The organism is Nitrospira sp. (assembly GCA_029194675.1).
Taxonomy (GTDB): Bacteria; Nitrospirota; Nitrospiria; order Nitrospirales; family Nitrospiraceae; genus Nitrospira_D.
Map to the genome: position 1 here is coordinate 115,344 of JARFXP010000003.1, position 461,373 is coordinate 576,716.

A 461,373-nucleotide genomic window follows, 5' to 3' on the forward strand; every position below is an offset into this window, starting at 1 on the left:
CAGCTCTGTCACGGGCCGTCGGCTCTCCCCCAGCGTCGCGAGCTGACCGCGCCGGGCTCGACACACCCAGTTCTCGAGCGTCTTGCCCGACATGGCCAGGCGTCTTGCTACCTCTGGAATCGTCAACTTCTGTTCCAGGACCAGCTGCACCGCTTGCTCACGGAACTCCTTCGTATACTGCTGTCGCGGAACTCGTTCCATCTCACACCTCCAGACCTCAGATCATAGGTTGAAGGCGTCCACTTTTTCGAGCCTAGCACACTGACGCATCGTCCCCCTATTCTCCGACTAAGTAGGGCGGAGCGCCAGGATGTTGCTACGTGCCAGGGCCAAGATGGCCTGCTGCGCAGCCGTCGTGAGACGTAAGAGTGTGCGCCGCGCATGCTGAATGACCTTCCCGACCGTGTTGACTGTCAGCGGTCATGCAATAATCCCCAGATGCGGTCAGTGAATTCTCCCCACCCTTATTAAGAAGGAGGAGGGAGATGGAGCTTGACGAGACCAACGAGACAACGATCATGCGGCCCCAGGTGGATCCCGCTGGGGAGGCATGCATGGTGGATGAGGCACGGTGGGCAGAGATCCGACGGTTGTTTGACGAAGCACGAGTCTCTATTTCGGAGATCGGGCGGCGCGTGGACTTGGATCGCAAGACGGTCCGCCGCAGTCTGCGGCAGCCGACATGGCAGCCCTACCAGCGGGCCGTGGTGGCAGCGATCTTGCTGACGGCTCATGCCGACTGTGTGCGGGCCCGGGCGCCGCAGGTCGGGTACTCGGCGCGGATTCTCTATCAGGCACTGCGGGCGCATCACGGCTCCCCTGGCAGTTATGAGACGGTGAAGCGGTTCGTCGCGCCGCTGCGCGAAGTCCAGCTGCAAGCGGACCGGGCGTTGCTCCGGTTTGAGACGCCGCCCGGCCAGCAGAGTCAGATTGATTGGGGCCAAGCCACCGTGCCCTTTCGTGCGGGCCCCGTCGTGATCCACGTGTTCGTGCTCACATTGGGCTTCAGCCGCCGTGGGGTCTATCACGCCTGTGCCGATGAGCGACTGGCGCAATTTCTGGAAGCCCATGAACGGGCCTTTGCGCATTTCGGCGGCCACACGCGGGAACATCTGTATGACCGGCCGCGGACCGTGTGCTACGCGGATGAGACGGGACGACGGATCTGGAACCCCACATTCAACGCCTTTGCCGACGACTGGGGCTTCGAACCCCGTGTGTGTCGGCCCTATCGGGCACAGACGAAGGGCCAGGTCGAATCGGGCGTGAAGTATCTGAAGCGGAATTTCCTACCGGGACGGACGTTCATCGATGTGGTGGACTTCCAGACCCAACTCGATGAATGGACCGCGACGAGCGCCGATCAGCGCCTGCATGGCACGACGCATGAGCAACCGATCGTGCGGTTCGAACGAGAACGCGAGCAGCTCGTCCCCCTGGCGGGTCAGCAGAGTTTTCAGCAGGAAGCCCGTGTCTCCCGGATCGTGGCCGACGACTATCTGGTGAGTCTGGACACGAACCGCTATTCCGTCCCGTTCCGCTTCATCGGGCAGCGGGTGGAGGTGCAGCGACGGGGCGAGCGGGTGCCTATCTTCTCTCGCGATCGCGAGGTGGCGACGCATCCCGTACTCTCAGGCCACCACCAATTTGGCATCCTGCCGGAGCATGGCCCCGGCGCCATCGCGCGGCTCCCGCGCCAGCGGCGCTCGACCATACACGAGCCGGGCCCACGTGCTGGGTCGCTGCCCGAGGTCGAGAGCCGGGATCTGGCCTGCTACGAGGCGCTGTGTGGGAGCGCCGCGGCGCACGAGGTGCAGCCATGAACGCCGCGCCACTGGACCGGCTCCGTGAACAGCTGACGCCGCTGCGGCTCTTGCAGAGCCGCGAACGGCTCGACGCCCTCTTACAGGAGGCGGCGACGAAGGAGCTCTCGTATGCCGACTTCCTGGATCAGGTCCTGGGCGAAGAAGTCGCCGCAAAAGCGGAGAAGAACATCACGATGCGGACCAGTCTCGCCCGCGTTCCGTTCGTGAAGAGCCTGGAGGCCTTCGATTTCGCCTATCAACCCTCGCTGGATAAGAAGCAGCTCCAGCAGGTGGCGACGTGTCACTGCATTGAGCACGGCGAGAATGTCGTGATCCTCGGGCCACCCGGCGTGGGCAAAAGCCATCTGGCGATTGGGGTCGGGCTCAAAGCCATTGCGCAGGGCTATCGCGTGTTATTTACGACGGCGGCCGCGATGATTGCCCTGCTGACTCGCGCGCAGCTAGAGAATCGGCTGGAGGACAAGCTGAAGTTCTACACCATTCCGCGCCTCCTGATCATCGATGCGATTGGCTATTGGCCGATGGACCGCACGGGGGCGAACGTGTTTTTCCAACTCATCTCACGCCGCTACGAGAAGGGGCCGATGATTCTGACCAGTCATCAGAATTTCGGCGCCTGGGGGGAGGTGTTTGGCGACCGCGTGCTCGCGACGGCGATCCTGGATCGGGTCCTGCACCACGCCATCACCATCAATATCCGCGGACATTCGTACCGACTCAAGGACAAACTCAAAGCCGGACTCGTGCGAATGGAGGAGGCTTCAACGACGACGTAACCCCAGTGTGGGGAATTTTCGATGACCATAACTGGGCACATTTGGGTGCCCCTTGACAGTTGAACACCAGAAACCGTAGCCGCTTGGGCCGAGCCTCCGACAAATCTCTGGGTAAGGCCAGACGCTTCAACGCACTGAGCAGGTTGTAGGTCAGGATGTTGAGCCGGAACCAGACGCCGAACTTCTAGCTGGGGAGCGCCGCGGCCGCCAACTCATTCTTCAGGACATGATGGGCGTGTTCGACGATGCCAGCTTTCTCCCGATGCCAGCGGATCAGCGTCAGGTCGTCTCCCTCTCGGTTCGTCACGATCGCGAAATGTTTCACCCTGCCGCTTGCGGACCCGCACGGCTAGATAACGACGGACACAAGGCCGATCCTTCCGATGGTCGCCGTCCTCGGGCACATACGGGACCTCGGCCCACTCGTGGATCGCGTCGGGCTCGTCACGCTCCGGCTGCCAGACGTGCTCCGGGAGCCGCCCGATCTCGGCTCGCAGTTGTGGACTCATATCGGCACTGATGGCATAGCAGATCCCCCGCGCCGGCTTCTCACACCAGGCGAGCACATCCTGCTCATACAACGCGCTGTCACCCCGGACGAAGGTCTGTGTGATCCCGGGCGGCAAGGCGGCGAGGGCCCGCTCCACGACACGCACGTTGCCACAGCCGGCTGGCATATTCCCATCCCGGGATTCATCGTGCACAATGACGTCCTGCTCAGCCCAGACCGCGATGACGGGTTGATAGCCTCGTGTGCTCTCGTACGTCATGGTCGCCGTGTGCTTGTGTGCTTCCAGGATCGTCGCATCCACGTCCAGTGTGGCGGTTCGTTGCGGGGCCGCCAGCTGCACAACGGCCAGGACGCGCCGGTTCGCGGTCCCGACACCCGCCAGGGCGCGGACTCCTCAGGGATGGCCGTCTTCTCGCCGATGCGCCACAACGGGGGCTCCTCCACATGAAAGGTCTCCAAGAGATCCCGTACCGTCGTGGCCGCGGGCAACTCGTAGCCCAGCAACGTCGTCAAGGCGACATCCACTCGCAGCGTCTTGAGGCCCTGGCAGCGGTCCCCGCCCGCCGTCCACAACGCGATCAGCGTCTCCACCAATTGCGTGGAGGTCAAGCCGCGCTGCCGCTGTTTGAGGCGGACCTGGGCATTGACGACCTGCGCGGCACCGACCTGGCGAAACAGCTCGATCACCAGCGGCACGCCCGTATGCGCGGTGACGAGGCGGGGATCAAACCGGTCATCAATCTCGAAGGGAAGTTGTTCAGATGGCAGCAGCTCAGGCATCGCGCTCCTCCTTGGCGTCAGTGTCACCCACAGGGTGACACTGACGCAATGCCGATGCCATGCGAGTCCCCGCTCTTCATGAGGTCGGAACCAATCTCGGTCTCTTCCACTCTCGCGTGTAGCCGGAGAAGAGGACCGTACCCTGTCAAGCCCAAATAGAAATGTCAGGTTTTATGTTTCGGCTGCTGCCGGGTGTGGTCCTCGTTCCGACCGCCATCGCTTGCGCCAGGGATGATCCGCCGCCGGTTCGATCGGGCGCCGCGACCGGGACAGCGTCATGCCCACTGCCGTCGCTGTCAGCGCCGATGGTATAAGTCGCCAAATCACCGAACTGAAAGTCCCCTGAAGACCGACGACAATGTCCCTTCACTGCTCACAACGACAGAGGAGGGACGCATGCTGCGAAAGGAGGACTTCACGGTGATTCAAGCATTGGCCCAACGGGGGCTCTATCTCTGTGACATCACCAACCAGGTCGGAGTGCACCTGCGGACGGTACGCCGGGCCTTGACCCGGGGTGGGGCGCCAGCCCTGCGACCGAGTCGGCGAGGCAGTCGGTTGGATCCATACCGAGCCGACATCGACCGACTCCTGGCCGAGGACGTCTGGAACCCGATGGTGATTTTCCGGGACCTGCAGGCCAAGGGGTAGACGGGCCGGCTCTCGATTCTGCGGGACGATATCCGGCCCAAACGAGCGGGCGCGTTCGGCGGGCGACGATGCGGTTCGAAACGGCCCCGGGCCGGCAGGTGCACAGCGAGTGGGGCGAGCACCGCACGCTGATTGCCGGCGTCGAGACCACCGTCCACTTCATCGTCAATACGCTGGGCTTCTCGCGGCGGTTCCACTTCTGGTGCACGGACAGCGAGGACGCGGAGCACACCTATGACGGGCTGATCCGAAGCTTCGAATGGTTCGGTGGCATCCCGGAGGAGATCCTGGTGGACAATCAGGCAGAAGGACTGGGTGTACTACCGGCGTTGTGCGTTCACCATATTGTCTTCAGCCGTGTAGCCGGATAGATATGCGAATCCGCTAGCCAGCATATAGATCGGACGATTGATCCCATAATCGAGCGCTTGGCCAATCGGATGTGAGGCGAATGTGAACCAACGAAGAGGGTGATCGTTGATGGGCGATCCAGCCGCCGGGTCTGAGTAGACCAGTGCGGTGCTGTCCAGAATGTTGTAAATGCTTGTTGGGGGAGTGTACTCCCTATCGTCGGCGCCTGCGCTCTGTTGGCGTGTCGTGCTACAACCTGTTGCGACCAGAGCCAACATCATGAATCCGACAACCTTCGCCGTTGCTCTCATAGATGACCTCTTTTGTTTCAACTCCTGTACAAGCTCCTCCAGCCAGATACGTCCCAATGACACTCAGAAGTGTAAACGAAATCCTTCGTTCTGTCCAGGTCACAGAATTGCCTTGTGTAGTTAGCACATGATCTGTCCGGGTTAGCCCACCTTCCGCAGTTCGTGAGGTCAGAGTCAGGGATTTCAACGGGTTTCGCCAAAAGTCGGCACTACACGGGGACTGCTGCCGCGACCGACGAGGTCATCCGCAAGCGGTGTAGCAAGTCCAGGCCCAACCGGTCGAGCAAGGCGGCCTGAGCCCGATCCGGCCGCACGACGCAGCGCAGCCGGACCTCCCGCTCATCGGTCGTTGGCAACACCACATCGGTGCTCTGAATGGTCCGCAATTCCTCCAAGATGGTCCGCGGGCTGTGGTCCAGGCTGGCCCGCTGCTGCCACTGTTCCAGAGTCTTCCACAGCACATAGGCCAAGAAGCAGACCAGGATGTGAGCCTGGACTCGGTCAGCGCGTTGATGCCAGATGGGGCGCAGGGCCGGGTCGCTTTTCTAAATCCGGAAGGCGGCTTCGGCGTCGGCGGGTTGGACATAGGTGCGCCACAAGTCCTCCGGACTCCAGTCCGGCATGGTGGTGCGCCGCACGTCGCAGCCTTCGCTGACGCGAGCCCAGTCGTCCCACTCCGGCTGGACGGTCCACGTCACCCGAAGGCCCGCCGCAGTGGTCGGGTCTGCCACCACGTCGATCACGTACCGTCCGGCGGTGCGGGCATTGTGCGCCAGGAGCCGGCCGATCTGCCGCTCGATAGGGCCTCGGTCCAGGGGATGGCGCGCCTGGCTGAGTCGTCGGGCCAAGCGTACTACCCCGCCCTCAATGCGCTGCCCGAAGCGCCTGTGCATCGCCTGCTCCGTCTCACGCCGTTCAACCGACCGGACCAACAGGAACGTCTCGGTTCCCATGGGGCCAAGGCAGGTGTTCGCGGTCATCCCCTCGCGCACCGTCGTCCAGTCTCGCTTGTCGCTCAGCGCACGTGTCCATTTGCGTGATTCGCTCTTCGGCGTGCCGAGCAGATACCGGCGGCCACTGGCCCGCAGCCATGCGAGATTCTCCTCACTGGTCATGCCCCGATCCATCACCAGATCCGCTGCGCGAGCCCATAGCGGGCTTCCATCGTCCCCACGATCTCTTCGACCGTCGTCACGTCGGGGCGGTTACCGGCGAAGACCTCATAGCCCAGGGGCACGCCTTCTCGCGTGACCACCAAGGCGAGGCACACCTGCTTGCAGTCCGGTCGGTGATCCCGGCTGTCACCTCGTTGCGCGAGGGGATTATTGGCCGCGTACCCTTCGAAATAGGTGCTCGTCACGTCAGAGAGCAGCAGGTCATAGTCCAGCGCGAACAGAGCTCCCGGAGTCGGGCAACCAGGTGAGACTCGAGCGCCCGCTTGTGGGGCAGCAGGCGATCCAAGGCTCGATAGAGCCGGTCGTCATTGACCACGTCCGCCGGCACGCCCAGCAGATCCTCCAGCGCAGTCTGCCGGTACCAGGTCTCCGCAATGTGCAACTCACCGGCCGGTTCACACAGGCGGGCCAGGACCAAGATGGCTGCCATGGTCGCCCAGGGGGCCGCCTCACGGCCTGCGGGCTGCAGCGTCGAGAATATCGTCTCGAGCCTCACGGCGCGCCACCGTGTCCAGCCCAACCACACGTCGCCGAAGCGGCGGCTCCACTCCCGCCGCACACGATCCAAATGGACCGGGATGCCTGTGTCCTAGGCGGCCGCCGGCGTGAACAGATTAGGTTGTCTGACACGCTCGATGAGCGCCTGAGCCAGCACCTTCGCACGCGCTCGGCCCTGCACGTCCCGTTCACCCAACTGCGCCCCCGTCTGCTGGACAACCCGGCAGTCCATCCGCACGGACCGCACCAGTTGCCACTACGTATGGACCTGGCCAGCTTTGCGGCGTGTCATGTGACGCAGGTACATCGCGAGCCCTTATGCGCCAGAGGCCAGGCCGGGGTCAATGGGGTTGGCCGCCACAACATCGTGGTTTCACGTAGGTGGCCATTGGGCTGTCACGGGGTTGCCCGAACGCAGCGGGCGAAAAAAGACTCCGCGGTGACCCAACTGCGGAAGTTGGGTTAGGGTGCGCCCTCAAGGAGATTCCATGAATAGGGCCCCCTTTCAATCGGTTGACAGTCGAGGCCTGATGGGCCAACTGTCCACGGTGAGCGATCACCACCAACGAACGGGGGCAGCGTATGGTGTACGTCGGATTGGATGTCAGTGGCAAGAGTCTGGTGGGTTATGCGGTCAATGAGCGGAAGCAGCGGGTGTGGATGGGGGAGCAGCCGGCCACGCGGGGCCTGTGGGCGCTGGTGCGGCTGCCGGTGAGTGCGCCGTTGCGGCTGATCCTTGAGACCTTCATGACCAGCATCGCAACGCTGGTGACCGCTGAGCAGCAACTCACCTAGCGGCTGCTGGCGATTGAGGATCGACGCTGTCCGTTGCTGGAGAGCATGCCGGCCATCGGGCCGCTGGCGTCCCGCGTCGTGCTGAGCGCGGTGGATGAGGCGCGACGCTTTGATGACCAGAAGACCGTAGCCAACTATGGGGCCTTGGCTCCCACCATTTATCCTAGAAACGGCAGTTGAAGCAGCGGCCTGCTCCGGGATAGCCTTGCTGGAAGCGGATTGGGGGCATCGTTCTTCGCGCAAAGGGAGTCACCGAATGGGTGAGGCAACACGCAAGGCATTGGCAGGACAGAACGGGGTGATCGCGCTTGATACCTTCGGAGGGCGAATCCACGTCGAATGGGATCCAGCGGCGGCCGTCACGCCGCTTGGCCAGTTGCCCTTCTTCATCGAATTTCTCAAGGTGAGCGGCGTATTTGAGGCGTGGGTGGCCGATTGCCCACTGGTCTACCAGAGCAACCATGCGTCGGATAAGCGCGCCGTGCTCGCGACGTTGCGGCTATCGATCCTCTGTGGCCACCACCGCTATGCGCATATCACAGCGATTCGTCATGACGGCATTCACCCTGAGCTCCTGGGCGTCGCGCAGCTGGTTTCGGAGGATGCGGTGCGACGCGCACTCGCCCGGATAGATGAGTCGTTGGGCGTGGTCTGGCTCAACCGACATCTGGCGAAGACGACGCAGCCGTTACTCACTACGCCGTGGATTCTGGACCTGGATACAACGGTGAAGTGCCTGTACGGCAAGCAGGACGGGGCGGTGGTCGGCTACAACCCGAAGAAACCAGGGCGCCCCTCGCACAGCTATCACAGCGCGGTGATGGCCACCACGCGGCTCGCGTGAGCGGTGGACGTGCGACCGGGGAATGAGACGGCCTGTGCTAGGCTCGAAAAAGTGGACGCCTTCAACCTATGATCTGAGGTCTGGAGGTGTGAGATGGAACGAGTTCCGCGACAGCAGTATACGAAGGAGTTTCGGGAGCAAGCGGTGCAGCTGGTCCTGGAACAGAAGTTGACGATTCCGGAGGCAGCCAGACGCCTCACCATGTCGGGCAAGACCCTCGAGCGCTGGGTGTGTCGAGCCCGGCAGGGTCAGCTCGCGACGCTGGGCGAGAGCCGACGGCCCGTGACGGAGCTGGAGGCCGAGGTGTCTCGGCTCAAACGCGATCTCGCTGAAGCACGCATGGAGCGTGACATCCTAAAAAAAGCCACCGCGTACTTTGCGAAGGCGCAGCTGCCCGGTACGCGCTCATGAGGACGCTGCGTCACCAGTATCCGTTGCGTCTGTTGTGCCGGGTCCTCGACGTGTCCCGAAGCGGGTACTATGCCTGGTGCACCCGCCGCCCCTCGACGCGCGCCCAGGAGAACGCGCGGCTGGAAGTGGCGATCCAGGCCGCGCATGTGCGCACGCGGCAAACCTACGGCCCAGAGCGGCTCCAAGCAGAATTGCGTGCCGACGGGTTCCCTGCTGGGGTCGGGCGTATCAAACGACTGCGCAAGAAACTGGGACTGCGTTGTCAACAAGTCCGCCGGTTCACAATAACCACGGATTCAACGCATGCGCTGCCGGTAGCGGAAAACGTGTTGGCTCAGACCTTTGCCACCAGGCGACCGAATGAGGCTTGGGTCACCGATATTACCTATGTGCCGACCGTGGAAGGATGGCTGTATCTGGCTGGCGTTAAGGATCTCTACACCTGTGAGGTGGTCGGCCATGCGATGGACGCCCGGATGACGACGGACTTGGTGCAGGATGCACTGATGAAGGCCATCGACACCAAACGTCCAGCCCCGGGGCTCATTCATCACTCCGATCGCGGGGCTCAATATTGTGCCCAGGGGTATCAAGCAACGCTGAGGCAGTTCGGCATGATCCCATCCATGAGTCGGAAGGGGAATTGCTATGACAACGCGCCGATGGAGAGTTTCTGGGGAACGCTGAAGAATGAGCTGGTGCATCATCGTCGCTACGAGACCCGTGAGCAGGCTCGGCGCGAGATCTCGGAGTACATCGAGCTCTTCTATAACCGTCAGCGGCGGCATTCTCGGCTCGGGAATCGCTCGCCCGCTGCGTTTGTCCAGCAATGGGTCCGTCAACAGCTGGCGGCGTGAGGCTGCAATTCATGGCGTCCACTATTGACAACCGGGGTCAGCCCTGCTGCACAACATGCCCGGGATCTGGGCGTGGCTGGATGCCTTGCCGAAGGCGGCGCGCCCCGCTGTGCTGCGAGGGGACGTGGCTTTTGGCAACGAGGGGGTGCTGCGTGAGGCCGAGACCCGCGACCAGCCGTATCTCACGAAGCTGCGTCTCACGAACAAGGTGAAGGCCCTCATCAAGACACTCTTCCGCTCCACCGCGTGGGAAGAGGCGGGACACAGCTGGGAAGGAGTCGAGGACACGCTGAGGCTGTCGGGGTGGAGTCGCGCACGACGCGTGGTGGTGTTGCGCCGACCCCTCACCGGCGAGCTGCTCATGACCGAGAAGGATGACGATCAGGAACGTCTTGCCTTCATTGAGAGTGACGTGCCGACCAAGCGGTACGAGTACGCCGTGCTGGTCACCTCAACCCGGTACGAGATCCTTGCCCTCGCCCAGCTCTATCGCGAGCGGGCCGATGCTGAAAATCACTTCGATGAGTTGAAGAATCAGTGGGGCTGGGGTGGTTTGACCACGCAGGACCTGGCGCGCTGCCGGCTCATGGCACGGATGGTGGCACGGATCTACACCTGGTGGACGCTGTTCGTGCGGCTCGCCCAGCCACACAAGCACTTCGAGGCGATCTCCAGCCGGCCGCTGTTACTGCATGGCGTCGCTACGCACACGCATCACGCGGGACAAACGCGCCTCACGATCACCAGCTTGCACGCCAAGCGCTCGGCCATCCAAGCTGTGCTGCCCAACGTGGCGGGCTTTCTGAGGACCCTCAAAGCCACTGCGGAGCAATGGACCGATGCCGACCGCCTGCGGGCGATTCTCACCCGCGCGTTCGCCACCTTCATGCTCTCAACCGCGGGCCCTCCGACCTTCTTGACCTCCAAAGCTGCACCGACATGACACGTTGACTGCCGTTTTTAGGTTTATCAGAGTGGCGCGGTGCGGCAGGTGGGACGGATCAATCGGGATGGGGGGTGAGGTCCGGCGGATGCTCTTGCAGTGTGCCCATACAGTGGTGCGCATGAAGAGTGCGGGGGTGAAGCCGCTCCAACAGTTCTATGCACGGATTGCGAAGCGGCGGGGGAAGAAGATTGCGATCGTGGCCTTGGCGCGCAAGCTGCTGACCACGGCGTACGGCGTGTTGAAATCCGAGCAGCCCTATGACCCGCGCCGGTTGCAGCCCGCATGAGGTGTCATGTGTACGAGACAGTCGGGCCAGGTTGGTACACCCTGATGGACAGGCACAGACCGTGAGCCCGCATATGCCTTGAGGTCTCCACCTCGTTCTGGAGATTGGGCGGCTGTCTTTGAACCGGAAGGTTGGGCGACCGAGCCCGCAGGGGAGGTGAACGGTCAATCTATTTCAACAGGGCTACGTGTGGACTGTTGACAGAGGCCCTATTCATGGGAGGGCCACCATGACACGGGCGACAGTCCTACAGGAGGTCAGACTGACCCCGGTTGTCAATAGTGGACGCCATGAATTGCCGCCTCACGCCGCCAGCTGTTGACGAGCCCACTGCTGGGCAAACACCGCGGGCGAGCAATTTCCCAGCCTGGAATGCCGACGCTGACGGTTATAGAAAACCGATGTACTCCGTGATCTCTCGCCGAGCCTGCTCCCGTGTTTCATACCGCCGGTGGTGCACCAGCTCATTCTTGAGCGTTCCCCAGAAACTCTCCATCGGCGCGTTATCATAGCAGTTGCCCTTCCGACTCATAGACGGGGTCAGGCCGAACTGCCGCAATTGCGCTTGATAGTCCTGGGCACAATATTGAGAGCCGCGATCAGAATGATGAATGAGCCCCGGGGCCGGGCGCTTGGTGTCGAGAGCGTTCCTGAGCGCCCCCTGCACCAAGTCCGTCGTCATCCGCGCCCCCTCGCATGCCCAACCACCTCACATGTATACAGATCTTTGATCCCCGCCAGATACAACCACCCTTCTGCGGTGGGGATATACGTGATGTCGGTGACCCAGGTCTCGTTCGGGCGCGTGGCGACAAACGTTTGGGCCAAGACATTCTCCGCCACCGGCAGCGAGTGCTTTGAATCCGTCGTGGTCGTGAACCAGCGCACCTGTTTGCAACGTAGTCTCAGTTTCTTGCGTAGCCGTTTGATGCGTCCGACCCCAGCGGGGAACCCATCCTCACGCAATTCCGCTTGGAGACGTTCCGGCCCATAGGTCTGCCGGGTGCGCACATGCGCGGCCTGGATCGCCACTTCTAGGCGCGCGTTCTCCTGAGCGCGCTTCGAGGGACGGCGCGTGCGCCAGGCATAGTACCCACTTCGGGACACCTCCAGCACCCGACACAACACACTCAGGGGATACTGGGGCCGCAGCGTCCTCATGAGCGCGTACCGGGCAGCTGCGCCTTGGCAAAGTACGCGGTGGCTTTTTTTAAGATGTCGCGCTCCATCCGCGCCTCGGCCAGGTCGCGCTTCAGCCGAGAGACCTCGGCCTCCAGCTCTGTCACGGGCCGTCGGCTCTCCCCCAGCGTCGCGAGCTGACCGCGCCGGGCTCGACACACCCAGTTCTCGAGCGTCTTGCCCGACATGGCCAGGCGTCTTGCTACCTCTGGAATCGTCAACTTCTGTTCCAGGACCAGCTGCACCGCTTGCTCACGGAACTCCTTCGTATACTGCTGTCGCGGAACTCGTTCCATCTCACACCTCCAGACCTCAGATCATAGGTTGAAGGCGTCCACTTTTTCGAGCCTAGCACAGACAATCTCCTGGCTCAAACGTTCACCGCAACGCGTCCGAATGAGACCTGGGTCACTGATATCACCTATATCCCCACGGGGGAAGGGTGGGTGTATGTAGCGGGGATCAAAGATCTGTACACGTGTGAGGTGGTCGGGCATGCGATGGGCGCTCGGATGACGACGGACTTGGTGAGCCATGCCTTGGACAAAGCCGTAGGGGCGAAGCGTCCGCGACCGGGACTCGTCCACCACTCCGATCGCGGCTCACAGTACTGTGCCCACAAGTAGCAAGGTCGATTGCGCCAGTTGGGCATGACTGCGTCCATGAGTCGGAAGGGTCACGGCTATGACAACGCACCGATGGAGAGTTTCTGGGGAACGCTGAAGAATGAGCTGGTGCACCACCGGCGCTACGACACGCGAGAGCAGGCCCAGCGTGAGATCACGGAGTACATCGAGATCTTCTCTAACCGGCACCGGCGCCACTCCCGGCTCGGGAATCGCTCCCCGGCGGCATTTGCCCAGCAGTGGGCCCGTCAGCTGCCGGCGGCGTGAGACTGCAACTCATGGCGTCCACTATTGACAACCGGGGTCAAACGGACGTTTCGCCGCTGGACTACCCGCTACGAAGCCGAAGGCGCGGCGGGGTGAGCGGATCGGCGCCTGAATCGGGCCTCCGCTCGAGCAGCTCCGGTGGATGAGGTCGTGCAGATGGTGACCTTGTATGAGACTCGCTACACGGGGTGGACGGTGAAGCATTTCCACGAGCGCTGGCACCAGGAACACGGCGGCACACGCTCCTATACGTGGACCAAGAGTTATAGAAGAGCTCGATGTACTCCGTGATCTCTCGCCGAGCCTGCTCCCGTGTTTCATACCGCCGGTGGTGCACCAGCTCATTCTTGAGCGTTCCCAGAAACTCTCCATCGGCGCGTTATCATAGCAGTTGCCCTTCCGACTCATAGACGGGGTCAGGCCGAACTGCCGCAATTGCGCTTGATAGTCCTGGGCACAATATTGAGAGCCGCGATCAGAATGATGAATGAGCCCCGGGGCCGGGCGCTTGGTGTCGAGAGCGTTCCTGAGCGCCCCCTGCACCAAGTCCGTCGTCATCCGCGCCCCCATCGCATGCCCAACCACCTCACATGTATACAGATCTTTGATCCCCGCCAGATACAACCACCCTTCTGCGGTGGGGATATACGTGATGTCGGTGACCCAGGTCTCGTTCGGGCGCGTGGCGACAAACGTTTGGGCCAAGACATTCTCCGCCACCGGCAGCGAGTGCTTTGAATCCGTCGTGGTCGTGAACCAGCGCACCTGTTTGCAACGTAGTCTCAGTTTCTTGCGTAGCCGTTTGATGCGTCCGACCCCAGCGGGGAACCCATCCTCACGCAATTCCGCTTGGAGACGTTCCGGCCCATAGGTCTGCCGGGTGCGCACATGCGCGGCCTGGATCGCCACTTCTAGGCGCGCGTTCTCCTGAGCGCGCTTCGAGGGACGGCGCGTGCGCCAGGCATAGTACCCACTTCGGGACACCTCCAGCACCCGACACAACACACTCAGGGGATACTGGGGCCGCAGCGTCCTCATGAGCGCGTACCGGGCAGCTGCGCCTTGGCAAAGTACGCGGTGGCTTTTTTTAAGATGTCGCGCTCCATCCGCGCCTCGGCCAGGTCGCGCTTCAGCCGAGAGACCTCGGCCTCCAGCTCTGTCACGGGCCGTCGGCTCTCCCCCAGCGTCGCGAGCTGACCGCGCCGGGCTCGACACACCCAGTTCTCGAGCGTCTTGCCCGACATGGCCAGGCGTCTTGCTACCTCTGGAATCGTCAACTTCTGTTCCAGGACCAGCTGCACCGCTTGCTCACGGAACTCCTTCGTATACTGCTGTCGCGGAACTCGTTCCATCTCACACCTCCAGACCTCAGATCATAGGTTGAAGGCGTCCACTTTTTCGAGCCTAGCACACTGACGCATCGTCCCCCTATTCTCCGACTAAGTAGGGCGGAGCGCCAGGATGTTGCTACGTGCCAGGGCCAAGATGGCCTGCTGCGCAGCCGTCGTGAGACGTAAGAGTGTGCGCCGCGCATGCTGAATGACCTTCCCGACCGTGTTGACTGTCAGCGGTCATGCAATAATCCCCAGATGCGGTCAGTGAATTCTCCCCACCCTTATTAAGAAGGAGGAGGGAGATGGAGCTTGACGAGACCAACGAGACAACGATCATGCGGCCCCAGGTGGATCCCGCTGGGGAGGCATGCATGGTGGATGAGGCACGGTGGGCAGAGATCCGACGGTTGTTTGACGAAGCACGAGTCTCTATTTCGGAGATCGGGCGGCGCGTGGACTTGGATCGCAAGACGGTCCGCCGCAGTCTGCGGCAGCCGACATGGCAGCCCTACCAGCGGGCCGTGGTGGCAGCGATCTTGCTGACGGCTCATGCCGACTGTGTGCGGGCCCGGGCGCCGCAGGTCGGGTACTCGGCGCGGATTCTCTATCAGGCACTGCGGGCGCATCACGGCTCCCCTGGCAGTTATGAGACGGTGAAGCGGTTCGTCGCGCCGCTGCGCGAAGTCCAGCTGCAAGCGGACCGGGCGTTGCTCCGGTTTGAGACGCCGCCCGGCCAGCAGAGTCAGATTGATTGGGGCCAAGCCACCGTGCCCTTTCGTGCGGGCCCCGTCGTGATCCACGTGTTCGTGCTCACATTGGGCTTCAGCCGCCGTGGGGTCTATCACGCCTGTGCCGATGAGCGACTGGCGCAATTTCTGGAAGCCCATGAACGGGCCTTTGCGCATTTCGGCGGCCACACGCGGGAACATCTGTATGACCGGCCGCGGACCGTGTGCTACGCGGATGAGACGGGACGACGGATCTGGAACCCCACATTCAACGCCTTTGCCGACGACTGGGGCTTCGAACCCCGTGTGTGTCGGCCCTATCGGGCACAGACGAAGGGCCAGGTCGAATCGGGCGTGAAGTATCTGAAGCGGAATTTCCTACCGGGACGGACGTTCATCGATGTGGTGGACTTCCAGACCCAACTCGATGAATGGACCGCGACGAGCGCCGATCAGCGCCTGCATGGCACGACGCATGAGCAACCGATCGTGCGGTTCGAACGAGAACGCGAGCAGCTCGTCCCCCTGGCGGGTCAGCAGAGTTTTCAGCAGGAAGCCCGTGTCTCCCGGATCGTGGCCGACGACTATCTGGTGAGTCTGGACACGAACCGCTATTCCGTCCCGTTCCGCTTCATCGGGCAGCGGGTGGAGGTGCAGCGACGGGGCGAGCGGGTGCCTATCTTCTCTCGCGATCGCGAGGTGGCGACGCATCCCGTACTCTCAGGCCACCACCAATTTGGCATCCTGCCGGAGCATGGCCCCGGCGCCATCGCGCGGCTCCCGCGCCAGCGGCGCTCGACCATACACGAGCCGGGCCCACGTGCTGGGTCGCTGCCCGAGGTCGAGAGCCGGGATCTGGCCTGCTACGAGGCGCTGTGTGGGAGCGCCGCGGCGCACGAGGTGCAGCCATGAACGCCGCGCCACTGGACCGGCTCCGTGAACAGCTGACGCCGCTGCGGCTCTTGCAGAGCCGCGAACGGCTCGACGCCCTCTTACAGGAGGCGGCGACGAAGGAGCTCTCGTATGCCGACTTCCTGGATCAGGTCCTGGGCGAAGAAGTCGCCGCAAAAGCGGAGAAGAACATCACGATGCGGACCAGTCTCGCCCGCGTTCCGTTCGTGAAGAGCCTGGAGGCCTTCGATTTCGCCTATCAACCCTCGCTGGATAAGAAGCAGCTCCAGCAGGTGGCGACGTGTCACTGCATTGAGCACGGCGAGAATGTCGTGATCCTCGGGCCACCCGGCGTGGGCAAAAGCCATCTGGCGATTGGGGTCGGGCTCAAAGCCATTGCGCAGGGCTATCGCGTGTTATTTACGACGGCGGCCGCGATGATTGCCCTGCTGACTCGCGCGCAGCTAGAGAATCGGCTGGAGGACAAGCTGAAGTTCTACACCATTCCGCGCCTCCTGATCATCGATGCGATTGGCTATTGGCCGATGGACCGCACGGGGGCGAACGTGTTTTTCCAACTCATCTCACGCCGCTACGAGAAGGGGCCGATGATTCTGACCAGTCATCAGAATTTCGGCGCCTGGGGGGAGGTGTTTGGCGACCGCGTGCTCGCGACGGCGATCCTGGATCGGGTCCTGCACCACGCCATCACCATCAATATCCGCGGACATTCGTACCGACTCAAGGACAAACTCAAAGCCGGACTCGTGCGAATGGAGGAGGCTTCAACGACGACGTAACCCCAGTGTGGGGAATTTTCGATGACCATAACTGGGCACATTTGGGTGCCCCTTGACAGTTGAACACCAGAAACCGTAGCCGCTTGGGCCGAGCCTCCGACAAATCTCTGGGTAAGGCCAGACGCTTCAACGCACTGAGCAGGTTGTAGGTCAGGATGTTGAGCCGGAACCAGACGCCGAACTTCTAGCTGGGGAGCGCCGCGGCCGCCAACTCATTCTTCAGGACATGATGGGCGTGTTCGACGATGCCAGCTTTCTCCCGATGCCAGCGGATCAGCGTCAGGTCGTCTCCCTCTCGGTTCGTCACGATCGCGAAATGTTTCACCCTGCCGCTTGCGGACCCGCACGGCTAGATAACGACGGACACAAGGCCGATCCTTCCGATGGTCGCCGTCCTCGGGCACATACGGGACCTCGGCCCACTCGTGGATCGCGTCGGGCTCGTCACGCTCCGGCTGCCAGACGTGCTCCGGGAGCCGCCCGATCTCGGCTCGCAGTTGTGGACTCATATCGGCACTGATGGCATAGCAGATCCCCCGCGCCGGCTTCTCACACCAGGCGAGCACATCCTGCTCATACAACGCGCTGTCACCCCGGACGAAGGTCTGTGTGATCCCGGGCGGCAAGGCGGCGAGGGCCCGCTCCACGACACGCACGTTGCCACAGCCGGCTGGCATATTCCCATCCCGGGATTCATCGTGCACAATGACGTCCTGCTCAGCCCAGACCGCGATGACGGGTTGATAGCCTCGTGTGCTCTCGTACGTCATGGTCGCCGTGTGCTTGTGTGCTTCCAGGATCGTCGCATCCACGTCCAGTGTGGCGGTTCGTTGCGGGGCCGCCAGCTGCACAACGGCCAGGACGCGCCGGTTCGCGGTCCCGACACCCGCCAGGGCGCGGACTCCTCAGGGATGGCCGTCTTCTCGCCGATGCGCCACAACGGGGGCTCCTCCACATGAAAGGTCTCCAAGAGATCCCGTACCGTCGTGGCCGCGGGCAACTCGTAGCCCAGCAACGTCGTCAAGGCGACATCCACTCGCAGCGTCTTGAGGCCCTGGCAGCGGTCCCCGCCCGCCGTCCACAACGCGATCAGCGTCTCCACCAATTGCGTGGAGGTCAAGCCGCGCTGCCGCTGTTTGAGGCGGACCTGGGCATTGACGACCTGCGCGGCACCGACCTGGCGAAACAGCTCGATCACCAGCGGCACGCCCGTATGCGCGGTGACGAGGCGGGGATCAAACCGGTCATCAATCTCGAAGGGAAGTTGTTCAGATGGCAGCAGCTCAGGCATCGCGCTCCTCCTTGGCGTCAGTGTCACCCACAGGGTGACACTGACGCAATGCCGATGCCATGCGAGTCCCCGCTCTTCATGAGGTCGGAACCAATCTCGGTCTCTTCCACTCTCGCGTGTAGCCGGAGAAGAGGACCGTACCCTGTCAAGCCCAAATAGAAATGTCAGGTTTTATGTTTCGGCTGCTGCCGGGTGTGGTCCTCGTTCCGACCGCCATCGCTTGCGCCAGGGATGATCCGCCGCCGGTTCGATCGGGCGCCGCGACCGGGACAGCGTCATGCCCACTGCCGTCGCTGTCAGCGCCGATGGTATAAGTCGCCAAATCACCGAACTGAAAGTCCCCTGAAGACCGACGACAATGTCCCTTCACTGCTCACAACGACAGAGGAGGGACGCATGCTGCGAAAGGAGGACTTCACGGTGATTCAAGCATTGGCCCAACGGGGGCTCTATCTCTGTGACATCACCAACCAGGTCGGAGTGCACCTGCGGACGGTACGCCGGGCCTTGACCCGGGGTGGGGCGCCAGCCCTGCGACCGAGTCGGCGAGGCAGTCGGTTGGATCCATACCGAGCCGACATCGACCGACTCCTGGCCGAGGACGTCTGGAACCCGATGGTGATTTTCCGGGACCTGCAGGCCAAGGGGTAGACGGGCCGGCTCTCGATTCTGCGGGACGATATCCGGCCCAAACGAGCGGGCGCGTTCGGCGGGCGACGATGCGGTTCGAAACGGCCCCGGGCCGGCAGGTGCACAGCGAGTGGGGCGAGCACCGCACGCTGATTGCCGGCGTCGAGACCACCGTCCACTTCATCGTCAATACGCTGGGCTTCTCGCGGCGGTTCCACTTCTGGTGCACGGACAGCGAGGACGCGGAGCACACCTATGACGGGCTGATCCGAAGCTTCGAATGGTTCGGTGGCATCCCGGAGGAGATCCTGGTGGACAATCAGGCAGAAGGACTGGGTGTACTACCGGCGTTGTGCGTTCACCATATTGTCTTCAGCCGTGTAGCCGGATAGATATGCGAATCCGCTAGCCAGCATATAGATCGGACGATTGATCCCATAATCGAGCGCTTGGCCAATCGGATGTGAGGCGAATGTGAACCAACGAAGAGGGTGATCGTTGATGGGCGATCCAGCCGCCGGGTCTGAGTAGACCAGTGCGGTGCTGTCCAGAATGTTGTAAATGCTTGTTGGGGGAGTGTACTCCCTATCGTCGGCGCCTGCGCTCTGTTGGCGTGTCGTGCTACAACCTGTTGCGACCAGAGCCAACATCATGAATCCGACAACCTTCGCCGTTGCTCTCATAGATGACCTCTTTTGTTTCAACTCCTGTACAAGCTCCTCCAGCCAGATACGTCCCAATGACACTCAGAAGTGTAAACGAAATCCTTCGTTCTGTCCAGGTCACAGAATTGCCTTGTGTAGTTAGCACATGATCTGTCCGGGTTAGCCCACCTTCCGCAGTTCGTGAGGTCAGAGTCAGGGATTTCAACGGGTTTCGCCAAAAGTCGGCACTACACGGGGACTGCTGCCGCGACCGACGAGGTCATCCGCAAGCGGTGTAGCAAGTCCAGGCCCAACCGGTCGAGCAAGGCGGCCTGAGCCCGATCCGGCCGCACGACGCAGCGCAGCCGGACCTCCCGCTCATCGGTCGTTGGCAACACCACATCGGTGCTCTGAATGGTCCGCAATTCCTCCAAGATGGTCCGCGGGCTGTGGTCCAGGCTGGCCCGCTGCTGCCACTGTTCCAGAGTCTTCCACAGCACATAGGCCAAGAAGCAGACCAGGATGTGAGCCTGGACTCGGTCAGCGCGTTGATGCCAGATGGGGCGCAGGGCCGGGTCGCTTTTCTAAATCCGGAAGGCGGCTTCGGCGTCGGCGGGTTGGACATAGGTGCGCCACAAGTCCTCCGGACTCCAGTCCGGCATGGTGGTGCGCCGCACGTCGCAGCCTTCGCTGACGCGAGCCCAGTCGTCCCACTCCGGCTGGACGGTCCACGTCACCCGAAGGCCCGCCGCAGTGGTCGGGTCTGCCACCACGTCGATCACGTACCGTCCGGCGGTGCGGGCATTGTGCGCCAGGAGCCGGCCGATCTGCCGCTCGATAGGGCCTCGGTCCAGGGGATGGCGCGCCTGGCTGAGTCGTCGGGCCAAGCGTACTACCCCGCCCTCAATGCGCTGCCCGAAGCGCCTGTGCATCGCCTGCTCCGTCTCACGCCGTTCAACCGACCGGACCAACAGGAACGTCTCGGTTCCCATGGGGCCAAGGCAGGTGTTCGCGGTCATCCCCTCGCGCACCGTCGTCCAGTCTCGCTTGTCGCTCAGCGCACGTGTCCATTTGCGTGATTCGCTCTTCGGCGTGCCGAGCAGATACCGGCGGCCACTGGCCCGCAGCCATGCGAGATTCTCCTCACTGGTCATGCCCCGATCCATCACCAGATCCGCTGCGCGAGCCCATAGCGGGCTTCCATCGTCCCCACGATCTCTTCGACCGTCGTCACGTCGGGGCGGTTACCGGCGAAGACCTCATAGCCCAGGGGCACGCCTTCTCGCGTGACCACCAAGGCGAGGCACACCTGCTTGCAGTCCGGTCGGTGATCCCGGCTGTCACCTCGTTGCGCGAGGGGATTATTGGCCGCGTACCCTTCGAAATAGGTGCTCGTCACGTCAGAGAGCAGCAGGTCATAGTCCAGCGCGAACAGAGCTCCCGGAGTCGGGCAACCAGGTGAGACTCGAGCGCCCGCTTGTGGGGCAGCAGGCGATCCAAGGCTCGATAGAGCCGGTCGTCATTGACCACGTCCGCCGGCACGCCCAGCAGATCCTCCAGCGCAGTCTGCCGGTACCAGGTCTCCGCAATGTGCAACTCACCGGCCGGTTCACACAGGCGGGCCAGGACCAAGATGGCTGCCATGGTCGCCCAGGGGGCCGCCTCACGGCCTGCGGGCTGCAGCGTCGAGAATATCGTCTCGAGCCTCACGGCGCGCCACCGTGTCCAGCCCAACCACACGTCGCCGAAGCGGCGGCTCCACTCCCGCCGCACACGATCCAAATGGACCGGGATGCCTGTGTCCTAGGCGGCCGCCGGCGTGAACAGATTAGGTTGTCTGACACGCTCGATGAGCGCCTGAGCCAGCACCTTCGCACGCGCTCGGCCCTGCACGTCCCGTTCACCCAACTGCGCCCCCGTCTGCTGGACAACCCGGCAGTCCATCCGCACGGACCGCACCAGTTGCCACTACGTATGGACCTGGCCAGCTTTGCGGCGTGTCATGTGACGCAGGTACATCGCGAGCCCTTATGCGCCAGAGGCCAGGCCGGGGTCAATGGGGTTGGCCGCCACAACATCGTGGTTTCACGTAGGTGGCCATTGGGCTGTCACGGGGTTGCCCGAACGCAGCGGGCGAAAAAAGACTCCGCGGTGACCCAACTGCGGAAGTTGGGTTAGGGTGCGCCCTCAAGGAGATTCCATGAATAGGGCCCCCTTTCAATCGGTTGACAGTCGAGGCCTGATGGGCCAACTGTCCACGGTGAGCGATCACCACCAACGAACGGGGGCAGCGTATGGTGTACGTCGGATTGGATGTCAGTGGCAAGAGTCTGGTGGGTTATGCGGTCAATGAGCGGAAGCAGCGGGTGTGGATGGGGGAGCAGCCGGCCACGCGGGGCCTGTGGGCGCTGGTGCGGCTGCCGGTGAGTGCGCCGTTGCGGCTGATCCTTGAGACCTTCATGACCAGCATCGCAACGCTGGTGACCGCTGAGCAGCAACTCACCTAGCGGCTGCTGGCGATTGAGGATCGACGCTGTCCGTTGCTGGAGAGCATGCCGGCCATCGGGCCGCTGGCGTCCCGCGTCGTGCTGAGCGCGGTGGATGAGGCGCGACGCTTTGATGACCAGAAGACCGTAGCCAACTATGGGGCCTTGGCTCCCACCATTTATCCTAGAAACGGCAGTTGAAGCAGCGGCCTGCTCCGGGATAGCCTTGCTGGAAGCGGATTGGGGGCATCGTTCTTCGCGCAAAGGGAGTCACCGAATGGGTGAGGCAACACGCAAGGCATTGGCAGGACAGAACGGGGTGATCGCGCTTGATACCTTCGGAGGGCGAATCCACGTCGAATGGGATCCAGCGGCGGCCGTCACGCCGCTTGGCCAGTTGCCCTTCTTCATCGAATTTCTCAAGGTGAGCGGCGTATTTGAGGCGTGGGTGGCCGATTGCCCACTGGTCTACCAGAGCAACCATGCGTCGGATAAGCGCGCCGTGCTCGCGACGTTGCGGCTATCGATCCTCTGTGGCCACCACCGCTATGCGCATATCACAGCGATTCGTCATGACGGCATTCACCCTGAGCTCCTGGGCGTCGCGCAGCTGGTTTCGGAGGATGCGGTGCGACGCGCACTCGCCCGGATAGATGAGTCGTTGGGCGTGGTCTGGCTCAACCGACATCTGGCGAAGACGACGCAGCCGTTACTCACTACGCCGTGGATTCTGGACCTGGATACAACGGTGAAGTGCCTGTACGGCAAGCAGGACGGGGCGGTGGTCGGCTACAACCCGAAGAAACCAGGGCGCCCCTCGCACAGCTATCACAGCGCGGTGATGGCCACCACGCGGCTCGCGTGAGCGGTGGACGTGCGACCGGGGAATGAGACGGCCTGTGCTAGGCTCGAAAAAGTGGACGCCTTCAACCTATGATCTGAGGTCTGGAGGTGTGAGATGGAACGAGTTCCGCGACAGCAGTATACGAAGGAGTTTCGGGAGCAAGCGGTGCAGCTGGTCCTGGAACAGAAGTTGACGATTCCGGAGGCAGCCAGACGCCTCACCATGTCGGGCAAGACCCTCGAGCGCTGGGTGTGTCGAGCCCGGCAGGGTCAGCTCGCGACGCTGGGCGAGAGCCGACGGCCCGTGACGGAGCTGGAGGCCGAGGTGTCTCGGCTCAAACGCGATCTCGCTGAAGCACGCATGGAGCGTGACATCCTAAAAAAAGCCACCGCGTACTTTGCGAAGGCGCAGCTGCCCGGTACGCGCTCATGAGGACGCTGCGTCACCAGTATCCGTTGCGTCTGTTGTGCCGGGTCCTCGACGTGTCCCGAAGCGGGTACTATGCCTGGTGCACCCGCCGCCCCTCGACGCGCGCCCAGGAGAACGCGCGGCTGGAAGTGGCGATCCAGGCCGCGCATGTGCGCACGCGGCAAACCTACGGCCCAGAGCGGCTCCAAGCAGAATTGCGTGCCGACGGGTTCCCTGCTGGGGTCGGGCGTATCAAACGACTGCGCAAGAAACTGGGACTGCGTTGTCAACAAGTCCGCCGGTTCACAATAACCACGGATTCAACGCATGCGCTGCCGGTAGCGGAAAACGTGTTGGCTCAGACCTTTGCCACCAGGCGACCGAATGAGGCTTGGGTCACCGATATTACCTATGTGCCGACCGTGGAAGGATGGCTGTATCTGGCTGGCGTTAAGGATCTCTACACCTGTGAGGTGGTCGGCCATGCGATGGACGCCCGGATGACGACGGACTTGGTGCAGGATGCACTGATGAAGGCCATCGACACCAAACGTCCAGCCCCGGGGCTCATTCATCACTCCGATCGCGGGGCTCAATATTGTGCCCAGGGGTATCAAGCAACGCTGAGGCAGTTCGGCATGATCCCATCCATGAGTCGGAAGGGGAATTGCTATGACAACGCGCCGATGGAGAGTTTCTGGGGAACGCTGAAGAATGAGCTGGTGCATCATCGTCGCTACGAGACCCGTGAGCAGGCTCGGCGCGAGATCTCGGAGTACATCGAGCTCTTCTATAACCGTCAGCGGCGGCATTCTCGGCTCGGGAATCGCTCGCCCGCTGCGTTTGTCCAGCAATGGGTCCGTCAACAGCTGGCGGCGTGAGGCTGCAATTCATGGCGTCCACTATTGACAACCGGGGTCAGCCCTGCTGCACAACATGCCCGGGATCTGGGCGTGGCTGGATGCCTTGCCGAAGGCGGCGCGCCCCGCTGTGCTGCGAGGGGACGTGGCTTTTGGCAACGAGGGGGTGCTGCGTGAGGCCGAGACCCGCGACCAGCCGTATCTCACGAAGCTGCGTCTCACGAACAAGGTGAAGGCCCTCATCAAGACACTCTTCCGCTCCACCGCGTGGGAAGAGGCGGGACACAGCTGGGAAGGAGTCGAGGACACGCTGAGGCTGTCGGGGTGGAGTCGCGCACGACGCGTGGTGGTGTTGCGCCGACCCCTCACCGGCGAGCTGCTCATGACCGAGAAGGATGACGATCAGGAACGTCTTGCCTTCATTGAGAGTGACGTGCCGACCAAGCGGTACGAGTACGCCGTGCTGGTCACCTCAACCCGGTACGAGATCCTTGCCCTCGCCCAGCTCTATCGCGAGCGGGCCGATGCTGAAAATCACTTCGATGAGTTGAAGAATCAGTGGGGCTGGGGTGGTTTGACCACGCAGGACCTGGCGCGCTGCCGGCTCATGGCACGGATGGTGGCACGGATCTACACCTGGTGGACGCTGTTCGTGCGGCTCGCCCAGCCACACAAGCACTTCGAGGCGATCTCCAGCCGGCCGCTGTTACTGCATGGCGTCGCTACGCACACGCATCACGCGGGACAAACGCGCCTCACGATCACCAGCTTGCACGCCAAGCGCTCGGCCATCCAAGCTGTGCTGCCCAACGTGGCGGGCTTTCTGAGGACCCTCAAAGCCACTGCGGAGCAATGGACCGATGCCGACCGCCTGCGGGCGATTCTCACCCGCGCGTTCGCCACCTTCATGCTCTCAACCGCGGGCCCTCCGACCTTCTTGACCTCCAAAGCTGCACCGACATGACACGTTGACTGCCGTTTTTAGGTTTATCAGAGTGGCGCGGTGCGGCAGGTGGGACGGATCAATCGGGATGGGGGGTGAGGTCCGGCGGATGCTCTTGCAGTGTGCCCATACAGTGGTGCGCATGAAGAGTGCGGGGGTGAAGCCGCTCCAACAGTTCTATGCACGGATTGCGAAGCGGCGGGGGAAGAAGATTGCGATCGTGGCCTTGGCGCGCAAGCTGCTGACCACGGCGTACGGCGTGTTGAAATCCGAGCAGCCCTATGACCCGCGCCGGTTGCAGCCCGCATGAGGTGTCATGTGTACGAGACAGTCGGGCCAGGTTGGTACACCCTGATGGACAGGCACAGACCGTGAGCCCGCATATGCCTTGAGGTCTCCACCTCGTTCTGGAGATTGGGCGGCTGTCTTTGAACCGGAAGGTTGGGCGACCGAGCCCGCAGGGGAGGTGAACGGTCAATCTATTTCAACAGGGCTACGTGTGGACTGTTGACAGAGGCCCTATTCATGGGAGGGCCACCATGACACGGGCGACAGTCCTACAGGAGGTCAGACTGACCCCGGTTGTCAATAGTGGACGCCATGAATTGCCGCCTCACGCCGCCAGCTGTTGACGAGCCCACTGCTGGGCAAACACCGCGGGCGAGCAATTTCCCAGCCTGGAATGCCGACGCTGACGGTTATAGAAGAAGAAACCGATGTACTCCGTGATCTCTCGCCGAGCCTGCTCCCGTGTTTCATACCGCCGGTGGTGCACCAGCTCATTCTTGAGCGTTCCCCAGAAACTCTCCATCGGCGCGTTATCATAGCAGCAGTTGCCCTTCCGACTCATAGACGGGGTCAGGCCGAACTGCCGCAATTGCGCTTGATAGTCCTGGGCACAATATTGAGAGCCGCGATCAGAATGATGAATGAGCCCCGGGGCCGGGCGCTTGGTGTCGAGAGCGTTCCTGAGCGCCCCCTGCACCAAGTCCGTCGTCATCCGCGCCCCCTCGCATGCCCAACCACCTCACATGTATACAGATCTTTGATCCCCGCCAGATACAACCACCCTTCTGCGGTGGGGATATACGTGATGTCGGTGACCCAGGTCTCGTTCGGGCGCGTGGCGACAAACGTTTGGGCCAAGACATTCTCCGCCACCGGCAGCGAGTGCTTTGAATCCGTCGTGGTCGTGAACCAGCGCACCTGTTTGCAACGTAGTCTCAGTTTCTTGCGTAGCCGTTTGATGCGTCCGACCCCAGCGGGGAACCCATCCTCACGCAATTCCGCTTGGAGACGTTCCGGCCCATAGGTCTGCCGGGTGCGCACATGCGCGGCCTGGATCGCCACTTCTAGGCGCGCGTTCTCCTGAGCGCGCTTCGAGGGACGGCGCGTGCGCCAGGCATAGTACCCACTTCGGGACACCTCCAGCACCCGACACAACACACTCAGGGGATACTGGGGCCGCAGCGTCCTCATGAGCGCGTACCGGGCAGCTGCGCCTTGGCAAAGTACGCGGTGGCTTTTTTTAAGATGTCGCGCTCCATCCGCGCCTCGGCCAGGTCGCGCTTCAGCCGAGAGACCTCGGCCTCCAGCTCTGTCACGGGCCGTCGGCTCTCCCCCAGCGTCGCGAGCTGACCGCGCCGGGCTCGACACACCCAGTTCTCGAGCGTCTTGCCCGACATGGCCAGGCGTCTTGCTACCTCTGGAATCGTCAACTTCTGTTCCAGGACCAGCTGCACCGCTTGCTCACGGAACTCCTTCGTATACTGCTGTCGCGGAACTCGTTCCATCTCACACCTCCAGACCTCAGATCATAGGTTGAAGGCGTCCACTTTTTCGAGCCTAGCACAGACAATCTCCTGGCTCAAACGTTCACCGCAACGCGTCCGAATGAGACCTGGGTCACTGATATCACCTATATCCCCACGGGGGAAGGGTGGGTGTATGTAGCGGGGATCAAAGATCTGTACACGTGTGAGGTGGTCGGGCATGCGATGGGCGCTCGGATGACGACGGACTTGGTGAGCCATGCCTTGGACAAAGCCGTAGGGGCGAAGCGTCCGCGACCGGGACTCGTCCACCACTCCGATCGCGGCTCACAGTACTGTGCCCACAAGTAGCAAGGTCGATTGCGCCAGTTGGGCATGACTGCGTCCATGAGTCGGAAGGGTCACGGCTATGACAACGCACCGATGGAGAGTTTCTGGGGAACGCTGAAGAATGAGCTGGTGCACCACCGGCGCTACGACACGCGAGAGCAGGCCCAGCGTGAGATCACGGAGTACATCGAGATCTTCTCTAACCGGCACCGGCGCCACTCCCGGCTCGGGAATCGCTCCCCGGCGGCATTTGCCCAGCAGTGGGCCCGTCAGCTGCCGGCGGCGTGAGACTGCAACTCATGGCGTCCACTATTGACAACCGGGGTCAAACGGACGTTTCGCCGCTGGACTACCCGCTACGAAGCCGAAGGCGCGGCGGGGTGAGCGGATCGGCGCCTGAATCGGGCCTCCGCTCGAGCAGCTCCGGTGGATGAGGTCGTGCAGATGGTGACCTTGTATGAGACTCGCTACACGGGGTGGACGGTGAAGCATTTCCACGAGCGCTGGCACCAGGAACACGGCGGCACACGCTCCTATACGTGGACCAAGAACCGGTTACAAGCGGCTGGCCACGTCACCCGTGCTCGTCGACGCGGGGCCCATCGCAAAAAGCGACCGCGCAACCCCTTGCCGGGGATGATGCTGCACCAGGACGGCTCCCGGCATGAGTGGGTGCCCGGCTGTCAGTGGGATCTCATTGCGACCCTGGATGATGCGACCACCGAGCTCTACTCCGCCTTCTTTGTCGAGGAAGAAGGGACGATGAGCAGCTTCCAGGGGCTGCGGGAGGTCATTGAGGCGAAGGGCCTGTTCAGTTCCCTCTATACGGATCGTGGGACGCATTACTGGCACACGGAAGAGACCGGAGGCAAGGTCGATAAGACGCGGCTCACGCAGGTGCATCGTGCCTTGCGGCAATTGGGGATCACTCTGATCCCGGCCTATTCGCCGGAAGCGCGGGGCCGCTCGGAACGCGTCTTCCGCCCCCTGCAAGATCGGCTGCCCAAAGAGTTGGCCCTGGTCGGGATCACCACGATGGCCGCGGCCAACCGGTATCTCGCCGAGCAGTTTCTTCCGGCCTACACCCGGCGGTTTGCGGGGTCGGCCATTGAAGCGGGGACGGCCTTCGTCCCATGGATTGGCCCGAACCTGGGCGATATGCTCTGTGTCCAAGAAGAACGGGTGGTGGCCAACGACAACACCGTGCGCTATCCGGGCCTGAGCGTGCAGATTCCCCCCGACCGGCATCGGTTCCATGATGTGAAGGTCACGGTTCGGGTCCATGCATATCCGGATGGCACGTTGGCGGTGTTCCATGGCCCCCGATGCTTGGCGCGGTATCAGTCGGATGGGCAGGTGATCGAGCTGGACGGGACTCCCGCAGGTCGTCGCAGCCCGACCCGTGGATCGGACAACCGACCGATCGTTGATCCTAGGCCAATTGTGCGCGAAAAAGTTTCGGCGCGCGGCTGTAATTCTTCGAGAAGAAAGACCGGACAGATCATGTGCTACAGAAACCGGACAACTTAACTTGCATCTACAGGGGACGATGCGTCAGCTTGCCGGTCATGAACACGCATGCTAAGATATCACCCCTTTTTACTTCTCGATGCGGAGAGGTGCGAGAGTGGACGAATCGACATGCTTGGAAAGCATGCGTCCCGGCGACGGGACCGTGGGTTCGAATCCCACCCTCTCCGCCAAACCGCGCTTCGTATGTATCGCTCACTTTTTACCGGTGTATCGTAATTTCTGCGGGCAGATAGATACCTGAAGGGTTGACGGTGTTGGATGGTCTAGCAGGTTGCAGAAAACCCCTCCGTTCGCCCTAAGGCTCTCGAAGGATGAATGGAGCGGTCCTTGAATATCCTGAGGTTTTCCGTTCGTGCTCAGCCTGTCGAAGCACACAAATCGAGTTGTTCAGCAGGCTGATAGATCGAACATAGGGGCTGGGCCCTGTGCAATAGAACCCTGTGAACCCCGCCAGGTCCGGAAGGAAGCAACGGTAAGCAGCCAGTTCTGTGTGCCGCAGGATCACCTGGCCCCACTTTCTTGGAGAAGAAGAGCGGAGCATCGAGCTATGAGTTTTGCGTTGTTCGACCAGGAATGTTTAACCCAGCATCGACTGCGCATAACTGCGTAGGGTAGGCATAGCGAGAAATGGACTATCAAGTCTCCGCGCGTAAATATCGACCCAGTACGTTTGACGATGTGATCGGTCAGCCGCATGTGGTCCAAACGTTAATGAACGCGGTCTCGACCAAACGGATTGCGCATGCGTATCTCTTTTCAGGCACGCGAGGCGTGGGGAAAACGACCGTCGCACGAATTCTCGCGAAAGCACTCAACTGTGAACGAGGACCGACCAGCCATCCTTGCGACAGCTGTGAGAATTGCAGTGAGATTACGCAAGGGAACTCGGTTGATGTCATCGAAATCGATGGTGCGTCCAATACCAGCGTGGACGATGTGCGAGAGATTCGTGAGAACGTCAAGTTCACGCCGTTTCGTGGTCAGTTTCGTGTCTATATCATCGATGAAGTCCACATGCTCTCAAACTCAGCGTTTAATGCCCTGTTGAAAACGCTCGAGGAACCACCGGCCCATGTGGCTTTCATCTTTGCGACCACGGAGATTCACAAAATCCCCGCAACGATTCTTTCGCGATGCCAGCATTACAATTTTCGCCGTATTGCCAGAACCGAAATCATTGAACGACTTCGGCACGTGGCACTGCAAGATCGGTTGACGCTTGAAGAACGGAGTTTTGTGGCACTGGCTCGCGCCAGTGAAGGGAGTATGCGCGATGCCCTGAGCTTGCTTGATCAGGCCGTTGCATATGGTGGCAAGGCCATCTGCCACGCAGATCTTGAACTTCTGTTGGGAGCAGTCCCGCAAGAACTGGTGCAGGAGATCATTAAGGCGATTATCACCCAAGACAGCCATGCGGCCCTTGTCAGCCTGGCCAGGCTAATGGACCGAGGGCATGACTTGCGGGCGTTCTGCGCGGAGGTGGTGGAATGCATACGCAATCTGCTCGTGGCGGCAGTCGTTCCCGGTAGGGCCGAACTGCGTAGCTTGATTGAGACCTCGGAGGACGATCTGAACCAACTGTCGATGAATGCCAAGGAACTGACTCCTGAGCAGCTTCAGGAGTTGCTCGCAATCTTCGTTCAAGCGGAAGATTCCTTACGATTCAGCAGTCACCCTCGTTTTGTGATGGAGACCGCGGCTGTTCAAGCCACACGGCTGTTGTGTCGACGGCAGGGTACAGAGGCGCGTCCAGTACAGACATCGCCGTCTTCCAACCAGAAACCTCCGGCTGGGTCGGAAGGACGCAAGAGTGGGCCGCCACCTCCGCCGCCTTTGCGTCAGGACGTACCGGCTACGCCAAGGTCCAGCCCTAAAGCAGCTCAGACGTCCATGGCGGAAACAGATGAAGGGCGATCGACTTCATCTGTACTATTTCACATTCCACCGATCAATGAGGGAACAGCCACCCACACCACCATACCTCCCATAGCCGTCTGTCCACAACCGATGTTGCAGTGGGAGTTAGTCCAAGAAGAGGTTGCGGCTTCATTTCCCAATATCGCACCCTTTCTCGAATCCGGCAGGTTTGTTGGGATGGAGGGTGGCTTTGTCATTATCGGATTCGGCAAGCAAGCAACCGTAGCGAAAGCTAGATTGGAGAAAGCAGAAAATCTTTTGGTGTTGTCAAGGTTGTGCGAGCGCCAGTTGGGATATCCCATACCTGTCCGGATTATCGAGCTGACGGAGACACATCCACCGGGGCCAACCATGGCCCAAGTACGAGCGGCCAAGGAGCAAGAACAACGGCTGGTGTTGTTCGAACGTGCGAAGTCGAACCCGACGGTGAAGCAGGCCCTCGAGATATTCGGCGTCGAATTGGCCGACGTTCATATTATAGCCCAGCAGGAGGCAAGCGAATGAAAAATCCTTTCGGCAACATGAGCAACATACTGAAGCAAGCGCAGGCCATGCAGGAACAGATGGCCAAGATCCAGGAGCAAGCGACCTCAAAAACCACCAGCGGGACGGCCGGCGGCGGGATCGTCACCGTCACGGCGAACGGCGCGATGCAGGTCGTTGGCGTGGCGATCGATCCCGAGGTCGTCAAGAGCGGCGATGTCGATATGCTCCAGGATCTTGTGGTGGCTGCGACGAACGAGGCGCTCCGCAAGGCCAAGGAATTGATGGAAGGTGAAATGAAAGCCCTGACGGGTGGAATGAAAATTCCGGGTCTGTTTTAGCGATGCCCGTCGATCAACAAAGCTTGTTGGCGAGATTGATCAAGGAACTGGTCCGTCTCCCGGGAATCGGTCACAAGAGCGCCCAGCGGTTGGCCTTTCACCTCATGAAGGCCGAGCGAGAGGATGCCTTGCGACTGGCGGATGCCATTCGTGCGGTGAAGGATGGGTTGTCGTTTTGTAGACAATGTCGGAATATCGCCGAAGCAGACTTGTGCGAGTTTTGTCTCGACCCGAAACGCGATCGGACTAAAATCTTCGTCGTTGAAGAACCGAGCACGCTGTATGCCGTCGAACGGGCTGGCGCCTATCGAGGACTCTATCACGTCCTGTTGGGAGCGCTCTCTCCACTCGACGGTGTAGGTCCGGGAGACATCAAGGCTGAGGAACTTATTGAGCGCGTGAAACTCGGCGGGGTTGAAGAAATCATTCTCGCGACGAACCCCACTATTGAGGGAGAAGCCACAGCGATCTATCTGACCCGATTGCTCAAGCCTTTCGGCGTGCGCGTTTCTCGAATTGCTTATGGAATTCCCGTGGGTATGGACATTGAGTATGCGGACGAAGTGACGTTGCTGAAATCGATCGAGGGTCGGCGCGATGTATAGCCTGTACAGCAGGTTCCAACCCTCGTTGACCCCCTCTCATCTAGATTGGTATAGTTCACTGTTTCCCTTACACGCAGAACCCTAATCATGAAGATACGCCGTTCCGGTACACGCACTCCATCGACAAAATCGCAGGGCTCGGTGGGAGCCAGGCGTTCCGTGAACAAGCCGAAATCAGGCGCCCAGAACGCCAAGTATCCCGACATCCGCCGTGACCTCGAACGCCAACGCGCAGCCATCCTGAATGATGTCGGGGAAGTCCTGACACATCGAGGCGACCTCGCGACATTTCCGGACGTCAGCGACCAAGCATCCGCTGAGGTCGACCAGAATTTTTCCATGCGAATTCGCGATCGTGAGCGAAAGTTGCTGAAGAAGATCAATGAAGCATTGGATCAGATGAACGCCGGGACCTATGGGATCTGCGAACGCTGCAGCGGCGACATTCCCTACAAGCGGCTCAAAGCCCGCCCGGTAACCACCCTCTGTATCGAGTGCAAAACCCTTCAAGAACAGGAAGAGCAAGCTCGAGGCTGAATCGTTTTCTTCACGAGAATAGAAAATAATCCCGGTAGGGCGCGACACTACTGCTTCAAAACCTTGACGCGTTCTTTGGCGTGCGCAATCCGCGCTTCCTCTTCCGGAATCCCTTCTGAGAGTGCAAGGTAGGTTTCGTACTCAGAGATAGCGCGCTTAGGGTTCGTGTCTTCAATGGCTTCGGCTAAGTTGTACCTAGCCAAGGCATAATTGGGGCGAAGAATCACCGCTTTTTCAAACAAGCTTAGGCTAGCAGCTTTGTTTCCGAGTTTGACCTCGACCGTGCCAAGATTGTTCAGCACTTCCGGGATATTTGGCCTGAGAGCGAGCGACTGCAGCATCTCTGTTTTTGCCTTGTCGAGCTGACCTTTGGCTTCCTGGGCGAGGCCCAATTTATGATGGGCTTCGGCAAGCCACACCGTATTTGTGAATCCACTGGCGATCGCCTTTTGATACGCATCGGCCGCGATATCATAGTTCTTCTCACCGCAGTATGCGAGCTGGGCAGCTTGGCCCCGAGCAAATTGCTGCAAGGACGAAAACGGTTCTTTATCTTCGATTCCCTGCCGTTCCATTTTTTGCCCTCCATTTCCCCCTGCCGGATTGCGAAGACGATCAAGGAACTCCCGCCGGTATGGAGAGAAGAGTCGCACATAGGGATCAATGCTAAATGAGGCTTGGAGCAGGATCGGGCGTTCTCGCAGACCCGTGACGAGGTATTGCATCGTGGTTTTCTCATCACCTGTTTCGAAGAGAGCACTGCTTTCCATGTTCCCTCGCGCCTCAAGTTGAGCCACGTTCAGGTAGAATTCCACTGAGGGCTTCAGCCGTGAGAGCGTGTCTCGGAGTACCGAGTAGGGCTCAAGATCAAGACCTTTGGGAAATGTAAAGAGAGCTCCAACCAGTACACCATCTTCGTCAAAAAAATAGGCCTCTTCTGCGTGTAAGATGCCTTTCTCCTCAGGAATCATGAGCTCCTGGCCGCTCCCCCACGGCTTGACGATATGCGTGCTTGGTGGATGGTCTTTGAGGAACTCCGCCTTGCCCTCACAGAGTGCCGTTGATGAGAGCAAGACGAGATCGGTCTCTGAGGGAGGCAGAGGGGGGCGGCTGGGAGACGTTGAGCCACATCCCATTATCATGCTAAAAGCGATAAGGGCACCGGCTGAACAGAGGCACCTGAATAGGGTCATCACGCGATTCATTCGCAGACAGTACATGATTTGGTGGGAGCTTCGCGATGAGAAAATTAGTCCTGAATCGGGCGTAAGACAGAGAGGTCTGATCATTCTGCCCCGCCAGGGCCCCCCAGCATGCCCGTTCAGGTGCGTTGGACGGAATACGACGCAGTGGTAGGATTCCGTCCGCTGCTCAGCTGATCGGGAACTCTCTGAGTGATGTTTGGTGCCCAGCCGTTGACCCATTCCGGTGGCATCTCCCTCATCCATCGATTCCCGACGCGTATCGGACGGAAGCTTGCGGTTGCCCACGACAGCCGTTGAGCATTCAGAATTTGCTGACCCGCAACACAGGCCGTTCGCTCAGCGCCAACCAGGTCAAAGGACTCAATGGCCAACAGGTCGATGAGCTGTTGCCCAATAGGGATGTCGCTCTGGCGATCAAGGCCGACCTGCCGGTGATGTCGAGCGCCGATGAACAGACCGCGATCTTAGAGCGAACCATCCTGGAACGCGTCACGCGTCGTCCGCCGTTCAGTTTTCTGAAGTCCGTGGGAGCGATCGGTGAGATTCTCGCGCTCACCATCATGCTGGAGACCGGCGACATCGGGAGGTTGTGTCGCGTGGGTAACTTTAGCGTCGTATGGCCGCTGTGTCGTCCCTCACATACCACTCGCACGGGTTGTGATCGGTTGGGTCGCCCACGCCGCGAGCCACAACGAGGTTGGACCTGAAAGGGAGCCAGCGGATCTGTGAATCTGCTCCCGTTGGAGGGGGCGTGGTACCGACAGTGTTCTGGGGCACGTAAGGTTGCCAGGGGCGGAAAGAACTCTCGAGGAAGATTTCTCCCCATGCCGTGATCCTGATGGGTGACTGGTGCGAACCAACGGTCCGACATCGTATAAAACGAAAACAGGGGTGCGTGGCCGAACGATCACCGCCGCGGCGAGAAGATTGACAAGGGGAAAGAAGAAGATTCGTTTCACGGGAACGTCTGTGCCGACTTGACCTGCCGGCTAATGGGCAACCTCGTTCGCCCAGAAAAGATGGTCAAACAGTTGCGGAAATTAGGTTGGGTGAACTGCCCGGGCCATTGCCATGAAGTTTGGCGGGAGGTAATTCCCGTTTCAGGAAGGTCGTCCTGAGGTGTACCAGGACGAGCGTATGGCTAAAGTTTTCGATGAGCGATGGGAGATGGCCGAGATCAGTAAACAGGCTGGTAGACCATTCATACCTACATCCTAGAATAGGCCACCCCCGGTCGTATGGGTTGACATTACAGGTGCCCAACGGTACAACGCTATACGACATCTCGTGTTTTTGCAGTGTGAGCCATCTACTATTTTGCTGGATCTAGGTAGAGTGACAGCTCCGCGACATCCTCAACCATGCGAGAGTGGCGGAACTGGCAGACGCGCGAGACTTAGGATCTCGTGGGCAACCGTGGGGGTTCAAGTCCCCCCTCTCGCACCATACGTACGATCTCCTTTGCAGGGCGCCCAATCACGACGATGAAAATGGAAGTGACCGAGTTAGGACCGATGAAACGCGCCTTGAAAATCGAGGTGCCAGCCGATGAGGTGACACAACAATTTTCACGAGCGTATTCGGAACTCAACCGTCAGGTTCAGATTCCAGGGTTTCGACCAGGAAAAGCCCCTTTGACCATTCTAGAAAAACGCTATGCTAAGGCAGTGGAAGAAGATGTCATTCGCAAGCTCGTGCCGGATTTCTATGGTCGAGCCATCAAACAGGCTGGGATCAGTCCAGTAGTGGTGGATATTCCCCCTTTGGATCGGGTCAAAATCAAAAAAGACTCTCCGTTTACTTTCACGGCGACAGTCGAAATCAAACCCACGATCGACCTTCGTGACTATAAGCCCCCCAATCCTATTTCGCTCCAGGCTGACAAGCGCACGGTTGCGGAGGAACAGGTAGATCGTGCCATGGAGGTATTGCGCGAACAACAGGCCCGCCTGGATGCGGCCACACATGGCACGGTTTTAGCCGAAGGGAACTATGCCATTGTCGATCTCGAAGGATTCCTGGACGGAGCTCCTCTTGAAGGGACAAAGAAGGGGGGGCAGCTACATAGGGTGGGTTCGAGGGCCGCGTTGCTGGGGATTGAAATAGATGCTCACCTTATCGGAAGACAGGAAGGGGATGTCGTCGAGATTCCTCAGACCTATCCGGTAAGCCATCCGGACCAACGAGTTGCGGGAAAAACTGTCAGTTTTCGCCTAGTCATACAGGGAGTCAAGCAGAAGAAACTGCCCGCGCTTGACGATGAATTTGCCAAGGACTGCGGACCGTACGCATCGCTTCACGAGTTAAGGGAAAAGCTACGCGGTGAAATGGAAAATGCGCTCAAGAAGGATATCGAGGTGTCCTATAAGGACGCTCTTCTCAAACGCCTCATCGACACCCATCATTTCGATCTTCCTGACACACTCGTAGAACGGGAGCTCAGCACGATTGTGCGGCAGAAATTACAAGCACGGCAGCGTGGCAAAGTCACCGATTCTCTCCCTGCGCCAGAGATGGAAGAACTGAAGCGGATTCGCGACGAACACCGTGAGGAGGCAAATCGTCGTGTGAAAGCCAGCTTGATTCTTGAGGCCATCGCTGAAAAAGAAGGCTTGTCGGTGAGCCAGGATGATCTGAACAATGAAGTGGTTCGACTAGCCACGGAGCTCAGGGTGCCGATGAACGATCTCGTGAAAATGATCCAGGCTGGCGGTCAGGACTCCATTGAGGAATTACGCGCGAGGATCTTGGCCGACAAGGCACTGGATGTTGTCTATCGTCAAGCGGTCATTCAAGGATAGGCGCGGTGATCGTTTCACGCGGATTCTGGCGGCCGGAAGTTGTCCAGGAAAGGAATTAAGCAATATGTTGGTTCCGATCGTAGTCGAGCAAACTAATCGAGGCGAACGAGCCTACGATATCTACTCACGCCTTCTCAAAGATCGCATCATTTTCCTTGGAGCCCCAATCGACGATGTTTTTGCCAACTTGGTGATTGCGCAGCTTCTCTTTCTTGAAGCGGAGGATCCGGAGAAAGATATCAATCTCTACGTCAATTCGCCGGGAGGTAGTGTGACAGCCGGATTGGGCATCTACGATACCATGCAATATGTGAAGCCCCCTATCAATACCATCTGCCTCGGTCAGGCCGCCAGTATGGGAGCCCTCTTATTGACCGCCGGGACAAAAGGCAAGCGGTTTGCCCTGCCCAACGCCCGGGTGATGATCCACCAACCGTTGGGTGGATTCCAAGGACAGGCGACGGAAATCGACATCCATGCTCGAGAAATTCTCAAAATTCGCGAACGTCTCAATGAAATCATGGCTAGACACACTGGGCAGCCGATTGAGAAGATCGCGCATGACACGGAACGGGACTATTTCATGTCCGGCGAAGAAGCGAAGCGGTACGGTCTCATTGACGAGGTGATCACACGACCACCCAAATTTATGAAAGTCGTAGAATCCGGCGACGGGGCAAGAGACGGGATCAAAGGCAAGTAACACGGGAGGGTACATGGCCAAGCAAGAAAAAATGGATCGACACTTGCGATGTTCTTTCTGTGGGAAAAGCCGTGATGAGGTGCGAAAACTGATCGCTGGACCGACGGTGTATATCTGTGATGAATGCGTCAATCTTTGTAATGACATCATTGCGGAGGACTGGGAGGAAGCAAAAGAAGAAATTTCGTCCAAACTCAAGAAGCCGACTGAAATCAAACATCACCTCGATCAGTACGTCATCGGGCAAGAGCGGGCTAAACGAATTCTGTCTGTGGCCGTGCATAATCATTACAAGCGTATCTCGTCAAGGGAAAAGGGGGTCGATGATATCGAACTCCAGAAGGGCAATATTCTAATGGTGGGCCCAACCGGCACGGGGAAGACCCTCTTGGCCCAGACCTTGGCCAAGTATCTTGACGTCCCTTTTACCCTCGCTGATGCCACGACGCTGACAGAAGCTGGTTACGTTGGTGAAGATGTTGAGAATATCATTCTGAAGCTTTTGCAAGCTGCGGACTACGATGTAGAAAGGGCTGAGCGCGGGATCGTGTATATCGATGAAATCGATAAGATCAGTCGAAAAAGCGACAGCCCGTCTATTACACGGGATGTCTCCGGCGAAGGTGTTCAACAAGCCTTGCTGAAGCTGATCGAGGGCACAGTGGCAAATGTCCCGCCACAAGGAGGGAGAAAACATCCGCATCAAGAATTTATTCAGGTCAACACCAGCAATATTTTATTCATCTGTGGTGGAGCATTTGTCGGTTTAGAACAAATCATCGAACAGCGTCTGAATCGAAAAGCCATGGGATTCGGAGCTGAAATCCGGGGAAGAAGCGACGTTCGTTTGGGTGACCTTTTGGCTAAGGTTCAGCCCGAGGATTTTTTGAAGTACGGCCTGATACCCGAATTCGTGGGACGGTTACCGGTCGTGGCCACGTTAGAGGAGTTGGATGAACGAGCTTTGATCCGTATCCTGACCGAACCACGCAATGCCTTGACCAAGCAGTACGAAAAGTTGCTGTCGTTCGAAAAGGTCAAGCTCCGATTCACGGAAGGGGCGCTGGGGGCGGTAGCACGAAAAGCCTATGCGCAGAAAACCGGTGCCAGAGGCCTTCGGGCAATCCTTGAAGAAGTGATGCTTGACGTCATGTACGATGCCCCCTCTCAGAAAGAGATTGTCGAGGTAGTGATCACGGAAGATGCGATCTTGGGGAAGAACCAGCCGATCCGCATATTCGAACAGGAAAAGGACGCTAAGACGGCGTAAAAGCTGAAGGTTCCATACACGCTCGGCCTTCACCTATAGCTCGTTAGGAGGTCGAATCGATCGTTTCTCCCCCGCCAGACTGCTGTTCTCTCTCTTGTCTAAACACCGTGATCTTCCTCGACAATCAGAAACCCCGAGCTATACTTTCCTCGTGCGTGTGTCGGATGGAGGGCTTGTGAAGTACCCTGTTTCATCGAGCCTTAGGCACAAAGGCAAAGTCATCGAACTTGACGGGGCACGTGAAATGGTCGTCTTGTTGGGAGTCAACGGGGATGTCATCGGCAGCCTGTCCTGGGACTTTGTCATTGATCAAATTCTTGCCTATCGTAAGATATCAGTTCAAAGGGAAGACCGGTCAGAGCCTCGCATTTCGCTCACGTTCCGGGTGCGCTACAACAGTCCAGAGGGACCGAGATTCGAAAGTCGAGCAGGTGGTATTGGTGGAGGAGGCTTGTTCATCGAAAGCCAGACCCCACTTCCTGTAGGGACTAGATTGGCTATGGAGTTTTCGCTTCCGGAGAAATCCGAGGAATGGATGCCGGCGACCGGAACCGTCGCCTGGGTTTGTCCGAAAGCCGACCAATATACGTTCAGTCCTGGAATGGGAGTACGGTTCACTGAGATAGCGGCGGATGTCCGCGATCGAATCCACGAGTTAGTGAAATCACTCCAGAACATGGGTCACGCAGCCTAATTCCAGTCCTGACTTAGACTACCCAGAAAAGGGAAAAGGAATGGACCTATGACGTTTCCTGTCGTTTCCACTGCCGGACATCAGGGGAAATCACTCGTTGTGGATTCTGGGCGAGAGACGATCAACATACACGATACCTCGGGCCAGCTTTTGGGCAGCATGTCATGGGGAGCAATTATCGAGCGCGTACTGGTCAGCGGTGAGGATGACCGGTTTGCCCATTGTCGTACCCAGCCTCGCGCGCCTCTTGCCCTGAAGGTCCGGTATACGACGCCAGAAGGGAAGCAGTTCGACAGTCTAACCGGGGGAATCGGCGGCGGTGGGCTCTTTATCGAAAGCGGCGCCCCTCTCAGTCCGGGCACCGAGCTGACGGTCGAATTTGCGCTCCCGGATCGGCCGTGGGACAGGCTGAAAGCGAAGGCGAAGGTCGCCTGGGTCCGCAATAAGCCGGAGCGATATCTTTTGTTTCCAGGCATGGGCATTCAGTTCGTGGAATTGGAGAGGAAGGTACAGGAGCAACTGGTCGGACTGGTTGAGGCCTTGAATCGAAGCCGAAACCCCTCGTGAGACAAGCCAGCCTATTCTGATAGCATGTCACGTTCAGACGGTCGCTCTATCGGGCAATGCCGATCATTTGGCCGACGTCAATCCGTCCCCCAAGAACCGAAGCCAGTAAACTGCTTTCGCCGGGACGGATGAGATGAAAATCACGCAGATTTTTGGGGATCCTCTTGCACCTGCGGTAGTTCTTTAGCCGCTTCGATGGATTGCTGGATTTCGTTCTTGGCTGCGGCCATTTCGGCCTGAATCGTAGATATCTGAGGATCGACGCTATTTCGAACTTCGGTCACGGCTTGTCGGTACGTTCGCACGACCTCTCCGAGACCTTCACCGAGATGCTGCAGATCATCGGGCGATACTCCAGCCACTGATTGTGCCTGTTTAGCTTTGAGTGCAGCTTGTTGTGCTTGCACGCGGGCGACAGCATTCTTATTGATGATCGCTGAAGGACGTTTGGGGGTCACTTTTGCTTGAGAACCAGCCGGCAAAGGTGGGTATGAAGCGTGAGTCCTCGGAGGTGGAGCGGCAGCCCGTTCCTCCATCGATAGCACCTGGTTTGAGGCAGAGGCCGACGCTTGATTTGGGGGAAGAGCGGATATTTGCGGAGGCTGAGGGTTTGTATTGTACAACAACGAGGCAGTGGTGCCGGGTGTCTGTTCCGGACCAAGGGCACGGGGAGTATTTGGCCTAGCCATTGCCGGCAATGATCCTACGGTCTGAGGCCGTGTCGCTGCAATGTTTGCCGGAGTCTGAAGTGCTTGTGGCGGCTCGGTTTCTTGTGGGGCCTGACTTGAGGAGGCCTGGGGCACTTCAGTGACTTCTCTTCTAAACCCTTTCAATGCCTTGCCGACGCCCTCGCCGATTTGCGGCAGACGGCCCGCTCCGAAGATGATCAGCACGATGACCAGAATGATAATGAGTTCCGAGAAACCCATGGTGCCGAACATGTACGGCCTCGCATGTGATTAGGGAAGGTATCCCTGCCCGATGAGTGAATCTAGCCGCCTCTTAGACATAGTGTCAAGAAAGGGTCAGAGCAGAACGGTGAGATATGAAAAGTCAGAGAAGAGCCATGATTTCGGTTTGAAGCGGTAAGCCATGCACGACGGCTTCTCGATCCGATATGTAGACATCAAGCTCACTCCTAATCCCAAACTCTCCCGGCAGGTAGATTCCGGGTTCGATAGAAAAGCAAGTTCTCGGCAGGAGCCGACGATCGTCCTGAGTTTCCAGGTTGTCGATATTGGCTCCATTACCATGGACTTCCTCACCGATCGAGTGGCCGGTTCGATGAATGAAGAAGTCACCGTAGCCGGCCGCTCGAATCGTATTGCGGCAGATATCATCGACTTCCCATCCGCAAGGAAATCGGCCTGTAGCCACCTGATCTTGGACAAACGACAGGGCCGCATCGCGTCCGCGCCGGACATGTTCAAAGATCATGCGCTGCTTTGCCGGGACGTCCCTACCGGTATAGCCTGTCCAAGTGATATCTCCATAGACCGAGCCCGGTGCCGTTCGTTTTGCCCATAAATCGATCAGAACCAAATTGTCGCGCGTGATGAGTGAAGAGCCTGACTCAGTCGGTCCATAATGTGGATCGGCACTATGGCCATCAACAGCTGCAATCGGAGCACTGGACGTCATCATGCCCGCATCGCGAATACGTGTGAGCATAAACTGTTGGAGGTCATATTCAGATAACGGACGTTCGTTGGTGAGACAAGACGCCACATGGGCGAAGGCCTCGTCGACGATGTTCCTGAGCGTCGTCACGGCGTACCGATGCGATTCCAGTTGTTCATCCGTCCAGACTGCCTCGAATCGTTGGACGAGATCAGCCGATGAGACCACATCCAACCCAAAACTTCGAATCAGCTCGACGGTGCCTGCATCAACTCTGGACAGATATGGAACAGCGTTGAACGGTGAGTACTGCATGGCGATTCGCTGTCGACCTTGCAACAGGGAGGCCAATAACAGACGTTGCTGTTGCCATGAGACGTACTGCTGGACCTGACCCGGTAACTCATCCAGCACATGTGGTTCGATCCTGTGCAGGAGTTTGACCGGTTCCCCCGACGTAGGGATCCAATAGTACCAGCGCCGAGTGACATGCCGGGTCGGATCAAGGAGCAGGACCCGATAAGCGAGCGGGTCACTGCCGCGAAAGTCGTAGAAAAGCCATCCATCTATCGTGTCCATGTCCCGGAGTGCTTCTTGGATCGCAGCGATCCGCGTTTGGTGGGCCACGTCGCTCATGGGTTTCTATCTTACAGGGGCGTCCATCAAGCCCTCAAGTTTCCGTGTGATTCATGGTACAATAGCGCCCCATGATTCCAGAATCAGCTCGAGATGTCCCATCTTATCGAGTCACGTTCTTCTTCGGGCCTGAGTCGGTTGAGGGACAACCCGACATGCTGGCCTGTGTGTTCAACGTGAAAAAACGGAGTTGGAAAGCGGGTATTCAGGTCTCTGTCGAGATGAGGACCGACCAACTGTCGGTTCTTCGACGGAAAATGTGCCTTGCTGATCGACTCGCGAAAAGTTTGACGGCACTCGACCCCCGTGAGCATCCTCACTATCAAGAACGCATAACAGAGTGCTTTGCACAAGCGGTTTGTTGGTGCAAACTTGATCTCAGGCTGCAAGCGGGTCTGGCCCAAGAAAATCAGCGAATCCAAGCCGATGAGTTGATAATCGAGCTGGATCAGGAAGCCAGCAATCGCGTAGACTATGTTCTCGCCTACATCTTGGGAGAGTTGGATCTGGTCCCTGAACGTTCGGTATCATCATCCTGTTAATGTCGAGGTTCATCGGGGTTGCATTCAGCACCGAATTTGTTATAACGCATGCCGTGGCTAGTGTATGATCGTTCATGCATCCCATCGTTGTCCCTTTGAAAAGGAAGGAGGCGCTTCACGTGAGACTCCCAATGGTGATTCTCTTCGTTGTCATTACCTACTGTTCGATGCTTGTCGCACCGGCTTGGAGTCAGTCGTCGTCCGCTGACACACAACAAGGGACGGCTAACGGGGCCGGCATGGGAGCTGCCGCAGCTGTCTCTACAATCCTGTATTTCCCGTTTAAAGCGGCATTTGCCATCGGAGGTGGACTAGTCGGTGGGCTCGCTTATCTTTTTTCGGGATTTAGTGAACCAACGGCGAAGAGTGTTTGGATCCCCAGTATGTATGGCACCTATGTCATTACTCCGGAGCATCTCAACGGCGATGTTCCGGTACGGTTCCTGGGCGTTGCGGCCGAAAGTGAGGCGATGCCAACTCAGCCTGCAGCGCCTGCGGCGACAAACTAGTCTGCTCATCGAGCATGAAACCTGTCATTGGCGTGACCTCAGATTTTAATGCCGGTGACAGGAAGGACATGGGCGGGCATGAGCCGACCTACTTCTTGCGGGCTCGGTACATCCGAGCCGTTGAAGAACTCGGCGGTATTCCTCTGATCCTTCCGTTAGTAGCGGAACCGTCTGCCCGACGACGGCTTCTTGACCGTGTCGATGGGCTGCTCATCACTGGCAGCGGACCGGACCTTCCACCGCATCTCTACGGAGAGCAGCAGCGCTACAAATTTCCGCTCGTGAGTGAGCGCCGCGCCGACTTTGAGTTGGAATTAGTCCATCAAGCAAGGAAACGGGATCTCCCGCTCCTGGGAATCTGTGGAGGGATGCAGACCGTGAATGTCGCCTGTGGAGGGAGTCTGTATCAGGACATTCCCGCACAAGTCCCCGGCGCGTTGGATCATCGCCAAAAAGCGAAGGCGGTCCATGTCGCTCACCCTGTGACTGTGGCGCCCAAGAGCCTCTTGAACAAGGTGGTCGCAAAGAGCAAGCTCATGGTGAATAGTTCCCATCACCAATCGGTCAAGATAGTCGCGCCGTCGCTGAAAGCGAGTGCCGTGGCACCCGATGGGATTATAGAAGCGATCGAATCCGTCCCGCATCGATTTCTACTCGCGATCCAATGGCACCCGGAATTCTTGTTCGAACGGCATGCGGTCCATCGTCGGTTGTTTGAAGCCCTGTTACGGGCGGCTCGCCGGACGCGTGCATGATCGCTCTGGACCGTTCCAACAATCACAACCACCTTGTTCCTATGGTTCCCTGCTACACTTTGACCTCAGATGGAGCCGCAGCCCATTGACCCCGTCACGGCGAATCCTGACAGGGTGGGATCGAGCGAAACCGTGAGCAGCCGACTTTTCAGGACGAAGCCAATAGATCAAATCCTGGCCGATGCCGACCATCCGGAGCATCGGCTCAAGAAAACATTGACGGCGTGGGATCTCACGGCGCTTGGGATCGGCGCGATTATTGGAACCGGTATTTTCGTCCTGATCGGTACCGCCATAGTCGGTGATGCGCATAGACCGGGAGCCGGACCGGGAATCATCCTCTCCTTCATTCTCTCCGGCGTCACCTGTGCGTTAGCGGCGCTGTGTTATGCCGAATTTGCAGCGATGATCCCGGTCGCGGGGTCAGCATACACTTTTTCTTACGCCACCCTGGGTGAGTTTCTTGCCTGGCTCACGGGATGGAATCTGATTCTGGAATACGGTGTGGCGTGCGTAGCGGTTGCCATCGGCTGGTCCGGGTATTTTAATAAGTTACTGAAGCTTGCGGGCCTGGAACTGCCCTATTGGGCAATCAATCCACCGCATTGGGCGGGGGGCCCGGAGGGAAGTATTGCCAATTTTCCGGCTGCGATCATCGTCTTGTTGATCACGGCCCTCCTCGTGATAGGGATCAAAGAAAGTGCGCGTGTGGCCGGTCTGATCGTGCTCCTCAAACTGGGGGTGATTCTGTTCTTCATCGCGGTTGGGGCTCCCGCTGTCAACGTCGATAATTGGATGCCTTTCATGCCCAACGGCTTCGAGGGGGTGCGGGCCGCCGCCGCCATCATCTTTTTTGCCTATATCGGGTTTGATGCGGTCTCGACTGCTGCAGAAGAGGCCTGTAACCCTCAACGAGATGTTCCGATCGGTATCATTAGCTCGCTGGCTATTTGTATGGTGCTCTATATTTCCGTGGCAGCCGTGATTACCGGCCTGGTCCCCGTATCCCAAATCGACATTTATGCCCCGGTGGCCGAAGCGCTGAACCTCGTGGGATTCAAATGGGGCGCCACCATTGTCGCCATCGGGGCTGTGGCGGGTATTACGAGCGTATTGGTCGTGATGATGCTGGGACAAATTCGTGTTTTCTTTGCCATGTCGCGCGATCAACTCCTAAGCCCCGGACTGTCCAAAGTCCATCCGACGTTTGGGACCCCGCATCGCGCGACCATTCTAACCGGAGTCGCCGTCGCAATTCTTTCAGCATTCTTTCAGATAGGGGAAGCAGCCGATATGACCAACATTGGGACCTTCTTTGCCTTTGTGTTGGTGTGCCTGGGCGTGATGCTGCTCCGGTACACGAAGCCGGACCGCCCTCGTCCTTTTCGTCTTCCCTTGATGCCTCTCGTGCCTATTTTGAGCATAACGGCATGTCTTTACCTGATGGCTGGTTTGCCTTGGGCGACTTGGATCCGTTTTGTGGTATGGACTATCATCGGCATTCTCGTGTATGCCGCTTATGGGATAAAACATAGCAAGCTTGCCACACAGGCCGTCAACAGTGGCTCGCTGTCACGATGAATTAGAAGGCAATACTCGACGGAGGTTAATCCGACTTCCCAGATGGCTGGGTTGCGGAAGCAGGTGCAGTGGTAGAAGTCGCTTCAACGGGAACCGTGGCAGTTCGAGCTGTGTTGGTGACGGGAGCAGTCGGGGCAGGCGATCCAGGGGCGGTACCTACTGGAGCGACCGTAGGCTTCGAGGGAGGAGCCGGTTTGGGCGGTGCTGGCCTTTCCGGCTTAATACCCCCTTCCCAGGCCGGGCCTGAATACATGTTCGCTGTTAAGCCTTTTGTCTTCCATTTCTCCTCGAAATCAGCAGCGGCTTTATTCGGTGTTTCCCCGACACCCATGACATCGTTCCAAGGATAGACTTTCGGTCCGATCTGGCAGCCCGATTCCGTCCTCCGCAAATACAAAGCGATCGGATTACCCCGGTAGGGCCCAAGAAAAATATGGACGGATCCAACGTACTCTAGCAATGAGGCCATCAGGCCCTCCAAGGGAGGGCTATGATGCCACAACAGATGAGAAGAGGGCAAGATATTCGGCGGGGAGCGCGGAGGTTTCGCTTCCTCATTTCATGAAGTGAGGTTGTTCATCGTGGTGGAAATCGGGCAGTTCTCTCCGGAGACAATGCTCAAAGTCGTCCCCCTTGGTATTCTGAAAAGAAAGAAGGCAAGATCATACGTCGGCTTTCGCGAATCGTTGCCGAGTCTGGTCGATGGTGCGCAAGAGAGCCTTGTGGCTTCGGCAGCCCACCACAAGTTTCGCATCAGAAATCATCACGGGTCGATAGGGAAGAAGGAAACGTTCTTTTAAGCGGCGGATACGTGCGAGAGACTGGGCCAACCGTCCGGCAGAGATATCCCCGTCCGCAACGGCCTTGTCAGCGGCATTCAGCGCGGCTACGACTCGGTTGCGGTCTTTACAGATCAACGGCATATCGCAACCGGCTTGGATGGCCTGTATGGTCGCGTCGCCGATGCCATAATGATCAATGATGGCATGCATCTCAAGATCATCCGTCAACACGACGCCGTCGTAATGCAACTCTTCACGAAGAAATCTCCCAATGATCGTCGGGGACAGGGTTGCAGGCCGGTTCTCATCCAAAGCGCGATACACAACGTGGGCCGTCATCATCGTTGCCACGCCGTTCGCAATCGCGTGCCGGAATGGAGGAAACTCAATACGCTCGAGTCGTTCGCGTGTCGCCGACACGACGGGTAACTCCTTGTGCGAGTCCGAGTTGGTATCCCCATGGCCGGGAAAGTGTTTCCCACAAGCCACGATACGATTGTCCTGGAGACCTCCTACGGTGGCCAACCCCAATTCAGACACGACATCAGGACTCGTGCCGAATGCTCGATCGCCAATCACCGGATTGGTGGGGTTGCTGTTCACATCCAGCACCGGGGACATATTCATGTTGATGCCGACGGCCTTGAGCTCCTTCGCGGTCGTTGCTGCTGCAGCGTAGGCCAATTCGGAAGAACGGCATCGCCCGAGGACTTCGCAGGGTGGAAAAATCGTAAAATCTTTCGGCAACCGGGAGACACGTCCGCCTTCTTGATCGATAGAGATGAGGAGTGGGGAGTGCGGGCTGCAGCGCTGAAGAGCGCTTGTCAATTCGATGATCTGGGCGATCGATTCGAGATTTCGCGCGAACAGGATGACGCCGCCGGGCTTATATTCCCTGATGAAGGAGGCGAGTTCGACCGAAACGGTGGTGCCATCGAACCCTATCATGAAGAGTTGGCCGATCTGGTCGTAAGACATCTTCGAATCGCCTTGCTCTCGCCCTACAGTGAGCGATCGATGAGGAACTGGATCAACAATCTGGTACCGATGCCCGTTGGACCTTTGGGAATGTATGCCCGCTCCCGCTCGCTCCAATCGGTACTGGCGATATCGAGATGCACCCAAGGGGCCTCGCCGACGAACTTGCTCAAGAAGAGTGCAGCCGTGATCATGCCACCCCCCCGTCCCCCGATGTTCCGCATGTCGGCCACATCGCTGCGCAGTTGCTCAAAATATTCTTCCCACAACGGCATTTCCCATACCCGCTCGCCCGCTCGAAGGCCGGCCTTGCGGATCGCTTCTTTCAATGTTGCATCAGTGCCGAACATTCCGATTGCGAACTGGCCCAGGGCGACGACGCAAGCTCCCGTCAGGGTCGCGATGTCGATGAGTGCGGCCGGCTTGAATCGAGTTGCGTAGGCAAGACCGTCGGACAGGATCAGGCGGCCCTCGGCGTCCGTGTTCTGCACCTCCACGGTTTTCCCCGATAGTGTCTTGACCACGTCGCCAGGTCGCATCGCCCGGCCTCCCGGCATATTCTCCGCCGCCGGGAGGATGCTGATGAGATTAAGCGGTAACTTCAGACGAGCCGCAGCCCGTATCGCCGCTAGCACCTCTGCTCCACCGGTCATGTCGGCCTTCATCTGCTCCATATTCTCCGCCGGTTTGAGCGAGATCCCACCCGTGTCGAAGGTGATCGTCTTACCGACGAGCACCACCGGGCGGTCGTCTTTTTTCTTGGCTCCTTGGTACTGGAGAATAATGAACTTCGGCGGTTGGTGGCTGCCTTTCGCAACCCCCAGCAAGGCACCCATACCAAGTTTTTCCATGTCCTTTTGTTCAAGGATTTTCAGATTAACACCAGCGTCCTTCGCCACGGTCTTCGCTTCACTGGCGATCCTGGTCGGTGTCATCACATTGGACGGATGGTTGCAGAGATCTCGAACAAAGACTGTCGCTTCAGCAGTCGCGACACCGCGACGAATCCCTTCCGACAACTGACGCAGTTGATCTTTCTGCGGAGCCAGGATGGTCATCGCCGTCACTTCCCTACCTGTCGGAGCGTCGCTACGATAGATTGTGAATTGATAGCTCCCTAAGATCGCTCCTTCCGTCATGGTCTGGCCAACATCCATCGGCGAGGCCCCATGTGGCACGACACTCGGCAACGCAACCGTAAAGACCCCGCATTTGGTATGGCGAACGCGTTTGGCGGCATGCCCCATCGCCTGTCGGATCTGATCCAAACCCAGCTCATGTTTCTTTCCGAGGCCGACAAGAATCAACCGTTTCGCCTGAATTTTTCGGTGTGTATGAAGGACGACCACCTCACCGGCTTTTCCGTCAAACTCCTTGGACTGCAGAAGTTCGCGAAGTGCCCCTCCGAGTGCTCGATCGAGAATGCCCCCCTCTTCCTTCGGCAGTCCCTCCCCTTCACAAAATAGGAGGACGAGCGCATCTGTGGTCTCTGTGTCGACTCGTCCTTGTTTCGCTTCAACTCGCATACTATTCATTCGATTCTCCTTGTGATGCGCCAATTAGCGAACACCATCAGCCGATCGTTGGTGGTCATCAGGGCTTCTCCATCCCGGTCGACGGTGAAACTCTTCACACTCCCCGCATATCGGGTGCCCAGATGTGCTTGTGAAGTTGCAACTGAAGGCGAATAGGTAGTCGGTCTGCCAGGAGCCATTCGGCCAACTGTCGTGGATCCAGCGCATCAAATACCGGACTAAAGAGGACCGGACAGCGATCGGTCAAGTGGAAGTGAGCCAGAATGTCCTTGGCCCATTCGTAATCACCCCGGTCCCGGATGACAAATTTGGCCTCGTCTTGCGGTTTTAGACGTTCGACATTGGGCCAGTGCATCCGTTCCGACATGCCGCTTCCCGGGCACTTCACGTCCAAGATAATACGGACCGACGGGGGGACGATGGTGGTATCGATCGCTCCGCTTGTTTCAAGGAGGACCGTGAAGCCTTCTTCGCACAACCGGTGCAGCAGCGTAGCCGTACCCGCTTGTGCTAACGGTTCACCTCCCGTCACCTCAACCAACCGACAACCATAGGATCGGACCGTGTCGAGAATCTCATCGATGGACCGGTCCGTTCCGCCGAAGAAAGCATAGTCCGTGTCACACCAGGTGCATCGCAGCGGGCAACCGGTCAGACGCACGAACACGCAGGGCAGCCCGGCAAAGGTCGACTCACCTTGAACGCTATGAAAAACTTCGGTGACGCGCATGGGCAGTGTGTGGGCTTACTGAGTAGTTGATTGAATGATTGGCCACAGAGACGGTTGATCTGATCACAGGCAGCAGCTCATCGCCATTTAACGATCGGCCAGTTTTTGCGTCGGGCGATGGAGGCCATGCCGCGAATCGGATTCACCACTGTCGGATGACCTACGGCCCGGAGCAGGTCTAGATCGCCAGGACTGTCCCCGTACGCATAGCATTGGGACAGATCCAGCGTCAGTTCATGGATCAATCGATCGATGAGCCGGCGTTTCCCTTCCCCATAAGGAAGAGGGGGGGCGAGGAAACCGGTATAGAGGCCGTTCTGTTGCTCCAACCGACTCGCAAAGCATCGATCAGCTCGAAGCGCGTCGGCGACGGGGGCGATCAGGAAATCGATGGATCCTGTCACGAAAATGATGGCATGGCCCGCACGGCGATGCTCGTCGAGCATCCGCATGGCGGCGGGAGAGACACGAGGACAGAGTTCCTCGCGACAGAACTCCTCGCCCAACGGTTGGATCACTTGCGCAGGTTTGCCGGCCAGATACAGCTTCCGCTCGCGGAGCGGGTGCAGCGACAACGTCGGGAAATGTCGCAGGAGCCAAGACACACTCTCTCGAGCTTCAGGCCAACCGACGATACCGCGCTGCCACAGCCAGCGAAAAAATCGCACTTCGCTCGCTTCGCCTGGCAAAATGGTATTATCGACATCAAAAAATGCCGCAATGGAAGAGGAGAGACCTCGTTGGTCTGTTTGTATCATACGACGAGCGGCCGAGGACAATGAGATGCTGATTCTACCGGACGACCGGTTGATTGACAAGAATTTTACCCTCCTCCTATAATGCCACTCCTTTCCCCTCATAGCTGACAGGAGGCCTTGATGCAGGATGGTCAAACAAGCCTGCGATAAGGCCGCAACGAGCGAAAGCCTGAGGCGTACTTCCGAGTACTGGGTTCGAGCGATGCGAAACGTGTGGCAGGCTTCGTTTCAGCATCCTGCTGAGTGCCGAAGTGGTGGAATGGCAGACACGCACGTTTGAGGGGCGTGTGGCGAAAGCCGTGCGGGTTCAAGTCCCGCCTTCGGCACCATCGATCTGACTGATCCTACCCGATGCCGTCCAGCGAAAGACCTTGGGCCATTTGGATCTAGACTTTTCCCCATTTCTCATAGCACACTGCTGTCCGCATGGACTTCATTAGGAACCAATAACTTTCGGGTCAAATAACTTTTGGTCCAGGCAGAAGAGTGTTCGTGAGGAAAGCGGCACACTCGACCATCGTACTGTGAGCCGGTTACTTCCATGAGCCGAACCGGCTCTTGATGCATCGTCGATGTCGCCCAGCAAGGAGCCTTATCATGAGTGCTACGAGCGACCTTCTTGAATTGGATCTCCTGCGCAGACAGGTAGCCGATCTCGCACGTGAAGTGGGCGAACGAGACCGAGTACTGCAGGAACGGACTCGCCATCTCCATGTCGCACAAGCTCTTGCTCACCTGGGAAGTTGGAGTTGGGACATCACAAACGGCGAGGTAGAATGGTCGGATGAACTCTACCGGATCTTCGGCTATGCGCCTCAATCACGTGAGATGAGATTCAACAGTTTTGTGTCGGCGGTAGTGCCGGACGATCGTGACCGGATTCTGGCGTTGATCGACGGCGCGTTGGTAGGGGCCGCACCACACGATATGGAATGCCGAATCGTTCGCCCCAATGGCGAAGTACGGACGATTCGTTGCTGCGCAGAGTTCTTGCGTGATAGTAGCGGTCAGCCAGTGCGTATGTCCGGGACAGCTTTGGACGTGACCGATCGCAAACGAGCAGAGTCGGCACTACAGCAACGCGAAGCGCACTTCCGTACGCTGATCGAGCATTCCTCGGACATCATTACGGTTCTCGATTCGGACGGGAGAATCCAGTTCGAAAGCCCCTCATTCGAACGACTGCTCGGGTATGCACAACGCGAGCTCGATGGATGTATCGCCTTCGAGTTCGTTCATCAAGAGGATCTTCCTGCTGTGATCGAGAGGTTCCAGTTGCTCATCCAGCGGCCCGGAACGCCTCAAACGGCCGAATTCCGTTTTCGCCACAAAGACGGTTCGTGGCGCAGTTTGGAAGGAATCGGCAGGGCGACTTGGGATCCACATGGTCGATGCATTGTGGTCGTGAATTCACGCGACATTACCGAGCGGAAGCGCACCGAGGAGATGCTACGGACTTCCCAAGAAAAGCTCCAACAAGCCCTCCGTGCCTCAGGGACCGGACTATGGGACTGGAACACGGAAACGGACGAAGTAGTCCTTTCCCAGGAATGGAAACGTCAGTTGGGATATGAGCCGGCAGAGATTTCAGATGCTTTTGAGTCCTGGACGGTGCTTCTGCACCCGGAGGATCGGGAAGTGGCGATGGCCTATGTGCGAGACTACGTGTCTCGTCGCGAGGGAGACTATCGACAGGAATTTCGGCTGAAGCACAGGGATGGGGGGTATCGATGGATCGAAGCGCGGGCTTCGTTTGTGCCCGAACGGGATGGTCGAAGGATTCGTCTCCTCGGTTCGCACACCGACATTACGAACCATAAACGGATGGAGGAGGCGCTGCGCGAGAGCGAGGAGCGGTACCGGATGTTGATCGAGCTGGCCCCATGCGGTGCCTTCGTCTTGTGTGAAGGGCGGACAGCCTACATCAACCGAACGGGCGTCCTCATCATGGGAGCGAAGGATCCCCAGGAAATTCTCGACCGGCCGACATTTGAGTTCATCCATCCGGACTATCATCAAGAAGTGGGTGAGAACGTGAAACGCCTGCTGAGCGGCGGCGCGTCCATCAATAGTGCGGAACGAGTTTATCTGAAGATGGATGGAACGGCGATTCCGGTTCAGGTCGAGGTAGCTCGGATTACGTGGAACGGTACGCCGGCCATCCTCGTTCTGTTCTCCGATATCACCGAGCGCAAGCAGGCGGAGCAGGCCCTCTGGAAGAGCCAGCAGGCAATCCGCGCGCTCCACGATATCTCGTCGGCGCAGGGCCAATCGTTCAAGGAACGGGTCGAAGCACTGCTTCAGCTCGGGTGCCGCTTCTTCGATCTGCCGATCGGGATGCAGACCTTTGTCAGGGGTGACGAGTTGGAGGTGGGGCAAGTGACCGCGCCCGGCACGGGGTTCCATCAGGGCATGCGCGTGTCTCTGTCTAAGGCATACTGCAGCGAAACCATTCGCCAGAGCAGACCCCTGAGTTTCGAGCATGCCGGTGTGTCTCCGGATTGGCAGAGGCATCCAGCTTACGCTGCACTGAAGTTGGAATCGTACATCGGGACTGCGATCAACGGACTGGAGGGCACCTACGGGACCCTGTGTTTTGCGAGCGTCGAACCCCGCCAGAAACCGTTTACCTTGTCCGAAAGGGATTTCATTCAACTTATGGCGCAATGGCTCGGCGGTGAAATGGACCGCCAATCGGCGCTGGACGCTCTGCGGCAGAGCGAGGAGCGATATCGGACTCTCTATGACGCAACTCCCTCTATGTATTTCACCGTGGATCGAACAGGAATCATCAGGTCCGTCAACCAGTACGGTGCGCAGTACTTGGGCTATCGCGTCGAGGATCTTGTCGGGAAGCCGGTGGCGGCGATCTTCTTCGAAGAAGACCGAGTGCGCGTATGTGCCGAGATAGAAGGGTTCTTTCATCATCCGGAGGGAGTCGCGCAATGGGAATTTCGCAAGGTGCGAAGCGATGGCGCGCTGCTGTGGGTACGGGAGCTCGTGCGTGTGCTGCAGAGCCAAGATGGAGAATCATTTGCGCTCATCGTGTGCGAGGACATCACCGAGTACAAACGCATGGAAAAAGCGCTGCGGCTCACCCAGTTCTCGGTGGATCAGGCGGTTGAAGCGATCTTGTGGGTGGATTCGAGCGCTCGCATATTCAACGTGAACGAGACGGCCTGCCGAATGTTGGGGTACGCGCGTCAAGACCTGACGACCATGACGGTGCATGACATCGATCCTAATTTTCCTGTGGAACGATGGGCAGAGCATTGGAATCACTTAAAGAAGCAGGGGGCGTTGGCGTTCGAAGCGACCTACTGGGCATGCGACGGCTCTGTCTTGGAGACGGAGGTGACCTTCAATTATCTGCGGTATGATGAAAAGGAGTATGGCTGTGCGATCCTGAGGGATATTGGAGAACGCAAGCGAGCGGAAGCCGAGCTTCACCGTTCCCATACGTTCTTGCGGCAGGTCATCGACGCAGACCCCCATCTTATTTTTGCCAAGGATCGTGAAGGACGGTTCACCATGGCCAACAAAGCTGTGGCCAATTGGTATGGCACGGCTGTGGAAGACTTAGTCGGGAAATCGGATGCGGACTTCAATGCTAATCCCGAAGAAGCGGAATTCTTTCGGCAGAGCGATCTTGATGTCATGAATTCCGCGCAGGATCGGTTCATCCCGGAGGAGAGGATCACCGACGCAGGGGGGAGGACGCGCTGGTTACAGATGGTCAAGAGACCGATCTTCGATGACCGGGGCCAGGTCCGCATGGTGCTCGGAGCCGCGACCGATATCACCGAGCGTAAACGAATGGAAGAGACCCTCCTGCAGCGCGAGCGAGACTTAAGCGCGGCACTTCAGGAACGGGAACGGATCAGTCAAGACCTCCATGACGGTATTCTCCAATCCTTGTACGCCGTCGGGCTCGGGTTGGAAGCGGGTAAGGCAGTGATCAAGAATCAACAAGATCATGTGACGGAGCAATTTGGGGTGACAGTGGATCAAGCCATTGGGCAGCTCAAACATGTCATGACGGAGGTCCGGAATTTCATTGCGGGACTCGAGTCCCAGGTGATGCAGGGCGGTGACTTCTCGACCGCTCTGCGGACCATGGTCGATACGATGTCCCTCTCCTCTTCCGCCAGATGTCGCGTGAGGATCGACGACGCAGCAGCACGCCGGCTATCCACAGAACAAGCGATCCATATCATCAACCTCGTACGCGAGGGGTTGAGTAATGCGCTGCGCCACAGCCGTGCCAAACGGATCACAGTCTCGCTCCGGGATCTCCTCCGCTCAGATCGTCTCGCCGTGACGGATGACGGCATTGGGTTTGATACAAGCTCGGTTCAGGGGGTTGGTCATGGGTTAGTCAACATGGCGGCACGGGCACAAAAAGTCCGCGGCTTGTTCGCCATCCAGTCGAAATCTGACAAGGGGACGCGGATCTCAGTCGACCTACCAAAGGATACTCATTATGGTCACCACTAAAAATCACGCCGTTCGAGTACTGCTCGTCGACGATCACGAGGTCATTCGCGTGGGACTGCGGACGGTGCTCGCTCAAATCCAGGGTGTCATTGTAGCGGGGGAAGCGGGTACCATGGCGGACGCGATCCAGCAAGCGCTAAGGTTGAAGCCCGACGTGATCTTGATGGACGTCCGACTACCGGACGGTTCCGGTGTGGATGCCTGTCGGGAGATCCTAGGGACGCTGCCGGGGACACGGATCATCTTCTTGACGTCCTACGCCGACGACGACTCCGTTCTCGCCGCAGTGCTTGCCGGCGCTCATGGCTACGTCCTCAAAGAAATTGACTCACCCGCATTGGTTGAAGCCATCCGCTCGGTTGCCAACGGTCAATCGATTTTGGACTCCAGTGTGACCGAACGGGCTCTGGGGTGGTTGAGGGGGCTTCACGACTGTCCTGCGACGCCTGGTACGGATCCACTGTCCTCTCAGGAGGAACGAGTGGTCGCACTGGTTGCCGAGGGAAAGACCAACAAGGAAATCGCCGTCGCGCTCGGACTCAGCGACAAGACCGTCAAGAACTACTTGGCAAACGTATTTCAAAAGCTTCGCATCACCCGGCGAGCGCAGGCGGCCGCCTTTTTTGCGAAACGGCGGGGATAAGCGAGATTCATTCAGCTCTACTCCTCTTAGGTGCAAAAAGCTAGTTTTGCAGCCACCCTTCATATCTGGGCACTTCCCTTGCCCTTCATGTAGATTGTCCTCAAGAGATTCGGATTCATAACTACTCCGTGTGCACAGACCGGGAGGTTATCCCACATGACTACTGGTCTATTCCTAGGGTTGCTCCTGTCCCTCATGTTGTTTCTCGGGATACTGATGCGACAGCGCCAAGTGGACATCCTGAATTCAACCATCATCGCGGCCACCAATTGTAGCGTGCTGGTGACGGATGCGACGTTGTCCCGGCATCCGATCGTCTACGTCAATCCGGCCTTCCTGCTGCTGACCGGCTACGCTGAGGAAGAGGTGCTCGGGCAAACGACGTCGGTCTTGACCGGCCCGGATACAGATCGGGCCTCGCTCGAAAAGCTTGCGATGGCCCTCCAAGATGGATGGGCCTGTCGTGTGGGGTTGTGCCATTACCGCAAGAATGGCACCTCATTTTGGAATGACGTATCGCTGTCACCGGTGAAAGACCGCCAGGGCCGGGTGACGTTGGTCGTTTGGACCATGAGTAACGTATCTCAACTTGGGCAGGGCACGGAAACACCTGATAGAACCCAGTACGAAGATCTCTACACTCGTCGGCAGGTCGAACAGGCGCTCAGGGATCGCGAGACACGACTTGATCTTGTCGCGGAGATAGGAAGGGTCGGGTTCTTTGAACAGGACCATCGGACAGATTCGCTCTCTTGGTCACCGATCCTGCGGGACATCTATGGCGTGGGTACCGATGAGCCGGCTTCATGGCAGCGCCATCTCGAGCTCGTTCATCCCGATGATCGGGACGGGGTGATGTCCACCGTCCAAACAGCCCGTGCCGTGATAGGCAATGGCCTGTCTGAGGTCGAGTACCGTTTCGTCAGACCAGACGGCGTCATGCGGCATATCAGGCTTCGTTCTCTGGCTGCGTTTGACGGCGACGGTTCGTCGAGACAACCGACCCGCACACTCGGGACGGTCGTCGATGTGACCGATCGTAAGAACGTCGAAGTCAGGGGCCGAGAGGCAGCGAGGAGGGAAGCGATCGGCACCTTTGCCGGCGGTATCGCGCATGAGTTGAACAACGGTCTCACGGCTGTACTCGGCTTCAGCGAGTTGGCGCTTCCGGTGATTCCGGCTGAGAACAAGGCGCATCGCCATATCAGGCAGGTCATAGAGGGGGCGAAAAAATCCCGAGAACTGATCCAGCAGTTGTTGGTCTTCAGTGGGCAGAACGATCACGGTCGGTGCCCTGTGTTCCTCCATTCCTTGGCGAAAGAGTCCCTTAGGCTCCTTCGTCCGACGATTCCCTTGTGGATTGAACTCAGAGCGCAGATTGCACATGCGACCAACCCTATTTCAGCCAATGCCGTGCAGCTGCAAGAGATGATGCTCAACCTGGTCGATAACGCCCTCCGTGCGATGCAGAAGACGGGAGGAATCCTTGACGTTCAGCTTCGGAACCGGGAGTTTGTAACGGATCAGATCTTGCCTTCCGGTCGACTCCCCGCTGGACGGTACGTCTGTCTGAGCGTTCGTGATACAGGCGAGGGCATGGACCCTGAGAGAGTGAGTCGATTGTTCTCTTCGTTCTTGGCGCCCGAGGCGGACAGCGATGGGCCGGGTGTGGGACTAGCGGTGGTCTACGGCGTTGTCACGGCGCATAGCGGTACCCTGGTGATTGAAAGCCAAATTGGCGCCGGAACGGTCGTATCGGCCTACCTTCCCGCTCTGCCGGCTTGGGGGCCATCGACGACTCAGAAGGACGATCCGGTTCCCCATGGACACGAAAGTATCCTATTTGTCGATGACGAAGACTCCGTTGTTCGATTAGGAAGAGAGCTGTTGGAATCCCTCGGCTACCATCCGGTGGTGTGTAGAACGGCTGCCGAAGCATGGGGAGTCTTTCAAGCCGAACCCAAGCGGTTCGACTTGCTGATTACCGATCGGACGATGCCCGGCATGAGTTGGGATCGCCTGGCTCGAGAATGTCGACGACTTCGACCGGATCTCCCTGTCATCCTCTGCACCGGGTCACATAGTGTGCCTGGTCTGGACGATGCCTGGTCACAGGGCGTGACGGAATGCCTTCAAAAACCGCTCACGTTGCATGAGCTGGCGTATGCCATCCGCAAGGCATTGGATCAGGCTACCGATTACCCGGAACCTACGGGTGCGGCGGCCAACCGCGTTCCAGAACCATCGCGGATATCGATTGAGGTGTCGGATGCCGTCGGTCCTCGTGGTTGATGATCAGGACCAAGTTCGTCAGCTCATCCGGGAAATATTGGAACAGGCCGGCTACGAGGTCGAAGAGGCCCGCGACGGGAAAGAGGGACTTGACCGGTATCGGACGAGATCGACGGATCTTGTCATCATGGATATTCTCATGCCGGACCAAGACGGACTAGAGACTATCATGACGCTCCGCCGGGAGTTTCCCGATGCTCGTGTTATTGCGATGACCGGGGGAAGTGATACGATCGGCGTCCTCAATTTCTTGGACATCGCAAAAATGCTGGGAGCCAGACGGACGCTTCAAAAGCCGTTCGACCTGAACGTCCTGCTCGATACGGTTGCTGCCGAACTGGCCGTCTAAACAACTCGCCGCACACACTCAACGTTCTTCGCATTGACATCACGACACGGTCCCGTCAGACTCCGGCATTCCATGCCCGGATCATGCCCTTCATGATATTTCTGAATCTGTTTTTAGGGACCTTCGTTGCCGCAGTCGGATTCTGGCTCTTATGGGGAGGAAGCGTCTCTCCGGTCGTCGTGGTCGGATGGGCTCTGACCGTGGGGCTGTTCTTATGGTTCATGACAGAGTCGATCACGGAACTATGGGCATGGTCTACCTTGTTGCTCGGCCTGGAAAGCTTTGCCTGGCCGTTGGTGCTGATGATTCAACTCAGAGGCCAGGCAGAATCACTTCCCGAATCTGAGATGGGAACGATCCTTTCGGCCGTCGTGCTGGGTCTCTTCTCATCTGTGTTCTGGATTTCGTTTTCTTACGGCCTGTTTAAACGAGCACGTAAGCTGGCTACGGTTGTACATGCGGAGCAGACTGCCACAGAGCCGATTTCTCGGGCGAAGCCAAAGAGGAAGGGCGTCTAACTTCATCCAGTCTCGATCGGGTCAATGTCGACGATGAATTTGATCCGTCCTTTGCGGTACTCTCGCTCCATTTTCTGGACGGAATCATGGATTCGTCGGCTGAGGGCGGTGACAGCAGTTCCTTTTACCAAGATGCGATACTGCTGACGGCCTTTTGGACGCCGGTGTGTTGCCGGCACCGGACCTAAAACCATCACAGGCTCCTGGTCACGGGCATTCTGTTCGATGTCCGCAGCCCAGCGCTTGGCAGCCTCTTCGACAATGCTAAGGTCTTTGCCGATTACAGAAAGCTCAGCCAGGTGGCAGACGGGCGGATACCGTAGAAGCCGACGTGCGTCGAATTCTTCAGTGTAGAATTTATTGGGATCTCCTGAGACCAAGGCTTGGACAACATAATGTGTTGGAAGGCGCGTCTGTACGATGACACGACCTCCGGTGGACGCCGGATATGCCAGGTTGGCGGCATCCACCAGCAAGTGATAGGTGCGCTCCGCGGCACGAAATTCAGAGATGTGCAGCCCCGAATCTGCTTGAAGGATCCCCACCAAGCCGTAGCGGGGGAGTGGTTCCCGGCGAAACAGCGCCTGGGTACCAATCAGAACATCCCACGCGCCGGATCTGGCACCTTTCCACAGAGCATGCGCCGACGCCGAACGCCGGAGTGTGTCGCCATCAAGCCGGGCGATTTTGACCTGTGGGAATAGGCGACGAACGTCGGCTTCAACACGCTCGGTGCCGTCACCAACAGGATTTATATGGGGAGTCCGGCACAAAGGGCAGAGCTCCGGCAATCGATCTGCCCTACCACAGTAACGGCAAGTGAGCTTGCCGGCCTCACGATAATAGGTCAGCGGCACGATACAGGAATCGCAACGAGAGACCCAGCCACAGTCTCTACAAGCCAAGGTCCCGGCATAACCTTTCCTATTGAGGAAGAGCAGGATCTTGGCATGGTCCTGTAGCGCTTCGTGCATCGCTCGGATGAGTTTGTGGCTGAGGAGAGTGCCTGCAGCCTCGTTGCGAAGGTCAACAAGCTCAATCGTAGGTTGAACGGCAACTTCTTGTGGCACATGGTGGATCTCAGCCTCGGGATCGAACCTCGATTCAAGGGATGGGTGAGCCGAGGCCAGGACAACAAGCGCCCGTTCGGTCTCGGCTCTCAAATAGGCGACCTCCCTGGCATGATAGCGAGGCTCCTGAGGTTCTTTCAGGGCCGGATCCTCTTCTCCTTCCACCCAGATCAGACCGATCGAACTAAGGGGCGAAAAGATGGCTGAACGGGTTCCGACGACTACCGAGTGAACCTGTTCCTGACCCTGTTGCCACCGACTCGATTCCGAAGGTGGGCGTGCGAAGGTTACTTGGAGGTTCGTGAGTCTAGAGAGCACCTGTGTTAACCAGGATGCTCTCACGACCTCGCCGGTCAGAACCAGAGTGGATTTCTTCATTGAGTGCGCTTGCTGAATAGCGTCCACAAGCCGGCTGAGTCGGTGTTCCCACGGGGCATGGAGGACGAGTTTACTCATGTGGTTGCTGTGAAGGCAGTGTGAGACACGCGTTTTCCATGAGGAATCGACCTCCGGGAGCGTTTCAGTGGGCAGAAGCCCATCCACCGGCGTTCGGCGATCATGCTCGTCCAAAGTGAGCCTCCTATGCGGCGCTTGGAGTCGGACGGTGGCATTGTTGGAAGGCACGAGCTCGATCCACGACTTGTTGATGAGGGCATCGATGCTCCGCAGGACTTTTCGCTGCCGAGTGGGTTGAAGTGTCGAAGATAGGATTCCTGGAGTTCGTCGGGCGATTCGGTCGAGAATTGGCCTCAGATCGCCTGGACAGAGACCGGATTTCAAGGCAGCGTGGCCCTGCGCAGTGGCCAGGTATCGGGTGGGAGGCGGTTTTCGCGTTGCCATCGCGGGCAATATGAGCCGAAGACATTGGCCCCAGGGTGCAACGTAATATTCCGCGACCTTGCGAGATAGCTCGAACAGCGACGTAGGCAAGCTGAAGTCGCGATCTAGAGAGCGGATCTCTCTAATGGAAGCGGACTTTATCTCGGTTGCAAGGTGGTCACTCAGCGAGATGACGACCCCTTCCAGCAGCGTACGCCCAAACGGGACAAGGACGCGACGCCCTATGGCGATGGTCTGAGCTAAGGAGGGGGGAACGAGATAGGTGAAGGCCTTCGCGATATGACGGGGCAGGATAACCTCTGCATAGAGTGCCTCCGTTCGACGAGGGAGAGCCGAGGTCTCATCGGAAGCCATGCCGCATTCTAGCAGTCCGGAAATGCGAAGGACACCGGTCACACCGGTGTTCTTGGCCAGGACAGTACCGGTTGGACAAAGTCGTTGTCTGGGGAATCCAAATGCTCGGTGCATCGCCCGTCTAACGGGCTGCGGAATCAGGTTTATTCGACACATTTCAGACTCAGGACCTAGAGTCTCGAAGCTGTCAAATTCCCAGATCTTCAGATAGCCGCACTTCGGATTCGTCGAGGATTTCTTCCAGACAGGTAAAACAGGGAAAGGGGAAGCGGTTGATGGGGATGGCGCAGACTTCGCCTATCGACGACTCCTCAAGGGCAGGGCCACCGCATTTTTTGTGAATCAAGACCAACATCAGGCTTCCCTCAGCACGAATCGGCGAACCAGCTCAAGGTGTTCTGGCCCACTGAGTCGACAGTCGCCAGGAATGAGCGCTCAGGTGAGCGCGACGGACCGCATGCTTATCCTTTGAGTGCTTGCATGATGAATGTGCTCAGTCGCCGTAGTACCGACTCAGGGATCTCATGCCCGCCGCGGAAGCTGTGCCACTCCACGGCGAGGCCCGATCGAGTCAGCGCGTCGCGAAGACGCTCCGCCCCGACATGTGGGAGGATATCGTCCTGCGTGCCGTGACTTTGGAACACCGGCAGTCCGTTCCGTTTCTGCATGAGAGAGCCCCAGACCGCTTGAGCCAGGAGATTTCCGGAGAGCTGCACCAATCCGGCAAACGGATAGTCGGTATGGAGCACGGCGTCGCAGGTGAGCATCGCGCCCTGTGAAAACCCGCCGATGATTGTCTTCTTGTAATCGATCGAGAGCTGTCGTGGTAACTCTTTGAGAAAAACGAGCAACCGCTCACGTGCCAGGGCCAAGCCCTGCGGAATCTCCACGGATAGATCACGAATGCGACCGGCGACGCGATCTTCCTGGATGCGCGCGAAGTCGATGATCCACCAGGCACGCGAATCGCCGTACCCCATATTGAGGGAGAGTGGGGCTTCCGGAAAAAGCCAGCGGGTTGTTGCCGGAGCATCAATCACCTCAGCAAGCGGCACCAGATCGTCTCCCGGCGCGCCAAAGCCATGGAGGAGCATGACGAGAGGACCTTCACCGCCTCCATGACCGTCTGACCCGCCGACGAGTCGGACCTTCAAGCCACCCAATAAGGTTTCTCGCATGTGAGTTCTCACTAACTCAGATAGAGATACTGCAGGAACGCCACGAGGCCATAGAATGAGGATTCGACCACGGGCTGCTGCCATAAGGGCACAAAGGCACCCTGGCCCACCGCCTCGATGTCCTCAATGACCTGACGGGTCAGCTTCACATCGCCATCGTTTGCCGGGCCGCGATCCAGCCCCTTCAGGACAGCGTGTTTGAGTCTCCCCAGACTGGCATGGCGCGCTTGCTCCGCCGCCCGGTACAGGAGCAGCGCCGCAGCCATCGCCAGCAACACGTTGACCACCCATCCCACCATCATCGTCAGGGGAAAATGCCAGTCGTCAAAATAACTATTGCGCGCCACCATCACGACGAGCAGGACGATGAAGGGATACCGCACGAGCCGATTGACGACGTCGGTCCGCTGCGAAATCAGTTCGATCTTCATCAACTCCTGGGCTTTGACCACATTCTCCGGCTCCTGCCATTCGAGATCGTCCGTCAAGGCCGAAGGCCAGCCCTCCGTCACCTGATCCAGCGCGCCGATCCAGCGCCGGCAGAGGAGGACGGCATCGAATACGAACAGGTTGAGCCCCGCTAGACAGCCGTAGCTGGCCAGCGCCAGCACCAGATCCAGACGACAGCTGAACAGCCCGCGACAGGGGCCGGAAAAGTCTTCGGTCCCCAGGACTTTCCAGAGCAGCACGAAGAGCATGGCATAGACCGTCATGAGGATCAGCAGCCGCATAAGGCGGTTCAGCCCCGACCCGGCGTCACGGTAGAGGCGCCACAGAGGGCCGGCCTGCATGTCGCTCCGCCCGCCGCGCGGGGACAAGACCCATTGCACCGTCGTCAGATACCGCCGCCATCGTTCCGGATGCGCCTTGTCCGCCTCGAGGGCAAACCCGTATCGTTCCGTCATGCTCGCCAGATTCGACCGGAGATTCCACCAGCCTTTGACCAGCAGGGCCAGCGCCAGCAACGTGGCTAGGCCCCTCAGTATTTCTGTCGGCCATACACTGACCCCTTCGAACCAGTAAAACGGCTCACCCTGGTCGTGGTTCCGCAGCACCAGATCGAGCACAACCTCGTCGGCGACAAAGGCCAGCGCAAAGGCGCCCAGGGCGCCGAGTGTCAGAGCTCCCGTGTGCCGTGCCATCCACTGATGGGAAGCCTGTCTCGTCCAGAGGATGACGAAGCCGATCAAGTAGGCCAGACCTGCGGTCCCATAGAGCGCCCCGGAGGGAGGACGGCGGCCGTTCGTTTGGGGATCGTCATTGGAGAGATCCACCCGGGGTGGATGCAGGGTGTACCCCTTTTCAATCGCGCCAACCGAGAGATCGACCGCGCCATGACGGCCGACTTCGAAGAGCCGGGGCGGTTCCTCCCCACTGAACCACACGCGATCCGCCGTCAGATTGGCCTTGTAGCCGCAGGGCGACAAGGGCCTGTCGGCCACCGGCTGGCTCGCGGCCTCCGGAGGACAGGTGCGCAGCGGCCACACATGTCCCACCGCTTGAAGGATCGCGAAATAAGCGGAGGTTTGATAGCTGCTGCGGAAGGGCGGCACGTCGCGCTGCAACATGCCATACAATTCCAGCCCGTAATGGGATGCCAGCACGAGGTTCCTCGTCCAGCGGTAGTCCTCCGCATAGACCAGCCGGCTGTCGAGATCAGTCGCAAAGAATACGGCGCCGGGAAACCGCTCGCGCATGGCTTGTAGCATCAGCAACGCGTCGTAGGCGTCGCTGCCGAGGATACCGATGGCCGCGACCGGTTTGCGGCCTTCGTCCTGGTCTTCCCCTTTGCCCATGGCCTTCAAATATTTCCCGAGGTTGACCTCTTCGGTCATATCCCGTTCGATGCGGGCGGCCAGCCGTTGCGCATAATCGAACTGGCTCGTGCCGACCGGCCGTTCAAGTATCTCACTCTCGAACAAGGCGCTCTTGGCTTGCCTCGTTCCAGTCCCCTTCGCCCCCTCGCCCTTGTCTCCGCCGGGAATCTCTCCATCGAGCCCGCGAAGATAGCTGTAGCGCCGGATGTTCAGGCCGAACCCCCGTGTCCTTGACGGGTTCCTGACTTGGAGGTCGACCGCTTGATCATAGGTCGCACAACCGGCTTGAATTCTTGCCAGGCGATCCGCCTCGATGGCACGGTTGTCCTCTCCGGGCCGATGGGCAATGCGATGGCAGACCGCCGCGGTGAATTCGACCGGCAGCACCCGGCCGTAGAACGAATCCCACTCCCCGATCAGGACGATGGCATCGCGCTCGAACTTGACCCGTCGACGCTCAAGCTCCTGTATCATGGCCTCAAACAGATGATCGTCGGATCCGATGCTGTGTTTGAGCTCGATCCCGACCCGCAGCAGTATCCAGCAGAGCTCCGCCCGGCTCGCGTCGGGCGAGGCGCATTCGGTGGATTCCGGCGGCTTGGGCCTGACGCTGACCCCTTGCGTCAGAAGCTTAGGCATGGCCGTGGCCCAGGGTGAATAGAGTTCGACGCGGCCGCCGGAGTTGGCCCAAATCGCGTGTGCCTCCCGCCCTTGGACCGAGGCCGCTGCTTCTTCCAGGAGATTGCGGAAGGCTGAGGAGCTGCGCGGGCCGACGATTTTGAATCGCACATGCTGCTCCCGCCGGAGATCCAGGAGCACCGTCCCGTCTTCAGCCTTGCGGCAGACATGGCGTCCGATGGCGCTCTCGGTACAGAGAATGGACTGTGTGAGCCGCTGCAGTGCGGCGATAGGACGATCCCCAACGATCTCGCTGCTGATCCACAGAACGAGGACCGCCTGGGCCCAGTTTGGCTTGAGCGAACAGGTGCGCAGCCCCTCTTCATACCACTCGTATGGCAAAACCCTGCTCGCGCCGATCTGGTCTCGCCAGACGATATACGACAGCCGATCTTCCTGCCGCGGAGCATAACAGGCCACGCCGAGGGCCGAGCCGATGGCGTAGCGATCTCGGATGCGGCTTTCCCGGCTCTCCCCTGATGAGCCGCCATCCGTCGTCACCAGCAGGACGGTGATGGGCCGTCCTTCAACCTGGGCGATCCTGTCATCCACTTCCTGGCGGAGAGCTCTGACCCGCTCCACATCGTCTTTCACCTCCCCACCCGCCGGTGTGGGGTCGCCCTCGCCTTTTGCCACGCGCCGCACGGCCTCCAGCGGGTCCTCCCACAGTCGGGCCTGCACCACGCCTTCCGCCAGATGCGGCGCACGCTGGCCCCCCAACGAGGGCGGCCTTGTGCTCTTCAGCGGCTCCTGGACAAGCAGCACTCCGGCGATCGCCAACCCCAGGGTAATCGTTCCCGCCAGGGCTAGTTTGGAATCGCTTTGCTTCTTTGCCATAGAGCTTCTAAGAGGTGAGGAGTGTCAAACAGAGCTCCCCGCAAGCGCCGACACTCTACAACAGACAGGTCGCAGAGGAAAGACGGAGATGAGGATTACGGTGCGGGGACATCACGCAGCGTCGTCTTCCGCTCATCCTACGATGAACAACTTACAGCCAGATGCTTGCCCCAGTTCGGTGGAGGAAGCGCATAGGGATCCATGCTCGGCTGCTCAGTGAAAGGATCTTGGAGTAAAGTGAAGAGCCGGTCGATTTCGGAGAAGTCTTTGTTCTGGGCCTTCTCAATGGCCGTCTGCGCAAGATAGTTACGCAGCACATACTTGGGGTTCACACGATTCATACGGTCACGCCGCTCACCGTCGCAGCTGCGTTCATTCCGCAATCGATCCTGATAGCGCACCGCCCATTCGTCGAAACGGTCACGGTTGAGGAACTGTTCACGCAACGTGTCGTTGGTTGCGCCGTCAGCCGTGGAGAATGTACTCAGCTCCCTACACACAATCGCATAATCCGCATGGCTGCCTTGGAGGAGACCCAGAAAGTCGCGAATGAGTTCGTCGTCTTCTGTTCGCTCAACGACCAATCCGAATTTCGCCCGCATGAGCCTCAAGTACTCCCGCTCGAATAGAGGTTGATAGGTCTCGAGGCCTGCCTTCAATGCATCCTTGTCCGCCAACGGCAACAAGGCTTGCGCCAAGCAGCTCAGATTCCAGAGCCCGATGTAGGGCTGCTGATTGAAGGCATAGCGGCCGTTGTGATCCGAGTGGTTACAGATGAACCCCGCATCGTAATCGTCCATGAAGCCGTATGGACCATAGTCCAGCGTCAGGCCCAAAATCGACATGTTGTCGGTGTTCATGACTCCGTGCGCCCAGCCGACAGCCTGCCATTGGGCGATCAGCTTCGCGGTACGCTCGACGACTTCACCAAAGAAACGCACGTATCTGTCGTCGGCATCGCGGAGATGGGGAAAATGCTGGGCGATCACATAGTCGGCCAGAGTTCTGAGGTGATCATGCTGTTTCCGGTAATAGAAGATTTCAAACGTACCGAAGCGGACATGGGAAGGCGCCATGCGGACCAGCATCGCGCCGGTTTCGATCTGTTCCCGGTACACCTTGTCGTCGCTGCCGACGAGGCAGAGTGCCTGTGTGGTTGGAATACCGAGACCTTGCATCGCGGTACAGCAGAGATACTCACGGATCGTGGAGCGCAGTACCGCCCGGCCGTCTCCATCGCGCGAAAACGGGGTCATCCCCGCGCCCTTGAGATGCAGATCCCACCGTTCCCCTTGGTCGTTCTTCACCTCGCCGAGGAGAATGGCTCGTCCATCGCCGAGCTGCCGCACATAGACGCCGAATTGATGGCCGGAGTACAGCATTGCGAGGGGCTCCATCCCCGGCGCCAAGGCACTCCCGCCGAAAAGCGCCGTGAACTCCGGTCGCGTAAGTTGCGCCGGGTCAAGATCGATCAGTTCAGCTGCGGCTCGATTGGCATGAACCAGATAGGGAGGGGCGCTGAACGGAGTCGGATTCAATCGCGCATGAAAGGCTTGAGGAAGGCGGGCATAGGTATTGTCGAAGGAGAGCGTTTCCAACGTGCGCCGAGTCATGGAAGACCATATATTCTTACCGACATCTTACCGGCCGCCGTTCTGGATATCGCGATCCATCGTAAAGACAAAGATTCGTTCTCCGAGCTGCACATCTATATCTGTGAAGAGACCCAAGATTTTGGCACCGGTGATCTCGCTGACTTGTTCGCAGAGCTTATCCCGACCCAGCGCGATCAACGTTTGCCGTAGCCGCTTCACCATTTCAACACCTTCCGCAGTTTTCGCCAGCTGCCGCTCGGCCGGTGTGAGTACCCCCTTCAGGCGGACCACGACCAGGTCTCGCACAATGAAGGCACGGACTTCATCAGGGCCTCGCCCCAAGAATTCCTGCTCGAATTTGATGACGGCATTGCGGACTGCGTTTTCCATGAATCCTTCCCGCACAATTATAGGGTCGCGGGAGGAGGCGTACAAGTGTGGGCTAGTACTTTCGCCTTCATCACGGTCCGAATCGCTGGGTCTTTCGGCCGAGGATTCCTATGGATGGAGGACCTGATCCCCATTTCGTGCTTGACGCTATGCTTTGCACCATATTATTCATGAAGTCGTATTCACGACAGGGCCATGTTGTTCATCCAACGATTATGAGTGGGATGGGCAAGAGCGCCTGATTTTTGGATGATGGGCCGTAGGGCGGCCGGCAGTTCGCATGAGTGGCCGGTCGCAGTACAAGCCAACCGACCATGCCTCGATCGAGAATCGAGCGTGCGGTTGGCTTTTGTGTTTTAGGCAGCTGGCTAGAATAGCTTCAGGATGCTCAAAAAGGCTGTCCAGCAAGGCCGCAGCGAGTGAAGGGGCGAGGCGTACGCTTCGGTACGTTGAGCATCTGAGCGATGCGAGAACGCCGCAGGCGGACTTTTTCAGCATCCTGTTAGAGGTGATGATGTCGGCTGTGTTGCTTGTGCCCCTGCTTCCATTGGTCACCGCTCTTATCGTGGGCGTTGGTAGCGAGGCCACGCTCCACGCCCGTGCGAAAATCGCCGTCTGGCCGATCGGCGCGGCTTTTTGCTGCGCCATCGCCACGCTGTATGTGGTGGCCACGGAAGGCCCGATTGCGCTTCGACTGTACGACCCGGTCGCCTCCACGGTGTTGGCCGTCCCGATCGGCCTCTATGTCGACCGGTTAAGCGCGATCATGATGGTGTTGATCTCCGGCATCGGCACGATCATTTACACCTACTCCGTCGAGTACATGTACCAAGATTTGCACGAGCGACGGTATCTCGCCTTGATCGGGGTGACCCTGTTCGTCCTCCTCTGCATGGTGTCCAGCGCGAATCTATTGATGTTGTTCATCCTCTGGCAGTTGTTGAGTTACCTCCTCTATCTCCTCGTCCACAATCATAGCCACCAGGAGACGCTGAAAAGCGCGTTCCGCACCTTCACGCTCTTGCGGGTCGGTGATGTCGCCTTCTTGGGTGGGACCGTGCTGGCATACTCGCTGTACGGCACATTGGAATTTCCTGATCTGTTTGCCGTTGCCGCGCAATCGGCGACAACCGTGTCCCTGTTCCCTGGTGTCGAATTCAACGGCGCGACGGCGGTCACCTTGCTGCTCCTGGTCGGCGGAATGAGTAAGTCCGCCCAGTTTCCATTTTACGGCTGGCTTCCCCGGTATCTCTATGCCCCGACGTCCGTGACGGCCTTATTGCACGCGGGCATCATCAATGCCGCAGGCTTTCTCATCAACCGCCTCGCCCCGCTCTTCGGGATGAGCTCGACCACTCTGCACATCGCCCTCGTCATCGGGACGCTGACGGCCATCCTCGGCGCCACCATGATGCTGGTACAAAACGACATCAAGAATATGCTCGGCTTTTCGACGATCGGCCAGATGGGCTACATGGTCATGGAATGCGGTTTGGGCGCCTTTTCGCTCGCGGTCTTTCACTTGATCGCCCACGGTCTGTTCAAAGCGACGGTGTTCTTGTACAGCGGGAACGTCATTCACAAGGCGAGACAGGAGCCGGTACTCCCCCATCCAAGGCACGAGACTGAGGAAGTCAGCTATTCACACCTGACCTGGACGACGGGATTTCTCACGACCCTGCTGATCCCCCTGCTGATCCTGCTGGCGACTCACGGCGTGTTACACATCCCGTTGTTGGAATCCCAGGGTACCGTCATCTTTCTTTTTTTCATCTGGATCACGTCTTCGCAAGCGATCCTGACGATGACGCGATTGCGGACTGCCGCTTCCTGGAAGGTGTCTGCGGCGATGTTGCTGACACTTTTGTTCGTCGTGTTCGTCTACCTGTTTGCCGTCGAATCGTTCACGGCGTTCCTGTACCCGAATCCGGAAGAGGTTGCCTCGTACTTCAAGGCCGGCGACCTTCCTGACTGGCTCTTTGACCTCCTGCTCGTGGCGTCGACGACGGTGACGATTGGGGGCTGGATCTATCTCTACATGCGAGCCCATGGCAGGACCGTGTGGACGCCGTCGTGGATCGACAGTGTCCGGTTCCGCCTCTATGTGTTGTTTCTGAATCGCCTCTATGTGGACGCCGTCTTATATCGAGTGGCTCACACCCTGACATCTGCCATTCAGCGCTTGGACAAACGCGCCCAAGAACGTTCGCTTTGATCGACACCGGTATGGGGACATGGAGTTGAGATGGCAGCATCTCGCAAGACAGAGAGGCGACGCGGACAACGGCGCATGAGGAGGGACCGGCGTTGAGTCTCTGCTTGACGAAGATAGAGAGCCCGTATTAATGGTTACCCTCTCGCCGTTGCGGGAGATATACCGATCGCCTGACCGACGAAACGAACTTTCTTTTTTGAAAGGGTCAGCAGACTGTTCAAAAAGGACGTCCGGCAAGGCCGCAGCAAGCGAATCGGCGAGGCGTACACTTCGGTACGTTGAGCCGTTGAGCACCGCGAGAACGACGCTGGCGGACTTTTTCAACAGTTTGCTGAGGAAATGACGTGCTCCTGCCGTTGGTACTAATCGTCCCGCTCCTCTTGCTCATCGCCGCCGGCGTCGTGATGACGGGTGGTGACACAACGCGTTCCATCCGCACGAAGGCTGCCGCCTATCTCGTCGGTCTGGCCTTCTTAGGCGCCATCGGCACGCTGACCCTCGTCTCATCGCAGGGACCCATCACCGTTCGGTTCTACGATCCTGCTTCCGTCGCATCCTTCATTATTCCCATCGGGTTCTATGTCGACCGGCTGAGCGCGGTCATGATGACGTTGATCACCGGCGTCAGCACCATCATTTACTGCTACTCGACCGGCTACATGTACCAGGATCGTCATGCGCGCCGGTATCTCACCTTGATTTGTCTGACCGATTTCGTGTTGATCTGCATGGTCTCGAGCGGGAACCTCATGATGCTGTTTCTCTTTTGGCAGCTCCTCAGCTACCTGCTCTACTTGCTCGCGCACAACCATGTCCATGTCGCGACGTTGGCGGGCGCGTTCAAGACGTTTACGCTGTTGCGTATTGCCGATACGGCGTTTCTTGCCGGCATTGTCCTCGCCTATCAACTCTACGGCACTCTCGAATTCCAAGAGCTGTTTGCAAGAGCGGCCGCCACACCCATGACCCTCTCGATTCTGCCTGAGGTGGAGATCAGCGCCACAACGGCGGTGACCTTGCTCTTTTTCATCGGCGCGATGGGCAAATCAGCGCAGTTTCCTCTGCATCTGTGGCTGCCGGGATCGCTCTTCGCTCCCACCCCGGTCCACGCATTGTTGCACGCCGGCATCATCAACGCGGGAGGCTTTCTTATCAACCGACTCGCCCCGCTCTTCGGAATGAGTTCAACTACGCTGCATATCGCCTTCGTCATCGGGACCCTGACGGCCGCCCTGGGCGCGACAATGATGCTGGCGCAAAACGACATCAAGAAGACGCTCGGCTTCTCGACGATCGGCCAAATGGGTTACATGATCATGGAATGCGGCTTGGGAGCCTTTTCGCTGGCCGTGTTCCACTTGATTGCCCACGGATTATTCAAGGCAACCGTCTTCTTGAACTGCGGCAACGTGATCCATAAGGCGCGACAGGAGCCACATTTCCCCCATATGGACCATGAGGGCGAGGAGGTGGGATTCTCTCGCCTAACCTGGTCGACCGGCTTTGTGACGACACTCTTTATTCCGCTGCTTATTCTATTGGTCACGCACGGAGTCCTGCACATTCCATTGTTGGAATCCCAGGGAACCGTCATTATCCTGTTTTTCATCTGGATCACTTCATCGCAAGCCATCTTGACGCTCACACGACTTCGCGCTGTGGCCTCATGGAAGGTCTCATCCGCCATGTTGCTGACGCTCCTCTTCATCGTGTTCGTCTATCTGTTTGCCGTCGGGTCGTTCACTTCATTTCTCTACCCGAATCCGGAAGAGGTCGCGTCGTACTTCAAGGCCGCCGATCTCCCGGATTGGCTCTTCGACCTCATTGTCGTGATGGCCGCGCTCATGACGATCTTGGGCTGGACCTACCTGTACATGCGTGCCCACGGCCGGACGGTCTGGATGCCGGCCTGGATCGACGACATAAGAGCTCACCTCTATACGGTGTTCCTGAATCGTGTGTATGCCGATGAACTCTATCAGCTGGTCGGTTCGATGACCGCGCAGCTGATTCATCGGATCGATAAGCTGGAACGCGGGTGGTCTCGATGACGGATCTGCTCATACCATGGCTGTTGGTCGGAGTTCCGTTTGCTGGTGCGCTCGTGTGTCTGACCTGTTGGTCCGACCCCTACCGGGTGAAGAGGTCCACGATCGTCTGGTCCGTCATCAGCCTTGCGTCGATCGCCGGAGTTGCGGAACGGCTTCCGACTCCACCCGATGGTCTCTTACCGCTCTATTTGCTGCCGCTCGCAGCCGTGGTGTCCGCATTAGGCCAGCCGGTTCACGAAACCCATCGGCTCTCCTGGATCATGACCTTGGTCTTTCTCGGTTTGGGAATGGGCCTGCTCACCGCCGGGAATTCGGTCGGTCTGTTGTGCCTGATCTTGGTCATGCTGACCATCATGCTCCTCCTCTACCGTCACCACACCACGCTTTGGCCCATCTCCTGGTGGGGCATCGGCTGCTTCGGTATCGGAATCGGTGGCGCGGTTTTTTCTCTCGTGGCAGAACCGCCGATGTCATCGGTGGCGTCCTTAGCGACCTGTGCCGTTCTGTTGCCGCTCATGCCGTTTCATGATGGATACCTCACGGCGCTGACCAGATTGCCTGGTAGTTTGCCGTCATTTATTGTGTTGCTGTTGCCGGTGCTAGGCCTTCACCGATTGGCGACAGTCATGCCGACGATGCCGAATGAATTCGTTGCGGTCGTCAGTCTGATGGCCCTGATGAGCGCCCTGTACGGTGCGATCAAAGCCTTGGCCCAGTCGCGTGTCCGTCTCTTGGTCGGCTATGGCAGCGTCTCGTTTTTTTCGATCCTCTGGTGGTTTGTGGCTGGAGCCCACAGGGCGACCGCGCGCGGGGCCGTGCTGGCCGGAGCAGTCGGTCTCGCGACTAGCGGATTGTTGGTGGCCTGGCAAGTGATCCGCACGAGATACGGCGACGATGTGGACCCGCAGGCCATCAGGGGCCTGGCCGCTGCGATGCCGAAATATGCGGTCTTGTTATCTCTGTTGGGCCTTGCGGCCATGGGAATTCCTCCCTTCGGGGTCTTTGCGGGGTTCATGGGGTTGCTGCTGACCGCTCCGCCCTTTTCAACGATCGGCCTGTTCATCGCGCTCGCGGCCTGGCTTGCCGCCTCGTGGTATATCATGCAGATGATGCAACAGTTGCTCTTCGGCGCCCGCCGATCGGATCTACGCTATGCGGATCTCCGTCATCCCGAATTTACGTCCCTGTTGATCGTGGTGCTGGCCTTGCTGGCGCTCGGCCTGGCCCCGACCAGCTTGTATGCGCCGGATCAGACTCCGAATCAGACCGCCGCCATGGAGCAACCTCTCTCATGGAACCGCTAGAGACCGTTCCTGACATTGAATCCAGGCGAATGGAATTGCGCGGCGTCGTCCGCCTTGCGGGGGAAGTCATCGCGCAGTACTGGCCGATGCGGACCTTCGTCCACCACAATCCATTGCACAGCATCGAATATTTGCCGTTCGAAGAAGCCGTCAAGCGAGGGAAGCAGTTTATGAGCGGCAACGGCTATCTTCCCAGCCTTCTATATCGTGAGTACCTCAAGACTGGTCGAATCCGCGCGACTCATCTCGATGACGCGCTCAAGACGCGAGTCATCGATAAGCCTGTGACCATCGGATCGCACCACGTCACGCACGGCTCGGTTTTGCGCGCCTGTCTGGCCGAAGGACTTTGTGCTCCGGTCATGGAACCGCTTGACGATCAACTGGAGGATCCCGACAGGCCGATGATCGATGCCCTCGTCCGTAAGCTCGAGCTCGTCATCCTTCCGTTCTCACTGGATGATCGAGTCCGCAAGGTCGTGGATGAGAATCGAGCCGCGCTTTGCCGATGGCTCACGCTTTCGCATTGGTGCGACGACACGCTCGGCACACAAATCGTCCAACAGATCAATGAACAAATGATCAAGTGGTGCGGCGCCTTCCTGGACGAAGGTCATGCCACATGGGCCATGCCGGGGCGTGAAAAGGGTCTGTATGAAGCCTGGAAGGCCATGGCCTCCCACGAATGGTCTCCCTGTGGAATCAAGGATAGTCGCAGGAAGATCGCTCGGCTACCGGACCATCCCGAAGACGCGCTCCTCGAAAGCCTGGATGCACTGGGGATTCCCTCTGATCTATTACAAGATTACTTATCGTTACAATTGACCGCGCTGCCAGGCTGGGCCGGCTTTATTAAATGGCGTGGTGAAGAACGTGATTATCCATGGCAACAAGCATACCCGGTGGGTCTGGTGAAATTTCTGGCGATTCGCCTCTGGTACGCGTGTGAACTGGTCTCCCAGGCTTGCCAGGACCATCTTGGTATCGACGGGCGATACGAGGCCGTCATGGCCTATATGCGCGATTATCCAGAAGAATATTATCTCCGACGGCAGCGCGTGGCCGGCCGGTTGCCCGCTCTCTACGCCGAGGAAGTCGACCGGCTCTCGCATCGAAAGGGGCAAAGCTGGAACAATGTCCTCACGAGATACCGTGCCGAAGTCATTCCCCGCCTGCAAACGGCCGTTCGTCGCGCGGCTGCGCGCCGGCTTCTTGCCCTGGCCCGGTCATTGAACATTGATGCAACCGCTCTCGTCGGAAGCGTCCCCGCGGACCTCAAGCAAGTCGTCGACTGGATGGAAGCGTTCCCTGAATCGGACCATGGACCGGTGTGGCTCAAGGCCCTGGAAGCCAGCTACCAGGAACAGCTGTTAGGACTATTGCGCGCGCGTACCGAGAAGACCGTTCCCGCTGAGACGGTGCGCCCGTCCTCGCAGTCGGTCTACTGCATCGATGTGCGTTCCGAACCGTTCCGTCGCCATCTCGAATCGATCGGCCCACACGAGACCTATGGTTTCGCCGGCTTCTTTGCCGCCTTCATCCGCTATCGGGCTTGGGGAAAGGAGCATGATACAGAACAATTCCCGGTGATCATGCGGGCGAAAAACGAGGTGCGCGAGATTCCGCGCAGCTATCTCGATCATAAAGTATCGCTGCACGCGGCGCGGGCCAAGTGGGTGCATGCGGGTCATACGCTCTTGCACGACCTGAAAGAAAATGTCGTGACCCCCTATGTCATGGTGGAATCGCTGGGCTGGTTTTACGGCCTGCCGATTTTCGGCAAGACATTGGTCCCGGCGCTCTACCAGCGCTGGACCGCCTGGTTGCGACGCCTGTTCGTTCCCTCTCTGCCCACCACGTTGACGATAGACAAGCTGGCGCCCGGTGAAACTGCGGAAATGCTCGAAGCGGAACAACAAGCCGTGATCAGGGAGGCCTTGCGCGAGCAACTGGGGCTCCGCAGCTTCCGTATCACGCCCGCCCTCGTCGAAGGCTTGCGCCAGCGCGCGCTGACCGTGGAAGGGGACCCGGAACCGCCGATCGCTGCCGAAGAAATCAAGCAGGCCGGGCTCACCCCGGAGACGATCAACGCGTTTGTCGAAACCCTGCGGCGGCAATACGATCTGACGGCGCGATCGGCGTCGCGACACAGGGAGCGGCTCACCAGGACCGGTTTCACCTTGGAAGAGCAGATCCTGACCGTCGACACTGCGCTCCGTATGATGGGACTGACCAAGAACTTCGCGCGGCTCGTCCTCTTCTGCGCCCACGGGAGCACGTCGGACAACAATCCCTATGAATCCGCCCTCGATTGCGGGGCCTGCGGCGGCAATGAGGGCAAGCCCAACGCTCGTGCCCTCGCGATGATGGCGAACAATCTCAAGGTCCGCGAGCGAATCGCCAAACATGGGATTAACATCCCATCCGACACGCATTTTCTCGCCGGCCAGATGGATACGACGACCGATACCATACAGCTTTTCGACCTCGAAGACGCTCCGTCTACCCATCGCGCGGACATTGCCCGCCTCCAAGAAGACCTCAAAGAAGCCTCCGCGCTCACCAGTCAAGAGCGCTGTGCGCGCTTTCCCGACATCCAACAAGGTGTCACGGAGACGGAAGCCGAGGCGCATGTCCGTAGGCGGAGCGTGGACTGGAGCCAAGTCAGACCGGAGTGGGGCCTGTCAAACAATACGTCGTTCCTGATCGGGCGGCGCGAACTGACGAAAGGCCTAGACCTGAGGGGCCGTGTCTTCCTGCAATCGTACGATTATCGAGAAGATCCGAGCGCCCGACTGCTTGAAGTGTTGCTCACGGCCCCTCAGGTCGTGGCACAGTGGATCAACATGGAACATTATTTCTCCGCCGTCGATAACGAAGTGTACGGCAGCGGGAGCAAGATCTACCATAATGTGGTCGGCCGGCTCGGCATCATGTCCGGACCATGGAGCGATCTTCGGCTTGGATTGGCCAGACAGACCGTCATGAGCGGCGAAGGCGCCTACCACGAGCCGATGCGGCTGCTGACGATCATTGAAGCGCCTCGCCCACGCATTGAGAAATTGATTGCAAGACATGAAATTTTGCAGCACTTTTATCACAACGAGTGGGTCCATTTAGTTGCGCTCGACCCCGAGGACCGGGTTTGGTATCGCTACCGTTCCGATGGGACGTGGCACCCGATCGTGATAGCCTTAGAAGCGGCGTCGGTTCAAGAAGGGATCGAAACCAGGCCGTGAAAGGAGCGTATTGATGGGATTAACCTTGCATCAGATGAAGGAAATCCGCGTGATTGTCGCGGGAGAACACCGAGCGTTCGTCACCGATCTGTTGGATCGAGTGAAAGCGAGCGGCTACACGATTATCGGCAACGTGTCCGGAAAGGGTCACCACGGGGTGCGGGAGGCGCACTTCATGTCGAGCGAACAGGAGAGCCTCGAAATCATCTTGACCGTCGTGCCCGAAGACAAAGTCGAACCGATTCTCGCGGGGCTTCGTCCCCTCTTCGATCGGCATGCCGGCCTTATGCTCGTCGCCGACGTGGCCGTGGGCAGGCAAGAATACTTCGGAAAGAAAGGCACTAAACCCTGATGGCAAAGCCTCTGTTTGAGAAGAGCCGGCCGATTCCTCTATCAACCGGCAAACCGCGATTCAGGCTCAGTCCATTGATCCAACGGTCCGGAGGGTTAGAGATTGCATGACTGTTAGCGAGAAAGGGGACAGCTGCTCATCCATGACGCTACACATGCTCTTCGCAAGGGAACGAGAAGACCTTGAGCGGGATCGGGGTGTCATGGGACGAGGCTTTGCGGGTGGCATGCAGGGTTTGCAGCGCCGTGACCGCCTGGTCGGCATGGTCGGAGGGGAGGACCGCAAAAATGATCGTATTGGTGTCGGGATTGAGGAAGGTCCCATACACGCGCCCCGAGACCCCCTTCCCCATGACGTTGCTCAGGACCGTGTAGGCCTTGACCCCGTTTCGCTCCAGGAGCTCCTCTAAGTCCCCTAACATCGAGTCCCGGGCCACAATGATGAGGGTTTTCATCTGCATACCAGCCATCTATTCTCACTCCTCTCGTCCAGAGAACCACCTCAGGAGGCCGACCGCCTCCAGAGCGACTCCCTAATCTCAGGGACGGTTCACGGCTCAGTTCCTGGACCAACGGCTCGCCATGCGTGCTCGAGGCCCCGCCATCATAACGGATTAGGGGCCCCGGTCGTGGGCATTCCGCTGGTCAGCCGCGTCGTTCGGGAGATAGTTGCCGGAGGGAGGGGGGGCCCGAACTGATGCTCGCCGCTGAGCCCGCCCGCCTTCTTCGACATCGGCTGCTCAGATCGAGCACCGGAGACCCGCTCCTCCCTGGATGGCTGGGCGTCGGACCAACTCTCGGCCCCGGACATCCAGAAGTCGTCGCTCGTGGGCTCGGCCTAGCCAGCCTCGCCTTCCTGATTCATCGAGCGCATTCGGCTGGCATGCTCACCCCGTTGTGAGCCGTCCTCCCCATCGCCCACGCACCCGGTCCCCTGGGGGCCAGCCCATCGATGCCGCTCCTATTCTACGTCCGTAGAGGCCGCAGAGGCAAACCCTCATTGCCGCACCGAGGGCTTGGTCAGATCGTTGTACAAATGGTTATTGTCGGCGTGCCCAGCGATCCCGCTGGCGGGAGGCGCTTTGTCTAGGTTGACATATTGGAACGTCCCAAACGGTTGAATCTGATCGTCCGAGGGCAATTGCTGACGGTTCCACCCTCCGCCCAGGGCGCGGATGAGGGCGACGGAGGAGCGCAGCAGTTCGGCCTTGATTTGCACTGCGTCGATGCGCGCCAGCAGCGTCTGGAGCTCGGCGTAAATGACTTCCAGGCTGGACGCCAGGCCGCCCTGGTACAGTTCTATGGTGAGATTCTGCGTTTTGAAGTACGCGCCCACGGCGGCGTCTTGCCGATCGGCCGCGAGGGTCAGGCGGTTCGTCAGGGTCAAATTGCTCTCGACCTCGCGAAACGCGTTGAGCACGGTCGATCGGTACAGGTCCTCCATTTCGCGATAGGCCGCCCACGCCTGGTTCAATTGGGCGCGGCGATAGCCCCCTTGGAACACCGGGAGCGACACGGCTGCGCCATAGGCCCAGAAACTATTGGCTAGCTTGACCAGATTGAAGCCGTCTTCAAAGCCGCCATCCGCACGAAACGCGAGGTTGGGAAAAAACGCGGCTCGGGCGATCCCGACGGTGCGGCTGGCCTGGGCCATCCGGCGCTCACTGCCCGCGATATCGGGCCGGCGCTCCAGCAAGGTGGCGGGCAGGACACGCGGCACCGTAAAGTTGGCGACCCGCAGTTCATTGACCGGGTCAATCGTAAAACTGGTCGGCGTCACATTGAGGAGGATGGCGATCGCCTGTTCCGTCACTTGGCGTTGGGCTTGCACCTGCGCAAGTTTCGTCTGGGTACTGTAGTACAGCGATTCTACCCGGGCGACATCGAGGGCGGACGCGATCGCGCCGGCAAACTGGGAGTTGACGAGGTCGAGCGTGCTTTTGTAGAGGTCGATCGATTGCACGTAGATGGCCGTCTGGGCGTCGAAGCCCCGGAGGAGGAAATAGTCGGCCCCTACCTCCGCTTGGAGGCTCAGGCGGGCGAGGCCCCAGTCGGCGGCCCGTTCTTGGGCTCGGTAGGTCTCCACCTGGGCGGTATTGCGGAGCGCCGACCATAAATCGTACTCCCAGGAGGCCAGGCCGCCCAGTTCCATCGTGGCTTGTTGCAGCGGACTCTCAGGGGCCCGAAAGAGTCGCTCAAACGACTGGCGTTGGTGGGACCCGCCGAATTCGATCCCGATCTGCGGCAGGTATTGCGCCCGGGCCTTCATCATGACATTGCGGGCCTGCACGAACCGCTCGGCGGCGGCCTGGAGGTCCGGATTGGCCTCCATGGCCTGTTCGACGAGCTTGTCCAGCACCGGATCGTTATACGCTTTCCACCAATCCGGGCGCAGTTCCGCATCCGACGGATTGGCCTCCACGAAGGGACTGGAGCCATGCCACGACGCCGGTACGACGTATTCCGGCGGCTCATAGGTCGGCGCCAGATTGGCGCGCGGTAACCAATCACTGCACGCCGGAAAGGTGAGCGCCACCAACACCATGAGACCGGCGTGCCAACCTGCGGCGTGATTGGTACGCGACACCTGCGCACTCGATTGTAAAGGTTCGCCCGTCATTTGGACGCAACCTCCTTGTCCGCAACCTTCTTGTCCACAACCTCCTTGACCGATGAAGGTTTTTGTGGATGCTCATCTGTCAGCTCATATCCCGGTGCTGGCGTGACCAGGACAACCTTGTCGCCTTCGAGCAACGCGGCACTGGGGTTGTTGATGATGCGGTCGCTTTCGGTAATCCCTTCTGTGATCTCCATGACATTGTCGAGGACTCTGCTCATGGTGATTGGTTTGAAATGCACGCGATCATCCTCGGTCACCAGTGCTATTTGCGCGCCATGCTCCTGGAACACCAACGCAGTTGTGGGAATGGTGAGAACGTTCTTTTCGACCGGTGCTGTGAGACGAACAGTGGCGTAGGAGCCGGGCCAGAGCGCCCTGTCCTCGTTGTCAATCTCGAAGACCGTAATGGCCGTACGCGTACTGACGTCGAATCCGCGAGCGACGGTCAGAAACTTGCCGGTGAAATGGCGATTGGGTAGTTGCGGCACGGTGATGTCGGCCGTCAAACCCGGCTGGAGAAAGGGCCCGAATGTCTCCGGCACGCTGACGAAGAGGCGTAGTTTGTTGACGTCGGCCACGGTAAAGAGGTCCCTGATTGCGCTAGAGCCGCCTTCTCCAGGCGTAGCTTCCTTATTGACATAGTTGCCGACGTTGATGTTGCGCGCGGTCACCACACCGTCAAAGGGCGCCACGATCGTCTTGAACCGGATCAGTGCCTCGAAGTTCCTGACGTTCTGCTCCGAAGCTCTGACTCTCGCCGCCTGGGCTTTTGCCTCTTGAACCTGCACCGAGATCGACTGCTCGGAGACCGCCTGATTTGGTCGCAACGCCACATAGCGATTCGCGGTCAGTTCAGCCAGTACATACTTAGCTCGCTCGGTTTCCAAATCCGCTTTGGCTTGGGCATATTGGGCGTCGAGCGCCGGCGCGTTGATTTCCGCGAGCGCGTCGCCTTTCTTAACTATTGCCCCGTAGTCCTTGTGCCACATCTTCACATAGCCGGAGACCTGCGCGTAGATCTGTGCCTCATACCAAGCCTGAATATTGCCGGGGAGTGTGATCGTCTCGCTTGGCGGCAGCATCTTTGGAGTGATCACGGACACCTTCTGAATCGAATGGTCAAGAGTGGTCTCGCGCAAAACTGCAGCATTGGTCTCGGCGGAATAGTAACGATAACTGAAATACATGGCGCACAGCACAATTCCCAGAGTTGCAAGGGCTTTAGCACGCATAATGTTCATATTAGACAAGCTCCTTTTGGCTAACGGTTCGCCGATTGTAGATCATTGCGTACATGCAAGGCACAAAAAACAGGGTAAACAGGGTGGCGACTAGTAACCCGCCCATGACAGCGCGGCCCAGTGGCGCATTCTGAGAATTCGCCGTCGCCATTGGGAGCATGCCGATGATCATGGCTGCGGCGGTCATGAGCACCGGGCGGATACGGGCTGTTCCGGCCTCCACCGCGGCCCGCAATGCATCGCCATGGGCGGCGAGCCGTTCGCGGGCATAGGACACAAGCAGGATGGAATTGGCTGTCGCCGTGCCCATCGTCATAATCGCGCCCATGAACGCCGGGACGGAAATATTCGTATGGGTCATGAACAAGGACAACGCGATGCCCGCCAGCGCGCCGGGCAAGGCGGTGATGATGATGAAGGGATCGAGCCAAGATTGGAAATTGACGACGATCAGAAGATAGACGAGCACAACCGCTGCAATGAGGCCGAAGAGCATTTCACGAAGCGCGGCGCGCATCACTTCAGCTTGGCCTTTTATTTCGATGATTGAGCCTCGAGGCAGCTCTGATTTCATATCGTCAATGACCCGCTCGACCTCCACCAAGACGGAGTTGAGGTCGCGTCCCTCAGCCGCCACATAGACGTCGATAAGCGGCATGATATTGCCGTGTGTGACCGCACCAGGCGTGCCGATTGCTGAAATATTCGCCAAATTGCCGAGGAGCTGCACGTTTTTCTCCCCTTCCGAGGACTCGTGTTCCCGACTAACTGGAACGGTCATAAGGTCTTTGACGCTCGTGAGCTGCGACTGTGGCGTATAGACGTTGATCCGGTAGGACATGCCGGATTGGCGGTCCAGCCAATACTTCTGGTCCACCTGCTGACTGCCGGCGGTCGTCACAAGCATGTTGTTGCCGAAGTCCGTCTGGTCCAGGTTCATACCGAGCGCGAACTGACGGTTGGATTCTGCGAGGAGGGTCGGCATGCCCATCGGCTGCTGGACTACTACGTCGCTTGAGCCGGGGATCTGTCGAAATTTACCAGCCAATTTGCGGGCGAACTCATGGTTGGCATAGAGATCCGGGCCGTTGATCTGCACATCGATCGCCGCGAGTGAGCCGAAATTGAGAATCTTTGCGGTCAGGTCGGCCGGCTGGAACGTAAATTCGCTTCCTGGATAGCGTTCCGATAGACCTTTACGAAGAATGTCGCGAAACTCCCACACCGGTGCCTTCTCATTCGTCAGTGAGATCGTCAAATCGCAATCCTGGGTACCGACCGTCGGTGTCGGAATGAACGCCAGGTTATGCGCCCCGACCGGTATGCCGCAATTGCTCACGATGTCTTGAACCTGTCCAGGTAACAGGCGTTCGACGTCCTTTGCGACCAAAGACGTGATACGCGCGGCAGCTTCGATGCGCGTGCCGAGCGGCGCCCGCATGTGCATCTGTAATATGTTTGACCGGATCTCGGGAAAGAACTCGCGCCCATTGAAGTAAAAGAGGACGAGGCAGCCTGCCGCTACGACAGACGAGACGACGACAAAACGGCCACGATGAGCAACGGCCCGTTCAAGCTGCCCGGTATAGCGTTGACGGAACCGTTCAAAACCGTCCTGGAACCCCTGCTGAAAGCGGGTGAAGATGTTCCGCGACTGTTCCGCGTGGGATTGTCCACCATGCCCATGCGCGTTGTGAGCCTTCAGGATGTATTTCGCCATGGTGGGCACCAGGGTGTACGTCAAGATGAAGGAGGCGATCATCGCGAAGATGACCGCTTGCGCCATCGGCGGAAATACCCAGCCGGAGATCCCGCTCAGATGGAACATTGGGACCCAGACGATTGTGATGGCCAACGTGGCGACGAAGGTTGGAAGGATGATCTGACCGGCGGCGTCGAGGATCGCGGTCTCCACCGGTTTACCCTCAGCGAGATGGGTATCGATATTCTCGATCATGACCGCGGCATTGTCGACGAGAATGCCGACTGCCAAGGCCAATCCTCCCAGAGTCATGATATTGATCGACTGTTCGAGCGCATGCAGGGCGATGATCGAGACAAGGATGGACAGCGGGATCGACGCCAAGACGATGACCGTCGGTCGCCAGGAACCGAGCAATACCAGCACGATCAAGCCGACCAACCCGGCGGCAATGATCATTTCGTGCAACACGTCTGCGATTGCCTGCTTCACGAAACCCGAAGCGTCGATGAGGAGCTTCACCTTCACGCCTTGAGGCACGACATCCTGGATGCGTGGGAGGATCTCCTTGATCCCGTCCACCACTTCCAGGGTCGACGCCTCGCTGCTCTTCATGACGACGAGGATGACGGCCTGCTGCCCCTCCACTATGACGGCATTGGTTTGCACCCGTCCGGCGAGACGCGTCACGCTGACGTCGCGCAGATGGATCCATGCGTTCCCCTCCTTCTTGATCGGGATGTCGTCGAAGTCTTCGATCTTCAGCGGTTGCGCGTTGGTCAGAACAATCCAGTCGGTCGACTTGATCTTGATATCACCTCCGGGCAACACAAGATTCTGTCTGTCGAGGGCTTGGTGGATCTCCGCCGGAGTAAGATGACGAGCGAGCAATTTCTGTTGATCGAGATTGATCATCACCTGCATGTCCTGGCCTCCATAGGGATGCGGCAGGATCGCGCCCGGTATCGTGACCAAGAGGGGCCGAATGCGCATGATGCTGAGGTTATAGAGTTCCGCCGGTGTGTGTGAGTCTGAGGTGACTTGTAATGTGGCCACAGGGACTTGGGACGGGAACAGGCGCATGACCATGGGGGCATTGATATCCGGAGGCAGCGCTTTGACGGTGGTTTGCGCAATAGCCGCGATATCGGCTTCACTCCCGCCCAGGTCGACTCCGTCCTGAAGATAGATATTAATAATGGCATTGCCGAATAACGAGTTGCTCCATATGTATTTGATGCCTTCGACCGTCTGCGTCAGGAAGCGCTCGAAGACATATGTGATGCGTCCCTCGACATCCTGCGGCATCAGGTTGTCGTAGATCCAGACGACGGAGCTGACTGGAATTTGAATGACCGGGAAAACGTCGGTCGGCATCTCGGACACTGCCAATGCTCCGAACACCACGATAACGATGGCCAGCACAACGAAGGTGTATGGTCTGCGCAAGGCGATGTGGACAAGCTGTTTCATATGAGGGGGCTCTCCATAATATCGAAGTTGTTTTTTGTCAGAAGTGTGAGTCCGCTTTGCGGTCTCCGAACTCACACTGTCCCACCCTGATTTCCCTGTCTTTAACCCTAGAGAACCTATTCCGAGATAAAAGCATCGTTGAGAAGAAATTCATAAACCATGGTTCATGACCGAACTACTTAGCAAGGTGTCTGCCTGGCATGCCATGACACAAAATCGTGACAATTCGTTACAGACGGATCGTGTCACAATTGCACACTGTGCCAAAGGTATCCGGTCAACAGAATATGAAGCTCAACGAATGGACGACTTACTCAATATCTTAGCGGTTGTGTTGGCATTTTCTCGAAATCGATGTTCGCCTTATGTCTTTGAACTACGATCAGAAACAGAAACGATGATCAGCCCATCTATACTTGGTTTTTGGCCTCCACTGACGCAGAGAGAAGCATCGGTACTCGTGAACGGTTAGTCGAAATATGTGCGGGTTAGAAAAGTGTGGTACGTGCGCGATCGCTCGTTTATCGTAATGTAAACGTAATTTAGAGGTGATGAACGATACGTTGACCGTGAAGTTATCGTTTAATCAGTCAATGACAAACGATACTGTGTCAGGATCATGTTTTGCAGTATGTGTCATTGTGACATTGGCTGACTGTGGGGGAATACCGAGGTCAAAGTCGTAGGTTTCACTATTTTTCATATGGCAGAGTCACTTCCTAGCTATACAACCGAAATAATGTCCCGCTACTTCAGCTAAGAAAGTGCCTGGAGATACCCCGGATGTCATCGAACCTATTGCGTATGTATAAGTATAGGGAGGAACCGTTTGACGAAGGCGAGATGTTCAAAAAGTGGTTCAAGTTCGACGGCATCATGGCCTGGTTCATCGTCACCGGAGCCATGCTTGTCGGACTGTCGATCGGCCTCATGACACTCCTTGAAAGGGACATCGTCAATCGGGCAGGAGCGGAAAATCGCCACGTCGCGTTTCTCCGCATTTCCGAGTTTGTGGGCAATATGATCGGCAGGACAGGAGGAATCGAGGATGTGGCAGTTCTCCAAGAACTGATCCAGGATGTGCGCGAGATCCGCCCTCGAATCCTGCGTCTCTCTGTGTTTGAAATCACGCCCTCGTCCAGTTTCCTCATTGTGAGCACCGATCCGAAAGTACCACCTCAAACGTTAGACCCACAGGAGCGAGCTGAGATTGAAGCGGGACGCCCGATCATGCAACTCGATGAATCATCGGCAGAGCGGGCTTGGCGCATTACGGCTCCGATTGCGATCGACGGCAAAGTCGTCGGCGCGTTGCGCGGGCTGTTTTCGGTGCAAGAGTATGATGATCTCATCAAGCAGGAAATTGAGTTGGCCAAAGCGATCGGCATCGGCGTCGTCCTCGTCGCATCGTTGACCTTTTTGCTGTTGATCCATGTCAAGATCCATCGGCCGGTTCACCGGCTCTTGCATGCCATGCGGAACGTGGAGGCTGGAGATCTATCCAGCCATGCAGCGACCACAGGCCCGGTTGAAATTCGAGAGGTGACGGGTCAGTTCAATCGCATGCTTGATCGCGTGCGGGAAGCCGGATTAGAAAAGGATCGTCTCCTGGATGAGATTCAACATTTCAACCAGACGCTGCAGAAGCGGGTCGCAGAGGCCACTGAGGAACTGCAGCGAGCCAACAGTGACCTGGTCGAGGCGAGGCTCGCGGTGGAAGAAAGTCAGCGTTTGGCCGCTCTGGGAGAGTTGTCCGCCACAATGGCCCATGAATTGGGCAACCCATTAAACGCGCTCTCCGGCCATTTGCAAATGCTCACCCATGGCGGCGAATCCTCGAACCGGCAGCGACATCTTGGCGTCATTCGATCCGAGGTCGATCGCATGGTCGCAATCATCAGGCAGGTGTTGGATCAGACCCGTGTGCGTCTCCGGTCGGCTCCCATCAGCCTCAACTGCACCATCCAAGAAGTGTTGTCCCTGCTTTCACCAGATCTGCAAAAGCAGCACGTGACCCTGAAGACGGACTTACAAGCCGATCTCCCGCCGGTTGCCGGTGACCCCCGTGCCTTGCATGGATTGCTGTTCAACTTGGCCGTTAACGCCGTCCAGGCGATGCCGTCCGGTGGGAAATTGACGATCCGGACGCACACTGTCTGCGGGACGGAGCTTCCAGGAACCGTTATAGTGAGTGAAGGTGCGGTCGTCAACGGCAGGGCGGTTCGCTTGACCATCGCCGACACGGGCAATGGGATTCCTCCTGAACACTTATCACGAATATTCGAGCCGTTTTTCACGACGCGACACGAGCAAGGCGGAACAGGACTTGGGTTGGCGATCTGCCAGCGCGTGGTGACGGACAGCGGCGGCAGCCTCGCCGTGAAGAGTGCGGTGGGACAGGGTACGGAGTTCACGGTGGATCTGCCCATGTGGACGGAGCGGGAGATCTGGAGACGCCAATGAGTGGCTTGCCTGCAATCCTGGTCGTGGATGACGACCAACAGAATCGGGAGATGCTGGCCGAAGCCTTGAGCCAAGTCGGCTTCGAGGTGGATATCGCCTGTGATGGTGCAGAAGCCCTGAGCAAGGCCAATGAGGTGATATATGATGCCGTCTTGAGCGACATCCGCATGGCCCCCTTGTCCGGGTTGGATCTGTTGAATTCGTTTCGCAAGACCATGCCGGAGATGCCGATTGTCCTGTTAACCGCGTTCGGTTCCGTCGACACGGCGATCCAAGCCATGAAGCTGGGGGCCTACAATTACATCACCAAACCGGTGAATCTCGAAGAGCTCGTGCTCACCATGACGCGCGCCGTCGAGTACCGGCGCCTGATCGAGGACAATCGTACGCTTCCACGTGCGTTCAGTGAACGGCCGCGGACCGCCTCGTTGATCGGGCAAAGCAAGAAACTGGTCGAGGTGTTCAAACTCGTCGGACGAGTCTCTCGCAGCCGGACCGCCGTGTTGATTCAGGGGGAGAGCGGCACCGGCAAGGAACTCATCGCCCGCGCCATCCACGACAACAGCCCCCGGGCCACGCACCGGTTCGTCGCCGTGAACTGCAGTGCGATTCCCGACTCCTTGCTCGAAAGCGAACTCTTCGGTCACATCAAGGGGTCGTTTACCGGGGCCCATATCTTACGGCGGGGCTTGCTGGAGGAGGCGAGCGGCGGCACCTTCTTCTTGGACGAAGTCGGCGATCTCTCGTCGGCCGGCCAGGCCAAACTGCTGCGCGTCCTCCAAGAAGGAGAAGTCCGACGGATCGGGAGCAACGAGTCGGTCCGAGTGGATGTGCGGATCATCGCCGCGTCGCGCCGGAATCTTGCCGACTTGATCGAGGCCGGTCGGTTTCGGGAGGATCTGCTCTATCGGCTGAATACGGTGAACATTTTCATCCCGCCGCTCCGGGAGCGGCCCGAAGACATTCCCTTACTGGCTGAGTTCTTTCTGGCACGCTACGGAGATGAAAAAGAAGTGCCGGTCACGTCCTTTTCCCCCGCCGCGATGCGGGCGCTGACGGGCTATGCATGGCCGGGCAATGTGCGTGAGTTAGAGCACGTCGTGGAACGAGCGGTGGCGCTGGCCTCACATGCAATCCTCTCCATCGACGACCTGCCGCCCGAAGTCCTGCAGACTAACGGCAGTCATGCGGACCGCATCGAGATCTTACCCGGCACGCTCAAGGCGCTGCAGCGAGATCAGGTGCTTAAGATGCTGGAGTCCGCCCAGGGCAACAAGGAGCGGACGGCGCGTTTGCTCGGCATCAGCAGGCGAACGCTGTATCGGCTCCTCGACCGATACGGACTCGGCAAAACTCGGCTTCCGACCGAGGCCGATGTCCCGGATCCCACCGGCTCCTGATCCTGACGGGTGCGCTACACATGCTCTTCGCAAGGGAACGAGAAGACCTTGAGCGGGATCGGGGTGTCATGGGACGAGGCTTTGCGGGTGGCATGCAGGGTTTGCAGCGCCGTGACCGCCTGGTCGGCATGGTCGGAGGGGAGGACCGCAAAAATGATCGTATTGGTGTCGGGATTGAGGAAGGTCCCATACACGCGCCCCGAGACCCCCTTCCCCATGACGTTGCTCAGGACCGTGTAGGCCTTGACCCCGTTTCGCTCCAGGAGCTCCTCTAAGTCCCCTAACATCGAGTCCCGGGCCACAATGATGAGGGTTTTCATCTGCATACCAGCCATCTATTCTCACTCCTCTCGTCCAGAGAACCACCTCAGGAGGCCGACCGCCTCCAGAGCGACTCCCTAATCTCAGGGACGGTTCACGGCTCAGTTCCTGGACCAACGGCTCGCCATGCGTGCTCGAGGCCCCGCCATCATAACGGATTAGGGGCCCCGGTCGTGGGCATTCCGCTGGTCAGCCGCGTCGTTCGGGAGATAGTTGCCGGAGGGAGGGGGGGCCCGAACTGATGCTCGCCGCTGAGCCCGCCCGCCTTCTTCGACATCGGCTGCTCAGATCGAGCACCGGAGACCCGCTCCTCCCTGGATGGCTGGGCGTCGGACCAACTCTCGGCCCCGGACATCCAGAAGTCGTCGCTCGTGGGCTCGGCCTAGCCAGCCTCGCCTTCCTGATTCATCGAGCGCATTCGGCTGGCATGCTCACCCCGTTGTGAGCCGTCCTCCCCATCGCCCACGCACCCGGTCCCCTGGGGGCCAGCCCATCGATGCCGCTCCTATTCTACGTCCGTAGAGGCCGCAGAGGCAAACCCTCATTGCCGCACCGAGGGCTTGGTCAGATCGTTGTACAAATGGTTATTGTCGGCGTGCCCAGCGATCCCGCTGGCGGGAGGCGCTTTGTCTAGGTTGACATATTGGAACGTCCCAAACGGTTGAATCTGATCGTCCGAGGGCAATTGCTGACGGTTCCACCCTCCGCCCAGGGCGCGGATGAGGGCGACGGAGGAGCGCAGCAGTTCGGCCTTGATTTGCACTGCGTCGATGCGCGCCAGCAGCGTCTGGAGCTCGGCGTAAATGACTTCCAGGCTGGACGCCAGGCCGCCCTGGTACAGTTCTATGGTGAGATTCTGCGTTTTGAAGTACGCGCCCACGGCGGCGTCTTGCCGATCGGCCGCGAGGGTCAGGCGGTTCGTCAGGGTCAAATTGCTCTCGACCTCGCGAAACGCGTTGAGCACGGTCGATCGGTACAGGTCCTCCATTTCGCGATAGGCCGCCCACGCCTGGTTCAATTGGGCGCGGCGATAGCCCCCTTGGAACACCGGGAGCGACACGGCTGCGCCATAGGCCCAGAAACTATTGGCTAGCTTGACCAGATTGAAGCCGTCTTCAAAGCCGCCATCCGCACGAAACGCGAGGTTGGGAAAAAACGCGGCTCGGGCGATCCCGACGGTGCGGCTGGCCTGGGCCATCCGGCGCTCACTGCCCGCGATATCGGGCCGGCGCTCCAGCAAGGTGGCGGGCAGGACACGCGGCACCGTAAAGTTGGCGACCCGCAGTTCATTGACCGGGTCAATCGTAAAACTGGTCGGCGTCACATTGAGGAGGATGGCGATCGCCTGTTCCGTCACTTGGCGTTGGGCTTGCACCTGCGCAAGTTTCGTCTGGGTACTGTAGTACAGCGATTCTACCCGGGCGACATCGAGGGCGGACGCGATCGCGCCGGCAAACTGGGAGTTGACGAGGTCGAGCGTGCTTTTGTAGAGGTCGATCGATTGCACGTAGATGGCCGTCTGGGCGTCGAAGCCCCGGAGGAGGAAATAGTCGGCCCCTACCTCCGCTTGGAGGCTCAGGCGGGCGAGGCCCCAGTCGGCGGCCCGTTCTTGGGCTCGGTAGGTCTCCACCTGGGCGGTATTGCGGAGCGCCGACCATAAATCGTACTCCCAGGAGGCCAGGCCGCCCAGTTCCATCGTGGCTTGTTGCAGCGGACTCTCAGGGGCCCGAAAGAGTCGCTCAAACGACTGGCGTTGGTGGGACCCGCCGAATTCGATCCCGATCTGCGGCAGGTATTGCGCCCGGGCCTTCATCATGACATTGCGGGCCTGCACGAACCGCTCGGCGGCGGCCTGGAGGTCCGGATTGGCCTCCATGGCCTGTTCGACGAGCTTGTCCAGCACCGGATCGTTATACGCTTTCCACCAATCCGGGCGCAGTTCCGCATCCGACGGATTGGCCTCCACGAAGGGACTGGAGCCATGCCACGACGCCGGTACGACGTATTCCGGCGGCTCATAGGTCGGCGCCAGATTGGCGCGCGGTAACCAATCACTGCACGCCGGAAAGGTGAGCGCCACCAGCACCAAGCTGCAGCGCCATGCCGAGTTGAGCCAGGGGGTGGACATTGCTGGTGTCGTTCGCCCGCGCGCACTTATATCGATCGGCTGTAATGTTGTCATAGGGTCGACGATGATCCTTCCTTTGGTGCCGCGGCTTCTGGTGCCGGCTTCTCTCCCGTGACAAGATCATAGCCGGCCGTGGGTGTGACGATGCGTACCTTGTTGCCTTCGAGCAACGCGGCGCTGGGGTTGTTCACGATGCGGTCGCTGGGTGAAAGTCCCTCTTCAATCTCGACAATTTGGTCCATGAGTTTACTGACCTTGACGGATTTCAAATGGATACGGTCGTCCTCCGTTACCACGGCCACTTGTGTGCCTCGCTCCTGGAACACCAACGCAGTGGAGGGCATCGTGAAGGCTTGTCGATCGATCGGCGCCGTCAGGTGGACCTGGGCGTAGGAGCCGGGCCAGAGCGCTCGGTCCTCGTTCTCGATCGTGAACACAGTGGTTGCAGTGCGCGTGCCCACCTCGAATCCCTTGGCAACGGTCAGAAACTGGAAGTTGAAATGCCGATGAGGCAATTGCGGCACAGTCACGTCGGCCGTCAAGCCTGGATTGAGAAAAGGCCCGAACGCCTCCGGCACACTGACAAAGAGACGCAACTTATCGACGACGGCGACTGTAAACAGGTTGGTTTTCGCATTGGGGGTGCTGAGGTTGCCCTCCTTACTGACCAAGTCGCCGACGTTGATGTTGCGTTGGATGACGACACCGTCAAACGGCGCGACGATCTTTTTGAACCCGATGAACGCCTCGATGTTCTTGACCTTTTGCTCCGCTGCCTTGACCATCGCGCCTTGGGCTCTCATGTTTTGTTCCTGCACCGTGATCGACTGCTCGGACACCGCATGATTGGGGCGCAGCGCGATCCAGCGATTCGCGGTCACCTCGGCGAGCCGATACTTGGCGCGCTCGGATTCCAAATCCGCATGAGCTTGCCGAAATTCGGCGTCGAGATCCGGAGTGCTGATTTCGGCGAGGAGGTCGCCTGCCTTCACGGTGTCACCGTAGTCCTTGTGCCACATCTTCACATAGCCCGTGACCCGCGCGTAGATCGGCGCCTCGTACCAACCCACGATATTGCCGGGAAGCACAATCGTCTCGGACCCTGGAAGCGGCTTGGGAGAAACGACCGCGACCGTGGGCACGGCCTCTTCGAGCGTCTTGTTGTGCAGCAAGGCGGCGTCGCTTTTGGCCTCTTGCATCCGATAGCCGAGGTAGGCTCCGCACACAATGACGGTTGCAATGATGATACGTGATTTAATGGATGTCATTATCATGAGATCTCCTTCTGTTGTGTAGCCATACGCCGGCTGTAAACGATGGCATACACGCAGGGTACGAAAAACAGGGTGAAGAGCGTGGCCATGAGCAAGCCGCCGATGACGGCGCGACCCAGCGGCGCGTTCTGCGAATAGCCCGTCGCCATGGGGACCATCCCTATAATCATGGCCGCGGCAGTCATGAGCACCGGGCGGAACCGGGTCGTTCCGGCTTCAATCGCGGCCCGTAATGCGTCGCCGTGCTCTTGAAGCATCTCGCGCGCATAGGACACCACGAGGATCGAATTGGCGGTCCCTGTTCCCATGCACATGATGGCGCCCGTCAGCGCTGGTTCGGACAGACGCGTATGGGTGAGGAACAAGGCCCAGGCGATACCCGCCAGCGCGCCGGGCAAGGCCGTGATGATGATGAAGGGATCGAGCCAGGATTGGAAATTGACGACGATCAACAGATAGATCAGCACGATCGCGGCGAGCAGTCCGAAGATCAGCTCGAAATAGGCGTCCCGCATCAGCTCGGCTTGGCCGTGGATTTCAATTTCAGCCGTGCGAGGCTTCTCGTGCTCCAGACTCTTGGTAACCTTTTCAACGTCCGCCAGCACCGAACCGAGGTCGCGGTCCTCGGCCGAGACATAGATGTCGAAGAGCGGCATGATGTTGCCGTGCGTGACCACGCCCGGCGTTCCCTCCACCGACAGATCGGTTAAATTACCTAGGAGTTGCACTTCGTTAGTGGTGGTATCATTTGCTGAGTCGACCGGGACGGTCTTGAGACTATTGACGCTATTGATGAAGGGTTGCGGTGTATAGACGTTGATCAGATACGACATACCGGTTGAGGGATCGAGCCAGTAAACCTGATCCACTTGTTGGCTCCCGGCAGTCGTCATGAGCAGGTTGTCGGCCATGTCCGACAGAGTTCTATTGACTCCGAGTCCGAATGTGCGGTCGCCTTCGACCATCATGGTCGGCGTGCGCATTGTTTGCTGGATGACCACATCTGTGGCGCCGGGGATCTCGCGATATTTGTCCATCAATTTCCGGGCAAACTCATAGCTGGCGTAGATATCCGGGCCGTTGACCTGCACGTCGATCGGCGCGGGCGCGCCGAAGTTGAGAATCTTGGCGGTCAGATCGGACGGCTGAAACGTGAATTCGGTCCCCGGAAACCGTTCTTTCAAGCCCTTGCGGACGATCTGCCGGTACTCCCACACGGGAGACTTTTCGTCCTTCAAGAGGATCGTCAAATCGCAATCCTGAGAGCCGACCGTCGGCGTCGGAATGAACGCGAGATTGTGCGGCCCGACCGGCAGACCGCAATTGCTGACGATGTTTTCGACTTGATCGGGCAACAGCTCTTCGATGCTGGAGGACACCAACGTGGACAGACGCCCGCTCACCTCGATGCGCGTTCCGAGCGGCGCCCGCATATGCATTTGCAAAACCCCCGACCGGATCTCCGGGAAATAGTCGCGACCGAGGAAGAAAAACAGGCCCATCGAGGCTACCGCGACGGCGAGCGAAACGGTGACGAAGGCGCGACGACGAGCGATCGCCCATTCCAACAACGTGCCGTAGCGCTCTCGGAACTTGTTGAAGCGACGCTCGAACCCCTTCTGAAAGCGGACGAAGATATTCGATGATTGTTCCGCGCCTGGTTGTCCGTGCTGGTGGTCTTCATGCGGTTGCGACATGGTGACTCCTCATCATATATTTGGCCATGGTCGGCACTAGTGTGAACGAAAGGATGAACGAGGCGAGCATCGCGATCATGACGGCCTCCGCCATGGGCTTAAAGAGATAGCCGGAACTGCCGGTGAGCCCGAAGAGCGGCAGCCAAGCGATTGCGATGCACAGCGTGGCGACGAGCGTCGGGACGACGATCTGATTGGCGGCGTCGATGATGGCCTGTTCCAAGGGCTTGCCCATCTCGAGATGGCGATCGATGTTTTCGATCATCACAATCGCATTATCCACGAGGATCCCGACCGCCAGGGCCAGACCGCCCAAGGTCATGACGTTGATCGACTCCCCGAGCCAATGCAGGCCGATGATGGCGGTCAAGATGGACAGCGGGATCGACGTCCAGACGATGACGGTGGCCCGCCAGGAGCCGAGCAACAGCAGCACAATGAAGCCGACCAGCGCGCCGGCGATCAACATTTCATGCAGGACGTCCGAGATTGCATCCTTGACGAAGGTCGAAGCGTCGTCCAGAAGCCTGATCTTCACCCCCTCCGGGACGACGTGCTCGGCCCGAGGAATCATCTTCTTGATCCCATCCACCACCGCCAGAGTCGAGGCCTCGGTGCTCTTCATGACGACGATGATGACGGTCTGCTTGCCCTTCACCAGCACCGCATTCTGCTGGACTCGGCCCATGAGGCGCACCGAGGCCACGTCGCGCAGATAGACGAACGCGTTGCCTTCCCGCTTGACCGGGATATTGGCGAACTCTTCGATCTGCAGCGGTGACGCATTCGTCTGGACGATCCAGTCCGTTGTGTTGATCTTGATATCGCCGGTGGGCAGCACGCGATATTGCTTCATGAGGACATTGTGAATGTCGGACGGCGTGAGGCTGCGCGCGAGCATTTTCTGCGGATCGAGGTTGACCATGACCTGCATATCCTGGCCTCCATAGGGATGCGGCAGGATGGCGCCGTTGACGGTTACGAGCAGCGGTCGGATCCGCATGTAGGCGAGGTTATAGAGCTCCGCCGGGGTCATGTTGTCGGAGCTCACCTCCAGCATCGCCACGGGGATCGACGAGGGGGCGAGTCGCATGATCATGGGCGGAGAAATGTCCGGCGGCAACGCTTTCACGACCGTCTGGGCAATGGCCATGATATCCGCTTCGGCTCGACCGACATCCACTCCGTCTTGGAGATAGATATTGGTGATACTGCTCCCGTAGTACGAGTGACTGTGCATGTACTTGATGCCTTCCACGGTGGCGGTCACGAACCGTTCGAACAGATATGTGATGCGGCCTTCCACCTGTTGCGGCAACAGGCCGGAGTAGATCCAGACGACAGAGGTGACGGGGATCAAGATATTCGGTAAGACATCGGTCGGCATGTGCTGGATCGTCAGCCCCCCGAACAGCACGATGAGGATCGACATCACCACGAAGGTGTATGGCCTGCGCAAGGCTATTGCGACGATCTGCTTCATGCTTCGCCCTCGATGCTCATGACCAGCCTCCGCAACGATTCCGCGTCGGGTTGTCCGTGCTGGTGGTCTTCATGCGGTTGCGACATGGTGACTCCTCATCATATATTTGGCCATGGTCGGCACCAGTGTGCGCGAAAGGATGAACGAGGCGATCATCGCGATCATGACGGCCTCCGCCATGGGCTTAAAGAGATAGCCTGAGGCACCGGTGAGCCCGAAGAGCGGGAGCCAGGCGATTGCGATGCACAGCGTGGCGACGAGCGTCGGGACGACGATCTGATTGGCGGCGTCGATGATGGCCTGTTCCAGCGGCTTGCCCATCTCGAGATGGCGATCGATGTTTTCGATCATCACGGTTGCGTCATCTACGAGGATCCCGACCGCCAGGGCCAGACCGCCCAAGGTCATGACGTTGATCGTCTCCCCGAGCCAATGCAAGCCGATGATGGCGGTCAAGATGGACAGCGGGATCGACGTCCAGACGATGACGGTGGCCCGCCAGGAGCCGAGCAACAGCAACACGATGAGGCCGACCAGCGCGCCGGCGGTCAGCATTTCGTGGACCACGTCGGAGATCGCATCCTTGACGAAGGTCGAAGCGTCGTCCAGAAGCCTGATCTTCACCCCCTCCGGGACGACGTGCTCGGCCCGAGGAATCATCTTCTTGATCCCATCCACCACCGCCAGAGTCGAGGCCTCGGTGCTCTTCATGACGACGATGATGACGGTCTGCTTGCCCTTCACCAGCACCGCATTCTGCTGGACTCGGCCCATGAGGCGCACCGAGGCCACGTCGCGCAGATAGACGAACGCGTTGCCTTCCCGCTTGACCGGGATATTGGCGAACTCTTCGATCTGCAGCGGTGACGCATTCGTCTGGACGATCCAGTCCGTTGTGTTGATCTTGATATCGCCGGTGGGCAGCACGCGATATTGCTTCATGAGGACATTGTGAATGTCGGACGGCGTGAGGCTGCGCGCGAGCATTTTCTGCGGATCGAGGTTGACCATGACCTGCATATCCTGGCCTCCATAGGGATGCGGCAGGATGGCGCCGTTGACGGTTACGAGCAGCGGTCGGATCCGCATGTAGGCGAGGTTATAGAGCTCCGCCGGGGTCATGTTGTCGGAGCTCACCTCCAGCATCGCCACGGGGATCGACGAGGGGGCGAGTCGCATGATCATGGGCGGAGAAATGTCCGGCGGCAACGCTTTCACGACCGTCTGGGCAATGGCCATGATATCCGCTTCGGCTCGACCGACATCCACTCCGTCTTGGAGATAGATATTGGTGATACTGCTCCCGTAGTACGAGTGACTGTGCATGTACTTGATGCCTTCCACGGTGGCGGTCACGAACCGTTCGAACAGATACGTGATGCGGCCTTCCACCTGTTGCGGCAACAGGCCGGAGTAGATCCAGACGACGGAGGTGACCGGAATCGTGATATTCGGGAAGACATCGGTCGGCATGTGCTGGATCGTCAGCCCCCCGAACAGCACGATGAGGATCGACATCACCACGAAGGTGTACGGTCTGCGCAGAGCAATGAGAACGATCTTATTCATGCAAGATCCTCTTATTCTTATTCATGGAAGAAGACTGTTAACAACAACCATACGAGGGTGCTTCTCAGGAACGTCATCGCTCAGCTTCATAAAGTTTCTCAGCGATCGAGCTTGAAGTAACCGATGCAGCATGCCAGCCGCCGATTCTTTCATCGGACTGTCCTGATCGACCATCGACCCAATTGCGAGATCGTCATCTTGAATGCGGATCATGAGACCGATACTGTGCAAGGTGTTTGCCTAACTTAGTGATGTACCCATGTCGTACGAATCATGACAATTAGGCTTGTTTTCCCCGGATAAAATGAATTTCGCGCAAAACACAACTGTGTCAGTAATACATAGGTGTGCCAAGATGACCTATTCAGAAGCGATCTATCGGCGATGGATTCGGAGCGATTCGTCAAAAGCGATTCTTTGAGAAAGGTTGGTGCTGCAGCGCGAGCAGACTGAGAAACCAATCGTCGAATTACTCAGCAAAACATGTGTTTGTCTTTGAGCTCTGTGTTGTAGGTTGCTTTTCGGAGTACTGCGTTTCAATCCTGAAAGAGACGCTAGACAATATTGAGGACAACCCCTCCGTCAGTCGGAAACCGCACGTCTGTAGCGCCTAGAGAGTCTCAGTCAAAGAGTTTCGCTGCTTTCGAGGCGAGGCAAAACGACAGTCATGTGCGACTACGCCCTCTCTCGTCCATCAAGAAACCGGCGAGGTCTATCAAAAGACATCATAACAAATTCAATTGCATGCTCAGCGAAACCAACTTGTCCGGCTGCTCAATGTCGTAGGATTCCATCGCGGAGTATCGCTTGCGAGAAAGATGGACAAGAGTAACGCAGGGCATACACAGGCTCTTGGCATGGCACGTGCTTAGAGACAGTAACGGAGGAAATGGTTCTCTGATTGAATTTGTTATATGGATCAGTGGCAGCCTCGCCGTGAAGAGTGCGGTGGGACAGGGTACGGAGTTCACGGTGGATCTGCCGCTGTGGACGGAACGGGAGATCCGGAGACGCCGATGAGTGGCTTGCCTGCAATCCTGGTCGTGGATGACGACCAACAGAATCGGGAGATGCTGGCCGAAGCCTTGAGCCAAGTCGGCTTCGAGGTGGATATCGCCTGCGATGGTGCAGAAGCCCTGAGCAAGGCCAATGAGGTGATGTACGATGCCGTCTTGAGCGACATCCGCATGGCCCCCTTGTCCGGGTTGGATCTGTTGGATTTTCTTCGCAAGACCATGCCGGAGATGCCGATTGTCCTGTTAACCGCGTTCGGTTCCGTCGACACGGCGATCCAAGCCATGAAGCTGGGGGCCTACAATTACATCACCAAACCGGTGAATCTCGAAGAGCTCGTGCTCACCATGACGCGCGCCGTCGAGTACCGGCGCCTGATCGAGGACAATCGTACGCTTCCACGTGCGTTCAGTGAACGGCCGCGGACCGCCTCGTTGATCGGGCAAAGCAAGAAACTGGTCGAGGTGTTCAAACTCGTCGGACGAGTCTCTCGCAGCCGGACCGCCGTGTTGATTCAGGGGGAGAGCGGCACCGGCAAGGAACTCATCGCCCGCGCCATCCACGACAACAGCCCCCGGGCCACGCACCGGTTCGTCGCCGTGAACTGCAGTGCGATTCCCGACTCCTTGCTCGAAAGCGAACTCTTCGGTCACATCAAGGGGTCGTTTACCGGGGCCCATATCTTACGGCGGGGCTTGCTGGAGGAGGCGAGCGGCGGCACCTTCTTCTTGGACGAAGTCGGCGATCTCTCGTCGGCCGGCCAGGCCAAACTGCTGCGCGTCCTCCAAGAAGGAGAAGTCCGACGGATCGGGAGCAACGAGTCGGTCCGAGTGGATGTGCGGATCATCGCCGCGTCGCGCCGGAATCTTGCCGACTTGATCGAGGCCGGTCGGTTTCGGGAGGATCTGCTCTATCGGCTGAATACGGTGAACATTTTCATCCCGCCGCTCCGGGAGCGGCCCGAAGACATTCCCTTACTGGCTGAGTTCTTTCTGGCACGCTACGGAGATGAAAAAGAAGTGCCGGTCACGTCCTTTTCCCCCGCCGCGATGCGGGCGCTGACGGGCTATGCATGGCCGGGCAATGTGCGTGAGTTAGAGCACGTCGTGGAACGAGCGGTGGCGCTGACCTCGCACGCGATCCTCGCGCTCGATGACCTTCCTTCTGAAATCCTTCGTAAAGACGGAAGCATCTCGAACCACACTCACCTCTTGCCCGGCACGCTCAAGGCGCTGCAGCGAGATCAGGTGCTTAAGATGCTGGAGTCCGCCCAGGGCAACAAGGAGCGGACAGCGCGTTTGCTCGGCATCAGCAGGCGAACGCTGTATCGGCTCCTCGACCGATACGACGTCGGTAAAACTCAGACTTCGCCCGAGGCCGACACGTCGGATCCTAACGGATCTTGATAGGTCGTTCTATGGGTGTTCTCAGCAGAGGCATTCCATACCCTCGGGTGTTATTCAGAAACGGTCTGGCAGGGCTCCTCAAAACTGTGAAAGGGCATCGACCTCGGCGATACCGATCGTCCGTGGGTCATCACGGCGTCGAATGAAGTTGTTGGGTCATATCGGATGGGATCTCCCGCGCGGCCTTCTTGGCTTGCGTGTCCGCATAGTCGGCCGCTTCTTCCAACTGGTGAGCGAAGAGCCGCATCTGCTTCACGAACTCGGTCGTCGCCGGCCCAGGCTTTGTCCTCAAGAGCAATTCCGTTTCGCGTTCTCTGTGCCTCGCCATGGCATGGAGCTCTCGCCCTTCCTCTCGCCAGTAAAACATTCGGTCCGACGCACGCATCTGTGATGCGGACTGCGTCGCGGCCGGCGCCGTGGAGGTGGCTGTCGATTGCGCCGATCCATTTACCGTACAGGCAGTGAGTATCCCGAGTACCCCACAGAGCGTGATCGAATGCATTTCCACTGCGTTCATGTGGCCTCCTTTGACAAGTGGGACGCCGTCATGGCGAGTTTGTTGTGCGCATCCAACGCGGCCACCTTGTAACATTCGGCCAACGTCGGATAGTTGAAGATCGTGCGCAAGAAATACTCCAAGCCGCCACCGAGGTCGAGGACTGCCTGACCAATATGCGTTAATTCCGTCGCCCCCGTTCCGATGGCATGGACGGCGAGCAGCCTTCGATTCGCACGATGAAACAGTAATTTGACAAGCCCGCTGTCGTCGCCAAGGATCTGTCCCCGGGCGATCTCGCGATACCGCGCGACCCCTGTTTCGTAGGGTACGTGCTGGTCGGTCAGAACCTGCTCCGGTGGCCCGGTCATAGAAATCTCGGGGATTGCGTAAATGCCTACAGGTGGGTGATCGGGGAGTGGGTCAATCTCCACTCCAAACGCGTGACAAGCCACGTGCCGCCCTTGGGAGGCAGAAGTGGAGGCGAGGCTGGGATAACCGATAATATCGCCCGCTGCAAAGATGTGGGGGATTCCGGTGCGAAACTGAGCATCGACCGTCAGGCGACCTCGCTTGTCCGCACTTAAACCTGCTGCGGCCAGGTTGAGTCTCTCGACGGCGCCCATCCTTCCGACCGAGTAGAGAACGGATTCGGCCATTATCCGCTTCCCGGACTCCAACGTGAGGATGGCTCGACGGGGCTTTTCATCGGTCAGATCGAGCTTTTCGACCGCCTCGCCCAGTCGAAAGGTAACGTTGCGATTGCGCATCTGATGCATCAATTCCTCGACGATCTCGGAGTCCAGAAACTCCAACAGGCCCGTTCGCTTGTCGACCAGTGTGACGTTGATTTTCAGGGCGGCCAGCATGGAGGCATATTCAACGCCGATGATGCCGCCGCCGACGACGACCATCTTTCGCGGGAGCTTCTTGATGTTCGTGATGTCGTCACTGGTCAGAATCACCTCTCCATCAACCGGCACGCCTTCGGGTTGAGCGGGAATGGTTCCGGTTGCGATCAAGATGTTCGCCGCGGTGAGGAGCCTGGACTCTTGTTCGCCGGCCACAGCCATGGTATGGGCGTCTTTGAACGACGCCTCCCCTTGGATCAACACGACGTCGTTCCGGCGAAGTTGATCGGCGACGACTTCGACCTCCCGCTTGGTGACGTCCGCGACCCGTGCCAAGAGTTGTGCCGCCGTCGGTCGGCTGTCGAAGTGATTCCCTAAATGTTGTTCGACGTGATGAGCGGCGCACAGAAAGGACAGCACCGCTTCACGAAAGGTTTTGCTGGGGATCGTGCCGGTTTCTACGCAGACGCCGCCCAGAAGGCGCCTGCGTTCAACGACGGCGACGCGTTTGCCGAGTTTTGCGGCTTGGATCGACGCCCGCTGGCCGGCCGGGCCGCTTCCGATACAGAGCAAATCAAAATCGTACGTCTCACGAGCCATAACTAGTCAACGGCCAAGGTGATCATTGAACAGAGAGAGTACGGGAATAGATAGACGGGTTGCTGAAATGAACGCCTCTTTTCCCCATGATGGTTGAAGCAATGTCTACTCAAGTCATCCATTGATCGAACCACACTCCTCAAAACGACCAACATATGGGTGACGAGTACCCGTCGCATCTCCATCTCCTCATCACGAAGACAGGAAGATCGATGTCGACGATCGTGATCGATGTTCGCGCGTCAATCGGACGGCGTTCGTCATGAGCTCCAGCAGCTCACTGAAAGGATAGGGTTTACGAAGGATGCCGTACGCTCTTCCGAGGTCGGCCGTTTCTGACAAATTCGTATCGCCATCCAGCACAAGAATCGTGGGCATACCCGGCCAAACAAGCCGTACTAGCAAGATGAGACGAAATCCATTGATCTGGGGTATGTGATGAGCGCTAATCACCACATCGAACCGGCGTCGTTTCATCTCTTCCAGCGCTAGGGATTCCTCCGGCACCTGCTGGACATTGTATCCTTCACGCTCCAGCATTAGACTCAGTACGTTCCGCTGGTCGTCGTCGTGCTCGACGATCAGCACTCTTCTGCCACACCCAGTCATGGCGACCTCCTTGATAATCCCCCATAGCGATGCATGACGCACACTCCTGCGCACCTCGGTGAACCGGGCTCCATGGTCCTGCGGCAGTGAGTGGTCCTCAGCGATGTCGATGCACTTATGCGCAAGTTGTCCCTAGCTTTATTCCATGTGATGGAACTCCGACTTCGATGTTGCGACGTGCTGCTCCACGTGGCGAGTGATTCTTCAGCCGATTGGTATAAATTGCCGCATCCTCGATGTTTCCACAGTTGACACATCGCGATCCTTGCAGCTCGCTCGGAACAGCCTGTCCCGTGACGTCAGAGATTGGCTCAATGACCATGAACCCACTGCAGCGTCCACATGTCAAGGTCTCACCTCCATTTCCGTTGCCGCTCGGAAGGAACCAATTCCATGATTCGATAAGCGACGTCCTGCTACCGGCCAAAACGCATGTCTGAGCCCGTGTGGAATTCCTCACGAGCCTGCCCCGTTGAGTGATCAGTCCCGGGGTTGATCAAAATCGGCACATTCAGTTTGTCCGGTAGCAGCACAAACTTAGAGTTCGAGCTGTCATAGAGCTTGAACCGGAGATATTCCGGGGTCAGCGTCTTGGTAATGGTTTCCTGCGCTTTCGCCTGACCAACCGACCGAATTCTTAGACCTTCCGCCTCGCCTTCGGCTCGAATACGGATAGAATCTCCCTCACCTTTGGCACGACGGCGAGCAATCTCTGCATCCTTTTCGGCGATAATGAGCTCGAATTCTTTTTGTTCCTTCTCCTGTTCTTTTGCTTGCTTGCGTTCCACAGCCTCCAGGACGACCCTGGCCAGATCGATATCGGCCAGAGCAACGCTGGCCACTTCGAGATGACGGCCTTTAAGTTTATCGACCACAACCGCCTGTACTTTGCTGGCAATTTCCGAGCTTTTCTCGGGTACACTGACCATGGGATAGTTGGAGACAACACTTCTGACCGCCGCCAATAGCTCCGGTCTGACGACGCGAGGATAGTAATCTGGTCCGATCTCCTGGGCGAGGAAATATATCTCCTCGGGAATCGGCCTCAGAATAATGGCTGCTTTGAGGACGACAAGCAGGTCGTCCAAGCTCAGTGCGTCGACCTCTTCGGTGTAACTGCGCACCTGCACGTCGTACAGGTAGATGTCGTTCCAAGGTGCCCGCCAATAGAACCCGCTCTTGAGTGTTTCGGTGGTCAGGCCTTCGGTCAAAGGATACCAGCGCAATCCTCGCTGACCTGGCGCGACGGTGGTCCCGCAAGCTTGCAGTGAACCCAATATCATGACAAGAAGCATGACCTTCGCAACATAACGCATGGTCCCTCCTTTTCTGCCGAACGAGGGCTGCGGTCGGCCTATGGAAATCCTGACCGCGGGACAGAAGGTGGCCTCGACTCGCCAAGCTTTTCCCACTTCCCTGCACGGTCGACCATCAACACCAAGAAAACCAGTAATATAAGAAAACCTACGACCTCAATGCTCCGATGGTTGTCTCGTCTTTCTATGTCTTATAAGGAAGACGCCGCTACTGCCGAATCTCTCGGTGTTGCCTCTCCCATACCTCTTGCAGCAGGATGATCTTACTGAAGGAGAGATCTGCCACAAACTCGCGCAGCTGCTTAGTTTCTTCCTCGATTTGCCGTTTTTGTCTCGCAGCTACGACCCGCCTCTTGGAATATCTAGCATCTGCCATTGGCTTCCCTCCTCATTAGTGTTATGGAATTCGAAAATGCGCCGCTGTCAGTACCGGCAGAGTGGAGCAGGGTTGATGAGTTGGTTGAACGGGTCAGACCGAGACGCAGGTGACGGAGCTTCAGCTGCAGTTGTTCGAACGACTTGCCATAGACCTGATAGTCAGGATGGGCTTTCGGATAACCACGCCAAATCTCTTGATCTGGAAGAAACGTGTAGTCCATCAATTCCATGCTGGATCAACAGGCTAAAAGAGAGTTTTCATTTGTGCGTTATCTCATCAGACCACTACTGCGGCTCTGACGCGTGCGATCCGCTGCGTTCTGATTGATTGCCGCTCCCGTCTGCTATTAGTCGTCGACCACCTGCCTTGATAAAGAGCAAACGCAATGCCAGTAATGAAAGTGAATTGCCGGCCTATCCGTGGAGAGAGTTTTCAGTTTTTCGTCTTTGGTTGGTTGTAACACCGGAGGACATCGGGCATACCTGCATGACAGCCTGACATGATGTGCCACAAAGACACAGAGACGAGATGATGGTGTGATGATAAATATATAAGAATGAAGCTCAGAAACAGAGCTATCCTGCCTTGCTCTAAAGCAGTCTAACTTTTACCCCTACCGAGAGTTATTTGCTAAATTGCAAAGTGAAGACTGGGATTGTCGTTGAAGCGGGCATCGGGCGGCTGCCCGCTGCGAAGGAGATTAGTTAGGGAGAAAATGATGAGGAGTATCCCACGCCTTTACATTGGCTTGACTTGTTGAAACGGTTGAAACGACGCTCAGGAGTCGGATTGCTTTTCAAAAGCACACTGTGTACATTGTGCGAGGTCGCTCGTGTAAATACGTATTCTGCAGCATCAGACTCAACGGGTTCTGCTCATCTTCGTTATGCTCGATGATCAGGACTCGCTGCCCATACCCGGTGATGTCGACCTCCGTCGTCACTTCCGGACCGACTCGTCGCCTCTTCTTCACGAGCCTGTGGAGTCCGTTGTCTGGTTATCCTGACCACCACCGGTTGACAAGGTCTCCCCTTTGCCCTCTTCCTGACAGAAGGTTCGGTTCTCCAGGGGGTAATGTTGTCCCATGGAGCCTTCATAATAATTGTTGGTATCGAACCCTTCTGTCTTCCAGATGTGAAGACATTGCGCAACAAGATGCGGCACAACCCTCGGCATCTTGCCAATCATCTCTGGGCTTGAACCCTCCGTCGCTCCGACGACGGCAAGCTGATTGCCGACCTGTAGTATGTCGGCGTCCGGAAAGCCGTGAAAAACGATCGCGAATTCGAAGGCGCCTTCCCGTCTGAGGCTCGTAGGCCCATACCCTAGATACTTGTCGATTGGCTGCTCCTGGGCGAGAATCACGACACCATCCGGCTTCCGAAGAACCTGGGTGATCTGTCCCCCCAATTCCACCTTGTGGGAAATGAAGCTGGCGCCGGACGGGTAGGATGTCTGGGCTTTCCACGCCTTGACGGCAACCGTGTCAGTTTCGATATCTTTCGTGATCTCTGGAGGAAACGCGGGTGGGGTTGTGCAGGCGGCTAATAATACGCACATCATGAATAAGCCTATTGGACGCATGTGAGGCTCCTTTCTGAGGTCAACCGGAGGGGAGAAGAAGTTCTCGCCTCGCATTCTTGAACGAATTCGATCCCTTCAGCCAGGAGGAGCTCGAATTGTTTCGGTTCCTTCTCCTGTTCCTTGGCCTGCTTACGCTCGACGTCATCCAGGACGACCTTGGCCAGTTCGATATCGGCCATGGCGATGCTTGCCACTTGGAGATGACGGCCTTTGAGTTTTTCTGCCACTACCGCCTCCACCCTGCTTACGATTTCTGAACCGTGCTCCAGCACAGTAACCATGGGATAGTGGGAGACGGCGCTCCGGATGGCGGCCAGCAACTCTGGTTTGGCGACGCGAGGATAGAATTCTGATCCTATGTCCTGGGCCAGGAAGTACACCTCGTCGGGAATCGGTCTCATGACAATGACGGTCTTGAGGATGACCGGCAGGTGGTCTGAACTTAAGGCCTCGATCGTTTCGGTGTAACTGCGCCATTGCACGTTGTACAGATAGATTTGGCTCCATGGCACCCGCCAATAGAATCCGCTCTTGAGTGTTTGGGTGGTTAAACCACCGGTCAAGGGATTCCAATGTACCCCCCGCTGACCAGGGTGGACAGTGGTCCCACAGGCTTGCAGTGAGAGCAGGACCAGGACAAGAAATGGGGCCTTCGTAAGATAGCGCATCATTCTTCCATCTCGCTCAAGCGTGGACTTCTGATTGCCCCCGTCAGATTCCGACCATTCGATGAACGGAATCTACGACTCGTGTCATCTTGCTCTGGCAACGCGATGTTACTGAGATGAGGAGCAAGACCCGCACCCTAAACGGCAGAATCGCGCGATATTCAAGTGCCTGGTTTTATTGGGTGAATTTCCATGACGAGGTTGAAGGAAATATTCGAGCGGAGGATTGATTTTAGAAATCGCACTGTGTACAGTGTGCGATAGCGCGCGTTTTCATGCGTGAGTGCGTGGAAGAAAAGCTCACAGCCAAAAGAAGTTGGATGAGCGTAGGAGCCTGGGCCTTACAGTCATTAAAGACGCTTCTGTCCCGTCTCCGTTACCGTTTCATGATTTGTTGGTGATTAGGAGAGACTGCGACAGATGATCAACTTATAGGGGAGGGATGGGTCATGGATACATTCTCATGGCTGAGTCCAGCAGTCGCAGATACCCTGTTGCCCAACAGGGACTTGGCAAGGATTGTGATTCGGATCATAGCGATAACGCTCGCGTTGTCGCTGCCGGCGTGCCTGCACGCGGGAGAGACGGGGCATAGCACATGGGGTTATGACGGGGATCATGGACCGCTTCATTGGGGCAAGCTCGGGCCGGAATCTTCCCTCTGTGAAAAAGGCATGAACCAATCACCGATCGATCTGTTGCGCACCCGCAAGACGACACTTGACGATATTCAGTTTTCTTATAGAGACGCGCCCTTCCATGTGGTCAACAACGGGCATACGTTGCAGGAAGTCGAACCGCTTTCAGAAACAGCCAAGTCCCGTTACCCCAAGCACGGCCAGACGGTGCTCCATTTTGACAAGGACAGCGCTATCGTGTTCGACGAAGACCTCTACTTGCTCGAACAATTTCATTTCCATACTCCGAGCGAGCACACGGTGGATCATAGACATTACCCGATGGAACTGCATCTGGTGCATCACAATGAGCGGCATGAAGCGGCGGTGGTTGCCGTCTTCATGGAAGAGGGGAAACACAATCCGTTTTTCGAGACATTTTTGGAGCATGCTCCTACCAAGGTCGGGGAAGTCATGGATGACCATAACCATACCGTCAATCCGATAACTCTCTTACCTGAACGGCGTTCCTACTACCTATACTCCGGTTCCTTCACCACTCCACCCTGTTCAGAAGGCGTCATCTGGATGGTCATGCACGATACCATCGAAGTCTCCGCTGAACAGATCCAGAAGTTCCGCACGCTCGTGGGACACGATAATGTGCGGCCGACTCAACCTTTGCATAAACGCTTCGTGCTGGAGACGAATTTCGCAAATGCAGCGACCGCGACGAAGAAGTGACTTTGATAGGCTTTGGTTGCGAATCTCTCGGAGGTCTCAGAACGTACGCAATGGTTCCAAGGGACGGAACATTGATGCCTAGAGGCTCTACACACTCTCATTCGTCGGTACCGTTGCCAACGTGAGAGTGTGTACACCTTCACTCACGAGTGAGATGAAGAACGGTGCTTGACCAGCAACGGCTGCTCATTGATTACCCGAACGAACCGCGTGATCACTAGCTCACCCTAAGTTCCATACATCCAAGCTGTATAGTTGGCGGGTTCACGTAGACGGGCAAAGCGACCGTAGGTCCTTCTGCCGTGCTTTCTTTCCGTCATATGTGAAGAAGCCGACGCTCTCCCGTGTGGTGTTACCGCTGGGCAAACGAAGCGGCTCTTCTTCCATCACGGACCGGCTCGTCACGCAAGGACCTACAGGTTGATGAAAAAATTTAATAAGATGATGTGGTTCATCTGGTTCGCAAGATCAGGAATCGACTTGCTGTTGAGGAGCTGATTTTGGTAACCGAAGTCCATATTGAAATTTTTTGAAAACGTCCGGTTGATGCCGATAAAAAAACGATTTTGATCGAATCCGGCTTCTGGTCCTCTGCGACCTTGGACCGTGTTGAGGTTGATAAACACCTCGTCGTAGGTGGCAAAGGCCCACTGCGGAGCCTTGGGCAAGGGATACAGTCCCCGCCACAGCAGACGGAGCCGCACCGCAGTACCGGCTGCATCTTCGATCCAGCGTTCTTCCAGGCGAACGCGGCTCAGAGTGTTCCAAGATTGGAACTTGTGCACATAGTTGGCCTGTTGATAGATCCGGTTTTCTTCGAAGAAGGACGACTGAGATGGTGTATGCGGCACATTAAAGTTGCCGACCCAGGCATAGCCTTGCCAGATGGAGAGCTTCTCCGTCAGCTGATAGCCAACCGCCGGACGGAGTAAGAGCTGACCGATATCGCCGGCATCGTCGAGATCGAAGAAGCGTGGGTTGACTTCCATGTAGGCGTAAAACGACTTGGGCAGCTTCACCGTCATGAAAACAGGTGCCCAGAGGCCAAAGTCCTGTTTGAATGTCGAGGGGGACTGGGCGAAGGTTATCGCGTTCAGAAGGAGACTCCACACGAAGACCCAGATGCTGATGACGCCCGTGAACTTACGTGTTCGCTGATTTGCCGCTTGCTGCATAACCACCTCCTAAACCGGATGCATGCTCGGTGCTTTCGAGGTCTTCCGTCGCCGACTCTCGTGGCAAGCGATCTCCCTTCTTGGATTACTTAGGTCACGATGACTCTTTGTCGAGCAGGGACCCAACGTGAGAACGTTATCTCGGGCACAATGTTGTACCGCTTCCAGTAAGAAATCGCTAGCCAAAAATTTGAACAGAGATCATCAGCTGCCATGGATTGAGCGCAGGAAACGACAGGGTCGTCTGAAGGCGCTTAGGCGGATGGCCTTCGTCTACGTCGAGATGGGCTAGGAGCGATGCTCCATGGCTTTTTCCGAGTTATGAGGAGGGGATGGAACTGGAGAAGAAGGGATCAGCATGAAGTGAGGAGTCGAACGAGTGAGAGTGTCCTTCGGGAAATCTCTGTGCCCTCCTTCACATGGGAGAGAGCTTCGAGCTACAATCTGCGTTCGCTTTGTGAAGCAGGTGTGCTTTCCGGTGATTCGACATGAACTGGCTCGTCTTCGGTCTGCCTATGGCGTCGCATTTCCATTCGTAGTTCTTGTGTCATTTCTTCCGTTCTCCTCCAAGCCCACTGCCAGGTTTGTGCAAAGCCGACCAGTGCGAAACTGACGGTCAAGTAAACGGCGATCCCGGCTTGATCCTCCAGATCTGTAAAGCTAAGGGAATAACGGGGATGAATGAAAACCCAATTGGCAATCAGGCCACCTAAGACAACGGCCACCAACGACGGTCCTATCCCGCCATACCAGGTGGTAACTGCTATTGCGACGAGGAATGCGGCATAGGCTAGGCGGTCGTCGAGGTAAGAATCAAGAGACAAACGCAGGACAAACGCAAGGAACGTTGCACCGATGGCCATACCATACTCTTTACCCGACTGCGGGCTGAGCGGGGTCCATCCCCTTTCTGGCCGCTGCGGCGGGTGTTTCGAATCTTTGCCCATGATGTCTGCCGTTGCGTCAGCTCGCAACGCCGTCTGCGAGAAGGCTCCGTTCGTCAGTTCTCTACGTCGTTCTCGATATGTGAAAGTAACGCATCCATTGCAAGGATCCCATCAATGAACCGTAGGGTATAACATCATAAGGAACGCGCACTGGAGCATACGCCAACGGCACAGCCAATGGAAGCAGGGAACTGAGTCCTCTAAAATCTTACCGATCCGGCGCGTACTGCGATATCCGGTTTTGCGTCCTCGTTCGGCATCTTAATGGACCGTGCTCCCTTGCTGCGATCAGGCGTGAGGGCAGAACTTCATCGCTCGGTCAGGTTTTCAACGACAGGCCAGCCATTCTAGCTCGGCGAAATCGAGGAGAGCTTTATCTTGGTGAATCCGTGAGCTTTTTCAAGCGCCGATCCAGCGAGAATCGGGTGAGGCCAAGTTGCTTGGCCGCCAAACTTTTGTTGTAGTCCGCCAGCCGAAGGACTTCTTCGATGATGGATTCTTCGATTCGCTCCAGCGTGTGCTTTCCCACTTGCATCTCAATGCGGATCACACGCTCAGCTCCTTGGGAAACAGACATGGTGGTGTGACCGACCTGTTCATGTAGTTCTCGCGGTAGATAGTTCGCCGTCAAGGTTTGTCCCGAACAGAAAATCATGGCTCGTTCCAGAGTGTTTTCCAGTTCTCGAATATTCCCGGGGTATGCATATCGCTCCAACATTGCGCGAGCCTCTGAATCCAATTCGGGGACAGGTTTTCCGAATTCCTGCGCAAAGCGCACGATCGTCTTTCGGCAGAGGGGTATGATATCCTCGAACCTCTTACGAAGCGGAGGGATCTCAAATGCCACGACATTGAGACGAAAATAGAGATCTTCTCGAAAGGTTCCTCGTTCCACCTCCTTCTTGATTTCTCGGTTCGTCGCAGTGATGAGACGGAAATCCGCCCCGAGATCGTCAGTTCCCCCGAGCCGCCTGAAGGATCGTTCTTGAATCACTCGCAGCAGCTTTGCCTGCATCGTCAGATCGAGATCTCCGATCTCGTCAAGAAACAACGTGCCGCCTTCTGCCTTTTCGAGTAAACCGAGCTTGCGCTGATTGGCACCGGTAAAGGCTCCACGCTCATATCCGAACAGTTCACTCTCAAAGAGGTCCTTGGGAATCGCAGTACAGTTGACCCCCACGAATGGAGCCGATGCCCTCGGCCCATTGTGATGGATCACCCGTGCCATGAACTCTTTCCCTGTTCCTGTCTCGCCCAGCAACATCACGGTAGGTTTTGGATTCTCCGCCACTTCGCGTACTTGTTCGAGCAATTGTTTCATCGCACGGCTGTGAGCCTCGACGTTACTCAGATGGTACCGGTTGAGCTGTCCATCGATTTCCAATTCCAGGCGACGGCGTAATTTCAGAATTTCGATCGCACGGGTGACGACCGCCTCCACTCCTTCAAGATCGACCGTTTTGATCAAGAAATCGTACGCTCCCAATTTCATGGCTTCCACCGCATCCTGCACCGTCCCATACGCGGTCAGCATGATGACGATGGCGGAGGGAGCAAGTTGACGCACGTGTTTGAGGGCATCAAGGCCGCTGATGCCGGGCATCTTCAGATCGAGCAGCACAAGCTCAGGGAGCTTGTGCTCAAGCTCTTGCAACAACACCTCGCCGGATTCGTAACCGGTAGCGAAATGTCCTTGTCTGTTCAGCCGCTTGACGATGGCCGTGCGAATGACTTGTTCGTCGTCGACCACAAAAACGACTGTATGCATGGGTCAAACCCTTTCCAATGCGGTTTTTTGCTCCAACGGTAACCAGATGCCGACAATCGTACCCTTTCCGACTTCGCTGGTGACATACATGTTCCCCTCATGGCTTTCGACGATATTCTGACAGATCGACAAGCCCAATCCTGTCCCATGTTTTTTCCCGGAGGTCACGAATGGTTGAAACACATTCGGGAGGAGTTCCGGCGCAATGCCCACACCTTGGTCTTTGACTTGAATCACCAAACCGGGCCTTTCCTCCCGGAATAATTCATGCCCAGTGATCTCGATGGGAGGGCCACCCTTCGGGGTGGCATCAATTGCGTTGTCCACGATATTCAAGAGTACCTGTCTCAGGAGGTCTCGATCGGCGATGAATTCGCTGATCATGGGTGAAATCGTGACCTTGATCGTGAGCTGCTTCTCCTCCAACCGGAGTTTCAACATTTTGGACACCTCACCGGCGAGCCGGTTGAGATCGATGCCTGTCGGCGCAGGTCGGCGCGGCCGTGCATAGTCCACGATCTGATTGACGATTCGATCCAATCGCCGAGTCTCCGACAAGATCACTTCGATGTCCTTTCGCTTCGGATCGCCGGATTCGAAGTCATCCAACAATACCTTGGCTGTCGAACCGATGCCCACCAGTGGATTCCTAAGCTCATGGGCGATGCCGGCCGCAACTTGTCCCAACGTCGCCAACTTTTCCGCTCGCCTTAATTGCAATTGCAGATTGTCGAGGGTCGTAATGTCGATATTAAAGCCTACGTATACGACATCGGGACTCTCAAAATCCATGATCGGCACACGTTGACTCAACACCGTTCGGATACTACCGTCATCTTGAAGTAAGCGGAAAATGATTTCACAGGGTCTCCCCGCGGCTACGGCTTCTGAAAATGTCGTGAAAACACGGTCGTGATCTTCAGGATGCATCCGTTGGCGGAATGTCTCGGGATCAACATTGGATTCAGGGTCCAGCCCCGCCAACTGCTGATTGTAACGATTGCTGAACGTGACTCTGACTCCTTTTGTCATAAAGATGCCGAGCGGTGCGTGATCCACGAGACCTCGATACTTCGCCTCGGAAGCGGACAAGTGCGCATTCAGTTTCTTGAGGGTGGCTGCTGACTGCTGGACTTCATCGAGATCCTTGCGGATCTGCAAACTCATCTTTTTCATCACGGTGGTGAGTTCCCCGATTTCGTCTTTCCGGTCAAAGACAGGAATGGAGGGAATCGTCTGGCTAGCCGTCGAACCTACGACCTTTGATAAGGCTGTTAATGGAGTTGCGATGGAATGGGCAATGAGCGCCAGCGCGAGGATGACGAGGCAGAGGGTCACCAGCCCGCCTCCGAGAATGAGAAAGCGTGTCCACGTCCGATCGTAGCTCAACCGAGACAGCTCCTGCTGCTGCATGCCGTGTTGCTCTTGATCAAACCACGCCATCCATTTCCGAACCTCAAGCATGACCTCTCGACTTCGTCCCTCGCGAACATACTGAATGGCATCGGTCCGATTTCCCTGCTGCATGCGTTGCAACAGTACTTCTTTTTCCAAAAACGACTTCTTCACCAGAGTGCGAATGGCTTCGAATCGTGCATGCTGGGCTGGAAGTTGGATTTCCAGCTCGTGGTCCATTTCCATGACGCTTCTCCGCCCCTCCTGAAAGCGCGTCAGGTATCGATCGTTCTCAGAGATGACATAGCCCAGAAATGCCGTTTCCAAATCAGCTATGGAGCGCATGTATTGGGCTGCCGTCTTTTGAAGCTGGTAGAGGTGTGTCAGACGTTCTTCATCCTGTATAAAATTCTGAACATCCAGATAGGTCATCATGCTGAATAACATCAGAAAGACAAAGGGAATGGCCGGAATGAGAAGAAGCTTGGGAAGGATGGGGAGATCGTCTAAGAACTTCTGAGGAAAACCTCGTGGCATAAAAACTCCCATGACACCTGAGCACTGCCGACCATGTACCGCCCGCCCGCGTCAACTGGCAAAGGCCGCAAGGCTTCAATGCGCTCCTGGGAGGTCACTGCTGGTCAACGTCTTGCCCATGCACAGCATCATCGCCCGTTCTATAATGTTCTGAAGCTCTCGCACATTGCCAGGAAATAAGTACCGTTGAAGCGTTGCCGCGGCTTTCGGATCAATATCGGTCACCTCTTTCCCGAGTTCCAGTCCATACTTCATCATGAAGAGCTTGGCGAGGGGTACGATATCCTCGGTACGGTCCCTGATCGGCGGTACGACGAATGGCATCGCATTGAGCCGAAAAAAGAGATCCTCTCGAAAACGTCCTTCCGACACTTCCTCCTTAAGATTCCGGTAGGAAGACGCGATCACGCGGAAGTCTCCGGAAATATCTTCGACTCCACCCAGACGACGAAACATTCGATCCTGCACGATCCCTACCAGCTTCCCCTGCATCACGAGGTCGAGATCACCGATCTCGTCGAGAAACAGAGTGCCGGTTTCCGCTTGATCCAGCAGACCGAGCTTTCTCCGTTCCGCCCCGGCGAAGGCGCCTCGTTCATACCCAAAAAGGTCGCGCTCGAATCGCATGGATGAAAGGGAGGTGCAACTGATCTTCACGAACGGCCCCTTCGCGCGCGCGCTGTTATGGTGAAGGACACGGGCTAAGAATTCTTTCCCAGCTCCGGTTTCCCCCATCACGAGTACGGGCACATTCGGGTTCTGAGCCACTTCCCGCACCTGAATCAGCAAGGCTCTCATCGTCAGGCTATGGGCGATCAGGTTGGTCAATTGATATTGATTGGCTTCGTGTTCGATGTTGTAGGACACGCGCCGCTTCAGCAGAATATGTTCAAGAGCCCGGTTGACGACCGGCTCCAGCGTTTCAAGATCGACCGTTTTGATAAGGAAATCAAATGCACCGAGCTTCATGGCCTCAACCGCATCCTCTACCGTTCCATATGCGGTCAGCAGGACGACGAGGGCATCGCAGCCTTTGGGACGAAGCGCTTGCAGAACCTCAATTCCGGTCATGCCGGGCATCTTCAGGTCGAGCAAGATCAAGTCGGGCACATCCTCTTCTACCGCGGCGAGTAGTTCTTCGCCGGATTGAAACGACCGAATCCGGTGCTGCATACGAGAAAGCAGTTTTTCGAGCGCGTTGCGATATGCAGCTTGGTCGTCGACTACGAAAATACTCGCTTGCATCATGGGCGATCCTCCCATGGCATGCTACTGTATGCGAGGTTGCGCGGCAAGATGTTTGACGAGGACTACCTCATTAGATCGAGGATTCATGACAGCGGCTGGACAGACATCTTTGGAATCAGGCTGGGAAACTTCGGCTGAAAACTTAGAGAGGACTCCAAAGCCTCAGTTGCGAGCCTTCACCCATAGGCCATGGCATCATCCGATTGGCTCACTCGGTAAGCGAATCGGTGGTCTGAATGAGAAAGGAAATGCTGAGTTCCAAGGATCACGCAGTTATGACCCTCCTTCAGTTGTTGCTCTCGATACCGATGCAAATACTCCATCGCAGTGTGGTCCACCACATGCCCAGCCAAGATGATCATGAAGTTGTCTCTTTGATTAGGGAGGGCCTTGAGTTTCTCATCGAGTTTCAACAGATTCATGCAGCTGAGCGATGAGAGGTAGATCTTGTAGGGATGCTTCATATTTTTGGCCGCGACACTCATGACGGGGAGAGATCCTTTTCTATGGGTGCGCCCATCTCCAATTCGGATTATCGGATCGCGGAACAACTCTCTAAATGCAGCCCAGAGGCGGGTAGAGAAAGATGCTGTGTGACCGGCATGGGATTCCTGCTCAATCGTCAGCGCCTTTACCACATCAAAGCAAAGCACGAGCATCTTCGTCACGGTTCCGGCGATTACTCCGGACAAGATGTCTGATGTGGAGAGTGTGACCGCGACACAGACGGTCGCGACCAGGAGTTGCTCGACCCCGATCGAAAAAACCTTCAAAAAGATTCTCGGCGCACACAGTTTCCATCCGATAAAGACGAGCAACGCAGCCAGGACGGTGAGAGGGATTCTGTTGATTAGGTCGGTGCCGACCCATACAAAGAGCGCCAGGAAGAGGGCGTGGTAGAAATTCGCCCATAGAGTACGTCCTCCTGCGATGACGTTTGCCGTACTCTTGATTCCCCCTGGAATAATCGTCAATCCGCCGACTAACCCAGAGAGGATGTTGGATACACCCATGGCCCGAAGGGTGACATTAGGGTCCGATTTTCTGCCGAATGGGTCGATTTTATCGATGGCGGCAATGGTGGCCAAGGTCTCCATACCATCGATCAAAGTCAGAGTGACAACCGTGGTCAGTAACGTAAACCATAGTTCTGGGCGCTGCCATATCTCCGAGAAATGGGGGAAATGGAATCCTTGGATAAGAGGATCTTTAGGGACATGAATCAAATAGGCTTCGGGGAGGTGTAGCATCCACCCGGCTACCCCGCCCAAGGCAACGGCCAAGAGTGGTGCAGGAAGATTCCTCGCCCAGCTTTGGTTCTTGACCATGTTGCTGTCGAGCGCGAAGAGGAGGGCCAACGTAATGCCTCCGACGGCGAAGATCTCAAGGTTCATCCCCATGATCTGTGCGGGGATGAGGCTGATGGCTTCAGGAATGGATTTTGGTGAAGTCGTCAGGTGACCGAAGAGTGAGGGAATCTGTTTGATGATAATCAGCATTCCGATGGCGGCCAACATGCCATGGAGCACCGACATCGGGAAGTACATGACGAACCGGCCGACCTTATAGATACTCAGCAATATCTGGACTGCTCCTGTAAAGCAGATGGCCACGAGTACCAGAGGGTACCCTGCCTCGAGATCGCCTTGACCGAGAGTGAGAATACTGGCCAGTAGGGCGGGTGCGAGGCCTGCCGCTGGTCCGCTGATGGTGATATAGGATCCGCCGAGAAGAGGAAAGACGAGTCCTGCAATGATGCCTGAGATCACTCCTGTAATCGGAGGTGCCCCTGAGGCGAGCGCGATCCCCAGAGAAAGTGGAAGTGCCACCAGCGCAACTTGCAACCCTGCTACTAGGTCATAGCGCCAATGTTTTAACCCAGGTATCCCGTTTTGTGGTGTTTCGCTCTGAGGCCCAGCCAGGTGTTCAAAAGGCGACATCGCACCCCCATCTGTTCAGGGACACTTGCATTCGTCACTCACGAGATCGAATGTGCTAGCCGATTGCCAACACGGCAGCACGATGCTCACTGATTCACAAAGCACATCCGGTGCCTACGTTATGAAAGGACTTGGTTCACTCTGGAGGGACGCACAGTGCAAATACATGCAAGAATTACAATTAGTTGGACCATGTCGCGAGCAGAAGTGCCTAGCGCATTGCCATCGTTTTAATATTTAAGTGAGCGTATTGACTGTGATCATGTGGTGCGCATTCGCTCTTTTTAAAGGAGCGCCCCTATCTTTGTGTGGTTGAAGTTGGAGAGGTTGGTCGCGCGAAAATCTGGCCCACGGGAAACTGGCTGAGATCCGTTGTGAGGCCACTCATTGCGCCTGCATATGGACTGTGCTAGCTATTCATCATGCTGCACATTTCATCGGCTATCGGCATTCCGGATCGCGAGATAGAGATACACGCCATACGATCGCAAGGTACAGGGGGGCAGAACGTCAACAAAGTCTCGACCGCCATCCATCTGCGATTTGATATCCATATGTCATCTTTGCCGCAACTCTATAAAGATGCCCTGTTGATGCTGCGGGATCACCGCATCTCAGCCGATGGAGTGATCACGATTAAGGCTCAGCAATACCGCACGCAAGAGCGCAACCGTGAGGATGCGCTGAATCGCTTACGGACGCTCATTCAACGTGCGGCGATTCCTCGCAAGAAGCGAAAAGCCACCGCACCGACACGGAGTTCTCAGAATCGACGGATTGAGGGCAAGAAGCGACAGGGGCGCTTGAAGGTGCTTAGGCGAACGGTTGAGTGACGAGGGAGGGTGACCTTCGTCGATGTCGAGATGGGCTAGGAACGGTGTTGCTCGGTTTTTACCTCGCGTTGGCTTGTGCCTGCTGCAGTACGGCTTCTGCCTCCGGGACGAACTCAATCTGTTTGTAGTCCTTCGCTATAGCCAAAGCATCGGCCGCCAACGTCACGGCTTCCTGGTGGTGGCCGTGCTTGCACCGAACCTTGGCGAGTGCCAACCGGGCATTGACTGCTTCGGGTGCCTGCTTGATGACGTGTTGCAAAAGTCGCTCACCTTGCTCTGAGTCACCTCCAAGGACGCTGGGAAGCCTCACCAGCAAGGTTCCCTTGGCCGAGAGCGCACCGAGGTGAGTCGGATCAATTTCGAGGGTCCGGTTGATTTCCTTCATCATGCGTCGAAGCCCGAAGAGTGAGGTGAGGGATTCTCCATCGATGCGGAGCAGCTCCCCCAGATTGCAAAACAGCGCAAAGTGGGCATCGGCGCTTCGTTCATCCGCCGCCACCGCACGCTCGCCCAAGCTCTGCCCCTGTTGGAAATGGGCCAGGCGCGTCGCACGATCCATGGCGAGTCTCCCGCGATTACATTCCTCGAGAGCCTGTTTGGCAAGTTGCTCGCCTGACTCCTGTGCGGAGGACGGCGTCGGCAAGAAGGACAGGCCGCCTGCCAGGACAGTCACTAGCACGAGAGTGTTCATCCGCATCATTGACGCATCCAACCGGGGAAACTGCGTACTTTCCACGGCCCCTTCATCCGGCGAGCACCGAGGGGCAAGCCACGGCCAACATCTGACCTGAAAGGTACAATGTCCTTTCATCAAGTTGGCTGGATTCGATAGTGGTCCTCGATCGCCGATAGATCATGCGATCCCCTGTTCACGGGAAGCCATCATGCCTAGAATATTGAATCCTCCGTCCACGTAGATCACTTCGCCGGTAATACCCCGTCCCAACTGACTTACCAAAAACAACGCTGTATCCCCGACTTCGCCCTGCTCGGTTGGGCGACGGAGGGGCGCAAATTCCTTATGGAGGTCAACCATCTTGGTGATGCCTGAAACCCCGCGCGCGGCCAGCGTCTTGATCGGTCCAGCGGAGATCGCATTCACGCGAATGTTGAGCGGGCCGAGATCGTAAGCCAAGTAGCGAACAGTCGCTTCGAGTGCAGCTTTCGCGACCCCCATCACATTGTAATGAGGTACGACGCGCTCACTCCCGAGGTAGGTGAGGGTGACGATGGAGCCTCCGGCGGCCATCAACGGCAAGGCGGCCCTTGTGACGGCCACGAGAGAATAGGCGCTGATGTCGAGCGCCGTCGCAAACCCTTGTCGAGTGGTATTCACGAATTCTCCGCTCAGCTCTTCCCGGGGAGCGAACGCCAGGGAGTGGACCAGGAAGTCGATGTGTCCGGCTTCCTTCTGAACGTGCTGCATGAGCGATGTGATGTCACCGTCGTTGCTCACGTCGCAGGGAAACGCTTTCGCGCCCGGCAAGGTGGCGGCGAGCTCTTCCACATTTTGTTTCAGTCGTTCATTCTGATAATTGAAGAGGAGTTGAGCTCCCTGGCCGGCCGTCGATTCCGCGATGGCCCAAGCGATGCTGTGCTTATTGGCCACACCGATGATGAGTCCTTTTTTCTCCTTGAGCAACATGAGCACTCTTCTCCTTCTTGAAGCTCAACGACATAAGCGTTGATGAAGATTCACGTTTCGCACAAGACTGCTCCCGACGGACTCCAGTGGTGCCCCCACCTCGTCCTGATCAGCCACACTCGCTATTTCGGATAAAGACCGCCTGTAGGCCGACGATCGTTTTCCCATCTCGGATTGTACCGTCTCGAATTCGTGCAATCGCCTGATGCAGCGGCATTTCGATGATCTCCAGCACTTCATCTCGATCCAAGTGCTGACGTCCTTTCGTGAGACCGGTGGCCTTGTATACATGAATCACTTCGTCCGCAAAGCCCGGAGCCGTAAAGATACTGGAGAGCAACTCAAACGAGGATGCCCGATAGCCGACCTCTTCTTCCAGTTCTCGTGCGGCACAATGTAAAGGATTTTCCCCGGGAGCAAGTTTTCCCGCTGGAATTTCGTAAATGAATCCGCCGGCAGCATGCCGGAACTGCCTGATTAAGACCACGGTCCCATCGTCTTTGACGGGCACCACCGCTGCCGCCCCCGGATGGCGGATTGTTTCGAGGTCAACCGTCACCCCGTTCGGTAACTGGACGGTGTCGATGTTGAGCGTGATAACCTTCCCTGAATAGATGTTGCGAACCATTGGATGTTCCATTCCGCTCATGGTGTTCAGCCGTTGGGCAGGCCGCAAACGCGAGATCGCGCTCCGGCTATTTGGAGTCGCGCTTGTAGAACGGCGGCTTGACGACTTTTGCTGGAACCGCTTTTCCTCGAATGTCGATGATGAGATCCGTCCCGAGTTCAGCATACTCGGAAGATACATACCCTAAGCCGATCCCTTTCTGGAGCAGAGGCGAAAGATTGCCGCTGGTGACTTCTCCGATGGGAGACCCGGGTGACGATGCAGAGAGAATCTTGAAGCCATGACGGGGGACCCCTTTTTCCGACAATTCAAAGCCGACGAATCGGCGAGACGGGCCGGCTTGTTTTTGAATCAACAAGCTAGGCTGTCCTACAAATTCCCCCTTCTCGAAACGCACGACCCATTCTGCTCCAGCCTCGATCGGCGTCGTGTGTTCATCGATATCGTTACCATAGAGCAGATAGCCCATCTCGAGACGCAGGAGATCCCGTGCACCGAGTCCCGCCGGTTTCAAACCGTACGCCTTGCCTGTAGCAAACAGCTTGTCCCAGACGGTCGAGGCTTGTCCGTACACATAGAACTCGTAGCCGAATTCTCCGGTATAGCCCGTTCGCGCCGCCAGGCATTCGACATCCGCGACTCGCACCGTTGTTGATTCTCTGAGCTTCAGCTGTTCCAGCTGTGATAATCCGAGCGATGCGACGATCGCTCGCGCAGCCGGGCCCTGCAAGGCGATCTGAGCGATCTCTGCCGAACGGTCGGTGACCTGACAGCCAGGAACTCCCCGACTGTGCTCCGTGAGCCAAGATAGGATCTTGGCTCGATTGGACGCGTTGACGCATAAAAGAAATTCTCCGGCCTTGGCCATCCGATAGACGAAGACATCGTCCATGATGCCGCCCTGCTGGTTGCAGACCATCGAGTACTGCGCCTGCCTGGGCCGAAGTGCAGCGAGATCGTTCGTCGTCATGCGCTGGAGGAACGACTCCGCATCGGAACCGGTGACGACGATCCGCCCCATATGGCTGACATCGAACAGACCGGCCTTGCTGCGGACGGTGTGATACTCATCCACAACGCCGGTGTAGTGAATGGGCATTTCCCACCCCGCGAAGTCGACCAGTTTCGCCCCGACGGCGCGATGTTGTGCGATGAGGGGAGTGTGCACTGGACGGTTACCGCACGCCGAGCAATTCGACGTCGAAAATCAGCGTGGCGTTCGGTGGGATCACGCCGCCCGCGCCCCTCGGTCCGTACCCCAAAGCGGATGGGACGGTGAGTTTGCGTTTCCCTCCCACCTTCATCCCTTGCACCCCTTCGTCCCAACCCTTAATGACTCGTCCTGCACCGAGGGAAAATGAGAAGGGCTGCCCACGATCGAGGGAACTATCGAACTTCTTGCCGTTCTCCAGCCAACCCGTATAGTGGACGCTCGCCGTCTTTCCGACGACTGCCTCATCTCCGGTGCCGAGCACCTGATCCACGTATTTGAGCCCGGACGATGTGGTGACCTCCTGAGTGTTCGATTGCTGCCCGCTTGTGGTCATAACGCTTCCCCCTCCCAGGATCGATGTGAAAACCAATAGTGTCATGATCAATGTCATACGAGAACGTTTCATAGGCCTCTCCTTCGCTCATTGTATGGCATGGGCAAGATGGCGCGGTCAACTACGGAATGGCTAAGAGTCCCGTTCGGCAAAGAGCGCCAGACTAGCCGTGTACCCGTGCAAGAAATTACGGTTTCCAATGGGCCCTATCTCACCTTGCGCAAAGAATCCCGCGATGGGAATCGGTCCCAGACGTTCCATAGTCGTGGCCGCATCATGGTTCGGCCGCCCAAAAAGCCCTCGACCACGGCCGCAACAGCTGAAGAGAAGCCCGCCGAGCGGAGGATGCCGATGGCGGGCTCGGTCGGTCGCCAACAGAAGGTTCAAATCTTCCGCGGCTGATGCCCTGTCGCGCAGATGAAACTGCACGGTCTGGCCTTCTTGCACCACATCGCCGATTGCGATGGCGCCCGTGATACGGTCGGCTCCGAGTAGATTCCGAATGAGAAAATCTCCCCGCTCGAACCGATTCCGATGTTCGTCGATCACGATACCGAGATGGAGCGCCCGATGAGCGCGCTGCCGGTCTTCCTCCGTCAGCGATTCGAAGACGGCCTGCAATCGCTCCAAAGCCGGCACGCCCCCAAGTTCGTGAATCACATTGCGTTCGGCCTTCGTCACGATGAAGCGGTCACCGATCAGGCGACACCCTTGGGAGATGATCGGCCGAATATCCACGGCCCCCGAGAGGCGGACACCCACTAACCCGCCATCGAGGACTTGGTTGTTGAGGACCAATCGATTCATGCCGGCCTCTTGCCCACCTCCGGCTAATCCTCCGACCGCCTTCGTTCCAGGATAGCGCTCCTCCAAAAGCCCAAGGATATCCTGAACCGGCACGGTGAATGGATCGGCGAGTAAGAGGAACGACGCCTCCGGAACGCGCGGCTCGGGCCATCCCGAGAGGTGAAATTGATCGTGCGTCGGTGAAAACGAGGATCGCAACGGGTGAAGGTTGACGCCGGGAAGGACGGCGGCCCAGACGGTGATCGCCGGGACGGTTTCCAATTCCTCCGCTCCGGCAATCACGCCCTCTCCACTGCAGCCGATCAGGAGGCTCGGGCGAAGGGTCCTTATCAACACATGAGTCAAGAGGTCGACCTCGGCGGCGTGATGAGCTGAAAAGAAGACGCAAGCAAGGTCGATCGGGGCGGCATTCAGCTGCGCCCGAATGTCCTCGACCACGGCTCGAGCCGCAGATTCCGTCTCTCTTGTTTTCGAGAGGGCCACGGCAAATTGCATGGTCTCGTCTCGTGATGTGGAAGGGTGGTGGATGAGTCCGGCACGAGCGAGGGGCGCGCGGGCTCGCAACGCGATCGAGTCAGACTCCTGGATCCATTCGCTGAGCTCTGGTCTGCGCTAATTTCTTATAATATCGCCACAGGTAGGAATGGTAGTCGTCCACCTGCGCAAGGAGGTAGTGGAGTTCTGTCGGATCCTCGGTTTCCAGGGCATGGATCATCCTGGTTTTTAGGAACTCACCGAAGGCTTCGGTCTTCTGCACCGCGGTCAGCAGTTGCAACCCGCCCCCGATCTGGTACTCACTCATACCACCCTCCTGGTTAACGTTCAGAAGGATAGCGAGGGAATCGCCACATTTGCAAGCTTGGCTCACTTTACAGCAGGCGCTAAAAATTCAGGTGATCGGTTTCGATGTGAACCGGCCAGCAGTGTTCTGAGGCGGACGAGGTCAATGGCTTCAATGCGGTGATTGTCGCGACCGGTGACCGTGGTGGCCATGATGAGGGCATTGAGGATCGCTTCTTCCGTGGCCTCGACCGTCGCTGCGAAGAGCGGATTGAGATGAGTGTCGGCGAGATGCGTCAGGTGAGATCTTCATTGACCACACCCGCAGTGCGGATACTTAGTTAGCTTGGACGCGGAAGCAGAGAATCGAAACGATGCGAAGTTCGCCAGGCGCGAGCGGTTCGATGAGGTGTGGGACTAGGCCGCCGAACACTCACGGCTCCTGCGTCGGGCGTGGCGCGAATGCGGGAGAGCGGCTCATGCTGGCGCTCTGGGTAAAAGCGCGTGAAGCTGCCGTTACTTCCATCGCGGTGGCGATCGAGGAGGCAGGTAACAACAGAGATATCGCACGTTTCGATGTCGCGATGGAGTGCGAGGTGGTTACCGGGGCGAGCGCAGTAAGTGTAGATGCCACTTTCGCCGCTTGGGCGCACGGGGGCATTGCAGATTTCGGCGAGGAAATGCGCGGTCTCAGGGTTACGATAAAATGCCGCCTGCTCACGGCCGCCGCCTGTGCTGATGAAACGGCGTGCTGGGTTTCCGCCTCGCACCTCCTCGTCATCGACGGTAGCAATGGCGCTGGCGACAGCACTGTGGAGGCAAAGGCGCGATTCCACCAGGAGGCGTGAGCACGCATTGGCATCAGGAAAGTAATCAAATATCGCACGGCCTCCGTTTTTCATCAGCCCGGAATCGCGTATGTCGCAGGGCAGGCGCTGCGGATTGCCGGTGATGGTGTGTGTACCGTACACGGAGAGAGTTACATAAAGCTCGAAGCGGTGCCCGGCCCGAAGTCGGGTGGTGGTGTGAACGTAACTGCAGCGATTTGCGACCGGAGGGCGGACGGAATTTTTTCTGCCGCGAGCTCATAGCCCTCGCCCTCGAACTGCACCTCGCCGCCAGCCTCCTGAAGTTTTATATGGAAGCACGACTCGAAAAGCCGTACGGGGCCGGTGATCGACATGCTATTACCGACGCATCCGCCGACGTCGAAGCCCATGCTGCGCAACTCACCGGAGACCCGAACGATAGTCTCGGCGGACGGCGCCCACTCGCGGATGTTCTCCGATGTGATGCGCGTTTGCGGCCCGGGGCTTGCACCGCTGGCAGCAACAAGGACAACTTGGGCAGAGACGATTTGTTTGAGGTCCATCGGTATTGAAACGGGTTTCATCACACACGGTCCGCTTGCCACGTTTTGACCCATGGGCTGGTTTGCATGAAATCCAGCTCATTGGCGTGGGGCGTTTCGCGGACGCGCACGGCGAGGCTCAGCCAGTTACGCCCTTCAGTAAGCATGAGCCTGTTTGCTACGAGCGAGTCGAGAAAGGCGCGAACGCCCTTATCCGTGATTTCCAGGCCGGGCGACTGTTCGCGCAGGTGTCGCATGATTGCCACGAACGGACGGAACGCATCGCAAAACTCGTACGCCGCCGCCTCGCTGCCGGACAGATTGATCTCACGCATCGTCGCGCCAGGCCTGGTGTCGCGCAGTACCAGTGAGCCGTCAGGCCGTTGCACCGAGCAAAGCAGTCCCCGCTTTTCCTTTTGCCGCCACGCCTCGGCAAAATGAATCACATCGTCCGCGTACCCGGCGGGTGCCTCGCCGGAGCGGTAGTCGAAATCGAAATGATATGCAATGTGCATCAGACTCTCGTGTGGGAATGGATACAAAAACATGTAAGGTTTCATTGGCCGGACGTTGATCAGCCCAAACTCCTCGGACTTCGTAAAGTACGGGCTGAAGCGATCCATCCGAATCGGCCCACAAGCCACGGGCGGGTCGAGAAACTCGATGGCGGGAAGCATTGCCAGCATTTCCTCGTAATCTTCACGCGTCTCGCCGGGGAAGCCGTAGAGGATATTCCAATCCACGCCAATCCCATACTCCCGGCACCACTTGAGCAATTGCACGTTGCGAAGTCCGCAAGTCCCCTTCCCTATCAGTTTGAGCACATGATCGCTCAAACTCTCAATGCCTGGCTGGATGCGTGTCACGCCGGGGGCCCGCAGCGCCGAGACTTGCGCCCGCGTCAGATTCGCCTTAACCACATAGAAAATCTCCCACGGCCTTCCGTCCGCCGCCAAGGCCGGCAGGAGATCCAAAAAATAGCGCATGTCTAGAATATTATCAACCACCTCAATACGATCCGTCTGCCATTGGTCCGACAGTTGTTGCATCTCCTCAAACGCGCGCGCACCGCTCTTGCTGCGGTACGCCATCGTCGCTCCGTTCAGCCCGCAAAACGTGCAGTGCGACTTGTCGCCCCACCAACAGCCGCGTGAAGTCTCGATCAGCACCGTCGGCATCGTCGCAAGCGCGGCGCTCTGCGCTGTGCCCGCAAGGAGTAGCGCGGCAAGCGCGGGGAAACTTTCATCCGCTTCACCGGGGCACACGTAGTCCACAGAGCCGAACTGCTGATGCAGTTCCTCGCCCATCTCGCTTCCCAGTTCGCCCCGCCGAATACGGTGGCGATGTAAGCACTATCTGTCGCAGAGCGTGGACCGTAGAGTGCCTCGGCAAAACACCAATCACCGGCAAATGCCACGTAGGGCAATGTGGAAGAAATCCATTGGTATTCTTCCACCCCGATGAAATCCACGAAGGTGAACGATGGATAGCGCACAACGCACGCAATGCCGTCGCGCGTGAGCCGCGCCTTGAGCAAGCTCAACCCGAGAGCCGGACGCTCCATCGTCCCGAAGGGCATACTGAGAAGAAGGATTTTTTTCATTCTTTCGTGTCCAATCTCCACCTTCGCTACAGACTGCCGCTAAGGGGGGACGGCGGCCAGCATCGAGTTACTTGTCCAGCTCGAAATCAGACGTAGCGATCAAGTCCTGCAACGAGGCGACATCTTCCTCCGACAAGGTCGTCTGGCCCTGTTCAGGCGTGGATTCCTCGGCGGTTTTCACTGTCGCGACTGGCGGGAGGAGAACAACGGGCGCAATAGGCTTAATCGGTTGGATCGGTGTAATGGGCTGTATGGGTTTGATCGGCTGCACCGGTTTTATGAGGCCAACCGGCGTGATGGGTTGCACAGTGATGGGCTTGATTGGGACGATTGGCCCGAGGCATTGGATCTTCGCGGAAAGGACCGCTTTGTGTGCATCGACGAGGCCGTTACCGGTCGAGGCATCCGGACCGACGACGGAAGCGACACCCCCAGGGGTCAGTGCTGTGGTATTGCAATCGCCGGCCGTGACATCTCGCGCGGTTTTCATCATGATCGTCTTGATTTGCTGCGGCGTGAGTTTCTTACAGGCCTGTTTGATAAGCGCGGCCACGCCAGCAAGCTGCGGTGCGGCGGCGGACGTGCCGCTGAACGCTGCCCACCCGTCGTTGTTCGTCGTCTCGTCTCCATTCGGGAAGACGCCGCCGGCCTTCTGTACGTCAATCTGGTCTCCGGGTTCGAGCGGGAGCATGATGTAGTTCGCACCAGGCTTCATCCCCACAAGGCCCGACAGATCCGGCACACGGCGGTTTGGGTAGATGACGCTGTTGAACCCACTCGCATAGTTCGACGCCCGAAGGCTTTGATCGATATCCATAAAGACACCGCCGGCGGAGATCACATCCGGATGCTGGCCGGGGAAGCCCACATGGCCGTTGCCGGCGGAGAAGATGACGGTGATCCCCGCCGCGACCGCTGCCGCGATGGCTGCCGCGAGTGCCTGGTTTGCGGCGCTGAGCGTGGTACTGGTACCGGTGTCACTACCCCAGCTACAGGTGATGATGTGGGGATTCAATCCCACCGCCGCGTTGAACGCACCTAGCGAATTGACGAAATTTATCTTTACCGGTAGCAACTCGACATCCGGCGCACAGGCGAAAATGTTCGCCGATTCGCCGGTGCCGTGCCCGCTCTCATCTGCAAGCGAGTTTGCGGCACCCGGCCCAAGCACCACAGGCGCTGCGCGGTAGCCCCGATTGACAAAAAACGGATGCTTGAACCACCCACTGTCCACCATTGCGACCTTGATTCCCTTACCGGTGATGCCCGACCGATGCGCCTTGTCCGCGTTGCAGCCAAGCGAGACCCCCGCCGGCACGTCGAGGTGCCAATAGGCCTTGTGCGGTGCGAACATCGACGTCGCCATCGGGTACACCGGTTCCTCGATGGCCACGCCCTCGATCAGATCGCCCATGGTGCTTCCTGTCGTCGCGATGAGACCTGACATCTCCGTTTCAGGACAGTCGATAAACGTCCCTGTGTCACGCACTCCACCAGGCTTAATGACGGGCCGTTCCTCGGCCACGAGCCTGGTGTTGAAGGCTCGTTCATATGTTGCTTGCGAGCCGGCGATGTTGATTGTCATGGGTGATATCTGGAGCACCTGGAATCCCGCATCCCTCAGCCGGTTGACCGCACGGACTACGACTTCTTGCTCTGACAAGAAGTTGGCCACAGTTTCGACGCTGATCTGATTCCCCACCTCAAACATTGACACGCCACCCACTGAGAATGGAGAGGCATTGGCATAAATGACCTTCGGGATAGCAGGTTGAGTTTTCTTTTTGACGTGAATAGTTGGCCCTTTCGCTTTCTTGGTGCGCATAAATCCCTCCTTGAGTTGTGTTGGATTTGTTCGCCCACATGGAGACCGAAGCACGGATTCATCACCGGCGATATCCAGATTTTCATATTGTCTCTTCTAGATAGCGAGGCAATTGCTGTGCCGACCGTTTTGGATTAGGAGATTTCCCCGATTATGAATATCAGCTACATTTCGAGCCTATTCTGCGAAGGGCTATTACCCTTTCCTTGCATTGCGAGTCCGCTGGAGAATCTAAAATGATTCTACGGTGAATCGGTTTTGATACAGGCGCCTTGCAGCATTTGGGGAGAGAGAATGTTGCGCGGGAAACATCTACAGACAGTTACGACTTGAGAGATTGATTCTCACGCTTTATAGCGTGGAAATCTTCATCATTCAAAGCGGTCCTTTCTTGACCTTGAAGTCACGTGACTCAATGACGGGCATCGAGCAGGAGTTTCTTCAAGCGATCAAGATCGATCGCTTCAATGCGGTGATTGTCGCGGCCGGTAACCGTGGTGGCCATGGTGAGTGCATTGAGAATGGCCTCTTCGGTGGCCTCGACCGTCGCTGCGAAGAGCGGATTCAGATGGGGGTCGGCGAGATGTGTCAAATTGTAGGTGGGAGCTGTCGGATAGTGTGGAATCACGTTGGCGGTGGAGAAAGCCAGTATGAAATCCCCGCTTCCGTGGCGCACAGTCGAGCCGGTGCGGGCCAGACCGAGCGCCGCATGTTTGGCCAGCCTGGTGAGCTGCCGCCCATCAAGCGGAGCATCGGTAGCGATCACGATGATGATGGAGCCTTCGCTCTGGCCAGGCACGACCGCTTCGGAGACCTGTTGCGGCGGATCATAGAGCTTTCCGACAGGGACCCCAGCAACCACCAGTTCCGGTTTTCGTCCGTGGTTCGCGTTGACCAGTACTCCCACCGTATAGCCACCTTCCTTCTCGGACAATGTTCTCGATGACGTGCCGATGCCGCCTTTGAACCCATAAGACACCATTCCCGTGCCGGCGCCGACCGTGCCTTCGCCAACCGGCCCGCCGCCTGCGCCATCGAGCGCGGTCATCACGTCTTGCTCCGACACGTGACGCCCCTGAATGTCGTTCAACCTTCCATCGTCGCATTCAGCTACAACCGGTGTAAGCGTATCGTCCTCGATCCCGATCGCCGGATATTGCTTGATCATCCAACTCATCACGCCGTTGGCCACGCGTGGAACGTTGAGCGTATTCGTGAGCGCGATGGGATATTCAAGAAATCCTGACTCGGCCACCCAGGCGAGGCCGGTCATCTCACCGGTACCATTGAGAACGAACGAGCCTGCCGGAACCTTCTTGTGCCAGACGTCGTCGCGTGGAATGATGACCGTCACCCCTGTGCGAATGGGGCCCTGCCCTGGCTTTAAAGGCCCCTCGCCGGAGATCAACGTGGTATGGCCGACCTTTACGCCTGCAATGTCGGTAATCGCGTTGAGGGGGCCAGGCGGATACTGTCCGACGGCGATCCCCAAGTCACGCAGACGGTGGCGTTCTTGTTTCGGTTCTGCTGCGGCGGTGGAGAGACAACCAGCAAGCAGTGCAGCCGCGCAGGACAGCACCAGCAGCCTAGCCGCCTGCCGACCACCCACTCCGACGAAATGTAGAGACCTAGATGTCATGCGTACTGCCTTGATGGGGAATCCGTACATCGATGGTCGGGTGTTCCGCGTGGATTGCTGCACCGAGGGAGAGAGCCTGTTTCTCTTCGCCGTGTACGATGAAAATGGTGCTGGGTCGTGGGGTGATGGCTCGCACGTAGGCCAGGAGATCATTCCGATCGGCATGGGCCGACAGACCATTGAACCTGACGATCTGAGCCCGTCTTGGCGTTGGCACGCCGAAGATCGGGACGACGTCCCAGCCTTCGACGAGCTTGCGGCCGAGCGTATGTTCCGCTTGAAAGCCGACAAACACGATGATATTCGCCTCATCTTGAATCGCATGTTTGAGATGATGAATGATACGACCGCCCTCGCACATGCCCGAAGAGGAGATGATGACACAGGGTCCGCGCATGGCGTTAAGTCGCTTGCTGTCCTCAGAGGAAGACACAAAATGGATGTAGCGGGATGAGAAGACATCTTCACCGGATGAGAAGGTCTTGATGGTTTCGTCGTCATAGCATTCAGGGTGTCGCTTGAACACTTCCGTGGCTCTGTCGGCCAAGGGCGAGTCGATGTAGATCGGGACCGGGTCCACGCGGCCTTCACCGACGAGTTCCTTGATCCGCATGACCAATTCCTGTGTCCGCCCCACGGCAAAGGCGGGCACGAGGATCTTGCTTTTGTGCGTCCGCGCATGGTCGAGCAGATCCTGCGCTTTCTTCTTCATCTCCTCGCCGACCTGTTCATGCATTCGGTCGCCATACGTAGACTCGAGAATCAAAACGTCGCAGGGAGGCGGCGGTTCAGGATCGCGCAAGATAGGCATATGAGATCGACCCAGATCTCCGCTGAACAAGACCGTGGTGGTATTGCCGCGCGCCGTATATTTCACTCTGGCGGCAGCCGACCCCAAGATATGGCCGGCGTCGTGAAACGATGCGGTGATCCGAGGCGCGATCTTAAGCTGATCGCCGTACCATTCTCCCTCGAATCTCTTAACGATCCTCCGCACGTCCTCCCTGTCGTAAAATGGTCGAATGCAGGTTTGCCCACGTCTGCGCTCCTGTTTGTTGACATACCGGCAGTCGTTTGCTTGCACACGAGCTGAGTCCTCGAGCATGATGCCCGTGAGATCGGCCGATGCTCTGGTGAGGTAGACTTTCCCAGAATAGCCCTGCCGCGGCAAAACCGGGAGGGCACCCGAATGGTCGACATGGGCGTGCGAGAGCAAGACGGCGCCAAGAGATTTCGGCTCAAACCCCAAGTCGCGGTTTCGCCGGACCGCTTCTTCTCGCCGGCCCTGAAACATTCCACAATCGAACAGCAGCCGGAAGCCCGGCACCTCCAGCATATGCCGACTCCCTGTGACCGATCGAGCGGCACCATAGAATGAGAGTTTCATGTCGTGGGCACTCCATTGTGGCGTGCGATCAGGTCCCAAGCCTCCTGAGCCGTCTCAGCGTGGTGAAATAGGGTGAGGTCGGTCTGCGTGATGAGACCATACTCAACGAGCAGTTGCCAGTTAATCACGCGCTCCCAAAAGTCCCGTCCCACCAGGACAACGATCAGGCTTTTGGTTTTACCGGTCTGGAGCAGAGTCAGTGTTTCAAACAATTCATCGAGCGTGCCGAAACCGCCTGGAAAGGCGACAAGTGCTTTCGCACGAAGCAGGAAGTGCATCTTCCTGATGGCAAAATAACGAAACTGAAAACTGAGCTTGGGTGTGATGTAGGGGTTTGGTTGCTGTTCGTGCGGCAGCTCAATGTTGAGCCCGATCGATTTGGCATTCACGTCACGCGCCCCGCGGTTGGCCGCCTCCATAATGCCTGGTCCGCCACCTGTCACGATGACGTAGTGACAATGACCGCCGATTTGACAGGTCGACGACACCAACCGGCCGAATTCTCTGGCGACGTCATAATACTTCGCCAGTTCGAGCCGCCGTTTGGCGATACCGACTTGTTGTTGGCGAAAGCGATCGTTCGGAGCTTGAGCTGCTGCTTCTTCTGCGATGAGAAGCGCCTGTTTCGCGACAGCCGGTTCTTGCAGTCTGGCGCTCCCAAATACAACGATGGTGGATTTAATATGTTCTTCTTTTTGGATCAGTTCGGGCTTCAGCAGCTCAAGCCCGATTCGGACGGAGCGAAGCTCGTCTCGCTGAAGAAACTCGGTGTCCTTATCGGCCGGGATATATGAAGAAGAGCGGCCACCGTCATAGAGGTGGGGCAAATGGCCGGATGCTTCCTCATCCATGGTTGGCCATTATAACGAGGCCACTGAATGGTCGCAATTCGTGGGGAGAGGACAGCCGCAATGGTTGGAAGGGATAGGGATGAAAGGGAGGCCTGATGAGGTGCCGCTGAAATCCTTGTTGCAACACAACCCACGTCGGATCACACAGCACTTCAAAGGTGTCCACGCCGAGTCCCGTGCGTGAAAAGATCAAATCAGGGTCCACTGGTGTCCAGGGTTTCGCCAGCCAACCCAAATTGACCCGTGAGTATTTCAGGTCAAGGAACCGATAGGTAGCCACAACTCCCGTACCGGAATCGGTAATCGAGTCAGGCGCTCCCAGCTTGGCCACAACGTCAGCTAGGGTCGTGTGTCCCGGAACAATGAAGGCGATATCCGCTGGAGTAATGGGCGTGTTGAGGGTGATTCGGACGACATTACAGCCAAGTGGGGACAAGCCGAGGATCGCTGCCAGAAAAAAGGCGCAGATGTCTTTCCAGTCGTTGGTCACATCAATCCCCAAACGGCCAGAATCGGAACTTGAGGTCCTTCGTCCGGTTCGATGAAATCACATCTTCGACAATCCCATCCCGGTCGAGGATGACGAATAGATCGTCGCTCTTAATGGAGAGGCGCGTGAAATTGAGGGCGATCAGCAAAAGACTGCCTGCCTTTGCATCGTAGCGATAATACTGAAAGACGTCTCGGCCATTGAGGGCTAGTAGCCGATCCGGGGCTCCTAGGAGGTGAAGCACCTCTTCCTTTGTTGTAGTACCTTTCTGAATAGTGCCGACACGGTCGGATTGGACTTCGTCGCCTAGCGTCCCTCGACTGAAGGCGCAGCCTTGAAGCAACGAGACGAGCACTAAAAGAGGAACCAAGGAGTGACCGAGTTTCATGGCAACTCCTTGTCTATTTCTGAATGGATCTCCTGCCCCAGGACGAAATCTTGCTCGAATACCGTATATACTGACGGGGTGAGTCCCAGACGCCGGTACACTGTTTGAGCCCTGCGATTCTCCCGTTCCACGTACAATCTGAGCCCGCAAACTCGTGGATCCGTCTTGGCTCTGACGAGGATATGGTCGTGCATGGCTCGAAACACCCCCAGGCCACGGCGATGCGGCTCGACATAGACGCTTTGGATCCACCAAAAGGCGCCGTTCCGCCAGTCGCTCCATTCGTAGGTGATCATGAGCTGGCCGACCGGCTTGCAGCTTTTGTCTTCTGGAAGTTCGGCAACGATATAGAATCCATACCCGGGGCTTTCTAAGAGTGCTTGGGTCCCTTGTCGCAATGTTGGAAGATCGAGCTGACGATGCTCTGTTTCGAGTGCCATGGCGGCATTGAACATGACAATGGTTTCTAAATCGTCCTGACATGCCGGTCTGATGCGGATGCGCTCGGTCATGCTGGATCACGAGTGGAGCGATTGGGATGCGTCAAGCCATCCGCGCTGGGGTCTATAGAATCCGGCTGAAAATTCCATTTTCATCGCATCTTCAACAGGAAGATTGATCGGGCGGAGCACATGCTCCGGGATAAAGGCAAGAAATCCTGTAAGAGGGTGGATGGCGGTGGGGACGAAGACCATGAAGAGGGTGCGGGATGGTTCGACCTGAAGGGATGGGGGCGCCATCCCCATGACGAATCCCAATGCCCAGCATCCATCACGAGGGAATGGAAAGGCCACCACTTTACTGCGACCAAAGCGAGACCGGAAGTTTAGAACATCGGTCATGCCTTTCAATGTGAGGTAGATGCTCTGCACGAGTGGGATCTGTTCAATACGGTGTTCCAGCCTTACTAACAAGCCTTGCCCGATGACATGATCGCCGATGAGGCCGACAACAACGAGAAGCATGACCAATAGCAGTAGGCCCAGGCCGGGGACTGGATCCGACATGTATCGGCCGACTACCCCGTCAAGGGTGGTGAACAGAGTCGAGAGAATCAAGAATGTGACCCAGGCCGGGACCAAGACGATGAGACCTGTCATGCACGTCTTCCAAATGAATTTGATCATGACGAGACATCCTTCTAGAAAGCAAGTCGAGTGTATCAGAAATGGCGGAGCATGAGGAGTTCCTTATGAGAGAGCTTGCGCGAGATATCTCTTTCGATTATTCTACCGGCGTCACACACGGGAGGGCGATGACCGTGAGCATTGATAAAGAGCTTTTGGCAATCCTCTGTTGCCCGGATACCAAACAGGCGGTAAGTCTGGCGGAGGAGTCCCTCATTCAGAAGGTCAATGCCGCTGTGGCACGAGGCGGAGTGAAGAATTTGGGGAAGCACCCCGTGGCTGAAGAGCTCGACGGCGGCCTGATTCGCTCCGACCAGAAGATCCTCTACCCCATCCGTGACAACATTCCGGTGATGCTGATCGAGGAAGGCATTCCGCTCGAACAAATTCGTTGACCCAGCTGGCGACGTACTTCGTCCTTCTCTGCAGCAGTGGCATTGGGTCAAGAGTCACGCGACTGTGCTCGTAGAGCGCTGCTCCATCCCTTCTAGAATTTCTAGAGTGTCCCAGTCATGTCGGTCTACGGTCCTTACCGTCTCTTGCGATGCGGGACATAGGCGGTCGGGCCTTATACGGGCGACTGGTTTGGTGTCGATGTTTGATCAGTGGAGAAGGTGAGCAGGTTAGATATCGCCCTGTCGGATGCTCCGACCGGTGATGGATTGATACTTGATGAGGCTAAGGAGCGACAATTTGAACAGTCTTGTCGCTATTGTCAGTCTTTGAGCCCGTCGAGGTTCCACAATGGATACAAAGATACTCATAAAGATTTCCACTGGGTAGAACGAGCAGAAGTCGTTCTCTCGTCGGGGTGGCTATGCGGCAGCGGGGGCAGAACAGGAGGGAGGCGTTGAGAGAGCCGAATTGACCTTGTGAGGTTTCTGACGAAGCGCGAGGTTGGCTGCTGGGAACCCGGTGAGTCGCGGGGAGCCATGGAGGACCTGATCTGGGTGTACGCATGAGTTTATATTAGTGAGAATTGTAAGTCCTGGTCAAGGGTTAATCAATTTCAACCGATGGGAGAATGACAGTCGGTCTGTCAATCAATGTTTGCCACAACAATGGGTGGTTCGGACGTCGCTTTGGGAGTTGTGATGCCACCCGAGATATCCCGAGATATAGGGAGAAGTGATAGGATCGATCGATCCAGATGAGAGGGGTGAGCTAGTGGAGCATGGCGTACCCTTCGACCGCCAATTGATCTGGTGTCACACGGCCGATTCACATTGCTCCACGGTTGACTGGGAAGGCAAGGCTCATGCGACGACAGGAGAGATAGGCACCGCGCTGTGATAAAGGACCAGGTTATACCGTGGCCTTGGCGGACTCGATCTCAGTTGCTGTGATGAGGCCGGAGAGGTAATCGGCAACGAAATTGAGGGCTTCCTCCCGTCCGTCGGCTCGGCGTCCTTTCTCTCTTCGCTGTACGGATAGTTCATGATCCAAATCTGATTTGACTTCCCCCAGGATTCGCTGGAGGGAGGATGGCGTAAGGTTGGTATCCATGTCCTCCAGCTCCTGACAGCGATCGAGAACCCAGTTGAGGCCTTCAATACGCCCGGCGTAATGCTCCTGCTCGGCGGTGTCGATCCTTGCCATCGCAGTGGCGAAAGTCTGTGCTTCGTAAATCAAATTGTAGAAACTGGTGACGCCTCTTTGTAACGATGGATTCATAATACTCCTTATACTCCTTCTCGTTTGGATGAGACGCAATTATACATCAGATTCGAGTGCGGACAAGGAGTATTTTTAGTTGTCATTCTATGTGAACAGGAGGGAATGGAACTCGTTCATGAACCCGTAGTAGAGGGGTGCAAAATCTTTCAAACAGCCCGGGCTCGTTTCCTTCAAACGCTTGAAGAAGAAGACCTGTGTGCGTGGATCGAGTTGCTCCAGGAGTTGGCTCAGCTGAGCCATGGAATAACTGCCGGCGGGCACGCTGAGGACATAGTGCACAAGGCGCTCGACGAATTGCTGAGCGACATAATCACTATGCAGATAGCCATCTGGGAGTTTACCGGAAGCGAGAAACTCATCAAATGGGATGGCCTGTGCAGCAAAGGGAACTGATTGCTGCTGATGTGATGTCACGCCGGGAGTGCTCCCCAGTTGAATAGCAAAGACGCCATAAGTAAAAACTGTACTGGACGCTATCCATCTCGTCAAGTGCGCAGAAGATGCAGTGGTGATGAGCCAAAAGATAGATGTTTCGGCTAGATCGGCTCTAGGACTTTCTGCAATACGCACGTAGGTTGTAGGCAGTCACATGGGTGCTTGCTGAACAAAGCGGAGGCTGGCTGTCCTGAAACAAGCAGGGGGCGGCGTCCTTCGACGGACACCGCCCCCTCTGAGCCTTGCGCCCGAGATCGAGCTACAGCCAGGTCACCCGTTCGGCGGGCCGGATGTAGATGGGCTCTTCGACCTGAATGCGGGCCACTTCTTTCCCCGACTTATTGAAGCCCAACACCGTATCGTTGTACATCTCGAACCGCTTCCCGTGAATCTGGGTTTCGAAGACTTTTGGCCCCGGAATGACGTCGTAGCGGAAGATGATCTGCTGACTGGCACGCCAGAGCTGGAGCACGGCCAACAGTTCCCGACTGGGCACCAAATACTTTTCAATGGCATTGTCCACGCCGGGTCCGAACATCTGCCGGGCATAGCCGCGCGGGCTGTGCCGGGGCGGGATGTAGTACCCATTGGGCTCCGTTCCCCACTGGGGATACAGCGGCAAGGCCACTTGCTCGACCCGAATCGCATAGTAGAGCGGATGCCACCGGTCTTCGGCCCACAGCCCATCCTCGCCGATCCGCACCAGGCTCTGCATGCGGATCTTCCCGACGCAAGCCGCCATGCAGCGCGTTTCCATCGGTTCGCCGCCGGTGAGCGGGTCCTTCCCTTCGATCCGAGGATAACAGGCAATACACTTCTCGCTGACCCGCGTCGTCCCCCGGTACATCGGCTTCTTATACGGACATTGCTCGACACATTTCTTATACCCCCGGCAGCGGTTCTGATCGATCAGGACGATCCCGTCTTCCGGGCGCTTGTAGATGGCCTTGCGCGGGCAGGCCGCCAAGCAGCCGGGATAGGTGCAGTGATTGCAGATCCGTTGGAGATAGAAGTAGAAGGTCTCATGTTCCGGGAGGCTGCTGCCGGTCATTTTCCAGGGTTCATCCCGAGAGAAGCCGGTCTTGTCGATGCCCTCGACCAGGGCACGCATCGAAGTGGCCGTGTCTTCATAGATATTGACGAACCGCCATTCCTGGTCCGTCGGAATATAGCCGATCGCGGCCTGACCCACCTTGGCCCCGGCATCAAAAATCGTCATCCCTTCGAACACCCCGTAGGGGGCATGGTGTTTTCGCCCGACGCGGACGTTCCAGACCTGCCCACCCGGATTGACCTGTTCGATCAACTGCGTGATTTTCACGTCGTAGAACTGCGGATACCCGCCATAGGGTTTGGTTTCCACGTTGTTCCACCACATGTATTCCTGGCCTTTGGAGAAGAGCCAGGTCGACTTATCGGCCATGCTACAGGTTTGACAGGCCAAACAGCGATTGATGTTGAACACAAAGGCAAACTGCCACTTCGGATGCCGTTCCTCGTAGGGATACAACATCTTGCGTCCCAGCTGCCAATTATAGACTTCAGGCATTGCGGTGCTCCTTTCAGTGCTGCGGTCGGTGTTCTGAGTGCTGCGTGTGGTCCCGAGCTTGGGCTCCGGACTCAGCACTCAGCACCCAGCACTGATGTTTAGACTTTGATCTTAATATGTTCGCCTTTGAGCCACTTGATCATAAACTCGTTCTCTTGCCCGGGCGTAAAGCCGGTCCGTACCGGTTCCCACGGCCCCCGGCCTCCGATGCCGCCGTCTTCCGCCTTGGTGATGCGGATGAGACATTCCTTCGGCACGGTATTGACCGCATGGTGGTCGATTTCAAACCCCCATTTCATCCGGAGCCCGCCCGCATATTTGCCGGGCAGCGAGTCGGTTTGATGCATCGGCATGAGCCAACTGCGCGTAAAGGACTGTTGCGCGCCATACCGGAAGTTGGACTGGTAGCCGGTATCGATCGCAATGGCGCGGCCGTCCGGCCTCGTTTCATGGCCCTTGACCGACTTGGGCGTCGAGACGAAGGGTGCATGCTTGGCCATCGTGACATGGTATGGATAGGACGGGTTGTACTTCGCGCGAATCATGAGACGCGCCACTTTGTAGTAGGGATCGCTCGGCTTCCAGCCGCGGTAGGGGCGGTCGACGGGATTCCCATCGATGTACACATAGTCGCCGTCGTTGATACCACGGTCCTTGGCCGCTTGCGGATTGATATGCACTTGATGCTCGCCGACACCCGGTGTCCGTTTGTCCATGCGGTAGGGATCGCCGAAGTTCGACTCGTAAATCTGCACCCAGTCGTTCACCGACCACTGACTGTGGACCCGGTGCCGGGTCTTGGGCGTCACGCAGTAGAACTGATAGCCCTTCTCCCACAAGGGGTTGCTATGACGCTTGATCTCCGCCCAGGACAGCTTGATGTTCCGAATTGTCTTGTCGTCGTGGTGCTGAGCCGTGATGGGAATGCCATAGTCGTCCGGCCGCACATAGGGGTTCGTCGTGAAGATGGCGTTCGGCAAGTAGGGGGTCGCCTCCGGCCCTTCGCGATGCACCACGAAGTTTTCGCCGTACTCGATGGCTTCCGGTTCGATGCGATAGCTCTCGATGCGCCCGGATCTGGTCCACTGCGGTTTCGACTCGTTGGTCTCTTCCCAGAGGGGATGTCGAGGATAGGTGCGGACCATCACCATCCAGCCCTTTTCAGACTTCAACAGCACGTCGGCACTGTACCCGTACAGGGTGCTGGATGCATCCAGGAGCCGCTGCGCATACACGTCCACTCGATTCTGATAGACAAAATGGAAGACGTCTCGCATGCGGCTGTCCCCCGTCATCTCGGCCAGCTTCGCCGCTACCCCCGCAAACGTATCCGCATCGTTCCGCGTGTCGTACAACGGACGGATCCCTCCTTTCCAGATCTGGATCCATGGATTGGAGACTGTGGCCGTCATCTCCGGGTAGGTGAACTCCATCCAGGAGTTGACGGCGAAGGCGATATCGTTGTGGTTGACGTCGGACGTCATTTCGATGTCCTGCGTCATCAGACATTCGATGTTCGGATCCACGTTCCGCACCATGTCGTAATGGTGCTTGGCGTTGTTTAAGATGTTGACGTTCACGACCCACCGGATCTTACTGGGGGTCGGCATATGGGTCTTGCCGGTAAACACCTTGCGGCCATACTTCGGGGTATTGACGATCAAGGCGGTGTCGCCATGGTTCCAGTACCCGGGCTCCTCGCCGTAATAGTAGTTGCGGTATTTGATTTCTTTCCCATGGGCATTGGCATCCAGATTGAGCCGCCAGGGATCTTCCGAGAGATGCACACCGGAGCCGACACCGGACCAGGGCGTGGCATTCCAAATCCCCACTTTGTAATTGCCGGACCAGGTATGGCACCCGGTCCCGAATTTGCCGATATTGCCGGTCAAGGTCGTGACGAGGGCGGCAGCTCGTCCGGTTTCCGTCATGTGGAAATAGTGGCAGACCCCCTCGCCATTGTGAATCGCGGCAGGCTTGATGGTGCCGGAGTCGCGCGCCCAGCGGACAATCAGGTCTTTGGGCGAGCGGGTGATCTGATGCACGGTATCCAGGTCGTAGTCTTGGAGGTGGATCAGGTACATCTGGTAGATCGGCAGGGCGTCGATTTCGCGTCCGTTCAACAACTTGACCCGATAGGTGCCGGTCAGGGCCGGGTCAATCCCGCTTTTTTCGAAATGCCAGCCGACCTGCTCACGATGGAGCGGCACCGCCTGTTTCTTGGCCAGGTCCCACACCATGAACCCTCCTAAACGTTCAACCTGATCCGATTTCAACGATTGGACCCGACCCGAGTAGCTGTGTGAAAAGTCGGGAAACTTATAGTCCGGCACGACATCCCGAGGGTCCAAATACTGGAGGGTATCGGTGCGCACGAGCAGCGGCATATCGGTAAACTGCTTGATGTAGTCGATGTCCTGCATGTTCTCATCGAGAATGATCTTGCAGGCCCCGAGGAACAATGCACCGTCCGATTGCGGGCGCAGGGGAATCCAGTAGTCGGCTCGAGTAGCCGTCGGGTTGTACTCCGGGGTGATGACCACGATGCGGCAGCCGCGCTCGATCGATTCGAGCTTCCAGTGGGCTTCCGGCATCTTATTTTCCACGAAGTTCTTGCCCCAGCTCGTGTTCATCTTGGAGAACCGCATATCACTCAAATCGACATCGCAGTTTTGTGTGCCGTTCCACCAGGGCTGCGAGGGATCCTGGTCGCCGTGCCAGGTGTAATTGTTCCAGTAGCGTCCCCCTTGCGCCTGATCCGGACCGACCTTGCGAATCCAACTGTCCAGTATCGGCAGGACGCTGTTATTGAAACGGGTATTGGAGTGTTTGCCGATGAATCCGAGAATAGGCATACCGGCGCGGTGCTTGAAGCAGCGCACCCCCGCCCCCTTCATCATCTCGATCATCTCCGGCGCATAGCCCTGTTCCCGAAGCCGCCGGGCGCCGGCTTCGCCGCTGTACCGCGTGCCGATGACGATCATCGCCTTCGCCGCATAGGTAAAGGCGGTGTCCCAGGAGACCCGCAGCATGTCGTCCAAGAAGCGGCTGTCGAATTTGTACTTGCGCTTGGATTCCGGGGTCAGCTCCGGCGAACCGTCATCCATCCACTGTTTCCACCCCTTCCGCATTAAGGGCCCCTTCAAGCGATAGGGCCCATAGACGCGGCGATGAAAGGTAAAGCCTTTCAGGCACATCCGGGGGTTATGGGCGAAGGTCCCGCGATTGCCGTACAGGTCTTCATACGTTTGGTGGTCATAGTTCTGTTCCACCCGCATGACGACGCCGTTCCGCACAAAGGCTCGGATGCGGCAGGCATGGGTGTCGTTGGGAGAGCAGACCCACGTAAAGGATGAATCGTACCGATATTGGTCATGATAGACCCGCTCCCACGAGCGGTCCGGATAATCCCCCAAGGGATTGCCGACTTCGATCACGGGCTGGAGCGCCGTCAGCGCCAGAACTTTGTCCGCCACCGCCGCAGCCGCGACGGTGCCGGCAGAGACCTTCAAAAATTGTCGACGTGACAAGAACATTGTGGATACCTCCTCAACGTTTATGAACTTGAACGGGCTCGGTTTCCCTGTTTGATTTTCATATTTGCCGGAGAGATACCGGCAATAATCTGCTTTCGCTTAGTCTGAATCATGGGCGACTGAAACTGATACCTCTGGCTCCTCACCGACCCACCACTTAAAAAACGTGTCTCACACCTGACTTCACACCCAGTGATTCATTTGGAAACTTCCGCAATATCCAAGCCATGTTGGTCGTACGTAGCTTTTTCGCTCATTGACCTCTTAAGTTAATGAAAAGAAATCGATCTTGCTGGATTTGGTTCTAGGAGTTTGAAGACAGATCACGGTAAGACATGAGTAGTAGAGGTTACATGGTTTTGTAGTTGAGACTACGACATACGCTGTCTTGTAGTTATTATGCTTTAATATCGCATAGTTTTCTGAACACGTGCTGTCAGTAGTAATGGCAGTTACGGATAGGTAACGCTTTGAACTTGGTAACTTCCATTTTTGCTTTACTCACAGCAGCACCCTGGCTTGACAGTGCTCAACGAGGTCAGTACACTCCGCACCTCAAACCTCGTGAGCGGGAATAGCTCAGTGGTAGAGCATCGCCTTGCCAAGGCGAGGGTCGAGGGTTCAAATCCCTTTTCCCGCTCCAAATCTCTATAAGCCGCGTCGGGTCGAACGCGTGACCTGTTGAGGGTACTCGATCTTCACGGCTGACTCTTCGCATATTCCTTCCGAACGAGATATTCCTACGGTGTAGCGCTCGGAGAGCGCTCGTACGTGATCCGGAACACGGTATCCGTTAGCCAGCGCTTGAAGGACTCGTTGTCCATGAATTGTTTGAATAGTTCCGTGTCGTCCTTGAGGACAGCAGTCATCACGCGCGCGAGCGCCTTGTCGTGCTCGATACGGGCGTTTTGCTTGTCCGAATTCTGCTTCGCATTCTGATATGCATCGTCGGCAGCAATACGATTTGGAATGTCCTCAGTGATGAGCTTATGCACACGGTCGGCATCGGTCCAGGGAATGCTGCCGAATTGATCATTGAACGTCTTGAGAATGTTTGACAGCCGGTCAAGTTCCGGTTCGGCTTTATGGCCTCCACCGGTCATCGGCACCGGCTCAATTTCCGCGTTCTCGTCGGGCAATTGAATCTTCATCGCTGCCTGCTTCTCAACCCGATAACTGTCCATGTCGATGACTTCCAAGATCCCCTTGGACAGATCCTCTTCCTTCGGCGCAGGCAGCTTCGGCACGAGGAATGTCAGGAAGATCGACAGCTTCTCCCACTCCGCGTTGGTATAAGGCAGGATTGAAGAGAGGAAACCATAGGCGCGGAGAAACCCCTTGGCCTTGCCCTTGAAATCCACCTGCCCGTCTTCATCGAGCTGCTGCTTGTACACGGCGACAGAGGCATCCAGGATCGGATCCAGTTTGTCACGGTCGGCTCCGCCAAGATACAGGACCACGAGCTGATCGATCTGCTCCGGAGCATACACTTGATGACCGTCGAGCGCGGACTTCAGGTCGTGCAGTTTGTTGGGATCGGTCTCTTCGGCAAGGATCGTCGTGCGGTAGTAGTCGGCGAAGGCCCCTTGGATGGTGTCACTGTCGTTCATGAAATCGAGCACGAAGACATCATGCTTCTGCGGATGGGCACGATTCAGCCGTGAGAGGGTCTGCACGGCCTTGATCCCGGAGAGAATCTTGTCCACGTACATCGTGTGAAGCAGCGGTTCGTCGTACCCAGTTTGGAACTTGTCAGCACAGATTAAAAACCGATATGGGTCCTCCTGAATTTTGTCTGCGATCTGGCTCGATGGGAAGCCGTTCAGCGATGCCTCCGTCACCTTAGCATCGCCGTACTCGTATTCACCTGAAAAGGCCACAATCGGCTTGTACGGACTCTTCCTTTCCGTCAGATAACTGCGGAAAGCGTGAAAATACTGGATGGCTCGCTCAATGCCGCTGGTGACGACCATTGCCCGCGCCTGCCCGCCGATCTTATTCAGCGCCAACACCTGCCCATAAAAATGGTCCACCATAATCTCCGCCTTAAGACGGATGGCGTGATCGTGACTTTCCACATACCGACGAAGCTTTTTCTTGGCCCGCTTGGTATCGAACTCCGGATCGCCCTCGATCTTCTTCACGAGCTTGTAGTAGCTCTCAACCGGCGTATAATGCATGAGCACGTCGAGAATGAAGCCTTCCTGGATCGCCTGCTTCATCGTGTAGCTGTGGAATGGACGGTGGCGGACCTTCCCTTCGGCATCGGGCAGGAGCGCCTCGCCGAAGATTTCCAACGTCTTGTTCTTGGGGGTGGCGGTTTAGGCGAAGTAGCCGGCGTTGGGCAAGAGCTTCTTAGCCTCCATGATCCGGTTGATCTTGTCCTCAGTGGTTTCGTCCTCCTCCTCGGCACCAGCGGCAGAAAGCGCCATGCTGACCGCTGCCGACGTGCGACCGCCCTGACTCGAATGCGCTTCATCGATGATGATCGCGAATGTCTTCCCGCGTTGCTCGCTCCCGATCTCGTCCAGGATGAAAGGAAACTTCTGCACCGTGGAGATGATGATCTTCTTCCCCTCGGCGATGAACTTCCGAAGGTCTCCAGAATGCTCGGCATGCCCGATGGTCGCTCCCACCTGAGCAAACTGTTTGATCGTGTCGCGAATCTGTTTATCGAGGATGCGCCGATCCGTCACCACAATGATCGAGTCGAATGCCAACGCGTCATCTTTGCGCAGGCCGATGAGTTGATGGGCAAGCCAGGCGATGGAATTGGATTTGCCGCTGCCGGCTGAATGTTGGACCAGATACCGTCGCCCTACACCATGCTGCCCTGCATCGGAAAGAAGCTTGCGTACTACGTCGAGCTGGTGGAAGCGCGGCCAAATCTGCACCGCCTTCTTCTTACCGGTCTTCTCATGCTTCTCCTCGACGATCTGCGCATAGTTCTCAAGAATATCGGTTAGCCCGTCACGGGTGAGGATCTTCCGCCATAGATAATCCGTCTTAATGCCGTAGGGATTTGGTTGATTGCCCGCCTCATCGTTCCAACCTTGATCGAACGGAAGAAACCACGAGCCTTTCCCTTTCAGATGCGTGCAAAACCGCACCGCGTGATCGTCCACGGCGAAGTGAACGATGCAACGTCCAAACTCGAAGAGTTTCTCGCGTGGATCGCGATCGCGTTTGTATTACTCGACGGCGTCCTCAACCGTCTGCTTGGTGAGGCTGTTTTTTAGTTCAAACGTGGCGATCGGAAGACCATTGATGAACAGGGCAAGGTCGAGCGCCCGCTGTGTTTCATCACGACTGTAACGGAGTTGACGTGTGACAGAGAAACGGTTGGCGGCGTATAGCGCCTCGGCCTTCTCATTGCCTGACGAGGGTGTACCGAAGAACAGCTCGATATGATGGGGGCCGTCCTTCACGCCATGTCGCAGTACGTCGATCACACCTCGCTTTGAAATCTCGCCCTGCAGTCGAGCCAGAAACCGACGCCTCGTCGGGCTGTCGTTATCGAGATCCAGTGCTTCAACAAGTTTGGGCTGGGTAGTCTGGAGAAAGGCGCGGAGCTGTGAAAGATCGACGCAGAACTCGCGGTCGTAGTCTTCGGCTTGGCCGAGAAGCCATCCCGTGCCGCCATATCGTTCCCGAATGAGGCTAATGCCCTCGCCAGGGGGCGGCGCTTCACCGGCTGCTTGGCCAGCCATTGCCGTGACGATGAGGCTTTCAAGACCCTTCTCGCTGGTATCGGTCTTCACGCGTGATGCGTGGCAGATTGAGCGGAGAGCCACCCCTTGTCCTGAAGCACATGCCAGGCGAGAGTAAGCTGTTGGGGTGAGAAACGTCGCTTTCGCTCGCTCCATCTAAATGTCGCTGTCATAGCCTCATCCGGTGTCAGAGCGCCTTCCTGTGTTGAAACCCAATGAACGGTGGAGAGCAACTCAAGGCCGAATGGCGTCTCGAACCCTTTGACGAGGTCGGCCACCCGCTGGAAGCGACGTTGCGTATCCGGATGTCCTTCCAGAAACCGTTCTGCATCGGCAATAGCTCCCGGCACGAGTTCGAGGGGCTTCTCGGGGGCGTCCACTCCGTTGGTATACCCGGAGGTGAGCTGTCCTTCCACGCTCAAGAGAAGGTGACGCAGGTTCTCCGCATATGGTCCATACGGAGCTTTCACATATCGAAGTCTAAGAGATACCTCTCCCGCCACCTGCATGAAGTACAGAAGTTTGTGCACTTCCAGAAGACTGACGAAGGGATCCATGAGTCCCGCGAGGTACCGTTGCATCAGTACAACTAATGCCGCTCGTGCGGCGGTCATCTTCGGGACAGGCTGGGATGAGGTCGAAGCCACAGAGGCGGGCGTACCAGCAGGGCTGAAGAGCAACACCCGCACGTCCGGCACGGCCGACAATGCCTGCTCGATTCGTGGCCGCACGTCGGCCCAATCAAGTCCGCCCTGTCCGCACCCGAGCGGGGGAATCGCGATTGACCGAATTCCTAGCCTACGGATCTCCACCACAAGCGCAGCGAGTCCGGATTCAATATCGGATAGTCGGCTCTTCCCCTTCCAATGACGCTTGGTGGGGAAATTGATGATGTATCGTGGGTTCGCGAGGCTGCCGGTATCGAAGATAAACATGCGCCCAGGATGCAACTCACCACGCTTGCACACCGCTTCATAGGCCTTGAAGTTGTCAGGAAAGGCTTTGCGGAACTGGAGGGCGACTCCTCTACCCATGATCCCGACACAGTTAACCGTGTTGACCAATGCTTCAGCATCGGCAACCAAAATATCGCCAGTGGTAGGTTCAATCATGAAGGAGGCTCCTCTTCAATAATACCAATGGCTAAGAATAGCAACAGGTGGCCTGTGAGTCGCACCTTCTAGCGCCGCCTCTGCCCGAGTCTTTATACCCGCTGAATAAACCCCAATCCGGCAAACCAATTGCCATGGGAATGACTCATGAATAAGAAGTTCTGCTTGCTTACCTTCTTTCACCTCAGAGGAACGGAAATCGGTCTCAGCGACAGCTGCCCAGTTCACTCGATGGAGTTGATCAAGCCCTTCACAAATCTCGACATAGTAAGAACCAGCGTTGGAAAGGCTAAAAGCCCACCGGCGACCTTTGTTCTCAGCCCACTCCACAACTTCGTGCAGATCCGCCTCTAAATGAACAATCGGTTCTTGCCCACCACGATACGTCAGATCTGGATGATTGGCACGATGAATCAGGTACAGCATCACAGACCGTGGGCAGAAATAAAATGGAACGTAGTCGCCGACTTTGGTCCCAGGGTGACAGAGCACATGGATTTCTTCGACTCGCCGCTTCTTAATGGCAGACATCCCGATCGCGACGTTTGGCCCGCCTCGTTCAAGCATGGTGGCGTCAGAGACAAGCTTACGATCGTTCACGATGGCAGCCAGGTTATCCACATGCGTGATGTGGTAAATCTTCGGCTCCGCCGGAACCGCACTCACGCCTCAGCCTCTTCAGGAACGTCATCGAGAGTGGAAGCCTCCGTCTCTTCGTCATCTTCCATAGGAGTTTCTGCTTCATCGAGCGATTCAACCTCTTCAGTCTCATCCGGCAACTTGGCCGCCGCCTCGCGCACATCGAGCTTGCCGGTGACCACATCGGCGATCAAGCGGGTGCGGTATTCATGGAGGAGGGCGATTTCACGGCGGGTCCACTCAACGGCAGTCGCAAGCTGGGCTGTTGCCTCGTCAATATGAGCCGCAAGTCCGTCCTGCTCAGGCCGGCGCGGCACTGGCACCCAGAGATTGAGTACCCTCTCAACGGCGAGACCCGGTTGCGCGGCTGCGATCGAGTACTGGTTCAGGTTCATTGCGCGAAGAAGCGCCGCGAGCCAATCCAGGCAGTGATTGTCCCGCAGTGTCGTCACGACGGCGTGTTCCGAGGCCCAAAATGGGCCACGTGCCACATGCACATTGCCGCACAGTGCTCCTTGGCGTCCGATAAGTACGAAGTCACCATCATGGGTGTAGCGTGACGTGAAGCCGCGGACGCCGTTGCCCCCATAGACGGGGTAATTGCCGGCAGGCTCGATAGAGATGGCTGTTATTCCATCACCGCTCTTCATCGTGCAGACTGTCTTCAGTCGTCGCACCTCCCAATGCTCCGGTACGTCACCAAGCCATTCGACGCCGGATGGCTTGAGTCGAACGTTGGGGTCGAGGCCGCGAGTGACGGCGCGGTAGATCATGACCTGCTTCTGCTCTTCCAACAGCTTGATCAGTTTCTGCTTGGCGTGGATATAGCGCTTGATCTGCAGGTCCGCATGGTCGAGAAAACGAACAATCGCGGCTTGTTCATTTGACGGTGGAACCGGTGAAGGCATCCGCTTGAACTCTTCCCAGTAGAGCCGGTTCCTATCCTTGACGATCCCGTGTGAGAACTTGTCGACCTCGCCCATGTAGTCGTCGGTTCGGAACAGATTCAAGTAAAATCTCGGTTCGACCCCTTGTAACGGCCGGGCGACGACGTATGCTGGACTAACTAGGCCATCGGTCGGTGCCATTCCTATTGCACCCTGCCACATTCGCATCATGTTGTAGGCAAGATCGCCCTTACGAGCTCGCTTGTACTTGTCGCGATCAGACATCACCTGCTTTCGACCGCTCTCTTGAAAGTTTCGCACCTTGACGCCGGTCTTGAGTGAGACCTCCAAGATCGGAAGATGAGCGAATCCCGTCTCATTTCGCTGTGCAAATAGCCCACCATTGCGTGCGATGCTCCACATCGAAGGTACTTTGCCCAGCCACGGTACTCCGGAGTCTTTATAGGCGGGATAGGGTTTGAGAGTGGTTGTCATGGGTCACTCTCCATGCTGAACTGCACACCACTTAATAGCATTGGAGCGCTGTCTCTCGGGGAGCTGCATCCACCTAGGGGTGATTAGGATTTCTTTCCCGCACCGTCGCTCTGATGCAGAGTATCGAAGTGAAAAGTGACGGATGGTAGCCCAATCAGCATACATCTCGCGTATCTCTGGGCACTCATCATAGGTCAATACCCATGCTGCTCTGCTCATGTTGCGTAATTGTTTAGCCAGCCCTTGGTGATAGGCGTGATCGAGCTTGTTCAGATACAGCGTTTCCCCTTTCGCATAGTATGGGGGATCGATAAAGAAAAACGTCCTGTCCCGATCGCGCCCCTCGATGAACTCGAGAGCATCCATCTGTGAGACATATATTCGGTCACGGTATTCTGCCACCTTCGCACACCGGGCTCCCAGTTCCGGCTTGTTGAATCTTGCGTCAAGCTTCCATCTTCCTGTTTGCTTAACACCACCTATCGGACCGCCGTTTATGATGATCCCAGAGCGGTTGCAGCGGTTGAGGTAGAACGCAGCAAAGCCCCTGCGAAGCCGAGAGACACCGCTACTGCATCGGTAAGTATCTCGCTGCCGATGCCACTCAGCCATACTCACACGGCTGGAACGTAGCATTACCAAGAATGGCTTAGGGCGATTTACAATTGACCACCAAAAATCGTGAATGGCGGAATCAACATCGTTAATATGGATCTCGTGTGTTTCCTCTCGATACAGCAATGACAGGGAGGCACCAGCTCCGCCTGCAAAGGGCTCGGCAACGGCACGATCACCAAGCCGATTAATTGTCCGGATACTGGTAAGCAAGTCGGTCATGGATGCTTTGCCGCCCGGATAGCGAAGAGGGCTGGAGTTTTTCATTCAGTACCGTCCTCTAAATCCCGCTCTAACATCAACCGAAAGAGCGACTCGGTTCGCAGCCAAAACTGGCGGATATCGCGCTCCCCTGGCAAATCCGAAGAATGAACGAATGCATGCAGGTCGCTGATTGTGAATGGTGCGGACGCGTCGTACTTGATTGCCTTCTCAACGGTCGCCGCCTCGCGGGCCGAGAGACGGTCCTTTGCAATTCGCGCAATCTCAGGAATAAGCTGCTTCATCGTCGGGACACCGAATGGTAACTTCCCGTTCACTTTCTTCTCGATCTTGGCAATGATGTCATTGAGTTCACCGACGCGCTCAAGATAATGAAGAACGGACAGTTCGAAGAAGACGCGAAGCAAGACCGCGCCAGCGTTCGGGAAATCTTCTCGATTCAGCCTTGTCAGTTCACGCCGAATATCGATAAGCCGGTCATTCCCATGGCGAATTTTGAAATCTTTCGGAAGAACCGTCTTGCTCTCCAGTTTGGACGTCTTGGGCGCCACTTTTTTGACAGGCGGCTGTGATGATACCGTCTGACCTGTGATGATGTCCGACGGAACAAATGATCCCTGCTTCTTCTCCGGCCTATCTTTCGGATCCCACCCCTCGAAGTAAGCGCGGATGTGTTCGTTCGTATTCAATGATCTGGAAGATTGCTTCCCTAACGCGATGTCAGTAACCAACTTGGTAAAACCGCGGAGGAACTCATTTTTGGCGGTGTTGCCTCGCAGGCCATATTTAGGGTCAGTCTCCACATGGAGATATTCACGCCCAACGGATGAGTCGAACACACGCTCAAGGGTTGTGAATAGCTTTGCTGTTGGTCCATCAAGCTTTGCTTTCACCTCATCTGGAAGATCAAGAGATCTGGCCATGTCGGCAACTGCTCTCGTTTGGCGAGCTTGTTGAATATCCGCTGCTGAGAATCCAAGTTCGTCACGAAGCGCATCGTTGTCATATCCTTCCGCAAGCTTGTCGAGGATGAAACTCGCACGATTCTCCGCCCGCCATGCGAGTACCGGTGTGCCTATATGTCTACCTGCGATCTGACGATCGGTAGCCTTACGACTAGGAGCAATTGTTACTGGAATGTTGGCAATCAGGTTTGGATCCACGATTCGGCGGGCCAGGCGTTCGACCTGTCGTTGATATGTACCCTCAAGCAGGGCAGGCTCTCGTAATGCTTTCAACGCCGCTAGGCGGCGGTTACCTTCGACTACGACCAGTCGTCCATCTTCCTTCACAGCAAGAAGTGGCTCGTTAGGGAAGTATCCGCGAGTCACGATGCTATCGGCTACCTCCATTGCCTTATCATGCTCGAAAAGATATTGAATGATCTGGCGTGGCGCCTGAGCTGTGTGCTCTCGACCGAGCCGAGGATTCTTCGTGTCGAGATGGAGATTCGTTGGCGACAGGGACCTTGCCTTCCAGTTCGCAGCCATTTAATCTTCTCCTAATTCTCCGGACTCAGGGTAGCAGTCATGCCTTGCCTCCCCCAACAATCTCACCCAGCAGTCCCTCTGTCTCCTTCTCCAATTTCAGGATGTCGGCTCTGATTTCATGAAGTGATCGCAGTGGTTGCGGCCTGTAGAAGTAGCGGGTGAAGTTGATCTCGTAGCCGGTTTTCACGCTCTCGGCGTCGTACCAGGCATCGGTCGCGTGGGGCAGAACTTCTCGTCGGATAAAGGCTTCGATACCGCCTTCCTCCAGCAGCGGGATCTGCTCCGTATCGCGGAGTACCGTATCGGGCTCGTACTCAACCACGCATGGCTTTCCATCGAGTGTGACCTCGAAGAGCCCGCGCAGCGGATCAGGCTTGGAACCCCTTTTATGCACTTTCTTGATGACAGGCAGCGCGTTCTCATCCCGCTCGGCAGTCTCCCTCAGTGCCTTAATCTCTTTGGGTGTATAGGCTCGGGTCGGATCAATGCCCTTGAGCCGGAGCGGCCGCTCGACCGTGACCTTCCAATAGCCAAAGGCGGCGTTGGGGAAGATTTTCGATTGCTCGGTCTCTTTGAATTCGAGAAAGGTCTGGCAGATACGCTTGATGTTGCCATCCGATAACTCGCAGTTCTTTTTGCCGAGGTTCTTACGGAGCGGCTTGAACCACTGTGTCGCATCGATAAGCTGGACCTTGCCCTTGCGATGATCCGGCTTTCGATTGGTCAGTATCCAAATGTATGTCGCAATGCCTGTGTTGTAGAACATGTTGAGGGGCAGGGCAACGATGGCTTCAAGCCAATCATTCTCGATGATCCAACGGCGAATGTTGCTCTCGCCCTGGCCGGCATCGCCGGTGAAGAGCGACGAGCCATTGTGCACCTCGGCGATACGGCTTCCCAGTTTGGTCTTGTGCTTCATCTTGCTAAGCATGTTGGCCAAGAACAGCATCTGGCCGTCGCTGGAACGAGTCACCAGCGAGTACTCGGCCTCTCCTGCGTGCTGAATGATGAAGCGCGGGTCCTTGAGGCCCTCCTTGCCGCCCATCCGTTCGAGGTCGCTCTTCCAACTCTTGCCGTAGGGTGGGTTCGACAGCATGAAATCGAATTCGCGCGATGGAAAGGCATCGTTCGAGAGCGTCGAGTGCTCCGGCCCCCCGATGATGTTGTCCGCCGCTTCGCCTTCTCCCTTGAGCAGCAGATCGGCCTTGGCGATGGCATAGGTCTCGGCATTGATCTCCTGACCGTAGAGGTGAGTCGCCACCTTCTTCTTGTGCTCCCTCGCGAGTTGCTGAAGCGTATCTTCTGCCACTGTGAGCATGCCGCCCGTGCCGCAGGCCCCGTCATAGAGCAAATAGGTACCAGACTGAATCTGTTCGGCAATTGGGAGAAAGATGAGCTTGGCCATCAGTTTCACGGCATCGCGAGGCGTCCAGTGTTCGCCGGCCTCTTCGTTGTTTTCCTCGTTGAACCGGCGGACCAGTTCTTCAAACATCGTCCCCATCGCATGATTATCAAGGCCCGGATGCTTCACCGATCCATCAGGGTTCTTGACGGGATTGGGGCTTAGGTTGATATCCGGCGAGAGGAACTTGTTGATTAACGTACCGAGGGCATCGGCCTTTGAGAGGCGTGGGATTTGGTTTCGAAATTCAAACTTCTCCAGGATGTCTTGGACGTTGGGAGAGAAACCATCCAAGTAGGCCTCGAAATCAGCCCTGAGCTGCTGCTGATTCGCGCGGGCCTTGAGATCGCGAAGTGTAAACTTTGACGTGTTGTAAAAATCCTGACCTGCCGCCTGACGCAACGCCGGATCTTGATGAACGACCTTGGCCTTATCCAGCGAGGCCTTCATATCCAGCACGGCTTGCTTGGTCGGCTCCAACACGGCGTCTAATCGGCGAAGCACGGTCATCGGCAGGATGACATCGCGATATTTCCCACGCACATAGAGATCGCGCAGCACATCATCCGCGATTCCCCAAATGAAGTTTGCAATCCAGTTCAGATCACCATTGCTCACGGCCATAATCCCATCTTGGGCAATTGACAGATGTTTCTTGAGGATCGGTCGGGTACTCGGCGCGCGCAAGGATACCGGCTTTCGGAGAGTCGAACAATAGGGAGCGCGAAGGCCGACAACGATCACTCGTCAATTCCATCGCCCTATGGTTTCTGCAACTCTATCAGTTGGCGAAGATGATCTTCGGCGAGGGACAGTTCCTCTCTGGTGGGAGAAATTCGACCGAATCGTGCTCGGCAATAGAGCTCTGTAATGGAGGCGACCACCGAACCGGCATCGCTCCATCGTTCCTGAGTGAGGCGGGCGAACTCAAGGGGCGGCATCGCGGTGGGTTTTAAAATACCCTTACGAGTTAGGTGGCTGATCATTCGTCCGTAGAGCTGCGTGATGAGCTGCTCGTCCTGAGACGTCTTTTTACCGGCCATCCCCTTGACCCAGGGCTGCTTGATCCCTAGCCAGAGAAGAACGGCGAGACCGATCAGCGCTGGGCCAAGCACCTCAGCCAAGGACTGTATCGTTCCTCTCGATGCGTATTCCGTCATCCCACCGAGCATCGTCATGAAGGAGCTGAAGAGTGTGCCCATGGAATCGAGTGCCTTGGTTCGGGCTGATGTACCTCCCGCTTTCAACTCCCGCACAACGGCAAGTTGATCCGTGGCACTGTACTGTACAAACAATCGGCTCCACTGGAGTCTGATAGTATCCATCATCCGTCCCAACGCGTGCCATGCGGGAGACCCGCCGGCGACATTTTCGATCGAAGGCGGAGTTGGATCCATCGTAATCCACCCGGAATTCGGTAGGTGCATCTCGACCCAGGCATGGGCGTCCTGCTGTCTGACCAAGTAGTAGTTTCCGTACTCGTTCCATTCGGTCGCGAGGAAGCCTGTGACGAGGCGCGCGGGGATTCCGATGGTCCGGAGCATCATCACCATGGCTGTCGCATAATGTTCGCAATACCCGGTCTTGCGGATGAAGAGAAACTCTTCAAGCGGCTGGTCCTGATCTCTCAGAGGCGCATCAAGGCTATAGCGAAAGTTGCGCGTCAGGAACGATTGAATGGCGTTGGCTTTGTCGTACGTCGTGCGTTGGGTGTGAGTGACTTCCTTGGCCAGGACAGCGATCCGTTCGGATTGAGCGGGGATCTGCAAGAAATGTCGGGCAAATGATTCCGGGTAGAGGCTGGATTCCGAACTGAGATCCGCCGGTAGTACCGGGTTGGAGCGGGAAAGGACGGAATACTCGATTCGCGACGAACTGGGGAATGGCAAGTAGGCAGATCCGGTTAGGTCTGACTGGACGTTCGGGAATTTTCCACTGACTCTCTCGATATGAGGGGCAGCAAAAAGCACGGTGGTGTCGAGCGGTTCCAAAAGAATGGTCTGTCGGATGGTTTCGCCAAGGCGGGCCGACGCGGGAGATCGAGTACCGTGAAGGACGAACGTCCCGGTCCCGTCTTCGCGCACAGTCCGTCGGTAACTCAGTCGATTCGTCCAGGCCTTGCCGTCGTATTGATCGAATGCCACACCTCGTAAATACAGCCGACCCGCTTCATGCCGAGAGCCATCGGGCAACTCGACCCGCATCACGACAGTGGGATCTCGCTTGATGGGCCCGATCTCTCCCAAGTTCACCGTTTCGGAGAATCCCGACGTGCGCATGTTCTCCCCAAAGCCTTTTTGGTAGAACCCTGCACTGACTCGGGGAATCGTAAAGAAAATCGCTAACGTTAGACCAAAGGTTGCGAGGGCAAGCCCGTTCGCAAGCCAAAAGAGTTGTGGTGTCACCTGGCTGACCGAGGCAGGAGGTTGTGCTCGCAGAGTGGCCGACATCGTCGGCATTCGGGTGCCATCTCGATTTTTGGTCAGCTGAAACAGCAACAGGGTCCACACAGCTGCCAAAAGATAGAGCAAGAAAATGGGGAGGTACCATAGCTCCGTCGTGAGGGACCCGGAGGCCAGGATCGCCACGAGGCTGATGGCGTAGAGATGCAGATAATCGCGGCGAAGCTTGAGGTTGAAGAGCTTGATGATCATAAGGACCATGAGGAAGTGAACTCCTGCCGAAAGGAGTTCTCCCGAGACCCACAACACATCCACCCAGAAGCCAAGAAAGCCGAGGATGACAAGAAGATTCCATCCGGAGGCTGAAATTGGCGTCAACATGGCAAGCCGCTCCACAAACCTACCCCCTCCGTTCCGCAAGAGAGCCACGATCAGCGCAGCCCCGGTCAGCGCAGCCAGCCATTCCGGCAGACCTGCCCCGAGCGTCAATCCGATGAAGGACGTGGATGCCAACCAAATCGACGCGAACCGAAGGGCCTGATCAAACGGCATGTGACGCTCCGGCGATGACGGCTCCGTCAATCAGAATGGTGGGGTGTTTGGACTCCATATCCCCCGGTCCCAGCCATGACTGCACGACGATCATCGTTCCCCCTTCGATCCCTAATGAGTCGCCGGGCAATTCATCCGGCACGACAGAGTCTGCATGAGGCGAGCGCCGTTCGCAGAGGGCGAGCATTCGAAGAAGGTCCAAGAGGTGAAGGTCGCCTTGACCGAATGAAGAGCGCGACGACCCCACGATTAACTGGAGAAGATACCCGCGTTGTGCCAGGAGCTGAATGATGGAGGCCGTGAGGGAGACCGCCTGTTCAAACAAGGCATCGTGGCTCACTGGAGCGATAATCGGTAGATGAACGATGGCTCGGCGTTGGTCTTCGGCCTCGGTTTCTCGAACCGTCAATTGGGACGTCCGTGCCGTCGTCGGCCAGTGGATTTTCCGCGAGTCATCCCCGGCTTGATACAGGCGCAGATTGTACAGATCATTGCCATATCCTCGTCGGTGGACGCTCCGTTCCGGTCCTGCAGGGAAAAGGCCTTGTAACAGGCTCTCGTCCATCGGCTTGATTTCCGGGCAGACAATGACTGCTGCTTCAAGCGGGTAAAAGGTTTGTTTCTTGAAGAGTCCGAAGGGAAACTCCGTCTCGACGCACACCCCGCCTAATTGCAGCCGGCCACGCCGCGTGGCAACGAGAGGATACGACAAGAGCCGGCTCGCGCCTGGAAGGAGTTGGCGAATCTCCAGACCTCGCTGCAACTCGTGACCGTCGCTGACATCAAACATCGTCAAGGAAAAGCTGGCGAGCCATGACTTCCGATTCTTCGCGACCAGCGTGACGGTGGCCGGTTCATTCACAAGGAGATGATCGGGAAGATGACGGTGGAATTCCAACCGTCGCAGACAGTATTCCGCCACAACTCCCGAGGTCAAAATGAGGCTCAGCATCATGGCGAACAAGAGATAGAAGAGATTGTTGCCGGTATTGATGGCTGCGAGGCCGATCGCCAGGGTAAACAGCAGGAATTGAACGCCTTCTGAGGTCACGTTCGTTCTACGGTGGCGAAATAATCGACGGAGGAAGGAAGGAGGTTGATGCGGCATGTACCACCTGCGCCAGGCGAGGACGGAGACTTCGGGTATGAGCTAGACAGGGACAGGAATCGTATCGACCAGATCCTGGATGATCCCCTCCGCTTGCTCAAAGGTTCTCTGATGCAACCCTTGCGTGCGGGCCACCATAATGCGGTGAGACAACACGATGGGGGCCAGCTCTTTAATATCGTCCGGCAGACAATAGGTCCGTCCACGGACGAGCGACAACGCCTTGGCAGCGCGGCTCAACGCCAACGCTCCTCTGGTACTCACGCCCAATGACAGCAGATCCGACTGCCTGGTGCTTTGGACAATGGCCAGGAGATAGTCCGTGATGCTTTCCTCCATGAGAACCTGATCGACCTGATCCTGGAGCAGAAGGACATCATGAGCCGTGAGCAACGGCTGGAGCTCTTCGGCCGGATGAAGCGATTGCGGTCGGTCGAGGACCTTTTTTTCTTCCTCCGGCGAGGGATAGCCGATGCGAAGCCGCATCAAGAACCGATCCAGTTGGGACTCCGGGAGCGGAAACGTGCCATGGTATTCGGCTGGATTCTGCGTCGCAATGACCATGAAGGGCTGATTCAAGGGATAGGTCTTATTGTCGAACGAAATCTGCGCTTCGCTCATCGCTTCCAACAGACTACTCTGCGTCTTCGGCGTCGTTCGGTTGATCTCATCCGCGAGCACGATGTTGGCGAAGATCGGACCGGGCATGAATTCAAATGCCTGTTTCTGACGATTGAATATCGAGACCCCGACGATATCAGATGGAAGCAGATCGCTCGTAAACTGAATGCGCTTGAAGGAACAATCCAGCGATCGCGCAAGACTATGTGCGAGCGTCGTTTTCCCGACTCCCGGCACGTCTTCGAGCAGAAGATGCCCTCGCGCTAGGAGGGCGACCAGGCTCATTTCGATCACTTGCGGTTTGCCCTTGATCACCCGCGCAATATTCTCCTGGATGGCTCGAATGGTCTGGGTCGAATTCATGTTGGAACTAAAGCGTGGGGTGTCGGTTGAGAATTGCTTGGTGATCGGACACGCTCGAAGTCTAACAATAGGTCGAAAAACGGTCAAATATTCATGTGTTTCCGTCCCTACGCCCATTGCATCGAGTCGTGGGGCTTACACCGAAGTTCTAAGCCGGAACAAGCGTGAGCATCCACGGAGGCGCTTCTTCCATCATGTCGGAGAACTTGCGTGCGGTGCTGCTCGCCGGAGTGCCAGGGAAGATGGCGCCTCGGCTGATGCGGACATACCGAAAATGACCTGCAACGCAGTCTATGAAGGCTGATGAGGCTGACTGAAGATAGTGACGCCGAAGGGCCGCCACTTCAGCCAAGTCAATCGATTCGCCGATCTGCAGACCGGCAAGAATATGATAGACCTCGCCGAAGATCTTGGGCAGATTGACGGAGTCAAATGGTTGGTCTTGCGGGCGATAGCGGGGGTCCTCCAGCAACTGTGCCAAGAGTTCCCAAAACACCTGCGCATCCACTGATCCGAGCACACAGAGTGATCCGCGACGGGCGAGCAAGCTGAGGAGGGGAAGGGGGCCGATGACCTCAAACTTCCAGGGTGGGAAGAGAAGAGCGCGACCCGCATGCAGGACTTCGAGCGCTTGTTCCTTCCCAAAACGTACTTGATGAAACTCGCCCTTGGTCCGCTCCAGCTCGTTGCGGATGAAGATTTCAGAGAGCCTGGTCGGCTCGTAGGCAAATGTCGGTGTGGCTGGTGCCCAACAGGTGGCGATGGTATATCGTGGTGCCAGCAACTCCTGCCTATCCAGATCTCCAAGTTCAAACATGTCCTGCTTGCCGAAGAAGGAGAAAGACAGGCCCTCCTTCCGCTGGAACTTTTGCAATCTCTCCGGATTCGCATGGAGTGGACCGCCCAGTTCAGAACGAGGATCGAGTCGGTCTAGGCAGTGGACGATGAATGGATGGTGGTGTTGCTTGAGCTCAGGGCCGTACAGATCGACGAGTTCCTCAGCGAACGAGAGATCGCCGGCTCCAATCTCCAACACAGACGCCACGTCGGTGCGACGAAGGAGATCGAACGGATTGTCCAGATTGCGCACGGCTTCCTCGACTTCCTCGCTCGACAGATGAGCCAGAGGCCATTTCGAGGCGGCTGCCGGCACCAACTCAAAAAAGACGACAAGCGCGCGTAGGGCTTTTGCAGGTGGAAGGCCCGTAACGGACTTGAGGCATGCTCGGTCCAGATCCTGAACGCGCCGTGGCCTGTGCCGTTCGAGGAGGCGCAACAAGGTTTCTTTCACCGAAGCCGGAAGATCTTTGCTCTGAACGGTCTCAGAGAGTCGGGCGATGGTGGAGGGAAAGGTAGTCTCTTCCAGCAACTTCTTTGAAGCCTCCCATTGTCCGCGAGACTGACGCGCATGAAGACTTACGACACGGCGGAATTCGGCGAGGGGGTCTGGACTCATGGAAGCGTGATGGGCTGTGGGCGTGAGATGTCAATGAGACTGCATGATTGAAGAGGATAGTCATCATCAAACTTCAGGGTCAAGTCCGCTTGTTGATGTTCATTCTATGTGGTAGGAGTGTTTTCATGAGGTCGCGATTCCTGCCCACCGATCCTCTGCGTTGGCGATCGACCGTCATGCTGGGCTTGTTTGTAGGGCTCCTGGCATTCCCGATCGGCAGTGCGGCGGAGCGCGATGATAACCTGCGCCCCGTCGTCGAAGGGGAATGGCAGCCCTGGCAGATCCTCGAAACTCAAACCGGTCGTGCGGTTCCGTTTTCAGAATTCCTCACGAAGCTGGAACAGTCCGACATTGTCTATCTCGGAGAGGAGCACCACAATCCATACCATATCGAAGCAGCACTGAAAGTGCTGGATCAATTGGTGGCCGACGGTATTGAACCCACCATTGGAATGGAGATGTTCGGCTGGGACGGTCAACCGGCACTCGATGACTATGTCTCGACCGCTCAGTCGGACACGAACGAGTTTTTGGAACAGGTGCGCTGGAAACAAAATTGGGGGGGTGCGTTTGATGACTACGCTCCATTGGTGAGCTTTGCTCAAAACCGGCATTTGTCCGTCCGGGCGATGAATCCACCCAAACCCTTGATTCGTCGAGTCGTGAAAGTGGGGCTTGACCAGGCCAGGCAAGAGGCTGAATGGGCGCCGTGGCGTATCCTGCAGGAGGAGATCGTCGACGATCCGGCGTACCGGGAGAGGATCGTCGATCAGTTGAAACGGTGTCACGGAGGAACCGAGGAGCACTACCAAACGATGTATGAGGCGTCGATGGTTCGGGATGAGGGCATGGCGAGAACGTTGGCCATCAGGCAAGAAGAACTTCGCCGCGAGAACGACGGCTCCCGCCGTATGATCGTGAGTTACACGGGTGGGGGCCATGTTCAATATAACCTCCCCGTGCCGAAGCGGGTCGCCAGGCGCCTGGGAGGGGAGGTCAAACAGACCACGATTTACATGATGTCGTTTGAGCCAGGTAAATCGTCCGATGTCCGGGCTCTCGTGCAGGAATCCATCGCGGACTATATTTGGCTGACGCCCATGGGCAAGTCCAGTTCCGCCAAACCCTGCCGGTAGAAAAACTCAGAGCCTTTTTCTGTAGAGAGTCAAGGAGAGAGAGGGTAACGCAAAACCGGTCATTGCTTGACAGGATTCAACTCGCTCGTCACACTGTGGCCATCATGCGCGATGCTTGCCCAAGATTTCAACGCGTTTAGATGCGAAACAAAATTTCCTGCAGTGCCGAGCGCCTTGGATTGTTGACCTCTGAAATGATCCAGGCCGTGTCGAATGCCTCGGCGTTTCAAATTGCCCATCAGTACTTGACTGCGAATCGGGTCCGTATCGTTGAGGCCGATGATTCCCAGATCACGTCCACCGTCATCGGCAATGGCGGTCTGTACGAGCAGAACATCCGACTGAAAGACGGCCACCTCGTCTCGAAGTGTTCCTGCACGCTTCCCGAAGAGCCCATGTGCCGCCATTGCATCGCGGTGCTGCTGGAATATCGGCGATGGGCCCAGCCTCATCAATCCCGGAACTCCAGCCTAGGGAAGGAATCGATAACGACGCTTCCGAAGGGTCCCTCTGAGGGTCCCTCTGATAATGGGAAAAGAACCACCGCGCACTCGATGCCGTCCGACGTAAAACTCAGCGATGTCATGGTCTTTTTGGAATGGTTGCAACCGGCGGCGAAAGCGCTGGAAAGGCAGGAGCCGCTTCCCGGTCCTCCCACAGTCGGTCCTGGAGCGATCTCAACGTGGATTCGAGCGATTAGGAATCTTGAGGATCGACGCAGGGAAAGCGAAGAGGTCATGACGAGCCTCGAATCTCAGTTGAAAGACCGTGACTCGGAGGTTGGACGGCTCACACAACAATTCCAAACCTCTCTGCGAGAAAGCAATGCTGCGCAGGCCACCACTCGGGAACTTCAACGAGAAGTGGATTCGTACAAGGAGGTGCTCACCAGAGTCAGCGAGTTGACTGCTGAAGTCGTACAGCATGCCAGGCAAATGCGGGCTGTTACGGGCGATATGCTCCAGAAGGGCTCGCAGCTCGATAAGCTTATCGGCTCGTTTAAGGATGTGGCTGAGGCACTTCAGTCAGCTGTTTCGCTTCCTCGGCACGAATAGTAATTTGCCCCGTCCGTGCTTACGCTGATTCTCCCTCGACTCGATTCCGCTTGCGCCTTCAAGCCGGCATCCAGTAGAATACGCCACAATTTTGGTGTGTGGATTTGGAAGGGGGTAGAGATGAAACGGCAACGTTCACGAACAACTCTGTTAATGGGGACTTTGCTCGTCCAAGCGTTACCGGCGTTGGCGAACGCCCCGGAGGGAGGAGGGGCTCCTGATTATAGCGGAATCACAGGCTTGTACTATACGCTGATTGGAGTGGTGCTTGCGTACGGCGTTTACGACACGTTTTTCAAGAAGTCGTAGGGAATAGCGCTTCGTCGACGCGACTTATGGCGCTGTGTCTTGTAGTTTCTCCGTTCTGCTGATTTTGATCGAGTGTTCTTGCCTTCAACTTTGCTTCTGCACAGCCCCGGGCTTGTATAACCGGTCATTCAGCACTGGCCTGAGAACTTTGAGTACTTGGTCGACGATAATCTCATAGCCTTCCTTAGTCGGATGAATGCCGTCAGCCTGATTCAACGAGGACGAACCTCCGACCCCTTCGAGGAAGAAGGGGATCAGAGCAAGCTCGTTCTCTTTGGCCAGCACCCGATACATGGCTTCGAACCGTGCCGTGTACTCATGTCCATAATTCGGCGGCAACTTCATCCCAGCCAAGACAACGGTCGTACCGCCCTCTTGTAATTGTCGGATGATCTGACGAAGATTGCTTTTTGCGTGATCGATCGAGAGCCCTCGAAGGCCATCGTTCGCGCCCAATTCGAGAATCACCAGCTCAGGCTTGTTGTTGAGGATCCAGGGTACTCGTCGAAGTCCACCGGCTGTCGTGTCACCGCTCACACCGGCGTTGATCACCCGATAGTGGTAGCCGAGGCTGTCCAGTCGACGTTGAAGCTGAGCTGGGTAGGATTCATCGGCCTCCACCCCAAGTCCGGCCGTGAGACTGTCGCCAAACGCCACGATACGGGGTCTATGGTCCAAGGCGAAAGAAGAGATCGCTGTCGAGGTGAGCAACCAAAGCAGCATCAAGAAGGTCGGCACGACTATGTCATGAAATCGTTTCACTGGTAATGTGCAGCAATACTCGATCACTGACTCTGTACAGTATAATATCATTCCTAGTTCTCTCATCTCGAAAGGCAAACAAGGTTTTTGATGATCACCGTGAACGATATTTCGATGGTCTTGTCTGCGGCAAGTCGTTCGGTCACGATCCTTGACCGCATCACCTTTGAAATCCCGGCAAAGCAAACTGTGGCCATTGTGGGGCCATCAGGAAGTGGAAAGTCGACGTTGCTTGGTTTGATGGCCGGCCTCGATCGGCCGACCACTGGATCAATTCACCTGGATGGAACAGAGATCACGACGATGGGTGAGAGCCGGATGGCCCGCTTCCGGCGCGAAAAGGTGGGCTATATCTTCCAATCGTTTAATCTGATCCCGACCCTTACGGCTATCGAGAACGTCTCCGTTCCACTGGAACTCAACGGAGCGAGCCGCGTCGATGATCGCGCGGCTGAATTGTTGGCTGCGGTCGGGCTGGCCGACCGTATGGGGCACTATCCGGTTCAGTTATCCGGGGGAGAACAACAACGAGTCGCCGTGGCCCGGGCTTTTGCCTGTCGGCCGCCTATCTTATTGGCGGATGAGCCGACGGGAAACCTCGACAGTTCTACCGGTGCCCACGTCATCGAGTTGCTGCTTTCACTCCACCGCGATTATGGCACCACCCTCGTGCTTGTGACGCACGACGTGGCATTGGCCTCATCGATGCAGCGTGTTCTGTCGCTCCGCGACGGACAGGTCGAGTCGGACAGCATGCCTGCATCCTCGGAGTTCCTCAACGACTTCTCGGCAGGCTCACCAAGTGCGGAGCGAGCGCCCTCCGCCGATCCGTTATCGTCGGATTCCTTCCCCACATTCGGGTCATGACGTCTTTTGTATTCAACATGGCATGGCGAGAGACGCGGGCAGCATGGCGACATTTTCTCTATTTCTTGGTCTGTATTGCGATCGGCGTGGGAGCAGTGACCGGGGTCTCTCTTTTTGGAAAGCAGGTAGAACGAGCCGTGACCAAAGAAGCGCGCGGCCTGCTTGGAGGCGACCTTGAAATCCGACTCTCTCACCTGATGAGTCCCAAAGGCCAGGAAGTTCTTGATTCGTTGAGCGATCGTGGAATCGCCCTCACCCACGTCAGCGAGCTCATCGCGATGGCCGCGAGAGTCGGATCATCCGGGAGTGGTCAGCCGACTCAGATCATTGAGCTCAAAGCCGTCGAGCCTCAGTATCCGTTGTATGGCACGCTCCGACTGGAGCCACAGGCCGACTTGGTGGACCTTCTCGGCGGGCAAACTCGCCGGTGCCCAGACCGTACCTGTTTTGGAGTAGTCGTTCAGGAGTCTCTCCTGATCCGGATGGGGCTCGTGATGGGAGATCAGCTTAGGATCGGACAAGGTCTGTTCATCATCACCGGCCTGGTCAGGACGGAACCGGATCGCATGGCTAGCGCCTTCAGCCTTGGTCCCCGAGTCCTGATCTCACGAGAGGGGCTTGCCGCGGCCGAACTGATCAAAGTGGGCAGCAGGATTCGTGAACGATATCTACTGAAAATCCCAAGCACTATGGCGCCTGAGCCGCTGCGCTACGAGCTGAGGGGAGAACTTGCGCCGGACTCTGTCCGCGTATCGAGTTACCGAGAGGCACAACCGCAATTAAAGCAGTCTTTGGAGCAGCTGACCCGTTATTTGGGCTTGATCGGATTGACGGCGTTGTTTGTAGGAGGCCTGGGGGTTGCCACGTCGGTTCATGCCTTTGTGCGGGAAAAGTTGAATACGATCGCCATCTTGAAGACGGTCGGCGCAGAGTCTCCTACAATCATTTGGACCTATGGATTACAGGCGATGATTCTTGGGCTGGTCGGAAGCTTGGTCGGCCTGATGATCGGTATACTGCTCCACCAAGGACTTCCGTGGATGATGGTGGCCCTGATGGCATCGGATCTTCTTGACCAATTGGGATTCGCGACGAATGGGATGGATCTTGCCTTCGCTCCTCTTGCCAAGGGATTGGTATTGGGCATGTTGTCCACGCTGCTCTTTGCACTTTGGCCGCTGTTGACGATCCGCGAAGTCAAACCGGCTCGGATCTTCCGCCGTGAGATTGTTCCACTAAGCTCAACGACAAACTATTCAACGGTAGGATGGTGGGTTGCTTGGCGCAAGGTTGACAGGGGAAAGATCCTGATATCGGTAGGGATCGGCTTGGGACTGGCGCTCTTGTCAGTATGGCAAGCTGGGTCTTGGAAAGTCGGACTGCTTTTCGTCCTGGCCTTCGCGGCTGCGGTTCTGCTGTTGGGTGCATCGGCACGGGGTGTGCTCATGGTCATGAAGAAATGGCCACGGCCGGAGGCGCTGGTCCTTCGTCAAGCGCTGGGCAACGTCCTGCGCCCCGGTAGCCAGGCAGTGAGCATCACGATTGCCATCGGCATCGCCGTCATGGTCGTGACGACCGTGTCGCTCGTCGAGCGCTCCCTCCTCACGGAAGTAGGCGACAATCGGCCGACCGACGCCCCGACGTTTTTTTTCATCGATATCCAACCAGATCAGGCAGAAGGAATGGCCGCTCTCCTGCGCCGGCGGTCTAGTGATCCAAACCCGCAATTGACCCCGCTGGTGCGATCCCGACTATCCGCCGTCAAGAACGAACCAGTGAAGTTTGAAGCGACGTCCGAGGAGGAGGAGCAGAAAGAGAAAACTTCCCAGAAGGAAGAACGGCGAAAGAGGTGGTACCTGACACGGGAATACGTCCTGACGTTCCTCCAGGATCTCCCTAAAGACAATAAGGTCGTACAAGGCGAGTGGTGGAAGCCGGGACAGGTCTTTACCAAACCGCTGATCTCGATCGAGGAGGATGCGGCGAAGGAACTTGGCCTTACGGTTGGAGACACTGTTGAGCTCGACATCCAGGGGGTACCCATCACCGGAGAGATCAGCAGCATTCGGCAAGTGGAGTGGGGGAACTTTTCCACGAACTTTTACATGATTGTTTCGCCGGGTGCCCTCGATGGAGCTCCACACACCTTTGTGGCCACCGTTCACGTGGCGCCGTCTGAAGAAGTGGCGTTGCAGCAAGAGGTCGTCGCATCCTTTCCCAACGTGACGGCCATCAATATGGGCGACGTTCTCGACAGTTTTGCGCGGGTACTTGATCGACTGTCCCTCGCCATCCGTGCCGTGGCCTTGTTCTGTGTGCTGTCAGGAGGTCTGGTGATGGCAGCGGCTCTGGCGGCGACGCGCTATCGTCGCTTGTACGAATCAGTCATTCTAAAAGCCCTGGGGGCGACTCGCAGCGTGATTGTGCGCTCGTTCGCGGCTGAATACGCGCTCCTGGGGGCATTGGGCGGGCTTCTGGGATGCGCATTGGCCAGCGCTCTGTCCTGGGCCGTGTTATCGACAGTGTTTGACCTCTCCTGGAGCCTCCAGCCAGCCGTGCTGGCCATGGGCTTTACAGCGACGATCACACTCACCATGCTGGTCGGGTTTCTCAGCACCTATCGGCTACTCGGCCAGCCACCGTTGGCGGTGCTTCGCCAGGAATAGTCTTAAACCCCCATGGGCACCAGGATAGTGAGCACTACTGGTTTGACGGCAAGAGTTCCGGCAACCACACATCGATCAGCTGGCGAATGCGCCGCTCCTCGCTCCGGCGGAGTTGAGTGAAACGCAGGCCGATCGCCCCATTAGCAGACGACCGCACCACGGCCTCATCGATCGTAATCGGGAAGGAATCATTGGAATGCTGGAATTCCATTTCGAGTCGCGAGCCGATCAGCATCGGGGTGGTGGAACGAATCCGGCATCCACGGATCGATAGGTTCTCAATCAGGCCTTCTTGTCCCATTTCATCTGGGTATCTGGACCGACGGGGCTTGAACCAGACTGGGAATGAGACCACGACGCGCTCAAAGCTACGTCTGGGATTGGGCGTGCGACGGCCGAGGAAGGTTCGAAAGCGATCGGCGCAGAGCTGGCACCGAAAGGGATAAATCGTCAGACCGCTCAGGAGAACATCGGAAAGTGATTTTCTGTGGGCGAGCCTGATTTTACTCGCCCCGCAGGTCGGACAACGGAGATCGGACATCGGACTTTCCAAATAGGGCGTCTTTTGATTGTACTGAGACGCAGTGGCCACGACAATGGAGCTAATATGCGTAGTAGCTAATGCGTATCTAGAAGCTGGCTCCAGGCTCTTTCTTTCTGAATGCTGCCCTTGAGGATCTACGCATCGGTTGGAAAGCGATCCGCTGCGTTTCATGCGCCTACCGAACGGCGAGCGCAGCTCGAATTGTACGTCCTTCTCGTTCGCGGAACGAGACGGCAACACGAAGTTGTTCGAAATACTGCTCCAGCGTTTTTCCGCCCAGATCGATCTTGCGGGAGGTAAAGAATTCGCGTACGTCTTGTTCGAGGTCCGGAGTGGTGAGCCCGACGATGCCCCCGCACATACGCCTGAGGCCTTGTTTCGGGAAGAGTCGATCCATGTGCTCCCAGTTGGCTTTCACAAACTCCCAGGCAAGTTCTCGGCCATACACATTCGTCAGTAGCGCTCCGACAATGAACGGGGCATCTTGGGTGCGGATCTCGCCGTTGATGGTGCGGGCCAGCGTCCGCTTCAGTAATTCCTTGGGACGAAATGAGGCCAACGAAAACAGGTACCGCCGTTCTTCCTGAGGGGTAGAGGCTGTTCGATAGAGCTCCAAGAATTCATCGTAACGGGCTTCGTCTCCTGTATGGGCCAGAATGGCCACAAGAGCGGGTACGACATTCGTGTCGGCGGTCGCCGGATCTTTCCGGTAGCCCTGATACCGTTCCGCCGCCTGGTGTTGTGTGGCAGAATCATTGCCCAGCTTGCCAACCGCGCCGAGTAGATCCCCACGCAACTGCCGGAGAAGATCCGATTCTCCCGGCCGCGGGTTCCAACCGAGATCCGTCACGGCCGGTTTCACAAGGTCACAAACAAATGCTTCGAGCGCCGGCCGATCCTCAGAAGAAATAACCCGGTTCAAGAAAGTGAACGAGTCCAACAGCACCGCCCAGACATTCTTGTCCCGGTCATTCCTGAAGTGTGCGGTCAAGCGAAGGTATTCGGGCAACGGCATCAACCCGGCTACCGTCGCGGCCCAGGCGTCACTGATAAGGGCGAACCGTTCTATGGCCTCCAGGCGATCAAGCCCCTGATCGAATAGTCGCTCTAGGAGCTGAGCCCGGTGGCGGACACGATAGAACCCATGCCCTCCTTCGTTGACAAAGACGGAGGTGACCCCAGCCGGTATTCCAAACTTCGTCTCACGCTCAGTCAACAGCAGGCGGCGATGTTCCGTACAATCCCCGAGGACGAGCCGAATCTGGATGGGGATCTGCCACAGCTGCTCAGCGGTCGACGGCTGCGGGATATAGGTGAATCGTTGCTGGGAGAGCCGCAGTTCGTTGCCACGCACTTCCGCCGTCACCAATGGGAAGCCTGGTTGAAAGATCCAGCCGTTCATCAGCTCGGGGACCGGTTGGTTGGAGACCGTGCCAAGAGCCATCCACAGATCATTCGTATCGGCATTGGCATAGGCATGGGTGCGAAGGTACTGCCGGACACCGTCACGGAAGACGGTGTGACCGATATGTTGCTCCAGCATCCGAAGAACCGACGCACCTTTTTCATAAGTCAAAATATCGAACATCGCATCGGCATCTTTAGGTGCGTGAACCGGATATTCGATCGGTCTGGTGCTCACCAGTCCATCGACCGAGAACGCGGCGGCTCGTGCGACGCTGAAGCTCTCCCATCGTTTCCATTCCGGTTTCCAGGCATCGACGGCCAGCATTTCCATGAAGGTCGCGAATGCCTCGTTCAGCCAGAGCCCGTTCCACCACGACATGGTGACTAAGTCGCCGAACCACATATGGGCGTTTTCATGAGCCACCACGTCGGCGACCCGTTCCAGCTCTGCATGGGTGCCGGTGCGTCGATCCACGAGTAACGCCGTCTCACGAAACGTGATGGCACCGAGGTTCTCCATCGCCCCGGAAGCAAAGTCCGGGATGGCCACAAGGTCCAGTTTGTCTCCGGGGTACGGAATGCCGTAGTAGTCCTCAAAAAACTTCAGAGACGCCACGGCAATCTCCTGTCCGAACGGCGTGAGCGGTTGTTTCCCTGGGACCGTCCACAGCCGAAGGGGTGTCTTGCCGACCCATACCGGCCCCGTCGCCTCCATACGACCGACCACGAAGGCCACGAGATAGGTCGACATCTTGATGGTGTCTGCAAACCGTACCAGTTTCTTGTTGCTTTGAACGGACTCCGATATGACTAACGTGTTTGAAATGGCCGTGAGATGAGGGTCGATCACGAGCGTAGTCGCGAAGACCGCCTTAAAATCCGGTTCGTCCCAACAGGGGAAGGCTCGGCGCGCGTCAGTGGCTTCGAACTGCGTGGCGGCCAACGTCTGCAGCGTTCCTGAAGCATCTTTGTATGTACTACGATAGAATCCGCGGAGCTGGTCGTTCAGCTGGCCATGAAAGGAAAGAAGCAGGCGCCATTCGCCAGGCTGGATGGGTTCATGAAAGGAAAGCCCGACCCGTTGCGACTTTTCGTCCAATTCGATAAGCGCTTCCACTTGCCGCCGATTTGCGCCCTCGACCAGCGCTGATTGAAGCACAAGATCGACGGCGTTCAACAGGATGGTCTGCGTGGCCTGTTTGACTGTGATCGCGATCGTCACCTGGCCTGTGAATGTTGCGGCCGTGAGATCAGGTTCAAGCCGTAGGTCATAGCGTGTTGGGATCACGTGTCGCGGAAGTCGATACCGATCGTAGGTGCCTGGAACATCGTCAGGATTCATGTCTTCACCTTGTGGTTTGGTGGTGGTTGCGGCGTCTGCGGATTTCGATGATGATACAAGTGTATAGGCTATCGGGCCAGTCAGAAGAAAGCATGCCCGTCGGGTGACCTCCAATAGAATCTCTCTTCTGCTGAACGAGCAGTCATTTCCTTGGGACATGGAGGGCGTGAACGCCTTGGGGCGTACCAACGATCAAGACGCTCGTCCGACCGACAAAGAGACCGGTCTCAACTACACCGGGGATGAGGTTCAGTGCTGTTTCCAATTCGCCCGGCCGCTCGATGCGGTCGATATGGACATCAATGATAAGGTGACCAGCCTCGGTCTTAAACGGAGCCCCGTCGCGCTCTCTGAGTGCCACGCGGCTTTTGGTGAGCACTGCAATTTCGCCTGCGGTGTTGCCCCACCCAAAGGGGATGACTTCGATAGGCAGAGGGAATGACCCGCCAAGCACCGATACTTGTTTGGTGTGGTCGACCATCACGATAAATTGCTTTGCCGACGCCGCGACAATTTTTTCCTTCAATAGCGCTCCGCCGCCGCCTTTGATGAGGTTGAAGTTCGGGTCTACCTGATCGGCTCCATCGATCGCGACATCGATCTCCCATCGATCTTCGGTATCGATAAGCGGAATGCCGGCCTGTTTCGCGAGTGTTGCGGTTTCTTGCGACGTTGCGACGCCTCGTAGTTTCATGCCGGTACGGACTCGTTCGCCGAGTGCGATGAGCATATGCATTGCCGTCGACCCTGTCCCCAGGCCGACGACCATTCCGTCGTGAACAAATTGAATGGCCTTTAGAGCAGCAGATCTCTTGAAGCTGTCGAGATCTCCAGAGGTCATGGCGCGGAGGTGAGGGAGAGGGCCCCTGCGACGGACGCCGCACCGATCAAGGCCGTTTGCTGGTTCATGATGATTTTCACGGGTATCTGAGTCATGAGTCGTTTGTAGCGACCCTTATTGGCAAAGGCTTTCATGAACGTGCCGTCTTGAAGCTTGGTGATGAGTTTGGGCGCGATTCCGCCACCCACATACACACCATCGAGGGAGAGCGCCTTCAAGGCGAGATTGCCGGCTTCTGCCCCATAGATCGAGGCAAAGAGATCCAAGGCTTGTGTGGCAATCTCGGCTTGTCCTTGCAATCCAGCTTGGGCGATCTCGGCGGCTGGATCGCCGACGTTAATCTTTTGTGCAAGCCACGTCGGTTCATTCTTCTTGGTGTCGCGCAAGAACTCATAAATGGCATGTAGGCCTGGGCCGGACAGAAGCCGTTCATAGCTGACACGGAGATACTGACTCCGAAGATAGCGAAGGAGTTCGATCTCTTGATCATTGGTGGGTGCAAAATCCGTGTGGCCTCCCTCAGACGGCATGGGACGGTATGTTTTGCCGTCCCAGAATAAGATGCCTTCACCCAATCCTGTGCCCGCGGCAATGAGGGCCAATGCCTGACGTTTGTTCGGCGGATTGCCCGCATTCAGCACTTCAAGCTCGTCTGGCCGTAGCCACAGAAGGCCATAGGCGGTTGCTTCGAGATCATTGAGTAACTGCGCGCGAGGAATATTGAACTGCTCAGCGATAGTCCGACCGTCGATAACCCAGGGGAGATTCGTCGTTTGACATCGATTGTCGATAACCGGTCCTGCGACTCCAAAACAGGCTGCCGCCAGCTTCACTGGTTCGGCAGGTAGGGTGACAAGGTTTTCGTCTTGGGTTTGTTCTTCAGTTTCCGGTGAAGCAGCGGTCGATGGCCCTTTGGGTGGAGTAAGGAACTCTACGAGAATGTCTTCCAGGGATTTGTAGTCTCCACTGAGAAAACTCTCCAAACGCAAGGGTTCCGCTCGCTCAGTGGTCCACTCATAGAGCGCTAAGTTTGTTTTAGTTCCTCCGATGTCTGCTGCGAGAATCATATATCCTCTTAGCGTGACAGTTTCTTGAGCTGTTGTGCAGCGGATTGATCGAGCATCCACACGAGTTGACCCGATTGCGGTGATATTCTCGCTGCCGGCAAGGAATGATCCGTCTTGGATTCAGACTCGATGACCCGGCGGACCATTTCTGCCTTACCTGGGCCGGTCACAAGAAACAGTATCACAGCAGCTCGATTCAGAACACCTAGGGTTAACGAGAGGCGAGCCCTGATGCCTGCGGGAGCATGGCCGACCGTGACGAGCTTGGATTGTTCCTGGAGGGCAGCGGTTCCGGGAAAGAGTGATGCCGTATGGCCGTCTTCGCCGAGGCCGAGAAGGATCAAGTCTAGGCGAGGGAGATCTGGAACAGGACATTGGGTAAGTCTTCGAATCGTTTCCTCGTATTCCTGAGCCGCAGCCATGGGGTCCTCATACTCACCCTTCATCCGATAAATATGGTCGGACCGAATAGTCAACGGTTGAAACAGTTCCGTCCGAGCCATGCCAAAATTGCTCTCCGGGTGTTCAGGTGGCGTGCACCGTTCGTCTCCAAAGAAAAAAAAGATGCTCGACCAATTGAAACGCGAGCTCCACTCAGGGTCGCGTAAAGTTCGGTAGAGACTCCTCGGTGTAGATCCTCCCGAGAGCGCGATCAGACATCGACCGGTGGATTGAATCGCTTGTTCGCTGACGGCAAGGATGAAGGCGGCTGCTTTCTGCACGCATTCCTGAACGTCGCGCGAAACGTGGATTTCTGGGGTGACAGGCATATCAACGGCGAGAGCGCTTAGGACGCTTCTCCAAGGTGACAGGCTGACGACGAGATGGTGGAGTCGCTGTCAACGCCGCTGTGATGCGGTTCACCCTGGCGGCATGATCACGGCCTAATGGAATATGAACAGCGTGGCGATGGTGTGCGGTGAATGAGTCGATGTCGCCAATGGTTGTGCTTTCTCCGATATTCCAAGCGACAATAGATACCTCATCGGCAAGGGCCCTGTTCATGATCTGTGGGTAAACAATTGATATCTTATTGAGATTATAGATAAAAGGCAACATGGACTCTAGGCTCTGCTTCGCTACTTATCGGTCGGGCGACGAATGACCAGAGCCATGCCATCAACCAGAGACCAGGCCAAGGATTGTGCATGGTCGACCGATAAGGTCAGGCGAAGATGAGAAGTGGGCTCCGACGCACGGTCTGTTAAGAGGCTACTCGTCCAGTCCTTCACATTTCGCCATCCCGCTTTTGCCATGAGGACGGCGCTTTGAAGGAGGCTCTCGCCGGCAACGGACGGAACGACCGTGATGCTCAGCGAGGGATTGAAGGCCAACACATAGTTGGTCGGCATATCGACGAGAGAAATAGGCTCCTGGTCAATTCCGGCACCCGGTTCGATCTTGCGTCTGACGACCTGAGGCCGTGCAGCCAATCGGTGGATTCCCTTGAGACCCTCCCGTGAGCCTGTGGACCATGCAATGATGGGAATTTGGTGAAGGCCGATTCCACGGCCTTTGATGTGAATCGTGCTCCCGCCCAAATCGATCAGGAGATAGGTTTGAGGACGAGCAGCCAGCTTGAGCTCTTCCTCAAGGACGCGCGTTGCCTCCTTCAGCTCGTTGGGGTTGTTGAGATTCAAGTCGTGAAAGGCTTCGATATCCTTTGCCCAACTTGGCGTGGTGAAGGCGAGCAGCAGAAGAATGGCGCAGAGGTTCATTGGTAGTATCTGCGCGCTCTTGAGGGATCAAAAGATCATGATCGGTGTCCCTACTCGAGCGAGCTTGTAGACACCTTTAAGATCGCTGTCATTGAGCCGGATGCATCCATGCGTCACGTTTTTTCCCAACAAACGAGTATACAATGTCCCATGGATGAAATAGCCTTGGCCGAATCCCAAGGCATATTCGCCGAGGACCCCTTGCTCGGCACGGTCGGCGGCATTTCGTGGCACCGCGAGTCCTTCTTCGATGAATGCCCAATCGGGCTTGATCCAGGTGGGATTGGTCAGTTTCGACTTGACGAGAAATTCTCCTCGGGGCGTATCGAAGACCCACTGGCTGTTACCTTCACCGGGCTTGTCAAGAATTGTCCCGCTACCGGTCGAAGCAATCGCATCGAGAACGACGTGAGCTTGGTGCTTGACATAGAGTCGGTTGCGGGCCGTGTCGACTAAGATGTACGGCTGGTTCGGCATGAGTTGGGACAGCTGCTTGGAGAGCACCTTATACCGGGCTTGCATTGTACGAAGACCGGCGTTGTCCTGGACAGCCGGTTGGTGAACGGCTTGGGAAGCTTCGAGCGCTACGAGACCGGGTGTCCGAGCACTCACGACCAGTAACAGCAGTAAGAGTAACAGTAAGACCGCCGCTGAAGTTGGAAGAAGAAGTCGGCCCATCAGGCTACACTCAGGTTTCGTCTCTACGCTGGGCGAGTTCAGATAAGGCCATGGCCACCGCGTTCTCTTTCGTCAAGGCACCGACGATCGTGACCGGCGTCCCGATGGAGACGCCCTCATAGAGAACAGCCATATTCGGATTATCGAGCATGATGCACCCAAGGGTCTGGGCCAAGAGTTCATTGTCGGCTCCATGGATTTCGATTTGGCCCCCAATGCCTTTGGCCGGACCGATCGTTCCCGCCCTTTTCGCAAGGGCGAATCGCCGACGATCTTCCGCATTGGGATAATCCAGCGCCAAGGCTCGGTAGAATTGCGTCTGCCCTTGGCCTCGCTTGTCCGTCACACGATACCGACCTTCCGGTGTCGCACCGTCCCCCTGGAATTGTTTCTCCAACATGCCATTGAACCCCAACCGGACGGAATATGATAACATCTTCCGTCCGCTCTTGTAGAGAGTCAATTCTCGGTCGGCCTTGCTCACCACGATTGCCGTTGATTGGTGGGTTCGCGACCAGGCGATGGTCTGTTTGGCCAAGGTTTGCCAAAAGGCGATGCGGCTGTCGTCGGCGTATCGCCCCAATTCTTGGCTGAGTAATGAAGCCTGGGCCTTGAGGGCGTGATCAGCTTTCTCTGCCGCTTGCATGGCTCGTTGAAAGTCTCGTTGCTCGAAGAAGGAACGGGCCTGTTTAACAAGGAGATCTGTTTGAACGACTTTTTCTCCCAGGAGGATACGCCCATCGATGGAGTCGACCCGCGATGTAATCGTATGAAGCTGTTCTTCCAGGCGAATCACCTTGTCCTGTGCCGCGCGATGCTGCGACGCTTGTCTCTCGTGCAGCTGGGAGACCGTACGTTCGCCCAGGATGTACAGCTGCCGGAGTTCATCCTCAAGATCACTCGATTCCCACGGCCATCTGATCAGATCATCGTCCAATTGGACGCGCGCTTTCAGAGAGATCCATTGGCGAACGAACTGCCGGTACTCATCAGGGGCGGACTCCGGAGCCCGCATTGCGATTAAATCTTGATCGATGGCTTCAAGGGCTATAATGAGGTCCGGCGGGACTGCTTGAACGCAACCGGTCACGCAGAGGACCCAGAGAATCGCGGCAAGCGTCTTATGTCTGTGATTAAGCGCCATGCCGTGTGTGACTTCTTCTTGCGGGTTTTCCTTTTCCCACCTTCGCGAGAGCGTTCTGTATTTCAGTTGACACGCCTTGGCTCATGTCGTGAATAGCCTTTGCCTGGGTTTGCGCAGCCGGATAATCTTCTTTGTCAATCGAGGCCTGAACCTGTTTCAGTAATGACTTCAACCCTTCCACGTCGTTCTTGATGGCCTCCACCGCCGCCCGATCTTTTCCGACGGGTGCCTTGGCGACCAAATCTTGCGTTGCCTTCACTGCCTCTTCAGCGACTTGTTGAGCTTGCAGGGCTGCTGCCCTGGCTTCCTCCTTTTTTTGCGTTGAGGTCGCCTTGATCCGTTCACTATCGGCTTTGGCCGAGGCGGACAGTTGTTGGGTCTTGCCGTAGTCTCGAAATAGGGTGAACTTCTCATCCTGATCGGCGACTTCTTTCCGCAATGCCGCAAGGGTACCTTCAAGCTTGGCATACTCTTCAGCGCTATAGGTGGCGGCCCCGCTTTCCCGTGCATCTTTGAGAGCTTTTTCCGCTTCCTGAATCTGCTGGGTGGGAGGCTCCGCACATCCAGCGATCCCAATGAGAGTCACGACAAGAGCAACAACGGATGCTTTTCTCACCATATGAAGAATCCTCCTTACAGATTCTGCCCGGAGCTGTGGGTAATTCAGTTCTTCCTTCGTTTTATCTATTAATGCGTGGCAGTCCATGATCTGCAGCCGGTGCTACCCTTACATAAACCATGAAAATAACCATGAAAAGCATTTCAAGAGAGATGCGCCAGCATAACAGACTTAGACCTTCAGGCATACTAGGACGCCGAAAATATGCAGCAAGCTCGGTGCCATCGATGATCGTCGTTGTTGGACAAAGATTCATTCTAGTCCACATGTTTATGTTGAGTTTGATCCTCTCTAGGGAGGAGATGTTGTGGCATTCTGGTGGCAGGAAGCAAAAGCGCCTCAACACTACGCACATTAAGGTCTGCAGTCTGTCGATGCTACAGGGATCAGAAGGCCAAGGGAGCAGGAACATGAAATTGACAGGCCCAAGTGCCTCCCCTATAATTCGCTGTTCATTTGAGCTGCTGATTTTAAGGTATGGAATCGAAGGGGGGATCATGTCTTTCACATTTCAACAACCGTCCAACTTGAAAAAGAAGCGGGAGCACGGATTTAGGAAGCGTATGAGCACCAAGAACGGGCGCAGGGTACTGGCCCGCCGCAGGGCTAAGGGACGAGCTCGGTTGACTGTCTAGACACATCATGTCGAATGAGCAGGTGTTCTTCGGGTCGCGCTCCAATCGCTCGCGTTGCTGTTGAGCGTGCGTTCACCTACCATCTAGAGCCTTCTCCGGGATCATGGACGGGTTGGTTGCTGCGAAGATACACCCCCTTTACCAATGACGGCCAAAGCGCAGGGACGAGATGTCATTTTTTTGCGTAGTAATCGGGACATTCAAATCGTCAAACATCATGGTCGGCGAACTTCGACCACCCTCTTCAATCTCTTGGCCCACAAGATGGATGAGGCCCCGAGTCGCGTGGGGATTATCGTCGGGAAGCGATTTGGAAATGCGGTCCGACGGAATCGGGCCAAACGAGTGTTTCGTGAACTGGTGAGGCAATCACATCCGGACTTGGCTCCAGGGCGGGGACTTCTCGTGTTTCCAAAGCGGGACGCACTACTGCAATCTCGGGATGGGTTGGTCCATGCATGGAGAACCGCACTTGAGCGCCTCCACCTTCTTCGACCAAGGGCATATTGACATGCAATCGTTGTGTCTGTGGCTTATTCGGGGATACCGCATGGTGATTTCCCCTTTGTATGGTCGCACATGCCGATTCGAACCAAGTTGTTCGCAATATGCCTCCGATGCCATCATCAAATACGGAGTGTTACAGGGGTTTGGATTAGCCATCCTCCGGCTTTTGAAATGTCACCCCTTCCATCCCGGGGGAGAAGACCCGGTCAAGTAGCGACGATTACCTCTTATTAGAGAAAGCATAGCGTCCTCATGGAAAAGCGAGTCATCGTATTCTTGGTACTCTCCCTTGCGATTATCTTTGGGTATGAGTACCTGCTAAAAGAGCTGGGCCTCCTCCCTGAACCGACCATTTCGGAACCGGGCGAGCCTGCCACGAACAATACGTCATCCCCTGCGAGTACAAGTCCCGCAGCTCCGACGTCAAGGGTTCCTGTGACTAAGGAGGCGTCCCCGGGAAAACCATCTGGTGGGGACGTCGGGGCTCAAGAAGTGGGTGGTGAACCTTTCGCAAGAGAGTTCGTCGAGGTGGAAACGGATCTGTATCGAGCTAAGTTCACGAGGCGCGGTGCCGCGCTAATTAGCTGGGAACTCAAACGCTATCACAGCAGTTCTGATGGGAAGGCCCCTGTGCAACTCGTTCGACAAGGAGGCAAGTTTGCCGAGCCCCTGACGGTATCAGCCGATGATTCCTCTCATTCAAAGGAATTGAGCGATGGGATCTACAGAGTGGAGAAGGACTTTACAACCTTGGACCGGGACCATCCCACGGGTCATATGGCCTTTTATTATGATAATCCCGAGACCGGTGTACGCCTAGAAAAACAACTGACCTTTCATGCCGATAGCTATGTCGTAGATATCGGGTTGAGATCCAGCGGACTCGCAGGGGCGGTGAAAGTAGGATTGGGGACGAATTTTGGCGTGGTGGATTGGGGAGAAGGGTTCATTGGTTCCGTTGGAGCCGCCTCGCTCATCGACGAGAAGATTGAAACCGACGCGCCGGAATCCGAGACGGAGCGAAAGGGCGCTTTGAAATGGGTTGCGCTACAAGATAAGTATTTCATTGCCGCACTGATTCCAAGGACGAATGCGTCCGCTTTGCCTAGAAAACAAGGGGACAAGCTCGTTTCCACGGCGGTTCGTTTGGCTGTCGATTCGTCCGGGGCACCTCTCGGACTCCGGCTATTCGCCGGCCCCAAGGAGTATGACACGCTTCAGAGTTTGCAAATTAGGCTCGAAGATACCATCGATTTTGGATGGTTCCTTTTCGGGAGTTGGGACATGGTCCGGGCCGTGGCCAAACCCATCTTCTACGTGCTTCGTTATATCAATGATTATACTCATAATTATGGACTAACGATCATCCTCCTGACAGTCATCATTAAGCTGTTGTTTGTCCCCTTGCAATACAAGAGCTACACATCGATGAAACAGATGCAGGGCATTCAGCCAAGAGTGGCGGCTCTCCAGGAAAAATTCAAAGACGATCGTGAACGGTTGAACAAGGAGCTGATCAAACTATACCGAGACCATAAGGTCAATCCTGTGGGCGGCTGTCTTCCTATGATATTGCAGATGCCGGTGTTCGTATCGCTGTTCAATATTCTGTATATGACGATCGATTTACGCCAAGCGCCGTTAGGGTTGTGGATTACCGATCTGTCGGTTCAGGATCCCTACTATATTCTGCCTATCATCATGGGCATCAGTATGGTGGTTATGCAAAAGATTCAACCGACTACCATGGACCCGACTCAGGCGAGAATCATGCTGATGCTTCCGGCCCTCATGACGTTCCTATTCATCAATTTTCCGGCCGGCCTCGTGCTGTATTGGTTGACCAATAACCTGCTCACCATTGTGCAACAGTTCGTCACGGATCGCTTTTTCTTTCGAGCTCCCGTCATAGTCCCGGCTACGGACGAACAAGGCGGCAAGAAATGATGCTCAGTCGGTTTCGATTGATGTGACTGATCCTCCCGAACGTGTGGGAACATGCCGTCCGTTGGAACACCCGAGGATACGATTTGTGCAATTGCCACTCCTGCCGGTGAGGGAGGTATTGGTATCGTTCGGATAAGCGGGCTGCATGCCGTCGACATAGTGAGCCAGGTTGTTCGGCTACGCTCCAAGAGATCGCTTCTATCGGTCACTTCTCACAAACTGCACCTCGCCGATATTCTCTTACGGCCTGTTTCTTCAATCGACAGCCAATCAGTTTCCAAGACTGGGCCGTTGACCGAGCAGGTAGTCGACGAAGGCCTGGTGGTCTATATGAAGGCACCTCGGTCTTTTACCGCGGAGGACGTGGTTGAGATTCATTGCCATGGAAGTGGATTGGTTCTGCAACGAGTCTGTGAGGCCTGCGTGGCTGCCGGAGCTCGTCTTGCACAGGCAGGAGAGTTTACCAAACGGGCCTTCTTGAAGGGCCGCCTAGATTTGTCTCAAGCTGAGGCAGTGCTGGACACCATTAGAGCCAAGTCCGAACTCGGCCTCAGATTGGCACAGCGCCAGCTTCGCGGCGAGCTCGCGCAGCAAGTCCACCGACTGCGCACCGGTCTTGTAGGCCTGCTGGCTCACCTAGAAGCAGGAATCGACTTTACCGAGGAGGATATTGCGTTCGTTGGACGTGATGAGATGACCGCCTCTCTCCAAGAGACCCTGGTTCACGTTCGACGAATGTTGGCGACCGCCGAGAGTGGACGCGTACTGCGCGACGGAGTCCGAGTGGTGATCACCGGGGAGCCCAATGTCGGCAAATCAAGTTTGCTGAACAGCTTGCTCCGTGAAGACCGAGCTATTGTGACCGACATTCCCGGCACGACTCGAGACACTATCGAAGAATCGGTCGTCTGGGACGGTCTGCGAGTGACCTTGATCGACACCGCTGGGTTGCGTGATACAACGGACCTTGTCGAGCTTGCAGGCATCCGTCGGTCCAAGGAAGCTCAGGATCAGGCGGATGTCATCCTGCATGTCTTGGATGCCTCTCAACTTGCCAAGATGGAGCTCGGGAATGTCTGTTCTCCTTCACTAGGTCGCGAACGTTTATTCATCGTCAATAAAATCGATTTAATCGATGGTGCATCCGTACAATCACTGTCTGATGCACTTCGTGCTCGAACAGGGTGCAAGGTTCTTCCCATCTCGGTTCGCACGGGCGAGGGATTGGAGGCGTTGAAGATCGCTATTCGAGCACATTTTGTGAAGCCGTCTTTTGAAGCCAACGATGGTGTCGTCATCACTCATGTTCGGCATCGGGTCGCGCTCGAGCAGGCCGAGACATCACTCCAAGAGTCACTGGTCTCGATCGAACGAGGCTTTGAACCCGAGTTTGTGGCGGTCGATCTCCGAGGTGCAGCTGATGCGCTGGGGGAAATTGTCGGGGCAATTACGTCTGATGAAGTGTTGGACCGCATTTTTTCCGAGTTTTGTATCGGTAAATAGAGGAGCCGGTGGCTGCAGCATTTGACATCATTGTCGTAGGGGGCGGTCATGCCGGCTGCGAAGCAGCATTGGCTGCGGCGCGAATGGGGGCAAAGACTTTGCTTTTGACGATGGACCTTGGCCGAATCGCACAGATGTCGTGTAATCCGGCAATCGGAGGCATCGCCAAGGGACACCTCGTGAAGGAGATCGATGCGCTCGGCGGCGAGATGGGGCGGAATACGGATCGCGCCGGGATTCAATTTCGATTCATCAACACAAGCAAAGGACCGGCGGTGCGGGCGTTGCGTGCCCAATGCGATAAATCACTGTATCGCATGGCTATGCAGGAAACCCTCGCCTCGCAGGAGCACCTTACTCTGGCGGAAGGAGTTGTGGATCGACTGCTCGTGGCGGGAGGTGCGGTAACCGGGATCGTGACGGGCTCGGGTGAACGGATCGATGCCAAGGCAGTTATATTAACATCAGGTACATTCCTTAAGGGTCTTATCCATATAGGGCTGAACCATTTTCCGGCCGGTCGCGCGGGAGAAGCTTCGGCCGAACACCTTTCTGACTGCATGCGAGACCTGGGATTTGAGATCGGACGACTCAAGACCGGAACTCCTCCGCGATTGGACAAGGCTACGATTGATTTCTCGGTGATGATTCCTCAACCCGGTGATATTCCTCCTCCTTCTTTTTCTTATCGCACCCAACACATCACCACGCGACAAGTTCTCTGTCACCTGACCTATACCAACCGAGAGACGCACGAGATCATCCAAAAAAATCTCGACCGCTCGCCGCTTTACAGCGGCATCATCGAATCTACCGGACCTCGGTACTGTCCTTCCATCGAGGATAAGGTCGTGCGTTTTGCCGAGAAGGAACGACACCAGATTTTTATCGAACCTGAGGGTCTGGATTCGATCGAATTTTATCCGAACGGTATTTCAACCAGCCTGGCGGTTGACGTTCAGACGGCTATGCTCAAAACAATCCCTGGATTAGAACATGCCAAGATGCTCAAACCTGGCTATGCGATTGAGTACGATTATTTCCCTCCTCGTCAACTCTACCGAACGCTCGAAACAAAACATGTTGCAGGCCTCTATCACGCCGGACAAATCAACGGGACCTCTGGGTATGAAGAAGCTGGGGCACAGGGTTTAGTTGCGGGTGCCAATGCCGTTCTGAAGTTGCGAGGGAGGCCTCCTCTCATCCTCGACCGATCTCAAGCCTATATCGGGGTACTCATCGACGATCTCATTACAAAAGATGCCTACGAACCTTATCGAATGTTCACGTCAAGAGCAGAGTATCGACTGCTCCTCCGTCACAACAACGCAGATCTCCGACTCATGCAGGTTGGGTATGACGTTGGTCTGATTCCTGAGGAAGCGTATGAGAGAATTGTGCAGAAGAAACATCTAATCGAAAAGGAGATCGAACTTCTGAATTCAGCCAGGCCGCTAGTCACCGCGGAAATACGGTTAGAGACAAAAGACACGTATCTCGAGAACGTCTCGCCTGCCATGACCATGGCACAGCTTCTTCGTCGGCAGGAATCAAGCTATCAAGAACTCTTAAGAGTTTTTCGCATGCCGTTCATTCAGGAAAATGAAATTGCTGAGGAGGTGGAACTCCGGATCAAGTATGAAGGTTATGTACGTCGTCAGATCCAACAAGTGGATAAGTTTAAGAAACTTGAGCAGAAACTAATTCCTCACACGTTCAATTACAACATGGTTTCAGGGTTTTCCAGGGAAGTTCGAGAGAAGTTCAATAGAGTAAGACCTGAGACAGTAGGCCAGGCATCGAGAATATCCGGCGTGACTCCTGCGGCCATATCGTTGCTTCTAGTTGCGATAGAAAAGAGTCGGCGCCAGCTTCCTTCTAGTCGACAAATAGTGTCGTAATATTCGAGTGGACCCAACCTTCCCTATTGACCTCACCCTCACATCAGCGTAATTGTTCCACGTGGAACAAACGAGTTCATCTTCCTTGCTGCTGCAGGCAAGCTCGACTGAAATTGGCGTTCCACTCAGTGCCAAGCAGGTGCAGCAGTTCATGGTGTACCTGCATCAGCTTCAACTTTGGAATCAGTCATTCAATCTCACAAGCCTTACCCTAGATGATGAGATCATCATCAAACACTTTGTGGATTCTCTTGTCGCGCTCAAAGCCGAGCACATTAAGGTTGGGGCCAAACTGCTCGATGTCGGGACGGGAGCTGGGTTTCCAGGAATCCCCATAAAAATTGCCAGACTTGACCTGGATATTACTCTCGTTGAGCCGACGAGGAAGAAGTCCTCTTTCCTTCACTTCATCGTAGGTCTCCTTCGGCTTGAAAACGTCGACATATTCGACGGAACCCTAGACAGATTCTTGAATGAGCATCTATCTCATGGATCATTTGACTACCTGACAACCCGCGCCTTGAGACATGAGTTGATTCTAGGCAATGGTACAAAGCTCCTTCGTCCGGGAGGAAAAGTCATTCTCTATTCGTCACAACCCATTAATCGTTCGTACTTTTCTTCCAACTGGTTATTGGAAAGCGAATACACGTTTCAGCTTCAGAAAGGACATGGGCGAAGAGTGATCTCCGTCGTTACACCCTCATCCTAAATCAACGGTTCTTAATGTTCCACGTGGAACAAATATGGTGTAGGAGTTCTTCGATGGGAAAGGTGGTTGCGGTCGCGAATCAAAAAGGCGGAGTTGGCAAGACCACTACGGCAATAAATCTTTCGTCCGCCATCGCGTTGGAAGGGAAATCCGTATTGCTCATCGATATGGACCCACAAGGAAACGCGACGAGTGGATTAGGCATTGACCACGAGTCCTTGAAGAACACAACTTATAGTTGCCTTGTTAAACACAGCACAATCCAAGAGTCTTCAACCCAGACATCAGTTCCAGGACTCTTAATCTTGCCGACAAACTCGGACCTTGCAGGGGCTGAAATTGAGCTCGTTAATACTGAAGGGCGCGAAGGCCATCTTAGAACCATCATCAGCGAGATCAGAGAGACGTACGACTTTGTTTTTCTAGATTGTCCACCAGCCCTTGGACTTCTCACCATCAACGCTCTTACCGCCGCAGATTCGGTCCTCATACCAGTCCAATGCGAATATTACGCGATGGAGGGTCTCACCAGACTCATCGGGAGTATCGATCTTGTCCGCCAATCGTTTAATTCAAACCTCGACCTGGAGGGGATTATTTTGACGATGTTTGATTCGCGCAATACCTTATCGAGACAAGTGGTCGAACAAATACGATCCCACTTCGTCGATAAGGTCTATCAAGCCGTCATTCCGCGCAATGTCTCACTCGCAGAAGCTCCAAGTTACGGCCGACCTGGAATTTTGTACAACGTGGCATCTGCAGGCTCGCAAGCATACGTATCTTTAGCTAAGGAGTTTATGGCCCATGGAGAAAAAAGCCCTCGGTAAAGGGCTCGGCGCCCTCCTCCCATCCTCCAAAACGAGCCAGCCAACGGAGCCGGCCGATATCCAGCGGATTCGGGTCGAGAGCATTGTGCCCAATCGCTATCAACCGAGGCACACCTTTCCCCAGGAAGAACTTGCTGAACTGGCGGCGTCTATCAAAGAGAGCGGGGTTCTTCAGCCGATTATAGTTCGCCGCAAGGGTGACGGCATTTACGAATTGATCGCCGGAGAACGCCGATGGCGAGCCTCGAAGGAAGCCGGTCTTGAGACCATCCCCGTCGTCGTTCGCAATTGCAGTGATCAAGAATCTCTCTTACTGGCATTAGTTGAGAATATCCAACGGGAAGACTTGAATCCGATGGAGACCGCGCGGGCGTATTCGCGCATGATGAATGAATTCGGCCTGACGCAGGACGCGATTGCCGTCAAAGTCGGACGTGATCGTTCCTCTGTCGCAAACTTTGTTCGACTGATCCATCTTCACCCTGAAGTACAGGAACTCGTCGAAGGGGGAACCCTGACAACCGGTCATGCGAAAGCCCTTCTCGGCCTCCAATCCTCGGATGAGCAGCTCAGAGTCGGCAAAATGGTGGCCGTAGGAGCTCTTTCTGTCAGAGAAACAGAAAAGCTCGTGGAACTCTCCCTTGCAGGAAAGCAGCGGCAGCCAAAGAGTCCTCGCAGTTCACACTGGGCTGATCTCGAAACCAGGTTACAGAAACGCTTCGGCACGAAAGTGACAATCCACTCCCACAAGCAAGGGGGAAAAGTCGTCATTCATTATTTTTCCCCCGACGAACTCGATGGAGTTGTGGAGACCCTCCTGAGTTAGCCCTCGTCTTGGGCTCGGTGCCACCTGCTCGCCCAAAAAGCTGATCTTGTTGCTTTTGCGGCATATGAACGCTAAATATCTCAGCGGAACCGACCGATATGCTCCCTAAGGATAAGGACTCCGCTGTTCAATAGGGCCCGGGTATTCCAAACACGTGAGAGGAGGGGCGAGTATGTGGAAGGACAAACAAGACGGTAGGCGTTCCGACGACGTTGACAGTGAGAGCAATGGGTCGAGTCTGGAGTCTATGCGACACGAGCCCGGGCAAGATGTCAGCGCTTTTGTCGGGAAAGGTGTTGTGTTCAAGGGGACCATCACCTACAACGGCACCGTGCGGATCGATGGGACCCTCGAGGGGGAAATCCATACCGATGGCATCCTGTTGGTTGGCGAAGAAGCTGTCATTACGGCGAAAGTTACGGCCGGCACCATCGTCTGTAAGGGGAAGATTACAGGGGATATTCATGCCAAAGACAAGATGAAGTTGCGAGCTCCTGCGATCATCGACGGCGGAGTCACCACACCCGTTCTCTCCATCGAAGAAGGGGTCCTCTTTAATGGCACTTTAGAGATGGGACAAGCCGCCCCCCAATACCAACGTGAAGCCACACCCCTTCACTCCATCGGCATTTCAGCCGAGCCGGCCATCCGGAGGGTCTCCGCCTAATCATGTGATACACTAGACAACAAAGAGATGAGGCGCCATCTCACCGAACGAGCTTCCTCTCCTGTCAGACCTCATTTGAGGACAATGCACTCGTCGGTTAGCGTCACAAGGAGTGAAGAAAGTTGATGTGGGCTCTAGGCGACAAAGGTGCTCAAGAGTCGAGCAACACCGATAATTTTACGTTTCTCGGAAAAGGGGTCGATTTCAAAGGCGTTCTCAATTTTGATGGGACCATCCGCATCGACGGCCGCGTTGAAGGCGAAGTCCACACCACCGGGGCTCTCATTATCGGAGAGCAAGCGGTTATCAAAGGCATTCTTTCGGTAGGTACCCTGATGACCAGCGGGAAGATCAACGGCACGGTGACAGCCACCGACAAAATTCAAATCCTTAAGCCAGGCATCCTCATCGGCGATCTTCGCACACCGGGCATTTCGATTGAGGATGGCGCCCACTTCCATGGCATGTGTGACATGGGAGCCCATAAATGGACCGATGAACACCCATCACCCTCCAAGAACGTTCACGATTTGGCATCCCATCGAGCCAAAGCGCAGGCGATAGACCTCTAGCCCTTTATCGACTTCTCCCTGTACAATGCTGTGCCAATGAATCGCCAGACCGTCCTTCTCGGTATGAGCGGCGGAGTTGATAGCTCCGTTGCAGCAGCATTACTCGTCCGCCAAGGCTACGCGGTGCACGGGATTACTCTGCAGGTTTGGGAACCCGAAGACGAAGCCGTATCACCATCCAAGAAGTGGCAAGAGCGCGGATGTTGTAAGGTCGGCATCGCCAAGCACGTCGCCAGACTTCTCAACATCTCCCACGAAGTCATCGATGCCAGGGATATCTTTCGGAAGGGAGTCGTTGACGATTTTCTCTACGGCTATACCACTGGCACGACACCCAATCCCTGTGTCCGCTGTAACGAGAGAGTGAAGATTCGGGGACTCATGGATCTCGCCGCCTCGCGGGACTTCAGTTATGTAGCGACAGGTCATTACGCTCGACTTCAGAAACACCAGGGAACTCCGGTCCTCGTGCGAGCCACTGATGATCGCAAGGATCAAACCTACTTTCTCTACCGCCTCAACCCTTCCTGGCTATCCAGACTCCTTTTTCCTCTCGGCAACCTGGTCAAATCGGACGTCTGGAGGGAAGCCGAGACTTTGGGCCTCCCGGCCGATGAGCTGAAGGAAAGTCAGGAGATCTGCTTTGTCACTCAAGGAGACTACCGCACATTCATCGAAAAAGAGGTTCCAGAAGCCAAGAAACCAGGCCTCCTTATCGATGAGACCGGGCAGCCCTTGGGCCGACACGACGGCATTGCGTTCTACACACCGGGCCAACGCCGCGGCCTGGGCATTGCCACAGGACAGAGGCTCTATGTTCAGGAAGTCCGCCCAGCGACGAATACCGTTGTGCTCGGTCAGGAGGAATCCCTGCACAGACAAGAGTGTACGGTGAGCGACCTCAATATCTTTGTGTCTCATTTATTGGAGCGCCCAACTGAAGTTCACGTCAAAGTCCGCTACGCGACACCCCCGACGCCCGCAATTCTGTCACCGTTGACCTCCTCAAGCATGCGCGTTGAGTTCCGGAAGCCTCAACGGGCCTTAAGCCCCGGCCAATCCGCAGTCTTCTATGATGGAGATCAGGTCCTCGGAGGTGGAATTATCCAACCGTTCTAACGCCGCCTGACCCACCTCTTCATCTTGACTTGTCCCGTAATCTTCCTATAGCCTTCGAGACGAATGAAGCGGGCGAGAAGTGCCTCCATTTCGGTGGCATAACCGGTCGAAGTCCATACTTACCGCATTCATGAGAGGTTTCGATGTTCGGTTCATTTGGCTGGATGGAATTACTGCTGATTTTAATCATTGTCCTGATCATTTTCGGGGCCGGGAAGCTTCCCCAATTGGGAGAAGGCCTCGGTAAAGCCATCAAGGGTTTCAAGAAGTCCGTACACGAGGCCGATGCCATTGACGTGACACCGGCCGAACAATCTGAGCAGCCTCAGTCGCAGTCTGCCTCCTCCAGTCACGTCAATGCCCGATCAGAAACCACACAATCGTCAGCCCCCCAATCGGCGCAACCGGATCAGGTGAAACAAGGGTAGAAGACCTGAGTGTGCTGTGACGACTGGACGCGGGGAGATTAACGGCATTACTATTACTGCCCTGAATCATGTTTGGATTGGGAGCCAGCGAGATCTTAATTATTCTGGTGATCGCCTTTCTCTTATTTGGCCCGAAACAGCTTCCTGAAGTCGGACGCCAAGTTGGGAAAGCCATTAAGGGCTTTAAAGATACGGCCGAGGATCTTCGCAAGTCGGTGGAACCGGAGTTAAACATGATCCAGCAAGAAGTCAAAATGGTCGAACAGGACTTTCAAGCTTCTATGAAGGAAGCTGAAGAAGAGATCACCGCTGCCGGTAAACCACCTGAGGAGGCCTCCGCGTCTGTCAGCAGATCTGGCCCCGTGTAACCAGGAATGTTCAGTGCGGTGGCTTCAGGAAGATGACACGAACTTAGCTTCTCATCTATTATCCGGCTCTCATTGAACCCTCCCATTGACGTTATATAGATAATCATATATACGGGCATCTCGTTACCCACTCTTTTTCATCGTGCTGAAGGGCCTGCGCGAGTCGACCATTTCTTGTTCAGGGCATGGGTACCGTAAGGACGATTCCTAAACCGACAGTTCGGCGATCCTGGAAGACGGTCCTCCTCGCGGCGATAACGGCGGCGGTCGGGCCATTTATCCTCTGTGGTCCAACCGAGGGCGCCTTCGAATTGCCCGAAGGGGAAAAGATTACCAATCCAATCGTCATCGGGCGTGGCATACCTCAAAAGGAAGCCTACGAACTGTTCGATCCAAAGATCGGCAGAAACTTCGACATTAGAAACCTCTGGCTTCGCGCGGATCTGCGTGTACGTCCTGAATTCCGCAGCAACGTCTGTTTCGGTGGCGGTATCGGCGCCAGCGGACAATGTAACGCCCCTGGTACTGCTCCAAATAACTTGCCAGGCAGCGCCACCGATCAATTCGTCCAGCAGATGATCCGATTGGGCATCGGCTATGATTTGTCACCCAACGTCAACTTTTACCTGGAGCTCATTGATTCACGCACCTGGGGCGGAAACGGCACGCCGGTCGGACCCGGGGGCGCTGGGAACAACGGAGACCCTTCGATCCAGACCTGTGGGGCCACGCCTGAGCCGGGCCAGCGGCCGGTCTGCACCCTCGGCGTGCGAGCCGGCTACATGTTGATTCGTAACTTTGTCGGCATACAGGGTCTGGGTCTCAAGGCCGGTCGGCAGTATCTGGTGTTCGGCGATCAGAGCTTGTTCGGTCACTTTGATTGGTCCAACACCGGCTTCTCGTTTGACGGGGTCATGATGCAATACAGTAACAGCATACTGGATTCTCATGTCGGCTGGTTTCGAACGGCAGAAACGGACCTCCTCCAAGGGGCGGGCGTCGGCAGTGGTCAAGCGAACATCGCCAATGCCGACGGTGATGCCGACCTGATCATATTCTACAATCAGATCAAGACTGTACCAGGGTTTCTCATCGAACCGTACTATATCTATTACAACAACAACATTGGTGGAGGCGCCATTTCCTCACAGGGGTTGGGTACCCCGAAGCACGGTGATCAGAATCGCCATACCCTCGGAGCCAGGGTAGCCATGAAGAAAGGTTACTTCGATCTCTCTAGCGAAGTGGTCTATCAGTTCGGACAGATGGGGGACACAGCTGCCAGCGCAAGCAGCCTGTGCGGTCCTTCAGGAGGTGAGGGCAAGTGTCTCCACATCAGTGCATTGGCGACCAGGAACTGGATCGGGTATACAGCATTCAACTGGCCATGGAAACCTCGGGTAGCCTTCAATTTTGACTATGCCTCTGGAGACAGCGGTGCGAACTGTACGCTAAATTCAGCCTATGGCCCTTGTAAGACCGCCAATACGTTTGAAAACTTCTTTCCGACGAATCACATCCATATGGGATATATGGATGTACAAGCGTGGAAGAACATGATCAGTTTCTCCGCCAACATACAAGCCCGACCCACCGTGAATGATCACATCGAGGTATGGTACACAAACCTGCACCTGGCCAATGCCCGAGATAATTGGTATCGCGCAAGCCAGGGTGTCTATGTCTTCTCACAGCCGGGCAACACCAAGACCGATATCGGTGACGAGATTGATGTCGTCTGGACCCATTTCCTCATGGATGGCATGGTAGCCTTTCAAGGTGGCTATGGCCATCTGTGGCCTGGTTCATATATTTCGCAAAACCTCGGGCGAACTGCAGCAGGACAGGATTGGGCTTACGCCCAGCTCTGGATCAACTTTTAAGCTGCCATACACTCTACCCACCTCACCACCATAGACAGTCTTCACCACTGATCAGACTTCACCATGTTGTGAACTGGCCGGCCTGCGCAAGTCTTTCCTGAAGTTCGCCGTAGTGCTGTGTCACGGGAAACCGAGGAAATTCTTTCGGCAAATGGTCCGGTGGCCGAAAGAAAAATCCGGCGTCGGCTTCGCCCAGCATCGCGGTGTCGTTGTACGAATCACCGGCAGCCATGGTAAAGAAGTTCAGCGATTTGAGCGCAGCCACCGCATGCTTCTTGGGGTCCTGCATTCTCATGTGGTAGTTCATGATGCGGCCGTTCCCGTCGATTTCCAGCTGATTGCAGAGGAGAGTCGGGAAGCCCAGTTGTCGCATCAGTGGCTGGGCGAACTGATAGAACGTGTCCGACAAAATAATGACCTGACAACGCTCCCGCAGCCACGCGAGGAAGTCAGTTGCCCCGTCTAAAGGACCCATTTTGGCGATCACATCCTGAATATCCCCGATCTTCAATGCCTGTCGATCGAGTATGTCCAACCGCTGCCGCATGAGCTTATCATAATCGGGCATCTCACGGGTGGTGATTTTCAACTCATCGAGACCTGTCGTCGCTGCCACATTGATCCAGATCTCCGGAACGAGCACCCCTTCCAGATCCAAACAGACCACCACAGGCTTCCGCATGCGATCTCTCCTCTTCGTCAATCAAGCCACAGTCGCTCTGGTTGTGTGGCGGCCAATCCTTTCGACGGACTTAGAGACCAATTTGGTGCTCCGTTGATAGGGGGTAGAAATTAATATGCCGCTGTTCGGTGAATCAAGAGCCATGGTGCCGCGGAGCCAACAATGTGGCAAGGTGCATGTCGATTCGATCGTCCGGTTCATATCGCGTGGACATGGCTCCTTCTCGATTTATGCGGAGCACCGTCACCGACAGATCCTACCGGTCCTTTGGCCCTACCCCAAATGGACTCCCGCATAAGGCCATCTTTGGGTCTTGCGCGTTTCACCAAAAGGCGTAGATTTGCTCGTGCGCGGGTACACCTACCCTGCCGAACATGAGATAGCCAGGGAGAGGTCGTCGCTCATACCGAGTCAGCGAGGTGTACCCCCGCTCAATCATCCCCTCTCACATTCTTTCCAGCACAGAACGATCCTCACCCGCCCAACATTGCATGATCCACTCAATAGGTTCTACCGATCTTGCTCCTTTCATAAAGAAGCTCGATAATAGCGCATGGGAGAGCCGATCGTCTTTTCCGGCCATGTCATTGGTCTGCTCAAAGAGTACATGCGGGACCTTGTCGATCAGGCAACGCAAGAGCAGCACTCCCAAGCACAGTTCGGCTTTACTCCCCTGCCGTATCGTCCCGATCAGGCTTTGTCCGACCTCCTCGCCCTGCTGGACGATCGCATCGAATCGGAAGGCATCCAAGTAGGCTTGCCCGAATCTCTCCTCCATGAGCTCTGGAGTCTCTGTAACGAAGCAGTTGAGCCGATCGCTGATCACATCTGGCTGGAAGGAAACCTTGATGGTCGGAGCATGACTAAGGCGCAAACAAGGGAGCTGACCTATCAGGCCCTGATCGAGTTTATTGAGTCCCGCTCACGAGAAAGAACCTAGACCCATGCTTCCCTGGATACGATCATCGGTGAATAGGTGTATCGTGGCCGGATTCTGTCTAGTTCTGCAGGAATGTAGAGATGCAGCTCGCGATCTCTATGTGCTTGTTCATAAAGGGGGCGTCTATCACCTCGCATCCCCGTGATACACGATCGGCACATTTTGGCTGTTCGGAGCATTACCTTGCCCGAGGAGTTCAGAAAGAAGAGGACGGAATGGGGCGAAAAAGGTATTGGTTGATGAAATCGGAACCCTCCACTTTCTCGATTGATGACTTGATGCGATCTCCTCACCAGACAACCTGTTGGGACGGAGTACGCAACTATCAAGCTCGGAATTTCATGCGCAGCATGGCAGTCGGCGATCAAGTCCTCTTTTACCACAGCAACGCGGATCCACCGGCGGTCGTAGGCATCGCAGAGGTCGTCAAGACCGCCTACCCTGATCCGACACAATTCGACAAGAGGGACAAGCACTACGACCCCGAGAGCAACCCATCCGCGCCCAGATGGGATATGGTCGACATTAAGTATATTCGGAAATTTACCCGATCCATGACGTTGGATGAATTGCGGAAAGAAACCAAACTGAAGGGAATGGCGTTGTTGCAGAAAGGGTCACGGCTCTCAGTTCAGCCGGTTACCCTGCTCGAATGGAGGCATATCATGAAGTTGGCTGAGGACTGATGTCTTCTGTACTCTTGTACTCTACGTGCTGGCCTTTCCATCGTCCATGTACCGATGTTGCCAGTCCAGCCAGGCGTGACCCAGCTCGTGTGCGAGAATATACCGGCGGCGGGTCACAGGAAGTCGCTTCCGAACATAGATCGTTTTGGTATCGTCATCCCAAATTCCATCGGCATTCGCATCGCGCTTGTCCATTTCCGCATCGGATAACTGTCGAACCGCAATCCGGTAGCCGAACGGCAGGACAACCCTATTGGGAATACGTAACATCTTCCTTCGTTCTCTGAACATCGTCCCCATAACTCGCTCCAGCTCCCCCCCACCGTTGACTTAGCCTACCATAACAAGGCAGGGAGAGTGTTGGCAATTTTCTCGTTGTACATCAATGGCTTGAGGCATTCCACTCGATGAACAGCTCCGGCTACTTTTCGCTGCTACAGCTCTCTTAACGGTTCCCACGCCGACGAAATTTGTGTATGATCGGCCTATGGAGTCTCCCCTTGCCGCACAACTCGATCACCTCTATCCCACCCCAGTCCGTCTGGTTGGCGTGAAGGTCAGGAATCGTGGGGAGGTCAAGAAGTTAGACTCAGCCGGTCTGTCATTGCGCAACGGCGACCCGGTCTTGCTCGAGGTGGAAAATGAAGTCACCTACGGGATCGTCTACATGGAGCCCTACGCGACACCCTTTATTCCTCCCATGCGGGTGATGAAATCCATTCTGCGAAAGCCGGATTCCGAAGAAACGGCGCTGATCGGCAGACTCGAGCAACTCTCTAGGGAGGCGGCCGCCTATTGCCGAGCCAAAGCAGCTGAACGGAACATCCCTCTCAAACTGGTCGAAGTCTATGGGGTCATGCATCGCCGCCAGCTCACCTTTGTCTACACGGCAGAGGATCGGATCGATTTTCGAGAACTGGTCCGCGACCTGGCACGTCGATTCGGCGGACGCATCGAAATGCGTCAAGTCGGGGTACGTGAAGAAGCGAGGAGGCTTGGTGGCATCGATACCTGCGGCCTCGTACTGTGCTGCGCGAGTTTTCTCACCGATGTGCAGCCTATCTCGGCCAAGCAGGCGAAAAAGCTCGAACTGCCGATCGAGGACCCTCGCTTGTTGGGTGTGTGTGGAAGGTTGAAGTGCTGTTTAATGTTTGAGATGATGGACGCTCAGGGCAAGATCGCCCCGCAATCTCAACAAATTATTACCCCGACCAAGCCCAATTCTCCTTCCTCCTCAACCTTGCTCTCTTAGTTCGTCCCCTGCGTAAACCCATGTTTTGTCCACTTTGACCGAAAAGGCTCGAATCTTTTCTCAATCAACGATCTCTAACGGGCAGTCGAATGTGGAGGTAGTTCTCTCCCTAGATAGGCTAGGTGATGACTCCTCAGGCCTAGGAGGTTTGTTGTGATGAGAAAAGGTCTATTGGTCCTTGCGACGATCACTGCGGTCGGATGGAGTGGAGTTGCAACCCAAAAGGCGGTGGGCGGGGAACCAACGAGTCCAGCCGTCGGATACGACATTCATGTCCATGCGCCGCACATGATGGCGGATGGGACACCGGGCGGCCCCTTCCATCATTATTGCAAAGGCATTTCCGACAAGATCCTTCAATGTCTGCTCTTCGAATCCACCGATCCCAAGGCCCCCTTAGTCGGTGTCGAGTATTTTGTCGCCAAAGACCTGACCCGTAAGCTTCCAGCCATTCAGTGGCACCGGTACTTCCATGATCATAAGGTAGAAATAGGGACAGGGCGAGTGCAAGTCCTTGACATGCCTCCTGATCAAGCCGCCAAGGTGGCGGAAGCCGCAGCAGGGACGGACGGCGTGATCTATCATCTGTGGCAGCATGGGCAAGAATTCCCCGACGGCACGGTGAGCTTCCCACAATCCCTCGGACACAAGTTCCCTGGCTATTCTGACAAATAAACTGAGCGGGCGAGACCGGCTGGGTCATCTCCTGAGAAGACCAGGAAGGACCATGGTGGTGGTCCACTGTGACCACAAGATGGCCCCATGAGAAGAAGCGTAATGACGGTATTTGCGGCGGCCTTGTTCACCTCAGGAAGCGTCTCTGTCTTTGGTGTCGATGAAACTATCCTCAGGCCACGGGTTCCCGTTGATCAACTCCAGGAAGCGAGAACGTGGAAGAACCCACTTCCGGCAACTGAGGAAACAATTGAGAAGGGAAAGCAGCTCTTTCATGGGAAAGCCTTCTGTGTGACCTGCCACGGGAAACACGGCAAGGGATTAGGAGACGATATTGAGCCGGGCACGCTTAAAGGTCCCTTGCCGCGCGATTTCACCGATAAGGACTGGCAAGCAGCCAGAACGGACGGTGAACTTCTCTGGATCTTGAAAAATGGCAGCAAAGGCACGGCGATGGCGAAGTTCATTCCTTTGGTCTTGACCGAAGAAGAAGCTTGGCAGGTCTTGGTTTACGTGCGATCGTTCGGCGACAACCAAGACAAACCACAAGCTGAAGGACTGCCGTAAAGGGATCTGTCTGTTTTCCTCTTTGACCTGGAGATAGAGTGAACAGAACCCCTAGCAATCGCCGGCAGTCACACGACTCACCCCCATACCATCAGGATTTGGTGGATTGGGACGGCGGGTGATCTTGTAAGAGCGATTGCACGGTTTCACCCACCAACGCCCGCTCCACCGCCTTATCTCGATGCCGCAAGAGGGCGGACACCGGATCGCTGGTATCGAGATGGGGTAGTATCCAGGGCGGGGTTCCGTTGCGAACCGAATCCAGAACCTCTTTCACGAAGATCAGGTCCGGCGACTTGATGAGGCTCACCCCTTCCGGTTCCTGAAGGCGGCCCACAAACCCATTTTCAGTGAGACGTTCTACCTCTTCCTCCACCAGAGACAAGGGAATGTTCAGTTCGCTCGACAGCTCCGGCAGCTTCAACGGACGGTCCCCTTTGAGGTAGTGATGCCCCAGCACTCGCAATACCTTGAGAGCCAGTTGTTCACGAAAGACGTGCGTACCCTGCTCCCAGAGCAGGCGGGACAAATAGGCCGTGGGATACTGGTGGAAAAAGGAGAACTGCGCCCCAATCAGCACGATCATCCATCCGGTGTAGAGCCACAGGAGGAACAGCATGAGCACGGCGAAACTCGAATAGATGGCGCTGTAATTGGCAGAGGCCGCCACGAATTTGGCAAAGGCTTCACCGGCGATGATCCAGAGGATAGCCGCCGAAGCCCCGCCGATCGCCGCTGAACGGAGTTCGACATGGGTATTGGGGATCATCTTATACAAGAACGTGAAGACGGCACAGAACATCAAGAAGGGAACCATTTCGCCGCTCCACACCAGCAGTGTCCCAAACGGCTCCAACTCCACAAGATGTTGGACCAGAGTGTTGCTTTGGAGCGAAGCCAGCAAGCCGAACGCGCTAAAGACCAGTACCGGTCCCACGAGGACGGCGCTCAAATAGTCGGCAAACTTCCGGTTCCACGTGCGTCCCTGCTTGACCTGCCAGATCGCGTTCAAGGCCTGCTCCATCTTATCGATCAGCGAATAAGTCGTATAGAACAGGCCGGCGATGCCGGCGACCCCCAGCACACCGATCTTGATATTGTCTACGAAACCAATGATGGTGGCGGTGACCTCCCGACTCTTAGGACCCAACGGTACTAGAGCCTGCGCCAAGAAGGGTTCGATCACGTGATGGACACCGAAAGCTTTCAGTACCGAGAACATTACGGCGAGAAACGGCACCAACGAAAGCAACGTCGTATAGACCAGACCGGCCGTCCGCGCATCGAGCAGACGATGGCGGAACTCCATGCCCACGGCGGTGCCCAGCCTAAGTGCTTGTACACCTAACCGTTGGAGCAACGACATGGTCGTCAGATCCCCGGTCCAGAGATCCTGCTTCGCAAATTGGGAGATGCGTGTAGAACGGCTCATGGTCCTGCTCTCCCTAAGCAGGGTGTTTGCATCTTTTCGATACAACAAGGGCGGTGGAGAACTGCTACTGAGACCGTCAGAATACCATCTCGGGATGCATTTCCCAAGGGGCGGACACACTGTGCCGCGAATTGAGGCATTTGTTAATGGGGGCGACACTGCTGTAAGTTAAGTCTGGTAGCCAGCACCTCCGGCTCAGAGCAAAAAGTTCTATCCGTTCGTAGGCGCGTTCATCGCTTTTATGGGGCTTTGACGTATCCTACGCCCGATTCAAAACCACATGTTATTGGAGGTTATGGTGATGAGAATATCGATGATGACACGCCCACATGCCGTATGGCTGTAGCCCTAAACACTCCTGCATAGGCAAATAAAGAAAGGTGCGTGGCAAATCCGGATCGTCAACCAAACAATCCACTAGTGTAGCCAAAGTCAGTTGATATTGATTTTGTACTCTCCTAATGTACTGCTCACCAAATTAAGGAGAGTCGGCGGGTCGTGGATATCAAGGATTGAGGTCGCGTGAGAAGCACAAGGTTGGGAGTCGATCGGTCATGGACATGAAGATGGAGGATCAGCGCACGACGCCCCGCTTTCGGGTGCAATTTCGCACCACGGTGTCAGACCCCACCCAGCCCGAGGGAACAGGCTTCATGCTCGATCTCTCAAGGGGCGGGTGCCGACTGGAAAGCCCGTTCCTCTTTTTACCAGGCCTCTCGTTAGGACTGCAGATCTATGTGCCCGGCTTGGAGTGGCCGCTGATGATTGATGGGGCCGATGTGCAGTGGGTGAGCGAGCAAACCGCCGGGCTGGCTTTTGTTCGAATCAGAGAGACTGAGCAGCAGCGACTTGACGAAGTGCTTACCACTCGGCTCGCCAGGAAGTCCGAGGACGGCGACACAGAGCAATTCGAAGCGGTGCCGTTTGAGTTCCAAGAACTTGAAAAGGTACTCTCGAAAGACCCGCAACTCGCCATCAGCAAGGGACTATCCTGGTTCGCTCAAGACCGGGAGCAATTCCGGTTTCGAGGGGGGAGCCTGCTCAGCAGAGCGCTTCCCAATTGCCCACCGGCATTCGCTGCCGCGCTGGCCGAGTTAGTCAAAGCCGGCGGCGATATGGAGACAGATTTCTCCCTGGCGCTTCTCCAGAACTATCCTGGTGAGATATCCACCTACGTCGTCTTGAAAGAGATTGTGTCGCGATTTCCACATGACGATCGCAAAATGAGTGGAGTCCGAATCAGCATCGACAGCACCGGCGTGGTCTCTGGTGAATTCGGGCTTGCGGGCGCATGGCGGGTCAAGAAGGAATCGCTGAGGCCCTGGCTGACAGACGAACGGCCGGCGGTCAAAGCGTTCGCCGAGAAGCATATTGCAGAACTCGACCGAATGATCGCAGCAGAGCGGCACCGTGTGGAGGCCGAACGGGCAATGCGAAACAGGAGCAATGACGACACCGAGCCGGGTGCTTACAGGGCGAAACCCTTCTGATCAAGGAGCGGATTCAGGACTTAGAGAAGGAGGGGTTGCTGCCGAAGGGGAACTAGAGGAACCGGAGGGATTGGTTTGCGCGAGCGTGCCAAAAACAGTTGTTTGTGAACTGTGCTTCGAACTCTTCTAAGACTAAGTAAGTTAAGAAATTCGGCTCGTGACTGAGCCTGGGGTTTTTGGTAGCTTTCCGTTTCTCGACACACTCAGCATCGGCCGTTGCATAGTCGAAATCCTCTCGGGATAGAGGCCTGGTTGAAACTGCCAGTGGCAGCAGGATGCACGCAGAACTAAAACAAGCCTACGACACGGAGATGCATGCTGCGGCCGAGCACTACTATGACAACAACCTGGACAAGGCTTTCTATCACCTAGAGCGCGCGCATATCCTTGGCCAATCGTTCACATTCGCTCATGCGAGAGCGCACTGGTGGATGCTTAAGGTCGGCTGGAGACGCCGAGACCCAACAGAGATAAGAGGCCAAGTTGGCAGGATTATTGCGGCGTTGATATTCTCACGAATCTGGGTGCCTTTTGGGAATACCGGTGGTGCGAATGTTCATCCACTTAAACCCATGCCCATACCGGAAGAGTTTCAGGTCTTGTTGAAAAGACGTTGACGCAGCTGATGACAACATCCCACACGACGCCACACACTGGTTACATGCCTGGAGGCCCTCCCATCCTGGTCAGACTAGGCCTTGCTGTGCGATAGGAGATTGAGTTGATTCCTCTCATAACGGGAGTACTCCTTGCGGTTGCGGTTGCCGCTTTTGGAAAAGTCACACGATTTGAACAGGACCGTGGTTTCTATCCAACCGTTCTGATCATAATCGCGTCCTACTACGTTCTCTTCGCTATCCTTGGGGGTTCAAGCTACGCGCTCTTCTGGGAGTCGGTTGTTGCCGTCGCCTTCTCGGCGATCGCCGTTTTCGGATCCCTGCATTTCCCATTGCTCGTCGGAGCCGCCATCGCTGCGCACGGCCTTTTTGACCTCGTCCACCATGTGATCATTCAGAACCCGGGTGTCCCGTCCTGGTGGCCAATCTTTTGCTCTAGCATTGACGTGCCTCTGGGGCTTTGGGTGATGAGCCTCTATCATTCTCGCCGGAATGAGTTGCTAAGACCCTCCTCTGGAGGCTAGTCAATGGATCAAATGCAAGGTGAGAGTCGGATCGGCGCGATTGGTGCGATAAGTGGGGCAGTCCTCCTTGCCGTCGGAACGTATCTTCACCCGTTGAAGGCAGATCCGAACGATGCCACCATGGCGTTTGCTGAATATGCAGCTGATCACCTTTGGGTAGCGAGCCATCTAACCCTATTTCTCGGTGTCGTTCTCATGGTAGGCGCGCTTGTCCTCCTGTCTCAGTGGATGGCCAATGGCCCCGCTGCTCATTGGGCTCATCTGGGGATTGCCGGGGCGATCGGAAGTCTGGCCATGACTTCGGCACTCCAAGCGGTTGATGGAGTCGCGTTGAAGGTCATGGTCGATACCTGGGTAAGGGCACCAGAGAATGAAAAGCCCATGCTGTTTCAAGGAACATTCGCAGTGAGGCAGGTCGAGATAGGCCTGGCTAGCCTCACAAGCGTGCTGTTCGGCGTCACCCTAGTGGTCTACGGTATTGCTTTAGTGGTCGACCGTCGCTTTCCGACGTGGCTCGGTGTCCTAGGGATTGCGGGCGGAGTCCCGCTCGTAGTGGCAGGTGTGGTTATGGCACACACGGGTTTCTCGGGAGTCGCGATGGCGATCAGTATGCCGTCGAGCATGCTTCTGATTGTCTGGATAATAAGCCTGGGGGTTTTCATGTGGCCCAAGGGTCGCTCTAAAGCTAATCGGCCATAACAGGTTTTTGTGCTCATTGTGTGCTCAATTCAACCTCACTCCAGCTGATTCCAGCCTACTCCAGCGCAGTTTGTGATTTGACTTTAACCATTGATGGGCTTGGCCTGAATGAGTTGGCAGGCTGGAATGGGATGGCCAAAAAACCTTCCTAAACCGCGGGTCGTACGATAAATGCCCAAGCCGGGGTTGATTTTGAGCAACTGTACGGTTCCGCCAGATTGATCTCACTCATCCATGGCAAGATCGTCCCTGTTCATTTGATGCCCCCGACCTAGTGTGATACGGTCCCTTCTCTCATGCAGGCTCCCGTTTCCCCCTTCACCCTAGTCGATGTTCCCGGCGGCGTGCCTCTGCTTGGCCACCTTGGAGCGTTCAAACGCGCTCCGTTGGAAACTATATACGGGTGGTGGCGCCGGCACGGCGATGCGCTGCGCTTTCGACTCGGGCCGAAGACGCTCTATCTCCTCAGCCATCCCAATCTCGTCGAAGAGATTTTCGTTCAACAATCCGACCGTTTCGTGAAAGTGTATGACCCCCAGCGGCCGGTCGGCCTCGCGCTGGTTTTGGGCAATGGATTAGTGACCAGTTCGGGCGAGGTCTGGAAGCGTCATCGGCGCATCATCCAGCCGGTCTTTCACCGCTCTCGCATGGCGGCGATGGCCGATCGGATGGCTCAGGTGGGTGAGCAGCGCGTTGCCGGTTGGGCAGATCGCGAAGGACAGCCGGTCGACATCGCCGCCGAAATGATGCAGCTGGCACTGGAAGTGATCTCGCAAACGATGTTCACGACCAGCATGGCGCAACACATCGGCCAGATCAGTCATGCGCTGCGCGTGAGTCTGAAGTACGCATTCGACTCATTTCACAACCCACTGCGGCTCCCCAGCTGGGTACCGACTCCACGCAACCGTGAATTTCGTTCAGTCATGCAGTTCATGGACGGACTGATTTATGGATTGCTCGCCGAACGGCGCCGCACCGGAGCAACATATGGGGATCTCCTCGATCTCCTGCTCCAGGCTCGCGATGAGGAAACCGGCATAGGTCTGAGCGATCAGGAGTTGCGCGACGAGGCCTTGACGATCTTTGCGGCGGGGCACGAGACGACCGCGAACGCGCTCGCATGGACCTGGTACCTCCTCTCAACTCACCCAGAGGCGAAGGCACGATTTCACGAGGAAGTGGACCGAGTCCTCCAAGGGAGAACGCCGAACGCGGACGATCTTCAGCACCTTCCGTATACTCGGGCCGTATTCGAGGAATCGCTCCGGCTGTATCCACCGGCACCAGTCGTACAGCGCAAGGCGGCGACGAATACTACTGTGGGTGGATTAGCGCTACCGGTCGGCGCGCTCGTCTTCGTCGGCATATATAATCTGCACAGACACCCGGCCTTTTGGCCAAACCCCGAACAATTTCTGCCGGAGCGCTGGCTGGACGGTGAACGGCCAAGTTCCCGCTATGCCTATCTTCCGTTCGGCGCAGGACCGCGCGCCTGCGTGGGCATCCATTTCGCCTCAGTCGAAGGGCCGCTACTCCTGGCACTGATCGGCCGCCGCTATGATCTGCAACTGGCTCAAGAGACTGTCGAGCCAGAACTCATGGTGACCTTGCGACCAAAGGGTGGCATCCGCATGACGCTCAACCCACGGAAGGTGCCTGTCAAATCGAGCGCCTAGAGTCATTTACAACGCCCTTAACTTATCTCATGAGTCTGAAGTCTGAGGGCTGCCCGGCCGTTTATCTGTCTTCGAACACTTACAATGAGGCGATGAAGAGCGGATTTCTGGCTTTCACGCCTCCATCGATCTCACTCATCCCGGCAAGGGTTATACCCAGTTCCTTTGATGCCCCTGACGTCGTTTGATACTCTCCATCTCTCATGCCGGACTCGATTCATCCCTTCAAGCTTGTCGATGTGCCCTGGGGCACACCTCTATTCGGTCACCTCGGGACATTCAAACGCGCTCCGTTGGAGACGATGTCAGGGTGGTGGCGTCAGTACGGCGATGCGCTGCGCTTTCGGCTCGGCCCTAAGGCTCTCCATCTCTTCAGCCATCCCGATCTCGCCGAAGAAATTCTCGTGCAGCAAGCCGACCGCTTTGTGAAAGTCTACGACCCTCGGCGGCCGGTCGGCATCGCGCTGGTCCTGGGCAATGGCTTGGTGACCAGTTCGGGCGAGGTCTGGAAGCGACATCGACGCATCATCCAGCCGATCTTTCATCGCTCTCGAATGGCCGCCATGGCCGATCGGATGGCCCAGGTGGGCGAGCAACGGGTTGCCAGTTGGGTAAGTCTTGAAGGACAGCCGATCGATATTGGCGACGAAATGATGCAGCTGACGCTCGAAGTAATATCGCAAACCATGTTCACCACCAGCATGGTGCAACACATCGATCAAGTCCGTCATACGCTACGTGTGAGCCTGAAGTATGCAGTCGACTCGGTTCAGAACCCACTGCGTCTACCTGGCTGGGTGCCGACTCCACGCAACCGTGAATTCCGTTCCGCCATGCAATTCATGGATGGGCTGATCTATGGATTGCTTGCCGAGCGGCGTCACAGCGGATCTCAGCATGACGATCTCCTTGATCTGTTGCTCCAGGCCCGCGATGAAGAGACCGGTGTCGGACTGACCGATCAAGAGCTGCGGGACGAAACGTTCACCATTTTTGCGGCGGGACACGGGACCACGGCGACCGCGCTCACCTGGACCTGGTACCTCCTCGCAACCCATCCGGAGGCGAAGGCACGGTTTCACGAGGAGGTGGACCGGGTTCTTCATGGAAAGACGCCAAACGCCGACGATCTTCAGCACCTTCCGTATACTCGGGCCGTATTCGAGGAATCGCTCCGGCTGTATCCACCGGCTCCAGTCGTACAACGCAAGGCGGCGACCAATACTACTGTGGGTGGATTACCGCTAGCGGTCGGCGCGCTCGTTTTCGTCGGGATATACAATCTGCACAGACACCCGGCCTTTTGGCCAAACCCCGAACAATTTCTGCCGGAGCGATGGTTGAATGGCGAGCGGCCGACCGCCAGATATGCCTACCTTCCGTTCGGCGCAGGGCCACGCGCATGTGTGGGGATTCATTTCGCGTCAGTTGAAGGGCCACTTCTATTAGCCCTGATCGGTCGGCGCTATGATCTACAACTGGCTCAAGAAATTGTCGAACCTGAATTCTTCGTGACCTTGCAACCGAAAGGTGGCATCCGCATGACGCCCCAGCCACGCCATGTGCCGGTCGTATCGAGCGCCTAGAGCTACTTACAACCAACGCCCTTAGCTCATCCCACGAGTCTGAAGTCTGAGGACTACATGAGGTGGTGACCCACTCGTGAACAATTACGATGCAACGATGAAGACCGGACGGTTCGCACAAAGTGCGTATTGAAGTGAAGATAAAGACTACAGGAGGGTTTTCTCTGCGAGCATCAATAGAAGAGTAGCGCACGGTGTAAGAGGTTGGTTTGTAGTTTGAAGAGAAGACGCTGGAGGTGTTTATCCGGCGGCGTCAAGGAAGAGGGCTACGTCCGATGAGCCGCCGGCACGAGCGAAGCTTGGTTTGGTGGGCCGTGTAGGGGTCGAACCTACGGCCCGCTGATTAAGAGTCAGCTGCTCTACCAACTGAGCTAACGGCCCCACCGGTTATTGAATTGTCAACGCCGATTACACGAAGCGGTTTGGTGCGCCTGACAGGATTTGAACCTGTGGCCCTCAGCTCCGGAGGCTGATGCTCTATCCAGCTGAGCTACAGGCGCTCCCGCAACCAAGGAACGTCACCTTAGCACAGCGAGAAATATGCTGTCTAGCGCGCATCGTGCGTGTATCATGCTGGCGCAGTCGCGAAGCTGCCCCTGCCCACTCCAGACTCCAGCTCTCTCACTTCGGGATCCCGGATGAAAGCATAGGGCAGGAACAGTTCTTCTCCCATGATTCCCGCTCGGCGGCGCAACGCCTCGATTTCCATCGCTTCCATCCCAGCAAGATGATTCTCTTCCTCACGAAAGACTTTTGAGGGCCGAATCAGTGGAACGGCCGTTTGCACAGCACAGGCTCCAGTGACAAAGCCCCCATCATCCTGAGGAACACCCATGGAACGACAGACCAGGGGGCGAAACTCATAGAGACCACAGGCTCCATCCAGCTCCAAGGCAGGACAAGGCCATCTCTCGAACCGTTGGACGACGCGATCAATGTCCTGGTCCGGCCACTGGTCGATGAAACGATTCCTGTTCAGTTGCGGCGCGGCGACTGTTAGCGCAGCGACCTGCTCCGCTGCTGATCGTTCGATCCTGTTCCGGTGCTCATCGGGTAGCCTTCGGAGACCACGCTGAACTTCCCGTCGGTCCAGGATGGTCACGGGAAAAAGCCCGACACAACAGCCGGAACATCCGTGGGTACAAGGAAGCCTCCCGAGAAGAGAGGCATTCACCCGCTCAAACCACCGAGCGGTCCTTTCAAACAACGTTGAAGGAAAGAGGAGTGTCCCTGACATGTTAGTCTTTGTCCGAGGCCGACATGTCCACGATCAGTTCACCTTTGGGGGAGTAGAAACCCTGTTTGTCAATTTGGACGATTCCGTTGCACTGCTCCTGATAGAACTCGAGGATCCAGCCATTGAAATCGTAACCCTCGTCGGTCACATCATTCTCCGCCATACGCGTTGTCAGGATAAACCGACAACGCGTCACATATTCCATCGCGAGCTGCGCTTCGATGTCGGAGTGAGCAGTGAGGAGGTCCAGAAAAAGTTTCTTCTCTTGATCGTAGACATCTCGATAGCTGCCGCGATCCCGTATACAAAAGAGATGGACCGGCCTGCGCTCTCGATGGTAGCCCAATGTCACTTGAACCCAAGCCCAATCGTCCAGCGCTCCTTCTTCCAGCTTGGGAGGCACGATAGGACTTTGCCCGCGGGACTTCAGGAAATCGATCACCAGGCGGAGAGGAGGAGAATTCTCCTTTTGGCAGAACACGCGCGAATAGAGAAAGCTTTCAACCTGTTCGGATGCCGAATTGGCTACACCTACGGGTAATATCGGTAGCTCTTTACCCACGTGAATTCACCAACGTCAAGAGCCGTTTGCGTCGTTTTGGAAGGTCCATCCTACCCTACTCTACCTTTCCATTTGCTTCAACCGCAAGGGGCTGTGTGCGCATTTCTCCATGACAGACGCGCGTTTTTCTCGTTGACAGTCTTCGGACTCTTGGCTACACTCTCGCGGGTTTTCACGATGTGAGCACAAGCGCGCGCACGGGCGGCCACACGAGCCGAGATGTGTTTCAACGAGGCGCGTCAGGTCGCATATCGACCTACTTTAATCCCTTACCCTCAAGGAGGTTCACGAATGGCAAAATCAATGACGAAATCGCAGATTGCAGATTATCTCGCCGGAAAAGCCGGCATCACGAAAAAAGGAGCGGTTCAGATTCTTGATGATCTGGCAGCCCTGGCCTATCGCGAAGCCAAGAACGTCTTCACGGTGCCCGGTATCGGGAAACTCAAGCTCGCTAACCGCAAGGCACGCATCGGCCGCAATCCGCAGACCGGTGAGGAAATCAAGATCCCGGCAAAGCGAGTAGTCAAGTTCCGTGTCGCGAAGGCTGCCAAGGACGCAATCCTCGGCAAGAAATAAGGATTATCCGTCCTGCACGATCGTATCGCCTGATCCATGTCAATTTGGAGTTATCCGCTGCATTTGGCACATACAAGGGGGGTCGAGACTTCAATGGAATCTCGTCCCCCTTTTCATGTGTCTGCACATTTAGGGGTGCGACGGACCAAGTCCGCTACCTCCCATCCCATCGTGCCCGATCAGACGAATCGCGTCCCCATCCTGAACGAGCGAGTCCTCGCTGGCGATCTTCTTATTGATGGTCACAAGCACTTTCTTCTGCCGCAGGAGCTGAAGCAGATGTCGAAGCTGAATTCCTTGTCGCTGGATCAGTTGACGAACGGACATCGATCGATCAATTTCGCAGGCCAGATCACACTCGCCGTCCAAGGTTTGCAGTTGTCCGGTCAAAACGATAGTCACCATCTCCGTCGTTCCTCACGCATACGAACAATTTGTCGGCCTCGGCGGTACGACTGTTGACTCATCGGGCATCTCTTCCGATAATGGAGGCCATGCCAACTCTCGATGTTCATAATCCCGGAATGCCCGACCTCCAGTTTGTCTTGTTCGTGTCGGCTCTCTGTACAGCAGATCTCACGACGATCAATATATCCAAAGATCTCCGACAAACGATTTTTGATCGCTGCTGGGCACTCATTCACACCGAGCCACCACCTACGAACCGTAAAGAACGGGTTCTTGACCTCCGAGGAGGGACGGAGCTCACGCTCGACGCCTGTGCTTCTACGATCCGATCCCTCCTCCACGAGGCCAACATTACCACCTTGGTGTGGGACCATCCCGTGAGTGCCCCACGCATGAACAGTACGCCCGAAGCTCTTCCCTTGATCGATCGATTGGGACAATTGTATCCGGACAGCACGAACGTCGTCGATCCTTCTCATCAACCTCCCGGTGGTTCCGACCCAGTTCAGTAAATGGGAATGCCGTGCGAGTAACGACCATAGATATCCCTGGCGTACTCTTACTTGAGCCTTCTGTCATGTCTGATCATCGAGGCTGTTTCCTGGAAACATATCACGAACATCGTTACCGAGAAGCCGGCATCGATGAGCGTTTTGTCCAGGATAATTTTTCGAGATCGATACGAAACACGGTGCGCGGTCTGCATTTCCAAGAACCGCATGCTCAGGGAAAACTCGTCATGGCCCTTGAAGGGACTGTATACGACGTCGTCGTCGATATCCGCAAAGGGTCTCCGACATTCGGTAAATGGTATGGAGTCGAACTATCCGGGAAGAGCCTTCAGCAGATGTATGTTCCCCCCGGATGTGCTCATGGCTTTTGCGTCAAGAGCGACAGCGCTTGCTTCTTGTATAAGTGCACCGCCTATTATTCGCCCAAAGATGATCGCGGTATCTTGTGGAATGATCCGGCTTTGGGAATTCTCTGGCCGGTCAGCCAACCTATCCTCTCAGCAAAGGACCAAACACACCGTACTCTTGCTGCAATGGACGCAGAGTTACCGTTCTATAGCGCTACGCGCTAGAACCTCTCCTTTCATCCTCTCACCACAAACTCAAACTCGAAGTCCAACCGTGACAATGAGCTCTTGGGATACGGACCTTGCACCTTGGGTCAACCTGTCCTAGTGACAGCACAGCTATGAGTGTGGTATGAGTGGCACTGCTTTCTTACCCATATTATCACGTCCCCATCGTCTAGCCTGGCCTAGGACATTGCCCTTTCAAGGCAGTAACACGGGTTCAAATCCCGTTGGGGACACCAAACCTGTCAATGCTGACTAAGCCGTTGAAAAGCTTACCCACGGCGCAGTGAATGGGGAAGCCACGATCAAGACTTACCAGCGGAAAGGCGGAACGGTAGAACTCCATCCGGCCAACGAAGCGATGCAACCGATTCGTGTCCAGCCAACCGACTCGTTTCAGATTGAAGGCGTGGTCGTTGGGGTGATTCGCCACTTGAGAAAGTGAGACACGGTGAGCCCGTCTCATGGATCGCCAGATCGTCTGCTATGGGATTCCCTCCTTCGACACAATGGCAGGAAGAGGCTACCGTCTGACCACTGCCCGACGGTACTCCGCACGAATCGTTGTAAGCTTGAAGCTTCTTCTCAGGGTCAGGTAATTGAAGGTAATGCCGGAGTTGCAGCGCATGGATCACCCGTCCCCCTTCACCTCACCAACCCGTAAATGACAGATGCTTGCACGTCTCAATATTGATCCGCATTCGTGTTGCCCCGCACACACCAGAAGTGAAAAAGACTGGTCTTATTGGAGATGCTCGCACCGCCACCTGAGGAGATGCTCACGCTCCACGCGAGTGTAGTAGGACTCTGGACATTCGACGACGCCGACCAGTATACGGTGCCCATCGGATCGAGCGTGAAGGGATGGCCTGTTGGCAAGGCAGGAGTGCTCTGGGTGGGGTCCAGTAGACTCATCAACTCCACCACTGATGGCAGCCGCCAGCCTCTTCTAGCACCCACAGCCCTGTTAATACAGGAATCACTCGCGGCGCCCCAGCCTAAGGGCATGGGGAAGGGCGACTGCTCCCACACCAGCTGCGTTTCCTTATCCAAGACCGCCGCACCGCCGAATTCAGTGAGTACCTTAAAGCGTTGGGTGGCAGTCGGGATTTTGTCGTCCCAGCTCTCCAATGGCACGGCACCAGTTGAGGGGGCAAACAACAATAGCGCGGCGACGGTGATGCTCTGCTTCTGTTATGGTTACTCATCAGTGCCCTCCTTCGGTCAAATAACTCAATTGTCAAAGTGTCAATACTGATCCGCATTCATGCCGCCGCGCACACACCAGGCACGATTGCTGGCGGCGGACTTCCCGGCGGGACCCACGGTGCCATTGCTGAAGTTTACGGTCCACGCGCTGGTAGGAGTCTCGGCCCACGTCGTTGCTGACCAATAGCCAGTGTCGACCCTGACGCCGCTAAAGACGCTGGTTGGGATGAAGGGCGCGACCGCTCCCGGCGAGCCGTCCAGAAGGCTCGTCAACTCCACCACCGAAGGCAGTCGCCAACCCCTTGTGCCTCCGACAGCCTTCATGAGACAAACTCCGACCGCTGTACCCCCATCCTCGATCCCGGCATCAGGTGCCTGTTCCCACACCAAGCCGGTATTGTTGTCCCGCACCGCCGCGCCACCAAAGGCGTTCAAGACGGTAAAGCGCGAGGCGCTCGGCAGGTTTTCGTCCCAGGAGTTCTGAATGGGGTGGTTTCCACTCTTATCTATCGTGGCAGCTCCGGCGCTGTCGGTCATGATGACCAAACCTGCACTCAGCACCATGACGCTGATCGTGACTGTAAGAAACCGTTGTCTGTTCATCACTTCCTCCATGATGTGTGGTTGATGCTCCGACTGACTCTTTCATGACCGCTGCCCTGAGACCCAAGCGTGGATCCGTGGATTTGATATCCACATAGCTCGGCCCATTCCGATGTTAGGGAATGGCTGTATCAGAAGTGGTCCGCACGAGGCACCCGCTCATAGAATACGGCGAATATAGTGACTTCGATGCGAACCGGTTTACGTGTTATCTTCTTCAGGTACGGCACCCGATCAGTTTGTCCTATCTATTATTTTTGTACTACGGGTAGTATCTGAAGTCAGATAGCGAGCAAGGCTTTCTATCGAAGGATAGTCAAAGACGATTGTTTCAGAAATTGAGCGTCTCAAATGCAATTCAAGATCTCCTGCAAGAGTCAGGGTCAACACAGAATCCAGTCCTAACTGATCAAAATGTGTACGCTGATCAATTACCTCGGCTCTCACATCTAGGGCTTTCGCGAGATAGTTTACAAGCCACTCTCGTAGCTCACTTTCTTCTCTGCATCGTTTCGACAGAAGAGGATCCATTTTGCCTTGGCATCAGTTACATGGACGTGGCTTTACTTGGGGTATTTTCAGGTCCCAAGCCATTCCCGTGAAACACAGGAGACGAATGAACATCTTTCCCACATCAATTTGCCACCATTGCATTCCTAAAAATGGTGAACTTGGAAACGCATGATGGTTGTTGTGCCACCCTTCTCCTAGTGTAGGAATCGCGACCAACCAATTGTTGCAACTGTGATCTGTCGTGCTAAATGACCGTTGGCCAAATGTATGGCAAATCGAGTTGACACTAAGTATAAACTGGCCAACGAGAAACATCCGCACCGGACCGCCCCACAAAAACCAAGCTAACGCACCGGAAATTGTGCCATAAACAATGCCACCGACTAGTGCGGGAATAATGAGGCTCAGTCCGATCCAACTGAAATATTGGCGGTTCACCACGACAATTGAATGATCGCGAAGAAGATCTGCGGCATAATGGGTAGGAAGTGGAAACCGATGTCCAACCATCCAACTCATATGCGAGTGGAAGAATCCCTGAAGTCTTTTGAAAATATCTTCCCCATGCAGGTAGGGGGAATGCGGATCCCCATTTTCATCGCTACATTCGTGGTGCCGGCGATGAATGACTACCCACGAGATGAGAGGCCCTTGGCCTGCCATGGAGCCCATGATGGCCAAGGCAACCCGAATATATTTGGATGTTTTATAGGCTCGATGGGTGAACAGCCGATGATACCCTGCGGTGATTCCCAGCATTGTAAAAAATCCAAGGGATAGGAACAGTACCAGTTCGGTAAAGCCGATACTTTCAAAGAGCAACAGGACAAGAGCTAAAAGAAAACTTAGCAATGGCAGCACATTGCAGAGGATAAGATGGCGAATTTGAAGATGACGGATCTGCGCTGTCAGTACTGTTCCGTCATTTGGTCCACGTAACGTGCTGGTATGAATCATGGCCCCATCCCATTCTGATAACCAACGGAGCTGTCCCTTTGTTCGAGAATCGACGGCAGTTGCCCCAAAATAAAGCCTTGTCGGCAGGCATGGCGCTGAATCTTACCGCTCGTGGTAGTTGGTATGGTGTTAGGCAGAAGAAGGACAACTTGATGGAGACGTAATTCACAATCCCGTATGACACCCTCTCGAATAGCCTCAACCACCAGATTGAGATCTATTCTCCGACTATTCCGCTCAATTTCCTGAACTACAATCAGTTGTTCTCCCTCGGTACTGTCTATGGTAAACGCAGCAGCCCTCCCTGGACGCAGACTCTCATGGCTTCGCCATGCGGCAAGCTCAATGTCCTGAGGATAATAATTTCTCCGCCGAATAATGATAAGGTCTTTGATGCGCCCGGTTATGAATAACTCTCCGTCTTTTATAAATCCCAAATCACCAGTTCGAAGAAATGGGCCATTTCCTCTACCACACATTGTCGCCTTGAAGGTTCTCTCCGTTGCTTCTTTGTTATTCCAGTACCCCTGAGCTATATGAGGGCCTGACACCCAGACTTCTCCAACTTCCGACTCTGTGCACAGAACAGCAGTCATCGGATTGACGATGACGACTTCCTCCTTTTTCACGGTCCCGCAACTGACTAATTGGCGGGCGTCTTCCTGGTGAGACACTGCAATAACCTGATGCTGTTCCAGGCCAGACGAAGAAAGAGTACACACCACCGGCAGGGCATCTTTTGTCCCGCCAGAAACAAACAGGGTTGCTTCAGCAAGGCCATAACACGGATACCACGCCTTCTTTCTGAACCCGTAAGGGCTGAAAGCAGATGTAAACGCTTCAATCGTCTCCAGACGCACGGGTTCCGCTCCACTATATGCCCACTCCAAAGTGGATAGATCGAGTTGATGCAGCTGGTCGGGCCTGGTTCGTCGAGAACATAAGGCATAAGCGAAGTCAGGAGCCCCGATACAGGTAGCTCGGTACCGCGATGCTGCCACAAGCCACTTGCCAGGATGCTGTAGGAAAGCGGCTGGAGGCATTTGTATGCATTCAAACCCCACGTAGACAGGAGTGAGGGTGTTGCCAATCAATCCCATATCGTGAAAGAGCGGTAACCAACTCACCATGACCGTCTTGTCATGCCATCCGAAGTTGGCTCGAATCATCTCGACATTCGCCAACAAATTTTCATGTGTCACCATGACTCCCCGGGGAGAGGAGGTAGAACCCGAGGTGTATTGCAAGAAGGCTAACGGTGTCGTCGTAAAATGAGCGTGCAGGTCATCACTAGGGGGTAAATCATCGGTCGATACGAGCGGCAGTTTCTTTAAACCTGGGAAATTCTCAGCCTGTTCAATTTTCGTGACGAGCGATGACGTGGTAAGGACTACGCTACCCTCCGCATTGGCCATGGCTGATTCTAATCGCACGGATGATCTGTTAAACCGTGGGACGCTCAAGGGGACCGCTACAATACCTGCATAAAGGCAGCCGAAAAAGGCAGTGATGAAATCTAGACCCGGTTGATACAGCAGTAGAGCACGGTCACCTCGGGAACAATATTGACGGAGTAATGCGGCGATTGTTTGGGCGATGCAGTCTATTCCCTGATACGTGAGTGTCGCAGTTTCTACCTCGCCGTCGGCCAGAAATCTAAAGGCAACCCGGTCGGGTTGTTGTTCGGCACGCATATGCAGAATGTGCGCTAACGTAGAACACTCAGATTTCTTCATAGAACTTCTGTCTAACCAGTTGCTAACAGCGCGGCCTGGTCAACGGGAGTACGCCGACAACTAAAGTTTGCATAGACCAAAGCCCTGTTCGGTGAATGTAGAATTTGGGTACGATTCGGATCAGGAAATAAATCCAGAACTTCCGATTCAGTTCTGAACACAAGAGGCCAATCCACGAGCCACTCTTTGACATACCTTGAGGGGTCATGTGCATGAAAGTTCGTAATTGCTAACGTTCCATCTGATGAAGTGAGCTTTTGCATATGAGCCAGGAGAGGTTTTGCAAGCTTTGGCGGCAAGTAATCGAACAGACCTGCGGAGATCACTACATCAAATACTCCTTCGGGGAGAGATGAGGCGAGTCGTGTTACAGGGATGTGCATGATGTGTAATTGCGATGCCCATTGCTCAAGGGATACGGTTTTACAAAAGTTAATAGCAGCTGCATCTTGATCCACAAGTGTGACCTCAATAGCCGATCCTGCGTCGATGTCCCTCAAAAAGTCTTGGATATAACGAGCACCACCACACGCGACATCAAGGATTCTTAATCGCCTCTCGTTGCGTTCGTATTCTTGGTGAAGTAACCGTTTAAAAAAGTGACGTCGCTCCCAAACACTTTGGACGCTATGGACTGTTGAGAACACATAATCCAAGAGGTTCACAATTCCAGGTTGGGTCGCGTCATCGCATGGATCATTTTCGATGTCATACATCCACTCAACAATTCTAAAGTCTCCTGCATAGCCGTGTGGTTTGTGATAGCTACGATTGAAGTATCGCGATCGAAACAACCATGGACCTACGATGTCACGGCATTCCTTCTGAAGTGTCTTGATATCACTGTTTAAACACTGGTCCATCACTTCAACAAATGACCAAAAGTCCAACGCGATACGGGCTTTAGCTTGTTTAGATGGTCTCGTCTCGTCCTTGCACTTAAACCCTCGATCTAATTCTTTCATCGTCTCGACGAAACGATATGCAGCATCAATCACTTTGTGATTCTCAAACGACCGCATGAAGGATCATCCTATCTTGGCCATTTGTTGGTCATTGAAAGGTTTTACGAAGTGAGACTCCCTCGCTCATCGCACGATGCCAGCTATCACATTCTTTCTCTTGCTTTTGTCTGCCTTCTGAGGCGATGACCATTTAGTTGGTCGGCTTCAAGAACACAAAGATAACTTCCTGATAGGTCTCTCCGTTTACGATGAAGCTAGTAGGATCGGAGCAAGAACCGGTTAGGATGAATTGACAGGCCGTAAGAGGCTTGCCATCGACAGTGTTTTCACCGGTCGCCATGGCGCAAATACGGTCGCGGAATACCGGGTTCTGCGCTTCGATCTTTGTTCGTGTCCCGGCACATACATAGGCAACGGGATTGGTTCTGAAGAGATTGCCAAAAAAACCGCCCTCGAAGATGCTGAAGATCCGGGTTTCTTCTTCGGTCTGTTCCAAAGAGGGAACCGACTTTGAGTTGGCCTGGAGTGAGACGTCCACATGTTTGCCAAAATAATTCGTCAAGGCCAACATACACGCTGAGACCCAGCGCTCTTGGGGAAGCGTCAATGGATGCTTCATCCATTCAGGAGCCAACCCGAGGCGTCCAGGAAAAGTGACGCGCTCACGGCCCTGCAGGGAAAAGAGAACCGTTGAGTCTGGCAGTGCACAATTGATTAAATATTTGAGTTGCTGGCGCTTGGGCTCCGTCGCCGCGAGGCTTGGATCAGCCAGCTCGAGTTCTATTGGATGTGAGTTGGATGCAGTGGAGGATGCGACGGGCGCCCCAACCAACGCCAGTGGTTCCGCAGCCACAGATCCTAGAAAAAGACTTAACAATAATAGAAGCGTACAAATAGATCGCATGGCGAATAGGAGGGGCGGAATTGGTCCGCCCCTCGAGAGTTGTCCTATTTGCCCAAGGCTTTCTGACCAATACGGAGCAGGTCTAATTTAGTTACGCTTGCTCCATTTACAGCTAGCCTTGTATTCACGGGCATGGGCGCCAAACCGTTCACAGCTAGCCTGGCATTCACAGGCATGGGCGCCAAACCGTTCAGAGATAGCCTTGCTTGAGCGGGTAAGGCGGCTAAGAACACACTGGCACCCCCAGTGATCACGACCGCCATTATCATCTTCTTCATGTTGAATCCTCCTTTGTGAAATGTGAGCCCATCACGTTCAAGGACGTATTAGATCAGGAGATGATGGACAGATAGGGGGACAGCTAGCGGATCAGACTAGAATTTTACGGGATGTCAGTGGTTAGGAAAGAAGAGATGGCAAACCGCCCCATACTACTGAGGCTTCCGTTCAACGAGAGTCGGGCGTGTCTGGCATTCGTGAACCCCGGTACGTCCCGCCGGTGCCCGTGTGATTCTACTCTTGAGGATTCATGATTCGACTGAAGTAGTGCTGTTCGGCAAGTGGATCCACTTTGAGCGCGTGCCTGACGCCACGCAATGTCTGTTCGTGTTGACCTGTTGCCGTACGGGAGTCGCTCACTTTTCTCACGGCTTTGATGAACCCTTCTCGCAGACGCTCGCGGCGCTGATCGGCCCAACCTATACACTTCTCCTCCTCAAGGAAGGGCCCCCGATAGAGGGCAATCATCCGCTCATAGTGGTCCCTTGGCATTTTCTCTCCCAGCTCAGCATCTCCTAAGGCGGCGAGATGCTCCAAATCCTCGAATGCGAAGACATCTACCCAGCATAACTCACGATTGAGGACGACTTTGCCTTCTCTGACTTGGATGCTTTTGTCGTAGTTCAACAATCGCCGCAGCCGTTGCAGTGTCTTGTGAAAGGTCTCATACCCCGCATCCCCTTCAGCCTCGGGCCAAAGAGCATCGATAAGTCGTGGGATGGCGATACTTTTTGTTCCAAATGCCACAATCGCCTTTAGCAGATGCAGCACTCGATATGGAGCCTGCCGCCATGACCGAAGCGGTATGCCATCTAGATGAATTTCAAAACGACCCAAGGTATAAATCTTCACTGGCCAGGGCCAGGCTTCGCTCGCAGATGCTACCCCTATTGGAACCAAGCGTGTTTTGCGAATCAGATCTTGCACGTACTCCACCTCGATGTTTGCCTCCAACGCCTTGGAGTAGAGACGCGCCATCGTCTTGGGAATCCACCAACCATAGAAACCGAGACCTTTGTCTTTTCCTATAACCAGCGCCGTTCGTAAGGTGTCGAGGCCTGCCTCTTCTCGACCCTGATCGAATTCGAACTGCGACCTGAGGAGACGTTCAATGTACCGGAGGTAAAAACTATCCGTCTGCTTCGCAAGGAACTGCACCCGATTAAGATAGTGACGTGCACGCCGATCGTCGCCGAGCGCATGGAGCAATTCCGCAGCAGCATGACAGCTATCTGCCTCTGGAAACGGACTTCCTTTCAGCCCTTTGACCTCTCGGCTTTCTTGGACGAGCTGCCAGGCCTTGGCCAGATTCCCATGCATTCTAGCCACCCATGCAGATTGGAACAGAAAGTTTCCACGCATAAAGTGCGAAGAGCTCGTCACGAAGGGCGCCGTACGTTGGAGATATTGTTCTGCCTGTCCTAGGTCACCCCGAAGCAATGACCCGTAGACCCCTGACCCAAACAAGGCAGGATCAAAGACATGCACGCCGGATTTTTTGGAGAGCGCGAGTCCTTTCTCGACGACCTCTAATGTCTGTCGCGCATCTCCTTGTTGCCACTCGAGAGCTGCCTTGTTGGCATAATACGTCAGCCGGACGAGCGGAGCCGTCGTTTCACGCTCGCCAACGGTTTGAAGAATCATGCAATATTTTTGGGCAGATGCGAGATCACCTTTCCAGGAGCACAGCAAGGCCATCATCGAGGGGAGCTGGGAGAACTTTTCAATATCTGGAGTAGTCTCCAGAAAGTTCTTCGCACGGTCAACCCAAGGTGCGATTAACTCCCGTTGCGGTCGTCTCCAAATCAGGGCAAAGAACAGGCAAAATGTGACCTGTATCTCAATTTCTTTGGAGGGAAAGGCGGCATGGGGTGGGACCAGGCCCAGCAGGATGTCGATCCAACGGTCCGCTCGATTAATATCCATCCAGGAAAAGAAAATGGACGACACCATGCCGGTCGCAGCCAGGAGCATTCCAGTCTGATCTCCGTTGGCCTGGAACTTGTCAAAAGCCCGCTCAAAGTGACCTTCGCATTCAAGAGGTGCCACCGGCATTCTACAAGTCCCGAGCCAGTAGAACAGCCAGGGTACTTGTTGATACCGCTCCAGTGGTACCTGATTGAGCCACCCTTCCAAGGTTTGGAAACGCCCTTGATGGAGTAACTCCGTCGCCCGTGTGAGAATCAATCGGACAGTTTCATCGATCGCCCCTGCCTCTTGATGTAACTCGAATGCTTCTTCTATGCGACCGGCCTGCTCCAACAGCGACGCCGCCTTTCGTTGGAGGATTTGCACTTGCCCGGCTGTGAGCATAGCGTTGGCGTGGGAACGTAAGAATTGCCGGAAAAGGGGGTGGTACTGATACACATGGTCAGTCACCACACGTCGCTCCGTAAAATAGCGCGATTGATAAAGATGCGAGAGGACGTCAGCGGCTGATTCCAGACCAGTTAACTGTCTCGCCATCGCAGCCGTCATCTCTGGCAGGAAGGCCGTCTGCATGAGAAACGTCTGTCTTTCTGGCGTCAACCGCTTCATCACCTCCTGTGCCAGATAGTCGAAAATGACCTGCGGTGGCTGGTGTAAGATCTTCCTATCCGCAGCCGCATGAGTTCCGGTCTGCTCCAGAAGGAGGATTAGACCGGCGACCCAGCCTTGGAATTGATCATACAGACCCTCCGTCTGCACGTTTACGTGTACTCCCTTGGGTCGCACGTGCAGACATATAATGTTTTGAGATTCCACCTTCGTTAGCCGTAGCGCCTCTTCCCCAATGACGGATATCTGCTGTGCGGCTAACACACGAGCCAAAGCGGGCGGAGGCAAGGTGCGACTCATCACAATTACTCCGCACCCAGGCGGCGTCGCCTCAATACCAATTGTCAGCATCTCGTGAATGGGTGAGTCCGCGGCGACTTCTTGATAATTGTCGAAGACCAGCACGGCAGGGGGCTTCAATCGACTATAGAGGTTCTCAAAAAATCGGCGGGTAAAGGTCAACAGCCCCTGAAGATATTCAGGTGTCAGGTGAAGAAGGGGTGTGCGATGACGTGGAGCTACACGCTGAAATGCCAACCCTAAATAATGAAAGAAGGTCGCCGGGTCGCTATCGCCTTCATCGAGTTGATACCACAATGGACGGATCTTTCGTGCTCGCAGATAGCTGGCGACCAATGTGGTTTTTCCGAATCCTGGAGGCGCATTGATCCAGACGAGTGTCCGTTTGCGGGCCTTCGCGAGACTGCTGTACAAACGGGGGCGTTCTATGATCGGGGGAAGACGCGGGGGAGTGAGTTTGGCCAGCGCGTTAGCCTGCTGGTTCGAACGAGGCATGCGTGCCATTACTCGTCTCCAGACAAGGCCGCCAGCGATCGGAGGCCATCATCTCATGGGGAGATGAATCAAGACAAGCCATGCGTATACGGTTGTCAAGCCCAAATAGAAATGTCCGCTTTCTCCCAAAGTAGAAATGTCCGGTTTATGTTCCGGCCGCCGCCGGGTGGTGTCCTCGTTCCTGCCGCCATCGCTTGCGCCATGGATGATCCGCCGGCGGTTTGATCGGGCGCTGCGATCGGGACACCGCCGTGACCGCTGCCGCCGACACAGGTCGCGCCGCGATCGCGTGAAAGGCGAGCGCCCGTCCGTGGTGCGTGAGCCGCATCGTCCCATCCACATGTTCTTCGACCACCACACGAGTGGCGCGGAGATTGTCGTGAACCTGATAGAGCCGCCCTTCATGAGCAATGGTGAAGTCCTTCCGCAGACACCGGGATGTCTTGATACACAGGCTTCGCTCCAGCACCTGGGCCGTCGGCTTCGGCCGATGCAGATTGACTGCGTGCGCCGGCCGCACCGCGAACCGGCGGTTGTAGACCGGCAGATAGCCCTCCAGGAATCGGTTCGCCGCCTCGAAGGTCCCAATCCGTGCGAGGCGCAACTCCTTGACCAGTCGATCCTGGAACGTCTTAAACAGCCGCTCCACCCGCCCCTTGGCCTGTGGGGAGTGCGCCGCGATCAGCTCAACCCCCAGCTCATCCAGTGCCCGTCCGAACTGACTCTGGGGTGCCTCCCCGGCCAGCTGCTCCGCCACCGTGGGCTCAGCTGGCGACTGGTAGGTCGTATGCTTGTCCGCATAGATGGCCAGCGGAATCCCCTGGTGCCGAATGTAGCGCTGGAAGCTGTCCATCGCCGGGATCGTGCCCTCGTACTCATAGAACCGAGCAAAGACGCGACTGCTCGCATCGTCGATGTAGGCCATCAGGACACCCCACGGGCCGCGCCCCTCCAACCAATCATGATGGGACCCATCCAGTTGCACCAGTTCCCCGACATGCGCCTTGCGCGCACGCCACGCGCGATGCGGTCGCTTCCGGCGTGCGAAATGATCAATCCCCCGCTCCCGCAACCAGCGCCGCAGAGTCTCGTCGCTGACCTCGAGTCGGTGCCGCTCCGTCAACTTCTCCGCCGCCAACGTCGGCCCAAAGTCTCCATAGCGTGTCTCATACAGCCGCAGCATCTTCGCCTTGACCGGCTCCGCGATGCGCCGATTCGACGGCTTCCCCCGTCCCCGATGGACACGTCCCTGGTCGCCCTCCTCCTTTACCCGCCCAAGAAGGCGCCGGATCTGACGCTCCGTCAGCCGCAACATGGTGCCCGCCTCCTGTTGTGTGATCCGCTTGTCCCGCACCTGGCGAATCACATGGATCCGCCGCAACTCCTTGGCACTCATCATCACCCTGTCCTCTCCCACCATCCCGTCCTCCTTTGAAGAACGGGCAGTCTATCAACGAAGAGGACATTTCTACTTTGGTGAAACCGGACATTATCATTTTGGGATTACAGCCATGCGTATACGGTCTGTAGGTCGTAATGATATCTCCTCAAGCTGCATGTGCGGAATACGTATAGTGTCATTGTGCACGCATTCATGACATCGCCTGATTGCAGAAATATTCCATTGCTCTATCTCTCCAGAGAAGCGCTCTATTTACATCGCAGACTCTAAGGCACATTCAAACAGGGCTGGTTTAAGAAGCAGATTCAGAATGCTTCTGAAGACGAAGGTTCTTAGTAGGCCGAATGGAGAAAAGACCAAACTCGAAGAAGGCAAAGAACCCTCTAAAAAGCTCGTGCAACTAAACGAGGGTTAGAAGCTATCTCAACATCCAAACCCAAAGTCTCGAAACAGCACAGAGGCAAGATACTGGGAAATCGACATGCGGATGTTTATCCAAATTCGACTTTCCGGTTTCCTCAACAAACCATTTTGAGATAAGCTCCAAGCATCACCATATGTTGGTTTCGAACCCAGCAGCTGACCGATTCTTATCCAGAAAACCCATCGATCGACGGGCATACATTTGCTGTCTAAGCTCTCATAGATAGTCAATTGTCAACGACTATCAGACGGTGAACCCATGAAAGAGCAGTACGCGACCATGCAGCGGCACGGCCAGTTCACTACGCCTGCCCCAGTATGATACGGTCCCTCATGCCGTATCTCATGCCTTCCTTCACGCTTGTCGATGTTCCCGGTGCGGTGCCTCTCCTGGGGCATCTACGCGCCTTTAAGACACGACCTCTGGAGCGGCTCTCGACGTGGTGGCATCAGCACGGTGATGCGCTGCGCTTCCGGGTCGGCCCGAAAACACTCTACCTGTTGAGCCATCCCGATCTTGCCGAAGACGTACTGGTCAAGCAATCCGACCGGTTTGCGAAGGTGTACGATCCGAGACGACCGGAAGGTCTTTCTTTGGTCGTGGGTAATGGATTGGTCACGGCATCAGGTGATGTGTGGAAACGACATCGCCGCCTCATTCAACCGATTTTCCACCGCGCTCGCATCGCGACCATGGCCGATCGGATGACTCAGATAGGTGAACAACGGATGGCTGCGTGGCCAGCCGACGCAGGACAGCCGATCGATATCGCAGACGAAATGAGGCAACTGACCCTCGAAGTAATCTCCCAAACCATGTTCAGCTCCAGTATGGCGCACCACATCGATGGGATTCGCCATGCCCTCCACGTCAGCGTCAAATACGCCTTCGACTCGTTCAGTCATCCCTTGTTTCTCCCTCTCTGGGTGCCCACAGCGCGCAATCGTGAATTTCGTGCCGTGATGCAGTTCATGGATGAGCTGATTTATGGATTGCTGGCTCGGCGGCGGCAGAGCGGAACGACGCAGGACGACCTTCTGAGTGTGCTCCTCCACGCGCGGGATGACGAGACCGGTGAGGGACTGACCGATCAGGAGCTGCGGGATGAAACATTGACTATCTTTATCGCCGGCCATGAGACCACTGCGACGGCGCTCTCATGGGCATGGTATCTCCTGGCGACGCACCCCGAAGCGAAGGCCCGGTTTCATGAGGAAGTAGACCGGGTGCTCCACGGAAGGATACCCCGCTTCGAAGACCTTGACCACCTCCCATATACGCGAGCCGTCTTTGATGAATCGCTTCGCCTCTATCCGTCGGCACCAGTAGTCCAGCGCAAAGCCGTGACGCATACCACCGTCGGCGGCGTGTCATTGCCAGCAGGTGCGCACGCCTTGGTGAGTATCTACAATCTGCACCGACATCCACAGTTTTGGCCGAACCCAGACCAGTTTCTTCCGGAACGGTGGCTGGGCGGTGAACGACCCCAATCCCGCTATGCCTACATTCCGTTTGGCGCCGGGCCGCGAGCCTGCGTGGGCATTCATTTCGCGGCAGTTGAAGGGCCGCTGCTTTTGGCCCTCATCGGCCGCCGTTATGATCTACAGTTGGCCCAAGAACACGTCGAGCCGCAGGTCATGGTGACCTTACATCCGAAAGATGGCCTTCGCATGGCGCTTCGGCCACGCCACGCACCGGTTGGCTCCACCGTGAGATAGGGGCCACATCTATACGCACGGTCGCTGGAGCTGTTTTTATGGGAGACGGTAGACGTCATTCTTCCCAAATCTAAAAGTTGATCCGCATGGTCATTCCTCCGGCGTGGTTTGTGGTGCGGTAGGTGCCGTTCACAGTGGGGTTTGGACTGTTAGTCACCGTGCGGGTATCAAAGACAAAAGCTTGGTAGAAAACATGGGGCTGCCCGCGTTGATCGCTTCCGTCCCTCGCTATTGTGCAACTGATATCCAAATGAAAAAATGACCCGCTCTGGGATGAGTAAGGAATACTAGGGTGTGTTAACACTAAAGGCCATTTTCATGAGATACTGCGGACATGGAAATCACCGACGCCCAGTATCGCCACATCGAGCCATATTTGCCGACGCCACGCGGCAATGTGACGCTCGACAATCTGCGCGTACTCAACGCCATCCTGTACGTTGCCGAGCAAGGGTGCAAATGGCGCGGGCTGCCCAAGCGATTCGGCAATTGGCACACCATCTATACGCGCATGAATCGGTGGTCGAAGAGCGGGGTGCTGGACCGCGTCTTTGCCCAGTTGCAACACGCGCAGATCATTCGCGTGAAGATCGAAGCCGTCGCTTTGGATAGTACCATCGTCAAGGTCCATCCGGATGGCACGGGGGCGTTAAAAAAAACGGCCCGCAAGCCATTGGCCGGTCCCGCGGCGGATGGACCACCAAGATTCATCTGGTTGCCGCGGATGCTCGAACGGCCATAGCATTTGCCCTGTCCCCGGGTCAGGCCCACGATGCGCCCGAGGGACGCAAGCTGCTGCAAGGTGTAGGGAGAATGCCGCGCCCGATCCACCTGTTGATGGATCGGGCATATGATCGAGCCCTGTACAAGCGACGCAATGAGATCGAACGGTTGTTCCGTCGGCTCAAGGGATTTCGGCGCACCTTCTCGCGGTTCGACAAACTTGATGTCATGTTCGCCGCGTTCATCACGTTCGCGGTAATCGTTGATGGCTTGCGGTAGTGTTAACAGGCCCTAGCTATTGTTCTTACATGTTGGTAAACTAGGATAGTTTCATTGCGTCAGGCCTCGCATGAAACGAGCTCAAGACGGCCTATCAACCGATGTTGTTCCGACCGAGAATGTGATCGGAAGTCTGACCGAGCCCCTTTGCTCATCCCTTTGGGTCTCTCCTTCCTTTTTCGAAATCCTTTCGCGTCATGGACAATGTCATCATTAAAGGAGAAGCCCAATATGGGTTCGAAGCTTTACGTCGGTGGGTTACCGTATTCGGCGACCGAGCAGCAGTTGAATGATGTGTTTGGGGTGCATGGCTCAGTGGCCTCTGTGAAGATCATAACGGACAAGTTCACGGGACAGTCGCGTGGATTTGGTTTCGTGGAGATGTCTTCCGACGCTGAGGCGACAGCTGCAATCACGACACTCAATGGTACGGACATGGGTGGCCGCAAGTTAACGGTCAATGAAGCGAAACCAATGGAGCCGCGTTCCGGTGGTAGTGGCAGCGGATTCGGTGGACGTGGTGGATTCGGCGGCGGAGGCGGCGGGAATAGGCGCGATCGCTGGTAAACGGCTACCACTGATAGAAACGGGGCTCTCCGGCCCAGGCCTTCCGAAACCGCTTCTCAATGGCATTACGCGGCTCGGGCCGGAACATCACCAGAAAACTGGATGATGAGGTGCGCCAGGTGAGGCATTGAAAGCCTCACATTCCAATTGGGGCCACCAGTTCTTTGCAGGATCCCTCCGCCGACACCGTCGACTGCTTCATGGACAATGTCGAAGAGATTCATGTGGACATCCCTATACTGAAGCTCATGAACCACCGCGTGGTCGACACCTAGGCAAACGGCCACAAAAACAAGAAATCTTCCAGGTAGAGTAAATGATGGAACGCAGCAGCATGAGCCTCTCGGAATCGCGACGCGGATTCCTGTTCGGAAGCATTTTGATTTTCGTCACGACCTTCGCCTGGCTCGTACTGGCAGGCTCTCTCGGGATTTCTGAATGGACAGAATACCTCGTGATTGTGGGCATCCTCGCTCAGGTCCTTCTGATCCATCGACGAGAGCAGGCGCTGTATACATCACGACGGTGGCGGTTCTGGTATGCGCTGGTCATCGCGGGGTTTGCGTGCGATCTGATGACCAGGCATCTCTGGATGCAAGGTCATGATACCATCACGGATCCCACACAAGTTCGCGGTCAGCTCATGCTGGGAGGGCTGCTGTTATTTTATATCATGACATTTCCGATCACACTCCGCCTGATCATTCGAAAAACAAACTCATAAGAGAGCAGCCTGCTAGCAGCACCCAGCTTGTCTCGACAGATGCGAAGCTGATCCAGTGGAAGAAATCCAGAATGCGGCTACCACTCTCGCGAGAAGTCTATCCTTCAAACGCATGACTGCACTTCCGGCACAGGAACTTCGACGCGATCGTATCCTTCCACTCATTCAGCTTTTGAGTATAGTTCTTGGTCTTCAAGGCTCCATACCCCACCCACACCCCTAGAAAGGCGATAGAGGAGGCTAAGTCTGCCATTGCCATCTCGGATTCCGACCCCTGAGGGGATGCCAGACTTAGCATCACCGCCGCATTCACCGGTATACCGAGGAAAAACCCCTGAAGATAGGCCCAGGGGGCCTTGGGAGGGTGATAGGAAGTCGGCAGCTGACCCAATGCCTCCCTAGGCGGCGTTTGACGAAGAATATCGCTGATCTGCTGTGCTTTCTCAGTGTTGCAAGTCGGACACGTGCGTTCGACAGGCATATAACTCCTCCTTCCTGGTATCAATTCTTTCGATCCATGCCGTTTGAACAGGTAGTTGGCTGTTCTAGGCAGGAAGAATTGACGGGTGCGAGGGGACACTCTCCGATATGGAAATTTCAACTCAAAAACAGTTCGGCCCGGAACCCCGTTCCTGGGGGTTCCGGGCCGCTCCATGAAACTCTACCACTACAGATACAGCTTAGTACCCTGCCTTGGCGTTGGGATTCACCTGGCTGGGGAACGGATCCAGGATGCTCTTCGGCGCGTTGTTCCAGATCACGTCCGCCAGATTCGACATCCGGCTCACGATCTGCGCCGCCACGCCCCCGGCCGCCCCGAACAAGCCGCACCAGCCCAACGTCACGAAGCCCCAGTGTAAGGGTGCTGAGAACAGCTCATCCACGAACCAGAACGCATGGCCCCACTCATTGAGTCCCACGTTCGGCAGAATGAACATCGGCCCCACCACCGCCGCCACCAGCGCAAAGGAGGTCGCCTGGTTATAGAGCGGCAGCCGCGTCTGCGCATACAGATAACTGGATACGCCGCACGTGATGTACAACGGGAACGTCCCGTAGAACGCCACAATGTGGCTCGCCGTGAAGCTCGTGTCCCGGATGATCACTTGGTGCCACGCCGCATCCTGCTCCAACGTGTAGCTGCCCGCGTAGTACACGCCCCAGATGTAACAGGCCAGCCAGCCCATCCAATAGAAGTACCGCTTCAACTCCAGTTTGGGGTCGAGATTGGCCAGGTTGCGGTCTCGGGTGGTCCAGATCCATCCTACCGACACCGCAAAGAACAAGGCGTTCGCCACGATGTTAAACCGCCACAGCCCCATCCACACGGAGTCGAATTCCGGGGTCATCGAATCCAACCCGTGCGAGTACCCAAACGCCCGTTGATACAGGACCCAGAAGATGCCCATCATCAGCATCGCCGCCCACCCGATCTTCCACGGCTTCGAATCGTACCACTGCGAAATGTCATACCCTTTATCGCTTGCCATAGTGTGACCTCCCTTGTGACTTATTGAAAAATCGTGCGCCTACTCTAATCCTTCCTGATCTGATACGTACTTCTTCAAACCTCTCCACCTCTTGGTACTTGTTGATACTACCTCAAATCGATATGCAAATGCCAACCGACAACTCATTCGATTCCATGCCAATAATCGTTGTCTTATCAATGGGTTGCAATTATCAACTCTCACCATTTCGTTTGCCATTCATCACCTCTACGTGTTTTCGCTTCCTCCGGTAAGTTTGACTCTGGAAATGTTGCTCCTTTTGCCTCTCGCAGCGTAGGATGCTCTTGATGGTCGGGAGCAGTCGGGAGCCGTCGGGAGCCGTATGAGACCACCCGGAGGGGCAAGCTCGCGCGTAATTGTTGCCACGCTAGTCGTGATAGGTGCGTTCTGCTTGCTAGCATACAGGCAGATGAAGCCTCAGGCACAGGGAAGAGAAGAAGTGATTGCGACCGTCATCAAGAATTGGCAACAGGCGCATCCAGCGGCACAACGGTTCGTCATTTTAGCCGACTTCAACAACGACGCCGTTCTCGATAAGGATACAAACCTCATCTGGGAGCTCTCCCCCATGCCAACAGCTGTGACATGGAACGAAGCCCGTGCCACATGCCTTACCCGAACGACCGGCGGTCAGCGAGGCTGGCGTCTACCTGCGCCGGCTGAAATGCGTAGTCTCGTGGGGCCGGCAGTAGACTCCCCTATCCCCAATATCCCGCCAGGGCATCCATTCTTGAACATCCAGCCAACATCCTACTGGACGGTTGTCCCGGAAGCCAATCAGCCATCATATGCACGGTACGTGGACGCATTTCTCGGCAACGTGCTCAGTTTCATTAAGCTATATACCTACCCGGTTTGGTGCGTTCGTGGGCCGATCAAGCAGGATGATCAATGAGTTGCTCTGTGCGTGATGTGTAGGACTGATGGTCGTCGAGCACGACGCTTACTTGACGGGTCATGCAGATGAGATCATGTTCAGGCATCACGGTGCGCGAATCGTAGGGATGTCTTCGATCAGATCCCCATTCCCTTGATAGCCCGAGACGCATCGACGGCTGAGTCACAACAGGGCTGCTCCGTAGGTTTCAGGCCAGCACACGTAAAATGGAGACTCCGTACATGCGCTAGCTTGACCAGCCATGTCGGTGGTTCAGGAAATAGACCTATGAACATCGTGGTAACCGGAGGAACAGGGTTCGTTGGCCGGGCATTGTGTGCCGCGCTATTCCAAAGAGGCCACAGAGTCACCATTCTGACGAGACATACAGGACAGGTTCTTCATCAACCCGACGTACAGGTGCAGTCGTTACAATGGAACGCTCGAGACTCGGGACCCTGGGAGCAGGTTTTTGAGGGAGCAGATGCGGTCATTAATCTCGCCGGTGCCCCGATTGCTGACGCACGCTGGACGGACTCGCGCAAACAACTCATCACAGACAGTCGAGTCCTCACCACTCGCCTATTGGTCAGAGCCTTGTCCCGCCGATCTACGAAACCCCTCATATTCATGAGCGCGTCCGGCATCGGCTATTACGGCGCAAGCGACGACCGTCGTCTGGATGAAGGAACGGCGCGAGGTCAGGGCTTCCTGGCCGATCTCTGTCTCGCATGGGAAGCGGAGGCCCTTCGGGCTGGAGAGCTTGGTGCGCGTGTCGTCATATTACGAACCGGAATGGTACTCGAACAAGATGGCGGGGCATTGCCCAAGATGCTGTTGCCATTTCGACTATTTGCAGGCGGTCCGATCATGCCGGGAAGCCAATGGGTCTCGTGGATTCACAGACGGGATCACATCGGGCTGATACAATGGGCTCTCACTACGCCGACGGTTTCAGGTCCGATCAATGCCGTGGCACCAGAGCCTGTGACAATGAAGACGTTCTGTGAGGTGCTTGGGCGGGTAATTCACAGACCATCCTGGCTCCCCGTTCCAGAGTTTGCCCTCAACGTTCTGCTTGGTGAGTTGGGAACATTGATGACAACCGGCCAGCGCGTGATTCCTGCGAAAGCAATGGCGGGAGGCTATACGTTTCGGTATCCAACGCTGGAGACTGCGCTGCAAACTATCCTGATCGGAACAACCCGTCAAGGTGCTGGCGAATAGGATCCATGAGCTACATCTGACGTCCACGGACGAGCAGGACCGGAATAGTTGTCATATCGAAGGTGATTATCCAACCCCATCGTGGATCATGCGCCAGGCCTATCAGGAATATTTAGGGCTGGACAAACCTCAGGTGACGAAATGACGGCTTGCCCGATCCGCTTGGGTATCAGCAGGTGTCTCCTCGGTGACGAAGTTCGTTTCGACGGAGGACACAAGAGGGACCGGTTTTTAACCGATGTCCTGGGTCGCTACGTTGAATGGGTACCGGTCTGTCCTGAGGTTGAGGCGGGACTGGGCACCCCGCGTGAAGCCATGCGGTTGGTCGGTGATCCTCACCGTCCTCGACTCGTCACGATCAAGAGCGGGAAGGACCACACGAGGGCTCTCACCAACATAGCCAAAGATCGGGTTGACGAATTGAAAAAGTTGGATCTCTCGGGTTATGTCTTCAAGCAGAACTCGCCGAGTTGCGGCGTCGAACGAGTCCCTATTTATAGTCAACATAGGATGCTCCATCAGAATGGAATCGGGATTTTCGCCAAGGCCTTTGTCGAGCAGTTTCCGATGATTCCTGTCGAAGAGGAAGGGCGGCTCTGCGACCCGGCGCTGAGAGAGAACTTCGTCGAACGGGTATTTTGCTTTCGCCGATTCCAAGATCTGATACAGAATGAGCTCACCAGACAGGCTCTGAAACGCTTCCACACGATACACAAGTATCTGCTCTTGTCCCACAGCCAACAACATTATGACGCGATGGGCCGATTGATCGGTCGAGCGGATCGCTATCGACCCAAGGAATTGACTGCGAAGTACGGCGCAATCTTCATGAAGGGCTTGGCTGTGAAAGCAACGGTCCGCAAACAGGTGAACGTGCTGCATCACATTGTGGGCTCCTTCAAGAGTCGATTGAAGATGCACGAAAAGGTCGAGCTATTAGGCGTGATCGATAACTATCAACGAGGGGTCGTCCCTTTGCTCGTTCCGCTGATGCTGATCAAGCACTGCGTCCGGATGCTCGAGATCGACTATCTTCGCGACCAAGTGTACCTCAAGCCGTATCCGAAAGAGCTGATGCTTCGCAATCGCATGTAGGACGATTCATGGCGACACAGAAGCAAGGAGTTATTCTGGTGGGACATGGCGGACTCCCAAAGGATTGTCCGCAAGATTTAGTGACAACGCTCAAACGGCTGGAAGCCCAGCGCCGCGCAGCCAAACAACCGCCATCCGTTGAAGAACTCGAATTGGATATGAAGATCCGTCGGTGGCCGCGGACGCCATCGACCGATCCTTACCAATCCGGCCTTCAAGCCGTCGCGGCGCGATTACAGCCCCAACTCGATGGCAGCTTGTTCGCACTCGCCTACAACGAATTCTGTGCTCCAACCGTGGGAGAGGCAGTGGAGCACCTCATTGGACAAGGGGCCACGGAGATCACTGTGACAACCACCATGTTTACTCCAGGAGGTTCTCATTCGGAAATCGAGATACCTGAAATCCTCAACCATCTCCGACCGAAACATCCCGGTGTAGAACTTCGTTATGCTTGGCCCTTTGATCTTGAGTTGGTTGCCAACACGTTAGCCGAGCAGATCCGTCGCTTCTCCACAGGAACTCGTCAAGGGGATCGGTGAAAATGTCTGTCGGCAATCGCCCCGGCAATGTAGAATGCCGGCACCCAGCGAACACTGAAACGAGGGAGGACTCATAGTGAAGGTTCGGGAGGAACTGGCAAAAGCGTTTCAGGATACCCAGGCATTCAAATGGGATCGTGAGAAGGGATTCAAGCTCGCATCCGGTGAGATCAGCCCTTTCTATGTCGATTGTCGCGCGCTTATGGCGCATCCGGAAGCGCGGCGCCTAGTCGGCCACCTCGCCTATGAGGCGCTCACCGACATTGAATTCGATTGTCTGGGCGGCCTCGAACTCGGAGCGATCCCGATTGCCGTAACCATTTCCGATTTTGCCTGCGCTGCCCCCTGTCAGCGTCTCTGGCGGACTTTCGTCGTTCGCAAGCAGACCAAAGACCATGGCCTGGGAAAGTTGATCGAAGGCAGCATACGTCCCGGCGATCGAGCACTGATCGTTGATGATGTCCTCACGAGCGGCGGATCGTTGCTGAAGGCGATGGCGGTCGCACGGGAGGCCGAGCTTCGAGTGGATCATGCATTCGTCATTGTGGATCGTCAAGAACAGGATGGGAAAGCGCGGGTGGAAAAAGAAAAAGTTCGACTCATCAGTCTCTTAACCATTCAGGACCTTATGAGCATGGTGAAGAAGGACTAGTACAACGAGCGATGCTTGTGTGTTCCTTATCCATTCATATGCACTCGAACTGAATCCCCCACCGCCGTTCCTCGACCAGTTCTTGCGCCTCATCAAGTGGACCTACAGCTCGCCTGCGTCCTTTGGCTTCTCCCTCACGAACGATACGGTATGACCTGCCGCGGCATTTCTCTTTCATGAGGTCAAGGGCATCCTTGCGTAAGGATGAGAGCATAGGGCCTTGTTCGTCCTTGAACGGATAAATCACGACCCCACCCGCGTCGTGCTCCTGAACGATCTTTGCACCGCCGGCACAGCCTCCAACCACTAGGCATGTCGCTGCAACAGTCGCTTTCAGCCAAGACTTGATCATTACCTTGGACTGGCCCCAATCACTGTGGGCAATGGAATATGACTGCCCGTGCTTCCACCGAACAGACCCTTCCAGGAGGTGTGTTCTTGTACCTGTAGGTCTTTATCCCACAGCGACTCCAAAATACGGACGGCTGAGGAGGACCCTCCGTCCATTGCCATGGCTTGACGGACTGCCGGAAGCGCATCCTTGAAACAGCGACCGATGTCGTATAAACGAACAGCTCCGAGGCTCTTAAGGAGAAGAATGTGTCCGATCACCGTTTCAGCGATAATCGTCTGATACGCATGTTTCCCACTCTCACGGACGCGGATCTTGCCGGTCAGATCCAGAAGCATCAAAGCCTGTGCCGCTTCACGGTAGTGGGGTTGTTCTTCGTCAAAACTCTCTGCAGCCAGATCAAGGATCCGTGCCTTCTTTAACCCCGAGGCGGACGGTTCTGCGACAAACAACCCCTGCCATGATGTGTGGCGCCTGCTTCCCAACGGACGTCCATCCTTATAAAGAAGACCGAGATACGCGAAGTTTTCACGGAACAACCCCGCATTGAATAATACATGATGGCCTGTTCGTTTCTGCCATTCGTCGATCCTGGGAGGGTCTGAAAGCCCTTCTTGGGCGTAATGATGAACGGAGAATTTCGTCCGCTCCGGATCCATATCGACAGCCAGCATGCTCGGCACGGTAGGACAAGCGTCGCCGGGATTCCACACCGAAACCGCTACTCCTGCAGAGAGGCGCTCCCACGAGCTGTCCTGCGCTGGGCACAGACCGGGCAGTAGCATCACGCTCAGTATCTGTAGGAGAACGCGTACGGCAGGCTTGGCTTCTTCGAACCACCGGAGGCTATTCATGACGGCCTCTGCAGATACCCAGTCGTGGCGAGTAGACCGGTAACGGCGACTCATGGTTCAGGATTGCTTGACGCTTCGTAATTGCTCGATCGCCTCCGGTTGTTGATTGTCGCTCATCCGACTTGTCGGTTTCACATCCAAGAGCTCACGCACGGAACTTGCCAAAGCCTCAGGCGTAAAGGGCTTTTGCAGATAGGCACTGGCCGGGTCACCGGTCCCAATACCCACATCGTCCGTATATCCTGAGATAAAGAGAAGCTTCAATTCCGGCTTGATCACGCGAAGATGTCTTGCCAGTTCAGTCCCACTCATCCCGGGCATCACGATATCCGTGAGTAGCAGTTTGAGCTTTCCAATATGGGGAGTGGCCACCAGACAAGCCTCTACGCCATTTCTTGCCTCGACGATACGATATCCGAGCTTACGAAGTTCATCTCGGATGAGGGTACGAACATCCTCTTCATCCTCTACAAGAAGAATGGTTTCATGACCCTCCGTCGATTGCAACAGTACGTTCTCGTCTGTCGGCACCTCGATCTCGCTTGCGACGCGCGGGAGGTATATATCGAAACGTGTCCCCACTCCGCTCTCGCTGATTACATCCAATCCACCGCCGCTCCCCGTGACGATGCCCAACACGGTCGACAGCCCAAGTCCCGTTCCCTTTCCTTCTTCCTTGGTCGTAAAGAATGGCTTGAAAATATGCTCCTGGACCTCCGAGGACATTCCGCAGCCAGTGTCGGATACCGAGAGCCTTACATACTCCCCGGGCGGTATCGGATTGACGTGGTATCGAGGCTGGTGGTCGAGCTTTGCCGAGGCGGTTTCGATCGTGAGCTTGCCGCCGGTCGGCATCGCATCCCGGGCGTTCACGACCAGATTCATCACAATCTGCTCGACTAACGCAGGATCGGCTTTGATTGTGAGCGCATCCACGCTCGGTGTCAACGTCAGTTGAATATCCGCTCCGATCAACCGCCGAAGCATGGTCTCAACATTACTGAGCGTAGTATTCAGGCTTTGAACTTTCGCTCCTGAAGGCTGTTTTCTGCTGAACGTGAGCAACTGGCGAATGAGAACCCTCGCGCGATCACCCGCCTTCTGCATTTCTTCCACCCGATTTCTTAGCGTATGATCTGGGCCCATCTCATTGAGCAAAACCTGACTATGGCCCATGATGACCGTCAGCAAGTTATTGAAATCGTGTGCCAGTCCTCCCGCCAGACGGCCGACCGCCTCAAGCTTTTGTAGCTGCCGAAGTTGCATTTCGCTTTGAACAAGTGCCTCCTCCGCCTGCCTTCGTCCCACCCGCGCTGCTCGCTCGCGCAGTACTCGCCGCACCGACGGGATAAGCCGATCCAATCCTTCCTTGGAAATGAAATCCGTCGCACCGCGCTGCAGTTGCTCAATGCACAGCCTCTCAGCAACTGCTGTTGAGAGAAAGATAAACGGTACGTCAGGAGCCGACTGTTGGGCCGACTCTAAGGCGGCCCCCTCACCAAACTCAGGCATGGAGAATTCAGCCAAGATGAGATCCAGCTGACCCTCGTTCAGAGCTGAGGTAAAGGTGCGGCGAGTTTCTACGCGTCGTATCGCACAAGAAAGTCCAGCATCAGTCAACAGTTCCTCGATGCGACCAGTATCTTGTGGGTTGGTTCCTAGATGCAGCACTCGCAACAGTGTCGTCATGGCAGGGTCACGGGATGGAACGGCAGTTTTCAGGAGGAGGTTCATTGATGATGCCCCAGAATGTTCCCAGCTCCTTGACAGCGGACAAAAACTTGTGAAACTCCACGGGCTTGACGACGTAGGCATTGGCCCCCAAGGCATAGCTGTCAGCCAGGTCACGTTCTTCTCGCGATGATGTCAGCATCACGACGGGAATCGGACGAAGGTTGATGTCAGCCCTGATGGTACGCAAGACCTCGAAGCCATTCACTTTGGGCATTTTCAGATCAAGAAACACCACGGCAGGATTTCCTTTCAGCCGTGACTTGAATTGTCCGCGGCAATACAAATAATCCAATACTTCGGCGCCGTCATGGCACAAAACGACTTTCTCGGAGATATGTTCTGTTTCCATCGCCGCCAATGCCAGCTCGGCGTCGCGGGGGTTATCCTCGGCGAGTAGGATCGGTTTGACCGCGGTCATGAGTCAAGCCTCCTTGCTGGAAGCAGTACGTGGAACGTTGCTCCCTTATCCGGCACACCTTCAGCCCATGCCCGTCCTCCATGGCGATGAACGATCCGACGAACGTTGGCGAGGCCGATACCGGTTCCCTCAAACTCGTCGGCTCGGTGCAGCCTCTGGAATACCCCAAAAAGTTTGGAGGCATACTGCATGTCGAATCCCACGCCATTGTCGCGGACGAAAAGGACGATTTCTGTAGAGCTGTGATGCTCCACACCGATCTCAATCGCGGCGATCGGCCTGGTGCTCGTAAACTTGACGGCATTTGCGATCAGGTTCATAAATACCTGTCGGAGCATGGCCGGATCGCCCTGCACTTCAGGTAGTGCAGCGATTGTCCATGATATCTCTCGTCCTTGCAAGTCCAGGCGCAGATCGGCAACGATGTTCTTAATCGCCTGATCCAGGTTGACGGTGGCGTGAAGCATTTCTTGCCGGCCCATACGAGAAAACACCAGCAGGTCATCGATCAGCTGTCCCATCTGTTTTGCGGAGTGAGAAATCGTTTGCAAATACCGGGCAGCTTTGTCGTTCAGCGAGGGCTCGACCGATTTACGCAAGAGTGCGGCATAGCCATCGATGTGACGCAATGGGGCACGTAGGTCGTGAGAGACCGAATAGCTGAATGCTTCCAGCTCCTTGTTTGCGGCCTCCAAGAGCTCTCCCCGGCGCTGTAGCTCACTGGTGACACGTCGCCGTTCCGTGATGTCATGCCGAATGAGGTAGTACACCCATGCCAGCAAGACCAGCTGCAGCAATGCACCGATGCCGAGGAGTACGATGGTATTTCTTGCCTCGGCGGCGGATTCCGCTATACGCAGTCCTACTGCTTGCCGCTCATGCAAATCCATTTCCGTAATGATTTTTCGAATCACGCTGAGCTCGCGCTTTCCGGCTCCTTCGAGGGCCATATTCTTGGCGGCTCGGAAGCCGCCCTCCTGAAACCGAGCGATGGCCTTTGATTCGGCGTTCAGTTGCCGCTCCATCATCCGATCGAGGAGGCCGACCCGTTGCTGTTGCTCCGGTGATTCGCGGATCAATTCACTGAGATACGCGGCAAACGCCGGCTTCTGCCTCACGACCTTCTTGTAGAGCTCCAGATACGACGCTTCTCCCGTCACCAGATAACGCCGGTGGGCATCTTCGGCTTCACTCATCGCGGCATCGATAGTAGTCAGGAGTAGGATCACATCATGACTGCGACCATCCAGCTCGCGGTTGGTCAGCAGGATGCTCGTATGGTGATAGGAGATCGCGCTGACGATCAGAATCCCAACAAACACCAGGTTGAAACCGGTCAAGACCCGCTGCTCGATGGTCAGTCTGTGAAACCACGCCGCTGCAATGTGGTAGAAAGCGGATGACGCCCCTGGAACAGACGCCAGCGGCTTAGGTCGTTCGGCTGCTAAGAGGTGAGCCTGTGAGGGATGGTTGGAGGCCGATTCCATTGATCAGGACGACTTGCATCACAACACTTCGGTGATCATTCGGAACCCCTCCAGTGAAACTGTGTTACTAATTGTAGCAGAACTCTCGGGACGCGGAAGCAGAAAACTAACTACCTGGGGCGGAACCTGGAGGAATTACTGTGGCCGAAGGACCGATAACATTCGCAAACATGACGGTTGCGCTGACCACCCAATCAGTGAACGGTTGGGGGTAAATGCCGATCATCAAAGTTCCGGCTAAACCGACATAGATCACCACCTTCATCGGACCCGAAATCCCGATAGGAGAGGGATCCACCGGCTCATTGATGTACATCTGCTTCACAATGATGAGGTAATAGTACATCGAGATCACAATATTGATCAGCCCAACCGCGATCAATGTATAGAGCCCTTCGTGGATGGCCGCCACGAAAATATAGAGCTTGCCGATGAAACCCGCGAGGGGTGGCACACCGGCCAGAGACAGAAGGAACAGCAGCATCGCGAACGCCAGAAACGGCGACCGTCTATTCAAGCCTCGGTAATCTTCGATTTCGTCCCTTCCAATGGCCTGGCTGACCGCGATCACGACGGCGAAGGCCCCGATATTGGCGAACAGGTACGCCAAAAGATAAAACAAAATGGCATCGCTTCCCATCTTGGTGCCGGCCGCAAGGCCGATCAACACATTCCCTACTTGGGCGATGCCCGAGTAGGCGAGCAACCGTTTGATGTTGCGTTGGGCAATCGCCACGATATTGCCATAGGTCATCGACAGAATGGATACAGCCACCAAGAGGGTCACCCACAGAGGCTTGAACGTAGCCAACGCCACGAGGAAAAGGCGGAGCAAGATCGCGAAGGCCGCAGCTTTTGGAGCGATCGACAAAAAGGTCGTCACAGGAGTCGGAGCACCATGGTAGGTATCGGGAATCCATGAGTGGAATGGAACGGCGCCGATCTTAAATCCAAGAGACGCAAAGATCAGCAGAAACCCGATCACCAAGCCGGGTGTTGCTTGAGCGGACGTCATTTCCGAAAAGACAAGCTTGCCGGTTTCACCATAGACGAGGCTGATCCCGTAGGCAAGCAGGCCGGCGGCAAAGACACCTAGGATAAAAAATTTGAGCCCGCCTTCGTTTGAAGCCAAATCATCTCGCAGGTAAGACACTAAAATGTAGAATCCAAGGGTGGCGAATTCCAAGCTGACGAAGACGGACAGCAGATCGTTGGCGGACGTCATGAACATCATGCCGAGTGCCGACATGACGACGAGACAATAATACTCCCCCCTGAAAAGGGTGAAACGATTAACGTACTCGATTGATGCGAGGATGACAAGTATCGTAGCCCCGAGGATAACGAGCTTGAAAAAGATCGCCATGCGATCCAGCACGAACATATTGCCGAAGAGCGTGCCGGAAATATGATTGAGGTCAAACCACCCCAAACAGCCGAGTGTGATCACAAGACCAGCAACACTGAGATAAGCCAGTCGCTCCTTGGGAAAGCGCGGAAGAGAAAAATCGACGATGAGCACCACACAAAGCCAGCAGGTTAGGAAGATCTCCGGCAATAAGAACAGAAGATCGGAGAAGGCCATGTTCAGCGAAAACGTCATTCGCGTCCCTCTCGTGAGACCTGAGGCGGATAGGATATGGCCTTGTGCGCAGCCAACGGGGCAGAAGTCCTTTCCGGCGCTGTCGACTTCTCCCTCACCCCTAACCCCTCACTGATTTCCGCGACCGGAACCACGCGTGTAATCCTCGCGACCAACGGGTCCACTCCAGAACGAACGACATCATATAAATGCATCGGGAAAATCCCGAAGCCGATACTGACGGAAATCATAATCAATAGAGGCAGGCGGTCGACCGTCGATATCGCATCGTGCGCATGGCTATACTTTTGGTTCATCGGGCCATAGAACAGGCCGCGCATCATTTTGAACAGATACGCCAGGGTTAAGACGATGCCCAGCATGGCCACAATCACTTGGAGAGGATACTTATTCCAGCTTCCGACGACGATCATAATTTCCGCGATAAAATTCACGGTTCCGGGCATCCCGATCGACGCCATACAGGCCACGATAAAACAGGCCGAGATGAAGGGCATCTTGTTCGCCAGGCCGCCCAACGAAGGGATGTCGCGTGAATGGGTCTGGTCGTACACCCACCCAGCCATCGCGAAGAGCATGCCGGTCGCCATGGCGTGGGCGAACATGTAGATGACTGCGCCGCTCAAGCTGATGTAATTCAAGGCCGCCATCCCTAGGAACACATAACCCATGTGACTGGAACTGGAATAGCCGATCACGTACTTGGTGTCTTTGGCATAAAACGCCACGAAACCGCCATAGATGATGCTGAACATGCAGAGCACGGCGGCGATCGGCATCAGTTCCCTGGTCGTCTCAGGAAGAATTTCAAAGGCCACCCGCATAATGGAGAAGTGTCCGAGCTTCATGAGGACACCGGCATGAAGCATGCTGGTTGCGGCCGGCGCAGCTGCATGGCCGACCGGGGACCACGAGTGCAACGGCCACAGCGGGGCGATCGACGCAAAGCCAAAGAAGACCAGCACCCAGATGATCTTGTCCAACGTCGTGCCGAGCGCCGGAATATTCATGAAATTGGCCTGCTCACGGAGCACCAGGATATCGAAGGTGTTCAGCCCGGAGTATTTATAGATGAGTAAGATGCCCATGAGGGCGACGACGGCAAACGCGGACAGGAAAAGCACCAGTTTCATCGCCGCATATTCTTTGCTGTTCGATCCGAAGTTAAGGATAAATCCGACTGAGTCCCGCCGGTTCAGACCTTCGGGATCGGTCATCTCCAAATACTTTTTCGTGTGGCTGCCCCACATCCCCAACAGCAAATACATCGGGATGACGGACATCTCGTAGAAGAAATAGAGAAAGAACAAGTCCAGGGACATGAAGACACCGATCGTGGCAGCCGCCAGGATCAGCAACCAGATGTAGAACTCTTTCGTGCGATCCTTGATGTGCCACGATACGAAGATACCGGCAAACAGCAAAATCGAAGAGGCAAGCACAAGAGGAGTGCCGATCCCGTCGACGCCCAGATATAATGCAATGCCGAGTTGCCTCGACCATTCAAACCTTTGAACAAACTGAAATCCGCCTGTGATTGGATCATAGGCATAAAAAATATAGAGCGAGGTGATCAGCGAGACAAAGGCTGCGCTTGCCGCTACGCTTCGAACAAGGAGCGGCTGTCGATTTGACACAAAAATCAACCCCAAGGCTCCGGCGAACGGAGCGAAGAGGATATACAGTAGTGCGTACTCTCCCATTGAGCTAATACCCTCGTCCGACCTGACTACTGTCCAGGGCTACCGTCTTGTCGTGATGGAGGCGATCAACGAGCGCTTGAACAGATCCGTTCATGATTCGTAAAAACGCCGAAGGATAGAGCCCGATCCAGAAAATCATGACGGAAAGTGAAACCGCGATGACCATCTCACGAAGCTGCAGGTCGCTCATCGTACCTTTCACCGCATTGCCGAGCGGACCCATCATCGAACGTTCGTAGTACCACAGAAAATACGCGGCACCGAAAATAACCCCGAGCACGGCGATTGCGCCGAACCACCACTTGGCCTCGAATGCACCCAGGAGAATGAGAAACTCCCCGACAAAGCCGTTCGTACCGGGCAGCCCGATCGACGCCAGTCCGATAATGAGCAAGAATGTCGCGAGGCGAGGCACTTGTTTTGCCATCCCCCCGAACGCCGACAACTGCGTTGTCTGCTGCCGAGAGTAGAGAAAACCGGCGATAAAGAAAAGCCCCGCCGTGCTGAACCCCAGATTGATCATCGTGAGCAGGCTGCCTTGCAGACCTTGATAGTTCAAGGCAAACAACCCCACGACGACAAAGCCCAAGTGACTGATGCTGCTGTAGGCCAACAAGCGTCGAAAATCAGCTTGAACCAAGGCCATCCAGGCTCCGTAGAGAATTGCGCAGAGCCCAAGCACGACCATCACCATGACAACCGTCTCGCTTTTCGACGCATCGGGGAGCAAGGGGAGGCTGAAGCGCATAAAACCAAACGTGCCCACTTTCAATCCCGCCAAGACCACGGCCATCCCGATCGGACCCTCCAACAGCGCATCAGGCAACCACGTATGGAAAGGAAACACCGGAGCCTTGAACGCAAATCCTAGGAACATCAGCCAAAAAATGACGAGTTGCTGAGAGATCGGAACCGGTACCGTCATGAGTTCGAGCAGATCAAACGAATAGATCTGATCGGTGTGATGCAGGGAGGCCCACTGATGGAAATTGATGTTCAGCAACGCGATGCCCACCAGCATGAACACGCTGCCCAAGAGCGTATACACGACGAACTTCAGTGCGGCGTAATGACGTTCGGCTCCCCCTCCCCACAGCTTGATCAGGAAATAGCTGGGTATCAGCATCAACTCCCAAAACACGAAAAACAGGATCAAATCCAGCGACACGAAAACGCCCATCGTCGTCGTCTCGAGCGCCAACAGGCACATCATGTACAGTTTGACTTGATGTCGAATCGTATCCCACGAGTAGACCACGACCAAGACCGCCAAAAAAGCCGTGAGCCCCACGAACAATACGCTGATCCCATCGACAGCCAGGTGATAGCTGATGCCTAACGCCGGAATCCATCGGACACGCTCTGTGAACTGCATGGCGGCTGACTCCGGCACGAAGCGCAGCAGGACGAATACCGAAAGCGCAAACTCCACCAGCGCAATGGTGAGGGCTGAGGTCCGGACCATATCCTCGTCGTCGAGCAGCCAGAGCACAGCAGCCCCGACCAGCGGGAGAAATAGAATGCAAGACAGAATCGGGAATCCGGCGGTGAGTTCTTCGAGCATGGACGCAGCCTAGTCGGGTTAAGCCCTACATCTGAGCAAACAGTTGAACGACAAGAACGAGAAGAAAGATCCCCGCGACGATGATGGCGGCATAATGATGCACCATTCCGCTCTGCATCTTCCGACCTTCGCGAGCCGCGAGATGGTTGCTATATCCGATTACGTTCAGGCCGCCGTAGATAATGTATTTCTCGACCCACGTGGATCCGGCAGAACCCCAATCAGCGAGCCATCCAACACCTCGCACGATGCCGTCTATGACTGTGCGATCGAACCAGTCAAGCATTGCACCCAGACGTTTGAGCGGCTCCACGAAGATCAGGTCGTACAGTTCGTCGACGTAGTACTTGTTCAGCAGAAGCCGGTACATCCCGGAGAATTGTTTTGCCCATTGGTCTGCTGTTGCCGGGCTCAGGCCATACAGAAAATGCGCCAGCCCCCACCCAGCCAAGGCGATGACGATCGCAATGCTCATCAACAGAATCACCATGCCGGCACTAGCTTCATGCACGCTCCCCCCCCCGACGACGGGTCCCAAGAATCTATGCAACCAACCATGCTCTGGAGGAAAACCCATAATCAACCCACCCACAATCGAGAGGAAGCCAAGGACCATCAGGGGAGCGACCATGACCATCGGAGATTCATGCACATGCTCAGCCTCATGAGGATCCATCCGAGAAGAACCGTAGAACGTCAGATAGGTCAGACGGAACATATAAAAAGACGTCATGAATGCCCCGAATGCCGCCATGCCGTACAGGAGATAGTGATGATTGGTGAAGGCATGGGCCATAATCTCGTCTTTGCTCCAGAAACCCGCCAAGGGAGGAAGCCCCGCGATCGCAATGGTGCCGATCAGGAAGAGACGATGGGTCCATGGGATCCGGCTGCTCAGTCCGCCCATCTTTCGGATATCCTGTTCCCCCGATACTGCATGGATCACCGACCCTGCCGACAAGAACAACAACGCTTTGAAGAACGCATGGGTCATGACATGAAACACGGCCGCCGTATAGGCGCCGATCCCACAACCGAGAAACATATATCCGAGCTGGCTCACCGTCGAATAAGCCAGGACGCGTTTGATGTCGGTCTGGACGAGTCCGATGGTCGCCGCAAACAGGGCGGTGCCTCCACCGACAAACGCCACCAGCGACATCGCGAACGGTGAGAGATCGAAGATCGCGTGATTACGGACGACCATGTAGACACCGGCCGTCACCATGGTTGCCGCATGGATCAACGCGCTCACCGGCGTCGGACCTTCCATCGCATCGGGCAGCCAGGTATGGAGGGGAAGCTGCGCAGACTTCCCAACCGCACCGATGAAGAGGCACAGAGCGATGGCAGTCGCCATGTCTGGAGATAGTTGCCCGACCTGGGCAAAGACCTTGGTATAGTCGAGGGTCTTAAAGTTGGTGAAGACAAGAAATATCGCGACGAGAAATCCCGCGTCGCCGATCCTGTTGACGACGAACGCTTTGGATGCCGCCTTGGCGGCAGAAACCTTGTCATAGTAATAGCCGATCAAGAGATAGGAACAAAGCCCGACACCCTCCCAACCGATAAAGAGCACGGCATAGTTGTTCCCCATGACCAGAAGCAGCATGGAGACCATGAATAGATTCATGTAGGTGAAGAAGCGCGTAAATCCAGTTTCTCCGTGCATATACCCCACGGAATAGACGTGAATGAGGAACCCGACACCGGTGATGACCAGCAACCAAGCGCAGGTCAGAGGATCCACCAGGTATGCTAAATTGATCGCAAGATCTCCCCCGAAAATCCACTGGTAGACAACCACTTCATGAGAAGTTCCCGTACGCATGACATCGGTGAATACGCCGACCGTACAGAGAAACGATAGGCCGACTGACCCCCAAGCCAATCGATGGGCCATCCCATGCGAGTAGCGGTGCCCGAGCAGTCCGTTCGCAAGAACCGCGAGCAGCGGGAAAACGGGAATCAATTTGATGAGGAGATCAGTCAAGCTGGACACAGTATCGTACCATTCTGCGGATGCTCAGCTAGCCAGCCATGCTGCACGGAGTTGAAACCTACAACGTACTCATGGCGATACGTTGAGGGGTACGAGCCACCGACGGCACCATTGGATGCGATTGTCCACATCCTGCTACCACTTTAATAGGTTCATTTCATCTACATTCGTGGAAATCTTGCCTCTGAACACGACGATGATGATGGCCAAACCAACGGCCGCTTCGCCGGCCGCGATGGCGATGATGAACAGAGCCACAAGTTGCCCTGCCATCGATTCCAAATAATGTGAGAAGGCGACCAAATTAATGTTGGCCGCATTCATCATGATTTCAACCGACATCAGCACGATAATGAAGTTCCGTCTGATAAGCACACCCACGAGCCCCGTCATAAAAAGGATCGCGCTGACGGCTGTATAGGCAGACAAAGGAATCATAACCGCTCGCGATGCCTCTCCAGCGGCTTCGGAGCCTTGGCCAGCACGATCGCGCCGATAATGGCTCCGAGCAGAAAGATGCCGACGATCTCAAACTGCAAGAGATGGTCGCTGAACATCTTGATGCCCACGGCATAGGTATCGCCGTCTTGCAGCACGGCGGTGGTCGGAGCATCCCCCTTGACCCCCGCAAATGGAGACCGCAGGAGGAGGTACAAAACGTAGCCGGCTCCCAAGACAGCAGGCCCGAGAATATACAGAGCCGATGGGTGAAAATACCGTTCATCCGTCTTGAGATTCATCAACATCAACACAAAGAGGTACAGCACCAGAATGGCCCCAACGTAGACGATGACCTGCACGGCCCACAAGAACTCCGCGTTCAGAAGAATGAATAGGCCGGAGACGTGCATGAGCAACACGAGGAGAGAGAGCGCGCAGTGAACTGGGTGACGCAAGGACACCGTCATAACACCGGCGGCAATACTGACCAATGCAAAATAAGCGAAAAACATTCCGGTCATGGGTGCGGCTCAGCTCAGATGTTTGGGAGGCGGTTGGGTCGACTTCTGTACCGACTGTGGAAAATAGTAACGGTACTCGCGGCTTTGCTCGACATCCTTCTCCTGGTTGTGCGCATACAAATATTTCTTCCCGTCATCAAGATGGCGTTCGCCGATGTCGTACAGCCGCTTCTTGTCGAAGAGTAGACTGCGTTTGTCATGGGTCGAGTATTCGTACATCTTGGTCATCGCCAATGCGTTCACGGGACATGCTTCGACACAATAGCCGCAGAAGACGCATTTTGTGATATCGATATAAAATTCACTGGCGTAGCGCTGGAGTGGTCGCGCCGGATCCTCGGCACTGATCACCTTGATGCAATGCGAAGGACAGGCGGCCTCGCAAAGATCGCAGCCGACACACCGTTCTTGCCCATCATCATATCGAAGCAAACCAAGCGCACCGCGATGCGTATCTGGGATCGTTCGTTGTTCCCGCGGATACTGAAACGTCATCGGTCGATGAAGCATGTGCCGAAACGTGACCTTCATCGCGTCCACAATCTCGTAGAACAACGCAGCCTGAAGGATCTTCTTGGTCAACGCGCCGACACTCATCGTAGACTCCTTGCCACGGCCCAAGATATCCGCTTACGCCTGTTCAACACTTACCCAGATCTGTTTGAACGACGGGACACCGGTCGTGGCATCAACCGACACCGGCATTAAGTCCTTCACCGGGGGTTCATTGAAATGCTCGGGGAAAAAGCAGGTGCCCGGCGCGATGGACTGATCCGGCTGCACACCAAGCTGAAGCGAACCACGATCCGAGGTCAAACGCACCTTCGCACCGTCTTGCAATCCGAGACGTTCCATGTCCCGTATGTTCATCCGCAGCTTCTCGGTGTTCGGAGCGATCTTGATAAGCCCGGGCGCTTGCGTCGACAATTTCCCAGAATGCATCAATAACTGTCCCATCAATAGAGAAAAGGGACGGGTATGTTCTCCCGATGACGGACACCGTTGATAACGAACCTTGACCCCCGCTGCGTAGTCGTTGGACAAATACTGATCAGGGGCTGGCATAACCTTGCGGGGTTGTCCGAGATTATAATATCCGGGCAACAGTTTCATAATCTCGGCCTGAATATCATTGGCAGATTGGTACTCCCATCGGCATCCCATGGCATTCGCGAACGCGGTCATGATGTGCCAGTCCGGCAGGCTCTCTCCAAGCGGATCCATCGCCTGACGAACGCGAAGCACACGACCTTCAAGATTCGTAAATGTGCCGTCCTTCTCCGCATAGGTGCAAGCGGGGAGCACAAAATGAGCCAATTTCCCCGTTTCAGTCAAAAAAGGATCTTGCACGACTAACAGTTCGAGTCGTTCAAGGGCGGCTCGCACCTCCATCGAGGCCGGCAAGGTCGCGAGCGGATTTTCCCCCAGAATGTATAGGGCTTTGATCTGTCCACTCTTGCTCCGCTTCAAGATTTCGATGAGATGTGCCCCTGAGCCGACAGGAGGGAGTGACGTTTCCCATGCCTTGGCGAACCGGTCTCGAACTGCTGGATCGTCAAACCGAGCCTGACCTGGGAGAAACTCAGGTGCTGCGCCCATATCAACGGCCCCTTGTTCATTCGGCTCCTCCGTCACGGTGTTCACACCACAACCCGCTCGTCCGAGCTTGCCGGTGATCCAGGCGAGATCCATCAGTTTTAAGACGTTCTGATAGCCGTTCGTCCGTCTGACAATCCCTTCACCGCATAGGATGATCGACCTCGACGATTCGGCAAAAATAGCCGCAACTTCTCGGAAGGCTTCCACGGGCAAGCCGGTCTGCGCCGCAAGCCGCTCCAACGAAACATTCTCCACCGCACTTTTGAGCGCTTCAAACGCTTGGGGGTGTTTCTCGACAGCTTCTTCATCCACCAAATCCTGATCGATGGTCGTCTTGACCAACCCATCGATCACTGCTCCCTCTGTTCCGGGCCTGATCAAAAACGAGTGCGATGCCAGCTTTGCAATATTCGTAATGGCGCTGTCGAGCGTCACCACCTGAGCCTTGTAGACCCGTATCGCTTCTTTGATTCGCACGGCAGTCAACGGGTTCGTCTCGGTAATATTGGAGCCGAACAAGATGATGGCTTTCGCTTTAGTCAAATCCTCCCAATCATTCGGCGCTCTCCCAAGTCCGACCGCATGTTTGGACGCGAGCACAAAGTTCATATGGCCGTAGCGGGCGCTACTATCGAGCTGGTTGGTTCCAAAACCAGTGCGCATGAGCTTCTGAAACAAATACAGTTCTTCGTTCGTACAGCGCGCCGTCACAAGGCCGCCGATGGCATCGGCACCGTATTTTCCCTTAATTTCGGTCAATCGGTCTACGAGCAGGTGCATAGTTTCCAGCCAAGGCTTTTGCACCAACCGACCCCCTTCGCGGACAAGGGGCTGTGTAAGCCGGTTCTTACTGTCTAGATATTCGAACCCAAAACGTCCACGCACGCAGAGCCCGCCGTGCCCCTTGGCAGTTTCCGATCGGTCGCCCCACTTGTTCTTCCAAGATAACGGGGAGGTGACTCGGACCACCTCTTCATCTTTCGTTTCCAGGTAGAGTTGGCAACCGTCTCCGCAGTAGTTGCAGGTCGTCGTCGTCTTCTTCATCTGCCACGGTTTATACAGATACTTGGAAAACTTGTTCGTGATGGCGCCGACCGGACACACTGCTAAACAATCTCCGCAGAATTCACAATCGAGGGCGAGATCGCCCTTGGCCACGACCTGGTTGAATCCGCCCTTCTTCATGAACTGCAAGGCATCGATCATCAACACATCCTTGCAAACATTGATGCATTCCGCACAGGCAATGCAGCGATTCATGTTGAAGTCGAGCACGGGACTGCGTGTATCTTCCGGAATGAATTTCTGCTTCGCATTGGCCAGATTGGTCACGCCATGCTGGAAGGCCATATCTTGGAGTTCACAATGGCCGTCCGCATCGCACACCGGGCAGTCGAGAGGATGCACCGACAGGTGTTTCTCGACGGCTTTCTTCCGAGCGAGAAAGAGATCCTCTCCTTCTGTACGAATCACCATTCCCGCCGCCGCCTTGGCGGTGCACGACCGAACGGGAGCCTTCTTTCCCTCTTGCATGACGAGGCACATGCCACAAGAGCCGAACGGATCGAATGTGTAGTGATAGCACATGGCCGGGATGATCTTGCCCGTCATTGCGATGACGTCGTACAAGGACACCCCGTCCCTTGCTGTGACGGATTTCCCGTCGATGCTCAATTCGATCGTTGCCGCTTCAACGTCTGGATTAGTAGCCGGCTTCAAACCCATAGCTCTTCTCCGTGGAAGGGAAAACGCGAACCGAAAAATGAAACCCTGAGTTTACCTCTCACTTTCCACATCTGGTATTTTACAATCTATCTATCGCATTCGCCCATCACGACATCGTAGGTGCCGAAGATCGTACAGGCATCCGAGATCATATATCCTCTGGCCATATGATCGAACGCGCCCATATGCACGAACGAAGGGGCGCGAATCTTCAGTCGATAGGGCTTTCCTCCCCCCGTACTGACGATATAAAAACCCAACTCCCCTTTGTGCGCTTCTGTGCCGCAGTAGATTTCTCCAGGTGGAGCATCGAACCCCTGCGAGAATAGCTTGAACTGTTGGATCATTGCCTCCAGGTTCGTGAAGACTCGCTCCTTCGGCGGCAGCGTCACGCTGGGAACATCCGCCATAATGGGCCCCTCCTGCATCTGCTCCAGACATTGTCGAATGATCTTGACGCTCTCGTAAAGCTCCATCACCCGAATCCAATACCGATCATAGGTATCGCCGTTTTTCCCAACCGGAACGCTGAACTCGCACTTTGGATAGGCGCTATAGGGCTCGTACTTACGAAGATCATAGTCCACGCCGGACCCGCGAAGAACCGGTCCGCTCAGTCCAAAATTGACCGCATCTTCGGCGGAGATCACGGCGACCCCCTTGGTGCGCCCAAGCCAAATGCGGTTTCTCTCGAGAAACACCTGATATTCGTCGATTTTCGGCGGGAAATAGTCCAAGAACTGTTTGAGCTTGTCGAGCAATGAGGGAGTCAAGTCCCGCTCAACCCCGCCGATTCGATACCAACTCGTCGTGAGACGAGCTCCGCACAGCTCGTCGAACCAATCCAGCAGGATTTCCCGATCCCGAAAACAATAAAAAAAGACGGTCATGGCCCCGATGTCAAGCGCCTGGGCGCTCAGCCAAAATTGGTGCCCAATGATCCGCTGTACCTCCGCAACGATTGTCCTGAGATATTCCGCCCGCTCTGGCACTTGCAAATTCAAGAGTTTTTCAACGGCACGGCAATAGGCAAAGTTGTTATACATCGCACAGACATAGTCGAGCCGATCCGTATGAGGAATGAACTGATGGTACGTGCCATCTTCAGCAAGCTTTTCTACTCCTCGGTGGAGGTACCCCATGACCGGCGTAGATTTCACCAACCGCTCCCCTTCCAGCTCTAGAATTACTTTCAACACCCCGTGCGTACTGGGGTGCTGAGGTCCCATGTTGAGCAGGAGTTCCTCGGTTCGCAGGGTCGGAAGCGTCTCGCTTTCCGGATGCTCCGGGTTGATCTTATAGACGGTGGTTCTTTGGTCCTCGAATGCCACTGGTGGAGTATCCTATCGTGGAACTTCGTCCAGAAAATCAAATGTATCTCGCCAGCCCTTTCCACGGAGTGGAAAATCCTTACGCAACGGGTAACCTTCAGTATAATCATCAGGCATTAAAATCCGGCGAAGATCGGGATGATTTCGAAACCGGATACCCATCATGTCGAAGACTTCGCGTTCCATGAAATCGGCACCTTTCCAAAGATCCGTCAAGGAATCCACGACACAATCTGATTCAGGCACCCGTGTCTTGAGCCGAAGGCGATGTCGTTTCCTAATCGAGTAGAATTCCCACACGACTTCGAATCGCTCTTCGTCATCCGGCCAATCCACGGAGCTCACATGAACGATATAATCGAAATCCATCCCGGGATCGCTTCGTAGAAACTGAGCAACGTCATGGAGCTTGTCTCGGGAGACGGTCACCGCCACGTCACCGCGCCACTCAGCCAGGCCGGTGATTCCGACCGAAAACGTCTGCTGAATCCGCTGGAGCAGTGGATGCATAACGACGCGTCACACTTTCAGACCGGCCTTGACCTGCTCCGGTTGAGTCACAAACACACGTTTTTGCATGATGCGATCCTGCAGTTTTAGAATGCCGTCCAAGAGCGCCTCGGGAGTCGGAGGGCAACCGGGCACATAAATATCAACGGGAATAAATCGGTCGACTCCCTGCACGACACTGTAACTGTCATAGATGTTCCCTGATGTGGCACAGGACCCCATCGCAATCACATACTTAGGTTCAGGCATTTGGTCGTAAATTTTTCGAATCACCGGCGCCATGCGTCGACATACGGTTCCGGCGACGATCATCAAATCCGACTGTCGCGGCGACCCGCGAAACACTCCTGCCCCGAACCGATCCATATCGTACCGCGAAGAAACCGCGGCCATCATCTCGATGGCGCAGCAGGCGAGCCCGAACGTCATCGGCCAGAGAGAGCCCTTCCTAGCCCAGTTCACGGCTTTTTCAAGAGACCCCGTGATGACGTCCGGAGCTCCGTCTTTCTCAGGCCGTCCCAGTTGGATCAATCCCATACAATCCTCAGTCCCACTCCAGCGCACCTTTTCGCCAGGCATACACGTAGGCCACAATGAACAGTCCTATAAAAATCATCATTTCGATCAACCCAATCACCCCGATTTTGGTGAATACCACGGCCCAAGGATAGAGAAAGATCACTTCAATATCGAAGATGACGAACAACATCGCAAAAATGTAATACCTGACAGGGAACGGCATACGGGCGTCGGAAAATGGTTCAGCTCCACACTCGTAGGTCGATAGTTTTTCTGGTTCCGGATACCTGGGCTGCACAAAATAACTGACGAGCAAGGTCGCTATCCCAAAAACCAACGTTACCAAGATAAAGAGAAAGACCGGAAAAAACTTCGTCAGATATTCAAGAAGAGCTTCCGTCCCGGTCATTTGGTTTTTGCTCTCCCAAAGCATTGACCTTGAAAGGGTATGAGGGATCTGATGCGTGAAATTTTAGTGCCCCGATCTCGGGGATAGCAAGCGAACAAAGGACCTAATTCCAGGCGGACCCGAAAGTCCTAGGCATGGCTGTCTGAGAGCGGAGAGTAGGTTGAACGATTAGGTTCTTGCTGCAACATAAATCAGGCATCAAGCGCCTAATGTCTTTCGCGTTGTTCATCCTCCATCCCACAAGAGGATGGTCCAGCCTGGAAACTCTCCCATTCCGATTCGAGGGGAGAAAACGCCTTGACCGTTCGTCGTCGATGGATCTGTGTATCGATTCGTTCCTCTCGGCGGAAGCCCCTGGAGAGACGCTGATCCTTTTTTTCATCACCGTTCATCATCGCTCACGGCCCTCGGACAGATAAGGGAGGACAGGATTGACTCCACGTTATCATTGAAAAGAACGGCCCGTCAAACTCCTACCAAACCGGCTCAAATTCTTGACAACACAGCGTCTTTTGCTATGTTTTTTCAAGCAACACTGGCCTCAGAAGGAACCTATCTATGAAAACCTTGGCGTTCCTCGTCTTAGTCCTCTGTTCAGGAGCGGACCTCTCACTTGAGGCAGCGCTAGCACAGACACCAGAGATCGATTCTATTCGGTTTTCGCAGGCTGCACTCGCCTTTTCCAGCGGAGCCATCCAAAAAACATCACCGATCGACGGAATCGTAAATTTGATAACCGGGGATAATCAGTCAACGGGCAATCGCATGCTTCTTGGCAAGCGAGATTCACTCTATCTCAAACTCAACAACCCCACTGAGGTAACGGTCGGTGATCTTTTCACGGTCTACCGGCGGGTTCGGAAAGTGTTTCATCCAGTGACTAAGGAGTATCTCGGATTTGTCATGAATCGTTCAGCGGTCGTGAGGGTGACCGCTGCCGACCACACTCTCACGACCGCGGAGGCCGTGCTGAGCTACGGACCGATTTCCCCCGGTGACCCTGTCATGCGCTTTGTGCCTCTGGCTCCAGACATCGAGACGAGCCCCGCGTCGAACATCCCCGACATTGAGGGTATGATTGTTGAGCTCCAGGCCGACCGGACGATGACCCTGGTCTCACAGTCAAATGTTGTGTACCTGGATCGAGGGAGGGAAGATGGATTAAAGACCGGCGAACTCCTCGACATCCACCGGCACAGTGCCGGGCTTCCTCCACGAAAGATCGGCCAACTCAAGGTATTGGCGGTAGAATCTCATACAGCTACAGCTCTTGTATTTAAGGCCAACACCCGGGTCATCCAAGGAGACCGGTTCAAACTCGTTGGATACGCCGCACCCCTCACCAAGCCTGTAGGAGCAAGCCCGGGGTCGCCCCCGACCCAGGCCAGTCAACCGGTCCCAGCCGATCTGGTATCCAGCAAGCTGAACATACAGGATGCATCAGGACAAAGCCGAGTCAACCTTGGGGACCTAGCGAAGTTCCTGCGCTACGACTCAGGGGATGCGGCTATCAAGACGGAAAATTACAAGGTGCTCGATCAGTTGATTGAATACCTGCGCACAAGCGGCGACATGAGGATGATCCGTATCGAAGGTCATACGGATAACGTGGAGATCGGCCCTTCGCTCAAGTCGCGGTATCCAAGCAATCGGGAGTTGTCCAAAGTGCGCGCAGACGGCGTCCTCCGCTATCTCGTAGAAAAGGGCGGCGTGGAGCCGGAACGGATCAGTGCGGTGGGACTCGGAGACACCAAACCAACCGCCACGAATACGGCGGAGGAGGGCCGCGCGAGGAATCGACGCGTGGAAATTCTTCTCTATACTTCTGATGTACCGGTGCTTAAACCTGACGTACAGACTCACGTGCAAAGGCTCGAACACAATCCTTCGAGTTTGAGCGCAGGAGACAGCAACGACCAATCGTTCGCTTCGACTGCTGCATCAGACCCAGCTGGTTCCTCTGGGCGAGGGACCCTATCCGTCGGCGATTCTTCCCAGATTTCTGTGAAGAATGGATCAGGTCCCACCAATAACCCCGATGCGAGTGGTGATACGCCGGCAGCTACCAATAGACTGGATACTCCTCCTCAGCCGACTGCCGGGACCCCAACGGATTAGCATAGCCTTAGCAGGCTGCGGAAAACCCCTCCCTCCATATCTTCGAGAGCCTCAGGACGAACGGAGCGTTCATTGAACATACTGAAATTCCCGATCGTGCTGCGCCCGCCGAAGCGGACAATCGAGTTTTTCCGCAGCCTGCTAGACGGTAGCCTATACACTCTTTTTGTACACGATTAGCCCACCGATGAGGAGTGCACCCATCACGCCTGCGAACAACCACATCATATCCATAACGGCTCCTTTCATTAGGTCATTAATGACAACGTGAATTCTTGTCACACGAATGGAGCAACTCTTGTGCTCAAAGCACTCCGATGAGACCGTCCCTGAACTGGGCAGAAATAGACGCATCACACATCACGTATGCGTGACGGATTCAGAGGGGAGGGGTAAATGTCCTCAGGATTGTCTATTTGCTTGGACAGATGAAGCTGTCAGGACTCTATTGGCAGATAGGACGCTGCTGGCCGAAATGTTCACGTCCATGCGGTGTGGTCAAATCTTGGTTGGGTCCGATCGGGACAATACGGGTAGGATTGATGTCGTCGTGCGTCACGTAATAATGCCGCTTAATATGGTCGAAATTCACGGTCTCGGCGATGCCGTCGGTTTGGTAGAGGTCCTTGAGATACCCGAAGAGATTGGGGTAATCGATGATTCGTCGGACATTGCATTTAAAATGTCCATGGTACACGGCGTCGAACCGAACCAACGTGACAAACAGTCGCCAATCGGTTTCCACGAACTCCATCCCGAAGAGGTAACGCCGACCCGCCAGGCGTGCTTCGAGCTGATCCAGCGCGGTAAACAATCGCCGTGCCGCTCGTTCATAGGCATGTTGTGATGTGGCGAATCCTGCTCGATAGACTCCGTCGTTCACGTTTTCGTAAATGAATGTGTTGAGCTCATCGATCTCTTGCCGCAGGCCATCCGGGTACAAATCGACCGGGCTTTTGGTGAATCGATCGAACTCGGCGTTGAAGATTCTCATCAGATCATCATCGGAGTTGGTCACGATCCGTTTGGTGACACAATCCCAGAGTGCCGGGACCGTCATGCGACCGATATAGTTTGGATCGGTGGCATGATACGCTTCACGGAGAAACTGGAATCCATTGATAGGATCAATGGATTGTCCAGCGCCTTCTCGAAACGCCCATCCTCGCTCGTCACGAATAGGATCCACGACCGTCATACCGATCACATCTTCAAGCTGCTTTAACTTGCGTACGATGATCGTACGGTGAGCCCATGGACAGGCCAATGAGACGTAGAGATGATAGCGCCCGCGTTCAGCAGGATAGCCGGAGCCGCCGTTCGCCGTAACCCATTGTCGGAACACGTCCGGCTGGCGTTGGAACTCACCGTCCGGTGATTGTTCATCTGGAAATTGAGCTTGAATTTCCATACAGAGCCCCTTCCTCGGAGCAGTATCTCATATTCACAGCCTACAGTATTGGGAAGTCTCAGTGCATGACTGTCGCATTTCGCCACGACATCACATGCTCTCGGTGGCAAAAAGCCGCGAATGTCAGCTTTCGCATGAGGAAAACAGCGGGTTTGTGGGGCATGTCCCGTGCGAGAGACTTGGAGGGGAGTAAGGATGAATCTGAGGTCGAAGAGTAGACCGACGAGATGTGATTTGTGATTCGTACCTGCCTGAATCAGAGCACAACCGAATTGCTCCTTCGGATCCTACATGGCCTGATGGCTTGCGTGATCGTAGCGGTGGGAATTGCTTGTGAGAACAAACCGGTGGACACCGCAACCGTCAAACCGGACTCACACCTTGAACGAGCAGGGTCGTTGCACCTGACGCCGGAAGAGTTGTCCAGGATGTGGCTGGAACTTGTGCCGGTCAAGCAGGGGCAACTGCTTTCGCATCGTCAATTTCCCGCAACTGTACAGGCCAACCAAAATGAATTGGCGGAGGTCACGCCTCTGATCAGAAGCTCTTCACCGTGGCGAATCTCACGGGTGTGTGGGTGATCGGCAATGTGCCTGAGAAGGATGTGCAATTCATCCGCAAGGACCAGAAAGTGAATGTGGTCCTGGCGGCCTATCCGCATGCGATCGTCACCGACGCAATTACCTATATTGGAGATGTGCTTGATCCAGCAACGCGGACCATGCGTATGCGGGTAACGGTTCTCAACTCCGAGCGTCTGTTGAAACCGGAAATGTTCGCCGTCGTCAGTGTGCATGGAGCATCGAACGAGGACACGCTGAGCGTGCCCCTCTCGGCGGTCCAAGATGGGCCTGTCGGCAAGATGGTGTTTGTTCAACGGGAGGCCGGTACCTTCGAAACGCGGACGGTCAAGTTGGGGGACGAAGAGGGCGATGTGGTCAGGGTGCTGGAGGGGGTTCAGGCGGGCGAGGAAGTCGTGACAAAGGGCTCCGTTGCCCTGAAGTCTGAAATGGAACGGCACAAGATCGAGCCTTCGCTATGATCGCTTCGCTTCTAGAATTCTCACTGCGGCAACGGATCCTGGTCTTGGGTCTGGCCTATCTGTTGTCCGTCGTCGGCGTCTTTGCCTTCCAGTCTATCCCGATCGACGCCTATCCCGACGTGACCAACATCCAGGTGCAGGTGCTGACTGAGGCGGCTGGTCTCTCACCGGTCGAAGTAGAGCGGTTCATTACCTATCCCCTCGAACTCCAGATGACGGGTCTGCCTGGTCTGGCGGAAATCCGCTCGCTCTCCAAGTTTGCGCTCTCTCAGATCACGGTGGGGTTTCAAGAGGACGTCGATATCTACTTCGCCCGTCAGTTGGTCCTGGAGCGGATCATGGCGGCGAAAGAGCGGTTACCAGAGGGGATCGAGCCGGTGATGGCCCCAGTCACCACAGGGCTGGGCGAGGTCTATCACCACTATGTCAAAGGGCCTCATGCGATGGCGACCGATCCTCAGGTCGTCGAAAGGGAATTGACGGAGCCACGAACGATGCAGGACTGGGTCCTGCGCCCGCTGCTGAAAAACGTGCCGGGCGTGATCGACGTGAACGGCATGGGCGGGTTTGTGAAGCAATATCAAGTTCTGGTGGATTCGGCCAAGCTCCACAAGTTCGACCTGACGCTCACCAGATCTATGAAGCGGTGGTGAAGAACAACGCGAACATCGGGGGCAACGTGTTGGAGAGATATGCCGATCGCTCGATCGTGCGAGGGCTCGGGCTGATCAAGACCGTGGGCGATATCGAATCCATCATCCTGAAAGAGGTCGGGGGTACGCCGGTGTTCGTTCGGGATGTCGCCGAAGTCCACATAGGCCACGCCGTTCGCCATGGTGCCGTGGTCCTCAATGGGGAGCAAGAGGTCGTGATCGGGACGGTGCTGATGCTCCGCGGAGGCAATGCTCGTCAGGTGGTCGAGGCGGTCAAGGTCGAGGTGCAGGACCTGCAACAGAGTACGATCATCCCTGCAGGCACGAAGCTGATCCCCTTCCATGATCGCATCGAACTCGTGAATGCCGCCATTCAGACGGTGCGCGATGCGTTGATTGAGGGGATCGTGTTGGTGGTCTTCGTCTTCTTCTTTTTCCTGGGTCACGTGCGCAGTGCCGTCGTCGTGACGGTCTCGCTGATCGTCACCCCCTTGCTCACGTTCATCGCAATTTGGTGGGCTGGCCATCGCCATCGGTGAGATCGCGGACGGTTCGCTGGTCGTGGTCGAAAACGTGTATCGCCATCTCGCGCAGACCAACGGGGAGACTGGTAGGAGCAAGGTCGATGTCATTCTCCATGCCACGAAAGAAGTGGGCCGGCCGATCCTCTTCGGCATTCTGATCATCAGCGTCGTCTTCCTGCCTCTCATGACCTTGCACGGCATGGAGGGGAAGATGTTCGCGCCGCTCGCCTACACGCTTGTGATCGCGCTCCTAGCCTCAGTTGCGGTGACTCTGACCCTGTCGCCGGTGCTCGCGTCGCTGTTCCTGCGCGGAGACCATCCGCAGGAGACGCGCCTGACGTTTTGGATGAAGCAGCGTTATCTCCCGGTGTTGCAATGGACGCTACGGCACCGCGGCCTCGTCCTGACCGGTTCAATCATGGTCGTCCTTTGGAGTCTTGCTCTCATTCCATTCGTAGGGCGGGAATTCATTCCGCTCCTTGAGGAAGGGGCCCTGACTCCTCAGGTTGCGAAGCTGCCGAGTGTGTCGCTGGCCGATATTCCCGGCATTTCCGCGCTGATGAGCCAGCCGATTCAAGAACGGGTAGACGAGCTGATCTCGGGGATCAGGACTCAATGCGCCATCAAGGTGTTCGGAGACGATCTCGATATGCTCCTCGACAAGGCGCAAGAGATTGCCGCTTTAATGCAGCAGGTCAACGGCGTTAAGGATGTCAAAGTCGAACAGATTGCCGGCCAGCCCTATCTCATCATCGACATCGACCGACAAAAGATCGCTCGCTTCGGTATCAACGTGGCCGATGTGCAAGAGATCATCACCACCGCCGTCGGAGGCAAGGTGGCGACCCATGTGCATGAAGGCGAACGGCGGTTTCAGTTGACCGTTCGGTTTCCAGAACAACAACGCAACAGCGTCGTGACCATCGGAGAGATTCGCGTGAAATCGGCTTCCGGTGCACTGATCCCGATGAGCGATCTTGCCACGATCGAGATGCGCGAGGGCCCGGCTCGCATCAGCCGCGAGCATGTGAAGCGACGCATTTACATCGGCTTCAATGTCGTCGGACGAGACATCGGCGGCGTGGTCTCGCTTTGGCTGAGCGGGCAATATCTAAGTGTGCCGGCTTCCATCAGGTTCATCGAGCTGTTCGGGCTCGCGGTGGGGAACGGAATTGTCCTTGTCTCGTACATCAACCAGCTGCGCCATAAGGGACAGTCGATCGACGAAGCGGTGCTGACCGGTTGCAGCCTGCGTCTTCGTCCGGTCGTGATGACGCTGATGACGACGTTGCTAGGGCTTCTGCCGCTGGCGCTTGCGCAAGGGATTGGGGCGGAGGTCCAACGGCCCCTCGCCAGTGTCGTGATCGGCAGACTCTTTACATCGACGGCGCTGAGGTTGGTGGTATTGCCGGCCCTCTACAGTGTCTTTGCGGGACGTACGGTAGGGAAAGAGGAGGCGTCGGAATGGGTATGAGGGGAGGGTGGCTAGCAGAGTGGGATGTTCCTCTGACGGCCAATACGGCGATGAGGGTTGCCTGGCTATCGTGTATCGGTGTTGGCCATAGCTCTTCTGAGGCTGCGCCTGGAGGGTGCAATGCCGTCGCACGCTTTCCATCGCAACGAACTCGAAAGGTACCCGCGACGTAAGCAGAGGCAGACCCTGCCCTGCCAGCCGCTCTGAGGAAGGGGACTGGAGAATGGAATGCGGGAGGTGTTCTCTCGATGTACGCGATCAGGGATCGACGATGCCCTGCTCCGAATTTGGAATGAAAGTGTTTAGGAGAAGGATTCGTTTGGGCGGGGTCAGAATGTTTGTTCCCGGTAAGGTCAGGCACTAAACTTGTACGTGCTTGTTGGTAAGTCAGCGAGGCCGGTCCAAGTGTGATTCCTTCGCTGGCAGGCGAGGCCAAATTCACAGGGCGATCAGTCAGAATGGGGAAGGGGGGTCTATGAGACACGTATGGGCGAGAATAACCTTGTTGTGCCTTTTCTTAGCTCCGGGCGGATGGGCGCATGCTGCCGGCGCCGGGGATCGCGATATTTCCAGAGGGGAGGACCTGTTGAAGAACAAGCAGTACACGGAGGCACGTACATCGCTGGAGGCCGGAATAGAGAAGGATCCTACGAATGCACAGGCTCATTTGAGTCTTGCTGAGGCCTGTCGAAGGTTAGAAGCCTGGGCCTGTGCAGAGGAACATTACGAGACGGCGTTGCAGCTGGACGCCAAGGCAGGGGCGACCGGATCGACGCAACCACGTTTGCGTAAAGCGACTGTGTGGCGGTCGCTCGAGGAAGTGACGGCCTGGCGGTTGCTCAACGATGCGAAGGAGCTGCTGAGCGGCGGGAAAGTTTCTCCTGAAAAGATGAGGCAAGCGGAGGAGGCTTTGGACAGTGCCAATGAGTTGGGTCTCAACAATGACCAACTAGCCCTCTATCAACAGCTGCAGATGAAACTCCCACGGCAGCGAACCGTTGCTGTATCGACCAAACCGCCGTCAGGCGGGTTGTCCGTCGGAGGGGCCTCGGCCGAGACGCAGGATATGCCTATGGCGCTGGTGCCGGCTGGGGAGTTCACGATGGGAAGCAATCTGGGAGAAGACGAAAAGCCCGTGCGGCGTGTGTACCTGAATGCCTTCTATATGGATAGATTTGAGGTCACGGTGGGGCAATATGCCAGGTACCTGGAGGTGACAGACATGGAAGAGCCTCCTGACTGGAACATGATGAATCAACCCCAGTATCAGAGACGCCCGGTCGTCAACGTGGATTGGGAGGATGCCGTCAAGTACTGCAAATGGGCCGGCAAGCGTCTGCCGACGGAAGCGGAGTGGGAAAAAGCGGCTCGGGGAACGGATGGGCGCATCTACCCTTGGGGCAATGAAGCCCCGACTCGGCTCCACGCGAATTACGGGAGAAAGGAATTGGACAACCATCAAGCCTTGACCCCCGTTGGGTCGTTCGAAGCAGGAAAGAGTCCCTATGGGATCTATGACATGGCCGGCAATGCCTGGGAATGGGTCTTCGATTGGTACGACCATGACTATTACAAGAAAGGCCCGAAAAAGAACCCCATCGGGCCGGCGAAGGGTGAGGGGAAAGTGGTACGGGGTGGTTCTTGGTTGTATGTTCCGGAGTTTCTGCGTTCCGCGCATCGGTTCGACGCGCAACCGACGAACCGGCTCTTTGGGTATGGGTTTCGTTGCGCGAAGACGCCATAGTGTTCGTGCCATAGGTAGTGGTTAAGCAAGAGGCGTGGCTGACTTGGCGCTGTGGGTGGCTTGCTGTGCCTCAAGGGAGGCGGCTCATCGATATTTCGAGAAGCAGATGAGGTCGAGATGGTCGTAATGATCGGGAAGAATCGTTTCGGCCCTGTAGCCGAGGTTCATAAAGAACTGAATGTTTCTCGCCGTGCGCAGCATGGTGCAGGCATAAAATTTGTGGGCGTCGGTCCTCACTCGCTCGATTTCGCAGATCAAGGCTTTCCCCACACCTTGGCGCCGATGAGTGGGACTCACGGAAAGCAAACGGATCACGCAGACGCCGGCCACTGTCCAGAACCGCACGGAACCGACGATCGTTCCTCCTTCTTCCGCCACGAGAATATGTTTCTCTCTTGCATCCTCTTTCAGACTTTCGAGAGTTTCGGTGGTCCAGCCACTGACCTTATAGGCGCCGGCATATTCACCGAACGCAGCCTGTTGCACCTGAAGGAGAGCCGGAAAATCAACCTCGGTCGCTGCTCGAATGTGAACCACAACGCAGATCCTGCATAAGGGAAGGACTCCGTACTTTCATAGCGGAAGAGAGGGAGATTCGCAAGGGTGATGATTCCGAGTTGAAAGAAACAGTAAGGTTCAGTGAAAGGGGGCTGATGCAGACCGACGGATAGTCCGATGCCGTCACGCAGCTTCGCTTCCGTACCGGCGACGTTCGGAGTCGAACGATACACTCTCTCGCGTGATCACTTCCCGATTCTTATTGATGACATCGTCGCCGATCATTCCACAATTGACACAGCGCCAACCATGAAAGTCCGATGACGAACCAGTCTGCACCGCGAAGCTGTCGTCGCTGACGGCGAGACCATTGCATCGTAGGCAATTCACCGATCACCTCCCAGTAGAAGATCCCCTCCCATCCACGACTCCGGTCGCGAGGTCGCGGGAGTGGCGATCTGAATCATACACTGCGCTCGTGCAACTCGCCGCAACGCCGTTCCGTCTTGGAAGCCCTGTACGTACCGCCTGAGAATCTCAGGAGGGCATAGACAATAGCTGTCGGTGTGGTCAATGTTCATCAGGGCATCTCGTAGTCCATCTGCTTCTGCGCGCCACCCATCCATCTCCGGTTCGGTGCGAGCCTGTGCAGATTGTCTTTGACACCACTCGATTCGAAGATAGATAGAGTTTGTCGTCTGTTTCATGCTTCACCCTCTTAGGAATCCAAGTCAGTAGTCCAAACATAGGCTACAGCAAGTTGAATGCCACGAGAGGAATGGGAACCTGTTGTTTCTTGGTTCTGTTCAATTGATCTAGTAGTTACGTATTTTTAATGACTTATCAGTATTAAGCAATATTGTTGCCTACAAACATCGTGGATAACAGAGTGTTCGACGAACTGTAGAATGTGAAGGATATAGGATCTACTGTTTCCTAATGATACTAGGAACAACCCTAGGATAAATATCTGTGGCTGAAGAAGGCATGTGAGGCGCGGGGTATGGAAGGAACGGAGGAGAACGTTTCATTAAAAGCGCCTCACCGATGTCTCAAACTGTGGTGGTGTGACTTGCCACGATGTTCAAGCCGATTCCTGACCTTTGAAATCGTCTTTTTCATAAACGCGAGTCAGCCCATCGACCACCTTCTGATTAGCTGCGCCGTGAAGTGCTGCGTTTTAAAATTACCGAGCTGTACTATCCTCGGCCATCAGCCTGCCGGTGCGCCTGGTGCAATCCTCCGGTCGATGCGATGCCCGGCATCTGATGCGATGTGCAACGCAGCGGCAATGATTTGCAGGCCTTCCCGCCGATCAGGTCGATGGGCCGGAGCGTACGCGTTTGGTGCTCGATTGGTGACTTCCCTCATGGAGGCACACTTCTGTCTGTGCGTGCTCCCTTGTAATCGGGTATAGTGGTCGCAATCGATTCCGGGTGGAGGTGGACAGGGGCCATGCGTTGAACGAACGTACAACCTATTCATGGAACAAGGAGGTGCGATGAGTGAGTTTGGGGGTGGAGCCGTTAAAGATTTTATGCATCGCTATCTAGAGGTGATTCCACAAGACACGACGACAGCGGGCGCCGCTGAGCGCATGGGTGTCAAGGGGATTGGCTGCCTGTTGGTGGAATCGGATGATCCCAAACGAGGACCGTTCGGGATTATGACGGAAACGGATCTCGTGCGGAAAGTGCTTGCGAGGGGATTAGACCCCACAGTCACGATGGTGGATCGCGTGATGGTCACCCCAATTTTGACGATCCAAGGTGACCGCCCCATGTTGGATGCCAGCCATTTGATGGAAACCAATCATGTACGTCATCTCTGTGTGGTGGAGGCTGGTGAGATCGTCGGGATCATGTCGGTGCGGGACTTGGTGCGATCATTTGTGGATGCGGAGAGCGGTCCGGTCTGCGAACTGGACAAGGTGTACCGCCCGCTCAGCGTCTTGATGGCGACCACATTCGCGACGATCCCTAGTGATGCTTCTCTTGTCGATGCGGCTCGGCTGATGAGCGAGAAGCGGATCGGGTCATTGCTGACGATCGAAGCGGGCGAAATCGTCGGTATAGTGACTGAGCGCGATGTGGTCCGGAAAGGACTTGCCACCAACCGGGATGCAGGCAGCACTCACGTCAGTGCCGTGATGAGCTCTCCTCTCGTGAGCATCGATATCAATCGCACAGTACGCGACGCCAGTAAAGTCATGGCAGAACAGGGGCTGCGTCACTTGACCGTGACTGAGAACGGAAAGATTGTCGGGGTGCTCTCCATACGAGACTTAGTGAAAATGGTCTCCGTCCGGGATCGGCCCAGGTTTCTCGGCAGGACATCGTAGGATGGTGGCCCTTATCGGATCAGCAGCTCGGATCAGCAGCATGGGGACCAGCTGGTGAAGCCAGAGAAATATCGCCACGACGAGGCAGATGGAGAAGACCACGATAGAACCCACCAGTTCCTCGTCGAGCCGCCTTTCGGCGACGAAGATCACCGAACTGACCGCCGACGGCATTGCCGCTACAAGGATCACGACGGCTCCTTCCGTCCTCACCAAGCCGAGTAACCCATATTGTCGCCAGGTCCAGCCTCAGCCCCCTACCCATCGCACCGCCACACCTAACGTTGCCAGTTGCGTCGTCCGACGGACCGCTCAGAAACTGATCGACAGTCCGAGCACTAGCCCAACTATCTCAACTCGCCTCAAGCGTCGCTGATGGTTGGCGGTTGACATCTCGAGAAGGCGCACAGAGACATGGGGGCGAGGTGCAGCGTCTCCGTAGTGGAGACCGTTTGACCATACAGCCCAATCTATGCGCCTTCCAGGCCGGTTACCCCTTCCGGTTGCGAAAGTTGGGTCAGAGCTCAAGGAGAGTTGTTCAATGAGGCGGGCCACAAGGCGGTTGACGATGTTTTCCTTGAAATGAACGCAGTCTTCGTTCCACAGACTGGAATCATAGATGGTCTCACAAGAAACAAGTGATGGGAGGTTCCGACGATCGGTCGTGGCTATAGCTACTCGCTGAGCTCATGATGTGTAATATTCATCGGTGAATTACAACCGTTCGTCCCTGAGTCGGCCGAAGAGCCTGTCCAAGGCTCATCATAAACGGCATCTGGAGCTCAACGCTATATCGTGATGACGACTTCCACTTCGCCGGTGCGGTGGGCCACTCTCAAGGCGACTTCGTCCTCATGACGATCAAGCACGAGGTCGAGACGCGCGGTTCCGACGGAGAGGTTCCGAATCTCGACTCGCTCAAGAAACGGCGGCAACACAGGACGGACGAAACTCACCAGGCGATGAGGTGTGTCGATTCGTAAGCCCAGACAAGCTTGAAGCAGCAGGAAGCCGGAACCGGCCGCCCAGGCTTGCGGAGAACAGGCCGTCGGATAGAGCGTGGGGCTTTCCCCAGGCCGTCGAGAGAAGCCGCAGAACAATTCCGGCAGCCGATGGAGTTCGAGAAAGAGGCTGGCATCGAAGATGCCAGTCAAGACCTTCATCGCTCCTTGCTTATAGCCGTAAGCCGCCATGCCGGCCGCGATGATGGCGTTGTCGTGAGGCCACACCGACCCGTTATGGTAGGACATCGGGTTGTACCGCGCCTCCGAGGTCGCGATCGTGCGGATGCCCCATCCACTGAAAAACTCCTCGCTCAACAGTGCGCGTGCTGTGCGTGCCCCACGTTCTTCCCCGGCAATGCCGCCATAGAGGCAATGACCCGCATTCGAGGCATGCACACGGCAGGGCCGTCCCTGCCCGTCCAAAGCAAGGGCATAGGAGTCCATCTCCTGGCACCAGAACGCCCGCTCAAATCGATCTCGAAGTGAGTCCGCTTCTTTCAGCAATCGATCGGCATGATCGAGCTCCCCCAGAAGCCGAGCCAAGTCCGCCGCCGTTCGTTTGGCTCGATACACGTAAGCCTGGACCTCACACAGGGCAATCGGCCCCTCAGCACTGGTCCCGTCGGCGTGGAAAATGGCGTCATGAGAGTCTTTCCATCCTTGGTGCACCAGCCCCTTGTCGGTCCGTCGGGCGTAGGTCGTGAAACCCATGCCGGTTGGATCGCCATACTGATCGATCCACTGCAGCGCCAGGCGAATATGCGGCCACAGCGTCGTGAGAAACCGGCGATCGCCGCTCCGTTCGTAGTACGCGCCAGCCAGGACGATGAACAACGGCGTGGCGTCGACACTCCCGTAGTATCTGCCGAATGGAATTTCCCCGAGTGCCGCCATTTCCCCCTGACGCGTCTCATGCAAAATCTTCCCGACCTCTGCATCCTGTTCCGGCCGAATCTCCGTGGCCTGAGTCGAGGCCAGAAAGCCCAACACTCCTCGTGCGAGAGCAGGATTCACCCACAGCATCTGCAACGCCGTAATAATACCGTCTCGTCCGAACGGGACACTGAACCACGGTACACCGGCATAGGGATAGAGTCCTTGCGGCGTCTCCGAGATCAACATGTGAAGATCGGCGATCGACCGGTTCAACCAGTGATTGAACTGTTCATTCGACGTGTAGACGTGGGCATCGGAGGCTTTGGCTCTCTGTAACGCGCGATCGGCATCAAGTTGGGCTCGGTCGTAGGAGAGAAACACCCGGTTCCGCAGTTGTTTGATTTCACAGGAAATCGAGATCTCCCACGTCATGCCGGCGTGCGGAGGGATGTTCGCCTCGATCCTCAATCCATCGGGCGTCACCCGTTTCGGCGCTGGAGAGCACCGGACAGAGGTCCGACGGAGGGTCTCATCGAGTCCTTTGTACCCAAGCACCAGTCCTGTCTTCGATCGAATGGGGTTGAGCCGCCGTCCGCGACGAGGCCGCTGATGGCCTCTCGCTTCGAAGAGGTCGGCGAAATCCGTATCCATTGCCATCGTGAGCAAGAGGGGAAATTTCCTATCTCCGTAATTCTGAACTCGGATGCGCTCGTAACAGGTCCCTTGCCAGAGAAACCGGGTGCGGCATAGATGGAGCGTGCCTCGCGGTACCTGCCGTTGTCCGTCCATCAGGTCTGGGTTCGTCAGATCAATCCGAATGAGCGCATTGTCTTCTTTCACCACAGCGCTGAGCAACATGGGACGCTGCGTCCCGAGCGAAAGCTCGAATCGCGATAGGAAGCGCGTCCCCTCATGATAGAGACCTTGCGGTCCAGGGAGAACCTGATGAAAGTCACCGTACCGATCGAACACTGCGAAGGTCTCACCCTGCTTCAACACTTCCGTGCGGCCATCGGCCAATGATGATGAGGCCAGGATGTAATATTGATCTTTCAATCGGATCACATCGTTCATGAATCGTTTCCTTTATGCTCCGGCCCTTGCTCGACTCATCCGTGTGGCAGCCAACGCTGTGATCAACAGCACAAGAGCGATCCCGAGCAAGCCTGTTTCAGGTCCCAATTGCTCCGTGATCCATCCGAAAGCCGAGATTCCCCCAATGGCTGCAGTCATGGCACCGGTCCCATAGAGTCCCAACACCCGTCCGATCATCTGACTCGGCGTAAGTTCTTGGATAATACCCCAGGCTATCGGAGTAAATGCACCCATACCGCAACCGACTATTCCCATGAAGACACCGGCGAGGTATGGGTCGAGTGTCAGCGTCAATGCACAGAGGGCGGCGCCGCTTAACACACTGGCGCCCATAATCAGGCGCATCCGATCCTTGACCATCCAGTCCGTTACCCACAAAAGCCCGATTGACGTCAATAGCAATCCGACGCCGAGCGCCGACCATAAATAGCCGACCTCGACCGGACCCAATCCAAGCATTTTCCGGGCGAACACCGGGAAGAGCGCGGTCAACGCACTCGTGCCGAAGGTATAGAGGATTGCGGTACCGGTCAAGAGTAACAGCCTCGGCTGGGTAACGACGCCATAACGAAATCCTTCGATCAGATCCTGCAGCATGGTCGGGGTAGAAACGGGTGACGGGGAACTTGCGACAGGTTTGGCAAAACGGACCAGTATCAGGCACGCAGCCGATATCAAGTAGGTCGCCGCGTTGAGGCATAAAACTTCTTGTGACCCGTAGGCGGCAATGCCTAAGCCGCTCAGCGCCGGACCAAAAACAATGCCAAGGCTGGTCGTGCTTTGGAGGAGCGCGTTGGCGGCCGTGAACTGCGTTTTGGGGACAAACCCAGGGATGGCGGCAGTGAGAGCCGGGCCGAACACCGCCGTGGCGATCGCGTGTAGGAGGACCAACGCGTAGAGGACAGATACCGTAAAGGATTCCACGGGGATCAGGCACGGAATCAACCCAATCAATACTGCGCGTAGCACATCGCTGGTGATCAGCAGGAGTTTCTTCGGGAGTCGATCGACATACACACCGATGATCGGACCCAGCACGATCGGGGGGATCGTCTGTAGCAGACCGATCACAGACGTCTTGAGCGGGGATCCGGTGACGGCATAGACAAACCACAGAAGCGCCAGCTTGGAGACACCGTCGCCTATCTGCGAGATAAGTTGCCCGGACCAGACAAGTCCAAAATCGCGAGTCAGGAGCAGCGGACGATCCTGGACGGCGATTTTGTCTGCGTTCTCCACCACGGGGGCAGAGTAAGGCAAGCGGCCGGAGCGGCCTTGCATCAGCTCTCGCCCTCCAGCCGTATCCGCTCAGTGTTCACGGCACGGACGCCCGGCACTTGACGAGCAGCCTCCGCCGCTTCCAGGACGATGACCTGGAAACGCACCGTTCCGTTGAGCTGGACGACACCGTCCTCAGTCTTCACCTCGAAGTTGGCGGCTTTTAAGGTCGCGCTTTTGGAGAAACGTTCTTTGATCAAGGTGGTGAGGATTTCATCCTGCTTCTTCAACAGCGTTTTCGCGAGGTCTTTCTCGACGGCAAGCTTGTTAACCACGGTTTTGACGCCTGAGACGGCTTGCGCGATCTCTGTCGCCGTTGTTTTCTCTGCTTCGGTCGAGACACGTCCTGTCAGGGTCACGGTTTGCTGATCGTCTTCAACTTCAATCTCGTAGTGGAAAAGCCGTGAATCCCCCATCAGTGCAAGCTTGACCGACAAAATCAGTGAACCCAGGGACTTCTTGACGACAGGTTCCCTCTCCTTGCTCTCAGCCTCAACCGGTGGTAAGTCCGACTTGGCGGGAGGACTGGGTTGGGACTGCGGCTTCGTTTCGCCTGATGGTTTGTGCGGCGTTGGCTGCCCCTCGGAAGCGGCTGGGGCCTGTGGGAGACGTGGCACAGGCTTCTCCGGTGCCCCTTCTTTGTGATCGGCTGAGTCCGACTTGGCGGGAGGACTGGGTTGGGACTGCGGCTTCGTTTCGCCTGATGGTTTGTGCGGCGTTGGCTGCCCCTCGGAAGCGGCTGGGGCCTGTGGGAGGCGCGGCACAGCCTTCTCCGGCACACCCTCCTTTTCTTGTGGCTCCGCCGACGCCGAACCAACACTTATCAGTTCCAGCAAGAAAAGACTCATACTCAGTATAATCAGCGCTCGTGGCGACTTGGTCATCCAAGAGACCTCCTCGTGAACGGCCATTCTAACTCGCGACGGCTTTCGTGTCATCTATCCGCGGACCGAGATGGCCCCTTGAGATCCAAGGGGCCGCTCCCACTTCGATGCATCAGTGTTGCTACGAATTGGACGGTGGTGGGTTAGGAGGCAAAGGAGCCGGGTGTAGAAACGACCAAGCTCCCTTGGTGCGACTTGTAAAAGCTGAACAACCATGCGGTAGCTGCCGTCATGAGAAGAATGAAGCTGATTCCTCCTAGGCTGGCGGCCGGACCGATCGTATCGGCAGCCCATCCGAAACCCGCCATGCCGGCCATGGATGACGCCATTCCTCCCGTGGCGAAGCTCGTAAAGACTCGGCCTAGGAGATGTGCCGGCGTCAATTCTTGGAGCATCGTCCAGACCAACGGAGTAAACATGGCGGTGCTACCTCCGATCACCGCGATCAGGGCGCCGGCAACAACAGGAGCTTCGAGGAAACCGAGCGCCGCGATGGCAAGACCTCCGACGGCCAAGGCGCCGGACATGAACCGCAAACGCCAAGACACGTCTCCTTGCGTGATCGATGTCAGGCTAAGGGAGGCGAGCAGCATCCCGACTCCGAGTGCCGACCATAGCCACCCGAGCTGAATCGGGCCCACCCCAAGCACGTCTTTCGCAAAGACCGGCAGCAGAAAAATGAAGGCACTGATGCCGACACTATAGAGAGTTGCCGTCAACATGAGGAGAAGAACCGTCTTCTGCTCGACGAAAACGAAGCGAAAACCCGCCAGCAAGTCGGCTGTGATGCCTTCCGTCAATCCTTTACTCGCCGTGGGCCGGGAGTCGAGAGTTTCATGCATCCGAATGGGGAACAAGCACAGGGCAGAGATGAAAAACGTGACTGCGTTGACGTAGAGCACATTGTGGGCTCCGATGAGCGCGATGCCGAGGCCACTGACGGCAGGACCCACAAGAAGCCCAACATTGGTCGTCGTCTGCATGAGCGCATTGGCAGCGATAAGCCGCTCCTTGGGCACAATGAGAGGAACCGCGGAGGTCAAGGCCGGCCCGAAGACAGTGGAAAAGATTGCGGTGGCAAACACGAGGAAGTAGAGCCGGTCGAGAGTCAAGGCCCCCATGGCATAGAGCAACGGGATCAGGAGAACCATCAAGGTCCGAAGCAGATCGACACCGATCATCACCGGCTTCTTTCGAACACGATCCAGATAGACACCGATCAGCGGCCCAAACAGCAAGGGCGGCAGGGTTTGAAGCAGTCCGACCATTGTCATCTTGAGCGCCGACCCGGTCAGATCATACACAAACCAAAGCAACGCCACCTTATTGAGGCTGTCACCGATCTGAGAGATCGTCTGGCCAGCGAACAAAAAACCGAAGTCTCTGGCTTTGACCATCTCCCAGCCTCGGGCACGGCTCGGAGTGGAACTAGTCTCTTCCAAACGAGCAGATATTTCAGACATGCCGGCCTCGCCCAAAAATTTCATCCTCCTCGGAAGCGAAGGCCTGTGCGGCTCGAACGGCTCCATTCTCAAGCAGACGTTCATACAGCGCCACATAGTCGCGTGCCATCCGATCCGCGGTAAACCGTTCGTCAAAGGCTGCCCGACAGCGTCGCCGATCAATGAGTGGAATCTGTCCGACTGCATCCACCAGTTCGGCTACAGTCTCGCAAATAAAGCCGGTGACACCGTGATCGAGGATTTCAGGAATCGATCCACGTCGGTAGGCTAGCACCGGGGTTCCGCATGCCAGGGCTTCGATCAACACCAACCCGAAGGGCTCCGGCCAATCGTAAGGGCATACCAAGGCCATCGCATTGCCGAGAAACTCATCCTTCTCGGCATCGGAGATCTCGCCGAGGAACTCAATCAACGGATGGTTGAGCAATGGTTCGATTTCGGCTTCGAAATAGGTCTGGTCGGCAGGATCGACTTTTGCCGCAATCCGCAGGGGGAGGCCAGTGCGTTTAGCGATTTCAATCGCTTGGTCCGGACGTTTTTCAGGGGAGATGCGTCCCAGGTAGGCCAGATAACCTTGATGCTTTGGATGGAACCTGTAGAGATTGCGAGGAAGACCATGGTGGACAGTCCCAGCCCAGTTGGCCCAAGGCAACGGTTTACGTTGGGCGTCCGAAATGGACACCAACGGCATTTCAGAAAATTCACGGAAGACCGGCTCCAATTCCGGAAGATCCTGACGTCCGTGTAGGGTGGTCACCACCGGGATGCTATTCCTCCGTGCCAGCGGGAATCCGATGAAATCCAGGTGTGAATGAATAATATCGAAGCCCCTCGCCGCTCCGAGGCCCCGTTCCTGAAGCATCATCAACGGAGCGTCCCGGTTGAAGATACCGGTATTCAAGCGGAGTGCTTGTGGGCAGATTGCTTCAAGCCGCGCGGTCGTCTCTGAATCACCGCTCGCAAACAGCGTGACGTCATGCCCCAGGGCAACCAACTCCTCCGTGATGTAGGAAACGATTCGTTCGGTTCCCCCGTAGAGTTTGGGCGGGACGCTCTCCCACAGCGGGGCCACTTGTGCGATTCTCATTGAGTATTCCTTTCTCTTCCCTTTGCAGCTGGACTGCTTGGTTCAGTCGTCAGCTTGGTTATAATTGTTAATGCATTATGCGGACCGGTTTGAAAACAACTGTCCGCTGATCGGCTGGAGGTGAAACAGGTGATGGGGTGTTTCGATCCATGGCTATCCGATAGCTCATTTGTTCTCGCTCACAATCCTCATGCTACTCATTCCATCTCGCTCGACTCAACGGACAAAAGTTCCGTCACCGGAGCAACATATGTCCACTCAAGGATGCTTGACTGGACATTGAGCCTCACGATCGGCACTCACCGGAGAAATGCACGTCGCCCAGCCGACTTGACGTGATCCGATGCAGTTTGCCGACAGCAAATGCGCCATATTCATTTCCAGATGAAACGCCCCACCCCTCTGTTCGTCTGCTGTTGCGGTATATCAAGTGCGAAGCAACGATGTGGGAGGGCTCTCTTCCGGGGATGCTCCTACTGGCCCATTCTCGCGGCTTTGATGATTTTGTCTTCTTTGATCTGCTCTAAGAAACGATCGGGCGGGACCGCTGGAGGAACAATCTGTACTTCCTGCCAGCCTTCATTGAGTGATCCCTTATGCCCCTTCATTTCATGGACCCATTGGTCGATGCGCTCTTGGCTCGTCCCGTCGCTGAACGTAACCCAGAAGAGAAAAGGTTGCGCTTGACCGTTCTGCGCCCCCTGAGCCACCTGCGGCTGTTGAGCCGGTTGCATCACCTCGGCCTGCCGTGCCAGTACCCTGTCCTCTTGCGAATCGCCACCTTTCGAGGGGTTTAGCCCGGCCGCAAGCAACTTGTTCTTCAGGTCTTGATTGTACTGTTCAAGTCCGGCGATTTCTTTAGACATTCGGTCGTTGTCCACGGTCAGGCTATGGATCGCTGTTTCGATCTGTCCATGCCTCGTCTGGGCTTTGTTCGATGGCTGGTGCACCGCGCGTTCGACTTCCCGGCTAGCCATCACTGTCTGCTGCTTTTCCAGCTCCTGCCTGACGGTCTGCACACTAGTCTCGACGGATTCCTGCGTCGACGACAGTTTGGCCATGGCTTGCTGCAGTTGCGCCATGCCTTTCTGCTGTGACCCCAATGTCTCCCCGAGCTTCTCCTGCATCCGCGCCACCTCGTCCAGCTGCTGCTCGAGTCTTGCGGTTTCAACGATCCGGGAGGCAGGGAGAGCTTCGGACTGGACAACCGGAGACGGCGCTGGTTCAGGCGCCATCCACGTCGTCATTCGGTCGGCGACCAATCCAACGACAGCAATCGCCAATAGTGCTTGCGTGAAGGCGACCGTTCGCATTCCATACGCGAGCGCGGTATCCGGACGGTGGGCTGCCAATCTGTCGGCAACATCAACGATGCTCTTCCAGACTCGACTCCAGAAACTCGGTGCCGGACTGAACAGGGCGCTCAGCGTTCCCCCCTGTGCGGTGTTGAGAACGGACAGTTCGATCGTATCAGCGGAAAGCCGGACACGATGCGTCCTAAATCCATACTCGGGGGCAACAAGTCCTCCCAGAAGTGTTCCCTCTTCGGCGCGAAGCTGTACCGTCTCGATGTGGTCGATACACCGCACTTGCAACATCGCGCCGATTCCCGATCCCTCAAGCTCGCCGACACGGCACTCGTTGACATAGACCTGGATTGGATCCGATGCGCCTCGCACAGGGCGGGGTCGGCTGCTCAATGATTCAAGGAGTCGCGACCGATATATTTCCAGATCCTCTTCCTGACCCATATATCCTCCTTAGCTCTTCTTTCTTTACAGGCTCTCGATTGCATACCCAATACGCTTCGCCCCCTTCACGGCCGCACTTGCAATTCCAGACGCGGTTTTTCGCCGACCGCTGATCCGCTGGATCCCAGACCCCAGGCCGTTTGCATGCAATCGAGGCAAAGCGCCAGATGCCAAATCCGATAATCACAGCCATAGCCTTCAGCAAACATCTCCCCCCATTGAGATCGCGAGAGACAGGGATAATGGTCCGGCTCGCTTCTTCGGTAGTGGGCCTGAGCGACTCGGATAAGTCGTTCCGCCTCGCTGTTGAATCGATGTCGATGACGCTGCTGTTGATTCCCAAGCTCCGCGAGCTCTGCCTTCGTCAAGCCCATCTCGTCCATCGTGCGTTGCCAACCGTTCTTACGCCAGCGGCGAAAATTTTTATAGATGCGTTGACTCTCCAACCCATTGAGTCCGGTCACCGCGATCACTTCTCCCGGGCCCCATCCATAAGCATGATGATAGAGCGCGATCAGCGCGTCACGGCTGATGACCGCGCGTGCTGCAAGACCGTCGACAAATCGGCCGAGCGGCCTCAGCAAGTCCGGATGATAACAAAACGGGTCCGGCTTGCTGTGTTGTTTGGCGACTAGTGAGTCGAACAGAAACAACGGTCTGCACGGAACTTCACTGCGTCCACAGACAAGAAACCGTTCAAGGTATTCAGAACCCCAACGTAACGCAAACTTCTCATGCTCGATGTCATCATTCCACTGGCCGGTCTCCCGTAAGAACCGTTTTGTGTAACCAGTCGCGCGATCCAAAAGCATCGGCAGGGCCTGTAAGGCGACCTGATCGAATTCATCCGGTGTCGAAACCACCTCTTCGAGGCGACTCGCCGTTGCCGTACGATCAGACATCGTCTGACTCTTACTGACCGTGTTTTGCCTTCTCGTCACCGACATTCTGCCTCCATTAACACCGAGAGGGCATTGGACAAATACTTCCTCGCGCTTGCTAATTTTGTCCGTTGTGTGCCCACCACAACATTGTCAGTGACATCCGGAATGGGAAAGCACCATTTCCCTCCACCGACGGTTTACCCTGAGCAGAACTTCAACGGCAGACACGACAGACTAATTAACCAGATTTTCCTGGGCAATTACCAGTGGCGTAACAGTGGTTTAAATCGGCTCAAGGCTCTATAGTTAGAATTGCGAACTAATTGTCAAAAAGATCCGTGACCGCAGACCCAGACCACGCAGGTCACATTGTGTGATAAATGAAAGATGGGTTAACTTTATTCGGATTAAGGGATCGAGAAGGTAACCGTTGTACCCTGACCCGGTTCGCCGGCGATCTTGAGAGTTCCTCCTAGCACTCGTGCTCGCTCCCGCATGCCGACGATTCCCATCCCTCTTTGCCCATCCCACGCCAGGGTTGGATCAAATCCGATGCCGTCATCCGTCACGACAAGTTCCACCTCTCCTTGCTCGGTTTCGCCCAAGGTCACCGCGACATGCTTCGCCTTTGCATGTTTGAGGACATTGCAGAGACTCTCCTGAAGCAGACCACAAATCGTCGTCATGGTGCCGGGCGGAATTATTGTCGGGCAACAATTCCGGAGGTTCGCCGTCCTAAAGCCCGATGCTGGATTCAAGTGCCTCCATACCACTATACTGGAGGAAGGAACTCTTTCTACTAGGACGAGATTCGCGAAGTGACCGGTTCTTTTCTTGACTACGCTTCTAGGGCATTTCCTAGTCGTTGGTCAACTTGATGGTCACCATATAATACGGTGACAAGACCTTTTCTCGACGTCTGTCCGTCGCATTAGAGAGGTCTGCCTGCTATGATCAGCGCGTGCTAACGGGCCCCGATCCTCAGGAATGATTCGACAGTGAGCGACCATCGCACTCCGCAGCCGCAGAATGACAGCGATCCACAGGAAACCCACGAATGGCTGGATTCGCTTGAGTATGTCCTCGAGACAGGAGGCGTGGAGCGGGCGACTTACCTCTTTGAACGTCTCCACGATCGACTCGCCCAACGAGGGGCACGGATTTCCAACCCCTTCAACACACCATATGTCAACACGATTCCTGTCGCCCAGGAACCGGCTTATCCTGGCAACCTTGAGCTTGAACGTCGCATCCGCAGTCTCGTTCGGTGGAACGCTCTGGCAATGGTCGTCAAAGCGAATAAAGAACATTCCGGCATCGGCGGGCATATTTCGACGTATGCCTCGGCGGCCACCTTGTACGAGGTCGCCTTCAACCATTTTCTGCGCGGCAAAGATTCACCCGATCGCGGAGACCTCGTCTATTTCCAAGGGCATGCCAGCCCGGGGATCTATGCACGCGGTTATGTCGAGGGCCGGCTTTCAGAAGAGGCGCTGCATTACTTCCGGGGCGAGATCACAGGCGAGGGAAAAGGCTTGTCGTCATACCCCCATCCCTGGCTCATGCCGGACTACTGGGAATTTCCAACGGTCTCGATGGGACTCGGGCCGATCATGTCGATCTATCAGGCGCGTTTCAACCGATACCTGAAGGATCGCGGCCTGAAAGATACGAGCCTCCAGCGCGTATGGGCCTTCGTCGGGGACGGTGAAATGGATGAGCCGGAAAGCTTCGCCGCGCTGACGCTCGCCGCTCGCGAGCAGCTGGACAATCTGACGTGGGTCGTTAATTGCAATCTTCAACGCCTCGATGGTCCCGTCCGTGGCAACGGCAAGATCATCCAAGAACTGGAAGCGATATTCCGCGGTGCAGGCTGGCACGTCATCAAGGTGATTTGGGGCGGCGATTGGGATCCGTTGCTGGCGCAGGACGATGAAGGCCTGCTGATGAGACGGATGGGTGAAGTCGTAGACGGCTGGTATCAAAAATATACCGTGGAAGGGGGCGCCTTCGCTCGGAAACATTTCTTCGGCGCCGATCCTCGGCTGCTCAAGATGGTGGCGTCCTATTCGGACGAGCAAATCCACAAAATGATGCGCGGAGGTCACGATCCTAGAAAAGTATACGCCGCCTACAAGGCCGCTGTTGAACACCGAGGCCAGCCGACCGTGATCCTGGCCAAGACGATTAAAGGCTATGGATTGGGCGAGGCAGGCGAAGGCCGCAACGTCACCCATCAGCAAAAAAAGATGAACGAGCGGGAGTTACGCGAATTCCGCACGCGATTCAGCGTGCCCTTATCGGATGCACAAGTCGCTTCAACGCCGTTTTTTCGGCCGCCTGCCGGCAGTCCGGAAGCAACCTACCTCGCCGACCGAATGAAGGCGATGGGTGGCTCCCTCCCGAAGCGACAGGTGAAGGTCGAGTCGTTGCAGACGCCGGGCCTCGATCAGTTCAAGGAGTTCCTCGACGGATCGAATGATCGAGCGTTCTCCACGACGATGGGCTTCGCCCGCATGCTGGGCCGCCTGCTAGGCCAGAAGCCGTTCGGCAAACATCTCGTGCCCATCATTCCCGACGAGGCGCGCACATTCGGACTCGAAGCGCTCTTCCGCCAATACGGCATCTATTCGCATCTCGGCCAGCTCTACGAACCGGCGGACAAAAGTTCCCTGCTCCATTATTTCGAAGCGACGAACGGACAGATTCTCGAAGAAGGCATCACCGAAGCCGGCGCGATGTCTTCTTTCATCGCTGCCGCCACGGCTTATGCGACACATGGGCTCAACACGATTCCCCTGTACATCTATTACTCGATGTTCGGGTTCCAACGAGTCGGGGACTTGATGTGGGCCGCTTCAGACATGCGCGCCCGGGGTTTTCTGCTGGGCGCCACAGCGGGGCGTACGACGTTGGAGGGCGAAGGCCTGCAACATCAAGACGGACACAGCCATCTGTTGGCCGGCACGTATCCGACGATCGCCACCTACGATCCGGCGTTCATGTTCGAGCTTGCCGTCATCTTGCAGGATGGGCTCAGGCGCATGTACCAGAGTCAGGAAGAGGGGTTGTATTACATCACGCTTTACAATGAACCCTATCCGATGCCGGCCATGCCGTCTGGTGCTGAAGAGGGCATACTCGAAGGCATGTACCGCTTCCGGCCGGCACCCGAGGGAGCCGCGCATCGAGCACAGATGTTGGCGAGCGGGCCGCTCGTCAACGAAGCGTTCAAAGCACAACAGTTGCTGCTGGAAGGCTACGGCGTCGCGGCGGACCTATGGAGCGTGACGAGTTACAAAATGTTGCGGATGCGGACGCTTGAGGCCGAGCGATGGAACATGTTGCATCCCGAGGAGCCGCAACGAAAGAGCTATCTTCAGCAGACTGCCGAAACGTTCCATGGTCCCTGCGTGGCGGTGAGCGACTATGTGCGCTTGGTCAGCCAACAGATCGGTCCATGGGTGCCGGGCGGCCTGTTTGCGCTCGGTACCGACGGATTCGGCCGGAGCGATACCCGCAAGGCCTTGCGCCGGTTCTTCGAGATCGATGCCGAACACTTAGTCGTGGCGACACTCTACGCTCTCCATCGTCGAGACGGATCCATCGAGGCGAAGACAGTCAGCCAAGCCGCAAAAGAGCTGGGCATCCGAACGGACGACCAAGCGCCCTGGCAGCATTGAGTTAGTGCGGAGTGTTGAGTGCTGAGGACTGAGTGCGGAGGATGTAAGGCTGAGGACTAGGGTGAGCGCCCAGTATCCGAACAGTCATCCGATAAAGGAGTTATGAAAGTCGAGTTGCCATTTCTCGCGGAAGGGATCGAGGGCGGCGATGTGGTCCTGGTTCTGGTCCACGAAGGCGACCAGGTCAGCGAAGGCCAATCGTTGGTCGAATTGGAAACCGACAAGGCCACGGTCCCGGTGCCGTCGCCGGCAGCAGGAAAGGTCGTCCGTCTGCTTGTGCGGGAGGGGGATCACGTCCAGGTCGGGCAAGCGCTCGTCGAGCTGGACGGCGCACATGGCGTGGAGCAGTCGGCCAAGATGTCAGCGCCGGACAAGCCGGAGGTTGCTCCGGCTTCGCAACCTCCGCCGCCCGTCGAATCGGCTCATGGGGAGGCCTTAGAACGACGCGAAGGACTGCCGGCCGAATCATCCCCACCAGCGCCGCCGAAGACAGAAGAGCCGCCGCTCGCTCCGCTTGAGAATAAGATTGCTGCAGCGCCCTCAGCATCCGCCGGCCCCACCATCCCTGCGCCTCCGTCAGTGCGCCGGCTCGCCCGCGAGTTGGCGGTGGACCTGACACAGGTGAAAGGCACGGAAGCCGGAGGCCGGATCACCGCCGAGGATGTGAAAGCGTTTGTTCGTGAACGAACCAGACGCAGCGGTGTTGGGTCCGCAGCGAGGGCTTCCGAATCGGGCGGCGTCTTCGCCACGACGTACGGCAACGAGCGTCGCGAGCCTCTCCCGTCACTTCGACGGAAGATTGCGGCGAACATGACGCAGTCTTGGACGACCATTCCTCACGTCCATCAATTCCAGGATGCCGACATCACTGAGCTGATGGAGATGCACAAACGCTACGCGCTCGAATTCAAGAAGAAAGGCGCGACGCTGACGCTCACCAGTCTCATCCTCAAAGCCGTCGTCCACGCGCTGAAGCGATATCCGCTGCTGAACGCCACCCTCGATCTCACCAGCGGTGAAGTAATCTACAAGGATTATTACAATATCGGGGTCGCCGTGGATACGCCGGCAGGATTGATCGTGCCGGTCGTCCACGACGTCGATCACAAAGACTTGTTTCAAATTTCCGTGGAGCTCGCCGATCTGGCGGATCGCACGCGCGCACGTGAGGTCAAGCTGGAAGAGCTGCGCGGCGCCACATTTACCGTGAGCAACATGGGCGGTCTCGGTGCCGGTCCGTTCACCCCGATCATCAACGCACCACAGGTAGGCATCCTGGGCATCGGGAAGGCCCGGATGACGCCGCTGTATCGTGACGGGCAATTCGTGCCTCGTCGTGTGCTGCAACTCTGCGTGGCCTACGATCATCGGCTGGTGGATGGAGCGGTCGGGGCTCGCTTTACCATCGAGATCGTCAAGGTGCTGGAAGATTTCCAGGGGATGTTTCTGGGACTCTAGGGAGTGCTGTGTGCTGAGGCAAAAGGTTTAAGCAGGACGAGAACATGCCGAACGTAAGAGAATGGGTTCTGAGGCCTAGATCGTCAACTCGAACATTCCGGGCCCAACTCTCAGCACTCCGTTGAGCAACAAGAGGTACGCATGGCTGAATCACAGTACGACGTAGCGGTAATTGGGGCGGGCCCAGGCGGCTACGCCGCGGCCTTTCACGCGGCTGATATCGGCCTCCGCACCGCATTGATCGACCAAGAACCGCAACTTGGAGGCGTCTGTCTCTTGCGAGGCTGTATTCCCTCAAAAGCTTTGCTCCATGCGGCCAAGCTGATCACAGATGCAGCAGAGGCGGAAAGCTGGGGGATTCATTTTGAGAAGCCCAAGATCGATCTCGAAACGCTCCGTGAACGGACGAGAGGCACCATCGGCAAGTTGACCAAGGGTGTGCGGACGTTGGCAGACAGCCGGAAGGTGGATGTGTTTCAAGCGAGCGCAGCCTTCACGAATCCGACGACGCTGACATTGTCCGGGCCTAACGGAACGACAACGCTCTCCTGCTCTCACGCAATCCTCGCCACCGGCTCGCGTCCTGCCGTTCCGAATTCTCTCAAGCTCAATGATCCGCGAGTGATGGATTCCACGAGCGCGCTCGACTTGCCCGACGTTCCGGGGCGATTACTGGTCGTGGGCGGTGGATACATCGGACTGGAATTGGGCACCGTGTACGAAGCGCTTGGATCCGAAGTGACGATCGTCGAGATGCTGTCGCGCCTGCTCAACGGCGCCGATCCGGACCTCGTGAGGCCCCTGCAGCAACGTCTGCAACGGCGATTCAAGGCCATCAAGCTGAACACAAAGGTGGCCGCACTAGAGGTTCGCCAGGGCGGTATCGCGGCAACCCTGGAGGGCCCTGAGGGAACCAACCTAGAGGTCTTCGATCGCGTGCTCGTCGCCGTGGGGCGCAAGGCGAACACGGAGCAGCTCGGACTCGAACACACCAAAGTCGCCGTTTCTGAGAAAGGGTTCGTGCAGGTCGATAGACGGCTTCGCACGGCCGAGCCGACCATCTTTGCGATCGGCGATGTGATCGGGGAACCGATGCTGGCGCACAAGGCTACCCATGAAGGGTTGGTCGCGGCCAGGGTGATTGCTGGAAGAGAGGCGACGTTCGATCCTGCCGCTATTCCGGCCGTCGTTTTCACCGATCCCGAAATCGCATGGTGCGGTCTGACCGAAGAAGCCGCCAAGGCAGCGGGACAAGCCGTAAAAGTGACGCGCTTTCCTTGGGCGGCTTCAGGTCGAGCCGCCACCATGGGCCGCAACGATGGCCTGACCAAATTGGTCTGCGATGCCGAATCCGGAAGAATCCTCGGAGTAGGGCTCTGCGGAGTCGGCGCGGGAGAGCTGATCGCCGAGGGCGTCCTGGCGGTGGAGATGGGTGCAGTCGCGGAAGACCTGGCGGCCTCAATCCATCCGCATCCCACGCTGAGCGAGACCGTCATGGAGGCGGCGGAACTCTTCCATGGACAAGCGACGCACTTTCATCCATCTAAACGCTGATTGCCCGCCGCCTTCTGAACCATTTGATCGTTTCCACGACGGCCAATGGGATGAGCGTCATGGCCACCAGCAGTTCCCAATCTTCCATCGGCAAGGGTGCGACCTTGAAGATGGACTGCAGGAACGGGGTCGCGAGAATGGCAATTTGCAGGGCAAGAGAAACGAGCACAGCCCAAATAAGCGAGCGATTCGTCGTCACTCCCACTTGAAACAGCGACCAACGATCACTCCGGCAATTAAAGGCGTGCACCAACTGAGCGGCAACCATCACAGCGAACGTCACCGTTCGCGCCTGATCGATCGGCTGTTGCCAGACAAACAGGCTGTACGAAAACGCGCTCAGGGCAATGACCGCCAACATCATGCCTTCGCCGGCGATGGTCCAAAGCCTTTCACCGTCCAGTAAGCGTGCTTGGGTCTGTCGCGGCGGCTGCTGCATCAGGTCCGGCGCTTTCGGATCGACTGCCAGTGCAAGGGCGGGAAAACCGTCCGTCACGAGATTCATCCACAAAATTTGAATAGGCAGGAGCGGCAAGGGCAAGCCAAGCAATGTGGCAAAGAGCATGACCAACACTTCGCTGACGTTGCACGACAGGAGAAAATGCACCGTCTTTCTGATGTTGTCGAAGATGCCCCGGCCCTCCTCGACCGCGTCGGCGATCGAGGCGAAGTTGTCGTCCGTCACTACCATATCCGATGCTTCTTTGGTCACGTCGGTGCCGGTCATCCCCATCGCCACGCCGATATCCGCCGCCTTGATCGCCGGCGCATCGTTGACCCCGTCACCGGTCATGGCGACAATGGCCCCGTTCCGCTTCCAGGCCTGAACGATCCGGAGCTTGTGCTCGGCCGATACACGGGCATACACGCTGATTCGCTCCACACGTTGCCTCACTTGCTCGTCGGTTAAGCCGTCCAGCTCTGACCCGGACAACGCCACCCCGTCATCGCGATAGAGGCCTAATTCGCGGGCAATCGCGATCGCTGTCTCCTTGTGATCTCCGGTGATCATGGCAGTACGGATGCCTGCATCCCGACAAAGGCGCACCGCCTCTGCCGCTTCGGGCCGCAACGGATCCTTCATCGCGAGAAGGCCGAGAAAGATCAAATCGCGCTCCACCTCTTCATCCGAACTCGCCGATTGGTCTAGAGGCCTGTACGCGACGCCCAGTACGCGGAGGGCTTGTTGTGCCAAGGAAGCATTAGCTTCGTCGATCAGCTGTCGATCCTGTTGGTCCAGGGGTTCGATCCGGCCATCCAGCGTGACACGCGCAGCGCAACGTTTCAGCAAGACATCGGGTGCTCCTTTGCAGTAAGCCATACGGCCTTGCTCCGTTCGGCGGATGATCGTCATCATCTTCCGCTCGGCATCGAACGGAACTTCTCTGTCCAGAGGCGCTCGGCGCTCCAACTCGGCTTTCGTGAGACCGGCCTTTGCCGCAACCACGAGCAGCGCACCTTCCGTCGGATCGCCGATGATCCGCCAGATGCCGTTTTCTTGTTGCAATGTCGCGCCGTTGCAAAGCACCGCGGTAGTCAGAAGGTCGCGCAGACCAGAGGGAAGTCCTGAGTCCGGAGTGCTGCTTTCCCGAATCTCCCCTGCCGGTTCATATCCCTCGCCGGTCACTTCGAAGTGGGAGTCACCCATGATCAAGCGCGTCACCGTCATCTCATTCTTCGTCAAGGTACCGGTCTTGTCGGTGCAGATCACTGTGGCAGATCCCAGCGTTTCGACCGCGGGGAGTTTGCGAATCAACGCATGTCGCTTGGCCATTCTGGTGACTCCCAAGGCCAATGTAATCGTGACGACAGCGGGGAGGCCTTCGGGCACAGCCGCCACCGCGAGGCTTACCGAAATGAGGAACATCTCAACCAGCGGTTCTCCCCGGAGATACCCGAGGCCGAACACGACTGTGACCACCCCAAGCGTCAGCCATAAGAGCGTATATCCGAATTGTTCCAACCGTCGTTGCAGCGGTGTCTCGCTACGCTCCGCCTCATCGGCCTTTCGGATCATGGCGGCGATCCGGCCCAGTTCCGTTCCTAGACCTGTCGCCACCACGAGCCCACGGGCCTTGCCGGAGACAGCCACGGTGCCCATGAAGACCATGTTGCGTTGATCGGCGAGCGGTACTTCGGCGGCATCGAGCAGCTCCGCCTGTTTTTGTACGGGTGTCGATTCCCCGGTGAGTGAGGCTTCTTGAGCTTGGAAATTCGTTGAGTAGAGTAAACGTGAATCTGCGGGAATGCGGTCGCCCGCTTCGAGGGCAATCACGTCTCCTCTGACCAGTTCTCGTGCAGAAATAGACTGCAGCGTGCCTTCCCGAATGACGCGGGCCGTCGCGACCGACATCTTGCGGAGTGCCGCCAGTGATCGATCGGCTCGGAATTCCTGGACAAACCCCAGCAGGCCATTGAGAAACACGATGGCCAGAATCGCCGCCGCATCAATCCAGTCTTCCAACAAACCGGACACAAAGGCCGCTCCGATCAGCACCCACACGAGGAGGCTCGCGAACTGTGCGACGAAGAGTTTCAGCAACGAGGGAGGAGGGGCTTCGGGTAATTCGTTGGGTCCTTCTTGCGTTCGCCGGCGTGCCGCTTCATCAACAGGTAAACCGACGTTGAGGTCTGTCAGGAATTCATCAGCCAGGGCTTCCGTCGGGCGGGCGTACCATGTTGCTGCTCTCCTTGTCTCACTGGGCGTCTGTATGCTGCTCTCAATCCGCATCACGTCCCTTTCGCTAGCACAATTTGCAGCAGGGTGCATGCCATGCATAACATCGACTATCAAACAGCCTTCCCTGTTCACTGTAGCGTTGTGCCACGTCAGCGAAGGGCCATGGTGGTCGAATGCAACACAAAGATTCTCTATGGCGAATGTCCCGCTGGTCCCGACAGAGACAACAGTGGTCCCTCCGGATGGAGTCCGAGGGAAACAGAGGCTTCTCAATAGAGGAAAGTTACAACCGGAGTCGCAAACAGGGAAATCATACTGCCACTTCTGGTAGGTCGGCTCACCATTGATCTCGGAACAAGAGGAAGTACCCGACTGCGACCGCGATCGCTTGGAACAGGATCAGCCAGCGCATGAGACCCCATTGTGTCCTCGCGCGGCTTTCCTCCAGTCTCATTTTCGCTTGCAGAGAAGGTTGTGAGAGGATAAACGAGGCAACCATCTCCCTCGCCTCCTCACGGCTCATGTTTCGTTCCAGCTGAACCTGTTCGATTGCTTTGCTGCGGTCGCCTTGCGACAGCGCCTCCAGGGCTTTCATGGGAAGATCGTATTCCACGCGTGCTTCCTCCGTCATGGTGACCGGAGAAGTCTATCAGAAAAGACCGCTGCTCGTCTTCCAGATTTCCACAGTGACTCCGTTTAATGGGCAGCGATGCAGTATCCTCGATTATCCCCTGGTCAGTTTCTATATAATGTGTGTGCCGACCCAAACCCGCACGTCTCACAGTCGATGACGTATTGAAGAGGAGGACCGTCATGAATAGACTTTCAGAGGTTTGGCTGAAACCTCACCTTGCCAACGTGAACCGCGAGTCCTTTATAGCGTGCAGCTGATTTGGACTCGCGAATCCTACAAGCGGCAGCCCTCTACTTTCTTCTGGTGTTCGGTGCGGGGTTCGTGCTGGGAATCGGGCGAGTCCTCATGGTTGTTCCACTGCTCGGTGAGCGCACCGCAGAACTCTTGGAAATGCCTCTGATGCTCATCGTCATTGTCGCTGCAGCTGCATGGTTAGTCCGTCGCGGGCTCGATGATGGTCGGCTGTCTTCAGCACTCACCGTCGGGTTCATCGCTCTGGGAATGGTTTTGATGGCCGACTTGGCTGTGGGAATATGGCTCAGAGGACTGTCGACAACGGAAGTCTTTCTCGATCGCGATCCAGTCTCAGGCGCTGTTTACTATGCGGCTCTCCTGTTCTTCGCTCTCATGCCGACCATCATCACGCACGTTCGACAGAGCTAGACCCTTTCGCGCAGATCAGAACAGTGGGTGGTGCGGGGCTGATGCGAATGGGGCGGCAGCCGGCACCTCTCCGGCATTGCCAAGAAACCGCCAGGCATCACCCTCTTTCACCAGATAGTGGACTTCACGAAACCAACTGTCGAGGGTGACTCGATCGCCCGAGCGTTCGTCGATGCCGTACAATCCTCCCGTGCAGGTCACTTCCGCACGAAGCCCATCGTTCACTCGCGAGACTTTGATATCGGAAAATAAATGGAGTGATTCCACAGCCTTGTAGTGTTCAAACACCTCGCCCCATACCCGTCGCACGTCGCTTTCTTTCAACCCATGGTAGTCGTAGGACGGTGCATAAAACTGCATGAGTGCGTCGATATCCTCCTTTTTCAGCGCCACCTCCGCACGTTCGAACGAGGCGAGCAGCCCTTTCACAACCGGATGGCCCAGCAGGCGGCTCTGTCGCGTGACCGTTTTCCCCTCCACCAACAAAATCGTTTCAGGCAACACTTGCACCGTGGCCGTCACTACAGCGGGCACAAGGGCCCAATACAAGGCTAGGCTCAGCATGATGACCATGGGCAACTTTCTGCCACGTTTCATGTTGCACTCCTTACGTCGACTTAGGCTAACCTCAACTCTCGGCCGCCTACTCCCTTTCTCTATCACCCAAGGCCATGCATCACGAGATACGCCATTCCTGCCGCAAGCAGCAGAAATCCCATCAGCCAACGAATAAATCTCTGTTGGGCCGTGGCGAGCACCTGGTCCATCTTTTTCTTGAGGGCCGGCTGAGAGACGAGATAGGCTTCCACCTCTTTCTTCGCCTCTTTCAGGCCGATATTCCGTTCTTGACGAACAACCTTGATCGCCTCGATCAAATTCCCATGCCGCAGCGCCTCAACCGCCGCTTTGGGAATGTCCGAAGAACGCCGTGGTTTATTTGTCATGTTATCGCCGGAAGAACGCGCCGCGATTGAGGGCGGAGACGAGCACCCATACTCCGTCTCCCGACCCGATGGCAACTGCGGATAACCTTGATTGTGGGCCCACGCACTGCCCTTCTCTCGCTCAGGTCACGCACGACACCTCACAAGTGATGGAACGAAAGGCGTCTGCGATGGCTCTATTGAAGTCCAAACGACATGAGAGTCAATAGAATCCGATGTCTTCACCGTACCTCCCGTAGGCGTATGATCGCCACAATATGCGATCACTATTAGTCTACCCTGAGAGACGACCTGAGCACGCATAATATATGTCTTCCTTGGGGTGATGCCTACAACCGCTCCTATCGCGCTCCGAATTGTGACCCATCTTGACGTCGTCATAATCCTCTGCCACAAAGGATACCGGCCCAGGAAGGTTAAGCAGGAGTATGGTGATGCGAACGGTCAGTCGACGGATGGCGGATCTCGCCCAATCGGAGATTCGGGCGATGACACAGGCTTGTGCGAGCGTGAAGGGTCTCAATATGGCGCAAGGTGTTTGTGATACGCCGGTGCCTCCGATCGTTCTTGAAGGGGCGGAGAAGGCCATCAGGGACGGGTACAATGTCTACACTCGCTTCGATGGGTTGCCAGAACTCCGGCAGGCCATAGCCAATAAGCTGGCCCACTATAACGACCTTCACGCCGACGCTGAAACGGAAGTGACCGTCAGCGCCGGGGCTACCGGCGCCTTTCACTGTGCCTGCGCGGCACTCCTCAACCCCGGCGACGAGGTCATCTTGTTTGAGCCGTACTATCAATACCATATCAGCGCACTCGTGGCCGTCGAAGCCGTTCCTGTAGTCGTCAAAATGCAGCCGCCGGCATGGACGTATTCACCGACCCAGCTCGAGCAGGTCCTGACGCCGAATACGAAGGCCATCATCGTCAATTCGCCCGGCAACCCATCGGGCAAGGTGTTCAGCCGAACGGAACTTGAGGCGCTGGCACATTTTGCGTGCCGACACGATCTGTTCGTCTTTACCGACGAAATCTATGAGTACTTTCTCTATGATGGGCGGAGCCACGTGGGCATGGCCTCCTTGCCGAATATGGCCGAACGGACGGTGACTATCGGTGGGTACTCGAAGACGTTCAGCGTCACAGGGTGGCGCATCGGATACAGTGTGGCTGCGCAGCGATGGACAAAAGCGATCGGCGCTATGAACGATCTCCTCTACGTCTGTGCGCCAGCGCCGCTCCAAATGGGTGTGGCTCACGGTATCAGAGAATTGCCCGACGATTTCTATGGAACCCTGGCTCGAGAATATCAGCATAAGCGCGACAAATTTTGCAGCGCTCTGGACGAGGCGGGACTGACGCCATCGATCCCAGAAGGAGCCTATTACGTATTGGCCGATGTCTCGCGGCTTCCAGGAGACAGTGGAAAAGCTCGGGCCATGTATCTATTGGAACGGACCGGTATCGCTGGTGTACCAGGAGAGGCCTTTTTCACGGGACAGGCCGGGGCCAATTATGTTCGCTTCAGCTACGCGAAGACGGATCCTGATCTCGATGAGGCTTGTCGACGTTTGACTCAAGCCGATTTCTAGAATCCTAAGAAGATCTCTCCTCACCGGCCACAATAGACAACTTCCGATAAGCACTCGCTTCTAAACGCAAGCGCGGTTATTCATCGTCTCCAGAGACCGAGCAAGTCAGGAGCTTGAGCTGTCGAGAGAGTGCATCGGGGCAGTGCTGGCTGGTGGCGATGATTCCGCAAAAGCGAGGCTCGGGCCGGTTAAAGGTCAGGCCACGTCCGCTCCCGTCATAGATGATCCCACCTGCTTCCTCGATCAGGAGGGTTCCCGCCGCAACATCCCATTCATTTTCCGGTTCGAGCGTTGCGGCTCCATCGATGCGTCCGTTCGCTGTGAGGCCAAGCGCCCAGGCGATGGAGCGAATCGGGGGGCTGCTCATAACCGGCACAAGCGATGCGAAGCGGCCGATTTCGCACTCCCATGGACTCAGGGCGACCAGCGGTTGCCGGCTGCCGCGCGGATTTTGTGGGGTAATCAATCTGTCATTGAGATGAAGCCCTCCTCCTCGAATGGCCGTGAATAACTCGTCCGTCGAAGGGTTGAAGATGGCCGCCACAACCGGTTGACCTCCTTGAATGAGTGCGACGGAGACACAAAACTCCGGCTCACCACTGATGAACGCTTTCGTCCCATCTATCGGATCGACGACCCAGACCCGCGTTTTGCGGAGCCTTTCCAGTTCATCCGGCGATTCCTCTGATAGCCAACCATCCAGAGGGAAGGCCGACCGCAGGCGAGATAGGAGAATCTGATTCACGGCGAGGTCTGCCGAGGTCACCGGAGAATGATCCGGTTTCTGGGTTATCTCGAACCCATCGGCGGCGAATCGTAAGGCCTCCCTCCCGGCCGATCGGATTGCATCGATAAGGACTTCCAGCTCGTAGGCCCATCCCATGACAGAAGAGTAACAAGCCTGAAGACAGAAGAAAAGGAGCGATCTCGTCGGTCGCTTGACCTGACACAAGAATCTGCGTACAAGCACGCTATCATGAAATTGGTCCAGAAACGGTCAAGGAAGTCGGGACTCTCGCCCGGAACGCTCATCCACATCGGCGAGGCGCGAACCGAGGCCGTCACTATGACCCTGTTCAATTATGCCGGTGCCCGATGCGAAGAGCATGTCGTCACGGACGCGAATGAGATTCGACTGCCCGCCGACGAAACGGTCACCTGGGTTGATGTCGGGGGCGTGCACAGGATCGACATCTTGGAAGCCTTCGGCAAACAGTTCAATCTCCACCCGCTTTTGCTGGAAGACATCGCCAACACCGATCAGCGCCCCAAGCTCGATGACTATGAGGCATATTTCTTTCTGGTCATGAAGATGCTCACGACCTCTGCCCGCGGGGACATACTGGTCGAACAAGTCAGTTTCGTCCTTGGGCGTAACTACGTCCTCTCGTTCCAAGAGAATGGAACCGACGTGTTTCACCCGGTGAGGGATCGCCTCCGAGGTGGCAAGGGGCGGCTTCGTCAAAGTGGATCGGACTATCTGCTCCATGCACTCATTGATGCCGTGGTCGACCAATATTTCGCTGTTCTCGAAATGCTCGGCGAGCGGATTGAATTGCTGCAGGAACGAGTGATCGCCGACCCCAAGCAGGATATACTCAAAGACATTCATGCGCTCAAACAGCAACTCCTATTCGTGCGGCGCGTCGTCTGGCCCCTGCGGGAAGCGATCAACAACCTGTCTCGATCGGAATGTCCATTTTTACATGAACCCACCAAGGTATTTTTTCGAGACGTCTACGACCATGTGGTGCAGATCGTCGACACCATCGAGACATTGCGAGAAATGGTCTCCGCGAGTCTCGACATCTACCTATCAAGCGTCAGCTATCGGCTGAACGCCGTCATGCGGGTGCTGACGGTGATCACGACGATTTTCATGCCGCTCACCTTTATCGCAGGCATCTACGGCATGAATTTCGAGCATATGCCGGAGTTGAAATGGTCCTGGGGTTACCCGATGGCATTGGGCGTAATGGGAGTCGTGACGGCCGTGATGCTGATTGGGTTCCGCCGAAAGAAATGGCTTTAGCAGGATGTTGAAAAAGCCCTCCAGCTTCGTTCTCACGTCGCTCAGAGACTCAACGTACGGCAAAAAGTACGCTTCGCCTCTTCGCTAGCTGCAGCCTTGCCCGTGGGAAGGCGCGTCTAGGCGCGCCGGGGTGGGCGGGTGAGAATGACGGTCTTTTTGAACATCCTGGTGTCTGATACTACTCTTCTTGAATTTCCACCTTGTCCACGAAATAGGTGGTCTCACCGAAGCAGGTGGTCGGAATATGGCGATACTCTTTGTAATGCAAGATCACACGTTTCCCCATCACCTCCGATAATTGCGCGGCGACTTTATCGTCCCAGATCGTAAAGTCCCAAAGCAGAGGTGCCGTTCCCGGCACGGTTGTCATGGCCAACTCTCCTTCATGCGTCTTACAAAGCCAGCCCTTCGAGGAAAATTTTTGGATGTACCCGGCTCGGTTTCCATCGGAATAGGTCCAGTTGAACACGACAATGAGGTAGGCCGCGCCCACAAAGAAGAGAAGCGTCAGAAACAGTTTCACTGGTATCTCCTCAGTTAAGCATGGAGGTCACCGAACAGCCAAGGAACCTCAGCCTTCCGCCGAGATTCATAGGCCGTGATCGCATGTTCGTGCTGGAGCGTGAGGCCGATCGCATCAAGTCCTCGGTAGAGGCAATCCTTGCGGAAGGGGTCGATCTCGAACCGATACACGCTCCCCAGCGGGGTGGTCACTGTTTGGCGGCCCAGATCAACCGTCAGCTGGTAGCCCTCAATACTGAGTACGTCCTTCATGAGCGGCGGCACCTCTTCAGCTCTCAACACCACAGGAAGGATGCCGTTCTGAAAACAATTGTTATAGAAGATGTCCGCAAAACTCGGCGCAATGATGCATCGGAACCCCTGATCCAGCAGGGCCCAAGGGGCATGCTCACGGGATGAGCCACAGCCGAAATTGTCGCGGGTCAAGAGGATCGTCGCACTCCGATAACGAGGCTGGTTTAAGAAGAATGATGGATCTGGAGAGCCGTCTTTTAATTTCCGCCAATCAAAGAACAGACCTTCGCGCAACCCAGTGCGCTTGATCGTCTTCAGAAACTGCTTCGGAATCACCTGATCGGTGTCGACGTTCACGCGATCCAGGGGAGCAACGAGCCCGGTCAGTGTCGTGAAAGGTTCCATTGCGTAATCAGCTCCAGTGCCGGATATCCACAAAGTGCCCTTCAATGGCCGCGGCCACCGCCATGGCCGGCGACACCAGATGGGTGCGGCCTCCAGCTCCCTGGCGCCCTTCAAAATTCCGATTACTCGTAGAGGCACAGCGCTCACCGGGCCTCAGTACATCGGCATTCATCGCGAGACACATGCTGCAGCCAGCCTCCCTCCACTCGAACCCTGCCTCGCGGAACACTCGGTCGAGTCCTTCCGCCTCCGCCTGCTGCTTGACGAGCCCCGATCCCGGCACCACCATGGCATGCACGGTCTTCGCGACCTTCTTGCCCTTCGCGAAGCCGGCGGCGAGCCGAAGGTCTTCGATCCGCGAGTTCGTACAGGAGCCGATGAAAACCCTATCGATCTTAATGTCGGTAATCGGCATATTGGGTGCTAGCCCCATGTAAGCCAATGCCCGGTCGGTGGCATTCTTTGTTTTCTCATCCGGCATCGCTCGGGGATCCGGAATATTCTGGTCCACACCAAGTACCATACCGGGGTTGGTGCCCCAACTGACTTGCGGCGCGATCTGTTCTGCCTGCAATGTGACGGTTGCATCATACGTGGCGTCAGAATCGGTCTTGAGCTGCCGCCATGCCTGGGTCGCCTGTGCGAACAGCTCTCCCTTGGGCGCCAACGGTCGGTCCTTGATATAGGCAATTGTCTTGTCGTCAGGGGCGACCATGCCTGCACGAGCCCCACCCTCGATCGACATGTTACAGAGGGTCATACGGCCCTCCATGCTGAGGACTTCAATTGCCGAACCGGTATATTCGATGACATAGCCGGTTCCCCCGGCGGTGCCGATCTTCCCAATGATCGCCAGAATAATATCCTTGGCTGAGCAGCGGTCGGAGAGAGTTCCATCGACGCGTAGTTCCATTGTCATGGGTCGCTTCTGCACCAAACATTGAGTGGCCAACACGTGTTCCACTTCACTCGTCCCAATGCCGAAGGCCAGGGCACCAAACGCCCCATGGGTGGAGGTGTGGGAGTCACCACAGACGATCGTTGTACCAGGGAGGGTGAAGCCCTGTTCCGGGCCGATGACATGGACGATACCCTGGCGTATGTCGCTCATGTTGAAAATGGAGATACCATAGTCCTTGCAGTTATCTTCAAGTGTTTGAATCTGAAGGGCGCTCACTTGATCGGCGATCCCAAGCCGCCGGTCTGTGGTCGGGACGTTATGATCCGGCACAGCCAATGTCGCAGCGGGCCGACGAGGACGGCGCCCTGCGAGTTTCAACCCTTCGAAGGCCTGAGGCGATGTCACTTCATGAACCAATTGTCGATCGATGTACAGCAGCGTCGTTCCGTCCGGTTCTGACCGGACGACATGCGAATCCCAAATCTTATCGAATAAGGTCTTGCCTGCCATCTCAACTCCTACCCATCCCAAGCGCAAACCACGCTATTATACAGAGAAGTCCTAGGGCTTTGACAAGGTGCCTGTGCGTCCTCTGTTAGTTCGCCGGCGACACCTCGCCGAGCCTACTCCGCCATAGTAGTCAACAGTAGTCAACAGGCTACGAAGGCTGAAAGCCCGTCTCGTTCACGGACACCACCCATTCCTCCATGGCTTCAGGACTTGCCTCTCGATCTAGCGGCGTGAACGCTTAACGGTTAACGGTGGGAATGAGCCGCAACGAGAACATGCGGGCGATCCGCAGACAGGACATGCTTCCTGAGCTGGCGGTGAGGAAGATTATTCATGGTTTGGGCGATCGAACTGGTTCCATTCGAGCAAGGCAGTCTGACAGCGGCGCAGTTTGACCGGCTTGCCGAAGTGCCGCCCGAGCTTGAATGGGTCGTAAACATCACCAATGAGAAAGCCCGCCGTGCCTATAAAATCGACAGGAGCGAGTTTTCAGAATTCCTTGGCCTAAGAAGGCCTGATGATTTTCGAACCGTGACGCGCGCGCACGAGATCGCATAGCGTGAAACGCTCGAGGGCCGGGAACTATCCGCAGCGACGATTCGGCGGAAGCTCTCGGCCCTCACCTCGCTGTTTGATTACCTGTACGAGCGCAACGCCATATCCGGCAATCCGGTGGACGGCCTGAAGCGACCGATGGCGAACAGCAACGAGGGCAGCACCCCTGCTCTTTCGGATGAACAGGCGCGGCGGCTGCTCGAAGCGCCTCCGGAGGACACGTTAAAAGGGGTACGCGACCGTGCCATTCTGGCTTCGTTACTCGATCAGGGCATGCGCCGGGAGAACTGTGCAGGCTGGCTGTCAAGGATATCCAGAGCCGCGAGGGCGTGAAGCACTTCAAAGTGAAGGGCAAGGCGGGAAGATTCGATATGTTCCCGTGCATCCGCTCGCGCAGCGGTTCATTGAACATTATTTACAACTTGCCAGTCGCGACAACGACGAAGACGGGCCGCAGTTCCGTCCGGTTTTGAGTAATCGCACGGGAGAGCTTGAGAAGCCGTTGGATCCGAATTCAATCTATAGAAACGTCGTCAGAAAACATGGGCAGGAGACAGGCCTGAACATAGAGGTCAACGGGCTGTGTGTTAATTCGATGTGCGCGACGGCCGCCACGAATGCCCTCTCGCATGAAACAAGACGCGGCCCGAGGATTCCCTTACGTTTCGGGTGCGGTATTAGCGTCCCCGCCATTCTTAAGCACGGCTTCGTCCACTACGTATTTTAGTATCCGCCGACGCGGGGGAAGTGTGTATCTAGTATCTGAGAAGATCAAGAGTGTGGTCGCCAAGAAGGCGTCCCCGAGCTATCGTACCAGGGGAATCTCTTCCCACCGCGTTGTATCGCGCGGGCTTCTTGCGGGGCGCGTGTTGGGATGTCTCTCTTCAGGGAACGGTGTCTGAATCCACTCCATTGTCGTTGTGCAGACGAGGCATGACCAGACTTATAGGGATGGATTTATATCTTGAAATGGCCTCTAATGTCATTCTGTCGCGTCATACAGTGCACCCAGATTCGGGATTTCGAACCTGGTTCCCGCCGCTCTTGAAAGACGGTAGCGATGGAAGTCGGGCCCGCCGGGCAGCTTCCCGCTTTAGTTCCACTATCGCGAATTCATCTGTGTTCAATGTACTTAGGAATGGAGGTATGTCATGGCTTGCATTGCTCATTCACGGCTAACGACGTTGATTATTGATTCGATACGCCATGGGCGAGCAATCGGGCAAGGGCAGCCGTGATCGGCTGCCCAGTCCTTTGTTCGACGAACAACCATTGTCCGGCGGGGTTGATTTCAAGAAACACATACTTGTTTTCCGGTGTCAGCCGCATGTCGATCGCGCCATACATCAAGCCGAATCGCGACAGAAGCATCTTTAGTCGACTGGTGACTTCGTCCGGCAGGGTAATGCTCTCGGTATGTGCCCGCGACATTTCCATGCGGAAGTCAACCGGGTATGAAGTTTCTTGTGAATAGATGGCGGCTGGAAAGAGTTCCTCACCGACCGCCGTGATACGAAGATCGGCAATGGCAGGCACGTATTCCTGGAAGATGACGGGAGCATAGCGCACCGCGTCCAGCGCCTGTAATTCGGCCGGGCCTACAAGCCTAGTCTCTCGCCATTCGTGAATGGTGGCGGAAAACGCTTTGCAGATTGTGTGCCCAGCGCCGACCTCCTCAATGAAGCGGCGTGCTTCTTCCGGATCGTTCGTGATAAGGGTTTTTGGAATGTCCAGACCGACTTCCTGAGCGATGCGCAGTTGAAAGGCTTTGCGGCTCGCAACGTCATCGCGGCTGGGATGATTGATCCACCGAGCATCGAGGGCATTCCAAAAACCGGCAAAAGCCTCCGATGCTTCGTTGTAAGCAAAGGTCTGATGTGTACCGCGAGTGACCTCAGGGTGAAGTTTAAACGATTGAGGGCGACGCCACCAGACGGAGCGAATGTCGGCGCATCGGATTTCCGGCGTGGATTGAGAATACAGCGAGAACGAACGGACTCCCTTCCGCTCGTATGCCATCACGAGCCGAAGCTGCTGAGGAAACTGTGAAAGGTCGAGTAACCGCGCGTCGGCTCCCAGACGCCCAAGTTCAGCCAGGACCGCCGTCGCATGTTCATCCACGGCGTGAGAGACAAGCAGGATCACACCGACCGCTTTTTGCTTGTTAGGCACTGAGCCTCAGCAACACCCTCCTTCATGCTGCGCGAGTTGCTGGTATTCTGCCTGCAGCGCGGCGTATTCTTGACGAAGCGCCATCAGTTGCTGTTCTTCGTTGGACGTGAGAAGACCCTGTCGCTGCGCATCTTCCCGTTCCATGATCGCTGCCTCGCATTGGGCGAGGGCGTTCTCACGCTCCGCAAGCGCCGATTGGAATGCGTCCGGAAAGCTCTGAGTCCATGCCATGGAGTGATGCGGAGTGGCAAGGATGAACGGCGCGGACGACCGCCCCGCAGCACCTTGACTCATCTCTCGCACACCGGCCCTCGGATCGGGCAGGCCGGGGCCCGGCGTCACGCCGTCATCGGCAACCTTGAGTGTCCCACCGTCGTCGGAAAATTTCATCGTCGGCGTATCGTCCCGAAATTTGATGGTGGGCGGGCTATCGTCTCGAAACTTCAGTGTGGGCGGAATATCATCCCGGAATTTCAGAGTCGCGATATCATCTCGGAATTTCAGTGTGGGCGGAATATCGTCCCGGAATTTCAGAGTCGCGATATCATCTCGGAATTTCAATTTGGGCCGGCACTCGGGTTCCGTATCGTAAGCGTATCCCAGCGCTTGATGATCAAGCACGCTGCCGGGAGTCACCGTCTGACCTATGCCGGCCCACGGCTGCATCGCGTCTCCCAGATTGTGGCCCTGGGCCGCTCCGTTGACCGGCAGATACCCGGCGCCGGGATGGAGTCGTTGCCAATCCGCCCAGAGCTTATCTACGAAGCAGTGGTGAAGGAAGAAGATGGGATCGTTGGGAGAGGACATGGGCAACATAGATCCACCGACCCATACATGCACAAGGTTGTGCAATTGAGGACCTGATATCCATCCTTCAAGGCGATTGCGAAATCCCGAGGCGGACAATCGAGTATACGGCGCCACGTCGTAGACCGTTTCGTTGAGAGCGGACGTGACGTCACTCGGCGTGGGAAGCGAGGGTGCCGAAATCCCGAAGCGACGTCGAAGGAATGGCCCATCGACATTCAGAGTCCAGTTACCGTTCGCATGGGCAAAAGGCCCGGTCATCACTTGTCCGTCGGAAGGCCGGCCATCGCCGCCCATGAACGTGATGTCCCATAGAGACGAGCTTGGTGAATTGTCGACCGTCCAATTCCAGTATGGAAGCGTGACGCTCGAATCAATCGTTTGGAGGTCCAGCTCGAACCGCCGAAGATACTCGCGATGCCATGGTAGAAACGCAGGTCCTCGATGGGCATCGTTCATAGCATTGATGTGTTCTTGCACGTACTGGTCATACTTGCCGTTTGCTTTCAGCGCCAATACGGCTGCCACATAGTGTCCCTTTTCCTGAGCCGTAAGGGTTGCTTGATTCTTTCGACAGCGAAGTGCCATTTCATCCTCCTGTACCAGAAGTCCACGTTAGGGTCCATAGACACTTCCGAACTATTTCTCGCCGTGATTGCGATCAGGTTTGTGACTCGGGTGTGAGCCGTGGCCAGAGTGTGGCTCAGAGACACTAATCTCAGCTTCTCCCCATTGGCGAATGAGATCTTCGGCCAACTCATACGGGGAGCCATAAACTTTAAACATGCTCGCGTGCGAAAGAAATCCGTCCTCTGCTCTTTCAACAGGGATCTCGTTCCCGTCTATACGGAGACGAACCGACGCATCTTCCTTTGTCAACGCCCTCTCTCGTCCAGCATCAACCTCTATAGTGTGTCCACGGTAGACAGTTTTGTCCGGACGTTGCCCCTCTTTCTCCGGTGAAGCAGTCCGATGTCGGCGTCGCCTGTTTGTTTCCTTCGGCATAGCAGACCTCCCCTCGTTTGAATCTCATAGAGTAAGGGAATGCGATTTAAGCATCAATGCACCGAGCGGTTAAGCCGATGTGTATAGGCTGACCCTTGAAGCCCAAGAGCCGTTAAAAACAGTGTCCTAGTTCGAAGCAGGAATCAGTAGGCAGATGGGCTTGTCTGCCCACAAAGGTCTATCTTGCTCGACTAACTAACTTCCGTAAATCGATTGATCAACTTTTCTCCTTGCTGCATGTGTTGGATTGCGATGTCGATCTCGAAGTTCGCTCCAAATACTTCAGCGGGAGAGCAATAATAGCAGATCGGACAAAATATTGTTATAGCGAAGATAGATAGTGAGGAACATTTAGAGTGGCGGTTTTAGAAGTGCCCCATTTTTTATATGAATATAAAGGAAGAAAAAAGTCTCGAGTCGAATGTAATTGAGGAACGAAAGCTAGTTTTCACACTGTCGGCCAAAGATGCCTTAAGTGGGAATACAATAGTCCACCGTCGACTATAATAGGAGGGAAGACTTCCAGGAGGGAGACTTTGGAGTAGGATTCACATTCGAAATTAGAGCCACATCCCTAAGCCAAGTCTAACAGTCCCAGTGGAGCGGACGGCTACACCGTGGCCTCTTTTTGAGATCTGTTGTGGCTCCATACCGCTAGGCCGCCGCACTCAGGTGGGGTCCTGCGCACAGGAGGACAAGATGTCAGATCTACCGGCCATCAGCATAACCGTTGTTCCGCTGCCTAACGGAGGCTGGAGCGTCCAGCTCCGCCCGGCAGGACCAGCTCTCCCCGAGAACGCTTCCGCAAAGGACATGGAGCTCGCGCGCGCCTGTTATCACATCCTGCGGGAGCAGGTGTCGTTTCAGGTCACGCGCGCGTTTGCCGCCTGACCGACTCGTGGACCGGTGCGCGGAGCTCATAAGGGGGATGGCTGCGAGCCCGCGGGTGCTGATTAGCCCCACGCCGGTCCACCCAACGCCCTCGCCGACGGGTGAGGAACTGAGTCGCCTCGGCCGCGAGCCACGCGAAGGGTGGCGCCATGCGGCAGCCACGAATTCTGTGTTTCGGCACCATGGACGCGGCCGGGTACCGACAGTTCTCTGGGGCACACGCTGTGCCAGGGGCGGCAGAGAGAGACCAGCCGGCGTCTCTGTCTCGCCTTGATCCTGATGGGTGACGGGTGCGACTCAGTGGTGGGAGTCGACACCACCGGAAGGAGAACGGGGACGCGCGTCAGGCCTCACACGGGGGAGTGGTGTCCACACAATCCCAGCGCACGATGCCTGAGGATGGAAAGCGACGTGCGGAAGGTGTCGTGTGCCTCTTGACTGGAGTCTTCGAGATGGTCGACCCCTTTTCATTGTCCTCCCAATAGCGCAGATGAGGAAGTCATATCTGGGAAGTGGTTACAGGAGCTAGACATCGAACTTACCAAGCTTCGAGGCTGAGCGGCTCACTTGGATGTCCACTACACCTTTACACCTTCCGTCACCGTCACGTGGTTACCGTCGGACTCCTACCGGACGCCAAAGGCCGTTCCCACCGCGCGCTCAGGAATGGCGTGGTTTCCCTGCCACAGTAACCACCTCCATTCCAAGCCGCTATGACCGCATGGATTCATAGATTTATCAGTTATATCGATCAGGCCAGTGTTTCGCGTTCGTTCCACAAAGGAAGGAATCGTCTCCTGTCTACCGCACAAGAGGAATCTCTTCCCACCGCGTTGTATAACGCGGTCTGCGGAAACCGGCCCGCATTGCCCATTACCGCTTTGTGCCGCCAAGATCGCCAAATTGGATCATGCGCGCACCATGGTCTGAATTAATTGCATCAACCGCTTCATCAGCCGCGATTGTCTTTGCCGGTCCCTTTCATCGAACAGATCGTGCCGTTCCCTTACCGCCGGAACCAGATCCGTCAGCATGACGCCGCATTTCTGGTAAGCGTGGCCGGGCCGGAAAATCTTCTCACTGATCGTTGTGACCGCATCGATGAGATCCGAAAGCGTGCTCATCACGCGCCGGGACATGTCGCCGTAGAGCGCATAGTTGGAGCTGGAGACTTTCACATTGTGGTGCCTGATCTTGTCGGTTTATCGGTTTAAATGATACGGGTCTCCCATCGCGAAGCCGAGCGCCTTGGCTTCATGGCTGCGCACTTAGCTCTCTGCGAAGGCGGTGAAGCTTGCCCTGCCTTGCAAGACGTGTTACCACCACGCTCGTGATAATTGCGTCCTGGGACGAACCACGTATTGTGGAGTGGAGTCAGCTGTTGCTGGACAGCTATCGTCATTGGATTGGAAAAGATCTGATCGAGCGGGCGGGCGACAGGAACCGGCAAGCGCGAACATTGTTCGAAGCCTCCTTTGTCGTGGTGTCGCACAGTGTGGAACCGGACCCGATCTTGAATTATGGCAATCAAACCGCCTTGGACCTCTGGGAACTCTCCTGGGATCGATTCATCAAGACGCCGTCGCGACTCACGGCCGAGCCGGATGACCGGGCTGAGCGGGCAAGGATGTTGGAACGAGCCAAACTCTACGGTTACTTCGACGGATATCGGGGAATCAGAATTTCTTCGACAGGTCAACGCTTCCTTGTCGAGCAGGCATTGATCTGGAACGTTATCGATTCGGTTGGGACACCTGTCGGTCAAGCCGCGACGTTCTCACAATGGTTCAACGTGTCCTGATCCAGAAGAGCGCATAGATTTCGACACTTCCGGATTGATCACGGCAACGGCCACTCAGGGGAGCCGGACAGTCCACGGCTGTGGAGGAGGAGTCACGTCCAGAGTTCGAGGGGACCGTGGTTCGCGAGACCCTGCAACAGATCTCGGATAGCAAGGATGCCTACGACACGACGATCGTGATCCAAGATCGGAACGGCATGAATCCGTTCATCGAGCATGACGCGAGCAATGTCACGGATCTCTGTCACGGGTGTTGCAGAAACAACTCGAGAAGTCATGATGTCAGCCAATCGCCGCCTGGAGGCCTGTCGCTTATCGGCCGCCGTGATCAGTTCCGGAACATGATGGAGTAGGTCCTGATACGACACCATTCCGACGAGAGTGTCGTGCATCGACGTGATGGGGATATGGTGGAATCCTTTGTGCGACATGCTCGACCAGGCGTCCAGCAAGGTGCTGTCGGATGGAAGAGAGTGAACCGGAGCACTCATCAAGTCCCGAGCTAAGATCGCCGGTTTCGGGTGTGGCCGTTCGCTGTTCTGTTGTTGATAAGCTGTTTGTGCTGCCAAGGCCGAGCGATCTAATGAAGAGGAATGTCGGCCATGATGCCCTCGCTCTCCAGCAGATTCGGCACGGCCATTCCGTGGGCCAACCGGCTTAATCGGATACGTCTCCACGATTCCATTGACCGACAGAATGATGGGCATGCTGCATTTCCTCAACTGCCGTATCGGAGTCTTCGGAAAATACTTAAGCTGAGGATGTTGCAAAAACTCTCCAGCGTCGTCCTTCTCGCGAGTCGCCCCTCGGCAGCACTCTGGGAGGCTGGATTTTGTAGTGCAACATTTTCGTTCTTGCAACCTCAGCGTTCCAAATCGGTTGCTTCCGTTTTAAGCACTATGCTATAAGGCCAGAAGGATCATTGCGTGACGTGGCGAGTGTTGACAAGCGGTGCAAAGGCAATAGACGAAAGGCAGGCACATTACCAAAGGCCTGCACGTCCTCCAAGATTGACATCATACATATAATTCACAAGCCTCTATTTATCTCTTCTTTTCTCGCAAGGGGGTAGTCATGGGCAAGACATTGTGGGCGGTCTTTCTAGGCCTCGGAATGGTGTTGGTTGGGGTTTCGGGTTCGTATGCGCTTCAGGCAGGCGGTGTTGAGACCGGTGATCTGGAAACCGGTTCTGTCGTCGGACAGCCGTTTAAGGAGCTGACCGTGGATGCTTCGTTCTATTCTGTGGATATCGGCAACATGAAGACTTGGTATCCTCCCACGACGGTCATCGATTTTAAGACGCGTCCTGGTGCTCCAGTTCTGATAAAAGTGACGAACAATTCCACTACCGAACATGGCTTTCAGCTGAGTGCTGCAGTCAATCAATCGGGACCATTTGTCTTGGATACCAGGTTAGTGGTCAAGCCTGGAGAAACGAAGTACATCGGTGTGCCAACGAGCGATTTGTTTTATGCAGCGGGGAATACCCTCGAATATCGTTGTCACTTGCATCCGGCCCATGTCGGCGGCAAGTTGCTTATGCTCAAGTAAGTTATTCCGATTCGGACAGTAAAAAGGCCTCGGTGACGCTCACCGAGGCCTTTTTGTTCTGCGCCCACAATCACTCAAAACAAAAGACCCTGGCTCTCGATGGACCCAGGGCCCTCAAATAATAAAGTCAATGGACAGGATCAGTTTCTAACCCCGCTCCATACCTTGGCAGCATCTATTGCTTTATCGGGGTTCAACGTCTTCGCCCTTTCCAGAAGCACGTCTGTCGTTTCAGGATAGAGCGGGTCAGAAATACAACAATTATCAACGGGGCAAACCGCCGCACACTGAGGTTCATCAAAGTGCCCGACACACTCAGTGCAGCGATCATGCGCGATTACGTAAATATTATCGCCGACGCCTTGCCCATCGCCGACGTGATTGCCTTTGGTCTCAGCATCGCTTCTTGTTTCAAAGATTGCTTCATTCGGACATTCCGGCAGGCATGCTCCACAAGAGATGCATTCATCCGTAATCAATAAAGCCATGACCTAAGCCTCCTTATCACGTCAAAATCACAATCACGTCAAAATCACATCAAAAGACTATAAGAACATTGACAAGTTCACGCGGCTCACACCATAGTGCCTCGGCCGACATATGGTGAGTAAGAACGCTGAAATGCATTTTATTCCGTGATTCTTTTCTAAGTCAACTGAACGGAATCTGGTTAGAAGACCTAGGCCATTATTGTGCCTGGGCCATTGGGCCCAACACAGAAGAAAGCATCGGTCGTCATCATATGACATCTGATCGAGCTCCGGCCAACAATCGAGAACAGCGGAAACAGCGGATCATCATGATGGCTTTGCTCGCCCTTCTCCTGATGAGCGCATCGGTTTTCCTCGTCGAACGCAAGGAATCGAGCATCATCGTCGTCACGTTCCCGAGTGGTGTCGAGCTGGAAGCCGAAGTGGCGGACACGCCGGAGAAGTTGCTCTTCGGGCTTGCCTTTCGAGATGCATTGCCTCCAAACGGCGGCATGCTTTATATCTTTGAGCAAAACGGAATGCATCGCGTGACAACCAAGGAATATCGATTCCCGATCGACATTCTGTGGGTGGACGAGAGTCATCATGTGGTGTATATGCTGGAACATGCAGAGCCATGTGCCAAAGATCCGTGCCTGCTTTTCGGGCCACCGCTCGAAGCTGTTCGCTATGTGATACAGGCAGTGTCGGGGTTCATTCAGAAAACTGGAGTTGCAAAAGGCGACGAGCTCAAGTTTGCCCTTCGGATGTAGAGGCTGGGCCATCGCAAGAGGACATACGCACGATGGATGAGTTTCAAAAGGTTGCCCAGATCGATGAGTTGCTTCCGGGAAACTCAAAGATCGTCAAGATCAATGACCGCCCGATCGCATTGTTCAATGTCGAGGGAAAGTTGTACGCCATCCATAATAGCTGTCCCCATGAGGGAGGTCCGCTTATTGAGGGAAGACTCAAAGGGTATGTCATTGCCTGCCCCTGGCATGATCTGGCCTTCGATATCAGAAACGGGCAAGGTGTCGACGGCGGCGGGTACTGTGTAGGAAGTTACGAAGTCCGGGTGGATGGGAACGATATTCTGATCGGCCCTCGGCGGAAAATATAAAAGAGGAAATCCGACTAAACCGCTTGTCTTCACGACGCGCATCAGGATATCGACGTGAGTATTTCCAGTACCGATCACAACCCTACTTTGGACGGCAGCGACCGCCGCCAGGTCACGGTCGACCAGTCTTTCTTTATCCATCTATGGGAAGATCGCACCAGAGGTGAACAGTGGGTGCCGTCTTACGACACCAAAGGACTGGCGCTTCTCAGTGATGAGTTCCTGTGCATCGCGAGCAATAACGCTGTGGAAAACGGGCAGCGCATCTTCGAATTTAAAGCCGTGCAGTCAGGGGTGTACCAGCTGATTTTTGAAAAGCGCATGGGGTGGAAATTTACTGCCGAAGATCGGCGCTTGTTCAGAATAGAGGCAGCGCCGCCATCCAGGAATTGAGCCAATGCCCGATATCGCGTTCATCAACGGTCGCTTTCTTGCTTGGGAAGAAGCGACCATTTCCATCGATGATCGAGGGTTCCAATTCGGAGATGCCGTCTACGAAGTCATTCGGACCTATCGAGGAAGCCCGTTCGAACTTGCCGCGCATCTTGCTCGGTTGGACCGGAGCGCAAGAGAACTCTCGCTTCGCCAACCGTACACCAGAGATCAATGGACCAGGTGGATTCAACAAGGACTCAGTCTGGCCGGATATCAAGATGCAAAGATCTACATTCAGCTTACCAGAGGGATGGCTCCCCGTGAGCATGGTTTTCCACCGGAGAGTCGCCCAACGGTCGTGATGACCATCAGGGAGTTTCATTCCCTGGGACCGGAAGTCCGCCGGGCCGGCGTAAGCGCATGTACCAGGGAGGATCTTCGATGGGGCCGCTGTGACATCAAAAGCGTCAATCTCCTGGCCAACGTCCTTGCCCGTGAAGAAGCGAGGAAGGCCGGCGTCTTCGAAGCAATCTTGGTCAGGGATGGCCTCGTCATGGAAGGTGCGCTGAGCAATGTCATGGCTGTTCAAAGTGGAGTCGTCATGACGGCCCCGGAGGGGCCGAGAATTCTATCCGGCGTCACACGAACCGTCGTGTTAGGGTTGGCGAAAAAGGAGGACATGGAGATCGAAGAACGATTCATACCGGTCGACCTCCTGTACCGCGCCGATGAGGTCTTTCTGACCGGAACCACGCTCGAAGTACTCGGGGTTGTCCAGATCGATGGGAAAATCATCGGCTCCGGCCAACCGGGTCCTATCACAAGAACGCTGGCTGCTCGCTGGGCGTTGTTGACCGGCTAGTACTCTTGCTTTGGACTGAGGTGCATGGTATGGTGCTCCCTCTGTAAGTGGGCTCCTGCCCACTTTTTTGTTTGGATACATGTCAAAGGGAAATGGGTTGAGCATACCGGGCAATGGTCCGCAGCCGGTTGCCGACCGGTTGCGCGAAGTCATTTCGCCGATCCTATGGACGCTCGGGCTTGAATTGGTCGATGTCGTGTGCGTGGGCCAAGGTCCTCGCTCGATCGTTCGAGTTCTGATCGATAAATCAGGTGGAGTCAGCATCGCAGACTGTGAGCAGGCACATAAGATCCTAGGACCGGCCCTCGACGTGGCCGATCCGTTCCCTCATGCCTATACGCTTGAAGTCTCTTCCCCGGGTCTTGATCGGGCCTTCAAGGGATCTCAAGATTATCAACGGGCAATTGGAAAAGAGGTGAGCCTCAAGCTTCGACAACCCCTCGAAGGCCAGTGGAGGATCACCGGGGAGCTGATGCAAGCGGATGAGCAGGTCGTAGTCCTGGCGGTGGCCGCGACGCGGGCGTCACGGACGGTGAGACTGAATCGAGACTTGATTGCTGAGGCAAAGCTGGTCGTGAAAATTTAAGGATCGGAGAGTGGGAGTATTGTAAGCGGTAACCGGATGCAGGAGCGTGCTGTATGAACCGAGAACTGATCTCAGTGATCGACGAAATCGGGCGTCAGAAAGGAATCGACAAGGCCCGAGTCATCGGGGCCGTTGAATCTGCCCTGCAGACAGCCGCAAAGAAACGCTTCGGCCAGGCTGAAAACATCCAAGTGGAAATCGACCCCAAGACCGGGGAAATTTCCGTCGTTTCCAAAAAGATCATCGTCGAAACGGTCAGCAATCCCAAAGCGGAAATCTCTCTTCAAGAAGCTCGTCAATATGATAGTGAAGCGGAGATCGGCGACGAAATCGGATCGTTGATTGAAATGAACGAATTGGGGAGAATTGCCGCACAAACAGCGAAACAAGTCATCTTCCAGAAGGTGCGTGAGGCGGAATGGGAAGCGGTTCAAAAAGAATATTCGACGCGTCAGGGGGATCTCGTGACGGGGATCATTCTCGGAATGGAACGTCGGAATTACCTTGTGGATCTCGGAAAGACTGAAGCTATCCTGCCGATCCAAGAACAGATTCCGCGTGAAACCTACCGGCGCGGCGATCGCGTGAAGGCGATGTTGCTGGAGGTGCGCCGTACGCCGAAGGATGTACAAGTCATTCTGTCTCGTAGCCATCCGCAGTTCGTGGCGAAGCTCTTTGAACTCGAAGTACCGGAAGTCATGGAAAAGATCATTGAAATCAGATCGGTCGTTCGAGAGCCGGGAGATCGGACGAAGATCGCGGTCACGTCACGTGAAAAGGCCGTGGATCCGGTGGGGGCCTGTGTCGGTATTAAGGGTTCACGCGTGCAAGCGGTCGTTCGGGAGTTGCGGGGCGAGAAGATCGACATCATCACCTGGACTCAGGACCCGCGAGTCTTTATTGCCGAAGCCTTGAATCCTGCGACGATTGAAAAGGTAGGGATCGACGAAGAGAAGAAGTCGGCGCTCGTGGTCGCCGCCGACTCGCAATTGTCGTTGGCCATCGGCAAAAACGGTCAGAATGTCCGGCTTGCGGCTCGTTTGACGGGATGGAAGATCGATATCATCAGCGCAACGGAATACGAAAAAGAAAAAGTAGAACGCGATAAAGAAATTAAAGCCGCGCTCGCAGAGGAAGCCGAGGCTCAGCGATTGCAAGAAGAAGCTCGGCAGGCTGCCAGAGCCGAGGAAGCAACGAGCGGATAGAAAGCGGAACCGTCTCATGGCTATGCGTGTATACGAACTCGCGAAGCAGTTAGGAATGGAGAATCGAGTGCTGATCCCAGAGCTCAAGAAGATGGGAGCATCGGTTTCTTCTCACAGCAGTACGCTCGACGATGAGCTCGTTCAGAGGGCGTTGGATAAACTGGCCTCAAGATCGAAAGGCCATGTGACGGGAACCGAAGGAGAGTCCGGTGCAAGGCCGGTCGAGCATGCGAGTCACGGTAAAGTCGTGGTGGCAAGGAGCCACGTCGTCGAAGAACCGCCCAAGCCGGACAAGCGTCGTATACTGATCAAACGAAAGAAAGAGGATGAACCGATCGAGGTCATTCCATCAGCTCCGATTGTTGAGGCTGAGCGTCAGGCGCAGCCCGTCCCCTCGATCACCGTGCCGACACCGCTTCCAGTCGCCGAGCAGCCCAGCAGTGGTGGACTAGTCGATCGCGACCTTCCAACGGAAGAAGTTTCGGACGAGATTTCTCTACCCGCACCTGTGCCGCTCGTTGCGAAGCAGGAGGAGGTGCCGGCAAAGCCGACCGTCGCTCCGTCAACAATCGGGGTGTCGACTCCGGAACCGGTGACCGGCAAGAAGAAGAGCATGGCATTCGAGGCCATCGAGGCCGAAGCACAAAAAGACAAGCTTAAGAAAGTACGAAAACCGGGTCGCCCCAGAGATGGTCAGCAACAAGATGTGAAATTCCGTGAGGACGCCGCCCGCTGGCAAGACCTTCGTGCGATTCCGCTGCAACGACGGGATGACCGATCCAAGCATGTACACCATAGCACCCTGGCAGAAATTACCAAACCACGCCGAAAGAGCGTGAAAGTCACCCCGCGGACGACGGTCAAAGAATTCGCCGAGTTGATCGGTCAACGGCCGGCGGACATCGTTCGCAAGCTGGTGGACATGGGACAAATGCTGACGCTTCACCAGCCTATGAACCTGGATGCCGCATCGATTTTCGCAGAGGAAACTGGAGTCAAGGTCGACATATCGGTCGAAAAAGTGGGGGACGAGTTGCTGCAAGATGTCGTTGAAACGGGCGATGATGAACGGCCGGAACCTCGACCGCCGGTCGTGACCATCATGGGGCACGTCGATCACGGAAAAACTTCCCTGCTCGATGCGATTCGCCAAACCAACGTGGCGGAAGGGGAAGCCGGTGGCATTACCCAACATATCGGCGCCTATACCGTCTCGGTGCGTGGGAAACAAGTGACGTTTCTGGATACTCCCGGCCACGAAGCCTTTACGGCCATGCGAGCTCGTGGTGCCAAGGTCACGGACATCGTCATTTTGGTTGTCGCAGCAGACGACGGAGTGATGCCGCAAACCATTGAAGCCATCCACCATGCCAAGGCAGCCGGAGTGCCGCTGATCGTGGCGATGAACAAGATCGATAAGCCGACCGCCAATCCCGATCGGGTCAAAAACGCCCTCTCTGAACATGGACTGATCTCCGAGGCATGGGGCGGGGATACCATTATGGTCGAGGTATCCGCCAAACAGAAAACGGGGCTCGATACACTCCTCGAGATGATTTTGCTTCAGGCGGAGGTGCTAGAACTCAAGGCGGATCCACACCGACAGGCCAAAGGCACCGTCATCGAAGCCAAGATTGAGCGCGGGAGAGGCCCTGTTGCGACGGTGCTGGTTCAGAGCGGGACGCTACGAGGGGGGGACGCATATGTCGTGGGAACATTCAGCGGCCGTGTTCGAGCCCTCATTAATGATCGTGGCGAAAAAGTGCAGCAGGCAGGGCCGTCCATTCCGGTGGAAGTGATCGGATTGCCCGGCGTTCCGTCGGCGGGAGACGTCTTCCATGTCGTCTCCAATGAAAGAGTCGCCCGGGAGATAGCGGAAGAACGAGCTCAAAAGCGACGGGCGGCAGAGCTGACCGGTCCCTCGAAAGTGTCCTTGGATGATCTGTTCGCGAAGATCCAAGAAGGATCCGTGAAGGAATTGGCGATTGTCATCAAGGCCGACGTACAAGGATCGTCCGAAGCATTGGCAGGCGCGGTTGAAAAGCTGTCGACGGAGGCCGTCAAGCTTCGTGTGATTCATAACGGAGTCGGTGGGGTCATGGAATCCGATGTGCTGCTCGCCGCCGCATCACGAGCCATCATTATCGGCTTCAATATCAGGCCCGAGCCGAAGGCCACCTCATTAGCCGAACAGCAGGGTGTCGATATCAGGCTCTACACGATCATTTATGACGCCATTGCCGACATCAAGGCGGCGATGGAAGGATTGCTCGAGCCCACCCTGAAAGAACGTGTGTTGGGACGAGCAGAAGTCCGGCAGGTATTTACGATTCCGAAGGTCGGAGCCGTGGCGGGGTCTTATATCATTGACGGGACGGTCGCTCGGTCAAGTGCTGGGGTACGCGTGATTCGTGACAATGTGGTGGTCTATCAGGGTAAACTCGCTTCGTTGCGGCGTTTCAAGGACGATGTCCGTGAAGTGCAGCAGGGATACGAATGTGGCTTGAGCATCGAGAATTTCAACGATGTCAAGGCCGGCGATATCATCGAGGCCTATGCCATCGATAAGATCGCAACGAAACTCTAGAACTCTCAGAATTTTTGGTGCGGCCCGTTGTCCAAAGGCCGGGCACGCTTGTTCAACGAAATCGTAGAGTTTCTCTCAAGAGCCTACTTTAACTGAACCCTGGCCATGGTCGTGGGTGTATGCACGGTAGAATTATTCATCTCGGGGAGTCAATCGCTCAAAGACAAGCGGCAGGTCCTTCATGGGCTCAAGGACAGGCTTCGAGGCAAGTTTAACCTTTCAGTCGCCGAAGTGGACGGTCAGGATCTTTGGCAGAAGGCCATCCTTGGAATGGCTTGTGTCTCGAATGAGGGTAGTCACGCGAACCGGGTGATTGAACAAGCGTTGAATCTCATCAAAAGCATGCCCGCAGTCGAAGTCGTCCGAACCCAATTGGAATTGCTCTAAGGATGTTGCAAAAGCCCTCCAGCGTCGTTCTCGCGTCGCTCAAGGTCTCAACGTACCAACCGCGTACGCCTCGACCTTTCGCTCATTGCGGCCTTGCTGGAAGGGCTTTTTCAGCATCCTCTGCAGTCTTACTCTTAAGGGCCACAGGATATTTGTGATTGCCAACGTCGGAATAGCAAGATGTCGAAGACGACCTATAAAAGAGCAGACCGGGTGGCCGACCAGATCAGGATGGAAGTGGCGGATATTCTCATGCGAAAAATCAAGGATCCCCGGGTACGTGACGTGACCGTCACCGATGTCGAGCTGACGGGAGATTTGCGCATCGCTCATGTTTTTGTCACGACCATGGGAACGGGCGAGGCTGAACGGGACATCTTTGCCGGTCTCTCAAGAGCTAGTGGGTTTGTGCGGTCTGAATTGGGACGGCGACTCTCGCTCCGCTACCTTCCGGATGTGATTTTCAAGAAGGATGTCAGTGGAGCTCGTGGTGACCGCGTCATGAGGCTATTGGAAGAATTGCAGGGGACGTCTGAACAACAGGAAACCCAAGACCCTCCAAGCAGCAGGCAGGGGATCGCTGATTCTTAAGGGTATGAACCGGACAGGCATTACAACCGACCAGGAGGGCAATCTGGAGGGAGTTCTCATTGTCCACAAGGAAGTCGGCTGGTCTTCACACGATGTCGTCGCCAAAATCCGGAGGTTATTGGGGGGCAACAAAGTCGGTCATGCCGGCACGCTCGACCCTCATGCCACGGGTGTCTTGCCCATCCTGGTCGGGCGGGCCACAAGAATCGCTGAATACCTGATCAATTGGGATAAGGAGTATCGTGCCGTCTTGCGCCTGGGCGAAACGACCGACACCCAGGATGCAACGGGGCAGGTTTTGACCAGAGTCGATCCCTGTGAGGTGTCTGAGGACGCCCTCCAGGCGGTGATCGCTCGATTCAGAGGAGTACAACAGCAACTGCCGCCGATGTACTCAGCGGTGAAGATCGGCGGACAACCGCTTTACAAAGCGGCGAGAGCAGGAAGAACGATCCACCGAGCAGAGCGGTCGATTGCGATTCATCAGCTGGAGATCGTGGGGTTTCACGATCGCGACGTGGTCCTGCACATTGTGTGCTCAAAAGGCACGTATGTACGCACGCTGTGCGCCGATATCGGACAGGCCTTGGGCGTAGGTGGGCATCTCCATACTCTCGAACGTCGCCGTGTAGGACCACTGTCGATCGAACAGGCCATGACGATCGATCAAGTCGCCGGTCAGTTGACGACGGGAACGCTCCGAAAGCAATTCATTCCGTTGGACCAACTCCTGTACCAACTCCCGGCGGTGGTGGTGAACGATGAGCAGGCGCAGCGTGTCCTGCATGGCTCGCCTATCTTTTCGGCGGGAATTGGGCAACTGCCCTCTTCTCCCTCCGCTGTTTCCGTGCGTCTGAAGAATGAAGCAGGTCAGTTGTTGGCCATTGGAACTCACGATGCCGGCTGCGTGGGGTCGATTAGAATTCGTAAGGTCCTGAGTCTCTTGAGTCATTAATGCGGAAGGAGTAGGTATGGGATTACTGAAAGAGGCAAAGAGTGAACTCATCAAGCAATATCAGCAGCATGACAAGGATTCCGGATCGCCGGAGGTGCAGATTGCCGTGTTGACCAACCGGATTACGTATCTCACCGAGCATTTCAAGAGCCATAAAAAGGATCACCACTCGCGACGTGGGTTGTTGCAACTGGTCGGCCGCAGACGACGGTTGCTGGACTATCTCCGCGATGTGGATGACGCGCGTTACCGAGCGGTGATCGATCGACTCGGCATTCGCAAATAACCGGTCGTACTAACAGCGGCGTTTCCCGTCGCCATAGCATCGTTCGACTGTGCCACAGATGAACACCGAGATGCGCTCACGCGAAGTCCGCAGTGTGAAAGTGAAAAGCTGTCAAGTTACTGAGGAGCCTCAGACCTTGAACTTTTTAACTTGTCGCCCACGGTTGAGCGTATCTCAGTGGGCATCTGTGGATCTAACCAGAGGAGACCATAGATGGTACAGGTCGTAGAAATCGATATTGCAGGTCGGACCCTCCGCCTCGAAACCGGTCGTGTTGCAAAACAAGCTGATGGATCAATTTGGGCCTCGTATGGTGACACAGTCGTCCTGGCGACGGCCGTGGCCGCGCAAACTGCCAAGCCGGGCATAGATTTTCTTCCGTTGACCGTCGACTACCAGGAAAAGGCCTATGCTGCCGGGAAGATCCCCGGGGGGTACTTCAAACGCGAAGGCCGACCGGCTGAAAAAGAAGTGCTGACAAGTCGCTTGATCGATCGCCCGCTTCGTCCACTCTTTCCGGAAGGCTATTACTTCGAAACACAGGTCATTGCCTCGGTCCTCTCGGCGGATAAGACCGGTTCTTCCGATATTATCGGCATCACGGCGGCATCAGCCGCGCTCGCAGTGTCGAACATTCCTTTCAACGGACCCGTCGCCGGGGTGAGGATCGGTCGGGTCAACGGCCGGCTTGTCGTCAATCCTGACCTCGAAACCATGGAGCAGAGCGAGCTGCATCTGGTGGTGGCAGGGACAGCGGATGCCGTGATGATGGTGGAGGCGGGCGCCGACGAATTATCCGAGCAAACGATGCTCGAGGCCCTGGAATTGGCTCACGCTGAGATCAAGAAAATCGTCCAGAAGATCGCTGAATTGGCCAAGAAGGTCGGGAGGGCGAAACGGGAGGTCATTGCGGAGTCGATCGCCTCCGCGTTGCAAGCCGAGATCAAAGAGTTGGTTGCACAACCGATTCGTGACGCCATCATGATTGCCAATAAGACCGCACGACAGGAGCGGTTGGACCACATTCTGGCCGACGCTATTGAAAAGCTGAAGAAGCCGGATGATTCCTCAAGGGAGCGGCATATCAAGATTGTGTTCCATCAATTGGAATATACGGAAGTCCGGAAGATGATTTTGGAAAACCGATCGCGCGCCGACGGGCGCGGCCCTGCCGATATCAGGCCGATCACCTGCGAGGTTGGTGCCCTGCCGCGCGCGCATGGTTCCGCGATCTTTACCCGAGGCGAAACACAGAGCTTGGCGGTGGTGACGCTAGGGACGACCGACGATGAGCAGCGCATTGACGCCTTGGAAGGGGAGTATACCCGGACATTTATGCTGCACTACAACTTCCCGCCCTTCAGCGTTGGTGAGGCGCGGCCGCTCCGCTCCCCAGGAAGGCGTGAGGTTGGGCATGGAGCCTTGGCTGAACGGGCGTTGAAACCCGTGATTCCGAACAAGGATGTCTTTCCATACACCTTACGGATTGTTTCTGAAATTCTGGAATCAAATGGGTCTTCATCGATGGCAACGGTATGCGGCGGAACGCTGGCCATGATGGACGCCGGAGTGCCGATCAAGGAACCGGTCGCCGGCATCGCCATGGGGTTGATCAAGGAAGGGGACGACGTCATTATCTTGTCGGACATCCTCGGCCTTGAAGATCATCTGGGCGATATGGACTTCAAGGTATGCGGGACCAAGAACGGCGTGACGGCGCTTCAAATGGACATTAAGATCGGCGGCATTACCACGTCCTTGATGCAACAGGCCTTGGAGCAGGCCCGCATGGGTCGCCTCCACATTCTCGACCGCATGTCCAAAGGGCTAGCGGGTCCCCGCACCGACCTGTCGCCGTTCGCACCTCGCATCTACACGATGAAGGTGAAGCAGGACAAGATTCGGGACATTATTGGTCAGGGCGGAAAAACCATCAGGGGGATTCAGGCCGACTGTGGCGTCAAAGTCAGCGTTGAGGATACCGGTGTCGTGACCATTGCTTCTGCGGACGAAGTGTCGTTGAAAAAAGCTCAGGAGATCATCAACCGCTTGACTGAGGAAGTTGAAGTCGGGAAGGTCTATATGGGTACGGTGAGAAAGATTATGGATTTCGGGGCATTCGTGGAAGTGTTGCCTGGTACGGATGGATTAGTGCATATCTCACAATTGGCGCATCACCGCGTGAAAGCCGTATCCGACGAGGTGGCCGAGGGCGATCAGATTCTCGTGAAAGTGCTGGAGATCGATAAGCAAGGCAAGATCCGGCTCAGCCGGAAGGAAACCATCCCTGCGCCGACAGGAAGCGGCGCAAAAGATTCAGCGAGCGGATAAGACTTGTACCGCAAGCTCATTCTCGATAACGGAATTCGTCTGGTCACTGAGCGCATTCCGACCCTTAAATCCGTGACGGTCGGTATCTGGGTCAATACGGGCTCTCGTGATGAAAGTCCCGCAGAGGCCGGGTATTCGCACTTCATTGAACACATGTTCTTCAAGGGGACGGTTGCTCGTTCGGCCACGGAGATCTCCCGTGAAATCGACGCGTTGGGAGGCGAGATGAACGCCTTCACGACACGTGAAACGACGACGTTCTACGTCAAGGTCTTGGATCAGCACTTGCCCCAGGCGTTGGATCTGCTTTCGGATCTGTTCCTTCGATCTCGTCTTGGCCGGAACGAAATTCAGAAAGAGAAACAGGTGGTGCTTGAAGAAGTCCGTATGGTTCAAGATGACCCGGAGGATCTGGTCCAGGAACTTCATACCAAGTTGGTGATGGGGCGACATCCCTTGAGTCGGCCGATCTTGGGGCGAGAATCAACCATCGTCCGGATCAGCCGATCGAATCTTCTCGACTATATCGACGCCCATTACCGCCCGGAAGAAATCGTGGTGGCGGTCGCGGGGAATTTCGATCAATATCAGCTTGAAAAAACAATGGCTCGCACCTTTGGTGGATATCACAAGTCCTCAAGCAGCATTCCTTGCAAACGGTGGCCTCCTGAACTCCAGGGTGGCGTGATGATGAAACAGAAGCCGTTGGAACAGGTTCACATCTGTGTGGGATTCGAGGGCGTTGCAGCGGGTCATAAGGACCGCTATGCGGTCTATGCCCTGAACGCGGTGCTCGGCGGCAGCGTCAGTTCTCGGCTTTTTCAAGAGGTCCGAGAGAAACGCGGCTTGTCCTATTCGATCTACTCATTTCTGTCCGGCTATTCCGATGGCGGCACCATTACGGTCTACGTTGGAATTCGGGCACGAGAGGTTGAGCGGGTCCTGGATTTGGTCTGCCGTGAAATTCGAAAACTGGCCAGGCATGGTATCGATGGTCACGAACTCAAACGCACGAAGGATCAAATGAAAGGCAGTCTCATGCTGAGTTTGGAAAGCTCACATAGTCGGATGAACAAGCTTGCCAAGGATGAGCTGATTGCCGGAACCCATACGACGTTGGAGGATCTGACGATGGAGATCGACGGCGTGACCGAGCAGCAAGTATTTCAAACCGCACAGAGCCTGTTCGTCGAGGACAGCATCGCGTTGACCGGATTGGGCCCTCTTTCTTCACGGCAAGTGCGGGAGTTGAGCGCAAACTTTTCGTAACCGTCGTTGATGCAGTTGAGACCAATTCATGGAAATCTCACGACGGATTCTTCATTGACATCCTGACGCAAGTTTCTTTACATTAGAATTCAGCAAACATTTCCTTGACAGGACATCGCTGTTTCAGTACCGTTCCGGTACCGGTTGGACAGTTTCCCGTTCGTGTTGCGGTGGAGGCTATTGAAGAACGTAAATTCCCAAAAAGCTTTGCACAAGCTTTGATTGAGCGACTTCAGAAGTGAGGACGGATAACGTCTCAGGATATCGGGCTCAAATTTGATGCAAGGAGGGATAACGTATGAAAAGGGCTGTCATTCTAGCTGCCGTGACGGTGTTTTCGGGATTCGGCTTGCTAGCGGCCGGGATCTCCCTAGCTGCCGACATAGAGCATTTAGGCCTCGCTGATGCGGTGGTTGGGGGAAAACCGCTGAAGGCCGAAACCGCTGCCAAGACGCTGCAAGGTCGTGTCTGGTCGCAGTGGGCGGATAACCCGGACGGAGAACTCCTGTTCGGGATTCAATATTGGAATACTGGAGAGCCGGGATCCGGCACACCTGCGGGCCGATCATCGACGACGTTTGACGTGAAGCCGCCTGATCCATTGTTCAGTTGTTGCGCTTGGGGTTTTACCGGAGGTAGTGAGAAAAATTCTACCTATTCAGGCTGGTATACCGCCACGACGGTCCGTCTTATGGTCAAAGATAAGGCCCTGATGGATCAAATCATCAAGGCCTCTCAAGAATTGGTCGCCATGGAGATCACGCTGGACGGCAGAACCATCACCGGCTTCAAGGTGATCAAGGACTAGTCACTGTCAATGTCGAAGATGTTGTTGAAGGAGGACTCGATCATGATCTTGCAGAAGCGAGGTGCAGCCGTTCTGGCAGCCGTTGCGCTCGTCGTCGGTATGGGTTCGACTGCCTCGGCCATTGAATCATTTCAAGAGCGATTCGAGTGGGGCGATATGAGCAAACCGACCACACTTCAAGGTCGGGTGATCGTGCTTGATCCATATGATGAAGCGGTGTGGATCAACATCGCCGTATTCGGCGGGAATGCCGAGAGCGGCTTGTTCTGGCAAAAAGTTCATCCGGGTAAAAATGTGAAGTTCTATGCCGATAAGTCCGCCTGGCAAGAGTTGAAGAAGATGGGCCGGTCTCATGCCGGACCGGCAGCAGCAAAAGAAGTTCCTCCAGGCAGCACGACCGACTTGATTGAATTCGTTGTCACAGAGATTGAACAGAATCATCGGGTGATTTCATCCGTGAAGAAGATTCCTGAGGTGTCTGGTTCAATGGGTAAGCCTGTGAGCATGTCCGGGCTTCGTCTCAAGGATTGTACCGGGAAGAGTGAATACGATAAGGCTTGCGCAGCAGCCAAGCAAGATCTCAACTCTTCGCCGGTTTCTCCCGATGGGAGTAACGTCGGTATGCAATACGATGTGATGCTTCCAGGAGGAAAAACTCTCGGCGGTCTCGTTCCATGGACCGCACAGTATAATCGTCCGCACTGAAGGCTATCCCAGGTGCAAACGGGCGGCCTCCCGAAAGGGACGCCGCCCGTTTTATTTTCACCGGCCTACGCAGGAAGCCATGCCGTCATGCAGTGCGCAGACTAGCATGGAATGTCCTACCTATGGTATCTCTACGGATACAGTTCTGTATCTAGCAGGCTGCGGAAAAACCCTCCGTTCATCCTTACGAGAGCCTCAGGACGAACGGAGCGGTCATTGAATATACTGAGGTTTTCCGTTCGTGCTGAGCCTGTCGAAGCACAGAAATCGAGTTTTTCCGCAGCCTGTTAGTTCGATACCGATCATGGCGATCACCCTCCCCATCGCCGTTGACTCTACGTCATCATCCTGTCTCCTTTCACTGTGTGGTCATGGACTTCGCCTAAGTCGCGCTAGGGCCTGTCATCAATTAAGCCATGTGATGGAGGCAGCGAGATAGATTGCGCCAAGGAAGTTGGCCGCGCGTTTGTCGTAGCGTGTAGCAATCGCGCGGAATTGTTTGAGTCTGGCAAAAAAGTTCTCGATCAGGTGCCGTGCCCTGTACAGGGCTTTATCGTATGCTCGGGTGGTTGTTCTGTTGGATTTTGGCGGGATGACGATATTCTTGCCCGCTTGTTGCAACGGCTGGATTATCCGTTCATCGGCGTCAAACGCCTTGTCGGCGAGGATCGTGTCGGCGTCGATGCCGGGAAGAAGGGCATCGGCCCCATCAAGGTCATGCGCCTGGCCTGGTGTGAGATGAAAACTCGTGGGATTGCCCAGCGCATCGCAGGTGGCGTGGATTTTCGTGGTCAATCCTCCTTTGCTGCGTCCGATCGCTTCCTGTTCGCGATGCCCCCTTTTGCGCCCGCACTGTGCTGGTGAGCACGGACGATCGTTGAATCGATCATGGCGTATCCGTTGTCGGGATCATCGGCCAGACGCTCGAACACCTGCTTCCAGACACCGCCCTTGCTCCAGCGCGTATGACGCGTGTGGATCACCCGGAAATCCCCGAACCGCTCCGGCAGATCCCGCCATGGGATCCCGGCACGGTAACGGTACAAAACAGCCTCCACAAACAGTCGGTTGTCTTTCGCTGTCACACCCACTGCGCCTTCACGCCCTGGCAGCAGTTTCTCGATCTTCTCCCATTGGTCATCACGCAACCCGTATCGTCTCACCATCCGCAGGCCCCTCCCTCGGCCTGTGGATGAGTGAATCACAACATTATGGCTCTGTGAACCCAGAAAATTAATTGATGACACGCCTTAGTGCGTTCTGGTTTTTGCATGGCAGGTATTGGTATTGCTGCGGTTGTTAATAAGACCTATGGCAACGATCTATCTCTCCTCCACCTACGAAGACCTCAAGGACTTCCGATCTGCGGTAGTGCATGCACTCCGCCAAAGCGAGTATCGCGTCATCGCCATGGAAGACTATGTGGCGACTGATCAGCGGCCGGCGGACAAATGCCTTCGGGATGTGGAGCAAGCCGATATCTATGTCGGGCTTTTTGCATTTCGCTATGGGTATGTTCCGCCATCTGAGCACAACAACCCAAAGGGCTTATCGATTACCGAATTGGAGCTTCGCCATGCACAGCATCATAAAAAACCTTGTTTGACGTTTCTCGCCGATCCAAAGGCGTCTGGGTTCCCAGCCACCCTGATGGATGCGTTCACCGGCGATGGTGACGCTGGAAAGCACATCAAGCGGTTGCGTGACGAATTGGGTCGTGAGCAGACGGCGAGCTTCTTCTCAGCACCCTACCAGCTGGCGAGTCTGGTCCAGGCTGCGGTGGCAAGCTATCTGGCGGCGCACAGGACACCAGCATCATCGAGCACACCACAAACGCCGACTCCCACGGCCATCACCTGGGATATCAAGAAAAATGGCTCGCCTTATCCCGGACTGATGCACTTCACCCGCAAGTACGCGCCCGTGTTCTTTGGTCGCGAGGCGGAGATCCATGACGTTCTTGACCGGTTGCGATCTCCTGAGGGGCGCTTCCTGATCATCAGCGGGGCGTCGGGCACTGGGAAATCCTCCCTCGTGGACGCTGGTGTGTTGCCGAAAATTGAGACGACCGTAGCCAACGAAGGTCCTGGATATCACAGTGCGCGCATGGTGCCGAGTCGGGGTCGCCATCCCTTTGATGCACTGATGCGGCCGCTGCATGGGTATGCCGAGCAGGCGGGAGTAGATGCTTACACCGTGAGCGAACAACTGCTGAGCCAGCCCAATCATCTGCCACAGATTTTTGGAGAAATCGCGTCGAAATGTTTCAAGAATGCTGAACTCGTGTTGTTCCTTGATCAGATGGAAGAATTGTTTACAGGGCAGGATCGGGCACAATCCCATAGTTTTCTCTCAGCTCTTTATCGCACTACGCAGGATGCCCCCCTACGTATCATCGCGACGATCCGGAGTGATTTCTTGCACCATTGTCATGAACAGCCCGATTTGTTGAGAATGCTCAACGGGCAAGGGCATATTGGGATTGGCCCCATTGATGCAGGCAGTGTTCGTGAAATGATTCTCAGACCGGCGCAATGTGCAGGGCTTTCTCTGTCGGAAAAGCTGGTCCGCCGTGTTACAGATGAAGCTGGCCACGAGCTGGGTAACTTACCGCTCTTAGCGTTTGCATTATGGCAGCTCTTCGATAAACGAGCGGGGAAGGAACTGACTGAACGGGCCTACGATGAAATGGGCGGCCTTGCCGGTGCCATTAGCCAGCGGGCAGATCGGGTGATGACCGAATTAGGTGAGGAAGCAAGGAATGCCTTCGACAAAGTGTTCGCTCAGCTCGTACACCTTGAACGCGAGCGCCCGCCGACTCGTAGACGCGTGAGTCTCATGGTCTTCAGGTCAGACGCGCCCGCGAATCAACTGATCGAAACGCTGGCAGGCCCAAAATGCCGAATCCTGGTCAAAGGTGGTGAAGGGAGTGAGGCCATGGTTGAGGTTGCCCATGAAAAGCTGTTTTCAGCCTGGCCTAAGCTCAAAGACTGGATCGATAGTAGTAGTGCCGACTTGCGGCTGATTGATTATGTAGAGGAGGCAGCGCGACGATGGTACGAGACGGGCTGTCATCTCGAAGAAGTGTGGCGCAAAGAGAGGGCCGAAGCAGTCGAACGTGCGTTGACACGATTCAAGAGAATGCCTTCTGCTCAGCTGTATACAATGATCCACCCACAGAAGATGTTGATTGAGCGGCTCGATGATGCGGCACTGTCACATGAAGACCGTCTTCTGATCGGTCAAAAGTTGTGTGAGTTTGGCGACACGCGGGATGGGGTCGGTCTGAAGGATGGTCTACCTGACATCGTGTGGATCGATATCCCTGGAGGCAGCATTATATTGGAGGAGATCGACCAGGTGTTCGAGGTCAAAACCTTCCGGATCGCCAAATATCCCGTAACCAACCTGCAATTCGAGGCGTTTATCAGTGCACAGGATGGCTACCGAAATAAGCAATGGTGGAATAACATCGAACCGAGCGAGAAGGCTCGTGTGACGACATGGAAGGAGACCAATGCACCGCGAGAGACCGTCTCCTGGTATGAAGCCGTCGCCTTTTGCCGGTGGCTCAGTGCTAAGACCGGCAAGAGTATTCATCTTCCAACGGAGTGGGAATGGCAGCAGGCCGCAACAGGCGGAGATCCGCAGCGTAAGTACCCGTGGGAAGGTGGATGGGATGGGTTTCGCTGTAATAGCTGGGACAGCCGACTGAGCCGGACGACAGCTGTGGGCATATACCCAGCTGGAGCTACAACACAGGGTATTTACGACATGGCTGGAAACGTGTGGGAATGGTGCCAGAATAAGTACGAGAATCCCGAAGGTCCGGAGGCGGTACGTATTGACAAGGGCGGCGAGCGCGTGCTGCGTGGCGGTTCCTGGGACAGCAGACCGGAGTACCTCCTTGCGTCGTACCGGGATGACAGGGACGATGTTGTTGCCCGAGGCGGCGGCCTTGGCTTTCGGCTCGTCCAGGACATTCCCTAACACTTACACTTTGCGCTTTGACCCTTTGCCTCCGATTCCGCCGGGCGAGTGCAGTTTTCAAGTTTATCGTCCTAATCCATTCGCCCCGAGCTCGTCGGCAAGCTCAGAGCAGGCATGTCGAAGGGGGGACGGGTTCTGAGAGATGCGGTTTACGGCTGCAAGGCGAGCGTGATGCGGATCGCCTCTTCGACGGTAGCCAGCTCTTCTTGGCTCAATGTGTCGATTCTCGATTGCAATCGTGATTTATCCAAGGATCGGATCTGGTCGCCCAATACACGAGCCGGCCTGCCGTTGACGACAACCATGGCTTCACCTGGATACAAGGAATCGACATGGCTGGTCAGCGGCAGGACCACCACGCGAGAGCCGAAGGTGTTGCAGGAATTGTTCGAAACGATCACCGCGGGTCTGGTCTTCTTGATTTCGGACCCAACCGTAGGATCCAACGCAACCCAGTAGACATCCCCTCGACGGGGTGGCTTCCTCAGTTTGGCCACCCTTCGCCCTCCGTGCTCTGCCAGTCATCCCCCAGGTCTTTCCGCCAGCGTTCTTTCCGGGCGGCACGGTAGGCTTCGTCAAGGGCCTTCTTGTCCGGATGAAGTTTCGCTCGAACGGCGGAGGAGATGAACGCACTGAGCTTCTTCGGAGGCACTTCCTTCTTGAGCCTCGCGTAAATATCCTCATCCATCGTGATGTTCAATCGGACAGCCATCGGTCCTCCTGCTAAGGCAATGCTGTATTGTATACAGGATGCATTTTTCTGGCAAGACAACTGATTGCGGCGATCGAGTGGCTGGGACTCACCCTGTTCTGAAAATGCCACCGTACTTAGGCGGCTGGCTCAAGGATCACGCGATGGCCCAAGCGCTCCAACTGCTTGACGTGCCGGCGGGTGGCCTGCTCTCGATCCCGTTGATCGAGGTAGGCAGCGCCCACCTCGTGGTAGGGCACACGGTCCTTCAGCATGTGATAGACGACTACGAGGATCGTATGCCCGACTGCCACCACCGCTTTCTTGTGCCCGCGATGCCGCATGAGGCGCCGGTAGCGAGCGGCGAGCCGACTGTCTTTGACCCGAATCGCGGCCAAGGCGGCTTCCGTCAACGTGGTGCGCAGCCAGCGGTTGCCCTTGCGGGGCTTGCCGCTCTGCCGCTTGCCCGCACTCTCGTGGTGCCCCGGACAGATGCCCGTCCAACTGCTGAGATGGCGATCCGAAGGAAAGGAGGCCATGTCGACGCCGATCTCGGCCACGATCCCTTCAATCGTGCGCTGGTTCACCCCCGGGATCGCATCCAGCGGGGCCACCACCTCTGCAAAAGGGCGGAGCTGCTCCTCGATGCGCTGGCTCAGGCGTTCAATGGCCTCCTCCAGATAGTCCAGATGCGACAGGAGTTCACTCACCAGGAACGCATGATGCCGACGAAAGCGGCCGGTCAGAGCCTGTTGCAACGCCGACAGCTTGGCGCGCAAGCGCCCCCGGGCCAAGTCGGCCAACACCTCGGGGTCCGTGGTACCAGCGACCAGCGCGTCCAGCATCGCCCGGCCCGACACGCCCAGGATATCGGTGGCGACCGACGCCAATTTCACGCCGGCATCTTCCAGGACCTTGTGCAGCCGCTGGACTTCGCGGGCGCGTTCCTGAATGAGCGTTTTGCGGTAGCGCGTCAGATCCCGGAGCTCCCGGATCGGGGCCGGCGGCACGAAGCTGCCCCGCAGCAGCCCATGCTCCAGCAATTGCGCGATCCAGACGCCGTCTTGAACGTCGGTCTTGCGACCTGGCACGTTGCGCATGTGAGCAGCATTGACCAAGAGACACGTGAAGGCCTCTTCGAGCACGTAATAGATCGGCTTCCAGTACACCCCCGTGCTCTCCATGGCCACGTGGGTGACCCCGTGGGTGGTCAGCCAATCCCGCAACGTCAGCAACTCAGCCGTCGTCGTGCCAAAGGTCCGCACGTGCTGGAGGCGTTCGCCCCCTGGCCCTGCCACCCGCACGCACACCGCGACGGTCTCTTTGTGCACATCCAGTCCCGCGCATCGCTCGAGTACTCGCTCCATGGCCTCCCTCCTCCTGATAGGGGTCAAGGCCGTGGCCTGGAGGCGCCTCCTGTTCACGACTCTGTTCTGCGTGCTCGTGGCAACAATGCGGGGTGCCGAAAGCGCCCGCGGCAGACTAATCGCGGACTCGTGGTACCAAGGGTACCCGCCGTTGACCAGGCCACGGTGCTTATCAGAATAGCGCATGTTCATCATGCGGGGTGAGCCATCGCTCATGAGGACTAATCCGAAATAATTTTGACGACAGATCGCATAAACACTGCGGGTGACGTGGCGAACGGGGCGAACTTCCCACCCTCCCAACCCTGCCGCGCCGAGACGCGGCTTCCAGCAAGCGCGCGCAACGGAAGGGCCTCACTGGGGGATGGGTGGAGTGAGCACGGTGGGGCTGTTCGCCATGACAGGACCCGCGGAATAAACCAATAGACGAATTTCTATTTTCGGATTTAGGCTAACCAATGATCATCAGCGATCGGAAGGGATGTTGCTGTCCGAACTTACCATCCGCTGCAACTCGGCGAGGCGATTCAAGGCATCAAGCGGTGTCATAGAGAATAGGTCGATCTGCTTGACCTCCTCAATGATGGGATGAGGCTGGGGAAGGGGATCTGATGTTGGTGGGGGTTGTTCTTGAATCAACTCGGAACGAGTCGACTCCGGTTGTTCAAGTTGCGACAACACCGCTTGGGCGCGATGAATCACGTTGGTAGGGAGCCCTGCAAGTTTGGCCACGTGGATGCCGTAACTCCGGTCGGCTTTGCCCGCCACGATTTTTCTCAGAAACACGACGTCTCCGCCGCGTTCCTGAACGGCCACGCGATAATTCTTGATTCCGGTCCGTTGCTGCTCCAGCTGTGTCATCTCATGGTAATGGGTGGCGAACAACGTGCGTGCGCCTAATCGCGCACGGTCATGGATGTGCTCTGCGATCGCCCAGGCGATGCTCAAGCCATCGTAGGTGCTTGTGCCGCGACCGATTTCGTCCAGTAGAATCAGGCTGCGTTGAGTCGCGTTCTGGAGAATGTTGGCTGTCTCGACCATTTCCACCATGAACGTACTCTGGCCTCCCGCCAGATTATCCGAGGCTCCCACTCTGGTGAAGATGCGATCGGTCAATCCGATCTGCGCTTCTGCGGCTGGTACGAAGCTGCCGATTTGAGCCATCAGTACGATCAGTGCGACTTGGCGAAGATAGGTACTCTTTCCCGCCATGTTCGGCCCGGTAATGATCAACAGCCTGTTCGTTTCCAGATCCAGGACCGTGTCGTTCGGGACGAACCCCGAATCGGTACAGAGTCGTTCGACCACTGGGTGGCGACCCTCCTGTATGGTGATGGCGCCTCCTTCCGTGACCGAGGGCTTGCTGTACCGGTGCAGGGCGGCGGCCTCGCCCAATCCGGCTATGACATCAATAAGGGAAAGGATGGTCGCCATGGCGTCTAATCGATGCGCTTCATTGGCCAGCCTTGCACGAACTTGAATGAAGATCTCCTGCTCACGAGCGAGCAACTTGACGTCGGCCCCGGTGACACGTTCTTCCAACTCCTTCAACTCTGCGGTCATGAACCGTTCGGCATTGACCAGGGTTTGCTTGCGAATATAGTCGGCGGGGACACGAGCAAGATTGGCTTTGGTGATCTCGATGTAGTAGCCGAACACCTGGTTGTAGCGGATTTTCAACGATTCTATGCCCGTTCGTTCACGCTCCTGCGTCTCGAGTGCGGCGATCCAGCTTTTCCCTTCCTTGCTTGCTTTACGCAACTCGTCGATTGCCGGGTCATAGCCGTCTTTGATGATATTCCCATCGCGAAGGGAGAGCGGAGCATCAGGTCGGATGGCTTCCTCGATCAGGTTATACAGATCTTGGCCGTTATCCCATGACGCCCGTGCATCGCAGAGTAGCCGGCTCTGGAGCGGTGCCAGCTGGGCAAAGATCTCAGGGAAAGCTGAGAGAGACTGTTTGAGGGCAAGCAGTTCTCGTGGGCCGGCCAAACCGAGTACGATGCGACTGCCGAGTCGAGCAATATCCTGGATCTCCCGCAATCCCGTACGTAACGCAGTCCGCACCTGCATCCTGTCCTTCAGTTCTTCCACGGCATCGAGGCGAGCGTTGATTTGGTCACAACGCACCAACGGCCGTACCAGCCACTGTCGAAGGAGTCGACTTCCCATGGCGGTGGCGGTTCGATCCAGCACGGTCAGGAGCGTTGCAGACTTCAAACCAGAAACAGTTTCGTTCAACGCGAATGGCTTGAGAAGTTCCAGGTTGCGGATCGTCACTCCATCCAGGTGCATGTACTCGCTATTCTGGCGAACAGTGAATCGCCGAACATGATCCAGAGGAACCGTCGGTTGAGTCTCGCGGAAGTACGACAAGACTGCTCCAGCAGCACGGCTGGCATCTGGGAAGTCGGCACAGCCCAAGGTTTCCAAGGTTTGCACGCGGAAGTGGTCGGTCAAGGTGCGAACAGCCGATTGATGGCTGAACGATGCCGGTGGTCGTTCACACAGGCGCGCTCCTGCTATTTGCTCGATCCAAGGGGAGCGGCGGTCTGCGGGGAAGAGAACTTCCCGAGGATCCAACCGAGCGACCTCGTTCAACAGTTGTGGGGACGCGTGGGGACCGTGAAACTCCATGCCCCAAAATTCCCCCGTTGACACCTCCAGGACCGCTAGGCCGATCGGTGATCCTCGATCGGAGTCTGATCCAACGGAGAGGGCGGCGAGATAGTTCAGCTCGGAAGGGGCAAGGAATTCTGTGTCTACGAGTGTACCAGGAGTATAAAGCCTGACGACCTCTCGCCGTACCAGGCCTTTTGCTGCCTTGGGATCCTCAACTTGCTCGCATAACGCGACGAGACGGCCTGCCTTCAAGAGCTTTGCGATATAGCCTGTGGCGGCATGATAGGGAACGCCACAAAGCGGAACAGGATGGACGCTGTTCTTGTCGCGAGAAGTGAGGGCGATCGATAAGAGTCGAGACGCCTCCTGTGCGTCCTCGTAGAACATCTCATAAAAATCTCCGACGCGAAAAAACAGGATGGCTTCAGGGTATCCCTGTTTGATGTCCCGATACTGCCGCATGAGCGGGCTCGGGGTTGAGTCACTCATCACCGAAGTCCCTCGAGGATTCCATTTGAGTGGGACTCTGAGTCCGTCCAGAGATTTTTTCAAGAGATTGCCTGAGTCGCTCCAAGTTCACTTCAGCTTCCTGTAAGGACTTCGTTTTTCGACGAAGGTCGATACGCGCACGGACCCAGGGAGGAAAAAGCAGAATGACCGCGACCAACAGGCCGATGACAAAACCGGCCATGATGGGCTTGTAAATAGGTGTTGAAGCTTCGAGCAATCCAAAAAAATAGCGGAGGGTGACTTCCTGTTCTTGGTTTTGAAGGAAGAAGGCCAACGAAAGGAGCAAAAGAATGCCGACCAGGATCAATCGAGTCATCGCGACGAAGTCTTTCTACCAGCCTGGAGGCTTGCTCTGACTGATCGTGAAGCTGGACGCACGATGTTCTTGATTTGAGCGAGAAGTGAGCGAGAGCGTGAACCTCTTGCTTCCAGCCGTACTGCTCTGGTCGTCCTGGTCCGATGGGCAAACTTCACTTCCAGGCGGTCCTCCGGGAGTACTCGGGGGAACCGGTCCGCCCACTCAATGGCGACGACCGCATCGTCCGTAAGGTAGTCAGCGAGTCCGATCGACTCGATTTCCTCAGGTCTCCGCAACCGGTACAAGTCGACATGAATGACAGGAAGACGCCCCTGGTATTCATGTACAAGCATGAAGGTCGGACTCGTGACGGATGTATCGGGCGCACCGAGCCCGGCAACAATCCCTCGGACCAGTACCGTCTTCCCAACGCCCAATTCACCGATCAAGGCGAGCACTTCCCCTCCATGGAGCAGCCGGCCAATGGCATATCCGAACGATTCTGTCTTGCCGGGAGATGAGAGAATAAGATCCAGAGACCTGATAGATGGAGCCATGGGAACGTCGTCACAGGGGATCGTTCCGTATTGCATCGGTCTTGTGTGATGGAGCCTGATGTATGAACTTGAGGGCATAGGGAATCTCCTCGATCACGTCCCCCGCGATCAACCCGGCCTGCCCCATCTTGGCTGCAGCCAAATCGCCGGCGGCTCCATGCAGGTATGTCGCTGCACAGGCAGCCTCCCAGGTGGCTAGGCCTTGGGCTAAGAGTCCCACCACCATGCCGGTTAACACATCACCTGTTCCTGCCGTTGCCATCCCTGGATTCCCGGTAGGGCAAATCGCAACGGCTCCGTCCGGACGGGCGACGACGGTTCGGGCACCTTTCAACACAACGAACAAGCCTCGCTCTCGGGCGAACCGGGAGGCAGTACCGATCCGATCGCTGTTGACGGTCTGCGGCGTGGCGTCTGCCTCCAGTCGCGCCATCTCTCCGGGATGCGGCGTGATAATCGGCGGTGTCTTGCAAGATGCCAAGAGAGCGGTCCGCCCAGTCAACGCGTTCAGGGCGTCTGCATCCAGAACAGCCGGTCGATCAAGTTGTTTCGTCAAGCCCTGGACGAGTTCAACCGTTTCCGGATGGGTGGATAATCCTGGACCGATGGCGATAGCGGTTCTCGCCGTCATGAAGGCGACGAGCCGATCCAATGCAGTTCGTGCAAAGGTACGCGCTTTGGTTTCAGGCATCGGAACCGTCATCGCCTCCAGCAGCTTTGCTTCCAATATATCGTTGACACTCGTAGGGATTGCGACGGTCACGAGCCCCGCGCCGACACGCAGCGCCGCTCGCGCGGCCATGGCGGCTGCTCCGGTTTTTCCAACGGACCCGGCAATAATGCCGGCATGACCAAACGAGCCTTTGTGATTCGATGGCTGCCGTCTCGGCAGGTACGTTCGCACATCGTGCTCTGTAATCAGAGTCGTTCGGCTCTCGACCGCGTCAATGTAAGCCGGCGGAATTCCGATGTCGACAATGGCCACCTCGCCGGCCAGATCGATCCCGTCGCTCTGATAGAGGCCTAACTTCGGCAGTCCAAAGGTCACGGTAAGGGAGGTACGAACAGCTCGACCCAGGATAGTACCGGTATCAGCATGGAGGCCCGACGGTAGATCGACAGCCACCACGGGACGGTCGGTTTCGTTGATGCTGTCAATGGTCTCAGCATAACGTCCGGTTACAGCAGAGGAGAGTCCTGTCCCGAGGAGCGCGTCGACGAGGATATCACTGTCCTGAAAAAGTGCCTGCGTCTGAGCCTTGGACGTGTATAGACGCACGGAGGATTTCCCTGCGCCACGGACGAATTGCCTATACATCGTTGCAGCGTCACGGCTCAGTTCGGAGATGGGTGCCATGGCGAGCACGCGCACGTTCGCATGGCGTCGACGAAGTAGGCGAGCGGCGACGAATCCATCCCCCCCATTGTTGCCTTTGCCGCACACAACGGTGACCGTCTTGCCCCGCAGGGGTCCCAACCGCTGTTCAAGGCAAGACACGACGCCGGACCCGGCACGTTCCATCAACGTGGCCGCTGGGATATGAGCCTCCGAGATCGTTCGGCGGTCGAGCTCCTGCATCTGTGCAGCGGTGATGATCTTGGTCATGGTGAACCGAAGGTGATGAACGGACCCAGCAGCTCGATGGCATCAACCGAGCAAGGTCTTCATCTCTTTCACGGCCTGTACGAGACCGACGAGAACCGCCCGTGCGATGATACTGTGCCCGATGTTGTACTCGACGATTTCGGGAACATGCGTCAGGCGTTTGATGTTGTGGTAATTCAGTCCATGGCCGGCATTCACTCCGATCCCGAGCTTGTAGGCCAACTTGGCGGCGTGGGTGATCGCCTCGAATTCCGCATCGGCTTCCTTGGAGCGTGTGGCATTCGCGTAACGGCCGGTATGCAACTCCACGAAATCAGCCGCAATTTTGTGCGCGGCCCTGATCTGATTCAGATCAGGCTCGACAAAGACGCTGACCGGAATCCCTCCGTTATGCAACAGAGTCACAATGCTCTGAATTCGGTCGCGTTGTCCAACAATATCAAGCCCACCTTCAGTGGTGAGCTCCTGTCGCTTTTCCGGCACCAACGTGACGAGGTCGGGCTTGATGCTCAGGGCGATCTTCGCCATTTCACCGTCGGCCGCCATTTCAAGGTCGAGCTTTGTACGGGCAATCTCGCGAAGAAGGTGAAGGTCTCGGTCTTGGATATGTCGACGGTCTTCCCGCAGATGAACGACCAGGCCATCGGCTCCTGCCAGTTCGACAAGAACAGCCGCCGCCAAGGGATCCGGATCGGCTCCTCCACGTGCCTGCCGCAACGTCGCCACATGGTCGATATTCACACCAAGCCTGGCCATCCCTCTCCTTTATTCAATCAGCCTGATCACAACCTGTGAAAAAAGCTAGATCCGGCAATCAAGCGGTATTAGTAGCAGAAAGGAACGAGATGGGGCAAGGACGGGTTCGCCGATAGACGAAGGACTGGATGAAGAGCTTCTGTCCTTGGCAGTTTCGGAACCACGTGGGAATGAGGTAAATTGACTCGACCAAAGCCCTCAATTAGAATATCTTGAATATCCGCTTTCCACATCCCTTCGCTCATGTATCGCGATGAGTTAGTTTGGGAAATATCGAAAAGGGGTCAAAGGAAGTTCATGGGGTTGGGCGAAGGTTTTTATCGAATCAAGCGGCTCCCTCCGTATGTCTTCGCGCAGGTTCAATCCCTCAAGCTTGAGGCTCGGCAATATGGCGAAGACATCATCGATTTTGGGATGGGCAATCCCGATCAACCGACGCCGCCGCATATCGTCGAGAAGATGATCGAGGCTGCCCGCAAGGGGAAGAATCATCGTTACTCGGCCTCGCGCGGCATCACGAAACTGCGGCACGCGATTTGTGCGTGGTACAAGAGAAACTACGATGTTGACCTGGATCAGGAGACCGAAGCCATCGTCACCATCGGATCGAAAGAAGGGCTCGCTCACCTGGCCTTGGCACTGATCGGCCCAGGCGATGTCGTCCTGACCCCGACGCCGACCTATCCCATCCACATGTACAGCTTCATCATTGCCGGTGGTGAAGTCCGTGGCATCGAACTCCGCCAGGACAGCGATTTCTTCGAGGATCTGACGCGCGTCTATCGGCAGACGTTTCCGAGACCGAAGATCCTCGTGATCAATTTTCCCCACAATCCCACCACGGCCGTGGTGAATCAGGAGTTTTTCAAGAAGATCGTGGCGTTTGCCAAGGAGCACAACGTCATCGTCATCCACGACCTCGCCTACGCCGATCTTGTGTTCGACGGCTATAAGGCACCAAGCTTTCTTCAGATCCCGGGCGCCAAAGACTGCGGGGTAGAGTTCTACACGTTGTCCAAAGCCTACAACATGCCCGGCTGGCGGGTGGGCTTTTGTGTGGGCAATCGAGAGGTCGTCGGAGCATTGGCGAAGATTAAAAGTTACCTCGACTATGGTATTTTTCAGCCTCTTCAAATCGCCAGTGTGATCGCTTTGAACGGCCCTCAGGACTGCGTCAAGGAGACGGTTCTACGCTATCAGAAACGCAGAGATACGCTGGTGGGCGGGCTGAATCGGATCGGATGGCAGGTCGCAAAACCGTTGGCAACGATGTTTGTGTGGGCACACATTCCCTTGCCCTATCGCCACATGGGGTCGTTGGAGTTTTCGAAACTCTTGCTCAAGGAAGCGAAGGTCGCGGTCTCGCCAGGAATTGGATTCGGCGAAGGTGGCGATGAATACGTACGATTTGGACTTGTGGAGAATGAACATCGAACCAGGCAAGCCGTCCGAGGAATTCGCAAAGCCCTCAAGCTTGATGGGGACGAAGAATGAGGTCGCGCATCGGAGTCGGGATCGTCGGGTTCGGCACAGTCGGCACGGGCGTGGCCAGGGTCCTTCTCAACAATGCCGCCCTCATCAGCCGTCGCATTGGAGTGCCGATCGAGCTTATCAGGGTGGCGGATGTGGACGTGGCTAAAGATCGCGGGGTGACATTGGCTCCGGGGGTCCTCACCACAGAGGTCGATCGTGTCCTGACCGATCCAGACATCGATATCGTAGTCGAACTGATCGGTGGATACGAGACAGCGAAACGGCTCATCCTGGATGCGATCGCCGCCGGGAAGCAGGTCGTCACGGCAAACAAGGCGCTCCTAGCCCTTCACGGAGAGGAAATTTTTGAAGCCGCCACGCGCAGAGGTGTGGACTTGGGGTTTGAAGCCAGCGTCGGCGGCGGTATCCCGGTGATTCGGTCGTTGACCGAGGGGCTCGCGGGTAATACGATCGAGTCCATCTACGGAATCATCAATGGGACGTCCAACTATATATTGTCGAGAATGACCCATGAGGGACACAGTTTCAACGAAGTCCTCCAGGAAGCACAGCGGGCCGGGTATGCCGAAGCCGATCCGGCTTTTGATGTTGCCGGGACCGATTCGGCGCACAAGCTTGCCATACTGGTCAGTCTGGCGTATGGAACACCCGTCAATTTCAAGGACATCTACACGGAAGGGATTGCGAACATCACACCGACCGATATTGCCTACGCAAAACAGTTTGGCTATACGATCAAATCGCTCGGTATCGCGAAGCTGGTGGACGGTGAAATTGAGGCTCGGGTTCATCCCACGATGCTTCCGTCCACCTCGCCCATCGCTCAAGTCGAAGATGTGTACAATGCCATCCAACTCGTCGGCGATGCCGTCGGTGACGTGGTGCTGTACGGCCGAGGAGCCGGATCAATGCCGACCGGGAGTGCCGTGGTGAGCGACGTGATCGCGATCGGCCGGAATCTCGTTAAAGGAGCGGTCGGTCGGGTACCAGTGGCGTCGTTTCAGCAGGATCAGCGACGACCGCTCCGGCTGAGATCGATGGAAGAGATCAGCTCGATCTATTATCTGCGGTTTACAGTGGTCGATCGCCCGGGTGTGTTGGCGCAGATCGCGGGTGAGTTAGGGCGTTGTGGGATCAGTATATCATCGATGGTGCAACAAGGACGCCGCGAAGGCCAGACGGTGCCGGTGGTCATCAAGACACATACCGCGAAAGAGCGCGATGTGCAAACTGCGCTTCGTGAAATCAACCGGAGCCCCTTCGTCTCCGAACCGACCACGCTCATTCGCGTCGAAGGCAAGGATGAGTGATCGATGACTCGTTGGCGTGGAGTGATAGAGGAATACCAAAAATTCCTCCCGGTCACCGAGAAGACGCCGGTTATCAGCCTGGGAGAGGGTAATACCCCTCTGATCAGAGCCACAAGGTTGGCGAAGGCGATTGCGCCGGGAGTCGAACTCTACCTGAAGTTTGAGGGAGTCAACCCCACCGGCTCGTTCAAAGACCGCGGTATGACACTCGCCATTTCGAAGGCAGTGGAAAGCGGAGCACGGGCCGTCATGTGCGCGTCGACCGGCAATACCTCCGCATCCGCTGCCGCCTACGGGGCTCGTGCCGGGTTGTCCGTGTACGTGTTGATTCCTGCCGGTAAGATCGCCATGGGGAAGCTCTCTCAAGCGATGATGCATCAGGCGACGGTTATTCAGATCGAAGGGAACTTTGATCAGGCTCTGGCCCTCGTCAAAGATTTTTCGGCGTCGCTCCACATCGAATTAGTGAACTCGGTGAATCCGTACAGAATTGAGGGTCAAAAGACCGCGGCCTTTGAGGTCTGTGATCAACTGGGCGACGCTCCGACTTTTCATGTCCTACCGGTCGGAAATGCGGGAAATATCACCGCCTATTGGAAAGGGTACCAGGAGTATCGTGCGGCGAATCAGATCACGCGGGCGCCACGCATGATGGGTTTTCAGGCCGCAGGTGCGGCGCCGATTGTGTTGGGCAAAATCGTCGAACAGCCCCAAACCGTCGCGACTGCCATTCGAATCGGCAATCCCGCCAGCTGGTCCGCGGCGTTGAGAGCGATGGAGGAATCGACGGGTGCGATCGATATGGTCACAGATGAAGAAATTCTTCAGGCCTACCGGGCCGTGGCGGCCACGGAAGGAGTTTTTTGCGAGCCGGCTTCCGCTGCGTCCGTTGCCGGCGTCACTAAACTGCATCGAACCAAGATTCTACGGGAGGGAGTAACAGTCGTATGCACGCTCACAGGGCATGGTTTGAAGGATGCCGATACGGCGATCAGCGTGTCGAAGCAACCGGTGACCGTCAAGGCAACGCGCGAGGATGTTGCCCGTCTCTTGAATGTCTGAAGGACGTGTGGACCTCATGAGATATGTGATGGTGCACGCCGGCGGGATGGCGGACCGTCCGAGACCGGAACTCGGGGGACGCACACCGCTGCAAGCGTCAGCGACCCCCAATCTCGACCGCCTTGCGCAAATCGGAGAACTCGGTCGGCTGCTGACTCCTATGGACGGAGTTCGTCACGGGAGCGGAGTGATCGGGGCCGCGATTCTTGGGTATGACCCGCGGAAGTTTTATCCAGGTCCTGGGCCGCTGGAAGCGGCGAGTTTGGGCGTGTCCGTGGCGGAGCATGATGTCGTGTATCGCTGCACAATGGTGACGCTGAAGCCTGAGGGGGGGAAGGGTGGTGACATCAAGAAATTGGGACCGCACGTGATCATGGACGATGCAACCGCCGGGTTGATCGAAACGGAAGAGGCCCGCGAATTGATCGAAGCTATCAACGAGCAAGTCGGCTCGGAAACCATCCAGTTTTATCCAGGCGCCGGTCATCGTCATCTGATGGTCTGGGTGGACGGGAAACCGCGCGCCCTGTGTACTGATCCACAGACGATCCTCGGTCAATCCATCGCGGATGCCTTACCAACGGGGGATGGGTCGGATATTCTCCGGAAGCTGATGGATACCGCCCATCTTACCTTGCGTGATCATCCGGTGAACCATGAGCGGATCGCAGCGGGGAAGAAACCGGCAAACTGTGTCTGGCTGTGGGGTGAAGGGCGAGCGGTCATGTGGCCGAGCTTGGCGGAAAAATATGACATCGTAGGGTCGATGGTGGCGACCAGTGACGTCTATCGTGGTGTGGGGATGAACGCGGGGCTCGAAGCAGTGGATCCCGATAGGCTGGCCGACGGCGATCTCCGCACCAAGGCGGCGGTGGCACTGGAGGAATTAGCCAAGAAAGATTTTGTGTATGTGCATGCTGAATTGACGGACGAGGTGATACACGGGACTGATATCAAGGCGAAGGTCCATGGCATTGAAGAGTTTGATCGCAACCTGGTAGGACCGTTGGGCGACGGTTTGGCCAAACGAGGTCCCTATCGTTTCCTCGTCATCTGCGATCACGCGGAAGATCCGCAGAGTCCGGCATTCTATGCGTTTGGTGAGGAGGGAGTGAAAGGATCGGAGACAGTCGGTCGTCGCTTCACCGAGGCCGATGCGCTCGCCGTGAACATGCCGGCTCGTGATGCGACCAAGTTCGTGCACAAGTTCTTCTCCAAAAGCTGAGACCCATGGCGCTGGTCGTTCAAAAGTACGGAGGGACTTCCGTTGGAACGATTGAGCGCATACACCGTGTTGCCGACCGGGTGGCGCAGACGCAGCAGGAAGGGAATCAGGTCGTCGTCGTCCTCTCGGCGATGAGTGGGGAGACGGATCGGCTGATCAAGCTCGCACATGAAGTCACCACTGTTCCGGACGAACGCGAATTGGACATGCTGCTCTCGACAGGAGAGCGGATCACCATCGCGCTTCTGTCGATGGAATTGCGTGGACGAGGGATCAATGCCAGGTCCTTTACGGGACGCCAGGTCGGCATCATCACCGATAGTGCCCATACCAAAGCACGGATAGCACGAGTCACGGCTGATCGCATCAAGGAGGCCTTGAAGCAGGGCGTCTTACCGGTCGTGGCCGGATTCCAAGGGATCAATGAACAATCTGACGTGACCACCCTCGGCCGCGGAGGGTCCGATCTCTCTGCCGTTGCGCTGGCGGCAGCATTAAAGGCCGATCGGTGCGTCATCTTCACCGACGTCGATGGTGTCTACACGGCCGACCCCAATATTGTGCCGGCTGCGAGGCGGATCGATAAGATTGCGTATGAAGAGATGCTGGAAATGGCGAGCCTCGGTGCAAAAGTTCTGCAAACCAGATCCGTCGAGTTTGCGGCCAAGTTCAATGTCCCAGTCGAAGTCAATTCCAGCTTCAAAGAAGGAAAGGGCACGCTCGTGACGAAAGAAGATGCGGACATGGAAGCGGCGGCCATCGCCGGCGTGACCGGAGACCGTCATCAAGCTAAGATTACGGTCGTCGGAGTGCCGGATAAACCCGGGATCGCTGCGAGAATTTTTGGCTCTGTCGCGCAAGCTCATATCAATGTCGACATGATCATCCAGAACATGAGCCAGGCCGCCCTGACGGACCTCTCCTTCACTGTGCCGCGCGCCGACCTCAAGAAAGCCGTGCCGATCATTCAATCTGTGGCGAAAGACATCGAGGCGAAATCGGTTTCTGTGACTGAAGCGATTGCCAAAGTCTCGCTTATCGGGGTGGGCATGCGGTCGCACTCGGGCGTGGCGGCGAAAATGTTTGAGGTGTTATCCCGCGAGGGGGTCAATATCATGATGATCAGTACCTCGGAGATCAAAATCTCCTGTGTGATCGATGAGAAGTATCTCGAACTGGCCATGCGCTCTCTTCATTCGGCATTCGATCTCGATCAAGCCCAGTCCTGAAACGGTCAGGCGAAGATCTGGGACTCGACGAGCAGCGTTCGTTTGCCAAGCTATTGGGGTGTGGTCCCCCTGGGTGACTTCGTCGGTTTAATCAGTGAGTTCAAGGTTCTTCGCGTGCTGCAGTCGGACGAGGATCTCAACCGTTGCTATATAGTATCGGCTCTTTATTTCATCAAGGGGGGTTCAATTGACTGAGCAGAGGACGATCGCAGCATGTTATAAAGAAGATCACGATCGGCTGGATGAGTTGTTCAAGATCTTTCAAGCTTCGAAACGCTCGGACTTTGCCAAGGCCAAAGAAGCCTTCAAGGAATTCAAAATCGGTCTCCAGCGGCATATCGTGTGGGAAGAGGAGCTGCTGTTTCCGATGTGGGAAAAGAAAACCGGTATGATCGAGGAGGGGCCGACGCCCGTGATGCGATTTGAGCATAGCCGGATCAAGCAGCTGCTTGACGCGATTCACCAAAAGGTGGAAAGACAGAATCTTGATACCGATCAGGGCGAGCAGGCGCTGGTCAACCTATTGAGCTCTCATAATAGGAAGGAAGAACGGGCACTCTATCCTGCCATCGATAACGTCACCAGCACGGACGAACGCGCAACCGTCTTCGGCAACATGAACAGCATTCCAGAAGACCGGTACAATAGCTGTTGCAGTCAGCACTGACGCTCATCTCGTAGAAGGGAGAGGCCGCATGAGATGGGCTAGGAGTCAAACTGGGTCAAGCGCTCGAACGATTCTCACCCGTGATCTGCTCGTCAAACTGACGGCCTCCTTCAGCCTGCTCTTCGTGGGGAGCCTGGAACTGGAGCTGCTGTCTCCATCCGATTACGCCCGGGCCGAGTCCTCGACCTCACAACCGACCGTCAAGTTAAAGGGCAATGTGATGCGGGGGCGGGAGATTTTCAACGGCAAAGGCGTCTGTTACTACTGTCATGGCATCGATGGGTATATCGGGAGAAGGCCTCGATTGGAAACCGACACTGCCGCGCTCATCGCGAGGCTGAATCCTCCGCCTTCCGATTTGCGGAATCCCGAGGCTCTGCGGCTGAAAACCAACAAGGAACGAACACGCACTATCAGAGAAGGCCATCCCGGGACCGGCATGTTCCCGGACACCACCATGACCGATCAAGATCTCGCCGACACGCTGCTCTACCTCGCGCTCATCAGAAAAGATCCCCACCCGGGGCAGTAGAGTCAGATAAGGTGTTCCATTTCTTACTCACGCCCGCTATTTTCACTTCCCTTAGCTTGCGATATAATTGATCCGCAGGAAGTGTGAAATATGCCCAAACCAATCCCTTCTCCACCCCTTGGATTCGACGAGCTGCCTATCGATGAACAAATCGATTTTGTGCAGTCTCTGTGGGATCGCATTGCAGCAACTTCCGAGCAGGTCCCTGTCCCTGATTGGCATCAAAGAATCATTCGTGAAAGACTAGCGTCATATCGGACAAATCCTGACGCAGGTCGATCATGGGCGGACGTTCGCACAGAAATCACAAACAAGTTGCGCGATCGCTGATCTGACGGATGGCACGGCGACGCGTCGTCATGTTCGAATGAAACGAAGCCGCTTTTGGATGAGATGTTTCTGCTCTGTCAATGTTGCCTTGTCGGTTGGAAGATCAAAGAACGAAGTAATATTTCCGAGATTGGCAAACTTATGACCATGGAAAACATGGAATTCTAGCAAGGCTTCAACGTAACGCTTTAGCTGGTATAGGAGTTTCGTGATCTCTTCATTCCGTTGGTCCATATGAACGGCAGAGTTTCTGTAATCACGTAGGTGGTGCAACACTTCTTGATGAAAGTCGCGATCTGACCAAACTGAGACGGCCCGAGTAACGGTCACTTTATGGGAGTCTTTAATTGTTGTTCTGGTCAGGTACTCCAATAAGCTCCAAAGCTTGAGGAATGCAGTTTCATGGTTTCTTTCGTCGAGGGCAACGGCATACCGCCTAAAGGCTTCCTCCATAAATGTTCTCGAATGAGATTTTGACAGTCGCTTTCTGACCTGCCTCTCGAAGCTTCTGAGCGAGTCCCAGTTTCTTCGGAGATCCATCGGTGATACCGGCTCAACGTAAGTCGGATCATACCAGAACGGGTCTGGAAGGCGTTTCCCATTCGGATAATGGAGCGAGTGTAAGGGGCCTAACAATATCTTATTGATAGGATCTCTTTTCTTTGCGTGGAGTACGACGTGGCGCTTTCTGTTAAGGGCAAAGTTCCAGATCCCTCTCAGAAGGTCAATGGTATCAAGTGCTACAATTCCAGCCTCTTCTGGGGACCGGCCCCGCGTCATTATCTGAATGTATGAGTATGCTGTTGGTAATTCGCGATTAAGGAACTCACGGCCCAGTTTGAGAAAAACATCTCTTTGAATCTTAGAGCTGAGGTGGCAAGAGAAAATTATGCGGGTATCATTTAAGCCCACACTCTCGCGAGCTGTAGGTATGTGGAGGGAGATATCACTGACCAGTAAATACTCCTTGATAGGCTCTCGCATGTACGCTTGCTCTAGTTTCGAGATTTCTTGCAGGAGTGCTGACTTCGTAAGTGTTTTGGACTTAGCTACGATGGCGATCCCCTTGTGAACAAACTGCCTCTTGTAGAGATCGGGAAAAGGAAAAACGAACTTGAGGGATGAAAGTAGAACGGTCACGTAGTCGTTAAACTCAAATCCAGTGAATGACACCTCCCCATTTTCGGATGTTGACTTAATCTTCTCTAAGCCCGTAGTGATTACATCTGGGTTATAACCACTTTTCCAATCTGCACACATATATGGCCTTATCAGCTAGATTTGTAGGTTGCTGTGAGCATTGAGTTTATCTCCTTCCTCGTATCCTCGCATCCACAATTCGGCAGCCTTGGCCTGGTGGGAGGGCGAAGATCGGATTCAAGTCGAGTTCGCTGATCTCCGGAATTTCTTCAACGAGGCGAGATACCCGTAACAACGTTTCTTTCACGGCTTCAAGGTCGGCCGGTGGACGTCCCCGTTAGCCGGTGAGCAGGCGCTAACCCTTGATTGCTCGCACCATGTCGCTCGCATCCTGGTCAGTCAGCGATGCGACACGGAATTGCAGATCCCTGAGAATTTCCACATGCATGCCGCCGAGGCCGAACGCGACCACTGGGCCGAAGAGCTGATCGCGAATCATGTCGATCCATGAGCAAGATCAAAAGTTGAGTCAGAAATCGTTCGTAGTAGTCATGTACCATACCGGGTCTGCATACTCACTAGCCGCGCTGCTCGAGCTGGTGCACTTGGCACATAAGGAAGCGGTCCGTGAAACATAGGCGCATTATCGTCACCCACTACGGAGGACCCGACGCCCTGCAAGTGGTTGAAGAAGAGTGCCCAGAGCCGAAGCCCGGTGAAGTTCGAGTCCGAGTGCTGGCCGCAGGGGTGTCCTTGCCCGATCTGATGATGCGGGAAGGCATCCATCCTGAGACTCCCCCGCTGCCCTTCACGCCAGGGTGGGACCTGGTTGGTATGGTGGATCAGCTCGGTGAGGGCGTCTTCGGACTCGAGCCAGGGCAGATCGTGGCCGCGCTGCCGATCAGCGGCGCATACGCGGAATTCGTCCGGCTACCGCAACGTGAACTGGTGCCGGTGCCATCAGGGTTGGATGCAGCCGAGGCTGTCAGCATCGTGCTGAACTACATCACGGCGTACCAGATGCTGCATCGCTCCGCTAAGGTCAGATCGGGCCAGCGTGTGCTGATCCACGGCGCGGCAGGCGGCGTCGGCTCGGCCCTCTTGCAGCTTGGGCGCCTCACCGAGCTGGAGCTATACGGGACCTGTTCAGTGCGAGGGGCGTCGGCCGTTTCCGATCTCGGCGCGATCCCCATTGATTACGAGCATCAGGACTTCGTAAAAGAAATCCACCGCCGGACAGGCGAGGGCGCAGACGTTGTCTTCGACGGCATCGGTGGCACCCACATCTGGCGTTCCCGTGAAGCTCTGCGTCCCGGCGGGACGGTCGTAGCCTATGGCCTGACTGGCTCGCTCCATGGAGGCCGCTTGGCGTCCGGTCGTTCAGGCGGTCGTCATCGCTTTCGTGCAATCGCCATCTTTGGGCTGTACATTGCCGGTGGCTGGTTTCTCCCGGGTCGAAAACGGGTTGTCCCCTATAGTATCCAATGGCTCAAACGACTGAAACCGTTATGGTTTCGACAGGACTTGCTCACTCTGTTCGACCTGCTCCAACAGCAAAAGATCAAGCCGCTCATCGCGCAGCGATTCCCGCTTGCCGAGGCCAGACAGGCGCAGGAGTCGCTAGGGAAGGGCGGCGTAACAGGTAAGATCGTCCTCGTCCACAAGGGATCATTGCTTGCATCACGAAGTGCATAACAACCACGCGTAATGCTAAGGCTCCACGCCGGTGAAGATGTCACGCGTCGGGCACGCTGAAAGACCAAGGAGAAACTTTGTTCGCTGGGCACGTCGGAGTGGCATTAGTGATCGGGCGCGTTGAGCGACGCGTGAATGTCGGTATCTTTGTGACTGCGGCACTCTTGCTCGACTTCGTCCTGTGGTTATTTATTCTCCTCGGATGGGAATCGGTGAATATTCCCGAAGATTATTCCACCACACACCAACCCCACTTCGTGTTTCCCTACTCCCACGGTCTCTTGGCAGCGGCTGGCTGGTCCATCTTCGCCGGAGCACTTGCCTTGCCATTGTACTCATACCTCAAGGAAGCAAGCCGGTGTATCGCCGCCCTTGTCGCTGTGGCAGTCTTCTCACATTGGCTGATCGATGCGCTCGTCCACCGGCCCGAAATGCCGCTGACAACCAGCACCTCCCCTACAGTGGGACTTGCCCTCTGGAACAATATGCCAGTCGCCCTCGTGGTAGAAGCCGTCCTGGTCGCACTAGGTCTGTGTTTCTTTCTCCAGCAAAGCAGACTCGCGCGTGGCAAGTCCATTGCTCTCGGAGTCCTCATCCTTATCGTCCTCATGTTCACTGTCATCGGGATGACGGTTGTCCCACCACCGCCCTCAGCATCGGCAATGGCCGTCAGCTCATGCGTGACACTTGTGGTGGTGTGCGGACTGATCGCTTGGCTAGGAAGATTACCGCGTGACGAGCGGACCTAGCGCTGCGTTAAAGGTGAGTCGGCATGATTGATTCGTATCCTCGCATCCACGATGCGGCAGCCTTGGCCCGGTGGAAGGGCAAAGATCGGATTCAAGTCGAGTTCGCTGATCTCGGGAACTTCCTCAACGAGACGAGACACCCGTAATAGCGTTTCTTCCAAAGCTTCAAGATCGGCCGGTGGATGTCCCCGATAGCCGGTGAGCAGGCGGTAGGCTTTGATTCCTCGGATCATCTCTATGGCGTCGCGATCGGTGAGCGGCGTGATGCGGAACTGGACATCGCCAAGAATCTCTACGTGGATCCCACCGAGACCGAACGCAATCAAGGGGCCGAATAGGGGATCGTCAGTGACTCCGATCATCACTTCCACGCCACCGGTGACCATCGGCTGCACCAGTGCTCCTTCCATGGCATCGAGCTGGCCGGTCTCGGCGAGTCGCGTTTTCATCGAGTCAAACGCTCTGCGAACCGCCGCTTCGTTCGTGAGATTCAACTGCACGCCGCCGATCTCAGTTTTGTGCACAATCTGATGTGAGGCCAGTTTGACGGCGACCGGATAACCGGCTTGATTCGCCAAGGCTGCTGCTTCGTCGGCTGTTCTGGCCACTCCGCCAGTCTGCACAGGCAGCCTGATCGCACTCAGGACGTTTCGTGTTTCTTCTGTCGTCAACCAGCCGGCTTCTCGGCGCGAGAGAGCTCCTGCATAGATTTCCCGCACGACTGAAAAATTCAGATCATCGAAGTCGGGCACCATCCCGGGCTGTCGTTGTCGCCATTCTCCGTAAGAGGCCGCTTTGCTGAGTACCAGTGCGGGGACCTCTGGCAAATGGTAGGCCGGAATGGTTTCAGTTTGGTAATGAAACGTACGCTCCATATCACCTTCCGCCATCCAACTGAGAAGCACGGGCTTGGCCTTCGCGCCTGCTCTGCGACCCTTATCAATTCCAGCCAGAATACCGTGGGCGATGCCGGCTGTGTCCGCCACAGTCACGGACATATAGAGGATGATCAACGCGTCGACCTCGTCTGCCGCCAGCATTGTTTCGATCGCCTTCGCATACTGATCCGGTGTGGCCGATGCGATGAGATCCACGGGATTGTTCAGAGCGGCGACGGCCGGAAGAAAGGAGGCGAGAGTGGCCTTGGTCCGGGCCGATAGTTCTGGAACCACCAAGGTGCCTGCCTCACAGGCGTCCGCGCAGAGGATGGCGGGTCCTCCGGCATTCGTGACGATGCCGACTCGGCGTCCAGGCGGGAGCGGTTGAGCCACAAGTCCGGTTGCCAGCACCAACATGTCATCGAGCGTCTCGGCGCGAATGACACCGGCTTGACGAAACAACGCCTCAACGGCCACATCACTCGCCGCAAGGGCCGCCGTATGCGAACTGGCGGCACGACTCCCTGATTGGGTGCGTCCCGCTTTGACTGCAACGATCGGTTTACGGTGACTCACCCTCCGTGCGATGCGGGCGAATCGGCGAGGGTTGCCGAATGATTCCACGTACAAGAGGATCACATCGGTTGCAGGATCTTCCTCCCAATATTGGAGGAGATCGTTGGTAGAAACATCGGCCTTATTGCCGACGCTGACGAACGATGAAATGCCGAGCTGGACACGACGCGCTCCGGCGAGGGTGGCAAGGCCCAACGCGCCGCTTTGCGACGACATCGCTACTCGGCCTTGAGGCGGAAACAGCGAGGTAAAAGTGGCATTGAGCCTCACGGTCGGATCCGTGTTCAATATCCCGAAACAATTGGGGCCGATCATGCGCATGCCGTGCTGCCGGACCTTCGCGACCAACTGCCGCTGAAGGGTCGATCCCTCTGAGCCCACTTCCGCAAATCCAGCCGTAATGATGACGCAGGCCCTAACTCCTTTTGCAGCGCACTCATCGATCACAGATGCTACGGAGTCTCGCGGGACGGCAATGACGGCAAGATCGATTGGTTCGGTGATCGCGAGTAATGAAGGAGAAACGCTGACACCGGCGATTTCGGTCGCATGAGGGTTCACAGGATATACGGCACCTCGAAACCGATTGGCCGTCAGCGCTTCGAGGAGACGATAACCTATACTTGTTGGATCGCGTGACGCTCCGATCACCACTACAGACTGCGGCTGGAAAAACGGTCGGAGGGAGGCGATAGTGGCGAGGCGTTCTCGTACTTCCGCGCGGGCCACAGTGACTTCCGTTGGAATCAGCGACAATTCCACTTCCATATCTTCGCCTTCGTAGCCTTCATGGGTGGTAAACCCCGATTCTCGAAAGACTTCTCGCATGGCCAGATTTTCAGCATGGGTTACGGCCCAAAGCTTGGTAAACCCGTAGCGGATGGCCGGCAGGGCAAGCCGTTCGAGAAGCAGTGTGCCTAGGCCCTTTCCATGGAAATCATCATCCACGGCCATTGCCACCTCTGCCGTCTGCTCGTCCTTCGCCCAGTAGGACCCTGCGGCAATAATGCGTTGTTCTCCCTCCCTTGCTCGTGTCACGATCAAGTTGAGCTGGGAATGGGGATTGGAAGAGTCGCAGAGGCTTGCGACGGCGTCGGCTGACGGCATGCTTTCCGAAAAGAAGCGGTGACGTCTCGACTCGGGTGACAAGCGGTTGACGAACTGTTGCAACAGCGTCGCATCAGCCGGTTCGGCCGTTCGGATGGCGGCGGTTGTTCCATCGCGCAGGATGAGCGAGCCGGAGACGACATGATCGGCCTTCAAAGGCGGAATGTAGAGAGGGCGAACGGATCTCATCCCACTCCGGGGGCTTGAACGTGAAGGAAACAGCCTCTATGACTAGCTGGTGATGTCGGATGGTGACACGGATCGGATATACGACAGCACATCCAGCATTTGTTGATCAGTGAGTTTGCCGCGAAAGCTGTGCATGGGGCTGAACAAGACGCCATTCGAAATCGCGATGAGCAGCTCCCAATCGGTTTTCGAGCGACTGAGCTGAGATCGAAGATTGGCAGGCGGGACAATGAGATCCTGGCTGTCTGGGCCATTTCCATCCAGTTTGGCCCCATGGCAACGGAGACATTGTTGCTCATACACGATCTGTCCGGTTTTCGAATCCCCTCGGATCACTTGAGCGAAGACCACCGAGGTCAATGCGGATATGAGCATGAACGCAGCGATCAGTACCTTTTTCATGTACAATCCTTTCATCTCAAGACGAGGACCGGACAGGTCACATGATGCACGACGGCGTGGGACACACTCCCCAAGAGAAAACGAGAAAGGCCCTTGCGTCCATGGGAGGTCACGACCACCAAGTCCCTACCCTTCGCCTCCTGTTCAATCACCGATGCCGGATTACCCGTGGCGACCTTCGTGCTCACCGTATAGCGAGGGTTTAAGAGTTTGGCGGCGGTCGAATTGACGAGTTCGTCCGCATAGCGTTCAGCGCCCTCCCACCATGTTCCGGTTCCCAGCGCGTCATAGGGATCGTTGACTCCGATCGGAACGAGTGCATGAAGCACACAGAGCTCCGTGGGATCGGCAAAGGGATGTTGTGTAAGCCATTTCGCGATTCGGTCGGCGTCGTCTCGATCCTCAATGGCGACAAGTACCCGCTGAACCTTGCGAGCGGCTCCTCTGACGATCAGAATCGGACGAGAGCCGTGCATGAGCACACGATGGGATACGCTTCCAAGTACAACCTCTGAAAGACGACTTCGTCCGCGCACGCCGACGACAATCAAGTCGGCTGAGAGGTTGTCGGCGCTGTCGAGGATGAGTTGGGCAGGACTGCCGATTTCGTTCACCTTCCTGATCGACGTCACCTCGGCCGGTACCATGGCGGCAGCACGATCCAGCAGTTGACGTCCCGAATCGACCATCGCATTGCGGAAATCGTCGTACCCTTGCACGTTGCTCGCTTGAGCGACGAACGGATGTGTCAAAATCCCTAAATCGACGGCATGGACCAGCGTGACATCGGTCGGATGATAGAGTTGACACATCTGGGTAACGGCGGCGAACGCCTGATCCGACCAATCGACGCCGATGACGACTCTCATGGCATGACCTTTCCAGCCCAAGATCTATACGGAGGACTGCGACCTCTCGCTCATCCCTTCCTCAGCCAGGTTCAAATACTCCATCACATCGTGATCGCTGACCTGAGCGAAGTCGATATAGTGGTTGCCCACAGCCCAAAACGGGTCCGGCGTGGCAAGGACGACTAACTCATCCACCTGCGTGCGGGCCTCTCGGATGGTATCTACCGGACCAACTGGAATGGCTCCAATCAGGCGGCGTGGTTTGAGATGTCTGATGGATTGAACGGACGCAAAGAACGTGGAACCGGTGGCGATGCCGTCATCGACGAGAATGACGACGCGGTCGGCGAGCGTGGGCAATCGCCGGCCTTGTCGATAGAGGTTTTGCCGTCGAACGATCTCCTGCTGCTGCACCTGAATAGACGTCTGGAGGTCAGATCGTGAGAGGTGAAACGCGGCCATCGCCTCGGGATTCAGGTACACAGTCCCTGTCTCTCCCACCGCCCCTAATGCATACTCGGGATTATCAGGTGCTCCCAGCTTTCGAGCGATGAAGACGTCCAATGAAAGGTGTAGTCCCACGCTCAGTTGGTACCCGATGGCCACACCACCGCGTGGAAGCGCTAAGATGATGGCTGTCGGTTCGTCACGATACCGGATCAATCGTTCGACGAGCCGTCGACCTGCTTCTTCGCGATTCCTAAACGTCACGTGTTTTTCTTCCGCTCATTGGAGCTCATGGGTCTACATCAGACCGCTTGTCACGCCGACACCGATCAGGAACATTGCCAGAACGATCAGGATGGCCATGAGGAGCAGATGGTGGTGCGGCCGTACCTCATTCTGATTCCAATGGACTTCCCAGGGAACTTCCAGGTAACGAGGATGACGAAACATGATGCCCCTCCTTTTCCCAATGAAAGCTGGGGGTGAGGGTTCAGGCAACCTTCACTTCGATCGCTTTGGGCTTGGCCTTTTCCGTCTTTGGAAGATGGACTTTCAACAGACCATCCTTGTATTCGGCATTGACCTTGGACCCATCGGCGTCTTCGGGAAGGACAAAGCTCCGCAGAAAGCTGCCGTACGCCCGTTCCACGCGGTGATACTTCTTGCCCTTTTCTTCCTTCTCGTATTTCCGTTCGCCGCTGATGGCAAGGACATCGTCATGGACGTTGATTTTGATCTCTTCCTTCCTTATTTCGGGCACTTCCGCTTTGATGACATACTCCTTCTCGTCTTCCGAGATATCCACCAGCGGCGACCATTCCGCGACAGTGATGGCTTCCTTCTTGTCTCCGGTAGAAACCGGTGTCCGACCGAAGAAGCTTGAGAGTCGTTTCTCCATCTCCTCGATTTCCTTGAACGGATTCCATCGCGTCGTGGGTTCCCATCTTGTCAGTCCGCTCATAACCAGTACCTCCTTCTTGTGTAGTTTCTGAAGCCTGCCGTCAATCCGATGCCGCTGCATCGATGGTGCCAAGATCGCACGGTCCTACCGGGTCCTCTTGAAAACCGATACGTTAGATGATCGGTGCCCGTCCGTCCTCCAAGGAAAGGAGAGCGGGTCTGTGGCATTACGGGTCAGGTACTCCTGAGCACCTGTTGCTTCTTTCGACATCACTGAGAGTGAGCTTGTTCCAAGCGTTCGCCGCCATCTCAACAACAGGTCTTCATAAGACTCCATCGCTGCTTTGTTCGGCGAAGATCAAATCACACGAGAAATAAAACGAGAGCGGAGGTAGGTCCAGAGAGCTGTTTGTGAAAGGTGGAGGTCTTGGAGGGGTTTTAGGCTTCCCGTTCGGTACCGGCGGGCTTGCTCACCGCCCCAACGCTCGACCTCGGTTTGTTTGAGTGTTCCTCTCACCAAAGCCTCCGCTCACTCTTTAGATAACCGTCTTTTATGAATAGTCAACAGCTGACCGCTTGATCACCAGCGCACATCCCGTGACCTCAATCTTGCGCGAGAGGTAGAGCACTCGGCAACAACATTGTCGTGGATCTGCTGATACTAGGCTTTCCCCTAATCATGCCTTCAAGCTGTACTTGAGCTGATCTGATCCAGCCATTCGGCGGCCCGGCGCTCTTGCTTGCCGGCCACATGAGGCCTAGAATTGCGCCAGCTTATGCCACAAAAAACGATCAAGAAGACATCATCAGCCAAGAGGAAGGCGCCCCGGCGCGCGCGAAGCGCCAACACAACCTCGCGGTCCAGCTCGATACCGTCGGTCGAAGAAGAGCTGTTTCCTAAGGCCTTCCGTTTGAGTCCGCACCCAATCGGGATTACCGAGTTGGAAACGGGGCGTTGTCTTGAAGTCAACGCTGCATGCTTGGAAATCTTTGGGTTTCGACGCGACGAGGTGGTGGGGCAAACGACGTTGATGCTGGGGATTTGGCCTGATCCTCAAGAGTGGGTTCGGCTCATCGATCGGTTGAAGGCTGAAGGGAAAGTCCGAAATCTCGAAGTGTCCATGCGGACAAAAGATGGAGGACTGCGCCGATTTCTTATTTCAACGGACCTGATCACCCTCAAGGGGAAACGGTGCCTGTTGACGATCGGCAACGACATCACTGAGCGGAAGCAGGCGGAAGAAGCATGGCATCAGAGTGAAGAGCGGTGGCAGCTTACCGCAACGGGGACAACCGATGGGATATGGGACTGGGACGTTGCTGGGCATACCGTGTTCTTATCCCCGAGGTGGAAGCAGCTGCGTAGCTACCACGAAGAGGAGATTGGTGTGGATGAGACCGAATGGTTGTCTCGGATCCATCCGGAAGATTTCTCACGGGTGATGACAACGGTGCAATCGTATTTCAAGAAAGAGATTCCTACGTTTCACTGTGAATACCGTACAAGGCGCAAGGACGGAACCTATTTCTGGATCAGTGACCGCGGAATTGCCGTCTGGGACGCACAAGGACGAGTGGTTCGCATGGTGGGATCTGAAACGGACATCACCGAACGCAAACAGGCCGAGGAAACGCTTCACCGGCTTAACGAGACGCTTGAGCAACGCATCATGACCAGGACGGCTGAGCTGAAAGAGACGAACGAACGGCTGCAGGCGGAGATCACCGAGCGCAAGCAGGCCGAGCTACTCCTGGCGGCGGAGAAGAGAGTCCTCGAACTGATTGCGATTGGAGCGGCGCTGCCTGAAGTGCTCGACACGTTGACGCGCGAGACCGAAGCGCAGTCCACCGAGGGCATGCTGTGCTCGGTGTTGCTGGCCGATGAAGAGGGACAACGTTTGTTGCACGGGGCTGCGCCGAGTTTGGCCGAAGCCTACAACGCAGCCATCCACGGCATCGCGATCGGGCCGAAGGTAGGGTCGTGCGGCACGGCGGCGTTCGAGCGCAAGCCGGTGTTCGTCAGCGATATTGCCGGCGATTCACGTTGGGCCGCCTTCAAGGACTTGGCGGCGACCCACGGATTGGGGGCATGTCACTCGACGCCGATTCTATCCAGCCAGGGCCGGTTGCTCGGCACGATCGCGATGTATTATCGCCGGCCGCACAATCCCGGCGCTCATGATCGGCAACTGATTGAGCGGGCGACACAACTGGCGGCCATTGTGATTGAGCGCAAGCGGGCGGATGAGGCCTTGCGCGCGAGCGAGGAGCTGTTTCGCATATTTCTCAACAATGCGTTGAATGTTGCGTTCGTGAAGGGGTGTGATGGGCGGTATCTTTATGTGAATCGCCGATTCGAAGAGGCGTTCCAACTCGAGGAGGATGAGGCATTAGGCAAGAGAGATGCAGAGCTCTTCCCGCGCAATCAGGCCGAGCAGTTTCAATGTAACGATCGCTCTGTACTCGACGCAGGAGAAGCCATGGAATTTGAGGAGACGGCATGCTACGCCGACGGTCTCCATACAAGTATCGTCGTCAAGTTTCCCGTGCGAGACGGATCAGGGCAAATCTACGCGATCGGAGGATTTGTCACCGATATCACCGATCGCAAAAGGACCGAGCTGGCCTTGCAGCAGAACCAGCTGGTTCTCCAAGAGAAACGACAAGAACTCCAAATGCTCACAGAAAAATTGCTCACGGCACAGGACAGTGAGCGCCAGCGGATCGCGCGCGACCTGCACGATGATTTCGGCCAGCGGCTGGTCGCCCTAACGCTCGATGTGGCCGCACTCGAACGGCAGCCCCCACTCTCGCCGGAGTCGCTCGGCAAGACCTTGGAGCCGGTGCGCAAAGAACTGGCGCAGCTCTCCGACGATCTGCGCCGGTTGGCCCATCGCCTACACCCGTCCTTGTTGAAACATGCGGGACTCCGGGTGGCGCTCGAAGATTATATTCAGCAGGCCATGAAACGAACCGGCCTGTCCATCACCCTGAAAGTCGGAGACCTGCCCGATTCGCTCCCGCTTGATCTCGCGACGTGCCTGTTCCGAGTGTGCCAGGAGAGCCTTCAGAATGTCGCCAAGCATGCCAATGCGACGAAAGTCCTCGTCAAGCTGAGCGGCTCGTCGAAGGGGATCGGCCTCTCGGTGACGGACAACGGGACGGGCTTCGCTGTTCGTGACAAGAGCAGTCACCAGAAGGGACTAGGACTGACGAGCATGCAGGAGCGGCTTCGGTTGATGAACGGATTTCTCAACATCCATTCCAGGCCGGCGGACGGGACCAAGGTCTGCGCCTGGATTCCCTTTCAGGAGTAGACGCCGTGACTCGTCCTCGCATCCTCATAGCGGATGACCATTCACTCGTGCTGGCCGGTCTCCAAAGACTGGTTGAAGATGAAGGAGATGTGGTCGGCACCGTCAAAGACGGCCGAGCCTTGGTCGAAGAGGCGCAAAGGCTGCGGCCGGACATTATTCTCTTGGACATTTCCATGCCGCTGCTCAACGGTCTGGACGCAGCCAGACAACTCACGAAACTGGTGCCGGACAGCAAACTGATTTTCTTGACCGTGCATGCCACCCCCACCTACGTGACCCAGGCCTTTAAGGCCGGGGCCGCAGGCTACTTGATCAAAGAATCCGCGGCGGCGGAGCTCAAGGAAGCCATTCAGGCGGTTCGGCAAGGTCGGCACTACATGACGCCGTTGGTGACCAAGGATACGATGGAGGCGACGCTCCATACATCCCAGGGGTCAGTCTGTAAACGACCAGCGACCGCCCTCACGCCGCGCCAACGGGAAGTGCTGCAACTCATCGCGGAGGGGAAAGGCACCAGGTCGATCGCCTCACTGTTGCACATCTCTGTCAAAACCGTGGAATTCCATAGGGCCCGCCTTATGGAGGAGCTGAATCTCCATTCGACTGCCGATCTCACTAGGTATGCCGTGAGCGAGGGCCTGGTGAGTCTCTGAACAGCCTCATCGTTCGTTACACGCATAGTTCGGGACTCTCATTCCGGTAATGTGTCATCGAGCACCTAGGGTTTGCCTAGTACTCTTGCGCAATGCCTTCATCTATGATGCGTCTCGTGGAACGCAGGCCTCATCAACAAGGTGGGTGTTCATGGTATTCGCGGCCATCATTGTGCGCGTGCACGGTGCGTTGGAGCAGCTCGACTCCGATTGTTCCATGGAAGAGCTGGTGACCCTCTGTCCGGAGCTCACGTGGAACCAAGCGTTCCTCGCGATCGATTACTTGAGCCGAAACGGGCAGGTTCGTGTCACGCTGGATGGAGACAGGACCTATCGGGTGCAGGCTCATCGCGCCAGCACTGTCGAAGCTTCTCCTTCGGCGTCGGTTCCAGACCCTATCTCCACATTGCTTCAGCAACCGGGTGATCGATGCCCAATGACACCATCACAGTAGCCCGTCACCCACCTAGGTATCCAGCTTGACGAAGGAGATTTCATGATCGGCACCAGCGCCACGATGCCCACCCGGACGATCGCGATTCTGAGCAGTCAGTGGCTCCTGTGTTTGGGGCTGCAGAAACTTTTCGAGAGCCGCACGACCTTCCCAGTCGTCGTACGTCCGCATCAGGGGAAGACCTCCGACGGGTTCCCCACGGAGCCGCGAACCGACGTGTTCATCCTGGATCTGGAGACCGATCCCGACGCCATCGGCACCATCAGGCAGATTCGGGAGGCCGCCCCGACCAGTAAGATCGTGCTGTTGTGCGGGATCGAGGATCAGGACCGCACGCGCGAGGCGTTTGCCTACGGCGTGGACGGTGTCATTCTCAAGGTTCAACCGCCTGAAGTCGTGCTCGCGGTGCTTGAGGCGCTGTATGTTCCCACGAAGCCCCAGGCCGCCGAGGAACGGAATGGCGCGGGGGTGAGGAGCCTCGGGGGCTCCTTCACGAAGACGGTTGAAGCCGACCCACAGTCACCGGCGTGGCCCGAGGCCTTGACCGAACGGGAACGAGAGATTATCCGATTGGTGGGAGAGGGCCTCTCGAACAAAGACATCGCCTACCAGTTGTCGATCAGCGACAGCACGGTCCGGCATCATATGACCAACATTTTCGACAAGGTCGGCGTGCCCAATCGACAGAAGCTCCTAGTCCACGCGCATCATGTCCGCTCCCCCCCCCCCGTCTAGAACCTGTCTCACAATTGTGGGAGGAGCCTGGTGAGGCACGCTCACGCCGGTAATAGTTCATTGCGCATCTAGGCGTCGCCGAGTATTCCTCTGCGATACATTCACATACTATGCGCCGTGTGGGAGGTGGACTTCATCGAAGGAGGTGTCCTATGGAGCTCGGGGCGGCCATTGCTCGGGTGCACAGTGCGTTGGAGCAGCTCGGCATCGATTGTTCCATGGAAGAGCTGGTGACCCTCTGTCCGGAGCTCACGTGGAACCAAGCGTTCCTCGCGATCGATTACTTGAGTCGAAGCGGACAGATTCGTGTCACGCGGGATGACGACAGGACTTATAGAGTGCAGGCCTATCACCCCGTCACAGGCGCGACCGTTCCTGCGTCACCAACTCCTTAGTAAATATTTCCACAAGACACTCGGGATTCCCCTAGGTCGTCAACAGCATGGATTGTGCTACGGTTCACTGATTTCACAGTCCCACGAGATAGTGGCTGGAATATCTCGATGAAACAACCTCACGATGTGTCGGGCGACTTTGCGGCTCGAAGAAGCGGAGGGGTCTATGGAAACCCAGATGATTCAAGAAACCGGTTGGAAGTCCAACCGCACCAGTTCGAACGTTTGCTGCACACACCAACGGCTCATTGATGACGTCCTGACCAGGGGTGGCAAGCGGACCGGCAAGGTTCGATGTCTCGAGTGTAGGGCCATCTTCGACGATCCCTACCTAGGTTTGAAGTGAGGGCACAGGGTGAACGCAGGGTACTTGCCCTGCTTGTGTGGTGCCTCCTTCCAAGAGGATGCAGTCGACATAAACGATACCTAGAGCATGTGTTGGTTTGTGCGGGATCCAGCCGCAGGATTTCCTACAGCATTACCGCGAAGTGCCCCGCCCATAGAGGAAAGTCCCTGCGTCTCGGCAGCTGACTAGGGGGGCACACGTTCACAAAGGCATCATGTTCAATGATGCTTGGAGCTGTCATTTTCATTGGCGACCCTGAGTGGCATCCAAGATGCCCGAGGAGCTTCTCCGTTCCAAGCGGGACGGAGGGCCTATGAAACCAGAAGGAGGAGGACACATGGAGGTCATCATTCGTTCCCCCTGGTAGCCAGCTCGAAGAAGTGGTGGTCGAATGCCACGATCTGACGTGGAACCAGGTGTTTTGTGAGTTGGACCGCATGACGCGAGAAGGACAAGTCCGACTGACGATGAAAGGTCCCGGCCTCTACGCGTTGTCGAGTGCAACCGCGCGCAACCCCTCCCTATACAATAAATAGAAAACGAAAGGAGAGATGGGATCATGCAGCCACAGGCCGCAAAAGAACCCAAAAGATGAAAGAGCCCTGAATCCATTCAAAGTCGGGAGCCGGCTGCGCCCCAGAAGGAACCGGTCCATAGCCAACCGGCTTCTTCTCGTAATGATCTACAAGCCCGAATTACCGATCGCGCCTATGAACTCTACGCCGAGCGGGAAATCCTCGGTCTCGAATGCAACGCGTAACAACGTCCAGCAGGGTTGGGATGTAGGTGCCATCGCTCGTAGGAGCGCGAGGCCTGCCGGCAGAATGAGCCTCATGTGCGACGCGGATATTCCTGGAGGGAGGTCGAAGAGGGTGTCGTGCGCTGGCAGTTGGCGCTTGCCAGAGAAAGTCTTGCTTCAGAAGACCGCGTCGCCGTGCTGTTCAAGAACAGCACGGAATGGGTCTGTTTCGATCTGACGGTACAATCGCTTGGTCCGGAAGGTGTCATGCTGTCACGCCGTCGGGCGTCTCAAGGAGATCGTTGTCCTGTCCACCGAGGAGAAAGTCAGGCCCGGGGCTTTGGAGGTAGCGTTCATTCTGGCCCCGCTTATCGACCAGCGATGGTGGTCGGCGAGGCCGAGCCTTATCTGGCCGCGCTCTTGGTGCTGAACGCCTGGGCTTGGCGTGCCATGGACCATCGTCAACGACCTTGTCACGCCCACTTTCAAGCTGAAGCATCCCGCGATCGAGAAACGTTTCACGAAACACCTTCTCGATCTTTACACCGGACATATGCCCCCAACCTGAAGCGCCGCAGATTCCATTCATCGGGAGAGAGGTCTTGAAGACATCACACGGGCAAATTGAAACAGGGTCGGATCGCGAATCTGCGTCGGAGCTTCTCGACATTGTTCGCACACTGTTCACCGAACTTCACCGGCAAACCGGCCCGGCCCGGCCCATCACTCTGGACAGCTCACTGGATCGCGATCTCGGTCTCGATAGTTTAGCGCGGGTGGAACTGATGTTGCGTATCCATCGTACGTTCGGCGTTGATCTGCCGGAGGACACCCTGGTTCGCGCCGAAACTCCCCGCGACTTGCTCGAAGCCCTGCACAGGGGAACCAGCGGATGGGCACGTCGTGCGCCGATCCAGTCTGTGCCAACGTTGGAATCTGCGCAAGGCGAAGCTCTCGCTGCCACCACCTTGCTCGAAGTGATCGACTGGCATGTGTGTCGACAGCCAGACCGCATCCAGGTCATCCATATCAGCGAAAGTGGCGAACAGCCCATCACCTGTCGCGATCTGACGGAGGCATCTGACCGGGTAGCCGCAGGTCTGCAACAACGTGGGCTTGAGGCTGGACAATCAGTGGCCATCATGTTGCCGACCTGTCCGGAGTATTTCTCTGTCTATTTGGGCATCCTGCTTGCCGGCGGCATTCCTGTGCCCATTTATCCACCTGCGCATTTGGCCCAAGTGGAAGAACACGTCCGCCGCCATGTCGGCATCTTGTGCAACGCGCAAGCCGTCCTGCTGGTTACGATTCCGGAAGCGCGAGCCGTGGCATGGCTGCTGCGGGTTCATGTGCCTTCACTGAGTAAGGTGGTGAGCGTGCAGGAACTGCTGCAGTCACGAGAGCCCCTGAACCGGGTGCCGGTGGCGGCGCAGGATGTGGCCTTTATTCAGTACACCTCCGGCAGCACGGGCGATCCCAAGGGCGTGGTGCTCACCCATGCCAATTTGCTTGCTAACATCCGTGCCATGGGGCAGGCGATCGGCCTCCGCCCCGATGATGTTTTCGTAAGCTGGCTGCCTCTCTACCACGATATGGGACTGATCGGCGCTTGGCTGGGTACTCTCTACTTCGGCATTCCACTGGTAGTCATGTCGCCTCTTACCTTCCTCGCCAGGCCCGTCCGCTGGCTGCAGGCAGTCCATGCTTACCGCGGGACACTCTCGGCGGCACCTAACTTTGCCTATGAACTGTGTGTCAAGAAGATCGGCGACGAGGAGCTGGTCGGACTTGATCTCAGTTCGTGGAGACTGGCATTCAACGGTGCGGAAACGGTCTTGCCGGAGACACTGACGCGTTTTGGAAGGCGTTTCGCTCAGTACGGCTTCCACTCCGAGGCGCTCACGCCGGTATACGGGCTGGCCGAATGTTCCGTCGGACTTGCATTTCCGCCATCCGGCCGCGGCCCGCTCGTCGATCGTGTGCAGCGAGAATCCTTCACGCGTACCGGCAGCGCTGTGCCCGCTGCTCCCGACAATGCCTCTTCGCTGTCTTTTGCCTCCTGTGGGCGGCCGTTGCCCGGCCACGAATTGCGGATCGTGGATGCCTCTGGTAATGAGCTGGGTGAGCGGCAAGAGGGCCGACTGGAGTTCAGGGGGGCATCGGCCACACGCGGCTATTTCAACAATCCCCAGGCCACGTCACAGCTGTTCCATAGAGGATGGCTTGACAGCGGTGACCGTGGCTACATCGCAGCCGGCGAAGTGTTTCTTACGGGGCGGGTCAAGGACATCGTCATTCGGGGCGGACGCAACATCTACCCCCACGAAGTGGAGGAGGCGGTTGGCGAGATACCGGGGGTGAGAAAGGGCTGCGTTGTCGTCTTCGGCAGCCCCGACCCAGCCTCTGGCACTGAGCGGCTGGTGGTCCTCGCCGAAACCCGCGAGCGTGGTCAGCGTGAACGACATCACCTGCGTGAGGCGATCAACACCGCAGTCGTTGAGATCCTGGGCGAGCCTGCTGACCAAGTTGTGCTTGCACCGCCCCGTACCATACTCAAGACCTCCAGCGGGAAGTTGCGCCGCGCCGCCACGCGAGCACTGTTCGAGTCGGGATTGGCCGGCGAGCACAGGCGTGCCGGGTGGTGGCAGGTAGCCAGTCTCACCGCGGGTGCATTGATTCCCCAGTTGCAACGTTGGGCGACAAGGGCAGCGGATGGGGGGGTCGCGGCCTGGGCCTGGTTGGTATTCTGCCTCGTGGCGCCAGTTGTTTGGCTGATTACCATCTGCATCCCGCGCCCTTCATGGGCTTGGGCAGTCGGCCGGGTCGGTGCGCGGCTATTAATGTGGCTGACCGGAACCCCATTCACGATGAGCGGACTGGAGCATGTGCCGCCCGGTACGCCTTGTGTGCTGGTGGTTAATCACACGAGCTACCTCGACGGTATGGTCCTGATGGCAGCGCTGCCAGAACCGCTTGGCTTCGTCGCCAAGCGCGAATTGCTTGAGCAATTCATTCCGCGCCTCTATCTCCAGCGCTTGGGCACGGAGTTCGTTGAACGCTTCGCAGCCCACGAGGGTGTGCAGGATGCTCGGAGGCTGGAGGTCGCGCTTCGCGCCGGACGTGCGTTGGTTTTCTTCCCTGAGGGCACGTTTACCCGTTCGCCCGGATTGATGCCATTTCGGATGGGGGCCTTTGTTGTGGCAGCCAACACGGGCATCCCGGTTGTGCCGGTAGCGATCTGCGGTACCCGTTCCATTCTGCGTGAGGGCCAATGGTGGCCACGGCGCGGCGCGATCAAAATCACGTTCGGTGCTCCCTTGCTGCCTGTTGCGGACGCCCTGGACGCCTTTGCAGCAGCGGTGGTACTACGCGATGCCGCCCGCGCTCATATTTTGCGACACTGTGGCGAGCCGGATATCCAATGAGAACCGCTTCAGTTATTCCTCTTGGCGCCATAGCAGTGGGTTTCGAAGGTCGCTGAGCAGCCGGAACGCTTCGTCCCGCCCACCAGGTGAGTGCGGGAGCTTGGAGAACGGATCACGGACGTACCGATGTAGAAAACAGGATCAGCTTAAGGCTCTACCGGGGTGGTGATGGTTCAATAAGTCAATAGTCTGGTCTGACACCATTTTGCGCGTGTGTTGTCCCTTTCTGCCTCAAGTCTGTCCATCCGGCTGCCCGCTTTCGCCACACTCGATCCGGTGTCTTCAGAATGCGCGCTGTCTCAATGTGAAACACCTATTATCATCCCAAACTTAAATGTTCTGCACTGTATCAACGCGTCTCGTCGCATATCGCTTCAAACCGGCTTTCTTTCAGTGGCTTGTCGAAGACGAGGTGAATGGGAACATGTTTGATTCCACAGAGATGGCTATCAATCAGCGCGCAGACATGACCGTCGGCATAACCCGAGATGGGTCGTGCTCCCTCCCGGGATGGGTATGACCTTTGCCATCCTAACCATGCAAGAAGTTGAAATGAGGATCAGCTCAAAGTAGCAGCAACGTCTCGCCAGCAAATGCCATGGACGCGTAAGGGGAAGGTGTAAAGGAATAGCAAGGCATGAGCAGAAGCTCTTCATCCTATATCCAATGGCGCATGGGGATGATCGGGGTGTGGTGGCGTGGAGAAGCATGAATGATAAAAGGAAAGCTCTGATTGGGACAGGCATGATCGAATCGGATACTTACATTTATCCAAATAAGTCAATACGCATGCCTGACCCCAGAATTTCGCATGCCTGGAGATCGGCGTGGAGCGTATTCACCACCCGGACTCGCTCGTTGAACAGGCGCCGGCGCCGCCGCGTCAGCCGCTTCAAGCGCTCATTCGCCACCGGGATGGTGCCGACTTCCTGCAACACGGCTTTGGCGAGCGGGAGATGCTCTCGTAGCTGAAAGAGCTCGAGCCCCTTGCGCGCATCCAGCCGATCGGTTTTGGCGGCTCCCGGAAAAATCTCTTTGAACCGGGCCAACTTGAGGTTGTTGATATTGTCGAGCCGATACCCGCGCGCCTGGATCAGCCGATCCAGGGGGCGAGCATACCCATTGTAGCCCTCCATCGCGACGGCGACCGGCCCTGGGTAGTGTTGGTGATGGGTCTCGATACGGGCGAAGAAGTGGGCAAAGCCTTCTGGTTGATGCGTGATCGCAAACTCTTCCAGAACGGCTCCGCTCGAGAGCCCAATTGCAACATGGTGTTGCCGTGCCCCCACATCGATACCGACTCGCAGTTCAACAGTTAGTGTGACGACCACGTGTCCCTCCTCCTGTAGTAGATCGTTGAGGCATCATCCCTCAGTCTCGTCTACAGTCAGAGCCACGTCTTCTGGTCAGAAGATGGCACCATCCCGGTCGACCCCTCGGATGATGCAGGTGACGGAGGCGGCATTTCAGGCAGAGTGTGCCTGACGACACAGGCCACGGACCCCACGAGCCACACCTCCGTCAGGAGCGCGTATACCCGAATGAGGCTGCCCTGTCACCTACAAATTCCCATGGTAGACCCTAGGTATTACGCTCGATGCAACAAACTATACCGAAGGTCATCAGCAGCCACTCGTAGCGACCCCAACACCGAACGATCTGACTGGCAATCTATCCAAAGCGGACCAAAGATAGTTCAAGGCATGATGCACAATACAAAATCCGACCCCCTACTTGATCCGATAACGCCACTGTCGGGCCTAGTCTCAGAGCGGCGGACGTTCGGTGCGCGTGGGCTACGGCCACCAGCGCGCAGCATTCTCGACGGCGGACACGGTCGCTTCGAGCGCGTCTCCGTCGCCGAGCTGGACGATCACGGGGCCGAGAACATATAGATCGTGCATGAATTGGCGCCGGATGCGCCGCACCAAGATCTTCAGCATGGCCTCCCACGTTGGAAGCAGCTCATCTCGCGGTATTACAGCGAGCGACGGCACGAGCTTGTGCAGTGCCGGTGTCCGCCACTCGGAATACGGTAGCTCGGCGGCTTCGACGGCAACTCGGCAGACTTCGTCGCGCTGGCGGCGGACGTCGCGAAGGTGCGGCACCACTCCCGCGATGGCGAGCACTCTGTAAGACGCCTTCTGGAGCGCCTTGCTCCAAGCGAGTGCCGCGTCGGCATCGACGAGCGCCGCCCAGCGAGCGTACACCTCTGCCAGCGTCTGCCCTGCCAGGTACTCGTTCTGTTTTGCGATGGCTCGGGCGGCATCAAACGCCGCCGGCAGCAGCTCCTTGGACAGCTTGGGGATGACGGCACACATGGCATTCGCCTCCCCGGAGCCGGCGGCAACTCTCCACGCAGCGTCCGGGCCATCGACGAGCGCCAGTTGACGTACCAGCGGCACGAAGGCGTCGCCGAATCGCTTCCCGTCATGGTAGTACGTGAGCTCATTACTTGAGCTCGAGTCCTCGAGACGCAGCGCTCGTCGCACCAATGCTCGCGGCAGGTGGGGTGCCAGCTGTTTGAGGATCTCTTCCGCACCCTTCCAGGCGATCTGGAGCCCGCGCTCGACGAGGCTCGATAGAAATGCCGGCTTGTCGGTGTCGGTGATGACGGGAACGAGGTACGGTATCACGCGCGCGAGCGCATAATTGTCCTCGCACTTGTCGAACCCCCGACGAGCGCGTTGTACGAACGTCGACCGCTCAGCCTCATCGTGCGCCGAGCCGATCTGCGCCCAGACGATCGCCTCGTCAGACGGGCTGCGGGACGGACTCTTGTCTTCGGCCAGTTCAAGCGCGTGGCGAAGCGCCGCGTCGCGCGCCGGCTGGGAGACACGGCTTGCGAGCGCGACCAAGCCCGCGATCTTGTATGTGGGTGTGACGATGCGGTCGCAGAGGTCGATGATCAAGGACTCGAGCTCGGCGGGCAGCTCCGCCGGCAGCTGCTCGAGCAGCTGCGCCTTTTGCCAGTCGTCGAGCTTGGCGGCGACTCCGAGCGCTAACCGTAGTATCCTCGTACGAAGCGGCAGTTCCGCAAGGGGCTCGAGGTTTCCGAGCCCACCGAGGAGGAATTCTTCGTCCGCGAGGCGGGTGCCGAGCTGCAGCGCCCGCAACAGGTGCTCTCGATCGAGCGCCGGAGACAGCTCCGCCAGTGCGCGGGCTATCGCGCTGGGGTCTTTGGCAGCATCGAGCGCCTGTATGCAGGCCAGCGCCTCGTCGAGCACGCCATTGCGCGCTTCCGCTGGCAACCAGCGCGCCACGCCCGCCATCGCCGCTATCTTGTCCTCGGAACTCGACAACTTTCGGGCTCGCACGACAATGCGTTGCAGCGACTCGGTGTCCTGACCCTCGCAGCGTCCCGCGAGGAAGGCGACGTCCTCGTCAGGAAGCGTACCAGCCTCGGCATCGTCGATCAGCTGCTTCATGAGCGGTAGGCCCGCGGAGAGCCGGATGACGAGGCGTGCTTTGGAGAGCTCTGACAAGTGCGAGCGTCGCGCGATGTCGATCAGCGCAGCCCTCTCTTCCGATGCCACGAAGCGGGCGATCATCGTGATGGCAGTTATTGGTTCCCTTTCGGGAGACGCGCGTGACCATTCGGGGAGATGAGCGCGGAGCTCGTCGATCGCCGCACTCCGGCGCTCCTCGTCGAGGAGGGGTAACACGGCGGTCAGCGCGGAAAGCCGTTTCGGTCCCGCAGGGCAGGCCAAGGCGCAGTCAATGAGCCACGGAATGAGCTCCGGTACTCGCTGGTTGGCGGCCGTGACCTCGTCGAGATCATCCGGCGAAGGAGAGTACGCGATGGAGGACGCCACCTCGCGAAACTTGTCCCACAGAGCGACCCTCTCCGCTTCAGGCACGCAGCTCATGAGCGCGATGGCGGCCCTGACGAAGCTCCCAGGATGAACTGCATCCTGCCGCGCGAGGAGGACCCGCGCTAGACGAACTGCTTGAGCCTCGTCGAGGTGTGGGGCGAGCCGCTCGATGAGAGACGCTGGCTCAGAGGGGCGATTCCACCACTGCTCCACGGGCGGCGGCGATGGCCAGGCGGCGATGCGTGTCAGCAGCAGCTCCTTGCCCTCGTGAGCGAGCGCGCCGGCGGTCTTGGTCACAGCAAGGAGCCAGGGCAAGCGCTCGTCCGCGTCGGCTCGCTCAATCTGCTCAATGATCTCCATCAGCCAGCCGGTCCTCGTCGCTGGCTCGGTGAGCGGCAGGAGATCCATGATCGTTGCGACGCGAACGTCGATTCTCTGAATCTTGAGCGCATAGCCTTTGGCGCGCCCCGGCGTCCATAGCTTGTTCTTGACCAGCGCCACGAACATCGGAGGCGGCAGGTTCGCCGCCAGGCTTGCCAGCGTCGACTGGATGACCGCGTATCGAACCTCGAGGCCGACACCTTCCGTGGGATTCGCGCTACGCGCCTGCTCCCTGGCGCTGACGGCCGCGAGCTCCAGATCCTCCACATAGCCCGTCAGGTCGCCGGCTCCGAGCTTCTCTTCGAACCAGCCATTGCGGGAATCGGCGCGCGTCTCGAGGAGGAGCTGGTGCAACTCGGCCGGTCTGCCGGCGCGCACTAGATGGTGCGCGAGCCGCGCTCGACAGTAGTTATCGAGAGAGCCGCCGGTCCAGCCCCGAGGAGCCCGGGCGCGGTAGGCGTCCACGAGCTTGCTGTGCAGGACTCGAAGATCTCCGGCCAGCGCGCGCACGTAGTCGTGTTGCACGTCGTGCAGCGCGAAGTGGCCTGGCGCACGCTTCGTGAGGAGCCAGCGCTCGACCAGCATGTCGATCACCTGCACGCAGCTCGGTTCCGGGACGCCAGCCGCCAACCAGAGGACGACGATGGCCGACTCTGGAATCGCATCGTCTTCCGGGAAGACCGCGAGGCTCGCGTAGAGATCCGTGATCTTGTCCTTGAGCGGCTCGACGTCGACGTCGCTGCGAAGAAACTCCACGCTCGCGTGCAGAGCCTGCAACAGGTTCGGATAGGGATATCCGGGCAATCTTCGCTGCAACGCCGCGAGATCAGCAGACTGTAAAGCTTGCAGCGTCTGGCTCCAGCGATTGCGGCCACCTGCATTGATGGCTCCTACCAAGGCGGTCGCGAGCGGCAGCCCGCCACACGCGCCGGCGAGAGCGCGTGCCTCCGTCGGCAAAGCCTCGCTGTCCACGCCCGCCCAGCGAGCGAGCAGCCGCTGCGCCTCATCCGGCGACAGCAGCTGTGGCTGGATATCGCCGGTTCCGAAATCAGTCGCAAGATATTGCTGACGCGTCGTGATGAGCAATCGACAGCGGTGTCCGAGCGCGTTACGAAAGAGCTCGATAATCTCGCGGTTCCACACGTCATCGAGAACGAGCAAGGTCCTCAATGGCGCCAGAATCCTGGCGAGAGCAGCCTCCCCGCGATCGAGGTCGCCGAAATCCGTTGGTTGGTCGAAGGCCTTGGCCACGGCGACGATCAGGGATCGCTTGAGCTCATTCAGTTTGTCATTCAGGCTCGCCGGCGAAGTGTCCGCTGGCCGGCCCACGGACAACCAGACGACACCGTTCTGGAACGCGCGTCGAACGTCGGTCATGCGAGCTGCGGCAGCCGCGAGCGAAGACTTCCCTATGCCCGGCATCCCCGTGACACACACGATCTGCCGTTCGGCTCGGACTACCGTGGGCTCGCAGACATCTTCGAGTAGGCGAGCGCGAAGCGCCGAGAGCTCGGACTCGGGCAGTACGTAGTGCGGCGGAAGCGCCGGCACCGCGCGGCGGAACGGTCCCGGTTCCTTCACCGGGACAGCGAGAATTCGCAGCAGCTCGCTGATCCGGTCGTCATATCGGGCGTCGTCGCTGAAGTCGATCCCGTGCAGCGTCTGCAGGTCCTTCGGCAAGTCGCTCCACGATCCCTGCCTCAGGATCGGGACGATGCCTTTGCCGAACAGGAACCCGTGCTGCCACTCGCTCTGCACATACCTCGAGGCCAGGGCCGCGGGTCCCACGATCGCCAGCACACGATCGCAACTCTCGATCTCGTCGCGAATTTCTTGGAGAAAAGTGAGACTGCGGTTCGGCATATCGATGAGGTCCAACCAAGCGTGGACCCCCGCCGCAGTCAACGTGTTGTGCAGACGCGCGACGAATTCGCTATTCTCCTTCCGTGCATATGAGAGAAACACACGACTCCCGATCGAGCCCTCGCTCGCCGAAGACACCGTCATCTCGTCTGCAGCTCCCATGTGTGGCGATTCTCGCACGAGCTACGAGGACTCGCAGCTATCGTGACGGGGTGGTCCTGCCCCACACCGTTCCGTGCTCGGCCCTTTGGACCTGCGCGCGTCCAAGGATAAGAAACTCAACCCTATCATGCGCCCCGCCGAGCTCTGTCAAGACCGAGGTTGGTTGTCCACAAAACACCGATGTGAGATGTCCACTTTTCACCGATGAGATTGTACAGTCTGTTGGGTTAGATCGCCACATCCGTGGTGCCCTCCCCGAGTTCGGCGGCCGAAGAGACCAGCCTTCTTCTTTTCCCGCAGTCGATAACTCTCGCCTTTGATGTTGAGCGTCGTCGCATGATGCAGGAGACGATCCAGGATCGCCGTGGCCAGGACCTGATCGTGGAAGACCTCGCCCCAGTCCGCGAAGCTCTCGTTGCTTGTGACGATCAAGCTCCCGCGCTCGTCGCGGCGGACCAAGAGCCGGAAGAACACATCACAAAATGGTGTCAGCAACTGCATGCATGTTTGGGGTCACATGTTTGGGGTCAGCAACTGTCTTGTCTGTCAAGAGCCAACCTGGGTGTTTTGTGATTCACCCGTGAAAAATCTTCGCACACAATTGCCCGAGGAACGACGATCTCCATCGCGTCCAAGCTCTCCTATGCCCTGACACCCGCCATGTCCACTCCCTGCTGCCACGGCTTCCGATGTTTGAGCAGCGCGTTTAAGATGACCAGCAGTTTGCGCATGCACGCCGTCAGCGCCAACTTCTTGGCCTTCCCCGCCTGACAGAGCCGTTGATAGAACGCTCGAATGAAGGGATTGAAACGGGTGGCCACGATCGCCCCCATATACAGCACGGCGCGAGCCTGAGCCCGGCCTCCCCAAATCGTGCGTTTCCCACGCAGCATTCCGCTATCGCGACTGAAAGGTGCCACGCCCACCAAGGCCGAAATCTGCTTGTGCGTCAAGGTGCCCAACTCCGGGACGGTCGCAAGGAGGGTGGTGGTGAGCACGGGGCCGACACCGGGAACACTCCGCAGTAGCTCGTCTTTCTCCCGCCAGATGGGACTCTGCCGAAGGTCAGCATAGAGTTGGGGTCAGGCATGCGTATTGACTTATTGCAACTCCACTCGCTATGTTCTCCCCCATGGCCCGCATGCCACGACTCGATTTCTCTGGCGGGTTCTATCATGTCTTCGCCCGCGGCAATCGCCGCACCACGATCTTCCATGACGACGCGGATTCCCGCGCCTATCTGGAACGCCTCGAGCGCTATCGCCACCGCGTAGGCGTGACACTCCACGCCTACGAATAGTTCGCACGCTTTCTCATCCGTCGAGGTTACTGCAATCGGCGGATTTCTTCGTAATGCGTGGACACAGTCTGTCCGAGTGCCTGCCGGAGGTCCTCTCCTTGATACCAACGGTTCGCCACCTTTCGGAGGCGCGAGGCGAGTCCTCCGTCGCCAAGTGTCGACTCAGCCCACTTCACAAAATCTTCTCGACAGTCGTGATGCTCCAAGCTTTCTAATGGGGACGGAACTTGGCTCCCGTACGGGGCGCAAGGCTCGCATCAGCTCGGCAACGTAATGACCTCGGAGGGTCACCGGATATTGGCTGAGATCGAGAACGAGAGATACCCCTCCTTCCTCGATGAGGGAGGCGACGGCGGAGGGTGAGGGAAGGGTCGCTCGGTCGCCGCTGATCGAGACGAAAGGGGGCAGCACGCACAGCCCACGAAAGTCTCCTTCGGGATCGATGAGAAGAACCTGATAGTCTTCATGGTGAAGTCCTTCTGTGATCAAACCGACCATCCACGACTTGCCGGTGGCCGAGTTGCCGAAGACTCCCAAATTAAGACCGGCTAGCCATGCAGCAGGGATATGGATGGCTGTGCCGGATTCTGCCTGCCCTAGCAAGATCGACCGCTCACGTGTGAGCGGGATATCGAGGAATTTCCCGCCCAATGAATACGCCTTGAGGGCCTGGAGCTGTGGCAAGGACATCCGCTGTTTCGATGACGGCAGGAACGGCATCGGCCACGGCGACCGCACCTCAGCCAGCGTCAGTATCGAGAGGTCGTTTTCTGCGTCGCCGAATGCTGCGAGGTTTCTTGAAGATAGACCGCACAGAGCGAGCAATCGTTCCAAACCCGAACCTTTCATCGCCCCTGGCAGCAGCACCATGACCGCTCAAATGCCGACCAGAATCCGATGTGCACTGATCGCCTTCATCGCGTGCACCACATCCTCGTACGACACAGCAGGGACGTTCTTCCCTTTAGCCTCCTGCGCTACAAGCAGAAAATCGTTCATCGCAATGATTCCCCGGAGCACTCCATCCTCATCCACCACCGGAATTCGTCTGACCCGCTCCCGCTTCATGATGTCCAGAGCCATGTGGACATCGTCGGTCGGTCGGCAGGTGTATGCCTTCCCCGACGTCGTTTCCCACACAGTGATCTCGGACGGGGGCTTGTTCTTGGTAGCCGCAGCCACACAGATGTCGCGATCCGTAATCATTCCCACTACCTGACCGTTGATCCTCACGACAGGGAGCGCTCCACAGTCGCTGTCCCACATCATTTTGGCTGCGGTAGCCAGATTGGTGTCGGGGCTGCAACACTGGGCATCGCTGGTCATCATATCTTGGACTTTCATGTGAGACCTCCTTTCATAAAGACAAGCTTCTGGTTTTGTGAGGGGTCTCTTTAGCCGTCATTGCCTGTTCACTGCCGTTGTAGCTTGGATCAACTGACCGAAACTGTCGGTCAGGACGTTATTCACAAGTGCAATGAAAAAATATGGGCAAGAATGGAGCCATGAGAGGCGAGTCCTATGACCGGCGCAACTAGTTGAAATCAGTCGGCCTTGACGAAACAGATGCTTTTGTCGAATGACCTCCCGTGAGGAGATCCGCTACAACGATCAACTCCAGGATGTCGCCAAAGGACACAGGAATCTTCAGACCGGAGAGTTCTCGTCCTATCCCTTTATGGGTTCAACGCCCCACCGGTTATCCGATGTCGGCGAGTTTGCTCTGCAAACACTCACTCATCCTCATTCAAAACGCATCAGGAAAGGCGCAGACACCCCCAATTGCTTCTTGAACCGGGGGAAACGATTTGTCCTTAAAAACGATGAAGTCAGGGTCGGAACAAAGTCACGCAAGCTCGAACCGGCGGTGAAATGCCGGAAGAAGGTGATTCTCTATTCGACCGACGATTGTGTCGATACCCCTCTGATTGATCAGGATGAGCGCTATGGTCTCTCCTGCCTGTTTATAGGAAAAGTCGGGCAAGGAAGCCTGGTACGGCGTCTTGGCGGTTTCGTCACGAACCGTCATGAGTAATATGGGCTAAGGCGGTTGATTAATCGTGAGGCAGCAATCGAAGGACGGCGAGGGACCGTGCTTCAATCTCATAGTGGTTCCCTCCCCTGATCAGGCCGGCCTTCTTGGGATGGAAGCTACTCGTGGACGTGTCGAGCAAGGGCTGCCAGCGTACGCCGCGTTTGTGTGCCGGAAGGGTAAAGGTGAGCGGCGTGTGGTGGGCGTTCAGGAGGATCAGGAGCGTATCGTCCGTGATGGGCCGGCCCTTCTCGTCGGTCTCGTCGATCGCGTCACCGGCCAGGCGTAAAGCGAGTGACTTGACATACCCCGCGTCCCAGTCCGTGTCGCTCATCTCTTTCCCGTCCGGTCGGAACCAAGCCAGATCCTTGACCATGGACCCGCGGAGGCGGCGGCCCTGGAAAAAACGCCGGCGTCGCAGGACGGGGTGTTGTTTGCGGAATGCGATCATGTTGCGCACGAAGGACAGTAAATCGCGCTTGGCCTGGTCCACCTTCCAGTCGTACCAACTGATCTCATTATCCTGGCAGTAGGCGTTATTGTTGCCTTGCTGCGTCCGGCCGATCTCGTCGCCTCCGGAGATCATCGGCACACCTTGCGAGAGCAGCAGCAACGCCACGAGGTTCCGTTTTTGCCGTTCGCGGAGCTCGGTGACGGCGGGATCGTTCGTGGGACCCTCCGTCCCGCAATTCCAACTGAGATTATCGTCGGTCCCGTCGCGGTTCTCCTCCCGATTGGCTTCATTGTGTTTCGAGTTGTAGGAGACGAGATCGTGCAACGTGAATCCATCGTGCGCGGTGACGAAATTCACGCTGGCGAACGGACGTCTGCCGCTTCCTTCATACAGATCACTGCTGCCCGTCAGCCGGTAGGCCAATTCGGCGACCTGTCCCCCGTCCCCTTTGACGTAGCGTCGGATGCTGTCGCGATATTTGCCGTTCCACTCGGCCCAGCCGACAGGGAAGTTGCCGACCTGATAGCCCCCCTCGCCGACATCCCACGGTTCGGCGATCAGTTTGACCTGAGACAGAACGGGATCCTGATGCAGGATGTCGAAGAAGGCGCTCAGCCGGTCGACTTCGTGCAGTTCCCGCGCCAGCGCCGACGCAAGATCGAAGCGGAAGCCGTCGACGTGCATCTCATTCACCCAGTACCGCAAACTGTCCATGATCAGTTGCAGCGTGCGCGGGTGTCTGACGTTCAGCGTGTTTCCGCAACCGGTATAGTCGACGTAATAACGCGCGTCGCCCGGCACCAGCCGATAGTAGCAAGCGTTGTCGATGCCACGAAAACACAGGGTCGGTCCGAGGTGACTGCCCTCGGCGGTGTGGTTGTAGACGACGTCCAGGATCACCTCGATTCCCGCGCTGTGGAGGGTTTTGACCATCGTTTTGAACTCGCGCACGTGACGTCCCCTCACGGGAGACACGGCATATCGAACATCCGGGGCGAAGAAGCCGAGCGTGTTGTACCCCCAATAGTTGGTCAAGCCACGATCCTCCAAGTTCCGGTCGCGGACAAACCGATGCACCGGCAACAACTCGACTGCCGTAATGCCAAGGTCGACCAAGTGGTCAAGCACCGCCGGAGTGGTCAGGGCGGCATAGGTCCCGCGCATCCGATCCGGCACATCAGGATGCTGAGCGGTGATGCTCTTGACATGGACCTCATAGATGATGGTCTTTTCCCAGGGTGTTTTAAGCTGGCTGTCGCCTCCCCATGTGAAGGCCGGATCGATCACCACGCACTTGGGCATATTCGCCGCATTGTCGCGCTCATCGAACGAGAGGTCCGCATGAGGGTCGCCGATGTGGTAACCGAACATGGCGTCCGACCAATCGATCCTGCCGGTGATGGATTTGGCATAGGGATCGATCACCAGTTTGTTGGGATTGAACCGGTGCCCTTCTTCAGGCTGATAGAGGCCGTGCACCCGATAGCCGTAGTGTTGCCCCGGCCAGAGTCCCGGGATGTAGACATGCCAGATCTGATCGGTACGCTCTTCGAGACGAATCCGGTGGGATTCTTTCGGAGCGTCCGGCCCGTCGAAGAGGCAGAGCTCCACGGCCGTTGCGTTCTCAGAAAAGAGCGCGAAGTTGATCCCTTCTCCGTCCCACGTCGCACCAAGTGGATAGGGATGGCCGGGCCACGTTCGTATGGACTGTCCTGCCACCATCGCGTTTCCCTGTTCCGTCCGACTCCGATAGCTGTACCTTAACTATAGTAGCGGGCCGGCGCAAGTCTGGCTCCTTACCATGCACTCAATGCCTCGATCCGCTCTTGGATTAAGGAGCCTCGTTCAGGCAAACTGAAGAAAAGGTGGTCTGATGGATTCACAAATCTGCAGCGCGTGGCGACTGGATCTGGGCGCGAACCTCATCGGTCCGTCGACAGTCCGGTTTCGACTGTGGGCTGCGCGCGCGAAGCATGTCTCCGTGCACGTGCTTGATCGAGGACATAAGCCGATTCCGATGGAGCCGCAAGAGCAGGGCTATTTCGACCTCACGGTCGAGGGTGTGCGGGCGGGGGACCGCTACTGGTACGTCTTGGACGGCGAGAAAGCCCTGCCTGATCCGGCCTCGCGGTTCCAGCCCGAGGGCGTCCATAAGGCTTCCGCCGTGATCGATCCCGATGCGTTCGCTTGGACGGATCGGGGCTGGAGAGGGCTCGCGTTCAAAGACCTGATCATCTACGAACTCCATACCGGAACATTTACACCGACCGGCACATTCGAGGCGATCATCCCTCACCTAGAGTATCTCAAGCAGGACGTGGGAATCACGGCCATCGAACTCATGCCGGTCGCGCAGTTTCCCGGCACAAGGAACTGGGGCTATGACGGAACCTACCTGTATGCACCTCATTCAACCTACGGCGGGCCGCAGGGCCTCAAGACACTCGTCGATGCTTGTCATGCCGCCGGATTAGCGGTCATTCTAGACGTGGTCTACAATCATCTTGGGCCCGAAGGAAACTATTTGGCCGCGTTCGGTCCCTACTTCACCGATCGTTACCGCACACCCTGGGGCGACGCGATCAACTATGATGGAGCCGACAGTGACGAAGTCCGGCACTTCATCGTCAGCAATGCGCTGTACTGGGTCACCGAATACCATATTGATGCGCTCCGGCTGGACGCAATCCATGGGATTTACGATTTCGGCGCGACCCATATCCTCCAAGACCTGGCTGCGGCGGTGCACGATCAGGCCGCCCGGCTTGAGCGGCGGATTTTCGTGACAGCGGAAAGTGCGCTCAATGACGCGCGGGTCGTCACGCTTCCCGAGCAGGGAGGGTATGGAATGGATGCCCAATGGAATGATGACTTCCACCACGCACTCCGGACCGTGCTGACGAAAGAACGGGCCGGATACTATCAAGATTACGGCGGGCTCAAACATCTCGCGAAAGCCATGAATGACGGGTTCGTCTACTCCGGGCAATATTCCCGGTACCATCGGCGTCGTCACGGAAATTCGTCGACATCTTGTGCTCCATCGCGCTTCATCGTGTTCTCACAAAACCATGATCAGATCGGGAACCGGGCGTTCGGCGACCGCCTGAGCACCCAGGTTCCCTTCACGGCGCTCAAGGTCGCGGCCGCAGCCGTCCTGTTGTCCCCCAACATTCCGTTGCTCTTCATGGGCGAAGAGTCCGGCGAGACAGCGCCCTTCCTCTACTTCATCGATCATGGCGACTCGGCGTTGGTCGAAGCCGTGCGTCGGGGGCGACGGGCGGAATTTGCATCGTTCGCATGGGAGGGGGAGATTCCGGATCCCCAGGATCCTCTCACATACGAACGGTCGCGCGTCACAATCGACGGTCCGTTGAATCCTTGTCGGGCCGCCATGCTGAAGTGGACCAGGGAGTTGATCGGTCTCAGAAAAGCGATTCCATCACTGGGCGCGGGCGGCGCCCACCCCAGGTATCATGTCCTGGCTCATGAAGAAGAAAACATGTTGGTCGCGCATTGTCGGGGAGGACAAGGGCCAGATGCCTTGGTCGTCCTCAGTTTCAACAACGCACCGGTGTCAGTGCTTTTGCGGGAGCCTGAGGGGCGCTGGCTTCTTCGATTGGACTCCACAGCACATGAGTTCGGCGGCGACGGGCAGGAACGCCTTCCGCAGGAGATTGTCATCGTGCCGGTGGGCGTGACCCTTCCTCTTCAGGCCTACGCCGTCGCGGTGTTTCTGCGGAAGACGTGACGCTCGTACCCTTATGACGGACATGTCCACAAGCGAGCCCTCCGTACCGGTATCCACGTACCGGCTGCAGCTCAATCGAGGGTTTCCGTTCAAGGCGGCGACCGCGATCGTCCCGTATCTGTCTGCCTTGGGTATTACGGACTGCTATCCCTCGCCTTATCTGAAGGCGACGCCCGGTAGCGAGCACGGCTACGATGTGGTGGATCCCACCGCGCTGAATCCTGAGCTTGGCACCGAAGACGAGTATCGCGAGTTCATCCGCACGCTGCACGCACACCAGATGGGCCACATCCTCGACGTCGTACCGAACCATATGGGAATTGGACGGTCAGCGAATGCCTGGTGGTTGGACGTGCTCGAGAACGGGCCCAGCTCGCGCTTTGCGCCTCTGTTCGACATCGACTGGCATCCGGTCAAGCGAGAATTGGAGAATAAGGTGCTCCTGCCGATCCTCGGTGATCTCTATGGAACGGTCCTGGAGAATCAGGAAATTGTCCTGGTGCATGAGGAGGGACGGTTCTTCATCAAGTACTATGACCATCGGCTGCCTGTCGGGCCGAAATCGTCGGCGATGGTGCTCACGCACCGCCTCGATGAACTGATCGCCGAGGCGGGAGCCTCCCCCCCCCATGTGCAGGAGTTGCAAAGCATCGTGACGGCTCTGCGCAATCTGCCCGCCAGCACGGAAACGGATCCGGATCGTGTGGAGGAGCGGAACCGGGAGCGAGACATCATCCGGCAGCGCCTCGCCACGTTGGTGCGGGATGGAGCGACCATTGCCAGATTTCTTGATGACAACATCCGGATCTTCAACGGGACGAAGGGCGATCCGCGCAGTTTCGATCCGCTCGATGTCTTGCTCAACGATCAGATGTATCGACTGGCCGACTGGCGGGTGGCGGCGGAAGAAATTAATTACCGGCGGTTTTTCGACATCAACGAGTTGGCCGCCGTCCGGATGGAGGACGATGCGGTACTTCAGGCGTCGCACGTGCTGGTGTTCCGGCTTGTGAAAGAGGGTACGGTGACGGGGCTCCGTATTGATCACGTGGACGGCCTTTCCGATCCCGGTCGGTATCTGCGTGAGTGGCAGACGTGGGCCCAACGCGAGTTAGGCCGCCCTTTGTTCGTCGTGGTCGAAAAGATTCTCGGCAAGGACGAGCCGCTGCCAGAAACCTGGCCCGTCTCCGGCACGACCGGCTACGAATTCCTGAATCTGATCAACGGCCTCTTCGTACAGACGACCCACGAACGGGCGATGAACGAGACTTATGTCCTGTTCATTCGCCGCCGTATCTCATTTGAGGACCTGGTCTACGAATCGAAGAAGCTGATCATGCAGGCATCCATGGCCAGCGAAATCAATGTCCTTGGACACCGATTGAACCAGCTGTCCGAACGCGATCGCCGATCGCGTGACTTCACGCTGAACAGCCTCACCAACGCCATCCGCGAGATCATCGCCTGCTTCCCCGTGTACCGGACTTATATCGCGGAGGGTCCCGAGCCTCTGTTGGATCGAGACCGCGCATTTATCCGTCTGGCCGTGGCCAGGGCCAAGCGACGAAACCCCGCGCTCAGCGGGCGTGTCTTCGACTTCGTCCGATCCTTATTGCTGAAGGAATGGGATGAGCGGACCAGTCAGGATCGCCGGGAACAGCTCCGGTTCGTGATGAAGTTCCAGCAAATGACCAGTCCTGTGACGGCGAAGGGCATCGAAGACACGGCCTACTACCTGTACAACCGGTTGGTGTCGTTGAACGAGGTCGGAGGTAATCCCGAGTTGTTCGGTGTGACGGTCACGGCCTTTCACAAACATCTCCGGGAGCGACAGGCGCGCTGGCCCTTCTCGCTTTCGGCCACTTCCACCCACGATACGAAGCGGAGCGAGGATGCGCGGGGGCGCATCAATGTGTTGTCGGAGATGCCTCGAGAGTGGCGGGCCTGCGTAAATCGATGGGCGAAACTCACCCGGAAGTGCAAAGTCGACGTGGAGGGACAACTCGTCCCCGATCGTAACGAAGAGTATCTACTCTACCAAACACTCGTCGGCATCTGGCCCCTCAGGCCCCTCGATGACGCACAGTACCGTGCGTTCTGCGACAGAGTTCAGGGCTATATGAACAAAGCACTGAGGGAAGGCAAGGCCCATACGAGTTGGGTCAATCCCGACCAGGCCTACGAGGAGGCGATGCGGCAATTTGTCGACGCGATCCTCGACCGGGGCGGGCCCAATGCCTTTCTGGACGAATTCCTTCCGTTTCAGCGGCGGGCCGCTCAGTGGGGGATGTGGAATGCGTTGTCCCAAGTGGTGCTCAAAACAACGGCTCCCGGCATTCCGGATTTCTATCAAGGGTCGGAACTTTGGGATTTCCACGTCGTTGACCCGGACAATCGTCGTCCGGTGGACTATGAGATGCGCGCTTCCATGCTGAACGAATTGCAGTGCAGGCTCGCGGAGTGCGGCTCAGATCTGCGGCCGTTGGTTCGAACCCTGCTCGCTGAACGCATCGACGGAAGGATCAAGCTGTACACGACGATGAGTACTCTGCATTTCCGTCGGGACAACCGCTCACTTTTTCATCAGGGGGAATACATCCCGCTCGAGGGTTACGGAACCAAGCAGGAGCATTGCTGCGCTTTTGCCCGTCTCCACCTGGAGCGGGCGGTGGTGACCGTCGTTCCGCGCCTCGTGGTATCGCTGACCGGCGACGCCATGAGATTACCGGTCGGATCGGATGTGTGGGGAGACACCTATGTGGCCGTGCCATCCTGGAGGCCGGATTCGGCCTATCGCAATCTCTTCACCGGCGAGAGGCTGTCGACTCAGACAGTCGAAGGTCGCCAAATGCTGCCGATGGCGGATGTATTATCTGAATTTCCTGTCGCCCTGTTGGAGCGCCTGACGTAGGAGCGGGGGAGCGCCCTGCAACTTGCCGTCACGGGGGGGTGGCGATGATGCAGCCGTGATCTTCCCGCCTTGCTCGCGAGGAGGGGAGTCCGTACTACGGCTCGACCATCCATCAGGTAATAAGCGGAGATTTGTGGCTGACGACATTCACAAAGTCCTACCGACATGTCACCTCCAACGATTGCTCGATGCCTTGAGTGCGAAGGGATATCGAGTTGTCGGGCCCACTGTGCGTGACGGGTCCGTCGTGTGGGAGCCAATCCGGTTCGTGTCGGATTTGCCGATCGGCTGGCGTGATCACCAAGAACCAGCTCGCTATCGGCTTGAACAGACTGGATCCCAAGACATATTCGGGGTCGTCCATGGACCGCAATCGCTGAAGCCGTTCGTCTTTGCGCCGCGCGAGCCGCTCTTGAAGATTGAGCGGACGAAAGACGGGTTCGCCACACGTCCGATGACTCCTCAACCGGAGAAGGTGGCGGTCATCGGGGCTCGCGCCTGCGATCTCGCCGGGCTCGCCGTTCAAGATCGGATTTTTCTGAACGATGCCTATCGGGATCCTTACTACGCGGCTCGCCGTGAAGGACTCTTCCTAATCGCCGTGAATTGCACCAGAGCATTGAGCACTTGTTTTTGCGCATCCATGGAGACTGGTCCTCGCGCTAAAACCGGCTTCGATCTCGCTTTGACGGAAGTGGACGACCGACTACTCATCCAAGTGGGCAGCGAGGCCGGCCGTCATGTGCTGGAAGGTATCTCACTGTCTCCCGCTTCGGATGAACTGATCGGCGAGGGGGCGACCTGCATCGACACCTGTGCTCGAAGTCAAGTCCGCCGACTGGATCACGCTCGCTTGCCGCAAGCGCTCTACGATGCCCATGAGCACCCACGATGGGACGATGTGGCGGGGCGCTGCCTCGCTTGCACGAATTGCACGATGGTCTGTCCGACTTGTTTTTGTCATACAGTAGAAGAGACGCCGGACCTTTCGCACCAACAAACCGCGCAGGCCAGATTGTGGGATTCCTGCTTCACCCAGGAACATGGGTATATCCACGGCAAGAATATTCGCCCAACGATCAAGGATCGCTACCGCATGTGGCTGACCCATAAGCTCGCCTCGTGGATCGATCAATTCGGCATGTCCGGCTGCGTCGGCTGCGGTCGATGCATCACATGGTGCCCGGTCGGAATCGATTTGACTGAGGAGTTGTCGGCTTTGCTGACATCGGGAAGCCGGTCGTCGGTGACCAGCCCACAGGTAGAAGGATCGTAGCCGGCGTGTCGAAGGCTGATTCAATAGTAAACCCCTATGCCATCCATCCGGCGACTATTGTCGAGAAGCTCCGGGAAGCCGAGGACATCAACACCTACCGCTTGCAGTTTGTCGACGAGCCGATGCAGCGCCGCTTTCGATTCAAGGCCGGCCAGTTCAATATGATTTATTTGTTCGGAGTCGGCGAGGTGGCGATTTCCATCGTTTCGGACCCGGATCAGCCGGAGTTTTTGGACCATACCATCCGAGCTGTCGGTCGAATCACCAAAGCGATTGCCGGTCTCCAGCCGGGGGACGTCTTGGGCGTCCGAGGCCCGTTCGGACAAGGTTGGCCGCTGGAGGAGGCGCGCAGCCGCGACGTCGTGATTGTCACGGGCGGCCTGGGTTGCGCTCCGGTGGTAGGGGCCATCGAGTACATCTTCCGTCGGCGAGCGCAATATGGGTCCGTCAAAATCCTGCACGGCGTCAAGGCGCCGCACGATCTCCTCTATCGCGAGCGATTCGATGTATGGCGGCGCTCTCCTGATACAGAAGTGTTGCTGAGCAGCGACCAACCGGACAAGAGTTGGAGGTATCACATCGGCGTGGTGACAGAGCTGTTCGAGCTGGTATCGATCGACCCGCTGAAGACCATTGTGCTGATGTGCGGACCCGAGATCATGATGCGACTGGGCGTACCTATCCTAATAAGGCGCGGCATTCCGGCGACTGCCATTTACGTCTCGCTGGAACGCCACATGGAGTGCGGGATCGGTCTCTGCGGCCATTGCCAGATGGGTCCGTACTTTGTATGCAAAGACGGTCCGGTCATGCGGTATGACCGAGTCGAGCCTTGGTTAGGGCGGACGGGAGTGTGAGGCGAAGCGATGCGCAACCCTGATGAGCGGCAACGGCCAAGACTGGCCGTAGTCAAGTTCGCCTCCTGCGATGGTTGCCAGCTCAGCATCTTGAATCTTGAAGAAGACCTGCTTGCTTTAGGTCGGATGCTGGACATCGCCTATTTTCCTGAGGCTTCCAGCGACATGAGGCCGGGCCCGTACGATATCGCTCTGGTGGAAGGATCGATCACAACCGCGGAGGACGCCCATCGCATTCTCGCCCTGAGAGAACAGGCGAAGGTGTTGATCACGATCGGGGCCTGTGCGACGGCTGGCGGTATTCAATCGTTGCGGAACTGGGCCGATGTCGAATCGTTCAAGCGCGCAGTCTATCCCAGCCCGGAATATATTCAGAGCCTCAGTACATCTACGCCTATCTCGGAACATGTCCATGTGGATTTCGAACTGTGGGGCTGCCCGATCGATAAGGATCAACTCCTGCGAGTCATCATCGATCTAGTCGCAGACGTCCAACCTCGTCTACCGGCCGACAGTGTATGTCTGGAGTGCAAGCGACGGGGAAATGTTTGCGTGCTGGTCGCGAAGGGGCTGCCTTGTCTCGGGCCGGTGACCAGGACCGGCTGTGGAGCGATTTGTCCGGGCATGGGTCGCGACTGTTATGGCTGCTTCGGCCCAAGCGAAGGCGCACGAAAGGGACCCGGCCTTCCGCCCAACACGACCTCGCTTGCCAGGCACTTCCACAGCGAACTGCAACTTATTCCGATCGAGGTCATGCGCCGATTTCGTGGCATCAACGGCTATGTGTCGCCCTTTCGCGCGGAGAGCGATATCTGGGAGAAAAAACCGTGATGCACACAAGGTATCCTGCCGGCGAGGATTGAGGGCACAATGCCTGAAGAAACAGCGCAGACGAGGACTATCGCCGTCGACATGGTGGCGCGCGTGGAAGGCGAAGGCGCACTCCGTGTGACGGTGAAAGGCGAAACCGTCCAAGACGTGGAGCTCAGGATCTTCGAGCCGCCGCGGTTTTTCGAGGCATTCCTGCGGGGACGACATTACGAGGAAGTGCCGGACATCGTCGCTCGGATCTGCGGTATCTGTCCGGTTGCCTACCAGATGAGTGCTGTGCATGCGCTCGAACAGATTTTCGGTTTTCGTGTCGAGGGGGCAATCCGTGACCTGCGCCGGCTTCTCTATTGTGGAGAATGGATCGAGAGTCACGCGCTGCACGTCTATCTACTACAGGCTCCAGACTTTCTTGGTTACGACAGTGCCATTTCAATGGCGAAGGATCATGCGACCCTGGTCACCCGAGGCTTGCGGCTCAAGAAGGCCGGCAATGCGATCATGACCTTGCTTGGTGGCCGTTCTGTTCATCCGGTCTCCGTGAAGGTCGGCGGCTTCTCGCGAGTGCCGCTGCGGCGTGAGCTGGAAGCGTTGAAGGATGAACTGTTATGGGCGCGCGACGCGGCGGTGGAAACCGTGCGGTGGGTCGCAGATTTCGAGTATCCCGATTTTGCGCCGGATTACAATTACGTCGCGCTCCGGCACCCCGATGAGTATCCGTTCAATGAAGGGCAGATCGTCGCCTCCAGTGGCTTGCAGATCTCTGTGAGCGAATTCGAACAACATTTCATCGAGCACCAGGTGGCCTATTCCAACGCCCTTCACTGCAAGCTGCGAGGTTCATCCTATTTTGTCGGCCCCCTCGCGCGTTTGAACTTGAATCAGGATCATCTCACGCCATGGGCCAGACAGGTCCTGGCAGACAGGCGGATCGAGCTGCCCCTGCGTAATCCGTTCCAGGGGATCATCGCTCGGTCCATCGAAATTCTCTACGCGTTGGAGGAGTCATTGCAGCTCATCGAGCGGTATGAGCCCCCGCCCTTATCGGCGGCGCCGATCACTGTGCGATCAGGTATCGGTATGGCCTGCACGGAAGCGCCCCGAGGAATTCTCTATCATCGGTACGAGGTCGACGGCGACGGGGTGATCCGTGACGTCAAAATCGTTCCCCCGACCTCGCAGAACCAATCCCGCATCGAACAGGACTTGCGCCTGTTCATGCCGCGCCTCTTGCGCCTTCCCGATAAGGAGGCGGCGCTCGGCTGTGAACGAGTCATCCGTTGCTACGATCCTTGTATTTCATGCGCGACACATTTTCTGAATCTGGAGATCAGGCGGGAGAGTGCATGAAGAATGACGGTTTCAGCTCCTCCTCCATTCGAATCATCGGCCTCGGCAATGAGCTGAGAGGAGATGATGCGATCGGTCTTCTAGCTGCCCGTCGGCTTCGACAAGCCGTAGGTAACCGCGCAGAGGTGATCGAGGCGGAGATGGCGGGGGTAGACCTCATGGAGTTGATGAAAGGGGCGCGCGTCACGATCCTCATCGATGCAGCGCGGAGCGGCCAGGCTCCGGGCACTGTCCGCCGACTCGATGCCTCGGCAGGTCCGATCGCTGGCCAGATCTTCCCTCGCTCGAGCCATGCCATCGGCACGGTGGATGCCCTCGAACTGGCCCGCGTCATGGGCGTCCTTCCTGCTACGGTTATCGTCTACGGGGTTGAAGCAGGCAACACGGAAGCAGGACAAAAGCTGTCGCCCTCGGTGGCCAGGGCGTTGGAAGAAGTCGTAGCGCGAGTCCTCCGGGAATGTGAAGGGTTCCATGCATGAACTCCATCTCATGGCTCAAGTCGTAAAGGCTGTGGAAACCAAGTTGGGTGAAACTGTGGACGGTAAGCTGTCCGCGGTGCGACTGAAAGTCAGTGCGCTGTCTCACCTATTGGCTCATGATCAGTCGGCGCTGCAGACGGCATTTATGTTGGCTGCCGGCGGCACCAAAGCCGAAGGCGCGACATTGGAGCTCATCTCCGTCCCGAGTGATGCCTGGTGTCCACAATGCAGGCGAGATATTTCGGTCACACAATCCGAAGAGGCCTGTTCTGTCTGTGGAGGACCATTCGTCGTAGGATCAATCGAGCCCGAAGTGGTCATCCACGAATTGGTGGTTAACCGATGAGCGAGGTTCTTTGTCAGCGGATACGGGTCGAGGTGGAAGGAACGGTACAGGGTGTAGGGTTCCGTCCGTTCATCTATAGGCTGGCGTCCGAGTTGGGGTTGACTGGGTGGATCAAGAACACAAGAAACGGCGTGGCGATCGAAGTAGAAGGGGCTGTACCGGTTGTGGAAACGTTTCTCCAGCGGCTGCGATCCGACGCGCCGGCCTCAGCCTCTGCCGAAGTAATAAGCACCAGCGCCATTCCGATGCTCGACGACGAGAGCTTTTCAATCGGTCAGTGCACTGAGTCGGGTCAGCGAGCTCTTGTCATCTCGCCCGATCTGGCCACATGCGCAGACTGCCGGCGCGAGCTCAACGACCCCAATGACCGTCGCTTTCGGCATCCGTTCCTCACCTGCACACAATGCGGCCCACGCTATAGCCTGCTCACAGCGATTCCTTACGAACGCTCCAATACAACCATGGCTGGGTTCGACCTCTGCTCTGCCTGTCGCGCCGAGTATACAACCGAAGCCGATCGGCGTTTTCATGCGGAACCGATTGCCTGTCCTGCTTGTGGGCCTCGCTTGTCCTTGTGGGATGAGCAGGGTCATGAAGTCGCAGATGGAGAGAAAGCTTTACGGCGGGCGTCGGCTCTGCTCGAACAAGGGCTCATCGTGGCGGTGAAGGGATTGGGTGGGTTTCAGCTCTGGGTCGATGCGAAATCTGCGGAGGCTGTCCGGCGATTACGTGATCGGAAACGAAGATTGGAAAAGCCCTTCGCCGTATTGTTCCCTTCCGTTGATGCGATCAGAGACTATTGCCTGTTGTCTTCAGATGAGGAGGCGGTGCTTTGCTCACAGCAGGCGCCGATCGTCCTGGTACGTAAGCGGCGAGATGTGGTTCTTGCCGATGCCGTGGCGCCGGGCAATCCCTATCTCGGCGTGATGTTGCCGGCGACGCCTCTCCATCATCTTTTGATGGCGTCGCTCCAGCGACCCATGGTCGCTACGAGTGGGAATCGTTCCGAAGAACCGATCGTGACTGATGAGCGTGAAGCACTGGTTCGACTCCAAGGCCTTGCTGACGCGTTCCTCGTGCATGACCGCCCGATCGCGAGGCCGATCGATGATTCGGTCGTGTTGGTGGTGTCCAGAAGATGCGGGATGGAAGATACCGGGCAAGCGGAAAAACCTCGAGGTGACGTGGTCATTCTTCGTCGGGCGCGAGGCTATGCGCCTCAGCCAATTAGATGGAGTGATGGCCCGTCAAATGGAAACGTGCAGGGTTCGATCCTTGCTGTGGGAGGGCATCTCAAGAACACAGTTGCCCTTCTTACGGGCAATCGCGTCGTGCTCAGCCAGCACCTCGGTGACCTTTCTACCGTCGAGTCGGACAAAGCCTTCCAACAAGCCGTCGAGGATCTCCAGCGAATGCTCCAGGTCAAACCTCAGGCTGTCGCCTGCGATTTACATCCGGATTATCGATCGACGGCATTCGCGAGAATGTTAAGCGAAGCCTTTCTGGTGCCTCTGGTTCCCGTGCTGCATCACCATGCCCATGTGGCCTCCTGCATGGCGGAACACAAGCTCAATGGTGAGGTGCTGGGTATCGCCTGGGATGGGGCGGGGTACGGAGGAGACGGACAGGTTTGGGGCGGAGAGTTTTTGATTGCGAGCTACCGGCAGTTCAGCCGGTTCGCGCATCTCCGGCCCTTTCGCTTGCCTGGTGGGGAAGCAGCCATGCGAGAGCCAAACCGGTCTGCCGCAGCGGTACTGTGGGAACTCATGGGAGAAGCGATCCTGGTACATCGTCTGCCTTCTTGGAAGGTGACGGAGAAGCAGCTTGCGCAGTTGGCAAGCTTACTCAGGTCCAGCATCGCCTGGCCCTGGACGACGAGCATGGGGCGCCTCTTCGACGCAGTGGCATCACTCACTGGATTGTGTCCACAGGCGTCCTTTGAAGGACAGGCGGCGATGGCAGTCCAATTTGCTGCAGAGCAAGATGTGAAGGCAGGCGGAGTAGGAGGAGAAGGATATCCGATCGATCTGGTGCCCAGTGATGGTCCTGATACCAAGCGGATGGCCGATTGGCGTCCCATGATCAGCGCCTTACTCGAAGACCTGCGCAGAGGCATTAATCCTGATAAGATTGCCGCCCGGTTTCATGCGGGTCTTGCCGCCGCAACTGTCAGCTTGGCTCAAGAGGCCGGCCTACCTCGCGTCGTCCTGACCGGCGGCTGTTTTCAGAATCGGCTGCTCCTATCACTTGTGAGACAACGTTTGGAAGCGGCAGGATTCACCGTTTATAGCCATGCGTTGGTTCCACCCAACGACGGGGGCCTGTCACTCGGGCAGGCAGTGGTCGCCGCACACCAATGACGTTCGACGAGAAAGGCAGAGCCTAGAATGTGTCTCGCGCTTCCAGGACAAGTTCTAAACATCGAAGATGATACGCTTCGCACGGCCACCGTGTCGTTCGGCGGGGTCACCAAATCCGTCTCATTAGCGTTGGTGCCGGAAGCTACAGTTGGTGACTATGTGATTGTGCATGTCGGCTTTGCCATCAGCAAACTGGATGAGGAAGCAGCGCGACGAACGCTGCAGACCTACGCCGATCTGGCAGATTCTAATCCAGATCGAGGGTTTAGGCCATGAAGCTCGACTATCATCCGGACACTGATTCGCTCGATATCGAAAGACATATGATCAACAAGGAAGGTGAATGATGAATGATAACGACGGGATGGTGTTTGTAGCCCACTGGACACACACGCCTGAGAATTGCCCGGGAAGAAGCAAAGAGGGAGCCACGATGCTCAATGAGTTCTGGGCTAAGCGTGACCTTGCCGCCAAGAAAGGAGTGAAGATCCTGAGTGCCTATGTCGCCGCCACGGAACATACCTACTACATCACGGTTCAGGCTAAGGACTATCAATCCCTCTTGGAGTTTTTCGAACCGTTGGCCCCGACCCAAACCGGCGCAATTCATCCGGTTACGACGATGGATGAATGGACGAAGCACATTGATCCGAAGGGAAAGTGATACGTGGCTCTTCATGAGTCATTGTCCTCGACCCCGCGCTTCGCCTATCAGGCTGCCTCCACTAGCGATTCCCTCCCTTTCGGCATGGAGTGGACCGCGACGCTGAGTGCCGGAATACGGGAGCTTTTGTGCAGGAGGCTCGAAGTCCTTCCGGCCGGTTCTTACAGAAAATAGGCGTTCTCTCTCCGTTCCCGTCCTGCTCCCCACAGTCGGCAGTCCTGTGCGGCCTCACCCCCCTTCAGTCGGACAAACCTAATTTGCTCGTGGCGCATACTATTGGATTGCCGTGGCTAACAAACGAAGTCGAGCATCTTCGCGAAGCTAACAGTGTACTCGCATGTCCAACTATTGAGGTATTGCGTGTAGTACAATCTCCGGCAGGCGCTTCACTCATGCTCTCATCACCGAAGTTGTTCGTGTGGCCAATGGCAGGAGAGAGTTGATGACTCACAAAACAATCGAGAAAGTGGGCCGGATCCTACTGGTATGCCTCATGGCGTCCGGTGGGTGCGCTTCGCGTGAACCTCTCGATTCGAGCTCGGATGATCCCTCATATGACCAAACAGCCATCACTAATCTCTATCGGAATCGAGCCGCTGACATGCACGAGAAGGCCAATGCGCAAGCGACGGCCGCGACGCGTTATGAAGCCCTCTTTGGACCTGAGGCGGACTTGGTCTCCGGTGCGCGCTCATTGGCAAGCTACTACGAACAAACCGCAAAAGAATTCGAACGTCTGGCCGAGGCGCATGCGTCCGTGGATCGCACTAGGCAACGCCCGACGACGGTCCCATAATCATGCAGGCTCACCGGAATGGATGACGCAAGGAAGAGGAGGAATCTATGAAACATTCTGTGAAAGCTCGTGTACTTCTTTTGCTGATCCCGATAGTGGTGCTCCTCCAGAGCTGCAGTACTACGGTTAATCCAGGCAATCGCGGGTTGCGTTGGTACCCTCTCACGGCGGGACTGACGAAGGAACCGCTCAAGGAAGGATTCTACTGGCGCGCTCCCTGGAACGATGTCTTCGTGTACGACACGAAATGGAAGACCTTCAAAGAAAAAGTGGATGTGCTGACCGCTGACGATCTCCCGGTGACTGTGTATGCCGCGATCACCATGCGCCCCATCCCGGAAGAAATATATTTTCTGGCGCAGGAAGTGGGGTATGAATGGTACAGGGAATTGGTTCACGCGCAATTATTGTCGGCTGTGCGCGCGGTCGTCGCGAACTACACCATGGTCACGCTTCCTGAGCGCAGCAGCGAAATCGGAAATAAGATCGAAGCCGTCGTGGTCGAAGCGTTAAAAGGGCGCCATCTGGACGTCTACAACGTGGCACTCTCGGAAATGGAGTTTTCGCAGATGGTGTTGCGAGCCATCGAACAGAAGCAGGCGAAGGAGCAGGAAAAAGAGCAAAAGGACTTCGAGGTGGTGATTGCACAGCGCAACGCCGAGATTGCCCGGATTCACGCGAAAGGCGAGGGTGATTCGTTGAGGATTCGCGCGGAAGGCGAGGCCGAAAGCATGAGGATCCGGGCCATAGGACAGTCGCAGGCGCAGGAGATCATCACCAAAACGTTGACGCCGGATTACTTGCGGTTCAAATTGTATGAGAGTCCCAATGCCAAAACTCTCATCGTGCCTGACAAGCTCAATGTTCCAATAATTGTCAACCCCGGAACCGATCACCCACGATCGGAGTCGCCATTGCGCTGAGTGTGCATGCGATCAATGGACCGCATCTGATGCAGGAGCCAACACAGAAGCACCGCTTCCCATCATTCGGATTTTTGGTGCGGCTACTGGCGGAGAGGGAAGCGAATCGAGGGAGGAAGTTCGATCTCTGGTTCCCGAAGCGATTGCGCTGCACATAGAGGGATTGAAAGTACAGGGTCAACCGATTCCGGCTCTAGCCTCCACAAGCGATCACGTCGAAGTAGCAGCTGCATAACATCTACGTCTTGGATTATGAGGACTACCACTAATGGCTATGCACAATCCTCCTCATCCCGGCGAGTTCATTATCCAGGTCTATCTGGAGCCCAACAATCTGAGCGGCCGCGAACTGGCCGGAAAGCTCGGTGTGGCTGCTTCAACGCTGAATCGCATTCTTACGGGTACGAGCCGTATCAGCCCTGAAATGGCGCTACGCCTCTCCAAGGCTCTTGGCCGTTCTCCGGAAAGTTGGCTTGCCATGCAGTACAATCACGATCTCTGGCACGCCAAGCGGCATGTGAAGCTCGGCAAGGTCGGGAAAGTCCGGCTCACGGCGGCGTAGAAGAACTTTGCAGCCGAGTCGGCAAGCAACTGAAAGGATCCGGGGTTTCAACCATGAAGCTCAACTATAATCCGGACACTGATTCGCTTTATATCGATCTTTCTGAAAGACCGAGCGTAGAAAGTCGCGAAGTGTCCGAGGGCGTCGTGCTCGATTACGATTCGAGTGGACGGCTGGTCGGTATAGATATCGACAATGCCACCAACAAGGTCGAACTACAAAAACTGATCCTCAGTAAACTTCCCGGCAAGATCGAAACCGACGCAGCCTAATGCCCCGCGTCCGTATAAGAACCCACGATAAATAGCCCCACGTCGTACCTCATTGAAACGCCAACAATTATGGCGTTATGCTCGAAACAGTCGGTGGCGTGTTGTAAGGTCGGAACACGGCCCATCCGTCTCTTACGCGGATCGGCCTAAACAGTGTTAGCCAGGTAAAGTGATGTCCAGAACTCAACGAGACTTTGCGGCTCGGTCAGCTGAAGAGCGAGAGTGGATGCTCGATAACACTTGGTGCGATGCATGTGGCGAGGCTGACCTGGGAATGAGCTCGCCCCAGGAGTACGACGAGAATGGTCGCGTTTATCTGGAAGGGCGCTGTCGGAAGTGCGGGCAAGCAGTTCGGTCGGAGATCACTGAGAAGGGTGCTGGCTAACAAGTCGCTTCAGCCGATGTCGGTCTCGTTGCCTCCCTCTTCGTCTACCGGTGCTGATCTTCAACGTTAGAACTTTAATGACTATTGATTCATATCTGAAGAAGCAGACAGAGATCGTAAGGTGGATCAACAATCACCTCGCTCGCCCCTTCTCTGTGGATCGGAAACGCCAGCTTGCGCTTGCATGCTTCGACCTCGCGATTGAACATCATGCAGGAATATGCTTGCTTTGCACATCCAAGCTGTACGGCCCACTGTATGCCCTCTTAAGAGTTGAATTTGAGGCGCTCGGAAGGGGCCTATGGCCATCTCACGTTGCCACGGACGAGGATGCTAACCGGTACGAGAAGGACGAACTGGATATTGGATTCGGCACCTTACTTAGTCTGGTGGAATCCCAGGTTGGCTTGCCGAACGGTCCGTTGTCCACACTCAAGTCCAAGCACTGGTCGATCTTCTGCAGCTTCACGCATACCGGATATCAGGCGCTTGTTCGCAGAGTCACGCAGACGCACACAGGTCCCATAAACTATCCTGCAGATGAGGTGATCTCCGCTCTCAGCCTGGCGGGGACTTTTGCACTACTTGCGGCAACGCAACTCTCCACCATGGCTGGTGATCAAGACTTGGTCGACACTACGCTGGCCAAAGCGAGAGAGTATGCGAGTTGAGCGTTCTAAATAGCGGTTTGAGTGGGAGCTCCTACACAGGAGATTTTTGCCCACTGGTGGGTTCCATCTTCGCTGTGCTCGAAAGCCGCCGGTGGGCTTGGTCGTCCGGCGGACATGTATATTGCAAGGCAAAGTTGAGATTCCCGTGTGGCCCTGAATTACCGTTCTGGTACTTCTTGGCTGATTGAGCTCGATTAGATTCTTAATAATGGTGATGTAAGGAATCACGATCATGAAGTACGTGGATGAATTTCGCGATCGCGCTGTGGCGACTGCGTTGGCGGAGTGGATCAAGAAGACGGTGCGCCGGCCTTGGACGATCATGGAGGTCTGCGGGGGGCAGACCCATGCGATTGTGCGGTTTGGGCTCGACAGCCTGTTGCCGAAGAACCTTGAGCTCGTTCATGGACCTGGCTGTCCGGTCTGCGTGACTTCAGTGTCGTTGATCGACCAGGCCGTCTGCATCGCATCATTGCCGGGAGTGATCTTCTGCTCGTTCGGCGACATGTTGCGTGTTCCCGGCTCCCGTGGGGATCTGTTTGGAGTAAAGGCGGCAGGCGGAGATGTCCGGATCATCTACTCCCCGCTGGATGCGCTCGAACTGGCTTGCAAAAATTCCGATCGCGAGGTTGTCTGTTTTGCCGTAGGCTTCGAGACCACTGCGCCGGCCTGGGCCATGGTGGTCACGCAGGCGAAGCAGTTGAGCATCACGAACTTCAGTCTGGTGATTGCTCACGTGCTGGTGCCACCGGCGATGGAGGCAATCCTCTCGTCGCCACAGAATCGGATTCAAGGCTTCCTGGCCGCAGGTCACGTTTGTACCGTGATGGGCTATGAGGAGTATGAATCCATCGCGCAGCGATATCGAGTCCCGATCATCGTGACCGGGTTCGAGCCGCTCGATGTTCTCGAAGGGGTGGCCATGTTGGTGAGTCAGTTGGAGGAGGGACGCGTCGGGGTTGAGAATCAATACGCACGATCGGTCAGCCGGGAAGGGAACCGACAGGCCAAAACGATCGTCGGACAGGTGTTTGAACCGACTCCTCGTGCTTGGCGAGGCATCGGCGAGATTCCCGCGAGCGGCCTCCGTCTCAAATCTGCTTACCGTGCTTATGATGCCGAGGTAAAGTTTCAGCGGGAACTTGCACAGCTCACCGAAGGCATTGAAGATCCAGAGTGCCGGAGCGGGCTGATTCTTCAAGGACTGCTCAAACCAATGGACTGTCCAGCGTTCGGGACTCGCTGCACACCGGAGCAGCCGTTAGGCGCGCCAATGGTGTCGAGCGAAGGGGCCTGTGCCGCCTACTATCGATACCGTTCCCGCGCCACAGCTAAAGCCTAGACGGGAAGAGCGAGCGAATGACTGTGAGTGACAACAAATCCTTTGAGCTGGCTTGCCCCTTGCCGATCGAATCAAAAAAGACCATACAGCTTGCGCATGGCGGGGGCGGGCGGCTCATGCAGGAGCTGATTCACGATGTATTCCTGCGAGCCTTTCACAATCCCATGCTGGAACCCCTACACGACGGCGCGACCTGGCCTGTGGGAAAAGGAACGCTCGCCTTCACCACAGATTCCTACGTTGTGCGTCCGCTGTTTTTCCCCGGCGGCAACATCGGAAGTTTGGCGGTAAACGGGACAATTAACGATCTGGCCATGTGCGGCGCCAAGCCGCTGTATCTGAGTGCGGGATTCATTCTGGAGGAAGGACTGCGTCTGGACGTACTGCAACGAGTCGTGAACGCGATGGCTGAAGCTGCACGAGCTGCGGGTGTGCCGATTGTCACCGGCGATACGAAGGTTGTAGATCGGGGCAAAGGTGACGAAATTTTCATCAATACAGCCGGTGTTGGTTTAGTGCAGCCCGGTGTTCGCGTGTTGCCGACGTTGATACAACCGGGTGATGCGATTCTTGTGAGCGGCGATCTTGGTTCCCATGGTGTGGCCGTGCTGAGTGTAAGGGAAGGATTGACGTTTTCCGGCAATATCGAAAGCGATTCGGCGCCGGTGCATAATATCATTGCTGATCTGATCGACAGCGGCATCGAAATCCATTGTCTGCGCGATCTCACACGCGGTGGCCTGTCTAGCGTGCTGAATGAACTGGCTGTTGCGGCGAAGGTCGGTATGGTGGTCGAAGAGCCTACAATTCCTGTTCGTGAGCCTGTGCGTGGAGTCTGCGAGCTATTAGGGCTCGATCCACTCTATGTGGCGAATGAGGGTCGCTTTGTTGCGATCATACCGGCTCCACAAGTTGATGTCGCGCTGACCGTGATGCACCGACATGAGGCAGCGCGCCTAGCTGCTCACATCGGCGTTGTGACAGACCGCGATCCTCCGATGGTGGTCCTGCGGACTGTGGTTGGCACGCATCGTGTACTCGATCTGTTATCGGGTGAGCAACTGCCGCGAATCTGTTGAGCTGTGAAGTGGGACGGGAAACTGCTCCTTATGGCCACACTAACTTCCAGTCGTCTTCTGTAGTTGTTGGTACCTTTACTGAAATCCGATCTCAAAGTTTGACACCTCCATTTCGACCGTAGCATTCCGTGACAGTATGCAGTGAGATTCAGTGGATTTTCTCTCAAGTTCGACACAGAACCGAACCGTAGACACTACGAAGACCAGCACTTTTACTATGTTCAGACTTGACAGCAATGGCTACTCGTTAGTACTCCTAGGGTTATCAGCAGTGGAAGGGTTATGCCATCACGATCTATAGTTTTGTCCATGTTGTTCACTCTGTCGCGCCGGACCTTAGAAGGTAATCGTGCACCGGTCATACTTTCTGCAGCATCGATGAACAACCATCCGTACCCACAAGGTGGTGACGAATCTTAATGTTATGATCGTGCAGGATCTGACCTTGCTCCATCAAGTTGAACTCTTCGCCGGCTTGATCGCGAAGGGCTCGGTCCTCATCAATTCGACCTTCTCGTTGGAAGAATTAGGGATCGGAGAATTCTCGAAGTCGATTTCGGCAGATCAGGCATGCCTTCTACCTGCCTCGAACATCGGAGTCAAGCACATAGAACGCCCCATCGCGACTACCCATGTTGTGTGGGCGATGGAATCCCCTAACCACCGTTAACAGGTCTCGTTCGAGGTCGGCATATGTATATCGTCATGGTGGCGACAGAATGCGCTCCGGTGGCCCAAGCCGGCGGGTTGGGTGATGTTGTGTTCGGTCTGAGCCGGGAAGTGGAACTTCGCGGTCACGCGGTGGAAATTGTTCTGCCGAAGTACGATTGCATGCGATACGACCACATCTGGGGGCTGCGCGTGACTTTGGCAGACTTATGGGTGCCGTGGTACGGCGGTGCGGTGCATTGCTCGGTGTGGTTCGGCTACGTGCATGGCCGCAAGTGCTTCTTTATCGAGCCGCACTCGCAGGACCATTTTTTCAATCGTGCTTCTTACTACGGGTTTCCGGACGAGTATATGCGGTGGGCTTTCTTCAGCAAGGCCGCCCTCGAATTCCTGTTGCGGACCAACAAACGGCCTGACGTGATTCATTGTCACGACTGGCACACGGCGCTTGTTCCGGTGCTGTTGTATGAAATTTACCAGCGCGCCGGCATGCACGATCAGCGGGTGTGTTACACCGTGCATAATTTCCGGCACCAGGGGATTGCCGGGGAGAACATCCTTTGGGCGACGGGCCTCTGCCGTCCTCAGTACTATTTCCATCCTTACCGGATGAGGGACGACTTCAACCACGCGGCAGTGAATTTGACGAAGGGCGCAATCCTGTACTCGAACTTCATCACAACCGTCTCGCCGCAGCATGCTTGGGAGGCTCGCCACACAGACCAGGGATTCGGGCTTGGGCACTCGCTGTCTGTACACCAAGGCAAATTCGGCGGCGTGCTCAATGGGGTGGATTACGAGACCTGGAATCCCGAGATCGAGAGGTTGATTCCCCATCGATACGGCGAGAACAGCTTGGAGAGAAAATACGCGAACAAGGAGGCGCTACGCGACCGATTCTGGTTGCGCAAAGACTATAAGCCGATCATCGCTTACGTGGGACGTCTAGATGCCCAAAAGGGGGTCGATCTGATCCGACATGCGTTGTTCTATTCATTGGCGAATGGCGCACAGTTTGTGCTCCTAGGCCCGAGCTCGGAACACGGGGTACACGAACATTTCTGGCAGTTGAAGCACCACTTGAACGATCACCCGGACTGTCACCTGGAAATAGGATTCAGCGAAGACCTGGCCCATCTGATCTATGCCGGCGCGGACATAGTCGTTGTGCCCAGTCTCTTCGAGCCTTGCGGGCTCACGCCGATGATTGCGCAGAAGTACGGGACTGTCCCAATCGTGCGGGCGATTGGAGGGTTGCTCAACAGCGTGGTCGATCGCGACTATAGCGACAAGCCGGCCGAGGAGCGCAACGGCTACGTTTTCCATCAGGCGGACCATGGCGGGGTCGAGTCGGCCTTACGTCGAGCCATAGGGCTGTGGTACCGCTATCCGGAAGAATTTCGCCGACTGATGGTCAATGGCATGCGCCACGACTTTTCATGGAGCCGACCGGGCATGGATTACATCAACATCTACAATCATATCCGGCACAAGTGGTGAGATCGGGCCGGCAGGAGGATACGGCCTATGACTGAACTTCAGGAATATGTCGATGGTTTGCCCAACATCTCCGGGTGGGAACAGTTGACCGAACGTGCTTTGATGGACGCTGCCGTGAGGTCGAGGTACCTTCCCGAGAGTCGACTCGACTTCAAGCGCATTAAGAGCGCCGCTGCTGTGGCGCTGCATATGCATCAGCCACTGATTCCCGCCGGCGGTGACGAGATCCGCAGCGCCGAGATCATCAGCAATCTCAAGTACATGATGGATCACCAGGGTATTGGCGATAACCATAATGCGCCCGTATTCGTCTGGTGCTACAAACGCATGGGGGAGATCATTCCGCAACTCATCCATGAAGGCAAAGAACCGCGCGTCATGCTCGAGTATTCGGGCACGCTGCTCCACGGCATGCGTCAGATGGGACTGCATGAGGTGTTCGACAACCTGAAGCGGATCACTTGTGATCCCCTCTATCGCCATGCGGTCGAATGGCTCGGATGTCCGTGGGGCCACGCGGTCGCCCCTTCGACACCGGTCCAAGATTACCGATTGCACGTCAAGGCCTGGCAACATCATTTTGCCGCCATTTTTGGTCTTGAGGCCCTGTCCCGTGTCCGTGGTTTTTCTCCGTCTGAGATGGCCTTACCCAACCATCCAGACGTCGCCTACGAATTTATCAAGATCTTGAAGGATTGCGGCTTCACCTGGCTGCTTGTTCAGGAGCACACGGTGGAGCAGCCTGCGACCGGCGCCGGACCGGAGCGCAAGCACATCCCTCATCGGCTCGTCTGCCGGAATTCTCACGGAGAGAGCGAGAGCATCGTCGTCCTCATCAAGACCCAAGGCAGCGATACCAAACTGGTCGGGCAGATGCAGCCCTATTACGAAGCCAAGGGCTTGTCCCGATGGACGATCGGCGGGGTGTCTGTTCCGCCGTTGGTGACTCAAATCGCCGACGGGGAGAACGGCGGTGTCATGATGAACGAGTTTCCTCCCAAGTACCAGGAGGTCGTACGCGAGAGTTCAGGCACGGACCGGCCTCTGATGAACGGCACCGAGTACTTGGAGCACCTCTTCGCCTCCGGAGTCACGGATGAGGCGTTGCCCCTGCTGCAGCCGCTGTTCCAGAAGCGCATTTGGGATCGTTTCGAGCCGGGCGGCGGGCCTCAGCGGTTGGCTGAAATCATCAAGAACCTGGAAAGAGAAGACCAACGCTTCCATATGGAAGGAGGTAGTTGGACCAACAACATCTCCTGGGTTCAGGGCTATGAAAGCCTGATCGGGCCGATGGAAAAAGTCAGCGCGCTCTTCTACGACAAAGTCATTAGGAAGGGTGTCCCCTCGCGCGACCCTCGCTATCGCAACGCGCTGTTCCATTTGATGGCCTCTCAGACCAGCTGTTATCGCTACTGGGGACAAGGGCTGTGGACAGACTACGGGCGTGAAATCTGTCGACGGGCGGAGCAGATCCTCTTTCACGACTTTTAGCAGGCTGCAGAAAAACTCCGTTGATGCCGACGATGCTGCGCCAGAACCTTTCTGGGACGAGTCTCTGTGAGTTGGTGTCGTGAACGGGCCATGACATCAGTCGTTGCCGTCGTGATTGTCTTTACAGCGATAGTGCTGCTCTCGGCCTGCGCTTCACCTGTCGAGGGCTTGTGGCCTCCTCCTCTGGAGTCTGAAACTAAGACCATCGCGGTATCGCTTGACACATGGCATGCGGTGATCGCCTTTCCTCGTAAAAACGGAACTGACGAATCAGCACTCGGGTCTCAACACACATATTATGAAGAGTGGGGCTATGCGGAGCGCGCCTGGTACCTGGAGGGAAAGACGGGCATGAGCGGCGTTGGGCGAGCACTGTTCTGGCCGACCGAGGGTGTCGTGGAGGTCGGACACTATGATCGGCTCTGGGCGGAACGCACGCCCCAGCCACCTTCCACGCTTTTCACTTTTCGTCTGACCGAAGAGGGCTATCAGCGCCTACATCGGCATTTGCATGCGACTCTGCTGAGGGAGGAGCCAGTGGCCTCCTTTGGACAATCTGTGTTTTATCCCGCGAAGCGTTCGTACCATCTGTTTCATACCTGTCACCAGTACGCAGCTCATGCCTTGCGAGAGGCTGGTTTGCCGCTCTCGCCATTTTGGGCCTTCAACCGAACGAGCTTCGCCTGGCAACTGCAGCGCGCCGCAAAGATTGCTGAGTCCAATGGGTGGGGTCAGGTGAGAATGAAAGGAAGTCACCGCCAATTTCATCATCCGACGAAGAAAGGGACCATGACGGTTGCGCGAAAGCCCAACGTTGACATTCCGCCCGGTACGTTAAATAGTGCGTTCAAGCAAGCTGGGCTTAAGAAGGAACGGTGAAGGGTATGCGATACCAAACTGTAGATAAACACCGGACTTTTCAGTAAACTTGGTTGCGACAAGCCGTCCGGATAATTGTCTTTTCGCCGATAGGCTGGACAGTTCGTTCGCCGAGACTTCTGCGCGAGCCGGAAGCTGCCGGTCCGTGCGGTAGTTCCTCTGTTAAGAGATATTGAAGAACATAAGAGGGGTTGCCATGAAGTTTACGATTACCATCACGCGCGACGAGGATGGAATGTACATCGCTGAGTGCCCGGCTATTCCAGGATGTGTCAGCCAAGGCAAGACGGAAGCAGAGGCACAAGCCAATGTGCAGGACGCCATCAAGCAATGTCTTGAAGTGCGTTCCGAGATGGGGATGCCGCTGACCATCCTCACTCGCCAAGTGGAAGTCATCGCATAATGCTGCCGGTTCCTCTTCTTTCCCCTTCCGACGTCATCAAGATGTTTCAGCGCCGTGGCTGGCAGATAGTTCGTCAGAAAGGCAGTCATATCATCATGACGAAACCAGGCCACATTGTCACTCTTTCGATACCAAATCACCCGGAAGTGGCACGAGGCACGTTGCGCAGTCTTATTGCAAAAGCAGGACTGACAATCGAGCAGTTCCTCGACGCCTCGAACAAGTAGGCCAGGGTTCAACGCTGCTCAAGAGAGGCATCCCATGGCAGAAGTCATAGCCATCCTGAGCCTGGTCCCGCAATCCTTGCACCTGCGTTCCAACCATCTGTGGTTCGATTACGACGACGAAGCGGATGTGCTGTATATCAGCTTGAGAAAGCCACAACGCGCGACCGACAGCGACATGGTAGGGCGCTTCATCTATCATTACGATGGAAATCAACTGGTCGGCGTCACTGTCCTGCATGCCAAATCCAGCGCGGGGGCAGAGGCCGCCTAGTGAGAGGCTATGCGGTCCGACCCGTTACTCTCTTCTTCATCCGAAATCTCTCACCTCACGCTGGACTGGAACGCGCCCAAAACTAGCGCACGCCGGTTAGCTCCGCTTTTCGGGGTAGCACTCATGGATCGACAAGCCGTTCGTTGCACTCAGCCGACTGCCTCGGAGGTGAACACGTTCTGCGAAAGATGTTATGCCGATCCATATGGGAATCATGAGAATCCATGATAAAAATCCCCACAGTCGGTCTCATTGAAACGCCGACAATTCTGGCGTTATGCTCATACCATTCGATGGTGTGTTACGGGCAGAAATCGGCACATCCGGCTCTTATGCGGATCGCCCTGAACATTGTTCGCTCGACATCGATGAATAAGGCGAAGAGGCCGACGCGCTTCGGGAACATCGATGCCCTGGTGAAGAGCGGCGGCGATATCACGATCGGGAGAGTCGGTCCGGTACCCTGCGCTGCGACCGCAGCCGATGAAAGCCAGTCGCTGGCGATGCTTGTACGCCGACCCAGGGAGTCCCTCGATGCACTCATGGATCGCCTCGACCAAGCAATCGGTAAGGCATGGGACGAGGAGGAGTACATCGACGAGATCAACGGGTAGAGAGGGGACAGTGTGGTGGGAAGGGGACGGGCCGTGACGATGAAGACCAAAATCGAACCTCAAATAATTAATCGCGGGAATGATGTTAAGCGACGGAGTTCTCAGAGATCACGGTCATGAGGTACGTGGATGAACCTCGCAATCGGGCAGTGGCGACAGCATTGGGGGAGTTCCCATGGCGTTATACAGGCCGCATGCTTCTGTGTCGCGCATCGATCCCGAGATCGAGGTGTCACCGGCGAACCAGCATCCGGCCTTAGCGCAAGCGGCGCAGGATATTCTGTAACACGGTTTTCCGTTGCTTAAGGTCTTCGCGGAATTCCTGATTCTCCGTGTCCGCTATTTCTCCGCCGAGATCAGATACGGCGCCCTGAAGCGCCCAGATCAAGATGTCCTGTTCGTTCGGCTCCAGCGATAGCTGTGTCATAAGCCTCCCCTTTCCTGCAACATTGTAACAGGCGCGTCTCTGCAACTTCCCCTGCAACTCGCTCGCAAGCTCGTTCAGGAGGCAGTCGCGATTCTCCCTCTTAACTGTTACGAGACGGCAGTCGGCCCCCCCCTTTACCTGTTTGATCAGTCCCTCGCCCTTCGGTGCAATCGTTGCGACAAGGGTTTTTGGTCCGTCTAACAACAGCCTATCATTCTCGACAGGTCGCCTGGAGAAGCACTTCATCTCACCGATTTCATCGATGAGGATCAGGGGAGCCAAGGAGTCCGGAGGTCCAACTCCTGCAGCAGACACTCGAATCCCTAGGCGTCTACGCCTTATCGGCCAACACAGTAGGGTCCAAGATGTCGCGGATGGGACAAGATCAAACGGACGGAATATCATCTGAGTGGGCGGGGAAACCTGGGTCGCCTTGAAACTGCGTCAGAACATGCATATCCCTTAGAGTTCCTCACCAAGAGAACCTATGGCTTCCCCTGTTTCCTCAGCATGCGCGCGACACGCCACGTCACCCATCCCATATACAGGAACAACATGAGGCCCAGCAGCTCGAGGAGATGAATGAGGTGCCACCCCTCGATCACTTCTACCTGCACGATAATCAACAAAACGGTTGCGACCAGAAAGACGAGTACGTGTTTGCGGGGCATTGCAAGGACCTCCTGCAGGAATGCCATGAGCCACCCCCGCCGTTCCTCCATGGTCAAATGCCCTCCTCTGCTTATGAGTCGTAATTGGTGCAGATTAGGTGCCACAGAGTTCCCGTTCCTCTGTCGGCTCCGCAGGGACAAGAAGGGTGATGCCCAGAGTGAATGGCCGGCGGGGCGATGCCTGAGACTGTCTCAGGCAGTGACAAGGCGTTTGTAGCGATTCGGGACAATGCCGTTCATCCTGCTGCCGCCTTCTGCTACGGCTTTCTGCCTGTTGAGGGGCCTGGCTTGAGATCTTGACCGACAACTCAAGCTGAATTGGAGAGATTTCCACATAACAATCGAACCGGCCAATGGCATTGGCCTTGCTGTTTTACATCAACATGAGGTGGTGATGCGGGAGGAGCCGCTATGAGGTTGGCCGACTCCATTTCGATCGTACCTATGACCAGAAAACTCTAACGGTGCGGCAATCGAGGACGTGACGTCATGACGGAACCGACCAGCTTGCACGAATTTTCACCGGGGCTCGCCGGCGTTCCTGCGGCCAAATCCTCGATCAGTTACGTGGACGGCCAGGCCGGCTTGTTGGAGTACCGCGGTATTCGCATCGCAGATATGACCGCTCACAGCACATTCCTGGAAACTTCGTTTCTCCTCTTGTTCGGTCATTTGCCCATTCCAGACGAACTCCACCGGTTTTCACAAGACATTAGTCACCACCGACGCATCAAGTACAGGATGACGGATCTCATCAAGTGTCTTCCGGAACAAGGGCATCCGATGGATGCGCTGCAGGCGGCTGTGGCAGCACTGGGCATGTATTACCCCGCCCGACAGGTCTTAGACCCAGAGGTTCAATATTGGTCGGTCGTGCGCCTGATCGCCAAGGTCCCGACTATCATTGCCGCCTATCACCGGCTCAGACGTGGAGATCACGAGGTTCATCCCCGGGACGATGTCTACCATGCGAGCAACTTTCTCTACATGCTGACGGAAAAGGTTCCCCACCCCTCATTGGCGAAAGCGCTGGACACCTGTCTCATTCTCCACGCAGAGCATACCATGAACGCCTCCACCTTCAGCGGCATGGTGACGGCCTCAACCTTGGCTGACCCGTTCAGCGTCGTCGCCTCTGCCATCGGGACGCTCAAGGGTCCTCTGCATGGAGGGGCCACGGAAGAGGTCGTGCACATGCTGGAGGAAATCGGCTCGCGCGAGCGGGTCCGGACCTATCTTGAGAAAAAGCTGGCCGCTAAGCAGAAGCTGATGGGGTTCGGCCATCGTATCTACAAGGTTAAGGATCCCAGGGCTACCATCCTTCAGAAGGTGGCCAGAGGTCTCGCCGAAGACTGTGGACCATCACCACTCTTGGATCTCGCCGAAGAGGTTGAACGAGTGGGAGAGGAACTGCTCCACGCAAAGGGTATCCACCCCAATGTCGATTTCTACTCAGGAGTGCTTTACAAGACCATGGGCATTGATCCTGACTTCTTCACCACCATATTTGCGATGGCCCGTGTTTCAGGGTGGTTGGCTCATTGGCTGGAGCAGATCAAGGACAATAAGCTCTTTCGCCCGGACCAAATTTATGACGGATCACATGGCCGAGTCTATGTCCCCATTGATCGTCGGCGGGGGGGAGCATAGTGAAGGTGCTCTCGATAACGATTGTGTCGAAAACGGTCATGTCGACCGGGCGGTTCGACGGGTTCTCGGGCGATGAGGCTCGGGATGCAGAACATGAACGATGAGGCCGACGTCCTCCAGGGGTGAGGTGCATCATGAGAATCCATATTCCCTTCCTTTGTGCATCTGTCAGCATGATGGCGCTGTTCGGTACGGCCCTGACACCAATCTCGACAGAGGCTCAATCCAAGATCCAAGGAAGCCGCGAACAACGGATTGAGATTGTCATTGAGGATCGTACCTTCTTTCTAGCCAAAGGCGGCCCCATCCAGATAGGGACGCCCATCGAGATCGTCGTGGAGAATCGTGACAATGTCCGACACGGCATTGCGTCATCGATGCTGACCGGGCTCCTCGTCTCCGGGGAAGACGATCAGATCGTGACGTATGGGAAAGGCGTGGAAGGATTCTACGTGAATCCTGGGAAGACCCTGGTGATCAGGTTCACCGCTGAAAGGCCGGGGAGCTTTTCTTTTCACTGTGATATCCATGAGCGCATGAAGGGGGAATTGTATGTGCTGGAGATCCCCACCGCATAGGAAGAAGCCACCGCGCTATGCCTTCGCAGCAGCCGGCCGTGAATGGCAGAGGAGTTCAACGCAAGCCGGCAGTTCAGGTACCCGTGGTTCTCCTTCACGGTGTGGATTGACCCCGCCTGTATAGGCCGGGGAGGGAGGCTGGTGTGGCCAGAACTATCGCGTCGAAAATCGTGCGGCGAGTCGCCACCATCGATGAGAACAAATCCGTTCTCGAGGCGGCCGAACTCATGACAGAGGAATTCATTGGTTCCGTGGTTGTCACGAATGCTTCCGGGATTCGAGGTCTGTTCACGGAGCGTGAGCTGATGATGAACGTAGTCGGTAGGGGGAAAGACCCGGAAAAGGTCAAAATCAAGGATGTGATGACCAGAAACCCGATCAGGGTCAGTCCGAACGATACAGCTAGTCGCTGCTTGGATCTGATGAAGGAACACCGCTGTCGGCATCTTTTGGTGTTCGAGGGAGACAAGTTCGTCGGCATCCTTTCACTCCGGGACCTGGTGACGCTGATGATCGATGAGAAGGAAGAGCTGATTCAGCACCTGGAACGATACATCGCTTCCTGATGGATGCTTTTCCGACGATTCCCTTGGGATGAGGACCGCATATGTTCATGATCATCCTGCATGGCGCGGGCTTACATGAAGGTACGCGCCTGCGCGGAAGCAGAGGATCACCACAAGATCGTCGGATCGACCGACCGCGATGTGTACATGGTTGCAAAAGCCGACCGGCCGTTCGATGCAACGATAGATGAAAGAGGGGATTAGCGTGGGATACCAAGGGAAGGTGGATGGCAACGACCGAGCTAGCAATGGGGAGGGAGGCGTTATGAGAGCGGCAGAACATTTTGTGAACGCGCATGATCCAAAGACATTGACTGTTCGACAAGTGATGGAAAATGACGTTTATACAGTGAGCCCGGATACCAAAGGGATCGCCATCGCGGAAACTATGACCGACCAGAACTTTGGGGCCGTGCCCGTCGTGGAAAAGGATTTCACGCTTGTCGGTCTCGTGTCCGAATTCGACCTGTTACGGGTCATGGAGGAGGGGAAAGACCTTCGTCAAACCACAGCGGAAGAGATAATGACCAGAAATGTTGTCACGGTCACCGAAGAGATGCTGGTCACGGATTTGACCCATCTGCTTCAGGAACGGCATCTCATCCGGGCTCCTGTTGTGAGGGGGAGAACCCTGGTCGGCATTGCTTCGAGACGGGATGTCGTTTTCGGCTACTTGAAGGCGACGGCCAAGTATTGGTGGCCGGGAAAGGGGGTCAGCGGGTAAGGTGTGCGATCATTGCAAGAATGTGATCTACGCGGAAGCGCTGGTGATGAAACGCCGGATCATGAATGAGGGAGGATGGCTTTCCTCCGGCCTCTAGCAGCATTGAGTTACAGGTTCGCGGGCGGGCCGGATCAAGGGCAGGGTCGGCTCGGTCACGCAGCTTCCCATCGTCACCATGCCGGATGATGATATGACACATCCCATTCCCGATCTGACCGGGTACATCACGGAGGGACAGATTGTGCTGTCCCGGGAGCTGCATCGCAAAGGCATCTTTCCTCCTATCGATGTGCTGCCCTGTCTGTCGCGGCTGATGAACCTCGGGATCGGGCCCGGCAAGACCCGCGAGGACCATCGGTCGGTGGCTGATCAACTCTATGCCTTCTATGCACATGGGCGAGACATCAGGCGGCTCGCCGCGATCGTCGGCGAGGATGGTCCGGCTTCTGAGCCGCATGCGGGCGAAGCGACAGCACGGTCACGTCTCCGGCTTCGAGCCGTTCCTTGATCTGCAGCGCCTCTTCAACGGCGAACTCATCGTATGGATTCATGACAAAGCTGAGGCCTGCCCGTTCGATGTCCGCCCCATCTTGCGTCAGAGCGAGCTTGGACTCAGTGGCCGGTACTTGTTTGATACAGACGATGAGCTTCATCTCGTTCGGCGTCATAGACCCCGATAACGCGGTCCTCTCTCAGCAGGAGCCCGCCAAGCGATGTTCTGTATGTGGTCACCCAAGATGATGTCGATGGGATCCTTGATCACGCAGGTCTTGCAGTGCACGCAGTTAACGAAGTTGATCTGAATGCGGCGGGCGGCTCCTTCGCCGACTAACTCATAGACCCTTGCCGGGCAAAAATGCGTGCAGGGCGCATCCCCGAATCGAGCGATGCAGTCTGTCAGACAACGCGCTGGATCGAGGATCCGGATGTGCGAAGGCTGATCCTCTCGATGTTGCGTGCCGGAATGATAGACATCGGTCAGCTTGTCAACCAGCACTCCGGCGTCATACTGTGCCGGCTCCTCAGCCCAACGGCCTCGAACGGCTTGGTCAAGCGGCCGCAAGTGTCTGAAATCCTCCAGGACACCTCCTGGTTTGGCCGGACCGAGTCCAGTCCACATCGTCAGTCCTCCGAGGAGAAGGCCCGGCAGGCGACCGTAGGCAAAGGCGCGCCTGAAGTTCCGCACCTGATACAAATCCTGCATGATATAGGACGAGACCAATCGGGCTTCATAGGACGAGAGCTTTGAGGCGGAGGTGTCGTTTTACAGCAGGGCGTCGAACATCGTCTCGGCCGCCAACATCCCGCTTTTCATCGCATAGTGGATGCCCTTCAGATAGGGAACATTCAGCAAACCAGCCGAGTCGCCCACGAGCAATGCGCCGTCGACGTACGGTCGAGGAACGGCAAAGTAGCCGCCCTCGGGAAGCGTCTTGGCTCCGTACGCGGTCACCTCGCCGCCCTGGATGAACCGCTGAATGAAGGGGTGCTTCTTGAGTCGCTGAAGCTGGGCGTGGGCGTCCATTTGCGGATCATCCCACTCCAGCCCGCAGACCATTCCCACCGCGAAGAGATTATTATCGAGGCCGTAGCAGAATCCTCCACCGAAGACGCGAGAGCCAAGCGGGTAGCCGACCGTATGAACCGCGAGACCCGGCGACCTTCTCGACTTCACATGAATCACCTCTTTGACACCCAGGGCGTAGGATTGCGGGTTGCGGCCCTCACGTAGCTTGAAGTGATGGATCAAATCCTCAGCCAGGGTCCCATAGGGGCCTTCGCCGAAGACCGTGATCTTGGCGTGGATGTTCGTGCCTGGTTGGTAATTGGCTTTCCTGCCGCCATCGGCATCGAGTCCCTTGTCCCCTGTTTGAACGCCGCAGACTCACGCGCCGTCGTAGAGGATCTTGACTCCACAAGTCTCGTGAAACAGGTAGACGCCGGAGGCTTCTACCTGCGCGGCAAGCCAGAGGTTCAGCTTCTGGAGGGAGCCGAGGTAGCAACGATCCTGCCGATAGGAAGGTGGAACCAGCACATTGGGCAGCCGAACATTCCCTTCGGTTGTAAGATACCGCAGGCTGTGTTGAGTCACGCGGAGCGAGAAGGGAAAACCGCGATCGCGATAATCAGGCAGCAATTCTTCCAGCGCGATCGGGTCGAAGATGGCGCCCGAAATCGCATGTGCCCCGACGTCGTACCCCTTCTCGATCAGCGCAATTTGCGGCTCAAGTCGAGGACTCGATGTGTTGCCGGCGGAGACCTGATCGTTATGGTTCGCAATGAGCTGAGTCAGGCGAAGTGCCGCCGAGAGGTTGGCCGGCCCTCCCCCTACGAAGAGGATATCCACCGCAAGGATCTGACGGTCCTCATCCATGGGCCTGCCCGCGTAATGGTCCGTCGTCCTCACCTTGAGGACCGGGCCGTCTTGCTCACCCTTCGGAGGGTGGGTGAAATGTCTCCCGGTTCTAATACCACCTCAATGAGTGACACCTCGGTCCGATCGCATGCCTGCTGCAGTGCGATCCTGAACTCCTCCGGCGTGCGTGCGCGCCTGCCCTCGGCTCCCAAGGCTCAGGCCACCGCCACATAGTCCCAGGGATGGATATCCCAAACCGCTCGTGTTCCCGCCAACGCCTCCAGACTGCGGTACCCTCCGTTGTTGAGGACCACGACCACAGCGTTCACCCCATAACGCACCAAGGTTCCGATCTCCATGCCCGTTATCTGGAATCCGCCGTCGCCGACCAGTGCAATTGGTCGACGATCGGGCGCGGCCAGCCCCGCGCCCAGAGCGGCAGGCACGCCGAACCCCATGCTGGCGTAGTAGCCCGGATTCAGGATCGTTTCGGCGTTCAACGCAACCGCGCCGAACAAACAATCGCCGGTATCGATCGTGAAGGTGTAGCGTCGATGTAGGTCCCGATAAAGTTCGGATGGTGCTCAGGAAAGACTGCCTTCCCCATGAACGAGGTGGCGACCGGGATGTTGTAACGCTCAGTGAGCCGGATGACCTGATCCCGAAGACCCAGTCTCATGATGTCGATCCCTGCCAGGATCACGGGAGTCCGGCTTCGGTTGAGGCGGTCGTCCATCTCCTGCATGGCCTCGGTCAATGCGGCCCGATCCCGATGAGGAGCGACGGGCGTCCATGCTTCGGCCTCATCGATTTCAGCCCAGGTCAGGTCGCGCGGGATTTCCAGATAGCCCGGCCGCTTTTCGCGCCGCACCGCATCGAGCACCCTGGTGATCTCGCGCGATGCGGTCTTCGGATCTTCGAGTGTCGCGCAGGCCGCGGTCATCTCCTCGTAGATGCGACGCTGTGTGTCGAACCCCTTCACCTTGTGATGGATCAACAGTTCCGGGTCTCGGCCGGCCAGGTCGGGCGCGCCGCTGATGACCAGTACCGGCGCTTTTTCCGCGTAGGCCTGCGCAATCGGATTGACCATGTTGAGCACGCCGGCCCCATAGGTGCCCATCGCCACCCCGATCCCTTTGAGGCGGGCGTAGGCGTTGGCGGCAAAACCGGCCGAAGGTTCATGCGTGGTCAGAATCGAGCGGATAGGACTGTCTGCCAGGGCTTCATAGAGCGGGAGCACGTGATCGCCTGGGATGCCGAAGACATGCGCTGTGCCAAGGTCCGACAGTCGTTGGAAGAGACAAGGAGCCAGACGCATTTCAGCCCCTTATGCTGTATCGGTCATTCGCCTACGGCCCCCTGCGCGGCGGCTCGAGGAGACCGTCCCTCGGATTACGAGGCTCGCTTCGTTTTCGTCTCCTCGGTGACGGTACGCTCCCGGAGCTTTCTGACCAACTCCTCGTGAGAGCTCTCGCGAATGATCTTCTGAAACTGGCTCCGATAGTTACTCACCAAACTTACGCCGTCTATGATGATGTCGTAGGCGGACCACCGACCATCCTTCAACAAGAGGCGGTAATCCATCGGAAGCGTCGTCTTGTCCGACCGCAACTCGGTTCTCACCTCCGCATACGACCCTTCGATCCGTTCGGTTAAGTAACTCACTTCTTGTTTTTTCCCGGTATAGTCTTCGATTCTTCCGGCGTATTTATCGGAGAGAAAACTCTTGTAGACCTCGACGAACTCATTCCGCTGAGTCCCGGTCAGCGGCTTCCAATAACTGCCCAACACTCGCTTGGACATTTCTGCATAGTCGAACCTGTCAGCGGCAATCTCTTCGAGCATCCGACGACGCTGTGCCTCTTTAGCCGGGTTTTTCAGGGAAGGGTCTTCGAGGATGCGGAGTATCTGAGTGACTGTCTCGCGCACCGCTTCCATCGGAGTTTCCATGCCCCGCGTGGAGGCGGTGACAGCAAAGCACCAAAGAAAAGCGTATGCAAAGGCCGCAAGGCACACTAAGCACCTTGCAGTTCGCCGACTCCTTCCGAGCCACTGAATCATGAGGAGAAGGATCTTCGTAACTCGTCAATCCAAGAGGAACGTCACCTTTAGATCTACACGATACAAAACAACCTTGCCGTTTTCAACCACGACATGCTGCTCCTTCACCCAAGCCGATTTGATGCCGTGGATAGACTTGGATGCCTTCGCTATTCCTTGGACGATGGCATCTTCGAAGCTCACTGATGATTCAGTGCTGATCTCGATGATTTTGGCAACAGACATAGAACTCCTCCTTTCATGTCATGCGCATACGCGCGGCTAGTGCCCCACCAATTCTTTGATCAAGATGACCGGAATCCATGATCGAGTGTTCAGCAAGGTCGACGCCAGACCGTGATCGGTCAGCAGTCCGGCACTTACGCGATATCTCAAGAGATTTCAGGGATCATGGAGAAGCTTGGGAATGAAGACGAACAGGATTGGGGAACTTTGCTACATCTCATGAAGATGGTCTGTAGCAATAATGTGCATACTCGGTCGATGAATAAATCGGCCCGACAAATGGCGTTCAGTATAGTCCTCCTTCGCTCCCGACTCAGGTCACAGACTATTTCGGAGTTACCTGGTTGAATTGGAGCACGTGGAAAGTTCCATCCAGCCGAGGAATCGCTCAATCCTGAATCGCACACACTAGTTTGTAAACCTAAATAGACATTATACGAAGTTCGGTCTTGCGGTGGTTGTGTAAGAAGCCTAGAATGGGTTCACTCTGGTAATGATACCTAAAGCCGGCAAGAAAAGGCGCCGGGCCAGGGCGCGGCTGGTTTCGCAGACTCGCTCTTCCGAGTCTGAGGGGCGCTCTGCGGCCGAACTACAACAGGACGATTTCTTCGTCGAGGCGTTCCACCTAAGCCCTCACCCGATCGGTATCACTGAACTGGAGACCGGGACCTGTCTGGAAATCAACGACGCCTGCCTCACAACATTCGGCTTTCGCCGGGACGAGGTGATCGGAACGACGACGTTGATGTTGGGGATCTGGCCTGATCCTGATGAGCGGGCTCGGCTCATCGATCGATTGAAATCTGAAGGGTCCGTCCGAAATCATGAAGTGTCGATGCGGATGAAGAGCGGTGGATTGCGGCAGTTCCTCATCTCCACGGATGTAATCACGCTCAGGGGGAAACCCTGCCTCCTGACGATCGGCAATGACATTACTGAGCGCAAGAGGGCTGAGGAGGCGTTGTGCCGGACCCATGAAGAGTTGGAACAACGCGTCCGAGAGAGGACCGCGGACCTCGATCGAACCAATGCAGCGATGCGGGATAGTGAGGAGCGATTCCGATTGTTCATCGAGCACGTACCGGCTGCGATTGCGATGTTTGACCGTCACATGTGTTATTTGGCGGCCAGTCGCCGTTGGATGGAGGATTATCGGCTCGCAGGGGATATCCTTGGCCGATCGCACTATGATGTGTTTCCCGAGATTCCATCACGATGGAAGGAGGTCCATCGTCGCGGACTAGCCGGAGAAATTCTGAGAGCACATGAAGACAGGTTTGTTCGATGGGATGGCTCAACGCAGTGGATCACCTGGGATGTTCGCCCCTGGTTCTGCGGCGGCGAAGTAGGCGGAATTGTAATTGCCACGGAAGATGTGACGGCTCGCGTGGAGGCAAAGAGCGCACTGTATGAAAGAGAGGAACGGTCCGATCAGGTCATACGCTTGGCCAATTTCGGCATTTTCGATCATGATCACCGCACCGGGAAAGTCTACTGGTCGCCGGTCATGAGGGAAATCTACGGCGTGGGACCTAATGAACCAGCCTCGCTGGAAGGATATATCCAGTTGATTCATCCGGAAGACCGCGAGGCGGTTGTCATGGCGATCAAGCAGGCCCACGATCCTTCCGGCGATGATCAGTTCTCAATGGAGCATCGCCTTTTGTATCCTGATGGTAGCGTCCGGTGGGTCAGCTTCCGTTCATGGGCGTTGTTCGATCATGATGGACCTGAGCGTCGCCCTATCCGAACATTGGGCGCGATGATCGACATCACGAAACGCAAACATGCCGAGGAGGCGCTGAAAGTCAGCGAGCGACGATTCGCCTCCTTTATGGATAATTTGCATGGCTTTGCATGGATCAAAGATGCCGAGGGACGGTATCTCTACGTCAATCGACTCTTCCAAGAATCGATACTGAAGGGATTGGACTGGAAAGAGAAGACTGCCTTCGAGTTGTGGCCGGAGGCAGTCGCCGAACAGTACGAGTTAAACGATACGCAGGTGCGGGAGAGTCGGGTGCCACTCCACACGGTGGCGCCGTTCATCCAGAATGGAGAGGTTCGGCACGCGATTGTGAGCAAATTCCCCATCGTCGATCACCAGGGAGCGCCGGTGTTGTTGGGAGGTGTCGCGGTCGACATCACCGAACGCAAGCAGGCGGAAGAGGCGCTTCATCGCAACCAGCTGGAATTGCATCAGAAGCAAGTGCAATTGGAAGAGCTGACGTCCAAGCTCCTGGCGGCACAAGAGCATGAGCGGAAGCGAATAGCCCGTGATCTGCACGACGATGTGAGCCAGCGATTGGCCGCTTTGGTCCTGGAAGTGGCGTCGTTGGAACAGCACCCTTCCGCTGTATCCGCTAAACTAGCTCGATGCCTGAGACCTCTGCGCGAACGGTTGGAACAGCTTTCTGACGATGTGCACCAGCTTGCATACCGACTTCATCCCTCGCTATTGGAACATGCCGGATTGCGTCCGGCGGTCGAAGACCATGTCCATCAGGTTTCCCGACGAACGGGCTTGCCCATTCATCTAAAACTTCTTGATGTTCCGAATGCGGTACGGCTCGATCAGGCGACCTGTCTCTTCCGCGTCATGCAGGAAAGCGTCCAGAATGTGGTGAAACATGCCCAGGCGACGACCGTGACGGTCCAGCTCCGCGGGTCGTCAAAGGGGGTCGGTCTGTCCATTATCGACAATGGGAAGGGATTTGATCCACTAGACCTGCGTGCCCATCACCGGGGCCTGGGTTTGTGCAGTATGGAGGAACGGCTTCGACAACTGCATGGATTCTTTCGAATCCAATCTCGGCCATCCCATGGCACAAAGGTCTGTGCTTGGGTGCCGTACGAGGTGGAGGCGGCATGAAACGGCCTCGAATTTTGATGGCAGATGATCACGCCATTGTCCTGGCTGGGCTTCGGAAGCTGGTGGAAGCCGAGGGCGAGGTGGTCGGTATGGTGGAGGACGGACAGTCACTGATCGAGGCTGCCCAGCGGTTACGCCCCGATATCGTGTTGCTTGACATCTCGATGCCGTTGCTCAATGGGTTAGATGCTGCACGCCAGATAAGTAAACTGGTGCCGGAGAGCAAGCTTATCTTCCTCACCATGCATGCCAGTCCCACCTATGCGACCGAAGCCTTCAAGGCCGGGGCCTCCGGGTATTTGATAAAACGGTCTGCGGCAGCGGAGCTCAAGCAAGCCATTCAGGCGGTGATGGAGGGACAACACTATATGACCCCGCTTATCACGAAAGAAGTCTTGGCAGCGACACTCCGCTCTACGGAGAGCCAACCCAGCAAGACATTGGTGCACTCCCTCACACAGCGGCAACGGGAGGTGTTACAGCTTGTTGCCGAGGGAAAAGGTACCAAGGTCATTGCTTCGATCCTGAATATTTCGGTGAAGACGGTGGAATTTCACAAGTTTCGCATTATGGGCGAGCTCGATCTCCACTCGACCGCCGAGCTGATCAAATACGCAATCGCCGAAGGCCTTGTGAGCGTGTCATCGTAGGCGGGCCCACTGCATACCACCAGAGGGATGGTCGGAGATACCTGATACAACATCATGAAACCATACAGAGACCCCACCATTCAGCGCTAGTAATCTCCCCTCGTATTTCTGGGTAGTTTCCGAGCTCACAAGATCCGTCCTGCCTCCTTAATATGAAACGTATTGATCGGACTAAATTAACAGTATCGTAGGTTCCCAAGGGTGACAGGAGCCGAGTTGCTCCCTGACATCAAATCGACTGGTGTTAGTTGTTGCCGTTTTGTCCCGAGAATAATGATGTCTATTCGGTCTCATCCTTGGGAGGTGTGCTCTGGCTTTCCACTTCGTTGCATGACGGGTTCAAACGAAAGGAGCAACCATGGATAGTACCTTCTTAGTATTTACGGGTGTGCTGCTCGCGATCTGATCGGCACCCTTCGTCCTTCCAATTGGTTATCTTCTTCGAGCGGCAGGCGAATGAAGCGACGGCGAATCCGATGAACTATTCTTGAATCATCTTGGCTCGCGTTTGTAGGTAGGCATTACGGACTGCAGCGTAGAGATCCAGGGTGGATTCTTCGACACCCTCATACTTCTCTAGATTCAACGAGCGGCTGTTCACAATTTCCATTCCACGGACGCCAATGAGTATCAGAGAACTTTTGGCAGTATTCGCCTCGAGGAGCGAAGGAATGGCATCAGTCCCGATAATCGGAAAGACCAACCAGTAAATAGGATTGAGCACAATATCTCCAGCATAACCGACCAGGTCACGAGCCGTAAACGGCGGCAGAAAGGGGAGTACGATATAGGGCCCCGGCCTCACCCCGTAGAACCCGAGCGTCTGGCCGGTATCTTCTTCCGGCGTCGTAAGATTCAACCGATTGGCCACATCGATAAGTCCCCCGATTCCGGCCGTTGTGTTGATGAGGAATCGCCCAATCTCTATACCGGCGCCTTTGAACTTTCCCTGGAAAATATTGTTCATTAAGCGCGGCGTCACACGAGTGTTGTAGAAGAAATTGCTGATACCTATCTGAGCGAAATTGGGGACAATGGAGTTATAGCCTTTAGCTACCGGCTTCAGCGCCAAACGATCGAACTCTTGGTTAAAGTGGAACATCTTCGAGTTGAACGGTTCCCACGGATCATACTCTTCGATCGTCTCTTCGCCAGGCTTGGCAAACGGATCGAACGGTTCTTCAGCAGAAACCTCGTGAGTTGGTACAGCTGAGGGGTTGGTCTTGTGAGAAGCATCGGCAATCAGAACTGGTGGGGCGTTCTGCTCGATGTTGGGGGTGAGCGAGCTTGTCGAGCCTTTTTGAACGGCGCAACCGGAGAGTAGGATCAACGAGACGGCAAAAACAACCGCATATTCACCTCGCCTGAAGCAGACCGGCCTCCACCCAGGTTTTGTCCTCATTCTTAGGATAACCTCTTGAGATTAATGGAACGGGCATCGACAATGGGCTCCGCAATGTACCAAAAGTCGGTTCAACCGCCAATCATTTATTTCTGAACTGTTCTCCTGGAAAAGCAGTTGACGGACATCCGCCTCGCGATCCTGACATCATCGTTGCGGCACTCTTATCCGTGAGCACCAGCCACACAATGCCGGAACCACATGACATGGACGAGGTTAGCAGGCTGTGGAATAGTCGATTTATGTGTTTCGACAGGCCTGTCCTGAGTTAGTCGAAGGACTCAGCACGAACGGAAAACCTCAGTATATTCAATGATCACTCCGTTCGTCCTGAGGCCATCGAAGGGTGAACGGAGGGTTTTCCGGGACCTATTAGACGATTTTCACGCCGCCGGGCCGTTCGATCAGCTCGATTTCATAGCCGTCGGGCGCGTCGATGAAGACGAACCGGCTGCCCGAAGAGGTAGTCGTCGGGCCATCGGTGATCGTGACCTCCTGCGCATTGAGCGATGCGATCGTTTCGTCGAGGCTTTCGACTTGAAAGGCCAGATGGACGAGATCCTCCTGAACTTTCACCGGCCCACTTGGAGGGAAACTGGTCAATTCGATCAGTTCGTCACTGTTGGGCACTCTCAGAAAGGCAAGCTGGGATCCGCGAGGAGAGGTCTTTCGCTCGAGCACCTCAAGGCCCAATACGGTCGTGTAAAACTGGATGGTCTCATCCAAATCGCTGACCCGCATCCTTGTATGTAAAAACTTTCTTACCTTCATCAACTCTTTCCTATATGTGAAATAGTTGCCAAATCGCCAGTGAAACAAAGAACCAAAACAGGAATCCGACGATCTCAACGCTTACCACATGGCGCTCAAGATTACGGAAACCCGGCGGGCGTAGGATCAAGCGTCCTGTTCTTAAACAAACGACAGAGACAAAAAATTCGTAAAGCGATTCCAACAGCGCTTGAACCATTGCTTAGCTAACTCCTTGTTGGGCCCGCCGTCTTGCGAAGCAGGATCTCAGCACTACCCGGAATCAGAAAATTGGGCATGGGGCCGATTTCCTGATAGCCATGTTTCTTGTAAAAGGCTCGTGCTGATTCGTTGAAATCCGATACACAAGCGAAGAGATTCTTGGTCCTCTTGAAGACCAGCTCCTCGATGTGCCGCAGCAGTTGACCGCCGATTCCCTTTTGGCGAGCCCATATCGCCACCCCCAAGAGCTCCAGATAGTCGCCCAAGAGAAACTTCTGCTTCACGATGGCGACGCCTGCCACTTTCTCTTCAAGGAGAGCGACATAACAGTCTCGCCCCTGCGGAGTCGGGCAAAAAATGCGATTCCAATCGTTCTTTGAATAACCGAGTGTCTTCCAAGGGTCGGATTCCCCCAGCAGGTGGACGACGGCATTGCGATCGTCCGGGTCCATGTCCCTGATAACCGGGTCAGTCATGGGTTTGGGGCTTGCAGGTCAACAACTCGCTGACGGTCATGGGTTGGAGGCCTTTACGAGGAAGGACGTCCGTTGCCAGTTGTTCAATCACCTGTCGGGTTTGCTTACCTTTGCCGTTCGCGTGGAAGACGATGATGCTTCCCGGTTTGGCACGAGCGGCAACTCCGGTGAGAATTTGCTCGGCGGAGAGTGTGGGGTCCGGATCGCCCGATTCGATATTCCATTGGATGAATCGCAGGCGGAGCAGCTTCACCACGGCGATGGTCACGTCGTTGTATTCTCCATACGGTGGTCGAAACAACGTCGCTTCATGGGCATAACGTTCCTGCAACAGTTTGACGGGGCCGAGAATCTCCCTGCGCTGTTCGTCGGCATCGTGCATGGGAAGGTGGGCATGCACCTCACCGTGCGTGCCCACTTCAAAAAATCCTAGACCTAATAGATGGGTCACTTCCGGTTGGTGTTTTGCCATCCACGTGCCGGACATGAAGAAGGTGGCGGGGATACGATGCGTGATCAGATAGTCCATCAACGGCTGATCGTAACCGGACCCCTTACGCACGGGACAGAGATCGAACGTCAATGCCACGCCCGGGCATGTCGGTGGGCCGGACTTGACAACTTGGGCAAGACCGTCCGGTGGAACGAATGGCCCAGAGGTCGTCACTAACAGGAGGCCTAGCAGAAGGCGTAACCGTACGTGTCGCCGCATAATGGTCAGTATACCTGAACCGGTGGAGAAGAATTGACCCTTTGCGTATTCGGCTGGTACGGTGTGATCTATGCGGATGCCTTCCTGGGAAATCGGCCGAGCGTTGGGAATTCCGATCCGCATCCATGCCTCATGGTTTCTGGTCTTTCTCCTGGTCACATGGTCTCTCTCGACCAGCTATCTGCCCGAAAGTTTACCGGGCCTCACTCCCGAGCGTTACTGGGCGATGGGCGGCCTCGCGGCGGTACTGTTATTCCTCTCCGTCCTCTTGCATGAGCTCGGCCATTCTTACGTTGCGTTGTACTATCGCATCCCTATTGAAAAGATCACGCTCTTCATATTCGGCGGTGTGGCTCACATGCGGAAAGAAGCTCCGACACCCCTTGCCGAATTCCTCATTGCGTTGGCCGGTCCGGCGGTAAGCTTTGTGATCGGCGGGCTTTGTTTTGTCTTTGTGGAGCTGGCCCAGGCGATTCAACGGCAACATGGCCTTCAGGGTTGGATCATGCTCGGAGCCCTGTTGGGCTTCGTCAATATGCAACTCGGCCTCTTCAATATGATTCCGGGTTTTCCGCTGGACGGTGGGCGGGTGTTACGTGCAGGATTGTGGGCCTGGGGAAACGATTTTTATCGGGCCACCAAACAAGCCGCAGTGGTCGGTCTTGCGTTTGGATTAGTGCTTGGACTGGTCGGCCTTGTTGTGATGTACGGAGCCGTGAGCGGCGGATTGCCCGCTTCGATGGCATCGAACGGCGGGTGGATTCTCATCATCGGTATGTTTCTCTTCGCCGCGGCTCTGGCGAGTCGTCGCCAAGCCGCCATCCGTCAGTCACTGGCGACGGTCCCTATTCGAGATTTAATGGTGACGACGGTTGTCTCAATCCCGTCGCATTGCACCCTGGATGAGGCGGTAAACCAGTACTTCCAGTCCTATGGCTACGGCGGCTTTCCGGTATTGGAGGATGGACGCCTGGTGGGACTCATCACCGTTCTTGAAATTCAGAACCTGCCGCCGTCGCTGTGGCCCTGGCGCCGGGTCGAACAGGTGATGCGCCCACATTCGGAGTCGTTGGTGATCGAGCCGGATATTCCTGTGATTCATGCCATGGAGCGCATGGCCCATGAAAGATGGGATCGATTGGTCGTCATGCAGAATGGGGAAATTGTCGGACTCGTTACCCATTCAGCCATCGTGCATTTTCTGCAGCTAAGAAATTCTTCCGGCCGATAATCAATTCATTGCTCTTCTCATGTCTTGCCCATATCCAATGACTATTGACCGATGACCAGTGACTCTTTCCCTTTCCGATCGACCGATCACCCGTCCTCCCGAGCCACGGAAGTATCTCCTCGATGGTGCCAGCTGGACCGACTCTCCTAGGCCTCATAAGCCTTCGTTGTCGGCGAGACGCGGGCGGCTTGTTGCAGCTTGTGGGCGATGATGCCCCCGAAGAGGAAGAGCCCGGCGGAATAATAGACCCACAACAGCAAGAGGACGACTTCCAGCAACGATCCATAGAGCCGAGCATAGACTGTGGCATACTCGCTATAGCTGACGAACAGCAACTTGGCTGCGACCCAAAGTAGGCTAAAGATCAGGGCTCCAGCCATTGCGGCTCGCCAGCGAGGACGGCGGCGAGGAACAAGGCGGTACAATAGGCTGACGGTCAGGAATGCGAGGGCAAAGGGCAGAGTGTAGGTCAGATGAAAATCATGGGCGGCCAGGGCAACGAGATCGAGTCCCCAGAACCGAGGCGCGTAGGTGGTTAAAAAGGCGATGATTTGCGTGCCCACATACGCCATAAGCAGCAGCAGCCCGGTGGACCACAAGAGCGCGATGGAAATTGCGGTTGAAATCAATGGGTGACGCTTTTGAGTGCTCTCAAACACCACGTTGAGCGCATAGTCGAGTTCATAAAAGACGAGGCCTCCAAACCAGAAGAACGAGAGAAACACGAGCCACCGCACGTGTTCCAATGCACTGATCCGATGAAGCTCTTCGGCCAGCCGCTCGCCTAAAGAGGGGAGGAATCCCTTGAGGAAGCTCAGCATGAACTGTTCGCCGATGGCATTCTGACTGACGAGAAAACTGATTCCATACAGGAGGAGAAACGCGAGCGGAAACAGCGAGAGCAGCGAAAAGAAGGCCAAAGATGCGGCGAGGCTGGCGCAGCCCTGCTGCAAAAAGGACTTCAGGACGTCAAGAAGGAAACGGAGGATATTCATGAGGTCTCACATGCACATGTGAGTCATTCGCATAATAGGAGTGACGCGAGAACGGAGCTGGAGGGCTATTGTAGCGGCTTCATCTTAATGTCGATACCGCCCGCATGGCGAGCTGCACGACCGGATTGGGGTAGATCCCGAAGATCACCACTCCAGCCACTGCGCAGGCCAGCACGATGGAGAAGGTCGGCGACATGACCAACTGAGGAGCGCTATCCGTGACGTCACTCGGCTCACGCATGTACATGACCATCACCACTCGGAGATAGTAATAGGCCGACACGGCGGCAAAAATCAGCGCGATGACCGCCAGCCACGTCATGCCGGCTTCCACGGCAGACATAAAGACGTAAAATTTTCCGATGAATCCTGCGGTGGGAGGAATGCCCGCCAGGGAGACCATGAAGATCAACATGAGCAACGCCGCCACAGGATGACGTTTGGACAGACCGGTGAAGTCCTCGATCTCATCTCCTTCCATCCCGTCTTTGCGAAGCATGGCGGCGATGGCGAATGCGCCGAAGGTCATGAATGTGTAGAGCGCAAGATAGAGCAACACGCTTGCGATACCCGAAGAGTTTTCTAACCGTCCGGCCGCCACCACGCCGATCAAGGCATAGCCGGCATGGGCAATGCTCGAGTACGCGAGCATCCGCTTGATGTTCGTCTGCACCAACGCAACGACATTTCCCAACACCAGGGTGGCGAGGCAGATCAGGAGGAAAATGGCGGACCAGTTGGCCTTCAAGCCGCCGAGCCCCTCAATAAATACCCGGAGAAAGGCGCCGAAGCTGGCGGCTTTGGATGCCACGGCCATGAAGGCGGTGACCGAGGTTGGGGCGCCTTGATAGACGTCCGGCGTCCACATATGAAACGGCACGACGGCGAGTTTGAAGCCGAATCCAACCGCGAGGAGGATCGTTGCGAATAACAGTAAGGGATCGTCCAGGCTCTGCCCCGCGATCGCTGTGGCAATGGCCGGAAGCCTGGTGCTTCCGGTAGCTCCATAGAGGAGTGAGATGCCGTACAAGAGGATACCGGATGAAAAGGCGCCTAGTACGAAGTATTTGGCGGAGGCTTCAAGCGAACGAGGTTCCGATCGCTTCAGCCCCGCCATCACGTAGAGCGCGAGGGACATAAGTTCACTACCGAGATAGATCGTCAGCAAGTCGGCTGCCGATACCATCACCATCATCCCTGCGAGAGCAAGCAGGACAAAGCCATAGTATTCGCCGAAGTACAGCCGCTCTTCCTTGAGGTACGAATGCGACAGGAGAATCGTGAGGCCGGTGACAAAATAAAGCAGCAGCTTCCAAAAGGCTCCATAGGTGTCGATGACCACCAGCCCGCTGAAAGCCTCGACGGGAGCTCGCATCTGCGAGGCCGTCAACCCCATGCAAATGGCGAGGGTTCCCAGACTCAGCCACACCAGCCCGTCTTTGTCGGATGGGCGCAGTACCGGATCGAGCACAAGCACAATGCAGGCAGCGGTGATGACCAACAGCTCCGGCAGAACGAGGAACAGGTCTCCGACAGAGAAGGTCATGGCTGTCTGCCCTCCGCCTCGGTACTCGTGAAGTCCGCTTCGCCGCCCGCATCGACGAGTCTGCCCGCATCGCCGACTCCGCGAGGCGTGCGAGGCGTGTGAAGCCCTTGGCTTAGGGTTGAAACCTGCTCAGAAGCCGGCGGCAAGACGCGAGCGATGACCTTCTCGACGCTTGGGTGCATGCGGGTCAGGATGGGGTTAGGGAACAACCCGATCGCAAAGATCAATACGACGAGCGGCACCAGGGTAACCGTCTCGCGCAGGTTGACATCACGTAGTTTCGGAAGCATGTGCGGAGCCGGCACGCCGAATGCGACACGTTGAACCATCCAGAGCAAGTAGGCGGCGGCGAGGATGATTCCCAATGAGGCGAAGGCTGTGGCGATCTTGCTCCAGAGGAAGGTGCCTATCAGAACCATAAACTCCCCGACAAAACTGTTCGTGCCGGGCAATCCCAACGAAGACAATGCAAAAATGACCAGGAACGTCGCATACCGCGGCATGGGCCTAGTCAGCCCTATATTGTCCGCGATCTGGCGGCTGTGGGTGCGTTCGTAAATCACCCCCACGCAGAGAAAGAGCCCCCCGGTCGTGATCCCGTGATTTACCATCTGCATCACAGCGCCTTCGATTCCTTGAATGTTAAACATGAATAGGCCGAGCGTGACGAACCCCATGTGGCTCACGCTCGAATAGGCGATGAGCTTTTTCAGGTCGGCTTGGGCCAGCGCCATGTAGGCGCCATAGATGATGGCGATAATCGAGAGGACCACCATCAAGGGCGTAAAGGTTTGGGATGCGTCCGGCAACATCGGCAAACTGAAGCGCACGAATCCATAGGCGCCCATCTTGAGCAGAACGCTGGCGAGAATCACGCTGCCTGCCGTCGGCGCTTCTACGTGCGCATCGGGCAACCAGGTATGGAGAGGAAACATGGGAACCTTGACGGCGAATGCGGCGAAGAACGCGAGAAAGAGCCAGAACTGCATTGACTTGGAATAGGTGGCCTGACTCAATTGAAGAATGTCGAATGTATGGCCACCCTGAAAATACAACACCAAAATCGCGACCAGCAGCAAGACGCTGCCGGTGAAGGTATAGAGAAAGAATTTAATCGCGGCATAGAGTCGATTGGGTCCTCCCCAAACTCCTATCAGGAGGTACATGGGGATCAGCATCGCCTCCCAGAACACATAGAACAGTACGAAATCGAGAGCCGCGAACACTCCGATCATGGCGCCTTCCATGATCAGCAGCATGGCCATGAAGCTCTGGACTCTCGATTCGATGGAGTGCCAAGAAATCAGGACGCAGAGCGGCATCAGGACCGTCGTCATGAGGACCAACGGCAGACTGATGCCATCGAGACCCAGCCGATAATGAATCGGCGGCGACGAGATCCACAGGGCCGATTCCATGAACTGCATGTGGCTGGAGGAGGCATCGAACAACCACCAGAGCGGGAGTGAAATCAGTAAGTCAGCGACGGTGGCGGCGAGGGCGATGAGCCGAGCCGAGGAGTCCTTCACGAAAAAGACCGCAGCCGCTCCGATCAGCGGGAGACAGATCAGTGCCGTAAGCCAAGGAAAGGAATGTGTCATCGGTTAATAGTCTTTCAGACCTCGCCACAGGCGGGTCGTTCATCATCGGTCAGTGGTCATCGGAGTGAGGCACATGCTCTCCATGCATTGTCCTCTCCGATGACTAATGAACAGTGATCATTGACTTTCCTCCTAGGAAATCAGAAAGACCGTCATGATCACAACAATCCCGACCGCCATCGCCAGCGCGTAATGCTGGGTCTGCCCGCTCTGGATCAGTCTCAATAACCATCCACCCCAGGCAACACCGCGCGCGACGCCGTTGACCGCTCCGTCGATGAGATTGACGTCGACCCGTTTCCAGAGCTCTGAAGCGGTCGTACATGTTGGTCTGACAAACAGCTGGTCGTAGGCTTCGTCGACATACCATTTATTCAACGAGCCACGATACAGGCTGCCCAACTGTTTGGCCAAGCGCTCCGGGAGATCCGGGTTGAGCACATAGACGTAATAGGCGGCGGCAATGCCGATCAGACCCATCGCTGTCGCCGCAGCCATAATCATGAGCCCATCCGAGCCATGGTGAATAGCCGCTTCAGTTCCGGTTGAAAAGACCGGCTCCAGGAACGATGGGATGCCGAGATAACCGGTCAAAATACTGAAGAATGCCAGAATGATGAGCGGTGTGGTGATCGTTTGCGAGGGTTCATGGAGATGTTCCGCATGGTGCGGATCAACATGGGACGTGCCCCAGAACGTCACGAACACGAGCCTGAAGCTGTAGAAGGCTGTCAGGAGAGCCGTCAGCAGCCCGAAGATCGCCAGTACCTGGCCAAGTGTACCCGACGACCAGGCGGACACGAGGATGTCATCCTTACTGAAGAATCCTGCCGTTAAAGGAAAGCCGGCGAGCGCCAGCGAACCGATCACAAACGTCCAGTAGGTAATCGGTAACTTGTCTTTGAGGCCACCCATGTGTCGCATGTCCTGTTCATGATGCAGAGCGATAATGACAGAGCCACAGCCCAGGAAAAGCAAGGCTTTGAACGCGCCATGTGTCAATAAGTGATACATGCCGGAGGCGTAAGCTCCGAGCCCGCAAGCCATCATCATGTAACCGAGCTGACTGACCGTCGAATACGCGACCACACGTTTGATGTCGGTTTGAGTCAACGCAATCGTGGCGCCGAGGACCATCGTCGTCGCGCCTGTAATAGCGACCACGCTCATCGCGGTCGGAGAAAGGTTATAGATCGGGGCGAGACGTGCCACCATGAAGACGCCGGCTGTGACCATCGTAGCGGCATGAATGAGTGCCGAAATCGGCGTGGGCCCCTCCATCGCGTCAGGCAGCCAGACATGAAGCGGAACTTGGGCGGATTTGCCTACCGCACCGGTGAAGAGCAAGAGTGCGATAAGAGTAAAGACGGAAACCTCCCAGGTTCCACCGAAAGGTCCGAGAAGGTTCATCGTGAGATCCTTCGCTTCGTGAGCGGCGGGGAAAATCTCGTGATAGTTGAGCGATCCGAAACTGTACCAGACGAGCAGAAGGCCCAGCATGAACCCGAAATCGCCCACGCGATTCACCAAGAAAGCCTTGGTCGCAGCTGCACAGGCGGAAGCACGTTCGTACCAATGGCCGATCAGCAGGTAGGAACACAGCCCCACGGCTTCCCAGAACACGAAGAGCTGCAGCAGGTTATCGGCCAAAACCAACATCAACATGGAAAAGGTGAACAGGGCGATGTAGCTGAAGAAACGGGCATAGCCCGGCTCGCCGTGCATGTAGCCGATCGTATAGACATGCACGAGCGAGCTGACACCGGTGACCAGCAAGAGCATCACGGCGGTCAGCCGGTCGATATGGAGACCGATGTGAATGTCGAGATTCCCGGATGTAAGCCAGGTATACAGCGGAACTGAAATGACGGAGCCGGAAGTCACTTCTAAAAAGGCCGCCACCGACAAGACGAGCGACAACACGACCGCCGGAACCGCGACAAGGTGGGCGCGGTCTTTAATGTGCCAGCCGGCCAGGCCTAAGATGAGAAAAGCGCCCAGCGGAAGAAGTGGGATGAGGGAATACAGCATAAGCTCAGGAGCTGATAGCAGATGGCTGATAGCACGAGCTTCGGACCTCTGTCCGTGCCATTCGCCGTTCGCTATAAGCCATCTGGGAGTTGGTTACCATTTCAACAGATTGAACTCTTCCACGTTGATCGTGGATCTGGATCGGTGCAAGGCGATGATGATCGCAAGTCCGACTGCAACCTCCGCAGCCGCCACCGTCAAAGCAAAAAAAACGAACACTTGACCGCCAAGATCCTGAAGATGGTCGGAAAACGCGACAAAGTTAATGTTGGTTGCATTCAGCATCAGCTCCACGGACAGCAGGATGACGATGATGTTGCGCCGGATGAGCACACCCACAACGCCGGTCAGGAAGACGATGGCGCTCAAAATGAGGTAGTAAGAGATGGGAATCATCCTTGCCTCGTGAAACGTAAAACGTGAAAAGTAAACGGTTGAGAGGAAAAGGCGGCAGCCGGCAGACTCTTCCATGAACGACCGTCTAACATTTCACTCTCATATTTCACGGCTTTCAGAAAAGTCTCGTTTCGCGAGGACGATGGCGCCGATCATGGCCACTAAGAGAACCAAAGAGGCCACCTCGAAGGGGAATAAATAGGTTGAAAAAAGCGTCTTACCGATGGCCAACGTATTGTCGGCGGCGATGGCATCATGCGGTCCGGACCGGAGCGATGGACTGTCCGGATCGGTCGATCCCGCTCCGCCGGAGAGCAGCACGATGGACTCGATCACCAACGGCACACAGACAACGGCGGCGACCCGCCATTGGCTGTGGTAACGGTCGTCTTGTTTGACATTGAGCAACATGACGACGAAGAGATACAGCACGAGAATGGCTCCCGCATAGACGATGACCTGCACGGCCGCGAGGAATTCGGCATGGAGTATGACGAAGAGCCCAGCCATATGGAACAACATAACCAGTAAGGAAAGCGCGCTGTAGACGGGGTTTCTCAGCGCGACCACCAGCATGGAAGTTATGGCGATTATCCCGGCGAAGTAACCAAAAAACATCTGGGCCATGAGACGGTTCCTGGGTTAGAGGTTCGACCTGGGCCCGACTAACGCAACGGTGTTCCAGTCATCGCTCGTCCGATGAGTACTCTTTGAGAGTCAGTCCGGTTTTGACGGCACGTGCTTGAATGCCACGTTGAAGAACGCGACGTTGGGATGCTGTAGCTCCAGGCGTTTCTCGCGGGTCGGGAATGAACGGTCGCCGATTGCGAGCAATTGCTGTTTGTTCAGGTGGAGTTGGCGCTTGTCGTATACCGCCCACTCAAATTCTCTCGTCATGCCCAGTGCATCGACAGGGCAGGCATCCACACACATCCCACAGAACAAGCAACGGGTCATGTCCATGTAATATTCTTTAGAGTAACGCTTCGTCGGCTCACCCGGCACTTCCGCGCTGACGACCCGGATAACGCGCGAGGGACAGGCTGCTTCACAGAGATCGCATCCCACGCACTTCTCGGTCCCATCGTCGTATCGGAGCAGCGCGAGCATGCCACGATAGTTGTCCGGCAGGGTGCGTTTTTCGTGAGGGTATTGCAAGGTCACCGGACGATAATTGAGCAGATGCGACAACGTCGCCTTCATGCCGACGAGGATCTCGTAGAACGTGATGGTCTTGAACCATTCGGACAGACTCAGACGCCTGGTGGTTGTCGTCGATGCCATGGTGGTCCCGTACGCTACTTCATCTGTTGGTAGACGAATACTGCAATAGATGTCACGACAATGTTACCCAATGCGATGGGCAGCATCACCTTCCAGCCGAACCTCATGAGCTGATCGTATCGCAGCCTTGGCAACGTGGCCCGGAGCCAGAAGAAGAGGAACAAGAAGGAGTATGTCTTGACCGCAAACCACATGATGTTCTCGACCCAAGCCAAGGACGGCAAACCGATGAGCGCCAGAATCGTTCCAGGGTACGGTGCATTCCATCCGCCGAGAAACAGGGCGGCGGCTACACAGGACACTAACATCATGTTGGCGTACTCGGCGAGGAAAAAGAACGCGAATCTGAGGCCGCTGTATTCAGTGAAGAAGCCGGCGACAAGCTCGCTCTCCGCTTCCGGCAGATCGAACGGGACACGATTGGTTTCGGCCACGACGGAGATCACGTAGACGACGAACGCAAAAATTTGCGGTGCCGGTAACGCGAAGAGGTACCAATTCCAAAAACCTCCGGCCTGGGCATCGGTGATTTTCACGAGGCTGAGCGAGCCGGCCAGAATCAACACCCCGACAATGGACAGTCCGACGTTGAGCTCGTAGCTGATGATCTGAGCAGCCGATCGTAGCCCGCCGAGCAAGGAGTATTTGCTGTTGGACGCCCATCCTCCCAGGATGATGCCATAGGCACTGATCGAGGCGAAGGCTAAGATGTACAGAATGCCGATGTTGATGTCAGTGATGATGAACGGCTTCACGGTGATGCCGCCGATCTCGAACGTCCAGTTCGGGCCCCAAGGAATAACCGCGAATCCGATGAATGTCGGAATCAAACAAAGAATCGGCGCCATGGTGAAGAGGAACTTGTTGGCACCGGCGGGGACAATGTCTTCCTTGAAAAACAGCTTGATGGCGTCCGCAAACGGTTGGAGAATGCCGTAGGGCCCCACCTCCATCGGACCCATGCGGTCCTGCATCCAGCCCAGGACTTTGCGTTCCGCAAGAGTGAGGATGAGGACTGTGATGACCACGATGCCCATGACCGCGGCGATCTGCGTAAGGGAGATGGCGAGACGCAATCCGAATTCAGTCACAATTGGACTCCTCGATGAGCATAGTCATCTGTGATGAAGCGCGTCATCACGCCACCTTCATGATAGACACCGTCGCTGTCCGAAACGACGGCGCTTGGGTGATCGGATCGATGGCGCATTCAAACAGTTGGACGGCAGCTTGACCAAAGTGATACGGGAACCATGCCGTTCCTTGTGGGATCCGCTCCATAATCTTGACCTCGGTCGTCATTTCCCCTGACGTGCTGGAGAGGCGGACCCGATCCCCATCCGACAAGGCAAAGCGTGCCGCGTCAGGTGGACTGATACGCAACCGGCCACTCCCTTCCACCTGTAACAGCCCTTTGGAGCGAGTGGATAACTTTCCGGAATGGAACAGGCTTTGACCTAGATCCAACCGCAGGGTTCCATCCGGCCTGGATTTCGGCGTCATGATCCGGTATCGCGTCGCAAGATCACGCTGATACCCCTCGGCGAGATAGTGATCTATGGCGGTACGGTCGACCTTTTGAGGCGACGGTGTGGGCCCCAGTGAGCCGTAGCCAGGAATAAGGCCCCGGATTTCCTTGAGGATCTCTTTGCTTTCGGCATACTCCATGGGTGAGTTCAACAGGATGGAAAGCGCAGAAAAGACTTCCCAGTCGGGGCGGCTTTCTCCGACAGGTTCGATCGACGGACGAACGGCCTGAACATGTCCCTCGGTATTGGTAAACGTCCCCTGTTTTTCCATCGAAGAGGCGGCCGGCAACACGACGTGGGCCAAGGCGGCCGTCTCGGTTAAAAACAGTTCCTGGCACACCAAGAGATCGAGGTTGCGCAGTGATTGCTCGGCATGTATCGTCGCGGGGAGACTTCCGACAGGATTCTCTCCGACGATGAACATCGCCTTGAGGGATCCCTCGTTGGCTCGCTTCAACATCTCGATGAGGGACGCTCCTCTGTCGGTCGGAAGTTCGGCTTTCCATTGCGTCGCGATCCTCTCGCGATCCGTGCTGTCGGCGAGGAGGCCGGCACCGGGAAGAAATTCAGTGACGGTTCCCATTTCGACCGCGCCCTGGTCGTTGTTTTCTTCGGCAAGCGGCGAAAAACCACAGCCGGGCTGATCCAACTTTCCTGTCAGAAGCAGCAGATCGAGGAGGGTCACACATCCGCTGTAACCATGTTCGCTCCGCAGCAAGAGCTGTCCAGCCAAGATGACGACCCGGCGTGCTCCTGCCGCCACCTTGGCCGCCCTCATAAAAGAATCCGGCTCAATTCCGGTCGCCGCCTGTAGGTCCCGCCAAGAGGTCTGTTGCAGCGCGCTCGTAATGGCGTCGACATATGCCGGCTGCCGTTGTGCGAGCTCCGGCTGTATCAAATTCTGTTCTACGACGCCCTTCACCAGACCCAGGATGGCGTTCTGCATCTCGCTGGGTGGGAGACAGAAGTGATGCTCAGAGAGGTTAGCGATATTACTGATCGTGTCGACGACCGGCTCCAGCGATTCGATCGTCATCAGTGTCGCCCGCCGTTTCTTCACCGCCTCTTTGACCTTGAGGCCCGTGATGGGATTCGTCTCGGTGATATTCGTGCCGACGAGGATCAGGACATCCGCATCCAGGATGTCGTCGAAGGTCACGGTCCACCGATGCGTCCCCTGCACGAGTTGCATGGCATGCAGGCCGTTGATATGACCGTAGCGCGCGCTGCTGTCGATGTTGTTGGTGCCGACGGCCAGGCGCATAAATTTCTGAAAGAGGTACAGTTCCTCGTTGGTGCAGCGGCCCGAGATCAATCCTCCGAAACTCTGTCCTCCGTGAGCGGCTTTAATCTCGCCGACGCGGGCGGCGACGTACTCCAGCGCTTCTTCCCACGTCGCCCGCACAAGCACGCCATCGCGACGAATGAGCGGATGCGTCAGACGATCCGGATGGCCGGCTGCATGGAACCCAAAAAATCCCCGAGCGCACAGGTCGCCGTTGTTGCGGCCCGCTCCATGCGCGGAGTTCACTTCAATGAGTTCCTGCCCCTTCGTCTGCACGGTGATCTGGCACCCATCTCCGCAGTAACCACAGATAGTGTCGGCTCGTTTCAGCATCCATGGCCGATACTCATACATGGACAGTCGGCTGGTAATCGCTCCAACCGGACAGATTTGCACACAGCCGCCGCAGAACTCGCAATTCAGAGGATGGGCGCCGAAGTACTTGATTTCCGTCATCGTGCCGCGACCGACCGGCGCCAGCGCCTTGACGTCCATCACTTCGTCGCAGTATCGGACACAGCGCAGACACTGCACGCAACGATTCATCTGCGTTTCGATCAGCGGACTGAAATATTCCTTTTGGAAGATGCGCTTGGTTTCAACGAACCGGCTGGACGCCGTGTACTGGTGCGAAAAGTCTTGAAGGTCGCACTTGCCCCCTTGATCGCAGACCGGACAGTCCAGCGGATGATTGGCAAGGATAAACTCGAGCACCGATTTATGGGCGTCGTCGACCACGGTGGTAGCGGTGCGTATGTTCATCCCTTCGTCGGCCGGTGTGCTGCAGGCCGTTTGAAGCTTGGGCATCTTTTCGATTTCAACCAGGCACATACGGCAATTGGCGTCCGGTTTGAGCTTCGGATGGTAGCAGAAATGTGGAATCATGACGCCGACGCGACGGGCTGCTTCGATCACCAACGTCCCCTTCGGGACGTGGACCGTCATTCCGTCGATCGTGACGTGAACCATCTGGGGTGTAGTCTCGGTCATGCTCTCCGTTATTCGTTAAGCGTCAAACGCAATGATCTGACGAATAACGATTCACGATTAACGTCTTAGTCCCACCGGCTCGGGTCGGATCAAATTCGCCGTCTCCGCTTCGTTGATGAGGTCGACATACTCCTGCCGCCAATGATTCAGCGTACTTTGAATCGGAGCGACTTCCGCGTCACCGAAGGCACAGACCGTTCGGCCTGCGATGTTTTTGCATAGATCCGACAAGGTTTCAAGATCCTCCATCCGGCCACGCTTCGCTAAGATTCTGCGCAGAGTCTGTACGAGCCAAGAACTGCCCTCTCGACAGGGGGTACATTTCCCACAGGACTCATGGTAGAAAAATTCCATCAGCCGAAGGGCGGCCCAGACCATGCTGGTGCCTTCCTCCATGACCGTCACGCCGCCGGACCCCAGCATCGATCCCGCCGCCGCAACGTGTTCAAAATCCAACTTGACGTCCAGATGGGCCGGAGTCAGAAACGGCGCAGACGCTCCACCGGGAATGAATGCTTTGATCGGCTTATCCGAACGCATGCCGCCGGCATGTTCGTAGACCAACTCGCGGACCGTCACCCCCATCGGAACTTCATAATTACCTGGTCGTTTCACATGCCCGCTGACGCAGAAGACTCTGGTGCCGGTGCTCTTCGGCGGCGAGCCGATTGCGGCAAACCATTCGGGGCCTCGGTTGATGATATGGGGGAGGTTCGCCAGCGTCTCGACGTTATTGACCACGGTCGGCTTGTTGTAGAGGCCATGCGTGGCTGGAAACGGAGGCTTGATGCGAGGGAGCCCGCGTTTGCCTTCGAGCGATTCCAAGAGGGCTGTTTCCTCGCCGCAGATATAGGCCCCCGCTCCCCGATGCACCCACACGTCTGCGTTGATGCCGGTGCCGAGAATGTTCTTTCCGATATACCCGGCGGCTCTTGCTTCGCCGATGGCCTGTTCCAAAATCCTCGAGCCCAGCACCATTTCCCCGCGGATGTAGATGTAGGCGGTTTCCGCACCGATGGCATAGCAGGCCAACACGATGCCTTCCAATACTTGATGGGGGTCTCGCTCCATGAGTTGACGATCCTTAAACGTACCGGGCTCGCTCTCATCGGCATTGCAGCACAGATAACGGGGGCCTTGATAATCTTTCGGCAGAAATCCCCATTTCACACCGGTCGGGAAGCCTGCGCCGCCTCGGCCGCGTAATCCGGACTGGCGGACCATCGCCGTCACATCCGGCGGGCCGATTTTCCCGAGCGTGTTGCGCAAGGCTTGATAGCCACCGGCCTGCTCATAATCCGTCAGCGACCCGGTATATCCAGGGTGCATCATATTCTTCAGAAGGACGAGTTCGTGCTTGGGCATAATGTCAGCGTTTCAACTCTCACCTTTCACGGCAACCGGTTCCGGCCACATAAAGGGTCCGCTTTTCAGCCGACTGGTTCCTGTCGATCGTAGATCGGCCAAAATTCGGTCCAGTTTGTCCTCAGTCAGCTGCTCATAGTAGTCATCGTTGATCTGCATCATGGGGCCGGTCCCGCATGCGGCCAAGCACTCCACTAAGCTGAGGCTGAACAGGCCGTCGACGGTCGACTCACCCGGGGCAATCCCTAGCTTCGCCCTGATCCATTCGATGACGGTATCTGAGCCGACGAGGGCGCACATGAGGGACTTGCACACCTGAATGTGGAACTTGCCCACTGGTTTCAGGTTAAACATCGTGTAAAACGTGATCGTCTCATAAACTTGCGGAGGCGTCAGCCTAAGAAGATGCGCAATTTCCTGCATCGCCGACTCGGATACATAGCCTTGATCGCGCTGGGCGACATAGAGCAGCGGAATCAAGGCAGAACGCTTGATCGGGTAGCGGCTCAGAATCTCTTCGATTTCTTTCCCGTACTTGTCCTTCAGCACGGTTCCTCCGCACATCCCTTTACCGAGGTGGCCGTACGCCTCATCTATCGCACTCCCCCATGACGACGTCGTATGTGCCGAAAATCGTGATGATGTCGGAGATCAAGTATCCACGCGCCATATGGTCGAACGCACCCATATGAATGAACGAGGGCGAGCGAATTTTCAATCGATAAGGGCGTGGAGATCCATCACTAATGATAAAAAATCCCAGTTCCCCCTTGGGCGCTTCGGTCGCGCAATAGGTTTCCCCCTTCGGCGGCTTGAACCCTTGGGTGAAGATGATGAAATGATGGATCAAGCTCTCCATGTCGCGCATGACTTGCTGCTTGGGCGGAGGAATGTATTGCGGCATATCGGCGATGATCGGCCCGGGCGGCATCTGATCGAGACATTGTGAAATGATCCGGGCGCTCTGACGCATCTCTTCAACGCGAATCCAATAGCGATCGTAGGTGTCGCCGTTTTTCCCGACCGGCACTTCCCAGTCCACCTTATTGTAAACCCCATAGGGTTCGAGTTTGCGGACGTCATAGGCCACCCCGGATCCCCGTAACGCGGGGCCGGTCATGCCGAAATTGATCGCATCTTCCCCGGAGATGACGGCGACATGTTTCGTCCGCCCCAACCAAATCCGGTTGCCTGCGAGCAGCGAATCATACTCGTTGACCTTCTCCGGAAACGTTTCCAAGAATGTTTTGAGGCGGGTGATCAATTCGGGAGTGAAGTCGCTGTCCACGCCGCCGATCCGATAGTAATTCAAGGTCAGCCTGGCTCCACACAGCCGTTCGAACATATCGAGCAAGGTTTCCCGCTCGCGAAAGGTCCAGAAGAAGATCGTCATGGCTCCGATATCCAGCGCCTGAGCACCCAACCAGAACAGATGTCCCAGAATGCGCTGCATCTCCGCGACGATGGTGCGAATATACTCGGCTCGTTCAGGCACGGTGATTCCGATGAGCTTCTCAACGGCGCGCACATAGGCATAATTATTGGCCATCGCGCAGACATAGTCGAGCCGGTCGGTATGGGGAATGATCTGCATGTAGGCGAGACCCTCAGCCAATTTCTCGACGCCTCGATGGAGGTACCCCAGATCCGGCGTCGCCTTGACGATCCTCTCTCCATCCAGTTCGAGAACGACTCGGACCACGCCGTGCGTGCTCGGATGTTGTGGGCCCATATTCAGCAACAGTTCTTCCCGCCGGTTCGATGAGGACCCGGTCGGCTCGGAAAGGAACAACTTCTTCTCAGCCTCGGGAACCTCGCCTTCGATGTGGTCGACCGGCGGTTCATCGAGGCGCGGGATAAAGTCGAACTGACTCCGCCACCCTCGGCCCTCCGCCGGGAAGTCCTTCCGCAACGGATACCCTTCCGCATAGTCTTCCGGAAGGAGGATGCGGCGTAGGTCCGGATGCCCTGAAAACCGGATTCCCATCATGTCGTAGACTTCGCGTTCCAAGAATGTCGCGCCGCGCCAGATGCTTGTTACTGAATCCAGCGACGGGTTGTCTTCGGTGACCCGCGTTTTCAGGCGAATCCGCCTGCCGTGCGGGAGCGACAACAAGAGATAGATGACCTCAAACCGCTGCTGATCGACCGGATAGTCGGCGGAGCAGATATCGGTGATATGGTCGAAACAAGCCTCCTGGTCATCGTGCAAAAAACGAGCGACCTCCAAGATCCTCGGCGCAGCGACATGAATGGTCACTTCCGATCGCGCCGTGTCGACATCGATGGAAAGCACAGCCGCCGGGAACTTTTTGAGCAATGTTTCAGTGAGGGATTGCATAGTTTCTTCAATCGCAAAGTGTGAAAATTGGAAAGCCCGCAAGGCGAAGGCCTTCGCAAAGGCTCGATACTTTCATGCTTTAGCACTTTCCCACTTTGTTTCGTACGTCCCCCTGAATCTATTTCACGAATACTCTCTCTCGCTGGATCTTTTCCTGTAACTTCAACAGTCCGTCCAGTAAGGCTTCCGGTCTCGGCGGGCAACCGGGCACATAGACATCAACCGGCACGATCTGATCCACACCCTGGACGACCGCATAGCTGTTGTAGTGATTGCCGGATGTCGCGCACGAGCCCATGCACATTACATATCGAGGCTCAGGCATTTGGTCGTAGATCCGTCGAATGACCGGCGCCATCTTGCGAGAAACCGTTCCCGCGACAATCATGAGGTCAGATTGCCTGGGGGATGCGCGAAAGACACCGGCGCCGAAGCGGTCCAGGTCATAACGGGAGGAGACGCTGGCGATCATTTCAATGGCGCAGCAGGCCAGCCCAAAAGTCATGGGCCACAGTGCCGACTTCCTCGCCCAGTTGACGACCGCGTCCAGATTCGTCGTCACGATATTCGCGTCAAACTGTCGCTCAAGTAAACTCATCCTCTTTTTGCCTCCCTCACAGCGAGAATGGTGAGCGGGTGGCGTCGGCACCAGGACCCATTCGCCCGCAGCGAAAGGGACCCACTGGGGGATGGGTGGAGCGAGGACGAATGGGTCGGACGACGACAGGACCCGCTCAGTCCCATTCGAGCGCTCCTTTCTTCCATGCGTACCAGAACCCAACCACGAGGATAGCAATGAACAGGACCATCTCCACTAATCCAACCAGCCCAAGACTGTTGAATGCAACCGCCCACGGGTAGAGAAAGACCACCTCGACATCGAAGATGACGAACAACATCGCGATGATGTAGTACCGCATCGGAAACTGTACCCGAGCATCCTGGAAGAGCGGACTTCCGCTTTCATACGGGGCCAGCTTTGCCCGATAGGGCTGGTTCGGACGGACAAACTTCCCGAGCAAGAGAATCAGCGTTCCGAGCGCGATACCCACCCCGATAAAAATGAGGATCGGGAGATAGTTTTCCGGTACGGGTGAATCGCCCATATAAACCTCAGAACAGGTGACCGAACGTCGGTGCCGCCGCCATCCGAAATTCCTCACGCAGCTGATTGCGTTGTGAGCGCGGAACCAAAGAACGGTTTGTACTGCAAACCGTCGAGTTCAGGCTGCCGGATTCCCTTGTGTTGGATGAGGACCTTGAACGTCGTGCCCATCCCGTTTGGTCTCAGCAGATGAATCGCCTCTTTGAACTGCGGGCCGTCCTGCTCCAATTCCGCTATCATTTGCTCGACGCCGAGTCCCATGAGAAAACTCATCTGGTTCGTGAAGCCGGTCGTCTGGAGTTTCCACCCTTCACCGGCCGCCGCCAAGCTCGAAAAATCCACATGGGCTGTCATGTCCTGTTCGCCCACGCGCACAAACGGGTCTTCGTTTATCGTTTGTTGGAAATAGCAAAGGAACGTGCCGTGTTTTCTGTCGGATCGATAGAGGTCCTGTGCCGTGTGGCCGTAATCGATGGTGAGCACGAAGCCACGATCCAGATGCTGAGCGACTTGCTTCATCCAATCCGATGCGCGGAGATTGATCTCGGTTCGATAGCCTTCCGGCCAATCGGCGCTCACGCGGTGAAGCCGCTGGGCCAGTCTGTCCGACGACAGCGGCATCAGACATTCAACGAATCTCCCGTCTCGATAATCCACCCAGAGTTCCTCGATTCCCTTTGCCGTGACCTCAATGCGGTGGACCGGAAACGAGTCCACGAGTTCATTGCTGAAGAACAGACCGGTCAGACCTTGAGGGGCCACAGTCTCTAGGTCGTTCACCCATGTCAGTAGGGCTGCTCGATCCAACCAAGGAGCCAGGTTCCTGCGCTGCAACTCACGCATGGCCGGGCTTCGGTCTATCAGGACATACCGAAGATGCTGAAAAAGCGAATGATAGCGATGCGCGCATGTCGTCAAGACGTGGTTCGCCAGCAAACCTTTGCCGGGCCCCATCTCAACGATGGTAAAGGGATGGGGTTGACCGAGTAATCGGTACATCTGTTCGGCTTGTTTGGCCAGAGCTTGCCCAAGGATAGGATGGACATCTGAACTCGTGTAAAAATCACCCCGCCGGCCGATCCGTTCTTGCTTTGGTTCAGGGCTACGCATGTAATAGCCGAATTGCGGGTGATAGAGAGCCAACTCCATGAAACGAACAAACGGAATCGGGCCGGAAGCGGCGATCTCAGCGGCAATGGCAGCAACGAGTTCCGGATGGCCTAAGCTCACGGAAAGCTCCAATTCTTCACCTTCCAAGACGGAAAAAAGCGACACCCCGAGCCTGTGGGCAGCGCCTGCCCATCGCTGGGTGCTGAAGGGGGGGCTAGAGTAGCCTTCTGAAGTGCGTTAAGTCAAGACGAGGTCAGGGAGAATGGGTTGGTACGTTCCTCTGCGCGTACGTACGAGTTTTAGATCTTTGCTTCGCTCGCCAAAAGGAACGCCAACCGTTCTTGCCGAGGCACTGCGGCTGGCCCAAAGGATTGTGAGCAACACATCGCACTCCTCCACCGAGCACTCTCTTCACGCCCCGTGGCACTTTTTGTATTTTTTCCCGCTGCCGCAAGGGCATGGATCATTGCGGCCGACCTTGTTTTCGGCTCGGTGGACGGGAGCCGGCGCAGCCGCCGGCTCGTCGCCACGATTCAAGGTGAGCCTGGGCTGCGGACGCGAGATGACCGGTTGCGGTGAGTGCGCCGGTTGTTCTCCTTCGTGGCGGACCGCCTGCACATGAAACAGTCGATCGAGCGTATCGGATTTGATTCGTTCCATCATGCCGGCGAAGAGGTCAAACCCTTCACGTTTATACTCAATCAGTGGATCTTTCTGTCCGTAGCCGCGGAGACCGATACCGTCGCGCAGGTGGTCCATCGCAAGCAGATGATCCTTCCAATGATGATCGATCACCTGGAGCATGAACGTCTTCTCAAGAAAACGCATCAGGTCTGAGCTTAGTTCTTGTTCTTTTCTAGTATAGGCGTCCCGCACGTGGGCTCGAAGGTCTTCCTGTAATGCGTCACGTCCGACGTCGCGCAGCGAGTCTCCCCCGTCGTGCTTACCCTGGGTGATATCCAACCCGAACTGACTCTGCATGACCTCAGTTAAACCTTTGACGTCCCATTCCTCAGGGTATTGATCGGGGGGACAATACACATTGAGGGACGATTCCACGGAACCGGCCATCATGTCATGAAGGTCATTGGTGAGGTTGTCTCCGTTCAGCACGGCCCGGCGATGTCGATAGATCACTTCGCGCTGCTTGTTCATGACGTCGTCGTATTCAAGCAGCTGTTTGCGGATTTCAAAGTTATGCGCTTCAACTTTCTTTTGGGCGTTCGCGATCGCGCGAGTCACCATCCCGTGTTCGATGGGGATGCCTTCCTCCATGCCGAGCTTGAGCATCAGCTGTGACACCCGTTCCGAAGCGAAGATCCGCATCAGGTCGTCTTCCAACGATAGGTAGAATCTCGATGTTCCTGGATCGCCCTGGCGGCCTGCCCGTCCTCGGAGCTGGTTGTCGATGCGGCGGCTCTCGTGTCGTTCCGTACCGAGGATATGGAGGCCGCCGGCCGCGAGGACTTCCTGCTTGTTCTTGTCGCAATCGGATCTGATGCCCTCATAGATTTCAAGCTTGCGGTTCTCCGGGAGGTTCTCTTCCCGATAGAGCACTTGCTTGTACATGAAGTCCGGATTGCCGCCTAATAGAATATCGGTGCCTCGACCCGCCATGTTCGTGGCAATGGTGACCGCGCCTTTACCGCCGGCTTGCGCGACGATTTCGGCTTCGCGTTCGTGCTGCTTGGCGTTGAGGACGTTGTGCTTGACCCCGTTGCGATTCAAGAGTCCGGCGAGTCTCTCCGACTTTTCGATCGAAATGGTTCCGACCAATACCGGCTGTCCGCGCTCATGGCATTCTTTGATCTCTTCGACGATCGCTGCGAACTTTTCCTTCTCGGTTCGATACACGACGTCGGCATAATCTTGCCGAATCATTTGGCGGTTGGTCGGCACGACGTTGACGTCGAGGTTATAGATCTTGGCGAATTCGGCGGCTTCCGTGTCCGCTGTACCGGTCATGCCGCTCAGTTTCTTGTACATGCGGAAGTAATTTTGAAAGGTCACCGACGCGAGCGTCTGATTCTCGTTGGCGATCTTCACGCCCTCTTTGGCCTCGACGGCTTGATGCAGCCCGTCGCTCCACCGCCGACCCGGCATTAAGCGGCCGGTAAATTCATCCACGATGATGACTTCGCCATCCTTTACGACGTAGTCCACGTCTCGTTTATAGAGCGTGTAGGCTTGCAAGGCTTTCACCACGTGATGGACCATGTCCATGTGGGCCGGATCGTACAGATTGTCGACGCCGAGAAGTTTTTCAACGCGCGCGTTGCCGTCTTCGGTGAGCGCAGCGGTTTTGGTCTTTTCTTCGATGGTGTAGTCCGCCTCGGCTTTGAGTTGCGGAATGATCGCGTTGATTCGGTAATAGAGGTCGGTGGTCTGGTCGGTCGGGCCTGAGATGATCAACGGCGTCCGCGCTTCATCGATCAAAATGCTGTCGACTTCGTCGACGATGGCGAAGTTCAACTCGCGTTGGACGCATTGATTCAAGTCGGTGACCACGAGGTTGTCGCGGAGATAGTCGAACCCATATTCGTTGTTGGTGCCGTAGGTGATGTCGGCGCGATACGCCTCAGGTCTTGTGCAAGGGCGAAGGTGTTGCAGTCGCTTATCGGACGCATCGTAGGTTGGGTCATAGATGAACGACGCGTCGTGTTGAATGATGCCGGTGGATAGACCCAACGCATGGTAGAGCTGCCCCATCCACTGGGCGTCACGCTTGGCGAGATAATCGTTGACGGTGACGAGATGGGCGCCTTTACCTTCGAGCGCATTCAGATAGATGGGGAGCGTTGCCACCAAGGTCTTCCCTTCACCGGTTTTCATTTCAGCGATGCGGCCACGGTGGAGAATCATCCCGCCGATCAGTTGCACGTCGAAATGCCGCATGTTGAGCTTGCGCCGGGACATTTCTCGGCACACGGCAAACGCTTCGGGCAAGATGTCGTCCAGCGTCTGACCTGCTTCAAGCCGCTTCTTGAAGTCCTGTGTCTTGTCCGCAAGGGCTTGATCGGAGAGCGGCGTGAGTCCGGCCTCCAAGCCGTTGATCTGCTCCACGATCGGCCGGAGGGTCTTGATTTCGCGGTCGTTTTTACTGCCGAAGATCAGATTGAGTACTTGCGTGACCATAGGAGTAAGAAAGGCATTCGTCGTTCTGTAGATGAATTTGATGTCGAAAAGATCTGCCCAGTATACAGGATCTTTCCGATGAATCCTACTCGAACCTCCAGCGACCTCAGCGCTGCCTTGACAAGCGTCATCCGAGTCACCTAGGATTCAATCTAGTTGCATTTCTAGCATCTTGTTGTCTGTCCAGCTACGCGTGAGCTTTTTTAGAAGTGCCTGCGATGAAGTGCCCGTTCCGAAAAGTCCTGTCGATTTCACTAATACTCTGCATTCTTGCGGTCGGCGGTTTGGCCCAAGCTCAAGCAGCTGAACACGCCGGACACCATGCGCAACATCAATCGGCGACACACGGGACGCTCCTCTGTTCCTGGATGTGTGCCGCCGGCACGGTGCTCGATAGTGCCGTCGTTCTGATTCAGGTTGAACAAAGTCCAAACGCGTTTATCCCTCTCACTCAGTCATCGCCCCCTTCAATCGATGCCCCCTGGACTTCTCCCAGCCGAGCTCCCCCGTCCTTCTCGCTGTAATCTTTGCTATTCCGTCGGAGCTATTTCGTCGTACAAGGACCCGTGAATGGTCCGACGGCGTGTGGATCAAGAAGATTCCTTAAGAGAAGGAGGCTGCGCCTTAGATCGTGGTCAAGCGTTCCATACTCACGTGCTTGCTCGGGTTTGCGATCATCCTCGCATGGCCCGCTGTTCGAACTGCAGAGGCATCCTGCGGAGCGGTGTCGTGTTTTGTCACGATCGGTTCTCAGCAACAGGTTGCAATGGAGGGGCTGCTGACAATCAACGGCATTTACAGTTACACACCGATGCGTCTGCTCCCCGGAACAAACGGCATCATTCCCGGCATCGATACGACAGAACGACAGCTGATTCTGGACCATCATCAAGAGACTAGGACCATTACTCAAACGGGAACCTTCGATCTCAACTACGGACTGACAGAACGGTGGGGAGTGCAAATCACCATGCCCTACATGTGGCGTACACATCATCACATCGATGGTCTAGGCGAAGACGGTCCAAATGGCGAAGGCGAGCCCACCACTTTTTCGTCGGACGGACTCGGAGATATGCGTGTCGGCGTCAAATACAATTTTTTGCCTACTTTGAGAAGCATGGCGGTGTTGGGATTCGGCGTGTATCTTCCAACTGGCGTCACGGATGCACCCGACAGTACCGGGGCTTTGATGGAGCCGACCACCCAGCTGGGGCGCGGGCAAGTCGGCTTGAATCCCACGATCTACCAAACCTTCGAAGTGATTCCGCATCGGTTGAGTCAGTTCGTCTTTGCGAGTTATCGGCACACGTTTCAAAACAATAAGGGATACCAGTTCGGGGATCAGTGGGATATCAATGGCGGGTTCAACCTCGTGACCGTTCCATGGCTCGTGCTGTCCGCGCAGCTCAATTACCGATATATGTTGCACGATAGCTTCAATAGTTCGTTACTGCGTTCCGCAACGCCCGCAGACGCGCCGGACTTTCCCGGTGAACCAGTTGTGATTGATCCGAACATCCAGAATCGATCGGTCCCGACCACCGGCTCAACGTTCCTCGCGTTTACTCCTGGATTTCAAATGAGTTTGGACGGCGTCATCAGCTCTGCCTGGACGGAAATGACATCGATCTATTTCTATTCGCAGATCCCGATGGTCCGAGATTCCAACAACAGCCTTGCTCAGGGTACCAGCTTCATTTTCGGGGTGACCAGGTCGTTTCAGTTACCCAGGTCGTTTCAGTTACTGAAAGGTAGTTCATAAGAAAGCTACGGTGATGATGAGGAGACTACGATGAAGAGAACCTACAACATGACTCTCTTAAGAATGATGATCCTGAGTCTTGTGCTGGCCATCTCTAGCGGCATGGTGTGGGGAATGGGTTCACGAGTGCCGGCGGTGGGGACAACCGCAGAGGATTTTCGCTTACCTGACCTGACGGGTAAGGAGCAGAGCTTGAGCCAATATCGAGGCCGGGTTGTGCTGGTGAACTTCTGGGCCACCTGGTGTAAGCCCTGCACGACGGAAATGCCCGCCATGCAGGCTATCTATGACAAGCTCCGTGAGAAGGGATTCGTGGTGTTGGCCATCAATGAACTGGAAGACGATGCCCAGGTGCGAGAGCACATCAAGCAACATGGCCATACGTTCCCGGTGCTCATGGATCGAGACAACAAGGTCGCGAACCAATTCGGGGTCTTCGGCCTCCCGGTCAGCGTGTTTATCGATGAAAAGGGCGTGGTCCAAGAATACATCAAGGGCGGGCTGCTGACCGAGCAAGTGATCCTCGACACGGTAGCGCGCATCCAGAAACCGGAATCGATGAAGGCTGCCTCTCTGCGATAGCCATGCGCATGACGATGAACGCAAAACGACCGGCCCTAGTCTGGGGATTGTTGCTCGTCATTGTGTTGATGAACGGGTTGATGGCCGCCCCTAGTGTGGGCCATGCCGAGCATCATGCCGACCATCAGGCAGGGACCCACTCATCCGGTCTCTGTGCATGGCTGTGTGCGGGCGGCGTGGGGATCGAGTCGTCGACAGTGCAGTTGAATTCAGCACTCCAGCTCCTTGAATGGGTCAGCATTCCTTCCTTTGACGTAGTCCTCAGTGTGGTCTCGTTGCCGTACTTCTTCCGTGGGCCTCCCGCCTTTCTTTCGTAGCGTTCGCAGTCTGTAGCAGTTTTCTTAACAACCGAGTCTTGCGGTGGGGTCCGATGTGCGGATCTTGCCGTGCGATCAACAGAAGGATCATGGAATCATGACGCGCAAGCTCTTGTGCTGTGCTCTCGCTCTCGGTGGTGTAGTTGGAATGGTGCTTTCGATGCTCAGTCCATCCAGGGTCGAGGCGTCTTGCGGCGCGGTCACTTGCTTTGTCGTCATCGGGTCGCAACAGCAGGTTTCGCCTGCGGGGATGCTCACCACGAACCTCGTGTACAACTACACGCCCGCCTCTCCCGGACCGGATGGGGCGAACACGATCCCCTTTGCGAACCAGCAAACCAAACAACTCATTTTGGGCAATACCCAGGTCGACAATCTGGAAACGCTCGTGCAAACGGCGGCGCTGAATCTGAACTATGGCCTTACGGAACGTTTTGGATTCGAAGTGATGCTGCCGTATAAGTGGGTGCAGTCCATCGGCCAGTTTGGACCGGGCACGGTCTCGAACTATGACAACAACGGACTGGGCGATGTGATGGCGAAGCTGAAATACAACATGCTCCCGACCCTACGGAGCATGTTCGTGCTGGATATGGCCGTCTATTTTCCGACGGGCACATATCAGCAGACGGGACCGAACGGTCAATATGCGGAATCCACGCTCCAGCTCGGCCGCGGCGCGTTCGGTTTCCAACCAGGCTTCTACCAGACCTACGAAATTCTCCCCCATCGGCTGAATCAGTTTTCGCAGGGGGCTTGGCGCTATAGCCTCCGCAATTCTGACGGCTATCAGTTCGGGCAGGAATTCTCGCTCAACGCGGGTTTCAACATTGTGACGGTTCCCTGGCTGGTTCTGACCGAACAGATCAACTTCCGGTACAAGACTCAGGACAGTATGGACGCGGCGCTGTACCAGTTCTACGGACCACCGATCGATCGGGCGTTACCGGTTGATTTGACCGTAATCAGCCGTTCTGTCCCGACGACGAACTTCACGTTTGTCGGGTTTTCGACCGGCGTGCTGGTCAATCTGTGGGACTATGCCCAGGCCTATTTCATCGCGCAGATTCCGATCTACCGAGATTTCAACGGCAACCTGCAACAGGACACGAGCTTCGTGGCAGGGGTGACGAGGAGCTTTCGAGTCCTGGGTGGGTCGTAAGCCGAGTACCGCGTATGAACCGTGAGACGAATGGCAGGCTGAGGACCGTACGCGCATGGGGTTATCAGTCCCGATGCGCTGCGCTTGTTGCTGCGTTGACCTTGTGCCTGGCTCCGCTTGCCCATGCCCATGAAGAGAGGGCGATAGCATCTCATTGTCCCCATGATGCGGCGTCCGCTGCCAGTCATTGTGTCTGGCACTGTGGCGGGCTCGAGATCCAGGGCGGCGGTGGACAGGGGGAAGTCTCTGCCGATATTCGCGTGAGCCGCGTCTGGAGCCTCGGTCACATTTCTCTACGGGATACTGTTCCTGAAGAGGAATTCCCGCCTCGTGGCCCGCCGCAAGATGTGCTTCAGACCGTATAGAACATGTTCACTCAGGGAGCCGGATGCGCTCCCGTCATTATTTAGTAAGCGACACTAACGAGAAAGGAACGGTCCATGGAAGCTATGAAGAGAGGCAGTTATCTACCCAGTGTCACAACTGGCGCGTTGGGACTCGCGTTGATCGGCCTTGCTGCGTGCAGTTCAGGGGAATCCACTCCGACCACGGGAACACCGGCGCCAAGCGGCGGTGCCGGACTTAGCAGCGGGCCGATTGCGTTCGTGAACAACACAGGTGACAAGACATTGACCAGTGTTGCGTTGAAAGGCGACTCAGGGAATGCCGTGGTTAACACAATTCCCGCGGCGGAATTCGAGAATGTCGCCTTGGGGGATATGCAGTACTCAGACGGAGAATGGCTCTTCGTCAATCTCACAGCCGCCAACAAGGTTGCGACGATCGATCCCTTGACGGCGGCGACGCCGGTCCATGAAGTCAATCTGCCGGCCGGCACCAGACCGGTCCATATCTACCGAGATACGAACGACGGCGAGGTGATTTGGAGCATGAACGATGGCGACAATGTCCCAGGAGCCACGACGCCCGGTGACGATCTGGTGAACTGTGGGACGCAAACAGGTGGATCCGTGACCGTCATGCACAACTCCCATCTTGGGCCTGGTGCAAACCCACCCGCGGTACAGCGAACGATTTGTGTGTTGGCCGACGGCCACAAGGTCACGGCATTTTCGTCAGGGGCAGGACTTCCCAAGCGGGCCTTCGTTTCCAGCGAAGTCGGTGGTGAAATCGCCGTGATCGATGATGAGGAGTCATCGGCGGATTACCTTAAGATGATCGCGCGCATAGATTTATGCAATTCAACCAAGGAGACGACCCCTTGTAATGATGAGTCGCTCACTCCTTTGACGACTCCGTTCACACCCAATAGCTCTGGACCCCATGGGATTCGCTGGTCGAAACTCACGAAGAAGGTCTACAGCATTCAAGAAGGATATGGACAAATCGCAGAAATCGATCCAACGACACGTGCCATCACAAAAACCTTCGATCTCGCCGGCACACCGTACACGTCGTATGGAATCAGCCCTGATGGAAGGTTTCTCATGCTGCGCGGAGAGACGATAGCTCCACAGGCGTTGAAGCTGGGCGTCATCGATCTCAGCACCACGAACCCGGTCGTAGCAGACTTGAACGCTCCGGAACTGGATGGGACATCGACCGGGACATTTCTAACTGGGGGTTCGTTGTTCAAATTCTCCCCCGACGGAAGCCGCTTCTACCTCTTAGTCGGAAATTCCACAGCGGCGACAGTGACGAAGAAAGATCGCCTCTTTGCGTATGATTCGTCGACCCTCAGCGCGACACCTCCGGCTCTGACGCTCCTTCCTAACGGAGAGATTTCCCTGTTGCAAACAGGGCGGCATAGCATGGATGTGTTGGCACAAGGAGCAGGTCAAGCCAAATACGTTGTGGTGTCAAATTTTGGTGCTCCTGGTTCGGTGTCCATCATCAATGCGACAGATAATGCGATCAAAGAGAACGTGACTGTCGGGACAAATCCGGGAGCAGTATTGGTGTATCAGCCTGGTGCTGCCACATCGGGCAACCAGGCAAGTAACTAGTTTTGGTGCGGATGGGGCGGTCTATCGAGGCTTCATCGATGGATCGCCCATCAGCAGCAACACGAAGCGTTGGTTGATTTGGGTATGGATTTTGTCCGAGCAGGCTGCCTCCGGCTCGGACCAAGCGCGGGGTGAAGGTTGCTTGCCTCCTCCTTCGCCCCGCTCTTTTTTCATGCTGGTGAGGTCAGGGGTTGCACGATGTGGTTACTGCCAACCGCGGATCTGGTAACCGCGCGCGATCAAGCAACGCGTCAGCGCCTGTCGATAGGCTTCCTGTGAAGGCCAGGTCGGGTGAGGATTGTCGACCGTTCCGAGCACGACACCACTGTCCGTGGTCCCCAGCGGCGGTAGCCAGCGAGGCTGGATACTCACGGGCGCCGCTTGACGGACCTCGGCGCGGCAGGCGCTGAGATCACGTGAGGCAGTAGCATCTCCGACCGCTAGTGTACGATCACTGCGTTCAAGAATCGGCTGTGGTTGATGGTGGACTGAGGTGCAGGCCGCAATCAAGGAAAGACAAGTGAGCGTTGTGAATCGAAGTGGTATCCACATGATTCCTGAATGTATTCTATCCCTTGACCTGACTGGTCGCAATGGCGGCGACTACACTCGACTCTCTGTCGGCGTGACGGCACGCTCCCTAATCTCCAGCTAAGCACGAGACCAGAATTCCCAATATTGTTTTTGAGCGCCTCACGAGCGAGAAACTGTATGGCATCGACATTGCGTGATGGTTCACCCAGTGGGTGCATCACCAACCAAGGAGGAGGCCGATGCCTGAGCTGCCGTCTGAACGTCCTCGGCTACCGTTCGAGATTGATGACCGGATTGATCCGACGCTGGTCACTGCGCATGCGGGGGTGCCGCTGGTGATCGAACTGTTTCGCCGCATGGGAGTGGCGCAGAGCATCAATGCCCAGGTCCGGATCAAGCAGCGCCAGCGCGGCTTGGCGCCCGCGCAGTTGGTGGAAACGCTGCTCGCGCTATGGACGGCGGGCGGGGATCGTTGCCAGGACCTCAAGACGCTGCGTACGGATGTCGCGCTGGCGACGTTGCTGGGCTACGAGTTGCCTGCGGCCACTACGATACGGGACTTCTTGGAGGCGTTTCATGGGGAGCATCCTCCGTTGTGGCGCACCGGCGAGAAGACGGCCATCCCTGAGGAGTCGGCGCCCCTGGCGGGCGTCGGGGCCGCGAATCGGCGAGTCCTCGCTGCTGTCCAGCACCAGGCGCCGCAACGCACGGCGACGCTGGATGTGGATGCCACGATTCTGGAAGCCCACAAGCGCACGGCGGCAGTGACGTATGAGGGCTCGCGGGGCTATCAACCTGTCATCGTCGTCTGGGCCGAGCAGGACCTGATCGTGCACGATGAATTCCGAGATGGGAATGTGCCGGCGGGGTGCGGCAACGTGCGGGTCCTGGAGCGGGCCGTCGCGAGCCTACCAGCGGGGATCACGCAGACCTTCGTCCGAGGCGATAGCGCCTTGTATGAGCAAGAGGTGCTCGCGTGGTGTGAGCAGCCCGCGCGCAGAATCGGCTATGCGATCAGTGCCGACATGAGTCCGCCACTACACGCCGAGATCACGCGGCTACCAGAGTGCGCCTGGCAGTCAGACCGCGACGAGCCGGACGTGATCCGCGAGTGGGCCGAGGTGCCGTACGTGCCTGATGACAAGGACTATCGGAAGGATCGGCCCTGTGTGCGCCGGTATCTAGCCGTGCGGGTCCGCAAGCGGCAGAGCGACCTGTTTGCCGATGGCAGCACCGTGAAGCATTTCGCGATCGTGACGAACCGGGAGGGGGACGGACTCGTCCTGATCCGTTGGCACCGGGAGAAAGCCGGCACCGTCGAACATGTGCATCATGTCTTGAAGAACGAGTTGGCGGCTGCGGCGCTCCCCAGCCAGAAGTTCGGCGCCAACGCCGCCTGGTTCCGGCTCAACATCCTGACCTACAACCTGCTCAGCGCGTTGAAGCGCCTGGCCTTACCCAGAGATTTGTCGGAGGCGCGGCCGAAGCGGTTGCGGTTTCTGGTGTTCAATACGGTCGGGACAGTCGTTCATCATGCCCGGCGCACGCTGTTACGGCTCACGTCCACAGTCCAGCAGGCCCTCATGGCTCTGGCGCGGAGCAAAATCTTGGCTCTCAGCTCCGCTTAGCCGGAGAATAGGGACGCTTGACAGGTATTGTCCTGCTCACCTAGTATCTGTTCTTCTTGTATCCATTGTATTTATTGCCTCGGTCTTGTGAGCAGGCCTTCGATGACTGACGCTTTTAGGAAGTTCTTCTCAATCACACTCGTACTCTGCTTTCTTGCAATCGGCGGTTTGGCCCAAGCTCAAGCAGCTGAACACGCCGGACACCATGCGCAACATCAATCTGCAACACACGGGACGCTGCTCTGTTCTTGGATGTGTACCGCCTGTACGGTTCTCGACCGTGCTGTCGTTTTAATTCAGGCAGACTCTCCCTAGTTTTTATTGGTGACCGGCCCAAAGCAGCATCCTGGTCCGTCTACAACTCATTCGTAGGTTGTAGAACCGGAAACATGGGTGAATCTGCAGAAAGGATCCGCAGTCCCTTGCGGAGATGAAACGGTTCATGTTCAGGTTGATTCTCGGTCTCACAGGGGTCTTCTTCTCGATGTCCGGCGTTTGGACGACAGATGTGTCGTGTGGATCGGTCACCTATGTTGTCATCGTCGGCTCTGAACAATGGGCCTCGCCAAAGGGCCTGTTAACCGTAAACGCCCCCTAATAACTACTTCTCAGGAGACATGATCAAAAGTCAGCGGGTGTTCGAGGGACAGCTGAAGTGGAATCAACAGCCCAGATTGGGCGTGGTCAAGCCGCTGGTCAGGCTTCGTTCCATCAAACCTATGAGCGTATTCCACAAAGGAAAAGCATGACATCGACAGATGAAAACCGATTCTTTGTTCCAGCCTGGGGCATTTCGCTGGCCCTGCATGGAGTGGTGGTTGCCTTAGCACTGGCTTTTGCCGCACAGGTCAAACCAGTCTTGCAGAAGGACTTGTTCCAGTGGGACGTGGCGTTGGTGGAGTCGGCGAAGTCTGAATCCATCCCGGAACAAGCTCAATCAGTCGTGACGCCGGAACAGCTATCGGCGAAGGTCATGCCTCAGCCACGTCTCAAACGAGTGACAGAGGCATCTCAGGCGGTAAGACCATTGGAGCAGAAAATCGAGCCGCCGCCACCGACGATCGAACCGGTACAAACGCTCGAACAGAAGGTGGAAAGCCCTCAGCCTCGCGAAGAACCGATGGAACAACGTATTGTCGAGAGCGCTGAATCGAAGGTCGAGCCTGCCGTAGAGACGAAGGAACCAGTTGCGGTTGCAGCAGCTCCTACGCCATCGCATGAGGCTGTCACCCAACAAGAGGCACCTGCAGAATCCTCGTCACAGGAAGCTCGCGTGGATACCGCGCCGGTGGAGGTGGCTAAGGCTCCGGCGCCCGGTCCGGAAACGAAGGTGGATCATCGGTGGTTGGCCGAGTCGCTGTGGCGGCGGGTGGCCGAGCTCAAGCGCTATCCGAATCAGGCTCGCATGAACGGCCAAGAAGGGAAAGTGGTCTTGAAAGCCATCATTCGATCGGACGGCCATTTGGCCGACGTATCCGTCCAGAAGAGTTCTGGACATAGCGTACTTGATGACGCGGCGATCGAGACGGTGAAATTGGCCTGTCCACTCCATATGAAGCATGCCATCGGAAAGCCGCAGATCGTCGTGAGTCTTCCGATCGTGTATAGTCTAGCCAATTAGTGCATGGAGTGAAGCTGAAACTCATTATAGATAGTGAAGGATCGGTCGCCCCGGTGCGGGATGTTCTTGAAGGTATGAAATGAAACGTTGGTTCGCACCATGTGTCGTTGGGATAGTTCTGCTCTACACCGCCCTCGCATTGGGGGCAGCAGGTTGTCTCTTCATGCCCAGAGAAGAGCACGGGCATGCTCACCACGCTCCGTCTCATGCCGGGCACTCCACGCTTTGTGCCTGGGCTTGCCAAGTCAACCCGACGGTCAGTCTTCCGACTGCTGCGCCAGTGCTCGCAGGCTTTATTTTGGTGGCGATGCAGCGGTTGGTGACTGCACTATCACAAGCCCTTCTCTTGTCCGATGTTTCTCGTTCCCGAGCGCCTCCTCAGTGACCCTCCTCTAGATTCGAATCGGTCGTATGCAGTTACCGGCGTCGGCAGCCCAGCAGGGCTGTGCGTCGTACTGTGTCCCTTCAATAATCTGCTTGAGTGAGGAGTGGGCAATCATGTCTGAACTGACAGCTGTTTCTCCATGAGCATATGTGCTTGCGATTGTGGTGCAGCGCGGGACAGAGACGGGGTTTCCATGGGCGGGATGACCAACTCAACGGAGGTGTCGTTATGAACAAATCACTCTTGCGCGTAGACGAGGCGGCAGAATATTTGAGTGTAAGCCGATGGACGATCTACCGATGGGTGGAAGAGGGCAAGTTGCGGGGGGCCAAGATCGGGAAGGGCAGTCTGCGCATTTTTAATGAGTCGGTTCAATGCTTGATCCAGAAGACCGAGGTCCTCAGTGACGGCACGTTGTCTGGCTCCATCCGTCACCGTACGCCGTGACACACCATTGCCATCCGTCGGCCCGAGGGACGCCCGTCATCGGACCTAAAGGCTGAGGAGATGTGATTTATGGAAGGGCGCAAAGAAGTCGTCCAATATGCTTGGCCTTATGCTATGTGAGCCGATCGCGGTGCCGACCGCTCTCTGCCGGGTCGGGATATTCTGTAGCATCGGTCGGCAACGATCAGTAGACGGCTGAGCATCAAAGACGTAGCAGTAAAGTGTGCGGATGAGAGGCCGGGCGTTCATTGTCGATCAAGAGCAGGGTCCGAGTTTGACGGCCTCCTCTCTTGGACCATCGCGGGGCGCGGGTTTGCACCCTCAACCTCTACCCCGCATTTTTCTGTCGCAAGGTGCGTCGATGGTGTTGTCGGATACGGCGCGCGCGTTGAGCGTTCAACCGGAACCGGGCTATGAGAGGCGAGTCGAGAGGAAAGAGAGCGGGGCGACTATCATTCATATCTTGCCAAGGAGGAATGTTTCATGACACGGACAAGAACGGGCAACATGATCGGCGTATTTGTGCTCGTATGTGGATTGACCTTGATGCCGGCGTTGTCGCTGGCCGGGAAAGGCGATGAGCATTCTCAGGAAGTGATCAAGCACGCCAAGGAAGGAATCGCGCATACGAAGGAAGCAATCCACCACATCGAAGAGTCCGTCAAGGGGACCGGCGATGCGCATGCCAAGGAGGCGTTGGAGCATGCCAAAGAAGCCATCAAACACGCAGAAGAATCCATCGCTCATGCTGAGATGGGGGCAAAGCAGTCGAAGGAGAAGCAGAAATAGACAAGAAGTGTCGCTGGGAGTGTGCGTGATAAGGTCATCAGCTTGAGCACAAAACGCTCATAGCTCTCATGAGCCATCCGCCACTCTTATTGATCTGATTGTCGCCTTGGTGAGCAAACATCGGTAAACGGCACGTCATCAGCCATGCAAGGGAGATAACAGAGTAGTGAGGTGTATTCATTCCAGTGCATCCCGATGTTGTCTGAGCCTTGCCGGGCTCATGACCATGGTTTATGGCGCGTTGCTCGTGATGGCTACATGGTGCACACTGACTCATGCGGACCGGTCTCAGAGTCATCAGCACCATCATAGTGAGGAAGGATCATCCGATAAGAACTTACTCTGCGCATGGGCTTGCCAGGCAACAACAGATGCTGCCGAAGGAAGCGGGTCTCCGCCGACTGCCACGGACCTGATGGGCGGGCCTGGCGATATCACTTTCAGTCGATTGTGTCTTTTGCAACCATTGTCCGGCGCTCAGACTCGTGCCCCTCCATCCACTCTCTTCGCCAGGCTTGGATAAGCGATAGCCAATAGGTTCACTCTACACGCTTCTGCTTATTGAGCTTCGGCGCATCCACGTAACAACGAAAATCGTTGTGTGTTGTCCGAGCAGGCGACCCTCCGGCTCGGACCAAGCGCGGGGTGAAGGTTGCTGCCTCCTCCTTCGCCCCGCACTTTTTTCATGCTGGCGAGATGGAGGGTTGCTTGGCGGCATACGAACGGTCATAAATGAGCTATGACATTGCCGGATGGTGATCGCCTCCTCTCTCCCGTCGGTGACATTCATTGCGCATGTATGCAGTGGTGGTCAGCTTGGCGCTTGCGTTTGTCGCTCAGGTCAAACCCGCCTTGCACGAGGATATGTTTCAGTGGGACATAGCATTGGTGGAAGCGAAGACTTATTACTGCCAACCGCGGATCTGATAACCGCGCGCGATCAAGCAACGCGTCAGCGCCTGTCGATAGGCTTCCTGTGAAGGCCAGGTCGGGTGAGGATTGTCGACCGTTCCGAGCACGACACCACTGTCCGTGACCCCCAGCGGCGGTAGCCAGCGAGGCTGGATAGTCACTGGCGCCGCAGAACCGAGGTCGCGTGAGGCGGTAGGATCTCCAACCCTAGTGGACGATCAATGCGTTCCAGAAAAGGTTACTGAGCCATCCAGCTCTCCTGTAACGGTCATAAATGTGCCGGGCGGGACCGTCGCCGGGTCAAGAAATTCTCTCTGCAGGGCCACGAACGGCCTTCAGACTTGCTAAGGCCCATCGTTGGCTGAGATGAAGGGGTAGGGGCAGTTGCAGAATTTCGATCCTGGTTCCCCTCTTCAATCGTCTCGCACCCAATACCTTCCCCCCGGAAAGGTACTGACTGCCCGTTGAATGTTTTCGGCGCCGCTTTCACCTGCGTATAGGTGATTTGAGGAGTGCCGGCAGACTGTTGGTCGGCCTGCTTGCCCTTCGATGCACAGCCGAGCGCGATCAACAGCATCGACGTCATCAACGCATACCGAAGTTTCAGCATGGCGCGATTATAACAAACGGCAATGAACCTCATCATCCGCTATAATGACAGCGGGCAATTACCGGGAAAGGAGAATCAGATGAATCGTTCGCAGAAGTGGATGAGGAGACTTGTCGTGCTGGTCGGAGCCGTATGGTTGCTGACCGTGCCGTTCAACGCGATGGCGGCCAAACCAGAATTGAAGGGAAAATTCGAAATACTCAAGGACGAGCCGTCGACGCATCAGCCGGGGAAGGTGAAGGTCGTCGAGTTTGCGGACTTCTACTGCCCGCATTGCCATCATTTCGAGGAAACCGGGGTGCCGCTCCTCCTGAAAGAGTTCGGAAACAAGGTGGACATCACGATGGTCGGATTCCCCGTCATCCCGGGGAAGCTGCCGACCGCGTTTGATATGTATGAACAGGCCAAGATGATGGGGAAAGGCGACCAAATGCGGGCGATCTTGTTCCGCACGATCCACAAGGACAAGGTTGACGGTGTGCTGGATCGCTCCATACGTGCCTTGCTGATCAAAGAAGCCGGCTTGGACGTCGCGGCGTTCGAAGCAGGGCTGGAGAGTGGAAAGCCGGCCAGGTTGTTCGAAGAAGGTCGTCGATGGGGAGAGCGGATCAAGGTGTCGTCTACACCGTCGCTACTGCTGGACGGGAACATCAAAGTCGATGGTGCCAACATGACGCCTGAAAACGTTGTAACCATCATCCGGAGCATCCTCGATGCCGACGCAAAGAAGTGATCCGTGAGGAGTTAGGATGGAGGAGGGAACCACGAGGGGGGTCATTCAACGACTTTTGGAACACGAGTCCGCCTTCAGGCAATTTGTCCGCCGTCGAGTCGGCGATGAAGGTATCGTGGACGATATCCTGCAACAAAGCCTCACCAGAGCGGTCGAGCGTTCCCACTCGCTGAATAACGAGCACAGCGTGCTCGCCTGGTTTTATCGAATTCTCCGGCACGCGGTGGCCGATTACTATCGCTCTCACGGAGCCGAGGCTCGTCGAAATGAGGCTTTACAGCGGGAATTGACCATTTCGAGCAGTCATCAGGAGCCGCCATTGGACGAACTACAGGCCACCGCTTGCACCTGCCTTCACGCTCTTCTGCCCAGCCTCCATGGAAACTATGCCGAACTCATCAAACGCGTCGATCTCAATGGCGAATCACCGGCACAGGTCGCGAAGGGGCTCAAGATCTCGCGGAACAATCTTACGGTTCGCTTGCACAGAGCTCGTCAGTCCTTACGCGCTTCTTTGGAAGACGCTTGCGGCATTTGCAGTAGACATGGCTGTTTGAACTGTACCTGCGGCTGACTGTCCCGCCTGTTTCTGCCTTATTTCTGATCTATTTCATTGTGCCCATCAGCGCTCTGTAATATTTGGCGGTTCGGTCCGTCCTTAAGGGTGAAGGCGACATTGAGCAAGCAGACCGGATAAGATGAAAGGAGACGGACCATGGCCGATCGATCGAGAGGCGGCTGTTGTGGGAGTCATCATCTAGGAGAGAACGATATGAGTGGCCAGATACCGATGATCCAAATCCCTTCGCGCGCCGGATCGGAGATCGACCCGGTATGCGGGATGACGGTGGACCCAACTACTGCGGCAGGGCATTACGACTACGAAGGCAAGACGTACCATTTTTGTGCGGTATCCTGTCTCGCCAGATTCAAGGCCGATCCAGATCGGTTCGTGAAACCGGCGCCGGCCGACCTCATTTCACTGAGCAAGAAAAAACCATTGCCGATGATGATGCCGGCTCAGCCGGAGCCGGCAATCGGTGAAATCGACCCTGTGTGCGGGATGACGATACAACCAGACGCGGCCGCCGGTTCGTACGAGTATCGCGGGAAGAAATACTATTTCTGCGCCGCCAGGTGTCTTGAGAAATTCCGAGCTGATCCCGAGTATTACCTCAGTCCACCGGAACGGCGTGTTCCGAAACTAGCACCTATATCAGCCAGCGGAGCCGTCAAGTATGTTTGCCCGATGGACCCTGAGGTGCTCGAAAACAAACCCGGGGCTTGTCCTGTGTGTGGTATGGCATTGGAGCCGGCCGATGTAACCGCTCCTGATACCCGAACCGAATACACCTGTCCGGTGCATCCGGAGATCGTGCAAGCCGAGCCTGGAAATTGTCCGATTTGCGGGATGGCGTTAGAGCCGCGCGCGGTGACGGTGGAGGAAACCAATCCGGAGCTGGTCGATATGACCCGCCGGTTCTGGCAGAGCGTCATTCTTGGCGCTCCAATTTTTGCCCTGATGATTTCCGAGATGTTGCCGAGCCAACCGTTACAACACCTCTTCTCCGGAGGAGCATTGATCTGGTTTCAGTTCCTGCTGGCCACGCCCGTTGTGCTCTGGATCGGTCGGCCGCTGTTTGAACGGGCCTGGTCTTCCATCGTCAACCGTCATCTGAATATGTTTACCTTAATCGGTCTGGGCACCGGTGCGGCCTATCTCTACAGCGTTGCAGCCACGCTTGTCCCCGAGTTGTTCCCCGATTCGTTCCGTGTGTATGGCGGTGAGCTAGCCGTCTACTTCGAGCCGGCCGTCGCCATCATCGCCCTGGTCTTATTAGGGCAAGTCTTGGAGCTGCGGGCACGTAGTCGAACCAGTAGTGCCCTGAAGGCCCTTTTGGGGCTCGCTCCGAAAACCGCTCGCGTCGTCCGACTGGATGGTCGTGAAGACGATATTCCGTTGGAACAGGTTCAGGTCGGCGATCGGTTGCGCGTGCGACCGGGCGAGAAGATTCCCGTCGATGGGGTTGTGCTGGAAGGTGCGAGCGCTGTCGACGAATCGATGGTGACCGGCGAGTCGATCCCTGTGGAGAAACAGCCGGGCCAGAAAGTGGTGGGAGCCACCGTCAATGGAACGGGGAGCTTCGTCATGCGGGCTGAGCGAGTTGGCCGCGAGACACTGCTCTCGCAGATCGTGCGCATGGTCAGTGAGGCGCAGCGCACGCGCGCGCCGATTCAACGATTGGCTGATGTCGTGGCCGCCTACTTTGTGCCGATGGTCATCTTGGTCGCCGCCATCACTTTTGTGCTGTGGGCGCTGTACGGCCCGGAACCTCGGATGGCCTACGCTCTCTTGAATGCCGTGGCGGTGTTGATCATCGCCTGCCCCTGTGCCTTGGGGCTCGCGACACCGATGTCGATCATGGTCGGAACTGGTCGTGGCGCAACAGCAGGGGTGCTGATCCGCAATGCCGAAGCGCTCGAGACCTTGGCCAAGGTCGATGTTCTGGTGGTCGATAAGACCGGGACGTTGACGGAGGGCAAACCGCGCTTAATCACCGTCGCCCCTGTGCCTGACTTTAGTGAGGCGGAGCTGCTCCGGCTCACCGCTGGCCTGGAACAGAACAGTGAGCATCCGTTGGCGTCGGCCATTGTATCCGGCGCTCGGGACAAGGGGATTCTGCTATCGAAGGTAGAGGACTTTCGTTCTGTCACGGGGAAGGGAATCACCGGCATGATCGAAGATCGTGCAGTGGCCGTCGGTACCCTGTTGCTTCTTAACGAGCTGGGGATCGAGACGAAACCGCTGCTGGTCCAGGCCGAACCACTTAGGCAAGAGGGCCAGACCGTCATGTTCGCGGCGATCGACGGTAAGCCGGCTGGGCTGCTGGGAGTGGCGGATCCAGTCAAGTCCACCACGCCGGAAGCCATCGACTTGTTGCACCGTGAGGGCCTGCGCCTCGTGATGTTGACCGGCGACAATCGGACGACCGCTGAGGCTGTGGCGCGCCGGCTCCAAATCGACGAGGTTCAGGCCGATGTCTTACCTGAGCAAAAGGCGGCGGTCATCAAGCGGTTCCAGGACGAAGGGCACGTTGTGGCCATGGCGGGAGACGGGATCAACGATGCACCGGCCTTGGCGCAGGCGCAGGTGGGGATTGCGATGGGGACGGGAACCGATGTGGCGATGGAAAGCGCGGGGGTCACGCTCGTGAAGGGCGATCTTCGAGCCATCGCACGCGCGCGGCGACTGAGTCACGCCACGATGCGCAATATTCGCCAGAATCTGTTCTTCGCCTTCATTTACAATACGCTGGGCGTGCCGATCGCAGCTGGAGTCCTCTATCCGTTCGTCGGAGTCCTTTTGAGTCCCATGATCGCGAGCGCGGCGATGACGTTCAGTTCCGTGTCGGTCATCGCGAATGCGCTGCGATTACGGAACGTGTCTCTGTAACGTTTGATGCGAGTACTGGAGTACGGATGTATGAGAAATGCCATTGACGTTAAGTTGACGGGAGCATAGACTTACCCCATGCGATTAAGTTCGTATCATTCCCGATCCGTTCTCGCTGTAACCATCGTGGTACTCCTGCTGGCGTTCAGCTTCAATGCATACGCCTGTCTCCTGCCGTTCTCGGGAACCACTGATGTCTCGATGGCAAACGGCTGTTCAACCCCCGCGGAGCAGCCGGTCCGGCTGTTGTGCGACGCCTTCAAAACTCTAGGCGTTGAGTCTTCCCCTCAGTCGTCTTCGTTGCGCATCGACCATCATTGGTCAGCGGCAGACCAGGCGCCGGCTGCGTTTTCACCCGTGAGCTGTCGACTCGTACGGATTTCGAGTCCATATCACTCTCTCGAATCGAGTTCTCCTCCTCATCAGTCGCTTCCAAGCACAGTGCTTCGTATCTGATCTACCCGGTTCTTCCTTATTCCGTTTCATCATCGTGTGATCTGCCCAGCGCTGGATCTCGGTTCATCCCGCCGCTTCCTCTGTAACAAGACGAGGTCCGAGATCCGCGACAGTTGTGGGCAGGAAAGTTCTTGAGGAGGACCATCCCATGACTCGTTCAATTCAATTCTTACTACCCGCGATAACAATCTTGATCGTGACGTTCGCGATGGATGGACGCCAGGTCGTCCATGCCGCCGATCAGACTGCACAATCGTCCATGGCGCTACCAGATTTGATCCAGGAAGCCTTGGCCAGAAACCCGGAACTTGTGGCCGCGCGCAAGCAATGGGAGGCGGCCACGAATCGAATTGCCCAGGCTCGGTCTCTGGATGACCCCACTTTGTCTGTCCACTTGTGGAATTTCCCTCAGAATTTCAACGTCATCCAGACGCAGAATAGTATCTTTGGTCTCTCGCAGAATCTCCCATTCCCGGGCAAGCTGGCCCTGAAAAGCGAAATCGCGAGTCGGTCGGCCGAGATGACCGAGCAGGTGTTGCGTGCGAAGGAACGAGAATTGGTCGCCCGTCTCAAGCAGACCTACTATGAACTGTTTCTCGCGCACAAGACGATCCAGATTCATCATGCACAGGCCGAATTGCTCAGGCAGTTCATCGAGATTGCGAACGCGAAGTTCCGGACGGGAAAAGGATCACAGGCTGATGTGCTCAAGGCCCAGGTCGAGCTGTCTGTGTTGCACCAGCAACTTCCCGTTCTGGAACAGAGTCGAGAGACCGCCGCAGCGCTGCTGAATACAATTCTGGACCGAGACCCTCGATCACCATTCGGCATTCCTCAGGAGCCATCGCTGATACCGCTCGACACCACCATCACCGATCTGCACCGTCTTGCCCTGAATGCCAGACCGGAGTTGAAAGCCGCAGAACTGGCGGTCCGACAAGGTGAACAGTCGCGCGCGCTCGCCCAGCGTCAGTACTATCCGGACTTCAACGTGATGTTTCAGCGTTTCCAAAACTTTCAGGCCAACGACGGATTCGGAGCCTACGTGGCGATGACCGTCCCCTTCGCGTTTTGGACCAAACCGAAGTATGACGCCGGCGTGCAAGAAGCCGCCGCGTCGGTCGCAGCCGCGCGGGCACAACAGCACCAACTGGAAAATCTGACTCGTTTTCAGGTCAACGACCTCTTGGCCAAGGTCCGGGCGAGTGAGCAGGTGGCCAGGTTGTATCACACCACGATCCTGCCTCAGGCCATACAGAACCTTGAATCGGCGCGAGCGGGATATCGTGCGGGAACGGGAGGGTTCCTGGATCTTATCGATACCCAGCGGGCCTGGCGAGGGTATCAAGAGGAGTACTACCGAGCGCTGGTCGAGCGGGAGCGTCGTCTCGCGGAACTCGAACAGGTAATCGGAACTGACCTGAATGGGAGCAGCTAAGAAAGGAGGAACGGCCATGAGTCAGGACCTGCGCAGAAAAGGTCTTGTTGCCGGTGTCGCGGCAGCCGGCCTGTTCGTCGGAGTCATCGCAGGGTTCTTCGCCGCGCATCGAGTGATGAGCGACATGTCGGGGACGAAGAGCAGTGAGGGGGGGCAGGGCCATGAGATGGAAAGTATGTCCATGAAAGGGATGGATGTCAGGGAGGGGATGCCGATGGAAGGTGCGAAATCCGTTAGAGACATGGAACCAAGGCCCGGCATGTCAGACGCTTCATCCGGAGCTGTGGTTGTTCCGGCTGTGATGAGCCAGTTGATCGGCGTCCGCAGCGTCCCGGTTGCTCTCGCAACGTTGGATGAAGAGATTCGTACGGTCGGCACGGTCGGTTACGACGAACGGAGCTTCGCGCAAGTCACGCTGAAAATCTCCGGGTGGGTTCGCAAGGTCTTCGTCAATTCCATCGGTCGACCGGTTCGCAAGGGTGAACCACTCTTCACCGTCTACTCGCCGGATCTCTTGGCTACGCAAGACGAGTATCTCCTCGCTCTGAAAATGCGTGCGCAACTGGCCGCGAGCCCGCTCGACGAAGTGAAAACCAACGCTGACGCACTCGTGACGAGTGCGCGGGAGCGTTTGCGGCTCTGGGATGTGACCGATTCACAGGTCGAGGCTCTTGGGCGTCGAGGCCAGGCCGACCTGATGCTCACGGTCTACGCTCCGTCTTCCGGTATCGTGATGAAACGTGAGGCTTTGCCGGGAAAATATGTGGAGCCCGGCACGATTCTGTACGAGATCGCGGATCTTTCCATGGTCTGGATCTCCGCCGATATTTATGAATCAGAAGTGGCGGCCACGAAAGTCGGGCAGCCGGCAACGGTGACCTTTGCTGCCTATCCGGGAGAAACGTTCAGCGGTAAGGTGGCCCATGTGTACCCGACCCTGAATACCGAAACCCGCACAGCACGGGTGCGGCTGGAATTACTAAATCCTCAGCTGAAATTGAAGCCGGGCATGTATGGGAACGTGATCCTACAGACGGATGCGGTCAGGACCTTAGTGGTGCCAAAGGAAGCCGTGTTGGACACGGGGCTTCGTCAACTCGTCTTCATAGATCTGGGGCAAGGCCGGTATGCGCCTGCTTTGGTCAAGTTGGGACGCCGGAGTCATGATTCAGTGGAAGTAATGGAAGGACTCAAAGAAGGAGATCGGATCGTCACCTCGGCCAATTTCTTATTGGATGCAGAGAGCAAATTGACGTCGGTTTCCAGCATGCAAGCCATGATGGGTCGGATCGGCATGGCGGACTGGCAGATGCGCGGCGCACACGAAGGCAAAATGCAAGGCGGAAGAGATACGGAGGGCATGGAAGGCATGGAACTGGGAAAGGAGGCCGTCTCGGCGCCCCCAGGGCCCTCGGCTTCGCCGCGAGGCGAGCGGGAGCGTGAGAAAGGCGGCATGAAATGATTGCGCGACTCATCGAAGTCAGTGCCCGCAATCCGGTCCTCGTCATCCTGTGTGTCTCGGTGGCGGTCGTCTGGGGTGGCTGGGCCCTGTTTGATGTCCCGCTGGATGCCCTTCCGGACCTTTCGGACGTTCAGGTGATCGTCTATACCGAGTGGCAGGGTCGGAGCCCGACCCTCATTGAAGATCAGATTACCTACCCGGTCGTGACCTCTCTGCTCGCAGGCCCCAGAGTCAAGCGAGTCCGAGGTGTTTCAGAATACGGCGTGTCCTACGTCTATGTGATTTTCGAAGATCGGACCGATCTCTACTGGGCAAGAAGTCGTGTCCTCGAATATCTCCAGAAGCTCACCGGCAAGTTGCCGATTGGTGTCACGCCGACGCTCGGACCTGATGCAACTGGAGTCGGGTGGGTCTATCAGTACGCATTGGTGGACGAGTCCGGAGCGCACGATCTGGCGCAGCTCCGGAGCCTTCAGGACTGGTACTTGCGTTACCAACTGGAGAGTGTGCCCGGTGTGGCAGAGGTGTCGGCGATCGGTGGATTCGTCAAACAATACCAAATTGAAGTGGACCCCAACACGTTAGCTGCTTACCGGCTGCCGATTCAGAGGGTTATCGAAGCCGTTCGCAACAGCAACGCGGAGGTGAGCGGCCGCGTTTTGGAGATGGCCGGCACCGAATACGTGATCCGAGGGCGAGGCTACCTGCGCTCGACTGACGAGATCGAGCTGATTCCGGTCGGCACGGATGGACGAGGCACGCCGATACTTGTGCGAGACATCGCGCATGTCCAACTCGGGCCGGATCAGCGTCGGGGCATCGCCGAATTGGACGGCAAGGGCCAGACCGTCGGCGGGATCGTGATCATGCGGGCCGGAGAGAATGCGCTCGCCGTGATCGAGCGGATCAAGGGGCGGCTGCAAGAAATCACCCCGGCTTTACCTGAAGGAGTGCGCATAGTTCCCACCTATGATCGGTCCGATCTCATTCATCGCGCGATTGCCGTCCTCCGCGAAAAACTGCTTGAAGAAACTGTGATCGTCAGTCTGATCGTGGCGGTCTTTCTGTTTCATGTTCGTAGCGCATTCGTGGCCATCCTGATCCTCCCGGTTGCGGTATTGCTGGCCTTTATCCCGATGGCTTACTTGAAGATTACGTCCAACATCATGTCGCTGGGCGGGATTGCTATCGCCATCGGAGCCATGGTCGATGCCGCGATCGTGATGGTAGAGAATGCTCATAAACGGTTAGAGCAGAATCCCCCCGGGAAAGAGGCACGTTCTATGGGAAAGGAGCCTGCTCTTGCAGGCTCAGGGCGGGAGGGTGTGACGACGCCGGGGGCGGGCGGGTGTGAAAGTAACCGGGCGGACATCATCATCGCCGCCGCGAGAGAGGTCGGGCGGCCCCTGTTCTTTTCATTGCTCGTCATCGCCGTGTCATTCCTGCCGATCTTTGCGCTCGAATCCCAGGAAGGGCGGCTGTTTACGCCCCTGGCCTACACCAAAACTTTTTCGATGCTTTTTGCCGCCGCAATCTCGGTGACATTGGCGCCCGTGCTCATGGTTGTTCTCATTCGCGGCCACATCCGGGCGGAAACCAAGAATCCCTTGAACCGGTTGCTGATCGCCCTCTATCGCCCCATCCTCTCCGGCGCGTTGCACGTTCGGTGGCTCACACTCGGCATAGCAGTGGTGACGTTCGGACTTACGGTGTCGGCATTCATGCGACTTGGCGCGGAGTTCATGCCACCGCTGAACGAGGGGACGATTCTCTACATGCCGACTACCATTCCAGGTCTTTCGATCCCAGAAGCGACGAAGGTCTTGCAGGTCCAGGATCAGTTGCTTACGACCTTCCCAGAAGTGGAACGGGTATTCGGCAAGATGGGAAAGGCCCCGACCGCCACCGATCCCGCTTTCGTGGGAATGGCGGAGATCACCATTACCCTGAAACCGGAGGCACAATGGCGGCCCGGCATGACTTGGGACCGGTTGCTGGATGAGATGGATGCCAAACTGCGCATTCCCGGGTTTCCCAATATCTGGTGGATGCCTATCCAGACCCGCACGGAGATGATCACGACAGGTGTCCGGAGCCCGGTCGGGATCAAGGTGCTGGGGCCGGATTTGAAGACAATCGAACGAATCGGTCTAGAGATCGAACAGGCCTTGGCGACCGTTCCCGGTACCAGGAGTGCCTTCGCCGAACGGTTGAACGAAGGTTATTACTTGGATCTGATCGTCAATCGGCGTGAAGCGGCCCGCTATGGCCTGACGGTGGGCGATGTGCAAACGGTGATCACCTCGGCCATCGGGGGAGAAACCGTGACAACCACGGTTGAGGGGCGGGAACGGTATCCGGTCAACGTTCGCTACAAGCGCGAGTTGCGCGACGATCCGGACCGGCTCAAACGCGTGCTCATTCCCACGCCGACCGGCGCGCAGATCCCCCTTGGACAAATCGCGGAGCTGGTGATGACGCAAGGGCCGCCGTCGATCGCGGATGAAGCAGGAGCGCTGGCCGGTCTGGTGTCGGTGTCGGTCGGTGGTCGCGACTTGCGCAGCTATGTCCAAGACGCCCAGCAAGTCGTCCGCGAGAAGGTCACGATCCCGTCTGCGTACCGGCTGATTTGGACCGGTCAGTACGAACATCTGGTGCGGGCGGAAGAACGGTTGAAGCTGGTGGTCCCTGCGACTCTAGCCGTGATTCTGTTGCTCCTGTATCTCAATTTCCGATCGCTCGCGAAATCGCTGATCGTGCTCTTGTCCGTCCCCTTCGCCGTGATCGGAGCCATCTGGTACCTCTATTACCTCGACTATAACCTCAGCGTGGCTGTGTGGGTGGGGATCATTGCGTTGGTCGGCGTGGCGGCGGAGACAGGCGTGATCATGCTGGTCTATCTCGACGAAGCGTATGAGCGACGTGTGCGCGAAGGTCGTATGGCCACGGTGCAGGACCTCCGCGAGTCCATCATGGAGGGTGCGGTTCAACGAGTACGGCCCAAGATGATGACCGTGGCCGCAATCATGGGCGGATTGTTGCCGATCATGTGGACGACCGGCACCGGGGCCGACGTGATGAAGCGGATTGCCGCCCCCATGATCGGTGGCATGGTCAGCTCGACGGTGCTCACCTTGATCGTTATTCCGGTTCTCTATTCCATGTGGCGACGTGTGCAGCTCAGTTCCACGATGTCGAGTCCTGCTCCCTAGGAATGTGTCGCGTCGTGTGGATCAAGCATGGTATGAAGAGGAGGCCGGGCGCTTTGTGAAATGGGAGGAGACCACCATCGCTGCGGCGGTGGCTGTGGGAAAGGAATCGTTCCAGAAGGAAATGCCGGAGAGGGAGAATAAAGGAGATAGCCATGTCTGAAGCGAAGATCAGCGTCACGTTTGAACAGGACCACGACCGGCTCGACAATCTGTTCCAGACCTTCCAGGAAGAGAAGCGAAAGGATTTCGCTAAGGCCAAGGAGGCGTTCGTCGCGTTCAAGTTCGGGCTGCAGCGTCACATCGTGTGGGAGGAAGATCTGTTGTTCCCAAAATGGGAGGAGAACTCCGGCATGGCGGAGGGGGGGCCCACGCAGGTCATGCGCACGGAGCACCGATTGATCGGCGACTGCCTGGAGGCCATTCATCGCAAGGTGCAGGAGCAGAGTCCCGAGAGCGATCGAGAGGAGCAGCGGTTGTTGGAACTGCTGAAATCGCACAACATGAAGGAAGAGCGGATTCTCTATCCCTCGATGGATCAGGTCATCAGTGACGAAGAGCGCGCGGCGATCTATCAAGCCATGAAGGAGATTCCTGAAGAACGGTACCAGACCTGCTGTGGAAGCGAACAATCGTGAGCCGCGGCACGGCGTCTGACCCGCGCGTCAGGGTTTGGGTACGTCCGGCCGGGGATCCGGAATGAAGCCTCGACGGTTGGGCATGGAGATGCCGGGCAGTGAATGGGCATCGAGCACGGTCTCCTCGGCAATAATGCCGTTCTGGTAGAGCAACCAAGCCACGACCGAATAGATTTCGTCCGGTGAGAGGCTTTGTGGAGCAGGAAATGGCATGGCGCGATGCACGTAATCATACAGCGTCGTTGCATAGGGCCAGTAACTGCCGATGGTTTTGATCGGGTGTTGACTCGCCAAGGTGCCGGCACCGCCGACCAGGCGGTCCATCGGGCCTTCCTGCCCCGTCGGTCCATGACAAGTTGCGCAACGTGTGGCAAAGATGGCAGCCCCTTGTTTGGCGGTCCCTTGGCCTGCAGGCAATCCCTCGCCGGTCGGGGCCACATCGATGTTCCATGCCTGGATTTCTTGATCTGTGGCGGGCCGCCCCAATCCATAGCCGTGCGTCCGTTCCGGTCTGTCCGCTTGGCCGCCGGCCCATAAGATTCCTGCGCCCAGGATGATGGTGAGTCCCACTGTAAAAATGTTACGCATGAACATTGCTCACCTGCCCGTCTGCGGCAATGTGCCAACTCTGGATCGCATTGTAATGATAAACGGAGTTCACTCCGCGCACAGCCACCAAGGTCGCGCGGTCCGGTTGCCGGTACCCTGTGTCGTCCAGGCAGCGGCTCTGCAGAATCACATCCTCTCCATTCCATCGCCAATGCAAGTGAAACCTGGTATGGCACTTGGGCAGGATCGGCTCTTGTAAGGCCGCCTGCTGCCAGGATCGTCCTCCGTCCGTGCTCACCTCAACCAGCGCGATGCGGCCCCTGCCGCTCCATGCCAAGCCGCGGATCTCCACAAATCCGGGCTGGATCCGTTGTCCACCCGAGGGAGACGTAATGATGGATTTGGCCTCCATGACCATGGTGAATTGGCGGGCCGTGCCGTCCGGCATCAGATCCGTATATTGCGACGTTTCTTCGCGGGTCATGAAGGGCGCCCTGCCGAGCTTCAGCCGTCGCAACCATTTGATGCAGGTGTTGCCTTCCCAGCCGGGAATGAGCAGGCGGAGCGGATAGCCCTGTTCCGGACGGAGCGGTTCGCCGTTTTGGGCATAGCAGAGCATCGCCTCCTCCTGAATGGACGCCAGTGGAAGGCTGCGCGTCATGGCAGCCGCATCGCCGCCTTCGGCCAACATCCAGGATGCGTCGGGATGCACTCCGACTTCCTGCAGGACGGTCTTCAAGGCCACGCCGGTCCATTCACTCGTGCTTGTCAGGCCGTGGGTCTGCTGCGCTGTCTGCCCGGCTGGTTTATGCCATTCGGGCGCAGAATTGCCCGAACATTCGATGAAGGCCAACCGCGAAACGGAAGGAAATCGCTTCAAATCATCGAGGGTGAATGTCCAGGGCTGCTCCACCATGCCATGAATGAGGAGGTGGTGCTGTGCCGGTTGGATGATCGGCACGCCGTTGTGATGCCGCTCGAAATGCAAGGAGGAAGGAGTCAGGATTCCGTGCGAGTCTTGCAGGGGTGTCAGCGACGACCACCAGGAACGTGGGACACGGACGGCTTTTTCGAAGGCTGATCGCTGTCCATAGGCAGTCGGTGCCGTACCGGGCACTCGCGTGGGGTCTTGGGGCGAATTCTCCGTTGCCGCCTCAGCGGATGGTGTCACCGATCCCATGAGCATCGCGCCCACCAAGCCGGCCGTTCCGGCCAGAAGGCTCCGGCGATCCAGAAGGGATTCGCCCTCGACAGCGGGCCGGCCGCCTTCATCGGCTCGTGCTTCCTCCTGCTGGTGCTTCGTCATGTGATGCTCCTCTATTTATGAGGCGGGTAACTCTGTTCTCAAGGGAGAGTACTCAACTATAGAAAATTGCCAAAGGTGTTTCAACGGCAAAGTCGAAGATCACGTGCCGTGATCTGAATGGAGCACCCGACGTTCAAGGGGGAGAGGTGGAGCGGGATGCGGAGGTGTTACGAGGCGAGAAGTTGCTGGTCATTCCGGTCGTCTCTATGACTTGGCGCCACGTTGCATCACGGATGACTCAAGGAGGTGGAGGCCGACGGCTTGATGGACGAGAAGACTTCGGCGAGGTGCCTCCCTCACATCGAGCATAGGCTGATGTCGCTCAGGTGGTCGCTGGAGCCGGTGCTTGCGGCTATGCACAAATCGGCGATACAGCATGCTGCCGAGATCCGTCGTTCGACGAACGAGTCGCGGAAGCGTCAGTGAGTGAACTAAATTACTCAGAAGTCAGTAATATTAGGCACCACTCGGATGCTTGAAGAATGATGGCACCAGCGCAGCCCTGTGAACGATCTCAGCCAACTGCCTGGTCACGCGCTCACATCGAGCGTCTCGCCCTTCTGCAGTGGATGCAGGGCAGGGCCCGTGCGCTTGGCGTGGCTCCAGACCAGTTCGTCTGGGTTGAGGTCGGGGCATAGCCCGGCAGGTAATGCAGCGTCAGTGTGTAGTTGAGCCCCGCGACGTAGCGCGTGACCGCCGTGGTCTTGTACACCGGCAAGCTGTCTAGGATCCGACGGAGGGGCTTGCGACGGCCGCGCATCATCCGGCGCAGCAGCGTGATGAACCGCTCGCTATTCAGAGCGCCGGCATAGGTGGCAAACCAGAACGCCCCCTTGAGACTGACAGCCGAGGCGGCGCTGATGCCCTGGCTATGGCCTGCCGTAATTCAGGCACGCCGTCGAAGCGAGTGTCGACATTGTACCCGTCCCTGATGGCCTTCTCTGCCCCTTCAGGAAGATCGGCGGCACTGGCGTATCACAAACACCTTGCGCCATATTGAGCCCCTTCACGCTCGCACAAGCCTGTCTCATCGCCCGAATTTTCGATTGGGCGAGATCCGCCATCCGTCGACTGGCCGTTCGGATCGCCATACTCCTTCTTAACCATCCTGGACCGGTGTCCTTTGTGGCAGAGGATTATGCCATGGTCAAGATAGGGCCACAATTTCGAGAGCGAAAAACTCGTCGATGCCAAGACCGGTGAGTAGATTAGCGGTTACCGTCCTACCGTTCTCTCTTCTACCGGATTCAATCCATCGTAAACAAAATTGGTCGTGGTGGGACCAGTGCTGAGCCGTGTCGACGCATTGAAGTTTTGCCGGTGTTGTAAGTGGCTGGTTGTGTGTGGCTGCACAGAACAAGATCCGACCCCATTGAATTGTGCTATTCTTCAAGTTTTATAAGATATAGGTCCGGTAGTCTTCCTATCGCTGCATATCACAACACTCTCACCACTGAAGAAGAGCGCATGTTTTCTGACAGTCTGGCACGTATTGTAGAGTCGTCCAGCATCACCGACTGATAGAGAGTTCAACGCCTATTTGGTAATGGGCCAAAAATTAGACTTCACACAAACGCTGCTTTTCTTCCCTCTTCACTAGGGAACGTCTGATTAATTCACAGTTGCACGAAGCAATCTGTCCCTGGGGGAATCACTACTGGCCATCAGGTGGGAATCCGCTGGTCCGGGATCGTCTTTCTCGGGGCTCGCCCGCTCTGTCAGGCTGCCCATGACTCCGTTCGCACACGGGCTCACGAGGCTTCCGCCAGCAGCTGCCGGCGCGTCACATAGAGATTCGCCAAGCCGCAACTGATGAACAGCCAGTGGGTGTTCTTCGCCAACCCCCGGTAGCGGACGTTGGCCCACCCGAAGATCTGCTTGATCACCAAGAACGCATGTTCGACTTTCGCCCGCACCTTCGACTTCGTGCGGTTCCGGGCCCGCTCGGTCTCACTCAGGGGCCGATGGCGATGCGCTTTAGTCTGCACAAAGCTCTTAGCCCTGGGGGCGTGGTGTCGAATCACGTCGCGCTGCCCGCTATACGCGGCATCGCCCCCCACCCGCGTCTCCTGTCCATGCAGCAACTTCGGTAACCCCTGGCTGTCATGCACATTCGCGGCAGTCGCGGCCACTGAATGAATCAGCTTGGTCTGGCTGTCCACACCGATATGCGCTTTCATGCCGAAGTACCACTGATTGCCCTTCTTCGTCTGATGCATCTCCGGATCCCGCGCCTTCTGGCGATTCTTGGTTGAACTGGGCGCACTGATGATGGTGGCATCCACGATGGTCCCGCGACTGACTTTTATGCCGTGGGTTGCCAGATACGCGCCGATCCGTGCAAAGAGCCGCTCGCCCAGTTGGTGGGCTTCCAAGAGATGCCGAAACTTGCAGATCGTCGTTTCATCGGGCACGGGCTCGCGGCCCAGATCAATGCCCACGAACTGCCGCATCGCCCGTGAGTCGTCCAGCGCCTCTTCCACGGCCGGATCCGACAGGTTGAACCACTGTTGCAGACAATGGAGGCGCAGCATGCGCTCGACGCCCACCGGTGGCCGCCCGGGGCCTTCGGCCTTGGGATAGACCGGCTCAATGGCCGCCACCAGGTCCGCCCACGGCACGACACGGTTCATTTCATCCAGGAACTGCTCGCGGCGAGTGGGCTTGCGATACGGTTCAAACGTGACCTCGGCAAATGTCTGCTGTTGCATCGGATGCGCCTCCCGTTCAGTGCTGCGCTATCCGTAGCACATCTCGCGAGGAGAATAAATCAGACCTTCCCTAGCAATACGCTCTTACTTCGTCTCGCCTTAGATTCAGGCATTTGATCCCATTCAAGGCCATCTAATATCCTTCCAGCCTGTTTCTTTCGTACACCACCCCACTGTTTAAAAAAGAACGGTACATTTTTCGCGACGCAACGATCACGGATTTCTCGCACCCATTCAAGTTCCATCAAACGACTGCCTGGGCCAGATTCTCCGCCTAGGATTACCCAGTCGATACCAGATAATGGAAGTCTGGGTATTGGAGCCAGTAATGGCTCAACAGAAAGAAACCTCACGGCTGCTGGAACTTTCTGTAGGTGTCCGATGCGGTACGTATACTGTGGCGACTCGACACTTACTCCCATCCAGACGTTTTTAGGCCAAGGAAGATGCATGGCCAACTCTGCCAACCTCTCCGCTCTTTTAGTCAGGATTTGAAACACGTGCCAATGCGCAGTCACCATAGTACGGAAGACCTTTTGAATAAAGGCGTCGGGAATGTCCTCATGGAAAAGATCACTCATGGAATTCACAAAGATCACACGTGGTTCTGCCCAGTGTAGGGGCAGTTGAACGATATCCTCCTGAAGTGCGACATCAAAGCCATTGCGATAACGTTCTTGTCCCATGGCAGCGAGCCTATATGCCATCCGCTCCGCATAACAATTCTTACAACCAGGGCTAATTTTGGAACAGCCTGTTACAGGGTTCCATGTCATCTCGGTCCACTCTATATCCGTCTTTCTAGCCATTAGCATCTCCTTCTAAGAATTGTATCCGGAGATTGTCCGTCTGACCAAAAGTTCCCTTGCGACGTTTCGCATCGTGGCTAAATACCTTAATACGGTTTTTCCCTTCCAAGACTTTCAACATACTTTTAGGGTTTACGAAAGCCGTTTCATTTAAAGCAAAGTCTTTGAGAGTCTCATATGAGACAGTTTGGCCACGGAACCGATTTAATAGGCGAACGCTGTCTACCTCTGGATCGTTAAAGCGGAAAAGAGAGGTTTGATTTGAGCTACCATCGGCAAAACGATACGTTCCATCTTGATCGATAGATTTCATCGCCTCTTTCATCTTCTCAAGTCCAAGTGGATGTTGACTTGCGAAAACTAGAAAGTAATTCAGAGCTCCTTTGGTTGTCTGCATTTCGAATGCGAAGACATACCCTATATTGGGCAAGCTTCGAAGCCTCTTTTTGTACAAATCAAGCACGGCATGACAGAGTTCAGGGAAAGGTGTGGTGCCCTTCGGAGGAAGCCTCTTCCATGAACTGTCGCCGAAGATCGAAGTCAATGTCTCTTCGGAGTTTGCATTCTCTTCTGCCAGGAAGATACGGGCTATACCGTCTGCGTCAAGGTTGATCAAAACTTCTGAGCAAGGACTCTTTAAGATTTCTGCAACGCTAGTAAATGGCGCACCAGTTGCCCCAAACGGGTCAATAAAAACGAATAAGGGGTGAGACCTCTCAAAGGGCTTTGGCAATCGTGATCGAAGCTCCGCCAATCCTTCCTGAAATGACATACAAAGTGGATACGTTTTTAGTCCCCTTGCGCCATCCCAACGCCGTATCTCTTGTTGAAGGTGCTCGAATCTTTTTTCATCAGCTTCAATGAACGCACAATGAACTGTACCGGCTTTCCAGTTCTGTCCATGAGAGTCTATTGCGCCTTGCCCAGCTTTTAGTGCAGCAACCGGTGAGCCTTCTTCGTAATTCTTATACTTGCCAGGCCCAGCAAAACCATCAATGTACAAAATCTCTTGATTATGTTCCGTCAGTCCCATAATCCGGAACCAGGCATTAAGGTAGGATTTTAGAATCGTGATTTTTGCAATTGTGTGAGGAACATCGTCCCAAACAGTTTCTAATTTCTTGGGAGGCATGCGCAGCCTTTCGGAATAGGAAAGTGCGATAGGTATAGCACTTTTTGAAGTAGGCTAGTTGGGAAATGTAGTGAAAGGGTAGGTAATAGGAGGGGAATGAGGGCTAGCACCCTACGTTACGCCGCGCGGACCTGAATTTGCCCTGCAAACGGGATCACGAGGTGGTTGAGAGACGGCATTGAAAGGTTCACACTCCGATTGGGGGCACCAGGTATAAATACGTATGTCAGAGAAATCTCATGTCACCCATCTCCAAGGCAACATGTTCGGAGGCTCCGAGCCGTTTTCTGGTGCAAGCCAGCGCCATGCGGGGGTATCTCGCCTTTCATCACTTCTCTTTTGTTGCGACAAAATCTTCAAGCGCAGCGAACTAACAAACCGCAGGTCGGATCCTACCCGATTCATCTAGCGGTGGCCTGGCAGCATGATGATCGAAATAGGTTTTGTCGCGTCAGGCTGTCACCCATGGATTCCAAGATCTCGGCCAAGTTCAGCTCGAGTTGAGCTTCCTTACAGCTCCGGATCTCTTCTGGTAACGTTTTCAGAGCGCTCCAGGCGTAGAGTGCCGCCTGAAATGTATTTCTAAGCAACTCTTGCGGATTCGATATGTCTCAACACCGTAGTGTCACGCGCTGGTGATGCTCCGAAGAAGCGGGAATACTCCCGATTAAACTGCGAAGGGCTCTGATAGCCCACTTGATATGCGGCACCGGCTACTGAATAGCCTTCAAAAGCCATAAGGTTTCTGGCCTCCAATATCCTCAACTGTTTTTGAAACTGAATCGGACTCAGACCCGTTGCCCGTTTGAATTGACGGTGAAAGGTATTTATGGCCATACCGAATTGTGCCGCGACCTCTCCGATGTCTAGCGGCTGCGTATAGTTATCACGAAGCCATTTCACGGTCTGGGAAATCTTGGAGAGGTTGCTTTCTCTCAAGCCCAGCTGCCTTAGATACCACCCTTGCGGGCCCAGCAGTACACGATAAAGGATTTCGCGCTCATAAACTGGCGCAAGCGCCGGAATATCTCTCGGAGTCGTTGTTAGACGCAACAACCGCAGCCATGCTTCCATGAGTCCAAGATCGAACGCGCAAGCGGCAAAACGTTGTGAAGACGTTGGCATCAGATCTTGAGGAATATCTCGCAGCAACCTTTGAAGAATAGTCTGGTTGAACTCAAGTCCTAGGGACATGTACGGACGGCCATCACTGCTCGGATGCACGCTCGCCGTGGCGGGAACGTGTACCGGTAACACGTAGTAACAAGGACCTTTCAGGTGCGTGTCGCGTCCACCAACTGAAAGAATCTTCGTTCCTTGCACTGTAAAGCCGATCATCGGTTTGTACAGCGCAGCCAGCTGATGGTTGGGAACGTCTCCCTTGATCATGACTAGTCCCGGGACCGCGGTTTGAAGTGGCCGTGTTCCTGCCCCCTTTGTCAGGTCAACGATTTCCTTTAAAATTGTCTTCATATGCTTATTTTATGGCATCGCAGGTCTTGCTTCCAGCCTCAATTCACCAACTCGGGGAGTTTTAGGACGTCGTTGTGCCAAAAACCTATGTTTTTGAGAAGACATTTGCTCATTCCTGGTGGTTTTAGGCAATTGAAAGGCACCATCTGATCTAGGTTATTCCGGGAAATTAAACGAAGATGGACTCATCACGACCGGCGAACTTCACACGACCGGCGAAACCAAAAAGGAGAATCCGATGAAGACGAATATTGCGATCATTACCGGTGGAAGCAGCGGAATCGGAAGGGCGACGGCGCTTGAACTGGGAAAGCGCGGAACCGGGCTCATCCTCACATACAATTCTAACAAGGTTCAGGCTGAAGCAGTTGTGAAAGAAATTGAGCAAAATAGGGGAGTCCGGGCAGTAGCGCTCAAATTAGACCTGAGCCACAAATCGTCTTTCGATGATTTCACTCAGACGGTGAAAAGGTACCTTCAGGACATGTTTCACAGAACGACCTTCGACTATTTGGTTAATAACGGTGGTATTGGGGGCGGCATGGCATTCGCAGAAATAACCGAGAAATATTTCGATCAAATTCTCAACACAAACTTCAAAGGACCATTTTTTCTCACGCAACAACTCGTTAAGCTCATGGAAGACGGCGGGCGGATCGTGAACATATCAAGTTCATCCAGCAACGGCTCCTTTGTCGGCTATTCTGCCTACGGCTCCTCAAAAGCCGCCTTGTCGTCCTGGACTCGCTACCTGGCCAAAGAACTAGCACCGCGAAAAATCCGCGTCAATGCGGTTTCTCCCGGTCCTGTTCACACCAATCTTGGAGGTGGGGCATTCGACAAACATCCGGAATTCATTAAACCATTGGAAGCGCAGACGGCATTGGCCAGAATTGGAGCTCCTGAAGACCTCAGCAAAGTAATCGCGAGCCTGCTAGCGGATGACTTCGGGTGGATGACCGCTCAGGACATTGAAGTCTCTGGGGGGTTTTTGCTTTGAAACTGTGAGAAACTAAAAAACGTTCGGAATAGCTAAGAAGACGAGAGCGACGCGTGAGGTTGGCGTCACACGTCGCTCTCACTGCTGTCCAAAATAGTCGGCTGTTTCGAGTTCTTCCCCCGTGAATGCGGCATATGAGACGGTCTCTGGTCACCCATCCAGTTCAGGTTGTCCGGTCTGCTGTCCAAGATCAGGTAGCGAATAGCCTCTGTTGGGGCGGCGCTGGTATGAGCAGCGGCCGTTCAAAGGGCGCATTGAGCCAGTCCCACAGATCCCGATAGGTCAACAGATTGAAGCGGAGCAACGCGGCCAGATTCGAGAGACTCCAGGGCCACGTGGACTTCAGCTGCAGAAATTTCAACAGCAGCATCGCGAGCAGGGCGATCCAGATTTGGACCTGTACGGCGTTCTCACTCGTGCCCACAAACGTCTTGATCCGGAGATGCTGTTTCAAGGCCTTGAAGAGGAGTTCGATCTGCCAGCGCTCCCGATAGATGGCGGCAATCGTGCTGGCCGCAAGCTGCATGAGAGTGGTCAGGAACCGTAGCGGCCGCTGCTGTCTCTCATCCCAGATCGTCACCTGTCGCAGGGGGACCGAGCACCGGTCAGCCGCATGGGAACTGGTGAGACGGATCACCTCATCGACCAGCACCGGTCCGCGTGTCGGCACGGAGCGTTGCTCCAGCACTTCGTAGAGCATGTTGGTGCGTGGACGGGTGACAAATCCCACCTCGTCGACCGTCCAACGATGATAGCGGGCATAGTCGAGATACCCGCGATCGATCACCACGATGGTGCCTGGCGCAAAGGTGAGCTGTTGGGCGATCCGCACGTCGTTGGTGTCGCCGTCGGTCACGAGGGCCCAGCAGGGCAAACACCCCTGGTGATCCAGCTGCAGATGGAGCTTGATCGCCCCCTTCGTCCGCTGGAATCTGGCCCAATCGAACACCGTGGCACAGAGTTCAATGATCGTTGCGTCGAGGGTGCGCAAGGGGTGCTTGAACCGGAACCGGCGGCGCTTCAAGGCCGCGACGGCTTGGCAACGGGTGAGGACTTGATAGAAGAGCGTCTCGTACAGCTGCCAGGGCCGATGCGCATTGGCATAGGCCAGCGTGGACCGAGTCGGTGTCCGACGGATGCCAAGGTGGACGAGTTTGCCAAGGGCGGTGGCCAAGCCGCCACAGATTTCTCGAAGTGAGTGCGCACTACCCATCTGACAAAACAGCATCGCTATCAAGTGATCCCAGCAGCTGAACCCCTTGGCTGCTCGCTCAGCGGCGTGCTGTCGAACGGCCCGAGCGAAGTCCGCGCGATCGATCAGGGCGAGCATTTGCGCAAAGCAACTGGCGACGGTTACCATACTGCACCTCCGGCTTGTGGGTGCCACGGCGCGGGAACGCCGTGGATGGATGTGCGTTGAACAACCTATCCTACTCACAAGCCGGAGGCCTGTTGAGAACTTATTTTGGACAAGAGTGCGTCGCTCTACTTTTTCAGTAAGACCTGCTTTGCGGTTTGTTGTGGGGTTAGGTTGTCGGAGGTAGGGCTATCTGAAATTCGTAAACCGCAGGTCATCAAGTTCTAACAAAAGAGGGTTTTTCTCTCTCAGGCTGCCATCCTCATTCCCCCTGAAAATGGGATGACCAGGTGGGCCAGCGAGGCCATTGAAGGTGCTAAATTCCGATTGGGGACAATAGGCTAACACACTCGCTCGTTTGTAGGTGGGTCTGAGAACTGAGAATAGGGGTAGGCCTCTATTCTCAGTCCTCACACTCGCTCTGGCCTTTGGCCTGGTGTTCTTGAGACTTAACTGGGGATAATGGTGTCCATGACCGTTTTGTTGATCGCAACCGTATACTTCCTGGCCGGACGAGCTACGGCGGTCTCATAGTAATCAAAGGTCGTCTCACACACGTTCTTGAGCAATGGTTCAGCCTTGTCTTGGGACGTTTGAAGGATCTCACGCGTGAAGGCCAACAATTGACTCGGTACCCCGGTGGTCTGCCCTTGGATTTGATCCCAGGGCTTTCCGAGCCAGTTCTTATACAAGGTGAGCCATTGCTGATACGCTGACAATCCCTGTCTCACCGCTTCCTTAACCAACTGTTGGTTCTGCTCTTGCCACTGTAAGGAGGTCTCCAGTCCTTTGAGATACCCCTCCTTCCAGATTTTAGCCATGTCCATCACCTCGAACTGTCTGTCGGCGCCCGTGTTCGTGTCAGTAGCCATCACCGGTCTCCTCTCTGGTGTATCGCCTGGTTGTTCAAGCGGGTTGGGTGAGCCCTTCGTGGTTGCATCATCCGCAATGAGGCTCTGTCCTTGCGGTGCAGTCCTTTGGCCGTGTTTGGTGTCTTTCACACGTATTGTGGTTGTTCTTGACATCAAAATCCATTTCCTCTCGTTGCTGGCTCTTGGGAGTACATGCGCCTGGCCATGAATATCCAGTCGTAAGGTTTCGAGTGATCCCGATGCTGCCAGGCCGTGCGAACGTCATTTAGATGTGTGAAAGCAGAGTCGGACTTCCATCCGACACCAGATCGAAGTGTTGAGCCATTTCTTGGAAGTAGTACTGCAGGAAGCTTCGCTCATCCTCGGTCAGCGCGAACCCAGAGGCGAGCAACTGTTCATAGGTATGCTTAAAGGCGAAAACTTCGTCGCGGATATACATTTCATCACCTCTTTTGAAAAAAAAACAGACGGCAGTGTATTTCCTGGCTTTGTCCTCAGGAAATTCGGCACGAAAACCCCTCCGGTGTCCTTTGCGGACTGAACGTCGCGGTGACACAATGACTATCACTGACCTGCTGAACCGCCTCGCGCGGATTGAGTCTGTAAAACTCTTGGAGGGTAGGCCAACCTTTATCGACTAAGAACGTTGCAGCACCCATTGTATATAGATAGGGCTCCGAACTGTCAAAAGTCCTTACAGCCCTAAGTCGGATCGCAGGCTTAATGGTGTGTGAGCCTGTTTTAGCACCAGCTTGGCACCAAAAAACGTCGGACTCGGAAGAGTCACAGCTAACTTCGTTCCCCACGAGCGACAGTGGTGGTGGTCACTATTCTGCACCATTCAGAAGGGGCAACACGCGGCGTGGGACAGTTTTCCAAAAACAAAGAAGGCCTCGGACGAACCCGAATATCAGACTTCTCATCCTGTTCCCGTAAGTAGCTAGACCCGCGCCGGGGCTGGCCAGCGGAACCCGTGGAGGGGGCTCGAGTGAATCGACGAGCCGTTTTGCCTCTTCCAAGGCTGCCGTTGCGGCTTCTTGGCGGGACGCGAAGCTCCCCTCGGGGCACCCTTTCCGGTATGCCCAGCAGGTTGGTCTGAATTCAATGATCATATACGGGCACTGCCAGAGCCCGTTGGCTCGCCGTTCAGGAGCTAACTTGATCTTGCGCGTCTTATAATCCGGCATTGTTGTTTCCTCCCATCGCCACTCAGCGCATACACACGAACAATCAGGAATGCCTAGCGCTCAAGACAGGACTTTCCCATACTGAGGTTACGACGGTGTTACTGAACGGTGTTATCTTTGTAACCTTTCACGATCACGATGGTGATCGGAGGCCCCTATTTGCTCTGAACCAGCCTGGCGACTTGGCAGGCACCTCCTTCGCGAGAGACAGGATAACTCTTTCGACAGCTTAGCCGATCTAGGCTCAGGACCTATTAAATTCAGGGTTCACCAACCAGACCACATATGATTCACTTGTGAGGGGAGGTGCCGCCATGAGCCAATTGTTCCTGTTGTCGAAGAAGCAGTTTGCCCGCATAAAACCGTACGTTCCCCTGTCTCCCGGCGTTTCGCGCGTGGACGATCTGCGCGTGGTCAGCGGGATCATTTACGTCATCAAGCACGGCCTGCCATGGAAAGACGCACCGCGAGCGTACGGCTCGAATGAAAGAGAAAAGGGGACATTCTCACTCTTGTCCAAAATAAGTTTTCAACATGCCTCCGGCTTGTGAGTAGGATGGGTTGTTCAACCAACATCCGTTCACGGCGTACCCGCGCCGTGCCACCCACAAGCCGGAGGTGCCGTATGGTAGCTGTCGCCAGTTGCTTTGCGCAAATTCTCGCCCTGATTGATCGCACGGACTTCGCACGAGCGGTGCGACACCATGAGGCTGAACGAGCGGCCAAAGGCTTCAGTTGCTGGGACCATTTTGTGGCCATGCTCTTTTGTCAGATGGGCAGCGCGCACTCGCTCCGGGAGATCTGCGGCGGCTTGGCCACCGCGCTGGGTAAGTTGGTCCACTTGGGCGTCCGACGGACGCCGACCCGCTCGACGCTCGCGTCTGCCAATGCGCATCGCCCATGGCAACTGTACGAGACGGTCTTCTATCAGATCCTCACGCGATGTCAGGCGGTCGCGGCCCTGACGCGCCGCCGGTTCCGGTTCACGCATCCACTCCGGACTCTGGACACGACGATTATTGAGCTCTGTGCCACCGTGTTCGATTGGGCTCGATTTCAGCGGACCAAGGGCGCCGTGAAGCTCCATCTGCAGCTGGATCATCAGGGCTGCTTGCCCTGCTGGGCCCTGGTGACCGATGGCGATACCAACGATGTCCGGATTGCCCAGCCGCTCACCTTTGCCCCCGGCACCATCGTGGCGATCGATCGCGGGTACCTCGACTATGCCCTGTATCATCGCTGGACGGTCGGCGAGGTGGGATTTGTCACCCGTCCACGCACCAACATGCTCTATGACGTGCTGGAGCGGCGTCCCGTCCCCGCCCGTGGTCCGGTGTTGGTCGATGAGATCATTCGCCTCACCGGCCTGCATGCGGCCGACCGGTGCCCGGTCCCTTTGCGGCAGGTGATCATCTGGGATGAGCAGCACCACCGACGGCTCACCTTCCTGACCAACCTTCTGCATCTAGCCGCCAGTACCATTGCGGCCATCTATCGGGAGCGGTGGCAGATCGAACTCTTGTTCAAGGCAATCAAACAGCATCTGAAGATCAAGACGTTTGTGGGCACGAGTGAGAATGCGGTGCAGGTCCAAATCTGGATCGCCCTGATCGCGATGCTGCTGCTGAAGTTTCTGCAGCTGAAGTCCACGTGGCCCTGGAGTCTCTCGAACCTCGCGGCCTTGCTCCGCTTTAACCGGCTAACCTATCGAGATCTCTGGGCGTGGCTTGATGCGCCGTTTGAACGGCCGCTGTCGATGCCCGCCCCCACGCAAGCGCGGCTCTTTGCGTCATGATCTTGGACAGCAGCAGGGGGAACCTCGTCCAAGAACCGAACCCCAAGCCGTCTCACACACGCTATTGACGCGGGAAGGACACTGAGGAACACATTATTTTGGACAGCAGTGGGACATTCTACTTTTCATTGCGCGTCCGTGGGCGCCCACGGGGATGGACACTGGCCTCCAGCCCCAGCCGCCGCGCCGTCCGCTATACCCAGGCCGTACTCCCAAACGGCGTCCCGCGGTTCACACTGTGCCGGAGCGCCGCCACCTCCGCGTCCGTCATCGGTGCATTCACCCAGTTCACCCAGTCCGTCGGTTCCGGCACGGGCACCGCCTGCAGCCACGCCTCCTTGCCTCTCCGTCCCCGCAGACTGGACCACAGCCAATCCTCTGCCTGTGCGACCAGCCCAGCCCGCAACGGATTGCGCTCGATGTACCGCAGGACTGTCAGGAGATGCTCATCCTGTTGGATGGGAAAGGCCGAAGCGGCCCTGCCAGACATGGCCGCTCAAGTGATAGTGCCGATGATAGCGTCGCACCTGTGCCGTCAGGAGCCATTGCATGAAGCGGCTGAGATCACCATCACCCCGGGGCCAGAGCACCAGGTGAAAATGATTCGGCATCAGGCAATAGGCCAGCACCCGCATCCGCACGCGGTCTACCGCCTCCGCGAGCAGGTCGCGAAACGCCGCATAGTCCTCGGCTTTCCGAAACACCTCCGCGCGGGCGTTCCCACGATTGATCACGTGGTAGCAGAGACCACCTGCCGAGGCGCGGGCAGCGCGCGGCATGCCAGCAGACTCGCAGCGGACGCAGGCTGGTCCACAGAAAAGTTGAATGTCCCATTTTTATGATCATGAGCCAACGGCTCATGAGAACTCTTCTTACCTTGTCAAGGCGATGACGCCAAAAGATTGGCCTAATCAGACTTGGTTGATCACCTTCGGGAGACCCAGACGCCGGCGTTGCCGAAGCCCACGATGTCGGCCCGCCCATCACCGGTGGTGTCGGCCAGGAACCGCGGATGTTGGTCGACTCGCCAGCCTCCGGCGTCATAGCCAAAGGTGGTGATCACCAGGCCTGGTGCCTCGAAAGTGCCGTCTCCCAGTGATCGGGCGATCCAGACGCCGGCATTACCGAAGCCCACGATGTCAGCCCGGCCATCACCGGTGGTATCGGCCAGGAACCGCGGATGTTGGTCGACCCGCCAGCCTCCGGCGTCATAGCCAAAGCCGGCGACCGCCAGCTGCGGGGCCGCGAAGGTACCGTCGGCCTGGGCGCGGGACACCCAGACCCCGGCGTTGCCGAAGCCGACGATGTCGGCCCGCCCATCGCCGGTGGTGTCGGCCAGGAACCGCGGATGTTGGCCGACCCGCCAGCCTCCGGCGTCATAGCCAAAGTTGGCGACCACCAGCTGCGGGGCCGCGAA

At 56.6% G+C, this 461,373-nt stretch carries 422 protein-coding genes, 7 tRNA genes, 1 other RNA gene and 10 pseudogenes (2 of these 440 running past the window's edge); 208 read left to right on the forward strand and 232 right to left on the reverse strand.

Features of this window, described 5'->3' with window-relative positions; translation table 11 throughout:
• Positions 1–201, reverse strand: a protein-coding gene (locus P0120_15470) for an IS3 family transposase (GenBank protein MDF0675718.1) (it extends 974 nt beyond the left edge of the window). Within the gene, positions 1–201 belong to an annotated coding region that runs on past the window's edge; the region does not span the whole gene.
• 284 nt (positions 202–485) lie between these two features.
• On the opposite strand from P0120_15470, the gene istA (P0120_15475) reads away from it, so the two are divergent.
• Positions 486–1,823: an IS21 family transposase gene (gene istA / locus P0120_15475; GenBank protein MDF0675719.1), complete on the forward strand. Its 1,338-nt coding sequence runs from the start codon at positions 486–488 to the stop codon at positions 1,821–1,823.
• Positions 1,820–2,602, forward strand: coding sequence for an IS21-like element helper ATPase IstB (gene istB / locus P0120_15480; GenBank protein ID MDF0675720.1), 783 nt, complete (start codon positions 1,820–1,822; stop codon positions 2,600–2,602). Before istA (P0120_15475) ends, istB (P0120_15480) begins: the two co-directional genes overlap by 4 nt.
• 212 nt (positions 2,603–2,814) lie before the next feature.
• On the opposite strand, the gene P0120_15485 is transcribed toward istB (P0120_15480), so the two are convergent.
• Both P0120_15485 and P0120_15490 read right to left on the reverse strand, forming a co-directional pair.
• Positions 2,815–3,414, reverse strand: coding sequence for a transposase (locus P0120_15485; GenBank protein MDF0675721.1), 600 nt, complete (start codon positions 3,412–3,414; stop codon positions 2,815–2,817).
• The gene (locus tag P0120_15490; protein ID MDF0675722.1) at positions 3,369–3,893 is read right to left on the reverse strand and encodes a hypothetical protein; all 525 of its coding nucleotides are present in this window, start codon (positions 3,891–3,893) and stop codon (positions 3,369–3,371) included. Before P0120_15490 ends, P0120_15485 begins: the two co-directional genes overlap by 46 nt.
• A 396-nt stretch (positions 3,894–4,289) precedes the next feature.
• Between P0120_15490 and P0120_15495 the strand changes: the two genes are divergently transcribed.
• Together P0120_15495 and P0120_15500 are read left to right on the forward strand one after the other, a co-directional pair.
• A complete protein-coding gene (locus P0120_15495; protein MDF0675723.1) occupies positions 4,290–4,544 on the forward strand; it encodes a hypothetical protein in 255 nt (84 codons plus the stop codon).
• A gap of 68 nt (positions 4,545–4,612) precedes the next feature.
• Complete coding sequence (locus P0120_15500) at positions 4,613–4,915, forward strand: DDE-type integrase/transposase/recombinase (protein ID MDF0675724.1); 303 nt, start codon at positions 4,613–4,615, stop codon at positions 4,913–4,915.
• A gap of 500 nt (positions 4,916–5,415) precedes the next feature.
• Here the strand turns inward: P0120_15500 and P0120_15505 are convergent, their stop codons facing one another.
• From P0120_15505 to P0120_15525, 5 genes are all read right to left on the reverse strand, one after another.
• Positions 5,416–5,676 carry a hypothetical protein gene (locus P0120_15505; GenBank protein MDF0675725.1) on the reverse strand — a complete coding sequence of 87 codons (261 nt, stop codon included), beginning with the start codon at positions 5,674–5,676 and terminating at the stop codon, positions 5,416–5,418.
• 75 nt (positions 5,677–5,751) lie between these two features.
• Positions 5,752–6,321: a hypothetical protein gene (locus tag P0120_15510; GenBank protein ID MDF0675726.1), complete on the reverse strand. Its 570-nt coding sequence runs from the start codon at positions 6,319–6,321 to the stop codon at positions 5,752–5,754.
• Between the two features lie 11 nt (positions 6,322–6,332).
• Positions 6,333–6,566, reverse strand: a complete 234-nt coding sequence (locus tag P0120_15515) for a hypothetical protein (protein MDF0675727.1) — start codon at positions 6,564–6,566, stop codon at positions 6,333–6,335.
• The gene (locus P0120_15520; GenBank protein MDF0675728.1) at positions 6,563–6,877 is read right to left on the reverse strand and encodes a hypothetical protein; all 315 of its coding nucleotides are present in this window, start codon (positions 6,875–6,877) and stop codon (positions 6,563–6,565) included. The genes P0120_15515 and P0120_15520 overlap by 4 nt, the downstream gene beginning before the upstream one ends.
• 93 nt (positions 6,878–6,970) lie before the next feature.
• Complete coding sequence (locus P0120_15525; GenBank protein MDF0675729.1) at positions 6,971–7,126, reverse strand: hypothetical protein; 156 nt, start codon at positions 7,124–7,126, stop codon at positions 6,971–6,973.
• Between the two features lie 335 nt (positions 7,127–7,461).
• Here P0120_15525 and P0120_15530 point away from each other — a divergent pair, with 335 nt between their 5' ends.
• The 6 genes from P0120_15530 to P0120_15555 all read left to right on the forward strand — a co-directional run bounded on the left by P0120_15530 (position 7,462) and on the right by P0120_15555 (position 11,018).
• Positions 7,462–7,674, forward strand: a complete 213-nt coding sequence (locus P0120_15530; protein MDF0675730.1) for a hypothetical protein — start codon at positions 7,462–7,464, stop codon at positions 7,672–7,674.
• Positions 7,675–7,707: 33 nt separating this feature from the next.
• Positions 7,708–7,854: a transposase gene (locus P0120_15535; GenBank protein ID MDF0675731.1), complete on the forward strand. Its 147-nt coding sequence runs from the start codon at positions 7,708–7,710 to the stop codon at positions 7,852–7,854.
• A 76-nt stretch (positions 7,855–7,930) separates the two neighbouring features.
• A complete protein-coding gene (locus P0120_15540) occupies positions 7,931–8,518 on the forward strand; it encodes a hypothetical protein (protein ID MDF0675732.1) in 588 nt (195 codons plus the stop codon).
• Positions 8,519–8,611: 93 nt separating this feature from the next.
• A protein-coding gene (locus P0120_15545; GenBank protein ID MDF0675733.1) for an IS3 family transposase occupies positions 8,612–9,786 on the forward strand; the annotation gives its coding sequence in 2 pieces (ribosomal slippage) (positions 8,612–8,888 and positions 8,888–9,786; 1,176 coding nt in all).
• Between the two features lie 55 nt (positions 9,787–9,841).
• The gene (locus P0120_15550; protein MDF0675734.1) at positions 9,842–10,729 is read left to right on the forward strand and encodes a transposase; all 888 of its coding nucleotides are present in this window, start codon (positions 9,842–9,844) and stop codon (positions 10,727–10,729) included.
• A gap of 88 nt (positions 10,730–10,817) precedes the next feature.
• Complete coding sequence (locus tag P0120_15555) at positions 10,818–11,018, forward strand: hypothetical protein (protein ID MDF0675735.1); 201 nt, start codon at positions 10,818–10,820, stop codon at positions 11,016–11,018.
• Positions 11,019–11,321: 303 nt separating this feature from the next.
• Here the strand turns inward: P0120_15555 and P0120_15560 are convergent.
• Positions 11,322–12,493 (reverse strand): annotated as a pseudogene (locus P0120_15560) (IS3 family transposase).
• 63 nt (positions 12,494–12,556) lie between these two features.
• Here P0120_15560 and P0120_15565 point away from each other — a divergent pair.
• A pseudogene (locus tag P0120_15565) lies at positions 12,557–13,090 on the forward strand (IS3 family transposase).
• A gap of 262 nt (positions 13,091–13,352) precedes the next feature.
• On the opposite strand, the pseudogene P0120_15570 reads toward P0120_15565, so the two are convergent.
• Positions 13,353–14,442: pseudogene (locus tag P0120_15570) on the reverse strand (IS3 family transposase).
• A gap of 284 nt (positions 14,443–14,726) precedes the next feature.
• On the opposite strand from P0120_15570, the gene istA (P0120_15575) reads away from it, so the two are divergent.
• Positions 14,727–16,064 carry an IS21 family transposase gene (istA, locus tag P0120_15575; protein MDF0675736.1) on the forward strand — a complete coding sequence of 446 codons (1,338 nt, stop codon included), beginning with the start codon at positions 14,727–14,729 and terminating at the stop codon, positions 16,062–16,064.
• The gene (istB, locus tag P0120_15580; GenBank protein MDF0675737.1) at positions 16,061–16,843 is read left to right on the forward strand and encodes an IS21-like element helper ATPase IstB; all 783 of its coding nucleotides are present in this window, start codon (positions 16,061–16,063) and stop codon (positions 16,841–16,843) included. Before istA (P0120_15575) ends, istB (P0120_15580) begins: the two co-directional genes overlap by 4 nt.
• A 212-nt stretch (positions 16,844–17,055) precedes the next feature.
• Here the strand turns inward: istB (P0120_15580) and P0120_15585 are convergent, their stop codons facing one another.
• Both P0120_15585 and P0120_15590 read right to left on the reverse strand, forming a co-directional pair.
• Positions 17,056–17,655, reverse strand: a complete 600-nt coding sequence (locus P0120_15585) for a transposase (protein ID MDF0675738.1) — start codon at positions 17,653–17,655, stop codon at positions 17,056–17,058.
• A complete protein-coding gene (locus P0120_15590) occupies positions 17,610–18,134 on the reverse strand; it encodes a hypothetical protein (protein MDF0675739.1) in 525 nt (174 codons plus the stop codon). Before P0120_15590 ends, P0120_15585 begins: the two co-directional genes overlap by 46 nt.
• Before the next feature lie 396 nt (positions 18,135–18,530).
• Here P0120_15590 and P0120_15595 point away from each other — a divergent pair, with 396 nt between their 5' ends.
• Entirely contained in the window at positions 18,531–18,785 is a 255-nt protein-coding gene (locus tag P0120_15595) for a hypothetical protein (GenBank protein ID MDF0675740.1), read from the forward strand.
• A gap of 68 nt (positions 18,786–18,853) precedes the next feature.
• The gene (locus tag P0120_15600; protein MDF0675741.1) at positions 18,854–19,156 is read left to right on the forward strand and encodes a DDE-type integrase/transposase/recombinase; all 303 of its coding nucleotides are present in this window, start codon (positions 18,854–18,856) and stop codon (positions 19,154–19,156) included.
• Positions 19,157–19,656: 500 nt separating this feature from the next.
• Here the strand turns inward: P0120_15600 and P0120_15605 are convergent, their stop codons facing one another.
• The 5 genes from P0120_15605 to P0120_15625 all read right to left on the reverse strand — a co-directional run bounded on the left by P0120_15605 (position 19,657) and on the right by P0120_15625 (position 21,367).
• Positions 19,657–19,917 carry a hypothetical protein gene (locus P0120_15605; GenBank protein ID MDF0675742.1) on the reverse strand — a complete coding sequence of 87 codons (261 nt, stop codon included), beginning with the start codon at positions 19,915–19,917 and terminating at the stop codon, positions 19,657–19,659.
• Positions 19,918–19,992: 75 nt separating this feature from the next.
• Positions 19,993–20,562, reverse strand: a complete 570-nt coding sequence (locus P0120_15610; GenBank protein MDF0675743.1) for a hypothetical protein — start codon at positions 20,560–20,562, stop codon at positions 19,993–19,995.
• Between the two features lie 11 nt (positions 20,563–20,573).
• The gene (locus P0120_15615; protein ID MDF0675744.1) at positions 20,574–20,807 is read right to left on the reverse strand and encodes a hypothetical protein; all 234 of its coding nucleotides are present in this window, start codon (positions 20,805–20,807) and stop codon (positions 20,574–20,576) included.
• A complete protein-coding gene (locus P0120_15620) occupies positions 20,804–21,118 on the reverse strand; it encodes a hypothetical protein (protein MDF0675745.1) in 315 nt (104 codons plus the stop codon). Before P0120_15620 ends, P0120_15615 begins: the two co-directional genes overlap by 4 nt.
• 93 nt (positions 21,119–21,211) lie before the next feature.
• Positions 21,212–21,367: a hypothetical protein gene (locus P0120_15625; protein ID MDF0675746.1), complete on the reverse strand. Its 156-nt coding sequence runs from the start codon at positions 21,365–21,367 to the stop codon at positions 21,212–21,214.
• 335 nt (positions 21,368–21,702) lie between these two features.
• Between P0120_15625 and P0120_15630 the strand changes: the two genes are divergently transcribed.
• The 6 genes from P0120_15630 to P0120_15655 all read left to right on the forward strand — a co-directional run bounded on the left by P0120_15630 (position 21,703) and on the right by P0120_15655 (position 25,259).
• Positions 21,703–21,915 (forward strand): hypothetical protein, encoded by a 213-nt coding sequence (locus P0120_15630; GenBank protein MDF0675747.1) that lies wholly within the window; start codon positions 21,703–21,705, stop codon positions 21,913–21,915.
• Positions 21,916–21,948: 33 nt separating this feature from the next.
• Entirely contained in the window at positions 21,949–22,095 is a 147-nt protein-coding gene (locus tag P0120_15635; protein ID MDF0675748.1) for a transposase, read from the forward strand.
• A gap of 76 nt (positions 22,096–22,171) precedes the next feature.
• Entirely contained in the window at positions 22,172–22,759 is a 588-nt protein-coding gene (locus P0120_15640) for a hypothetical protein (GenBank protein MDF0675749.1), read from the forward strand.
• A 93-nt stretch (positions 22,760–22,852) separates the two neighbouring features.
• Positions 22,853–24,027, forward strand: a protein-coding gene (locus tag P0120_15645) for an IS3 family transposase (protein ID MDF0675750.1) whose coding sequence is annotated in 2 segments (ribosomal slippage) — positions 22,853–23,129 and positions 23,129–24,027 — 1,176 coding nt in all. Because the reading frame shifts where the segments join, the coding sequence is not laid out codon by codon here.
• Positions 24,028–24,082: 55 nt separating this feature from the next.
• Complete coding sequence (locus P0120_15650) at positions 24,083–24,970, forward strand: transposase (protein MDF0675751.1); 888 nt, start codon at positions 24,083–24,085, stop codon at positions 24,968–24,970.
• 88 nt (positions 24,971–25,058) lie between these two features.
• The gene (locus P0120_15655) at positions 25,059–25,259 is read left to right on the forward strand and encodes a hypothetical protein (protein MDF0675752.1); all 201 of its coding nucleotides are present in this window, start codon (positions 25,059–25,061) and stop codon (positions 25,257–25,259) included.
• Positions 25,260–25,562: 303 nt separating this feature from the next.
• Here P0120_15655 and P0120_15660 read toward each other — a convergent pair.
• Positions 25,563–26,742 (reverse strand): annotated as a pseudogene (locus P0120_15660) (IS3 family transposase).
• Positions 26,743–26,805: 63 nt separating this feature from the next.
• On the opposite strand from P0120_15660, the pseudogene P0120_15665 reads away from it, so the two are divergent.
• From P0120_15665 to P0120_15700, 8 genes and pseudogenes are all read left to right on the forward strand, one after another.
• Positions 26,806–27,339 (forward strand): annotated as a pseudogene (locus P0120_15665) (IS3 family transposase).
• Between the two features lie 108 nt (positions 27,340–27,447).
• Positions 27,448–28,581, forward strand: coding sequence for an ISNCY family transposase (locus tag P0120_15670; GenBank protein MDF0675753.1), 1,134 nt, complete (start codon positions 27,448–27,450; stop codon positions 28,579–28,581).
• An 83-nt stretch (positions 28,582–28,664) separates the two neighbouring features.
• Positions 28,665–28,754: transfer RNA gene (locus tag P0120_15675), tRNA-Ser, on the forward strand.
• A gap of 244 nt (positions 28,755–28,998) precedes the next feature.
• An RNA gene (ffs, locus tag P0120_15680) (signal recognition particle sRNA small type) lies at positions 28,999–29,098 on the forward strand.
• A gap of 113 nt (positions 29,099–29,211) precedes the next feature.
• Complete coding sequence (dnaX, locus tag P0120_15685) at positions 29,212–31,005, forward strand: DNA polymerase III subunit gamma/tau (protein ID MDF0675754.1); 1,794 nt, start codon at positions 29,212–29,214, stop codon at positions 31,003–31,005.
• On the forward strand, positions 31,002–31,325 hold the full coding sequence (locus P0120_15690) for a YbaB/EbfC family nucleoid-associated protein (protein MDF0675755.1): 324 nt from the start codon (positions 31,002–31,004) through the stop codon (positions 31,323–31,325). The genes dnaX and P0120_15690 overlap by 4 nt, the downstream gene beginning before the upstream one ends.
• A gap of 2 nt (positions 31,326–31,327) precedes the next feature.
• Positions 31,328–31,930 (forward strand): recombination mediator RecR, encoded by a 603-nt coding sequence (recR, locus tag P0120_15695; GenBank protein MDF0675756.1) that lies wholly within the window; start codon positions 31,328–31,330, stop codon positions 31,928–31,930.
• 159 nt (positions 31,931–32,089) lie between these two features.
• Complete coding sequence (locus P0120_15700; protein ID MDF0675757.1) at positions 32,090–32,467, forward strand: TraR/DksA C4-type zinc finger protein; 378 nt, start codon at positions 32,090–32,092, stop codon at positions 32,465–32,467.
• Between the two features lie 47 nt (positions 32,468–32,514).
• Here the strand turns inward: P0120_15700 and P0120_15705 are convergent, their stop codons facing one another.
• The gene (locus P0120_15705; GenBank protein ID MDF0675758.1) at positions 32,515–33,438 is read right to left on the reverse strand and encodes a hypothetical protein; all 924 of its coding nucleotides are present in this window, start codon (positions 33,436–33,438) and stop codon (positions 32,515–32,517) included.
• A 527-nt stretch (positions 33,439–33,965) separates the two neighbouring features.
• Here P0120_15705 and P0120_15710 point away from each other — a divergent pair.
• The 7 genes from P0120_15710 (at position 33,966) to P0120_15740 (ending at position 39,707) form a co-directional block, all read left to right on the forward strand.
• Entirely contained in the window at positions 33,966–34,379 is a 414-nt protein-coding gene (locus tag P0120_15710; GenBank protein ID MDF0675759.1) for a hypothetical protein, read from the forward strand.
• A 656-nt stretch (positions 34,380–35,035) separates the two neighbouring features.
• Positions 35,036–35,118 (forward strand) — tRNA-Leu (locus P0120_15715).
• 44 nt (positions 35,119–35,162) lie between these two features.
• Positions 35,163–36,473: a trigger factor gene (gene tig / locus P0120_15720; protein ID MDF0675760.1), complete on the forward strand. Its 1,311-nt coding sequence runs from the start codon at positions 35,163–35,165 to the stop codon at positions 36,471–36,473.
• A 64-nt stretch (positions 36,474–36,537) separates the two neighbouring features.
• Entirely contained in the window at positions 36,538–37,176 is a 639-nt protein-coding gene (gene clpP / locus P0120_15725; GenBank protein MDF0675761.1) for an ATP-dependent Clp endopeptidase proteolytic subunit ClpP, read from the forward strand.
• 13 nt (positions 37,177–37,189) lie between these two features.
• Positions 37,190–38,446, forward strand: a complete 1,257-nt coding sequence (gene clpX / locus P0120_15730) for an ATP-dependent Clp protease ATP-binding subunit ClpX (GenBank protein ID MDF0675762.1) — start codon at positions 37,190–37,192, stop codon at positions 38,444–38,446.
• 175 nt (positions 38,447–38,621) lie between these two features.
• Positions 38,622–39,140, forward strand: a complete 519-nt coding sequence (locus P0120_15735; protein MDF0675763.1) for a TIGR02266 family protein — start codon at positions 38,622–38,624, stop codon at positions 39,138–39,140.
• 48 nt (positions 39,141–39,188) lie between these two features.
• Positions 39,189–39,707 (forward strand): PilZ domain-containing protein, encoded by a 519-nt coding sequence (locus tag P0120_15740; GenBank protein ID MDF0675764.1) that lies wholly within the window; start codon positions 39,189–39,191, stop codon positions 39,705–39,707.
• Positions 39,708–39,847: 140 nt separating this feature from the next.
• Here P0120_15740 and tatA (P0120_15745) read toward each other — a convergent pair whose 3' ends face one another.
• Both tatA (P0120_15745) and P0120_15750 read right to left on the reverse strand, forming a co-directional pair.
• Positions 39,848–40,648 carry a twin-arginine translocase TatA/TatE family subunit gene (gene tatA / locus P0120_15745; protein MDF0675765.1) on the reverse strand — a complete coding sequence of 267 codons (801 nt, stop codon included), beginning with the start codon at positions 40,646–40,648 and terminating at the stop codon, positions 39,848–39,850.
• Positions 40,649–40,760: 112 nt separating this feature from the next.
• The gene (locus tag P0120_15750; GenBank protein ID MDF0675766.1) at positions 40,761–41,963 is read right to left on the reverse strand and encodes a M24 family metallopeptidase; all 1,203 of its coding nucleotides are present in this window, start codon (positions 41,961–41,963) and stop codon (positions 40,761–40,763) included.
• Between the two features lie 71 nt (positions 41,964–42,034).
• Between P0120_15750 and P0120_15755 the strand changes: the two genes are divergently transcribed.
• The 4 genes from P0120_15755 to P0120_15770 all read left to right on the forward strand — a co-directional run bounded on the left by P0120_15755 (position 42,035) and on the right by P0120_15770 (position 45,350).
• Positions 42,035–42,505, forward strand: coding sequence for a hypothetical protein (locus P0120_15755; protein MDF0675767.1), 471 nt, complete (start codon positions 42,035–42,037; stop codon positions 42,503–42,505).
• 119 nt (positions 42,506–42,624) lie between these two features.
• A complete protein-coding gene (locus tag P0120_15760) occupies positions 42,625–43,014 on the forward strand; it encodes a hypothetical protein (GenBank protein MDF0675768.1) in 390 nt (129 codons plus the stop codon).
• Between the two features lie 14 nt (positions 43,015–43,028).
• Complete coding sequence (locus P0120_15765; GenBank protein MDF0675769.1) at positions 43,029–43,769, forward strand: gamma-glutamyl-gamma-aminobutyrate hydrolase family protein; 741 nt, start codon at positions 43,029–43,031, stop codon at positions 43,767–43,769.
• A gap of 132 nt (positions 43,770–43,901) precedes the next feature.
• Positions 43,902–45,350: an amino acid permease gene (locus P0120_15770; GenBank protein MDF0675770.1), complete on the forward strand. Its 1,449-nt coding sequence runs from the start codon at positions 43,902–43,904 to the stop codon at positions 45,348–45,350.
• A gap of 662 nt (positions 45,351–46,012) precedes the next feature.
• On the opposite strand, the gene nagZ is transcribed toward P0120_15770, so the two are convergent.
• The 4 genes from nagZ to P0120_15790 all read right to left on the reverse strand — a co-directional run bounded on the left by nagZ (position 46,013) and on the right by P0120_15790 (position 50,133).
• Complete coding sequence (gene nagZ / locus P0120_15775; GenBank protein ID MDF0675771.1) at positions 46,013–47,110, reverse strand: beta-N-acetylhexosaminidase; 1,098 nt, start codon at positions 47,108–47,110, stop codon at positions 46,013–46,015.
• Between the two features lie 23 nt (positions 47,111–47,133).
• The gene (locus P0120_15780; GenBank protein ID MDF0675772.1) at positions 47,134–48,645 is read right to left on the reverse strand and encodes a leucyl aminopeptidase; all 1,512 of its coding nucleotides are present in this window, start codon (positions 48,643–48,645) and stop codon (positions 47,134–47,136) included.
• Positions 48,646–48,739: 94 nt separating this feature from the next.
• Positions 48,740–49,375, reverse strand: a complete 636-nt coding sequence (locus tag P0120_15785; protein MDF0675773.1) for a radical SAM protein — start codon at positions 49,373–49,375, stop codon at positions 48,740–48,742.
• A gap of 77 nt (positions 49,376–49,452) precedes the next feature.
• The gene (locus P0120_15790) at positions 49,453–50,133 is read right to left on the reverse strand and encodes an HAD-IB family hydrolase (GenBank protein MDF0675774.1); all 681 of its coding nucleotides are present in this window, start codon (positions 50,131–50,133) and stop codon (positions 49,453–49,455) included.
• A 245-nt stretch (positions 50,134–50,378) separates the two neighbouring features.
• Here P0120_15790 and P0120_15795 point away from each other — a divergent pair.
• The 6 genes from P0120_15795 (at position 50,379) to P0120_15820 (ending at position 58,432) form a co-directional block, all read left to right on the forward strand.
• A tRNA-Leu gene (locus tag P0120_15795) sits at positions 50,379–50,462 on the forward strand.
• A 268-nt stretch (positions 50,463–50,730) separates the two neighbouring features.
• The gene (locus P0120_15800) at positions 50,731–54,630 is read left to right on the forward strand and encodes a PAS domain S-box protein (GenBank protein ID MDF0675775.1); all 3,900 of its coding nucleotides are present in this window, start codon (positions 50,731–50,733) and stop codon (positions 54,628–54,630) included.
• Complete coding sequence (locus P0120_15805; protein MDF0675776.1) at positions 54,617–55,273, forward strand: response regulator transcription factor; 657 nt, start codon at positions 54,617–54,619, stop codon at positions 55,271–55,273. Before P0120_15800 ends, P0120_15805 begins: the two co-directional genes overlap by 14 nt.
• A gap of 156 nt (positions 55,274–55,429) precedes the next feature.
• Positions 55,430–57,565, forward strand: a complete 2,136-nt coding sequence (locus tag P0120_15810) for a PAS domain S-box protein (protein MDF0675777.1) — start codon at positions 55,430–55,432, stop codon at positions 57,563–57,565.
• Positions 57,543–57,914 carry a response regulator gene (locus P0120_15815; protein ID MDF0675778.1) on the forward strand — a complete coding sequence of 124 codons (372 nt, stop codon included), beginning with the start codon at positions 57,543–57,545 and terminating at the stop codon, positions 57,912–57,914. Before P0120_15810 ends, P0120_15815 begins: the two co-directional genes overlap by 23 nt.
• A gap of 92 nt (positions 57,915–58,006) precedes the next feature.
• Positions 58,007–58,432 carry a hypothetical protein gene (locus P0120_15820; GenBank protein ID MDF0675779.1) on the forward strand — a complete coding sequence of 142 codons (426 nt, stop codon included), beginning with the start codon at positions 58,007–58,009 and terminating at the stop codon, positions 58,430–58,432.
• 2 nt (positions 58,433–58,434) lie between these two features.
• Here the strand turns inward: P0120_15820 and priA are convergent, their stop codons facing one another.
• From priA to P0120_15850, 6 genes are all read right to left on the reverse strand, one after another.
• Positions 58,435–60,810 (reverse strand): primosomal protein N', encoded by a 2,376-nt coding sequence (gene priA / locus P0120_15825; protein MDF0675780.1) that lies wholly within the window; start codon positions 60,808–60,810, stop codon positions 58,435–58,437.
• 73 nt (positions 60,811–60,883) lie between these two features.
• Complete coding sequence (locus P0120_15830; protein MDF0675781.1) at positions 60,884–61,051, reverse strand: hypothetical protein; 168 nt, start codon at positions 61,049–61,051, stop codon at positions 60,884–60,886.
• Between the two features lie 106 nt (positions 61,052–61,157).
• Positions 61,158–61,874, reverse strand: coding sequence for a hypothetical protein (locus P0120_15835; GenBank protein MDF0675782.1), 717 nt, complete (start codon positions 61,872–61,874; stop codon positions 61,158–61,160).
• Positions 61,875–61,885: 11 nt separating this feature from the next.
• Entirely contained in the window at positions 61,886–65,206 is a 3,321-nt protein-coding gene (locus P0120_15840) for a hypothetical protein (protein ID MDF0675783.1), read from the reverse strand.
• Positions 65,207–65,343: 137 nt separating this feature from the next.
• Entirely contained in the window at positions 65,344–66,819 is a 1,476-nt protein-coding gene (locus P0120_15845; GenBank protein MDF0675784.1) for a YdiU family protein, read from the reverse strand.
• A 27-nt stretch (positions 66,820–66,846) separates the two neighbouring features.
• On the reverse strand, positions 66,847–67,191 hold the full coding sequence (locus P0120_15850) for a DUF2294 domain-containing protein (protein MDF0675785.1): 345 nt from the start codon (positions 67,189–67,191) through the stop codon (positions 66,847–66,849).
• 280 nt (positions 67,192–67,471) lie between these two features.
• Here P0120_15850 and P0120_15855 point away from each other — a divergent pair, with 280 nt between their 5' ends.
• From P0120_15855 to P0120_15875, 5 genes are all read left to right on the forward strand, one after another.
• Positions 67,472–69,406: a proton-conducting transporter membrane subunit gene (locus P0120_15855; GenBank protein MDF0675786.1), complete on the forward strand. Its 1,935-nt coding sequence runs from the start codon at positions 67,472–67,474 to the stop codon at positions 69,404–69,406.
• Between the two features lie 344 nt (positions 69,407–69,750).
• Positions 69,751–71,457 (forward strand): proton-conducting transporter membrane subunit, encoded by a 1,707-nt coding sequence (locus P0120_15860; protein ID MDF0675787.1) that lies wholly within the window; start codon positions 69,751–69,753, stop codon positions 71,455–71,457.
• Positions 71,454–72,761 carry a proton-conducting transporter membrane subunit gene (locus P0120_15865; protein ID MDF0675788.1) on the forward strand — a complete coding sequence of 436 codons (1,308 nt, stop codon included), beginning with the start codon at positions 71,454–71,456 and terminating at the stop codon, positions 72,759–72,761. Before P0120_15860 ends, P0120_15865 begins: the two co-directional genes overlap by 4 nt.
• Positions 72,749–76,000 carry a Na-translocating system protein MpsB gene (locus P0120_15870; GenBank protein MDF0675789.1) on the forward strand — a complete coding sequence of 1,084 codons (3,252 nt, stop codon included), beginning with the start codon at positions 72,749–72,751 and terminating at the stop codon, positions 75,998–76,000. Before P0120_15865 ends, P0120_15870 begins: the two co-directional genes overlap by 13 nt.
• Before the next feature lie 13 nt (positions 76,001–76,013).
• Positions 76,014–76,352, forward strand: a complete 339-nt coding sequence (locus P0120_15875; protein MDF0675790.1) for a P-II family nitrogen regulator — start codon at positions 76,014–76,016, stop codon at positions 76,350–76,352.
• Between the two features lie 148 nt (positions 76,353–76,500).
• Here P0120_15875 and P0120_15880 read toward each other — a convergent pair whose 3' ends face one another.
• The 4 genes from P0120_15880 to P0120_15895 form a co-directional block, all read right to left on the reverse strand.
• Entirely contained in the window at positions 76,501–76,821 is a 321-nt protein-coding gene (locus tag P0120_15880; protein ID MDF0675791.1) for a hypothetical protein, read from the reverse strand.
• Positions 76,822–77,348: 527 nt separating this feature from the next.
• A complete protein-coding gene (locus tag P0120_15885; protein ID MDF0675792.1) occupies positions 77,349–78,971 on the reverse strand; it encodes an efflux transporter outer membrane subunit in 1,623 nt (540 codons plus the stop codon).
• Entirely contained in the window at positions 78,968–80,212 is a 1,245-nt protein-coding gene (locus P0120_15890) for an efflux RND transporter periplasmic adaptor subunit (GenBank protein ID MDF0675793.1), read from the reverse strand. Before P0120_15890 ends, P0120_15885 begins: the two co-directional genes overlap by 4 nt.
• 1 nt (position 80,213) lies before the next feature.
• Positions 80,214–83,387 carry an efflux RND transporter permease subunit gene (locus P0120_15895; GenBank protein MDF0675794.1) on the reverse strand — a complete coding sequence of 1,058 codons (3,174 nt, stop codon included), beginning with the start codon at positions 83,385–83,387 and terminating at the stop codon, positions 80,214–80,216.
• 783 nt (positions 83,388–84,170) lie between these two features.
• On the opposite strand from P0120_15895, the gene P0120_15900 reads away from it, so the two are divergent.
• Positions 84,171–85,850 carry an ATP-binding protein gene (locus P0120_15900; GenBank protein MDF0675795.1) on the forward strand — a complete coding sequence of 560 codons (1,680 nt, stop codon included), beginning with the start codon at positions 84,171–84,173 and terminating at the stop codon, positions 85,848–85,850.
• Positions 85,847–87,250: a sigma-54 dependent transcriptional regulator gene (locus tag P0120_15905; GenBank protein MDF0675796.1), complete on the forward strand. Its 1,404-nt coding sequence runs from the start codon at positions 85,847–85,849 to the stop codon at positions 87,248–87,250. The genes P0120_15900 and P0120_15905 overlap by 4 nt, the downstream gene beginning before the upstream one ends.
• 14 nt (positions 87,251–87,264) lie before the next feature.
• Here P0120_15905 and P0120_15910 read toward each other — a convergent pair whose 3' ends face one another.
• From P0120_15910 to P0120_15935, 6 genes are all read right to left on the reverse strand, one after another.
• Positions 87,265–87,585: a hypothetical protein gene (locus P0120_15910; GenBank protein ID MDF0675797.1), complete on the reverse strand. Its 321-nt coding sequence runs from the start codon at positions 87,583–87,585 to the stop codon at positions 87,265–87,267.
• A gap of 527 nt (positions 87,586–88,112) precedes the next feature.
• Entirely contained in the window at positions 88,113–89,699 is a 1,587-nt protein-coding gene (locus tag P0120_15915) for an efflux transporter outer membrane subunit (GenBank protein MDF0675798.1), read from the reverse strand.
• Positions 89,700–89,749: 50 nt separating this feature from the next.
• The gene (locus P0120_15920; GenBank protein MDF0675799.1) at positions 89,750–90,973 is read right to left on the reverse strand and encodes an efflux RND transporter periplasmic adaptor subunit; all 1,224 of its coding nucleotides are present in this window, start codon (positions 90,971–90,973) and stop codon (positions 89,750–89,752) included.
• Positions 90,970–92,670, reverse strand: coding sequence for an efflux RND transporter permease subunit (locus P0120_15925; protein ID MDF0675800.1), 1,701 nt, complete (start codon positions 92,668–92,670; stop codon positions 90,970–90,972). The genes P0120_15920 and P0120_15925 overlap by 4 nt, the downstream gene beginning before the upstream one ends.
• Positions 92,654–94,153: an efflux RND transporter permease subunit gene (locus P0120_15930; protein ID MDF0675801.1), complete on the reverse strand. Its 1,500-nt coding sequence runs from the start codon at positions 94,151–94,153 to the stop codon at positions 92,654–92,656. Before P0120_15930 ends, P0120_15925 begins: the two co-directional genes overlap by 17 nt.
• Positions 94,154–94,222: 69 nt before the next feature.
• Entirely contained in the window at positions 94,223–95,722 is a 1,500-nt protein-coding gene (locus P0120_15935; protein ID MDF0675802.1) for an efflux RND transporter permease subunit, read from the reverse strand.
• Positions 95,723–96,636: 914 nt separating this feature from the next.
• Between P0120_15935 and P0120_15940 the strand changes: the two genes are divergently transcribed.
• Complete coding sequence (locus tag P0120_15940; protein MDF0675803.1) at positions 96,637–98,142, forward strand: sigma-54 dependent transcriptional regulator; 1,506 nt, start codon at positions 96,637–96,639, stop codon at positions 98,140–98,142.
• 130 nt (positions 98,143–98,272) lie between these two features.
• Here P0120_15940 and P0120_15945 read toward each other — a convergent pair whose 3' ends face one another.
• The 8 genes from P0120_15945 to P0120_15980 all read right to left on the reverse strand — a co-directional run bounded on the left by P0120_15945 (position 98,273) and on the right by P0120_15980 (position 104,648).
• Positions 98,273–98,659, reverse strand: a complete 387-nt coding sequence (locus P0120_15945) for a hypothetical protein (protein ID MDF0675804.1) — start codon at positions 98,657–98,659, stop codon at positions 98,273–98,275.
• Positions 98,656–100,089, reverse strand: coding sequence for a Si-specific NAD(P)(+) transhydrogenase (gene sthA / locus P0120_15950; protein ID MDF0675805.1), 1,434 nt, complete (start codon positions 100,087–100,089; stop codon positions 98,656–98,658). The genes P0120_15945 and sthA overlap by 4 nt, the downstream gene beginning before the upstream one ends.
• 192 nt (positions 100,090–100,281) lie before the next feature.
• The gene (locus P0120_15955; protein ID MDF0675806.1) at positions 100,282–100,698 is read right to left on the reverse strand and encodes a response regulator; all 417 of its coding nucleotides are present in this window, start codon (positions 100,696–100,698) and stop codon (positions 100,282–100,284) included.
• Positions 100,699–101,114: 416 nt separating this feature from the next.
• Positions 101,115–102,014 (reverse strand): prohibitin family protein, encoded by a 900-nt coding sequence (locus P0120_15960; protein ID MDF0675807.1) that lies wholly within the window; start codon positions 102,012–102,014, stop codon positions 101,115–101,117.
• 208 nt (positions 102,015–102,222) lie between these two features.
• Positions 102,223–102,390, reverse strand: a complete 168-nt coding sequence (locus tag P0120_15965; protein MDF0675808.1) for a hypothetical protein — start codon at positions 102,388–102,390, stop codon at positions 102,223–102,225.
• Positions 102,391–103,189: 799 nt separating this feature from the next.
• Complete coding sequence (locus tag P0120_15970) at positions 103,190–103,366, reverse strand: hypothetical protein (GenBank protein MDF0675809.1); 177 nt, start codon at positions 103,364–103,366, stop codon at positions 103,190–103,192.
• Entirely contained in the window at positions 103,363–103,977 is a 615-nt protein-coding gene (locus P0120_15975; protein ID MDF0675810.1) for a Slp family lipoprotein, read from the reverse strand. The genes P0120_15970 and P0120_15975 overlap by 4 nt, the downstream gene beginning before the upstream one ends.
• The gene (locus P0120_15980) at positions 103,965–104,648 is read right to left on the reverse strand and encodes a prohibitin family protein (GenBank protein ID MDF0675811.1); all 684 of its coding nucleotides are present in this window, start codon (positions 104,646–104,648) and stop codon (positions 103,965–103,967) included. Before P0120_15980 ends, P0120_15975 begins: the two co-directional genes overlap by 13 nt.
• A gap of 446 nt (positions 104,649–105,094) precedes the next feature.
• On the opposite strand from P0120_15980, the gene P0120_15985 reads away from it, so the two are divergent.
• Positions 105,095–106,006: a carbonic anhydrase family protein gene (locus tag P0120_15985; GenBank protein ID MDF0675812.1), complete on the forward strand. Its 912-nt coding sequence runs from the start codon at positions 105,095–105,097 to the stop codon at positions 106,004–106,006.
• 413 nt (positions 106,007–106,419) lie between these two features.
• Here the strand turns inward: P0120_15985 and P0120_15990 are convergent, their stop codons facing one another.
• From P0120_15990 to P0120_16015, 6 genes are all read right to left on the reverse strand, one after another.
• On the reverse strand, positions 106,420–107,181 hold the full coding sequence (locus tag P0120_15990) for a DUF2490 domain-containing protein (protein MDF0675813.1): 762 nt from the start codon (positions 107,179–107,181) through the stop codon (positions 106,420–106,422).
• 437 nt (positions 107,182–107,618) lie between these two features.
• Positions 107,619–108,128, reverse strand: a complete 510-nt coding sequence (locus P0120_15995; protein ID MDF0675814.1) for a DUF4118 domain-containing protein — start codon at positions 108,126–108,128, stop codon at positions 107,619–107,621.
• Between the two features lie 373 nt (positions 108,129–108,501).
• Complete coding sequence (locus tag P0120_16000) at positions 108,502–109,896, reverse strand: sigma-54 dependent transcriptional regulator (GenBank protein MDF0675815.1); 1,395 nt, start codon at positions 109,894–109,896, stop codon at positions 108,502–108,504.
• 3 nt (positions 109,897–109,899) lie between these two features.
• Positions 109,900–111,828 carry an ATP-binding protein gene (locus tag P0120_16005; GenBank protein MDF0675816.1) on the reverse strand — a complete coding sequence of 643 codons (1,929 nt, stop codon included), beginning with the start codon at positions 111,826–111,828 and terminating at the stop codon, positions 109,900–109,902.
• Positions 111,829–111,903: 75 nt separating this feature from the next.
• Positions 111,904–113,076, reverse strand: a complete 1,173-nt coding sequence (locus tag P0120_16010; GenBank protein MDF0675817.1) for a sigma-54 dependent transcriptional regulator — start codon at positions 113,074–113,076, stop codon at positions 111,904–111,906.
• A 176-nt stretch (positions 113,077–113,252) separates the two neighbouring features.
• The gene (locus P0120_16015) at positions 113,253–115,016 is read right to left on the reverse strand and encodes a SulP family inorganic anion transporter (GenBank protein MDF0675818.1); all 1,764 of its coding nucleotides are present in this window, start codon (positions 115,014–115,016) and stop codon (positions 113,253–113,255) included.
• 422 nt (positions 115,017–115,438) lie between these two features.
• Here P0120_16015 and arfB point away from each other — a divergent pair, with 422 nt between their 5' ends.
• On the forward strand, positions 115,439–115,849 hold the full coding sequence (arfB, locus tag P0120_16020; protein MDF0675819.1) for an alternative ribosome rescue aminoacyl-tRNA hydrolase ArfB: 411 nt from the start codon (positions 115,439–115,441) through the stop codon (positions 115,847–115,849).
• 58 nt (positions 115,850–115,907) lie between these two features.
• Here the strand turns inward: arfB and P0120_16025 are convergent, their stop codons facing one another.
• The 7 genes from P0120_16025 to P0120_16055 form a co-directional block, all read right to left on the reverse strand.
• Positions 115,908–116,540 carry a hypothetical protein gene (locus tag P0120_16025; GenBank protein ID MDF0675820.1) on the reverse strand — a complete coding sequence of 211 codons (633 nt, stop codon included), beginning with the start codon at positions 116,538–116,540 and terminating at the stop codon, positions 115,908–115,910.
• Between the two features lie 162 nt (positions 116,541–116,702).
• Positions 116,703–117,494 (reverse strand): enoyl-ACP reductase, encoded by a 792-nt coding sequence (locus P0120_16030; protein MDF0675821.1) that lies wholly within the window; start codon positions 117,492–117,494, stop codon positions 116,703–116,705.
• A gap of 109 nt (positions 117,495–117,603) precedes the next feature.
• On the reverse strand, positions 117,604–118,134 hold the full coding sequence (locus tag P0120_16035) for an NUDIX hydrolase (protein ID MDF0675822.1): 531 nt from the start codon (positions 118,132–118,134) through the stop codon (positions 117,604–117,606).
• A 55-nt stretch (positions 118,135–118,189) separates the two neighbouring features.
• Positions 118,190–119,290, reverse strand: a complete 1,101-nt coding sequence (gene gcvT / locus P0120_16040) for a glycine cleavage system aminomethyltransferase GcvT (GenBank protein ID MDF0675823.1) — start codon at positions 119,288–119,290, stop codon at positions 118,190–118,192.
• A 7-nt stretch (positions 119,291–119,297) separates the two neighbouring features.
• Positions 119,298–119,741, reverse strand: a complete 444-nt coding sequence (locus P0120_16045) for an FKBP-type peptidyl-prolyl cis-trans isomerase (protein ID MDF0675824.1) — start codon at positions 119,739–119,741, stop codon at positions 119,298–119,300.
• Positions 119,742–119,801: 60 nt separating this feature from the next.
• Positions 119,802–120,971: an FIST N-terminal domain-containing protein gene (locus tag P0120_16050; GenBank protein ID MDF0675825.1), complete on the reverse strand. Its 1,170-nt coding sequence runs from the start codon at positions 120,969–120,971 to the stop codon at positions 119,802–119,804.
• Positions 120,972–121,050: 79 nt separating this feature from the next.
• Positions 121,051–121,278 (reverse strand): hypothetical protein, encoded by a 228-nt coding sequence (locus P0120_16055; protein MDF0675826.1) that lies wholly within the window; start codon positions 121,276–121,278, stop codon positions 121,051–121,053.
• Positions 121,279–121,735: 457 nt separating this feature from the next.
• Here P0120_16055 and P0120_16060 point away from each other — a divergent pair, with 457 nt between their 5' ends.
• Positions 121,736–122,104 (forward strand): hypothetical protein, encoded by a 369-nt coding sequence (locus tag P0120_16060; GenBank protein MDF0675827.1) that lies wholly within the window; start codon positions 121,736–121,738, stop codon positions 122,102–122,104.
• 131 nt (positions 122,105–122,235) lie between these two features.
• Here P0120_16060 and P0120_16065 read toward each other — a convergent pair whose 3' ends face one another.
• The 10 genes from P0120_16065 to P0120_16110 form a co-directional block, all read right to left on the reverse strand.
• Entirely contained in the window at positions 122,236–122,649 is a 414-nt protein-coding gene (locus tag P0120_16065) for a hypothetical protein (protein MDF0675828.1), read from the reverse strand.
• Positions 122,649–123,914 carry a RiPP maturation radical SAM C-methyltransferase gene (locus P0120_16070; protein ID MDF0675829.1) on the reverse strand — a complete coding sequence of 422 codons (1,266 nt, stop codon included), beginning with the start codon at positions 123,912–123,914 and terminating at the stop codon, positions 122,649–122,651. Before P0120_16070 ends, P0120_16065 begins: the two co-directional genes overlap by 1 nt.
• 363 nt (positions 123,915–124,277) lie before the next feature.
• On the reverse strand, positions 124,278–126,035 hold the full coding sequence (locus tag P0120_16075; GenBank protein MDF0675830.1) for a S8 family serine peptidase: 1,758 nt from the start codon (positions 126,033–126,035) through the stop codon (positions 124,278–124,280).
• 412 nt (positions 126,036–126,447) lie between these two features.
• A complete protein-coding gene (locus P0120_16080; GenBank protein ID MDF0675831.1) occupies positions 126,448–127,674 on the reverse strand; it encodes a P1 family peptidase in 1,227 nt (408 codons plus the stop codon).
• Positions 127,664–129,061: an MBL fold metallo-hydrolase gene (locus P0120_16085; protein MDF0675832.1), complete on the reverse strand. Its 1,398-nt coding sequence runs from the start codon at positions 129,059–129,061 to the stop codon at positions 127,664–127,666. The genes P0120_16080 and P0120_16085 overlap by 11 nt, the downstream gene beginning before the upstream one ends.
• Positions 129,058–129,912 carry a TIGR00730 family Rossman fold protein gene (locus P0120_16090; protein ID MDF0675833.1) on the reverse strand — a complete coding sequence of 285 codons (855 nt, stop codon included), beginning with the start codon at positions 129,910–129,912 and terminating at the stop codon, positions 129,058–129,060. Before P0120_16090 ends, P0120_16085 begins: the two co-directional genes overlap by 4 nt.
• Positions 129,905–130,402 carry a hypothetical protein gene (locus P0120_16095; protein ID MDF0675834.1) on the reverse strand — a complete coding sequence of 166 codons (498 nt, stop codon included), beginning with the start codon at positions 130,400–130,402 and terminating at the stop codon, positions 129,905–129,907. Before P0120_16095 ends, P0120_16090 begins: the two co-directional genes overlap by 8 nt.
• Position 130,403: 1 nt before the next feature.
• The gene (locus tag P0120_16100) at positions 130,404–130,790 is read right to left on the reverse strand and encodes a hypothetical protein (protein MDF0675835.1); all 387 of its coding nucleotides are present in this window, start codon (positions 130,788–130,790) and stop codon (positions 130,404–130,406) included.
• Positions 130,787–131,302 carry a GNAT family N-acetyltransferase gene (locus P0120_16105; protein ID MDF0675836.1) on the reverse strand — a complete coding sequence of 172 codons (516 nt, stop codon included), beginning with the start codon at positions 131,300–131,302 and terminating at the stop codon, positions 130,787–130,789. The genes P0120_16100 and P0120_16105 overlap by 4 nt, the downstream gene beginning before the upstream one ends.
• Before the next feature lie 6 nt (positions 131,303–131,308).
• On the reverse strand, positions 131,309–131,917 hold the full coding sequence (locus tag P0120_16110) for a DUF502 domain-containing protein (GenBank protein MDF0675837.1): 609 nt from the start codon (positions 131,915–131,917) through the stop codon (positions 131,309–131,311).
• 65 nt (positions 131,918–131,982) lie between these two features.
• On the opposite strand from P0120_16110, the gene P0120_16115 reads away from it, so the two are divergent.
• Positions 131,983–132,312, forward strand: coding sequence for a Trm112 family protein (locus P0120_16115; protein ID MDF0675838.1), 330 nt, complete (start codon positions 131,983–131,985; stop codon positions 132,310–132,312).
• Positions 132,313–133,222: 910 nt separating this feature from the next.
• Here P0120_16115 and P0120_16120 read toward each other — a convergent pair.
• The 4 genes from P0120_16120 to P0120_16135 all read right to left on the reverse strand — a co-directional run bounded on the left by P0120_16120 (position 133,223) and on the right by P0120_16135 (position 139,114).
• Positions 133,223–133,591 (reverse strand): hypothetical protein, encoded by a 369-nt coding sequence (locus tag P0120_16120; GenBank protein ID MDF0675839.1) that lies wholly within the window; start codon positions 133,589–133,591, stop codon positions 133,223–133,225.
• An 87-nt stretch (positions 133,592–133,678) separates the two neighbouring features.
• Entirely contained in the window at positions 133,679–134,008 is a 330-nt protein-coding gene (locus P0120_16125; protein ID MDF0675840.1) for a hypothetical protein, read from the reverse strand.
• 280 nt (positions 134,009–134,288) lie between these two features.
• Complete coding sequence (locus P0120_16130; protein ID MDF0675841.1) at positions 134,289–135,578, reverse strand: nitrate oxidoreductase subunit beta; 1,290 nt, start codon at positions 135,576–135,578, stop codon at positions 134,289–134,291.
• 98 nt (positions 135,579–135,676) lie between these two features.
• Positions 135,677–139,114: a molybdopterin-dependent oxidoreductase gene (locus P0120_16135; protein ID MDF0675842.1), complete on the reverse strand. Its 3,438-nt coding sequence runs from the start codon at positions 139,112–139,114 to the stop codon at positions 135,677–135,679.
• Positions 139,115–139,682: 568 nt separating this feature from the next.
• On the opposite strand from P0120_16135, the gene P0120_16140 reads away from it, so the two are divergent.
• Positions 139,683–139,757: transfer RNA gene (locus P0120_16140), tRNA-Gly, on the forward strand.
• 97 nt (positions 139,758–139,854) lie between these two features.
• On the opposite strand, the gene P0120_16145 is transcribed toward P0120_16140, so the two are convergent.
• The 13 genes from P0120_16145 to P0120_16205 all read right to left on the reverse strand — a co-directional run bounded on the left by P0120_16145 (position 139,855) and on the right by P0120_16205 (position 156,188).
• Positions 139,855–141,411 carry a hypothetical protein gene (locus P0120_16145; GenBank protein MDF0675843.1) on the reverse strand — a complete coding sequence of 519 codons (1,557 nt, stop codon included), beginning with the start codon at positions 141,409–141,411 and terminating at the stop codon, positions 139,855–139,857.
• Between the two features lie 24 nt (positions 141,412–141,435).
• Positions 141,436–142,224 carry a DEAD/DEAH box helicase family protein gene (locus P0120_16150; protein ID MDF0675844.1) on the reverse strand — a complete coding sequence of 263 codons (789 nt, stop codon included), beginning with the start codon at positions 142,222–142,224 and terminating at the stop codon, positions 141,436–141,438.
• An 81-nt stretch (positions 142,225–142,305) separates the two neighbouring features.
• Entirely contained in the window at positions 142,306–142,875 is a 570-nt protein-coding gene (locus P0120_16155) for a type I restriction endonuclease (GenBank protein ID MDF0675845.1), read from the reverse strand.
• Positions 142,872–143,936 (reverse strand): macro domain-containing protein, encoded by a 1,065-nt coding sequence (locus P0120_16160; protein ID MDF0675846.1) that lies wholly within the window; start codon positions 143,934–143,936, stop codon positions 142,872–142,874. Before P0120_16160 ends, P0120_16155 begins: the two co-directional genes overlap by 4 nt.
• Positions 143,937–143,951: 15 nt before the next feature.
• Complete coding sequence (locus P0120_16165) at positions 143,952–144,602, reverse strand: DUF4433 domain-containing protein (GenBank protein ID MDF0675847.1); 651 nt, start codon at positions 144,600–144,602, stop codon at positions 143,952–143,954.
• Positions 144,599–145,957: a restriction endonuclease subunit S gene (locus P0120_16170; protein ID MDF0675848.1), complete on the reverse strand. Its 1,359-nt coding sequence runs from the start codon at positions 145,955–145,957 to the stop codon at positions 144,599–144,601. Before P0120_16170 ends, P0120_16165 begins: the two co-directional genes overlap by 4 nt.
• 3 nt (positions 145,958–145,960) lie before the next feature.
• Positions 145,961–146,839: a DNA adenine methylase gene (locus tag P0120_16175; protein ID MDF0675849.1), complete on the reverse strand. Its 879-nt coding sequence runs from the start codon at positions 146,837–146,839 to the stop codon at positions 145,961–145,963.
• Positions 146,836–148,284: a hypothetical protein gene (locus P0120_16180; GenBank protein ID MDF0675850.1), complete on the reverse strand. Its 1,449-nt coding sequence runs from the start codon at positions 148,282–148,284 to the stop codon at positions 146,836–146,838. The genes P0120_16175 and P0120_16180 overlap by 4 nt, the downstream gene beginning before the upstream one ends.
• A 37-nt stretch (positions 148,285–148,321) precedes the next feature.
• A complete protein-coding gene (locus tag P0120_16185; protein MDF0675851.1) occupies positions 148,322–150,430 on the reverse strand; it encodes a class I SAM-dependent DNA methyltransferase in 2,109 nt (702 codons plus the stop codon).
• Positions 150,431–150,447: 17 nt separating this feature from the next.
• Positions 150,448–152,640 carry a DUF3488 and transglutaminase-like domain-containing protein gene (locus tag P0120_16190; protein MDF0675852.1) on the reverse strand — a complete coding sequence of 731 codons (2,193 nt, stop codon included), beginning with the start codon at positions 152,638–152,640 and terminating at the stop codon, positions 150,448–150,450.
• A complete protein-coding gene (locus tag P0120_16195; GenBank protein MDF0675853.1) occupies positions 152,630–153,691 on the reverse strand; it encodes a DUF58 domain-containing protein in 1,062 nt (353 codons plus the stop codon). Before P0120_16195 ends, P0120_16190 begins: the two co-directional genes overlap by 11 nt.
• 99 nt (positions 153,692–153,790) lie before the next feature.
• Positions 153,791–154,732 carry a MoxR family ATPase gene (locus P0120_16200; protein ID MDF0675854.1) on the reverse strand — a complete coding sequence of 314 codons (942 nt, stop codon included), beginning with the start codon at positions 154,730–154,732 and terminating at the stop codon, positions 153,791–153,793.
• A gap of 148 nt (positions 154,733–154,880) precedes the next feature.
• Positions 154,881–156,188 (reverse strand): hypothetical protein, encoded by a 1,308-nt coding sequence (locus tag P0120_16205; GenBank protein ID MDF0675855.1) that lies wholly within the window; start codon positions 156,186–156,188, stop codon positions 154,881–154,883.
• A gap of 125 nt (positions 156,189–156,313) precedes the next feature.
• On the opposite strand from P0120_16205, the gene P0120_16210 reads away from it, so the two are divergent.
• From P0120_16210 to P0120_16220, 3 genes are all read left to right on the forward strand, one after another.
• Positions 156,314–157,324 carry a ChaN family lipoprotein gene (locus P0120_16210; GenBank protein ID MDF0675856.1) on the forward strand — a complete coding sequence of 337 codons (1,011 nt, stop codon included), beginning with the start codon at positions 156,314–156,316 and terminating at the stop codon, positions 157,322–157,324.
• Positions 157,325–157,464: 140 nt separating this feature from the next.
• Positions 157,465–158,379: a hypothetical protein gene (locus P0120_16215; GenBank protein ID MDF0675857.1), complete on the forward strand. Its 915-nt coding sequence runs from the start codon at positions 157,465–157,467 to the stop codon at positions 158,377–158,379.
• 120 nt (positions 158,380–158,499) lie between these two features.
• On the forward strand, positions 158,500–158,688 hold the full coding sequence (locus P0120_16220; protein ID MDF0675858.1) for a hypothetical protein: 189 nt from the start codon (positions 158,500–158,502) through the stop codon (positions 158,686–158,688).
• Positions 158,689–158,772: 84 nt separating this feature from the next.
• Here P0120_16220 and P0120_16225 read toward each other — a convergent pair whose 3' ends face one another.
• Positions 158,773–159,450, reverse strand: coding sequence for an arylesterase (locus tag P0120_16225; GenBank protein ID MDF0675859.1), 678 nt, complete (start codon positions 159,448–159,450; stop codon positions 158,773–158,775).
• 90 nt (positions 159,451–159,540) lie between these two features.
• Between P0120_16225 and P0120_16230 the strand changes: the two genes are divergently transcribed.
• Entirely contained in the window at positions 159,541–160,317 is a 777-nt protein-coding gene (locus P0120_16230) for an ABC transporter ATP-binding protein (protein MDF0675860.1), read from the forward strand.
• On the forward strand, positions 160,314–162,983 hold the full coding sequence (locus P0120_16235) for an ABC transporter permease (protein ID MDF0675861.1): 2,670 nt from the start codon (positions 160,314–160,316) through the stop codon (positions 162,981–162,983). The genes P0120_16230 and P0120_16235 overlap by 4 nt, the downstream gene beginning before the upstream one ends.
• Before the next feature lie 34 nt (positions 162,984–163,017).
• Here the strand turns inward: P0120_16235 and P0120_16240 are convergent, their stop codons facing one another.
• The 10 genes from P0120_16240 to P0120_16285 all read right to left on the reverse strand — a co-directional run bounded on the left by P0120_16240 (position 163,018) and on the right by P0120_16285 (position 172,343).
• The gene (locus P0120_16240; protein MDF0675862.1) at positions 163,018–163,524 is read right to left on the reverse strand and encodes a PilZ domain-containing protein; all 507 of its coding nucleotides are present in this window, start codon (positions 163,522–163,524) and stop codon (positions 163,018–163,020) included.
• Positions 163,525–163,702: 178 nt separating this feature from the next.
• Positions 163,703–166,276, reverse strand: a complete 2,574-nt coding sequence (locus P0120_16245) for a M1 family metallopeptidase (protein MDF0675863.1) — start codon at positions 166,274–166,276, stop codon at positions 163,703–163,705.
• A 142-nt stretch (positions 166,277–166,418) separates the two neighbouring features.
• Positions 166,419–167,117 (reverse strand): ribose-5-phosphate isomerase RpiA, encoded by a 699-nt coding sequence (gene rpiA, locus P0120_16250; protein MDF0675864.1) that lies wholly within the window; start codon positions 167,115–167,117, stop codon positions 166,419–166,421.
• Positions 167,114–168,184 carry a glucokinase gene (gene glk / locus P0120_16255; GenBank protein ID MDF0675865.1) on the reverse strand — a complete coding sequence of 357 codons (1,071 nt, stop codon included), beginning with the start codon at positions 168,182–168,184 and terminating at the stop codon, positions 167,114–167,116. Before glk ends, rpiA begins: the two co-directional genes overlap by 4 nt.
• Before the next feature lie 8 nt (positions 168,185–168,192).
• Positions 168,193–168,954 (reverse strand): 6-phosphogluconolactonase, encoded by a 762-nt coding sequence (pgl, locus tag P0120_16260; GenBank protein MDF0675866.1) that lies wholly within the window; start codon positions 168,952–168,954, stop codon positions 168,193–168,195.
• Between the two features lies 1 nt (position 168,955).
• The gene (locus P0120_16265) at positions 168,956–169,243 is read right to left on the reverse strand and encodes a hypothetical protein (GenBank protein ID MDF0675867.1); all 288 of its coding nucleotides are present in this window, start codon (positions 169,241–169,243) and stop codon (positions 168,956–168,958) included.
• Positions 169,244–169,263: 20 nt separating this feature from the next.
• Positions 169,264–169,902 carry a hypothetical protein gene (locus P0120_16270; protein MDF0675868.1) on the reverse strand — a complete coding sequence of 213 codons (639 nt, stop codon included), beginning with the start codon at positions 169,900–169,902 and terminating at the stop codon, positions 169,264–169,266.
• 27 nt (positions 169,903–169,929) lie between these two features.
• Entirely contained in the window at positions 169,930–170,580 is a 651-nt protein-coding gene (locus P0120_16275; GenBank protein ID MDF0675869.1) for a L,D-transpeptidase, read from the reverse strand.
• Between the two features lie 10 nt (positions 170,581–170,590).
• On the reverse strand, positions 170,591–171,724 hold the full coding sequence (locus P0120_16280; protein MDF0675870.1) for a L,D-transpeptidase: 1,134 nt from the start codon (positions 171,722–171,724) through the stop codon (positions 170,591–170,593).
• A complete protein-coding gene (locus tag P0120_16285) occupies positions 171,714–172,343 on the reverse strand; it encodes a hypothetical protein (GenBank protein MDF0675871.1) in 630 nt (209 codons plus the stop codon). The genes P0120_16280 and P0120_16285 overlap by 11 nt, the downstream gene beginning before the upstream one ends.
• A gap of 497 nt (positions 172,344–172,840) precedes the next feature.
• Between P0120_16285 and rpmH the strand changes: the two genes are divergently transcribed.
• The 15 genes from rpmH to P0120_16360 all read left to right on the forward strand — a co-directional run bounded on the left by rpmH (position 172,841) and on the right by P0120_16360 (position 186,241).
• Entirely contained in the window at positions 172,841–172,978 is a 138-nt protein-coding gene (gene rpmH, locus P0120_16290) for a 50S ribosomal protein L34 (protein ID MDF0675872.1), read from the forward strand.
• Between the two features lie 144 nt (positions 172,979–173,122).
• Positions 173,123–173,488, forward strand: a complete 366-nt coding sequence (gene rnpA, locus P0120_16295; protein ID MDF0675873.1) for a ribonuclease P protein component — start codon at positions 173,123–173,125, stop codon at positions 173,486–173,488.
• 1 nt (position 173,489) lies between these two features.
• Positions 173,490–173,699: a membrane protein insertion efficiency factor YidD gene (yidD, locus tag P0120_16300; GenBank protein ID MDF0675874.1), complete on the forward strand. Its 210-nt coding sequence runs from the start codon at positions 173,490–173,492 to the stop codon at positions 173,697–173,699.
• A gap of 38 nt (positions 173,700–173,737) precedes the next feature.
• Positions 173,738–175,432 (forward strand): membrane protein insertase YidC, encoded by a 1,695-nt coding sequence (gene yidC, locus P0120_16305; GenBank protein MDF0675875.1) that lies wholly within the window; start codon positions 173,738–173,740, stop codon positions 175,430–175,432.
• Positions 175,433–175,483: 51 nt separating this feature from the next.
• Positions 175,484–176,935 (forward strand): tRNA uridine-5-carboxymethylaminomethyl(34) synthesis GTPase MnmE, encoded by a 1,452-nt coding sequence (gene mnmE, locus P0120_16310; protein MDF0675876.1) that lies wholly within the window; start codon positions 175,484–175,486, stop codon positions 176,933–176,935.
• A gap of 8 nt (positions 176,936–176,943) precedes the next feature.
• On the forward strand, positions 176,944–178,836 hold the full coding sequence (gene mnmG, locus P0120_16315; GenBank protein ID MDF0675877.1) for a tRNA uridine-5-carboxymethylaminomethyl(34) synthesis enzyme MnmG: 1,893 nt from the start codon (positions 176,944–176,946) through the stop codon (positions 178,834–178,836).
• Between the two features lie 61 nt (positions 178,837–178,897).
• Positions 178,898–179,548: a 16S rRNA (guanine(527)-N(7))-methyltransferase RsmG gene (gene rsmG, locus P0120_16320; GenBank protein ID MDF0675878.1), complete on the forward strand. Its 651-nt coding sequence runs from the start codon at positions 178,898–178,900 to the stop codon at positions 179,546–179,548.
• A 53-nt stretch (positions 179,549–179,601) separates the two neighbouring features.
• Positions 179,602–180,378, forward strand: coding sequence for an AAA family ATPase (locus P0120_16325; GenBank protein MDF0675879.1), 777 nt, complete (start codon positions 179,602–179,604; stop codon positions 180,376–180,378).
• Entirely contained in the window at positions 180,356–181,204 is an 849-nt protein-coding gene (locus tag P0120_16330; GenBank protein ID MDF0675880.1) for a ParB/RepB/Spo0J family partition protein, read from the forward strand. Before P0120_16325 ends, P0120_16330 begins: the two co-directional genes overlap by 23 nt.
• Positions 181,205–181,376: 172 nt before the next feature.
• Positions 181,377–181,871 (forward strand): polymer-forming cytoskeletal protein, encoded by a 495-nt coding sequence (locus P0120_16335; GenBank protein ID MDF0675881.1) that lies wholly within the window; start codon positions 181,377–181,379, stop codon positions 181,869–181,871.
• 125 nt (positions 181,872–181,996) lie between these two features.
• On the forward strand, positions 181,997–182,443 hold the full coding sequence (locus P0120_16340; protein MDF0675882.1) for a polymer-forming cytoskeletal protein: 447 nt from the start codon (positions 181,997–181,999) through the stop codon (positions 182,441–182,443).
• A gap of 36 nt (positions 182,444–182,479) precedes the next feature.
• On the forward strand, positions 182,480–183,562 hold the full coding sequence (mnmA, locus tag P0120_16345; GenBank protein MDF0675883.1) for a tRNA 2-thiouridine(34) synthase MnmA: 1,083 nt from the start codon (positions 182,480–182,482) through the stop codon (positions 183,560–183,562).
• A gap of 143 nt (positions 183,563–183,705) precedes the next feature.
• Positions 183,706–183,990, forward strand: a complete 285-nt coding sequence (tatA, locus tag P0120_16350; GenBank protein MDF0675884.1) for a twin-arginine translocase TatA/TatE family subunit — start codon at positions 183,706–183,708, stop codon at positions 183,988–183,990.
• Between the two features lie 68 nt (positions 183,991–184,058).
• On the forward strand, positions 184,059–184,358 hold the full coding sequence (locus P0120_16355) for a twin-arginine translocase TatA/TatE family subunit (protein ID MDF0675885.1): 300 nt from the start codon (positions 184,059–184,061) through the stop codon (positions 184,356–184,358).
• A 185-nt stretch (positions 184,359–184,543) separates the two neighbouring features.
• On the forward strand, positions 184,544–186,241 hold the full coding sequence (locus tag P0120_16360; protein MDF0675886.1) for an alginate export family protein: 1,698 nt from the start codon (positions 184,544–184,546) through the stop codon (positions 186,239–186,241).
• A 58-nt stretch (positions 186,242–186,299) separates the two neighbouring features.
• Here P0120_16360 and thrH read toward each other — a convergent pair whose 3' ends face one another.
• On the reverse strand, positions 186,300–186,923 hold the full coding sequence (gene thrH / locus P0120_16365) for a bifunctional phosphoserine phosphatase/homoserine phosphotransferase ThrH (protein ID MDF0675887.1): 624 nt from the start codon (positions 186,921–186,923) through the stop codon (positions 186,300–186,302).
• A gap of 553 nt (positions 186,924–187,476) precedes the next feature.
• Here thrH and P0120_16370 point away from each other — a divergent pair.
• On the forward strand, positions 187,477–187,863 hold the full coding sequence (locus tag P0120_16370; protein ID MDF0675888.1) for a hypothetical protein: 387 nt from the start codon (positions 187,477–187,479) through the stop codon (positions 187,861–187,863).
• Between the two features lie 215 nt (positions 187,864–188,078).
• A complete protein-coding gene (locus P0120_16375; GenBank protein ID MDF0675889.1) occupies positions 188,079–188,549 on the forward strand; it encodes an EVE domain-containing protein in 471 nt (156 codons plus the stop codon).
• Positions 188,550–188,570: 21 nt separating this feature from the next.
• Here P0120_16375 and P0120_16380 read toward each other — a convergent pair whose 3' ends face one another.
• Complete coding sequence (locus tag P0120_16380) at positions 188,571–188,849, reverse strand: ImmA/IrrE family metallo-endopeptidase (GenBank protein MDF0675890.1); 279 nt, start codon at positions 188,847–188,849, stop codon at positions 188,571–188,573.
• Positions 188,850–189,036: 187 nt separating this feature from the next.
• On the opposite strand from P0120_16380, the gene ricT reads away from it, so the two are divergent.
• The 3 genes from ricT to P0120_16395 all read left to right on the forward strand — a co-directional run bounded on the left by ricT (position 189,037) and on the right by P0120_16395 (position 191,043).
• Complete coding sequence (gene ricT / locus P0120_16385; GenBank protein MDF0675891.1) at positions 189,037–189,801, forward strand: regulatory iron-sulfur-containing complex subunit RicT; 765 nt, start codon at positions 189,037–189,039, stop codon at positions 189,799–189,801.
• A 156-nt stretch (positions 189,802–189,957) separates the two neighbouring features.
• Positions 189,958–190,476, forward strand: coding sequence for a DUF1264 domain-containing protein (locus P0120_16390; protein MDF0675892.1), 519 nt, complete (start codon positions 189,958–189,960; stop codon positions 190,474–190,476).
• Positions 190,477–190,563: 87 nt separating this feature from the next.
• Positions 190,564–191,043, forward strand: coding sequence for a cytochrome c (locus P0120_16395; protein ID MDF0675893.1), 480 nt, complete (start codon positions 190,564–190,566; stop codon positions 191,041–191,043).
• A 91-nt stretch (positions 191,044–191,134) separates the two neighbouring features.
• Here P0120_16395 and P0120_16400 read toward each other — a convergent pair whose 3' ends face one another.
• A complete protein-coding gene (locus P0120_16400; GenBank protein ID MDF0675894.1) occupies positions 191,135–192,475 on the reverse strand; it encodes a YhjD/YihY/BrkB family envelope integrity protein in 1,341 nt (446 codons plus the stop codon).
• Positions 192,476–193,029: 554 nt separating this feature from the next.
• Between P0120_16400 and P0120_16405 the strand changes: the two genes are divergently transcribed.
• Positions 193,030–193,965: a PilZ domain-containing protein gene (locus P0120_16405; protein ID MDF0675895.1), complete on the forward strand. Its 936-nt coding sequence runs from the start codon at positions 193,030–193,032 to the stop codon at positions 193,963–193,965.
• 868 nt (positions 193,966–194,833) lie between these two features.
• Here P0120_16405 and P0120_16410 read toward each other — a convergent pair.
• Complete coding sequence (locus P0120_16410; protein ID MDF0675896.1) at positions 194,834–194,968, reverse strand: hypothetical protein; 135 nt, start codon at positions 194,966–194,968, stop codon at positions 194,834–194,836.
• A gap of 141 nt (positions 194,969–195,109) precedes the next feature.
• Between P0120_16410 and P0120_16415 the strand changes: the two genes are divergently transcribed.
• The 3 genes from P0120_16415 to P0120_16425 all read left to right on the forward strand — a co-directional run bounded on the left by P0120_16415 (position 195,110) and on the right by P0120_16425 (position 199,070).
• The gene (locus P0120_16415) at positions 195,110–195,805 is read left to right on the forward strand and encodes a hypothetical protein (GenBank protein ID MDF0675897.1); all 696 of its coding nucleotides are present in this window, start codon (positions 195,110–195,112) and stop codon (positions 195,803–195,805) included.
• Positions 195,806–196,101: 296 nt separating this feature from the next.
• Positions 196,102–197,484, forward strand: coding sequence for a cytochrome P450 (locus P0120_16420; protein ID MDF0675898.1), 1,383 nt, complete (start codon positions 196,102–196,104; stop codon positions 197,482–197,484).
• A gap of 203 nt (positions 197,485–197,687) precedes the next feature.
• Entirely contained in the window at positions 197,688–199,070 is a 1,383-nt protein-coding gene (locus P0120_16425) for a cytochrome P450 (protein ID MDF0675899.1), read from the forward strand.
• A 305-nt stretch (positions 199,071–199,375) separates the two neighbouring features.
• On the opposite strand, the gene P0120_16430 is transcribed toward P0120_16425, so the two are convergent.
• The 4 genes from P0120_16430 to P0120_16445 form a co-directional block, all read right to left on the reverse strand.
• Positions 199,376–199,451, reverse strand: a tRNA-Lys gene (locus P0120_16430).
• A gap of 42 nt (positions 199,452–199,493) precedes the next feature.
• Positions 199,494–199,570: transfer RNA gene (locus P0120_16435), tRNA-Arg, on the reverse strand.
• 68 nt (positions 199,571–199,638) lie between these two features.
• Positions 199,639–200,307, reverse strand: a complete 669-nt coding sequence (locus tag P0120_16440) for a YkgJ family cysteine cluster protein (GenBank protein MDF0675900.1) — start codon at positions 200,305–200,307, stop codon at positions 199,639–199,641.
• Between the two features lies 1 nt (position 200,308).
• Entirely contained in the window at positions 200,309–200,869 is a 561-nt protein-coding gene (locus tag P0120_16445) for a hypothetical protein (protein ID MDF0675901.1), read from the reverse strand.
• Between the two features lie 291 nt (positions 200,870–201,160).
• Between P0120_16445 and P0120_16450 the strand changes: the two genes are divergently transcribed.
• Positions 201,161–201,448, forward strand: a complete 288-nt coding sequence (locus P0120_16450; protein ID MDF0675902.1) for an HU family DNA-binding protein — start codon at positions 201,161–201,163, stop codon at positions 201,446–201,448.
• Between the two features lie 129 nt (positions 201,449–201,577).
• Here P0120_16450 and P0120_16455 read toward each other — a convergent pair whose 3' ends face one another.
• Positions 201,578–201,853, reverse strand: coding sequence for a MoaD/ThiS family protein (locus tag P0120_16455; GenBank protein ID MDF0675903.1), 276 nt, complete (start codon positions 201,851–201,853; stop codon positions 201,578–201,580).
• Between the two features lie 89 nt (positions 201,854–201,942).
• Between P0120_16455 and P0120_16460 the strand changes: the two genes are divergently transcribed.
• The 4 genes from P0120_16460 (at position 201,943) to P0120_16475 (ending at position 203,385) form a co-directional block, all read left to right on the forward strand.
• Positions 201,943–202,368 carry a hypothetical protein gene (locus P0120_16460; GenBank protein ID MDF0675904.1) on the forward strand — a complete coding sequence of 142 codons (426 nt, stop codon included), beginning with the start codon at positions 201,943–201,945 and terminating at the stop codon, positions 202,366–202,368.
• Between the two features lie 11 nt (positions 202,369–202,379).
• Positions 202,380–202,940, forward strand: a complete 561-nt coding sequence (rfbC, locus tag P0120_16465) for a dTDP-4-dehydrorhamnose 3,5-epimerase (protein ID MDF0675905.1) — start codon at positions 202,380–202,382, stop codon at positions 202,938–202,940.
• Positions 202,941–203,101: 161 nt separating this feature from the next.
• Positions 203,102–203,179, forward strand: a tRNA-Glu gene (locus tag P0120_16470).
• Positions 203,180–203,226: 47 nt separating this feature from the next.
• Positions 203,227–203,385 carry a S24 family peptidase gene (locus P0120_16475; protein ID MDF0675906.1) on the forward strand — a complete coding sequence of 53 codons (159 nt, stop codon included), beginning with the start codon at positions 203,227–203,229 and terminating at the stop codon, positions 203,383–203,385.
• A 239-nt stretch (positions 203,386–203,624) separates the two neighbouring features.
• On the opposite strand, the gene P0120_16480 is transcribed toward P0120_16475, so the two are convergent.
• The 8 genes from P0120_16480 to P0120_16515 all read right to left on the reverse strand — a co-directional run bounded on the left by P0120_16480 (position 203,625) and on the right by P0120_16515 (position 214,859).
• Positions 203,625–204,077 (reverse strand): DUF1566 domain-containing protein, encoded by a 453-nt coding sequence (locus P0120_16480; protein MDF0675907.1) that lies wholly within the window; start codon positions 204,075–204,077, stop codon positions 203,625–203,627.
• A gap of 111 nt (positions 204,078–204,188) precedes the next feature.
• A complete protein-coding gene (locus P0120_16485) occupies positions 204,189–204,752 on the reverse strand; it encodes a DUF1566 domain-containing protein (protein ID MDF0675908.1) in 564 nt (187 codons plus the stop codon).
• Between the two features lie 543 nt (positions 204,753–205,295).
• Entirely contained in the window at positions 205,296–206,222 is a 927-nt protein-coding gene (locus P0120_16490) for an acyl-CoA desaturase (protein ID MDF0675909.1), read from the reverse strand.
• Positions 206,219–207,958: a fatty acyl-AMP ligase gene (locus P0120_16495; protein MDF0675910.1), complete on the reverse strand. Its 1,740-nt coding sequence runs from the start codon at positions 207,956–207,958 to the stop codon at positions 206,219–206,221. Before P0120_16495 ends, P0120_16490 begins: the two co-directional genes overlap by 4 nt.
• Before the next feature lie 11 nt (positions 207,959–207,969).
• Complete coding sequence (locus P0120_16500; protein MDF0675911.1) at positions 207,970–208,980, reverse strand: class I SAM-dependent methyltransferase; 1,011 nt, start codon at positions 208,978–208,980, stop codon at positions 207,970–207,972.
• Between the two features lie 133 nt (positions 208,981–209,113).
• On the reverse strand, positions 209,114–209,776 hold the full coding sequence (locus tag P0120_16505; GenBank protein MDF0675912.1) for a hypothetical protein: 663 nt from the start codon (positions 209,774–209,776) through the stop codon (positions 209,114–209,116).
• Between the two features lie 564 nt (positions 209,777–210,340).
• Positions 210,341–213,448 carry a BTAD domain-containing putative transcriptional regulator gene (locus tag P0120_16510; GenBank protein ID MDF0675913.1) on the reverse strand — a complete coding sequence of 1,036 codons (3,108 nt, stop codon included), beginning with the start codon at positions 213,446–213,448 and terminating at the stop codon, positions 210,341–210,343.
• A gap of 136 nt (positions 213,449–213,584) precedes the next feature.
• Positions 213,585–214,859: an ISNCY family transposase gene (locus P0120_16515; protein ID MDF0675914.1), complete on the reverse strand. Its 1,275-nt coding sequence runs from the start codon at positions 214,857–214,859 to the stop codon at positions 213,585–213,587.
• Between the two features lie 738 nt (positions 214,860–215,597).
• Between P0120_16515 and P0120_16520 the strand changes: the two genes are divergently transcribed.
• The 4 genes and pseudogenes from P0120_16520 (at position 215,598) to P0120_16535 (ending at position 219,276) form a co-directional block, all read left to right on the forward strand.
• A complete protein-coding gene (locus P0120_16520) occupies positions 215,598–216,983 on the forward strand; it encodes a cytochrome P450 (protein MDF0675915.1) in 1,386 nt (461 codons plus the stop codon).
• Positions 216,984–217,317: 334 nt separating this feature from the next.
• Positions 217,318–217,985: pseudogene (locus P0120_16525) on the forward strand (IS5 family transposase).
• Positions 217,986–218,216: 231 nt separating this feature from the next.
• On the forward strand, positions 218,217–218,552 hold the full coding sequence (locus P0120_16530; GenBank protein MDF0675916.1) for an RNA-binding protein: 336 nt from the start codon (positions 218,217–218,219) through the stop codon (positions 218,550–218,552).
• Positions 218,553–218,868: 316 nt separating this feature from the next.
• Complete coding sequence (locus tag P0120_16535; GenBank protein ID MDF0675917.1) at positions 218,869–219,276, forward strand: hypothetical protein; 408 nt, start codon at positions 218,869–218,871, stop codon at positions 219,274–219,276.
• 97 nt (positions 219,277–219,373) lie between these two features.
• Here P0120_16535 and P0120_16540 read toward each other — a convergent pair whose 3' ends face one another.
• Both P0120_16540 and P0120_16545 read right to left on the reverse strand, forming a co-directional pair.
• Positions 219,374–219,757 (reverse strand): hypothetical protein, encoded by a 384-nt coding sequence (locus tag P0120_16540; protein MDF0675918.1) that lies wholly within the window; start codon positions 219,755–219,757, stop codon positions 219,374–219,376.
• A gap of 199 nt (positions 219,758–219,956) precedes the next feature.
• Entirely contained in the window at positions 219,957–220,766 is an 810-nt protein-coding gene (locus P0120_16545) for a methane monooxygenase/ammonia monooxygenase subunit C (GenBank protein MDF0675919.1), read from the reverse strand.
• A gap of 430 nt (positions 220,767–221,196) precedes the next feature.
• Between P0120_16545 and P0120_16550 the strand changes: the two genes are divergently transcribed.
• The 5 genes from P0120_16550 (at position 221,197) to pyrE (ending at position 225,180) form a co-directional block, all read left to right on the forward strand.
• Positions 221,197–221,682 (forward strand): DUF1566 domain-containing protein, encoded by a 486-nt coding sequence (locus P0120_16550; GenBank protein MDF0675920.1) that lies wholly within the window; start codon positions 221,197–221,199, stop codon positions 221,680–221,682.
• A 270-nt stretch (positions 221,683–221,952) separates the two neighbouring features.
• Entirely contained in the window at positions 221,953–222,891 is a 939-nt protein-coding gene (locus P0120_16555) for a TIGR01777 family oxidoreductase (GenBank protein MDF0675921.1), read from the forward strand.
• Positions 222,892–223,032: 141 nt separating this feature from the next.
• Positions 223,033–223,986 carry a DUF523 and DUF1722 domain-containing protein gene (locus tag P0120_16560; GenBank protein MDF0675922.1) on the forward strand — a complete coding sequence of 318 codons (954 nt, stop codon included), beginning with the start codon at positions 223,033–223,035 and terminating at the stop codon, positions 223,984–223,986.
• Between the two features lie 8 nt (positions 223,987–223,994).
• On the forward strand, positions 223,995–224,528 hold the full coding sequence (locus P0120_16565) for a CbiX/SirB N-terminal domain-containing protein (protein ID MDF0675923.1): 534 nt from the start codon (positions 223,995–223,997) through the stop codon (positions 224,526–224,528).
• 76 nt (positions 224,529–224,604) lie between these two features.
• Positions 224,605–225,180 (forward strand): orotate phosphoribosyltransferase, encoded by a 576-nt coding sequence (gene pyrE / locus P0120_16570; GenBank protein ID MDF0675924.1) that lies wholly within the window; start codon positions 224,605–224,607, stop codon positions 225,178–225,180.
• Between the two features lie 34 nt (positions 225,181–225,214).
• On the opposite strand, the gene P0120_16575 is transcribed toward pyrE, so the two are convergent.
• The 17 genes from P0120_16575 to ndhC all read right to left on the reverse strand — a co-directional run bounded on the left by P0120_16575 (position 225,215) and on the right by ndhC (position 243,952).
• Complete coding sequence (locus P0120_16575; protein MDF0675925.1) at positions 225,215–225,532, reverse strand: hypothetical protein; 318 nt, start codon at positions 225,530–225,532, stop codon at positions 225,215–225,217.
• Entirely contained in the window at positions 225,532–226,386 is an 855-nt protein-coding gene (locus P0120_16580) for a hypothetical protein (GenBank protein ID MDF0675926.1), read from the reverse strand. Before P0120_16580 ends, P0120_16575 begins: the two co-directional genes overlap by 1 nt.
• Positions 226,387–226,443: 57 nt before the next feature.
• Positions 226,444–228,075 (reverse strand): response regulator, encoded by a 1,632-nt coding sequence (locus tag P0120_16585; protein ID MDF0675927.1) that lies wholly within the window; start codon positions 228,073–228,075, stop codon positions 226,444–226,446.
• 7 nt (positions 228,076–228,082) lie between these two features.
• A complete protein-coding gene (locus P0120_16590; GenBank protein ID MDF0675928.1) occupies positions 228,083–228,538 on the reverse strand; it encodes a response regulator in 456 nt (151 codons plus the stop codon).
• Positions 228,535–230,025, reverse strand: a complete 1,491-nt coding sequence (locus P0120_16595; GenBank protein ID MDF0675929.1) for an ATP-binding protein — start codon at positions 230,023–230,025, stop codon at positions 228,535–228,537. Before P0120_16595 ends, P0120_16590 begins: the two co-directional genes overlap by 4 nt.
• 106 nt (positions 230,026–230,131) lie before the next feature.
• On the reverse strand, positions 230,132–231,628 hold the full coding sequence (locus P0120_16600; protein MDF0675930.1) for an NADH-quinone oxidoreductase subunit N: 1,497 nt from the start codon (positions 231,626–231,628) through the stop codon (positions 230,132–230,134).
• The gene (locus P0120_16605) at positions 231,625–233,331 is read right to left on the reverse strand and encodes an NADH-quinone oxidoreductase subunit M (GenBank protein ID MDF0675931.1); all 1,707 of its coding nucleotides are present in this window, start codon (positions 233,329–233,331) and stop codon (positions 231,625–231,627) included. Before P0120_16605 ends, P0120_16600 begins: the two co-directional genes overlap by 4 nt.
• 4 nt (positions 233,332–233,335) lie before the next feature.
• A complete protein-coding gene (locus P0120_16610; protein ID MDF0675932.1) occupies positions 233,336–234,895 on the reverse strand; it encodes an NADH-quinone oxidoreductase subunit M in 1,560 nt (519 codons plus the stop codon).
• A 25-nt stretch (positions 234,896–234,920) separates the two neighbouring features.
• Positions 234,921–236,897: an NADH-quinone oxidoreductase subunit L gene (gene nuoL, locus P0120_16615; protein MDF0675933.1), complete on the reverse strand. Its 1,977-nt coding sequence runs from the start codon at positions 236,895–236,897 to the stop codon at positions 234,921–234,923.
• 135 nt (positions 236,898–237,032) lie between these two features.
• On the reverse strand, positions 237,033–237,335 hold the full coding sequence (gene nuoK, locus P0120_16620) for an NADH-quinone oxidoreductase subunit NuoK (GenBank protein ID MDF0675934.1): 303 nt from the start codon (positions 237,333–237,335) through the stop codon (positions 237,033–237,035).
• Positions 237,332–237,859 carry an NADH-quinone oxidoreductase subunit J gene (locus P0120_16625; GenBank protein MDF0675935.1) on the reverse strand — a complete coding sequence of 176 codons (528 nt, stop codon included), beginning with the start codon at positions 237,857–237,859 and terminating at the stop codon, positions 237,332–237,334. Before P0120_16625 ends, nuoK (P0120_16620) begins: the two co-directional genes overlap by 4 nt.
• 9 nt (positions 237,860–237,868) lie before the next feature.
• A complete protein-coding gene (gene nuoI, locus P0120_16630; GenBank protein MDF0675936.1) occupies positions 237,869–238,456 on the reverse strand; it encodes an NADH-quinone oxidoreductase subunit NuoI in 588 nt (195 codons plus the stop codon).
• A gap of 33 nt (positions 238,457–238,489) precedes the next feature.
• Positions 238,490–241,183, reverse strand: coding sequence for a molybdopterin-dependent oxidoreductase (locus P0120_16635; GenBank protein MDF0675937.1), 2,694 nt, complete (start codon positions 241,181–241,183; stop codon positions 238,490–238,492).
• A gap of 86 nt (positions 241,184–241,269) precedes the next feature.
• Positions 241,270–242,514 (reverse strand): NADH dehydrogenase (quinone) subunit D, encoded by a 1,245-nt coding sequence (gene nuoD, locus P0120_16640; protein MDF0675938.1) that lies wholly within the window; start codon positions 242,512–242,514, stop codon positions 241,270–241,272.
• 12 nt (positions 242,515–242,526) lie between these two features.
• Entirely contained in the window at positions 242,527–243,024 is a 498-nt protein-coding gene (locus tag P0120_16645; protein MDF0675939.1) for an NADH-quinone oxidoreductase subunit C, read from the reverse strand.
• A gap of 9 nt (positions 243,025–243,033) precedes the next feature.
• Positions 243,034–243,561, reverse strand: a complete 528-nt coding sequence (locus P0120_16650; protein MDF0675940.1) for an NADH-quinone oxidoreductase subunit B — start codon at positions 243,559–243,561, stop codon at positions 243,034–243,036.
• Between the two features lie 7 nt (positions 243,562–243,568).
• Positions 243,569–243,952, reverse strand: a complete 384-nt coding sequence (gene ndhC / locus P0120_16655) for an NADH-quinone oxidoreductase subunit A (GenBank protein MDF0675941.1) — start codon at positions 243,950–243,952, stop codon at positions 243,569–243,571.
• A 558-nt stretch (positions 243,953–244,510) separates the two neighbouring features.
• Here ndhC and P0120_16660 point away from each other — a divergent pair.
• Positions 244,511–246,070 (forward strand): OmpA family protein, encoded by a 1,560-nt coding sequence (locus P0120_16660; protein MDF0675942.1) that lies wholly within the window; start codon positions 244,511–244,513, stop codon positions 246,068–246,070.
• Between the two features lie 445 nt (positions 246,071–246,515).
• Here P0120_16660 and P0120_16665 read toward each other — a convergent pair whose 3' ends face one another.
• The gene (locus tag P0120_16665) at positions 246,516–247,481 is read right to left on the reverse strand and encodes a glutathione S-transferase family protein (protein MDF0675943.1); all 966 of its coding nucleotides are present in this window, start codon (positions 247,479–247,481) and stop codon (positions 246,516–246,518) included.
• 236 nt (positions 247,482–247,717) lie between these two features.
• On the opposite strand from P0120_16665, the gene P0120_16670 reads away from it, so the two are divergent.
• The 5 genes and pseudogenes from P0120_16670 to P0120_16690 all read left to right on the forward strand — a co-directional run bounded on the left by P0120_16670 (position 247,718) and on the right by P0120_16690 (position 252,918).
• Positions 247,718–248,062, forward strand: a complete 345-nt coding sequence (locus P0120_16670) for a hypothetical protein (GenBank protein ID MDF0675944.1) — start codon at positions 247,718–247,720, stop codon at positions 248,060–248,062.
• Positions 248,035–248,523, forward strand: a complete 489-nt coding sequence (locus P0120_16675) for an efflux RND transporter periplasmic adaptor subunit (protein MDF0675945.1) — start codon at positions 248,035–248,037, stop codon at positions 248,521–248,523. Before P0120_16670 ends, P0120_16675 begins: the two co-directional genes overlap by 28 nt.
• Positions 248,520–250,760 (forward strand): annotated as a pseudogene (locus tag P0120_16680) (efflux RND transporter permease subunit). The gene P0120_16675 and the pseudogene P0120_16680 overlap by 4 nt, the downstream one beginning before the upstream one ends.
• 21 nt (positions 250,761–250,781) lie before the next feature.
• Positions 250,782–251,174, forward strand: a complete 393-nt coding sequence (locus P0120_16685) for an efflux RND transporter permease subunit (protein ID MDF0675946.1) — start codon at positions 250,782–250,784, stop codon at positions 251,172–251,174.
• A 475-nt stretch (positions 251,175–251,649) separates the two neighbouring features.
• Positions 251,650–252,918: an SUMF1/EgtB/PvdO family nonheme iron enzyme gene (locus tag P0120_16690; protein MDF0675947.1), complete on the forward strand. Its 1,269-nt coding sequence runs from the start codon at positions 251,650–251,652 to the stop codon at positions 252,916–252,918.
• Positions 252,919–253,002: 84 nt separating this feature from the next.
• Here the strand turns inward: P0120_16690 and P0120_16695 are convergent, their stop codons facing one another.
• The 4 genes from P0120_16695 to P0120_16710 all read right to left on the reverse strand — a co-directional run bounded on the left by P0120_16695 (position 253,003) and on the right by P0120_16710 (position 254,787).
• Complete coding sequence (locus tag P0120_16695; GenBank protein ID MDF0675948.1) at positions 253,003–253,455, reverse strand: GNAT family N-acetyltransferase; 453 nt, start codon at positions 253,453–253,455, stop codon at positions 253,003–253,005.
• A 144-nt stretch (positions 253,456–253,599) separates the two neighbouring features.
• A complete protein-coding gene (locus P0120_16700) occupies positions 253,600–253,806 on the reverse strand; it encodes a hypothetical protein (protein ID MDF0675949.1) in 207 nt (68 codons plus the stop codon).
• The gene (locus P0120_16705; GenBank protein MDF0675950.1) at positions 253,803–254,123 is read right to left on the reverse strand and encodes a hypothetical protein; all 321 of its coding nucleotides are present in this window, start codon (positions 254,121–254,123) and stop codon (positions 253,803–253,805) included. The genes P0120_16700 and P0120_16705 overlap by 4 nt, the downstream gene beginning before the upstream one ends.
• Positions 254,124–254,628: 505 nt before the next feature.
• The gene (locus tag P0120_16710) at positions 254,629–254,787 is read right to left on the reverse strand and encodes a hypothetical protein (protein ID MDF0675951.1); all 159 of its coding nucleotides are present in this window, start codon (positions 254,785–254,787) and stop codon (positions 254,629–254,631) included.
• A 130-nt stretch (positions 254,788–254,917) separates the two neighbouring features.
• Between P0120_16710 and P0120_16715 the strand changes: the two genes are divergently transcribed.
• Together P0120_16715 and P0120_16720 are read left to right on the forward strand one after the other, a co-directional pair.
• Positions 254,918–255,757, forward strand: coding sequence for a CBS domain-containing protein (locus tag P0120_16715; protein ID MDF0675952.1), 840 nt, complete (start codon positions 254,918–254,920; stop codon positions 255,755–255,757).
• An 88-nt stretch (positions 255,758–255,845) separates the two neighbouring features.
• On the forward strand, positions 255,846–256,133 hold the full coding sequence (locus P0120_16720; protein MDF0675953.1) for a hypothetical protein: 288 nt from the start codon (positions 255,846–255,848) through the stop codon (positions 256,131–256,133).
• A gap of 412 nt (positions 256,134–256,545) precedes the next feature.
• Here the strand turns inward: P0120_16720 and P0120_16725 are convergent, their stop codons facing one another.
• The 8 genes from P0120_16725 to P0120_16760 all read right to left on the reverse strand — a co-directional run bounded on the left by P0120_16725 (position 256,546) and on the right by P0120_16760 (position 266,837).
• Positions 256,546–258,711 carry an amylo-alpha-1,6-glucosidase gene (locus tag P0120_16725; protein ID MDF0675954.1) on the reverse strand — a complete coding sequence of 722 codons (2,166 nt, stop codon included), beginning with the start codon at positions 258,709–258,711 and terminating at the stop codon, positions 256,546–256,548.
• A gap of 12 nt (positions 258,712–258,723) precedes the next feature.
• Positions 258,724–260,013, reverse strand: coding sequence for an MFS transporter (locus P0120_16730; GenBank protein ID MDF0675955.1), 1,290 nt, complete (start codon positions 260,011–260,013; stop codon positions 258,724–258,726).
• Positions 260,013–260,894: a BON domain-containing protein gene (locus P0120_16735; GenBank protein MDF0675956.1), complete on the reverse strand. Its 882-nt coding sequence runs from the start codon at positions 260,892–260,894 to the stop codon at positions 260,013–260,015. Before P0120_16735 ends, P0120_16730 begins: the two co-directional genes overlap by 1 nt.
• Positions 260,895–261,037: 143 nt before the next feature.
• Complete coding sequence (locus P0120_16740; GenBank protein ID MDF0675957.1) at positions 261,038–262,357, reverse strand: MFS transporter; 1,320 nt, start codon at positions 262,355–262,357, stop codon at positions 261,038–261,040.
• A complete protein-coding gene (locus P0120_16745; GenBank protein ID MDF0675958.1) occupies positions 262,350–263,444 on the reverse strand; it encodes a glycosyltransferase family 4 protein in 1,095 nt (364 codons plus the stop codon). Before P0120_16745 ends, P0120_16740 begins: the two co-directional genes overlap by 8 nt.
• Positions 263,445–263,917: 473 nt before the next feature.
• The gene (locus tag P0120_16750) at positions 263,918–265,195 is read right to left on the reverse strand and encodes a hypothetical protein (protein ID MDF0675959.1); all 1,278 of its coding nucleotides are present in this window, start codon (positions 265,193–265,195) and stop codon (positions 263,918–263,920) included.
• A 65-nt stretch (positions 265,196–265,260) separates the two neighbouring features.
• Positions 265,261–266,097: a hypothetical protein gene (locus P0120_16755; GenBank protein ID MDF0675960.1), complete on the reverse strand. Its 837-nt coding sequence runs from the start codon at positions 266,095–266,097 to the stop codon at positions 265,261–265,263.
• Positions 266,098–266,486: 389 nt separating this feature from the next.
• Positions 266,487–266,837 (reverse strand): ATP-binding protein, encoded by a 351-nt coding sequence (locus P0120_16760; GenBank protein ID MDF0675961.1) that lies wholly within the window; start codon positions 266,835–266,837, stop codon positions 266,487–266,489.
• A 240-nt stretch (positions 266,838–267,077) separates the two neighbouring features.
• Here P0120_16760 and aceE point away from each other — a divergent pair, with 240 nt between their 5' ends.
• The 3 genes from aceE to lpdA all read left to right on the forward strand — a co-directional run bounded on the left by aceE (position 267,078) and on the right by lpdA (position 272,774).
• A complete protein-coding gene (gene aceE / locus P0120_16765; GenBank protein MDF0675962.1) occupies positions 267,078–269,762 on the forward strand; it encodes a pyruvate dehydrogenase (acetyl-transferring), homodimeric type in 2,685 nt (894 codons plus the stop codon).
• A gap of 102 nt (positions 269,763–269,864) precedes the next feature.
• The gene (locus P0120_16770; GenBank protein MDF0675963.1) at positions 269,865–271,220 is read left to right on the forward strand and encodes a dihydrolipoamide acetyltransferase family protein; all 1,356 of its coding nucleotides are present in this window, start codon (positions 269,865–269,867) and stop codon (positions 271,218–271,220) included.
• Positions 271,221–271,361: 141 nt separating this feature from the next.
• Complete coding sequence (lpdA, locus tag P0120_16775; GenBank protein ID MDF0675964.1) at positions 271,362–272,774, forward strand: dihydrolipoyl dehydrogenase; 1,413 nt, start codon at positions 271,362–271,364, stop codon at positions 272,772–272,774.
• On the opposite strand, the gene P0120_16780 is transcribed toward lpdA, so the two are convergent.
• A complete protein-coding gene (locus tag P0120_16780; GenBank protein ID MDF0675965.1) occupies positions 272,764–275,505 on the reverse strand; it encodes a cation-translocating P-type ATPase in 2,742 nt (913 codons plus the stop codon). The genes lpdA and P0120_16780 overlap by 11 nt on opposite strands.
• Positions 275,506–275,791: 286 nt before the next feature.
• Entirely contained in the window at positions 275,792–276,067 is a 276-nt protein-coding gene (locus tag P0120_16785) for a hypothetical protein (GenBank protein ID MDF0675966.1), read from the reverse strand.
• 279 nt (positions 276,068–276,346) lie between these two features.
• On the opposite strand from P0120_16785, the gene P0120_16790 reads away from it, so the two are divergent.
• Entirely contained in the window at positions 276,347–276,751 is a 405-nt protein-coding gene (locus P0120_16790) for a hypothetical protein (GenBank protein ID MDF0675967.1), read from the forward strand.
• Between the two features lie 15 nt (positions 276,752–276,766).
• Here P0120_16790 and P0120_16795 read toward each other — a convergent pair whose 3' ends face one another.
• On the reverse strand, positions 276,767–277,348 hold the full coding sequence (locus P0120_16795) for a hypothetical protein (protein MDF0675968.1): 582 nt from the start codon (positions 277,346–277,348) through the stop codon (positions 276,767–276,769).
• Positions 277,349–277,410: 62 nt separating this feature from the next.
• Positions 277,411–277,695, reverse strand: coding sequence for a hypothetical protein (locus P0120_16800; GenBank protein ID MDF0675969.1), 285 nt, complete (start codon positions 277,693–277,695; stop codon positions 277,411–277,413).
• A 434-nt stretch (positions 277,696–278,129) separates the two neighbouring features.
• Between P0120_16800 and P0120_16805 the strand changes: the two genes are divergently transcribed.
• Positions 278,130–279,287, forward strand: a complete 1,158-nt coding sequence (locus tag P0120_16805; GenBank protein ID MDF0675970.1) for an aminotransferase class I/II-fold pyridoxal phosphate-dependent enzyme — start codon at positions 278,130–278,132, stop codon at positions 279,285–279,287.
• A gap of 76 nt (positions 279,288–279,363) precedes the next feature.
• Here the strand turns inward: P0120_16805 and P0120_16810 are convergent, their stop codons facing one another.
• Complete coding sequence (locus P0120_16810; protein MDF0675971.1) at positions 279,364–280,170, reverse strand: 3'(2'),5'-bisphosphate nucleotidase CysQ; 807 nt, start codon at positions 280,168–280,170, stop codon at positions 279,364–279,366.
• A gap of 93 nt (positions 280,171–280,263) precedes the next feature.
• Here P0120_16810 and corA point away from each other — a divergent pair, with 93 nt between their 5' ends.
• Positions 280,264–281,319, forward strand: a complete 1,056-nt coding sequence (gene corA / locus P0120_16815) for a magnesium/cobalt transporter CorA (protein ID MDF0675972.1) — start codon at positions 280,264–280,266, stop codon at positions 281,317–281,319.
• A gap of 178 nt (positions 281,320–281,497) precedes the next feature.
• Here the strand turns inward: corA and P0120_16820 are convergent, their stop codons facing one another.
• From P0120_16820 to leuC, 3 genes are read right to left on the reverse strand one after another with little or no spacing between them, the layout of a single operon-like run.
• Positions 281,498–281,842 carry a hypothetical protein gene (locus P0120_16820; GenBank protein ID MDF0675973.1) on the reverse strand — a complete coding sequence of 115 codons (345 nt, stop codon included), beginning with the start codon at positions 281,840–281,842 and terminating at the stop codon, positions 281,498–281,500.
• Positions 281,843–281,856: 14 nt separating this feature from the next.
• On the reverse strand, positions 281,857–282,480 hold the full coding sequence (gene leuD / locus P0120_16825; protein ID MDF0675974.1) for a 3-isopropylmalate dehydratase small subunit: 624 nt from the start codon (positions 282,478–282,480) through the stop codon (positions 281,857–281,859).
• Between the two features lie 7 nt (positions 282,481–282,487).
• Positions 282,488–283,891, reverse strand: a complete 1,404-nt coding sequence (gene leuC / locus P0120_16830; protein ID MDF0675975.1) for a 3-isopropylmalate dehydratase large subunit — start codon at positions 283,889–283,891, stop codon at positions 282,488–282,490.
• Between the two features lie 333 nt (positions 283,892–284,224).
• On the opposite strand from leuC, the gene P0120_16835 reads away from it, so the two are divergent.
• Positions 284,225–284,449 carry a hypothetical protein gene (locus tag P0120_16835; GenBank protein MDF0675976.1) on the forward strand — a complete coding sequence of 75 codons (225 nt, stop codon included), beginning with the start codon at positions 284,225–284,227 and terminating at the stop codon, positions 284,447–284,449.
• A 1,185-nt stretch (positions 284,450–285,634) separates the two neighbouring features.
• Here the strand turns inward: P0120_16835 and P0120_16840 are convergent.
• Together P0120_16840 and P0120_16845 are read right to left on the reverse strand one after the other, a co-directional pair.
• Positions 285,635–286,618: a hypothetical protein gene (locus tag P0120_16840; protein MDF0675977.1), complete on the reverse strand. Its 984-nt coding sequence runs from the start codon at positions 286,616–286,618 to the stop codon at positions 285,635–285,637.
• 6 nt (positions 286,619–286,624) lie between these two features.
• Positions 286,625–288,013 carry a tyrosinase family protein gene (locus P0120_16845; protein ID MDF0675978.1) on the reverse strand — a complete coding sequence of 463 codons (1,389 nt, stop codon included), beginning with the start codon at positions 288,011–288,013 and terminating at the stop codon, positions 286,625–286,627.
• Between the two features lie 1,116 nt (positions 288,014–289,129).
• On the opposite strand from P0120_16845, the gene P0120_16850 reads away from it, so the two are divergent.
• Positions 289,130–289,321, forward strand: coding sequence for a hypothetical protein (locus tag P0120_16850; protein MDF0675979.1), 192 nt, complete (start codon positions 289,130–289,132; stop codon positions 289,319–289,321).
• Positions 289,322–290,229: 908 nt separating this feature from the next.
• On the opposite strand, the gene P0120_16855 is transcribed toward P0120_16850, so the two are convergent.
• Positions 290,230–290,499: a hypothetical protein gene (locus tag P0120_16855; protein ID MDF0675980.1), complete on the reverse strand. Its 270-nt coding sequence runs from the start codon at positions 290,497–290,499 to the stop codon at positions 290,230–290,232.
• 152 nt (positions 290,500–290,651) lie between these two features.
• Here P0120_16855 and P0120_16860 point away from each other — a divergent pair, with 152 nt between their 5' ends.
• A complete protein-coding gene (locus tag P0120_16860; GenBank protein MDF0675981.1) occupies positions 290,652–291,122 on the forward strand; it encodes an MEKHLA domain-containing protein in 471 nt (156 codons plus the stop codon).
• A gap of 92 nt (positions 291,123–291,214) precedes the next feature.
• Here P0120_16860 and P0120_16865 read toward each other — a convergent pair whose 3' ends face one another.
• Positions 291,215–291,829, reverse strand: a complete 615-nt coding sequence (locus P0120_16865) for a CBS domain-containing protein (protein ID MDF0675982.1) — start codon at positions 291,827–291,829, stop codon at positions 291,215–291,217.
• A 367-nt stretch (positions 291,830–292,196) separates the two neighbouring features.
• Between P0120_16865 and P0120_16870 the strand changes: the two genes are divergently transcribed.
• A complete protein-coding gene (locus P0120_16870; GenBank protein MDF0675983.1) occupies positions 292,197–292,673 on the forward strand; it encodes a hypothetical protein in 477 nt (158 codons plus the stop codon).
• Positions 292,674–292,813: 140 nt separating this feature from the next.
• Here the strand turns inward: P0120_16870 and P0120_16875 are convergent, their stop codons facing one another.
• The gene (locus tag P0120_16875) at positions 292,814–293,161 is read right to left on the reverse strand and encodes a YfhL family 4Fe-4S dicluster ferredoxin (protein ID MDF0675984.1); all 348 of its coding nucleotides are present in this window, start codon (positions 293,159–293,161) and stop codon (positions 292,814–292,816) included.
• A 254-nt stretch (positions 293,162–293,415) separates the two neighbouring features.
• On the opposite strand from P0120_16875, the gene P0120_16880 reads away from it, so the two are divergent.
• The 15 genes from P0120_16880 (at position 293,416) to P0120_16950 (ending at position 307,213) form a co-directional block, all read left to right on the forward strand.
• On the forward strand, positions 293,416–293,916 hold the full coding sequence (locus P0120_16880) for a DUF192 domain-containing protein (GenBank protein MDF0675985.1): 501 nt from the start codon (positions 293,416–293,418) through the stop codon (positions 293,914–293,916).
• Between the two features lie 32 nt (positions 293,917–293,948).
• Positions 293,949–294,266 (forward strand): Rieske 2Fe-2S domain-containing protein, encoded by a 318-nt coding sequence (locus P0120_16885; protein ID MDF0675986.1) that lies wholly within the window; start codon positions 293,949–293,951, stop codon positions 294,264–294,266.
• 54 nt (positions 294,267–294,320) lie between these two features.
• Positions 294,321–294,659 carry a protease inhibitor I42 family protein gene (locus tag P0120_16890; protein ID MDF0675987.1) on the forward strand — a complete coding sequence of 113 codons (339 nt, stop codon included), beginning with the start codon at positions 294,321–294,323 and terminating at the stop codon, positions 294,657–294,659.
• Between the two features lie 4 nt (positions 294,660–294,663).
• Positions 294,664–295,503, forward strand: a complete 840-nt coding sequence (gene dat, locus P0120_16895; GenBank protein ID MDF0675988.1) for a D-amino-acid transaminase — start codon at positions 294,664–294,666, stop codon at positions 295,501–295,503.
• 79 nt (positions 295,504–295,582) lie between these two features.
• The gene (locus tag P0120_16900) at positions 295,583–296,089 is read left to right on the forward strand and encodes a ribosome maturation factor RimP (GenBank protein MDF0675989.1); all 507 of its coding nucleotides are present in this window, start codon (positions 295,583–295,585) and stop codon (positions 296,087–296,089) included.
• Between the two features lie 53 nt (positions 296,090–296,142).
• Positions 296,143–297,294, forward strand: coding sequence for a transcription termination factor NusA (nusA, locus tag P0120_16905; GenBank protein MDF0675990.1), 1,152 nt, complete (start codon positions 296,143–296,145; stop codon positions 297,292–297,294).
• A gap of 16 nt (positions 297,295–297,310) precedes the next feature.
• Positions 297,311–299,881 (forward strand): translation initiation factor IF-2, encoded by a 2,571-nt coding sequence (gene infB, locus P0120_16910; GenBank protein MDF0675991.1) that lies wholly within the window; start codon positions 297,311–297,313, stop codon positions 299,879–299,881.
• Positions 299,882–299,986: 105 nt separating this feature from the next.
• Positions 299,987–300,268 (forward strand): DUF503 domain-containing protein, encoded by a 282-nt coding sequence (locus tag P0120_16915; GenBank protein MDF0675992.1) that lies wholly within the window; start codon positions 299,987–299,989, stop codon positions 300,266–300,268.
• Between the two features lie 180 nt (positions 300,269–300,448).
• A complete protein-coding gene (rbfA, locus tag P0120_16920; protein ID MDF0675993.1) occupies positions 300,449–300,859 on the forward strand; it encodes a 30S ribosome-binding factor RbfA in 411 nt (136 codons plus the stop codon).
• 4 nt (positions 300,860–300,863) lie between these two features.
• Entirely contained in the window at positions 300,864–301,814 is a 951-nt protein-coding gene (gene truB / locus P0120_16925; protein MDF0675994.1) for a tRNA pseudouridine(55) synthase TruB, read from the forward strand.
• 16 nt (positions 301,815–301,830) lie between these two features.
• Complete coding sequence (gene rpsO / locus P0120_16930) at positions 301,831–302,100, forward strand: 30S ribosomal protein S15 (GenBank protein MDF0675995.1); 270 nt, start codon at positions 301,831–301,833, stop codon at positions 302,098–302,100.
• Positions 302,101–302,313: 213 nt separating this feature from the next.
• Positions 302,314–304,431 carry a polyribonucleotide nucleotidyltransferase gene (pnp, locus tag P0120_16935; protein MDF0675996.1) on the forward strand — a complete coding sequence of 706 codons (2,118 nt, stop codon included), beginning with the start codon at positions 302,314–302,316 and terminating at the stop codon, positions 304,429–304,431.
• A 3-nt stretch (positions 304,432–304,434) separates the two neighbouring features.
• Positions 304,435–305,700, forward strand: coding sequence for a pitrilysin family protein (locus P0120_16940; GenBank protein MDF0675997.1), 1,266 nt, complete (start codon positions 304,435–304,437; stop codon positions 305,698–305,700).
• A 298-nt stretch (positions 305,701–305,998) separates the two neighbouring features.
• A complete protein-coding gene (locus P0120_16945) occupies positions 305,999–306,508 on the forward strand; it encodes a hypothetical protein (protein ID MDF0675998.1) in 510 nt (169 codons plus the stop codon).
• A 42-nt stretch (positions 306,509–306,550) separates the two neighbouring features.
• Positions 306,551–307,213 (forward strand): hypothetical protein, encoded by a 663-nt coding sequence (locus P0120_16950; protein MDF0675999.1) that lies wholly within the window; start codon positions 306,551–306,553, stop codon positions 307,211–307,213.
• Positions 307,214–307,618: 405 nt separating this feature from the next.
• Here P0120_16950 and P0120_16955 read toward each other — a convergent pair.
• A protein-coding gene (locus tag P0120_16955; GenBank protein ID MDF0676000.1) for an IS5 family transposase occupies positions 307,619–308,376 on the reverse strand; the annotation gives its coding sequence in 2 pieces (ribosomal slippage) (positions 307,619–308,044 and positions 308,047–308,376; 756 coding nt in all).
• 148 nt (positions 308,377–308,524) lie between these two features.
• On the opposite strand from P0120_16955, the gene P0120_16960 reads away from it, so the two are divergent.
• A complete protein-coding gene (locus P0120_16960; protein ID MDF0676001.1) occupies positions 308,525–311,203 on the forward strand; it encodes an SUMF1/EgtB/PvdO family nonheme iron enzyme in 2,679 nt (892 codons plus the stop codon).
• 149 nt (positions 311,204–311,352) lie between these two features.
• Here P0120_16960 and P0120_16965 read toward each other — a convergent pair whose 3' ends face one another.
• The 8 genes from P0120_16965 to P0120_17000 form a co-directional block, all read right to left on the reverse strand.
• Complete coding sequence (locus P0120_16965) at positions 311,353–311,700, reverse strand: type II toxin-antitoxin system PemK/MazF family toxin (GenBank protein MDF0676002.1); 348 nt, start codon at positions 311,698–311,700, stop codon at positions 311,353–311,355.
• Positions 311,688–311,915, reverse strand: a complete 228-nt coding sequence (locus tag P0120_16970; protein ID MDF0676003.1) for a hypothetical protein — start codon at positions 311,913–311,915, stop codon at positions 311,688–311,690. The genes P0120_16965 and P0120_16970 overlap by 13 nt, the downstream gene beginning before the upstream one ends.
• A gap of 116 nt (positions 311,916–312,031) precedes the next feature.
• On the reverse strand, positions 312,032–313,564 hold the full coding sequence (locus tag P0120_16975) for an IS110 family transposase (protein MDF0676004.1): 1,533 nt from the start codon (positions 313,562–313,564) through the stop codon (positions 312,032–312,034).
• Positions 313,565–313,726: 162 nt separating this feature from the next.
• Positions 313,727–316,372, reverse strand: coding sequence for a DNA mismatch repair protein MutS (gene mutS / locus P0120_16980; GenBank protein ID MDF0676005.1), 2,646 nt, complete (start codon positions 316,370–316,372; stop codon positions 313,727–313,729).
• Positions 316,365–316,709, reverse strand: a complete 345-nt coding sequence (locus tag P0120_16985) for a LapA family protein (GenBank protein MDF0676006.1) — start codon at positions 316,707–316,709, stop codon at positions 316,365–316,367. Before P0120_16985 ends, mutS begins: the two co-directional genes overlap by 8 nt.
• Positions 316,706–317,248, reverse strand: a complete 543-nt coding sequence (tsaE, locus tag P0120_16990; protein ID MDF0676007.1) for a tRNA (adenosine(37)-N6)-threonylcarbamoyltransferase complex ATPase subunit type 1 TsaE — start codon at positions 317,246–317,248, stop codon at positions 316,706–316,708. Before tsaE ends, P0120_16985 begins: the two co-directional genes overlap by 4 nt.
• A 10-nt stretch (positions 317,249–317,258) precedes the next feature.
• A complete protein-coding gene (locus P0120_16995; protein ID MDF0676008.1) occupies positions 317,259–318,854 on the reverse strand; it encodes an NAD(P)H-hydrate dehydratase in 1,596 nt (531 codons plus the stop codon).
• Between the two features lie 42 nt (positions 318,855–318,896).
• Entirely contained in the window at positions 318,897–319,610 is a 714-nt protein-coding gene (locus tag P0120_17000; GenBank protein ID MDF0676009.1) for a pyridoxine 5'-phosphate synthase, read from the reverse strand.
• Between the two features lie 297 nt (positions 319,611–319,907).
• Between P0120_17000 and alaC the strand changes: the two genes are divergently transcribed.
• The 7 genes from alaC to P0120_17035 all read left to right on the forward strand — a co-directional run bounded on the left by alaC (position 319,908) and on the right by P0120_17035 (position 327,129).
• A complete protein-coding gene (gene alaC, locus P0120_17005) occupies positions 319,908–321,104 on the forward strand; it encodes an alanine transaminase (GenBank protein MDF0676010.1) in 1,197 nt (398 codons plus the stop codon).
• Positions 321,101–322,414 (forward strand): homoserine dehydrogenase, encoded by a 1,314-nt coding sequence (locus P0120_17010; GenBank protein MDF0676011.1) that lies wholly within the window; start codon positions 321,101–321,103, stop codon positions 322,412–322,414. Before alaC ends, P0120_17010 begins: the two co-directional genes overlap by 4 nt.
• 3 nt (positions 322,415–322,417) lie before the next feature.
• Positions 322,418–323,476, forward strand: coding sequence for a threonine synthase (gene thrC / locus P0120_17015; GenBank protein ID MDF0676012.1), 1,059 nt, complete (start codon positions 322,418–322,420; stop codon positions 323,474–323,476).
• 16 nt (positions 323,477–323,492) lie between these two features.
• Positions 323,493–324,701 carry a 2,3-bisphosphoglycerate-independent phosphoglycerate mutase gene (apgM, locus tag P0120_17020; GenBank protein MDF0676013.1) on the forward strand — a complete coding sequence of 403 codons (1,209 nt, stop codon included), beginning with the start codon at positions 323,493–323,495 and terminating at the stop codon, positions 324,699–324,701.
• Positions 324,702–324,706: 5 nt separating this feature from the next.
• A complete protein-coding gene (locus tag P0120_17025; protein MDF0676014.1) occupies positions 324,707–325,930 on the forward strand; it encodes an aspartate kinase in 1,224 nt (407 codons plus the stop codon).
• 187 nt (positions 325,931–326,117) lie between these two features.
• Positions 326,118–326,597, forward strand: coding sequence for a hemerythrin domain-containing protein (locus P0120_17030; GenBank protein MDF0676015.1), 480 nt, complete (start codon positions 326,118–326,120; stop codon positions 326,595–326,597).
• 28 nt (positions 326,598–326,625) lie between these two features.
• Positions 326,626–327,129, forward strand: a complete 504-nt coding sequence (locus P0120_17035) for a cytochrome c (GenBank protein ID MDF0676016.1) — start codon at positions 326,626–326,628, stop codon at positions 327,127–327,129.
• Between the two features lie 357 nt (positions 327,130–327,486).
• On the opposite strand, the gene P0120_17040 is transcribed toward P0120_17035, so the two are convergent.
• Positions 327,487–328,719 (reverse strand): hypothetical protein, encoded by a 1,233-nt coding sequence (locus P0120_17040; GenBank protein MDF0676017.1) that lies wholly within the window; start codon positions 328,717–328,719, stop codon positions 327,487–327,489.
• A 46-nt stretch (positions 328,720–328,765) separates the two neighbouring features.
• A pseudogene (locus tag P0120_17045) lies at positions 328,766–329,098 on the reverse strand (acetate--CoA ligase family protein).
• 128 nt (positions 329,099–329,226) lie between these two features.
• Here P0120_17045 and P0120_17050 point away from each other — a divergent pair.
• Together P0120_17050 and P0120_17055 are read left to right on the forward strand one after the other, a co-directional pair.
• A complete protein-coding gene (locus P0120_17050) occupies positions 329,227–330,294 on the forward strand; it encodes a medium chain dehydrogenase/reductase family protein (protein MDF0676018.1) in 1,068 nt (355 codons plus the stop codon).
• A 77-nt stretch (positions 330,295–330,371) separates the two neighbouring features.
• Positions 330,372–331,043, forward strand: coding sequence for a hypothetical protein (locus tag P0120_17055; protein MDF0676019.1), 672 nt, complete (start codon positions 330,372–330,374; stop codon positions 331,041–331,043).
• Here the strand turns inward: P0120_17055 and P0120_17060 are convergent.
• The 6 genes from P0120_17060 to P0120_17085 are packed head-to-tail and all read right to left on the reverse strand — an operon-like array spanning position 331,040 to position 336,454.
• The gene (locus P0120_17060) at positions 331,040–333,793 is read right to left on the reverse strand and encodes a GNAT family N-acetyltransferase (GenBank protein MDF0676020.1); all 2,754 of its coding nucleotides are present in this window, start codon (positions 333,791–333,793) and stop codon (positions 331,040–331,042) included. The two genes, P0120_17055 and P0120_17060, sit on opposite strands and share 4 nt — an antisense overlap.
• A gap of 42 nt (positions 333,794–333,835) precedes the next feature.
• Positions 333,836–334,195, reverse strand: a complete 360-nt coding sequence (locus tag P0120_17065) for a cytochrome c (GenBank protein ID MDF0676021.1) — start codon at positions 334,193–334,195, stop codon at positions 333,836–333,838.
• Positions 334,196–334,206: 11 nt separating this feature from the next.
• Entirely contained in the window at positions 334,207–335,064 is an 858-nt protein-coding gene (locus P0120_17070; GenBank protein ID MDF0676022.1) for a universal stress protein, read from the reverse strand.
• A gap of 24 nt (positions 335,065–335,088) precedes the next feature.
• Complete coding sequence (locus P0120_17075; GenBank protein MDF0676023.1) at positions 335,089–335,757, reverse strand: phosphoribosyltransferase; 669 nt, start codon at positions 335,755–335,757, stop codon at positions 335,089–335,091.
• A gap of 33 nt (positions 335,758–335,790) precedes the next feature.
• Positions 335,791–335,943 carry a hypothetical protein gene (locus tag P0120_17080; protein MDF0676024.1) on the reverse strand — a complete coding sequence of 51 codons (153 nt, stop codon included), beginning with the start codon at positions 335,941–335,943 and terminating at the stop codon, positions 335,791–335,793.
• Positions 335,944–335,983: 40 nt separating this feature from the next.
• Positions 335,984–336,454, reverse strand: coding sequence for an Hsp20/alpha crystallin family protein (locus P0120_17085; protein MDF0676025.1), 471 nt, complete (start codon positions 336,452–336,454; stop codon positions 335,984–335,986).
• A 715-nt stretch (positions 336,455–337,169) separates the two neighbouring features.
• Between P0120_17085 and P0120_17090 the strand changes: the two genes are divergently transcribed.
• The 5 genes from P0120_17090 (at position 337,170) to P0120_17110 (ending at position 341,947) form a co-directional block, all read left to right on the forward strand.
• Positions 337,170–339,710 (forward strand): PAS domain S-box protein, encoded by a 2,541-nt coding sequence (locus P0120_17090; protein MDF0676026.1) that lies wholly within the window; start codon positions 337,170–337,172, stop codon positions 339,708–339,710.
• 5 nt (positions 339,711–339,715) lie between these two features.
• The gene (locus P0120_17095) at positions 339,716–340,363 is read left to right on the forward strand and encodes a response regulator transcription factor (GenBank protein MDF0676027.1); all 648 of its coding nucleotides are present in this window, start codon (positions 339,716–339,718) and stop codon (positions 340,361–340,363) included.
• Positions 340,364–340,514: 151 nt separating this feature from the next.
• Complete coding sequence (locus P0120_17100) at positions 340,515–340,817, forward strand: hypothetical protein (protein ID MDF0676028.1); 303 nt, start codon at positions 340,515–340,517, stop codon at positions 340,815–340,817.
• Positions 340,818–340,859: 42 nt separating this feature from the next.
• A complete protein-coding gene (locus tag P0120_17105; protein ID MDF0676029.1) occupies positions 340,860–341,552 on the forward strand; it encodes a response regulator transcription factor in 693 nt (230 codons plus the stop codon).
• A 152-nt stretch (positions 341,553–341,704) separates the two neighbouring features.
• Positions 341,705–341,947 carry a hypothetical protein gene (locus P0120_17110; GenBank protein ID MDF0676030.1) on the forward strand — a complete coding sequence of 81 codons (243 nt, stop codon included), beginning with the start codon at positions 341,705–341,707 and terminating at the stop codon, positions 341,945–341,947.
• Positions 341,948–343,297: 1,350 nt separating this feature from the next.
• Here P0120_17110 and P0120_17115 read toward each other — a convergent pair.
• On the reverse strand, positions 343,298–343,585 hold the full coding sequence (locus P0120_17115) for a hypothetical protein (protein ID MDF0676031.1): 288 nt from the start codon (positions 343,583–343,585) through the stop codon (positions 343,298–343,300).
• A 49-nt stretch (positions 343,586–343,634) separates the two neighbouring features.
• Here P0120_17115 and P0120_17120 point away from each other — a divergent pair, with 49 nt between their 5' ends.
• Positions 343,635–346,457 (forward strand): AMP-binding protein, encoded by a 2,823-nt coding sequence (locus P0120_17120; GenBank protein MDF0676032.1) that lies wholly within the window; start codon positions 343,635–343,637, stop codon positions 346,455–346,457.
• 767 nt (positions 346,458–347,224) lie between these two features.
• Here P0120_17120 and P0120_17125 read toward each other — a convergent pair.
• The 4 genes and pseudogenes from P0120_17125 to P0120_17140 form a co-directional block, all read right to left on the reverse strand.
• The gene (locus P0120_17125; protein MDF0676033.1) at positions 347,225–347,788 is read right to left on the reverse strand and encodes a transposase; all 564 of its coding nucleotides are present in this window, start codon (positions 347,786–347,788) and stop codon (positions 347,225–347,227) included.
• 465 nt (positions 347,789–348,253) lie between these two features.
• Positions 348,254–352,660: an NB-ARC domain-containing protein gene (locus P0120_17130; GenBank protein MDF0676034.1), complete on the reverse strand. Its 4,407-nt coding sequence runs from the start codon at positions 352,658–352,660 to the stop codon at positions 348,254–348,256.
• Between the two features lie 216 nt (positions 352,661–352,876).
• Positions 352,877–353,152, reverse strand: a pseudogene (locus P0120_17135) (ATP-binding protein).
• Between the two features lie 167 nt (positions 353,153–353,319).
• Positions 353,320–353,703 (reverse strand): transposase, encoded by a 384-nt coding sequence (locus P0120_17140; protein ID MDF0676035.1) that lies wholly within the window; start codon positions 353,701–353,703, stop codon positions 353,320–353,322.
• A 107-nt stretch (positions 353,704–353,810) separates the two neighbouring features.
• On the opposite strand from P0120_17140, the gene P0120_17145 reads away from it, so the two are divergent.
• Positions 353,811–353,978: a transposase gene (locus P0120_17145; GenBank protein MDF0676036.1), complete on the forward strand. Its 168-nt coding sequence runs from the start codon at positions 353,811–353,813 to the stop codon at positions 353,976–353,978.
• A 162-nt stretch (positions 353,979–354,140) separates the two neighbouring features.
• On the opposite strand, the gene P0120_17150 is transcribed toward P0120_17145, so the two are convergent.
• Positions 354,141–354,848, reverse strand: coding sequence for an HAD hydrolase family protein (locus tag P0120_17150; protein MDF0676037.1), 708 nt, complete (start codon positions 354,846–354,848; stop codon positions 354,141–354,143).
• Between the two features lie 6 nt (positions 354,849–354,854).
• Positions 354,855–355,322, reverse strand: coding sequence for a CBS domain-containing protein (locus tag P0120_17155; GenBank protein MDF0676038.1), 468 nt, complete (start codon positions 355,320–355,322; stop codon positions 354,855–354,857).
• Between the two features lie 235 nt (positions 355,323–355,557).
• On the opposite strand from P0120_17155, the gene P0120_17160 reads away from it, so the two are divergent.
• Positions 355,558–356,013: a hypothetical protein gene (locus P0120_17160; protein ID MDF0676039.1), complete on the forward strand. Its 456-nt coding sequence runs from the start codon at positions 355,558–355,560 to the stop codon at positions 356,011–356,013.
• Between the two features lie 19 nt (positions 356,014–356,032).
• Here P0120_17160 and glgX read toward each other — a convergent pair whose 3' ends face one another.
• Positions 356,033–358,186, reverse strand: a complete 2,154-nt coding sequence (glgX, locus tag P0120_17165) for a glycogen debranching protein GlgX (GenBank protein MDF0676040.1) — start codon at positions 358,184–358,186, stop codon at positions 356,033–356,035.
• A 151-nt stretch (positions 358,187–358,337) separates the two neighbouring features.
• Here glgX and treZ point away from each other — a divergent pair, with 151 nt between their 5' ends.
• From treZ to P0120_17295, 26 genes are all read left to right on the forward strand, one after another.
• The gene (gene treZ / locus P0120_17170) at positions 358,338–360,215 is read left to right on the forward strand and encodes a malto-oligosyltrehalose trehalohydrolase (protein ID MDF0676041.1); all 1,878 of its coding nucleotides are present in this window, start codon (positions 358,338–358,340) and stop codon (positions 360,213–360,215) included.
• Positions 360,216–360,237: 22 nt separating this feature from the next.
• Positions 360,238–363,126 (forward strand): malto-oligosyltrehalose synthase, encoded by a 2,889-nt coding sequence (treY, locus tag P0120_17175; protein ID MDF0676042.1) that lies wholly within the window; start codon positions 360,238–360,240, stop codon positions 363,124–363,126.
• A 133-nt stretch (positions 363,127–363,259) separates the two neighbouring features.
• The gene (locus P0120_17180; protein ID MDF0676043.1) at positions 363,260–364,402 is read left to right on the forward strand and encodes a 4Fe-4S dicluster domain-containing protein; all 1,143 of its coding nucleotides are present in this window, start codon (positions 363,260–363,262) and stop codon (positions 364,400–364,402) included.
• 5 nt (positions 364,403–364,407) lie between these two features.
• Complete coding sequence (locus tag P0120_17185; protein MDF0676044.1) at positions 364,408–365,259, forward strand: FAD/NAD(P)-binding protein; 852 nt, start codon at positions 364,408–364,410, stop codon at positions 365,257–365,259.
• A 9-nt stretch (positions 365,260–365,268) separates the two neighbouring features.
• Positions 365,269–366,090 carry a hypothetical protein gene (locus P0120_17190; protein MDF0676045.1) on the forward strand — a complete coding sequence of 274 codons (822 nt, stop codon included), beginning with the start codon at positions 365,269–365,271 and terminating at the stop codon, positions 366,088–366,090.
• A 39-nt stretch (positions 366,091–366,129) separates the two neighbouring features.
• Positions 366,130–367,437, forward strand: coding sequence for a Ni/Fe hydrogenase subunit alpha (locus tag P0120_17195; protein MDF0676046.1), 1,308 nt, complete (start codon positions 366,130–366,132; stop codon positions 367,435–367,437).
• The gene (locus tag P0120_17200) at positions 367,434–367,916 is read left to right on the forward strand and encodes a hydrogenase maturation protease (protein MDF0676047.1); all 483 of its coding nucleotides are present in this window, start codon (positions 367,434–367,436) and stop codon (positions 367,914–367,916) included. The genes P0120_17195 and P0120_17200 overlap by 4 nt, the downstream gene beginning before the upstream one ends.
• A complete protein-coding gene (locus tag P0120_17205) occupies positions 367,909–368,262 on the forward strand; it encodes a hydrogenase maturation nickel metallochaperone HypA (protein ID MDF0676048.1) in 354 nt (117 codons plus the stop codon). Before P0120_17200 ends, P0120_17205 begins: the two co-directional genes overlap by 8 nt.
• Positions 368,259–370,622, forward strand: a complete 2,364-nt coding sequence (gene hypF / locus P0120_17210; GenBank protein MDF0676049.1) for a carbamoyltransferase HypF — start codon at positions 368,259–368,261, stop codon at positions 370,620–370,622. Before P0120_17205 ends, hypF begins: the two co-directional genes overlap by 4 nt.
• Positions 370,623–370,649: 27 nt before the next feature.
• A complete protein-coding gene (locus tag P0120_17215; GenBank protein ID MDF0676050.1) occupies positions 370,650–370,898 on the forward strand; it encodes a HypC/HybG/HupF family hydrogenase formation chaperone in 249 nt (82 codons plus the stop codon).
• A 67-nt stretch (positions 370,899–370,965) separates the two neighbouring features.
• Complete coding sequence (locus P0120_17220) at positions 370,966–371,286, forward strand: hypothetical protein (protein MDF0676051.1); 321 nt, start codon at positions 370,966–370,968, stop codon at positions 371,284–371,286.
• A gap of 442 nt (positions 371,287–371,728) precedes the next feature.
• A complete protein-coding gene (locus tag P0120_17225; GenBank protein MDF0676052.1) occupies positions 371,729–372,082 on the forward strand; it encodes a hypothetical protein in 354 nt (117 codons plus the stop codon).
• A gap of 47 nt (positions 372,083–372,129) precedes the next feature.
• Positions 372,130–373,005, forward strand: coding sequence for a prohibitin family protein (locus P0120_17230; protein MDF0676053.1), 876 nt, complete (start codon positions 372,130–372,132; stop codon positions 373,003–373,005).
• A 268-nt stretch (positions 373,006–373,273) separates the two neighbouring features.
• A complete protein-coding gene (locus P0120_17235; protein MDF0676054.1) occupies positions 373,274–373,567 on the forward strand; it encodes a HigA family addiction module antitoxin in 294 nt (97 codons plus the stop codon).
• Between the two features lie 53 nt (positions 373,568–373,620).
• Complete coding sequence (locus P0120_17240) at positions 373,621–373,839, forward strand: DUF2283 domain-containing protein (GenBank protein MDF0676055.1); 219 nt, start codon at positions 373,621–373,623, stop codon at positions 373,837–373,839.
• Between the two features lie 609 nt (positions 373,840–374,448).
• Positions 374,449–374,895, forward strand: coding sequence for a hypothetical protein (locus P0120_17245; protein MDF0676056.1), 447 nt, complete (start codon positions 374,449–374,451; stop codon positions 374,893–374,895).
• Positions 374,896–375,127: 232 nt separating this feature from the next.
• Positions 375,128–376,237: a hydrogenase formation protein HypD gene (gene hypD / locus P0120_17250; protein ID MDF0676057.1), complete on the forward strand. Its 1,110-nt coding sequence runs from the start codon at positions 375,128–375,130 to the stop codon at positions 376,235–376,237.
• 17 nt (positions 376,238–376,254) lie between these two features.
• A complete protein-coding gene (hypE, locus tag P0120_17255; GenBank protein ID MDF0676058.1) occupies positions 376,255–377,316 on the forward strand; it encodes a hydrogenase expression/formation protein HypE in 1,062 nt (353 codons plus the stop codon).
• A gap of 406 nt (positions 377,317–377,722) precedes the next feature.
• Positions 377,723–377,986 carry a hypothetical protein gene (locus P0120_17260; protein ID MDF0676059.1) on the forward strand — a complete coding sequence of 88 codons (264 nt, stop codon included), beginning with the start codon at positions 377,723–377,725 and terminating at the stop codon, positions 377,984–377,986.
• A gap of 23 nt (positions 377,987–378,009) precedes the next feature.
• On the forward strand, positions 378,010–379,485 hold the full coding sequence (locus tag P0120_17265) for a glycogen synthase (GenBank protein MDF0676060.1): 1,476 nt from the start codon (positions 378,010–378,012) through the stop codon (positions 379,483–379,485).
• Positions 379,486–379,512: 27 nt separating this feature from the next.
• The gene (locus P0120_17270) at positions 379,513–380,976 is read left to right on the forward strand and encodes a hypothetical protein (protein MDF0676061.1); all 1,464 of its coding nucleotides are present in this window, start codon (positions 379,513–379,515) and stop codon (positions 380,974–380,976) included.
• Between the two features lie 90 nt (positions 380,977–381,066).
• Positions 381,067–381,855, forward strand: coding sequence for a DUF2459 domain-containing protein (locus P0120_17275; GenBank protein MDF0676062.1), 789 nt, complete (start codon positions 381,067–381,069; stop codon positions 381,853–381,855).
• A gap of 196 nt (positions 381,856–382,051) precedes the next feature.
• Positions 382,052–382,258, forward strand: coding sequence for a type II toxin-antitoxin system HicB family antitoxin (locus P0120_17280; GenBank protein MDF0676063.1), 207 nt, complete (start codon positions 382,052–382,054; stop codon positions 382,256–382,258).
• A complete protein-coding gene (locus tag P0120_17285; protein MDF0676064.1) occupies positions 382,258–382,485 on the forward strand; it encodes a type II toxin-antitoxin system HicA family toxin in 228 nt (75 codons plus the stop codon). Before P0120_17280 ends, P0120_17285 begins: the two co-directional genes overlap by 1 nt.
• Positions 382,486–382,519: 34 nt before the next feature.
• The gene (locus P0120_17290) at positions 382,520–382,756 is read left to right on the forward strand and encodes a DUF2283 domain-containing protein (protein MDF0676065.1); all 237 of its coding nucleotides are present in this window, start codon (positions 382,520–382,522) and stop codon (positions 382,754–382,756) included.
• 224 nt (positions 382,757–382,980) lie between these two features.
• Positions 382,981–383,370 carry a hypothetical protein gene (locus tag P0120_17295; GenBank protein MDF0676066.1) on the forward strand — a complete coding sequence of 130 codons (390 nt, stop codon included), beginning with the start codon at positions 382,981–382,983 and terminating at the stop codon, positions 383,368–383,370.
• A 256-nt stretch (positions 383,371–383,626) separates the two neighbouring features.
• Here the strand turns inward: P0120_17295 and P0120_17300 are convergent, their stop codons facing one another.
• Positions 383,627–383,797 (reverse strand): hypothetical protein, encoded by a 171-nt coding sequence (locus tag P0120_17300; GenBank protein ID MDF0676067.1) that lies wholly within the window; start codon positions 383,795–383,797, stop codon positions 383,627–383,629.
• A 485-nt stretch (positions 383,798–384,282) separates the two neighbouring features.
• On the reverse strand, positions 384,283–384,519 hold the full coding sequence (locus P0120_17305; protein MDF0676068.1) for a hypothetical protein: 237 nt from the start codon (positions 384,517–384,519) through the stop codon (positions 384,283–384,285).
• Between the two features lie 438 nt (positions 384,520–384,957).
• Here P0120_17305 and P0120_17310 point away from each other — a divergent pair, with 438 nt between their 5' ends.
• From P0120_17310 to P0120_17335, 6 genes are all read left to right on the forward strand, one after another.
• Positions 384,958–386,118 (forward strand): citrate synthase, encoded by a 1,161-nt coding sequence (locus P0120_17310; protein MDF0676069.1) that lies wholly within the window; start codon positions 384,958–384,960, stop codon positions 386,116–386,118.
• 134 nt (positions 386,119–386,252) lie between these two features.
• Positions 386,253–386,696: a cupredoxin domain-containing protein gene (locus P0120_17315; protein ID MDF0676070.1), complete on the forward strand. Its 444-nt coding sequence runs from the start codon at positions 386,253–386,255 to the stop codon at positions 386,694–386,696.
• Positions 386,697–386,839: 143 nt separating this feature from the next.
• The gene (locus P0120_17320; protein ID MDF0676071.1) at positions 386,840–387,262 is read left to right on the forward strand and encodes a CBS domain-containing protein; all 423 of its coding nucleotides are present in this window, start codon (positions 386,840–386,842) and stop codon (positions 387,260–387,262) included.
• Positions 387,263–387,322: 60 nt separating this feature from the next.
• On the forward strand, positions 387,323–387,466 hold the full coding sequence (locus tag P0120_17325; protein MDF0676072.1) for a hypothetical protein: 144 nt from the start codon (positions 387,323–387,325) through the stop codon (positions 387,464–387,466).
• A 61-nt stretch (positions 387,467–387,527) separates the two neighbouring features.
• Positions 387,528–387,986: a CBS domain-containing protein gene (locus tag P0120_17330; GenBank protein ID MDF0676073.1), complete on the forward strand. Its 459-nt coding sequence runs from the start codon at positions 387,528–387,530 to the stop codon at positions 387,984–387,986.
• A gap of 175 nt (positions 387,987–388,161) precedes the next feature.
• The gene (locus P0120_17335) at positions 388,162–388,494 is read left to right on the forward strand and encodes a hypothetical protein (GenBank protein MDF0676074.1); all 333 of its coding nucleotides are present in this window, start codon (positions 388,162–388,164) and stop codon (positions 388,492–388,494) included.
• On the opposite strand, the gene P0120_17340 is transcribed toward P0120_17335, so the two are convergent.
• From P0120_17340 to P0120_17375, 8 genes are all read right to left on the reverse strand, one after another.
• Positions 388,391–388,639 (reverse strand): hypothetical protein, encoded by a 249-nt coding sequence (locus tag P0120_17340; protein MDF0676075.1) that lies wholly within the window; start codon positions 388,637–388,639, stop codon positions 388,391–388,393. The two genes, P0120_17335 and P0120_17340, sit on opposite strands and share 104 nt — an antisense overlap.
• A gap of 11 nt (positions 388,640–388,650) precedes the next feature.
• Positions 388,651–389,208, reverse strand: coding sequence for a 4Fe-4S dicluster domain-containing protein (locus tag P0120_17345; GenBank protein ID MDF0676076.1), 558 nt, complete (start codon positions 389,206–389,208; stop codon positions 388,651–388,653).
• Positions 389,209–389,250: 42 nt separating this feature from the next.
• Positions 389,251–389,661, reverse strand: a complete 411-nt coding sequence (locus tag P0120_17350) for an NAD(P)/FAD-dependent oxidoreductase (protein ID MDF0676077.1) — start codon at positions 389,659–389,661, stop codon at positions 389,251–389,253.
• Positions 389,662–389,871: 210 nt separating this feature from the next.
• Positions 389,872–390,360 (reverse strand): hypothetical protein, encoded by a 489-nt coding sequence (locus P0120_17355; GenBank protein ID MDF0676078.1) that lies wholly within the window; start codon positions 390,358–390,360, stop codon positions 389,872–389,874.
• 197 nt (positions 390,361–390,557) lie between these two features.
• Complete coding sequence (locus P0120_17360) at positions 390,558–390,842, reverse strand: thiamine pyrophosphate-dependent enzyme (protein ID MDF0676079.1); 285 nt, start codon at positions 390,840–390,842, stop codon at positions 390,558–390,560.
• Positions 390,839–391,660, reverse strand: a complete 822-nt coding sequence (locus P0120_17365; GenBank protein MDF0676080.1) for a thiamine pyrophosphate-binding protein — start codon at positions 391,658–391,660, stop codon at positions 390,839–390,841. Before P0120_17365 ends, P0120_17360 begins: the two co-directional genes overlap by 4 nt.
• Positions 391,661–391,734: 74 nt before the next feature.
• The gene (locus tag P0120_17370) at positions 391,735–392,292 is read right to left on the reverse strand and encodes an ABC transporter substrate-binding protein (GenBank protein ID MDF0676081.1); all 558 of its coding nucleotides are present in this window, start codon (positions 392,290–392,292) and stop codon (positions 391,735–391,737) included.
• 135 nt (positions 392,293–392,427) lie between these two features.
• Positions 392,428–392,628: a dodecin family protein gene (locus P0120_17375; protein ID MDF0676082.1), complete on the reverse strand. Its 201-nt coding sequence runs from the start codon at positions 392,626–392,628 to the stop codon at positions 392,428–392,430.
• Between the two features lie 493 nt (positions 392,629–393,121).
• Between P0120_17375 and P0120_17380 the strand changes: the two genes are divergently transcribed.
• Both P0120_17380 and P0120_17385 read left to right on the forward strand, forming a co-directional pair.
• Positions 393,122–395,500: a PAS domain S-box protein gene (locus tag P0120_17380; GenBank protein MDF0676083.1), complete on the forward strand. Its 2,379-nt coding sequence runs from the start codon at positions 393,122–393,124 to the stop codon at positions 395,498–395,500.
• The gene (locus P0120_17385) at positions 395,497–396,150 is read left to right on the forward strand and encodes a response regulator transcription factor (protein ID MDF0676084.1); all 654 of its coding nucleotides are present in this window, start codon (positions 395,497–395,499) and stop codon (positions 396,148–396,150) included. Before P0120_17380 ends, P0120_17385 begins: the two co-directional genes overlap by 4 nt.
• A 481-nt stretch (positions 396,151–396,631) precedes the next feature.
• Here the strand turns inward: P0120_17385 and P0120_17390 are convergent, their stop codons facing one another.
• The 4 genes from P0120_17390 to P0120_17405 form a co-directional block, all read right to left on the reverse strand.
• The gene (locus P0120_17390; GenBank protein MDF0676085.1) at positions 396,632–397,552 is read right to left on the reverse strand and encodes a VacJ family lipoprotein; all 921 of its coding nucleotides are present in this window, start codon (positions 397,550–397,552) and stop codon (positions 396,632–396,634) included.
• 372 nt (positions 397,553–397,924) lie between these two features.
• Entirely contained in the window at positions 397,925–398,323 is a 399-nt protein-coding gene (locus P0120_17395; protein MDF0676086.1) for a VOC family protein, read from the reverse strand.
• A 206-nt stretch (positions 398,324–398,529) separates the two neighbouring features.
• A complete protein-coding gene (locus P0120_17400; GenBank protein MDF0676087.1) occupies positions 398,530–399,000 on the reverse strand; it encodes a GNAT family N-acetyltransferase in 471 nt (156 codons plus the stop codon).
• Complete coding sequence (locus tag P0120_17405; protein MDF0676088.1) at positions 398,993–399,712, reverse strand: polysaccharide deacetylase family protein; 720 nt, start codon at positions 399,710–399,712, stop codon at positions 398,993–398,995. Before P0120_17405 ends, P0120_17400 begins: the two co-directional genes overlap by 8 nt.
• 70 nt (positions 399,713–399,782) lie before the next feature.
• Here P0120_17405 and P0120_17410 point away from each other — a divergent pair, with 70 nt between their 5' ends.
• Positions 399,783–400,943 (forward strand): site-2 protease family protein, encoded by a 1,161-nt coding sequence (locus tag P0120_17410; GenBank protein MDF0676089.1) that lies wholly within the window; start codon positions 399,783–399,785, stop codon positions 400,941–400,943.
• Between the two features lie 146 nt (positions 400,944–401,089).
• Here the strand turns inward: P0120_17410 and P0120_17415 are convergent, their stop codons facing one another.
• The 16 genes from P0120_17415 to secA all read right to left on the reverse strand — a co-directional run bounded on the left by P0120_17415 (position 401,090) and on the right by secA (position 421,656).
• Positions 401,090–401,938, reverse strand: a complete 849-nt coding sequence (locus P0120_17415; protein ID MDF0676090.1) for a YihY/virulence factor BrkB family protein — start codon at positions 401,936–401,938, stop codon at positions 401,090–401,092.
• A 79-nt stretch (positions 401,939–402,017) separates the two neighbouring features.
• Entirely contained in the window at positions 402,018–403,484 is a 1,467-nt protein-coding gene (locus P0120_17420; protein ID MDF0676091.1) for an NADH-quinone oxidoreductase subunit N, read from the reverse strand.
• Positions 403,481–405,085 (reverse strand): NADH-quinone oxidoreductase subunit M, encoded by a 1,605-nt coding sequence (locus P0120_17425; GenBank protein ID MDF0676092.1) that lies wholly within the window; start codon positions 405,083–405,085, stop codon positions 403,481–403,483. Before P0120_17425 ends, P0120_17420 begins: the two co-directional genes overlap by 4 nt.
• A gap of 132 nt (positions 405,086–405,217) precedes the next feature.
• Entirely contained in the window at positions 405,218–407,116 is a 1,899-nt protein-coding gene (gene nuoL / locus P0120_17430; GenBank protein MDF0676093.1) for an NADH-quinone oxidoreductase subunit L, read from the reverse strand.
• A gap of 93 nt (positions 407,117–407,209) precedes the next feature.
• Complete coding sequence (gene nuoK, locus P0120_17435) at positions 407,210–407,512, reverse strand: NADH-quinone oxidoreductase subunit NuoK (protein MDF0676094.1); 303 nt, start codon at positions 407,510–407,512, stop codon at positions 407,210–407,212.
• Between the two features lie 99 nt (positions 407,513–407,611).
• A complete protein-coding gene (locus P0120_17440; GenBank protein MDF0676095.1) occupies positions 407,612–408,139 on the reverse strand; it encodes an NADH-quinone oxidoreductase subunit J in 528 nt (175 codons plus the stop codon).
• Positions 408,140–408,229: 90 nt separating this feature from the next.
• Positions 408,230–408,796, reverse strand: coding sequence for an NADH-quinone oxidoreductase subunit NuoI (gene nuoI, locus P0120_17445; GenBank protein MDF0676096.1), 567 nt, complete (start codon positions 408,794–408,796; stop codon positions 408,230–408,232).
• A 14-nt stretch (positions 408,797–408,810) separates the two neighbouring features.
• Positions 408,811–409,887 carry an NADH-quinone oxidoreductase subunit NuoH gene (gene nuoH, locus P0120_17450; protein ID MDF0676097.1) on the reverse strand — a complete coding sequence of 359 codons (1,077 nt, stop codon included), beginning with the start codon at positions 409,885–409,887 and terminating at the stop codon, positions 408,811–408,813.
• A gap of 46 nt (positions 409,888–409,933) precedes the next feature.
• On the reverse strand, positions 409,934–412,600 hold the full coding sequence (nuoG, locus tag P0120_17455; GenBank protein ID MDF0676098.1) for an NADH-quinone oxidoreductase subunit NuoG: 2,667 nt from the start codon (positions 412,598–412,600) through the stop codon (positions 409,934–409,936).
• A 57-nt stretch (positions 412,601–412,657) separates the two neighbouring features.
• A complete protein-coding gene (gene nuoF / locus P0120_17460) occupies positions 412,658–413,965 on the reverse strand; it encodes an NADH-quinone oxidoreductase subunit NuoF (protein MDF0676099.1) in 1,308 nt (435 codons plus the stop codon).
• 12 nt (positions 413,966–413,977) lie between these two features.
• Positions 413,978–414,514 (reverse strand): NAD(P)H-dependent oxidoreductase subunit E, encoded by a 537-nt coding sequence (locus tag P0120_17465; GenBank protein ID MDF0676100.1) that lies wholly within the window; start codon positions 414,512–414,514, stop codon positions 413,978–413,980.
• Positions 414,515–414,554: 40 nt separating this feature from the next.
• Complete coding sequence (gene nuoD, locus P0120_17470; GenBank protein MDF0676101.1) at positions 414,555–416,306, reverse strand: NADH dehydrogenase (quinone) subunit D; 1,752 nt, start codon at positions 416,304–416,306, stop codon at positions 414,555–414,557.
• A gap of 118 nt (positions 416,307–416,424) precedes the next feature.
• Positions 416,425–416,904, reverse strand: a complete 480-nt coding sequence (locus tag P0120_17475; GenBank protein MDF0676102.1) for an NADH-quinone oxidoreductase subunit B — start codon at positions 416,902–416,904, stop codon at positions 416,425–416,427.
• 136 nt (positions 416,905–417,040) lie between these two features.
• Positions 417,041–417,412: an NADH-quinone oxidoreductase subunit A gene (locus P0120_17480; GenBank protein MDF0676103.1), complete on the reverse strand. Its 372-nt coding sequence runs from the start codon at positions 417,410–417,412 to the stop codon at positions 417,041–417,043.
• A 53-nt stretch (positions 417,413–417,465) separates the two neighbouring features.
• Positions 417,466–418,686, reverse strand: a complete 1,221-nt coding sequence (locus P0120_17485; GenBank protein MDF0676104.1) for an SAM-dependent methyltransferase — start codon at positions 418,684–418,686, stop codon at positions 417,466–417,468.
• A gap of 246 nt (positions 418,687–418,932) precedes the next feature.
• A complete protein-coding gene (secA, locus tag P0120_17490; protein ID MDF0676105.1) occupies positions 418,933–421,656 on the reverse strand; it encodes a preprotein translocase subunit SecA in 2,724 nt (907 codons plus the stop codon).
• 631 nt (positions 421,657–422,287) lie between these two features.
• Here secA and P0120_17495 point away from each other — a divergent pair.
• The 5 genes from P0120_17495 to P0120_17515 all read left to right on the forward strand — a co-directional run bounded on the left by P0120_17495 (position 422,288) and on the right by P0120_17515 (position 427,449).
• The gene (locus P0120_17495) at positions 422,288–423,421 is read left to right on the forward strand and encodes a hypothetical protein (protein ID MDF0676106.1); all 1,134 of its coding nucleotides are present in this window, start codon (positions 422,288–422,290) and stop codon (positions 423,419–423,421) included.
• 30 nt (positions 423,422–423,451) lie between these two features.
• Positions 423,452–424,003, forward strand: a complete 552-nt coding sequence (locus tag P0120_17500) for a TlpA disulfide reductase family protein (protein ID MDF0676107.1) — start codon at positions 423,452–423,454, stop codon at positions 424,001–424,003.
• 14 nt (positions 424,004–424,017) lie between these two features.
• On the forward strand, positions 424,018–424,320 hold the full coding sequence (locus P0120_17505; GenBank protein ID MDF0676108.1) for a hypothetical protein: 303 nt from the start codon (positions 424,018–424,020) through the stop codon (positions 424,318–424,320).
• A gap of 97 nt (positions 424,321–424,417) precedes the next feature.
• Positions 424,418–425,482: a transporter gene (locus P0120_17510; GenBank protein MDF0676109.1), complete on the forward strand. Its 1,065-nt coding sequence runs from the start codon at positions 424,418–424,420 to the stop codon at positions 425,480–425,482.
• Positions 425,483–425,922: 440 nt separating this feature from the next.
• A complete protein-coding gene (locus P0120_17515) occupies positions 425,923–427,449 on the forward strand; it encodes a hypothetical protein (protein ID MDF0676110.1) in 1,527 nt (508 codons plus the stop codon).
• Between the two features lie 204 nt (positions 427,450–427,653).
• On the opposite strand, the gene P0120_17520 is transcribed toward P0120_17515, so the two are convergent.
• Positions 427,654–427,821: a hypothetical protein gene (locus tag P0120_17520; protein ID MDF0676111.1), complete on the reverse strand. Its 168-nt coding sequence runs from the start codon at positions 427,819–427,821 to the stop codon at positions 427,654–427,656.
• 401 nt (positions 427,822–428,222) lie between these two features.
• Here P0120_17520 and P0120_17525 point away from each other — a divergent pair, with 401 nt between their 5' ends.
• The 4 genes from P0120_17525 to P0120_17540 all read left to right on the forward strand — a co-directional run bounded on the left by P0120_17525 (position 428,223) and on the right by P0120_17540 (position 432,853).
• A complete protein-coding gene (locus tag P0120_17525) occupies positions 428,223–429,611 on the forward strand; it encodes an IS1380 family transposase (GenBank protein MDF0676112.1) in 1,389 nt (462 codons plus the stop codon).
• Between the two features lie 745 nt (positions 429,612–430,356).
• Positions 430,357–431,232, forward strand: coding sequence for an energy transducer TonB (locus P0120_17530; protein MDF0676113.1), 876 nt, complete (start codon positions 430,357–430,359; stop codon positions 431,230–431,232).
• 613 nt (positions 431,233–431,845) lie between these two features.
• The gene (locus P0120_17535) at positions 431,846–432,064 is read left to right on the forward strand and encodes a helix-turn-helix domain-containing protein (GenBank protein ID MDF0676114.1); all 219 of its coding nucleotides are present in this window, start codon (positions 431,846–431,848) and stop codon (positions 432,062–432,064) included.
• Positions 432,065–432,547: 483 nt separating this feature from the next.
• Positions 432,548–432,853 carry a hypothetical protein gene (locus P0120_17540; GenBank protein MDF0676115.1) on the forward strand — a complete coding sequence of 102 codons (306 nt, stop codon included), beginning with the start codon at positions 432,548–432,550 and terminating at the stop codon, positions 432,851–432,853.
• Between the two features lie 905 nt (positions 432,854–433,758).
• On the opposite strand, the gene P0120_17545 is transcribed toward P0120_17540, so the two are convergent.
• Positions 433,759–433,926, reverse strand: coding sequence for a hypothetical protein (locus P0120_17545; GenBank protein ID MDF0676116.1), 168 nt, complete (start codon positions 433,924–433,926; stop codon positions 433,759–433,761).
• Positions 433,927–434,454: 528 nt separating this feature from the next.
• Here P0120_17545 and P0120_17550 point away from each other — a divergent pair.
• The 8 genes from P0120_17550 to P0120_17585 all read left to right on the forward strand — a co-directional run bounded on the left by P0120_17550 (position 434,455) and on the right by P0120_17585 (position 445,765).
• The gene (locus P0120_17550; protein MDF0676117.1) at positions 434,455–435,108 is read left to right on the forward strand and encodes a thioredoxin domain-containing protein; all 654 of its coding nucleotides are present in this window, start codon (positions 434,455–434,457) and stop codon (positions 435,106–435,108) included.
• A 16-nt stretch (positions 435,109–435,124) separates the two neighbouring features.
• Positions 435,125–435,682, forward strand: a complete 558-nt coding sequence (locus P0120_17555; protein ID MDF0676118.1) for a sigma-70 family RNA polymerase sigma factor — start codon at positions 435,125–435,127, stop codon at positions 435,680–435,682.
• 198 nt (positions 435,683–435,880) lie between these two features.
• Positions 435,881–438,562, forward strand: coding sequence for a heavy metal translocating P-type ATPase (locus P0120_17560; GenBank protein ID MDF0676119.1), 2,682 nt, complete (start codon positions 435,881–435,883; stop codon positions 438,560–438,562).
• A 604-nt stretch (positions 438,563–439,166) separates the two neighbouring features.
• The gene (locus tag P0120_17565) at positions 439,167–440,456 is read left to right on the forward strand and encodes a TolC family protein (GenBank protein ID MDF0676120.1); all 1,290 of its coding nucleotides are present in this window, start codon (positions 439,167–439,169) and stop codon (positions 440,454–440,456) included.
• A 16-nt stretch (positions 440,457–440,472) separates the two neighbouring features.
• Positions 440,473–441,918: an efflux RND transporter periplasmic adaptor subunit gene (locus P0120_17570; protein ID MDF0676121.1), complete on the forward strand. Its 1,446-nt coding sequence runs from the start codon at positions 440,473–440,475 to the stop codon at positions 441,916–441,918.
• Positions 441,915–445,130 carry a CusA/CzcA family heavy metal efflux RND transporter gene (locus P0120_17575; GenBank protein MDF0676122.1) on the forward strand — a complete coding sequence of 1,072 codons (3,216 nt, stop codon included), beginning with the start codon at positions 441,915–441,917 and terminating at the stop codon, positions 445,128–445,130. Before P0120_17570 ends, P0120_17575 begins: the two co-directional genes overlap by 4 nt.
• 16 nt (positions 445,131–445,146) lie before the next feature.
• The gene (locus P0120_17580) at positions 445,147–445,290 is read left to right on the forward strand and encodes a hypothetical protein (GenBank protein MDF0676123.1); all 144 of its coding nucleotides are present in this window, start codon (positions 445,147–445,149) and stop codon (positions 445,288–445,290) included.
• A complete protein-coding gene (locus P0120_17585; GenBank protein ID MDF0676124.1) occupies positions 445,283–445,765 on the forward strand; it encodes a hemerythrin domain-containing protein in 483 nt (160 codons plus the stop codon). Before P0120_17580 ends, P0120_17585 begins: the two co-directional genes overlap by 8 nt.
• Positions 445,766–445,792: 27 nt before the next feature.
• On the opposite strand, the gene P0120_17590 is transcribed toward P0120_17585, so the two are convergent.
• The 7 genes and pseudogenes from P0120_17590 to P0120_17620 form a co-directional block, all read right to left on the reverse strand.
• On the reverse strand, positions 445,793–446,353 hold the full coding sequence (locus P0120_17590; protein MDF0676125.1) for a cytochrome c: 561 nt from the start codon (positions 446,351–446,353) through the stop codon (positions 445,793–445,795).
• Positions 446,346–447,620 (reverse strand): sulfite dehydrogenase, encoded by a 1,275-nt coding sequence (gene soxC, locus P0120_17595; GenBank protein MDF0676126.1) that lies wholly within the window; start codon positions 447,618–447,620, stop codon positions 446,346–446,348. The genes P0120_17590 and soxC overlap by 8 nt, the downstream gene beginning before the upstream one ends.
• A gap of 456 nt (positions 447,621–448,076) precedes the next feature.
• A pseudogene (locus P0120_17600) lies at positions 448,077–448,488 on the reverse strand (transposase).
• A gap of 883 nt (positions 448,489–449,371) precedes the next feature.
• Positions 449,372–450,331 carry an IS5 family transposase gene (locus tag P0120_17605; GenBank protein MDF0676127.1) on the reverse strand — a complete coding sequence of 320 codons (960 nt, stop codon included), beginning with the start codon at positions 450,329–450,331 and terminating at the stop codon, positions 449,372–449,374.
• 59 nt (positions 450,332–450,390) lie between these two features.
• On the reverse strand, positions 450,391–451,140 hold the full coding sequence (locus P0120_17610) for a phage Gp37/Gp68 family protein (protein ID MDF0676128.1): 750 nt from the start codon (positions 451,138–451,140) through the stop codon (positions 450,391–450,393).
• Positions 451,133–452,272, reverse strand: coding sequence for a three-Cys-motif partner protein TcmP (locus P0120_17615; GenBank protein ID MDF0676129.1), 1,140 nt, complete (start codon positions 452,270–452,272; stop codon positions 451,133–451,135). Before P0120_17615 ends, P0120_17610 begins: the two co-directional genes overlap by 8 nt.
• 582 nt (positions 452,273–452,854) lie before the next feature.
• Complete coding sequence (locus P0120_17620; protein ID MDF0676130.1) at positions 452,855–453,745, reverse strand: AraC family transcriptional regulator; 891 nt, start codon at positions 453,743–453,745, stop codon at positions 452,855–452,857.
• Between the two features lie 238 nt (positions 453,746–453,983).
• Here P0120_17620 and P0120_17625 point away from each other — a divergent pair, with 238 nt between their 5' ends.
• Positions 453,984–454,745 (forward strand): SDR family oxidoreductase, encoded by a 762-nt coding sequence (locus tag P0120_17625; protein MDF0676131.1) that lies wholly within the window; start codon positions 453,984–453,986, stop codon positions 454,743–454,745.
• 190 nt (positions 454,746–454,935) lie between these two features.
• Here P0120_17625 and P0120_17630 read toward each other — a convergent pair whose 3' ends face one another.
• The 3 genes from P0120_17630 to P0120_17640 form a co-directional block, all read right to left on the reverse strand.
• Complete coding sequence (locus tag P0120_17630; GenBank protein MDF0676132.1) at positions 454,936–456,105, reverse strand: IS4 family transposase; 1,170 nt, start codon at positions 456,103–456,105, stop codon at positions 454,936–454,938.
• 446 nt (positions 456,106–456,551) lie between these two features.
• Complete coding sequence (locus P0120_17635) at positions 456,552–456,974, reverse strand: hypothetical protein (GenBank protein MDF0676133.1); 423 nt, start codon at positions 456,972–456,974, stop codon at positions 456,552–456,554.
• Between the two features lie 265 nt (positions 456,975–457,239).
• Positions 457,240–457,413: a hypothetical protein gene (locus tag P0120_17640; protein ID MDF0676134.1), complete on the reverse strand. Its 174-nt coding sequence runs from the start codon at positions 457,411–457,413 to the stop codon at positions 457,240–457,242.
• Between the two features lie 1,062 nt (positions 457,414–458,475).
• Between P0120_17640 and P0120_17645 the strand changes: the two genes are divergently transcribed.
• Both P0120_17645 and P0120_17650 read left to right on the forward strand, forming a co-directional pair.
• Positions 458,476–458,712 carry a transposase gene (locus tag P0120_17645; GenBank protein MDF0676135.1) on the forward strand — a complete coding sequence of 79 codons (237 nt, stop codon included), beginning with the start codon at positions 458,476–458,478 and terminating at the stop codon, positions 458,710–458,712.
• A 74-nt stretch (positions 458,713–458,786) separates the two neighbouring features.
• On the forward strand, positions 458,787–459,956 hold the full coding sequence (locus P0120_17650) for an IS4 family transposase (protein MDF0676136.1): 1,170 nt from the start codon (positions 458,787–458,789) through the stop codon (positions 459,954–459,956).
• 193 nt (positions 459,957–460,149) lie between these two features.
• Here P0120_17650 and P0120_17655 read toward each other — a convergent pair whose 3' ends face one another.
• From P0120_17655 to P0120_17665, 3 genes are all read right to left on the reverse strand, one after another.
• Positions 460,150–460,446 carry a hypothetical protein gene (locus P0120_17655; GenBank protein MDF0676137.1) on the reverse strand — a complete coding sequence of 99 codons (297 nt, stop codon included), beginning with the start codon at positions 460,444–460,446 and terminating at the stop codon, positions 460,150–460,152.
• Positions 460,403–460,735: a transposase gene (locus P0120_17660; GenBank protein MDF0676138.1), complete on the reverse strand. Its 333-nt coding sequence runs from the start codon at positions 460,733–460,735 to the stop codon at positions 460,403–460,405. The genes P0120_17655 and P0120_17660 overlap by 44 nt, the downstream gene beginning before the upstream one ends.
• Before the next feature lie 146 nt (positions 460,736–460,881).
• Positions 460,882–461,373: the end of an FG-GAP-like repeat-containing protein gene (locus tag P0120_17665; GenBank protein ID MDF0676139.1), read on the reverse strand. It continues 1,086 nt past the right edge of the window; the window shows 492 of its 1,578 coding nt (coding positions 1,087–1,578); its start codon lies off the right edge, out of view — the gene reads right to left on this strand; it ends in the stop codon at positions 460,882–460,884.

Coding starts and splice junctions, on each gene's coding strand:
- istA (MDF0675719.1), top strand. CDS start 486: ATGGAGCTTGACGAGACCAACGAGACAACGATCATGCGGCCCCAGGTG.
- istB (MDF0675720.1), top strand. CDS start 1,820: ATGAACGCCGCGCCACTGGACCGGCTCCGTGAACAGCTGACGCCGCTG.
- P0120_15490 (MDF0675722.1), bottom strand. CDS start 3,893: ATGCCTGAGCTGCTGCCATCTGAACAACTTCCCTTCGAGATTGATGAC.
- P0120_15495 (MDF0675723.1), top strand. CDS start 4,290: ATGCTGCGAAAGGAGGACTTCACGGTGATTCAAGCATTGGCCCAACGG.
- P0120_15500 (MDF0675724.1), top strand. CDS start 4,613: ATGCGGTTCGAAACGGCCCCGGGCCGGCAGGTGCACAGCGAGTGGGGC.
- P0120_15510 (MDF0675726.1), bottom strand. CDS start 6,321: ATGACCAGTGAGGAGAATCTCGCATGGCTGCGGGCCAGTGGCCGCCGG.
- P0120_15530 (MDF0675730.1), top strand. CDS start 7,462: ATGGTGTACGTCGGATTGGATGTCAGTGGCAAGAGTCTGGTGGGTTAT.
- P0120_15540 (MDF0675732.1), top strand. CDS start 7,931: ATGGGTGAGGCAACACGCAAGGCATTGGCAGGACAGAACGGGGTGATC.
- P0120_15550 (MDF0675734.1), top strand. CDS start 9,842: ATGCCCGGGATCTGGGCGTGGCTGGATGCCTTGCCGAAGGCGGCGCGC.
- P0120_15555 (MDF0675735.1), top strand. CDS start 10,818: ATGCTCTTGCAGTGTGCCCATACAGTGGTGCGCATGAAGAGTGCGGGG.
- istA (MDF0675736.1), top strand. CDS start 14,727: ATGGAGCTTGACGAGACCAACGAGACAACGATCATGCGGCCCCAGGTG.
- istB (MDF0675737.1), top strand. CDS start 16,061: ATGAACGCCGCGCCACTGGACCGGCTCCGTGAACAGCTGACGCCGCTG.
- P0120_15590 (MDF0675739.1), bottom strand. CDS start 18,134: ATGCCTGAGCTGCTGCCATCTGAACAACTTCCCTTCGAGATTGATGAC.
- P0120_15595 (MDF0675740.1), top strand. CDS start 18,531: ATGCTGCGAAAGGAGGACTTCACGGTGATTCAAGCATTGGCCCAACGG.
- P0120_15600 (MDF0675741.1), top strand. CDS start 18,854: ATGCGGTTCGAAACGGCCCCGGGCCGGCAGGTGCACAGCGAGTGGGGC.
- P0120_15610 (MDF0675743.1), bottom strand. CDS start 20,562: ATGACCAGTGAGGAGAATCTCGCATGGCTGCGGGCCAGTGGCCGCCGG.
- P0120_15630 (MDF0675747.1), top strand. CDS start 21,703: ATGGTGTACGTCGGATTGGATGTCAGTGGCAAGAGTCTGGTGGGTTAT.
- P0120_15640 (MDF0675749.1), top strand. CDS start 22,172: ATGGGTGAGGCAACACGCAAGGCATTGGCAGGACAGAACGGGGTGATC.
- P0120_15650 (MDF0675751.1), top strand. CDS start 24,083: ATGCCCGGGATCTGGGCGTGGCTGGATGCCTTGCCGAAGGCGGCGCGC.
- P0120_15655 (MDF0675752.1), top strand. CDS start 25,059: ATGCTCTTGCAGTGTGCCCATACAGTGGTGCGCATGAAGAGTGCGGGG.
- dnaX (MDF0675754.1), top strand. CDS start 29,212: ATGGACTATCAAGTCTCCGCGCGTAAATATCGACCCAGTACGTTTGAC.
- P0120_15690 (MDF0675755.1), top strand. CDS start 31,002: ATGAAAAATCCTTTCGGCAACATGAGCAACATACTGAAGCAAGCGCAG.
- recR (MDF0675756.1), top strand. CDS start 31,328: ATGCCCGTCGATCAACAAAGCTTGTTGGCGAGATTGATCAAGGAACTG.
- P0120_15705 (MDF0675758.1), bottom strand. CDS start 33,438: ATGATTCCTGAGGAGAAAGGCATCTTACACGCAGAAGAGGCCTATTTT.
- tig (MDF0675760.1), top strand. CDS start 35,163: ATGGAAGTGACCGAGTTAGGACCGATGAAACGCGCCTTGAAAATCGAG.
- clpP (MDF0675761.1), top strand. CDS start 36,538: ATGTTGGTTCCGATCGTAGTCGAGCAAACTAATCGAGGCGAACGAGCC.
- clpX (MDF0675762.1), top strand. CDS start 37,190: ATGGCCAAGCAAGAAAAAATGGATCGACACTTGCGATGTTCTTTCTGT.
- P0120_15740 (MDF0675764.1), top strand. CDS start 39,189: ATGACGTTTCCTGTCGTTTCCACTGCCGGACATCAGGGGAAATCACTC.
- tatA (MDF0675765.1), bottom strand. CDS start 40,648: ATGTTCGGCACCATGGGTTTCTCGGAACTCATTATCATTCTGGTCATC.
- P0120_15750 (MDF0675766.1), bottom strand. CDS start 41,963: ATGAGCGACGTGGCCCACCAAACGCGGATCGCTGCGATCCAAGAAGCA.
- P0120_15755 (MDF0675767.1), top strand. CDS start 42,035: ATGATTCCAGAATCAGCTCGAGATGTCCCATCTTATCGAGTCACGTTC.
- P0120_15765 (MDF0675769.1), top strand. CDS start 43,029: ATGAAACCTGTCATTGGCGTGACCTCAGATTTTAATGCCGGTGACAGG.
- nagZ (MDF0675771.1), bottom strand. CDS start 47,110: ATGTCTTACGACCAGATCGGCCAACTCTTCATGATAGGGTTCGATGGC.
- P0120_15780 (MDF0675772.1), bottom strand. CDS start 48,645: ATGAATAGTATGCGAGTTGAAGCGAAACAAGGACGAGTCGACACAGAG.
- P0120_15785 (MDF0675773.1), bottom strand. CDS start 49,375: ATGCGCGTCACCGAAGTTTTTCATAGCGTTCAAGGTGAGTCGACCTTT.
- P0120_15790 (MDF0675774.1), bottom strand. CDS start 50,133: ATGATACAAACAGACCAACGAGGTCTCTCCTCTTCCATTGCGGCATTT.
- P0120_15800 (MDF0675775.1), top strand. CDS start 50,731: ATGAGTGCTACGAGCGACCTTCTTGAATTGGATCTCCTGCGCAGACAG.
- P0120_15805 (MDF0675776.1), top strand. CDS start 54,617: ATGGTCACCACTAAAAATCACGCCGTTCGAGTACTGCTCGTCGACGAT.
- P0120_15810 (MDF0675777.1), top strand. CDS start 55,430: ATGACTACTGGTCTATTCCTAGGGTTGCTCCTGTCCCTCATGTTGTTT.
- P0120_15815 (MDF0675778.1), top strand. CDS start 57,543: ATGCCGTCGGTCCTCGTGGTTGATGATCAGGACCAAGTTCGTCAGCTC.
- P0120_15820 (MDF0675779.1), top strand. CDS start 58,007: ATGATATTTCTGAATCTGTTTTTAGGGACCTTCGTTGCCGCAGTCGGA.
- priA (MDF0675780.1), bottom strand. CDS start 60,810: ATGCACCGAGCATTTGGATTCCCCAGACAACGACTTTGTCCAACCGGT.
- P0120_15830 (MDF0675781.1), bottom strand. CDS start 61,051: ATGTTGGTCTTGATTCACAAAAAATGCGGTGGCCCTGCCCTTGAGGAG.
- P0120_15835 (MDF0675782.1), bottom strand. CDS start 61,874: ATGCGAGAAACCTTATTGGGTGGCTTGAAGGTCCGACTCGTCGGCGGG.
- P0120_15840 (MDF0675783.1), bottom strand. CDS start 65,206: ATGGCAAAGAAGCAAAGCGATTCCAAACTAGCCCTGGCGGGAACGATT.
- P0120_15845 (MDF0675784.1), bottom strand. CDS start 66,819: ATGACTCGGCGCACGTTGGAAACGCTCTCCTTCGACAATACCTATGCC.
- P0120_15850 (MDF0675785.1), bottom strand. CDS start 67,191: ATGGAAAACGCAGTCCGCAATGCCGTCATCAAATTCGAGCAGGAATTC.
- P0120_15855 (MDF0675786.1), top strand. CDS start 67,472: ATGAGTGGCCGGTCGCAGTACAAGCCAACCGACCATGCCTCGATCGAG.
- P0120_15865 (MDF0675788.1), top strand. CDS start 71,454: ATGACGGATCTGCTCATACCATGGCTGTTGGTCGGAGTTCCGTTTGCT.
- P0120_15870 (MDF0675789.1), top strand. CDS start 72,749: ATGGAACCGCTAGAGACCGTTCCTGACATTGAATCCAGGCGAATGGAA.
- P0120_15875 (MDF0675790.1), top strand. CDS start 76,014: ATGGGATTAACCTTGCATCAGATGAAGGAAATCCGCGTGATTGTCGCG.
- P0120_15880 (MDF0675791.1), bottom strand. CDS start 76,821: ATGGCTGGTATGCAGATGAAAACCCTCATCATTGTGGCCCGGGACTCG.
- P0120_15885 (MDF0675792.1), bottom strand. CDS start 78,971: ATGACGGGCGAACCTTTACAATCGAGTGCGCAGGTGTCGCGTACCAAT.
- P0120_15890 (MDF0675793.1), bottom strand. CDS start 80,212: ATGAACATTATGCGTGCTAAAGCCCTTGCAACTCTGGGAATTGTGCTG.
- P0120_15895 (MDF0675794.1), bottom strand. CDS start 83,387: ATGAAACAGCTTGTCCACATCGCCTTGCGCAGACCATACACCTTCGTT.
- P0120_15900 (MDF0675795.1), top strand. CDS start 84,171: ATGTCATCGAACCTATTGCGTATGTATAAGTATAGGGAGGAACCGTTT.
- P0120_15905 (MDF0675796.1), top strand. CDS start 85,847: ATGAGTGGCTTGCCTGCAATCCTGGTCGTGGATGACGACCAACAGAAT.
- P0120_15910 (MDF0675797.1), bottom strand. CDS start 87,585: ATGGCTGGTATGCAGATGAAAACCCTCATCATTGTGGCCCGGGACTCG.
- P0120_15915 (MDF0675798.1), bottom strand. CDS start 89,699: ATGTCCACCCCCTGGCTCAACTCGGCATGGCGCTGCAGCTTGGTGCTG.
- P0120_15920 (MDF0675799.1), bottom strand. CDS start 90,973: ATGATAATGACATCCATTAAATCACGTATCATCATTGCAACCGTCATT.
- P0120_15925 (MDF0675800.1), bottom strand. CDS start 92,670: ATGTCGCAACCGCATGAAGACCACCAGCACGGACAACCAGGCGCGGAA.
- P0120_15930 (MDF0675801.1), bottom strand. CDS start 94,153: ATGAAGCAGATCGTCGCAATAGCCTTGCGCAGGCCATACACCTTCGTG.
- P0120_15935 (MDF0675802.1), bottom strand. CDS start 95,722: ATGAATAAGATCGTTCTCATTGCTCTGCGCAGACCGTACACCTTCGTG.
- P0120_15940 (MDF0675803.1), top strand. CDS start 96,637: ATGGATCAGTGGCAGCCTCGCCGTGAAGAGTGCGGTGGGACAGGGTAC.
- P0120_15945 (MDF0675804.1), bottom strand. CDS start 98,659: ATGAACGCAGTGGAAATGCATTCGATCACGCTCTGTGGGGTACTCGGG.
- sthA (MDF0675805.1), bottom strand. CDS start 100,089: ATGGCTCGTGAGACGTACGATTTTGATTTGCTCTGTATCGGAAGCGGC.
- P0120_15955 (MDF0675806.1), bottom strand. CDS start 100,698: ATGACTGGGTGTGGCAGAAGAGTGCTGATCGTCGAGCACGACGACGAC.
- P0120_15960 (MDF0675807.1), bottom strand. CDS start 102,014: ATGCGTTATGTTGCGAAGGTCATGCTTCTTGTCATGATATTGGGTTCA.
- P0120_15965 (MDF0675808.1), bottom strand. CDS start 102,390: ATGGCAGATGCTAGATATTCCAAGAGGCGGGTCGTAGCTGCGAGACAA.
- P0120_15975 (MDF0675810.1), bottom strand. CDS start 103,977: ATGCGTCCAATAGGCTTATTCATGATGTGCGTATTATTAGCCGCCTGC.
- P0120_15980 (MDF0675811.1), bottom strand. CDS start 104,648: ATGATGCGCTATCTTACGAAGGCCCCATTTCTTGTCCTGGTCCTGCTC.
- P0120_15985 (MDF0675812.1), top strand. CDS start 105,095: ATGGATACATTCTCATGGCTGAGTCCAGCAGTCGCAGATACCCTGTTG.
- P0120_15990 (MDF0675813.1), bottom strand. CDS start 107,181: ATGCAGCAAGCGGCAAATCAGCGAACACGTAAGTTCACGGGCGTCATC.
- P0120_15995 (MDF0675814.1), bottom strand. CDS start 108,128: ATGGGCAAAGATTCGAAACACCCGCCGCAGCGGCCAGAAAGGGGATGG.
- P0120_16000 (MDF0675815.1), bottom strand. CDS start 109,896: ATGCATACAGTCGTTTTTGTGGTCGACGACGAACAAGTCATTCGCACG.
- P0120_16005 (MDF0675816.1), bottom strand. CDS start 111,828: ATGCCACGAGGTTTTCCTCAGAAGTTCTTAGACGATCTCCCCATCCTT.
- P0120_16010 (MDF0675817.1), bottom strand. CDS start 113,076: ATGATGCAAGCGAGTATTTTCGTAGTCGACGACCAAGCTGCATATCGC.
- P0120_16015 (MDF0675818.1), bottom strand. CDS start 115,016: ATGTCGCCTTTTGAACACCTGGCTGGGCCTCAGAGCGAAACACCACAA.
- arfB (MDF0675819.1), top strand. CDS start 115,439: ATGCTGCACATTTCATCGGCTATCGGCATTCCGGATCGCGAGATAGAG.
- P0120_16025 (MDF0675820.1), bottom strand. CDS start 116,540: ATGAACACTCTCGTGCTAGTGACTGTCCTGGCAGGCGGCCTGTCCTTC.
- P0120_16030 (MDF0675821.1), bottom strand. CDS start 117,494: ATGTTGCTCAAGGAGAAAAAAGGACTCATCATCGGTGTGGCCAATAAG.
- P0120_16035 (MDF0675822.1), bottom strand. CDS start 118,134: ATGGAACATCCAATGGTTCGCAACATCTATTCAGGGAAGGTTATCACG.
- P0120_16045 (MDF0675824.1), bottom strand. CDS start 119,741: ATGAAACGTTCTCGTATGACATTGATCATGACACTATTGGTTTTCACA.
- P0120_16050 (MDF0675825.1), bottom strand. CDS start 120,971: ATGCAATTTGCCGTGGCCCTCTCGAAAACAAGAGAGACGGAATCTGCG.
- P0120_16055 (MDF0675826.1), bottom strand. CDS start 121,278: ATGAGTGAGTACCAGATCGGGGGCGGGTTGCAACTGCTGACCGCGGTG.
- P0120_16060 (MDF0675827.1), top strand. CDS start 121,736: ATGCTGGCGCTCTGGGTAAAAGCGCGTGAAGCTGCCGTTACTTCCATC.
- P0120_16065 (MDF0675828.1), bottom strand. CDS start 122,649: ATGAAACCCGTTTCAATACCGATGGACCTCAAACAAATCGTCTCTGCC.
- P0120_16070 (MDF0675829.1), bottom strand. CDS start 123,914: ATGGGCGAGGAACTGCATCAGCAGTTCGGCTCTGTGGACTACGTGTGC.
- P0120_16075 (MDF0675830.1), bottom strand. CDS start 126,035: ATGCGCACCAAGAAAGCGAAAGGGCCAACTATTCACGTCAAAAAGAAA.
- P0120_16080 (MDF0675831.1), bottom strand. CDS start 127,674: ATGACATCTAGGTCTCTACATTTCGTCGGAGTGGGTGGTCGGCAGGCG.
- P0120_16085 (MDF0675832.1), bottom strand. CDS start 129,061: ATGAAACTCTCATTCTATGGTGCCGCTCGATCGGTCACAGGGAGTCGG.
- P0120_16090 (MDF0675833.1), bottom strand. CDS start 129,912: ATGGATGAGGAAGCATCCGGCCATTTGCCCCACCTCTATGACGGTGGC.
- P0120_16100 (MDF0675835.1), bottom strand. CDS start 130,790: ATGAAACTCGGTCACTCCTTGGTTCCTCTTTTAGTGCTCGTCTCGTTG.
- P0120_16105 (MDF0675836.1), bottom strand. CDS start 131,302: ATGACCGAGCGCATCCGCATCAGACCGGCATGTCAGGACGATTTAGAA.
- P0120_16110 (MDF0675837.1), bottom strand. CDS start 131,917: ATGATCAAATTCATTTGGAAGACGTGCATGACAGGTCTCATCGTCTTG.
- P0120_16115 (MDF0675838.1), top strand. CDS start 131,983: ATGAGAGAGCTTGCGCGAGATATCTCTTTCGATTATTCTACCGGCGTC.
- P0120_16120 (MDF0675839.1), bottom strand. CDS start 133,591: ATGAATCCATCGTTACAAAGAGGCGTCACCAGTTTCTACAATTTGATT.
- P0120_16130 (MDF0675841.1), bottom strand. CDS start 135,578: ATGCCTGAAGTCTATAATTGGCAGCTGGGACGCAAGATGTTGTATCCC.
- P0120_16135 (MDF0675842.1), bottom strand. CDS start 139,114: ATGTTCTTGTCACGTCGACAATTTTTGAAGGTCTCTGCCGGCACCGTC.
- P0120_16160 (MDF0675846.1), bottom strand. CDS start 143,936: ATGATTGAACCTACCACTGGCGATATTTTGGTTGCCGATGCTGAAGCA.
- P0120_16170 (MDF0675848.1), bottom strand. CDS start 145,957: ATGACAACCACTCTCAAACCCTATCCCGCCTATAAAGACTCCGGAGTA.
- P0120_16175 (MDF0675849.1), bottom strand. CDS start 146,839: ATGAAAAACTCCAGCCCTCTTCGCTATCCGGGCGGCAAAGCATCCATG.
- P0120_16180 (MDF0675850.1), bottom strand. CDS start 148,284: ATGGCTGCGAACTGGAAGGCAAGGTCCCTGTCGCCAACGAATCTCCAT.
- P0120_16190 (MDF0675852.1), bottom strand. CDS start 152,640: ATGCCGTTTGATCAGGCCCTTCGGTTCGCGTCGATTTGGTTGGCATCC.
- P0120_16200 (MDF0675854.1), bottom strand. CDS start 154,732: ATGAATTCGACCCAGACCATTCGAGCCATCCAGGAGAATATTGCGCGG.
- P0120_16205 (MDF0675855.1), bottom strand. CDS start 156,188: ATGAGTCCAGACCCCCTCGCCGAATTCCGCCGTGTCGTAAGTCTTCAT.
- P0120_16210 (MDF0675856.1), top strand. CDS start 156,314: ATGAGGTCGCGATTCCTGCCCACCGATCCTCTGCGTTGGCGATCGACC.
- P0120_16215 (MDF0675857.1), top strand. CDS start 157,465: ATGCGAAACAAAATTTCCTGCAGTGCCGAGCGCCTTGGATTGTTGACC.
- P0120_16220 (MDF0675858.1), top strand. CDS start 158,500: ATGAAACGGCAACGTTCACGAACAACTCTGTTAATGGGGACTTTGCTC.
- P0120_16230 (MDF0675860.1), top strand. CDS start 159,541: ATGATCACCGTGAACGATATTTCGATGGTCTTGTCTGCGGCAAGTCGT.
- P0120_16235 (MDF0675861.1), top strand. CDS start 160,314: ATGACGTCTTTTGTATTCAACATGGCATGGCGAGAGACGCGGGCAGCA.
- P0120_16240 (MDF0675862.1), bottom strand. CDS start 163,524: ATGTCCGATCTCCGTTGTCCGACCTGCGGGGCGAGTAAAATCAGGCTC.
- P0120_16245 (MDF0675863.1), bottom strand. CDS start 166,276: ATGAATCCTGACGATGTTCCAGGCACCTACGATCGGTATCGACTTCCG.
- rpiA (MDF0675864.1), bottom strand. CDS start 167,117: ATGACCTCTGGAGATCTCGACAGCTTCAAGAGATCTGCTGCTCTAAAG.
- glk (MDF0675865.1), bottom strand. CDS start 168,184: ATGATTCTCGCAGCAGACATCGGAGGAACTAAAACAAACTTAGCGCTC.
- pgl (MDF0675866.1), bottom strand. CDS start 168,954: ATGCCTGTCACCCCAGAAATCCACGTTTCGCGCGACGTTCAGGAATGC.
- P0120_16265 (MDF0675867.1), bottom strand. CDS start 169,243: ATGTTGCCTTTTATCTATAATCTCAATAAGATATCAATTGTTTACCCA.
- P0120_16270 (MDF0675868.1), bottom strand. CDS start 169,902: ATGAACCTCTGCGCCATTCTTCTGCTGCTCGCCTTCACCACGCCAAGT.
- P0120_16275 (MDF0675869.1), bottom strand. CDS start 170,580: ATGGGCCGACTTCTTCTTCCAACTTCAGCGGCGGTCTTACTGTTACTC.
- P0120_16280 (MDF0675870.1), bottom strand. CDS start 171,724: ATGGCGCTTAATCACAGACATAAGACGCTTGCCGCGATTCTCTGGGTC.
- P0120_16285 (MDF0675871.1), bottom strand. CDS start 172,343: ATGGTGAGAAAAGCATCCGTTGTTGCTCTTGTCGTGACTCTCATTGGG.
- rpmH (MDF0675872.1), top strand. CDS start 172,841: ATGTCTTTCACATTTCAACAACCGTCCAACTTGAAAAAGAAGCGGGAG.
- rnpA (MDF0675873.1), top strand. CDS start 173,123: ATGACGGCCAAAGCGCAGGGACGAGATGTCATTTTTTTGCGTAGTAAT.
- yidD (MDF0675874.1), top strand. CDS start 173,490: ATGCAATCGTTGTGTCTGTGGCTTATTCGGGGATACCGCATGGTGATT.
- yidC (MDF0675875.1), top strand. CDS start 173,738: ATGGAAAAGCGAGTCATCGTATTCTTGGTACTCTCCCTTGCGATTATC.
- mnmE (MDF0675876.1), top strand. CDS start 175,484: ATGCCGTCCGTTGGAACACCCGAGGATACGATTTGTGCAATTGCCACT.
- P0120_16325 (MDF0675879.1), top strand. CDS start 179,602: ATGGGAAAGGTGGTTGCGGTCGCGAATCAAAAAGGCGGAGTTGGCAAG.
- P0120_16330 (MDF0675880.1), top strand. CDS start 180,356: ATGGAGAAAAAAGCCCTCGGTAAAGGGCTCGGCGCCCTCCTCCCATCC.
- P0120_16335 (MDF0675881.1), top strand. CDS start 181,377: ATGTGGAAGGACAAACAAGACGGTAGGCGTTCCGACGACGTTGACAGT.
- P0120_16340 (MDF0675882.1), top strand. CDS start 181,997: ATGTGGGCTCTAGGCGACAAAGGTGCTCAAGAGTCGAGCAACACCGAT.
- mnmA (MDF0675883.1), top strand. CDS start 182,480: ATGAATCGCCAGACCGTCCTTCTCGGTATGAGCGGCGGAGTTGATAGC.
- tatA (MDF0675884.1), top strand. CDS start 183,706: ATGTTCGGTTCATTTGGCTGGATGGAATTACTGCTGATTTTAATCATT.
- P0120_16355 (MDF0675885.1), top strand. CDS start 184,059: ATGTTTGGATTGGGAGCCAGCGAGATCTTAATTATTCTGGTGATCGCC.
- P0120_16360 (MDF0675886.1), top strand. CDS start 184,544: ATGGGTACCGTAAGGACGATTCCTAAACCGACAGTTCGGCGATCCTGG.
- thrH (MDF0675887.1), bottom strand. CDS start 186,923: ATGCGGAAGCCTGTGGTGGTCTGTTTGGATCTGGAAGGGGTGCTCGTT.
- P0120_16370 (MDF0675888.1), top strand. CDS start 187,477: ATGGGAGAGCCGATCGTCTTTTCCGGCCATGTCATTGGTCTGCTCAAA.
- P0120_16375 (MDF0675889.1), top strand. CDS start 188,079: ATGGGGCGAAAAAGGTATTGGTTGATGAAATCGGAACCCTCCACTTTC.
- P0120_16380 (MDF0675890.1), bottom strand. CDS start 188,849: ATGGGGACGATGTTCAGAGAACGAAGGAAGATGTTACGTATTCCCAAT.
- ricT (MDF0675891.1), top strand. CDS start 189,037: ATGGAGTCTCCCCTTGCCGCACAACTCGATCACCTCTATCCCACCCCA.
- P0120_16390 (MDF0675892.1), top strand. CDS start 189,958: ATGAGAAAAGGTCTATTGGTCCTTGCGACGATCACTGCGGTCGGATGG.
- P0120_16395 (MDF0675893.1), top strand. CDS start 190,564: ATGAGAAGAAGCGTAATGACGGTATTTGCGGCGGCCTTGTTCACCTCA.
- P0120_16400 (MDF0675894.1), bottom strand. CDS start 192,475: ATGAGCCGTTCTACACGCATCTCCCAATTTGCGAAGCAGGATCTCTGG.
- P0120_16405 (MDF0675895.1), top strand. CDS start 193,030: ATGGACATGAAGATGGAGGATCAGCGCACGACGCCCCGCTTTCGGGTG.
- P0120_16410 (MDF0675896.1), bottom strand. CDS start 194,968: ATGGTGGACGAGGTCAAAAAGGCCGTGCGCAGCGATGGCGGCTCCGAC.
- P0120_16415 (MDF0675897.1), top strand. CDS start 195,110: ATGGATCAAATGCAAGGTGAGAGTCGGATCGGCGCGATTGGTGCGATA.
- P0120_16420 (MDF0675898.1), top strand. CDS start 196,102: ATGCAGGCTCCCGTTTCCCCCTTCACCCTAGTCGATGTTCCCGGCGGC.
- P0120_16425 (MDF0675899.1), top strand. CDS start 197,688: ATGCCGGACTCGATTCATCCCTTCAAGCTTGTCGATGTGCCCTGGGGC.
- P0120_16440 (MDF0675900.1), bottom strand. CDS start 200,307: ATGTCAGGGACACTCCTCTTTCCTTCAACGTTGTTTGAAAGGACCGCT.
- P0120_16450 (MDF0675902.1), top strand. CDS start 201,161: ATGGCAAAATCAATGACGAAATCGCAGATTGCAGATTATCTCGCCGGA.
- P0120_16455 (MDF0675903.1), bottom strand. CDS start 201,853: ATGGTGACTATCGTTTTGACCGGACAACTGCAAACCTTGGACGGCGAG.
- P0120_16460 (MDF0675904.1), top strand. CDS start 201,943: ATGCCAACTCTCGATGTTCATAATCCCGGAATGCCCGACCTCCAGTTT.
- P0120_16485 (MDF0675908.1), bottom strand. CDS start 204,752: ATGAACAGACAACGGTTTCTTACAGTCACGATCAGCGTCATGGTGCTG.
- P0120_16490 (MDF0675909.1), bottom strand. CDS start 206,222: ATGATTCATACCAGCACGTTACGTGGACCAAATGACGGAACAGTACTG.
- P0120_16495 (MDF0675910.1), bottom strand. CDS start 207,958: ATGAAGAAATCTGAGTGTTCTACGTTAGCGCACATTCTGCATATGCGT.
- P0120_16500 (MDF0675911.1), bottom strand. CDS start 208,980: ATGCGGTCGTTTGAGAATCACAAAGTGATTGATGCTGCATATCGTTTC.
- P0120_16510 (MDF0675913.1), bottom strand. CDS start 213,448: ATGGCACGCATGCCTCGTTCGAACCAGCAGGCTAACGCGCTGGCCAAA.
- P0120_16515 (MDF0675914.1), bottom strand. CDS start 214,859: ATGGTGGGAGAGGACAGGGTGATGATGAGTGCCAAGGAGTTGCGGCGG.
- P0120_16520 (MDF0675915.1), top strand. CDS start 215,598: ATGCCGTATCTCATGCCTTCCTTCACGCTTGTCGATGTTCCCGGTGCG.
- P0120_16530 (MDF0675916.1), top strand. CDS start 218,217: ATGGGTTCGAAGCTTTACGTCGGTGGGTTACCGTATTCGGCGACCGAG.
- P0120_16535 (MDF0675917.1), top strand. CDS start 218,869: ATGATGGAACGCAGCAGCATGAGCCTCTCGGAATCGCGACGCGGATTC.
- P0120_16540 (MDF0675918.1), bottom strand. CDS start 219,757: ATGCCTGTCGAACGCACGTGTCCGACTTGCAACACTGAGAAAGCACAG.
- P0120_16545 (MDF0675919.1), bottom strand. CDS start 220,766: ATGGCAAGCGATAAAGGGTATGACATTTCGCAGTGGTACGATTCGAAG.
- P0120_16550 (MDF0675920.1), top strand. CDS start 221,197: ATGAAGCCTCAGGCACAGGGAAGAGAAGAAGTGATTGCGACCGTCATC.
- P0120_16555 (MDF0675921.1), top strand. CDS start 221,953: ATGAACATCGTGGTAACCGGAGGAACAGGGTTCGTTGGCCGGGCATTG.
- P0120_16560 (MDF0675922.1), top strand. CDS start 223,033: ATGACGGCTTGCCCGATCCGCTTGGGTATCAGCAGGTGTCTCCTCGGT.
- P0120_16565 (MDF0675923.1), top strand. CDS start 223,995: ATGGCGACACAGAAGCAAGGAGTTATTCTGGTGGGACATGGCGGACTC.
- P0120_16575 (MDF0675925.1), bottom strand. CDS start 225,532: ATGATCAAGTCTTGGCTGAAAGCGACTGTTGCAGCGACATGCCTAGTG.
- P0120_16580 (MDF0675926.1), bottom strand. CDS start 226,386: ATGAATAGCCTCCGGTGGTTCGAAGAAGCCAAGCCTGCCGTACGCGTT.
- P0120_16585 (MDF0675927.1), bottom strand. CDS start 228,075: ATGACGACACTGTTGCGAGTGCTGCATCTAGGAACCAACCCACAAGAT.
- P0120_16590 (MDF0675928.1), bottom strand. CDS start 228,538: ATGACCGCGGTCAAACCGATCCTACTCGCCGAGGATAACCCCCGCGAC.
- P0120_16595 (MDF0675929.1), bottom strand. CDS start 230,025: ATGGAATCGGCCTCCAACCATCCCTCACAGGCTCACCTCTTAGCAGCC.
- P0120_16600 (MDF0675930.1), bottom strand. CDS start 231,628: ATGACGTTTTCGCTGAACATGGCCTTCTCCGATCTTCTGTTCTTATTG.
- P0120_16605 (MDF0675931.1), bottom strand. CDS start 233,331: ATGGGAGAGTACGCACTACTGTATATCCTCTTCGCTCCGTTCGCCGGA.
- P0120_16610 (MDF0675932.1), bottom strand. CDS start 234,895: ATGCTCGAAGAACTCACCGCCGGATTCCCGATTCTGTCTTGCATTCTA.
- nuoK (MDF0675934.1), bottom strand. CDS start 237,335: ATGATTCCTTTGTCTGCCTATACAGCCGTCAGCGCGATCCTTTTTATG.
- P0120_16625 (MDF0675935.1), bottom strand. CDS start 237,859: ATGACCGGAATGTTTTTCGCTTATTTTGCATTGGTCAGTATTGCCGCC.
- nuoI (MDF0675936.1), bottom strand. CDS start 238,456: ATGAGTGTCGGCGCGTTGACCAAGAAGATCCTTCAGGCTGCGTTGTTC.
- P0120_16635 (MDF0675937.1), bottom strand. CDS start 241,183: ATGGGTTTGAAGCCGGCTACTAATCCAGACGTTGAAGCGGCAACGATC.
- P0120_16645 (MDF0675939.1), bottom strand. CDS start 243,024: ATGCATCCACTGCTCCAGCGGATTCAGCAGACGTTTTCGGTCGGAATC.
- P0120_16650 (MDF0675940.1), bottom strand. CDS start 243,561: ATGGGATTGATCCAACTGGGACGGCCTGAGAAAGACGGAGCTCCGGAC.
- ndhC (MDF0675941.1), bottom strand. CDS start 243,952: ATGACCGGGACGGAAGCTCTTCTTGAATATCTGACGAAGTTTTTTCCG.
- P0120_16660 (MDF0675942.1), top strand. CDS start 244,511: ATGAAAACCTTGGCGTTCCTCGTCTTAGTCCTCTGTTCAGGAGCGGAC.
- P0120_16665 (MDF0675943.1), bottom strand. CDS start 247,481: ATGGAAATTCAAGCTCAATTTCCAGATGAACAATCACCGGACGGTGAG.
- P0120_16690 (MDF0675947.1), top strand. CDS start 251,650: ATGAGACACGTATGGGCGAGAATAACCTTGTTGTGCCTTTTCTTAGCT.
- P0120_16705 (MDF0675950.1), bottom strand. CDS start 254,123: ATGAAACAGACGACAAACTCTATCTATCTTCGAATCGAGTGGTGTCAA.
- P0120_16710 (MDF0675951.1), bottom strand. CDS start 254,787: ATGAGGGAAGTCACCAATCGAGCACCAAACGCGTACGCTCCGGCCCAT.
- P0120_16715 (MDF0675952.1), top strand. CDS start 254,918: ATGAGTGAGTTTGGGGGTGGAGCCGTTAAAGATTTTATGCATCGCTAT.
- P0120_16720 (MDF0675953.1), top strand. CDS start 255,846: ATGGAGAAGACCACGATAGAACCCACCAGTTCCTCGTCGAGCCGCCTT.
- P0120_16725 (MDF0675954.1), bottom strand. CDS start 258,711: ATGAACGATGTGATCCGATTGAAAGATCAATATTACATCCTGGCCTCA.
- P0120_16730 (MDF0675955.1), bottom strand. CDS start 260,013: ATGCAAGGCCGCTCCGGCCGCTTGCCTTACTCTGCCCCCGTGGTGGAG.
- P0120_16735 (MDF0675956.1), bottom strand. CDS start 260,894: ATGACCAAGTCGCCACGAGCGCTGATTATACTGAGTATGAGTCTTTTC.
- P0120_16740 (MDF0675957.1), bottom strand. CDS start 262,357: ATGTCTGAAATATCTGCTCGTTTGGAAGAGACTAGTTCCACTCCGAGC.
- P0120_16745 (MDF0675958.1), bottom strand. CDS start 263,444: ATGAGAATCGCACAAGTGGCCCCGCTGTGGGAGAGCGTCCCGCCCAAA.
- P0120_16750 (MDF0675959.1), bottom strand. CDS start 265,195: ATGGGTCAGGAAGAGGATCTGGAAATATATCGGTCGCGACTCCTTGAA.
- P0120_16755 (MDF0675960.1), bottom strand. CDS start 266,097: ATGTCTGATCGTACGGCAACGGCGAGTCGCCTCGAAGAGGTGGTTTCG.
- P0120_16770 (MDF0675963.1), top strand. CDS start 269,865: ATGAAAGTCGAGTTGCCATTTCTCGCGGAAGGGATCGAGGGCGGCGAT.
- lpdA (MDF0675964.1), top strand. CDS start 271,362: ATGGCTGAATCACAGTACGACGTAGCGGTAATTGGGGCGGGCCCAGGC.
- P0120_16780 (MDF0675965.1), bottom strand. CDS start 275,505: ATGCGGATTGAGAGCAGCATACAGACGCCCAGTGAGACAAGGAGAGCA.
- P0120_16795 (MDF0675968.1), bottom strand. CDS start 277,348: ATGAAACGTGGCAGAAAGTTGCCCATGGTCATCATGCTGAGCCTAGCC.
- P0120_16800 (MDF0675969.1), bottom strand. CDS start 277,695: ATGACAAATAAACCACGGCGTTCTTCGGACATTCCCAAAGCGGCGGTT.
- P0120_16805 (MDF0675970.1), top strand. CDS start 278,130: ATGCGAACGGTCAGTCGACGGATGGCGGATCTCGCCCAATCGGAGATT.
- P0120_16810 (MDF0675971.1), bottom strand. CDS start 280,170: ATGGGATGGGCCTACGAGCTGGAAGTCCTTATCGATGCAATCCGATCG.
- corA (MDF0675972.1), top strand. CDS start 280,264: ATGAAATTGGTCCAGAAACGGTCAAGGAAGTCGGGACTCTCGCCCGGA.
- leuD (MDF0675974.1), bottom strand. CDS start 282,480: ATGGAACCTTTCACGACACTGACCGGGCTCGTTGCTCCCCTGGATCGC.
- leuC (MDF0675975.1), bottom strand. CDS start 283,891: ATGGCAGGCAAGACCTTATTCGATAAGATTTGGGATTCGCATGTCGTC.
- P0120_16835 (MDF0675976.1), top strand. CDS start 284,225: ATGGTTTGGGCGATCGAACTGGTTCCATTCGAGCAAGGCAGTCTGACA.
- P0120_16845 (MDF0675978.1), bottom strand. CDS start 288,013: ATGGCACTTCGCTGTCGAAAGAATCAAGCAACCCTTACGGCTCAGGAA.
- P0120_16850 (MDF0675979.1), top strand. CDS start 289,130: ATGTCAGATCTACCGGCCATCAGCATAACCGTTGTTCCGCTGCCTAAC.
- P0120_16865 (MDF0675982.1), bottom strand. CDS start 291,829: ATGCCCATCATTCTGTCGGTCAATGGAATCGTGGAGACGTATCCGATT.
- P0120_16870 (MDF0675983.1), top strand. CDS start 292,197: ATGGGCAAGACATTGTGGGCGGTCTTTCTAGGCCTCGGAATGGTGTTG.
- P0120_16875 (MDF0675984.1), bottom strand. CDS start 293,161: ATGGCTTTATTGATTACGGATGAATGCATCTCTTGTGGAGCATGCCTG.
- P0120_16880 (MDF0675985.1), top strand. CDS start 293,416: ATGACATCTGATCGAGCTCCGGCCAACAATCGAGAACAGCGGAAACAG.
- P0120_16885 (MDF0675986.1), top strand. CDS start 293,949: ATGGATGAGTTTCAAAAGGTTGCCCAGATCGATGAGTTGCTTCCGGGA.
- dat (MDF0675988.1), top strand. CDS start 294,664: ATGCCCGATATCGCGTTCATCAACGGTCGCTTTCTTGCTTGGGAAGAA.
- P0120_16900 (MDF0675989.1), top strand. CDS start 295,583: ATGTCAAAGGGAAATGGGTTGAGCATACCGGGCAATGGTCCGCAGCCG.
- nusA (MDF0675990.1), top strand. CDS start 296,143: ATGAACCGAGAACTGATCTCAGTGATCGACGAAATCGGGCGTCAGAAA.
- infB (MDF0675991.1), top strand. CDS start 297,311: ATGGCTATGCGTGTATACGAACTCGCGAAGCAGTTAGGAATGGAGAAT.
- P0120_16915 (MDF0675992.1), top strand. CDS start 299,987: ATGGTCGTGGGTGTATGCACGGTAGAATTATTCATCTCGGGGAGTCAA.
- rbfA (MDF0675993.1), top strand. CDS start 300,449: ATGTCGAAGACGACCTATAAAAGAGCAGACCGGGTGGCCGACCAGATC.
- truB (MDF0675994.1), top strand. CDS start 300,864: ATGAACCGGACAGGCATTACAACCGACCAGGAGGGCAATCTGGAGGGA.
- rpsO (MDF0675995.1), top strand. CDS start 301,831: ATGGGATTACTGAAAGAGGCAAAGAGTGAACTCATCAAGCAATATCAG.
- pnp (MDF0675996.1), top strand. CDS start 302,314: ATGGTACAGGTCGTAGAAATCGATATTGCAGGTCGGACCCTCCGCCTC.
- P0120_16945 (MDF0675998.1), top strand. CDS start 305,999: ATGAAAAGGGCTGTCATTCTAGCTGCCGTGACGGTGTTTTCGGGATTC.
- P0120_16950 (MDF0675999.1), top strand. CDS start 306,551: ATGATCTTGCAGAAGCGAGGTGCAGCCGTTCTGGCAGCCGTTGCGCTC.
- P0120_16960 (MDF0676001.1), top strand. CDS start 308,525: ATGGCAACGATCTATCTCTCCTCCACCTACGAAGACCTCAAGGACTTC.
- P0120_16970 (MDF0676003.1), bottom strand. CDS start 311,915: ATGGCTGTCCGATTGAACATCACGATGGATGAGGATATTTACGCGAGG.
- mutS (MDF0676005.1), bottom strand. CDS start 316,372: ATGAGTGACTCAACCCCGAGCCCGCTCATGCGGCAGTATCGGGACATC.
- P0120_16985 (MDF0676006.1), bottom strand. CDS start 316,709: ATGACTCGATTGATCCTGGTCGGCATTCTTTTGCTCCTTTCGTTGGCC.
- tsaE (MDF0676007.1), bottom strand. CDS start 317,248: ATGGCTCCATCTATCAGGTCTCTGGATCTTATTCTCTCATCTCCCGGC.
- P0120_16995 (MDF0676008.1), bottom strand. CDS start 318,854: ATGACCAAGATCATCACCGCTGCACAGATGCAGGAGCTCGACCGCCGA.
- P0120_17000 (MDF0676009.1), bottom strand. CDS start 319,610: ATGGCCAGGCTTGGTGTGAATATCGACCATGTGGCGACGTTGCGGCAG.
- alaC (MDF0676010.1), top strand. CDS start 319,908: ATGGGGTTGGGCGAAGGTTTTTATCGAATCAAGCGGCTCCCTCCGTAT.
- P0120_17010 (MDF0676011.1), top strand. CDS start 321,101: ATGAGGTCGCGCATCGGAGTCGGGATCGTCGGGTTCGGCACAGTCGGC.
- thrC (MDF0676012.1), top strand. CDS start 322,418: ATGACTCGTTGGCGTGGAGTGATAGAGGAATACCAAAAATTCCTCCCG.
- apgM (MDF0676013.1), top strand. CDS start 323,493: ATGAGATATGTGATGGTGCACGCCGGCGGGATGGCGGACCGTCCGAGA.
- P0120_17025 (MDF0676014.1), top strand. CDS start 324,707: ATGGCGCTGGTCGTTCAAAAGTACGGAGGGACTTCCGTTGGAACGATT.
- P0120_17035 (MDF0676016.1), top strand. CDS start 326,626: ATGAGATGGGCTAGGAGTCAAACTGGGTCAAGCGCTCGAACGATTCTC.
- P0120_17040 (MDF0676017.1), bottom strand. CDS start 328,719: ATGTGTGCAGATTGGAAAAGTGGTTATAACCCAGATGTAATCACTACG.
- P0120_17060 (MDF0676020.1), bottom strand. CDS start 333,793: ATGAGATCCGTTCGCCCTCTCTACATTCCGCCTTTGAAGGCCGATCAT.
- P0120_17065 (MDF0676021.1), bottom strand. CDS start 334,195: ATGAAAAAGGTACTGATCGCTGCGTTCATGCTCATATCCGCATTGACC.
- P0120_17070 (MDF0676022.1), bottom strand. CDS start 335,064: ATGAGAGTCGTCATCGGCGTCGATTGGTCGGATCAGGCGTTCGCCGCC.
- P0120_17080 (MDF0676024.1), bottom strand. CDS start 335,943: ATGTTTCGTCATCCTCGTTACCTGGAAGTTCCCTGGGAAGTCCATTGG.
- P0120_17085 (MDF0676025.1), bottom strand. CDS start 336,454: ATGAGCGGACTGACAAGATGGGAACCCACGACGCGATGGAATCCGTTC.
- P0120_17090 (MDF0676026.1), top strand. CDS start 337,170: ATGCCACAAAAAACGATCAAGAAGACATCATCAGCCAAGAGGAAGGCG.
- P0120_17100 (MDF0676028.1), top strand. CDS start 340,515: ATGGTATTCGCGGCCATCATTGTGCGCGTGCACGGTGCGTTGGAGCAG.
- P0120_17105 (MDF0676029.1), top strand. CDS start 340,860: ATGATCGGCACCAGCGCCACGATGCCCACCCGGACGATCGCGATTCTG.
- P0120_17110 (MDF0676030.1), top strand. CDS start 341,705: ATGGAGCTCGGGGCGGCCATTGCTCGGGTGCACAGTGCGTTGGAGCAG.
- P0120_17115 (MDF0676031.1), bottom strand. CDS start 343,585: ATGTCCGGTGTAAAGATCGAGAAGGTGTTTCGTGAAACGTTTCTCGAT.
- P0120_17130 (MDF0676034.1), bottom strand. CDS start 352,660: ATGACGGTGTCTTCGGCGAGCGAGGGCTCGATCGGGAGTCGTGTGTTT.
- P0120_17145 (MDF0676036.1), top strand. CDS start 353,811: ATGGCCCGCATGCCACGACTCGATTTCTCTGGCGGGTTCTATCATGTC.
- P0120_17150 (MDF0676037.1), bottom strand. CDS start 354,848: ATGGTGCTGCTGCCAGGGGCGATGAAAGGTTCGGGTTTGGAACGATTG.
- P0120_17155 (MDF0676038.1), bottom strand. CDS start 355,322: ATGAAAGTCCAAGATATGATGACCAGCGATGCCCAGTGTTGCAGCCCC.
- P0120_17160 (MDF0676039.1), top strand. CDS start 355,558: ATGACCTCCCGTGAGGAGATCCGCTACAACGATCAACTCCAGGATGTC.
- glgX (MDF0676040.1), bottom strand. CDS start 358,186: ATGGTGGCAGGACAGTCCATACGAACGTGGCCCGGCCATCCCTATCCA.
- treZ (MDF0676041.1), top strand. CDS start 358,338: ATGGATTCACAAATCTGCAGCGCGTGGCGACTGGATCTGGGCGCGAAC.
- treY (MDF0676042.1), top strand. CDS start 360,238: ATGTCCACAAGCGAGCCCTCCGTACCGGTATCCACGTACCGGCTGCAG.
- P0120_17190 (MDF0676045.1), top strand. CDS start 365,269: ATGCGCAACCCTGATGAGCGGCAACGGCCAAGACTGGCCGTAGTCAAG.
- P0120_17195 (MDF0676046.1), top strand. CDS start 366,130: ATGCCTGAAGAAACAGCGCAGACGAGGACTATCGCCGTCGACATGGTG.
- P0120_17200 (MDF0676047.1), top strand. CDS start 367,434: ATGAAGAATGACGGTTTCAGCTCCTCCTCCATTCGAATCATCGGCCTC.
- P0120_17205 (MDF0676048.1), top strand. CDS start 367,909: ATGCATGAACTCCATCTCATGGCTCAAGTCGTAAAGGCTGTGGAAACC.
- hypF (MDF0676049.1), top strand. CDS start 368,259: ATGAGCGAGGTTCTTTGTCAGCGGATACGGGTCGAGGTGGAAGGAACG.
- P0120_17215 (MDF0676050.1), top strand. CDS start 370,650: ATGTGTCTCGCGCTTCCAGGACAAGTTCTAAACATCGAAGATGATACG.
- P0120_17220 (MDF0676051.1), top strand. CDS start 370,966: ATGATGAATGATAACGACGGGATGGTGTTTGTAGCCCACTGGACACAC.
- P0120_17225 (MDF0676052.1), top strand. CDS start 371,729: ATGACTCACAAAACAATCGAGAAAGTGGGCCGGATCCTACTGGTATGC.
- P0120_17230 (MDF0676053.1), top strand. CDS start 372,130: ATGAAACATTCTGTGAAAGCTCGTGTACTTCTTTTGCTGATCCCGATA.
- P0120_17235 (MDF0676054.1), top strand. CDS start 373,274: ATGGCTATGCACAATCCTCCTCATCCCGGCGAGTTCATTATCCAGGTC.
- P0120_17240 (MDF0676055.1), top strand. CDS start 373,621: ATGAAGCTCAACTATAATCCGGACACTGATTCGCTTTATATCGATCTT.
- hypD (MDF0676057.1), top strand. CDS start 375,128: ATGAAGTACGTGGATGAATTTCGCGATCGCGCTGTGGCGACTGCGTTG.
- hypE (MDF0676058.1), top strand. CDS start 376,255: ATGACTGTGAGTGACAACAAATCCTTTGAGCTGGCTTGCCCCTTGCCG.
- P0120_17265 (MDF0676060.1), top strand. CDS start 378,010: ATGTATATCGTCATGGTGGCGACAGAATGCGCTCCGGTGGCCCAAGCC.
- P0120_17270 (MDF0676061.1), top strand. CDS start 379,513: ATGACTGAACTTCAGGAATATGTCGATGGTTTGCCCAACATCTCCGGG.
- P0120_17275 (MDF0676062.1), top strand. CDS start 381,067: ATGACATCAGTCGTTGCCGTCGTGATTGTCTTTACAGCGATAGTGCTG.
- P0120_17280 (MDF0676063.1), top strand. CDS start 382,052: ATGAAGTTTACGATTACCATCACGCGCGACGAGGATGGAATGTACATC.
- P0120_17285 (MDF0676064.1), top strand. CDS start 382,258: ATGCTGCCGGTTCCTCTTCTTTCCCCTTCCGACGTCATCAAGATGTTT.
- P0120_17290 (MDF0676065.1), top strand. CDS start 382,520: ATGGCAGAAGTCATAGCCATCCTGAGCCTGGTCCCGCAATCCTTGCAC.
- P0120_17295 (MDF0676066.1), top strand. CDS start 382,981: ATGATAAAAATCCCCACAGTCGGTCTCATTGAAACGCCGACAATTCTG.
- P0120_17300 (MDF0676067.1), bottom strand. CDS start 383,797: ATGACACAGCTATCGCTGGAGCCGAACGAACAGGACATCTTGATCTGG.
- P0120_17305 (MDF0676068.1), bottom strand. CDS start 384,519: ATGGAGGAACGGCGGGGGTGGCTCATGGCATTCCTGCAGGAGGTCCTT.
- P0120_17310 (MDF0676069.1), top strand. CDS start 384,958: ATGACGGAACCGACCAGCTTGCACGAATTTTCACCGGGGCTCGCCGGC.
- P0120_17315 (MDF0676070.1), top strand. CDS start 386,253: ATGAGAATCCATATTCCCTTCCTTTGTGCATCTGTCAGCATGATGGCG.
- P0120_17325 (MDF0676072.1), top strand. CDS start 387,323: ATGGCGCGGGCTTACATGAAGGTACGCGCCTGCGCGGAAGCAGAGGAT.
- P0120_17330 (MDF0676073.1), top strand. CDS start 387,528: ATGAGAGCGGCAGAACATTTTGTGAACGCGCATGATCCAAAGACATTG.
- P0120_17335 (MDF0676074.1), top strand. CDS start 388,162: ATGCCGGATGATGATATGACACATCCCATTCCCGATCTGACCGGGTAC.
- P0120_17340 (MDF0676075.1), bottom strand. CDS start 388,639: ATGAAGCTCATCGTCTGTATCAAACAAGTACCGGCCACTGAGTCCAAG.
- P0120_17355 (MDF0676078.1), bottom strand. CDS start 390,360: ATGGATGAGGACCGTCAGATCCTTGCGGTGGATATCCTCTTCGTAGGG.
- P0120_17365 (MDF0676080.1), bottom strand. CDS start 391,660: ATGCGTCTGGCTCCTTGTCTCTTCCAACGACTGTCGGACCTTGGCACA.
- P0120_17370 (MDF0676081.1), bottom strand. CDS start 392,292: ATGGAAACTCCGATGGAAGCGGTGCGCGAGACAGTCACTCAGATACTC.
- P0120_17375 (MDF0676082.1), bottom strand. CDS start 392,628: ATGTCTGTTGCCAAAATCATCGAGATCAGCACTGAATCATCAGTGAGC.
- P0120_17380 (MDF0676083.1), top strand. CDS start 393,122: ATGATACCTAAAGCCGGCAAGAAAAGGCGCCGGGCCAGGGCGCGGCTG.
- P0120_17385 (MDF0676084.1), top strand. CDS start 395,497: ATGAAACGGCCTCGAATTTTGATGGCAGATGATCACGCCATTGTCCTG.
- P0120_17390 (MDF0676085.1), bottom strand. CDS start 397,552: ATGAGGACAAAACCTGGGTGGAGGCCGGTCTGCTTCAGGCGAGGTGAA.
- P0120_17395 (MDF0676086.1), bottom strand. CDS start 398,323: ATGAAGGTAAGAAAGTTTTTACATACAAGGATGCGGGTCAGCGATTTG.
- P0120_17400 (MDF0676087.1), bottom strand. CDS start 399,000: ATGACTGACCCGGTTATCAGGGACATGGACCCGGACGATCGCAATGCC.
- P0120_17405 (MDF0676088.1), bottom strand. CDS start 399,712: ATGCGGCGACACGTACGGTTACGCCTTCTGCTAGGCCTCCTGTTAGTG.
- P0120_17410 (MDF0676089.1), top strand. CDS start 399,783: ATGCGGATGCCTTCCTGGGAAATCGGCCGAGCGTTGGGAATTCCGATC.
- P0120_17415 (MDF0676090.1), bottom strand. CDS start 401,938: ATGAATATCCTCCGTTTCCTTCTTGACGTCCTGAAGTCCTTTTTGCAG.
- P0120_17420 (MDF0676091.1), bottom strand. CDS start 403,484: ATGACCTTCTCTGTCGGAGACCTGTTCCTCGTTCTGCCGGAGCTGTTG.
- P0120_17425 (MDF0676092.1), bottom strand. CDS start 405,085: ATGACACATTCCTTTCCTTGGCTTACGGCACTGATCTGTCTCCCGCTG.
- nuoL (MDF0676093.1), bottom strand. CDS start 407,116: ATGCTGTATTCCCTCATCCCACTTCTTCCGCTGGGCGCTTTTCTCATC.
- nuoK (MDF0676094.1), bottom strand. CDS start 407,512: ATGATTCCCATCTCTTACTACCTCATTTTGAGCGCCATCGTCTTCCTG.
- P0120_17440 (MDF0676095.1), bottom strand. CDS start 408,139: ATGGCCCAGATGTTTTTTGGTTACTTCGCCGGGATAATCGCCATAACT.
- nuoI (MDF0676096.1), bottom strand. CDS start 408,796: ATGGCATCGACGACAACCACCAGGCGTCTGAGTCTGTCCGAATGGTTC.
- nuoG (MDF0676098.1), bottom strand. CDS start 412,600: ATGACCGAGACTACACCCCAGATGGTTCACGTCACGATCGACGGAATG.
- nuoF (MDF0676099.1), bottom strand. CDS start 413,965: ATGCCCAAGCACGAACTCGTCCTTCTGAAGAATATGATGCACCCTGGA.
- nuoD (MDF0676101.1), bottom strand. CDS start 416,306: ATGCAATCCCTCACTGAAACATTGCTCAAAAAGTTCCCGGCGGCTGTG.
- P0120_17475 (MDF0676102.1), bottom strand. CDS start 416,904: ATGAGTTTACTTGAGCGACAGTTTGACGCGAATATCGTGACGACGAAT.
- P0120_17480 (MDF0676103.1), bottom strand. CDS start 417,412: ATGGGCGATTCACCCGTACCGGAAAACTATCTCCCGATCCTCATTTTT.
- secA (MDF0676105.1), bottom strand. CDS start 421,656: ATGGTCACGCAAGTACTCAATCTGATCTTCGGCAGTAAAAACGACCGC.
- P0120_17500 (MDF0676107.1), top strand. CDS start 423,452: ATGAAGAGAACCTACAACATGACTCTCTTAAGAATGATGATCCTGAGT.
- P0120_17505 (MDF0676108.1), top strand. CDS start 424,018: ATGAACGCAAAACGACCGGCCCTAGTCTGGGGATTGTTGCTCGTCATT.
- P0120_17510 (MDF0676109.1), top strand. CDS start 424,418: ATGACGCGCAAGCTCTTGTGCTGTGCTCTCGCTCTCGGTGGTGTAGTT.
- P0120_17515 (MDF0676110.1), top strand. CDS start 425,923: ATGGAAGCTATGAAGAGAGGCAGTTATCTACCCAGTGTCACAACTGGC.
- P0120_17525 (MDF0676112.1), top strand. CDS start 428,223: ATGCCTGAGCTGCCGTCTGAACGTCCTCGGCTACCGTTCGAGATTGAT.
- P0120_17530 (MDF0676113.1), top strand. CDS start 430,357: ATGACATCGACAGATGAAAACCGATTCTTTGTTCCAGCCTGGGGCATT.
- P0120_17535 (MDF0676114.1), top strand. CDS start 431,846: ATGAACAAATCACTCTTGCGCGTAGACGAGGCGGCAGAATATTTGAGT.
- P0120_17540 (MDF0676115.1), top strand. CDS start 432,548: ATGACACGGACAAGAACGGGCAACATGATCGGCGTATTTGTGCTCGTA.
- P0120_17550 (MDF0676117.1), top strand. CDS start 434,455: ATGAATCGTTCGCAGAAGTGGATGAGGAGACTTGTCGTGCTGGTCGGA.
- P0120_17555 (MDF0676118.1), top strand. CDS start 435,125: ATGGAGGAGGGAACCACGAGGGGGGTCATTCAACGACTTTTGGAACAC.
- P0120_17560 (MDF0676119.1), top strand. CDS start 435,881: ATGAGTGGCCAGATACCGATGATCCAAATCCCTTCGCGCGCCGGATCG.
- P0120_17565 (MDF0676120.1), top strand. CDS start 439,167: ATGACTCGTTCAATTCAATTCTTACTACCCGCGATAACAATCTTGATC.
- P0120_17570 (MDF0676121.1), top strand. CDS start 440,473: ATGAGTCAGGACCTGCGCAGAAAAGGTCTTGTTGCCGGTGTCGCGGCA.
- P0120_17575 (MDF0676122.1), top strand. CDS start 441,915: ATGATTGCGCGACTCATCGAAGTCAGTGCCCGCAATCCGGTCCTCGTC.
- P0120_17585 (MDF0676124.1), top strand. CDS start 445,283: ATGTCTGAAGCGAAGATCAGCGTCACGTTTGAACAGGACCACGACCGG.
- P0120_17590 (MDF0676125.1), bottom strand. CDS start 446,353: ATGCGTAACATTTTTACAGTGGGACTCACCATCATCCTGGGCGCAGGA.
- soxC (MDF0676126.1), bottom strand. CDS start 447,620: ATGACGAAGCACCAGCAGGAGGAAGCACGAGCCGATGAAGGCGGCCGG.
- P0120_17605 (MDF0676127.1), bottom strand. CDS start 450,331: ATGCAACAGCAGACATTTGCCGAGGTCACGTTTGAACCGTATCGCAAG.
- P0120_17610 (MDF0676128.1), bottom strand. CDS start 451,140: ATGGCTAGAAAGACGGATATAGAGTGGACCGAGATGACATGGAACCCT.
- P0120_17615 (MDF0676129.1), bottom strand. CDS start 452,272: ATGCCTCCCAAGAAATTAGAAACTGTTTGGGACGATGTTCCTCACACA.
- P0120_17620 (MDF0676130.1), bottom strand. CDS start 453,745: ATGAAGACAATTTTAAAGGAAATCGTTGACCTGACAAAGGGGGCAGGA.
- P0120_17625 (MDF0676131.1), top strand. CDS start 453,984: ATGAAGACGAATATTGCGATCATTACCGGTGGAAGCAGCGGAATCGGA.
- P0120_17630 (MDF0676132.1), bottom strand. CDS start 456,105: ATGGTAACCGTCGCCAGTTGCTTTGCGCAAATGCTCGCCCTGATCGAT.
- P0120_17635 (MDF0676133.1), bottom strand. CDS start 456,974: ATGGCTACTGACACGAACACGGGCGCCGACAGACAGTTCGAGGTGATG.
- P0120_17640 (MDF0676134.1), bottom strand. CDS start 457,413: ATGTATATCCGCGACGAAGTTTTCGCCTTTAAGCATACCTATGAACAG.
- P0120_17645 (MDF0676135.1), top strand. CDS start 458,476: ATGAGCCAATTGTTCCTGTTGTCGAAGAAGCAGTTTGCCCGCATAAAA.
- P0120_17650 (MDF0676136.1), top strand. CDS start 458,787: ATGGTAGCTGTCGCCAGTTGCTTTGCGCAAATTCTCGCCCTGATTGAT.
- P0120_17655 (MDF0676137.1), bottom strand. CDS start 460,446: ATGTCTGGCAGGGCCGCTTCGGCCTTTCCCATCCAACAGGATGAGCAT.
- P0120_17660 (MDF0676138.1), bottom strand. CDS start 460,735: ATGCCGCGCGCTGCCCGCGCCTCGGCAGGTGGTCTCTGCTACCACGTG.